This window comes from Mesorhizobium kowhaii, assembly GCF_003253745.1.
Lineage (GTDB): Bacteria > Pseudomonadota > Alphaproteobacteria > Rhizobiales > Rhizobiaceae > Mesorhizobium > Mesorhizobium kowhaii.
Genome location: NZ_MZXV01000032.1, coordinates 172318 through 631998, shown reverse-complemented (window position 1 = coordinate 631998; position 459681 = coordinate 172318). Strand labels below are relative to the sequence as shown.

At 63.4% G+C, this 459681-nt stretch carries 422 protein-coding genes, 3 tRNA genes, 1 other RNA gene, 5 pseudogenes and 1 riboswitch (2 of these 432 cut by a window edge); of the genes and pseudogenes, 220 read left to right on the top strand and 211 right to left on the bottom strand.

All coding sequences use genetic code 11. From position 1 onward, the window contains the following. The 8 genes from ahcY to B5V02_RS15795 form a co-directional block, all read left to right on the top strand. Positions 1-23, top strand: partial view of an adenosylhomocysteinase gene (gene ahcY, locus B5V02_RS15830; RefSeq protein ID WP_111545056.1) — the end only. Its footprint begins 1378 nt before the window's first position; only the last 23 of its 1401 coding nucleotides appear in the window; its start codon lies beyond the left edge, outside the window; its stop codon occupies positions 21-23. Between the two features lie 200 nt (positions 24-223). Next, a complete protein-coding gene (locus B5V02_RS15825) occupies positions 224-2779 on the top strand; it encodes a sensor histidine kinase (protein ID WP_111545055.1) in 2556 nt (851 codons plus the stop codon). A gap of 8 nt (positions 2780-2787) precedes the next feature. Beyond that, positions 2788-4299, top strand: a complete 1512-nt coding sequence (gene tsaE / locus B5V02_RS15820) for a tRNA (adenosine(37)-N6)-threonylcarbamoyltransferase complex ATPase subunit type 1 TsaE (RefSeq protein WP_111545054.1) — start codon at positions 2788-2790, stop codon at positions 4297-4299. Then, complete coding sequence (locus tag B5V02_RS15815; protein WP_111545053.1) at positions 4296-5024, top strand: nucleotidyltransferase family protein; 729 nt, start codon at positions 4296-4298, stop codon at positions 5022-5024. Before tsaE ends, B5V02_RS15815 begins: the two co-directional genes overlap by 4 nt. After that, a complete protein-coding gene (gene addB / locus B5V02_RS15810) occupies positions 5021-8155 on the top strand; it encodes a double-strand break repair protein AddB (protein WP_111545052.1) in 3135 nt (1044 codons plus the stop codon). The genes B5V02_RS15815 and addB overlap by 4 nt, the downstream gene beginning before the upstream one ends. After that, a complete protein-coding gene (gene addA, locus B5V02_RS15805; RefSeq protein WP_111545051.1) occupies positions 8152-11664 on the top strand; it encodes a double-strand break repair helicase AddA in 3513 nt (1170 codons plus the stop codon). The genes addB and addA overlap by 4 nt, the downstream gene beginning before the upstream one ends. 75 nt (positions 11665-11739) lie before the next feature. Next, on the top strand, positions 11740-12063 hold the full coding sequence (gene trxA, locus B5V02_RS15800) for a thioredoxin (RefSeq protein WP_111545430.1): 324 nt from the start codon (positions 11740-11742) through the stop codon (positions 12061-12063). Positions 12064-12193: 130 nt separating this feature from the next. After that, the gene (locus tag B5V02_RS15795) at positions 12194-12475 is read left to right on the top strand and encodes a cupin domain-containing protein (protein ID WP_111545050.1); all 282 of its coding nucleotides are present in this window, start codon (positions 12194-12196) and stop codon (positions 12473-12475) included. A 29-nt stretch (positions 12476-12504) separates the two neighbouring features. Here the strand turns inward: B5V02_RS15795 and B5V02_RS15790 are convergent, their stop codons facing one another. The 6 genes from B5V02_RS15790 to B5V02_RS15765 form a co-directional block, all read right to left on the bottom strand. Beyond that, positions 12505-12924 carry a VOC family protein gene (locus B5V02_RS15790; protein ID WP_111545049.1) on the bottom strand — a complete coding sequence of 140 codons (420 nt, stop codon included), beginning with the start codon at positions 12922-12924 and terminating at the stop codon, positions 12505-12507. Positions 12925-12958: 34 nt separating this feature from the next. Continuing rightward, positions 12959-14284, bottom strand: a complete 1326-nt coding sequence (locus B5V02_RS15785; protein WP_111545429.1) for a bifunctional folylpolyglutamate synthase/dihydrofolate synthase — start codon at positions 14282-14284, stop codon at positions 12959-12961. Positions 14285-14404: 120 nt separating this feature from the next. Further along, entirely contained in the window at positions 14405-15331 is a 927-nt protein-coding gene (gene accD / locus B5V02_RS15780; RefSeq protein ID WP_111545048.1) for an acetyl-CoA carboxylase, carboxyltransferase subunit beta, read from the bottom strand. Between the two features lie 48 nt (positions 15332-15379). Next, positions 15380-16219 (bottom strand): tryptophan synthase subunit alpha, encoded by an 840-nt coding sequence (gene trpA / locus B5V02_RS15775; protein WP_111545047.1) that lies wholly within the window; start codon positions 16217-16219, stop codon positions 15380-15382. A gap of 2 nt (positions 16220-16221) precedes the next feature. Then, positions 16222-17472 carry a tryptophan synthase subunit beta gene (gene trpB, locus B5V02_RS15770; protein ID WP_111545046.1) on the bottom strand — a complete coding sequence of 417 codons (1251 nt, stop codon included), beginning with the start codon at positions 17470-17472 and terminating at the stop codon, positions 16222-16224. An 87-nt stretch (positions 17473-17559) separates the two neighbouring features. Further along, positions 17560-18219 (bottom strand): phosphoribosylanthranilate isomerase, encoded by a 660-nt coding sequence (locus tag B5V02_RS15765; RefSeq protein ID WP_111545045.1) that lies wholly within the window; start codon positions 18217-18219, stop codon positions 17560-17562. Positions 18220-18332: 113 nt separating this feature from the next. Between B5V02_RS15765 and B5V02_RS15760 the strand changes: the two genes are divergently transcribed. Continuing rightward, positions 18333-18551, top strand: a complete 219-nt coding sequence (locus B5V02_RS15760; RefSeq protein ID WP_111545044.1) for a hypothetical protein — start codon at positions 18333-18335, stop codon at positions 18549-18551. Between the two features lie 56 nt (positions 18552-18607). Here B5V02_RS15760 and B5V02_RS15755 read toward each other — a convergent pair whose 3' ends face one another. The 5 genes from B5V02_RS15755 to B5V02_RS15735 form a co-directional block, all read right to left on the bottom strand. Then, positions 18608-19075, bottom strand: a complete 468-nt coding sequence (locus tag B5V02_RS15755) for a hypothetical protein (RefSeq protein WP_111545043.1) — start codon at positions 19073-19075, stop codon at positions 18608-18610. Positions 19076-19078: 3 nt separating this feature from the next. Further along, on the bottom strand, positions 19079-19837 hold the full coding sequence (locus B5V02_RS15750) for a M48 family metallopeptidase (RefSeq protein ID WP_111545042.1): 759 nt from the start codon (positions 19835-19837) through the stop codon (positions 19079-19081). A 100-nt stretch (positions 19838-19937) separates the two neighbouring features. Next, the gene (locus tag B5V02_RS15745) at positions 19938-20420 is read right to left on the bottom strand and encodes a DUF2852 domain-containing protein (protein ID WP_111545041.1); all 483 of its coding nucleotides are present in this window, start codon (positions 20418-20420) and stop codon (positions 19938-19940) included. Between the two features lie 75 nt (positions 20421-20495). Continuing rightward, positions 20496-21680, bottom strand: coding sequence for a benzoate/H(+) symporter BenE family transporter (locus tag B5V02_RS15740; protein WP_111545040.1), 1185 nt, complete (start codon positions 21678-21680; stop codon positions 20496-20498). Then, positions 21680-22468: an alpha/beta hydrolase gene (locus tag B5V02_RS15735; RefSeq protein ID WP_111545039.1), complete on the bottom strand. Its 789-nt coding sequence runs from the start codon at positions 22466-22468 to the stop codon at positions 21680-21682. The genes B5V02_RS15740 and B5V02_RS15735 overlap by 1 nt, the downstream gene beginning before the upstream one ends. Before the next feature lie 206 nt (positions 22469-22674). On the opposite strand from B5V02_RS15735, the gene infC reads away from it, so the two are divergent. From infC to B5V02_RS15695, 8 genes are all read left to right on the top strand, one after another. Continuing rightward, positions 22675-23211, top strand: a complete 537-nt coding sequence (gene infC, locus B5V02_RS15730) for a translation initiation factor IF-3 (protein WP_010912915.1) — start codon at positions 22675-22677, stop codon at positions 23209-23211. 343 nt (positions 23212-23554) lie between these two features. Further along, complete coding sequence (locus B5V02_RS15725) at positions 23555-24181, top strand: methyltransferase family protein (protein ID WP_111545038.1); 627 nt, start codon at positions 23555-23557, stop codon at positions 24179-24181. A 192-nt stretch (positions 24182-24373) separates the two neighbouring features. Continuing rightward, a complete protein-coding gene (gene rpmI, locus B5V02_RS15720) occupies positions 24374-24577 on the top strand; it encodes a 50S ribosomal protein L35 (RefSeq protein WP_006201248.1) in 204 nt (67 codons plus the stop codon). 37 nt (positions 24578-24614) lie between these two features. Further along, positions 24615-25016, top strand: a complete 402-nt coding sequence (gene rplT / locus B5V02_RS15715; RefSeq protein ID WP_023672281.1) for a 50S ribosomal protein L20 — start codon at positions 24615-24617, stop codon at positions 25014-25016. 95 nt (positions 25017-25111) lie between these two features. Further along, positions 25112-26197: a phenylalanine--tRNA ligase subunit alpha gene (gene pheS, locus B5V02_RS15710; RefSeq protein ID WP_111545037.1), complete on the top strand. Its 1086-nt coding sequence runs from the start codon at positions 25112-25114 to the stop codon at positions 26195-26197. Then, positions 26194-26616 (top strand): GFA family protein, encoded by a 423-nt coding sequence (locus B5V02_RS15705; protein ID WP_111545036.1) that lies wholly within the window; start codon positions 26194-26196, stop codon positions 26614-26616. Before pheS ends, B5V02_RS15705 begins: the two co-directional genes overlap by 4 nt. Next, positions 26613-29021 (top strand): phenylalanine--tRNA ligase subunit beta, encoded by a 2409-nt coding sequence (pheT, locus tag B5V02_RS15700; RefSeq protein WP_111545035.1) that lies wholly within the window; start codon positions 26613-26615, stop codon positions 29019-29021. The genes B5V02_RS15705 and pheT overlap by 4 nt, the downstream gene beginning before the upstream one ends. A 39-nt stretch (positions 29022-29060) precedes the next feature. After that, on the top strand, positions 29061-29663 hold the full coding sequence (locus B5V02_RS15695; RefSeq protein WP_111545034.1) for a nucleotidyltransferase family protein: 603 nt from the start codon (positions 29061-29063) through the stop codon (positions 29661-29663). Between the two features lie 114 nt (positions 29664-29777). Here B5V02_RS15695 and B5V02_RS15690 read toward each other — a convergent pair whose 3' ends face one another. Beyond that, positions 29778-30773: an aldo/keto reductase gene (locus tag B5V02_RS15690; protein ID WP_111545033.1), complete on the bottom strand. Its 996-nt coding sequence runs from the start codon at positions 30771-30773 to the stop codon at positions 29778-29780. Positions 30774-30956: 183 nt separating this feature from the next. On the opposite strand from B5V02_RS15690, the gene B5V02_RS15685 reads away from it, so the two are divergent. The 7 genes from B5V02_RS15685 (at position 30957) to B5V02_RS40615 (ending at position 36585) form a co-directional block, all read left to right on the top strand. Further along, entirely contained in the window at positions 30957-31847 is an 891-nt protein-coding gene (locus B5V02_RS15685; protein ID WP_111545032.1) for a LysR family transcriptional regulator, read from the top strand. 44 nt (positions 31848-31891) lie between these two features. Further along, positions 31892-32470, top strand: a complete 579-nt coding sequence (locus B5V02_RS15680) for a cytochrome b (protein ID WP_111545031.1) — start codon at positions 31892-31894, stop codon at positions 32468-32470. A 71-nt stretch (positions 32471-32541) separates the two neighbouring features. Beyond that, positions 32542-33117, top strand: coding sequence for a YceI family protein (locus B5V02_RS15675; RefSeq protein ID WP_111545030.1), 576 nt, complete (start codon positions 32542-32544; stop codon positions 33115-33117). A gap of 79 nt (positions 33118-33196) precedes the next feature. Continuing rightward, complete coding sequence (locus B5V02_RS15670; protein ID WP_111545029.1) at positions 33197-34183, top strand: Gfo/Idh/MocA family protein; 987 nt, start codon at positions 33197-33199, stop codon at positions 34181-34183. A gap of 107 nt (positions 34184-34290) precedes the next feature. Beyond that, positions 34291-35949: an FAD-binding dehydrogenase gene (locus B5V02_RS15665; protein ID WP_111545028.1), complete on the top strand. Its 1659-nt coding sequence runs from the start codon at positions 34291-34293 to the stop codon at positions 35947-35949. Between the two features lie 203 nt (positions 35950-36152). After that, the gene (locus B5V02_RS15660; RefSeq protein WP_111545027.1) at positions 36153-36344 is read left to right on the top strand and encodes a hypothetical protein; all 192 of its coding nucleotides are present in this window, start codon (positions 36153-36155) and stop codon (positions 36342-36344) included. A gap of 67 nt (positions 36345-36411) precedes the next feature. Continuing rightward, positions 36412-36585: a hypothetical protein gene (locus tag B5V02_RS40615; RefSeq protein ID WP_167458507.1), complete on the top strand. Its 174-nt coding sequence runs from the start codon at positions 36412-36414 to the stop codon at positions 36583-36585. A gap of 155 nt (positions 36586-36740) precedes the next feature. Here the strand turns inward: B5V02_RS40615 and B5V02_RS41110 are convergent, their stop codons facing one another. Beyond that, entirely contained in the window at positions 36741-37016 is a 276-nt protein-coding gene (locus B5V02_RS41110; protein ID WP_146606074.1) for a hypothetical protein, read from the bottom strand. A gap of 16 nt (positions 37017-37032) precedes the next feature. On the opposite strand from B5V02_RS41110, the gene dapA reads away from it, so the two are divergent. Beyond that, positions 37033-37986, top strand: a complete 954-nt coding sequence (dapA, locus tag B5V02_RS15650; RefSeq protein ID WP_111545025.1) for a 4-hydroxy-tetrahydrodipicolinate synthase — start codon at positions 37033-37035, stop codon at positions 37984-37986. Here dapA and B5V02_RS15645 read toward each other — a convergent pair. The 8 genes from B5V02_RS15645 to bcoG all read right to left on the bottom strand — a co-directional run bounded on the left by B5V02_RS15645 (position 37945) and on the right by bcoG (position 46174). Beyond that, positions 37945-38265 carry a hypothetical protein gene (locus tag B5V02_RS15645; protein ID WP_111545024.1) on the bottom strand — a complete coding sequence of 107 codons (321 nt, stop codon included), beginning with the start codon at positions 38263-38265 and terminating at the stop codon, positions 37945-37947. The genes dapA and B5V02_RS15645 overlap by 42 nt on opposite strands. Before the next feature lie 129 nt (positions 38266-38394). After that, on the bottom strand, positions 38395-39333 hold the full coding sequence (locus B5V02_RS15640) for an alpha/beta hydrolase (protein WP_111545023.1): 939 nt from the start codon (positions 39331-39333) through the stop codon (positions 38395-38397). A gap of 10 nt (positions 39334-39343) precedes the next feature. After that, positions 39344-40126 (bottom strand): carnitinyl-CoA dehydratase, encoded by a 783-nt coding sequence (locus tag B5V02_RS15635; RefSeq protein ID WP_111545022.1) that lies wholly within the window; start codon positions 40124-40126, stop codon positions 39344-39346. Beyond that, entirely contained in the window at positions 40119-42197 is a 2079-nt protein-coding gene (locus B5V02_RS15630; protein WP_111545021.1) for an acetate--CoA ligase family protein, read from the bottom strand. The genes B5V02_RS15635 and B5V02_RS15630 overlap by 8 nt, the downstream gene beginning before the upstream one ends. Positions 42198-42281: 84 nt before the next feature. Continuing rightward, the gene (locus B5V02_RS15625; protein ID WP_111545020.1) at positions 42282-43445 is read right to left on the bottom strand and encodes an acyl-CoA dehydrogenase family protein; all 1164 of its coding nucleotides are present in this window, start codon (positions 43443-43445) and stop codon (positions 42282-42284) included. Positions 43446-43449: 4 nt separating this feature from the next. Then, on the bottom strand, positions 43450-44553 hold the full coding sequence (locus B5V02_RS15620) for a carnitine 3-dehydrogenase (RefSeq protein ID WP_111545019.1): 1104 nt from the start codon (positions 44551-44553) through the stop codon (positions 43450-43452). Further along, a complete protein-coding gene (locus B5V02_RS15615) occupies positions 44550-45179 on the bottom strand; it encodes an HD domain-containing protein (protein ID WP_111545018.1) in 630 nt (209 codons plus the stop codon). Before B5V02_RS15615 ends, B5V02_RS15620 begins: the two co-directional genes overlap by 4 nt. Before the next feature lie 77 nt (positions 45180-45256). Continuing rightward, the gene (gene bcoG, locus B5V02_RS15610) at positions 45257-46174 is read right to left on the bottom strand and encodes a 3-dehydrocarnitine:acetyl-CoA trimethylamine transferase BcoG (protein WP_111545017.1); all 918 of its coding nucleotides are present in this window, start codon (positions 46172-46174) and stop codon (positions 45257-45259) included. A gap of 134 nt (positions 46175-46308) precedes the next feature. Here bcoG and B5V02_RS15605 point away from each other — a divergent pair, with 134 nt between their 5' ends. Continuing rightward, positions 46309-47292 (top strand): GlxA family transcriptional regulator, encoded by a 984-nt coding sequence (locus tag B5V02_RS15605; protein WP_111545016.1) that lies wholly within the window; start codon positions 46309-46311, stop codon positions 47290-47292. On the opposite strand, the gene B5V02_RS15600 is transcribed toward B5V02_RS15605, so the two are convergent. From B5V02_RS15600 to xylA, 4 genes are all read right to left on the bottom strand, one after another. Continuing rightward, a complete protein-coding gene (locus B5V02_RS15600; protein WP_342633860.1) occupies positions 47270-48034 on the bottom strand; it encodes a TIGR01458 family HAD-type hydrolase in 765 nt (254 codons plus the stop codon). The two genes, B5V02_RS15605 and B5V02_RS15600, sit on opposite strands and share 23 nt — an antisense overlap. Before the next feature lie 60 nt (positions 48035-48094). Next, complete coding sequence (locus B5V02_RS15595; RefSeq protein ID WP_111545014.1) at positions 48095-48298, bottom strand: hypothetical protein; 204 nt, start codon at positions 48296-48298, stop codon at positions 48095-48097. 176 nt (positions 48299-48474) lie between these two features. Next, entirely contained in the window at positions 48475-48951 is a 477-nt protein-coding gene (locus B5V02_RS15590; protein ID WP_111545013.1) for a GNAT family N-acetyltransferase, read from the bottom strand. A gap of 150 nt (positions 48952-49101) precedes the next feature. After that, the gene (xylA, locus tag B5V02_RS15585; RefSeq protein ID WP_111545012.1) at positions 49102-50427 is read right to left on the bottom strand and encodes a xylose isomerase; all 1326 of its coding nucleotides are present in this window, start codon (positions 50425-50427) and stop codon (positions 49102-49104) included. 113 nt (positions 50428-50540) lie between these two features. Here xylA and B5V02_RS15580 point away from each other — a divergent pair, with 113 nt between their 5' ends. Continuing rightward, positions 50541-50903 carry a nuclear transport factor 2 family protein gene (locus B5V02_RS15580; RefSeq protein WP_111545011.1) on the top strand — a complete coding sequence of 121 codons (363 nt, stop codon included), beginning with the start codon at positions 50541-50543 and terminating at the stop codon, positions 50901-50903. 32 nt (positions 50904-50935) lie between these two features. Here the strand turns inward: B5V02_RS15580 and xylB are convergent, their stop codons facing one another. Continuing rightward, complete coding sequence (gene xylB / locus B5V02_RS15575; RefSeq protein WP_111545428.1) at positions 50936-52390, bottom strand: xylulokinase; 1455 nt, start codon at positions 52388-52390, stop codon at positions 50936-50938. Positions 52391-52472: 82 nt separating this feature from the next. Continuing rightward, the gene (locus tag B5V02_RS15570) at positions 52473-53798 is read right to left on the bottom strand and encodes a tetratricopeptide repeat protein (RefSeq protein ID WP_111545010.1); all 1326 of its coding nucleotides are present in this window, start codon (positions 53796-53798) and stop codon (positions 52473-52475) included. 226 nt (positions 53799-54024) lie between these two features. On the opposite strand from B5V02_RS15570, the gene B5V02_RS15565 reads away from it, so the two are divergent. Beyond that, positions 54025-56928 carry an autotransporter family protein gene (locus B5V02_RS15565; RefSeq protein ID WP_111545009.1) on the top strand — a complete coding sequence of 968 codons (2904 nt, stop codon included), beginning with the start codon at positions 54025-54027 and terminating at the stop codon, positions 56926-56928. A gap of 57 nt (positions 56929-56985) precedes the next feature. Here the strand turns inward: B5V02_RS15565 and B5V02_RS15560 are convergent, their stop codons facing one another. Together B5V02_RS15560 and B5V02_RS42240 are read right to left on the bottom strand one after the other, a co-directional pair. Then, positions 56986-57609 (bottom strand): LysE family translocator, encoded by a 624-nt coding sequence (locus tag B5V02_RS15560; RefSeq protein ID WP_111545008.1) that lies wholly within the window; start codon positions 57607-57609, stop codon positions 56986-56988. A 95-nt stretch (positions 57610-57704) separates the two neighbouring features. Then, entirely contained in the window at positions 57705-57827 is a 123-nt protein-coding gene (locus B5V02_RS42240) for a hypothetical protein (RefSeq protein WP_013528283.1), read from the bottom strand. Positions 57828-58067: 240 nt separating this feature from the next. On the opposite strand from B5V02_RS42240, the gene B5V02_RS15550 reads away from it, so the two are divergent. From B5V02_RS15550 to B5V02_RS15525, 6 genes are all read left to right on the top strand, one after another. Beyond that, positions 58068-58835, top strand: a complete 768-nt coding sequence (locus tag B5V02_RS15550) for a L,D-transpeptidase (protein ID WP_111545007.1) — start codon at positions 58068-58070, stop codon at positions 58833-58835. Positions 58836-59034: 199 nt separating this feature from the next. Next, positions 59035-60201 carry a diphosphate--fructose-6-phosphate 1-phosphotransferase gene (locus B5V02_RS15545; protein ID WP_111545006.1) on the top strand — a complete coding sequence of 389 codons (1167 nt, stop codon included), beginning with the start codon at positions 59035-59037 and terminating at the stop codon, positions 60199-60201. Positions 60202-60235: 34 nt separating this feature from the next. Then, entirely contained in the window at positions 60236-60955 is a 720-nt protein-coding gene (locus B5V02_RS15540; RefSeq protein WP_111545427.1) for an MBL fold metallo-hydrolase, read from the top strand. A 259-nt stretch (positions 60956-61214) separates the two neighbouring features. After that, positions 61215-62738: a DegQ family serine endoprotease gene (locus B5V02_RS15535; RefSeq protein ID WP_111545005.1), complete on the top strand. Its 1524-nt coding sequence runs from the start codon at positions 61215-61217 to the stop codon at positions 62736-62738. 149 nt (positions 62739-62887) lie between these two features. Continuing rightward, the gene (locus B5V02_RS15530; protein ID WP_111545004.1) at positions 62888-63499 is read left to right on the top strand and encodes a molybdopterin-dependent oxidoreductase; all 612 of its coding nucleotides are present in this window, start codon (positions 62888-62890) and stop codon (positions 63497-63499) included. Then, complete coding sequence (locus B5V02_RS15525; protein WP_111545003.1) at positions 63496-64242, top strand: ferredoxin reductase; 747 nt, start codon at positions 63496-63498, stop codon at positions 64240-64242. The genes B5V02_RS15530 and B5V02_RS15525 overlap by 4 nt, the downstream gene beginning before the upstream one ends. Before the next feature lie 64 nt (positions 64243-64306). Here the strand turns inward: B5V02_RS15525 and B5V02_RS15520 are convergent, their stop codons facing one another. Together B5V02_RS15520 and B5V02_RS15515 are read right to left on the bottom strand one after the other, a co-directional pair. Continuing rightward, a complete protein-coding gene (locus B5V02_RS15520; RefSeq protein WP_111545426.1) occupies positions 64307-65407 on the bottom strand; it encodes an FAD-binding oxidoreductase in 1101 nt (366 codons plus the stop codon). A 180-nt stretch (positions 65408-65587) separates the two neighbouring features. Next, on the bottom strand, positions 65588-66835 hold the full coding sequence (locus B5V02_RS15515; RefSeq protein WP_111545002.1) for an aromatic ring-hydroxylating oxygenase subunit alpha: 1248 nt from the start codon (positions 66833-66835) through the stop codon (positions 65588-65590). 115 nt (positions 66836-66950) lie between these two features. Continuing rightward, positions 66951-67152, bottom strand: a riboswitch (cobalamin riboswitch). A gap of 512 nt (positions 67153-67664) precedes the next feature. Here B5V02_RS15515 and B5V02_RS15510 point away from each other — a divergent pair. The 3 genes from B5V02_RS15510 to B5V02_RS15500 all read left to right on the top strand — a co-directional run bounded on the left by B5V02_RS15510 (position 67665) and on the right by B5V02_RS15500 (position 68441). Continuing rightward, complete coding sequence (locus B5V02_RS15510; RefSeq protein ID WP_111545001.1) at positions 67665-67862, top strand: DUF680 domain-containing protein; 198 nt, start codon at positions 67665-67667, stop codon at positions 67860-67862. A gap of 70 nt (positions 67863-67932) precedes the next feature. Then, complete coding sequence (locus tag B5V02_RS15505; protein ID WP_111545000.1) at positions 67933-68133, top strand: DUF680 domain-containing protein; 201 nt, start codon at positions 67933-67935, stop codon at positions 68131-68133. A gap of 71 nt (positions 68134-68204) precedes the next feature. Further along, positions 68205-68441, top strand: a complete 237-nt coding sequence (locus B5V02_RS15500; protein WP_111544999.1) for a DUF680 domain-containing protein — start codon at positions 68205-68207, stop codon at positions 68439-68441. A gap of 83 nt (positions 68442-68524) precedes the next feature. Here B5V02_RS15500 and B5V02_RS15495 read toward each other — a convergent pair whose 3' ends face one another. The 5 genes from B5V02_RS15495 to B5V02_RS15475 form a co-directional block, all read right to left on the bottom strand. Next, positions 68525-69637 (bottom strand): ABC transporter ATP-binding protein, encoded by a 1113-nt coding sequence (locus B5V02_RS15495; RefSeq protein WP_111544998.1) that lies wholly within the window; start codon positions 69635-69637, stop codon positions 68525-68527. A 42-nt stretch (positions 69638-69679) separates the two neighbouring features. Further along, positions 69680-71344 carry a beta-galactosidase BglA gene (bglA, locus tag B5V02_RS15490; protein WP_111544997.1) on the bottom strand — a complete coding sequence of 555 codons (1665 nt, stop codon included), beginning with the start codon at positions 71342-71344 and terminating at the stop codon, positions 69680-69682. A gap of 4 nt (positions 71345-71348) precedes the next feature. Then, entirely contained in the window at positions 71349-72503 is a 1155-nt protein-coding gene (locus B5V02_RS15485) for a carbohydrate ABC transporter permease (protein ID WP_111544996.1), read from the bottom strand. A gap of 1 nt (position 72504) precedes the next feature. Continuing rightward, complete coding sequence (locus B5V02_RS15480; protein ID WP_111544995.1) at positions 72505-73518, bottom strand: carbohydrate ABC transporter permease; 1014 nt, start codon at positions 73516-73518, stop codon at positions 72505-72507. A gap of 243 nt (positions 73519-73761) precedes the next feature. Next, on the bottom strand, positions 73762-75117 hold the full coding sequence (locus B5V02_RS15475; protein WP_111544994.1) for an ABC transporter substrate-binding protein: 1356 nt from the start codon (positions 75115-75117) through the stop codon (positions 73762-73764). Positions 75118-75479: 362 nt separating this feature from the next. Between B5V02_RS15475 and B5V02_RS15470 the strand changes: the two genes are divergently transcribed. Continuing rightward, entirely contained in the window at positions 75480-76502 is a 1023-nt protein-coding gene (locus B5V02_RS15470; RefSeq protein WP_111544993.1) for a LacI family DNA-binding transcriptional regulator, read from the top strand. 38 nt (positions 76503-76540) lie between these two features. Here the strand turns inward: B5V02_RS15470 and B5V02_RS15465 are convergent, their stop codons facing one another. Then, entirely contained in the window at positions 76541-77449 is a 909-nt protein-coding gene (locus B5V02_RS15465; protein WP_111544992.1) for a LysR family transcriptional regulator, read from the bottom strand. A gap of 135 nt (positions 77450-77584) precedes the next feature. Here B5V02_RS15465 and B5V02_RS15460 point away from each other — a divergent pair, with 135 nt between their 5' ends. Next, on the top strand, positions 77585-78085 hold the full coding sequence (locus B5V02_RS15460) for a hypothetical protein (RefSeq protein WP_111544991.1): 501 nt from the start codon (positions 77585-77587) through the stop codon (positions 78083-78085). Between the two features lie 132 nt (positions 78086-78217). On the opposite strand, the gene B5V02_RS15455 is transcribed toward B5V02_RS15460, so the two are convergent. The 13 genes from B5V02_RS15455 to puuE form a co-directional block, all read right to left on the bottom strand. Next, positions 78218-79660 (bottom strand): S8 family serine peptidase, encoded by a 1443-nt coding sequence (locus tag B5V02_RS15455; protein ID WP_111544990.1) that lies wholly within the window; start codon positions 79658-79660, stop codon positions 78218-78220. Then, positions 79650-80318, bottom strand: coding sequence for an anti-sigma factor (locus B5V02_RS15450; RefSeq protein ID WP_111545425.1), 669 nt, complete (start codon positions 80316-80318; stop codon positions 79650-79652). Before B5V02_RS15450 ends, B5V02_RS15455 begins: the two co-directional genes overlap by 11 nt. Then, the gene (locus B5V02_RS15445) at positions 80315-80878 is read right to left on the bottom strand and encodes a sigma-70 family RNA polymerase sigma factor (protein WP_111544989.1); all 564 of its coding nucleotides are present in this window, start codon (positions 80876-80878) and stop codon (positions 80315-80317) included. The genes B5V02_RS15450 and B5V02_RS15445 overlap by 4 nt, the downstream gene beginning before the upstream one ends. 259 nt (positions 80879-81137) lie before the next feature. Continuing rightward, positions 81138-81977 (bottom strand): alkaline phosphatase family protein, encoded by an 840-nt coding sequence (locus B5V02_RS15440; protein WP_111544988.1) that lies wholly within the window; start codon positions 81975-81977, stop codon positions 81138-81140. A gap of 121 nt (positions 81978-82098) precedes the next feature. Next, the gene (locus tag B5V02_RS15435; protein ID WP_111544987.1) at positions 82099-83754 is read right to left on the bottom strand and encodes an ABC transporter ATP-binding protein; all 1656 of its coding nucleotides are present in this window, start codon (positions 83752-83754) and stop codon (positions 82099-82101) included. Next, positions 83754-84578 carry an ABC transporter permease gene (locus B5V02_RS15430; protein WP_111544986.1) on the bottom strand — a complete coding sequence of 275 codons (825 nt, stop codon included), beginning with the start codon at positions 84576-84578 and terminating at the stop codon, positions 83754-83756. The genes B5V02_RS15435 and B5V02_RS15430 overlap by 1 nt, the downstream gene beginning before the upstream one ends. A 9-nt stretch (positions 84579-84587) precedes the next feature. Continuing rightward, positions 84588-85547 (bottom strand): ABC transporter permease, encoded by a 960-nt coding sequence (locus tag B5V02_RS15425; protein ID WP_111544985.1) that lies wholly within the window; start codon positions 85545-85547, stop codon positions 84588-84590. 16 nt (positions 85548-85563) lie between these two features. Further along, positions 85564-87150, bottom strand: a complete 1587-nt coding sequence (locus tag B5V02_RS15420; RefSeq protein ID WP_111544984.1) for an ABC transporter substrate-binding protein — start codon at positions 87148-87150, stop codon at positions 85564-85566. 154 nt (positions 87151-87304) lie between these two features. Continuing rightward, entirely contained in the window at positions 87305-89290 is a 1986-nt protein-coding gene (locus tag B5V02_RS15415) for a CocE/NonD family hydrolase (protein WP_111544983.1), read from the bottom strand. Positions 89291-89372: 82 nt separating this feature from the next. Continuing rightward, positions 89373-89966 carry a nucleoside deaminase gene (locus B5V02_RS15410; RefSeq protein WP_111544982.1) on the bottom strand — a complete coding sequence of 198 codons (594 nt, stop codon included), beginning with the start codon at positions 89964-89966 and terminating at the stop codon, positions 89373-89375. Then, entirely contained in the window at positions 89963-90469 is a 507-nt protein-coding gene (locus tag B5V02_RS15405) for an ureidoglycolate lyase (RefSeq protein WP_111544981.1), read from the bottom strand. The genes B5V02_RS15410 and B5V02_RS15405 overlap by 4 nt, the downstream gene beginning before the upstream one ends. Further along, positions 90466-91329, bottom strand: a complete 864-nt coding sequence (locus tag B5V02_RS15400; RefSeq protein ID WP_111544980.1) for a bifunctional allantoicase/(S)-ureidoglycine aminohydrolase — start codon at positions 91327-91329, stop codon at positions 90466-90468. Before B5V02_RS15400 ends, B5V02_RS15405 begins: the two co-directional genes overlap by 4 nt. 10 nt (positions 91330-91339) lie before the next feature. Beyond that, complete coding sequence (gene puuE, locus B5V02_RS15395; protein ID WP_111544979.1) at positions 91340-92758, bottom strand: allantoinase PuuE; 1419 nt, start codon at positions 92756-92758, stop codon at positions 91340-91342. A 203-nt stretch (positions 92759-92961) separates the two neighbouring features. Here puuE and uraH point away from each other — a divergent pair, with 203 nt between their 5' ends. The 4 genes from uraH (at position 92962) to xdhC (ending at position 98257) form a co-directional block, all read left to right on the top strand. Beyond that, positions 92962-93336: a hydroxyisourate hydrolase gene (uraH, locus tag B5V02_RS15390; protein ID WP_111544978.1), complete on the top strand. Its 375-nt coding sequence runs from the start codon at positions 92962-92964 to the stop codon at positions 93334-93336. A gap of 3 nt (positions 93337-93339) precedes the next feature. Then, positions 93340-94821, top strand: coding sequence for a xanthine dehydrogenase small subunit (gene xdhA, locus B5V02_RS15385; RefSeq protein WP_111544977.1), 1482 nt, complete (start codon positions 93340-93342; stop codon positions 94819-94821). Continuing rightward, entirely contained in the window at positions 94821-97175 is a 2355-nt protein-coding gene (xdhB, locus tag B5V02_RS15380; RefSeq protein WP_111545424.1) for a xanthine dehydrogenase molybdopterin binding subunit, read from the top strand. The genes xdhA and xdhB overlap by 1 nt, the downstream gene beginning before the upstream one ends. Positions 97176-97237: 62 nt before the next feature. Then, positions 97238-98257, top strand: coding sequence for a xanthine dehydrogenase accessory protein XdhC (gene xdhC, locus B5V02_RS15375; RefSeq protein ID WP_111544976.1), 1020 nt, complete (start codon positions 97238-97240; stop codon positions 98255-98257). Between the two features lie 13 nt (positions 98258-98270). Here the strand turns inward: xdhC and B5V02_RS15370 are convergent, their stop codons facing one another. From B5V02_RS15370 to B5V02_RS15360, 3 genes are all read right to left on the bottom strand, one after another. Further along, a complete protein-coding gene (locus B5V02_RS15370; protein WP_111544975.1) occupies positions 98271-99542 on the bottom strand; it encodes an LLM class flavin-dependent oxidoreductase in 1272 nt (423 codons plus the stop codon). Then, on the bottom strand, positions 99539-100555 hold the full coding sequence (locus tag B5V02_RS15365) for an LLM class flavin-dependent oxidoreductase (RefSeq protein ID WP_111544974.1): 1017 nt from the start codon (positions 100553-100555) through the stop codon (positions 99539-99541). The genes B5V02_RS15370 and B5V02_RS15365 overlap by 4 nt, the downstream gene beginning before the upstream one ends. A gap of 122 nt (positions 100556-100677) precedes the next feature. Next, positions 100678-101598: a LysR family transcriptional regulator gene (locus B5V02_RS15360; RefSeq protein WP_111544973.1), complete on the bottom strand. Its 921-nt coding sequence runs from the start codon at positions 101596-101598 to the stop codon at positions 100678-100680. A 138-nt stretch (positions 101599-101736) separates the two neighbouring features. On the opposite strand from B5V02_RS15360, the gene B5V02_RS15355 reads away from it, so the two are divergent. From B5V02_RS15355 to B5V02_RS15340, 4 genes are all read left to right on the top strand, one after another. Further along, complete coding sequence (locus tag B5V02_RS15355; protein WP_111544972.1) at positions 101737-102954, top strand: urate hydroxylase PuuD; 1218 nt, start codon at positions 101737-101739, stop codon at positions 102952-102954. Between the two features lies 1 nt (position 102955). Further along, the gene (guaD, locus tag B5V02_RS15350) at positions 102956-104269 is read left to right on the top strand and encodes a guanine deaminase (protein ID WP_111544971.1); all 1314 of its coding nucleotides are present in this window, start codon (positions 102956-102958) and stop codon (positions 104267-104269) included. 210 nt (positions 104270-104479) lie between these two features. Then, positions 104480-104983, top strand: coding sequence for a heme-degrading domain-containing protein (locus B5V02_RS15345; protein ID WP_111544970.1), 504 nt, complete (start codon positions 104480-104482; stop codon positions 104981-104983). Continuing rightward, entirely contained in the window at positions 104980-106239 is a 1260-nt protein-coding gene (locus B5V02_RS15340; RefSeq protein ID WP_111544969.1) for a glycerate kinase type-2 family protein, read from the top strand. The genes B5V02_RS15345 and B5V02_RS15340 overlap by 4 nt, the downstream gene beginning before the upstream one ends. Before the next feature lie 18 nt (positions 106240-106257). Here B5V02_RS15340 and B5V02_RS15335 read toward each other — a convergent pair whose 3' ends face one another. Beyond that, a complete protein-coding gene (locus B5V02_RS15335) occupies positions 106258-107643 on the bottom strand; it encodes a glutamine synthetase family protein (RefSeq protein WP_111545423.1) in 1386 nt (461 codons plus the stop codon). Between the two features lie 46 nt (positions 107644-107689). After that, positions 107690-109072 (bottom strand): aspartate aminotransferase family protein, encoded by a 1383-nt coding sequence (locus B5V02_RS15330; protein ID WP_111544968.1) that lies wholly within the window; start codon positions 109070-109072, stop codon positions 107690-107692. Positions 109073-109238: 166 nt separating this feature from the next. Between B5V02_RS15330 and B5V02_RS15325 the strand changes: the two genes are divergently transcribed. Beyond that, entirely contained in the window at positions 109239-109445 is a 207-nt protein-coding gene (locus tag B5V02_RS15325; RefSeq protein WP_111544967.1) for a hypothetical protein, read from the top strand. 14 nt (positions 109446-109459) lie between these two features. Next, on the top strand, positions 109460-109924 hold the full coding sequence (locus B5V02_RS15320; protein WP_245445935.1) for a hypothetical protein: 465 nt from the start codon (positions 109460-109462) through the stop codon (positions 109922-109924). Between the two features lie 8 nt (positions 109925-109932). Here the strand turns inward: B5V02_RS15320 and B5V02_RS15315 are convergent, their stop codons facing one another. Together B5V02_RS15315 and B5V02_RS15310 are read right to left on the bottom strand one after the other, a co-directional pair. Next, entirely contained in the window at positions 109933-110907 is a 975-nt protein-coding gene (locus B5V02_RS15315; protein ID WP_111544965.1) for a WD40 repeat domain-containing protein, read from the bottom strand. A 282-nt stretch (positions 110908-111189) separates the two neighbouring features. Continuing rightward, on the bottom strand, positions 111190-112254 hold the full coding sequence (locus B5V02_RS15310) for a CobW family GTP-binding protein (protein ID WP_111544964.1): 1065 nt from the start codon (positions 112252-112254) through the stop codon (positions 111190-111192). Positions 112255-112452: 198 nt separating this feature from the next. On the opposite strand from B5V02_RS15310, the gene B5V02_RS15305 reads away from it, so the two are divergent. Together B5V02_RS15305 and B5V02_RS15300 are read left to right on the top strand one after the other, a co-directional pair. Then, positions 112453-113199 (top strand): intradiol ring-cleavage dioxygenase, encoded by a 747-nt coding sequence (locus B5V02_RS15305; RefSeq protein ID WP_111544963.1) that lies wholly within the window; start codon positions 112453-112455, stop codon positions 113197-113199. A gap of 217 nt (positions 113200-113416) precedes the next feature. After that, a complete protein-coding gene (locus tag B5V02_RS15300) occupies positions 113417-113887 on the top strand; it encodes a MarR family winged helix-turn-helix transcriptional regulator (RefSeq protein WP_095084311.1) in 471 nt (156 codons plus the stop codon). Between the two features lie 23 nt (positions 113888-113910). On the opposite strand, the gene B5V02_RS15295 is transcribed toward B5V02_RS15300, so the two are convergent. Continuing rightward, the gene (locus B5V02_RS15295; RefSeq protein ID WP_111545422.1) at positions 113911-114780 is read right to left on the bottom strand and encodes an AraC family transcriptional regulator; all 870 of its coding nucleotides are present in this window, start codon (positions 114778-114780) and stop codon (positions 113911-113913) included. Between the two features lie 50 nt (positions 114781-114830). Between B5V02_RS15295 and B5V02_RS15290 the strand changes: the two genes are divergently transcribed. The 5 genes from B5V02_RS15290 to B5V02_RS15265 all read left to right on the top strand — a co-directional run bounded on the left by B5V02_RS15290 (position 114831) and on the right by B5V02_RS15265 (position 119682). After that, positions 114831-115238 carry a DUF2000 family protein gene (locus B5V02_RS15290; protein ID WP_111544962.1) on the top strand — a complete coding sequence of 136 codons (408 nt, stop codon included), beginning with the start codon at positions 114831-114833 and terminating at the stop codon, positions 115236-115238. 362 nt (positions 115239-115600) lie between these two features. After that, complete coding sequence (locus tag B5V02_RS15285; protein WP_167458503.1) at positions 115601-116485, top strand: DMT family transporter; 885 nt, start codon at positions 115601-115603, stop codon at positions 116483-116485. Positions 116486-116551: 66 nt separating this feature from the next. After that, complete coding sequence (locus B5V02_RS15280) at positions 116552-117574, top strand: LacI family DNA-binding transcriptional regulator (RefSeq protein WP_111544961.1); 1023 nt, start codon at positions 116552-116554, stop codon at positions 117572-117574. Continuing rightward, entirely contained in the window at positions 117571-118554 is a 984-nt protein-coding gene (locus B5V02_RS15275; protein WP_111544960.1) for a 2-hydroxyacid dehydrogenase, read from the top strand. Before B5V02_RS15280 ends, B5V02_RS15275 begins: the two co-directional genes overlap by 4 nt. A gap of 723 nt (positions 118555-119277) precedes the next feature. After that, entirely contained in the window at positions 119278-119682 is a 405-nt protein-coding gene (locus B5V02_RS15265) for a hypothetical protein (protein ID WP_167458502.1), read from the top strand. Here the strand turns inward: B5V02_RS15265 and B5V02_RS15260 are convergent, their stop codons facing one another. Continuing rightward, positions 119683-120456: a gamma-glutamyl-gamma-aminobutyrate hydrolase family protein gene (locus B5V02_RS15260; protein ID WP_111545420.1), complete on the bottom strand. Its 774-nt coding sequence runs from the start codon at positions 120454-120456 to the stop codon at positions 119683-119685. 264 nt (positions 120457-120720) lie between these two features. Between B5V02_RS15260 and B5V02_RS15255 the strand changes: the two genes are divergently transcribed. After that, the gene (locus tag B5V02_RS15255; protein ID WP_111544957.1) at positions 120721-121830 is read left to right on the top strand and encodes a TRAP transporter substrate-binding protein; all 1110 of its coding nucleotides are present in this window, start codon (positions 120721-120723) and stop codon (positions 121828-121830) included. A gap of 55 nt (positions 121831-121885) precedes the next feature. On the opposite strand, the gene B5V02_RS15250 is transcribed toward B5V02_RS15255, so the two are convergent. Next, positions 121886-122260, bottom strand: a complete 375-nt coding sequence (locus B5V02_RS15250) for a VOC family protein (protein WP_111544956.1) — start codon at positions 122258-122260, stop codon at positions 121886-121888. 573 nt (positions 122261-122833) lie between these two features. On the opposite strand from B5V02_RS15250, the gene B5V02_RS15245 reads away from it, so the two are divergent. From B5V02_RS15245 to B5V02_RS15225, 5 genes are all read left to right on the top strand, one after another. After that, a complete protein-coding gene (locus B5V02_RS15245) occupies positions 122834-123106 on the top strand; it encodes a hypothetical protein (RefSeq protein ID WP_208647082.1) in 273 nt (90 codons plus the stop codon). Then, the gene (locus tag B5V02_RS15240) at positions 123103-123303 is read left to right on the top strand and encodes a hypothetical protein (protein ID WP_111544955.1); all 201 of its coding nucleotides are present in this window, start codon (positions 123103-123105) and stop codon (positions 123301-123303) included. The genes B5V02_RS15245 and B5V02_RS15240 overlap by 4 nt, the downstream gene beginning before the upstream one ends. Then, positions 123300-123593, top strand: coding sequence for a hypothetical protein (locus tag B5V02_RS15235; protein ID WP_111544954.1), 294 nt, complete (start codon positions 123300-123302; stop codon positions 123591-123593). The genes B5V02_RS15240 and B5V02_RS15235 overlap by 4 nt, the downstream gene beginning before the upstream one ends. Positions 123594-123756: 163 nt before the next feature. Beyond that, on the top strand, positions 123757-124467 hold the full coding sequence (locus tag B5V02_RS15230; protein ID WP_111544953.1) for a pentapeptide repeat-containing protein: 711 nt from the start codon (positions 123757-123759) through the stop codon (positions 124465-124467). Positions 124468-124565: 98 nt separating this feature from the next. Next, positions 124566-125600 (top strand): DUF2806 domain-containing protein, encoded by a 1035-nt coding sequence (locus B5V02_RS15225; RefSeq protein WP_111544952.1) that lies wholly within the window; start codon positions 124566-124568, stop codon positions 125598-125600. A 41-nt stretch (positions 125601-125641) separates the two neighbouring features. Here the strand turns inward: B5V02_RS15225 and B5V02_RS40610 are convergent, their stop codons facing one another. The 3 genes and pseudogenes from B5V02_RS40610 to B5V02_RS15205 all read right to left on the bottom strand — a co-directional run. Further along, positions 125642-125806 (bottom strand): hypothetical protein, encoded by a 165-nt coding sequence (locus B5V02_RS40610; protein WP_167458481.1) that lies wholly within the window; start codon positions 125804-125806, stop codon positions 125642-125644. 490 nt (positions 125807-126296) lie between these two features. After that, the gene (locus B5V02_RS15215) at positions 126297-126512 is read right to left on the bottom strand and encodes a hypothetical protein (RefSeq protein WP_245445933.1); all 216 of its coding nucleotides are present in this window, start codon (positions 126510-126512) and stop codon (positions 126297-126299) included. A 369-nt stretch (positions 126513-126881) separates the two neighbouring features. Further along, positions 126882-127001: pseudogene (locus B5V02_RS15205) on the bottom strand (ATP-dependent DNA ligase); the annotation flags it as partial. 450 nt (positions 127002-127451) lie between these two features. On the opposite strand from B5V02_RS15205, the gene B5V02_RS15200 reads away from it, so the two are divergent. The 3 genes from B5V02_RS15200 to B5V02_RS15190 all read left to right on the top strand — a co-directional run bounded on the left by B5V02_RS15200 (position 127452) and on the right by B5V02_RS15190 (position 129291). Continuing rightward, positions 127452-128096, top strand: a complete 645-nt coding sequence (locus tag B5V02_RS15200; RefSeq protein ID WP_006206655.1) for a peroxiredoxin-like family protein — start codon at positions 127452-127454, stop codon at positions 128094-128096. 370 nt (positions 128097-128466) lie between these two features. Next, positions 128467-128862, top strand: coding sequence for a hypothetical protein (locus tag B5V02_RS15195; RefSeq protein WP_111544949.1), 396 nt, complete (start codon positions 128467-128469; stop codon positions 128860-128862). 258 nt (positions 128863-129120) lie between these two features. Continuing rightward, positions 129121-129291, top strand: coding sequence for a Flp family type IVb pilin (locus tag B5V02_RS15190; protein ID WP_111544948.1), 171 nt, complete (start codon positions 129121-129123; stop codon positions 129289-129291). Positions 129292-130198: 907 nt separating this feature from the next. Here the strand turns inward: B5V02_RS15190 and B5V02_RS40100 are convergent. Continuing rightward, the gene (locus tag B5V02_RS40100; protein ID WP_146606072.1) at positions 130199-130423 is read right to left on the bottom strand and encodes a hypothetical protein; all 225 of its coding nucleotides are present in this window, start codon (positions 130421-130423) and stop codon (positions 130199-130201) included. 227 nt (positions 130424-130650) lie between these two features. Between B5V02_RS40100 and B5V02_RS15180 the strand changes: the two genes are divergently transcribed. Continuing rightward, a complete protein-coding gene (locus B5V02_RS15180) occupies positions 130651-130878 on the top strand; it encodes a hypothetical protein (protein ID WP_111544946.1) in 228 nt (75 codons plus the stop codon). Between the two features lie 107 nt (positions 130879-130985). Here the strand turns inward: B5V02_RS15180 and B5V02_RS15175 are convergent, their stop codons facing one another. Continuing rightward, on the bottom strand, positions 130986-131171 hold the full coding sequence (locus tag B5V02_RS15175) for a hypothetical protein (RefSeq protein ID WP_111545419.1): 186 nt from the start codon (positions 131169-131171) through the stop codon (positions 130986-130988). A 135-nt stretch (positions 131172-131306) separates the two neighbouring features. On the opposite strand from B5V02_RS15175, the gene B5V02_RS15170 reads away from it, so the two are divergent. Beyond that, positions 131307-132152, top strand: coding sequence for an FkbM family methyltransferase (locus B5V02_RS15170; protein WP_111544945.1), 846 nt, complete (start codon positions 131307-131309; stop codon positions 132150-132152). A 50-nt stretch (positions 132153-132202) separates the two neighbouring features. Here B5V02_RS15170 and B5V02_RS15165 read toward each other — a convergent pair whose 3' ends face one another. Further along, positions 132203-132580, bottom strand: coding sequence for a hypothetical protein (locus tag B5V02_RS15165; RefSeq protein ID WP_146606071.1), 378 nt, complete (start codon positions 132578-132580; stop codon positions 132203-132205). Between the two features lie 80 nt (positions 132581-132660). Between B5V02_RS15165 and B5V02_RS42660 the strand changes: the two genes are divergently transcribed. Both B5V02_RS42660 and B5V02_RS40095 read left to right on the top strand, forming a co-directional pair. Beyond that, positions 132661-133350: a methyltransferase domain-containing protein gene (locus B5V02_RS42660; protein WP_111544943.1), complete on the top strand. Its 690-nt coding sequence runs from the start codon at positions 132661-132663 to the stop codon at positions 133348-133350. Beyond that, positions 133274-133498 carry a hypothetical protein gene (locus B5V02_RS40095; protein WP_146606070.1) on the top strand — a complete coding sequence of 75 codons (225 nt, stop codon included), beginning with the start codon at positions 133274-133276 and terminating at the stop codon, positions 133496-133498. The genes B5V02_RS42660 and B5V02_RS40095 overlap by 77 nt, the downstream gene beginning before the upstream one ends. Positions 133499-133600: 102 nt before the next feature. Here the strand turns inward: B5V02_RS40095 and B5V02_RS15155 are convergent, their stop codons facing one another. The 4 genes from B5V02_RS15155 to B5V02_RS15140 all read right to left on the bottom strand — a co-directional run bounded on the left by B5V02_RS15155 (position 133601) and on the right by B5V02_RS15140 (position 138121). Next, positions 133601-134629, bottom strand: a complete 1029-nt coding sequence (locus B5V02_RS15155; protein WP_167458531.1) for a zinc-dependent alcohol dehydrogenase family protein — start codon at positions 134627-134629, stop codon at positions 133601-133603. 19 nt (positions 134630-134648) lie between these two features. Further along, a complete protein-coding gene (locus B5V02_RS15150; RefSeq protein WP_111544941.1) occupies positions 134649-136442 on the bottom strand; it encodes a TRAP transporter large permease in 1794 nt (597 codons plus the stop codon). Next, positions 136442-137026 (bottom strand): TRAP transporter small permease subunit, encoded by a 585-nt coding sequence (locus B5V02_RS15145; RefSeq protein ID WP_111544940.1) that lies wholly within the window; start codon positions 137024-137026, stop codon positions 136442-136444. The genes B5V02_RS15150 and B5V02_RS15145 overlap by 1 nt, the downstream gene beginning before the upstream one ends. Before the next feature lie 189 nt (positions 137027-137215). Next, a complete protein-coding gene (locus B5V02_RS15140) occupies positions 137216-138121 on the bottom strand; it encodes a branched-chain amino acid ABC transporter permease (protein ID WP_111544939.1) in 906 nt (301 codons plus the stop codon). Between the two features lie 143 nt (positions 138122-138264). Between B5V02_RS15140 and B5V02_RS15135 the strand changes: the two genes are divergently transcribed. The 10 genes from B5V02_RS15135 to B5V02_RS15090 all read left to right on the top strand — a co-directional run bounded on the left by B5V02_RS15135 (position 138265) and on the right by B5V02_RS15090 (position 150620). Then, complete coding sequence (locus B5V02_RS15135) at positions 138265-138876, top strand: CGNR zinc finger domain-containing protein (protein ID WP_111544938.1); 612 nt, start codon at positions 138265-138267, stop codon at positions 138874-138876. Next, entirely contained in the window at positions 138869-139411 is a 543-nt protein-coding gene (locus tag B5V02_RS15130; protein WP_111544937.1) for a hypothetical protein, read from the top strand. Before B5V02_RS15135 ends, B5V02_RS15130 begins: the two co-directional genes overlap by 8 nt. Positions 139412-139630: 219 nt before the next feature. Then, positions 139631-143110, top strand: coding sequence for an indolepyruvate ferredoxin oxidoreductase family protein (locus B5V02_RS15125; RefSeq protein ID WP_111544936.1), 3480 nt, complete (start codon positions 139631-139633; stop codon positions 143108-143110). Positions 143111-143245: 135 nt separating this feature from the next. Next, complete coding sequence (locus B5V02_RS15120) at positions 143246-145561, top strand: putative bifunctional diguanylate cyclase/phosphodiesterase (protein ID WP_111544935.1); 2316 nt, start codon at positions 143246-143248, stop codon at positions 145559-145561. 213 nt (positions 145562-145774) lie between these two features. Next, positions 145775-146542: an N-acyl amino acid synthase FeeM domain-containing protein gene (locus tag B5V02_RS15115; protein WP_245445931.1), complete on the top strand. Its 768-nt coding sequence runs from the start codon at positions 145775-145777 to the stop codon at positions 146540-146542. Positions 146543-146662: 120 nt separating this feature from the next. After that, positions 146663-146812, top strand: a complete 150-nt coding sequence (locus tag B5V02_RS15110) for a DUF3096 domain-containing protein (RefSeq protein ID WP_111544933.1) — start codon at positions 146663-146665, stop codon at positions 146810-146812. A gap of 373 nt (positions 146813-147185) precedes the next feature. Beyond that, the gene (locus B5V02_RS15105; protein WP_111544932.1) at positions 147186-147410 is read left to right on the top strand and encodes an aa3-type cytochrome c oxidase subunit IV; all 225 of its coding nucleotides are present in this window, start codon (positions 147186-147188) and stop codon (positions 147408-147410) included. An 85-nt stretch (positions 147411-147495) separates the two neighbouring features. After that, positions 147496-148791, top strand: coding sequence for a Re/Si-specific NAD(P)(+) transhydrogenase subunit alpha (locus tag B5V02_RS15100; protein WP_111544931.1), 1296 nt, complete (start codon positions 147496-147498; stop codon positions 148789-148791). Continuing rightward, positions 148791-149216, top strand: coding sequence for a proton-translocating transhydrogenase family protein (locus B5V02_RS15095; protein WP_111544930.1), 426 nt, complete (start codon positions 148791-148793; stop codon positions 149214-149216). The genes B5V02_RS15100 and B5V02_RS15095 overlap by 1 nt, the downstream gene beginning before the upstream one ends. Before the next feature lie 6 nt (positions 149217-149222). Then, complete coding sequence (locus tag B5V02_RS15090; RefSeq protein ID WP_111544929.1) at positions 149223-150620, top strand: NAD(P)(+) transhydrogenase (Re/Si-specific) subunit beta; 1398 nt, start codon at positions 149223-149225, stop codon at positions 150618-150620. Between the two features lie 81 nt (positions 150621-150701). On the opposite strand, the pseudogene B5V02_RS15085 reads toward B5V02_RS15090, so the two are convergent. The 4 genes and pseudogenes from B5V02_RS15085 to B5V02_RS15070 form a co-directional block, all read right to left on the bottom strand. Beyond that, positions 150702-150910: pseudogene (locus B5V02_RS15085) on the bottom strand (hypothetical protein); the annotation flags it as partial. 4 nt (positions 150911-150914) lie between these two features. Beyond that, complete coding sequence (gyrB, locus tag B5V02_RS15080) at positions 150915-153386, bottom strand: DNA topoisomerase (ATP-hydrolyzing) subunit B (protein ID WP_111544928.1); 2472 nt, start codon at positions 153384-153386, stop codon at positions 150915-150917. A 145-nt stretch (positions 153387-153531) separates the two neighbouring features. Next, the gene (locus B5V02_RS15075; protein ID WP_111544927.1) at positions 153532-156198 is read right to left on the bottom strand and encodes a caspase family protein; all 2667 of its coding nucleotides are present in this window, start codon (positions 156196-156198) and stop codon (positions 153532-153534) included. A gap of 46 nt (positions 156199-156244) precedes the next feature. Next, on the bottom strand, positions 156245-156814 hold the full coding sequence (locus B5V02_RS15070) for an NADPH-dependent FMN reductase (RefSeq protein ID WP_111544926.1): 570 nt from the start codon (positions 156812-156814) through the stop codon (positions 156245-156247). A 212-nt stretch (positions 156815-157026) separates the two neighbouring features. Here B5V02_RS15070 and B5V02_RS15065 point away from each other — a divergent pair, with 212 nt between their 5' ends. After that, entirely contained in the window at positions 157027-158394 is a 1368-nt protein-coding gene (locus B5V02_RS15065) for a cytochrome P450 (protein WP_111544925.1), read from the top strand. 153 nt (positions 158395-158547) lie between these two features. On the opposite strand, the gene B5V02_RS15060 is transcribed toward B5V02_RS15065, so the two are convergent. The 8 genes from B5V02_RS15060 to B5V02_RS15025 form a co-directional block, all read right to left on the bottom strand. Continuing rightward, complete coding sequence (locus B5V02_RS15060; protein WP_111544924.1) at positions 158548-159525, bottom strand: complex I NDUFA9 subunit family protein; 978 nt, start codon at positions 159523-159525, stop codon at positions 158548-158550. A 105-nt stretch (positions 159526-159630) separates the two neighbouring features. Next, the gene (locus B5V02_RS15055; RefSeq protein WP_111544923.1) at positions 159631-160083 is read right to left on the bottom strand and encodes a DoxX family protein; all 453 of its coding nucleotides are present in this window, start codon (positions 160081-160083) and stop codon (positions 159631-159633) included. A 230-nt stretch (positions 160084-160313) separates the two neighbouring features. Continuing rightward, a complete protein-coding gene (locus B5V02_RS15050) occupies positions 160314-160595 on the bottom strand; it encodes a hypothetical protein (protein WP_111544922.1) in 282 nt (93 codons plus the stop codon). Between the two features lie 242 nt (positions 160596-160837). Beyond that, positions 160838-161839, bottom strand: coding sequence for an Ldh family oxidoreductase (locus tag B5V02_RS15045; protein ID WP_167458499.1), 1002 nt, complete (start codon positions 161837-161839; stop codon positions 160838-160840). Positions 161840-161969: 130 nt separating this feature from the next. Further along, the gene (locus B5V02_RS15040) at positions 161970-162779 is read right to left on the bottom strand and encodes an ABC transporter permease (RefSeq protein ID WP_111544920.1); all 810 of its coding nucleotides are present in this window, start codon (positions 162777-162779) and stop codon (positions 161970-161972) included. Next, positions 162779-163492, bottom strand: a complete 714-nt coding sequence (locus B5V02_RS15035; RefSeq protein WP_208647094.1) for an ABC transporter permease — start codon at positions 163490-163492, stop codon at positions 162779-162781. Before B5V02_RS15035 ends, B5V02_RS15040 begins: the two co-directional genes overlap by 1 nt. Before the next feature lie 159 nt (positions 163493-163651). Beyond that, positions 163652-164446 carry a transporter substrate-binding domain-containing protein gene (locus tag B5V02_RS15030; protein WP_111544919.1) on the bottom strand — a complete coding sequence of 265 codons (795 nt, stop codon included), beginning with the start codon at positions 164444-164446 and terminating at the stop codon, positions 163652-163654. Between the two features lie 55 nt (positions 164447-164501). Beyond that, a complete protein-coding gene (locus tag B5V02_RS15025; protein ID WP_425374395.1) occupies positions 164502-165317 on the bottom strand; it encodes an ABC transporter ATP-binding protein in 816 nt (271 codons plus the stop codon). A 218-nt stretch (positions 165318-165535) separates the two neighbouring features. Here B5V02_RS15025 and B5V02_RS15020 point away from each other — a divergent pair, with 218 nt between their 5' ends. From B5V02_RS15020 to B5V02_RS15010, 3 genes are all read left to right on the top strand, one after another. Beyond that, positions 165536-166384 carry a dimethylarginine dimethylaminohydrolase family protein gene (locus tag B5V02_RS15020; RefSeq protein ID WP_111544918.1) on the top strand — a complete coding sequence of 283 codons (849 nt, stop codon included), beginning with the start codon at positions 165536-165538 and terminating at the stop codon, positions 166382-166384. Next, a complete protein-coding gene (locus tag B5V02_RS15015; RefSeq protein ID WP_111544917.1) occupies positions 166381-167982 on the top strand; it encodes a 5-guanidino-2-oxopentanoate decarboxylase in 1602 nt (533 codons plus the stop codon). Before B5V02_RS15020 ends, B5V02_RS15015 begins: the two co-directional genes overlap by 4 nt. Positions 167983-168172: 190 nt before the next feature. Further along, complete coding sequence (locus B5V02_RS15010) at positions 168173-168880, top strand: SDR family NAD(P)-dependent oxidoreductase (RefSeq protein WP_111544916.1); 708 nt, start codon at positions 168173-168175, stop codon at positions 168878-168880. Here B5V02_RS15010 and B5V02_RS15005 read toward each other — a convergent pair. The 4 genes from B5V02_RS15005 to aroA form a co-directional block, all read right to left on the bottom strand. Then, positions 168865-170631 carry a hypothetical protein gene (locus tag B5V02_RS15005; protein ID WP_245445929.1) on the bottom strand — a complete coding sequence of 589 codons (1767 nt, stop codon included), beginning with the start codon at positions 170629-170631 and terminating at the stop codon, positions 168865-168867. The genes B5V02_RS15010 and B5V02_RS15005 overlap by 16 nt on opposite strands. 228 nt (positions 170632-170859) lie before the next feature. Beyond that, positions 170860-172557: a 30S ribosomal protein S1 gene (gene rpsA, locus B5V02_RS15000; protein WP_008872513.1), complete on the bottom strand. Its 1698-nt coding sequence runs from the start codon at positions 172555-172557 to the stop codon at positions 170860-170862. A 208-nt stretch (positions 172558-172765) separates the two neighbouring features. After that, complete coding sequence (cmk, locus tag B5V02_RS14995; protein WP_111544914.1) at positions 172766-173416, bottom strand: (d)CMP kinase; 651 nt, start codon at positions 173414-173416, stop codon at positions 172766-172768. A 116-nt stretch (positions 173417-173532) separates the two neighbouring features. Further along, positions 173533-174891, bottom strand: a complete 1359-nt coding sequence (gene aroA, locus B5V02_RS14990) for a 3-phosphoshikimate 1-carboxyvinyltransferase (RefSeq protein WP_111544913.1) — start codon at positions 174889-174891, stop codon at positions 173533-173535. A 206-nt stretch (positions 174892-175097) separates the two neighbouring features. On the opposite strand from aroA, the gene B5V02_RS14985 reads away from it, so the two are divergent. The 3 genes from B5V02_RS14985 to B5V02_RS14975 all read left to right on the top strand — a co-directional run bounded on the left by B5V02_RS14985 (position 175098) and on the right by B5V02_RS14975 (position 178015). Next, complete coding sequence (locus tag B5V02_RS14985; protein WP_109665797.1) at positions 175098-175487, top strand: TIGR02300 family protein; 390 nt, start codon at positions 175098-175100, stop codon at positions 175485-175487. Positions 175488-175659: 172 nt separating this feature from the next. Further along, positions 175660-175735, top strand: a tRNA-Ala gene (locus tag B5V02_RS14980). Positions 175736-176269: 534 nt separating this feature from the next. Beyond that, positions 176270-178015, top strand: coding sequence for an adenylate/guanylate cyclase domain-containing protein (locus B5V02_RS14975; RefSeq protein ID WP_111544912.1), 1746 nt, complete (start codon positions 176270-176272; stop codon positions 178013-178015). Positions 178016-178075: 60 nt separating this feature from the next. Here B5V02_RS14975 and dgoD read toward each other — a convergent pair whose 3' ends face one another. Then, positions 178076-179224, bottom strand: coding sequence for a galactonate dehydratase (gene dgoD, locus B5V02_RS14970; protein WP_111544911.1), 1149 nt, complete (start codon positions 179222-179224; stop codon positions 178076-178078). 8 nt (positions 179225-179232) lie between these two features. After that, complete coding sequence (locus tag B5V02_RS14965; protein ID WP_111545416.1) at positions 179233-179922, bottom strand: FadR/GntR family transcriptional regulator; 690 nt, start codon at positions 179920-179922, stop codon at positions 179233-179235. A gap of 257 nt (positions 179923-180179) precedes the next feature. On the opposite strand from B5V02_RS14965, the gene B5V02_RS14960 reads away from it, so the two are divergent. The 17 genes from B5V02_RS14960 to B5V02_RS14880 all read left to right on the top strand — a co-directional run bounded on the left by B5V02_RS14960 (position 180180) and on the right by B5V02_RS14880 (position 199108). Then, entirely contained in the window at positions 180180-181169 is a 990-nt protein-coding gene (locus B5V02_RS14960) for an arabinose ABC transporter substrate-binding protein (protein ID WP_111545415.1), read from the top strand. Positions 181170-181237: 68 nt separating this feature from the next. Then, a complete protein-coding gene (araG, locus tag B5V02_RS14955; protein ID WP_111545414.1) occupies positions 181238-182749 on the top strand; it encodes an L-arabinose ABC transporter ATP-binding protein AraG in 1512 nt (503 codons plus the stop codon). An 11-nt stretch (positions 182750-182760) separates the two neighbouring features. After that, positions 182761-183711 (top strand): L-arabinose ABC transporter permease AraH, encoded by a 951-nt coding sequence (gene araH / locus B5V02_RS14950; protein ID WP_111544910.1) that lies wholly within the window; start codon positions 182761-182763, stop codon positions 183709-183711. Between the two features lie 52 nt (positions 183712-183763). After that, positions 183764-184543, top strand: a complete 780-nt coding sequence (locus B5V02_RS14945) for an SDR family oxidoreductase (protein WP_111544909.1) — start codon at positions 183764-183766, stop codon at positions 184541-184543. Between the two features lie 15 nt (positions 184544-184558). Continuing rightward, on the top strand, positions 184559-186271 hold the full coding sequence (locus B5V02_RS14940; protein ID WP_111544908.1) for an IlvD/Edd family dehydratase: 1713 nt from the start codon (positions 184559-184561) through the stop codon (positions 186269-186271). A 12-nt stretch (positions 186272-186283) separates the two neighbouring features. Beyond that, positions 186284-187189, top strand: a complete 906-nt coding sequence (locus tag B5V02_RS14935) for a dihydrodipicolinate synthase family protein (protein ID WP_111544907.1) — start codon at positions 186284-186286, stop codon at positions 187187-187189. Positions 187190-187435: 246 nt separating this feature from the next. Beyond that, the gene (gene ssuD / locus B5V02_RS14930; protein WP_111544906.1) at positions 187436-188608 is read left to right on the top strand and encodes an FMNH2-dependent alkanesulfonate monooxygenase; all 1173 of its coding nucleotides are present in this window, start codon (positions 187436-187438) and stop codon (positions 188606-188608) included. Continuing rightward, positions 188605-190059, top strand: a complete 1455-nt coding sequence (locus B5V02_RS14925; RefSeq protein WP_111544905.1) for an FAD/NAD(P)-binding protein — start codon at positions 188605-188607, stop codon at positions 190057-190059. Before ssuD ends, B5V02_RS14925 begins: the two co-directional genes overlap by 4 nt. Before the next feature lie 166 nt (positions 190060-190225). Beyond that, a complete protein-coding gene (sfnG, locus tag B5V02_RS14920; RefSeq protein ID WP_111544904.1) occupies positions 190226-191329 on the top strand; it encodes a dimethylsulfone monooxygenase SfnG in 1104 nt (367 codons plus the stop codon). A gap of 123 nt (positions 191330-191452) precedes the next feature. Beyond that, positions 191453-192388, top strand: a complete 936-nt coding sequence (locus tag B5V02_RS14915) for an ABC transporter ATP-binding protein (protein ID WP_111544903.1) — start codon at positions 191453-191455, stop codon at positions 192386-192388. Continuing rightward, entirely contained in the window at positions 192385-193284 is a 900-nt protein-coding gene (locus B5V02_RS14910; RefSeq protein ID WP_111544902.1) for a branched-chain amino acid ABC transporter permease, read from the top strand. Before B5V02_RS14915 ends, B5V02_RS14910 begins: the two co-directional genes overlap by 4 nt. A 3-nt stretch (positions 193285-193287) precedes the next feature. After that, on the top strand, positions 193288-194328 hold the full coding sequence (locus B5V02_RS14905; RefSeq protein WP_111544901.1) for a branched-chain amino acid ABC transporter permease: 1041 nt from the start codon (positions 193288-193290) through the stop codon (positions 194326-194328). Positions 194329-194394: 66 nt separating this feature from the next. Next, on the top strand, positions 194395-195732 hold the full coding sequence (locus B5V02_RS14900; protein WP_111544900.1) for an ABC transporter substrate-binding protein: 1338 nt from the start codon (positions 194395-194397) through the stop codon (positions 195730-195732). 82 nt (positions 195733-195814) lie between these two features. Then, entirely contained in the window at positions 195815-196606 is a 792-nt protein-coding gene (locus tag B5V02_RS14895; RefSeq protein WP_111544899.1) for an ABC transporter ATP-binding protein, read from the top strand. 25 nt (positions 196607-196631) lie between these two features. Beyond that, positions 196632-197879 carry an SfnB family sulfur acquisition oxidoreductase gene (locus B5V02_RS14890; protein ID WP_111544898.1) on the top strand — a complete coding sequence of 416 codons (1248 nt, stop codon included), beginning with the start codon at positions 196632-196634 and terminating at the stop codon, positions 197877-197879. Positions 197880-197943: 64 nt separating this feature from the next. Beyond that, positions 197944-198504: an FMN reductase gene (gene msuE / locus B5V02_RS14885; RefSeq protein WP_111544897.1), complete on the top strand. Its 561-nt coding sequence runs from the start codon at positions 197944-197946 to the stop codon at positions 198502-198504. A gap of 118 nt (positions 198505-198622) precedes the next feature. Further along, complete coding sequence (locus B5V02_RS14880) at positions 198623-199108, top strand: hypothetical protein (RefSeq protein WP_111544896.1); 486 nt, start codon at positions 198623-198625, stop codon at positions 199106-199108. Between the two features lie 21 nt (positions 199109-199129). On the opposite strand, the gene B5V02_RS14875 is transcribed toward B5V02_RS14880, so the two are convergent. From B5V02_RS14875 to B5V02_RS14850, 6 genes and pseudogenes are all read right to left on the bottom strand, one after another. Then, on the bottom strand, positions 199130-199663 hold the full coding sequence (locus tag B5V02_RS14875; protein WP_111544895.1) for an aminomethyltransferase family protein: 534 nt from the start codon (positions 199661-199663) through the stop codon (positions 199130-199132). Further along, entirely contained in the window at positions 199656-200732 is a 1077-nt protein-coding gene (locus B5V02_RS41545) for an aminomethyl transferase family protein (protein WP_245445927.1), read from the bottom strand. Before B5V02_RS41545 ends, B5V02_RS14875 begins: the two co-directional genes overlap by 8 nt. A gap of 172 nt (positions 200733-200904) precedes the next feature. Then, positions 200905-202458: pseudogene (locus B5V02_RS41540) on the bottom strand (2Fe-2S iron-sulfur cluster-binding protein); the annotation flags it as partial. A 77-nt stretch (positions 202459-202535) separates the two neighbouring features. Beyond that, on the bottom strand, positions 202536-202802 hold the full coding sequence (locus B5V02_RS14865; protein ID WP_111544894.1) for a sarcosine oxidase subunit delta: 267 nt from the start codon (positions 202800-202802) through the stop codon (positions 202536-202538). A gap of 71 nt (positions 202803-202873) precedes the next feature. Further along, positions 202874-204127 (bottom strand): sarcosine oxidase subunit beta family protein, encoded by a 1254-nt coding sequence (locus tag B5V02_RS14855; RefSeq protein WP_111544893.1) that lies wholly within the window; start codon positions 204125-204127, stop codon positions 202874-202876. Positions 204128-204223: 96 nt separating this feature from the next. Then, positions 204224-204883, bottom strand: a complete 660-nt coding sequence (locus B5V02_RS14850) for a TetR/AcrR family transcriptional regulator (RefSeq protein WP_167458497.1) — start codon at positions 204881-204883, stop codon at positions 204224-204226. Between the two features lie 275 nt (positions 204884-205158). On the opposite strand from B5V02_RS14850, the gene B5V02_RS14845 reads away from it, so the two are divergent. Continuing rightward, positions 205159-206595, top strand: coding sequence for an aldehyde dehydrogenase family protein (locus B5V02_RS14845; RefSeq protein WP_208647093.1), 1437 nt, complete (start codon positions 205159-205161; stop codon positions 206593-206595). 150 nt (positions 206596-206745) lie between these two features. After that, entirely contained in the window at positions 206746-207321 is a 576-nt protein-coding gene (locus B5V02_RS14840) for a DUF1349 domain-containing protein (protein WP_111544891.1), read from the top strand. Positions 207322-207343: 22 nt separating this feature from the next. On the opposite strand, the gene B5V02_RS14835 is transcribed toward B5V02_RS14840, so the two are convergent. The 5 genes from B5V02_RS14835 to B5V02_RS14810 form a co-directional block, all read right to left on the bottom strand. Then, the gene (locus tag B5V02_RS14835; protein WP_111544890.1) at positions 207344-208558 is read right to left on the bottom strand and encodes a glycosyltransferase family 4 protein; all 1215 of its coding nucleotides are present in this window, start codon (positions 208556-208558) and stop codon (positions 207344-207346) included. A 118-nt stretch (positions 208559-208676) separates the two neighbouring features. Continuing rightward, the gene (locus B5V02_RS14830) at positions 208677-210206 is read right to left on the bottom strand and encodes a mercuric reductase (protein ID WP_111545412.1); all 1530 of its coding nucleotides are present in this window, start codon (positions 210204-210206) and stop codon (positions 208677-208679) included. Beyond that, positions 210196-211527 carry a glucoamylase family protein gene (locus tag B5V02_RS14825; RefSeq protein ID WP_111544889.1) on the bottom strand — a complete coding sequence of 444 codons (1332 nt, stop codon included), beginning with the start codon at positions 211525-211527 and terminating at the stop codon, positions 210196-210198. The genes B5V02_RS14830 and B5V02_RS14825 overlap by 11 nt, the downstream gene beginning before the upstream one ends. A 271-nt stretch (positions 211528-211798) precedes the next feature. Further along, positions 211799-212608 (bottom strand): IclR family transcriptional regulator, encoded by an 810-nt coding sequence (locus B5V02_RS14820; RefSeq protein ID WP_111544888.1) that lies wholly within the window; start codon positions 212606-212608, stop codon positions 211799-211801. Between the two features lie 384 nt (positions 212609-212992). Beyond that, entirely contained in the window at positions 212993-213772 is a 780-nt protein-coding gene (locus B5V02_RS14810) for a helix-turn-helix transcriptional regulator (RefSeq protein WP_111544886.1), read from the bottom strand. A 143-nt stretch (positions 213773-213915) separates the two neighbouring features. On the opposite strand from B5V02_RS14810, the gene B5V02_RS14805 reads away from it, so the two are divergent. The 9 genes from B5V02_RS14805 to B5V02_RS14765 all read left to right on the top strand — a co-directional run bounded on the left by B5V02_RS14805 (position 213916) and on the right by B5V02_RS14765 (position 226163). Further along, entirely contained in the window at positions 213916-216045 is a 2130-nt protein-coding gene (locus B5V02_RS14805; RefSeq protein ID WP_111545411.1) for a hydantoinase/oxoprolinase family protein, read from the top strand. A 13-nt stretch (positions 216046-216058) separates the two neighbouring features. After that, entirely contained in the window at positions 216059-218263 is a 2205-nt protein-coding gene (locus tag B5V02_RS14800; protein ID WP_111544885.1) for a hydantoinase B/oxoprolinase family protein, read from the top strand. Beyond that, the gene (locus B5V02_RS14795) at positions 218260-218754 is read left to right on the top strand and encodes an acetone carboxylase subunit gamma (protein ID WP_111544884.1); all 495 of its coding nucleotides are present in this window, start codon (positions 218260-218262) and stop codon (positions 218752-218754) included. The genes B5V02_RS14800 and B5V02_RS14795 overlap by 4 nt, the downstream gene beginning before the upstream one ends. Before the next feature lie 4 nt (positions 218755-218758). After that, positions 218759-219529, top strand: a complete 771-nt coding sequence (locus B5V02_RS14790; protein WP_111544883.1) for a glucose 1-dehydrogenase — start codon at positions 218759-218761, stop codon at positions 219527-219529. Positions 219530-219586: 57 nt separating this feature from the next. Beyond that, positions 219587-220414 (top strand): SDR family NAD(P)-dependent oxidoreductase, encoded by an 828-nt coding sequence (locus tag B5V02_RS14785; RefSeq protein WP_111544882.1) that lies wholly within the window; start codon positions 219587-219589, stop codon positions 220412-220414. Between the two features lie 81 nt (positions 220415-220495). Next, on the top strand, positions 220496-221434 hold the full coding sequence (locus B5V02_RS14780; RefSeq protein WP_111544881.1) for an ABC transporter substrate-binding protein: 939 nt from the start codon (positions 220496-220498) through the stop codon (positions 221432-221434). A 97-nt stretch (positions 221435-221531) separates the two neighbouring features. After that, positions 221532-222587, top strand: a complete 1056-nt coding sequence (locus tag B5V02_RS14775; RefSeq protein ID WP_111544880.1) for a quaternary amine ABC transporter ATP-binding protein — start codon at positions 221532-221534, stop codon at positions 222585-222587. Next, positions 222584-224674 (top strand): ABC transporter permease, encoded by a 2091-nt coding sequence (locus B5V02_RS14770; RefSeq protein WP_111544879.1) that lies wholly within the window; start codon positions 222584-222586, stop codon positions 224672-224674. Before B5V02_RS14775 ends, B5V02_RS14770 begins: the two co-directional genes overlap by 4 nt. Before the next feature lie 175 nt (positions 224675-224849). Further along, positions 224850-226163 (top strand): O-antigen ligase family protein, encoded by a 1314-nt coding sequence (locus tag B5V02_RS14765; protein WP_111544878.1) that lies wholly within the window; start codon positions 224850-224852, stop codon positions 226161-226163. A 326-nt stretch (positions 226164-226489) separates the two neighbouring features. On the opposite strand, the gene B5V02_RS14760 is transcribed toward B5V02_RS14765, so the two are convergent. Together B5V02_RS14760 and B5V02_RS14755 are read right to left on the bottom strand one after the other, a co-directional pair. Beyond that, entirely contained in the window at positions 226490-227767 is a 1278-nt protein-coding gene (locus B5V02_RS14760; RefSeq protein ID WP_111544877.1) for a polysaccharide biosynthesis/export family protein, read from the bottom strand. Between the two features lie 85 nt (positions 227768-227852). Beyond that, positions 227853-228530, bottom strand: a complete 678-nt coding sequence (locus tag B5V02_RS14755) for a sugar transferase (RefSeq protein WP_111544876.1) — start codon at positions 228528-228530, stop codon at positions 227853-227855. Between the two features lie 601 nt (positions 228531-229131). Here B5V02_RS14755 and B5V02_RS14750 point away from each other — a divergent pair. After that, positions 229132-229407 carry an exopolysaccharide production repressor exox gene (locus B5V02_RS14750; protein ID WP_111544875.1) on the top strand — a complete coding sequence of 92 codons (276 nt, stop codon included), beginning with the start codon at positions 229132-229134 and terminating at the stop codon, positions 229405-229407. A gap of 17 nt (positions 229408-229424) precedes the next feature. On the opposite strand, the gene B5V02_RS14745 is transcribed toward B5V02_RS14750, so the two are convergent. From B5V02_RS14745 to B5V02_RS14720, 6 genes are all read right to left on the bottom strand, one after another. Beyond that, entirely contained in the window at positions 229425-231269 is a 1845-nt protein-coding gene (locus B5V02_RS14745; protein WP_111545410.1) for an ABC transporter ATP-binding protein, read from the bottom strand. An 8-nt stretch (positions 231270-231277) separates the two neighbouring features. Next, positions 231278-232279: a phosphoenolpyruvate carboxykinase (ATP) gene (locus tag B5V02_RS14740; RefSeq protein ID WP_111544874.1), complete on the bottom strand. Its 1002-nt coding sequence runs from the start codon at positions 232277-232279 to the stop codon at positions 231278-231280. Further along, positions 232276-234219, bottom strand: a complete 1944-nt coding sequence (locus tag B5V02_RS14735) for a lasso peptide isopeptide bond-forming cyclase (RefSeq protein ID WP_111544873.1) — start codon at positions 234217-234219, stop codon at positions 232276-232278. The genes B5V02_RS14740 and B5V02_RS14735 overlap by 4 nt, the downstream gene beginning before the upstream one ends. Then, positions 234216-234608: a lasso peptide biosynthesis B2 protein gene (locus B5V02_RS14730; RefSeq protein WP_245445925.1), complete on the bottom strand. Its 393-nt coding sequence runs from the start codon at positions 234606-234608 to the stop codon at positions 234216-234218. The genes B5V02_RS14735 and B5V02_RS14730 overlap by 4 nt, the downstream gene beginning before the upstream one ends. Before the next feature lie 109 nt (positions 234609-234717). Next, positions 234718-235032 carry a PqqD family protein gene (locus B5V02_RS14725; protein WP_111544871.1) on the bottom strand — a complete coding sequence of 105 codons (315 nt, stop codon included), beginning with the start codon at positions 235030-235032 and terminating at the stop codon, positions 234718-234720. A gap of 134 nt (positions 235033-235166) precedes the next feature. Continuing rightward, on the bottom strand, positions 235167-235319 hold the full coding sequence (locus B5V02_RS14720) for a lasso peptide (RefSeq protein ID WP_095082854.1): 153 nt from the start codon (positions 235317-235319) through the stop codon (positions 235167-235169). 527 nt (positions 235320-235846) lie between these two features. Between B5V02_RS14720 and B5V02_RS14715 the strand changes: the two genes are divergently transcribed. The 8 genes from B5V02_RS14715 (at position 235847) to B5V02_RS14680 (ending at position 244316) form a co-directional block, all read left to right on the top strand. Next, a complete protein-coding gene (locus tag B5V02_RS14715; RefSeq protein ID WP_111544870.1) occupies positions 235847-236977 on the top strand; it encodes a nucleotidyltransferase family protein in 1131 nt (376 codons plus the stop codon). Between the two features lie 95 nt (positions 236978-237072). Then, positions 237073-238095 carry a glycosyltransferase family 2 protein gene (locus tag B5V02_RS14710; protein WP_111544869.1) on the top strand — a complete coding sequence of 341 codons (1023 nt, stop codon included), beginning with the start codon at positions 237073-237075 and terminating at the stop codon, positions 238093-238095. A 289-nt stretch (positions 238096-238384) separates the two neighbouring features. Continuing rightward, positions 238385-238786 (top strand): hypothetical protein, encoded by a 402-nt coding sequence (locus B5V02_RS14705; protein ID WP_111544868.1) that lies wholly within the window; start codon positions 238385-238387, stop codon positions 238784-238786. Between the two features lie 146 nt (positions 238787-238932). After that, the gene (gene exoK / locus B5V02_RS14700; RefSeq protein ID WP_111544867.1) at positions 238933-239796 is read left to right on the top strand and encodes an endo-1,3-1,4-beta-glycanase ExoK; all 864 of its coding nucleotides are present in this window, start codon (positions 238933-238935) and stop codon (positions 239794-239796) included. Between the two features lie 67 nt (positions 239797-239863). After that, the gene (locus tag B5V02_RS14695) at positions 239864-241195 is read left to right on the top strand and encodes a UDP-glucose dehydrogenase family protein (protein WP_111544866.1); all 1332 of its coding nucleotides are present in this window, start codon (positions 239864-239866) and stop codon (positions 241193-241195) included. 67 nt (positions 241196-241262) lie between these two features. Beyond that, positions 241263-242705, top strand: coding sequence for a GMC oxidoreductase (locus B5V02_RS14690; protein ID WP_111544865.1), 1443 nt, complete (start codon positions 241263-241265; stop codon positions 242703-242705). 14 nt (positions 242706-242719) lie between these two features. After that, positions 242720-243169: a hypothetical protein gene (locus tag B5V02_RS14685; RefSeq protein WP_111544864.1), complete on the top strand. Its 450-nt coding sequence runs from the start codon at positions 242720-242722 to the stop codon at positions 243167-243169. 67 nt (positions 243170-243236) lie between these two features. After that, entirely contained in the window at positions 243237-244316 is a 1080-nt protein-coding gene (locus B5V02_RS14680; RefSeq protein WP_111545409.1) for a glycosyltransferase, read from the top strand. Positions 244317-244372: 56 nt separating this feature from the next. Here the strand turns inward: B5V02_RS14680 and B5V02_RS14675 are convergent, their stop codons facing one another. Further along, the gene (locus tag B5V02_RS14675; RefSeq protein WP_111544863.1) at positions 244373-245395 is read right to left on the bottom strand and encodes a phosphoribosyltransferase family protein; all 1023 of its coding nucleotides are present in this window, start codon (positions 245393-245395) and stop codon (positions 244373-244375) included. Positions 245396-245448: 53 nt separating this feature from the next. Beyond that, a complete protein-coding gene (locus tag B5V02_RS14670; protein WP_111544862.1) occupies positions 245449-246945 on the bottom strand; it encodes a lipopolysaccharide biosynthesis protein in 1497 nt (498 codons plus the stop codon). Between the two features lie 186 nt (positions 246946-247131). On the opposite strand from B5V02_RS14670, the gene B5V02_RS14665 reads away from it, so the two are divergent. The 6 genes from B5V02_RS14665 (at position 247132) to B5V02_RS14640 (ending at position 254833) form a co-directional block, all read left to right on the top strand. Next, the gene (locus tag B5V02_RS14665) at positions 247132-248322 is read left to right on the top strand and encodes a glycosyltransferase family protein (RefSeq protein ID WP_111544861.1); all 1191 of its coding nucleotides are present in this window, start codon (positions 247132-247134) and stop codon (positions 248320-248322) included. A gap of 25 nt (positions 248323-248347) precedes the next feature. Beyond that, a complete protein-coding gene (locus B5V02_RS14660; RefSeq protein WP_111544860.1) occupies positions 248348-249343 on the top strand; it encodes a glycosyltransferase family 2 protein in 996 nt (331 codons plus the stop codon). Next, positions 249343-250293, top strand: coding sequence for a glycosyltransferase family 2 protein (locus tag B5V02_RS14655; RefSeq protein ID WP_111544859.1), 951 nt, complete (start codon positions 249343-249345; stop codon positions 250291-250293). The genes B5V02_RS14660 and B5V02_RS14655 overlap by 1 nt, the downstream gene beginning before the upstream one ends. Further along, the gene (locus B5V02_RS14650; RefSeq protein WP_111544858.1) at positions 250283-251233 is read left to right on the top strand and encodes a glycosyltransferase family 2 protein; all 951 of its coding nucleotides are present in this window, start codon (positions 250283-250285) and stop codon (positions 251231-251233) included. The genes B5V02_RS14655 and B5V02_RS14650 overlap by 11 nt, the downstream gene beginning before the upstream one ends. 74 nt (positions 251234-251307) lie before the next feature. Then, positions 251308-252204, top strand: a complete 897-nt coding sequence (locus B5V02_RS14645) for a UTP--glucose-1-phosphate uridylyltransferase (protein WP_111544857.1) — start codon at positions 251308-251310, stop codon at positions 252202-252204. Between the two features lie 235 nt (positions 252205-252439). Next, the gene (locus B5V02_RS14640) at positions 252440-254833 is read left to right on the top strand and encodes a polysaccharide biosynthesis tyrosine autokinase (RefSeq protein ID WP_111544856.1); all 2394 of its coding nucleotides are present in this window, start codon (positions 252440-252442) and stop codon (positions 254831-254833) included. Between the two features lie 313 nt (positions 254834-255146). On the opposite strand, the gene B5V02_RS14635 is transcribed toward B5V02_RS14640, so the two are convergent. Both B5V02_RS14635 and B5V02_RS14630 read right to left on the bottom strand, forming a co-directional pair. Continuing rightward, the gene (locus B5V02_RS14635; protein WP_111544855.1) at positions 255147-256232 is read right to left on the bottom strand and encodes an acyltransferase family protein; all 1086 of its coding nucleotides are present in this window, start codon (positions 256230-256232) and stop codon (positions 255147-255149) included. 92 nt (positions 256233-256324) lie between these two features. Further along, a complete protein-coding gene (locus B5V02_RS14630; protein WP_111544854.1) occupies positions 256325-258232 on the bottom strand; it encodes a propionyl-CoA synthetase in 1908 nt (635 codons plus the stop codon). Positions 258233-258345: 113 nt separating this feature from the next. Between B5V02_RS14630 and B5V02_RS14625 the strand changes: the two genes are divergently transcribed. Beyond that, positions 258346-259176 (top strand): DUF2259 domain-containing protein, encoded by an 831-nt coding sequence (locus B5V02_RS14625; protein ID WP_111544853.1) that lies wholly within the window; start codon positions 258346-258348, stop codon positions 259174-259176. 5 nt (positions 259177-259181) lie between these two features. After that, complete coding sequence (locus tag B5V02_RS14620; RefSeq protein ID WP_245445920.1) at positions 259182-259994, top strand: DUF2259 domain-containing protein; 813 nt, start codon at positions 259182-259184, stop codon at positions 259992-259994. 383 nt (positions 259995-260377) lie between these two features. Here the strand turns inward: B5V02_RS14620 and dhaK are convergent, their stop codons facing one another. From dhaK to B5V02_RS14550, 14 genes are all read right to left on the bottom strand, one after another. Beyond that, positions 260378-261364, bottom strand: a complete 987-nt coding sequence (dhaK, locus tag B5V02_RS14615; protein WP_111544852.1) for a dihydroxyacetone kinase subunit DhaK — start codon at positions 261362-261364, stop codon at positions 260378-260380. Between the two features lie 138 nt (positions 261365-261502). Further along, entirely contained in the window at positions 261503-261925 is a 423-nt protein-coding gene (locus tag B5V02_RS14610) for a hypothetical protein (protein WP_095082801.1), read from the bottom strand. Then, entirely contained in the window at positions 261922-263538 is a 1617-nt protein-coding gene (gene ptsP / locus B5V02_RS14605) for a phosphoenolpyruvate--protein phosphotransferase (protein WP_111544851.1), read from the bottom strand. The genes B5V02_RS14610 and ptsP overlap by 4 nt, the downstream gene beginning before the upstream one ends. Further along, positions 263522-263824 (bottom strand): HPr family phosphocarrier protein, encoded by a 303-nt coding sequence (locus B5V02_RS14600; RefSeq protein ID WP_111544850.1) that lies wholly within the window; start codon positions 263822-263824, stop codon positions 263522-263524. Before B5V02_RS14600 ends, ptsP begins: the two co-directional genes overlap by 17 nt. 21 nt (positions 263825-263845) lie before the next feature. Next, positions 263846-264235, bottom strand: coding sequence for a dihydroxyacetone kinase phosphoryl donor subunit DhaM (dhaM, locus tag B5V02_RS14595; protein ID WP_111544849.1), 390 nt, complete (start codon positions 264233-264235; stop codon positions 263846-263848). Continuing rightward, positions 264232-264834: a dihydroxyacetone kinase subunit DhaL gene (gene dhaL / locus B5V02_RS14590; protein ID WP_111544848.1), complete on the bottom strand. Its 603-nt coding sequence runs from the start codon at positions 264832-264834 to the stop codon at positions 264232-264234. Before dhaL ends, dhaM begins: the two co-directional genes overlap by 4 nt. A 72-nt stretch (positions 264835-264906) precedes the next feature. After that, entirely contained in the window at positions 264907-266550 is a 1644-nt protein-coding gene (locus B5V02_RS14585; RefSeq protein ID WP_111544847.1) for a dihydroxyacetone kinase subunit DhaK, read from the bottom strand. A gap of 79 nt (positions 266551-266629) precedes the next feature. After that, positions 266630-267643 carry an ABC transporter ATP-binding protein gene (locus B5V02_RS14580; RefSeq protein WP_111544846.1) on the bottom strand — a complete coding sequence of 338 codons (1014 nt, stop codon included), beginning with the start codon at positions 267641-267643 and terminating at the stop codon, positions 266630-266632. Then, entirely contained in the window at positions 267636-268748 is a 1113-nt protein-coding gene (locus tag B5V02_RS14575) for an ABC transporter ATP-binding protein (RefSeq protein ID WP_111544845.1), read from the bottom strand. Before B5V02_RS14575 ends, B5V02_RS14580 begins: the two co-directional genes overlap by 8 nt. A 2-nt stretch (positions 268749-268750) precedes the next feature. Next, entirely contained in the window at positions 268751-268957 is a 207-nt protein-coding gene (locus tag B5V02_RS14570) for a hypothetical protein (protein ID WP_111544844.1), read from the bottom strand. Further along, positions 268954-269904, bottom strand: coding sequence for a carbohydrate ABC transporter permease (locus B5V02_RS14565; RefSeq protein ID WP_111544843.1), 951 nt, complete (start codon positions 269902-269904; stop codon positions 268954-268956). The genes B5V02_RS14570 and B5V02_RS14565 overlap by 4 nt, the downstream gene beginning before the upstream one ends. Continuing rightward, entirely contained in the window at positions 269901-270848 is a 948-nt protein-coding gene (locus B5V02_RS14560) for a carbohydrate ABC transporter permease (RefSeq protein WP_095084297.1), read from the bottom strand. Before B5V02_RS14560 ends, B5V02_RS14565 begins: the two co-directional genes overlap by 4 nt. A 110-nt stretch (positions 270849-270958) precedes the next feature. After that, positions 270959-272290, bottom strand: a complete 1332-nt coding sequence (locus tag B5V02_RS14555; protein WP_111544842.1) for an ABC transporter substrate-binding protein — start codon at positions 272288-272290, stop codon at positions 270959-270961. Between the two features lie 276 nt (positions 272291-272566). Continuing rightward, a complete protein-coding gene (locus tag B5V02_RS14550) occupies positions 272567-273256 on the bottom strand; it encodes a PIG-L deacetylase family protein (RefSeq protein ID WP_111544841.1) in 690 nt (229 codons plus the stop codon). Positions 273257-273282: 26 nt separating this feature from the next. Here B5V02_RS14550 and B5V02_RS14545 point away from each other — a divergent pair, with 26 nt between their 5' ends. The 5 genes from B5V02_RS14545 to nhaA all read left to right on the top strand — a co-directional run bounded on the left by B5V02_RS14545 (position 273283) and on the right by nhaA (position 280552). Next, a complete protein-coding gene (locus tag B5V02_RS14545) occupies positions 273283-274173 on the top strand; it encodes a DMT family transporter (protein ID WP_111544840.1) in 891 nt (296 codons plus the stop codon). 239 nt (positions 274174-274412) lie between these two features. Beyond that, positions 274413-276875, top strand: a complete 2463-nt coding sequence (hrpB, locus tag B5V02_RS14535; RefSeq protein WP_111544838.1) for an ATP-dependent helicase HrpB — start codon at positions 274413-274415, stop codon at positions 276873-276875. A gap of 260 nt (positions 276876-277135) precedes the next feature. Next, entirely contained in the window at positions 277136-278467 is a 1332-nt protein-coding gene (locus B5V02_RS14530; protein WP_111544837.1) for an ActS/PrrB/RegB family redox-sensitive histidine kinase, read from the top strand. A gap of 85 nt (positions 278468-278552) precedes the next feature. After that, positions 278553-279116 (top strand): ActR/PrrA/RegA family redox response regulator transcription factor, encoded by a 564-nt coding sequence (locus B5V02_RS14525; protein ID WP_111544836.1) that lies wholly within the window; start codon positions 278553-278555, stop codon positions 279114-279116. A gap of 239 nt (positions 279117-279355) precedes the next feature. Continuing rightward, positions 279356-280552, top strand: coding sequence for a Na+/H+ antiporter NhaA (gene nhaA, locus B5V02_RS14520; RefSeq protein WP_111545407.1), 1197 nt, complete (start codon positions 279356-279358; stop codon positions 280550-280552). 72 nt (positions 280553-280624) lie between these two features. Here the strand turns inward: nhaA and B5V02_RS14515 are convergent, their stop codons facing one another. Beyond that, positions 280625-281125, bottom strand: coding sequence for an MmcB family DNA repair protein (locus B5V02_RS14515; protein WP_111545406.1), 501 nt, complete (start codon positions 281123-281125; stop codon positions 280625-280627). Between the two features lie 132 nt (positions 281126-281257). On the opposite strand from B5V02_RS14515, the gene B5V02_RS14510 reads away from it, so the two are divergent. Continuing rightward, complete coding sequence (locus B5V02_RS14510) at positions 281258-281485, top strand: hypothetical protein (RefSeq protein ID WP_111544835.1); 228 nt, start codon at positions 281258-281260, stop codon at positions 281483-281485. A 137-nt stretch (positions 281486-281622) separates the two neighbouring features. Here B5V02_RS14510 and B5V02_RS40600 read toward each other — a convergent pair whose 3' ends face one another. The 3 genes from B5V02_RS40600 to B5V02_RS14495 form a co-directional block, all read right to left on the bottom strand. Then, the gene (locus B5V02_RS40600; RefSeq protein ID WP_167458496.1) at positions 281623-281781 is read right to left on the bottom strand and encodes a hypothetical protein; all 159 of its coding nucleotides are present in this window, start codon (positions 281779-281781) and stop codon (positions 281623-281625) included. Positions 281782-282050: 269 nt separating this feature from the next. Then, complete coding sequence (locus B5V02_RS14500; RefSeq protein ID WP_111544833.1) at positions 282051-282596, bottom strand: Panacea domain-containing protein; 546 nt, start codon at positions 282594-282596, stop codon at positions 282051-282053. Between the two features lie 54 nt (positions 282597-282650). Further along, positions 282651-283592 (bottom strand): IS1595 family transposase, encoded by a 942-nt coding sequence (locus B5V02_RS14495; RefSeq protein WP_111544832.1) that lies wholly within the window; start codon positions 283590-283592, stop codon positions 282651-282653. A 138-nt stretch (positions 283593-283730) separates the two neighbouring features. Here B5V02_RS14495 and B5V02_RS14490 point away from each other — a divergent pair, with 138 nt between their 5' ends. The 3 genes from B5V02_RS14490 to B5V02_RS40595 all read left to right on the top strand — a co-directional run bounded on the left by B5V02_RS14490 (position 283731) and on the right by B5V02_RS40595 (position 285865). Further along, complete coding sequence (locus B5V02_RS14490) at positions 283731-284672, top strand: IS1595 family transposase (protein WP_111544831.1); 942 nt, start codon at positions 283731-283733, stop codon at positions 284670-284672. Positions 284673-284901: 229 nt separating this feature from the next. Further along, positions 284902-285459: a hypothetical protein gene (locus B5V02_RS14485; protein ID WP_111544830.1), complete on the top strand. Its 558-nt coding sequence runs from the start codon at positions 284902-284904 to the stop codon at positions 285457-285459. 235 nt (positions 285460-285694) lie between these two features. Beyond that, a complete protein-coding gene (locus tag B5V02_RS40595; RefSeq protein WP_167458495.1) occupies positions 285695-285865 on the top strand; it encodes a hypothetical protein in 171 nt (56 codons plus the stop codon). Here B5V02_RS40595 and B5V02_RS14480 read toward each other — a convergent pair. Continuing rightward, complete coding sequence (locus B5V02_RS14480) at positions 285862-286506, bottom strand: NYN domain-containing protein (protein ID WP_111545405.1); 645 nt, start codon at positions 286504-286506, stop codon at positions 285862-285864. The two genes, B5V02_RS40595 and B5V02_RS14480, sit on opposite strands and share 4 nt — an antisense overlap. 575 nt (positions 286507-287081) lie before the next feature. On the opposite strand from B5V02_RS14480, the gene B5V02_RS40090 reads away from it, so the two are divergent. From B5V02_RS40090 to B5V02_RS40590, 3 genes are all read left to right on the top strand, one after another. Beyond that, complete coding sequence (locus B5V02_RS40090; RefSeq protein WP_146606068.1) at positions 287082-287486, top strand: cupin domain-containing protein; 405 nt, start codon at positions 287082-287084, stop codon at positions 287484-287486. A 226-nt stretch (positions 287487-287712) separates the two neighbouring features. After that, a complete protein-coding gene (locus tag B5V02_RS14475; protein WP_146606067.1) occupies positions 287713-287910 on the top strand; it encodes a hypothetical protein in 198 nt (65 codons plus the stop codon). Between the two features lie 108 nt (positions 287911-288018). Continuing rightward, positions 288019-288189, top strand: a complete 171-nt coding sequence (locus tag B5V02_RS40590; protein WP_208647078.1) for a hypothetical protein — start codon at positions 288019-288021, stop codon at positions 288187-288189. Positions 288190-288544: 355 nt separating this feature from the next. Here B5V02_RS40590 and cueR read toward each other — a convergent pair whose 3' ends face one another. After that, complete coding sequence (cueR, locus tag B5V02_RS14460) at positions 288545-288967, bottom strand: Cu(I)-responsive transcriptional regulator (protein WP_111544826.1); 423 nt, start codon at positions 288965-288967, stop codon at positions 288545-288547. A 227-nt stretch (positions 288968-289194) separates the two neighbouring features. Here cueR and B5V02_RS14455 point away from each other — a divergent pair, with 227 nt between their 5' ends. After that, positions 289195-289812: a L,D-transpeptidase gene (locus B5V02_RS14455; protein ID WP_111544825.1), complete on the top strand. Its 618-nt coding sequence runs from the start codon at positions 289195-289197 to the stop codon at positions 289810-289812. Between the two features lie 183 nt (positions 289813-289995). Here the strand turns inward: B5V02_RS14455 and B5V02_RS14450 are convergent, their stop codons facing one another. The 6 genes from B5V02_RS14450 to B5V02_RS14425 form a co-directional block, all read right to left on the bottom strand. Then, on the bottom strand, positions 289996-290565 hold the full coding sequence (locus B5V02_RS14450; RefSeq protein WP_111545404.1) for a NifU family protein: 570 nt from the start codon (positions 290563-290565) through the stop codon (positions 289996-289998). Between the two features lie 198 nt (positions 290566-290763). Beyond that, positions 290764-291255 carry a universal stress protein gene (locus tag B5V02_RS14445; protein WP_111544824.1) on the bottom strand — a complete coding sequence of 164 codons (492 nt, stop codon included), beginning with the start codon at positions 291253-291255 and terminating at the stop codon, positions 290764-290766. A 104-nt stretch (positions 291256-291359) separates the two neighbouring features. Beyond that, the gene (gene trpS, locus B5V02_RS14440; protein ID WP_111544823.1) at positions 291360-292427 is read right to left on the bottom strand and encodes a tryptophan--tRNA ligase; all 1068 of its coding nucleotides are present in this window, start codon (positions 292425-292427) and stop codon (positions 291360-291362) included. Positions 292428-292545: 118 nt separating this feature from the next. Beyond that, positions 292546-294153, bottom strand: coding sequence for a murein biosynthesis integral membrane protein MurJ (gene murJ / locus B5V02_RS14435; protein WP_111544822.1), 1608 nt, complete (start codon positions 294151-294153; stop codon positions 292546-292548). Positions 294154-294199: 46 nt separating this feature from the next. Continuing rightward, the gene (locus B5V02_RS14430; protein ID WP_111544821.1) at positions 294200-297001 is read right to left on the bottom strand and encodes a [protein-PII] uridylyltransferase; all 2802 of its coding nucleotides are present in this window, start codon (positions 296999-297001) and stop codon (positions 294200-294202) included. 33 nt (positions 297002-297034) lie between these two features. Then, positions 297035-297913 carry a glycosyltransferase family 25 protein gene (locus B5V02_RS14425; protein WP_245445918.1) on the bottom strand — a complete coding sequence of 293 codons (879 nt, stop codon included), beginning with the start codon at positions 297911-297913 and terminating at the stop codon, positions 297035-297037. 146 nt (positions 297914-298059) lie between these two features. Here B5V02_RS14425 and B5V02_RS14420 point away from each other — a divergent pair, with 146 nt between their 5' ends. The 3 genes from B5V02_RS14420 to B5V02_RS14410 all read left to right on the top strand — a co-directional run bounded on the left by B5V02_RS14420 (position 298060) and on the right by B5V02_RS14410 (position 301793). After that, on the top strand, positions 298060-300423 hold the full coding sequence (locus tag B5V02_RS14420) for a heavy metal translocating P-type ATPase (RefSeq protein WP_111544819.1): 2364 nt from the start codon (positions 298060-298062) through the stop codon (positions 300421-300423). 43 nt (positions 300424-300466) lie between these two features. Then, positions 300467-300859 carry a CopM family metallochaperone gene (copM, locus tag B5V02_RS14415; protein ID WP_111544818.1) on the top strand — a complete coding sequence of 131 codons (393 nt, stop codon included), beginning with the start codon at positions 300467-300469 and terminating at the stop codon, positions 300857-300859. Positions 300860-300947: 88 nt separating this feature from the next. Continuing rightward, entirely contained in the window at positions 300948-301793 is an 846-nt protein-coding gene (locus B5V02_RS14410; protein ID WP_111545403.1) for an aldo/keto reductase, read from the top strand. Here the strand turns inward: B5V02_RS14410 and mutS are convergent, their stop codons facing one another. After that, entirely contained in the window at positions 301794-304562 is a 2769-nt protein-coding gene (gene mutS, locus B5V02_RS14405) for a DNA mismatch repair protein MutS (RefSeq protein WP_111544817.1), read from the bottom strand. A 215-nt stretch (positions 304563-304777) separates the two neighbouring features. On the opposite strand from mutS, the gene B5V02_RS14400 reads away from it, so the two are divergent. Further along, positions 304778-307057, top strand: coding sequence for an NADP-dependent malic enzyme (locus B5V02_RS14400; protein WP_111545402.1), 2280 nt, complete (start codon positions 304778-304780; stop codon positions 307055-307057). Positions 307058-307327: 270 nt separating this feature from the next. Then, the gene (locus B5V02_RS14395) at positions 307328-308419 is read left to right on the top strand and encodes a GGDEF domain-containing protein (RefSeq protein ID WP_111544816.1); all 1092 of its coding nucleotides are present in this window, start codon (positions 307328-307330) and stop codon (positions 308417-308419) included. A gap of 32 nt (positions 308420-308451) precedes the next feature. On the opposite strand, the gene B5V02_RS14390 is transcribed toward B5V02_RS14395, so the two are convergent. Together B5V02_RS14390 and B5V02_RS14385 are read right to left on the bottom strand one after the other, a co-directional pair. Beyond that, complete coding sequence (locus B5V02_RS14390; protein ID WP_111545401.1) at positions 308452-309165, bottom strand: antitoxin Xre/MbcA/ParS-like domain-containing protein; 714 nt, start codon at positions 309163-309165, stop codon at positions 308452-308454. A gap of 396 nt (positions 309166-309561) precedes the next feature. After that, positions 309562-310554, bottom strand: coding sequence for an adenosine kinase (locus B5V02_RS14385; RefSeq protein WP_111545400.1), 993 nt, complete (start codon positions 310552-310554; stop codon positions 309562-309564). Positions 310555-310824: 270 nt separating this feature from the next. On the opposite strand from B5V02_RS14385, the gene B5V02_RS14380 reads away from it, so the two are divergent. Continuing rightward, on the top strand, positions 310825-311727 hold the full coding sequence (locus B5V02_RS14380; RefSeq protein WP_111545399.1) for a DMT family transporter: 903 nt from the start codon (positions 310825-310827) through the stop codon (positions 311725-311727). Positions 311728-311860: 133 nt separating this feature from the next. Then, positions 311861-312571, top strand: coding sequence for a sulfate transporter family protein (locus B5V02_RS14375; RefSeq protein ID WP_111544815.1), 711 nt, complete (start codon positions 311861-311863; stop codon positions 312569-312571). Here B5V02_RS14375 and B5V02_RS14370 read toward each other — a convergent pair. The 5 genes from B5V02_RS14370 to B5V02_RS14350 form a co-directional block, all read right to left on the bottom strand. After that, complete coding sequence (locus B5V02_RS14370) at positions 312568-313371, bottom strand: isocitrate lyase/PEP mutase family protein (protein ID WP_111544814.1); 804 nt, start codon at positions 313369-313371, stop codon at positions 312568-312570. The genes B5V02_RS14375 and B5V02_RS14370 overlap by 4 nt on opposite strands. Before the next feature lie 80 nt (positions 313372-313451). Next, complete coding sequence (locus B5V02_RS14365; protein ID WP_111544813.1) at positions 313452-314306, bottom strand: hypothetical protein; 855 nt, start codon at positions 314304-314306, stop codon at positions 313452-313454. A gap of 71 nt (positions 314307-314377) precedes the next feature. After that, positions 314378-315037 carry an HAD family hydrolase gene (locus tag B5V02_RS14360; RefSeq protein WP_167458493.1) on the bottom strand — a complete coding sequence of 220 codons (660 nt, stop codon included), beginning with the start codon at positions 315035-315037 and terminating at the stop codon, positions 314378-314380. Then, entirely contained in the window at positions 315037-315522 is a 486-nt protein-coding gene (gene dut / locus B5V02_RS14355; protein ID WP_111544811.1) for a dUTP diphosphatase, read from the bottom strand. The genes B5V02_RS14360 and dut overlap by 1 nt, the downstream gene beginning before the upstream one ends. A 144-nt stretch (positions 315523-315666) precedes the next feature. Beyond that, positions 315667-316137, bottom strand: a complete 471-nt coding sequence (locus B5V02_RS14350; protein WP_111544810.1) for an Lrp/AsnC family transcriptional regulator — start codon at positions 316135-316137, stop codon at positions 315667-315669. Between the two features lie 114 nt (positions 316138-316251). On the opposite strand from B5V02_RS14350, the gene B5V02_RS14345 reads away from it, so the two are divergent. From B5V02_RS14345 to B5V02_RS14330, 3 genes are all read left to right on the top strand, one after another. Further along, positions 316252-316506, top strand: a complete 255-nt coding sequence (locus tag B5V02_RS14345; RefSeq protein ID WP_111544809.1) for a DUF6356 family protein — start codon at positions 316252-316254, stop codon at positions 316504-316506. A gap of 15 nt (positions 316507-316521) precedes the next feature. Further along, entirely contained in the window at positions 316522-317322 is an 801-nt protein-coding gene (locus tag B5V02_RS14340; RefSeq protein WP_111544808.1) for a class II glutamine amidotransferase, read from the top strand. 340 nt (positions 317323-317662) lie between these two features. After that, positions 317663-319036 carry an amidase gene (locus B5V02_RS14330; protein ID WP_111544807.1) on the top strand — a complete coding sequence of 458 codons (1374 nt, stop codon included), beginning with the start codon at positions 317663-317665 and terminating at the stop codon, positions 319034-319036. Here B5V02_RS14330 and B5V02_RS14325 read toward each other — a convergent pair. Continuing rightward, positions 319030-320103: an NAD(P)/FAD-dependent oxidoreductase gene (locus B5V02_RS14325; protein WP_111544806.1), complete on the bottom strand. Its 1074-nt coding sequence runs from the start codon at positions 320101-320103 to the stop codon at positions 319030-319032. The two genes, B5V02_RS14330 and B5V02_RS14325, sit on opposite strands and share 7 nt — an antisense overlap. Positions 320104-320243: 140 nt before the next feature. Between B5V02_RS14325 and B5V02_RS14320 the strand changes: the two genes are divergently transcribed. Further along, entirely contained in the window at positions 320244-321836 is a 1593-nt protein-coding gene (locus B5V02_RS14320) for a peptide chain release factor 3 (RefSeq protein WP_111544805.1), read from the top strand. A 179-nt stretch (positions 321837-322015) separates the two neighbouring features. Here the strand turns inward: B5V02_RS14320 and B5V02_RS14315 are convergent, their stop codons facing one another. After that, positions 322016-322486, bottom strand: coding sequence for a VOC family protein (locus tag B5V02_RS14315; RefSeq protein WP_111544804.1), 471 nt, complete (start codon positions 322484-322486; stop codon positions 322016-322018). A gap of 270 nt (positions 322487-322756) precedes the next feature. Here B5V02_RS14315 and ilvD point away from each other — a divergent pair, with 270 nt between their 5' ends. The 4 genes from ilvD (at position 322757) to B5V02_RS14295 (ending at position 327841) form a co-directional block, all read left to right on the top strand. Then, complete coding sequence (ilvD, locus tag B5V02_RS14310) at positions 322757-324601, top strand: dihydroxy-acid dehydratase (RefSeq protein ID WP_111544803.1); 1845 nt, start codon at positions 322757-322759, stop codon at positions 324599-324601. Positions 324602-324713: 112 nt separating this feature from the next. After that, positions 324714-326003, top strand: a complete 1290-nt coding sequence (locus B5V02_RS14305; protein ID WP_111544802.1) for an amidohydrolase family protein — start codon at positions 324714-324716, stop codon at positions 326001-326003. After that, entirely contained in the window at positions 325981-326673 is a 693-nt protein-coding gene (locus B5V02_RS14300; protein WP_146606066.1) for a hypothetical protein, read from the top strand. Before B5V02_RS14305 ends, B5V02_RS14300 begins: the two co-directional genes overlap by 23 nt. Before the next feature lie 244 nt (positions 326674-326917). Continuing rightward, positions 326918-327841 carry a DMT family transporter gene (locus tag B5V02_RS14295; protein WP_111544800.1) on the top strand — a complete coding sequence of 308 codons (924 nt, stop codon included), beginning with the start codon at positions 326918-326920 and terminating at the stop codon, positions 327839-327841. 18 nt (positions 327842-327859) lie between these two features. Here B5V02_RS14295 and B5V02_RS14290 read toward each other — a convergent pair whose 3' ends face one another. Continuing rightward, the gene (locus B5V02_RS14290) at positions 327860-328762 is read right to left on the bottom strand and encodes a phosphotransferase family protein (protein ID WP_111544799.1); all 903 of its coding nucleotides are present in this window, start codon (positions 328760-328762) and stop codon (positions 327860-327862) included. Between the two features lie 82 nt (positions 328763-328844). Between B5V02_RS14290 and B5V02_RS14285 the strand changes: the two genes are divergently transcribed. Continuing rightward, entirely contained in the window at positions 328845-329492 is a 648-nt protein-coding gene (locus B5V02_RS14285; protein WP_425374394.1) for a class I SAM-dependent DNA methyltransferase, read from the top strand. 19 nt (positions 329493-329511) lie between these two features. Here the strand turns inward: B5V02_RS14285 and B5V02_RS14280 are convergent, their stop codons facing one another. Continuing rightward, entirely contained in the window at positions 329512-331953 is a 2442-nt protein-coding gene (locus B5V02_RS14280) for a GcvT family protein (RefSeq protein ID WP_111544797.1), read from the bottom strand. After that, on the bottom strand, positions 331950-332837 hold the full coding sequence (locus tag B5V02_RS14275) for a phosphotransferase family protein (protein WP_111545398.1): 888 nt from the start codon (positions 332835-332837) through the stop codon (positions 331950-331952). Before B5V02_RS14275 ends, B5V02_RS14280 begins: the two co-directional genes overlap by 4 nt. A 401-nt stretch (positions 332838-333238) precedes the next feature. On the opposite strand from B5V02_RS14275, the gene B5V02_RS14270 reads away from it, so the two are divergent. Beyond that, the gene (locus B5V02_RS14270; protein ID WP_111544796.1) at positions 333239-334015 is read left to right on the top strand and encodes a DeoR/GlpR family DNA-binding transcription regulator; all 777 of its coding nucleotides are present in this window, start codon (positions 333239-333241) and stop codon (positions 334013-334015) included. Positions 334016-334048: 33 nt separating this feature from the next. Here the strand turns inward: B5V02_RS14270 and B5V02_RS14265 are convergent, their stop codons facing one another. Both B5V02_RS14265 and B5V02_RS14260 read right to left on the bottom strand, forming a co-directional pair. Continuing rightward, entirely contained in the window at positions 334049-335410 is a 1362-nt protein-coding gene (locus B5V02_RS14265; RefSeq protein WP_111544795.1) for a sensor histidine kinase, read from the bottom strand. Then, positions 335407-336081 carry a response regulator transcription factor gene (locus tag B5V02_RS14260; RefSeq protein ID WP_111544794.1) on the bottom strand — a complete coding sequence of 225 codons (675 nt, stop codon included), beginning with the start codon at positions 336079-336081 and terminating at the stop codon, positions 335407-335409. Before B5V02_RS14260 ends, B5V02_RS14265 begins: the two co-directional genes overlap by 4 nt. 201 nt (positions 336082-336282) lie before the next feature. Here B5V02_RS14260 and B5V02_RS14255 point away from each other — a divergent pair, with 201 nt between their 5' ends. The 3 genes from B5V02_RS14255 to B5V02_RS14245 all read left to right on the top strand — a co-directional run bounded on the left by B5V02_RS14255 (position 336283) and on the right by B5V02_RS14245 (position 338477). Beyond that, positions 336283-336882 carry a class I SAM-dependent methyltransferase gene (locus B5V02_RS14255; RefSeq protein WP_111544793.1) on the top strand — a complete coding sequence of 200 codons (600 nt, stop codon included), beginning with the start codon at positions 336283-336285 and terminating at the stop codon, positions 336880-336882. Continuing rightward, positions 336879-337496, top strand: a complete 618-nt coding sequence (locus B5V02_RS14250; protein WP_111544792.1) for a DedA family protein — start codon at positions 336879-336881, stop codon at positions 337494-337496. The genes B5V02_RS14255 and B5V02_RS14250 overlap by 4 nt, the downstream gene beginning before the upstream one ends. Positions 337497-337571: 75 nt before the next feature. Beyond that, a complete protein-coding gene (locus B5V02_RS14245) occupies positions 337572-338477 on the top strand; it encodes a LysR family transcriptional regulator (protein ID WP_111544791.1) in 906 nt (301 codons plus the stop codon). 6 nt (positions 338478-338483) lie between these two features. Here B5V02_RS14245 and B5V02_RS14240 read toward each other — a convergent pair whose 3' ends face one another. Beyond that, on the bottom strand, positions 338484-338966 hold the full coding sequence (locus B5V02_RS14240) for a helix-turn-helix domain-containing protein (RefSeq protein ID WP_111544790.1): 483 nt from the start codon (positions 338964-338966) through the stop codon (positions 338484-338486). Positions 338967-339041: 75 nt separating this feature from the next. On the opposite strand from B5V02_RS14240, the gene B5V02_RS14235 reads away from it, so the two are divergent. The 7 genes from B5V02_RS14235 to B5V02_RS14205 all read left to right on the top strand — a co-directional run bounded on the left by B5V02_RS14235 (position 339042) and on the right by B5V02_RS14205 (position 346203). Then, positions 339042-339887 carry a class I SAM-dependent methyltransferase gene (locus B5V02_RS14235; protein ID WP_111544789.1) on the top strand — a complete coding sequence of 282 codons (846 nt, stop codon included), beginning with the start codon at positions 339042-339044 and terminating at the stop codon, positions 339885-339887. 216 nt (positions 339888-340103) lie between these two features. Then, positions 340104-341258 (top strand): ABC transporter substrate-binding protein, encoded by a 1155-nt coding sequence (locus tag B5V02_RS14230; RefSeq protein ID WP_111545397.1) that lies wholly within the window; start codon positions 340104-340106, stop codon positions 341256-341258. A gap of 189 nt (positions 341259-341447) precedes the next feature. Then, positions 341448-342446, top strand: a complete 999-nt coding sequence (locus B5V02_RS14225; RefSeq protein WP_111544788.1) for an ABC transporter ATP-binding protein — start codon at positions 341448-341450, stop codon at positions 342444-342446. Positions 342447-342460: 14 nt separating this feature from the next. Next, the gene (locus tag B5V02_RS14220) at positions 342461-343411 is read left to right on the top strand and encodes an ABC transporter permease (RefSeq protein WP_208647092.1); all 951 of its coding nucleotides are present in this window, start codon (positions 342461-342463) and stop codon (positions 343409-343411) included. Then, the gene (locus B5V02_RS14215) at positions 343401-344216 is read left to right on the top strand and encodes an ABC transporter permease (protein WP_111544786.1); all 816 of its coding nucleotides are present in this window, start codon (positions 343401-343403) and stop codon (positions 344214-344216) included. Before B5V02_RS14220 ends, B5V02_RS14215 begins: the two co-directional genes overlap by 11 nt. Positions 344217-344246: 30 nt before the next feature. Then, the gene (locus B5V02_RS14210) at positions 344247-345674 is read left to right on the top strand and encodes a gamma-aminobutyraldehyde dehydrogenase (protein WP_111544785.1); all 1428 of its coding nucleotides are present in this window, start codon (positions 344247-344249) and stop codon (positions 345672-345674) included. Positions 345675-345717: 43 nt separating this feature from the next. Further along, on the top strand, positions 345718-346203 hold the full coding sequence (locus tag B5V02_RS14205) for an ester cyclase (protein ID WP_111544784.1): 486 nt from the start codon (positions 345718-345720) through the stop codon (positions 346201-346203). Positions 346204-346255: 52 nt separating this feature from the next. Here B5V02_RS14205 and B5V02_RS14200 read toward each other — a convergent pair whose 3' ends face one another. From B5V02_RS14200 to B5V02_RS14155, 10 genes are all read right to left on the bottom strand, one after another. Then, complete coding sequence (locus B5V02_RS14200; protein WP_111544783.1) at positions 346256-346570, bottom strand: hypothetical protein; 315 nt, start codon at positions 346568-346570, stop codon at positions 346256-346258. A 7-nt stretch (positions 346571-346577) separates the two neighbouring features. Next, positions 346578-346940 carry a nuclear transport factor 2 family protein gene (locus B5V02_RS14195; RefSeq protein WP_111545396.1) on the bottom strand — a complete coding sequence of 121 codons (363 nt, stop codon included), beginning with the start codon at positions 346938-346940 and terminating at the stop codon, positions 346578-346580. A gap of 85 nt (positions 346941-347025) precedes the next feature. Next, positions 347026-347505 (bottom strand): carboxymuconolactone decarboxylase family protein, encoded by a 480-nt coding sequence (locus B5V02_RS14190; RefSeq protein ID WP_111545395.1) that lies wholly within the window; start codon positions 347503-347505, stop codon positions 347026-347028. A 110-nt stretch (positions 347506-347615) separates the two neighbouring features. Further along, on the bottom strand, positions 347616-349169 hold the full coding sequence (locus tag B5V02_RS14185; RefSeq protein ID WP_111545394.1) for an alpha/beta fold hydrolase: 1554 nt from the start codon (positions 349167-349169) through the stop codon (positions 347616-347618). 112 nt (positions 349170-349281) lie between these two features. Next, the gene (locus B5V02_RS14180) at positions 349282-349593 is read right to left on the bottom strand and encodes a formate dehydrogenase subunit delta (RefSeq protein WP_111544782.1); all 312 of its coding nucleotides are present in this window, start codon (positions 349591-349593) and stop codon (positions 349282-349284) included. After that, complete coding sequence (gene fdhD / locus B5V02_RS14175; protein ID WP_111544781.1) at positions 349583-350413, bottom strand: formate dehydrogenase accessory sulfurtransferase FdhD; 831 nt, start codon at positions 350411-350413, stop codon at positions 349583-349585. The genes B5V02_RS14180 and fdhD overlap by 11 nt, the downstream gene beginning before the upstream one ends. A gap of 2 nt (positions 350414-350415) precedes the next feature. Next, entirely contained in the window at positions 350416-353328 is a 2913-nt protein-coding gene (fdhF, locus tag B5V02_RS14170) for a formate dehydrogenase subunit alpha (protein ID WP_111544780.1), read from the bottom strand. A 10-nt stretch (positions 353329-353338) separates the two neighbouring features. Then, positions 353339-354895, bottom strand: a complete 1557-nt coding sequence (locus tag B5V02_RS14165; RefSeq protein ID WP_111544779.1) for a formate dehydrogenase beta subunit — start codon at positions 354893-354895, stop codon at positions 353339-353341. Further along, a complete protein-coding gene (locus B5V02_RS14160; RefSeq protein WP_111544778.1) occupies positions 354892-355371 on the bottom strand; it encodes a formate dehydrogenase subunit gamma in 480 nt (159 codons plus the stop codon). The genes B5V02_RS14165 and B5V02_RS14160 overlap by 4 nt, the downstream gene beginning before the upstream one ends. Positions 355372-355505: 134 nt before the next feature. Beyond that, a complete protein-coding gene (locus tag B5V02_RS14155; RefSeq protein ID WP_111545393.1) occupies positions 355506-356405 on the bottom strand; it encodes a LysR family transcriptional regulator in 900 nt (299 codons plus the stop codon). 150 nt (positions 356406-356555) lie between these two features. Between B5V02_RS14155 and B5V02_RS14150 the strand changes: the two genes are divergently transcribed. Together B5V02_RS14150 and B5V02_RS14145 are read left to right on the top strand one after the other, a co-directional pair. Then, positions 356556-357197: a DUF47 domain-containing protein gene (locus B5V02_RS14150; protein WP_111544777.1), complete on the top strand. Its 642-nt coding sequence runs from the start codon at positions 356556-356558 to the stop codon at positions 357195-357197. A gap of 3 nt (positions 357198-357200) precedes the next feature. Then, the gene (locus B5V02_RS14145; protein ID WP_111544776.1) at positions 357201-358205 is read left to right on the top strand and encodes an inorganic phosphate transporter; all 1005 of its coding nucleotides are present in this window, start codon (positions 357201-357203) and stop codon (positions 358203-358205) included. Positions 358206-358250: 45 nt separating this feature from the next. On the opposite strand, the gene B5V02_RS14140 is transcribed toward B5V02_RS14145, so the two are convergent. Further along, on the bottom strand, positions 358251-358628 hold the full coding sequence (locus B5V02_RS14140; protein WP_111544775.1) for a VOC family protein: 378 nt from the start codon (positions 358626-358628) through the stop codon (positions 358251-358253). A gap of 202 nt (positions 358629-358830) precedes the next feature. On the opposite strand from B5V02_RS14140, the gene B5V02_RS14135 reads away from it, so the two are divergent. Beyond that, positions 358831-360000 carry an Mrp/NBP35 family ATP-binding protein gene (locus B5V02_RS14135; protein WP_111544774.1) on the top strand — a complete coding sequence of 390 codons (1170 nt, stop codon included), beginning with the start codon at positions 358831-358833 and terminating at the stop codon, positions 359998-360000. Between the two features lie 66 nt (positions 360001-360066). Here B5V02_RS14135 and B5V02_RS14130 read toward each other — a convergent pair whose 3' ends face one another. Continuing rightward, positions 360067-360519: an SRPBCC family protein gene (locus tag B5V02_RS14130; protein WP_111544773.1), complete on the bottom strand. Its 453-nt coding sequence runs from the start codon at positions 360517-360519 to the stop codon at positions 360067-360069. 146 nt (positions 360520-360665) lie between these two features. On the opposite strand from B5V02_RS14130, the gene B5V02_RS14125 reads away from it, so the two are divergent. The 4 genes from B5V02_RS14125 (at position 360666) to B5V02_RS14110 (ending at position 365438) form a co-directional block, all read left to right on the top strand. Further along, the gene (locus B5V02_RS14125) at positions 360666-362471 is read left to right on the top strand and encodes an IlvD/Edd family dehydratase (RefSeq protein WP_111544772.1); all 1806 of its coding nucleotides are present in this window, start codon (positions 360666-360668) and stop codon (positions 362469-362471) included. A gap of 237 nt (positions 362472-362708) precedes the next feature. After that, positions 362709-363533, top strand: coding sequence for a chromate resistance protein ChrB domain-containing protein (locus B5V02_RS14120; protein WP_111544771.1), 825 nt, complete (start codon positions 362709-362711; stop codon positions 363531-363533). After that, positions 363530-364915, top strand: a complete 1386-nt coding sequence (chrA, locus tag B5V02_RS14115) for a chromate efflux transporter (RefSeq protein WP_111544770.1) — start codon at positions 363530-363532, stop codon at positions 364913-364915. The genes B5V02_RS14120 and chrA overlap by 4 nt, the downstream gene beginning before the upstream one ends. Positions 364916-365039: 124 nt before the next feature. After that, positions 365040-365438 carry a hypothetical protein gene (locus B5V02_RS14110; RefSeq protein ID WP_111545392.1) on the top strand — a complete coding sequence of 133 codons (399 nt, stop codon included), beginning with the start codon at positions 365040-365042 and terminating at the stop codon, positions 365436-365438. A gap of 15 nt (positions 365439-365453) precedes the next feature. Here B5V02_RS14110 and B5V02_RS14105 read toward each other — a convergent pair whose 3' ends face one another. Both B5V02_RS14105 and pdxR read right to left on the bottom strand, forming a co-directional pair. After that, positions 365454-367040: a trimethylamine methyltransferase family protein gene (locus tag B5V02_RS14105; protein WP_111544769.1), complete on the bottom strand. Its 1587-nt coding sequence runs from the start codon at positions 367038-367040 to the stop codon at positions 365454-365456. A gap of 192 nt (positions 367041-367232) precedes the next feature. Next, entirely contained in the window at positions 367233-368726 is a 1494-nt protein-coding gene (pdxR, locus tag B5V02_RS14100) for a MocR-like pyridoxine biosynthesis transcription factor PdxR (protein ID WP_111544768.1), read from the bottom strand. Between the two features lie 323 nt (positions 368727-369049). Between pdxR and pgi the strand changes: the two genes are divergently transcribed. Together pgi and B5V02_RS14090 are read left to right on the top strand one after the other, a co-directional pair. Beyond that, positions 369050-370693, top strand: coding sequence for a glucose-6-phosphate isomerase (pgi, locus tag B5V02_RS14095; RefSeq protein ID WP_111544767.1), 1644 nt, complete (start codon positions 369050-369052; stop codon positions 370691-370693). Positions 370694-370698: 5 nt separating this feature from the next. Beyond that, positions 370699-371421, top strand: a complete 723-nt coding sequence (locus B5V02_RS14090; RefSeq protein ID WP_111545391.1) for an HAD family hydrolase — start codon at positions 370699-370701, stop codon at positions 371419-371421. Here B5V02_RS14090 and B5V02_RS14085 read toward each other — a convergent pair. Further along, a complete protein-coding gene (locus B5V02_RS14085; protein WP_111544766.1) occupies positions 371418-372155 on the bottom strand; it encodes a class I SAM-dependent methyltransferase in 738 nt (245 codons plus the stop codon). The two genes, B5V02_RS14090 and B5V02_RS14085, sit on opposite strands and share 4 nt — an antisense overlap. Then, a complete protein-coding gene (locus tag B5V02_RS14080; protein WP_111544765.1) occupies positions 372152-374191 on the bottom strand; it encodes a long-chain fatty acid--CoA ligase in 2040 nt (679 codons plus the stop codon). Before B5V02_RS14080 ends, B5V02_RS14085 begins: the two co-directional genes overlap by 4 nt. A gap of 456 nt (positions 374192-374647) precedes the next feature. On the opposite strand from B5V02_RS14080, the gene B5V02_RS14075 reads away from it, so the two are divergent. Genes B5V02_RS14075 through B5V02_RS14055 form a run of 5 tightly spaced genes read left to right on the top strand, consistent with a single transcriptional unit; the run spans position 374648 to position 379886 of the window. Continuing rightward, positions 374648-376246 (top strand): ABC transporter substrate-binding protein, encoded by a 1599-nt coding sequence (locus B5V02_RS14075; RefSeq protein ID WP_111544764.1) that lies wholly within the window; start codon positions 374648-374650, stop codon positions 376244-376246. Between the two features lie 43 nt (positions 376247-376289). Further along, positions 376290-377297, top strand: coding sequence for an ABC transporter permease subunit (locus tag B5V02_RS14070; RefSeq protein ID WP_111544763.1), 1008 nt, complete (start codon positions 376290-376292; stop codon positions 377295-377297). A gap of 26 nt (positions 377298-377323) precedes the next feature. Further along, a complete protein-coding gene (locus B5V02_RS14065; protein ID WP_245445963.1) occupies positions 377324-378208 on the top strand; it encodes an ABC transporter permease subunit in 885 nt (294 codons plus the stop codon). Next, on the top strand, positions 378208-379059 hold the full coding sequence (locus B5V02_RS14060; protein WP_111544761.1) for an ABC transporter ATP-binding protein: 852 nt from the start codon (positions 378208-378210) through the stop codon (positions 379057-379059). The genes B5V02_RS14065 and B5V02_RS14060 overlap by 1 nt, the downstream gene beginning before the upstream one ends. Next, entirely contained in the window at positions 379056-379886 is an 831-nt protein-coding gene (locus B5V02_RS14055; protein ID WP_111544760.1) for a dipeptide ABC transporter ATP-binding protein, read from the top strand. The genes B5V02_RS14060 and B5V02_RS14055 overlap by 4 nt, the downstream gene beginning before the upstream one ends. 261 nt (positions 379887-380147) lie before the next feature. Here the strand turns inward: B5V02_RS14055 and B5V02_RS14050 are convergent, their stop codons facing one another. The 5 genes from B5V02_RS14050 to B5V02_RS14030 all read right to left on the bottom strand — a co-directional run bounded on the left by B5V02_RS14050 (position 380148) and on the right by B5V02_RS14030 (position 385359). Next, positions 380148-381437 (bottom strand): cysteine desulfurase-like protein, encoded by a 1290-nt coding sequence (locus B5V02_RS14050; RefSeq protein ID WP_111544759.1) that lies wholly within the window; start codon positions 381435-381437, stop codon positions 380148-380150. Positions 381438-381484: 47 nt separating this feature from the next. Next, the gene (locus B5V02_RS14045) at positions 381485-382159 is read right to left on the bottom strand and encodes an amino acid ABC transporter permease (RefSeq protein WP_111544758.1); all 675 of its coding nucleotides are present in this window, start codon (positions 382157-382159) and stop codon (positions 381485-381487) included. A gap of 161 nt (positions 382160-382320) precedes the next feature. Next, positions 382321-383118 carry an ABC transporter substrate-binding protein gene (locus tag B5V02_RS14040; RefSeq protein ID WP_111544757.1) on the bottom strand — a complete coding sequence of 266 codons (798 nt, stop codon included), beginning with the start codon at positions 383116-383118 and terminating at the stop codon, positions 382321-382323. A 90-nt stretch (positions 383119-383208) separates the two neighbouring features. Then, positions 383209-384408: a pyridoxal phosphate-dependent aminotransferase gene (locus B5V02_RS14035; RefSeq protein WP_167458491.1), complete on the bottom strand. Its 1200-nt coding sequence runs from the start codon at positions 384406-384408 to the stop codon at positions 383209-383211. Positions 384409-384597: 189 nt separating this feature from the next. Continuing rightward, positions 384598-385359 carry an HpcH/HpaI aldolase family protein gene (locus B5V02_RS14030; protein WP_111545389.1) on the bottom strand — a complete coding sequence of 254 codons (762 nt, stop codon included), beginning with the start codon at positions 385357-385359 and terminating at the stop codon, positions 384598-384600. A 122-nt stretch (positions 385360-385481) separates the two neighbouring features. On the opposite strand from B5V02_RS14030, the gene B5V02_RS14025 reads away from it, so the two are divergent. Beyond that, positions 385482-386573: an LLM class flavin-dependent oxidoreductase gene (locus tag B5V02_RS14025; protein ID WP_111544756.1), complete on the top strand. Its 1092-nt coding sequence runs from the start codon at positions 385482-385484 to the stop codon at positions 386571-386573. Positions 386574-386718: 145 nt separating this feature from the next. Here the strand turns inward: B5V02_RS14025 and B5V02_RS14020 are convergent, their stop codons facing one another. From B5V02_RS14020 to B5V02_RS13960, 13 genes are all read right to left on the bottom strand, one after another. Beyond that, positions 386719-387114, bottom strand: a complete 396-nt coding sequence (locus tag B5V02_RS14020) for a RidA family protein (protein WP_111544755.1) — start codon at positions 387112-387114, stop codon at positions 386719-386721. A 63-nt stretch (positions 387115-387177) separates the two neighbouring features. After that, positions 387178-388326 (bottom strand): acyl-CoA dehydrogenase family protein, encoded by a 1149-nt coding sequence (locus tag B5V02_RS14015; protein WP_111544754.1) that lies wholly within the window; start codon positions 388324-388326, stop codon positions 387178-387180. Beyond that, positions 388326-389138, bottom strand: coding sequence for an enoyl-CoA hydratase family protein (locus B5V02_RS14010; protein WP_111544753.1), 813 nt, complete (start codon positions 389136-389138; stop codon positions 388326-388328). The genes B5V02_RS14015 and B5V02_RS14010 overlap by 1 nt, the downstream gene beginning before the upstream one ends. Beyond that, complete coding sequence (locus tag B5V02_RS14005) at positions 389135-389605, bottom strand: MarR family winged helix-turn-helix transcriptional regulator (protein WP_111544752.1); 471 nt, start codon at positions 389603-389605, stop codon at positions 389135-389137. Before B5V02_RS14005 ends, B5V02_RS14010 begins: the two co-directional genes overlap by 4 nt. Next, positions 389599-390372 (bottom strand): SDR family NAD(P)-dependent oxidoreductase, encoded by a 774-nt coding sequence (locus B5V02_RS14000; RefSeq protein ID WP_111544751.1) that lies wholly within the window; start codon positions 390370-390372, stop codon positions 389599-389601. Before B5V02_RS14000 ends, B5V02_RS14005 begins: the two co-directional genes overlap by 7 nt. Continuing rightward, the gene (locus B5V02_RS13995) at positions 390369-392663 is read right to left on the bottom strand and encodes a bifunctional salicylyl-CoA 5-hydroxylase/oxidoreductase (RefSeq protein ID WP_111544750.1); all 2295 of its coding nucleotides are present in this window, start codon (positions 392661-392663) and stop codon (positions 390369-390371) included. The genes B5V02_RS14000 and B5V02_RS13995 overlap by 4 nt, the downstream gene beginning before the upstream one ends. A gap of 141 nt (positions 392664-392804) precedes the next feature. Then, the gene (locus B5V02_RS13990; RefSeq protein WP_378916389.1) at positions 392805-393398 is read right to left on the bottom strand and encodes a VOC family protein; all 594 of its coding nucleotides are present in this window, start codon (positions 393396-393398) and stop codon (positions 392805-392807) included. 85 nt (positions 393399-393483) lie between these two features. Further along, positions 393484-394320: an ATP-binding cassette domain-containing protein gene (locus B5V02_RS13985; RefSeq protein WP_111544748.1), complete on the bottom strand. Its 837-nt coding sequence runs from the start codon at positions 394318-394320 to the stop codon at positions 393484-393486. Then, a complete protein-coding gene (locus B5V02_RS13980; RefSeq protein WP_111544747.1) occupies positions 394313-395191 on the bottom strand; it encodes an ABC transporter ATP-binding protein in 879 nt (292 codons plus the stop codon). Before B5V02_RS13980 ends, B5V02_RS13985 begins: the two co-directional genes overlap by 8 nt. Then, entirely contained in the window at positions 395188-396036 is an 849-nt protein-coding gene (locus B5V02_RS13975; protein ID WP_111544746.1) for an ABC transporter permease, read from the bottom strand. Before B5V02_RS13975 ends, B5V02_RS13980 begins: the two co-directional genes overlap by 4 nt. Continuing rightward, positions 396029-397036, bottom strand: a complete 1008-nt coding sequence (locus B5V02_RS13970) for an ABC transporter permease (protein ID WP_111544745.1) — start codon at positions 397034-397036, stop codon at positions 396029-396031. The genes B5V02_RS13975 and B5V02_RS13970 overlap by 8 nt, the downstream gene beginning before the upstream one ends. Positions 397037-397218: 182 nt before the next feature. Next, positions 397219-398748, bottom strand: coding sequence for an ABC transporter substrate-binding protein (locus B5V02_RS13965; RefSeq protein WP_111544744.1), 1530 nt, complete (start codon positions 398746-398748; stop codon positions 397219-397221). 119 nt (positions 398749-398867) lie between these two features. Beyond that, positions 398868-400442: a phytoene desaturase family protein gene (locus B5V02_RS13960; RefSeq protein WP_111544743.1), complete on the bottom strand. Its 1575-nt coding sequence runs from the start codon at positions 400440-400442 to the stop codon at positions 398868-398870. Between the two features lie 119 nt (positions 400443-400561). Between B5V02_RS13960 and B5V02_RS13955 the strand changes: the two genes are divergently transcribed. From B5V02_RS13955 to B5V02_RS13935, 5 genes are all read left to right on the top strand, one after another. Further along, positions 400562-401353, top strand: coding sequence for a cyclase family protein (locus B5V02_RS13955; RefSeq protein ID WP_111545388.1), 792 nt, complete (start codon positions 400562-400564; stop codon positions 401351-401353). A 176-nt stretch (positions 401354-401529) separates the two neighbouring features. Next, positions 401530-403101: a phytoene desaturase family protein gene (locus tag B5V02_RS13950; RefSeq protein WP_111544742.1), complete on the top strand. Its 1572-nt coding sequence runs from the start codon at positions 401530-401532 to the stop codon at positions 403099-403101. After that, positions 403101-403583 (top strand): MarR family winged helix-turn-helix transcriptional regulator, encoded by a 483-nt coding sequence (locus B5V02_RS13945; RefSeq protein WP_111544741.1) that lies wholly within the window; start codon positions 403101-403103, stop codon positions 403581-403583. The genes B5V02_RS13950 and B5V02_RS13945 overlap by 1 nt, the downstream gene beginning before the upstream one ends. 45 nt (positions 403584-403628) lie before the next feature. Continuing rightward, positions 403629-405782 (top strand): thiamine pyrophosphate-dependent enzyme, encoded by a 2154-nt coding sequence (locus B5V02_RS13940; protein WP_111544740.1) that lies wholly within the window; start codon positions 403629-403631, stop codon positions 405780-405782. Further along, positions 405775-407358, top strand: a complete 1584-nt coding sequence (locus tag B5V02_RS13935) for an indolepyruvate oxidoreductase subunit beta family protein (RefSeq protein WP_111544739.1) — start codon at positions 405775-405777, stop codon at positions 407356-407358. Before B5V02_RS13940 ends, B5V02_RS13935 begins: the two co-directional genes overlap by 8 nt. 93 nt (positions 407359-407451) lie before the next feature. Here B5V02_RS13935 and B5V02_RS13930 read toward each other — a convergent pair. From B5V02_RS13930 to B5V02_RS13900, 7 genes and pseudogenes are all read right to left on the bottom strand, one after another. Continuing rightward, a pseudogene (locus B5V02_RS13930) lies at positions 407452-408209 on the bottom strand (DUF1501 domain-containing protein); the annotation flags it as partial. A 100-nt stretch (positions 408210-408309) separates the two neighbouring features. Beyond that, complete coding sequence (locus B5V02_RS13925; protein WP_111545387.1) at positions 408310-408597, bottom strand: GCG_CRPN prefix-to-repeats domain-containing protein; 288 nt, start codon at positions 408595-408597, stop codon at positions 408310-408312. A 107-nt stretch (positions 408598-408704) separates the two neighbouring features. After that, positions 408705-409151, bottom strand: a complete 447-nt coding sequence (locus tag B5V02_RS13920) for a periplasmic heavy metal sensor (protein WP_245445912.1) — start codon at positions 409149-409151, stop codon at positions 408705-408707. 2 nt (positions 409152-409153) lie between these two features. Continuing rightward, positions 409154-409606 (bottom strand): hypothetical protein, encoded by a 453-nt coding sequence (locus tag B5V02_RS13915; RefSeq protein WP_111545386.1) that lies wholly within the window; start codon positions 409604-409606, stop codon positions 409154-409156. 38 nt (positions 409607-409644) lie between these two features. Next, positions 409645-410187 carry an RNA polymerase sigma factor gene (locus B5V02_RS13910; protein ID WP_111544737.1) on the bottom strand — a complete coding sequence of 181 codons (543 nt, stop codon included), beginning with the start codon at positions 410185-410187 and terminating at the stop codon, positions 409645-409647. 45 nt (positions 410188-410232) lie between these two features. After that, the gene (locus B5V02_RS13905; RefSeq protein ID WP_111544736.1) at positions 410233-410661 is read right to left on the bottom strand and encodes an EF-hand domain-containing protein; all 429 of its coding nucleotides are present in this window, start codon (positions 410659-410661) and stop codon (positions 410233-410235) included. A 244-nt stretch (positions 410662-410905) separates the two neighbouring features. Further along, a complete protein-coding gene (locus B5V02_RS13900; protein WP_111544735.1) occupies positions 410906-411094 on the bottom strand; it encodes a YodC family protein in 189 nt (62 codons plus the stop codon). Positions 411095-411268: 174 nt separating this feature from the next. Here B5V02_RS13900 and B5V02_RS13895 point away from each other — a divergent pair. Continuing rightward, positions 411269-411344, top strand: a tRNA-Cys gene (locus tag B5V02_RS13895). A 100-nt stretch (positions 411345-411444) separates the two neighbouring features. Here the strand turns inward: B5V02_RS13895 and B5V02_RS13890 are convergent. Then, positions 411445-411520 (bottom strand) — tRNA-Thr (locus tag B5V02_RS13890). A gap of 332 nt (positions 411521-411852) precedes the next feature. Between B5V02_RS13890 and B5V02_RS13885 the strand changes: the two genes are divergently transcribed. Further along, a complete protein-coding gene (locus B5V02_RS13885) occupies positions 411853-412998 on the top strand; it encodes a hypothetical protein (RefSeq protein ID WP_167458490.1) in 1146 nt (381 codons plus the stop codon). A 26-nt stretch (positions 412999-413024) separates the two neighbouring features. Here the strand turns inward: B5V02_RS13885 and B5V02_RS13880 are convergent, their stop codons facing one another. Then, complete coding sequence (locus tag B5V02_RS13880; RefSeq protein ID WP_111544733.1) at positions 413025-414626, bottom strand: cisplatin damage response ATP-dependent DNA ligase; 1602 nt, start codon at positions 414624-414626, stop codon at positions 413025-413027. Positions 414627-414630: 4 nt separating this feature from the next. Then, positions 414631-415638: a ligase-associated DNA damage response exonuclease gene (locus tag B5V02_RS13875; protein ID WP_111544732.1), complete on the bottom strand. Its 1008-nt coding sequence runs from the start codon at positions 415636-415638 to the stop codon at positions 414631-414633. Between the two features lie 106 nt (positions 415639-415744). Between B5V02_RS13875 and B5V02_RS13870 the strand changes: the two genes are divergently transcribed. Together B5V02_RS13870 and B5V02_RS13865 are read left to right on the top strand one after the other, a co-directional pair. Further along, entirely contained in the window at positions 415745-416659 is a 915-nt protein-coding gene (locus tag B5V02_RS13870; RefSeq protein WP_111544731.1) for a class I SAM-dependent DNA methyltransferase, read from the top strand. A gap of 123 nt (positions 416660-416782) precedes the next feature. Continuing rightward, on the top strand, positions 416783-417145 hold the full coding sequence (locus B5V02_RS13865) for a hypothetical protein (RefSeq protein ID WP_111544730.1): 363 nt from the start codon (positions 416783-416785) through the stop codon (positions 417143-417145). A 44-nt stretch (positions 417146-417189) separates the two neighbouring features. On the opposite strand, the gene B5V02_RS13860 is transcribed toward B5V02_RS13865, so the two are convergent. The 7 genes from B5V02_RS13860 to B5V02_RS13830 all read right to left on the bottom strand — a co-directional run bounded on the left by B5V02_RS13860 (position 417190) and on the right by B5V02_RS13830 (position 426680). Further along, a complete protein-coding gene (locus B5V02_RS13860; RefSeq protein WP_111544729.1) occupies positions 417190-418131 on the bottom strand; it encodes a 2-hydroxyacid dehydrogenase in 942 nt (313 codons plus the stop codon). 29 nt (positions 418132-418160) lie between these two features. Next, positions 418161-419792 carry an ABC transporter ATP-binding protein gene (locus B5V02_RS13855; RefSeq protein ID WP_111544728.1) on the bottom strand — a complete coding sequence of 544 codons (1632 nt, stop codon included), beginning with the start codon at positions 419790-419792 and terminating at the stop codon, positions 418161-418163. Then, complete coding sequence (locus B5V02_RS13850) at positions 419789-420934, bottom strand: ABC transporter permease (protein ID WP_111544727.1); 1146 nt, start codon at positions 420932-420934, stop codon at positions 419789-419791. Before B5V02_RS13850 ends, B5V02_RS13855 begins: the two co-directional genes overlap by 4 nt. Then, positions 420934-422031 carry a microcin C ABC transporter permease YejB gene (locus B5V02_RS13845; protein WP_111544726.1) on the bottom strand — a complete coding sequence of 366 codons (1098 nt, stop codon included), beginning with the start codon at positions 422029-422031 and terminating at the stop codon, positions 420934-420936. Before B5V02_RS13845 ends, B5V02_RS13850 begins: the two co-directional genes overlap by 1 nt. 30 nt (positions 422032-422061) lie before the next feature. Beyond that, on the bottom strand, positions 422062-423930 hold the full coding sequence (locus tag B5V02_RS13840) for an extracellular solute-binding protein (RefSeq protein WP_111544725.1): 1869 nt from the start codon (positions 423928-423930) through the stop codon (positions 422062-422064). Then, positions 423930-425807 carry an extracellular solute-binding protein gene (locus B5V02_RS13835; RefSeq protein ID WP_111544724.1) on the bottom strand — a complete coding sequence of 626 codons (1878 nt, stop codon included), beginning with the start codon at positions 425805-425807 and terminating at the stop codon, positions 423930-423932. Before B5V02_RS13835 ends, B5V02_RS13840 begins: the two co-directional genes overlap by 1 nt. Before the next feature lie 171 nt (positions 425808-425978). Further along, positions 425979-426680 (bottom strand): c-type cytochrome, encoded by a 702-nt coding sequence (locus B5V02_RS13830; protein WP_111544723.1) that lies wholly within the window; start codon positions 426678-426680, stop codon positions 425979-425981. Positions 426681-426873: 193 nt separating this feature from the next. On the opposite strand from B5V02_RS13830, the gene B5V02_RS13825 reads away from it, so the two are divergent. After that, positions 426874-427602: a 3-deoxy-manno-octulosonate cytidylyltransferase gene (locus B5V02_RS13825; protein WP_111544722.1), complete on the top strand. Its 729-nt coding sequence runs from the start codon at positions 426874-426876 to the stop codon at positions 427600-427602. Between the two features lie 42 nt (positions 427603-427644). After that, on the top strand, positions 427645-428508 hold the full coding sequence (locus B5V02_RS13820) for a prephenate dehydratase (RefSeq protein ID WP_111544721.1): 864 nt from the start codon (positions 427645-427647) through the stop codon (positions 428506-428508). A 139-nt stretch (positions 428509-428647) separates the two neighbouring features. On the opposite strand, the gene B5V02_RS13815 is transcribed toward B5V02_RS13820, so the two are convergent. From B5V02_RS13815 to B5V02_RS13805, 3 genes are read right to left on the bottom strand one after another with little or no spacing between them, the layout of a single operon-like run. Continuing rightward, positions 428648-428953, bottom strand: a complete 306-nt coding sequence (locus B5V02_RS13815; protein ID WP_111544720.1) for a Dabb family protein — start codon at positions 428951-428953, stop codon at positions 428648-428650. 37 nt (positions 428954-428990) lie between these two features. Further along, positions 428991-429935, bottom strand: coding sequence for an NAD(+) diphosphatase (gene nudC, locus B5V02_RS13810; RefSeq protein WP_111544719.1), 945 nt, complete (start codon positions 429933-429935; stop codon positions 428991-428993). A 37-nt stretch (positions 429936-429972) separates the two neighbouring features. Beyond that, positions 429973-430392: an HIT family protein gene (locus B5V02_RS13805; RefSeq protein WP_111544718.1), complete on the bottom strand. Its 420-nt coding sequence runs from the start codon at positions 430390-430392 to the stop codon at positions 429973-429975. 154 nt (positions 430393-430546) lie between these two features. On the opposite strand from B5V02_RS13805, the gene ffs reads away from it, so the two are divergent. The 12 genes from ffs to B5V02_RS13745 all read left to right on the top strand — a co-directional run bounded on the left by ffs (position 430547) and on the right by B5V02_RS13745 (position 441862). Continuing rightward, positions 430547-430643, top strand: an RNA gene (gene ffs / locus B5V02_RS13800) — signal recognition particle sRNA small type. Between the two features lie 105 nt (positions 430644-430748). Next, entirely contained in the window at positions 430749-432551 is a 1803-nt protein-coding gene (locus tag B5V02_RS13795; RefSeq protein WP_111544717.1) for a DNA polymerase III subunit gamma/tau, read from the top strand. Between the two features lie 30 nt (positions 432552-432581). Beyond that, positions 432582-432905: a YbaB/EbfC family nucleoid-associated protein gene (locus B5V02_RS13790; RefSeq protein ID WP_111544716.1), complete on the top strand. Its 324-nt coding sequence runs from the start codon at positions 432582-432584 to the stop codon at positions 432903-432905. A 20-nt stretch (positions 432906-432925) separates the two neighbouring features. Then, complete coding sequence (locus B5V02_RS13785; RefSeq protein WP_111544715.1) at positions 432926-433333, top strand: hypothetical protein; 408 nt, start codon at positions 432926-432928, stop codon at positions 433331-433333. Between the two features lie 131 nt (positions 433334-433464). Continuing rightward, positions 433465-434409 (top strand): cell wall hydrolase, encoded by a 945-nt coding sequence (locus tag B5V02_RS13780; RefSeq protein ID WP_111544714.1) that lies wholly within the window; start codon positions 433465-433467, stop codon positions 434407-434409. Between the two features lie 89 nt (positions 434410-434498). Beyond that, the gene (recR, locus tag B5V02_RS13775; RefSeq protein ID WP_111544713.1) at positions 434499-435104 is read left to right on the top strand and encodes a recombination mediator RecR; all 606 of its coding nucleotides are present in this window, start codon (positions 434499-434501) and stop codon (positions 435102-435104) included. Between the two features lie 30 nt (positions 435105-435134). Beyond that, the gene (locus tag B5V02_RS13770) at positions 435135-436397 is read left to right on the top strand and encodes a lytic murein transglycosylase (RefSeq protein ID WP_111544712.1); all 1263 of its coding nucleotides are present in this window, start codon (positions 435135-435137) and stop codon (positions 436395-436397) included. Positions 436398-436648: 251 nt separating this feature from the next. After that, the gene (locus B5V02_RS13765) at positions 436649-438292 is read left to right on the top strand and encodes an ABC transporter substrate-binding protein (RefSeq protein WP_111544711.1); all 1644 of its coding nucleotides are present in this window, start codon (positions 436649-436651) and stop codon (positions 438290-438292) included. Between the two features lie 18 nt (positions 438293-438310). After that, complete coding sequence (locus tag B5V02_RS13760) at positions 438311-439372, top strand: ABC transporter permease (RefSeq protein ID WP_111544710.1); 1062 nt, start codon at positions 438311-438313, stop codon at positions 439370-439372. Next, a complete protein-coding gene (nikC, locus tag B5V02_RS13755; RefSeq protein ID WP_111544709.1) occupies positions 439369-440289 on the top strand; it encodes a nickel transporter permease in 921 nt (306 codons plus the stop codon). Before B5V02_RS13760 ends, nikC begins: the two co-directional genes overlap by 4 nt. Beyond that, positions 440286-441119, top strand: coding sequence for an ABC transporter ATP-binding protein (locus B5V02_RS13750; RefSeq protein WP_111544708.1), 834 nt, complete (start codon positions 440286-440288; stop codon positions 441117-441119). The genes nikC and B5V02_RS13750 overlap by 4 nt, the downstream gene beginning before the upstream one ends. Beyond that, a complete protein-coding gene (locus tag B5V02_RS13745) occupies positions 441116-441862 on the top strand; it encodes an ABC transporter ATP-binding protein (RefSeq protein WP_111545385.1) in 747 nt (248 codons plus the stop codon). The genes B5V02_RS13750 and B5V02_RS13745 overlap by 4 nt, the downstream gene beginning before the upstream one ends. Before the next feature lie 217 nt (positions 441863-442079). Here B5V02_RS13745 and B5V02_RS13740 read toward each other — a convergent pair. The 3 genes and pseudogenes from B5V02_RS13740 to B5V02_RS13730 all read right to left on the bottom strand — a co-directional run bounded on the left by B5V02_RS13740 (position 442080) and on the right by B5V02_RS13730 (position 447383). Further along, positions 442080-445180, bottom strand: a pseudogene (locus B5V02_RS13740) (efflux RND transporter permease subunit). After that, entirely contained in the window at positions 445180-446256 is a 1077-nt protein-coding gene (locus B5V02_RS13735) for an efflux RND transporter periplasmic adaptor subunit (RefSeq protein ID WP_111544707.1), read from the bottom strand. The pseudogene B5V02_RS13740 and the gene B5V02_RS13735 overlap by 1 nt, the downstream one beginning before the upstream one ends. Further along, positions 446253-447383: an efflux RND transporter periplasmic adaptor subunit gene (locus B5V02_RS13730; protein ID WP_111544706.1), complete on the bottom strand. Its 1131-nt coding sequence runs from the start codon at positions 447381-447383 to the stop codon at positions 446253-446255. Before B5V02_RS13730 ends, B5V02_RS13735 begins: the two co-directional genes overlap by 4 nt. Positions 447384-447624: 241 nt before the next feature. Between B5V02_RS13730 and B5V02_RS13725 the strand changes: the two genes are divergently transcribed. Further along, entirely contained in the window at positions 447625-448902 is a 1278-nt protein-coding gene (locus tag B5V02_RS13725) for a 4-aminobutyrate--2-oxoglutarate transaminase (RefSeq protein ID WP_111544705.1), read from the top strand. A 31-nt stretch (positions 448903-448933) separates the two neighbouring features. Here B5V02_RS13725 and B5V02_RS13720 read toward each other — a convergent pair whose 3' ends face one another. Continuing rightward, positions 448934-450187 (bottom strand): NAD(P)/FAD-dependent oxidoreductase, encoded by a 1254-nt coding sequence (locus B5V02_RS13720; protein ID WP_111544704.1) that lies wholly within the window; start codon positions 450185-450187, stop codon positions 448934-448936. Positions 450188-450637: 450 nt separating this feature from the next. On the opposite strand from B5V02_RS13720, the gene B5V02_RS13715 reads away from it, so the two are divergent. From B5V02_RS13715 to miaB, 10 genes are all read left to right on the top strand, one after another. Then, positions 450638-451930, top strand: coding sequence for an imelysin family protein (locus B5V02_RS13715; RefSeq protein ID WP_245445961.1), 1293 nt, complete (start codon positions 450638-450640; stop codon positions 451928-451930). A 112-nt stretch (positions 451931-452042) separates the two neighbouring features. Next, on the top strand, positions 452043-452354 hold the full coding sequence (locus tag B5V02_RS13710) for a (2Fe-2S)-binding protein (RefSeq protein ID WP_111544703.1): 312 nt from the start codon (positions 452043-452045) through the stop codon (positions 452352-452354). Next, complete coding sequence (bfr, locus tag B5V02_RS13705) at positions 452320-452805, top strand: bacterioferritin (protein WP_111544702.1); 486 nt, start codon at positions 452320-452322, stop codon at positions 452803-452805. The genes B5V02_RS13710 and bfr overlap by 35 nt, the downstream gene beginning before the upstream one ends. 12 nt (positions 452806-452817) lie before the next feature. After that, positions 452818-454419, top strand: coding sequence for a di-heme oxidoreductase family protein (locus B5V02_RS13700; protein ID WP_111544701.1), 1602 nt, complete (start codon positions 452818-452820; stop codon positions 454417-454419). Continuing rightward, on the top strand, positions 454419-455498 hold the full coding sequence (locus B5V02_RS13695) for an imelysin family protein (RefSeq protein WP_111544700.1): 1080 nt from the start codon (positions 454419-454421) through the stop codon (positions 455496-455498). The genes B5V02_RS13700 and B5V02_RS13695 overlap by 1 nt, the downstream gene beginning before the upstream one ends. A 65-nt stretch (positions 455499-455563) precedes the next feature. Next, positions 455564-456670, top strand: coding sequence for a DUF1513 domain-containing protein (locus B5V02_RS13690; RefSeq protein ID WP_111544699.1), 1107 nt, complete (start codon positions 455564-455566; stop codon positions 456668-456670). Positions 456671-456780: 110 nt separating this feature from the next. Further along, positions 456781-457458: a tRNA (adenosine(37)-N6)-threonylcarbamoyltransferase complex dimerization subunit type 1 TsaB gene (gene tsaB, locus B5V02_RS13685; RefSeq protein WP_111544698.1), complete on the top strand. Its 678-nt coding sequence runs from the start codon at positions 456781-456783 to the stop codon at positions 457456-457458. Further along, positions 457459-457953: a ribosomal protein S18-alanine N-acetyltransferase gene (gene rimI / locus B5V02_RS13680; protein WP_111544697.1), complete on the top strand. Its 495-nt coding sequence runs from the start codon at positions 457459-457461 to the stop codon at positions 457951-457953. 85 nt (positions 457954-458038) lie between these two features. Continuing rightward, positions 458039-458839 carry a lyso-ornithine lipid O-acyltransferase gene (gene olsA / locus B5V02_RS13675; RefSeq protein ID WP_111544696.1) on the top strand — a complete coding sequence of 267 codons (801 nt, stop codon included), beginning with the start codon at positions 458039-458041 and terminating at the stop codon, positions 458837-458839. A gap of 86 nt (positions 458840-458925) precedes the next feature. Continuing rightward, positions 458926-459681 carry the 5' portion of a tRNA (N6-isopentenyl adenosine(37)-C2)-methylthiotransferase MiaB gene (gene miaB, locus B5V02_RS13670; RefSeq protein WP_111544695.1) on the top strand. It continues 654 nt past the right edge of the window, so 756 of the gene's 1410 nt are visible here — the first part of the coding sequence; its start codon is at positions 458926-458928; its stop codon lies beyond the right edge, outside the window.

Here is a 459681-nt window from a genome sequence, read left to right as displayed (position 1 = left end):
AGCCGGAACACTACCGCTATTAACCAAAGCTAAAATTGCTACCAGATATTGACGCCGGGCGATTGACTTTTCGCCCGGCTTTATTTTTGCGCGCCACCAGCCTTCACGGCGATTCGGCGAGGGTTTATTGTCAGGTGATTCGCGACGCTTCCGGCCCGAGAGGGGATCAAGAGAAGCGCGCATCAGGGCGGTCTTGCATTCAGGCGGCGGAGAGGACCAAGACATGCCGGGGCAACACCCGCACGGAGCGGGACGGGCCGTTTCCGGCGGCCAAGACGATTCGGGGATCACTGGCTCCGCCATGCAAAGCGGAAGCCTGTCATGGCGCGCCCGCGCGGCACTGTTCCTTGCCACATCGGCGTTTGCCGGCTCCTTGGCCAATGCGGTTGCGCATGCCGAAGCCGCCGGCGTGACAACGGCCGGGTTGTCGATCAGCGCGATCGAGGTCATGCAGCTTGCGGTGTTTGTCGGCGTGACCGGCGCGGCACTTCTGTCGGCCATCGTCCTCATCCGCGAAAGAGCCCGCACCTCGGCGGATAATGTCGAACTCAGGAGCCGCCTCGCCGACATCAACGCGGCCCTGCGCCGCTCGGAGGCGCTGCTCAATCTGCGCGACCAGCGCGTGGTCGTCTGGGCCGCTGAAAACAAGAAGCCCGAACTCATCGGCACACTGCCCGTAGAGAGCGGTGCTCCCGAGGACCGGGCTGCTTTCCTCGCTTTCGGCCGCTGGCTGATGCCGCGTTCTGCGGCGGCGCTCGAACATGCCGTCGCGGGACTGCGCGAAAAGGCGAAACACTTCGACCTCGTCATCGAATCGCAGGCCGGCGCACCGCTCGAAGTGCATGGCCGCAAGAGCGCCGCCCATGTGCTCGTGCGTTTCGTCTCGCTCTCGGAGACGCAGCGCAGCCAGGCCAGGCTGAAGATCGAGAACCAGCGGCTGGCCGCCGACCATGACACGATGATCGGCCTGCTCGACGCGCTGAACATGCCGGCATGGCTTCGCAGCGAGGATGGGCGGTTGAAGTGGGTCAACCGGGCCTATGCCGATGCGGTCGAAGCAGACAATGCCGAAGCCGCGGTTCGGGAGGCAAAGGAGTTCCTCGGCGGCCAGGCACGCGATGCGATTGCCGCCCAGCACAAGACGCATCCGGTCTTCGAGCAGTCGCTTTCCACCGTGATCGAAGGCGACCGCCGTGTGTTTGCGGTCACCGATTTCGCCGGCGCGGACGGCTCGGCCGGCCTTGCCTGCGACACCAGCGCCATCGAGGCCGTTCGCGGCGAATACGAACGGACCGTCAGGAGCCACGCCGACACGCTCGACCAGCTCAATACGGCGGTCGCCATTTTCGACACCGACGAGAAGTTGCGGTTCTTCAACCAGGCTTTCCAGAAGCTGTGGGGCCTCGACAGCGGCTTCCTGCACAGCGCTCCCGACAATGCCCTGTTGCTCGACCGGCTGCGCAGCTCGGGCAAGATCGCCGAGCAGCCGGAATGGCGCCGCTGGAAGGAAGGCCTGCTCGGCGCGTACCGCGCCGTCGAATCGCAGGAACACTGGTGGCATCTGCCGGACGGCAAGACCATCCGCGTCGTCGCCAACCCGCAGCCCAAGGGCGGCGTGACCTGGGTGTTCGAGAACCTGACCGAGAAGATGGACCTCGAAAGCCGCTACCAGACAGCGGTGCGGGTGCAGGGCGAGACACTCGACAATCTTGCCGAAGGCGTGGCGGTGTTCGGCCCCGATGGCAGGCTTCGGCTGTCGAACCCTGCCTTTGCCAAGCTCTGGGGCTTGAGCGGCGAAGCGGCCAAGCCCAATGTGCACGTTTCCGCGATCCGCGACCTTTGCGACGGGCAGGCGGCGAACAGTCCCTGGCCGGGCTTCGTTGCCGCCATCACCGGGTTCGACGACGAGCGTCGCGACCGCCACGGCCAGACCGAACTCAACAACGGCAATGTGCTGAGCTACGCCATGATCCCGTTGCCCAACGGGCAGGTGATGATGACCTTCGTCGACGTCACCGACAGCGTCAACGTCGAGCGGGCGCTGAAGGACAAGAACGAGGCGCTGCAGAAATCCGACCAGCTCAAGAACGAATTCGTCCAGCACGTCTCCTACGAATTGCGCTCGCCACTGACCAACATCATCGGCTTCACCGAACTTCTGTCGCTGCCGGCGACCGGTCCGCTGACGCAGAAGCAGCGCGAATATGTCGAGCATGTCGGCTCGTCCTCCTCGGTCCTGCTCACGATCGTCAACGACATCCTCGACCTGGCGACGGTGGACGCCGGCATCATGCAGCTCGACATTTCAGAGGTGCATGTCGATCGCACCATCGCGGCTGCGGCCGAACTGGTGGCCGACCGGCTGGAAGAGCATTCGATCAGGCTCGAGGTCGACGCCGCCGCGGCGCCGAAGACGTTCCATGGCGACGAGATCCGCGTCCGCCAGATCCTCTACAATCTGCTCAGCAACGCCGCCAACTATGCGCCGGAAGCCAGCACCATCCGGCTCACTTGCCGCCATCTGGCGGACGGGGTGGAATTCTCGGTTCATGACGACGGTCCCGGCATGCCGCCGGACCTGCTCGATTCGGTGTTCCGCCGTTTCGAGCCGCGTGCCAATGGCGGCCGCCGGCGCGGCGCCGGTCTCGGCCTGTCGATCGTCAAGAGCTTTGTCGAACTGCATGGCGGCAGCGTTCGCATCGAAACCGGCAAGGACAAGGGCACGACCGTCATCTGCACCTTTCCCGACACGCCGGGCATCCGCGCCGCGGCCGAGTAGCGCGCTCGATGACGGGATTGGTGCTGGAGCGTTTACTCGCCGACGAGACACAGACAGCGTTGCTGGGCGAAGATCTCGCGTTGTCATTGCGTCCAGGTGACGTCCTGGCGCTCAAGGGCGACCTCGGCGCCGGCAAATCCACCTTGGCGCGGGCGTTGATCAGGGCTTTGGCCGACGATGCCGGCCTCGATGTTCCGAGCCCGACCTTCACGCTGGTGCAGAGCTACGACACCCGCATCCCGGTCCATCATTTCGATCTCTACCGCCTGTCCTCGGCGACCGAGATCGATGAGCTTGGTTTCGAGGAAGCCCTGGCGCAAGGCGCTGCCCTGGTCGAATGGCCGGAACGAGCGCAGGACTATCTGCCGAAAACCTCGGTGCTGATCGAAATCGTCCAGCATGGCGAGGGTCGGCTGGCCCGGTTGTCGGGCGAGGGCGCTGCCTTCGACCGGGCGGCGCGGTCGCTGGCCATGCGCCGCTTTCTCGAAAGTGCCGGCTGGGGCGAAGCAAGGCGCCGCCATTTCATCGGCGATGCCTCGGCCCGCTCCTATGAGATCGTATCGCTTGCCGGCGCGGAGCCGCGTGTGCTGATGAACTCGCCGCGGCTGGTGCTCGGGCCGCCGGTCCGCGACGGCAGGCCCTATGCCGAGATCGCTCATACCGCGCAGTCGGTCTCCGCCTTCGTCGCCATCGACCGGGCTTTGAAGGCGGGTGGCGTCAGTGTTCCGGAAATCCATGCCGAGGACCAGGATCAGGGGTTCCTTCTGCTCGAGCATCTTGGTTCCGAAGGATTTCTTGGGAGCGATGGCCAGCCGGTGGCCGCGCGCTATGCGGCGGCGGCCGAACTGCTGGCCATGATGCATGGCAGGGCCTGGCCGCAACGCCTTGAAACGGGGCGGGGCGACTTCCATGACGTGCCGCCTTTCGACCGCGATGCCATGATGATCGAAGCCGATCTGCTGGTTGACTGGTACGTGCCGGCGATATCAGGCAGCCCGGCAAGCGATGCCTTGCGCGCCGGTTACCACAAGGAATGGAACGCGCTCCTCGACCGGCTGCAAGGCCGCGAAGTCACGCTGATGCTGCGTGATTTCCATTCGCCCAACATCATCTGGCGCGGCGACCGTTCCGGGCATGATCGGCTGGGCATCGTCGATTTCCAGGACGCGCTGATCGGCCCGTGCGCCTATGACGTCGCCTCGCTGGCCATGGACGCGCGTGTTACGATGTCGCCCGAGATCGAGAGGGAGACGCTCGACGCCTATGTCGCGGCGCGCTACGCAGCCGGCGCCTTCGACGAAGAAAGCTTCCTGGAATCCTACGCAATCATGGCGGCGCAGCGAAACTCCAAGATCCTCGGCATCTTCGTCCGCCTCGAAAAGCGCGACGGCAAGCCCTATTATCTGAAGCACCTGCCGCGCATTCGCGATTATCTGCGCCGGGCGCTGTCTCATCCTGCGCTGGCCAGCCTGCGGGAGTTCTACAACGCCAACGGTTTGCTGGAGGAGCGGGCACTGTGACAGCAAGACCGGACACTGCCATCGTGCTTGCCGCCGGGCTTGGCAAGCGCATGCGGCCGATCACCGACACCATTCCCAAGCCGCTGGTCAAGATCGCCGGCAAGACGTTGCTCGACTGGGGGCTCGACAGCCTGGCGGCCGCCGGTGTCGGCAAGGCCGTCGTCAACGTCCATTATCTTCCCGAGCAGATCGTTGCCCATGTCGCGGCGCGCCGCGCGCCACGGATCGTCATTTCCGACGAGAGCGAACGACTTCTCGATTCTGCAGGCGGCATCGTCAAGGCGTTGCCGGAACTGGGCGAGCAGCCCTTCTTCATCCTCAACGCCGACACCTTCTGGATCGACCAAGGTCCTCTCAATCTCGGCCGCCTTGCCCTTGCATGGGACGCGGCGAAAATGGATATTCTGCTGATGCTGGCGGATCTCCATCAGGCGACCGGACACTGCGGCAGCACCGATTTCCTGGTGGCGCCGGATGGCGGCTTGCGGCGTTCAAAGGGTGACCCGGCCGGCCTGATCTATGCCGGGGCGGCGATCGTCCATCCGCGCCTGTTCGAGCAAGCGCCGGCCGAACCGCACTCGCTCAACGCTTATTTCGACACGGCCATTGCTGCCGGCCGCCTGTTCGGCATGCCGATGCATGGCCATTGGATCACCGTCGGCACGCCCGATGCCATTGCGCTCGCGGAAGCGGCGGTGGCCGACGCGCTAGCCGAGTCACGATGAGCGGCTCAAGCCGCGTTTTCTCAATTCCCTCCGGAGCGCCGTTTCTGCCGACGCTTGCCGAGGCGCTGCTTGCCGGGCGTCTTGTTCCGGGGTTTCGGTTTGACGGCGACCCGCTCGCTCTGGCCGATGTCACCATCTATGTGCCGACGCGCCGCGCCGCGCGCGCCTTGCGGGGTGTCTTCGTCGACAGCCTCGCGGCGCTCGGCGGCGGCGGTTCGGCGATCCTGCCGGTCATCCGGCCACTCGGCGAGTTCGACGAGGATGAGGCCGCATTCGAGACGGAGGCGTCGGCGGCAATCGACCTCGCGCCGCCGATTGCCGCAGCCGAACGCCTGTTGCTGCTGGCGCCGCTGGTGCGCGCCTGGAAGCGCCGGCTGCCGGCCCATGTCGCGGCGCTCTTCGCCGAGGAGATCGTCATCCCGGCCTCTACCGCCGATGCGATCTGGCTGGCGCGCGATCTCGCCCGGCTGATGGACGAGATCGAGACGGAAGGCACGGACTGGGCCAAGCTTACCGACCTGGTGACCGGCAACCTTGCCGGATGGTGGCAGGTGACGCTCGAATTTCTCGGCATCGTCACCGATGCCTGGCCGAAATTCCTTGAAGAGCGCGATCGCTCCAACCCGGCCGCGCATCGCAGCGCGCTGATCCGCGCCGAGGCCGCGCGGCTGCAGCGCAATCCACCTGCCGGGCCGGTCATCGCCGCGGGCTCGACCGGCTCGATACCCGCAACGGCCGAGCTGCTTGCCGCGATTGCCCGCCTGCCCGGCGGCGCCATTGTGCTGCCCGGTCTCGACCGGACGCTGGACGAAGCGTCGTTCCAGGCAATCGCGGCGCCCGGCGCGCGTCCGGCCGTGCTCGGCCACCCGCAATACGGTCTCGCCAGATTGATCGGCAAGATCGGCGTGCTGCGTGGCGATGTCGAGGAGATCGGCGCGGCGGAGCCGCGGCTCGCGCTCCGCGCCGCCCTGGTCGGCGAAGCGCTGCGGCCGGCCGAAACCACCGAATTGTGGGCCGAGACGCGCGACGGCTTTTCAGCGTCCGACATTGCCGGCGCCTTCGCCGGCGTGACCCTGCTCGAAGCCGCAAGCGAACGCGATGAAGCCGTCGCCATCGCCGTTGCGCTCAAGCGCGCGGTCGAAGAACGGGGCCAAAGGGCGGCTCTCGTGACCGGCGATCGCGCACTGGCGCGGCGCGTCTCGGTCGAACTCCTGCGGTTCGGCGTCGTCGCCGACGATTCCGGTGGCACGCCGCTCGCCAACACCCCGGCGGCCAGCCTGCTCGGGCTGGCGCTCGAGGCGGTGTTCCGGCCAGGCGATCCGGTCGGCCTGCTGTCGCTGCTCAAGCATCCTCTGCTTGGGCTTGGCCTCGAACGCGCTGATGTGCGCCACGCGGCGGAGCTGGTTGAACTGGTGGCGCTGCGCGGCGGCACCGGCCGGCCCGACATCGTTTCGCTACCGGAACTGTTCGAAACCCGCCTCACCGGCCTTGGCAGCGGCAGCCGGCCGCCCTTCTGGTTTTCCCGTCTGACCGTGCGCTCCATCGAAGGCGCGAAGAATTTGCTCGAACGTCTCGCGCACGCGCTGGCGCCGCTCGCGGCGTTTCGCGATCAGGCGGACGCCGATCTTGCCGCGCTGGTCAGGGCCAGCGTCGAGGCGCTCGAAAATCTCGGCCGTACCGCCGATGGCGGCCTTGGCGCGCTCTATGCGGGTGACGCCGGCGAAAAGCTTGCCGAATTGCTGCGCGGGCTGGTCGCGGCTTCTGCACCGCTGTCCTTCGCCGCAGACGAGTGGCCCGACGTGATGGCGGCGCTGATCGCGCCTGAAACGGTCAAGCCGGCACAAGGCACCGACAGGAACATCGCCATCTGGGGCGCCCTGGAAGCACGCTTGCAGGATGTCGACACGCTGGTCATCGGCGGGCTCAACGAAGGCGTGTGGCCGCGCAAGCCCGAGAGCGACCGCTTCATGTCGCGGCTGATGAAGACCGGCATCGATCTCGAACCGCCCGAACGGCGTATCGGCCTTGCCGCGCATGATTTCCAGATGGCCATGGGCGCGAAGAAGGTGGTGCTGGCCCGCTCGGCGCGTGCCGGCGACGCCCCTGCCGTCCCGTCGCGCTGGCTGCAGCGCCTGCTCACCTTCATCGGCAACGACCAGGCCTCTGAACTGCGCCGGCGCGGCGACGAGTTGCTCGCCTGGGCACGCGCGCTCGATACCGGGCGGAGGCAGGATTTCGCGCCACGGCCGCAACCGAAGCCGCCACTGTCAGTGCGCCCAGGCCATTTCTCGATCACCGAGATCGAGACCCTGCGCCGTGACCCCTACGCCGTCTATGCAAGGCGGATCCTCGGCCTGATGCCGCTCGATCCGGTCATCCGCGATCCCGGTGCGGCCGAGCGCGGCACGCTGTTTCACGCCATCCTGCATCTGTTCTCGGCGCGCGTTGCCGATCCGCGCGCGCCCGACGCGCTCGCCGGCCTCATCGCTGCCGGCCGCGCCTGTTTTGCCGAAGTCGCACTTCCGGCCGATGTCGAGGCGGTGTGGTGGCCGCGTTTCGAAAAACTCGCCGCCAACATCATCGAGTGGGAGCGTACGCGCGCCGACGCGGTGATGCGGCGGCATGCCGAGGAGCGTGCTGGAAAGACCGTCGTCGGCCAGTCCGGCATGACACTGTCCGGCTACGCCGATCGGGTCGACCTGCTGGCCGGCGGCATGGCCGACATATTGGACTACAAGACAGGCTCCTCGCCGTCTAAGGCGCAAGCGCACACGCTGCTTGCGCCGCAACTGGCGCTGGAAGGCGCGCTGCTCAGGCGCGGCGCCTTCAAGGATCTGGGCGAGCGCGAACCCTCGCAACTGGCCTTCGTGCGGCTGAAGCCGAATGGCGAGGTGTTCGAGGAATCGATCCTCGAACACAACCGCCAGCCGAAAACCGCGACCGATCTTGCCGAAGAGGCCTGGGCGCGGCTGGAAAAGCTCCTGATCCATTATGCCGACCCTGGGACCGGATATCTGTCGCGCGCGCTGCCGTTTCGTGAAGGCGAGACCGATGGCGATTACGACCATCTTGCCCGTGTGCTCGAATGGTCCGCCGGCGGCGATGCCGGTGACGAGGGAGGGGAGGCATGAAGAAGGCCTATCCCATTCCCAGCGACACCGCGACCAGCCAGGCCCGCGCCGCCGACCCCCAGAATTCCGCCTGGGTGTCGGCCAATGCCGGCTCCGGCAAGACCCATGTGCTGGCCCAGCGTGTCATTCGGCTCCTGCTGCGCGGCACCGATCCGTCGAAGATCCTGTGCCTGACCTATACGCGCGCCGCCGCCGCCAACATGTCGAACCGGGTCTTCTCGACGCTGTCGGAGTGGACGGCACTCGCTGACGCGGATCTTGCGGCAAGGATCGAAACGCTGGAAGGCCGCCGGCCCGATCTTGAGACCATGCGCCGGGCGCGGCGCCTGTTCGCCGAGGCGCTGGAAACGCCCGGCGGGCTGAAGATCCAGACCATCCACGCCTTCTGCGAATCGGTGCTTCACCAGTTCCCGCTGGAGGCCAACATTCCGGCCCATTTCGAGATGCTCGATCCGCCGATGGAGGCATCGCTGTTTGCCACCGCGCGCCGCGACATGATTTCCGGAACGGCCGCCGGCGACATGGAACTGGCCGAGGCGTTTGCCACCATTCTCGATCGTGGCGGTGAAGCCGGGCTCGATACGTTGCTGGGCGAGATCGTGCGCAAGCGCGACGGCTTGCGCAGTTTCATCGACACGATCGGGCGCGACGGCACGCGTTTCCAGGCGCTGTTCGATGAATTCCATTTCCGCCCCGGCCAGACCGCCGACGGCATAGCGGCATCGGTCTGGCCGTTGCCGGGTTTCCTGCCCGATTATTTTGCCGGCTTCGCCCAGGGGGCGGATGCCACCGATGCCAGGACGGTGCTGAACAACATCCTGCCCTATGCGCGTCAGGCTTTCGCCGAAAGCGACCCGGTTCGCCGTCTGCAGCTGCTTGCGAGAGCCTTCCTCAAGACCGATGGCGACGCTTACGATCCGGCCAAGGCGTTCAAGAAAGCTCTGGTCGACCGGCTGCCGGATCTGGCGGAACGCTATCTCTCGACGGCCAATGCCATCGTCGAAACAGTCGACAGGCTGGCGCTGTTCCGGATGCTGGAAGGCACGCGCGCCGCGCTGACCATCGCCGACTGGCTGATCGCCCGCTACGAGGTGCTGAAGCGCAGCCGCGGCTTTCTCGATTTCAACGACCTGATCACCCGGACGGTCAACCTTCTGGCGCGGCCAGATGCCGGCCCCTGGGTGCAATACAAGCTCGACCAGGGCATCGACCACATCCTGCTCGATGAGGCGCAGGACACCAGCCCGGATCAATGGGAGGTGGTGAAGCGACTGGCGGAAGAATTCTTTGCCGGCTTCGGCGCCCGCGACAGGGTCCATCGCACGGTCTTTGCCGTCGGCGACGAGAAGCAGTCGATCTATTCCTTTCAGGGTGCGGCGCCGGACTCCTTCGCCGACAGCCGGCTGTTGTTTGCCGGACGCGTGCGCGACGCCGAGGCGTCCTTCGCTGACCTCAAGCTGACCTGGTCGTTCCGTTCGACCGACGACGTTCTGACCGCGGTCGACCGCGTCTTTGCCGATCCCATCGTGCGGCGCGGCATCAGCCATGATCCCGATCCGCTGCGCCACCAGGCGATTCGCACCGATGCGCCGGGCTATGTCGAGGTCTGGCCGTCGGTCGGTGCTGACGTCGTCGACGAGCCCGACGACTGGACGCAGGCCATCGACCATGCCCATGCGCCGGCGGTGCGCGTTGCCGAGAACGTCGCGGCCACCATTGCCGGCTGGATCGGCGCCGGTGAAATCATCGAAGGTCGCGGCAAGCGGCTGCGGCCGGGCGACGTGCTGGTGCTGGTGCGCAAGCGCGACCGCTTCGTCCACGCACTGACCCGGGCGCTCAAACGCCGCGACATTCCGGTCGCTGGCGCCGACCGGCTGAGCCTGCCCGGACACATTGCGGTCAAGGACCTGATCGCGCTCGGCCATCTCCTCATCCAGCCGCAGGACGATTTGTCGCTCGCCGCCATCCTGCGCAGCCCGATCTTCGATCTGCCGGAGGAGAGGCTTTTTGCGCTCGCGGCGGAGCGGCCGCCTGGTTTGTCGCTGATCGCATCGCTGCGCGCCCACGCTGGCGACAGCGAGGCTTTGGCGGCCGTCGTCGCCCAGCTCGACATCTGGACGAGTGAGGCCGCCTTCAAGCCGGTGTTTGAGTTTTACGCCGGCCTGCTGGCCCGCGATGGCGTGCGCCGGAAGATGATCGCGCGGCTCGGACCCGAGGCCGGCGATATCCTCGACGAGTTCCTGAGCTTCTGCCTTGCCGAGGAGCGAACCGGCCTGCCTGGGCTGGAAGCCTTCCTGTCGACGCTGGAGAATGCCGGCCCCGAGATCAAGCGCGAGATGGACCAGACCCGCGACGAGGTTCGCGTCATGACCGTGCATGCGGCCAAGGGCCTGGAGGCACCGGTCGTGTTCCTGGTCGACGGTGGTTCGGCGCCGTTCAGCGATCAGCATCTGCCGCGCCTGATGCCGTTCGACGGCTCGGGCTGGGACGGCAAGGGCTATCTCTGGCGTTCGGCCAGCGATGTCGCCAACGGCTTTTCCAAGGCTGCCGCGGTGCGGGCACGAGAGCTTGCCGATGACGAATATCGCCGGCTGCTCTATGTCGGCATGACCCGCGCCGAGGACCGGCTGATCGTCTGCGGCTATCACGGCAAGCGGGCGCCGAACACCGGCACCTGGCACTCGATTGTCAGCCGCGCGCTGATAGGTGCGGCGGAGAGCGAACAGCGTCCGCATTCCGCCGGCGGCGAGCCGGTGCATCGTTTTCACGTCACCAAGCTGCCGCCCGTGGCTTTGGTTTCCAGCGATCAGGCACGGCAGGCGCACAGTTTCGGGCCTTTGCCGGCGACCCTGTTCCGGCCCTTGCCGCCTTTCGAGGACTTGCCGCGTCCGCTGTCGCCGTCCGGCGCTTCGGCGCTGATCGACGAAGGCAAGGAAGCTGTGGTCGACAAGGCTTCGCCGGTGCTCGACGCCGATGCCGAGCCAGGCTTTGCCGTGCTGCGTGGGCTCGCTTTGCACAAACTGCTGCAGATGTTGCCCGGCATTGTCGAGGGCGAACGCGAGGGCGCGGCGGAACGCTATCTCGCGCGAACGGGTGCAGATTGGCCTCGATCAGAGCGTCAAAAGGCCCTGGCGTCGGTCACGGCCATCCTTGCCGATCCGAGCTTCGGCCAGCTGTTTGCGCCATCGTCGCGTGCCGAGGTCGCGATCATGGGCAGCCTGGAGGTGAAGGGCAAAAAGCGCTCGATTTCCGGCAAGATCGACCGGCTGGCAGTGACGCCGGACGCGGTCTCGATCGTCGACTACAAGACCAACCGACCGGCACCCGCCTCTCTGGCCGAGGTCCCTCCGGCCTATGTCCTGCAACTCGCGCTCTATCGCGCCCTGCTGCAGCCGCTTTATCCCGGACGCGCGGTCAAGGCCGCCTTGCTGTTCACCGAGGCGCCGCGGCTGATCGAACTGCCGGCGAGCGTCATGGATGACGCCCTTGCTCGACTCACGGGAGCGTGACACAACACCTGCTTGAAGAAGGGCACGATCACCACCACATTTGGTGCGACAAAAACTTTCGAAAGGATTTTCCGCATGACCACCGTCAAGGTCGACAAGAGCAATTTCCAGGCCGATGTGCTTAACGCCAGCGTACCGGTCGTCGTCGATTTCTGGGCGGAATGGTGCGGTCCCTGCAAGATGATCGCTCCCGCGCTCGAAGACATCGCCACCGAACTTGGCGCCAAGGTGAAGATCGCCAAGCTGAACATCGACGAGAATCCAGAACTCGCGGCGCAGTTCGGCGTGCGCTCGATCCCGACGCTGATGATCTTCAAGGGTGGCGAAGTGGCCGACATGAAGGTTGGCGCAGCACCCAAGACCGCGCTGTCGCACTGGATCAACGGCAGCCTCGCCTGATCCGTCTGAAATTCCTGATATCAAGCCCGGCCTCGCGCCGGGCTTTTTGTTGGCGTCATCGGTGGGCCGCTCTGGCCCTCACATCTGCGCACTCCATGTCTTCTGTTGGCAGCAGAAGCAGGAGAACGCTATGACCGGATCCGCCAAGGCCACCGTCTTCATCGACAATGAGCGCGTCATTGTCACCGAGTACCGCTTCCAGCCGGGCGACAACACCGGCTGGCACCGCCATGGCCATGACTATGTGGTCGTGCCGCTGATGGACGGCACGGTGAAGCTGTTGACCAAGGACGGCGAATCCTTCGCCGAGATGAATAAGGGCGCGCCTTATTTCCGCAAGGAGGGCGTCGAACACGACGTCATCAACGCCAATGAGGGCGAATACGCCTTCATCGAGATCGAACTGAAGTAGCCGCGAAGGCCATCAGGCGGCAGGCGCGACTACCAGTCGGCGATACGATCGCCTCCGGCGAATTGCGCACTTTTTTCGGTATACTCGAACAGCTCGATCTTCACGTCGTTGGGGTCGCGAATCCAGGCCTGGTAAGTATCATCGCAGGCGAGCTTCTTTGCCGTGACATCGACGCCCTTCGACCTGATATGGGCGATCGCTGCGTCGATGTTTTCCACTTCCAGGCAGAAGTGGTTGATCTGGTTCAGGTCGCTGTAGCTGGCCCCGTCCTTCTGGAACACCTCGACGTGGCTCCGACCGCCGCAATCGAGGTAGAACCCGAAAATCTTGCCGTCACGCAGGAAATTGAATTGGGTGTCCATGCCGAGGACATCGCGATAGAAGCGTCGCGTCACCTCCAGATCATTCGCGAAGATGCAGACGTGAGCGACCTGCTTGACCTTGATCATGACTGCTCCTTGCGGTGATCGCCGAAAGCCGACCTCAGGTCGGGGGCGTGCCGTTCTCGGCCAGCACCGCGCCGGCCAGATAAAGCGAACCGCCGATCAGGATGCGCGGCGCCGGACCGTCCCAGGTGTCGCGCAGCAGCATCAGCGCGCTGGCGACGGAACTCACCGGCTCGGCCGTCAGCCCGGCTTCCGTCGCGCGGACCGCCAGTTCATCGTTCGGCACGCCGGCGTCGCTGAGGCTCACTGGCACCGTGTAGACATGCCGGGCGAGGCCCTTGAAGGCGCGGAAATAGCCGCTCTGGTCCTTGGTGTTGATCATGCCCGAGATGAGGAAGAGCGGCCGCGGGTTCTTTTCTTCCTGCTCGGCCAGCGCCTCGGCAATCACCACGCCGGCGCCCGGATTGTGGCCGCCGTCGAGCCAGATGTCGGCACCCTTCGGCGCCAGTTCGGTCAGCCGGCCCTGCGCCAGCTTCTGCATGCGGCCGGGCCAGGCGACATTGATCATCGCCTTTTCGGCAGCGCGATGGCTGATCTCGAAGCCGGCCGCCTTGACCGCCGCGATCGCCGCCGCCGCATTGGCGAACTGGTGGCGTCCCGGCAGCCGCGGTGGCGGCAGGTCCATCAAGCCGTCTTCGTCCTGGTAGACCATGCGGCCGTTCTCCTCGAAAGCGAGGAAATCCTGGCCGTAGACGAAGGTCGGACACTCGAGCCGCTCGGCGGTCTCGATCAGCACCTGCAGCGCCGTCTCGCTTTCCTGCGCGCCGATGACCACCGGGCAGCCGCGCTTGATGATGCCGGCCTTTTCGGCGGCGATCAGTTCGACACGGTCGCCGAGATAGGCCTCATGGTCGAGCGACACCGGCATGATCACCGATACGGCCGGCTCCTTGATGACGTTGGTGGCGTCGAAACGGCCGCCTAGCCCGACCTCGATGATGGCGGCATCGGCCTGGTGTTCGGAAAACAACAGGAAGGTGACGGCGGTGAGGATCTCGAAGACGGTGATGTGCTCGCCTTCATTGGCCCTGGCGACGCGGGCGATGGCATCGGCGAACACCCTGTCGTCGACCAGCCTGCCGCCGCCATCGGCGGCCAGCCGGTAGCGCTCGTGCCAGTTGACCAGATGCGGCGAGGTGTGGACATGGACGCGGTAGTCCGCCGCTTCCAGCAGCGCGCGCGAAAACGCCGCGCACGAGCCCTTGCCGTTGGTGCCGGCAATGTGGATCACCGGCGGCAGCCGGTCCTGCGGATTGTCAAGCCGCTCCAGCAGCCGCGAAATGCGGTCGAGCGAAAGGTCGAAGCCTTTCGGGTGAAGCGCCATCAGGGCTTCGATTTCGCGGTCGGCGGCAAGCGTTGTCATGGCGCAATCCTGGCCCATGGCCCGGGAACCAGAATCGGTTTCGAAATGGCCATGGCAATCAAAAAGCTACAGCGCGCCACGGACATGGCGCAATCGCGTTTCGCGGCGAAGAATGTCGCGTCAGGCCTGTGGGCGTGCCTCGGCCGGAATTGTTGCCGGCGGCAGGATTTCCGGTTCGAGAGGCCTTTGCTCCTCCGGCAGCTTGAGCAGCATTTTCAGCAGCCTTGCGATCGTTTCGCGCATCTGAAGCCTCGACACCACCATGTCGACCATGCCGTGCTCCATCAGATATTCGGAGCGCTGGAAGCCGTCCGGCAGTTTTTCCCGGATCGTCTGTTCGATGACGCGCGGCCCGGCAAAGCCGATCAGCGCGCCGGGTTCGGCGATGTGCACGTCGCCCAGCATGGCGTAGGAAGCGGTGACGCCGCCGGTGGTCGGGTTGGTCAAAACGACGATGTAGGGCAGGCCGGCCTCCTTCAGCCGGTCGACACCAACCGTGGTGCGCGGCAGCTGCATCAGCGACAGGATGCCTTCCTGCATGCGGGCGCCGCCGGACGCGGCAAACAGGATCAGCGGCCGCTTGCGCTGCAAGGCGACTTCGAAACCGTGCACGATGGCGTCACCGGCGGCCATGCCGAGCGAGCCGCCCATGAAGGCGAAATCCTGCACGGTCACCACCACCGGCAGGCCTTCGACGGTTCCCAGCGCATTGATGATGGCGTCTTCGAGGCCGGTCTTGGCTTTGGCGTCCTTCAGCCTGTCGACATAGCGTTTCTCGTCGCGGAATTTCAGCGGATCCTGCATGACCTTGGGGTTGTCCAGGGTCTCGTATTTGCCGTCGTCGAAGAAGAACTTCAGCCGCTCCTTGGCCGAGATCTTCATGTGGTGGCCGGAGGACGGAATGACGAACTGGTTGGATTCCAGATCCTTGTGGAACACCATCTCGCCGGTCTCCGGATCCTTGATCCAGAGATTCTCGGGCATATCGGTGCGCCGGCCGAGCATCGAATTGATCTTCGGGCGAACGTAATTGGTGATCCAGTTCATCGCTTCGGCTCCTGTCCTGACGAAGATTTGGGAAGAGAGGTAGGAAAACTATTCGGCAGCAGCAAGGCGGGCCGAGCGCACACCTTGCGCAAGGCCGCTGACCAGCGTGGCAACGGCTTCGGCCGGGTCGGCGGTCTTTTCGCCCTTCGGCCCCAGCACATTGGCCACCGCATTGACGATCGCGGTGCCGACGACGACGCCGTCGGCGTTGGCGCCGATCACCCGCGCCTGCTCGGCGGTCTTGACGCCGAAGCCGACGCAGACGGGCAGGTCGGTATGGCCCTTGATACGCTTCACCGCCGCCGCCACCTTGCCGGTGTCGGCCAGCGCCGAACCGGTGATACCGGTCATCGACACATAGTAGACGAAGCCCGACGTGTTCTGCAGCACCTTGGGCAGGCGCTTGTCGTCGGTGGTCGGCGTCGCCAGCCGGATGAAGTTGATGCCGGCCTTGAGCGCCGGAATGCACAGTTCCTCGTCCATTTCCGGCGGCAGGTCGACGACGATCAGCCCATCGATGCCGCTGGCGATCGCATCCTTGAGGAAGCGGTCGACGCCATAGATGTAGATCGGATTGTAATAGCCCATCAGCACGATCGGCGTTTCATTGTCTCCGGTCCGGAACTCCGACGCCATCTTCAGCGTCTTGACCAGCGTCTGGCCGCCTTTCAGCGCCCTCAAGCCCGCCGCCTGGATCGCCGGGCCGTCGGCCATAGGATCGGAGAAGGGCATGCCGAGCTCGATGACGTCGGCGCCTGCTCCAGGCAGTGCCTTCATGATCGACAGCGAGGTGTCGTAGTCGGGGTCGCCACCCATGAAATAGGTGACGAGTGCCGGGCGGCCCTCGGTCTTCAGCTTGGCCATGCGGCGGTCGATGCGTGTGGTCATGATCAGATCTCCATGCCCAGCATGCTGGCCACCGTGTGCACGTCCTTGTCGCCACGGCCGGACAGGTTGACGATAACAATCTGGTCCTTGTCCATGGCCGGAACGATCTTCACCGCATGCGCGATGGCGTGCGCCGATTCCAGCGCCGGGATGATGCCTTCGACGCGCGTCGTCAGCTTGAAGGCCTCCAGCGCCTCGTCGTCGAGGATAGGCACATATTCGACGCGGCCGGAATCGCGCAGCCAGGAATGCTCCGGGCCGACGCCTGGGTAGTCCAGTCCGGCCGAGATCGAATGCCCGTCCATGATCTGCCCATCGGAATTCTGCAAGAGATAGGTGCGGTTGCCGTGCAGCACGCCTGGCGCACCGGCGTTCATCGAGGCGCAGTGCTCGATGCCGTCGAGACCGCGGCCGCCGGCCTCGATGCCGATGATGCGAACCTCCTTGTCGTCGAGGAAAGGATGGAACAGGCCGATGGCATTGGAGCCACCGCCAACACAGGCGATGATGGTGTCCGGCAGCCGGCCTTCCTGCTCGAGGATCTGCGCGCGCGCCTCGGTGCCGATCACCGACTGGAAGTCGCGCACCAGCTCCGGATAGGGATGCGGGCCGGCGGCGGTGCCGATCAGGTAATAGGTGTCCTCGACATTGGTCACCCAGTCGCGCAACGCCTCGTTCATGGCGTCCTTCAGCGTGCCGTGGCCGGCGGTCACCGGCCGCACTTCGGCACCGAGCAGCTTCATGCGGAAGACGTTGGGGCTTTGGCGAGCGACGTCGGTCGCGCCCATATAGACGACGCAGGGAAAGCCGAAGCGGGCCGCGACCGTGGCAGAAGCCACGCCATGTTGGCCGGCACCCGTCTCGGCGATAATGCGCTTCTTGCCCATGCGCTTGGCCAGCAGGATCTGGCCGAGGCAATTGTTGATCTTGTGCGAGCCGGTGTGGTTCAGGTCCTCGCGCTTGAAATAGACCTTGGCGCCGCCCCCGAGGCCCTTCGCCGAGGAAACCTCACGAAGATGCTTCGTCAAACCCTCTGCGAAATAAAGCTTCGACGGCCGCCCGGCATAGTGGGTCGAAAGGTCCGTGAGTTCAGCCTTGAAATCGGGATCGTTCTTGACCTCGTTCCAGTGCCGCTCGAGGTCGAGGATCAGTGGCATCAGCGTTTCGGCAACGAAACGACCACCGAAAATGCCGAACATGCCCTGTTCGTCGGGTCCGGTGCGGAAGGAATTGGGTGTCGCCGGCTTGTCCATCGCCGATCTCCTGGTCTCGATGTGGGGGCATGTCCTTGTCGGAAAACCGGTTCCCACTTTTCCGGGACATGCTCTGGTTTGAGCCGGTCAGGCGGCGCGGTTGTCGCGCGCTGCCCTGACGGCCCGGAAAAACTGTTCGATCAGCGCCGGATCCTTGACACCCGGCGCGCTTTCCACGCCGGAGGAAATGTCTATTCCGGGCGGGTTGGCAAGCCGAAGGGCATCGCCGATATTGGCGGCGTTGAGCCCACCGGAAAGCATGTAATCGACGCCGGCGTCAAGGCCGGTGAGGATGCGCCAGTCGTAGGCCACGCCGTTGCCGCCCGGCAGCTCAGAGCCCTTAGGCGGCTTGGCGTCGAACAGGAAATGATCGGCAATGCCGATAAACGGCTTTAGCCGCTCGAGGTCGGCGGCCTCGCTGACCGATAGCGCCTTCATAACCGGCAAGCCGTAGCGGGCTTTCACCTCGGCCACCCGCTCCGGCGTTTCCGAGCCGTGCAGCTGCAGCATGTCGGGCTGCATCGCTGCCACGATCTCATCCAGGAAGGCGTCGGTGGCATCCACGGTGACGGCGACCGCTTTTGCCTTGCCGCGCGCCGCCTCGCGCAGACGGCCAGCTTCGGCAGGCTCGACATAGCGCGGGCTTTTGGCGAAGAAAATAAACCCGACATGGCTAGCGCCGCCGGCCAGCGCCGCGGCCATTGCCCCGTCGGTCTTCAAGCCGCAAATCTTGATGTCGAGCGCCATGGCGCGGGAATTGGCATGAAAAGCGGAAAGAGTCGAGAAAAAGCATACTGTTTGCCAGCAAGGCCAAAGGCGCTACCTATTGAAGGACAGGGATACAAGGCGGGAGCAAGATCATGGCTGACAGAACCGTTGCCGAACTCAGACAGAAGATCGCGCAGGCGCGCGAGGTCATCGCCCATCTAATGGACAAAGCCGCCTTCAACGGCGCCGAAGCGCATCGCGCGCTCGACTATTTCGGCGGCGATGAATTCGACGGCAACTTCCTGCCCTGGCCGCATCACGGTGATGAGGGGCTGCGGCCGGAGGAGCTCAACGCGGCGAATGACGACTGACAGTTAAAGCCCGGCTAAAACGCTGGTGCGCGGGTCTCTGGTCAGAGCGCGCTTTGTCAATGGAGCGTCGCCACTCCCAGCGCGCGGCTCAGATTGTTCATGGCCTCCAATGGAAACTCGTGACGGATCCATTCTTTCTTGTAACCCTCAATGCCATATGTATTCAGAACCGCGCGAGCGGCATCAAGAACCGCTTCTGCGAACTCTCGCAACCCGCAGATGGCATCAAGTTTCACTTCGCCGAACTCATCCGGCTCGTCAGACCACAGCTTTGAAAACTCTAGTATCTGCACTCTGATAAAAGCGCCTTGTGGAACCAAGACAAAGCGGTACTCTCCAGGTTCATCACAGAAGCGTGCGACCGAATATCTGGTGCCTTCCAGCGCATTCAGTGTCGCGCCAAGCAGTTCGTTCAGAGCATCGCCCAGATAAGACGCTGCCACGGTTGCCTGAAGGTCCCCAATCGAAACATCGCACATCGCCCAGCCACTACCAATCAGGCGGTATTCGATACGCGCAGGCATCAATCACTCGAACACAATCGCCTGTAGCGCGCCGCCATTGCGCTTCAGCCATGCCTTGCAGCGCTCGGTGTCCGGGCAGAGCTGCTCGCACAGTTTCCAGAATTTCGGGCCGTGGTTCATCTCTTTGAGATGCGCCACTTCATGCGCGACGAGGTAATTTATGACCGGCGACGGCGCCATCATGATGCGCCAGGAAAACGACAGATTGCCGTCGGAGGTGCAGGAGCCCCAGCGGCTCGACGTGTCCTTGAAGCGGATCGCCTTGGCGCGCTTGCCCAGCGCCTGCGTGTGTTTCACCACCAGCTTCTCGATCTCGCGCTTGGCCTCGCGCTTGAGGAAATCGGCGATGCGGCGCGGCAGGTGTATGCGGTCGCCATGCACGATCAGCAGCGGACCGCGCTCGTCACGCGACACGGTGACGGTGCCGCGTTTCGAGGGCTCATGGACGATGCGATGCGACACGCCGCGCACCGGGATCTTGATGCCGGGCCGCACCTGCGGCCGGTTGGGCACCTTGGCCAGCCGCTGTTCCAGCCACTCCTGATGGCGGTCGAGGAACTTTTCGACCTCGCCCCGGCGCAGGCCGGGTGGCACGGTGATGCGCAGGCCACGACCACCGGAATCGATGCGCAGCGTCAGCCGCCTTGCGCGGTCGTTCTCGACGATCTTGAGCGGCAATGAGCGGCCGGCAACGACATGCTCGCGCTCTTCTACAGGCGCGGGCTTGGGCTTTGTCAGATTGCGGAAGAAGCCGAAAGACATGGCCGGACGATACGCGATTCGAGGAAAACGAATAGAACAAAAAAGAAACGGCGCCGCTCGCGCGACGCCGTTTTTTCACGATGTGGCCTGTCGCCGGGCCTCAGTCGTCAAGCAGGTTCGAGCCCTTGCCACGCTTGGTGGTCGTCGTCCCGGTGCTCGGATCGGTCTTCGTCGGCGCCGTCGACTTGTTGCGGTTGGCCATGAAGCGGTCGAACTCGTCCTGATCCTTGGCACGGCGCAATTCGCGAGCGTATTCGTCGAACTGGGTCAGCATTTCGTCGAGCTTGCGGCGCTCTTCGTTCAGCCGCTCAAGTTCCTTTTCGCGCCAGTCGTCGAAAGCGACGTTGCCGGTGCGGGTGGAGCCGTGACCCCAGCGCGCGGCCTTGTCGGAACCGCGGCGGCAGCCGGCGAAGATGCCGTCGGTCGCGCGGTTGACGTCACGCTTGAAGCCATCGAGGCGGTCGCCCCAGATGATATAGGCAAGCATGGCGAAGCCGAGTGGCCAGAACACCATGAAACCGATCACCATCAACGCGATGGTTGCCGGCGTCCAGGCCGGACGGATCAATGCAGATGTGTTCATTTTCTCCCATTCCTTCGGTTGGAGACAGCCAAACCCGGCTGCGTGGAATCGAAATGGGAAGGAGAAAACGGCGATTCAAGACAATGCCTGCCAAAACCGGACAAGCGGCTGAAATGATTGTCGCTTTTTGAGCCTATCGAGGAAAAGCACGACCAGGCCGGCAATCAGGCCCCAGAATGCGGCACCGACGCCGAACAGCGTCAGCCCCGAGGCGGTGACGACAAAGGTGACGGTGGCGGCCATGCGATCAGCCTCCTCCTTCAGCGCGATCGACAGCGCGTTGGCGAGCGACGCCATCAGCGCGAGACCCGCGACCAGCACGATAAGGCTCTGCGGCAGGACGGCGAAGATCGCCACCAGCGAAGCGCCGAAAATCGCGAAGACAAGATAGGCCAGCGCATAGAACGGGCCGGTCTTCCAGCGCTCGGCGGTGTCGGGATGGACGTCCGGCCCGGTGCAGATCGCTGCCGAGATCGCCGCCAGATTGGTGGTCGAGCCGCCGAACGGCGCCGACAGCAGCGAAAACAGGCCGGTGACGCCGATCAGCGGGCCGGGCTCGGGGTGGTAGCCGGCGGCGCGCAGCACCGCGAGTCCCGACAGGTTCTGCGAAGCCATGGTGACGAGATAGAGCGGCAGCGCGAGACCAATGATCGCCTTGGCGGTGAAATCAGGCGCAATCAGCGTCAGCGTCGACAGTTCCGGTGTCGGCAGGCCGCCGACGCGGCCCGTCAGGAAGGCGGCGAGGCCACCGCCGATCAGTACGGCCAGCACCGACAGCGCCGGATTGAATAGGCGGATGACGAAGAAGGCCGCGATCAGCGGCAGGATCAACTGGGGATCGACGGGAACGGTCTTCACCGCATTGAGGGCGAAGGTGACGACGATACCGGCCAGCATGCCCGAGGCGACAGAGGGCGGTATCCTCGAGATCAGCTTCGTCAGGGGCCGGAACAGCCCGGTAGCGATCAAGAGGACGGCGGTGACGATGAAGGCCGCGACAGCCTCGCCCATCGAAAAGCCGCTCGAAGCCGCGATCAGCGCCAGGCCCGGCGTCGACCAGGCGGTGATGACGGGCATTTTCGTGCGCCACGACAGCCACAGGCTTTCGATCGCCATGGCAAGGCAGATCGTCGTCACCCAGCTCGCCGTCTCGATCTGCGTCGCGCCGACTGCCTTGGCCGCCGCGATGACGATGGCCAGCGTGCCGCCAAAGCCGACGATGGCGGCGACGAACGCGTGTATCGGAATGGAAAGGCGCATCAGTTCTCCCTCTGTGCCATGGCGCCGACGGCCCGCACCAGCATGTCGAGATCCTGCGGTCGCGACAGCCGATGATCACCGTCGGGGATCAGCGACAAGGTCACGTCGTCGGCCGGCAGCAGACTGACCAGCTTCAGCGCGTGGCTTGCCGGCACGTCCGCATCGGCCAGCCCCTGCAAGATGTGCACCGGGCAATGCGTGTCGATAGGGCCTGTCATCACCAGGTTGTTGCGTCCGTCCTCGATCAGCGCGCTTGTGTAGATGTAAGGCTCGGCGGAATAATCCGACGGCTCCTCGAAGAAGCCCTTTTCGGCGAGGTCGCGCTTCTGCGCCTCGGTCAGCACCGGTTCGACCAGCTCAGCGGTGAAGTCCGGCGCCGGCGCCAGCAGCACCAGTCCTGCGACATTGCTGTCGCCCGCCTTGCGCAATTCCTGCACCATGCGCAGCGCGATCCAGGCGCCCATCGAGGAGCCGACCAGGATCTGCTTGCCCTGGGTGAACTGCCGGAACACGGCAAGGCTTTGCGCAAGCCATGTCGAAATCGTGCCGTCGGCAAAGGCGCCGCCGGATTCGCCATGGCCGGAATAGTCGTGGCGCAGGAACGCGCGGCCTTCTTTTTCGGCCCAGCCCGACAGCGTCTGCGCCTTCGTGCCCAGCATGTCCGACTTGTAGCCGCCGAGCCAGACGATGCCGGGCTCGGCACCTTTTGTATGGCGCACCGCGATGCTCGATCCCCCAACATCCAGAAAGATTGGGACATCCAGAAAGATTGGGGGCGTGGCAGTCATGGCTTTTTCCTCACACCTCGCTTTTGGCACAGCCAGCGCCGGGGCGGAAAGTGCTCGCTATGTTTCTTTGTTTGGTGCAGGCCAGTGATCAGGGTGATTTTCTGTCGACGCTGTGCTATTGACTCCGCCCGCGCGCTCACCACATTGGCGCGTCCACGCATCAAGACTGACAAACCCCGAACGAAACGGCCAAGGAGACCACGACCATTCGCAGACCTTTCAAAGCAGCGGCGCCGACCAAGGATGGCCCGCGCTCCAACCGTGATATCCGGGTTCCCCGGGTCCAGCTTATCGACGCCGAAGGCCAGAACCGCGGCGATGTTTCCATCAACGACGCATTGCTGCTCGCCGAAGAGGCTGGGCTCGATCTCGTCGAGATATCGCCCAATGCGGTGCCCCCCGTCGTAAAGATCCTCGATCTCGGCAAGTTGAAATACGCCAACCAGAAGAAGGCGGCCGAGGCGCGCAAGAACCAGAAGGTCATCGAGATCAAGGAGATCAAGATGCGCCCGAACATCGACAGCCATGACTACGAGACCAAGATGAAGGCGGTTCGCCGCTTCTTCGAGGAAGGCGACAAGGTCAAGCTGACATTGCGTTTCCGTGGCCGCGAAATGGCGCATATGGAACTCGGCATGCAGCTTCTGAACAAGGTTCGCGAGGAAGTGGCGACCATCGCCAAGGTCGAAGCGGAACCGAAGCTCGAAGGCCGCCAGATGATGATGGTGCTGGCGCCGCGCTAGGGTGTATTGAGATTCAGGTCAGGCCGAGTCGAAAATGGTGGCTTTCGAGAACCGGAGCGGAGCGGACATTTGGGTCCGTGAGCACCGGAAGCGCAGGAAGCTGCCGTTTGCAGGCCGGCATCACCTGAATATCAACACACCGAGATCACGATGACGTCAGGCCTGGTCATCGCGCTCTAAATCCGCCTGAATTGTAGTACACGGCGTCCCGGCGATCGGCGGGACGCCTGTTTCCTGGCCACAGCTGCGATCGCCGGCTCTGTTTTTATGCATGTCGTCCTCCCAAAACCGGGGCCACTTTGGGGCGACGTGCATTAGGCTCCTCGACGATCGGATTCCTCCCTTGGACAAAGAACTCAAATACGGGCTGGGAAACTACCAGCGCACGCGCAGGATAGTTCTTGCCGTTCTCGTGGTCGTGCTGTTCGCCGCGCTGCTGTTTGGCCAATCGACCTTCCCGCCCGATACGGCGATGCATGAGACGATCGAGATGTTCGGCGTGCTGCTGATTTTTCTCGGCCTCGTCGGTCGCCTTTGGTCGACGCTCTACATAGGCGGGCGCAAATCTTCCGAAGTGGTGACGGGCGGACCCTACTCGATCACCCGCAACCCGCTCTATGTGTTCTCGACCGTGGCCGCGGCCGGCGTCGGCGCGCAGATCGGCTCGTTCTCCGGCATCATTCTCTTTGCTGTTCTGTGCGCGGGCGCCTTCCATATCGTCATCCTGCGCGAAGAGAAATTCCTCAAGGAAGCGCTCGGCGCGCCCTATCAGGCCTATCTGGCAAGGGTGCCGCGCTTCTTTCCGAACCTTTCCCTCTACCAGGAGGGCGATACGGGCAGCTTCAAGCCGCGCCTGCTGTTGAGCACACTGCTCGACGGCCTTGTGTTCCTCATTGCGCTGCCGGCTTTCGAGCTGATCGACGGCGCCCAGCAGTCGGGCATGCTGCCGGTATTGTTTACGCTCCCCTGACCAGGGACGCAGCGTCCCGGGAACGAGCGGCGCAGTGGGTGTTGCACAGCCGCCTGCTTTGACGTATAGGACCGCCGTTCAAGAAAACCGCCCGGCAGGGCATGCCGTGGCGGTTTCATTTGCTTTTCGGGCTTTGGTCGGCCCGAAGCGAACAAGAAGCGCGATAGTGCGCCAACAATACGGAGTAGCAAAATGCCCAAGATGAAGACCAAGTCCGCTGCCAAAAAGCGGTTCAAGATCACAGGTACGGGTAAAGTCCTGTCGGCTGCGGCCGGCAAGCGTCACGGCATGATCAAGCGTTCCAACAAGTTCATTCGAAATGCCCGCGGCACGATGGTTCTGGCTGAACCGGATGGCAAGAAGGTCATCAAGAATTTTCTGCCGAACGGCCTCTAAGGCATTCGGTCCGGACACGTTTTAAGGAGATCATGACATGGCACGCGTAAAGAGAGGCGTCACCTCGCACGCCAAGCACAAGAAGGTCCTGAAAGCCGCCAAAGGCTTCTACGGCCGCCGCAAGAACACCATCCGCATCGCCAAGCAGGCGGTGGAAAAGTCGATGCAGTACGCGTATCGCGACCGCAAGAACCGCAAGCGCTCGTTCCGCGCGCTGTGGATCCAGCGCATCAACGCCGCGACGCACGAGCACGGCCTGACCTATGGCCGCTTCATCGACGGCCTCAACAAGTCGGGCATTGAGATCGATCGCAAGATCCTGTCGGACATGGCCATCCATGAGCCGCAGGCTTTCGCCGCACTCGTGGCCAAGGCCAAGGTTGCGCTCGAATATCTGAAGAACACCACGCCGAACGCTTTTGAAAGCGCTGTCGCTTAAGACCAGCGCTTCCCAAGCATTCGAAATTCTGATTTGGGGAACCCGCGCTGGCACGGCTGGCGCGGGTTTTTCTTTGGCTCAATCGGGTCTGGAACATGAGTGACATGGAAACTCTCGAAAATTCCCTGATGGCTGACATCGCATCGGCCGCGGACGAGGCCTCGATCGAGGCGGTGCGCGTTTCGGCGCTAGGCAAGAAGGGCTCGGTTTCCGAGATGCTGAAGACGCTCGGCGCGATGAGCGCCGAGGAGCGCCAGCTCAAGGGTCCGGCCATCAACGGCCTCAAGAACCGCGTCACCGATGCGCTCTCGCTGCGTCGGGCCGAGCTGAAGGATGTGGCGATCACCGCCCGCCTGGCCGCCGAAAAGGTCGATGTGACGCTGCCGGTGCGGCAATCGCCGGCCGAGCGCGGCCGCATCCATCCGATCAGCCAGGTCATCGACGAGATCGCGGCGATCTTCGGCGACCTCGGCTTCTCGATCGCCGAAGGCCCGGACATCGAGACCGACTATTACAATTTCACCGCGCTGAATTTCCCGGAAGGCCATCCGGCGCGCGAGATGCATGACACCTTCTTCTTCCAGCCGGACGAGAAGGGCGAGCGCAAGCTTTTGCGCACCCACACCTCGCCGGTGCAGATCCGCACCATGGAGACGCAGAAGCCGCCGATCCGCATCGTCATTCCGGGAAAAACCTACCGGCAGGATTCGGACGCCACCCACTCGCCGATGTTCCATCAGGTCGAGGGGCTGGTGATCGACAAGACGGCCAATGTCGCCAACATGAAGTGGGTGCTGGAAGAGTTCTGCAAGGCCTTCTTCGAGGTGCCCTCGGTCAAGATGCGCTTCCGGCCGTCCTTCTTCCCGTTCACCGAACCCAGCCTCGAGGTCGACATCCAGTGCGACCGTTCGCGACCCGGCGAGGTGCGCTTCGGCGAAGGTTCCGACTGGATGGAGATCCTCGGCTGCGGCATGGTTCATCCCAATGTGCTGCGCCATGGCGGGCTTGACCCGGACGAATACCAGGGCTTCGCCTGGGGCATGGGCATCGACCGCATCGCCATGCTGAAATACGGCATGCCGGACCTGCGCGCCTTCTTCGATGCCGATGTCCGCTGGCTGTCGCATTACGGCTTCAGGCCGCTCGACATGCCAACGCTGTTCGGAGGCTTGAGCGCATGACAGCCGCCCACGCCGGCGGCTGCCGCTGCGGCGCCGTGCGGTTCGAGGCCTCGGCCGAACCGCATCACATCAGCTATTGCCATTGCGGCGATTGCCGGCGGGCGAGCGGCGCGCCGGTGTCGGCCTTTGTCGGCTTCCTGGTCGATCAGGTGGCGTTCACGGGCAAGGCGTTGAAGATGTATGAGAACGGGCCGGTGACGCGCTCGTTCTGCGGCGTCTGCGGCTCGCCGATCGCCTATGTCGACGAGCGGCTGGAGGACGTCATCTATTTCACGCTCGGCGCCATGGACATGCCGGGCGATTTCAGGCCGACGCTGCATGCCTATGTCAGCGAGCAGCTTCCCTTCCTGCATATGTCCGACGATCTGCCGAGACATCTGAAAACAAGCGTCAAAAGACCAGACGGAACAGTCCCATGAAATTCACCCTCTCCTGGCTCAAGGACCATCTCGAGACCGACGCCTCGCTCGACGAAATCGTCGAGCGGCTGACCTCGATCGGCCTCGAAGTCGAGCATGTCGACGACAAGTCGAGCCTGAAACCGTTCGTCATCGCCAAGGTGCTGACGGCGGTGCAGCATCCCGATGCCGATCGGCTGCGCGTACTCACCGTCGACACTGGCGACGGCAAGGCACCGGTGCAGGTTGTCTGCGGCGCGCCGAACGCCCGCGCGGGCCTGATCGGCGCCTTTGCCGCGGCAGGCACCTATGTGCCCGGCATCGACGTGACGCTGACGGTCGGCAAGATCAGGGGCGTCGAAAGCCATGGCATGATGTGTTCCGAGCGCGAGCTCGAACTTTCCGACGAGCACAACGGCATCATCGATCTACCTGAAGATGCGCCTGTCGGCACCAGCTTCGCCAGTTATGCGCATCTCGACGATCCGGTCATCGAAATCAACCTGACGCCGAACCGGCCTGACGCCACCAGCGTCTACGGCATCGCCAGGGATTTAGCGGCGAGCGGGCTCGGTACGCTGAAAAGTGCTGCGATCGAGCCGGTCCCGGGCAAGGGCGAGGCGCCGGTCAAGGTGACGATCGAAGCGCCGGAGCTCTGCCCCGGTTTCGCGCTGCGGCTGGTGCGCGGCGTCAAGAACGGTTCGTCGCCAAAATGGCTGCAGCAGCGGTTGATCGCCATTGGGCTGAGGCCGATCAGCGCGCTGGTCGACATCACCAACTACGTCACCTTCGACCGCGGCCGGCCGCTGCATGTGTTCGACGCCAGGAAGGTTACCGGCAACCTGACGGTGCGGCGGGCGCGCGATAGCGAAAAGGTGCAGGCGCTCGACGGCCGCGAATACACGCTGACGCCGGAGATGTGCGTCATCGCAGACGGGAACGGCGTCGAGTCGATCGCCGGCATCATGGGCGGCGAGCATTCGGGCTGCGACGAGAACACGTCGGACGTGCTGATCGAATCGGCCCTTTGGGACCCGATCACCACCGCCCGCACCGGCCGAACGCTCGGCATCATCACCGACGCGCGCTACCGCTTCGAGCGCGGCGTCGATCCCGAATTCATGGTGCCCGGCGTCGAACTGGCGACCAGGCTGGTGCTCGATTTCTGCGGCGGCACGCCAACGGAGATCGAGGTGGCTGGCTATGCCGGCCACCAGCCCAGGATCGTCTCCTTCCCGCTTTCGGAAGTGAAGCGACTGACCGGCATCGAGGTGCCACGGGCGGAAAGCCTAGACATCCTGTCGCGCCTCGGCTTCGAGCCGCAGGGCTCGGGCGAAATTGTCGACGTGAAGGTTCCGTCCTGGCGCCCCGATGTCGACGGCAAGGCCGACCTGGTCGAAGAGGTGATGCGCATCCACGGCGTCGACAACATCGTGCCGCAGCCGCTCGGTGCGCATGACGCGGTCAATGCAAAGATCCTCACCACGTTGCAGGTCCGCACCCGCACGGCCAAGCGCGCGCTCGCCGTGCGCGGCATGATGGAGGCCGTCACCTGGTCGTTCATTCCGGCCAAGCACGCCGAACTGTTCGGCGGTGGCCAGACGGCGTTGAAGCTCGCCAACCCGATCGCCGCCGACATGTCCGACATGCGGCCGTCGTTGCTGCCGGGACTGATCGCCGCTGCCCAGCGCAATGCCGACAGGGGTATCGGCGACGTCGCCCTGTTCGAAGTGTCGGGCACCTATGAGGGCGACGGCGCCGACCAACAGCGGCGCGTGGCCGCCGGCGTGCGGCGCGGCACGGCCAAGCTCGACGGCTCAGGCCGCAATTGGGCTGGCAATTCAGGCCCGGTCGGCGTGTTCGATGCCAAGGCCGATGCGATCGCCGCACTCGAAGCCTGCGGCGCGCCGGTCGACCGATTGCAGGTCGAGGCCGGCGGCCCGGCCTGGTATCATCCCGGCCGTTCCGGCACCATCAAGCTCGGGCCGAAAACCGTGCTCGGCACCTTCGGCGAGTTCCATCCGAAGACGCTGGAGGGCCTCGATGTCTCCGAACCGCTCTGCGGCTTCGAAGTGTTCGTCGACGCCGTGCCCGAGCCGAAGGCCAAGCCGACGAAAACCAAGCCGAAGCTGGAGCTGTCCGCCTTCCAGGCGGTCAAGCGCGATTTCGCTTTCGTCGTCGACAGGACGGTCGAGGCCGGCACGCTGGTCCGCGCGGCACTCGGCGCCGACAAGAAGCTGATCACGGTTGTCTCGGTCTTCGACATTTTCGAAGGTTCGTCGCTTGGCGAAGGCAAGAAGTCGATCGCCATCGAGGTGTCGATCCAGCCGGTCGAGAAAACTCTGACCGACGAGGACTTCGAGGCCCTGGCCAAGCGCATCGTCGAGAATGTCGGCAAGCAGACGGGTGGCGTGCTCAGGACTTGAGGGATTGCGCAGGCATGTCGAATCGCCCTCCAAAGGGCGATGGACCATTTGCGCTATTCAGGACTCCCGTTCGACGCACAACGCGCGGCCTTTCTCGACATCGTGTCGGCCGACCCGCTGGTCCACGACGCGTTGGCGAGGGCACGCTCGTTCGACCTGCCGGACTGGCTGGTCGTTTCCGGTGCTCTCTACAACTCCGTTTGGAACCACCTGACGGGCAAACCGTCGGGTTACGGCATCAAGGATGTCGACCTGTTCTATTTCGATGAGAGCGACCTCTCCTATGAGGCTGAGGATGGTGTGATTGCCGCTGCCGTTCCGGTCTTTGCGGAACTGCCGCTGCCGGTCGAAATTCGCAATCAGGCCCGTGTCCATCTCTGGTATCCCCTGAAGTTCGGACAGCCGTGCCCGCGCTACACAAGTTCCAGCGACTCGGTCCGCCACTTCGCCTCCAAAACCCATGCGGTTGGGGTTCGCTTCGATGCGGATGGGCAGCTTGACCTCGTGGCGCCGTTTGGTCTCGACGATGTCTTCTCGTTTCGCATCACGCCGAACCGGGTAATGGACAACCGACAAACTCATGAGGCCAAGGGGGCGCGTGCGAAGGCCAACTGGCCGGAAATTACAGTTCTGCCTTGGTAAATGTCGGCGGGACAGAGGGGGGCGCTGTCCCGCCAAAGCTTTCCAATTTCTATGCAGCGCGTACCACGCAAGAGGGGCGCCGAAGCGCCCCTTCGATTGATCCGAGATCAATGCTCACCCATTCACCAGCGCCAGCAGCTCCTCGGTGTAGCGCTTGCCCACCACCTTGTCGGGCGACAGCGCGTCGCCGATGGCTTGCACCTCGGCCGCGCTGAGCTCGATCCCGGCTGCCGCCGTGTTCTGCTCAAGATGGCGGATTTTTCGTGCGCCGGGGATCGGTACGATGAAATCGCCCTGGTGCAGCACCCAGGCCAGCGCCAGCTGCGCCGAGCTCACGCCCTTTTCAGCCGCCATCTTCTCCAGCGTGGCGATAACCACTGCATTGGCCGCCATGGCGTCGGCCTGGAAGCGCGGCAGGCCGCGACGCCAGTCGTCATCGCTCAAAGCCTCAGGCTTGGCGATGGTGCCGGTCAAAAGGCCGCGGCCGAGCGGGCTGTAGGGGACAAAGCCGATGCCGAGTTCGCGGCAGACGGCGAACACCTCGTCTTCCGGGTCGCGGCTCCACAGCGAATATTCGCTCTGCACGGCCGATATCGGATGCACGGCATGGGCCCGGCGGATGGTCGCCGCACTCGCCTCCGACAGGCCGAGCGCGCGCACCTTGCCCTCGCGCACCAGCTCGGCCATGGCGCCGACCGTATCCTCGATCGGCACGTTGGGGTCGACGCGGTGCTGGTAGTAGAGGTCGATAACGTCGGTGCCCAGCCGCTTCAGCGACGCCTCGGCGACAGCCTTGACGTGTTCGGGGCGGCTGTCGACGCCGGCCATGCGGTCGGTGCCGGTGCCTTCCTCCAGGATCTTGAAGCCGAACTTGGTCGCGATCGTCACCTTGTCACGAACGGACTTCAGCGCCTTGCCGAGCAGGATCTCGTTCTCGTAGGGGCCGTAGACCTCCGCCGTGTCGAAGAAATTGACGCCGATGTCGACGGCGCGGTGCAGGGTGGCGATCGCGTCGGCTTCTGGCTGGCCGCCATAGACGAAGCTCATGCCCATGCAGCCGAGGCCGACCGGGTAGACGTTCAATTCAGTTCCTAGCTTGCGGGTTTGCATCACGCGTCTCCTTGTTGTGATGCTTAAAGCGCGTCGACAACGCGCTTTAAGTCTTTGTTTTTTGCATGTCGTTGCCCCCCAAACCGCTGCGCACTTTTGGGCGACACGCATGTGGAGATAGCGCCTTGTTCTATGTTCGATAATCGTCTTTCATGCGCACGGGCTGTTCTATAAAATAGATCGATGAATCGAGCCCATCTTTCACAACTCGCGGTGCTCGCGACCGTCGCCCAATGCGGCAGCTTTCGCGGCGCGGCCAGGGAATTGGCCATCGCGCCATCGGCGGTCAGCCATGCGGTGTCCAGCCTCGAGGCACGACTTGGCGTTCGCTTGCTGTCGCGCAGCACGCGCAGCGTTGCGCCCACCGAAGAAGGTGCGCAGTTGCTGGAGCGGCTGCGGCCGGCGCTGTCGGAGATCGACTTGGCGCTGGAGACGGCGATCGAGGCGCGTGACCGGCCGGCGGGTAATTTGAGGCTTACCGTACCGCGCACCGCCGCCCAGCTCACACTCGCACCACGGCTCGGGGCGTTTGCCCAGGCCTTTCCCGACATCGTGCTGGAGATCGTCGTCGAGGATCGCTTCACCGATGTGGTCGAAGGCGGCTTCGATGCCGGCGTCAGGCTCGGTGAAAGCCTGCAGCCGGACATGGTCGCGGTGCGGATCGGAGCGTCGATCCGTGGCGCTGTGGTTGCCGCTCCTTCCTATTTCGAGACCATGCCGCGCCCCCTGCATCCGCGCGACCTGGCGGCACATCGCTGCGTCCGCTTCCGCTTCTCGAGCGGCGTGCTCTACCGCTGGGAGTTCGAAAAGGATGGCGAGGAGCTGGAGATATCAGTCGAAGGTCCGCTGATCGTCGGCGAGGATCGCCTGATAGTAGAAGCGGCGCTCAACGGCGCCGGCCTGACCTTTGTGTTCGAAGGCTATGTCAGCGAGGCAATCGCCGACGGCAGGCTTGTGCGCGTGCTGGAGGACTGGTGCCCGCCCTTCGACGGGTTCTTCGTCTACTACCCAAGCCGCCGCCAGATGCGCCCGGCGCTCAGGGCTTTCGTTGATTTCTTCAAGATCAGCGGGTGAAGCGCGGGCCGGAAGAAACCCGCCCCACCATTCGTTCACGTCCCATGCAGATATCAATCACCAACAGCACGACCCGCTATGGCTGGGGCGCGATCATTCTCCACTGGCTGATTGCGCTGATCTTCATCGGCCAGTTCGGGCTCGGCTTCATCATGGTGCGGCTGACCAGCCAGCGCACCGCCTTCGAACTGATCCAGCTGCACAAATCCTTCGGTTTTCTGCTGCTCGGCCTGATCATCCTGCGCATCGCCTGGCGTCTCGGCAATGCCGCGCCGGCGCTGCCGCGTTCGGTCGGAATCCTGGAGCGGCGGGCCGCGCCGCTCGCTCACCTTGGGCTCTACGCGTTTCAACTGGCCCTACCCTTGTCCGGCTGGGCGCTGGTGTCGGTGTCGATGCTGGAGATCCCTAGCCTGCCGTTCAATCTTTTCCTCATGCCGAACCTGCCGCTGGCCGAATCGGATGCGGCCGAAAGCTTCTGGGCGTCAGCGCATTGGTATCTCGCCTATGCCGGCATGGCCCTGGTCGTGCTGCATGTCGCGGCGGCGCTGCGTCATCATTTCCAGCTCAGGGATGGCGTGCTCACACGCATGATCACGCCTTCGTCAGAAGACAGTGCGGAATAGAGCGGCCGGGTCATTCGTTCATTGTGTGAGGGCGCGCAGGAAATGCGCCGCCTACAACAAGGAACACCTCAATGTACACGCGTATCCTCGGATTTGCGGCGGTCGCCGTTTGCCTTGCCATGCCGGCTTCAGCGGCAATCGCGCTTGGTGATGCCGCCGGCAGTTACGCGATCAGCCCGGCCAACTCCTCGATCCGCTTTTCCATCGGCAAGGTCGGTGGCGGCGGCCTCGATGGCGCCTTCGGCCGCTTCAAAGGCTCGATCCGCATCGACAACAGCGACGTCGCCCGCTCGCAGGTCAATTTCACCATATTTCCCGAAAGCGTCGGCACCGGCCAGGGCCGCATCGATGCCTTCCTGCGCTCCGACGCGGTGTTCGACGCCGCCAACAGCCCGGAAATCCAGTTCCGCTCGACCAGCGTGACCCGCACCAGCGACACCACGGCCCTCGTCAGCGGCCGGTTGACGGCGCGAGGCAAGACATTCCCGGAAAAGTTCACGGCCGAGCTTGGCGACCTCAAGGCCGGCACGATAAAATTCCATGTCACCGGCAAGGTGCTCAGGTCACGCTACGGCATGGATGTGGGCACGCCGATCTATTCCAACATCGTCGACTTCGACATGACGCTGACGGGCAAACGGGGCTGAATCCAGGCAGCCCTGGTCATTGGCTTTTCCTGAGATTTCGGGCAAACCTCCTCGCCTGCAATCGCTATGGAGAAGCCTGATGTTCCGATGGGGTGTGTTGTCGACGGCCAAGATCGGCCGCGAGCAGTTGTTGCCGGCAATGGTCGACGCGGAGAACGGCGTTCTGTCGGCGATCGCCAGCCGCGACCTGTCGAAGGCCAAGGCACTGGCAGAGCGCTTCGGTGCGCGCCAAGCCTTCGGCTCCTATGAGGAGCTGCTTGCCTCGAAGGACGTCGATGGCGTCTACATCCCGCTGCCGACCTCCCAGCACGTCGAATGGACGGCGAAGGCCATTGAGGCCGGCAAGCACGTTCTCGTCGAAAAGCCGCTGGCGCTCGACGCCAAGGACATCCAGCCACTGATCAAGCTGCGCGACGCCAAGAAGGTGCTGGTCTGCGAAGCCTTCATGGTCATCTACCACCCGCAATGGATCAAGGTGCGCGATCTCATCGCCAGCGGCGCCATCGGCCGGCTGCGCCACGTGCAGGGCGCGTTCTCCTATTACAATGTCGATCCCAACAACATGCGCAATAAGCTCGATCTCGGCGGCGGCGCGCTGCCCGATATCGGTGTCTACCCGACGGTGTCGACGCGCTTTTCCACCGGCAAGGAACCGCTGCGGGTGCAGGCGACAATCGAGCGCGACAAGAAATTCGGCACCGACATCTATTCCTCGATCCGCGCCGATTTCGGCGACTTCGAGTTGTCCTTCTACCTGTCGACGCAGATGGCGGCACGCCAGGTCATGGTGTTCCATGGCGAGAAGGGTTTCATCGAGTTGTTTTCCCCCTTCAATGCCGGGCTCTACGATCATCACCGCGTCGAACTGCACAACCAGAACCACACCGAGGCGCAGGTGTTCCGCTTTCCCGGCACCCAGCAGTACCGGCTGGAGGTCGAGACCTTCGCGCGGGCCGCACAGGGTGGCAAGGAGCGTGTCTTCACGCTGGAGGAATCCGTGCTCAACCAGAAGGTCATCGACGCCATCTTCCGCGCCGGCGGCAAGGACGGCTGGGAGGCCGTCTAGCCCTTTGTTTGACGCAATTCCCAAGGGAAAGCGCTATGGCTTTTCCCGGGAAAACCGTTTTGCAATTTTCCTGGAATTGCTTTAGCCGGCAAACGGGGGAGAAAAAGATGGCTGACGATGCGGACGTGATCATTGTCGGCGCCGGCCTTGCAGGGCTGGTCGCCGCCGCCGAGCTTGCTGAGGCCGGCAAGAAGACCGTCATCGTCGACCAGGAGCCGGAGCAGTCGCTGGGCGGCCAGGCGTTCTGGTCGTTCGGTGGCCTTTTCCTCGTCGATTCGCCCGAGCAGCGGCGCATGCGCATCCGCGATTCGCATGATCTGGCGCTCGAGGACTGGCTGGGCACCGCTGCTTTCGATCGGCCGGGGGATTTCTGGCCGCGCAAATGGGCCGAAGCCTATGTCGGCTTTGCCGCTGGCGAGAAACGCTCCTGGCTCATGCAGCGCGGCCTGAAATTCTTTCCCGTGGTCGGCTGGGCCGAGCGTGGCGGCGGCAATGCCATCGGCCACGGCAATTCGGTGCCGCGCTTCCACATCACCTGGGGCACCGGACCCGGCGTGCTGGAACCCTTTGTCCAGCGCGTGCGCGAAGCCGAGAAAAGCGGGCTGATCCGCTTCAAATTCCGCCACCGCGTCAACGAATTGACCCGCACGGGTGCCGCAGTCGACGGTGTGCGTGGCGACATCCTGCAGCCGAGCACCGTCGAGCGCGGCCACAGGAGTTCGCGCGACATCGCCGGCGATTTCGAACTCAAGGCGCAAGCGGTGATCGTCGCCTCCGGCGGCATTGGCGCCAACCATCAGCTTGTCCGCGAGAACTGGCCACAACGGCTGGGCGCGGCACCGAAGCGCATGATCACGGGCGTGCCCGACCATGTCGACGGCCGCATGCTGGCGATCACCGAAGCGGCCGGCGGCAGCATCATCAATCGCGACCGCATGTGGCACTATGTCGAGGGCATCAAGAACTGGGCGCCGATCTGGACCGACCATGCGATCCGCATCCTGCCCGGCCCGTCATCGCTGTGGCTCGATGCCAGGGGCAAGCGCCTGCCGGTGCCGCTCTATCCCGGCTTCGACACGCTGGGCACGCTCAGCCACATCATGAGCACCGGCTTCGACTATACCTGGTTCATCCTGACCAGGAAGATCATCCAGAAGGAGTTCGCGCTGTCGGGCTCCGAACAGAACCCCGACCTGACCGGCAAGAGCTGGCGGCAAGTGCTTGGCCGCGCCACTTCAGGCATTCCCGGGCCGGTGAAGGCGTTCATGGAGAAGGGCGAGGATTTCATCGTCGAGGCCGACCTGCCGACGCTGGTCGCCCGCATGAATGCGCTGGCCGGCGGCGAGCCGCTGCTCGAACTCGCAAAGGTCGAGCGCGAGATCCGCGCCCGCGATCGGCAGCTCGACAATCCGTTCTCCAAGGACATGCAGATCACCGCTCTGCGCGGTGCCCGCGCCTATCTCGGTGACCGGCTGATCCGCACGGCAAAGCCGCACAAGATGCTTGACCCGGCAAATGGCCCGCTGATCGCGGTCCGCCTCAACATCCTGACCCGCAAGACGCTGGGCGGCCTGCAGACCGATCTCGACAGCCGTGTGCTGGGTGCCGATGGCCAGCCGGTGGCGGGGCTTTACGCCGTTGGCGAAGCCGCCGGTTTCGGCGGCGGCGGCGTGCATGGCTATGCGGCGCTTGAAGGCACGTTCCTCGGCGGCTGTATCTTTTCCGGCCGCGGCGCCGGCCGGGCAGCGGCCGCCTCGGTAGCATGAAACGGCGCCATCGCGGTCCGATCTTCCAGCTTGGGCTCTACATACGCCCAGGTGATAAACATATGACTTTTTTATATTTTTCAGTTTTGGGCCGCCTCGAATACAAATGCGGATGCTTTTATCTTTCCGAGTGCAGCCGGTCCTGAGCCGCTGCAGGCAGTCACCACCTCGTGGTGACAGTTCCAGAAAGAAGGAAGTCTCCGATGTTCCTCTCGGACGGGCTCTATCTGCCCACCCATCGTCCGCTGCCGACCTCGCAGCTCGAGCAGGCGCGGCTTGCGGCCAACAACAATCGCCGGCAGGTCAGCCTGGTCGCGCCATTCACGCCGACATGGTGGCTCCTGGTCGTCGGTGCGCTGCTGGCCGCCGCCGCCATCGCTGCCCAGGTCTCTTGATCGCAAGGCAGGAGATGACGATGCAAAGTTCTCATATATCCCCCGATGGCAACGCTCTTGACGCTTCGTGGTCGGTCGCGACGGCGAAGGCCACTGGATCGCGCGTGACGAAGAAGGCCTGACCGGCGGCGTTTTTGCCGACAGGAGTTCCGCCGTCCGGTTCGCCACGATGGAAAGCGGTCGTCAGGCCGGCGCGATACGCTTCGCCCCGGCGAGCGTCCGCCTTTCCCTGTTCAACTGATCCTGTTTCCGGCTGCTTCACCTTTCCGGAATGGTCTGGCCATGGACACTTCCAACGCTGCCGATCTGGCCGGACTGCTTGATCGTCTCCCGCATGTCGGCAGGTTGCTCGAACACCAGCTGTGGGAGGCCGCACGCGGCCTGTCGCTCGACAGATCATCCCGGCAAGGCCGCCGGTTTGCCGATCTGGTCGAGGCCGGCGCCACGCTCGACGCCGTCCTCCTGCTCGTCGCCTTGTCGAAACCGGAGCGTTCGGTGTCGTCGATCGGTAGGATCGGCGAGCGTTGGCTTTGCAGCATTCACGTCACGCCTGCAGGGGCGCCGGGCAAGGCCGGCATAGTCGAAGCTGACCATACGGATCTGGCTGCCGCGGTGCTCTCGGCCTTGCTTGCCTCGCACCTCGAACAGGCAGCGTACCCAAACAATCACCAAGGAGAATTTGATTCCCATGACACCCGAACAAGCACGAATGCGCCTGACAGGAGCGATGACCGCGCTGGTAACGCCGTTCACCGACGGCGAGGTCGACCTGAAGCAACTGACCACGCTGTTGCGTTGGCAGATCGAACAGGGGATCAACGGGCTGGTGCCGTGCGGCACCACAGGTGAAGCCCCGACCTTGTCGTGGGAGGAGCGCCTCGACATCATCGCGCTCTGCGTGAAAATTGCCGGCGGCAGGGTACCGATCATCGCCGGCACCGGGACGAACAGCACCGAGACGACGATTGCCTTCTCGACAGCCGCCGAAGCTTTTGGCGCCGACGCCGCCCTCATCGTGACGCCGTACTACAACAGGCCGAGCCAGGAGGGGATTTTCCGCCACTTCGAAGCGGTCGCCAGCAAGGTCAGGATACCGATCATCGTCTACAATGTCCCGGCGCGAACCGGCGTCGACCTGTCGCTGGAGACGCTCGAGCGCCTGGCGCGGATCCCAACCATAGTCGGCATCAAGGACGCCACCGGCGATGTGAACCGCCTATCCTCGCTTCCCGCAGTGCTGAGGCGTCGCTTCATCTGCCTGTCCGGCCACGATGCGACGTCGTTCGGCTTCAACACGATGGGTGGACGAGGAACGATCTCCGTGGTCTCCAACGTCGCGCCCCGACTGTGCGTCGAGATGCATGATGCCTGCCGGCAAGGCGAAGACCACACCGCCCGGGCCATCCATCATCGCATGCGGCCGCTGATCGCCGCGCTTGAACTGGAGAGCAATCCGGTGCCGGTCAAATACGCCCTGCATCTAGCGCTGGGGCTGAGCCCGGACGTCCGCTTGCCATTGACCGCTATCCGTCCTGAAACCGCGACGGCAATACGAGAGGCGATGGTGACCCTGAACGAGGGTGGATCGGGCGCAATGCAATCAGGACGGATTGCGGCCGCGCCCGCGCAGCAGCGGCTTTGACGGAGCGGCCTTGCCGTCGGCGGCATAGACCAGGCCCGGCTGGACGATCCATTCGCCAGCCCGCAGCGCTTCGACATCGAAGCGCCCGTCGGCGTCGCGCGTTGCGACGCCGACATAGCGATATCGGGATCCGTTCGCATCGACGACCGTATCGGCGATCGGATGCCCGGCGAGCCGGCCGATGATAGCGCCCTGCTCTTTCAGGTTTGCCAGGACAAAATATTCCGTCGGCACCCTGCGGCTGGCCTTGGAGGTCAGCCAGACTGAATGTAATCTCATGGTCCTTGAAGCCAGTCTGTCGTTCCGGCCGCCAGTCAAGCGGCTGGGAATTACATAGTCGCTGGCCGCATAGGAATTCGAGAGCAGGTTTTGGCCTGAATTATATACACCGCATATGTACGACGGCGCTCACGGGACCCATTCGCCCCTTGCCAAAGCTGCTACCGCATTGACGATCCGCGTAAAGCTGACGCGGGCGCGGCCGACCGTGTGCCGGGCTCTCAGATAGCCATGCACCAGCCCAGGTTCCTCGAACCAATATGCCCGTCCGCCCGCGGCGACGACGCGGTCACGATAGGCTTCGCCGTCGGACGACAGCGGGTCGCACTCGGCAGTGATCAGCACCGTCGGCGGCAGATTGGCGAAGTCGGCGTCGGCGAGCGGCGACAGCGTGATGTCGCCGGTCCCATCTACGCCGCCGGTTCGGATGTTCTTGTAGAACTCGAGATCGCGCATGGTCAGCATCGGCGCCTCGGCATGCGTCACATAAGAGCCACGCGAGCGGTCGCCGCCGAGGCCGGGATAGATCAGTACCTGGCCGATCGGCTTGCGCGGATGGCCGCGTGTCGCATGGCTGACGGCAGCGGCAAGATTGCCGCCGGCACTGTCGCCGCAAAGCGCAATTGGATGCTCGCGATTGGTGGTGGCCCATTCGAAGGCGCTCATCACGTCGTCGAAGGCGGCCGGGTGCAGGTGCTCCGGCGCCAGCCGGTAGTCGACCGAGACCACCTCATAGCCGGTGCGTGCGCAGAGCTCGGCGCAGACATCGTCATGGCTGTCGAGGCCACCAAGGATAAAACCGCCGCCATGGAAATAAAGCACCGTCACTGCTGCCTGCGGCGCGCTTCGGTAGATGCGGATTGGGATGTCGCGGGTGGGCGTGGCAATGGCAGAGGTTTCGACCGCGACGCCTTCGGGATAGCCGGCAAAGAACTCGCGGCACATGCGGTCATAGATCTCGCGCTGCTGCGCGATCGTGTAGTCGATCGTATCAGGCGGATAATAGGAATTGGTCCGCTCGATGAAGGCCCAGGTCTCGGCGTCGATGAGGGTTTTGTAATCGGTCATGGGGCCGCCACTACTTCCCCTTCCACACCGGCTCGCGCTTTTCGGCGAACGCGCGAAAACCTTCCATACTGTCCTCGGAACCATAGAGGGCATCGACCGTCGGCAGCTGGCGGCGCGTTACCTTGTTCATCGCGTCCTGGAAGGTGAGCGCCTCGGCCACGCGCGCCGTCTCCTTGATCGCGGCAAACACCAGTGGCGGGCCGCCGGCGAGCAGCCGGGCGATCTCCCAGACGCGGTCTTCAAGCTTCTCCTTCGGCAGCACCTCGTTGACCAGTCCCCAGCGATGCGCCTCGGCGACATCCATCCAGCGGCCGGTGAGCAAAAGGTCCATGGCGACATGGTAGGGGATGCGCTTCGGCAATTTGATCGTCGCGGCATCGGCCAATGTGCCGGCGCGGATCTCGGGCAGCGCGAAGGAGGAATGATCGGAGGCGTAGATGAGGTCGCACGACAGCGCCAGCTCGAAGCCGCCGCCCACCGCCATGCCGTTAACGCAGGCGATGACGGGCTTGTTGAGGTCGCGCAGCTCCTGCAGCCCGGCAAATCCGCCGACGCCATAGTCGCCGTCGACCGCATCGCCGCCGGCCGCCGCCTTCAGGTCCCAGCCGGCGCAGAAGAACTTGTCGCCGGCGGTCTTGACGATGGCGACGCGCAACTCCGGATCGTCGCGGAATGCCTTGAACGTCTCGCCCATCAGCCGTGAGGTCTTGAGGTCGATGGCGTTGGCCTTGGGCCGGTCGAGCGTGACCTCAAGGATGGTGCCTTCCCGGCGGGTCGAAATGACATCAGACATTCTTCTTGTCTCCCAGCACCAGCAGTGCATCGGCGATCCAGGCGCCCTTACCCTGCGTGCAGACGATCAACGGGTTGATGTCGAGTTCCTCGATCTCGCCGGCATTCTGTTGCACGAAGGCGGCAATGCCGGAGATGGCGTCGATGGCAGCCGCGACGTCGGCTTTCGGCCGGCCGCGATAGCCTTCGAGCAACGGGAACAGTTTGAGGCCGCGCAACGCCGCCTCGATGTCGTCGCGGGTTGCCGGCAGCATCAGCGTGACGCTGTCGCGCAACAGCTCGACCAGCACGCCGCCGGTGCCCAGCGTCATCACCGCGCCGAACATCGGGTCACGGGTGAAGCCGACGATCAGTTCGGCGACACCGTCGCGCACCATGTGCTCGACATAGAGGCCGGTGCCGAGCGGCAGCAGGTCATGCGCCGCCGTGCTGACGGATTCGGCGTCCTTGAGGTTGAGCCTGACAGCGCCGACCTCGGATTTGTGGGTGACGCCCAGCGCCTTCAGCGCCACCGGAAAGCCGAGCGCCATCGACGAGATCACCGCCTCGACGGCATTGGCGGCGCGTTCGCCCTTGGGCACCGGCAGGCCTGCCTTGATCAGCCGCGATTTTGCCTCGGCCTCGTCGGGCGTGACGTGGTCGCCGCCAGGCGCGCCAGAGGCGGACGTGTCGATCGGCTGCGCCTGCGGCTCGCGCCACGCCCAGCCGATGAAGGCTGCCGCCTGGGCGGCATCCATGGCCTCGGAAATGCCGAACAACGGCACCATGCCACGCGCCATCAGCCCGGCCGTGTACTCCTCCGGCAGGTTCTCCGGCAGCGAGGACACGATCGCGCCTTGCGCCTTGTTGGTCTTCAGCGCCGATTCGAAGGCGCGCAGCGTCGCCCACCAGTCGGTGTCCGAGCACCGGTCGGGGCGCGGGAAGTCGAGCACCAGCATGTTGAGGTCGAAGCCGCCCGACACCATGGCGGTGAAAGTGGCGGTCATCGCCGGCTCGTTGTTCCAGATGAAGGTGTGGTAGTCGAGCGGGTTGGCCACCGCAACCAGCGGCCCAAGCGTCGATTTGACATGAGCGCGGTGCGTGCCGGTCAGGTCAGGGAAATTGACCCAGCGCCCTTCGGCGCTGTCTGCCATGACCGACGCCTCGCCGCCCGAGCAGCTCATCGACGACAGCCGATAGCCGGGCAAAGGTCCGGTGACGTGCAGCAGCTTCAGCGCCTCGATGAAGGCCGGAATGGAATCGACACGGGCAATGCCGAGCCGCCTCAGGAAGGCGCCCGAGGCCGCGTCCGAGCCGGCCAGCGAGGCGGTGTGCGAGACTGTCGCCTGCCGCGCCTGTTCGGAGCGGCCGACTTTCATGGCGATGATCGGCTTCCTCAGTTCGCGGGCGCGGGCCGCCAGCCGTTCGAATCCGGCTACCGAATCGAAGGCCTCGATGTGCAGGCCGAGCGACGTGACCCGCTCGTCCTCGATCAGGCCAAGCGCCATTTCGGACAGGCCGGTCTGCGCCTGGTTGCCGGCGGTCATCAGGAAGGCGATCGGCAGGCCGCGCTTCTGCATCGTCATGTTGATGGCGATGTTGGACGACTGGGTGATGATGGCGACGCCTTTGCCACCCTCGGCCAGCCTGATGCCACCATGCTGGTCGGGCCACAAAAGCGCGCCGTCGGCATAGTTGATCAGGCCATAGCAGTTCGGTCCGATGATCGGCATCTGGCCTGCCGCGGCAACCAGTTCGGCCTGCAGACGCTCGCCGTCGTCGTCATAGGCCTCGGTCTCGAGGAAGCCGGCGGCAAAGCAGACGGCGCCGCCGGCGCCGCGTTCGGCCAGCGCCTTGACCACCTCGATGGTCAGGTGGCGGTTGACGCCGACAAAGGCGGCGTCAGGCGCGCCGGGCAGGTCGGCCACCGAACGATAGGCCTTGCGGCCGGCGACCTCGTCCTTGGTCGGATGCACCGGCCAGATCTCGCCGGCAAAGCCCATCTTGATTGATTGTGCGACAACTGCGGCAGCCTGCGCGCCACCGAAGACAGCGATCGACTTCGGCCGCAGGAGACGTTCGAGTTTATGCATGATGGCCTTCTCGTTGGAGCATGATCTCAGGACAAACGAGATCGTTTGTCCGAGAAAACCGGATTCCACTTTTCGGGATCATGCTCAGGCTCCAAACGGGCGCAGCAGCGCCCGCGAAATAATGTGGCGCTGAATCTCGGACGTGCCTTCCCAGATGCGCTCGACGCGCGCGTCGCGCCAGATACGCTCCAGCGGCAGGTCGTCCATCAGCCCCATGCCGCCATGGACCTGGATCGCTTCATCGGCGACGAAGGCAAGCATTTCAGTGGCCTTCAGCTTGGCCATGGCCATGTCCTGATCAGTGACGGTGCCCTGATCGTACTTCCAGCCGGCTTCGAACACCATCAGGTCGGCGGCCTTCAGTTCGGTCGCCATGTCGGCAAGCTTGAACGACACGCCCTGGAACTTGCCGATCTGCTGGCCGAACTGCTGGCGCTGCGCGGCATATTCCACGGCATGGCCAAGCGCCCGCTCGGCGCGGCCGAGACAGGTGGCGCCGACCTGCAGGCGCGTTGCACCGAGCCAGGAATTGGCGACGTCAAAGCCCTTGTGAACCTCCCCAAGAACCTGGCTTGCGGGCAGCCGGCAATCGTCGAATTCAAGGATGGCGTTGGTGTAGCCGCGATGCGAGACGTTGCGATAGCCGTCGCGCACGGCAAAACCTTTGGTGCCCTTGTCGACGAAGAAAGCGGTGATCTTCTTGCGCTTGCCGCGCGGCGAATCCTCTTCGCCCGAAGCCATGAAACAAATCGCGAAATCGGCGAGATCGGCATGGCTGATGAAATGCTTGGTGCCGTTCAGCACCCAGTCGTCGCCATCCTGCACCGCGGTCGCCTTCATACCGCGCAGATCGGAACCGGCGCCTGGCTCGGTCATCGCCAGGCAGTCCCATTTCTCGCCGCGGATGCAAGGGAACAGATATTTTTCGCGCTGCTCCGGCGTGCCGGCCAAAAGGATGTTGGAGGGACGCGCCACGCAGGTCCAATGCAGCGCGTAGTTAGCGCGGCCGAGCTCCTTTTCATAGAGCAGCCAGGTCACCGTATCGAGCCCGGCGCCACCGACGTCCGCCGGCATGTTGGCGGCGTAGAGGCCGGCTTCGATCGCCTTGGCCTTGATCTCCTCGATCAGCTCGCGGCGCAGCACGCCGGTGCGTTCCACCTCGCGTTCATGCGGGTAAAGCTCGTTCTCGACGAAGGCGCGCGTCGTTTCGACGATGAGCTTCTGTTCCTCAGACAGACCGAAATCCATGCTGTCAGCCTTTCTTCTTGCCGGTCTTCTTCTTCGGCTTCTCGGCTTTCTTCACCGGCTTGCTCGCCTTGGCCTTTTCTGCCGCCTTGGAGGCCGTCGGCTTCTTCGCCGCCAGTTTGGCCAGCTGCTTGGTATAGTCCTTGTGCAAGGCGCCGGCACCCCAGCCCTTGCCTTTGTTCTGCTTCGACAGCGCGTCCATGATGGCGACCAGATTGTCGTCGCGGATCTTTTCCAGTTCGCGGATCGACAGGCCGTGCGCCTGGTCGTCCGACTGCGTGGCGATCAGGTCGACCAACTCGTCGTTGAACTCCGGCACGTCCATCAGCTTGGTCCATGGCCACTTAAGGCACGGGCCGAACTGCGCCATGAAGTGGCGCATGCCGGCCTCGCCGCCGGCGACGCGATAGACCTGGAACATGCCCATCTGCGCCCAGCGCAGGCCGAAGCCATAGCGCATGATATCGTCGAGTTCCTCGACCGTGCAGATGCCGTCCTTGATCAGCCACAGCGCCTCGCGCCATGCGGCTTCGAGCAGGCGGTCGCCGACGAAGGCCTCGATCTCCTTGCGGATGACGACAGGCTTCATTCCGATCGAGGCGTAAATCTCCTTGGCGACCTCGATCGCCTCCGGGAAGGTCTGTTCGCCGCCGACGATCTCGACCAGCGGCAGGAGATAGACCGGGTTGAACGGATGGCCGACGACCAGCCGCTCCGGGTGCTTCTTCATCGCCACCTGCATGTCGGTCGGCTTGATGCCGGAGGTCGAGGAGCCGACAATGGCGTTGGCCGGCGCATGGGCATCGATCTCGGCCAGCACGCGGTGCTTGAGGTCGAGCCGTTCCGGCACGCTTTCCTGGATGAAATCGGCGTCCGCCACCGCCTCGGCGATGGTCGCGGCAAAGGTCAGTCTGCCCTCTTTCGGCAGGCCGCCGGGCACCATCTGCTTGTAGGCGCGGCGTGCGCCCTTCATCACTTCGCTGACCTTGCGCGACGCCTCCGGATCGGGATCGAAGATCGAAACGTCGATGCCGTTGAGCAGCAGGCGCGCCATCCAGCCGGCGCCGATGACGCCGCCACCGATGGCGGCTGCCTTGTTGATGATGCTCATGCTGGGGCTCCGGTTCTTGTCGTGGCGGTTGTGGGATCGATGAGGGGCACGCGCTCGCCGGCGCGGATCACTGACGCGTCGTAGGCCTTGCGGGCAAAGACTTCGAGCACGAACGGCCGGAAGAATTCGATCGGCAGCGTGTCATAGTCGGGGTCGAAGCTCGACTGGTCCCAGCGTTCACAGAATTGGTCGCAATCGTCGAAATAGGCGTGGCCAGCGAAGCGGTCGCGCGCATGGCGGTTGCCGCCGAGGTGATGGGCATAATAGAGCCGCTGGAAATCGCCGTGCTTCTCCACCACCCAGGTGCATTGCTCGCGCACGAACGGCTTCAGGATCGAAGCGGCGTATTCGTCGTGATTGTAGGGCGCATAGATGTCGCCGATATCGTGCAGCAGCGCGCAGGCGATCCAGTCGGTGTCGGCACCGTCGCGCCAGGCGCGTGTCGCCGCCTGCAGCGAATGGCCGAGCCGGGTGATCTTGTAGCCCGACAGGCCCTCGTCGAGCTGGACCAGAGCGTCGAGCAGCCGCTCGCCGGTCTTGGCCGCGTAGTCGATTTCGTGCGCGGTCAGGAACTCGTAGTCGTCCCGGTCGCCATCCTTCATCGCAGTGAACTTGACGGTAGTCATGCCGACCTCCCGGTTATCTTACTGGGAGCATGATCTTTTCCGAAAACCGGTTCCCACTTTTCGGGATCATGCTCTGGTTATGCCGCGATTGGCGCCCGCTTGGTCAAGTTCAGCTTCTTGCGCACGTCTTCGGGCCCGAGGATCCTGGCGCCCAGATTGGTGACGATGCTGGCGGCGCGCTCGACCAACTGCGCATTGGTTGCCAGCACGCCCTTGTCGAGCCAGAGATTGTCTTCCAGCCCGACGCGGACATTGCCGCCGGCCAGCACCGCGGCGGCGGCATAGGCCATCTGGTTGCGGCCGATGGCAAAGGCCGACCAGTTCCAGGTCGACGGCACATTGTTGACCATGGCCATGAAGGTGTTGAGGTCGTCAGGCGCCCCCCACGGCACGCCCATGCATAGCTGCACCAAAGCGTCAGGATTGAGCACCTTCTCCTCGACCAGCTGCTTGGCGAACCACAGATGGCCGGTGTCGAAGGCCTCGATCTCCGGCTTGACGCCGAGTGCCGTCATCATGCCGCCCATGGCGCGCAGCATGCCAGGCGTGTTGGTCATGACATAGTCGGCCTCGGCGAAGTTCATGGTGCCGCAGTCGAGCGTGCAGATTTCCGGCAGGCACAGGCGCACATGCTCCATACGGTTGGTGGCGCCGCCCATGTCGGTGCCTTTTTCATTGAGCGGCAGCGGCGCTTCCGGCGAGCCGAACACCATGTCGCCGCCCATGCCGGCGGTCAGGTTCAGGATGACGTCGACGTCTGCCGCGCGGATGCGCTCGGTCACTTCGCGGTAGAGATGCAGGTCGCGCCTGGGCTTGCCGGTTTCGGGGTCGCGCACATGGCAGTGCACGATCGCGGCGCCGGCCTTGGCCGCATCGATGGCCGAATCGGCGATCTGCTTGGGCGAGCGCGGCACATGCGGGCTGCGGTCCTGCGAGCCGCCGGACCCGGTCACGGCACAGGTAATGAAAACCTCACGGTTCATCGCGAGCGGCATCGAAATCCTCCCAATCAAGATTGCCACGCATGTCGCCCAAAAGTGGGAACCGGTTTTGGGACAACGACATGCACAAGAACTGCCCCAACAATGCCTGACTTGTCGGAAACTGTTTTGCGTTTTACGAAGGGCATATGATCAAAAGCGAAAAACCAACGATCTTTCGCGCCGAGCGCTCGCCGCTCAAGGTGACGCTACTGGTGTTTTCCGGCTCGTCCATCATGTGCGTGGCGTCGGCCGTCGATCCCCTGCGCGCCGCCAACCGCATCTCCGGCGAGACCCTGTTCGATTTCAAGCTGGTCTCTGTGACCGGCGAGGCTCCGGTCACCACCTGCGGCCTGCCGGTGGCGGTCAGCGGACGTTTCGACGCGGCCGATCCAACCGACGTTCTTGTCGTCGTCGCCGGCTTCGGCACCCAGAATTACGCAACGTCGGCTCTGTTGTCAGGCCTACGCCGCGCCGCCTGGACGGCGCGGGCCTGCGGCGGCGTCGAGGCCGGCACATGGCTTGTCGCGCGCGCCGGCCTGCTGGAAGGGCGCAGCGCCACCACTCACTGGGAGGACATGGAGGATTTCTCGTCGGCCTTTCCCGGCGTCGACGTCCGCCCGGACCGCTATGTCATCGACGGACCGGTTTTCACCTCGGGCGGTGCGTCGCCGACCTTCGACCTGATGCTGCATCTCATTCGCACCCGCCTCGGTATGGCCGTCGCCCTCGATGTCGCCAGCGTCTTCATCTACGACCAGGCGCGCGCCGCGACCGACGCCCAGCCGCTGGTCTCGCTCGGCCGGCTCGATGGCTACGATCCGCGGCTGGCGCAAGCCATCCGATTGATGGAAGCGCATGTCGACCAGCCGCTGACCATAGAAGCGGTGGCAAAGCGCGCCGGCGTGACGGCGCGAACGCTGGAGAGCATTTTCCGCAAGTCGATCGGCGAGACGCCGGGCGCCTACTATCTCAGGCTTCGGCTGGGGGCGGCGCGCCGACTGGTGGTCGACACCCGGGTGGCTATGGCCGATATTGCCGGGCGGACCGGATTTTCGTCCGCCGCCGCGTTTTCCAGAGCGTTTTCGAGAGCTTTTGGCGAGGCGCCAGTCAGACTACGGCGCGGTTGGTGAGTATCCAGTCGGTCGCAGCGGCGAGGTCATCTACCACAGCCGTGGGGGCCGGATTGAAACGTGTTTCGTCGTTTGGGCGATACTTGCCTGTCCGCACAAGCAGCGCCGCACCAAGCCCGGCGCGCAGCGCGCCGGCGACATCGCTCTCGGCATCGTCGCCGACCATGACCGCATCGGCGGCCGAGCAGTTCATATTGGCAAGCGCCGAAAGAAAGAAGTCCGGTGACGGCTTGCCGAGCACGACAGGGCTTCGATTACTGGCGAATTCGAGGGCGGCAACGAAGGCGCCCGTGTCGAGGCTGAGCAGACCGTCTGCATCCTTGAAGGTGCGATTGGTGGCGAGCGCCACAAAATCGGCGCCGGCCACCAGCTCGCGGAACGCCCGGTTGAGCCTGGCATGATCGAAGGCTTCGCCTGCATCTCCGACGATGACGGCCCGCCCATTTGCGCCGTCCAGTCCGGAAAACTCAGGCTCCAGGTTGGGATGGACGAGCAGATGCGGTGTGAGGCCGTGCCTGCGCAGCCATTCGACGGCGGCACGCGCCGGCGTCAGCAATTCCTCTTCTCCAACCTCGACGCCGAAGGCGGTAAGTTGCGCGATGATTGCCTTGTGTGGTGAGCGAGTTGTGTTGCTGACAAAGCGGAGCGGCAAGCCCGCATTGCGCAGGCGCTCGATTGCCGAGACAGCGCCCGCTATCGGGGTGTCGCCATTGTAGACGACACCCAAAAGGTCCAGAAGCACCGCGCGTACCATCGGTGAAGGATGACGAAACAGGCTCCGTTCGTCAAACCACAGGGACCATCAAGCGACATCACGGCTTTCGTGGACAATGCGCGAGCGCATGCTCTTGGCCAGCACCGTTTCAAGTCGCGCTGCAACCGCGCGATCCCATTCGTTTGTGCGCTGCGTGCTGTCTTTCGGATGCGGCATTGCCATCAGCCGGTCGATGATCGATCCGGCCTCGCCAGGTGAGAGCAGGGCGTCGATTTCGCGTTCGTTCTGCATATCGGTTCGCCTCCTTCTTCCTCTCCCGCCACGAGCCAGTCTTATACGAGATACGTGACGGCAGTTTGAAGGCAAGAGCGAGGTCATTGAGGGGCGGCAAAGGGCAAAAACCGTGTCGTCGGAGCCGGCCTTGCGCAAAGCCGTTCCTGCGTCTGGCCAGGCCAGGTCGGAGACTTCTACAGCCGCTTCTCGAACAGCACGGTGGTGAAGCCGCTGTCCCATTCGTCGTCGGGGTAGCGATCCTTCTCGACATAGCCGACCGCTTTGTAGAGCGTCTGGCTGCGCAGGTTGAACGTGTCGGTTTCCAGCCGCGCCTGCGCAAATCCGGCGGCAGCGATCGCCTGTTCGGCATGGGAAAGCAGCTTGCGGCCGACGCCTTGCCCTTGGCGCGACGCCATGACGTGCAGGGCCTCGATGAAGTCCGCGCGCCAATGGATCAGGCCGGCGACGTCGCCATCGATCTCGGCAATGGCAAATTCCGGCCAGCTCTGGTCGACATAGCGCCCGCCAATGTCCGACTCGACGTAGCGTTGCGCCGATTGCTCGGTGATATGCGGCAACCAGGTGCCTTCGAATGTTTCCTGCAGCACCTGCTTCAACGCCGGGATATCGCTTGCCTGCGCCCGGCGCACGATGATTCGGTCCTCTGCCACGTTCCGTCTCCAGTCACCGCCGCGCGGCCCTTCGGCAACGCGGCCTGTCCATCCTGCGCGGACGCCCCGCGCGAAATGGCCTGACTAGCAGAAGGCAACGACGGCGGCTTTCAGCCAGAGGTGGTGGATATCGGGTCCAGAGATCGGGATTCACACGTACCGGTTGACGATGTTTTCCAGCAATTCCTGGCGGCCGGACCTTGGCTGCGGCTCGATTTTCTTCTTGACGACGCGCTCGGCGATGTCTTCCAGCGTGCGCTTGCCGGCAAGCATCGCCTTGCCCTCAGCCGTGCTCCAGCCGGCATAACGTTCAGCCAGCGGCCCCGACAGCGCCTTGTCCTCGACCATGCGGGCCGCGGCCTTGAGGCCGCGCGCGCACGAATCCATGCCGCCGATATGACCGATCAACAGATCCTGCGGGTCGAGCGACTGGCGGCGCAGCTTGGCGTCGAAATTGGTACCGCCGGTCTTGAAGCCGCCGGCCTGAAGCACCTGGTAGTAGGCCAATGCCATTTCCGGCACGTTGTTGGGGAACTGGTCGGTGTCCCAGCCCGACTGGTAGTCGTTGCGGTTCATGTCGATCGAACCGAAGATGCCCAGCGCATTGGCCAGCGCCAGTTCGTGCTCGAAGGAATGGCCGGCCAGGATGGCGTGGCCCTGCTCGATATTGAGCTTGACCTCCTTCTCCAGCCCGAAGCGCTTGAGGAAGCCATAGACCGTCGCGACATCATAGTCGTACTGGTGCTTGGTCGGCTCCTGCGGCTTCGGCTCGATCAGGATGGTGCCCTTGAAACCAATCTTGTGCTTGTAGTCGACGACGAGGCTGAGGAACCGGCCGGCCTGTTCCTGCTCACGGGCAAGGTCGGTGTTGAGCAGCGTCTCATAGCCCTCGCGCCCGCCCCACAGGACATAGTTTTCGCCCTTCAGCCGCTTGGTGACGTCGATGCAGTGCTTCACCGTCGCCGCCGCATAGGCAAACACATCCGGATCGGGATTGGTGGCGGCACCCGACATGAAGCGGCGATTGGAGAACAGGTTTGCCGTGCCCCACAAAAGCTTGACGCCGGTCTGCTTCATCTTGGTGGCGAAATAGTCTGCGATCTCGTCGAGGCGCGCCGCACTTTCGGAAAAATCCTTGCCTTCCGGTCGCACGTCGGCGTCGTGAAAGCAAAAATAGGGCGCGCCGAGCAGCGAGAACATTTCGAAGGCGACGTCTGCTTTCAGTTTTGCCAGCTCCATTGTGTCGACGCCGCCCGCTTTCGGGAACCAGGGACGGTCGAAGGTCTGGCCGCCGAACGGATCGCCGCCCGGCCAGGCGAAGGAATGCCAGTAGGCGACGGCAAAGCGCAGATGGTCTTCCAGCCGCTTGCCGGCCACCACCTCATCGGGATTGTAGAACCGGTAGGCCAGCGGATTGGTCGAATCCGGTCCCTCGTATTTGATCTCTTTGATGTCGCCGAAAAATCCGCTGCTCATGATCTTTGTCCTCTTTCGAATAGTTCGCCCTGATTACCTCAGGCGTAATTGGTTTCGTTCTTCCGCCGGTCGAAAAGGCTCAAGTCAAAGCCACTCAACAAAGGAGACAGACCATGACCGACCTCATCAAGATCGCCGAAGGCTACATCAGCGCCTGGAACGAAAGCGACGCGGACCGCCGGGCAGCCTTGCTCAACGCGACCTTCACCGACGACGTCAGCTACCGCGATCCGTTGATGCAGGGCGATGGCCATGCGGGTGTCGCGGCGCTGATCGACGGCGTGCAGCAGCGCTTTGCCGGCTTCCGGTTCTCGCTGAAGGGCACGCCGGACGGTTTTGCCGATAAGATCCGCTTTTCCTGGAACCTCGGCCCGGAAGGCACCCCTTCCGTCATCGAAGGCACCGACATCGGCGTCATCGAGAACGGCCGCCTGAAAAGCGTCACCGGCTTTCTCGACAAGATCCCGGCGCAGTGAGCGGCAAGGCCGCGGCGTGGGCGAGAACTCACTCACGCCGTGGCCACCTTGATGGCCGGGTACAGCGCCCGGTAGCGTTGATAGGCATCTGCATAGACGCCGCCGAGTGCCGCATCCGGTTCGATCGTGGCATCCGTCGTGGGTGCCGTGCAGATGCTCAGCGGATCAGCACCGGTCGCCGCGATCAGGCCGAGCCGCGCCGCGCCGAAGGCGGCGCCGAAATCGCCGTCGGCGGGAATGTCGACAGGCAGGCCAAGCGCGGTGGCGATCGCTTTCAGCCAGTAGCGCGAGCGCGAGCCGCCGCCGATCGCCGTCACCCGTGTCAAGGTCGTGCCGGCCTTGGCCAGGGCTTCTAGGCTGTCACGGAAGGCAAAGGCGACGCCCTCGAGCACGGCCTGCGTCAGCACCGCGCGGCTCGATTCATGCGCCAGGCCGGTGAACGCGCCGCGGATGGCGGAATCATTGTAGGGCGTGCGCTCGCCGGAGAGATAGGGCAGGAAAGACACGCCGCTGGGCACCTTCAGCGTATCGCCGAGTTCCGCGGTCAGTTCGCCAGCGCCTTTGCCGGTGATCTCCGCCAGCCAGTTCAGCGAATCGGTCGCCGACAGGATGACGCCCATCTGATGCCAGGTGTTGGGAAGCGCGTGGCAGAAGGTGTGGACGGCGCTTGCCGGGTTGGGCAGATAGGAAGCATTGGCGGCAAACAGCACACCCGATGTGCCGAGCGAGACGAAGGCGTGGCCCGCGCCCACCGTGCCCATGCCGCAGGCCGAGGCGGCATTGTCGCCGGCGCCGCCGGCGATCGGGATGCCGGCTTGCATGCCCCATTTCGAGGCCAATTCGCTGCGCAAGGCTCCGGCCTTCTCCGTGCCCTCGACCAGCGACGGCATCTGCTTCTCGTCGAGCGATGTCGCCGCGAGCAGGTCCGCACTCCAGTGCCGCTTGCCGACATCGAGCCAGGAGGTACCGGCCGAATCCGACATCTCCGAAATGTGTTCGCCCGAAAGCCAGAGCCGCAGGAAATCCTTGGGCAGCAGCACTTTTGCGACCTTGGCGAAGACCGCGGGCTCATTGTTCTTCACCCAGGCAAGCTTCGGGGCGGTGAAGCCGGGAAACACGATGTTGCCGGTCAGCTGGCGGAAGCGCGGGTCGGCGTCCAGCGTCGCCGCCTCGGCGTGGCTGCGCGTGTCGTTCCACAGGATGCAGGGCCGCAGTACCTTGTCGGCGGAATCGAGCAAGGTCGCGCCATGCATCTGCCCCGACAGGCCGATGCCTTTCACCGCAGCGAGCTGGCTTGGATGGGAAGCCTTCAGCTCGGCAACTGCTTCTTCGCAGGCGCGTATCCAGTGGGACGGATCCTGTTCCGACCAGCCCGGATGCGGCCGCGATACGTCGAGCGATGCATGGCCGGAGCCGATGACAGTCTGCTCGGCATCGATCAGCAGCGCCTTGACGCCCGATGTCCCGAGATCGAGGCCGAGATACATGATTTCCTCCCATGCCATTTAATTTTTTCGGATCTCGAAAAAATCTGGCTTGGCCAGTTTTTAAGACAAGATCCGCTTCGGGTCAATTCTCTGACAAATCGGCGGCGCGTCGCGAAAGCAGCGCCGACAATGGACTGTCGGGTCGCGCTACTGAACGGTCTGCGGTGAGCGCCCTGGCCAGCGCACCGTCACCGGTCCGCAAGGCCGCCTCGATCAGCGTCAGGTCGATGACGTCGCGCTGGGCGTGGCTGCCGCCGAAACGGTGGGCGATCGCCCGGATCGGCCGGATCAGGCGAACAGTGTCGGCATAGTTCCCGGCGCCGAATGCCTTGATGGCGAGCGTCAGTGGATGGCCGACATCCCGGGTGAACGCCGCATTGTCGTCGCTGCCGCGCATGGCCTCGCGCTGCGCCTCCAGCAAGGTCTGAGCCGGCGCGTCGAGCCCGGCGCCGACAAAGGCCATCATCGCGTGAGCATCGTTGAAGGCGTAATTGCCGTCGCCGGCCTTTGGCGCCCAGTTGGCGGCGACCGCCGTCCAGCGGTCGCCGGCATCGACGCCGCCAAGATAGAGCCGCCACAGGATCGCCGAGGCATCGACCATGTTGAGCGCCAGCGTCGATCGCTCGCCGTAGATCGGGCCGTCATAGAGCCCCAGCACCTCGTTGGTCTCGCCGAGGTCATAGTGGAACAGCGCCAGGTGCCACCAATTGTGCACCTTGAGAAAGCTCTCCTTCGTCCATGCTTCGGGATTGGCGCGCATCCAGGCAATGCCATCCCTTTGCCGGCTTTGCATCTCCATGACGTGGGCGACGGCATGTTGGGCCCAACCGTCGCGGGGCTCCAGATCGACCGCGGCGCGGCCAAGCTTCTCGGCCCGTGCGTAGTCACCCATTTCCTCCAGCCCGAAGGCCTGCATGCCGAGGATGGCGTGGTAGCCCGGCATGTCGCTTTGCCAGGACGGCAGGGCGCCGGCGATGCGGTCGCGCAGCATGCGCGCATTGCCGGTGAAGAAATCGATCTGATGCCCGGTCTGCAGCGCCACCGCGTCGAGCGGGAAGTCGATGGCGATATCCCTAAGAATGCCGGCGGCGTCATGCCAGCGCCCGTTGGCGAGATGACCAAGGGCTGAGACATGCGCCTGCTCGCGCGTGGTCGCGGCAAGCGGCAACGCCGCCTCATGGCAAGCCTTGGCCACCGCCGTCGCCTCTCGCTCGGTGGCGAGGCCGAAGAGATAGCCCTTGAAGACATGCGCCATGACGAAGCCGGGATCTTCCGCGATGGCGCGATCGACGGAGGCTACGGGATCGCCGATGAAGCATTGCAGTTCACGCACAGCCTGGCTGTAGGGCGTGAACCCCGCCTCCGTTGCGCCCGAAAGTGTCAGACCGAATGCGTCCCTGATTGCCATGCAATGTCCTTTGACCGGCCCATGATGGGCCTCGATCCGTCGGCCCAAGGCGATCCTAAAGCATGGGCCACAGACACGCCAATCGCGCGCCGCGCTGGGACTATTCCAGTGTATTTTGCAGTTTATCAACCATGAGCCACAGATTAGGCTTTGTAAAAGCGAACGAATTGTGGCTTCATTGCGGCGCGGGTGGAGGGCTTGAAATCGCGATCTGAGAGGGGACGCGATGCGGCACTTTGAAATAAAGCTTCCAAACAGCCGGTTGGAAGGGATGGATGACACGATTGCTTTGCTGCCGCGAAAGCCGCGTCAGATCCATCCATGGTTTATTAGCGTTCTTGCAACTACAGCATTTGCGTTGCTGCCCAATTCCGTGGCCTTCGCAGCATGCGTGCTGGTTCCGTCTCCCGGAAACGACACCTTCACTTGCGATAGTGGTGATTCGGGCGGCAGCCTCACCGACAATGGCGGCGACAACGCGCTGAATTTTCCCGCCGGCGGGACCGGGCAAATATCAGGCAATGTCACCTTTGGCGTCGGCACGGACCGCGTCGACATGCAGTCCGGCACCATCACCGGCACCGTCGATCAGGGCGGCGGCACGGACTTCTTCACCATTGGCGCCGGCACCGTCGCCGGCAATGTCCAGCAAGGCGCCGGCATCGACGACTTCAATATGAGCGGCGGCCAGATCGGCTCGCTCAACCAGGGCGACGGCCTCGACACCTTCACCATGACAGGTGGGCGCATCGTCGATTTCTTCGACGATGGCGACCATGCGGTCATGACCGGCGGCCGCATCGGCCGCGTCAACATGAAACTCGACAAGAACTATTTCAACATGTCGGGCGGCACCATCGACCGAAATCTTGTCACCGGCTTCGACCAAGACACGATTATACTGTCGGGCGGCACCATCGGCGGCAACATCAGCGTCAGCGGCGGCAATGACAGCGTCACGATCACCGGCGGCACGGTCGGCGGCGATATCCTGATGAGCTTTGGCGCCGACAACTTCGTCTGGAACGGTGGCGGCATCATCTACGGCGCCGTCGATCTCGGCGGCGACAACGACACCGCCAGGCTGAGCAACCTCACCAACGCCAATCTCGGCGCCACGAATGCAATAACCGGTGGCCTCGGCACCGACGCGCTGACCCTCGATAACGTCAAGCTGGATGGGATCAGCCGGCTGCAGAACTGGGAAAGCATCGGCGCCACCAACGATACCGAACTGAAGCTGGACAGCAATCTGGTGCTTGGCGATAGCGGCACCGGCACCGGCGCACTCAACGTCGACGCCTCGAGCACGCTGTTTGGCGGCGGCGGCTTCAACGCTTCGATCCAGGCCTTTACCGCAGGGCAGTTGGCACAGGTCACCAATGCCGGACGCATCGACCTGACCAATGGCGGCACCGGCGCGACCGATCGTCTGACGATCTCCGGCAACTATACCGGCGTCGGTGGCCTGCTGCTCATCCAGACCGAGCTTGGCGATGATTCCTCCGCATCGGACAGGCTGGTGCTGTCGGGCGGGACGGCGTCCGGCTCGACCGGCATCTCGGTGATCAATCTCGGCGGCGCCGGTGCCGAGACCACGCAGGACGGCATCATGGTCGTCCAGGCGGTCAACGGCGCCACCTCCGGCACCAGCACCTTCGCCCTCGACACGCAGGTCGCGGCCGGCGCCTTCGAATATTATCTGTTCAAGGGCGGCGTCAGCGCCGGCAGCCAGGAGAACTGGTATCTGCGCTCGACGCTGACGGCGCCGCTGGAACCGGCACAGGTTCCGCCGCAGCCGGCACCGGCACCGCCGGCGGTCGAGCCGCCACCGCCGCCGGGACCTGGGGTCGAACCCCCGCCGCCGCCGGAACCTGAACCGCCTGCGGTCGAGCCACCGCCGCCGCCACCCTCCGAGCTGCCGCCGACGCCGCCGCCGACCGAGGGCGACATCAACACCCCGCCGGTCGACCCGACGCAGCCCGTGCAGGCCAGCGATCCGGAACCCACGCCGCCGCCTCCGCCAGCACCGGCGCCGCCGGCGGACCCACCACCGCCCCCACCGGTGGTGCCAACCGCAGCGCCCGCGCTTCCAGTGCCGACGCCGCCTGTTGGTCCGCCGCCTGTGCAGCCGGCGCCGCCGACACCCGGAGCGACGGCGGTGCAAGCCGCCGAGATCCCGCTCTATCGCATCGAGGTTCCGGTCTATTCGGCCTTGCCGCCGGTCGCCGAGCATCTGGCGATGACGACGCTCGGCACCTTCCATGAACGGCGCGGCGAGCAGAGCCTGTTGTCGAACGCGGAGCTGTCGCCGGTTTGGGGCCGCGTTTTCGGCCAGGACACTGAGATGGGCTGGTCGGGAACGGTGTCGCCATCCTTCGACGGCTCTCTGTTCGGCTTCCAGGCAGGTTTCGACCTGTTCGGCCGCGAGACCGCGTCAGGCCAGATCGATCGCGCTGGCCTGTTCGTCGCCTATGCCAGCATGACTGGCGATGTGCGCGGCCAGGCGCTGGGATGGAACAATCTGTCCGTCGGCAGCATGGATATCGACGGCACCAGTGTCGGCGGTTACTGGACCCGTGTCGGCCAGGGCGGCTGGTACCTGGACGGCGTCGTCATGGCCACCTTCTTTGGCGGCAACGCAACGTCGTCCCGCAACGTCGGCATCGACGTCGACGGCACCGGTGTCACCGCTTCGCTGGAAGGCGGCTATCCCATTGCGCTGGCGCAAGGCTGGACGCTTGAACCGCAGGCGCAACTGGTCTGGCAGCATCTGTCGCTTGACGACACCAAAGACCTGTTCTCGTCGGTTTCCTTCGATCCCGACGACAACGTCGCCGGTCGGCTGGGCGTGCGGCTGCAGGGCGAGACTGCTATCAACGGCATGGCGTTGCAGCCTTACCTCAAAGCCAATATCTGGCACGACTTCGGCGGCACCAGCCATGTCAATTTCGACACCAACGACATCTCGACCGAGGGCAAATCGACCTCCTTCGAATTCGGCGGTGGCGTCGTCGCCAAGGTGACGGACAAGGTCAGCGTCTTCGCCACCGGCGACTACACCACCAATCTCGGTGGCGACAAGCGCCGCATTCTCGAGGGCAATCTCGGCTTCAGCGTCAAATGGTGAGGCAGATCAAGGTCCCGAATCGGAGGTTCGGGACCTTGGTCAAAAAAGAGGGCCCGCCTAATTGCCCGAACGCATCGCCACGGTGGCGATGCCGGCGCCGACCAGCAGCGTGCCGCCGGTGCGGTTGAAGATGCGGATCGCCTTGGGATTGCGCACGACGTTGCGCGCGCGCGCCGCGATCAGCGCATAGCCGAAGGCATTGGCGAAGGCGAGCGCCAGGAAGGTCGTCTCGAAGATCAGCATCTGTGTCCAGAAATCGGCATGCCGGTCGAGGAACTGCGGCAGGAAGGCGACGAAGAAAGTGATGCTTTTCGGGTTGAGCGCGGTGACCAGCCAGGCATGCGCCATCATCTTGGCCGAGGACACCGCGTCGGTGCGCGGCTCGGCTTTCAGCGCGCCGCCGGCGCGAAACAGTTTCACGCCGAGATAGATCAGATAGCCGGCGCCGATCAGCTTCAGGATGGTGAAGACGGTCGCCGAAGCGGCCAGCAGCGCGCCGATGCCGAGCATCGACAGCGTCATCGCGGTGAAGTCACCGAGCGCCACGCCGACCGCCATCGGCAGGGCGGTGCGCCAGCCCTGGCCCAGCGCGTAGGACACCACCAGAAGGATGGTCGGACCCGGAATGATGAGAAGGATCGTCGATGCGGCAGCGAAGGCGGCCCAGTTTTCGAAGGACATGCTCGTCTCCTTTGAGCGTAAAGAAGAGGATAAATCCTTGGCGATGGGAGAATGTAAAGGGCGATTTCCCTAATTTCGCCAACGGCAGGTCGGTGTCAGTTCGCGCCGCTCAATGTGCTCACGATATCGGCCAGGCTGACATTGGCACCGAGAACGGTTGCTGCTGCGACAATGGCCGCGGCAAAAAGCTTGATGTCGGTTTTTAAGGTCTTGCACATGGATCCCCCTCGATGGCCGCCTGAGGGGATTGGGAAATGCCGGCGCCGGGCATATGACCTGACGGAGGTCATTTTGTGCAGCAGCGCCTTGGTCGACGGTCGGGCGGCAGGTCGAACGCCAGCAAGGCACGCGCAAACGCAGGCAGCGCAACGCCTTCACGCTTTATCAACCATGAATGATGAAAATGCGTTCTATCCGGCCGGACCGTGCTTCCCGCCGACAGCGTAGGGTTTGGGTATATGCGTGAGTTGCCGCAAGGTCTGACGCCGCCGCGAAACGGCGACGCAATCGAAACCGATCATCATCTTTCCCGTCGCGCCATCCTGTCTGGAGCGGGGGCGCTGGCTTTGCTCAGCGCCGCCGGCTGCTCGACCTCGGGCGGCGGTCTGTCGGCGCTCGAGCTCGACGACACGGTTACCGGTTCATTACGGCCGATCCGGCCGAGCATCAGCGTCGACAAGCACATCACCAGCCCCGACGTGATGTATGCAGGGTTGACCGATGGCGGCTTCAACCTGCCGGAAGTGCCGTACCTGAAGGTCAAGCCGGAGTTCCGCCGCCAGATCGTCGTCGACACGACCGGCGAGGCGCCCGGCACCATCGTCGTCCATCTGCAGGAGCGCATGCTCTATCTCGTCCAGCCGGGTGGTGATGCCATCCGCTACGGCGTCGGCATCGGCAAGGACGGCTTCCGCTGGTCCGGCCGCGCCAACATCCAGTATGGCAGGGAATGGCCGACCTGGACGCCGCCGCCCGAGATGATCGCCCGCAAGCCGGAACTGGTGAAATGGCAGGCCGGTCAGCCCGGCGGCCTCACCAATCCGCTCGGCGCCCGGGCGCTCTACATCTATCAGGACGGCAAGGACACCGGCTATCGCATCCACGGCTCGCCCGAATGGTGGAGCATTGGCCAGGCGATGTCGTCGGGCTGCGTGCGCCTGATCAACCAGGACATCATCGACCTCTACAGCCGCGTCTCCAAGAAGAACCCGGTCGTCGTCGTCTGATCGTGCCGGCCGCCGGCGCGGCCGCTTCTCTCTCTGTTCGAGCATGATCTCTGGCGAAATCCGGTTCTCACTCTTGGGTCAGGCCCAAGTGTCAGGCTCAAGGGCATGCTTTTCGGGATCATGCTCTGGTTCTCCCGTTGCGCGATAGCGAAAGACAGGCGAATGTGCCTGCGAATTCATCGCTCGGGAGACGTCAGGAATGGCCGGAACTTTTGTTATCGCGCAGGGCGGCGGCCCGACCGCCGTCATCAACCAGACGGTGGTCGGGGCGACGCTGGAGATCCGCAACCGGCATCCCGGCGCCAAGGTGCTGGGCTCTATCCACGGCGTGCGCGGCATTCGTGACGGCAACTATGTCGACCTCTCCGCCATCCCAGAAGACCGGCTGCGGCTGATTGCCGGCACGCCAAGTGCAGCCCTTGGCTCGACGCGCGACAAGCCGGACGCCGCCTATTGCGAGGTCATCCTCAACGGATTGAAGAAGGCCGGTGCCGACGCCTTCATCTATATCGGCGGCAACGATACGTCCGGCACGCAGCAGATCCTGACGGACGCTGCCGGCGGCACGATCGCCTTCGTCCATGCGCCGAAAACCATCGACAATGATCTTGAGGAAAACGATCACACGCCGGGCTTCATCTCGGCGGCCGAGTTCGTCGCCGGCGCCTTCCTGTCCGTCGACCTCGATTTCCGCGCTCTGCCTGGTATCTATGTCGGCATCGTCATGGGCCGGCACGCCGGCTTCCTCACGGCTGCGGCTGCAGCCTGGCAACTCGACCCCGACAGCGGCCCCCATCTCGTCTATGTTCCGGAGCGCCCATTCTCGGCGGCCGGCTTCATCGATGACGTGCGCGCCACGCTCGATCGCCACAAGCGTTGCATCGTCGCGGTGTCGGAAGGTGTCAGCACCGCCGACGGCAAGGCGCTGGTCGAAAGCCTGGTGCCGCCGGACAAGCTCGAGCGCGACGCGCATGGCAACGTCAAGTTGTCCGGCAGCGACCTGCCGGCAGCGCTCGAACGCGCGCTGGCCGAGGGGCTGCCCGGCAAGCGGGCCCGCGTCGATGCGCTCGGCTATATGCCGCGCGGCTATATCGGCGCCATCAGCGCGGTCGACGCCCAGGAGGCATTCGATGCCGGCGCCTTCGCCGTCAGCGTCGCCGAACAGGGCGGCGGCTCGGTGGCGCTGCAATATGACGGCGCCAAAACGGTGCTGAAGAAGGTGCCTCTGAAGAACGTCGCCGGCAAGACCCGCCATATGCCCGACGATTTCATGAAGCCCGATGTCAATCAGCTGTCCGAGGCCGGCATGGCCTATCTCAAGCGGCTGGTGCCGGAGAAATACAAGGTCGGGAAGCCTTTCGTCTGATGCAGGCTCACACGTGATGCCGGGCTCAAAGATGATGCCGGACTGGTTCAGCAAGAGCATCGTCGACGAAAAGACGACGATGCTGACCGAACCGTTCGTGCATGATTATGTGCGTGCCAACATCTGGCATCTGCGCGGCCGCGATGTCGACCTGCTGGTCGACACCGGCATGGGCATCTGTCCGCTGGCGCCGGAGATCGAGACGCCGCATGGCAAGCAGCTGCTGGTCGTCGCCACCCATATCCATCTCGACCATGTCGGCTCGCTGCACGAGTTCCCGTTGCGGGCCGGGCCAAGAATGAGTGCCGCGCAGTTTGAGAGCATGGATGAGGCGGCGACCTACGCCTACATGTTCCACGATCTCGATGGCGCCGTGTCGAAATTGCCGGCGCCTGGCTGGAGGGCAGCCGACTACAGGATCCCGTCAGCGCCATTGACGCGGACCCTTGACGAGGGCGACGTGGTCGATCTCGGCGACCGGCAGTTTCGCGTGCTTTATCTGCCCGGGCATTCGCCGGATTCGATCGCGCTGTTCGACGAGGCCGATGGCCTGTTCTTCAGCGGCGACGCCATCTACGACGACACGTTGATCGACGACCTGCCGGACTCCGATCGGACCGCCTATCGCCGCACGATGCAACGCCTGCTCGACATCCCGATCCGCATTGGCCATGGCGGCCACGGGCCAAGCTTCGACGGCAAGCGCATGCGCGAAATTGCAACGGCCTATCTCGAGCGAACCGGCGCGGGCTGATGCCTCGGCGGGGCAGGGAAGAGCGCCTGGCCTGTCGCCCGACGACATCGTGACCGGTCGCCGTCTGGAAATTAAATCTTCGTAAGGTCGCCTCAAAACCCTAAATCGGGCCAATCCGTACCCTAGATGCAGGGCTGTCGATCTGGTCGGCTGCCATGCTAGGCGAGACGGGCAATCGCGACCTTCGACACGCCGGATGGCTGGTTCCCCAAGGGAGGCGGCCACAGCGCAGGATCAACTCTCGCCCGGACAAACGACCATGTCAGATATCCTTCGCAGACATCGCGTCGCGGCCTTGCTGGGCGCTGCGCTAATCATATCTCCCTTTGTCATATCTTTCGCCCAAAGTGCGAGCAACGCCGTTCCGACAACCCAGACACCTGTCGCCGGCATCACGGCACCCAACGGCTCGTTCGCCCCCATCGTGGCCGCCGACAAGCCGGCGGTGGTGACCGTCACCACCGCCATGAAGGCACAGCCGGAAAGCACGGATGACGGCATGCCTCTCGGCAACTCGCCGTTCGACGAATATTTCCGTCAGTTCTTTGGCGACCAGGGCATGCCCGCTCCACAGACCCCGCCGCAACAGGCTCCGCGTGCCGAGGCGCTCGGGTCCGGCTTCATCGTCGCTGCCGATGGCACCATCGTCACCAACAACCACGTCGTCGATGGCGCCTCTTCGATCAAGGTGACGCTCGACGATGGCACCGAGCTTCCCGCCAAGCTCGTCGGCCGCGATGCCAAGAACGATCTCGCGGTGCTCAAGATCAAAGCCGACAAGCCCTTGCCGACGGTCAAATGGGGCGATTCCGACAGGCTGATGACCGGCGACCAGGTGCTGGCGATCGGCAACCCGTTCGGCATCGGCACCACGGTCACCGCCGGCATCGTTTCGGCACGCGGCCGCGATCTGCACAGCGGGCCGTTCGACGACTTCATCCAGATCGACGCGCCGATCAATCATGGCAATTCCGGCGGTCCGCTGGTCGATGTCAGCGGCAATGTTGTCGGCATCAACACGGCGATCTATTCGCCCAATGGCGGCAGTGTCGGTGTCGGCTTCGCCATCCCGTCGGACCAGGCCCAGAAGGTGGTCGCCAAGCTGATGAAGGACGGCTCAATCCAGTACGGCTACCTCGGTGTCGAGATCCAGCCGGTGACGCCGGATGTGGCGAGCGCCATCGGGCTCGATCATCCTGGCGGCGCGCTGGTTTCGCAGGTCAATGACGGTTCGCCGGCTGCCAAGGCCGGCGTCGAGACCGGCGACGTTATCACCAGCTTTGCCGGACAGGATGTAAAGGATCCCAAGGACCTGTCGCGGGCCGTCGCCGATGTCGCACCGGGCGCCAGGGAGACACTGGATGTCTGGCGCAAGGGCAAGGCCATGGATATTTCCGTCGATGTCGGGCTCAACGGCGACGATGTGAAGACGGCATCCGTGACCGACGGGTCCGGCGCGCCGAGCGCCGGGCAAGGCAATCGAGTCCCCGCGATAGGCCTCGGCCTGATGGACATCACGCCCGACATTCGCCAGCAGATGAACCTAGCCGACAATCAGCACGGCGCGGTGGTTGCCAGCGTCAATCCCGACAAGGCGGCCGCGGCTTCCGGCATCCAGGCCGGCGACATCATTATCGCCGTCAATCAGGTGCCGGTGAAGAGCGCCAGGCAGGTCACCCAGGCGATCGCCCAGGCCGGCAAATCCGGCAGGAAATCGGTGCTGTTGCTGTTGGAGCGCGACGGCGGCCAGATTTATGTCGCGGTGCCGTTTGCCAATGGCTGACACGTGGCGCTGACTTGAAGGCAGGATCGGCGGGCTCGGCGACAACGAGCCGCCGATCCAGTCCGTCAAGATTTCAGTTGCCCGCCACGGCATCTTCGAGAAAACTGCATGAAGTCTGACAGATGGCCCGATGCAGGGGGATTGCCGCAATGGTCACCCGAGGTTTCCTTTCAGGACGGCGCCCGCCGACCGACGGCGACGCGCGCATCCCTCCAGGGCAATATCTCGAGCAGGGATTTCCGGTCCTGTCAGCCGGCCCGACGCCGCGGGTGCGCACCGAGGAGTGGTCGTTCACGCTGAAGCACGGGCCGCGGCCGATCAAGAAATGGAATTGGGCCGAGTTCAACGCCTTGCCGCTGACCAAGATGACACGCGACATCCATTGCGTGACCGCGTGGACCAAGTTCGACACGCCATGGCAAGGCGTGCTGATCGACGATATTCTCGCCGATGCCGGCATCGAGCCGCCGACCGCCTTCACGCTGGCGCATTCGTTCGACGGCTATTCCACCAATGTGCCGATAAAGGACCTCACCGCCGGCAAGGCGATGGTCGCGCTGTTTTACGAAGGCAAGCCGATCACGCCGGACCATGGCGGCCCGGCGCGGTTGCTGGTGCCGCATCTGTATTTCTGGAAATCGGCCAAATGGCTGAACGGCCTCCAGTTCACCGAGCGCGATGAGCCGGGTTTCTGGGAATTGCGCGGCTATCACATCTATGGCGACCCATGGCGTGAGCAGCGCTACACGAACGATCCATGAGCGACGCACAAGCGCCGCAATCGCCCTGGCAGACGGCCGGGATCGTCCGTATCGAAAAGCGCACGCCGCGTGTCACCAGCTTCTTTTTCCAGCCATCGCGGCCGTTCGCCTATCGGGCCGGTCAGCATGTCGACGTCAGGCTGACAGCGCCGGACGGCTATCAGGCGCGCCGCTCCTATTCGATTGCCTCCGCGCCCGAGACGGACGGGGTGATCGAACTGGCGATCGAAAAACTCGACGATGGCGAGGTCTCTCCGTTCTTCCACGACGTCGCAGCGGTTGGCGATGAGGTCGAACTGCGCGGGCCGCTCGGCGGGCATTTCATCTGGCCACACGATGACAGCGGGCCGCTTCTGTTGGTCGGGGGTGGTTCGGGCGTCGTGCCTTTGATGTCGATGGTCCGTCATCGCGCCAAGCGCAATTCGATGGTGCCCGTCGCCCTGGTCTTTTCAGCGCGGGTCTGGGACGAATTGATCTTTCGCGACGAATTGATCGCTCTCGATGATCGCAAGGACGGCTTCGACCTCGTGCTGACACTGACGCGCGAAGCCGCGCGCCGTCCTGCCGATTATTCGCGGCGGGTGGACGTTCCCATGATGGTGCAATCCATGGCGCGGCTGCCCGGACCGCCTGATATCGCCTTCGTCTGCGGCTCCAACGCCTTCGTTTCGGCCGCCGCCCAAGCGCTGATCGATGCCGGCGTTGCAGCGGACATCATCCGCACCGAGCGCTACGGAGTTTGAACGGATGCAGCCCTTCGAGAGGTTTCTCGCAGCCGCCGTTCCGAGGCTCGGCATCGCCCACCGGTCACGCCTCGATTTCGAGCGCCGAAAGCGGTTTTGAGCAACAGGCGAGGATAAAGCCGTCGTCGATTTCGTGATCAAGGATGCCACCATTGTGGCTCATCTCGACGGTGCCCGCGACCTTCTTCACCTTGCAGGTTCCGCAGAGGCCGAACTCGCAGGCGGCGGGAATCCGCACGCCCGAGGCGCGGGCCGTTTGCAGCACGGTCTGGCCGGCGACGCATTCGGCGTCGACATCCGAAAGCGAAAACCGGATCGGCGTCGCGGCTTCGACGATAACGGCGCCGCCGTCCTCCGCAGGCGACGTGAAGGGCGCCGGGATCTCCTCCACGACAGGCGCCGCAAAGCTCTCCTGATGGTATTTCGTCATGTCGAAGCCGGCGGCGTCCAGCATGCCGCGCACGGCGCGCATGAAGGGATCGGGGCCGCAGCAGAAGATCTCGCGCTCGCGGAAGTCGGGCGCCAGCAATGGCAGCCGGATCGCGTCGATGCGGCCCATATGGCCGAACCAGCCCTCGCGGCTCGATCGCTCCTCGATCATGAAGCCGAGCGACAGGCCCGGCATGCGGCTGCCGAGCAGCTCGAGTTCCTTGCGGAAAATGATCTCTTCGGGGCGGCGCGCGCAATTGACGAAGCCGACATCGGTCCATGGCGCGCAGTCGTTCAGCCAGCGCAGCATCGACATCATCGGCGTCACGCCGGAGCCGGCCGAAATGAACAGATACTTGGCCGCCGGGTGGCTGTGCAGCGAAAAGTCGCCGGTCGGCCCATAGGCCTTGACGTGCGAACCGGGCGTCAGATGGTCGAACATCCAGCGTGTGCCGATGCTGCCCGCTTGCGCCTTGATCGTCACCGCGATCGAGAACGGCCGCGATGGCGAAGACGACAGCGTGTAGGTGCGCATCAGCGGCCCGTCGGCGGTCGGCAGTTCCAGCGTCACGAACTGGCCCGGCTTGTAGCGGAACCAGGTCTGGTTGTCGGAGCGGAAGGTGAAGGTCTTCACATCAGGCGCTTCGTCGCTGACGCCGATCACTTCCAGCACCTGGAGCCTGTCGTTCCAGGGCGTCATCTGGTCGAGATGGCGATAGAGGCCAAGGTCCGTCATCGCATTCATCCTCTTGTCCCTTTTGTTCGGTGCATGCCGTGATCCCAAAACCGCCGGGCACTTTTGGGCGACATGCCCTAAAGCGCGTCGCGTCGAAACGGATTCATGCGCCGCGCTTTAAGTCTTTGTTTGTATGCATGTCGTTGTCTCAAAACCGGGGCCACTTTTGAGCGACATGCATTAGGCAACGCTGCGCAGCGCCGGCCGGCCGCCTTCGGCAAGGCGCGGACCGATGAACGACGCGTACCACTCGACGAACTGGATCACGCCCCCCTCATGCAGCTCCGAATAGGGGCCGGGTTCGTAGGCGGGCGACAGGATGCCGAAAGCATTTTCCTCGACGATGCGGCGGTCCTGATCGTTGGTCTCGGTCCAGACATGGGTAAGCTCGGCGAGATCGTAGTCGACGCCCTCGACCGCATCCTTGTGGACCAGCCATTTGGTCGTCACCGCGGTCTCCGTGGCGCTAATCGGCAGCACCCGGAAGGTGACGGCGTGGTCGCCCAGGATGTGGTTCCAGGTCGTCGGATAGTGATAGAGCAGCAAGGAACCGATGCGGTCGGTCGAAACGCTGTCGGACAGGTTCTTCTTGACCGCGCGCTTTCCCGTCATCGTGTAGCTGACGGCGTCGCGCAGCAGCGGCGCGCGGGTGGCGCGGTACTGTCCGGCCGGATCGATGCGGAATTTGCTCGGCAGGCCGGCCGCTTCGCATTTCGCCCAGTGCGCAAGCATCTCCGGGTCGCTGTCGGCGCCTTGCACGCCGGTCACCGTGGGCGCTTCCGGGAAAGTCTTGCAGAGCTCCGGATGATTGCCGGCGCAATGGTAGCACTCGCGGTTGTTTTCCCAGACCAGCTTCCAGTTGCCCTTCTCGACAATGGTCGATTCGAACGCCACCTTGGCCTCGCGCAGCCGGTGCGGCAAAAGGTACGGCTCGATCATCGCCCGCATCGGCGCGAAATCCGCCGGCTCCTTGGCCAGGCAGATGAAAATGTAGCCGCCGACGCTTTCGCAGGCGACGGGCTTCAAGGCGAACTGGCTCTTGTCGAAACCGTCGGCCATCTGCCTGGCAAACAAGAGCCTTCCGTCCAGCTCATAGGTCCATTGGTGATAAGGGCAGACCAGCTTTGCCGCCGTGCCCTTGTCGGAATTGCAGACGCGGCTACCGCGATGGCGGCAGGAATTGTGGAAGGCGTTGATCTTGCCTTGCTGGTCGCGGACTAGCACGACCGGATAGTCGCCGATCTGTGCCGTGATGTAGCTGCCCGGCTTCGGCAGTTCGCAATCATGGCCGATGAACAGCCAGTCGCGATACCAGATCAGCTCCATGTCGAGCTTGAAATAGTCTGGATCGGTGTAGAAGGGCTGTTCCAGCGAAAAGCCTTGCCGGCGCCCACTCAAGAGCCTCAGCATGTCGTTGCGAGCATCCATGTCCTGTCCTCGTTATCTAAGGACTGAACTGGTGGTGACGGAGGAAGGATCGGACGCAGGCCGGCGATGCGCCGGACATGCACTATCCACCTCTTGACCGCCCACCGCGATCAGTCGAGTTCAAACATCTCGGGCTGGTTTCCGGGCTCTGGAGTTGTCCTTGCGGACCATCGCGACACCTTCCCAGGCGATTGCCCAGTGGTCTCCCGTTGCGACTTGAACTCCACCACCGTTGCGGGGGCAGCGCCGGATTCTGACCGGCTTCCCAATTCTCCGCCTCGTCGTCACGAAGCGGCACCTGAGATGACATGATCTAATCACGATCGCGGGCGCGTCATCGGCATGAAAACGACATCGTATCCATGCGGCGCGACACGTGTGCGAAACGCCCAGGTTGGCGATTGCCGGGCCGAAATCCTATCTCTTCGGCAGCCATAGCCGGCTGCAATCTACTCGAGTTCGACCCCTTGCCAGGGGCCAAAAAAGGTTAACGGTTTCGAAAAGTGACTATTAGCAGCATCTAAAATCGAACCGAACGGTTCGTTTCTGTTGACGGTGCGTGCAGGACGGGTGAACACTGGGCCTCCGACACAGTTGGTGATCTGGGCGACGGTTTCATACAACTCTTTGATATAAATCAGAAAAACATTGAGAGTGGAAACTCCTGGCGCAATTTCAAGTGGCAGATTCTTGGTCCACGCGGAACAACTTCGTGATTGGAAATGGCTGGATGGCTTTCCCACATCGGGGCTGTCCGAACGACGCGATTTCATCCCAAGACACGCCGCTAGACGGACGGCAAAAATAAGAAATACTGGAGTACCAAAAAATGAAAAAGATCATTCTCACTGCCGCCGCCGTTCTGGCCATTTCCGGCAGCGCCTTCGCTAACGGTAGCGACCACTATGGTTCGAACGCCCCGGCAGCCACCGCTGTCGACAGCTCCTACACCGCTTCGGTCAAGAAGTCGGAACCGGCTGCTCAGACGCCTGTCCAGGGCAGCGACCGTAACCTCTTCGGCCACTAACAGCCGATTCCCAGAGGCGTCGGCCTCGCTCCGCCGCCCTGGTGAAATCCAGAAATTCAGGAGAGCTAAAATGAACAAGATCCTCATCGCCGCCGCCGTTCTGGCCATCTCCGGCAGCGCCTTCGCCGCCAGCGACAACTATGGTTCGAACGGCGCCAAACAGCCTGCAGCCGCGGTTGACCACTCGTACACGGCTTCCACCAAGACGTCGCAACCGGCGGCTCAGACGCCCGCTCAGGGCAGTGACCGCAACCTGTTCGGCAACAACTAACAGCCAACTCCCAGCGGACGGCGGGTCTGTCCCGCCGTCTTGGAGAGGCTCGAAAAATTCAGGAGACTAAAATGAACAAGATCCTTATTGCTGCCGCCGCCGTTCTGGCGCTTTCCGGTAGCGCTTTCGCCGGCAGCGACAACTTTGGCTCCGATGGTGCCAATCAGCCCGCGGTCACGTCGGTTGACAGCTCGCATACGGGCTCGATCCGCAACAGCGGTGGTTTCGTCGGCAAGCTGCTCAATTCGTCGGACGACGTACAGAAGTCCGCCCCTCAGGGCAGCGACCGGAACCTCTTCGGCCACTAACAACCGAAGCTGATCTCCAAACAAGAGCGGCGGGCCTGTGCCCGCCGCTCTTTGTCTTTTATACGGCCTCCGATGTCCTGACCTCAGGCCGCCTTTGCTTCCGGCTGACGGAGCGAGAAGGAGTGCCCGTCCGCGTCGAAGATGTGAAGGTCGCTGGCGTCCGCGCTCAGCCGCAGCGTCGCCCCGCGCTTGACCTCGACATTGCCTGGCATCTTGGTCACCAGCGGCAGGTCGGCGCGGCCGATGTCGACATAGACAAGCTGGACCTCGCCGAGCTGCTCGACATAGTCCACCGTTCCCTCGAAAAGATAGTCCGCGCCGCTGGCGATGATCAGATCTTCCGGCCGCACGCCAAAGCTCACAGCAGCACCCTTTGCCGAAGCCGGCGTCGCGATCGGCACGCTTGCCTTGCGGCCGCCGACATGGCTGACCACGGTCGGGTTGCCGGTCTTGTCGATGGTCGCCGGCAGGATGTTCATAGCCGGCGAGCCGATGAACTGGGCGACGAACAGGTTGCCGGGCTTCTTGTAGAGATCCATCGGCGTGCCGACCTGCTCGATATGGCCTTCCTTGAGCACCACGATGCGATCGGCCAGCGTCATCGCCTCGACCTGGTCATGGGTGACGTAGATCATGGTCGTGTTGGGCATCGATTCCTTGAGCTTGGCGATTTCGATGCGGGTGGCAACGCGCAGCGCCGCGTCAAGGTTCGACAACGGCTCGTCGAACAGGAACACTTTCGGATTGCGCACGATGGCGCGGCCGATGGCGACGCGCTGGCGCTGGCCGCCCGACATCGCCTTGGGCAGGCGGTCGAGATATTTGGTCAGCTGCAGGATTTCGGCGGCCTGCTTTACGCGGCGGTCGATCTCGGCCTTGTTCTCCTTGCCGATCTTCATCGAGAACGCCATGTTGTCGTAGACGGTCATATGCGGGTAGAGCGCGTAGGACTGGAACACCATGGCGATGCCCCGCTTCGACGGCGGCACGTCGTTCACCACCTCGCCGGCGATCTTGAGTTCGCCGGAGGTGATTTCCTCAAGCCCGGCGATCGACCGCAGCAATGTCGACTTGCCGCAGCCCGACGGGCCGACAAAGACGATGAACTCGCCCGACTTTATATCGAGGTCGATGCTGTGGAGAATGTTCAGATTGCCGTAGGACTTCTTCACTTGTCTTAGCGTGACATCGGCCATTGGTTTTCCTCCCAGTAATTTGAAATTCAAGTGATTTGAAATTCAGTCGATGCGCCCGAACCAGGCGCCGTAGCCGCCGAGCTGTATGGAACCAGTGCTCGCCTGCCCCGAAAATCCGTGCCCGGGCAAAGGTTGCAGCGATCGGTTGCCAAGGTCAACCTTGGTTGGCCCGGCTCCCAGATTGAAGACGCAGACGATCTGCTCGTTGCCTGCGCGGCGCGTGAAGGCGACGGTGTCGCCCTCGCTGTCGATGAATGTGATGTCGCCCTTGGCCAGCGCCGGATGGGCGCGGCGGAAGGTGAGGAAGCGCCGGTAGTGCTCGAGCAGCGAGGTCTCGTCGCCCTGCTGGACATTGACCGCTTGCGACAGATGCTTGGCCGGCACCGGCAGCCAGGGCTTGGCCGAGGAGAAGCCGCCATTCCTGGCGCTGCCGTCCCACACCATCGGCGTGCGGCAGCCGTCGCGGCCCTTGAATTCCGGCCAGAAGCGGATGCCGTAGGGGTCCTGCAGATCCTCGAAACGGAGGTCGGCTTCACCGAGCCCAAGTTCCTCGCCCTGGTAGATGCAGACCGAGCCACGCAAGGACATCAGCAGCGCCGAAATGACCTTGAGATAGGCGGTCGGATCGGCTTCGCCTGCCGCCCAGCGCGAGGCCGGGCGCATCACGTCATGGTTGGAAAAGGCCCAACACGACCAGCCGTCGCTGGCGACCTTGCCGAAGGATTCCAGCACCGAGCGGACCTTGGCCGCACTGATCTTTTCCGGCGCCAGGAAGTCGAAGGAATAGCACATGTGCACGCGCTTGCCGCCGGCCGTATAGGCCGCCACCACTTCCAGCCCGCGCTGCGAATCGCCGACTTCGCCGACCGCGGCGGTTGCCGGATATTCATCGAGCAGGGCGCGGAAGCGTTCGAGGAAGCCGAGGTTTTCCGGGCGGCTCTTGTCGTAGAGATGGTCCTGGTAGTTGTAGGGATTGACCGCGGGTGCGGTCTGGTCGTTGCGCTGCTCGGGCGGCAGCGGCGGATTGTTTTCCAGACCCTGGCTGTGGAAGTAGAAATTGATGGTGTCGAGCCGGAAGCCGTCGACGCCACGCTCCAGCCAGAAGCGGGTGACGTCGAGCAGCGCGTTCTGGACCTCGTGGTTGTGGAAATTGAGATCGGGCTGTTCGGCCAGGAAGTTGTGCAGGTAATATTGCTGGCGGCTGGTGTCCCATTGCCACGCCGAGCCGCCGAAGATCGACAGCCAGTTGTTGGGTGGCGTGCCGTCCGGCCTGGCGTCCGCCCACACGTACCAGTCTGCCTTCGGGTTGTTGCGGCTCGACCGGCTTTCCTTGAACCATGGATGATTGTCGGCGGTGTGCGACAGTACCTCGTCGATCATCACCTTCAAGCCCAGCCTGTGTGCTTCGGCGGTCAGCGCGTCGAAGTCGGCCAGCGTGCCGAACATCGGATCGACGTCGCAGTAATCGGTGACGTCGTAGCCGAAATCCTTCATCGGCGACTTGAAGAACGGCGAAATCCAGATGGCATCCGCACCGAGTGCCGCGATGTAGGGGAGCCGGCCGATGATGCCCTTCAGGTCGCCGATGCCGTCGCCGTTCGAGTCCTGGTAGCTGCGCGGATAGATCTGGTAGATCACCGCACCCCGCCACCAGTCGCGATCGATGGCGAGGTCAGGCTTCGAACTGGCCTTCAAAGCGGATTGCATTGTCTCAGCCTCCTTTCACCGAGCCGGCAAGCAGCCCGCGGACAAAATAGCGCTGCAGCGAGAAGAACACGATCAGCGGCACGATGATGGTCACGAAAGCCGATGTCGTCAGGATCTCCCAATCGCCGCCGCGTGAACCGAGCAGCGCGTTGAGCTTGGCGGTCAGCACGATCTGGTCTGCCTCTGTACCCAGGAAAACCATCGCCACCAGCAGATCGTTCCATACCCACAGGAATTGGAAGATGGCAAACGAGGCCAGCACCGGGAAGGACAGCGGCAGCACGATCTTGACGAAGATCTCGAAATCGCTGGCGCCGTCGATGCGCGCCGATTCCATGATTTCGCGCGGCAGACCGGCAATGTAGCTCCTGAGCAGGTAGATGGCGAAGGGCAAGCCGAAGCCGGTATGCGCCAGCCAGATGCCGAGATAGGTTTTCGACGGCATGCCGAAGAAAGCGCCGACGCCGTTGTACAGCTTCAACAGCGGGATCAGCGACATCTGCAGCGGCACCACCAGCAGTCCGATGATGACCGCAATCAACAGCGCCCGGCCGGGAAAGCGCATCCAGGCCAATGCATAGGCGGCAAAGGCGGCGATCAGGATAGGGATGACGGTCGCCGGGATGGTGACGGTCAGCGAATTCATGAACGACCGTCCGATGCCTTCCGAAAACAGCACGGTCTTGTAGTTGTCGGTGGTGAACTTCGGCGGTGCCGAGGAGGCATAGTAGACGCGCTGGCCGCGATCGCCTTCGAAAGCCTTGGGCGAGGCCATGACGAAACTGCCGTCGGCGTTGAGCTGCAGGGTGACGCCGTCGCCGAGATCGGCTGACGTGCCGGCGGGATATTGCGTCGGTGCCGCCGATTTGACGCCAAAGGCGCTGATGTTGCGGTGAGCGCCGTCGCCGAAGATGTTGCCTTGAAGGACGAACTTGCCGTCCTTTTCGACTTGCGTCGAGGCGGCCGGCAGCCGGCCGGCTTCCGTCTGGGTGGAACTGGAGAACGAGTTCCACCAGCCCGAGGCGATGATCTGGTCCTTGTCGCGCAGCGACGAGGCCAGGATGCCGAGCGTCGGTATGGTCCAGATGGCGACGAAGATGAAGACGGCAATGTGGACGCCAAAGCGGCTGGCGAAGGAATTTCCGGTCGCAACGGCCATCTCAATGTCCTCCCGTCTCTTTGTTCGCCTGGCGGATGTTCCAGACCATGATCGGAATGACCGCGATCATGATGATGATGGCGATGGTGGCGCCACGGCCGAAATCGCCGCCGCCACGGAACATCCAGTCGAACATCAGATTGGCCAGCACCTGGCTGTTCCACTGGCCGTTGGTCATGGTCAGCACGATGTCGAACACCTTGAGCACCAGAATGGTGATCGTGGTCCAGACGACGGCGATGGTGCCCCAGATCTGCGGCACCATGATCTTCCAGAAGATCTGGAACGGATTGGCGCCGTCGATGACGGCGGCTTCCAGCGTCTCTTCCGGGATGCCGCGCAAGGCGGAAGACAGGATGACCATGGCAAAGCCGGTCTGGATCCAGATCAGGATCACCATCAGGAAGAAATTGTTCCAGAACGGCAGCGATATCCAGACCTGCGGCTGGCCGCCGAAATGCTGGATGATGGCATTGAGCAGGCCGATCTGGGTCTGGCCCTCGCCACGGTACTCGTAGATGAATTTCCAGATCACGCTGGCGCCGACGAAAGAGATCGCCAGCGGCAGGAAGATCAGGCTCTTGGCGATCGTGCCCCACCAGATCTTGTCGGTAAGCACGGCGATGATCAGGCCGAGGAAGGTGCAGGCGGCCGGCACCACCGCCAGCCAGACGATGTTGTTGAGGATCGAGTTGCGGAACTCGCGATCGCCGAACGCCCATTCATAATTGGCGAAGCCGACGAAGTTTATGCCGCCGCGATCGAGGAATGACAGCCGCAGCGTCTCGACCACCGGATAGATGAGGTAGATGGTCAGGATGATCATCGCCGGACCGACGAACAGCCAAGGCCGGACCAGCCCTTGCCGGCGCAGATTGTCGATGGCCGCGGCGCCGGCGACGCCGCGCGACGGGAATATCAGGTCGACCAGCTTGTTGGCGCCCCAGAAATAGGCGACGCAACCGCCGACCCCGACGATGATGACGAATATGGCCGAGAAAATCTGAGCCGCCATGGGTCCCTCCCTCTGCGCATGATCCGACAAGGAATGACCTTGGTGACGGGACCAGGCGCCGATTCAGTTGTTTGGAGCGTCATCGGCGATGGAAACCTGTTCACATGCCGATTGCGCTTCATGTCTATGCGCTCATGACGAAAGGCTGCGGCACGGGCCGCCGTCGGATCCGGGCCGGCAGGACCCGGATCCAGTGCGAGAATGGTAGGGTCGCCGAGCCGGACGGCCGCTGCTTGCCAGCCGCTACTTGATCGCGTCCCAGCTCTTCTGGATGTCGGTGGCGACATCCTGCGCGGACTTGCCGCCGACCAGGTCGATCATGCCGGTCCAGAAGGCGCCGGCGCCGATCTTGCCCGGCATCAGGTCGGAACCGTCGAAGCGGAAGGTCGAGGCATTGGCGAGGATTTCGCCCTGCTTCCTCAGCGCATCACTGGCATAGGCAGCCTTGTTGACTCCCTTGAACGGCGTCACGAAACCACCCTCGGCCATCCAGATCTCGTGAGCGAGCGGCATCTTCAGGAATTCGATGAAGGCGCGCGCGGCCTTTGAGTCCTTGGTGATCATCGCCAGCGTACCGGCGCCGAGCACCGGCGTGCCCAGTTCAGGCTTGGAGGCATAGGGCGGGAAGTAGAAGAAGTCCGCGTCCTGGCCGACCTTGGTGCCTTCCGGGAAGAAGGTCGGGATGAATGACGCCTGATGGTGCAGGTAGCATTTCGGCGGCACCGAGAAGAGGCCCTTCGGGCTGTCGCGGAAATCGGTCGCCGCAACCGCCTTGGCGCCGCCGTCGACCATCTTGTCGTCGGTCGCGATCTTGCCGAAGATGTCGATGGCGTTGACCACCGCGGGATCGTTGAACGGGATCTCGTTCTTCACCCATTTGTCGTAGACGTCCGGAGCCTGGGTACGCAGCATCAGGTCTTCGACCCAGTCGGTCGCCGGCCAGCCGGTGGCGCCGCCGGAGCCGAGGCCGATGCACCACGGCTTGCCGCCATCGGCGATGATCTTCTTCTCGAGGTCGGCGAGTTCTTCCTGCGTCTTCGGCACCTTGTAGCCGGCTTCCTCGAAATTATCCGGCGAGTACCAGACCAGCGACTTCACGTCGGCCTTGTAGGGGAAGGCGAAGAAGCCCGGCTTGCCGTCCTTGTCCTTGAAGGTACCGAGGTCGACCCATGACTGGCCGGCGCCGTAATTGTCCTTGACCCATTTGGCGGTGTCGTCGCCCAGTGGCGTCAGCAGGCCCTTGGATGCCAGGTCCTGGATCAGGCCCGGCTGCGGCAGCACGGCGATGTTGGGCGGGCTGCCGGCCTGCGTGTCGATGACGATCTGCTGCTCGTAATTCTCCGATGAGGAGTATTTGATCTCGACGCCTGTGGCTTCCGAGAAATAGTCGAGAACGCCGCGCACCAGGCCTTCGTCCTCACCGCGCCACGGTCCGAAGATCGACAGCGTCTCACCCTTGAGATCGACTTTCTTGAGCTCTTCGTAGTTCGCCCAGTTGAAGCGGGGATCCTCGCCTGGCTTGAACTTCAGTTCGGCCTGCGCGGGCACGTTCAGGGCGAACGTGGCAAACGCAGCACCCAGCAAAAGTATTTTCTTCATCGGTATTCCTCCCAGTGGGTCACAAGCACCGGACGGAACCTCCATTCCGCCCGCCGACGCCGCAGGACTGTGACTCAGTCGCAAAGGAACCGCAACCTTTCGAAGAGTCTTCCAAAGCGCTTTGGCTTTCTTGATCACGCCATTGAATCGCTCGGAAGTCAAGAGGGTGGCTGGCTAATCGATTTAATTTTGGGCTTGCGAGACGCGAAAAGTGCGCTGCAGCATGTATTTATGGCAGTGCAGCAGTAATTTTTGTTTCAAACTCGCCCAAAGCACGCCTATGCTTATCTTCATATCGCTGCGCCCCTCGTGGAGCCCAGATCCAATCGAATTAAAAGCGCTTTGAGGCGTGGAGGCCTCCTGTGAACCTCAAGCAGCTCGCCCATATGCTGGCGCTTTCGCAAACCACGGTAAGTCGTGCCCTGAACGGCTATCCCGAGGTCAACGAGGAAACGCGCCGGCGGGTGATGGACGCCGCCAAGCGCCATGGCTATCGTCCCAACCCCAGCGCGCGCCGGCTGGCGACGGGCAAGACCGGCATGATCGGCTATGTCCTGCCGACCGGTGCGTCCGTCGACATCGATCCGCATTTCGTCGAGTTCCTGTCCGGCCTCGGCGATTATGCCCGCTCGCATGAATTGGACCTGGTGCTGTCGCCGGCCGATGCCGACGACCAGGAAACGACTTACCGGCGCATCGTCGCCAACCGGCAGGTCGACGCCGTCTACATTTCCTCGCCAAGGCCCGCCGACCGCCGCGTGGCGCTGGTCAACACGCTCGGCATTCCCTTCATCGTCCACGGCCGCAGCGAAGGCTTCGATTTCGATTATCCGTTCACCGACATCGACAATGAGGGCGCCTTTCACGAGGCGTCGCGGCTGTTGATCCAACTCGGCCACCGGCGGCTGGCGCTGATCAATGGTGACGACCGCGAGACCTTTGCCATCCACCGCGAGCGCGGGGTGCGCCGGGCGCTGGCGGCGAGCGGGCTGGCATTGGGCGAACGCCATGTCTGCTCGGTGGTCATGACCGAGGAGAACGGCTATCGCGCCACCAAGCGCTTGCTGGAGGCGGGCGACGCGCCGACCGCGATCGTCTGCTCCAGCCTGATCATGGCGCTGGGCGTCGTGCGCGCGGTGCGCGACCTCGGCCTGACCATTCCTGGCGATGTGTCGCTGATCGCCCACGACGACGTCTTTCCCTGGCTGAGGCCGGAGAATTTCTCCGTGCCGCTGTCGACGACGCGCTCGTCGATCCGTCTCGCTGGCGCGCGCGTCGCCGAGCGGCTGGCGGCACGGATTTCGGGATTGGAGGAGGGCGTTCGTGGCGAGGTCTGGCCGGTCGACCTGGTGGTCAGGGGATCGGTCGCCGGCGCGCCGGCCTGAGGACCGAACAAGTCGGAAAGACAGTTGGTCGGATTGTCTCAGGCCGCGGATTTGAGGTGATCGATGAAGGCGCGCAGCTTCGGCAGGACCTGGCGCTTGCCGGGATGATAGAGGAAGACGCCCGGCGTCGAGGCGGCGACGCCGTCCAGCACCGGCTCGAGTTTTCCCTCGGCGATCGGACGTTCGGCGACAGGTCGAGGCGTCTGCGCCAGCCCGACGCCTTGCATCGCGGCCCCAAGCAACGTCGGATAGTCGTGTGCGATCAGCGGCCCTGAGACCATCGCCTCGATCGCCCCGTTGCCGTCGACGAAGGCCCAGGGCGCGATGGCGCCGTTCGAACGGCGCAAGCGCAGGCAGGCGTGGCGGCGCAAGTCGTCGACACGCTCGGGGCGGCCGTGGCGCTCGAGATAGTCAGGGCTGCCGACGACCACGAACGCGAACGGCGGAGTGAGCCGCACCGCGACCATGTCGGCCGCGATGAACTGGCCGAGCCGGATGCCGGCATCGAACCCTCCGGTCGCGAGATCGACCATCTCGTCGCTCGCGGCGATCTCCAGCTCGATCTCGGGATAGGCTCGGCAGAACGACGCGATCATCGGCTCCAGGATCAACGGCACGACGGCGCGGGGCACGGACAGGCGCAGCAGCCCGGTCGGCCGCTGGCCGGCATCGCGCACCGCCTCGCCGGCCGCGACGAGCTCCTCGAAGGCTGGGCCGGCACGGTCGAGGAACCGCTGACCAGGCTCGGTCAAGCCGACGCTCCGCGTCGTGCGGACAAACATCGCCGTGCCCATGCGAGCTTCCAGCGCGCGCACCGCCTGGCTCACCGCGGACGGCGTCACGCCGAGCTCCGCGGCGGCACGGCGAAAGTTGCGGTGCCTGGCGACAGCCAGGAACGCCTCGACGCCCTCCAGCGCACCGTGTCGGACTGTGTAGTTCTGCTTCATGGGTTGTTGTGATTACAGCGGATAGTCGAATTATGGAAGCGGGCTTAGGTAATCGATTGAAGCTGCCAGAGCGGCTGCCTGCGTCCCAAGCGCGATGTCCGAGGCCGCGTGAACCAACTGTTGAGAGAAGGCCAGATGTCCACGGAAGTCGTGTTCCAAACCCATTTCGTTCTAGGCTATGTCGCGTGGCTGCTTTGCCTCGGTGCATACGGTCTCCCGTGGCTGAGGTCGATGGACCGGGTCGCGGCGCAACGCGTTATTGCAACTTTGCACAGGTTCCGCTTCTTCGGGCTCGTCTTCCTCGTTCCGGGCGTCGTAAGTCCCAATCTGCCGGCCGGCTTCGCCATGTTCGCCGCCTATGGCGACTTCGCAACCGGGGTGCTGGCCATGCTGGCGCTGCTCACGGTGAGGATACCTCAGCTCTTCTGGGCGTTCGTCGTCGCCTTCAATCTCGTCGGCACGGTCGACCTCATCGTCGACTACTACCACGCCGTCCAGCTCGGCCTTCCCACACGCGCGGGGGAACTGGGCGCCACCTACGCGATCCCGGTCATCTACGTACCGCTGCTGATGATCACGCACATCGTCGCATTCTATTTTCTGGTGCGTCCTGGAGCAATTCCAGGAAAAGTGTGAAACGGTTTTCCTGGGAAAAGCGCGTAGCGCTTTCCCTTAGGGAATTGCGTCAAAACAAACAGATAGAGCGGGTCGGCGTTTCCTTGAAACGATGAACCGCTCTAGGCAAACGGCGACTTGAGCCGTCGCGGACTAGTCCTTCGCAGACTCAGCCGCCTTGATGTCGAGCAGGCCGTAGCCGAAATCATTGTCGCGCCCCTTGGGGCCGAGATCCCTGGCCGTTGCCGCCAGCGCCTTCTCGATGCCGTCGGCCGAGCGGTCGGGCGCGGCATGGATGAGATTGGCGATGGCGCCGGTCACGATCGCCGCCGCGAACGAGGTGCCGGTGACCACGTCCGAGCCGGCGCCGCTCGGCGCCACCATCTCGACGCCAGGCGCCGAGATGAAGACATAGGCGCCGCGATTGGCCTGCGGCATCAGCCCGTCCCTGGCGTCGGTGGCGGTCACCGCGATGACGCCGTCGAACGCGGCCGGGTAGCCATAGGGCGCCTTAGGCCCGTTGTTGCCGGCGGCCGCGACCAGCACGATGCCGAGCGCCCGCGCATTGCGGCAGGCGACGCCGAGCAGGTCGTTCTTCGGCCCGACGAAGCTCATGTTGATGATGCGAACGTCTTGGCTCGCCGCCCAGTCGAGCGCCGACAGGATGACGTCCATGGTCGACTTGCCACCCTCGAAGGCGCGGGCGTGGTAGATCCTGGCGCCTGGCGCCATGCCCTCCAGCGCGCCGACACCGGCGATCAGCCCGTCGACCGACGTGCCATGATCGCGCTTTTCGATCGGAACGTCGGGCATGGCGTCGAACTGCCCGGCGATGACGCCGGACAGCGCCGGATTGCTGTCGTCGATGCCGGTATCGATCACCGCGATGCGGACGTTTTCGCCGCTGGCCTGTTTGGAGTCGAGCGCGATGCGCTCGAAGGCATAGTTGACGATGCTGGCGGCCTGCTGCAGCGAATAGACATGGTTGGGTTCGCGCCGCTGTGTGCGGCCGTCGGCGGCCAATTGCGCGAGCACGACGCCGACAGGGCGGTCATTGGGAATGCCGAAGCGCACCAGCGTGGTGCCAAGCAGCCGCGACTGGCGCTGCGAGCGCACCTGGAGACCGAAGGACGCGGCGATCTGCTGCACGGCGCCGGCATCGCCGTCGACCGTCACCAGCACCTCGTCGGGCACGAAATCGCCGGCCACCGCGCGCGGCGGCTGAACAGCGATGAGATCGGTCGGCGAGACGATCGGGCCGCCAGGCGGCGGGCCGGCCTGGTTGTTGGCAGGCGGAGTCGCCGGGTCCTGCCGTGGCGTCGGCAGCGGTGCCGGGGGCGCAACCGGATTGGGGAACAGGTCGACGATCAGGGCCGGCAGGAAGACAGCGCCGGTCTGTGACGCGCCCGATCCCCCCTTTGTGTCGCTGCCGTCCTTGGCGCAGTCAGCGCCTGCCGCATTGCTCGCGTCGCTGCAGTCGATTTTCGCGCCGTGGGGATTGGGGGCGTTGGTCTGCGCCGACGCAGGCACGGCGGCGATTGTCATCGCCGCCGCCAGCATTGCCGCACATCGAATGACCGCCGCCTCAGCCGCCATCAACCGGTTTCCTTCCCTCGATCACAGTCTCGGTGAAAGGCTGGGCGGCAATAAGGCCAAGCTGCTTGGTGTAGTCGGCTGCGTTGGCAGCGGGAATGCCAAGCCGGAACACGCCCTCGGCGGTCGGTCCACCGACGATCTTCAGCCCGTTGCTGCCGAGAAAGCCGGAAACATCCGACATCTTTGCATCCGGCTTGAACTTGACCAGGGCGAACGGCATTTTCGCCAGATCGCCTTCCGCACCCGCAATCTCGAAATCCTTACCCCTGCCGCCGGGCTGAACAAACGACTGCACCATGATCAGCGCCAGCAGTACCGCGGCCGCAGCCCAGGCGACACCGGCCGGCACCGCCATGAAGCGGCCCCAGGCCTGCGCCAGCCAGGACGAGTTTGCCGGCGCGCGGGCTGGCCCGGCTTCGGCGTCGAACGCCCTGGCGAAGCGGCTCAGCGCATCGGCCGGCGGGCGGATCGCTTCGTTGGCGGCCGTGGTGCCGGAAAATTCGGCCTCGGCCTCGCCAAGGGCGGCCATCGCCGCCGGATCGCTGGCCAGCCACTCCTCGACGGCTTCCAGGTCCGAGCCTTCCAGCGAGCCGTTCAGATAGAACGGCAACAGCGTTTCCATTTCGTCGCGGCGTGACATCTTTTCAGCGGCGCTCATGGCCACCCCCTGTCGTAACCGGCGGCCTTGAGGGCCTCGCCGAGTTTCTTGCGGGCGTAGAACATCCGGGTCTTGACGGTCGCGACCGGAATGCCGAGCACCTCGCCGATCTCGCCCACCGACTGCCCATGATAATAGGCAAGATCGATCACCGTGCGGTGCTCTTCCGGCAAGGCGTCGACGAAGCGCCGCAAGGCGGCAGCCTTGTCTTCCTTCATGGTGACGACTTCCGGCGTGTCGGCGCTGTCGGGCACCGCGGCGGCGGCCTCGTCGTCGATCCAGTCTTCCTTCTTCTTGCGCAGCGAAGACAGCGCCTTGAACCGGGCGATGCCGAGCAGCCATGTCGAGACTTCGGAGCGCCCCTCGAAGCCTGGCGCCTGCCGCCACAGTTCGAGGAACACCTCGTTCGCGATATCGTCAGCCATCATTTCCGATCCCGTCTGGCGCGCCACGAAGCGATAGACCCGCGCGTGGTGACGCATGAACAGGAGCCGCACGGCGGCACGGTCGCCCTTCGCGACCCGGTCGACAAGCGCGCGATCGGTCTCCGTCGCCGTCATAGCCGGTCGAGCCGCCTGGCTCCTGTCTGCTCTGTCGCTGATCGGTCCAAAAAGGTTCATCCTCCGCCAAGGAATTTGCGGAGGCTAACTCAAGAGCGGGGCGGTTGCCAGAGGTGAGGAACGTCCCGCCGAAGGCGGGTCAATCGACAACGATTTGTCGATTGAAGTGACGAACGCCCGAAGCCATAGCGTAGGGCGGGCGACGCTGGTGCTTCGCGACAATCCACCCTCCTCACAAGCGTGAAGGGAAGGCGCCCGCTCAACTCAAAAACGGCTTGGCCTTCATCGTCGCCGGCACGGGCACGCCGAGGCGGCTCAAGATGGTCGGCGCCAGTTGCAGCTGGTCGAGCAGCGTCTCGGCCTGCGGGCCTTTGCCGGCGCCGAAATAATACAGCGCGAAATCCTGCATCTCGTCGTCATGGCCGCCATGATGGCCGCGATCGGTCTGGCCGTGGTCGGCGGTGACCATGACCTCGTAGCCGGCCTCGATCCAGCGCGGCAGGAAGGCGGCCAGCATGCCATCCATCGCATAGACGGCATGATCCATCTCGTGGCAGTCGTGGCCGAAGCGGTGGCCCATTGAGTCCAGCGTGCAGGTGTGCAGGATGCCGTAGTCGATGCCGTGGCGCCGCGTCAGCATGGTCAACGTCGCGAACAGGTCGACGTCGCTCGGCGTCATCTGGTTGCGAAGATTGTAGCCGGTCATGGTGTGGAACCGGCCATGCGTGATCGGCCCGCCCGGCTCGTCGAATTCCATGTCCTCGACCAGGTCGAACGGATAGGCGCGGAAGAACTCCGACCAATAGGAATGGGTCACGGCGCCGGTCTTGCCACCGGCCTTGCTGACTTCGGAGAAGATGTCGGGTTGCTCGACGCGGAACCGGTTCTCGTTGGACAGGATGCCATGCACCTGTGGCGAAACCCCAGTGTGGATCGAGGCGTAGCAGCAGGCGGAGGTCGACGGCAGCACGGAGCGCATCTTCCAGACCCGCGCTTCGCCCGATTGCACCCAGCCTTCGAGATTGCCCATCAGCCGGCGCCAGTTCCTGTAGGGCACGCCGTCAAGGATGATCAGCAAAAACTTGGTCTTGAGCGCCATGGGCGGCTCCTTGCAGTCTTGTCACAGGGGTAGGGATAAAGTCCCGGGCCTGACGGCCAGGTTCGTCAGGCGTTCAGCCAGCACTCGCCTAGCGCATTACCGTTTCACACTTGGAATTGCTCTAATTCCCCGCGCTGGCCATGCGCCGTCCCTTGATCGCCTTTTCCAGCCAGCCGATCTCCATCTCTGGGACCGATGACAGGAGAAGGTCGGTATAGGCGTCGAAGGGCGGCGCCAGCACCTTGCTCTTCGGGCCATAGCGCACCACTTCGCCGCGATACATCACCGCGATCGAATCGGCGATCGACTTCACCGTGGCGAGGTCATGGGTGATGAACAGATAGGCGACGTTTTCTTCCTTCTGCAGCTCGAGCAGCAGCTTCAGGATGCCGTTGGCGACCAGCGGATCGAGCGCCGAGGTCACCTCGTCGCAGATGATCAGCTTCGGCTTGGCGGCGAGCGAACGGGCGATGCAGACGCGCTGCTTCTGGCCGCCGGAAAGCTCGGCCGGGTAGCGGTCGGAAAAGCCCTTGCCCATTTCGATCTTGTCGAGCAGTTCGGCGACGCGTTTGTCGCGCTCGCGGCCGCGTATGCCGAAATAGAACTCCAGCGGCCGGCCGATGATGGTGCCGACGGTCTGGCGCGGATTCATCGCCACGTCGGCCATCTGGTAGATCATCTGCAGCTGGCGCAGATCCTCCTTCGGCCGGTCGGCCAGCCGGTTTGCCAGCGGGCGCCCGTCGAAGGTGACGGTTCCCTCTTCGGGTGGCAAAAGTCCGGTGATGGCGCGCGCCAGCGTCGACTTGCCGGAGCCGGATTCGCCGACCACGGCCAGCGTCTGACCCGGATAAATGTCGACCGAGACATTCTTCAGCACCTTGATGCGGCTACGGCCATAGGCGGCGGTGACGTTCTTGACCGACAGGAACGGCGTCGTGCCCGGCTTCTGCTCGGCGTGCTCGATCTCATGCACCGACACCAGCGCATTGGTGTATTCCTGGCGCGGCTCTTTGATGATCTGCCGGGTGCCGCCCCATTCGACCAGCCGGCCATGGCGCAGCACCATGATCTCGTCCGAGACCTGGGCGACAACGGCAAGGTCGTGGGTGATGTAGAGCGCCGCCACATGGGTGTCGCGAATGGCGTCCTTGATCGCCGCCAGCACGTCGATCTGCGTCGTCACGTCGAGCGCCGTGGTCGGTTCGTCGAAGACGATCAGGTCCGGCTCGGAGCAGAGCGCCATCGCCGTCATCACGCGCTGCAACTGGCCGCCCGAGACCTGGTGCGGAAAGCGCTCGCCAATGGTTTCGGGGTTGGGCAGGCTGAGCTTCTTGAACAGCGCAACGGCGCGCTTCTCGGCCTCGGCGCGCGTCGCCGTGCCGTGCAGCAGGGTGGCTTCCACCACTTGGTCCATAAGCCTGTGTGCCGGGTTGAAGGCGGCCGCCGCCGATTGCGCGACATAGCAGACCTCGCGGCCGCGCAGCTTGCGGAAGCCGTCCTTGCCGCCCTTGAGGATATCGCGCCCGTTCAGGATGACCTCGCCGCCGGTGATGCGCACACCACCGCGGCCATAGCCCATCGACGACAGGCCGATGGTCGACTTGCCGGCGCCGGATTCGCCGATCAGGCCAAGCACCTTGCCCTTCTCTAGCGTCAACGAGACATCGTGCACCAGCACGATGTTCTTCGGCGGCTCGCCAGGCGGGAAGACAGTGGCCTCGATGCGCAGATTGCGGATGTCGAGCAGCAGGCCAGGTTTCGCTTTGCTGTCAGCCATCACCCGCGTCCTCCCTTCAGGCTTGTCGTCCGGTTGAGCACCCAGTCCGCAACCAGGTTGACGGAAATCGCCAGCAAGGCGATCGCCGCCGCCGGGATGAGTGCGGCGGCTATGCCGAAGACGATGCCGTCCTTGTTTTCCTTGACCATGCCGCCCCAGTCCGCATCCGGTGGCTGCACGCCAAGGCCGAGGAACGACAGGGTCGACAGGAACAGCACGGCATAGATGAAGCGCAGGCCGAGTTCCGAAACCAGCGGCGACAGCGCGTTGGGCAGGATCTCGCGGAAAATGATCCAGGCGCTGCCTTCGCCGCGCAGCTTCGCTGCCTCGACATAGTCCATGACGTTGATGTCGACGGCGACAGCCCGTGACAGACGATAAACGCGGGTCGAGTCCAGAACGCCCATCACCAGGATCAGCGTCACCAGGTTGGTCGGCAGCACGGAGAGCACGACGAGGGCCATGATCAGCGTCGGGATCGACATCAACAAGTCGACCAGGCGCGACAAAAGCGTATCGAACCAGCCGCCGAACACCGCCGCCGAGAAGCCGAGGATGGCGCCGAGCGAGAACGACAGCGCGGTGGCGAGCACCGCGATGAACAGAGTGATGCGGGCACCGTAGATCATGCGCGACAAGAGATCGCGGCCGAGATTGTCGGTGCCCAGCCAGTGCGTTGCCGACATCGGTTCCCAGACGTCGCCGACGATTTCGCCATTGCCGTGCGGCGCGATCCAGGGTGCGAAGAGCGCCGCCAACACGAACAGTGCCGTCAGCACGATGCCGATCAGCGCGGGGATGGGGATGCGTTTGATATCGAGCATATCCGCCCCCTATTTTGGATGTCTGAGGCGCGGATTGGCGACGATGGCCCCTATGTCCGCAATGATGTTCAGGCTGATGTAGACGGCAGCGAAGATCAGGCCGACCGCCTGCACCACCGGCACGTCGCGCTTGGTGACGTGGTCGACGAGATACTGCCCCATGCCCGGGTAGACGAAGATCACCTCGACCACGACGACGCCGACGATCAGATAGGCGAGGTTGAGCATCACGACGTTGATGATCGGCGCGATCGCGTTGGGGAAGGCGTGCCTGCGGATGACGTTGAACGCCGACAGGCCTTTCAGTTCGGCCGTCTCGACATAGGCCGACTGCATGACGTTGAGGATCGCCGCGCGCGTCATGCGCATCATGTGGGCCAGCACCACCAGCGTCAACGCCGTAGCCGGCAAGGCGATCGCCTGCATGCGCTCACCGAACGGCATGCCGTCATAGACGGTCGAAATGCCGGGGAAGATCTGCCATTTCACGGCAAAGAAATAGACGAGCACGTAGCCGATGAAGAATTCGGGAAACGAGGTCGAGGCCAGCGCCAGTCCGGAGATCAGCTTGTCGACCCAGCCGTTGCGGTAGCGCACGGCGATCAGGCCGAGGATGATCGCCAGCGGCACGGCGACGATCGCCGCCCAGAAGGCGAGGAACAGCGTGTTCCACAGCCGGCCCTTGATCGACGTCGCGATATCCTGGCCGCTCGACATGGCTGTGCCGAGATCGCCGGTCAGGACGCCGCCGAGCCAGCGGAAATACCTGATATAGGCCGGATCGTTGAGGCCGAGCTGCTCGCGCAGGTTGGCGAGCGACTCCGGTGTTGCCGATTGCCCGAGAATGGCTTGCGCGACGTCGCCGGGCAGGATCTGGGTGCCGGCGAAGATCAGGACCGAAACGGCCAGCAACAGGACGATGCCCAGCGCAACGCGCTGGGCAACTAGCTTCAGGATGGGTGAAGACATATCCGCAAAGCCGGGCTCAGGCCTGCAGCCAGCACTTCGCCAGGGCGTAGCCGTTCATCAATTCCTGATGCGGATCGTCGACCCAGCCGTCGACCTTGGCACCGGTCGCGTCGATGAACTGATTGAACATCGGCAGGATCAGACCACCCTCGTCGCGCACCAGGACAGCCATGTCGTGGTACATCTGCTTGCGCTTGGCCTCGTCGAGTTCGGCGCGCGCCGCAAGCACCATCTTGTCGAAATCCGGGCGCTTGAAACGCGTGTCGTTCCAGTCGGCGGTCGACAGATAGGCGGTGGAGTACATCTGGTCCTGCGTCGAGCGGCCGCCCCAGTAGGAGGCGCAGAAGGGCTGCTTGTTCCAGACCTCGTTCCAGTAGCCGTCGCCGGGTTCGCGCTTGAGCTCGATCTTGATGCCGGCCTTGGCAGCGCTCTGCTGGAAAAGCTGTGAGGCATCGACAGCGCCCGGGAAGGCGACATCCGAGGTCCTCAGCAGCACGGTGCCGTCGTGCCCCGACTTCTTGTAGTGGAACTTGGCCTTGTCGGGATCGTACTTGCGCTGCTCGATCTCGGTGAACAGCGGATAGGACGAATTGATCGGGAAGTCGTTGCCGAGCGAGCCGTAGCCGCGCAGGATCTTGTCCAGCATTTCCTCGCGGTCGATCGCCAGCTTTAGTGCCATGCGCAGATCGTTGTTGTCGAACGGTGCCGTGTTGCAATGCATGATGAACACGTAGTGGCCAGGACCCGCGTGGTTGCGGATGGTGACGCCCGGCAGGCGCTTGATCAGGTCGACGATCTTCGGCTCGACGCGGTTGATCATGTTGACCTGGCCGCCCTGCAGGGCCGCCGTGCGCGCGGTCGCATCGTTGATGACGATGACTTCGATCTGGTCGGCATGGCCCATCTTGTCGCCCTGCCAGTAATTGGCGAAGCGCTCGCCGCCATGGCGCACGCCGGGCTCGTTGGTCTTGACCACGTACGGGCCGGCCGAGATGCCGGCATCAGGCTTGTCCTTGCCGCCATTCGGCTGCACGATCAGGTGATAGTCGCTGAGCAGATAGGGCAGGTCGGCGTTGGCCTCCTTCAGCGTCAGCACCACTTCTTTGCCGCTCGCCTTGATGGTCTCGATGCCCTTCATGTAGCCGAGCGCGCCGGATTTCGACTTTTCGTCCGAATGGCGCTCGAGTGTCGCGGCCACGTCTTCCGCGGTCACCGTCTTGCCATTGTGGAATTCGACGCCGTCGCGGATCTTCAACGTCCACACCTTGGCGTCGTCCGAGGAACCGATCTCCTCGGCGATACGGTTCTCGAGCTTGCCTTCCGGCGATAGCTCGACGATCATTTCGCCCCAGCACTTGCCGAAGGCGAACGGAACCTGCGTCATCATCAGCGCAGGGTCGAGGCTGTTGGTGGATTCGCCGCCGACGAGGCCGGCCTTCAGGGTGCCGCCCTTGATCGGGCCTGCCGCGCGCGCCGCACCTGAAAGCAGCGAGTTGGCGAAGGTCGCGGTGACGCCAAGCGCTGCCGCCCGGCCGAGAAAATCGCGACGGCTCAGTTTGCCGGACGCGACTCGCCGGCTAAGGAATTCCAGTTCGTTTGACATGTTGAGTTCCTCACTCTGTTGGTTCGACTCTGCGGTCGTTTTTCTTGTTTCTTGTGAGGAGAATAATGACCGCAAGGGAAAGCGGTAAGCAAGACCGAATGCGACATGCCGTGGCGTAAATCGTACGTCGCATTTGGATCAACGAAATCCGTGCTCAAAGGAGCGCGCGCGGCACTCGTTCCTCGAAATTACGCTCGAAAACGAGAGTTTCGCCCTCATAGGCCTCGATTCTGGCGCTGACGATGAAGTTTTGCGCGTCCGATCGCATTTCGGCTAATGTTTCGGTGCGCACCGACCATCCATTTCGCGACAGGGTCTGCGTCCAGTGCGTTTTTCCCGAGGCCGACAGGGGATCGTCTGGATGGATCGTCCAGGTCTCGCGGGCGATGCTGCCATTGGCCAGGCCATGGGCAAGATCGCGCACCTCGCCAAAATCATCTGTTATGGAAAGCGTCACAATTCCGGTCTTCTCGTCACGATCGATATGACGCTCGGATTTGGCGGCACGGATCGTCTCGGTCGCCCAGGGAGTAGCGCCTTCCGGCTCGGCGAACGTCACTTCGTTGCCTGTCGCCGGCGGCCGCAGCGGCAGGGCCAGCGTCGCGGCCGACAAGGCGAGATGGACCGACTCCGGCGACGGCCAGATCATCGGCCAATAGGCATTCGACACGGCAATGCGCAGATGGTGGCCTGCCGGCACGCGATAGGCGCACTGATCGAGCACCACGCGCGCCGACACGGTTTCGCCCGGCACCAGCGCTTCGGGGAATTCGTGCGAATTGCGATGCGTCAGATTGAGCACGCCGTAGGAGATCAGCTCGGACGCTCCATCGGGATGCACATCGCACAGCCGGATCGCGATGTTTGCCTGCGGGCGGTCGGACGACAGCCGCACCTCGACTTCGGGCGCGCCGACGATGTCGATCGCCTCACCGAGTTCCGGCTGGTCGAAACACACCGACAAAGCGTCGTCGGGGCGCTGGTCGCCGGGCAATTCGGGGCCGAAGGTGAACGGAAAATACTCGCCGCCGGCGAGGCCGCAGCTCTGCGGCGAGGCGACGATAGAGGGCTTGCTGCCGTCGGGGATAAGATCGATCGATTGCGTCTTGACGGTGGACGACGGCCATTCCTGCTCCGCCACCCAGCGGCCGGGCCGTTCGGGATGCCAGCGCGCCGGGCGGACACTGTCCATGACATAGGCGCGGTAGGCCGGATCGGCCTCGACGCCGGTGTCGATGCCCTTCAGCCAGCGGTCCCACCAGCGCAACGCTTCCTGAAGAAAGCCGATGGCGGGCTTGGGGGCGGCGTAGTGCGGGTATTTGTGGATCCACGGCCCGACGATGCCCTTCACCGGAGACTGGATGTTGGTGACGAGGTGCAAGATCGTATTGCGGTAGCCGTCGTGCCAACCGCCGATCGACAGCACCGCGGCCTGGATGGCGGAATAATCCTCGCAGATCGAGCCGCGTTTCCAATAGGCGTCGCGATGTTGATGGCTCAGCCACCGCGGTGCCAGGAAGGGCTGGTTCTCCAGTCGCGTCAGCCACAGATCGCGCCACCGGTTGTCGCCGGCCAGGAGCGGGTCCGGCGGCCGTGACGAATAGGACAGCATCGTCGAGGCCCAGCCGAAATTCTCGATCAGCAGGCAGCCGCCCTTATAGTGGATGTCGTCGGCATAGCGGTCGACGGTCGAACACAGGCTGATCACAGCTTTCAGCGCCGGCGGCTGCTTGGCCGCCACCTGCAGGCAGTTGAAGCCGCCCCAGGAAATGCCCATCATGCCGACATTGCCGTTGCACCAGGGCTGCGACGCCGCCCAGGCGATGACGTCGCAGGCATCCTGCAATTCCTGCTCGGAATATTCGTCGTCCATCAGCCCTTCGGAATCGCCATTGCCGCGCATGTCGACGCGGATCGACGCATAGCCGTGGCCGGCGAAATAGGGATGCGTCAGCTGATCGCGAAAGATGGTGCCGTCCCGCTTGCGGTACGGCAGGTGCTCAAGGATCGCCGGCACCGGGTCGTCGCCGGCATCTTGCGGCATCCACACCCGCGCCGACAGCCGGCAGCCATCGGGCATGACGATGCCCATGTCGGGAAATTCGACGACCTTGCGGGGAAATTCGGTGACGGTTTTCATGCGGGACTCCAGGATCGCCAGATGATGGAGCCGATGGGATCGCGTCGTGGGCCAGCCGACGAATTCGGCTGGTCAATCCGCGTCAATTCAGCGGAATGTCGTTGTCGCCCTTGCTCGCCTGGTAGGCGCCGGACAATTCGTCATAGCGTGCCGAGATATTGCCGATGCGCGTCTCCAGGCGCTGGCGTTCGGCCTCCGGCAGCGAGCGCACCAATCGGCGGATCGAAAAGCTCTTCCAATAGGCGTTCTCGGCATTGTAGCCGCCGGGATCGAGGGTGAAGACCTCCTTCAGGATCTTCAGATCATGCGGGATGGCGAAGCTGTCGCGCGAATCCTCATGGCTGAACAGATAGTAGAAATTGTCGAAGCCGGTCCAGGTGATCGCCGACAGGCAAAGTGAGCAGGGTTCGTGCGTGGCGATGAAGATGGCGTCTTTCGTATCGACGCGCTCGGCCTTCGGCATTTCGTAGAAGCGCTTCAGGCAGTGCACCTCGCCGTGCCAGAGCGGGTTTTCCATCTCGTTGTTGGTTTCGGCCAGCACCAGCGAACGGTCGTCCTTGCGCAGGATCGCCGCGCCGAACAGCTTGTTGCCGTGGGCAACGCCTGCTGCCGTCTTCGGCACGATGTCGTGCTCGATGACGTCGAGCAGGCGGTCGATCAGCGAAGTGTCGGTCATTGCAGGCTCTCGTCGGGGAGATGGATTTCGTAGGCGTGCGAGAAATGGAATTCTTCGAGGTTGGAGCCGTCGCCGCCACGGTCGACGATCAGGAAATCCTGCGCCTCACCGAGCGGCGTCAGCACGCCATGCCACAGGTTGCGCGAATAGTTGATGCCTTGTCCGGGCGCGGTGATGAAGGCGTGCGGTTCGCTTGGCCCCTCATCTCCGTCATGACAGACGACGACCAGGAACGGCCGCGGCGACAGCGGGATGAAGGCCTGGCTGCCGAAGGGATGGCGCTCGACCATGGTCAGCTTCAGCGGCAATTCGTAAGGCGTGCCGCGCACCATCGAGATCAGCACGCGGGCGTTCGGCCCTGTCGCTTGCGCCGTGGCGAGATCGTGGTAGCGCTCGGCCTTGCCGCCATTGATCGGGTAGTGGTTGTCGCCGCACATGTCGATGACGTCGCCGAAGGCGGCAAAGTTTTCGCGGGTCAGCGGCCGCGCGATGATGCGGGTCACGGCGTCCGCCTTGCAATGCCGGCGCCGCCGAGCTTGGCATGGCGGTTGACGTCCTTGTAGAGCAGATAGCGGAATTTGCCCGGGCCGCCGGCATAGCAGGCCTGCGGGCAGAAGGCGCGCAGCCACATATAGTCGCCGGCCTCGACCTCGACCCAGTCCTGGTTGAGGCGGTAGACCGCCTTGCCTTCCAGCACATAGAGCCCGTGCTCCATGACATGGGTCTCGGCGAAGGGAATGACCGCGCCGGGTTCCAGTGTGACGATGGTCATGTGCATGTCGTGGCGCAAATCGGCCGGATCGACGAAACGTGTCGTCGCCCAGCGGCCCTCGGTGCCGGGCATCGGCGTTGGCGCGATTTCTTGTTCATTGGTGAAGAAGGCTTCCGGCGCGTCGAGACCGTCGACCGCGTCGTAAGCCTTGCGGATCCAGTGGAAGCGGACATCGGCCTTGCTCTCGTTGCGAACCGTCCAGCCGCTGGCCGGCGGCAGGAAGGCGAAGCCGCCCGGCCGCAACACATGCTTCTTGCCGGCGAGCAGAACGGTCAACTCGCCTTCGACCACGAACAGGGCGCCTTCGGCGCCGGCATCGGGCTCCGGCCGCTCGCTGCCGCCACCAGGCGCAACCTCGACAATGTATTGCGAAAACGTCTCGGCAAAACCGGACAGCGGTCGCGACAATATCCAGACGCGGGTCTTGTCCCAGAACGGCAGTGCGCTGGTGACGATGTCCTGCATCACCCCCCTGGGGATGACGGCATAGGCCTCGGTGAAGACGGCGCGGCCGGTCAGAAGCTCGCTCTGGCCGGGGTGGCCGCCATGCGGCGCGTAGTAGCTTCGGTCGGGCATCCTGATTGTATCCATGGGTTCAAACCTATTGCGGAAGCATGTCCTTGAGGCGGAGCAGCGCGATGCGCTCGACCTGTTTGCAGGCGGTCTCGAATTCAACGCCGCGGCCGTTGCCGATGCGCGCCTCGAATTCCGCCAGGATCTCTTGCCTGGTCTTTCCCTTCACCGCGATGATGAAAGGAAAGCCGAAGGTGGTGACATAGGCCGCGTTGAGCTTGGAGAACAGTTCGCGCTCCTTGTCGGTCAGCGCGTCGAGGCCGGCCGACGCCTGTTCCCTGGTCGATTCGGCCGTCAGCCGTTTGGCCTTGGCCAGTTTGCCGGCAAGGTCGGGGTGGGCGTTGAGCACTGAAAGCCGCTCGGTCTCGCTGGCGGAACGGAAGACACGGCAGAGCGCGTTGTGCAGGCCGCCCGACGTGTCATGCGCCGGACCCAGCTCCAGCTCGTAGGCGCGTTCGGCGATCCAGGGCGAATGCTCGAACACGCCGCCGAAGGTGTGAACAAACGTCTCGAATTCCATCTTCGATGGTCTGAGTGCCGCCGGCCGATAGGGATGGTTCTCTTGCCAGTGACGGGCGATATCGATGCGCCGTGCCAGCCAGACCTTGTCGTGCGACTTCACATAGTCGACGAAGCGCTTCAGCGCCGCCACCCGGCCCGGTCGCCCAACGAGGCGGCAATGCAGGCCGATGTTCATCATGCGCGGCCGGCCGGCCTTGCCCTCGGCATAGAGCGTGTCGAAACTGTCCTTCAGATAGGCAAAGAACTGGTCGCCCGAATTGAACCCTTGCGGCGTGGCGAAACGCATGTCGTTGGCGTCGAGCGTATAGGGGATGATGAGCTGCGTGCCGCCCTCATGCTCGAACCAGTAGGGCAGTTCGTCGTCATAGGTGTCCGACACATAGGCGAAGCCGCCTTCTTGCGCCGCCAATCGCACCGTGTTGATCGATGTGCGGCCCGTGTACCAGCCGGTCGGGCGTGCGCCCGTCACCTCATAATGCAGGCGGATCGCCGCTTCGAGGTCGCGGCGCTCGTCCTCGGCGCTGTGGTCGCGATAGTCGATCCATCTCAGCCCGTGCGAGGCGATCTCCCATCCGGCTTCCTGCATCGCCGTGACCTGGTCGGGCGAGCGCGCCAGCGCGGTGGCGACGCCATAGCAGGTCACCGGTACCTCGGCCTCGGTGAACAGCCTGAGCAGCCGCCAGAAGCCGGCGCGGGCGCCGTATTCGTAGATCGATTCCATGTTCCAGTGGCGCTGGCCCACCCAGGGTGCGGCGCCGACGATTTCCGAGAGGAAGGCTTCCGATGCCTTGTCGCCGTGCAGCACGCAGTTCTCGCCGCCCTCTTCATAGTTGACGACGAACTGAACGGCGACATGCGCACCGCCCGGCCATTTCGGATCCGGCGGATTGGCTCCATAGCCGCGCATGTCTCTGATGTAACGCATCGTTCCTCCCGCGGGGCATTGCCCGAAGTATGATCAGGATATCGAAAGGGCTGCTTGCGCATTCCCCCGAAAATTTTTGAAAGTGTTTTTGTCGCACTCCGCTCGACCGGGACTTATGCATCGCCTTTAATTGGCGCACAATTCATCAGTAATGTTCGACTGTACCGGGCCAGTTCGTTCACATTGGAAATGGGAGGCGGCCAGTGGCAGAAACGTCGATAGGCGATGGCGGGCGTCTGACGACCCATGTCCTCGACACGGCGACCGGCAAGCCGGCGGCGGGGCTGTCGATCGCGCTCTATCACCTCGAGGGCGACGCGCGGATACATCTGAAGACCGTTGTCACCAATGCCGACGGCCGTTGTGATGCGCCGCTGCTTGCCGGCGCGGAATTCCGCACCGGCGAATACGAACTGCTCTTTGCCGCGGGCGACTATTTGCGCCAGCAGGGGTTGAGCCTGCCGAAACCGGCCTTTCTCGACTTGATACCGATCCGCTTCGGCATGGCTGAACCGGTGCACTATCATGTGCCGCTGCTGGTCTCGCCCTATGGCTACTCGACCTACAGGGGGAGCTGAAGCATGGCCAAGGTCAGCATCCGCAACGAGATCCGTTTCATTCTCAATGGCAGCGATGTCGTGCTTTCATCGATGGCATCAGACGCGACCTTGCTCGACTGGCTGCGGCTCGACCGTTCGCTGCGCGGCACCAAGGAAGGCTGCGCCGAGGGCGATTGCGGCGCCTGCACCGTGCTGGTCGGCAAGCTCTCGTCCAGTGGGCTGGTCTATGAAAGCGTCAACGCCTGCATCCGCTTCCTCGGCTCGCTGGACGGCACCCATGTCGTGACCGTCGAGCATCTGCGCGGCCGTCCCGGCCAGTTGCACCCGGTGCAGCAGGCGATGGTCGATTTCCATGGCTCGCAATGCGGTTTCTGCACGCCGGGCTTCGTCATGTCGCTCTATGGCCTGTGGATGAAATCATCAGACCCGTCGAATGAAGCCATCGAAAAGGCTTTGCAAGGCAATCTCTGCCGCTGCACCGGCTACGAGGCGATCATGCGCGCGGCCCGCGCCATTTCCAGCTACGGCAAGGCGACGAAAGACCCGCTGGCGGTGGAACGCAAGGCGATTACGGCAAGGCTGGAGGCCATGCGTGACGGCGCGCGGGTCGAGATCGGCGCCGGCAAGAAGCGGCTGATCGTGCCAGCCAACGTCGACGATTTCGCCGCCGTGCTGGACAAGGAGCCTGGCGCCACCATCGTCGCCGGCTCGACCGATGTCGGCCTGTGGGTGACCAAGCACATGCGCGATATTTCGCCGGCGATCTTCATCGGCGATCTCGACGGGCTTTGCACCATTGCCGAAGACAATGGCGTCATCACCATCGGCGCCGGCGTCACCTACACCGAGGCGTTCTCGATGCTCGCCAAGCGCATCCCGACGCTGGGGCCGCTGTTCGACCGCATCGGTGGCGAACAGGTGCGCAACATGGGCACCATCGGCGGCAACATCGCCAATGGTTCGCCGATCGGCGATACGCCACCGCCCTTGATCGCGCTCGGCGCGCGCCTGACGCTGCGCAAGGGCAAGAAGCGGCGGACGATCCCGCTGGAAACCTTCTTCATTGCCTATGGCAAGCAGGACCGGCTATCGGGCGAGTTCGTCGAGGCGGTGCACGTTCCTGTTCCCGCCAAGGGCACGAAATTCGCCGTCCACAAGATCACCAAGCGCCGCGACGAGGACATCACGGCAGCCCTCGGCGCCTTCTTCCTGACGCTGGCCAAGGATGGCACGGTCGCCGATGTGCGCATCGCCTATGGTGGCATGGCGGCGACGCCGAAGCGGGCGTCGGCTGTCGAAAAGGCGCTGCTAGGCAAGCCGTGGACCGAGCAGACGGTTGAGGCGGCGATGGCCGAATATGCCAAGGATTTCACTCCGCTGACCGACATGCGGGCTTCGGCCGAGTATCGCGCCCTGGCAGCGCGCAACCTTTTGCTGCGCTTCTTCGCCGAGACCAGCGGCACCAGGAAACCGATCCAGGTTTCAAGGCATGAGGCGGCATGATGAACAAGCACGCCACCACCCCCAATCCTAGGGCTGAAAAGATCACCGGCGGTGTCGCCACCGACCAACGCCACGATTCTGCCCACAAGCATGTCAACGGCACCGCCGTCTATATCGATGATATGCCGGAACCGGCCGGCACGCTGCATGGCTGCCTTGGGCTTTCGGCTGCCACCCATGCCACCATCACCAGCATGGACCTGTCGGCGGTGCGCACCGCCCCCGGGGTCATCGACGTGCTGACGGCCACGGATGTACCGGGCGAAAACGATATTTCGCCGACTGGCCGTCACGACGAGCCGGTGCTGGCCGACGGCAAGGTGCAATTCTACGGCCAGCCGATCTTCTGCGTCATTGCCGAAACCCGCGAGCAGGCGCGCCGCGCCACAAGGTTGGCCAAGCTTGAATACAAGGATTTGGCTTTCGTTACCGACATCGGCGAGCTTGATCCCCGGAAGGACAAGCTGGTCACGCCGCCATTGACCCTGAAGCGCGGCGATGCCGCGGCAGCGATCAAGGCCGCACCTCGCCAGCTCAAAGGGCAGATGCGCGTCGGCGGTCAGGAGCATTTCTATCTCGAAGGCCATATCGCCATGGCCGTGCCCGGCGAGGACCATGACGTCACCATTTATTCCTCGACCCAGCATCCGAGTGAAGTCCAGCACATGGTCAGCCATGCGCTCGGCGTGCCGAGCAACGCCATCACGGTGGAAATTCGCCGCATGGGCGGCGGCTTTGGCGGCAAGGAAACGCAAGGCAACCAGTTTGCGGCATTGGCCGCCATCGCCGCGAAAAAGCACCATCGCGCCGTGAAAATCCGGCCCGACCGCGACGACGACATGATCGCCACCGGCAAGCGTCATGACTTCCTCATAGAGTACGAAGTCGGCTTCGATGACGAGGGCAACATTCTCGGCATCGATTTCATGTTCGCGGCGCGCTGTGGGTTCTCCTCGGACCTGTCAGGTCCGGTGACCGATCGCGCGCTGTTCCACTGCGACAACACCTATTTCTGGCCGGCGGTGCATGCCCAGTCGGCGCCGCTCTACACCAACACTGTGTCGAACACCGCCTTCCGTGGTTTCGGCGGTCCACAAGGCATGGTCGGCGCCGAGCGCGTCATCGACGAAGTTGCCTTCGCCGTCGGCAAGGATCCGCTCGAAATCCGCAAGAAGAATTTTTACGGCACCAGCGACCGCAATATCACGCCCTACCATCAGACGGTCGAGGACAACATCATCCAGCGCATCGTTGCCGAGCTTGAGCAAAGCTCCAGCTATGCGCGGCGGCGGCGCGAGATATCGGCCTTCAATGCCAATAGCCGTTTCATCAAGCGTGGCCTGGCGCTGACGCCGGTCAAGTTCGGCATCTCGTTCACGGCCACGCACTACAACCAGGCCGGCGCGCTGGTGCATGTCTACACCGATGGTTCGGTGCATCTGAACCATGGCGGCACGGAGATGGGGCAGGGCCTCTACGTCAAGGTGGCGCAGGTGGTGGCGGAAGAGTTCCAGATCGATCTCGATCAGGTGAAGATCACCGCGACGACGACCGGCAAGGTGCCGAACACCTCGGCCACGGCAGCGTCCTCCGGTTCTGACCTCAACGGCATGGCGGCGCAGAATGGCGCTCGCCAGATCAAGGATCGGTTGACCGATTTCGCCGCCGAAAAATATCAGGTGCCGCGCGACCAGGTGCTGTTCCTGCCCAACCGGGTGCGCATCGGCAACCAGGAGATCGCCTTCGCTGACCTCGTCAAACAGGCCTATATGGCCCGTATCCAGCTTTCGGCGGCGGGCTTTTACAAAACGCCAAAGATCCACTGGAACCGCGACAAGGGCGAAGGCCGCCCCTTCTACTACTTCGCCTATGGCGCCTCGTGCTCGGAAGTCTCGGTCGACACGCTGACCGGCGAATACATGGTCGAGCGCACCGACATCTTGCACGAGACCGGCCGCTCGCTGAACCGCGCCATCGATCTCGGGCAGATCGAGGGCGGCTTCATCCAGGGTATGGGCTGGCTGACGACCGAGGAACTCTGGTGGGACGGCAATGGCCGGCTGCGCACGCATGCGCCGTCGACCTACAAGATCCCGCTCGCCTCGGACCGACCGAAGATCTTCAACGTGACGCTGGCCGACTGGCCGGAAACCAGCGAGCCGACGATCCATCGCTCCAAGGCGGTCGGCGAACCGCCGTTCCCGCTCGGCATGTCGGTGCTGCACGCGCTGTCGGACGCGGTGGCCAGCGTCGCCGATCACAGGACATGTCCGCGTCTCGATGCGCCGGCAACGCCGGAACGGGTACTGATGGCGATCGAGCGGCTGAAGAACGAGGTCAAAGCGGGCGCCTGAAACCGGCGAGACGTGCAATTCAGGCCGAAAAAGCCTACATTTCCCATTAGGGAACGCGAAAGATGAACTCGAAAGCGCAAAGCCTGAAAGCCTTTCTTGGCAATGCCGGCCGGGTTGCCCTAGTCGAAGTGGCCGGCACCAAAGGCTCGACGCCACGCGAGAAGGGCGCCTTCATGCTCGTCTCCCAAGCGTCGATCTTTGGCACGATCGGCGGCGGCCAACTCGAGTACATGGCCATCGACAAGGCACGGCAGATGCTAGGGTCTTCCCCCTCGCACTTGTGGGGAAGGTCCGTGAGCCGACGCCGCGAAGCGGCGTTGGCGAAACGGGGTGGGGGAGCGGCGTTCCCAGAACTCCCACCCCGGACGACTCCGTCGTCCGACCTTCCCCACAAGGGGGAGGGCAAAGAGACCCGCATCGAAGTTGACGAACTCTGCGCGACCCTCGACGTGCCGCTAGGACCCGAGATCGGTCAATGCTGCGGCGGACGTGTCGAAGTGTTGATCCGGCTCGTCGATAGCGCGCTGGCAGCCGAACTGGTCGCAGCGGCGGAAACCGAAGAGGCTGAACTGCCTTATATCTATATCTTCGGCGGCGGCCATGTCGGCCAGGCGCTGGCCTCCTCTGTGGCCCTTCTTCCCGTGCACGCCGTCGTCATCGAGACGCGGGCCGAGGCGCTGGAAGGCATGCCGGAAACCGTTGAGACGCGGTTGACGCCGATACCGGAGGTGATGGTGCGCGATGCACCCGCCGGCAGCGCTTTCGCCATACTCACCCATGACCATGCGCTGGACTTCCTGATCGTCGCCGAAGCGTTGAAGCGTGACGACACGGCCTATGTCGGCATGATAGGCTCGAAGACCAAGAAGGCGACGTTCAAGAACTGGTTCCTCAAATCGGCGGACGGCAGCGAAGCGGAATTTGCCCGCCTCGTCTCGCCGATCGGCGGCGATGCCGTGAGGGACAAGCGCCCGCCTGTCATCGCAGCGCTCGCGGCCGCCGAGATCATGACGGCGCTGGTTGGGTACGCCGCAGCATCAACCGCCAACCAGGCCTCGCGCCGCAAGGCCATGGCCGGCTAAGTTTACGTCACGGCTACACCGGTTGTTTCAAACCCAGATGGTCGCGCAGCGTGCGGCCCTCGTAGTGCTTGCGGAAAAGGCCACGCCGCTGCAGTTCCGGCACGACCAGCGTGGCAAAGGCATCGAGTTCGCCGGGGAAATATGAGGGCATGACGTTGAAGCCGTCGGCCGCACTGCCTTCGAACCGCGCCTGCAACTCGTCGGCGACCTGGGCCGCCGTTCCGACGATGCGCCAATGACCACGCGCGCCAGCGAAATGCCGCGCCAGCTGGCGGATGGACAGGTTGTCGCGACGTGACTGCTCGATGACCAGCGCTTGCCGGCTCTGCATGCCTTCGCTGGGCGGCAGTTCCGGCAGCGGCCCGTCGATCGGATAGCGCCATAGATCGGAAATGCTGAGATAGCTGGACAGCAGTGCAACGCCGACATCGTCGGGGATAAGTTCCTGCAACTCCTCGTATTTTTCCTGAGCTTGCGTCGTGGTTTCAGCCACCACGGGCGCGACACCGGGCATGATCTTGATGTCGTCCGGCTCGCGTCCATAGGCCGCCAGACGCCCCTTGAGATCGTCGTAGAAGGCCTTCGCTTCCTCGAAAGTCTGCGCCGCCGTGAACACCACATCGGCGGTGCGAGCGGCAAGGTCGCGTCCGACATCCGAAGCGCCGGCCTGAACCATCACCGGTGCGCCCTGCGGCGAACGCGGCAGGTCAAGCGCATCGCGCACGGAAAAGCTCTGGCCATCATGACCGGAACCGGAAGCCCCGCCGGGCTTGCCGCGCCAAAGCCCCGTGACCACCTCGGCGAACTCACGTGCCCGCTCGTAGCGATCGGCATGCGGGCGCAATCCGGTTGAGCCGAAATTGGCGGCCTCGATGGGACTGGCCGAGGTGACCAGGTTCCAGCCGGCCCGGCCGCCGCTCAGATGGTCGAGCGACAGGAAGGTCCGCGCCAGTCCGTAGGGCTCGTTGTAGCTTGTCGAGGCCGTCGAAACGAGACCGATGTAGCTGGTCTGGGCCGCCAGCGCCGAAAGCAGGCTGATCGGCTCGAAACCGATCGAGCGCGACGTCTGGCTGGCGATGCCGACATTGGCTTCGCGCAGGCCGGCAGCGTCCTCGCAGAAGATCATGTCGAACTTCGCTGCCTCCGCTATGCGCGCCAGCTGGATGTAATGGTCGATGTCGATGCCGGCCGTCACATGTGCCTTGGGATGGCGCCAGGCGGCGATATGGTGGCCCGTTGCCCACAGGAAGGCGCCGAGCTTCATCTGGCGGGGAGCGGCGGTCATGCTGCGCCTCCCACCATCAGCCCGAGATGCGAGCGCAACGTCGCGCCGCGATAGCTTTCTCGAAACAGGCCGCGCTGCCGCAGCGCCGGCAAAACCAGATCGACAAAATTGTCGAGCGCCGAAAGCTGAGCCGGCATCAACATGTTGAAACCGTCACAGCTTTTCGACCGGAATTGTTTTTCCATGCTGTCGGCGACGGTCGGCTTGGCGGTACCATGGGTGACGGGCGAGACATTCATCAGCACCTTCACGGCGCCCGGGTCGCGTCCGCAGGCAGCAACGCAGCGTTTGAGATCGTCATACCGGGCTTTCGTGCTCTCGAGTGGCCCGTCCTCCAGCAGGATGACATCGGCGGTGCGGGCGGCAATATCCATGTCTGATAGACCGGACAGCACCAGCACCGGCGTATCCTGCGGCGACCGCGCTACGTTCAGCGGTCCTCGCACCGAAAAGAATTCGCCCTTGTGGTCGAGCAGGTGCATCTTTTCGGGATCGTGGAAGCGTCCGTCGCTCTTGTCGAACTTGAGAGCGTCCGCATCCCAGCCGTTCCACAAACCTTGAACGATGCCGATATATTCCTCCGTGCGGCGGCGAAAATCGTCGCCGGAAAATCCGTCCGGCCGGCTGAAATTGGCTGCTTCGCGTGGCGCTTGCGCCATGGTCGCGTTCCAGCCGGCGCGGCCATGGCTGATGATGTCGAGCGAGGCGAAACGGCGGGCCAGATTGTAGGGCTGGTGAGCGACCGTCGAGGCCGCGGCGACCAGGCCGATCCTGCTTGTCACCGTGGCCAGTGCGGCCAGCATGGTCGTCGCTTCGAAGGGCATCTGCCTGTTTGCAGCATCGCTGCCGGAAGCCGGCGCGGAATCGGCGAAAATCACCATATCCAGCCCGGCCGCTTCTGCCCTTTGCACAAACCGCGCCAGATGGCTGAAGTCCGGCTCGGCCCCGGACGATGGCTCTGCGGTTCCCGGAAACGGCGAAACGGCAAGATGCATTGTGGCGCCGTTGTCCATCGATGGTCCCTGCAAGACGAAATACCATCGGAACTATGTTCGCCTCATCCAGCGATGGCAACCGCTGGCGCTGGGCCAACTACCGGTCACTTGCCGGCCAGCCATCACTTGCCGGCCAGCCCCTATTTGCCAGCAAGCAGGTCGTTGATCAGCCGCTGGCAGCGCTCGGCCATGAAGTCGAGCAGCAGCCGCACCTTGGGGTCCTGCAGCTTCTTGTGCGGATAGACGGCGGCGAATTGCACCGGCGTTGGTGGCGTGCTGCTCAGGATCACCTTCAGCCGCTGGTCACGGATGAACGGCTCGACCTCGAAGCGCGGCTTGTTGATGATGCCGCGCCCGGACAGCGCCCATCCGGTCAGCACGTCACCATCGTCGGTGTCGTAGGGTCCGTGCACCTCGAATTTCTGCGGGCCGGTGGGGGTCTGCAGCGTCCACACATATTCGCGCGCGCCGGAGTAACGCAGCATCAGGCAGTCGTGCTTCTTGCCGATGAGTTCCTGCGGCTCCATTGGTTCGCCGCGCGCTTGCAGATATTTCGGCGCCGCCACCAGCACGCGTTCGCATTCCATGATGCCGCGCATCCTGAGGCTGGAATCCTCGATGATGCCGAGCCGGAAGGCGACGTCGATGCCTTCCTTCATGATGTCGACATTGTGGTCAGAGAGCCTCAGCCGCACCTCGATGTCAGGGTATTTGTCGTGGAAATCGGGAATGCCGGAGGCCACCAGCCGGCGGCCGAGACCCAAGGGTGCAGTAACGCGGATGGTGCCGCGCGGTTGGCCGGACAGCGCGGAAACGGCGGCTTCCGCTTCGGTGATCGCCTCCAGCACCTGTTTGGCGCCCGAATAGAAAACCGTGCCATGTTCGGTCGGCATCAATTGCCGTGTGGTGCGGTTGAACAGCCGCACGCCAAGATGCTTCTCCAGCTCCTTGATGCGGTTGGAGGCGACCGCCGGCGAGATGCGCATGTCGCGGCCGGCCGCCGACAGATTGCCGAGTTCGACGACGCGAACGAAGACGGCGATGTTGTCGAGATAGGCCATGCGGATTTCGTGGCTTTCATCCAGCTGCGTGCAACGACTGTAGTATTTTCCATTTTTTTTTGAAAGTCATCGCACACCTCGCCTCTTTCCGTTTGCGCGCGACACCGTAAAGTCGCGTCATCGGCAGGGACGACTTCAATGATGGATTTCGCGATTTTCTGGGACTGGCTGAGCTTCGCCGTGCGTTGGCTGCATGTCATCACCGGCATCGCCTGGATCGGCTCGTCTTTCTATTTCGTGGCGCTCGATCTCGGCCTGCGCCAGCGTCCGGGCATGCCCGTCGGCGCCTTTGGCGAAGAATGGCAGGTGCATGGCGGCGGCTTCTACCACATCCAGAAATATCTGGTGGCGCCGGCCGAGATGCCCGAGCACCTGACCTGGTTCAAATGGGAATCCTACGCCACCTGGCTGTCGGGCTTCGCCATGCTGTGCGTCGTCTATTATGCCGGAGCCGATCTGTTCCTGATCGATCCCAACGTGCTGCCAATGTCGGTGCCGGTCGGCATCTTGCTGTCTATGGCGACGATCGGCGTCGGCTGGGTGGTCTATGATCTTCTGTGCCGTTCGCCGCTGGGAAAAAGCGACACCGGCCTGATGCTGGTGCTCTACTGCGTGCTGGTGTTCATCGCCTGGGGGCTCACCCATTTGTTTACCGGCCGTGCCGCTTTCCTGCATCTGGGTGCCATCACCGCGACGATCATGTCGGCCAACGTCTTCATGGTCATCATCCCCAACCAGAAGATCGTCGTTGCCGACCTGATCGCCGGCCGCAAGCCCGATCCGAAATACGGCAAGATCGCCAAGCAGCGCTCCTTGCACAACAACTACCTGACGCTGCCGGTGCTGTTCCTGATGCTGTCGAACCACTACCCGCTGGCGTTTGGCACGCAGTTCAACTGGGTCATCGCCTCGCTGGTGTTCATCATCGGGGTGCTGATCCGGCATTATTTCAACAGCGTTCATGCCCGCAAGGGCAACCCGACCTGGACCTGGCTGGGCGCCCTTGTGCTGTTCATCATCATCATCTGGCTGTCGACCGCACCCAAGGTGCTGACCGGCGAACCCAAGACTTCCGCCGCCGCCCAGGTCTACGTCGCATCGGTGCATTTCCCGGCCGTGCGCGATACGGTGCTCGGCCGCTGCTCGATGTGCCACGCGGCGGAGCCGGTCTATGAGGGCATCTACCACGCGCCTCAGGGCGTGATGCTCGACACCGACGCCGACATCGCCAACCATGCCCGCGAGATCTATCTGCAGGCCGGTCGCAGCCACGCCATGCCGCCGGCCAACGTCTCGCAGATTACCGACAAGGAACGGGCGCTGCTGGTGGCCTGGTTCGAAGGCGCAGGGAAATAGCATGACCTCGACACTTCTGCGCGGCCGCACGCTGTCCTTCGTGCGCTGGCCGCAAACCATCGATGACCACTCCGCCTGGCGCTACGAGGAGGATGGCGGCCTGCTGATCCGCGACGGCCGGATCGTCGCCGCCGGTGCCTACGCCGACGTCGAGAAACAGGCCGGCGAGGAAGTAAAAAAGATCGACCATCGGCCGCATCTGCTGCTGCCGGGCTTCATCGACGCGCATGTGCATTTCCCGCAGATGCAGATCATCGCCTCCTATGGCGCCGAACTGCTCGACTGGCTGAACACCTACACTTTTCCGGAAGAGACGAAGTTCGCCAACGCTCAGCACGGCCGCCGCATCGCGCGGCTGTTCCTCGACGAGATGGTGCGCCACGGCACCACGACGGTGGCCGCCTACTGCTCGGTGCACAAGGCGTCGGCCGAGGCCTTCTTTGCCGAATCGCATGACCGCAACATGCTCAACATCGCCGGCAAGGTGATGATGGACCGCAATGCGCCCGCCGGCGTGCTCGACACGCCGCAATCCGGCTACGACGACAGCAAGGCGCTGATCAAGGAATGGCACGGCAAGGGGCGCCAGCACTATGCGATCACGCCGCGCTTCGCCATCACTTCGTCGCCGCAGCAGATGGAGATGGCCGGCGCGCTGTGCCGCGAACATCCCGACCTGCATATGCAGACGCATCTGTCGGAGAACCACGCCGAAATCGCCTTTACGCAAGAACTCTATCCGTGGTCGCGCGACTACACCGACGTCTACGAGCATTACGGGCTGCTGGGGAAAAAGAGCCTGTTCGGCCATTGCATCCACCTGTCGGATCGTGAGGCGGATGCGCTGTCGGACAGCGGCTCGGTGGCGGTGTTCTGCCCGACCTCGAACCTGTTCCTCGGCTCTGGCCTGTTCGACTATCAGCGCTTTCGCCGCCGCGACAAGCCGTTCCGGATGGCAGCTGCCACCGATGTCGGCGGTGGCACCAACTATTCCATGCTGCGCACTATGGACGAGGGCTACAAGGTGATCGCGCTGAACGGCGAGAAGCTCAATCCGTTCCAGTCCTTCTGGCAGATGACGCGCGGCAATGCCGAAGCGCTGTCGGTGGTGGACAAGATCGGCACGCTGGATGAAGGCAGCGACGCCGACATCGTCGTGCTCGACGCCAGGCCGACGCCGGCGATGCGGCTCAGGATGGAAACGGTCGAGACGCTGGCGCAGGAACTGTTTCTCTTGCAGACGCTGGGCGACGATCGCGCCGTGCGCGAGGTCTATGTCGCGGGTCGGGCGGCCAAGACCGATATGGCGATTTAGGCATGTTGAGATTCAGGCGATGCCGGTCTGCAAATGGCGGCTCCCTGCGCTTCCGGTGCTCACGTACTTCAAGTACGCTCCGCTCCGGTTCTCGGAAGCCACCATTTTCGACTCGGCCTCACCTGAATCTCAACATACCTTCCGTCTGCGACGCTTGACCCGGCGGCGGCCATCGGTCAAAGCGTGCGGCGAAGTTGACAGGGGAACGACATGGCCGTTGCTGACGACATCGCACTGATCAAGAGACAGGAAGAGATCCTTGTCTTTCCCGCCTTCGATGAGGCTGTGGCCTTCAAGATCGGTTCGGCCATCCGTGACCGGGCGCTGACTGAGAACCTGCCTGTTATCGTCGACATCAGGACCTTCGACCGGCCGCTGTTCTATGCCGCGATGCCGGGTTCGAACGCTTCCAATCCGGACTGGGCGCGGCGCAAGATCAATGTCGTCAAGCGGTTCTTGAAAAGCACCTACCGCATGGTGCTGGAACAGCAGCGCCCCGATCGCACCTTCAAGATCGGCGAAGGGCTGGATATTGCTGACTATGTGCTGGCCGGCGGTGGTTTCCCGGTCACGGTCAAGGGTGCCGGTGTCATCGGTGTGATCGCCGTCTCAGGCCTACCGGAGCGCCAGGATCATGGCGTCGTTGTCGAGGCGCTGTGCAACCATTTGGGCATCAATGGGCGAGAGCTCGCGCTGCCGCCGGAAGCAAAATGAGCGATCCGAAGATATTCCTGACCTCCATCTTCAACGCGGCCGTCGCCGCCGCCGATCCGCGGCGAACCATCCGGGATCATTTGCCGGCGAAGCCCAAGGGCCGCACCATCGTCATCGGCGCCGGAAAAGGCTCGGCGCAGATGGCGGCGGCCTTCGAGAAGGTCTGGGACGGCCCGATCGAAGGGCTGGTCGTCACCCGCTACGGCTATGGCGCGACCTGCAAGCGCATCGAGATCATCGAGGCGGCGCATCCGGTGCCGGACGCGGCCGGCCTTGAAGCCTCGCAACGCCTGCTCGCCAAGGTACAGGGATTGACAGCCGACGATCTGGTCGTGGCACTGATTTCCGGCGGCGGCTCGGCGCTCTTGCCATCGCCTGCCGGCAGCCTGACGCTGGCCGACGAGATCGCCGTCAACGAGGCGCTGCTCGCTTCCGGTGCGCCGATCGCGGCGATGAACACCATCCGCAAGCATCTTTCCACCATCAAGGGTGGCCGGCTGGCGGCCGCCGCCTGGCCGGCCAGGGTGGTGTCCTTGGTCGTTTCCGATATTCCCGGCGACAATCCTGCCCTGGTCGCCTCCGGTCCGACCGTCCCCGACACCGGCAGCCGCGAGGACGCGCTGGCGTCGATCGCAGTCTATGGCATGAAGCTGCCGGCTGCGGTGATGGCGCATATCAACGCGCCGGCCGCCGATGCACCAAACCCTGGTGATCCGCGCTTTTCACGCAATGAGGTGCATCTGATCGCCTCGGCCGGCGTGTCGCTTGAAGCGGCGGCGGCGGAAGCCAAGCGGCAAGGCGTCGAAGCCGTCATCCTCTCCGACGCCATCGAGGGTGAGGCGCGCGAGGTCGGCGGCGTCCATGCGGCCATCGCGCGCGAAGTGGCGATGCGCAACCGGCCATTCCCCAAGCCGGTGCTGATCCTGTCCGGCGGCGAAACAACAGTGACCTTGCGCGCCAAGGGCAAAGGCGGCCGCAACTCGGAATTCCTGCTCGCCTTCGCCATTGGTATCAACGGCGTGGACGGCATCCACGCGCTGGCCGCCGACACCGATGGCATCGACGGTTCGGAGGACAATGCCGGCGCCTTCGCCGACGGCTCGACCGTGTCGCGCATGAGGGCGGCGGGTGTGGACGCCAAGGCGATGCTTGCGGGCAACAATGCCTGGACGGCCTTCTATGCCGTCGGCGATCTTTTCGTGCCCGGCCCGACGGGAACCAATGTCAACGATCTCAGGGCGATCCTGATCCGCTGAACCTGTCGGCGATCTGGCTCACACCTCGTGCAGATAGAGGTGATAATCCAGTTCGCTGACCGTGCGCGCCACGCGCAGGTATTCGGATTGCTTGATAGCCACGAAGGTGCGGTGCAGGTCTTCGCCGAGCGCGCCCTTCAGGAAGCTCGACGCCCTCGCCGCCTCGATCGCGGCGCGCCAGTCGACCGGCATCGTCGTGCGCGTGATCGCTGCCTCATAACCATTGCCTGTCGTTTCCGGGCCAGGATCGAGACCTTCATCGAGACCTTTGATGATGGCGGCCAGCACCGTCGCGGCGATCAGATAGGGGTTGGCGTCGACGCCCGATGGCCGGTGCTCGATGCGCCGGTTTTTCGCATCGCCCGCCGGCACGCGCAGTGCCACCGAACGGTTGTTGACGCCCCAGGTCGGCGCCACTGGCGCATAGGATTGCGACACGAAGCGCCGCCAGGAATTGGCGTGTGGCGCAAACACCAGCATTGATTCGGCCATCGTCTGGATCAGGCCGCCGAGCCCCTGCAGCAGCGGCAGCGACCAGCTCTCGCCGCCAGATTCGGCGAAGACGTTTCGGCCGGCCTTGTCCTGCAGCGAGACATGGAAATGCATGCCCGAGCCGGCATATTTCTCGATCGGCTTGGCCATGAAACAGGCGGTGACGCCGTGGCGGCGCGCCTGCGCCCGCACCAGCCGCTTCAGCATGACCAGATCGTCGGCCGCCCGCATCACGTCCTTGCGGTAGTTCAGCGTCAATTCGTACTGGCCGGGCGCATATTCGGAAATCACCGTCTCGGCCGGAATGCCTTGTGCCTTGGCCGCCGCATAGATGTCGGAGAACAGCGGCTCCATGCCGTGCAGATGGTCGACGGAATAGACTTCGGTCTTGCCCGAGACACGGCCGTCGAGCACGGCGCGCGCCGGCTGCACCTTGCCGTCGGCGTCGCGCTCATTGGCCAGGAGAAAAAATTCCAGCTCGAAGGCGCCAGCGGGATAAAGACCCTTGGCCGCGAGGATATCGACCTGCCGTGCCAGCGCCAGCCGCGGATCCGACGACATTGGCTGGCCGTCGAGGTGATACATCGCCATCAGCAGCTGGCCGCGCGGCGGATTTGTACCGTAGAGCGGTACTAGCGTGCCGGGGATCGGCCATGCCCTGAGGTCGCCGTCGCCAGTGGTCCAGATCAAACCGGTTTCGTGCACATCCTCGCCGGTGATGTCGAGGCCGAGGATCGAGATCGGCATATGCCGGCCGCCCTCGAAGATGCTTTTCAGCTCATGCCGGCGCACGATCTTGCCGCGGCCGACGCCATTGGCGTCGGTCAGCACGATATCGAAGGCTTCGATCTCGGGATGGGCGTCGAGAAAGGCTTGCGCCTCGGTGGGCGTCGAGCCCGAAGGTGAGGTCATGATCTGTCCGGCTTTGCTTGGCGCGCCCATTTGTTAGCCGCTTGTCTCATGCCGCAAGCTTTGCCGCAACCGCGCCGAAGGCGGTGATCAGCCGGTTGACCTGGGCACCGGTGGTCGCCGGCGAGATCAGCATCATATTGTGGAACGGCGCGATCAGCACGCCGCGATTGACCAGCGCGACATGGATGGCGGCTTCCAGTTCCGGCGCATGCGCCATCTCAGCCTCGGCGCCATTGCGCAGCGGGCCGGGCGCGCAGATGAACTCGACACGGGCGCCGACGCGGGCGACATGCCAGGGCAAGCGGTAGCGGTCGATCACGCCGGTCAGCCCGGCATCGAGTCGCCGCGCCAGATGGTCCATGCGGGCGTAGTTTTCCTCGGTCATCACCTCTTCGAGCGTGGCGCGCATCGCAGCGAACTGCAGCGGGTTGGCCGAGAGCGTCGTGCCCATGCCGGAATACCCCGGCTCCTTCTCCCTGTTGTAGGCGGCGTAGCGCGAGGCGACATCGTCGCTCATGCCCCAGACGCTCGCCGGCACACCACCGGCGATCGGCTTGCCCAGCACGAAGAAGTCCGGGTCCAGGCCGTATTTCCTGGTGTAGCCGCCCGGGCCGGTCGAGATCGTATGCGTCTCGTCGATCAGGAGCAGCGTGCCGGCTTCGCGCGTCAGCCTGCGCAGCGCGTCGTGGAAGTCATGGTCAGCCAGCACCATGCAGGAATTGGTCAGCACCGGCTCGGCGATGACGCAGGCGACGTCCTTGTCCTTGAGGGCGGCTTCCAGTGCGGCGACGTCGTTGAACTCGATCACCTTGGCGGTGCGGGTCAGGTCGCGGAATTCGCCTGCCAGCCCCGGCCGGTTGACCGGCTTGCCGTCGACGAGCCGCACCATCGTCTCGTCGACCGAGCCGTGATAGCAGCCGTTGAAGACCAGGATTTTTTCGCGCCCGGTGACGGCGCGGGCAACCCGCAGCGCAAAGCGGTTGGCGTCGGTCGCCGTCGTCGCGATCTGCCAGAACGGCAGGCCGAAATGCTGCTGCAGCAGCGGGCCGATGGCCAGCGCGTCTTCGGAGGGCAGCATATAGGTCAGGCCGCGTCCGGCCTGGCGGCGGATGGCGCGCGCCACCGGCGGCGGCGAATGGCCGAACATCGAGCCGGTGTCGCCGAGGCAGAAATCGTCGAGCCTGATACCGTCGATATCGGTGATCGTGGCGCCCCTGGCGCTATCGACCAGGATCGGAAACGGTGTCGGCCAGTCATTCATCCAGTGCATCGGCACGCCACCGAAGAAGCCCGGCAGGCCATTGCCGACCTTCGCCTGCGATTTCGGCCGCGCCTTGCGGAAGGCTGCCGCCTCGATCTCCAGCAGATCGGCAACACGGCCGCGATCGATGCCGCCGATGGACGTCCTTGAACTGTCGCTGCTGTGCATGAAAACCCCTTTGGTCCGCCACCTTAGTCAATCGACGTGATGAATCGCAATTGGCCGCAAAGGCCTGCTGGATTGGTTCAGGATCTGCGGCCGGCGCTTGACCCGGCCCGCGAGCTCGGCGTCAATGCGGATCGGTGTCGGGCCAAGCAAATGCGGGGAGCATAAAATGGATAGGGAATTTGCGCTTCAGGCAAAGGACATAAGTATTGATGTCACGAGGCGTCTTCTTGAGATTGTCAAATTAACTAGTGATTGGGATACCGAGGAGATGCGGCGTCTGCACAAGGCCATTGGGATAACTGTTGGAAAAATAGAAGTGGATATCATTGCCGAGATATATCGTAGCTACCCTGATATGGAAGACCTATCCTGACCGAGGATTGACCAATGGCGGTTGTTTTCACAGTGATAATGTCGGCGCTGGCGCTGCTTGGCTCGGTGGTCGCCGCTTCCGCATCCGGCGGCATCTGGTGCAACGTCGACGATACGGCGGTGAAGTTCGACGTCGGTGCCGGCGTCACCAGAGGCATGGGCGGCCCGACCTTCAATTTCAGCGGCACCCTTGAAATTCTCGGGCGGCCCGTCGCTGACGACCTGCGCAAGACCACGTTCGAGGATTCCAACCTCACCCAGTACTGGCTCGACAACAAGGAGCTGCGGCTGAACATCTACCACGAGCATCAGCTCGCAAATGCCTACAACTATGTCGAACTGACGATTCTGACCAAGGCCAGCGACGAAGGCGTCTATGACGGACAGTACAGGCTTGCCATCTATGACAATGCCGCCGACGCGGACAAGGATGGCCAGCCGGTCGAACTGACCGGCAAGGTCTCCTGCGGAGCCGAATAAACCCCAGACTATGCGGTGATGTCGATGACGCCGCAATCGCCGGCCGCACTGCCGAAGGCGACGCGGCGTTCTTCCTTGTCCCACATCATCGAGGTGATCGCGCCCTTGCCTGGCCGCCGCAACAGCACTTCCTTGGCGTCCGCGAAGCGCACCGCCATCACCATGCCGTCATCATAGCCGACGGCGACGACATCCTGGCTCGGGTGGCAGGCGACCGCCGTCACCATGGCGTTGCCGCGCGTGCCAAGTTCCAGCGGCGCTTTGCCCATCGGGCCGTCCTTGCCCGAAAACGGCCAGACGATCGCCGCCGGCGCGCCGGAACTCGCCAGCCACTTGCCTTTCACGCTCCACGACAGGCTTTTGACCTTGCCGGGATAGCCGGTCATGCGCATGTGCTTGCCGTCGGCGAGCTTCCAGCCATGCAGCGCGTTTTCCTGCATGGTGGTGACAAGGAAGGCGCCATCGGGCGAGAAGGTGATGCCGGTGTGGGCACCGGCCCATTCGAGCTCCACCGGCTTGCCCTCGGCGGCCGGAAAATGCAGCGTCGCGCCATTGTAGCGGGCAACACCGAAGCGCATGCCCTTGGGCGAGAACGCCAGCCCCTCGACCGAACGCGGATGGGTAAATTCCCTGGTCTTGCCGTCGGCGAAGCGCACGAAGGCGGTTTTGCCCGTCGCATAGGCGATGGCGCCCTGCGGTCCGGCAGCGACGCTGGTGATCCACTTCCTGGCCGAGCTGGCCAGTTCCGTGGCCTCGCTGCCTGCTTTCACGGCAAACACCTTGCCGTCCTCGCCGCCGGTGATCAGCCGGTCATTGGCCGGGTCATGGAAGGCGGCGAGCAGTCCGTCATTGGCTTGCACCGTCTTGTGACCATGGTCGAGCCGATGGACGGCGCCGTCGGCCATCGCGAAATGCGGCACGTCGCCGAGGAAGACGGCGGCGATGCAATGGCCTTCGAGATCAAGCGGGGCGACGGTCGGCATGGGAGACTATTTCCATTTAAGATTCTGCTTGCGACTCACCCTTACGGGGTTGGGCCATAGGTCTCAACCCGTGCTTCGGAGCGTCGTAAGGAGAGACGAGGGCGCCAGCGCGGCTTCTTCCTTCTCCCCCTTGTGGGAGAAGGTGGCCGAGCGAAGCTCGGTCGGATGAGGGGTGTTCCAGTTTGGCACCGCCTGCATTCCGTCCAGCATCCCTCAACCGTCTTGGCGCTGCGCGCCAATCCACCTTCTCCCACAAGGGGAGAAGGGAGAAGGACGGCGAAATCAGGCAGCCTGGCAGGCGTCGAAGCTCTTCTTCAGCCGCTCGCCGTCGAGTTCGCGGCCGATGAAGACCAGCCGGCTCTCATGCTTCTCGCCGTCCTTCCAGGCGCGCTGGTGGTCGCCCTCGATGATCATGTGCACGCCCTGGATGACATAGCGCTCGTCGTCGCCCTTGAGCGCGATGATGCCCTTCAGCCGCAGGATGTTGGGGCCTTCCATCTGGGTGATCTTCTCGATCCACGGGAAGAATTTCTTCGGGTCCATCTCGCCGCCGCGCAGCGACACCGACTGCACCGTCACGTCATGGATGTCGGAAGGATGCGCGTGATGATGGTGGTCGTGCCCATCATGGTCATGGTGATCGTGGCCATCGTGATCGTGGTGGTCGTGGTCATGATGATCGTGATCGTCATGCGCCTCGAGGAAATGCGGATCGTTTTCCAGCGCTCTGGACAGGTCGAAGGCGCCGCGGTCGAGCACTTCTGAAAGGGCGACGCCGGCTCGTGTCGTGCGATGGATCTTCGCCGCCGGATTGATGGCGCGGATCGTCGCTTCGACCTTGGCGAGCTCTTCCGGGGTGACGAGGTCGGTCTTGTTGAGCACGACGACATCGGCGAAGGCGATCTGGTCCTCGGCTTCCCTGGAATCCTTGAGCCGCAGCGGCAGATGCTTGGCGTCGACCAGCGTCACCACCGCATCGAGCTTGGTCTTGGAACGCACGTCGTCGTCCATGAAGAAGGTCTGCGCCACCGGCACCGGATCGGCGAGGCCGGTGGTCTCGACCACGATGGCGTCGAAACGGCCGGGCCGGCGCATCAGCCCCTCGACGACACGGATCAAGTCGCCGCGCACCGTGCAGCAGACGCAGCCATTGTTCATCTCGTAGATTTCCTCGTCGGATTCCACGATCAATTCGTTGTCGATGCCGATTTCGCCGAACTCGTTGACGATGACGGCATAACGCTTGCCGTGGTTTTCCGACAGGATGCGATTGAGCAGCGTCGTCTTGCCGGCGCCGAGATAGCCGGTGAGAACGGTTACGGGGATCTGCGTCAGTGCGTCGCTCATGGCTTGCCTCGAAGAATCTGCGCCTTGAAAAAGGCTTCGAAAAAGGGATTGTCGGCTCCATATAGGATGTGTGCCGGGCTTTTGCACGAGGCAAACCGATGGGCCAAACCGGCTTGCCGACATTACCGAATTTTCATTGGCGAGAGCCGCCGTCACAGCCTAGATCAGGGCGCGGGAGGCCAACTCGAGAGGCACGATATGTCCAGCAAGCCATCCTCCTTCTCCTTGAGCCGGCGCAAGGCACTCGGCTTGATCGCGGTGACCGCCGGCGGTGGTGCCTTCCTGCCGGCCGCGGCAATCGCCGCCCAGTCTTCGGCCGGCAAGGCCTCTTCCTATGCCGGACTGGCCCTGTTCGAAACCGGCGCCGGCGTCTGCGCCATCACACCTGAGGTGACGGAAGGGCCGTTCTATTTCGACCCGAAACTCGAACGTGCCGATGTCACCGAGGGCAAGAAGGGCCTTGCCCTCACTGTAAGGCTGCAGGTTGTCGACACGGCCTGCCGCCCGCTTGCCGGCGCCCGCGTCGACATCTGGCATTGCGACGCGCAAGGTGCCTATTCGGGCTACCCGGGACAAGGTGACGGCCGCGATGTCGACACGTCGGGCCAGACCTTCCTGCGTGGCTGGCAGAAGACCGATGCAAGCGGCATCGTTTCCTTCGCCACCATCTATCCCGGCTGGTATCGCGGCCGCACCACCCATATCCATTTCAAGGTCTTCCCCGACGACAGTTCGGTGATGACCGGCCAGTTGTTCTTCCCCGACAGTCTCAGCGAGCAGATCTTCACCACTGTCGCGCCATACAATGATCGGCCCGGCAAGCGCGACACCTCGAACGCCAGCGACGGCATCGCCAGGCAGGCCGGACCGCTCTCGCAGGCAGCACTGCGCGAGGTGGAGGATGCCTATCAGGCGCTGATGATCGTCGCGGTGAAGCCCGGCTGACCGACATTCCCTCACGCACGTCGTCCGCGGCGAAAACTCCGGTCGCGGAAAGTCGTTTGTCATCTAACTGAAATAAACATCTGGCATTAGCCACGGCGGACACCGCAATGCTTGCCGGCAAAGCTGTTTGGAGCGCCGGAATCTTTTTGATCGTCGATTGCCAACCGGCCGGCTGCGTCTATGCTGACCGCACCGGTACGGCCGAAGAGGGATGACCATGGCCAAGGCGGACAAGACTGCAACAATGAGCCGGCTGCATTCGGCGGCAAGGCTGGCAAGAACCGCGCTCGCGGCGCGGCTTCTGGCGCACGGCTTCTATGCCGGCCAGGATCAGATCATGCTGGCGCTCGACCGTGAAGACGGCCAGACGCCGGGCAATCTCGCCGGACGCCTCGGTGTGCGCCCACCGACCATCACCAAGACCATCAACCGGCTGCAGGCGCAGGGTTTTCTGGAAAAGCGCGCCTCGTCGGCCGATGCTCGCCAGGCTCATATTTTCCTCACCGACACCGGCCGCGACATCATCCACGCCATCGAGAAATCGGTGAAGAAGACCGAAAAGCAGGCGCTGAAGGGCCTCGACAAGAAGGACCAGAAGGCGCTGTTCAAGCTGCTTGCCCGCATCGAGGCCAACCTCTCGAACGAGGAATTGGTGTTGATCGACGACGACGCCGAGACGGACGACTGATCGCCACTTTCGGCAGCAGGCGATCAAGCCGCCGCGGCAGTGCCTTGGATCAGTGATGACCAGCGCCCCGGCGTCATGCCGAACGCCTTCTTGAATTGCCTGATAAAATGGCTCTGGTCGCTGAAGCCGGCCTCGATGGCGATCTGCGCCAGGGGTTCGCCGGCGGCGATCATCCGCCGCGCGCTCTGAAGCCGGCGCATCACCTGGAACCGATGCGGACTGGTGCAGAAGGCGGCGCGGAAATGCCGTGACAAGGCATAGCGGTCGAGCCCGGTGATCGCTTCCAGTTCGTCCGAACGGACGGGGCGGCCGAAGTTCTCCGTGAGATAGTCGCGCGCCAGCGTAGCCGCCCGCCATGCCGTTCGGGCCATCGGCTTCGCCGGCTGGCCGGCATGCCGGGTCAGGCTTTGCATCAGCCGCGCGAGGAAGTCGGCAACGAACAGCTCGTCAAGTTCCTCTTCCAGCGGCCCCAGTGCCGAAAGCAGCGTTGCGCAGAAGCTGTCGTCCGTCAGCACGCCATCCCTGACGAACGGCAGCGACGCGCCGCCAAGGCAGTCGAGCATCAGCGACGGTTCCAGATAGAGCATCCTGTAGCGAAGGCCGTCCTCGGTGCCGGCGCCGCCGTCATGCAATTCGTCGGGATGCAGCACGATGATCTGGCCAGGCAGGCTGTGGCGCGTCACGCCGAGGTAGCGAAACCTCTGCACGCCGTGCAGCGTCACCCCGATCGCATAGGTGTCGTGGCGATGCAGGTCGAAGGCGCTGCCATGGAACCGCGCCTCGATCCGCTCCATGCCGGCAGGGTCGGAGGCGGAGATGATGCAGTTTTCCGCCGCGTCAACGCACAAACGTCCAAGACCCTCGAAGGCCTGGCTGTTTAGATCGTGCGACATCGTCTCCTTCAGCCTCGCATTGGGGCACAAGCTCGAATGGTCAATGTCTCATGTTCGACACGAAATTTGCAATCGTGCTCAGGGAGGATCTGCCGGTCTGGCAGAAACTCAACGTCACCGCCTTCCTGACCAGCGGCATCGCCGCCCAGTTTCCGGACATTATCGGCGAACCTTATCGCGACCGCGCCGGCAATCTCTACAATCCGCTGTCGATCCAGCCGGTCATCGTGCTGTCCGCCGACCAGGTGACGCTGGGCGCGATCCACCGGCGCACGCTGGAGCGTGGGGTGACGACCTCGCTCTATGTCGAGGAGATGTTCGCGACCGGCTTTGACGCGGCCAACCGTGCCGTCTTCGCCGAATTCGCACCGGATGACGCCAAGGTGGTCGGTATCGCGCTTCGCGCCGAGAAGAAGGTGGTCGACAAGATCACCAAGGGTGCCCGCATGCACGCCTAAGGTGTGTTGATATTCAGCTGATGCCGGCCTGCAACCGGCGTCCTGCGCTTCCGGTGCTCACGTACTTTAAGTACGCTCCGCTCCGGTTCTCGAAAGCCACCTAGTTTGGTCGCTTCGCGCCCGTCTTCGACTCCGGCTCGGCCTGACCTGAATCTCAACACACCTTGGCCCCAAGGACTAAGCCTGCCGGCGGCTGTTGTTGTGCCAGCCGGCTTTTGGCGCGGCGGCAGCCGACGATTGGCTTGCCGCCAAGCGACATTTCCCGCAAAGGTGGGCTTCAGCCCAGCTTCCCACCCGGCCTGCAAGTGAGTGCTCCCCAAAGACATCCAGAAAGCGCAACGCCCCCGGTGGCGATCCTCTGCATGCTTTCCACCTACGTCTTCTTCACCTTTCTCGATACCAGCAGCAAATATCTCGTCCTGGCCGGCGTTTCAGTGCTCATCGTCGCCTGGGTGCGCTTTGCCGTACATGTCGTGCTGGTCGGCACGCTGCTGCGCGGCTGGCGCCAACCGGTGCGGTTTCGCCCGGTCAACCTGCCGGCGCATGTCCTGCGCGGTCTGTTCCTGTTCGGCTCGACCATGTTCAACATCCTGGCGCTGCGCTCCCTGCAACTGGCCGAAACCACCTCTATCTATTTCTTCGGCCCGATGGTGATCACAGCACTTGCCGGCCCGCTGCTTGGCGAATGGGCCGGCTGGCGGCGCTGGCTGGCGATCCTGGCGGCCTTCGCCGGGGTTCTGATCATCACCCGGCCAGGTGTCGGCGTTTTCGGCATGGGGCATCTCTTTGCGCTCGGCTCGATGCTGTCGAACTGCTTCTACGTCATCATGACGCGCCGCATGTCGGCGAGCGAGACGTCGGAAAGCCTCATCCTGTTCTCGGCACTGGCGCCGGCGGTGCTGCTTTTGCCCTTGCTGCCGTTTTCGTTCTCCCTGCCGCATGATGGATGGCACTGGTTCGTCCTGCTCATGCTTGGCGTGTTCGGCGGCGTCGGCCACTGGCTGCTGGTCCAGGCCTACCGGCTGGCGACGACCACGGCATTGGCGCCCTATCCCTATTCGCAGATGGTGTGGATGATCATTTCCGGATGGATCGTCTTCAAGCAGTTTCCCGACCGCTGGACACTGGTCGGCGCCGCCATCATTGTCGCCAGCGGCCTCTACATCGTTCATCGCGAGCACCGGCTTCGGCTGCAGAGCCGTGCGGCCTCCGATGTCGAAGCGGAGGCGTTGGCAAAAAAACTTTGATTTGCTGCCGATCGATGGCATAACGCCGCCTTTAAACTGTTTAGGCCGGTCGGGGAGCACAGGTCGCTGGCACAGAAAATCAAGCTTTCGACGATCGCGGATGCGCTCGGCGTGTCCACGGCCACGGTGTCACTGGCGCTGCGCGACAGCCCGCTGGTCGCCGGCGCCACCCGCGACCGCATCAAGGAACATGCGCGCGCCATCGGCTATATCTACAACCGACGCGCCGCCAGCCTGCGCACCTCGCGTTCGGGCATTGTCGGCGTCGTCGTCCACGACATCATGAACCCGTTCTTCGCCGAGATCCTGCGCTCGATCGAAAGCGAGCTCGACCGCAGTCGCCAGACTTTCATCCTGTCCAACCACTATGACCAGCTCGAAAAGCAGCGCACCTTCATCGATACGCTGCTGCAGCTCGGCGCCGACGGCGTCATCATGTCGCCGGCCATCGGCACGCCGGCTTCCGACATCCTGATGGCCGAGGAGAACGGCCTGCCGGCGGTGTTGATCGCACGCACGGTCGAGGGCGCCGACGTGCCGGTCTTTCGCGGCGACGACGCCTATGGCACCGGGCTCGCCACCAACCATCTGATCTCGCTCGGCCACAAGCGCATCGCCATGATCGGCGGCACCGACCAGACCTCGACCGGCCGCGATCGATACCAGGGCTATGTCAACGCCATGGAGGCGGCCGGGCTGGAGGTCAGGCCGTCCTGGCGCATCGCCGGCCCGCGCACCAAGCAGGCCGGCTTCGAGGCCGCCGGGCAGTTCCTGGCGCTGAAGGACAAGCCCACGGCCGCCTGCTGCTGGAACGACCTTGTCGCCATCGGCCTGATGAACGGCATCGCGCGCGCCGGCTTGGTGCCGGGCGTCGATATCTCGGTCACCGGCTATGACGATCTCGAAGAGGCGGCGATCGCGACGCCGGCGCTGACCACCGTCTGGAACGGCCAGCGCGAGGTCGGACGCCGCGCTGCCAGCGCGCTGCTGGACAAGTTGAACGGGCAGACGGTGCGGCCGTCGCAGGAACTGATCAAGCCGGAACTGCATGTGCGCCAGTCGACCGGCAAGCCGGTGGAGCGTGCATGACCAAGGCCGAACAATTGCAGACCGTCGCCATCCTTGTGCCGGGCGATTTCAACGATCATGCGATAGAGCGCATCGACAGCACCTTCAACCGGGTCAGGATTGAACGAGCCGATCCGGCGCTGGTCACTGACGAGATGCGCAGCAACGTGCGCGGCATCGCTTCGTTCGCCGGCATCAATGCGGCGATGATGGATGCATTGCCCAACCTCGAACTCATCGCCTCCTTCGGCGTCGGCTATGATTCGGTCGATGTCGGCCATGCGGCCGCGAAAAACATCATGGTCACCAACACGCCCGACGTGTTGACCGAAGAGGTTGCCGACACCGCGATCGGGCTGCTGATCAACGCCGTCCGCGACCTGCCGCGCGCCGAAACCTGGCTGCGTGACGGCAGCTGGCTGCGCAAGGGCAACTATCCGCTGAGCCGGCTGACCTTGCGTGGGCGCAAGGCCGGCATTTTCGGCATGGGTCGCATCGGGCTGGCCATCGCCCGGCGGCTGGAAGTCTTCGGTTTGCCGGTCGCCTATCACAACCGGCGCCAGGTCGAAGGCTTGGGCTACCAGTACCATCCGACGCTGAAGGGCCTTGCCGAAGCGGTCGACACGCTGATTTCGGTGGCGCCCGGCGGCGCCTCGACGGAGAAGGCGGTCAATGCCGAAGTCCTGTCGGCGCTTGGCGCCAACGGCGTCTTCGTCAACATCGGCCGCGGCAGCACGGTCGACGAGGCAGCGCTCGCGGCAGCGCTTGCCAACGGCACCATCGCCGCTGCCGGCCTCGATGTCTTTGCCGACGAACCGAACGTGCCCAAGGCGCTGCTCGACGCACCCAACACCTCGCTGTTGCCGCATGTCGGCTCGGCCTCGGACCATACACGCCGCGCCATGGCGGATCTGTGCGTCGACAATCTGGTGTCCTGGTTCATCGAGCGCCGGCCGCTGACGCCGGTGCCGGAGACTGTGAATGTGAAGGCTGCCGGCTAGCCAAAAGGCAAACTCGATGGCTGTGAAGCCGCCCGAAAATTCCACGATCTCGGTTGTCACCGGTGGCCGGGAACAGATCGTTTCGATTCCCTACCCAAAACCGCCCGCTACAGTCTATCTGGCAGGCGTATTCATTCTTTTCTGGCTAGGTGGCTGGGCTGTGGGTGAGGTTTCCGCCGCCCGTCGGCTTCTGACAATGCCTGTTGGAGGCGGAACGGCATTTCTCGTATTCTGGCTTTGCGCATGGACTGTCGGAGGCCTGTTCGCAATGCTGTCTATTCGCCGGGTTTTCCAGAGATCCGCGCCTGAAATAATCAAGCTCGAGGTCGCGTCTCGTCTACGATCCGGGAATGCCGCCCTTCAAGATGCCCATCTCCAGGTCATTCCCTGCATGGTCCGCCCTGTTTCCGAAACGGACCGAACTCAAAATCGATCGGACGCAGCTCAAATCGCTGAGACTCCGCGAGGGCGATACATGCAACCGCCTGACAGTCGACGCTGGTGCCCAGCGAGTCGATCTCGCTTCGGCCGCCACCGATGTCGAGCGCGAATGGCTCTTCAAGCTTCTTTCCGATCGCTATTCGCCGGCTGTCCCGCAATAGTCCGACGAGTTCCGTCTTCGTCCTCGGCAGCCATCGATGCTCTGCATTGCCACACTTATTAACGTCCGCTTAACTCTTTGAAATCATTCTTCATCCTGTCCGGGTGCATGGATGAAGAATGATGAAAATGCTTTCCGTGGTGATCGCCGCCGTCGCGCTGTTTGGCGGCGTTCAGCTGTTTCATGATGGCAGTGGTGAAAGTGCCGCCGATGAGGTCGCGCCGTCCAACAGCTACAGGCTGGTGGCCAATGGCGACGAAGGCAAGTGCGCGGTCACGCGCGGTGCGTCGGTTTCGGATGACCTGTCGCTGTTGACGGTGGGACCGAACTGCCGCCGGCTCCTGCTTGGCATCGAACGGGCAAAGTTCTGGCGGGAGGAACAGGACGGCACGGTCGCCTTCAGCGCCAACGGCGTCGATCCGATCGTCACCTTCGCCGTTGCGGACGGCGACGGTTACGAATCCTATGCCCCGGCCGCGCCATTGCTGTCGCTGGCGGCCACCGGTGATGTGAAGCCTGCTGACTGATTATTCCGCCGCGGCACGCGCACCGGCTTTCGCCACGGCGTGCAGCCGCACGGCATCGCCGAAGGCACGGAAAATCTTGGCCGAGTTGCTGTCCGATTTGACCCAGTATTCCGGATGCCACTGCACGCCGACGGCGAAGGCGCGTGAGTCGCGCACCGAAACCGCCTCGACCGTGCCGTCGCTCGCGACCGCCTCGATCTGCAGCTTCGGGCCGAGCCGGTCGATCGCTTGGCGGTGCAACGAATTGACCTTGATGTCGCCGGCACCGAACACGCCGGCCAGACAGCTTCCGGGCTTGATCAAAATGGTCTGGTGGATGGCGAAGCGTTCGTCCTGTTTGTCGCTCACCGGCGCGCGGTGGTCGAGCGAACCCTCGCGCTCGTGGATCTCGGTGCCCAGCGTGCCGCCAAGCGCCACGTTCATCTCCTGGATGCCGCGGCAGATGGCGAGCAGCGGCACGCCGCGCTCCACCGCCCTGCGGATCAGCGGCAGCGTGGTGGCGTCGCGCGCCGGGTCATAGGGGCCATTGGCCTCACTGGCATCGCCGCCGTAGAGCGAGGGATGCACATTGGATTTCGAGCCGGTGACCATGACGCCGTCGACCGACGACAGAAGTTCGTCGAAGTCGAGCCTGTCGCCGAACGATGGCACCAGCACCGGGAACACGCCGGCGCCGGCAATCGCCGCCTCCAGATATTGCTGCGGGGCGGCATGCCAGGTGTAGTTGTCGAACTGACGGACGTCGGTCGATATGGCGACGAGCGGCTGATGCATTTTGGCTCTGTTTTCCATTTGGGCAAAGGGTATCCTGCCCACAAAATAGGCGATCCGCCGGTATTTTTCCATGACAAGTTTCAGCATGTCGCATGGGCCACGAAGCGGGCTGTTAGACTATAGTTGCAGGGCAGCTGGGCTTCGCCGTCAAATCGGGCCGCCGTGCTGGACTCGACTTCTTGCCCGTGTATTGTTTCGAGCGAACCGACACGGGAGCGAGGATTTCCCGAACGTCGGTCTGTTGGTCCAAAAGGGAGGAACTTCATGGATCGTCGTTCATTCATTCGCAAGGCTGGTGTTACAGGTGTCGGTGCTGCAGCGGCGGCGGCCACGCTTGCGGCGCCGGCAATAGCCCAGTCCAATCCCAAGGTGACGTGGCGGTTGGCGTCATCCTTCCCCAAGTCGCTCGACACCATCTATGGCGGCGCCGAAGTGTTCTCCAAGATGCTGTCGGAAGCCACCGACGGCAACTTCCAGATCCAGGTCTTTGCCGCCGGCGAACTCGTGCCAGGTTTGCAGGCCGCCGACGCCACCACGGCCGGCACGGTCGAGGCCTGCCACACGGTCGCATATTATTACTGGGGCAAGGACCCGACATGGGCGCTCGGTGCGGCGGTTCCCTTTTCGCTCAACGCGCGCGGCATGAACGCCTGGCACTACCATGGCGGCGGCATCGACCTGTTCAACGAGTTTCTTGCCACGCAGGGCCTTTTCGGCCTGCCGGGCGGCAACACCGGCGTGCAGATGGGTGGCTGGTTCCGCAAGGAGATCAACACCGTCGCCGACCTGTCCGGCCTCAAGATGCGCATAGGCGGCTTTGCCGGCAAGGTGGTGCAGAAGCTCGGCGTCGTGCCGCAGCAGATCGCCGGCGGCGATATCTATCCGGCGCTGGAAAAAGGCACCATTGACGCCGCCGAATGGGTCGGTCCGTATGACGACGAGAAGCTCGGCTTCTACAAGGTGGCGCCCTATTACTACTACCCCGGCTGGTGGGAAGGCGGCCCGACCGTCCACCTGATGTTCAACAAGGCGAAATACGACGAACTTTCGCCGGCTTACAAATCTCTGCTGCGCACCGCCGCCCAGGCTGCCGATGCCAACATGCTGCAGAAATACGATTATCTGAACCCGGCAGCGGTGAAGCGGCTGGTGGCCGGTGGTGCCAAGCTGCGCCCGTTCAGCCAGGACATCATGGCCGCCTGCTTCGAAAAGGCCAACGAGGTCTATGCCGAAATGGAAGCCACCAACGCGCCGTTCAAGAAGATCTGGGACTCGATCAAGGGCTTCCGCAAGGAGCACTATCTCTGGGCGCAGGTGGCCGAATACAATTACGACACCTTCATGATGGTCCAGCAGCGCAACGGCAAGCTGTAGACCGCTCTTTGCATATTCGAAAGACCCCGGGCCTGCTCGCCCGGGGTCTTTCTTTTCAGGCTGGCGAGGAACTGACTTCGACCAGTATTCCGCCTGGGGCAAGGCAGTAGAAGGTGGTCGAATTGACGCCGCCGCGCGTCAGCTCCTGGACCTCGCCCGGCGCGAGGCCCGCATCGGCAAGCTCGGCCTGCTTTGCGTGCACAATGTCTGGTTTGCCCACGAAGAAGCCGACGTGGAAACCGTCGGGATAGCGGGCCGTCTCTCCCTTGCCCGGCATCATCAGGTTGAGGATGAAGCCGTCCGTTCCGCGTAAAACCGCGAAGGCGTCCTTGCCGCGCATGGCGACAAGCTCGAAGCCGAAATGGCTGGTGAAGAAGCCGGCAAGAGCCGCGACTTCGGTGGTAATCAGATTGGCATGGTTCAGTTTCATGGTCTTTGTCCTGTCGCCGGTTGAAACGCGGACAGGCTTGGCTGCAGACCGTGAACCGGCGGGACCGTGGCATCAGGAAATCCGGACATGACCCAACCGGCTCGCGGGCTTTCGCCTCGCTTGCCGGCCGTGGGTTCTCCCGCAAATCATGCGGTGAACAGGCCCCCGTTCAAAAACGGAAGAGACCGGACTACCGAACCGGCCTTTTTGCCGTCTACATCGTTGATTTTGCGTCATTTATGCTTCGATAGCTTGCCGCCTTCCCAATGTGTTTCCCAAGGAAAATGCAACCTTAGGAGACAGGGAAATGACCTACCTAGCTATATGCCTGCTGCTTATGGCAGCCGCGCTACGTACGCGCCTTCTACGCCTTCACCTTGCGCTGAGACTGCTGCGCCTGTCGAACGCCCTGGGCGACGCTGGCAGCCGCGTCCTTCGCCAAGTCGAGCGGGAGATAGGCCAATGAACGCTCATATTAGGACGCTGAAGCCCTTGGGCTGCCCGCAGGGTGTTGATCCCCGCACATGGCGCCAGTCGGTTGAGAAGCGCCTCAACGACCTCCTAGACCGTGCCATGTCGCTCATAACCGCGCTCGACTTGATGGAAGCCGATTGCGACCTTGAAGAGACTGCCGACGACGAGCCGTCCCTTGGCTGCCTCGATGATCTGGAGCAGGACAACTGCGACGACGAGGACGGCGGCGACACCGAGCCGAACGGCGACGAGACTGACTACAGCGCCACGGAAGATGAAATGGGGACGTGCGACGAGCGCGACCCCGCCGCCGCTCCTATGGCTCGACAGGCAATGCAGCGCCTTCGGGAAATCCAGCAGGTGCCATCATGAGCGACACGATAGACGCGCTCGACAACCTCACCATGGCACAGCATCTGTTTTTCGCGGCGCTGATGGCGTTGGCCGACATCGATGACATGCAAGAGCGCAGTGCCATCGAAGCTGTGCTGAGCGAAGGTCTGGCGAAGCTCAAGGCAGGGGTTGCGGCGCTTGAAGCAATCAGGGCGAGCGGGGTGGCGCAGTCATGAGCGTTTCACAACTCGTCGAACCGGCCATCGTGCCTGACATCTTCGTGACGGGCTCTGCCCCACTCCAATTTATGGGCGGCAATGTCAGACTTACCTTGTTCGTTTCGCAAGTCTCGACCTTGGACGGCAGCGCTGAGAACGCTATCGTCTCGAAGCTGGTCGGGAGCAGATCCGACATGCTGAAAATCGCTGCGGCAATCGTCAGGGGCTGCAATGCGGGATCGACGCCTAGGGACAAGCTGACGGAGACTTTCGTGCAGTTCCTTGAGGCTCCCGAGGAGCGTCACTGAACGGCGGAAAAGTTTTCCGCTGCACAAGCCCGCTGCCTCACGGTGGCGGGCTTTTCATTTGGCGGTGGGGACTAGCGGGATTAGCGGGCAAAATGCCGTCGCTTTCGAGTGTCAGCAGATGTGGTAAGGTTGATTGTCGGCGAGTAGCAGAGGTCCAGCAACAATGACTTTGAGACGAACCAGAGCTTACGGCACATCCGGCTTGGTTCTAGCGGTTTGCATTGTATTTGCTTGGCAGAACGCCGCTGCCGCTCAAAATTGCGACGCAGCCGCGACGCCTGGCGTCAATTGGCAGGACTGTGACAAAAAGCTTCTCATCCTAGAAGGACAGGACCTGAGCGGGGCGAACCTGATCGGTGTTGATTTCACTTCGACCGACCTCAGGAACAGCAATCTCCTTGCGGCAAATTTTGAGAAGGCAACGCTTGTGCGTGCTTCCCTGGCCGACTCGACCGCCAAAGGCGCCCGGTTCGACAAAATCGAGGCCTACAGGACCGACTTCAGCCATATGGACGCGCAGGGCGCTGTGTTTACGAGCGCGGAAGTGCAGCGCTCGAATTTCCAGGACGCCAATCTGACCAATGTTGATTTCACAAAGGCGGAATTGGGGCGAGCGCAGTTCCATGACGCCGATATCAGCGGCAGCCGCTTTTCGTTTGCCAATCTCGCGCGGGCGGACTTCCGAGGAGCGACGTTCACCGCGCCGATAGACTTTGACCGCGCTTTTTTCTTTCTGACCCGTATCGAGGGCCTCGATCTTTCCAATTCGGCGGGTCTATCCCAGTGGCAGCTCAACATGGCTTGCGGAGACGCCCGGACCGAGTTGCCTTCTGGCTTGACGAGGCCTGAAGATTGGCCCTGTAGCGAGCCATAGGCTCGGCGCCGTGTCGCTGCCGGGGCTGAAATCGTCAAGCGCGCCCTTGCGGGGGCGAAGCTTGCGCGCGATGGTCACCCGACCGGAGGGGCAGAACCTTGGCTGAGGGCAAACAGGACACTGGCGGTTTGGACACCGTCGTTGAGGTCGATCCTACCAGCGGCGAATTCAAGCTTCGCCTTCCTGGCAAGCTTGCTGCTATGGCCGGTCGCAACCTTGCGAAGGCCGTTGAAATGGCCTTCGCTGGTTTCGCTCCCGCCCAATATAGGCGTGCGGTACATGGAACGCTTCAGTCACGGCTCGATTCGGCCATAGTCGACCAAATGTGCCGAGCAATCGAGAATCCGGATGATCGTGCGCTTGCAGCGGCGCTGCTTCGCCAGAGCTTGATATCTCAGGCACAAAAGGCCGAATCTCGCGCCGAAATCCTAGACCTGACAGCCCATCATTTGGCGATCGAGGGCCCGGCCACTCAGCCTGTAAAGGAAGACATATCACCTGACTTTCTACAGCATTTTTGGGATACGGCGGATCGACTGTCTCGATCAGAACTGCGAGAAATTTTCGCTCGAATTCTTGCCCGTGAAATCGCCCGTCCGGATAGTTTTTCTGCGTCGACCCTAAATCTTCTTGCGACGCTTCACCCGCGCAACGCTCAAAAATTTGAGGAGCTATGTCGGATGACTTTCAATATTCCCGAGCTGTCGTTTGTTATCGTTTCCCTGCCAAAGCACGACAAGGGTCCTGTGAATGTACTCGGTACGAAACCGTCAATTAGAATAGGTGAATATATCGATGAGTTCGGAATAAGTAGAGAGGATCTGCTTGATCTCCAGTCGGTCGGATTAACCCGAAGTTCCGGAGAACAGGAATACCCTCAACTGCACAAATTATATAGAAAGCATTTGTACGTCGAATATGCTGGGAGAACAGCCCATCTTGTGCCGGACAGATCCAGTCCAGGAGGAGTCAATGATGCGGTTGGTGTAATCTCACTTACCCCGACAGGTCGCGAACTGCGGGCCGTTCTGATGCTGGAGCCTCACAAGGACTATACCTACGCTTTGATGAACGCCTATGCTAGGATTGGCGTCACGATGACCCTAGACCCCATTCAGCCTTCAAGTGCTTGATCGCATGGCCCCTTCGCTCGTGATAGCGGCGCTGGGTAGTGCTAGCGCCTCTTCACCTTCGGCGTGATCTCCTCGACCCGCACCTTGTCGCCGATCTCCTTCGCCATCGCCAGCGCCTTGGCCTTGTCCTTCGTGGTCAGCACGGTGCGCCAATGCGGCTTCTCGAAAACGCTGACGATGTAGGTGGTTCTTGCGGGCTCAGGCACGGCTGGCATACTTCACCTTGCCCCACTGCGGCGGCCTGTCAGTGGGCTTCCACGAAGGCCTTGCAGCTGGGTGACAGCTGATCAATCCTGCCTGCAAGATCGCATTTGCCGATCGGTGTGGTTGGGCAAAGCCGTTTGTAGTCACGGTTGCATTGCTTGCCTTGGTAAGATTTGAAAGTTTTCACCTGCTTTCCGCCTACCGGGCTGGTTACTATGCCAGCACCGGTGTCCATCGCGCCATCACGGCCGGCCCCCTTGCCGCCTCCACGGCCTCCATGGCCTCCATGGCCTCCACCACCTCCACCACCTCCGCCGCCTTTCGCGGACGCGATGCCCCTAAAGGTAGCGTAGACGACACTTGCACCCAGGATGGAAAGCAATGCACGACGTGATATAGACATTGTTCAATCTCCCCCTGCCACTTTAGCGATAGCTAAATTAGCACAAGGGAAGATGGATTTCACAAGAAAAGCAATTACACCTCGGTGGACTAACTGCCCTTGGTTTTGCCATAGCCGGTCGGGCTGGTGTCGGGCGTGTACGTCAGGCCGACATCGTTCCCGTTGCATTTCTTGCACCGAAGCTTCGGCCGAATGTCCCATTCCATCGCAGGCGCGTCCGGGCCGAAGCGATCGCGCAGCTTCACCAGATCGAGCATCTGGCTATGGTTGCAGGGCGCGTGGTGACAGTGTGCCGTCACCGCCATCTTCGCATCGATCAGCGATTGAAACGTTCAGTCCTTTGCCATCCGGCCGATATAAGCTAGGGCGTCAGCTTGCAGCGCTCAGCCCATTAGCGTATCCTAATTTATTGCACCGATATTGTGAAGCAACAAGGGGAGAGAGGGCTATGGGGAAGCATCTGTGGCTAGGCTTGGCGCTAGCATGCTCGGGAATACTTTTGAGCAGCATGACCGCCGAGGCAAAAGCTTTCAAAAACTTCCAAGGCAAAGAGTGCAGACCCGACTACAAACGGCTTTGCCCGATGACACCAATCGGCAAATGTGATCTTCAAAGCATGATCGATCAGCTATCCCCCGCATGCAAAGCTTTCGTCGAGAAGCACAAATAGGGAGTCAATCCTCCTCGCGGAAATCCTGCAGCGAGGCGTGCCGCAAGTCTTCCTCGCCGCGGAGGTGCTTTACGCGGCCGATCAGCCCCGGCTTGACCCATTGCGTCGCCGCGCGCGCCTCGCCTGCGTGACGCATCCAAGGCCATATGCAGTCGGATCTCATTCCGATTTGCTGCGGGAGTGGCTGGAAACGAACGCCTATCTGCCGGTCCGATCGATGAGGAAAGCGAGACGGACGGCAGCGCTTAAGCCAACGCTTCCCCGATCACACCATAGGGTCTGGCGGGCCGCCTGCTAGATTGTTCGGGCGGCTGAAGCCCGGCCTCTTCGCACGGATGAGACGACCCACTGTTTACCCGCGCGGCGCTCGTGGCGGTCTCGCGAAACGAGCGACCCGCAGATGCTTTTTTCGTGTTACGATGGCGTTGCAACGCGTAATCTCGACCTTGGCAATATGGCAGAGGCCGAACGGTATTTTGCCCTGGCGCAGGAAGTTCTGCGCCCCCAGCACGGCTCAGCTACGAGCGCTGGGTGCGCTGCCTTTTCTTGATTGGTCCGGGCGAGGAGGTTGTCCATGTCCACGAGTAGTGTCGACCGCCCGCTGCAGCCGGGCGACCGGGCACCGAATATTGTGCTCGACGCGATCTCCCGCGACGGCAAGATCGCGCTCACTGATTTTCGCGGTCGAAGCCCGTTGTTGATCGGTTTGTTTCGAGGCCTGCACTGTGCGTTCTGTCGGCGCAATGTCGCGGCAATGGCGCAACTCGAGCCGGCCCTGCGTGAGAGAGGCGTCGAATGCCTGGCGGTGGTCAATACGCCGGTCGAGAGGGCGCGGCTCTATTTCCGTTACCACCCGGCGCCCGATCTTCTCGCCGCGTCGGACCCCGAGCGGGCCTCACACCGTGCTTTCGGCTTGCGCGAGGTCGGGATGGACGAGGTCATGGGGATCCGGATCCATCTCCCGGGCGAGTTGCCCGAGCCTATGGACCCCATGGCAATGGACGAGTTCCTCAACAAGAAGGAGGGATATGAAATTACGGAAGCCGATCAGCGGATGATGGCTTCCGCTAAGGAGTTGCTTGTCGGTCAGTTCCTCATCGACCGAGGGGGCATTGTACGCTGGAGCTTCACCGAAGGTCTGGAGGATGGCCCCGATATTACGTTCAAGACACCGAACCCCGAGGAACTGATGTCGGCAGCTTCACAAGTTGCACATTAATCGGCGGCGGAAATAGGCTGCTGGAAACTGACCCTCACCCCGGCTTTTTTGTCTGGGGAGGGGCCGTGGCCGCTGACGAAAGCGCGGGCCGCTCCCCCGACGCTCCCCGCGACCGGTCCAGCGTCGGCAAGACGCCAGCATTAAACAGGGTTTGCGGCCGATCACCCTAACCTTAGCTGGAGTATGCTGCCCCTAAATAGCCGTCCAGGCGAGACGTCGCGCGATCGGAGTTGCCAAGCTCGGTCCGCTGGCTCGCGCGGCCTCGCGTAACTTCGGCGGCAAGTCATACAGTCGGCCGAGAGCCCCGATCCGGCCTGCAATTTCTTGCCGAGCGTGTCTTCGACAAATGGATATTTCATGGTCATGGGTAATGGCGATCTCCGTTGAAGGGTCGCCGCAACGAAGGATTATATTCCTGATCAGGATGCCTCTGACAAGCAACGACAAAGGCCCGTTCGAATACGAAAACAAGGATTGGGCTCGACATGTCGCCGTGTGCTTCGTTGAAGGCGTCACAGGCCCAATGCTTGAGGCTCCCGGATGCGACCCAGCCCATGCGGCAATCGCCCATTTCCAAGGGTTCATCTGCTGCGCTTTTCAAGATGCCGTCATGCGCGGCGACGGCGAACAGATCATGGCCGACATCCTCGATCAGGTCCGGCCATTCATTTCCGGGCTGGCGAATGGCGAAGCGAGCGTGACCATCGGGGACAAACCCCGGCCGTTGCTGACTGCAATCCGTGGCGGAAAGAAAGACGAAGCGTGATCGCTTGGCTGGCCTTCACCCTGTCCGCTGGCGTCGTGCTGGCGCTGGCATGGCCGTTCTAGGAAATCGCCAGGGACGGGGCCGAACGGGACTGGTCTAGCAGTGTCTCGGCCTGCCAGCTTCAGTCGCGTGTTCGCTGTCTCACATTTGGCCTCCGTCGCTCGTCCGGCGTCGACCCGTTAAAAACCAACCATGTTTGTTTACCCGCTCTAAATTAGCTGTCGCTAATCTGCGATAAACAGTCGGGGCTTGGAAAAAATGCAACTGGTAGCGAAATTTCTGCGTGACGAATCCGGCGCGACAGCCATCGAGTATGGTTTGATCGCGGCGCTCATTGCTTTGGGAATTGTGGTTGGAGCGGGCTCGTTAGGCAACGCGCTCAATGCCCAGTTCACGTCGGTTGGCACTACCCTAAACAACGCTCCGTAAGGGGGCTTAGGGACTTCAGTCTTAGTTGAGCTATTGCTAATATGCGTTTAGCTTGGGAATGCAGGGGACGATCCCAAAAAGACCGACCCGCAATGGCCGGTGCGGCTCAAGGCCGTGATTAAAGCTGCGCAGGGTTTGAAACGTGATGTCGGGCAACACGCGGCCGACCAGCCCCTACTTCCCGGTAGAGCCCGCGCCCGGTGACCACCTACATCGTCAGCGCCGCACCCTGGCGCATGATCCTGACCACCAAGGACCGAGCATATCCCGGCGCCGATCGCCTTCAAGGGGGCCGGCCCTGGCAAGATGCGGAAGGTGAAGATCAGCGAAACCGAGAAACGGGCGGCCTGAACAGGCATCCGTGAGACCATGAGGGCGATCAACGATCGATAACGCAACGACCTGGCTGGCCTTCAGCATCGCCGCTGGCGTCGTCCTGGCGCTGGCGTTGTGGCCAACGTAAACGGTCTCGCTTCCCTTGTCTCATTTCAGGAATCAAATGCTGGCATCCGTCTTGCAGTGCCAGCTTTGCCGGTTGATCCCGGCCCTGATCGCGTACTGCTACCAGGGAGCGAGGAGGCGTAGCCAAAAATGCTGGTCATCTGTGCTGACTGCACGAGCTTGATTAGTTCGAAGACGCTGAAATGCCCGCATTGCGGTCATGAAAACGTACTATTGGAACCTCGAATCTTCGCAGCACCCAGGTTCGGGAGTATTGAGAAGCAACTTCAGTCCGAACAGCTTGAAAGGCTCGTTCTCACGGCGGTCGTTGGCATCTTTGGTGCCGGAATGTTGACGGCTCTGATTATGATCATCCACCAGGTTACGGCCGATCTCATCCTACCTAAGTGAGCTATCGTCAGATCGAGGTTGCCGGCTGGTGTACTTCACCTGCATTCCTGACTACCTAGATCAAGGCAAAATAGACAACCGGTGCAAGGATCAGGCAGATCGCCATTCCGATAACTATGGCAATGCCCAGGCGCTCTGCTCGCCGCGAAACGTCAGCGAAATCATCCTCATTTGCGATCAGGTCAAGGATCGAGCAGTCACTGGGGACCGAATGATTGTCGTTTGCAAGTCGGTATGCGGCGTCATCGACTTTTGGTTTAAGTGACGAGATATGGTTCACGTTGACCTCGCTTCGATGATGGCCATCGGGCAGGGTGGTGGCCGTTCTAACCGGCGATTGCCATTCAATCGGGGCTATAACCGAAAAATGAAAAAGGGCCCCGACGCATGATTGGATTGGGGTGCGCAGGGCCTTTGGCCCGTACGAGATACTACCACATCATGACCGCATATGATGCTGGGCTAATATGATGCTGGCCTAATATGATCAACAAATGGTAAATCGCCATGGCAAAGGGCTGGACGTTTCAATCTCTGATCGACGGCAAGATGACGGTGACGGCGTTTTGCCATTACGCGCCTTGCAACAATAGCCAGCCGCTCGACCTAGTGAAGCTCCGCGATCGGTTCGGACCGGATGCGCCCGCAGATGACCTCGTTCGAAAACTGAAATGTGGCAGGTGTGGCAGCAGGAAAGTCGGCCTGATCTATACGCCGCCCGGCGCACGGTCCTGACCACGCAAGCCGGCTCCCCGAAGTGAGTAGCGCTTGACGATTTCGGGGAGTGGGCGCCTCACTAGCTGCTAATGGAACTGAAACGGCTATTCTTCCTGACGCCGCGTCTAATCCACGAGCACGATGAACGGCTTGTGCTTCGGCCGTTCGTGCCAAATGACTTGTCGCAGATCGCGCATGTCGACCAACTGGCCGCAGATTGGACAGGAATAGAAATTGTCCTGTTCGTCGGAATGGTCGCCGCCGTGACGCTTACCAGGAATAGGCGGTCCAAGGTCGGATAGCTTCGTCATGACCATTGAACTTTCAATTCGTCTAAAATGTTCCGGAACCATTTTAGCGCATGCTAATTGAATCGCAGCCGACGGCGACCGCTTCAATACCCGCTACCGGGCGTTGCTGCGCCCCTCGGCGTCGAGGATTGAGAATTGAGCTACTACTCGAAGCTCTATCATATCGATGGCCTCGTGCGCGCCATCGGGTGGAAGAAATCAGTCTCGGTACTGCTTCGCCGCGCGCTGGGGATCGGACCGGCGATGAAAGTTCGCTGTGGCAATCATGAATTGCTGATCAGGCCTACCGACAGCGACTTGTTTGTCATCTCCCAGGTTTTTGGGCATTGCGAATATGAAATCGGAAAAGCAGGCCAAAGCGCGCTTAACCGGCTCGCGACAGCATGGAGGCAAAGGGAGTTCATACCCGTTGTCGTGGATGCGGGCGCGAATGTTGGCTACTCGTCGATTTTCCTTGGAGACCAGTATCCTGATGCCATAGTGATAGCTATCGAGCCGGACCGCCAAGCGTATGAAGTGTTGATATCGAACTGCGCCGGTCTAGAGCAGATCATGCCTGTCTACGGCGCACTCTGGAGCCACGACGGTGAGGTTGCACTTGTCAACAGCGAGCGACCTTCGTGGGCACGGGCCGTATCAGACGGGCGAGGTGTTCCGTCGGTCACCTTGCCGGGCCTTCTTGCCAAATTGCCCAGGACAAAATTGTTGATGCTGAAGATGGATATTGAAGGCGCGGAACTGGAGGCAACGCGTGACTGCGGCAAGGTCCTCAAGGATGTGCCGTGCATTATCGTCGAACCGCACGACTTTATGTTTCCCGGCCGAGGCTGCCTCACTTTCGTGTACTCGTTGTTTGGCGGAAGGAGCATCGACAGCCTGGTGAACGGCGAGAACCTGATATTCATATCGTCGGAACTTCTAGCACCTGAAGCGGCTTCACGGCGACCGCCAGGACGAAGGACAGCCAAGTCAGCGCAATAGAAGCGCGTTTTGCGCAGAATTAGGTTTTTCCACCCCGGCGTTCGGAAAGGTCATCCGCGCCTCGGCTTCCTGCCCGTTGATGTCAGCGTCGACTGAATGGCAAAGCGCTGTAATTTCTTGAGACCGCTGTTATCGGCGGCAATCAGGTCAAAGACATCGTTGGGACCGAGGCCGAAATCGAGCTTGAGGTGTACCATTGTGCTGCCGCCGGAAGACGCCGATGCCAATGCCGGCACCATCCCACCGCCGGCAAAGCGCGGGATAGCCATTGAGCGATTGAAGTCGTTGACGAAGCCACCCAAGTTGAAGCCGCGCAAACCTTGCATCTGCGGAATGAAGCCGTTGTTGATGGCGTGCAGGAAGTCGAGCCCAAGCCTTTGCACGGCACGCGCCTGGATGACGAATTCGCCATTCGAGAGCCGCGCCAAAATCGAGTCCGTCCTCGGCCCGCCTGGGCCGCGCACCGCACCGCCGGCAGCGAAGCCGCCGTGGGAGCCGCCAGACTGCGATGCAGACGATGAGGCCTGTGCCCGGAGCGCAGATGCCGCAGCCGCGCCCGTGGGTAACGAACAGCGGGCACACGCGGACCGGGTGGAGGCGAGTCACTCTCGCCGCGTCCTGCCCGACGACGATTGTCACTCGCAGTCGAGCCGTGGTATCTTCGAGCAAGTCGCCCGAACTGTCGGGGCGCTTGGCTTCAGCCGAATCGGAGGTACACGCCGTGTCCGCCCCTCGACCCCACCGGCCCTGGACGCGCGAGCTGGTGGTCGACGCCGACCTGCCCGCCTTCGCCCTGCGCACCTACTTGGAGCACGCCGACCTCCGCTCCCTGCTGCAGAGCGCCCACGTGAGCCGCCCCCTTGCCTCCGCCTGCGAGCTTGGGTCGGGCTACGGCCGCATGACGGTCGTGCTGGGCGAGTTCGCCGCCCGCGTCGTCGGATTCGAGCGCGAGCCCGAGTTCGCCGAGGCCGCCCGCCGGCTGCACCCGGCCTTCGCTTTCGAGCGCGTGGAAGGCCTGGACGCCTTGCCCGTGCCCTCTGGCGTCTTCGACCTGGTACTCACCTTCACCGTGCTACAGCACCGACACCGCTCTGGCCCGGGTTTGCGGGGAGTTGAAGCGGGTGTTAAGGCCGTCGGGCTTCGCCCTGCTGTGCGAGGAGACCAACGCGGCCCTGCGGTTCGGGGACACCGAGGATGAGAGGGGGCTGTGCGCGATCGGGCGTCCGGTCGAGGTGTACGCGGCGCTGCTGGCCCCGCTGCGGCTGGTGGCGAAGAAGCCGCGGCGGGTCGAGCCGACCTACCCGCGCAAAGACGTAGGGACCTACATGCTCTTCCAGGCGCCGTGAGTCCGGGCTCGCCGAACCGGTCATGTCTTTTTCGGCGCGCACCCAATAGCCGATCGATGGGTTGCCGGCAAGCGCGCAAGGCCAAGCGACGGCCAAGGCAGCTCAGCCCGGATGCGGCACCACCAGCACCTTGACCTCGCCGGGCGCCGGTGGATTGGCGATCACAGCTGCCGCGTCTTCGAGTGCCACCTGCCTGGAGATCAGCCGGTCGATCTCGATTGTGCCCGATGCAATGAGCTCGGCGGCGCGGCGATGCGTGTAGGGATTGAGGAAGGAGCCGAGCACTTTCAATTCCCGAAACAGCAGGTCGAAGGGCTCGAATTCCGCTTTCATCCCTTGCGGCGTCACGCCGACGATGACGACCGTGCCGCCGGCGCGGGCGAGCCGCATCGACTGCTCGACGGTCTCCCGCACGCCCGCGCATTCGAAGACGACGTCGACACCGCCTGGCGCCAGGCCCGCCGGTCCGGCGACGGTGTTGATGACGTCGGCGGCGGTCGGATCGACCGTCGCCGTGGCGCCGAGATCCTCGGCGAGCGCGCGCCGCGAGGCCTGCCTGGTCGACAGGATGATGGTCGTGGCCCCGGCCAGACGCGCCAGCTGCACGGTGAGCAGGCCGATCACGCCGCCGCCAAGCACGGCCACCGAGCTGCCTGGCCGGATTTCGGCCAGCTCCACGCCATGCAGGCAACAGCCGAGCGGCTCGCAGAAGGCACCATGCGTCGGCTTCAAGCTGGCAGGCAGGATGAAAGCCTGCTTCTGCGGCAAGGCAAGATATTCGGCAAAGCCGCCATCGCGATGAATACCGATGGCGCGCAGGTTGCTGCAGAGGTTGACCCGCCCGGCATGACAGTGCGCGCAACGCCCGCAGGCGATGTTGGGGTCGCCGGTGACACGGTCGCCAACGGCAAAGCCCGAGACGGATTTTCCGATCGCCTCGACGATGCCGGAGAATTCATGCCCGGGCGTCACCGGTGGCGTGCACGGGAATTCGCCGTGGAACAGATGCCGGTCCGTGCCGCAGACGCCGCAGGCTTCAACGCGCACCAGAAGCTCATCCGGCCCGATGTCCGGCTTGTCGACTTCGCGCAGGGCGATGCTGCCCACCGCTTCCAACCGCACCGCTTTCATGATCTTGGCCATGCCGGGTTCAGTTGAAGCTTGGCGGTTGCGACAGGTCCGGCTGCGGTGCTGCCGGTTTGGCCGGCGGCGTGTCGCCGAAACTCGGTGGTTGCGACAGATCAGGGGCGGCAGGAGCCGCCGGTGCAATACCGCCATTAGCCGGCGCCGTGCCGCCGCCGGCCGGCGGTGCGGCAAGCGGCGACAGGCCTGGTATTTCCGGCACCTTGTAGTCGATGGTGCCGGGATCGACCGCCGTGCCCTTGTAATGCATCACCATCTGCGGGAAGGCGATGGTCAGCCCGATCATGATCACCTGGATGCAGACGAAGGGCACCGCGCCCCAATAGATCTGCCCGGTGGTGACCGGCGCGATCTTTTTGCCGGTGATGCGGTCGAGATAGGGCACGCGCGCGGCGACCGAGCGCAGGTAGAACAGCGCGAAGCCGAAGGGCGGATGCATGAAGCTGGTCTGCATGTTGACGCCCAGAAGCACGCCGAACCAGATCAGGTCGATGCCGAGCTTGTCTGCGGCCGGCGCCAGCAGCGGCACGATGATGAAGGCGAGTTCGAAGAAGTCGAGGAAGAAGGCCAGGAAGAAGACCAGGATGTTGACGCCGATCAGGAAGCCGACTTCGCCGCCAGGCAGCGAGGTCAGCAGGTGTTCGACCCAGATCTGTCCGTTGACGCCATAGAAGGTCAGCGAGAACACCCGCGCGCCGATCAGGATGAACAGCACGAAGGACGACAGCCGCGTCGTCGAGGTCAGCGCCTGCTTGACCACGTCCAGCGATAGCCGACCTTTTGCAGCCGCCATGATCAAGGCGCCGACGGAGCCCATGGCGCCGCCCTCCGTCGGCGTGGCGATGCCGAGGAAGATGGTGCCCAGCACCAGGAAGATCAGCGCCAGCGGTGGGATCAGCACGATGATGACCTGCTGCGCCAGCCGCGACATCATGTTGATGTTCAGCCGCCTGTCGGCAATCGCAACGACATAGATCAGGATCACGCCGATGCTGGCGCCAAGAATATCGGCATTGTCGCCATGCGTCGGCGCCAGGTAGCGATACGCCGCATAGGAGATGGTCACCGTTACCACCAGCGCCACCAGCAGCGACATCACGCCATGGCCTAGCGTGCGCGCTTCCAGCGGCAGCGCCGGCATCATATTCGGCCGGAAGATCGAAACGAGCAGGACGTAAAGCGCGTAGAGGCCGGTCAGGATAAGGCCGGGAATCAGCGCGCCCGCATACATGTCGCCGACCGAGCGGCCAAGCTGGTCGGCCAGAACGATCAGCACCAGCGACGGCGGGATGATCTGGGCGAGCGTGCCCGACGCCGCGATGACGCCGGATGCCAGCCGGCGGTCATAGCCGTAGCGCAGCATGATCGGCAGCGAGATCAACCCCATGGCGATGACGGATGCAGCCACCACGCCGGTGGTTGCGGCCAGCAGCGCGCCGACGAAGATCACGGCATAGGCGAGGCCGCCGCGGATCGGCCCGAACAGCTGGCCGATCGTGTCGAGCAGGTCTTCGGCCATGCCGGATCGCTCGAGCACGATGCCCATGAAGGTGAAGAACGGGATGGCAAGCAGTGTGTCGTTCGACATCACCCGGCTGCCGTAGAAATTGTCCGGAAGCGCATAGAGCAGCGGCCAGGCGAGATTGATCGCTCCGCCCGAATATGGCGTCAAAAGCACGCCGATGAAGAAGAACAGCAACCCGTTTGCAGCCAGCGAAAAGGCGACAGGATAGCCGATCAGCATGAACAGGATCAGCGAGGCGAACATGATCGGCGCCATGTTCTGGGCGATGAACTCCATCACGAGCGCACCTCGTCGGCGAGCGCCTTGGCTTCCAGTTCGGCCTGCTCATGCGCGGAGATGAAGGGGTTTGGATCGTCCATGTCGCCACGCATGATGGCGATCTTCTTGATGATCTCGGAAATGCCCTGCAACGCGAGCAGGAAAAAGCCGACCAGCAGGATGGCCTTTGCCGGCCAGACGATCAGTCCGCCGGAATTGTTGGACATTTCGCCGCTGTGGAACGACAGCCGGACATAAGGGACGAAATAGAACACCATCAGCGTCACGAACGGCATCAGGAAGAGGATATGGCCGAGAAGGTCGATCCAGTGCTGTACGCGGCGTGAAAACAGGCCGTAGACGATGTCGATGCGGATATGCTCGTTCTGCTTCAGCGTATAGGCGGCGGCCAGCATGAAGGCGGCGCCGAACAGATACCACTGCAGCTCCAGCCATGCGTTCGAGGATATGTCGAAGACCTTGCGGATGATGGCGTTGGCGGCGCTGACCAGGATCGCCAGCAGGATCAGCCACGACACCCATTTGCCGATGAATTCGTTCGCGCGATCAATGGTCCTGGATAGAGCGAGAAGCCCTGCCATGCATTCCTCCCTTGTACCGGAGGCGTGCCAGCTTCCCCCTCATAGTCTGTCACGCCGCGTGGTCCAACGGTATGCCGCGCGTGGACTGACGGGTCAACAAGGATGGAGGCTGCAAACGTCATCGCATGGCGGGGCAGGTGCGGATACCGGCGGTCTGCCTCAGCGTCATGCAACCAAAGTCTGATGGTTTCAGGCGATTTTGCCGGTGTCGCGGCCGGCCCCGATCAGCACCAGCATGGCGACCAGGAACAGATACATCCAGGCGTCGCGCCATTCGACCGGGAAATAGCCGGCCCACAGTGATTCGGCCATGCCGAAGGCGGCCGCACCCAGGGCCGCGCGCGGCGGCGAGAGATAGCCGCCAACCGCGGTCACGAACAGGATCTTCAACCCGTAGACGAGGCCGGAGCCGAAGCTGACATTGCCGTAATAGAGGCCGGCCATGACCCCGGCCAGCGCGGCGCAGAAACCGCCGAACAGCACGGCATGCCGGAACACCGCGCGCACGTCGACACCGCACATCGCCGCCGCCTTGGGATCGTCGGAGACGGCGCGCCAGCGCCGGCCGAAGCTGGAGCGCGCAAATGCCCAGGCGGCCAGCACGATTGCCGCCAGCACCACCGCGCAGTCGATGAGCTGGATGAGCGTCAGCGTTGCCTTGAAGGTTGTGTCCTGCGCGAAAGTGATCGGCTGCGCCAGCATCGGCGGCAGCCACAGATCATGGGTGTCGGCGGCGATGCGGCTTGCCTCCGACAACGACAGCAGGATGCCGAGCGTCGTCACCACGATCGCATTGGGCGAGCGCTCGGCCAATGGTTCGAAGACGCTGCGCGATAGCACATAGCTGACCAGCGCGGCATAGAGGAAAGCCGAAACGATGCCGAGTGCCACTGCCGCCAGCAGCGTCAGCCACAGCACCTGATAGCCGAAAGCCGCGGTGAGGATCATCGTCTGGCCGCAAAAGGCAAACAGCGCGCCATAGGCAAGATTGGTGCGGTGCAGGATGCCGTTGGTCAGCACGTAGCCGAAGGCGAGCAGCGCGTAGAGCGCGCCCGAATGCAGCCCGTTCAGCACCTGCTGGAAGAAATAGAGCATGCAAAACCCTCAGATCATGCCGTCCACAAGCAACGGTTGTGACGACGACATGTTCAAAAAAGGCTGCGGGAACCGCATCCCTATGAAGGTTTGCATCGCTGAATCTAACTTGTCAAATGCGATTTATCGGTTAGATTCTGGGCATGACGGTATCCTGGACCCCACACCGCTTCACCGGCGGCCTGCTTGCGCTCGACACGGCGAACACCGTGGTGCTGCGCGGTGATCCGGAGCGAACCTTCGATCGCTTCGATGATCCGGCCGAGATTGCCCGCTTCGCCGATGCGGCGAGCGGCTTTCGCGCCGCCGAGCTGGGCGACCGGCAACTGGCGGTATCCTCTCCCGCGGCAATCGCGCCCGTCGTGCTGTCGATCCGCGAGACGACAGACCGGCTGTTTCGCGGCGCGGTGTCGAAAGGCACCGTTGCGACCGCCGATCTGCCTGGGTTCCTGAGCGCCTGCGCCGAGGGGCTGGCTGGCAGCCGGACCGAAATCGGGGCGCCGGGAAGGCCGTTCGGTGATCCCCTGACGCCGATCGCCTTCGAGGCGGCATTGGCGGTTTCCGCGCTGTCGCTGCTGCGCGACGACACCGTCGCAAGGCTCAGGATCTGTCCCAACTGCACCTGGCTGTTCGTCGACAGAAGCCGCAATTCCAGCCGCCTTTGGTGCGACATGGCGGTGTGCGGCAACCGTCAGAAGGCAAGTCGTCACTATCGCCGCCGCCGCATGGCGGCCAATGAGGTCAAGGATGCCTAGAAGTCTTTCCCGCTCGATCGTTGTCGGCGCTGCCCTGATTGTCGCGGTCGCGGTCGCGCTCGGCGCTTGCCGCGATTCCGGCAACGACGAAGGCAAGCTGTTCGAGATTTCCGGCAAGATATTCGTCTTCAACTACCGTCTCGCCAGGGCGACCTATGTCGTCACGCTGCGGCCGCTGCAGCCGATGGGAGACGGCCAGGTGGCGGTCGCCAGCTTCCAGGATCCCGCCGGCGGCGCGCCCTTGGTGGTCGAGCAGAAGGTCTGGCCGAAGCTCGACAAGGTGACCCTGGAGAGCCCGGCCCTGACCTGCGTCGTCAAGAACAAGCCCTATGCGATCGCCATCAGCATCAAGGGCGCCGACGGCGCGATCCTGCAGAAGATCGACACCACCTTGATGTCGACGGAGGACCAGTCGGTGCTGCCCGACCGGCCGCTGGTCATCGATCAGCTCTACACGGCCAATCCCGATCTCGTCGGCCATCCCGACGGCAAGTTGCCGGGCGAACCGAAGCCGGATTGCTCGAAGGGCATCTGACGCGCCGTTGCCGCCCCGGTTGCGCAGAAATTTTCGTTCGTCGGGCAATGTCCGCGGATCGGTTTCGTACCCGATTCGAGAAGGTGACGGGTCGTTCGTTGCGCGTTGCCTGGCACCTTCGATTTTGTTTGACCTGCCTTGCAAGGGAAGAAAGGATGCGTCATCCGACTCCGACGTTGGCTGCCTGCCCCCGCGCGGCCTCCGCAGAGGAAATGCCTGATGACGCTGCATGACGTCGCGCTCGACGACAAGTTCGACCTCGCCAAGGAGCGCATTTTCCTGTCCGGCGCGCAGGCGGTCATCCGCATGCTTCTGATGCAGCGCGAGCGCGACCGCCGCGCCGGCCTCAACACAGCGGGGTTCGTCTCCGGCTATCGCGGCTCGCCGCTCGGCGGCCTCGACATGCAGCTGTGGAAAGCAAAGAAGCAGCTCGCCCAGGCCGACATCGTCTTCCAGCCTGGCCTCAACGAGGAGCTTGCCGCCACCGCTTGCTGGGGATCGCAGCAGGCGGAACTGCTGGGCGAGGGCACCCATGATGGCGTCTTTTCGGTCTGGTACGGCAAGGGGCCGGGCGTGGATCGTTCGGGAGACGTGTTCCGCCATGCCAATCTCGCCGGCTCGTCTAGGCATGGCGGTGTGCTCGCCCTGATGGGCGACGACCACATGGCCGAATCCTCGACCAACGCGCACGCCACCGAATTCCTGTTCGTCGACACCATGGTGCCGATCCTGAACCCGGCCGGCGTTCAGGAAATCATCGATTACGGCCTCTACGGCTTTGCCATGTCGCGCTTTGCCGGCACCTGGGCGGCGATCAAATGCGTCAAGGACAACATCGAATCGACGGCTTCGGTCGATGCCTCGCTCGAACGGCTGAACATCGTCGTGCCCGATTTCGACATGCCGCCCGGCGGCCTCAACATCCGCAACGAGATCGACATGCTTGGCCAGGAGGAGCGGCTGCATGAGCACAAGCGCGCCGCGGCTTCCGCCTTTATCCATGCCAACGGGCTGAACCGCATCGTCTATTCGGGCGGCCGCAACCCGAAGCTCGGCATCATCACGCTGGGCAAGAGCTATCTCGATGTCCGCCAGGCGCTGGAGGACATTGGCATCGACGAGGCGGCCGCCAACCGCATCGGGGTGCGGCTGTTCAAGGTCGGCTGCCCCTGGCCGCTCGACCTGCATCACATCGCCGACTTCGCCCGCGGCCTCGACACCATCGTCGTCGTCGAGGAGAAGCGCTCGCTGATCGAGGTGCAATTGCGCGAAAGCCTTTACGGCACCGCCACGCAGCCGATCATTGTCGGCAAGAAGGACGAGCGCGGCGACTGGCTGTTTCCAGCCAAGGGCGCGCTCGACCCCAACGAGATCGCCATCGCGCTTGGCGAGAGGATCGTGCGGACGATCGGTCCGTCGGAAGAGATTTCAGCGCGGGTGGCAAAGCTGCGCCAGTTCCAGGCAATGTTGGCGGACGCTACCGACATCGGCGCGCGCACGCCGTTCTTCTGTTCCGGTTGCCCGCACAATTCCTCGACCAAGGTGCCGGACGGCTCGATCGCCGCTGCCGGCATCGGTTGCCATTTCATGGCGCTGTGGATGGACCGCAACACCCTTGGCTTCACGGCGATGGGCGGCGAGGGTGCGCAATGGGTCGGCCAGGCGCCGTTCTCGAAGCGCGACCACATCTTCCAGAATCTCGGCGACGGCACCTACAACCATTCCGGCACGCTGGCGATCCGCTTCGCGCTGTCGACCGACGCCAACATCACCTACAAGATCCTCTACAACGACGCCGTCGCCATGACCGGCGGCCAGCCGCACGAAGGCGGCCTGACCGTCGACATGATCGCCAGGCAAGTGCGGGCCGAAGGTGTCGACCGCATCGCCATCGTCACCGATGAGCCGGATAAATATGCCGGCAAGGCCGAATTCCCGGCCGGCGCCACCATCCATCACCGCGATGACCTCGACCTTGTCCAGCGCGAGCTGCGCGGGGTCAAAGGCGTGTCGGTGCTGCTCTACGACCAGACCTGTGCGGCCGAAAAGCGCCGCCGCCGCAAGCGCGGCACCTTTCCCGATCCCGACAAGCGTGTCTTCATCAACGAACTGGTCTGCGAAGGCTGCGGCGATTGCGGCGTGCAGTCGAACTGCGTCTCGATCCAGCCGGCCGAGACCGAATTCGGCCGCAAGCGCAAGATCGACCAGTCGAGCTGCAACAAGGATTTCTCCTGCGTCAACGGCTTCTGCCCCTCCTTCGTCACCGTGCACGGCGCCAAGATCCGCAAGGCCGAGGGTACGGCCGGCAAGGCCGACCCGCTCGACGGCGTGCCTGTGCCCGCCGAATTCCCGCTTGGCGAGCAGGGCTGGGCGGCGATCATCAATGGCGTCGGCGGCACCGGCGTCGTCACTGTCGGTGCGGTGCTCGGCATGGCGGCCCATCTCGAGGACAAGGGCTGCGGCATGATCGACATGGCCGGCCTCGCCCAGAAGGGCGGCTCGGTGTTCACCCATGTCCGCATCGCCCGCACCCCGGACGACATCCATGCCATCCGCGTCTCGGCCGGCAAGGCCGATCTCGTGCTTGGCTGCGATCTCGTGGTGTCGGGCGCCAAGAAGGTGCTGACGGCGGTGCGCGAGGGTCACACCATCTTTCTCGCCAACACCGCCGAGATCATGCCCGGCGAATTTGCCCGTTCGGCTGATTTCTCATTGCCGGTCGAGCGCCTGAAGAGGGCGATCCGCACTGCCGCCGGCGACGACAAGGCGCATTTCTTCGACGCCACGCGCACCGCCACCGAATTGTTCGGCAATTCGCTTGGCGCCAACATGTTCATGCTCGGCTTTGCCTTCCAGCACGGCGGCTTGCCGCTGTCGGCCGAGGCCGTCGAGAAGGCGATCGAGCTCAATGGCGAAGCCGTGGCGATGAACATCGCCGCCTTCCGATGGGGCCGCCGTGCCGCCCATCAGCCGGATTTCGTGCGTGGCCTCGTCGCCCAGCCGGGCAAGACCGGGCAGGCCGCTGCGGTCGCCGAGACGCTGGATGACATCATTGCCCGCCGCGTCGCTTTCCTGACCGCTTATCAGAATGCCGCCTACGGCAGGCGCTATGCGGAAAAGCTCGCCGTTTTGCGCGCCACCGAAGCCAAGTCCGTGCCCGGTTCGACCGCGGTGTCGGAGGCTGCCGCCAGGAACCTGTTCAAGCTGATGGCGATCAAGGATGAGTACGAGGTGGCGCGGCTCTATACCGATGGCTCCTTCGCCGCCGAATTGGGCAAGCAGTTCCAGAGCTACGAGAAACTCGAATTCCATCTCGCGCCGCCGATCATGGGCCGCCGCGGCAATGACGGCACACCGCGAAAATCGAGCTTTGGCCCATGGATGATGAAGGGTTTTCGCCTGCTGGCGGCGATGAAAGGCCTGCGCGGCACCGCCTTCGACCTGTTCGGCTACACCGCCGAGCGGCGCATGGAGCGGCAGCTTCTTGCGCAGTACGAGGCGGATCTGGACCTCGTCGCCGGATCGCTGGCGCCGGCCGGGGTCGATGCGGCAATTGCCCTCGCCTCGGTGCCGGCTCTCATTCGCGGCTATGGTCACGTCCGCCGGGCCAGCGCCGAAAAGGCCGCGGGCGAACGCCAAAGGCTGCTCGAACGCCTGTCGAGGACGCCAGAACGGCCGAAACTTCAGGCCGCCGAATGATGGCCTTGTTTACCTAAAGATTGATTTCCCAGTCTGTCCGGCATTTGCGCACCCTCGGCAACCGAGCCAAACCACCGTTCTAAGCCTTTCTTAAGGCGGGTGTGGCATGACAAGGCTTAGCGTTGGGCCGTCGAAATGGGCAGAACAAAGACCGAAAACATCCCTGCGGATGTTTATATCCAGTTTGTGCGGTCGTTGTTCGACAACGCCCACATGCTGGTGATCGGCGGCGCGTGCTACTGGATCCTCGGATTCATGATCTACTTGCGTACGCACAATCCGTTGTTTCTGGCTTTCTCTTTTATTCTGCTGTCCATCAGCCTTTTCCGCTACTTCGGCATTCGCGGCTTCAGGAAGGCAGGCGGTGTAATAGCCAATGTCGAAGAGGCGCAGCAGTGGGAGCGCAACTACATACTCAAGGGCAGCCTGCAGGGCCTTGGGTTGGGCACGCTATGCTTCATATCGATCTATGTGTATCCCGATCCCTTTGCCGAACTGGCCGCGACGTCGCTGACCTTGGCAACCTTGGTTACGGTTGTTGGCCGGAACTACGGATCTCCGCGCATGGTGCGGATTTTTTCCGTGACCTTCATTGGTCCGGCAGCACTTGGACTCCTGCTGCGCATGGATGTCCCCTCGGTCCTTCTCGGGTTGATGATCATCCCGTTGACTTTCATCACGATCAACAGCGCCGACCACGTCCGCAACGTGCTTTTCTCGGCGGTCATCGGCCACAAGGAAGCGAGGAAGCTCGCGCGCAGGTTCGATCGCGCCCTCAACACCATGTCGCACGGCCTTGTCATGCTCGGCCCGGACGGGCGCGTGGTGGTGGCCAATGCCGAGGCCGCGCATCTGATGTCACTCAAGTCGCCGGATGCGCTGCTCGGGCGGTCGATCCACGGTCTTTTGATGCGTGGCGTCGCCGGCGGCATGCTGGCGCCGAAGGATTGCCGCTACATCGAAGCCCAGCTGACCCGTGCTCTGCGCGAGGGCCGCGATCGCAAGATGCTGGTTTCCCTCGCCAACGGCCAGCACTATGAATTCTCGGCTCGCGAAGGCAGCCAGGAACTGGGCGTCATCACCTTCGAGGACGTCACCGCTCGTGTCGAGGCGGAAGACAAGATCCGCTTCATGGCACGCTACGACAACCTCACCGGTCTGCCCAACCGCGCCTATTTCCACGAACTGGTCGGCGAGGCCATGGCGTCCGGCGACGGCGACCGTCTTTGCGGGCTGGCAGTGCTCGACCTTGATGATTTCAAGAGCGTCAACGACACGCTTGGGCACCCGATCGGCGACGGGTTGATCTACGCCGTCGCCGAGCGCCTTGCCGCCATTGCCGGGCAAGGCATCACGGTCAGCCGTTTCGGCGGCGACGAATTCATGATCTTCTTCGACCGCGTCGAGGATGAGAGCCATCTGACCGGCCAGCTCGACGAGATTTTCGCCGGCTTGCAGGGGGAGGTCGACGTCGCCGGTCACGGGCTGCGCATCCAGGCCAGCGGCGGCGCAGTGCTGTCGCGGGTCAAGGACACCGATGTCGACGCCATGATCGTCAAGGCGGACTTGGCGCTCTACAAGGCCAAGGAACTCGGCAAGAACAGCTGGCGGCTGTTCGAGGCCTCGATGGATGCCGCCTTCCGCAACCGTCAGCTGATGAAGGCGGATCTGCGCACCGCCGTGGAAAGCAAGGCCCTGCGGGTGGTCTATCAGCCGATCGTGGCGATGAACACCATGCGTATCGCCAGTTGCGAGGCGTTGTGCCGGTGGGACCATCCGGATCTCGGGCCGATCTCGCCCAGCATCTTCATTCCGCTGGCCGAGGAAATGGGCATCATTTCCGAGATCAGCACCTTCGTGCTGCAGGCGGCGTGCACCGAATGCGCCAAATGGCCGGACCAGACCAGCGTTTCGGTCAATCTCTCCGCCAAGGATTTCCGCAACCGCGACGTCGTCCAGAAGGTTCGTGATGCGTTGACCAGCTCCGGCCTCGCCGCTGGCCGGCTGGAGATCGAGGTCACCGAAACGGCGTTGCTCGACGACAAGTCGCTGACGCGCCAGTACATCGAGGAGCTGAAACAACTTGGCGTGCGCATTGCGCTCGACGATTTCGGCACTGGCTATTCGAGCCTGAGCTACCTGCACAAGCTGCCGCTCGACAAGATCAAGATCGACCGTTCGTTCCTGATCGACGTCACTCAGAACAGCCGTTCGCTCGAACTGCTCAAGGGCATTGTCAATCTGTCGCGACCGCTCGGACTTTCAGTGACCATCGAAGGTGTCGAGACCTTCGAGCAGCTCAAGATCCTGGCCTTGCAGGTCAAACCGGATCTGGTGCAAGGCTTCCTCTTCGGTGCCGCGCTAAGTGCGTCGGGCATCGAGACGATGTCGAGTGCCACCTGGCCATTCGTCGCGGACCTGCGTCGCACCGGCAAACGGACAGCCAGCTAGTATCGTGGTTTCGAAGTTCGCTTGATCTAGATTCCCAATCCACATCGCCCTCGACGGCATCCTTCCCACGCGAATTGCTCACCAACAGACATTCTCAAGCGGGCTCTCAGCCGTTAAGGTTAACAGAAGGTAAATCAACAACTTCGAAATTTCAGCTTGTGTCTCATTTCAGCTCGAATAGCTTATCCGTAGGCGGAATTTCGAGGACAGATAATGGATGCTGCAAGGGCTGCAAGGAACGCGTCTGGCGTGGTCAGCACAGCCGGGGATTCGGTGCTGAACCGATCGATTATGCAACTACTGGAGCATGTTGATTATCGCCTCATTACAGGTGGCGAGGATTTGGAGGCGATTTACCGACTTCGCTATAAATCCTATCTGCGCTCAGGCATGTGCGGCCCAATCGCCAGTGGGATGTTCGAGGATCGTTGGGACAATCTGCCCAATTCCTACCGGTTCGGTGTCTATTGCTATGGCGAATTGGCCAGCACGATCCGCTTCCATTACATTTCTCGCGAGCACCCGAATTCACCCTCCGTCGATGCCTATCCGGAAATACTGATCGAGCGACTTGCCCGCGGAGAAACCTTCATCGACGGAACCCGGTTCGCAACCGATCCCGACAGCGCGCCGGCGCCCGGAGTGCTGCCTTTCCTGACACTCAGGCTTGCCATGGTGGCCTCGCGCTACTTTGGCCAGAACTCGGTGCTTACGCCGGTCAAGCTCGAGCATTCCAATTTTTATGCCCGTTACTTCAATGCCGTGCAGAGGACCGAGGGTAAAGTATTTCCGGGCGTTCTTGCCCCTATTGCACTGTTCGAAATCCCTTCTGGCGAAAATATGCGCCTGACACTCGAACGGTTCCCATTCTTCAGGTCGACGCCGACGGAACAGCGGCTGATGTTTGCCAATCCGGCCATCAACCGATTGACACCCCTGTCTATCGTGCCAACAGCGAAATATTATCGCGACGCCGCCTGAGGCGATTTTCTTGAAAGCGCTCGGAGCTTTCCGGCCACATCCGCGTTCTGAATGACGGCGCTGCGTCGTTGCCGCTGCCTTTGTCATCATTTCAGACGGATCTGTCAGAAGGAACCCGACATGACCATTTCCACGCTTGCGCTCACCCCGCTCATCTCGCTGATCGCCGGCGTGCTGATCCTCGTGATGCCAAGGCTGTTGAACTACATTGTCGCGCTCTATCTGATCGTCGTCGGATTGCTCGGGCTTTTCCCGCATCTTGTCCGCTGAAGGGGCCGTCAGCCGACGAAGAAACGCAGGGCTGCGGCGCCGATCGCCTCGGGTGCACATTCCTGCATGAGATGGCCGGACCGGAAATAAGGGTCAAGGCGGCGATGCCGGTGCCGTTCCAGTCAAATTTCCGTGTCGGCGAGATCATGGCGGTTCCGGCGTTCGTCCGATGTTGTCGGCGACGACAGTCTTTATCACAGCACGTTCAGTGCCGCTGACAGGGTCGCCGGTGCCGGCTGTGGTCGGGGGCTCCGGGGAGCCGGCTTCAATTTTCCTTTGAGGCAGTTGTCGGCTGTGATGCGGCAATAGCGCCATTGCTCTCGGCCCGGCTTTTCGCTATGTGCCTGAAAGATGTCTTCGAAGGGGTATTGCTATGGCTGATCACACGCCGACCGGTCCTGTCGAACTGGGCGCGAAGATGGACTATGCCGAGCATGACCGCACCTATGCGGGTTTTCTCATGCTAGCCAAATACGGATCGCTCTTTTGCCTCGCCATACTCCTGGCCATGGCTTTCGGCTTCTTCGCGGGCGGCTTCTTTTCGGCGACCATCCTGTTTGTTCTGATTCTGGCCGCCGGCGCCTTTATCCTCCGATAGATTTTTCCGACACCTTGTCCACGGCGCCGCCGCGAGGCCGGCCGGCGTCTTGCGGGAAACAGCTTCCGGCCGAAAGGATCATGCGGTGGGACAGACGGTTTTCATCCCTCGTGAACTCGATGCCAACGAGCCGCGCGTCGCGGCCTCGCCCGACACGGTGAAACGGCTGGCGGCGCTGGGTTTCGACGTCGTCGTCGAGACCGGCGCTGGCACGAGGTCGCGTATCCCCGACGAGGAATTCGCCAAAGCCGGTGCTGTCATCGGCAAGGCTGACGCTGTCGCCAAGGCCGATGTGGTGCTGAAGGTCCGCCGGCCGACGGATGCCGAGCTGAAGGGCTACAAGCCCGGTACGGCAGTCGTCGCCATCATGGATCCCTATGGCAATGATGCCGCCGTGGCGGCCTTGGCCAAGGCAGGCGTCACCGCCTTCTCGATGGAGTTCATGCCGCGCATCACCCGGGCGCAATCGATGGACGTTTTGTCCTCGCAGGCCAATCTTGCCGGCTACCAGGCGGTGATCGACGGCGCTTCGGAATATGATCGCGCATTGCCGATGATGATGACGGCGGCGGGCACCGTGCCGGCGGCGAAAATCTTCATCATGGGCGTCGGCGTCGCCGGCCTGCAGGCGATCGCCACGGCGCGTCGCCTTGGCGCGGTCGTCACCGCGACTGACGTTCGCCCCGCCGCCAAGGAACAGGTCGCCTCGCTCGGCGCAAAATTCCTGGCGGTCGAGGACGAGGAATTCAAGGCGGCCGAGACGGCAGGCGGTTACGCCAAGGAAATGTCGAAGGAGTATCAGGCCAAGCAGGCGGCACTCACCGCCGAGCATATCGCCAAGCAGGACATCGTCATCACCACGGCGCTGATTCCCGGCCGCCCGGCGCCGAAGCTTGTGTCGGCGGCGATGGTCGCGTCGATGAAGCCGGGTTCGGTGATCGTCGACCTCGCCGTCGAGCGCGGCGGCAATGTCGAGGGCGCCGAGGCTGGCAAGGTGGTGACGACGGCCAACGGGGTAAAGATCGTCGGTCACCTCAATGTGCCCGGCCGCGTCGCCGCATCGGCCTCGCTGCTCTATGCCAGGAACCTGTTCGCCTTCCTCGAGACGCTGGTCGACAAGACGGCCAAGACGCTTGCCATCAACCGCGACGACGACCTGGTCAAGGCAACGATGCTGACCGACGCCGGCAAGATCGTGCATCCTGCTTTCATAAAGGCCGACCAGCAGCCGCCCAAGGGCCAATCTGTCGAGCCGGCCGCAATCCCGGCCACGACCATGGTCGCCGACGCTTCGCCGAAGCCCGCAGCGGCAAAGAAAGCCGCGACGAAGAAACCGGCCGCATCCAAGTCGCCCTCGTCGAAGTCGAAAGGCATTGCGTGATGGATCAGACCTTGCAGAAAGCCCTCGACCAGCTCGACCAGGCAAGCGCCGCCGTTCGGCTGGCGGTGCAGAACCTGGCAAATGCTCCAGGCGGTGCTGACGCGGGCGGTGCTGCCGCACACGCGCTGTCCGGCGGCGTCATCGATCCCTTCGTTTTCCGCTTCGCCATTTTCGTGCTGGCGATCTTCGTCGGCTACTACGTCGTCTGGTCGGTGACCCCGGCACTACACACGCCGCTGATGGCCGTCACCAATGCCATCTCCTCGGTCATCGTCGTCGGCGCGCTGCTTGCCGTCGGCATCGCCGCCTCCGGCATTGCCGCAGGCTTCGGCTTCGTCGCGCTGATGCTGGTCTCGGTCAACATCTTCGGCGGCTTCCTCGTCACCCAGCGCATGCTGGCCATGTACAAGAAGAAGGACAAGTAGAGCGCCATGAACGCCAACTTCGCGTCCTTCCTCTATCTGGTTTCCGGCGTCCTGTTCATCATGGCGCTGCGCGGCCTGTCGCATCCGACCACCAGCCGCCAGGGCAATTTGTACGGCATGATTGGCATGGGCATTGCCATCGCCACCACGCTGGCGCTGGCGACGCCGTCGGCTGGCCGCTTCGGTCTCATCATTCTTGGTTTGCTGATCGGCGGCTCGGTCGGTGCTGTCACCGCCAGGCGCATCGCCATGACCTCGATGCCGCAACTGGTCGCCGCCTTCCACTCGCTGGTCGGCCTTGCTGCCGTCATGGTGGCGGCTGCGGCAATCTACGCCCCGGAAAGCTTCGGCATCGGCACGGTCGCCGATATCCACGCCCAGGCGCTGATCGAGATGAGCCTTGGCGTCGCCATCGGCGCCATCACCTTCACCGGCTCGGTCATCGCTTTCCTCAAGCTTGACGGGCGCATGTCGGGCAAGCCGATCATGATCGGCGGCCGCCACTTCATCAACGCCGCGCTCGGCATCGCGCTGATCGTGCTGATCGTGCTGCTGGTCACCACGGAATCGAAGCTGGTGTTCTGGCTGATCGTCGCGGCCTCGCTGGTGCTCGGCATCCTCTTGATCATCCCGATCGGCGGCGCCGACATGCCGGTCGTCGTCTCGATGCTGAATTCCTATTCGGGCTGGGCAGCGGCCGCCCTCGGATTCACGCTCGGCAATCTGGCGCTGATCATCACCGGCGCGCTGGTCGGCTCGTCCGGCGCGATCCTGTCCTACATCATGTGCAAGGGCATGAACCGCTCTTTCATCTCGGTCATCCTCGGTGGCTTTGGCGGCGAGACGGCGGCAGTGGCCGATGACGGCATCGAGCGCACGGTCAAGCAGGGCTCGGCCGACGATGCCGCCTATCTGATGATGAACGCGCAGAAGGTCATCATCGTGCCCGGCTACGGCATGGCGGTCGCCCAGGCGCAGCACGCGCTGCGCGAAATGGCCGACAAGCTCAAGGCCAACGGCGTCGACGTGAAATACGCCATTCATCCGGTCGCCGGCCGCATGCCCGGCCACATGAACGTGCTGCTCGCCGAAGCCAACGTGCCTTATGACGAAGTGTTCGAGCTCGAGGACATCAACTCTGAGTTCGCGCAGGCCGACGTCGCCTATGTCATCGGCGCCAACGACGTCACCAACCCGTCCGCGCGCGACGACAAGTCGTCGCCGATCTACGGCATGCCGATCCTCGACGTCGACAAGGCCCGCACCTGCCTGTTCGTCAAGCGCTCGCTCGGCTCCGGCTATGCCGGCATCGACAACACGCTGTTCTACAAGGATGGCACCATGATGCTGCTCGGCGATGCCAAGAAGATGACTGAAGAGATCGTCAAGGCGATGGATCACTGAGCCGGCAACGGCGCGACTGAGCGATACAGAAAAGCCCGGCCTCGCGCCGGGCTTTCTTGCTTTTGAACGAGCGACGCCGGTTCAGCGGCTGGTCAGGAACACCGCCTCCTCGTCGTCGCGCTGCCTGCCGCCGAGGGCCGCCGCGGCACTTGCGATGAAGGCGCCGATGACCAGCGACAGTGCACCAAGCAGCGCAAAGGTCGCGCTGCCCTTCCTGGTGGTGTCGGCGACCTGCTGCGCCTTGCCTAGGCGTCCTGAGCCTTGGCGAGGATCGCGTCGACCCACGCAGCGAGATCAGATATCCAGGTTGGCGACCGACAAGGCATTGTCCTGGATGAACTCGCGCCGGGGCTCCACCTCGTCGCCCATCAGCCGCGAGAACAGCGAGTCCGCGTCGGTGGCGTCATTGACCTTGACCTGCAGCAGCGAGCGCACATTCGGGTCGAGCGTGGTTTCCCAGAGCTGTTCGGCGTTCATCTCGCCGAGACCCTTGTAGCGCTGCATGGTCAGGCCCTTGCGGCCGGTCGCAAAGATCGCGTTGAGCAGCGCCAGCGGCCCCGAGATGGTTTCGGTCACATCCTTGCGGCGCAGCACCGGGGGCTCGCCATAGACCTCGGTGAGGCGCGGCGCATAGCGGTCGAGCTGGCGCGCATCGGCAGAATTGATCAGCCCGAGATCGAGATGTGCGAATTCCTTGACGCTGCGCACCGTTCGTTCGAACACATAGCCGCCGATGCCCTCGTTCGAGGTCGACATGCGGCCGGTCCAGCCGCGTTCGGTGTCCTCGGCGATGATGTCGAGCCGCTTGGCGACACGCTCGGCCATGGCATCGGCGTGGCCGAGATCGGTGAAGACGTCCGGGTTGAGGCCACCGGCGATCGCCGCCTGCTCGACCACGCCTCTGTTGTAGCGCGTGTGCAGCCCGTTGATGAGCTGGCGCACTGCCAGCGCATCGTCTATGGCGCTGCGCAGGTCCTGTCCGGCGCGAACCTCGCCCGAGCCGAGCGAAAGCGATGCTTCATCGAGCCCTGAGCCGATCAGGAACTCCTCGAACGCGCTCTCGTCCTTGATGTATTGCGAGCTCTTGCCGCGCGTCACTTTGTAGAGCGGCGGCTGGGCGATGTAGAGGTGGCCGCGTTCGATCAGCTCCGGCATCTGCCGGAAGAAGAAGGTGAGCAGCAAGGTACGGATGTGGGCGCCGTCGACGTCGGCGTCGGTCATCAGGATGATCTTGTGGTAGCGCAGCTTGTCGGCGTTGAACTCGTCCTTGCCGATCGAGGTGCCGAGCGCGGTGATCAGCGTGCCGATCATTTCGGAGCCGAGCATGCGGTCGAAGCGGGCCCGCTCGACATTGAGAATCTTGCCGCGCAGCGGCAGGATCGCCTGGTTCTGGCGCGAACGGCCGCCCTTGGCCGAGCCGCCGGCCGAGTCACCCTCGACGATGAAGATTTCGGATTTCGCCGGGTCGCGTTCCTGGCAGTCGGCCAGCTTGCCGGGCAGCGAGGTGATGCCGAGCGAGCTCTTGCGGGTGATGTCGCGCGCCTTGCGTGCCGCCTCGCGGGCGGCCGCTGCCTGGATCACCTTGTCGATGACCACCTTGCCCTCGGCCGGGTGTTCCTCGAGCCAGGTGCCGAGGGCTTCGTTGACCAGCCCTTCGACCACGGGACGGACTTCCGACGAGACCAGCTTGTCCTTGGTCTGCGAGGAGAACTTCGGGTCGGGAACCTTGACCGACAGCACCGCCGTCAGGCCCTCGCGGCAATCGTCGCCGATCAGTCCCACCTTTTCCCTTTTGGTCAGGCCAGAAGACTCGCCATAGCCGGTGATCTGGCGGGTCAGCGCGCCGCGGAAACCGGCCAGATGGGTGCCGCCGTCGCGCTGCGGGATGTTGTTTGTGAAGGCCAGCACGTTCTCGTGGTAGCTGTCGTTCCACCACATCGCCACTTCGACGGTGATACCGTCGCGCTCGGCCTTGATGGCAATCGGCTTGTCGATCAGCGGTTTCTTGACCCGGTCGAGATATTTGACGAACTCTTCCAGCCCGCCATCATAGTGCAACTCGTGGCGCACCACGTCGGCATGGCGTGCATCGGTCAAAATTATGCGCACGCCGGAGTTGAGGAAGGCGAGCTCGCGCAGCCGGTGCTCCAGCGTGCCGAGGTCGAACTCCACCATGGTGAAGGTTTCGGATGACGGAAAGAAGGTGATCTCGCTGCCGCTGCGTCCTTCATAGGTACCGGCAACCTTGTTCTGCTCATAGCTGCCCGTCGCCTTCAGCGGCGCGTCGGCATTGCCGTGCGTGAAGCTCATCTCGAAGATCTGGCCGTTGCGGCGAATCCTGAGTTTCAGCCATGCCGAGAGAGCGTTGACCACCGAGACGCCGACCCCATGCAGGCCGCCCGACACCTTGTAGGAATTCTGGTCGAACTTGCCGCCGGCATGCAGCTGCGTCATGATCACTTCGGCCGCCGAAATGCCTTCGCCGGTGTGGATATCGGTCGGAATGCCACGGCCATTGTCGATCACCGTCACCGAACCATCGGGGTTGAGCGTCACGGTGACCAGGTCGGCATGACCGGCCAGTGCCTCGTCAATGGCGTTGTCGACGACCTCATAGACCATGTGATGCAGGCCGGAACCGTCGTCGGTGTCGCCGATATACATGCCGGGGCGTTTGCGGACAGCATCCAACCCCTTCAAAACCTTGATGGAATCGGCGCCGTATTCGGCTTCAGCGCCGTTGTTGTTCTCGATCTGGTCGCTCATGAAAACCTGTTGTCTGGATGCCGCTTGCACGGCGCGAAAAATCGGCCCCGAATCGCGCCTCTGATATTGCCTAGATATAGGCGCGAAAGGCGGTTTTTCCAAGGTTTGCGGGCATTTCCGGGCCGATTCCCGAGCCGGCAGCCGGCTATTTTTTTCGAGCCCCGGATTTGGCGAGAAGGTTGCGCAAATATTTGATCATGAATTTGTCTCCGGGCGCCAGCCGCCCCGTCCGGTCAAGCTCCAGCGTCAGGTTGAGCGCCTTGGTCAGCGCCGCCTTCGGATCCCTCACCACATAGGCATAGGCGATGTAGGCGCGCGCCAGATCGATTTGCCAGATCGCATTGTTCGGATCGGACTGGGCCAATTTCTGGGCAATAGCGAGGCTGGCTTCGAAGGCCGCCTTGGAACCCTCAAAGTGACGTCGGTCGGTTTCCAGATAACCGATCTTCTGCAGGGTGATCGAAATATCGCGTTGCCAGTTCAAATTGGCAGGATCCAGCTTGGCCAGCCGGTGGGCTATAGCAAGACCGTCCTGATAGTTTTGCAGAGCACCGCTGGCATCGCCCTGCACTCTAAGCACCTCGGCGACCTGTTCGAGACACACCGACAGGTCGCGCTGCCAGTCCGTGTTGCCGGGATCGATGGCGGCAAGGTCGCGCGCCGTGGCCAGCGCCTGCTGGTAGGCCTCCAGCGCGAGCGGCCAATCCTTCTGGTCGCTGTAAGCATTGCCGATCTTGGAGTAACCGATCGACAGGTCGCGCTTCAAATCGGTGTCGTTTGGGTCGCGGCGCACCAGCGCTTCGGCGATCGCCTGGCTCTTGTTGAAGGCCGCGAGCGCACCGGCGGCGTCGCCGCGATCCCGCAGCAGATCACCGATCCTGGTTTGGCTGACTGAGACAGCGCGTTGGCGCCGCGCGTCATCGGGCTTGTTCTCGGCCAGCGCCAACCGAATCCTCAGGCTTTCTTCAAAGGCCGTCTCGGCGCTGTCCAACTGGCCGGCGGTATGGGCAAGTTCGCCGATTTCGTCATAGGTGATTGTCAGATCATTGAGCAGGTCGGCGCGGTCCGGCTCCGCATCGACCAACTGCTGCTTGATCGACAGGCTTTGTTGATAGGCTTGTGCCGCCGCGCTCACATCGCCTTGCGTCGCCAGCACGTTGCCGATCTTGTCATTGGCCATGGCAAGATCACCGAGCCAGTCTTTCTTGTCCGGCACGCTTGTGGTCAGGTCCTGCAGCATGCCCCTGGCCGCCTCATAGTTTTCCAGGGAGGTTGGCAGGTCGCCTTGCACCATCCTTATGTTGGCGAGCTTGATATGGCTGATGGCGAGATCGCGCTTGACGCTGGGATCGGTTTCCTGACGCGACCGCTGCTCGAGGTTGGCCAACAGTGCGGTAAAGGCGCGGCCGGCCGCCTCGATATTGCCGACCGTCGTATAGAGAATACCGAGTTCCTCCAGCGTGCGGCTCTGGCGGTCGGCCTGTTCCAGGCTGAGCGAGGTCTGCCCGGCCTCGCCATACAGCGCCAGCACGAATTCGTAGCCATTGATGGCTGCCGCATAGTTCAGGTCGGCGCGCGCCGCGCCTGCCGACAGGAATACCGTTGCGGCCTGCGACAGCGTGCGGTCGACGAAATTCACCTTCAGCGCGTTGCGCGACACCCCGTCGATATTGGCCGCTTCCGCCAGCTTTGCCTGCGCTGCATCGAAGGCACCGAGCGAAAGCTGCTCCTCGGCCTGCCGGCGCAATTTCGTCACTTGCGGATCGTCGGCCGCGAGCGTCTTCATCTCGCTTCGCACCTTGACGAAGGCGTCGGCCGCTTCACGCAGCCGGGCATTCAGGCTGTCCGCTGACAAATTGCTGGTGTCGGAACCGATCAGCGCGCCATAGAGCGGCGCCAGCGGCATGTCGGCGTCGCTGGCGATCTGTTCGACTTCGCCGCGCATCTCCGGCGTCACGTCGGCCATGGCCAGCAGCAGGCGTTCGCGCTCCGGCAATTGCTCCTTGGCCGCTGCGGCAAAGAACAGTTTCGGCAGGCCGCTCTCGACATAGGGCAGCTGCTTTCCACGCGACAGGTCATAGACTTCCTGCTGCACCAGCGTCAGCACCGAGCGGATTTCGAGCCCGTCGGTACCGAGATATTTGGTCAGCGCCGTCGTGAATGGCGAGTTTTGGCCGGCTCCGTCGGCCGCAGTCTCGCCGGGGGCGGCCGAGAAGGCGAACAGGATGTTTTCCGCCCGGCCAATCCGGCCAAATCCCGGCTTGACCTTCTCGGCGATATCCTTTGCCAGTGGCGTCGCGCCGCGCCCTTCGCCGCTGTTCCCCGAGAAGGGATCGCTGCGGCAGGCATCGAGCACGATCAGCCCGACCTTGGCGGTGGCGGCGACCGCGTCGCGCACCTCTTCCAGCGGCAGGCTGGTCTTTTCCAGCGTCTCGAGCGAGGACGCATCGGCATCGATCGGCAAAAGCCGGTTGTCGCCGGAAATTTCGACGCCATGGCCGGAGAAATAGACCAGCGCCACGTCGGCGCCCTTGGCGTCCTCGCGAAAAACGTCGAGCGCGCGGCGCATGCGTCGGAGATCGCGGTTGGTTTCGAGGACGACCTCGAAGCCGAGCTTCTTCAGCGCCGCTTCCATCGCCTCGCCATCATTGACGGGATTGGCGAGCGGCCGGACCAGACGATAATCGTCGTCGGCAATGACCAACGCCACGCGCCGCTCCGCCACAGCGGTGGCGGTGGTCATAAGCATCAGCAGCAAGGCAAACAGCAAGCGCAAGTCGAACCGCCCCCGGCTCAGTCGTTCGCCGACCATTCCACCTCTTTATGGCGCGAGCAAGCCGGACCGAAAACCGGCTGTTTCAGGCCAACCGCATAGGCTTCAGGGCCTCGCTCCAGCGCAACAGCTCGTCCAGCATGGTCTTGGCTCCGCCCTGCACCTGCTCGCTAGCCCGGAAAGAGCCGTCGTGCTCGAGCAGTTTCTGATAGAGCGGCAAGGAAACCCCTTCGGAGATAGGCATTACACCCACGGCAGCCAGCAGCGGCTTGAGCGCTTGCGCCGCGCGCAGGCCGCCGGAGACGCCGCCATAGCTGAGGATGGCGGCGGGTTTGTATTTCCACTCGCGGGCGAGATAGTCGATCGCGTTGATGATCGCCGGGGCGGCGAAATAATTGTATTCCGGCGCCACAAAGACGAAGGCGTCGGCGGCATCGATCGCCTTCGACCAGGCCTTGGTGTGGTCGTTCTGATAATTGCCAAGCTTAGGGTGATGCGGCTCGTCCAGAACTGGCAGATTGAACGCGGCGATGTCGGTCAGCACCGGTTCGAATTTCCCGTGCTCGCGCGCGAATGCCTCCAGCCACTCGGCAAAAACCGGTCCGGCACGGCCGGGCCGCGTGCTGCCGACGATGATGTTCAACTGGTGCTTCAAGACGGGCTCCTTCGATTGGCAGTATCTGTTGGTGACTGTCACTACGGCAGAGCGTCCCGGTGGACAAGGCGAGGTCGTCGGCGGAGCGGTCACGATCAGATGAACAGACAATCTGAGTTCGCGTCTTGGCTGCCCGCGGTTTCGGTCTGCCGTTCGGTCACATGGACGCCTGGATTGCCAGCCACTACATAGAGCTATCAGCGGAGCACTCCATGGACGTCCAGCCCGCCCCATTCGTTCCCCCGGCGCCGAAGCCGCGCACGACGCCGCCCTCGACGCTGGAGATGATCCGCATCGTCTACCGCAACCCGCTCGAACTGTGGGGTGAGCATACCTACAACGAGCCCTGGATTTCGGTGAATGGCGTCGGCGGACATCTGGTCGTCGCCAACGATCCCGGCCTCATCCGCCATGTGCTTGTCGACAATGCCAAGAACTACAAGATGGCGACAGTGCGCCAGAAGATCCTGCGGCCGATCCTGCGCGATGGCCTGCTGACCGCCGAGGGCGAGGTCTGGAAGCGTTCGCGCAAGGCGATGGCGCCGGTGTTCACGCCGCGCCATATCTTCGGCTTCGCCCAGCCGATGCTCAGGCGCACGCAAGAATTCGTCACCCGCTATGAGGGGGGCGGCACGTCCGACATCGCCCATGACATGACGTTGCTGACTTTCGATATCCTGGCCGAAACGCTGTTTTCCGGCGAGATATCAGGCGAGCCGGGCAGTTTCGCCAACGAGATCGACCGCCTGTTCGAGACCATGGGCCGCGTCGATCCGCTGGACCTGTTGCGCGCACCCGACTGGCTGCCGCGTTTGACCCGCATCCGCGGTCGCAAGACCATGGCCTATTTCCGCAAGATCGTCACCGACACGGTCAAGATGCGCGAAGAGAAATTCAAGCGCGATCCCGATGCCGTGCCGCAGGATTTCCTGACGCTGCTGCTCAAGGCCGAGGGGCCTGAAGGGCTGACGCGGGCGGAGGTCGAGGACAACATCATCACCTTCATCGGCGCCGGCCACGAGACCACGGCGCGCGCACTCGGCTGGACGCTTTACTGTCTCGCGGAATCGCCGTGGGAGCGCAACAGGGTCGAGCAGGAGATCGACCAGGTGCTGGCGCGCGAACCCGATCCGACGAAATGGCTCGATGCCATGCCGTTCACGCGTGCGGCTTTCGACGAGGCGCTCAGGCTCTATCCGCCGGCGCCGTCGATCAACCGCGAGCCGATCGAACCGGAAATGTGGAAGGATCTCTATATCCCGAAACACGCCGCGGTGCTGGTCATGCCATGGGTGGTCCATCGCCACAGGAAACTGTGGGACCGGCCCGACGCCTTTCTGCCCGAACGCTTCCACCCGGGAAACCGCGAGAAGATCGACCGCTTCCAGTATCTGCCGTTTGGGGCGGGCCCTCGCGTCTGCATCGGCGCCAGCTTCGCCATGCAGGAGGCGATCATCGCGCTCGCCATCATGCTGTCGCGCTTCCGCTTCGACACCACCGCCGAAACGAAACCCTGGCCGGTGCAGAAGCTGACCACGCAGCCGCAAGGCGGCTTGCCGATGCAGGCCACGCCGCGTTAGGTGTGCTGATATTCAGGTGATGCCGGCCTGCGAACGATGGCTTCCTGCGCTTCCGGTGCTCACGTACTTTAAGGACGCTCCGCTCCGGTTCTCGGAACCCACCGTCCTCGGCTCAGCCTGACCTGAATCTCAACACACCTTAGGACTGTCGAATTAAGCCACGGGCTTGCGCTGCTGGAACTGGCCGGCGGCGCGGAAGCGCCAGAGGTAGCTGGGCAGGATCGTGGCGATCGACTGCGGCTGGATGCCAAGGCCGGACAATGTCCGGTTGGCCTTGGCCGCCGCCTCGGAAACGATGTTGTGCTCGCGCAGTTGCATCACCTGGTCCTTGGTCAGCAACGGGTTGGGCAAGAGGCCGAGGATCGAGGCCTGGATGTTCGCTACCCACCACGGCACCGGCACCAGCAGGCGCTTGCGCTCGATCACGTCAAGCAGTTCTTCCATGCACTCCTTGAAGGTCAGCACCTTGGGGCCGCCAAGCTCGTAGATCTGGCCGCCATCGACCTTGCCGTCGACCGAGCGCGCCACCGCTTCGGCGACGTCGCCGACATAGACCGGCTGGAACTTGGTCAGGCCGCCGCCGATCAGCGGCAGCACCGGCGAATAGCGCGCCATGTTGGCGAAGCGGTTGAAGAAGCTGTCCTCGGGCCCGAAAATGATCGACGGCCGGAAAATCACGGCGTCCTTGATCGTCTCCAGGATGGCCTTTTCACCAAGCGCCTTGGTGCGTGCGTAGTCCGATTCGGAGTCCAGATCGGCACCAAGCGCCGAAATGTGGGTGAAGCCGGCGCCGACGGCGCGGGCCGCTTCGGCCACCGCGCGGGCGCCGAACTCATGCACGGCGGAGAACTTCTGCCGGCCGCTCTGATGCAGGATGGCGACCAGATTGACGACATGGTCAGCACCCTGCACGGCACGATCGACCGACCAGCGGACGCGCACATTGGCCTGCACCGGCTGGATCTGGCCGACATTGCCGAGCGGCTGCAGGTGGCCGGCAAGATCGGGCCGCCGGCAGGCGACCCGGATGCGATAGCCGCGCTTGGCCAGCGCGCGCACGACATGGCGGCCGACAAAGCCTGACCCGCCAAAGACGACGACGAGCTTTGGGGTCTGCAGGATTTCGGTCATGGCTGGCTCCGGCGCTCGCAAGCTTGGCTGAAGCCGTTTCATAATCCGTTTTGCGTCGAACGCAAAGGGTGACGCGTCGTCGCTGTCACCCTTGTCTCGACCTTGTCAGAACGCCTTGCCGATGCGGGTGTCGACCGAGTGGCGGTTGCCGCCGCGAATGACGAAGAAGAGCAGGATCGCGGCCCACAAAAGCGACTTCTCGGCACCCGAAAAGCCCTGGCCCATGGTGACCCAGTGGAACCAGACCGTGACCAGCAGCACGAACAGGCCAGCAAAGGCGGCCGGACGCGTCAGAAGGCCGATGGCGATGAAAATGCCGCCGAAAAATTCGGCGCAGGCCAGAAGCAACGACCACAAGGCGCCGGGATAGAAGCCGAGGCCCTCGACCATTTCGGCGGCACCGAAAGGATTGATGATCTTCTGCGAGCCATGGATGGCGAGAAACGCACCGGCGACAACGCGAAGAACGGTTTCCGCGCCATCGTGCAAGGCCGCGTACAGTCTGCCGAGGACCGGGATGATAAGGCCGTTGCGGGGATTGTCCGTGCTTGCCGACATTGTGACTCCTCTGTTTTGCCGATCAGCGCAGACGGCCAATCAGGTTGGGCGAAGTCAAATAAACAAAAGTTGACATTTAGAAGAATGTTTTATTGACGCACCTTGCAGCGCTGAGGCTTGCGATCTCCAAGGTCATGGAGCGGACGCAGAAAACCCCGCCGCAGCGGGGTTTTCCGGGTGACATCCATGCGAAGCCAGGGGCCGACGGAGCGGCCTGACCTGAGACGGTATCAGGAGGGCGTGAAGCAAGTACGCCCACCCCAGCCCTGGACATCCGACATGGTGCCGCCGACCTTCTTGCAAGCCGCGATGAAATCGGCGCTGCAGCTGGCGAATTTGGCATGGCCGTTCTTGCAGTAATGATCCTCGGTGGCGCCGCCGCTCGGAGCGGTGATGACGCCGGGCGCGGACGGTTTCACCGGCGCGGCCTGCAAACTGGCCGCCTGGGTGGCCCCCATGAACGAGCCGAGAAGAAGGACGGCGGTCAGCATGGTGAGCTTGGTGTTGGTCATGGCAATTTCCTTTTGATTGGGTTGATTTTCCGAGGCGCAAAGGGACATCCTCTGCGTGAAGCAGACTTTCGCTTTCGGTTTGCTGTTCCCCTCGGTGTGGATCGGGCAAGCTCGCCTTGCCCTGGACAAAGCTGGGTCGCTGCGATGCGCGGAAAGGTTCAGCGGCGCGCAAAAAAAATTTGCACCGCACCGCCACCTAGGCGGGCAGATTTCAGATAACTAGCTGATAAATAATGGATTATTTAGGAGGAATAACGCGCTGCGAATTCGGAAATGCGCTGCACCACCGCCTTTGGCGCGGTGATGCCCCGCGCTTGCGCCTTCTCGGCGGCTTCGGCCCGGGCCCGTCCGGGTACATGCACGCCGAAGCGCCGCCGCAGCCGGTCGAGCTGGTCCTTCATGCGCTGCTCGAAGTCGGGATCGAGCAGCTTGGGCTCGACGGCAAGCACGAACAGCCCGGTTCCGGGACTGTCCGGTCCGCCGCTGAACCATGGCGCGTCGAGCGACCAGTTGGCGCCCGACAGCCCCGCCGCAAGCACTTCGACCATCAGTGCGATGTTGGCACCGCGCTGGCCGCCGAAGGCAAGCATGGCGCCTTTCATGGCGGCGGCCGGATCGGTGGTCGGGTTGCCGCTGGCGTCCAGCGCCCAACCTTCGGGTATTTTCTTGCCGTCCTCGGCCGCCTTGCGGATGTTGACGAAAGCGGTGGCGCTCGACGATTGGTCGATGACCAGCGGCGCGCCGTCGGCGGCGGGTGCCGCAAACGACATCGGGTTGGTGCAGTAGACCGGCTTGACCGAGCCCGAGCCGGCAAGCACGGCCGGGCCATTGGTGGCGGCGAACGACACCAGCCCTTGCGCCGCCAGCCTTCCGGTGAAGTAACCGAGTGCGCCGCATGTATAAGCGTTCTTCTGCGAGAAGATGGCGACGCCGAACAGCTTTGCCGCCTTGGCGAGGTCGTCGATGGTGCGGTCGAAGCCGGTATGCGCCAGCCCGCCGCGCGCATCGGAGAGATAGACCGCCAGCGCCGGCCGGGTGATCACCGGATCGGCATTGCCGTCGATGCGTCCGGCTTCGAGCGCCTCGAGATAATCGATGAAATGCGACAGACCGACGGTCGAGAGCCCTTCCGCCTCGGCGGCAATGATCGAGGCGGTAAGCGATTGCGCCGCTTCCTCATTGGCGCCGGCGCCAAGCGCCGCCATCCGGCACAGTCCTTTTGCCTGGTCGAGACTGAGTTGCATCATGGCGGTCCTAAAGGGAATAGGGGAGTAAGGGAGTGGGGGAACAAGCAGTGAATAGCGAATGGGGATGGAAATGTGAATGTGAATAGTGGCTGCCTACTCCCCTACTCCCCTACTCCCCTACTCCCCTCTAACCAACCTTGTTGGGGATCCGCGCCTCGATCCTGCTGAAGGCGAAGACCAGAATACCGGTGATCGTCATGTAGATCAGCGCCAGCAGCAGCAAGGGTTCGTAGGTGAGGTAGGTGTCCTGCCGCACCTTGGACGAAACGGCGAAGATATCGATGACGCTGATCGTCGCCACCAGCGGCGTAGATTTCAATTGCAGCACGGTTTCACCGGTCAGCGTCGGCAGCGCCCGGTAGATGGCTTGCGGCAGCCAGATGCGGCGAAATGCCTTCCAGCGGCTCATGCCGAAGGCGCGGGCGGCCTCGAGTTGGCCCTTGGGAACGCCGGCAAAGGCGCCGCGCATCACCTCGCCCTCATAACCGGCGAAAGACAGCGTCAGTGCCAGCACGCCATAGGGCCAGGCTTGCCTGAGATATGGCCACATCCACGACTCGCGGATCCACGGATATTGCGGAAACAGCGAGCCGAGGCCGTAGTAGAGCAGCCACAGCTGGATCAGCAGCGGCGTGCCCCGGATCACTGTGCAAAAGACCTTGGCCGGTGCTGCGAACCAGAAGGAGCCGGTCGCCTGCGCCAGCCCGAGCGGCACGGCGAGCAGGAAGCCCAGCACGCAGGTGACGGCCAGGATCCACAGCGAGCGCCAGATGCCGATCAGTCCCATTTCATAGTACTGCGGCAGCCAGTCCCAGCGCATGAAAAAGGCGGCCGCCAGGACCAGGCCCAGCGCGATCAGGATCAGCACGATGCGGTGCGGCTGCAGCCACAGCGACGTTCGCGCGACGACGTTGATGATGGCGGCTTCGGTGGCCATCAGCGCGCCTCCTTGAGCGAAGGCATGCCACGCCGCGACCAGGCCTCGACACGGCCGATGATCAGATTGGAAAACAGCGACAGCAGAAGATAGAGCACGGCGGCGGCGAAAAAGAAGGTGAAATAGGCTTTGGTGACGCCAGCAGCCTGCCGTGTTGCCAGCGCCAGTTCATAGAAGCCGACGACCGCCAGCAGCGCGGTGTCCTTGGTGGCAATCAGCCAGAGATTGGCGAGGCCCGGTATGGCGAAGGGCAGCATGGCCGGCAAGGTGATGCGCCGCAACAGCAGGCCGGGAGACATGCCATACGCGCGGGCAGCTTCAATTTGCCCCTGGGGAATGGCCAGGATCGCACCGCGTATCACCTCGGTCGAATAGGCGCCCTGGACAAAGCCGAGCACGGCGATGCCGGCGGCAAGGCCGCTGATGTCGACGCGCTGATAGCCCATTGCCGTCAGCGCCTGGTTGATCAGGTCGGTTCCGGCATAATAGAGCAGCAGGATCAGCACCAGTTCGGGCACGGCGCGCACGATGGTGGTGTAGACCGCCAGCAGATCGCGCACCACCGGCCCGCCATAGAGCTTGCCATAGGCGCCGCCGGTGCCGATCAAGAGACCGAGGCACGTGGCGCCCAGCGCGATCTCGATCGAATGGAGCAGCCCAACCAAAAGAGCACCGCCCCAGCCCGGCGGATTGGGCGAGAGAAGCTCGATGATGCCGGCCGTGGAGGCCGAAAGAAATGCGTCGATCAGCGTCGCCCCCGAATTGCTGGCGTCAGCCGCTGTCAATTCTCGTCAGCGGAAAGCGTGAGTGGACAGGTTCCGGCGAACCGCACGGCGCGATGCCGTGCGGTTGTTGCTCATGCGTGGACGATGTCAGTTCGACTGCGTCGGGCCGCCGTAAATATCGAAATCGAAGTACTTCTTCGAGATCTCGTCATACTTGCCATTGGCTCGGATGGCCTTGATGCCGGCGTTGATCTTATCCTTCAGGTCGGTGTCCTCCTTGCGCACGCCGGCACCGACGCCCGGTCCGAGCACTTCATCGTCCGGAGCCACCATGCCCTTGAGATCGCAGCACGCCTTGCCCTGGTCCGACTTGAGGAATTCGCCAAGCGCGATGGAATCGGCCTGCACCGCGTCGAGACGGCCGGCGGCAAGATCCTGGTTGGCTTCGTCCTGGGTCTGGTACTCCTTAATCTCGGATGCCTCGGTGAAGTGCTTCTTGGCGTATACGGCATGCACGGTCGACACCTGAACCCCGACGACCTTGCCCTTGAGGTCCGCGGGCGCCGGGCCGAATTTCTGGTCCTTGGGACCGATGATCGCCGTTGGCGTGTTGTAATATTTGTCGGAGAAGTCGATCGTCTTCTTGCGCTCGGCGGTGATCGACATCGAGCTGGCGATGACATCGATCTTCTTGGTCGTCAGCGCCGGAATGATGCCGTCCCAGGCAACCGGGGTGATGACGCAGTCGAGCTTCTCTTCGGCGCATACGGCGTCGATGAAATCGATCTCCCAGCCGACCCACTTGCCCGAAGCATCCGGCGAGGTGAAGGGCGGATAGGGTTCGGCGGCGACGCCGATCTTGACCGGATCGGCCTTGGCCACGCCCATGGCGGCGACGCCCAGCAGCAGCGCTACGGCAAATGTCTTCAGAACAGTCTTCATTTTCACGACTCCCAGTTTGTTGTTGGTTCCCGGTTTTCTTCCGTCTCGGCCTGTCCTAGCCGATGTTTCGGATGAACTGCTTGAGCCTTTCGGATCTGGGCGCGCCGAAGATCTGCTCCGGCGGTCCTTCTTCCTCGACCAATCCATTGTAGAGATAGACGACATGCGTCGCGACCTCGCGGGCGAACTTCATCTCGTGGGTGACCAGCACCATGGTGCGGCCTTCGCGCGCCAGGTCGCCGATCACCTTCAGCACTTCGCCGACCAGTTCGGGGTCGAGCGCCGAGGTCGGCTCGTCGAACAGCATGACGCGCGGATTGATGGCCAGCGCCCGCGCGATCGCGGCGCGCTGCTGCTGGCCGCCCGACAGATAGGCCGGATAGACGTCGCGCTTTTCGGCGAGGCCGACGCGGGCGAGCAGCTTCTCGGCCCCGCTGATCGCCACGTCGCGCTTGACGCCAAGCACATGCACGGGAACCTCGATGACGTTCTCGATCAGCGTCATGTGGCTCCACAGGTTGAAGTTCTGGAACACCATGCCGAGCTTGGAGCGGATGCGCTCGATCTGCTTGCGGTCGGCCGGAACTGTGTGGCCGTGGCTGTCCGCCTTCAGCTTGATCTCCTCGCCATTGACGCGGATGATGCCGCTGGTCGGGTTCTCCAGGCAGTTGATGCAGCGCAGCAGTGTCGATTTGCCCGAGCCTGAGCCGCCGATGATGGCGATGACCTCGCCGTCGCGCGCCGACAGCGAGACGCCCTTCAGCACATGCAACTCACCGAACCTCTTGTGCAGGTTCTCGACATGGATGGCTTCGGCGGCGCCGTCTTGCGCCGTGTGTTTCAGTACGGACGCGGCGCTTTGCGCCATCATCCCTTCGACGCTCCGTGGAGTGGTCGAGCTCGTCGCTGCTGGTATCTTTTACCCATTTACCCGTCACTGGACAGAATTCCCGTTCTCAAGATGGACCGTTCCGCTTGCCTCCGTCAACCATGGTTTTTGGACTATTGATCACAGCCTGCTGTAGTGGTTAGTGGCGGCAACGGACGTCTCGGGAGAATTTAGTGGGCAAATCATACGGGTCGCAATCCATGGCCGGACCGCTGAAACGCGTGCTTATGCGGTCCGCCGCCGGCGCCATGCGTGATGCCAGGGCGCAGGAATGGCACTACGGCCCGGGCTTTGAGCCGGGAAAGGCCACTGCCCAGCATGAGCGATTGACGCAGCTGGTTTCGGCCTCCGGCGCCGAGGTCGAATGGCTGACGGATGCCGATGACGGGCTGGCCGATTCGGTCTTCACCCATGATCCGTCGCTGATGACCGATCACGGCGCGATCATTCTTGCAATGGGCAAAGCGCTGCGCCGGGCTGAACCGGGCCTGCACGAAGCAGCTTACAAACGCCTGGGCATTCCCATCCTCGGCCGCATCGATGATCCGGGCCAGGTGGAAGGCGGCGACTGCGTCTGGGTGGATGCAAACACGCTGGCCGTTGGCCGTGGCGTGCGCACCAACCAGGATGGCATCCAGCAGCTTTCAAATCTGCTTTCGCCGAAAGGCATTTCGGTTTTTGGCTTCGATCTGCCGCTCTGGCACGGCGAGGAAGCCTGCCTGCACCTGATGTCGGTGATCAGTCCGCTTGCCGACGATCTGGCGCTGGTCTACGCGCCGCTGCTGCCGGCCGCCTTCTACCAGATGCTGAAGGGGCGCGGCATCACGCTGGTCGAGGGCGATGCCGATGAGTTCCATGCTTCCAGCGGGCTCAGCCTCAATGTGCTGCCGACGGCGCCGCGCCAGGTGATCGCCGTCGCCGGCTTTCCCAGGACGGCGGCTGCCATGCAGGCGGCCGGCTGCACGGTTTCCACCTTCGAGGCGGATGCGCTCTGCATCGCTTGCGAGGGTGGCCCGACCTGCCTGACACGCCCGGTGCTGCGCCAATGACCACCGTTGGGACCACCACTGGGACGACCGTCGGCGAGGCGCTCATTTCGTTGCTCGAAGCCCATGGCGTCGACACTGTCTTCGGCATTCCCGGCGTGCATACGGTCGAACTCTACCGGGGGTTGGCGCGCTCGAAGATACGCCATGTCACGCCGCGCCATGAGCAGGGCGCCGGCTTCATGGCCGACGGCTATGCGCGCGCCAGCGGCAGGCCGGGCGTCGCCTTCGTCATCACCGGACCGGGGCTGACCAACACCATCACCGCCATGGGACAGGCGCGCGCCGATTCGGTGCCGATGCTGGTGATCTCAGGCGTCAACGCCACCCCGACGCTGGGCAAGGGCCTCGGCCATCTGCATGAACTGCCCGACCAGCGCGGCATGATGGAGAAGGTGGCGCTGTCTTCGCAGCGGGTCACCGAGGCTGGTGAACTGCCCCGCGCGCTGGCACACGCCTTCGCGCTGTTTTCATCGGCCCGGCCCGGTCCGGTGCATATCGAAATCCCGACCGACGTCATGGTCAAGCCGGCGGATGGCATCGCTGCCATGCTGAGCAATGCAGCACCACCCGCGCCGGACGGCGCGGCAATCGCCAGCGCGGCCAAACTCATCGCCGCCGCGCGCCGTCCGCTGATCCTGGCCGGCGGCGGCGCCAAACGCGCCGAAGCGCCGTTGCGGCGTCTGGCCGAACGACTGGGAGCGCCGGTCGTCGAGACCGCCAATGCGCGCGGCCTCCTGCATGCCCATCCGCTTTGCGTGCCGGCCAGCCCCAGCCTGAAGGCAGTGCGGGCGTTGATGACTGAGGCGGATCTGGTCATTGCCGCCGGCACCGAATTCGGCCCGACCGACTATGATGGCTACAGCGATGGCGGTTTCGTCCTGCCCGCCAATCTGATCCGCATCGATATCGGCGCAGACCAGCTTGCCCGCCGCCCGGCGACGGTTTCGATTCGGGCCGATTGCGCCGAGGCGCTCGAAGCGCTGCTCCTGGAAACCAGCCATGTCCCGGCAAGCGAGGGCGGCCCGTCGCGCGCCGCCGCTGCACGGGAAGCGGCTTTTGCCGAGATCAGTCCGACGCTGCAGGCGCAGGTGCGCGCCGTGGAGGTGATCCGCGACGCATTGCCGGGCGCGCTCATCGTCGGCGATTCGACACAGCCGATCTATGCCGCCAACCTCTACTACGATCATGACCGTCCCGGCGGCTGGTTCAATGCCGCCACCGGCTTCGGCGCGCTCGGCTACGGCCCGCCGGCGGCGATCGGCGCCGCCCTTGCAGTGCCCGATGCGCCGGTGGTCTGTCTCACGGGTGACGGCGGCTTCCAGTTCACGCTGCCGGAACTGGGCGCCGCACTTGATGCCCAGGCGCCGGTCATCTTCGTCGTCTGGAACAATCGCGGCTACCGCGAGATCGAAACCTCGATGCTCGATGTTGGCGTCGAGCCGGTCGGCGTGTCGCCGGCGCCGCCGGATTTCTGCAAGCTGGCCGAAGCCTATCGCCTTGGCGCCGAACGGCTTGCCGATATCGACGCTCTGGCGGACGCGTTGAAACGCGCCCGGGCAACCGGTCTGCCGCGCGTCATCGAAATCACAGTCGACTGAAGAGTGGCGGCGCAACGTGCTTCACGTCTCAGCCTGGCATGGACCCGGCTGGCTGGCGGCCTACACATGCAAAGACGCAACAACTGCCATGTCGAGATATCAGTTGAGTGATCGTGCGAAAGGCGCGACGCTCTGCGTCGGGCGGCTAACAAGCGACATAATCATAAAAATATGACAGGAGCGGTCCAGGATGACGGAAACACTTGAAGGCAGGCATATTGTCGTGACCGGAGGCACCGGGGCGCTCGGTGGTGCAGTCGTCGGCAAACTGCTGAGTGAAGGCGCGATCTGCCATGTGCCCAATGCCCATGCAGCGGCGCCCGGGCATTTCCCCTTTACCGAGCATGACCGTGTCAAGCTGGTGCACAATGTCGATCTCTCGGACTCCGCCAAGGTCGAGGCGTTCTACAGCCAGGTTCCAGGTCTGTGGGGTTCGATCCACTTGGCCGGCGGCTTCACAGCGGCGCCGGTGGAAAAGATCGAGTCGGCGTCCTTTGCCGAGATGATGGACACCAATGCAAGCACCACCTTCCTGTGCTGCCGCGCGGCGGTACGCTCGATGCTGGCGTCGGACGTCGCGGGCCGCATCGTCAATGTCACTGCGCGCGCCGGGCTCGACCCGCGGCGCGGCGCCGGCATGGTCGCCTATGCCGCCAGCAAGGCCGCGGTGGCGGCGATGACGGTGGCGATGGCCGAGGAGTTGAAAGGCAAGGGCATCCTGGTCAATGCCGTTGCGCCATCGACGCTTGATACGCCGGCAAACCGCGCCGATATGCCGGATGCCGATGTCACCAAATGGGTCAGTCTCGAAGCAGCCGCCGAAGCCATCGCCTATCTCGCCTCGCCAGCCAATCAGGCGATGAGCGGAACGCTGGTGCCGCTTTACGGCAGGGCCTGAGCAGAAGCCGTCGAAACAGGGCAGGTGGCGTCCGATCCATCGGCATTGCGGTAGCTGTAGAGCCGCAGCGGCGAGGAAGCATCCGTCGGACACTCCCTGAGCCATGACGGCGGGTGCCCCTCCATCAGCGCCGCCGCGAATGGATAGGCGGTTTCGAGATGTGGCGACGGTGGGCCTCTCCACCCGCAAAGCGCAACATGCGTCGCCTTGGACGCATCGAGAAACGCGCGCGGATCGGCGGTCGAGGGATCAAGGAAGCGATAGCTCCGTTCGATACCTTGAGCCGACGGGTGGTTGGGGATTGTCACCACCTTGGGACCTTCGGCAAGAGCGAGAAAATGCGCTCCGATCAACGGTGGCGTAAGAACGACGGCGCCTGCCGGCCAACCCTGTCGCTGCTCAAAATGCCTGAGATCGCAACTGTCGGCAAACTCGGCGGCTGGAATGGCTGCATGGGATGGCCTTGCCGACAGCTGGTATAGCGCCATCGCCACGGACAAGACGAGACCGGGCAGGATCAACGCGTATCTTGGCGATGCCGTTGGCACGTGCGATTTCAAATAGCGCCCCTGTCCCGCATCTGGTGGCAGGAAACTCGCCAATACGAAGGTCAGACCGATGCCGGAAAAAACCGGAAGATAGCGAAAGTAGCGGAAGTAGCCGATCGCCAGCGCCAGTGCGAGCAGCGAGAACAGCGCCAGGATGACGAGCGGCCGGCTTCGGCTCTGCGGATTGAGGCAGATGACCGCCGGGGCGAGCGCGCCGACGAACAGCAACGCCATGCTGGGAAAGCTGCCTGACAGAACGAAATCAGGGCGTCGAAACAGGCTCAGTTCCTGAGGGATCCTGTTGAGCATGTTGTCGCGTACATAGGCGTCGAGCGAAGCATAAGGGCCGGCCAGGCAGTGCGGGAACAACAACACCAGCGCCACCGCGCTGGCGGCCGCGAACACCAGCAAAATTGCCGCCCGCGTCGCCCATCCGCCGCGCCGGCCGACAAGCAAGGGCACCACGGCAAATGAAAGCCCGGCCGCGACCAGTGCCGTCACATGCGGCGCCGAATAGGTGTCGCATTTGACGGCGAAATAGGCTGAAGGCGGCACGATCGTGGCAAACAGGCCGACCCCACCTAGGGCCAATGCCAGCCCAAAGCCTACGATCCTGTCTGGACCCTGTTCGCGGCCGAAGATCCAGTCAACGGCATAGACCGCCATCACCAGCGCATAGAACGGCGCGAACTCGGCGCTGATGGCAAGAGCCAAGGCCGCCAGCAGCCCGTTGATGAAGGCAGCGAAGCGGTTCTGCGACAACATCAAAACCAGGGCCGCGAGCAGAAGCAGTATTTGCAGATTGTGGTAGTCGATCCGTCCCGGAGCGTATTCGAAAAAGCTGCGCGCGGCAAAGATCAGAGCCAGCGGCAATGCAACGGCCGGGTTGGCAAAGCCCATAGCGATTACCAGCCGATTGTAGAAATAGAGCGCGGGCGCAAGCAGCAGCAGCGGGACGGCAAAGCTTGCCAGCATCAGCGCCGGCTCGAAGCCGGCAAGCGGCATCAGCAGGCGCGCGAAGGCGGCATAGGGCAGGTCCACGATCCATGGCCAATGCGAGACATAGGGCTCTGGCTGGGCAACACCGGGCAGCGTCCGGTCGAAGATGTTGCCCGTTTCAAGCAAGGTACGGACTTCATGCAGTTTGACGAGGTCGTCCACGTCGCCGTTGAGCTGGAAGCCCAGGGACCAGAGCACCGTCATCAAGATCGCCATTCCGCAAAAGCAGAACAAGGCCGGTGACCTGGTGTAAAGACGTTGCAACCACGAAGAGCCCGTAGCGGGACAATCGTCGCCATTGCGCATGGAAAGCCTCCCCTCGGACCACTGGCAAATACGCGAGGAAGTTTATCTTACCGTAAAGAAAAACCCCGCCGGATCGCTCCGGCGGGGTTTGAACTGACCACCGCGCAAGGCGGTGGGGGCAGATGCTTAGCTGCCCTGCTTCTTCAGCGCGGCACCCAGGATGTCGCCCAGCGAAGCGCCGGAGTCGGTCGAGCCGTACTGGGCGACCGCTTCCTTCTCTTCGGCGATTTCCAGCGCCTTGATCGAGACCTGCAGCTTGCGGGTCTTCTTGTCGAAGGCGATGACGCGGGCGTCGACCTTCTGGCCGACGGTGAAGCGCTCGGGGCGCTGCTCGTCGCGGTCACGGCTCAGATCGGAACGCTTGATGAAGGTCTCGATGCCGCTGTCGACCAGCCGCACTTCCAGACCGCCATCCTTGACGCCGATGACTTCACAGGTGACGACCGCGTTCTTGCGCAGTTCGCCCGAAGTCGCCGCTTCGCCGACCGTATCCTTGGCCAGCTGCTTGATGCCGAGCGAGATGCGCTCCTTGTCGATGTCGACGTCGAGCACCTGCGCCTTGACCATGTCGCCGCGATTGTACTCTTCGATGACCTGCTCGCCCGGACGGGTCCAGTCGAGGTCGGAGAGGTGGACCATGCCGTCCACGTCGCCTTCGAGGCCGATGAACAAGCCGAACTCGGTCTTGTTCTTGACCTCGCCCTCGACCTGGCTGCCGACCGGATGGCTGCTGGCAAAAGCCTGCCACGGGTTCTCGAGCGTCTGCTTGAGGCCGAGCGAGATGCGGCGCTTGGCCGGATCGACCTCGAGCACCACCACGTCGACTTCCTGGGTCGTCGACAGGATCTTGCCGGGATGCACGTTCTTTTTGGTCCACGACATTTCCGAAACGTGGATGAGGCCTTCGATGCCCGGCTCCAGCTCGACGAACGCGCCGTAGTCGGTGATGTTGGTGACGGTACCCTTGATCTTCTTGCCGATCGGGAACTTGGTGCCGATCTCGGACCACGGATCGCTCTCGAGCTGCTTCATGCCGAGCGAGATGCGGTGGGTTTCCTGGTTGATGCGGATGATCTGCACCTTGACCGTCTGACCGATGTTGAGGATTTCGGTCGGATGGTTGACGCGGCGCCATGCCATGTCGGTGACATGCAGCAGGCCGTCGATGCCGCCGAGGTCGACGAACGCACCGTAGTCGGTGATGTTCTTGACGACGCCTTCGACAACCTGGCCTTCTTCGAGGTTCTGCACGATTTCCGAACGCTGTTCGGCGCGGCTCTCCTCGAGCACGGTGCGGCGCGACACCACGATGTTGCCGCGGCGGCGATCCATCTTGAGGATCTCGAAGGGCTGCGGGTTGTGCATCAGCGGGGAGACGTCGCGGATCGGGCGGATATCGACCTGGCTGCGCGGCAGGAAGGCCACGGCGCCGTCGAGGTCGACGGTGAAGCCGCCCTTGACCTGGTTGAAGATGACGCCTTCGACGCGCTCACCCTTGGTGAACTTCTCTTCGAGACGGACCCAGCTCTCTTCGCGGCGGGCCTTTTCACGGCTGAGCATCGCTTCGCCAAGCGCGTTCTCGATGCGCTCGACATAGACTTCGACGGTGTCACCGACCTTGAGGGTGGTGTCCTTGCCCTTGACGCCGAATTCCTTCAGCGGCACGCGGCCTTCGACCTTGAGGCCGACGTCGATGATGGCCATGTCTTTTTCGATCGCGGTGATCGTGCCCTTGACGACCTGGCCTTCGCCGGAATGGCCGGCGGTAAATGATTCTTCGAGCAGGCTCGCGAAATCATCGCGAGTGGGATTTGCAGCTGACATTGTTTCTCCTGGAATGCCCCGCTTCTGTCGCGAGACGGGCGCCGTGGGTTAGCGTTGCGTTGGCCTGCCGGCGCTCCGGGCTACAAAAGCCCTGGGCCGCTCTTTAAGCGGCAATTCCGGCGCATGAAGAATGCTGGCAGGCTGGTTCGTGCCCGATATGGGTATTTTCTTCGCCTCCGACAACGGAAACACGAGGGAAAAACCCGGATCAGGCCTTGTTTCTCTTGGCTAAGACGTCGTCGATGATCGCCATGGCCGCAAGAAACGCGGCTTCTATAGCCATTTCGCTTGTATCAAGCAAGTGCGCGTCTACGGCCGGCTTCAGCGGAGAGTCGGCGCGGCCCATGTCGCGCTCGTCGCGGCGCACGATATCGGCGAGGATCTCGGTGAAATCAGCGGTGCCGCCGATGCTCTCGATCTCGGCCAGCCGGCGTCGTGCCCGCACCTCGGCGCTCGCCGTCACATAGAGTTTTATGTCGGCGTCGGGGCAGACGACGGTGCCGATGTCGCGGCCGTCGAGCACCGCGCCTGGCGGCGTCTTGGCGAATTCGCGCTGCTTTTCCACCAGGATGCGCCGCACGGAAGGAAACACCGCGACCTTCGACGCCGCCTCGCCGACCGCATGCGCTGATAGCACCGCCCGGTCGAGCTTCGCCAGATCGACCTGGCGCGCTGCGGTTTCGGCCGCCGAGACATTCTCGAGCGGCAGTGCGTGCTGGATCAGCGCGTAGGCCACCGCACGATAGGTGAGGCCGGTGTCGAGCAGGTTCAGCCGGTAGTGGTCGGCGAGCCGGCGGGCCAGCGTGCCTTTTCCGGCGCCGGCGGGGCCGTCGATGGCGATGGTGAAGACGTGTGTCATCGGTGGCCCACCATGTCCGAGACCGAAAAGGGCAACGATCCGGACAGAGGGGGGCGCTGTCCCTCCGACGTTCTAGTTTGGCCCCAATCTCCCAGGGTTGCGATTGCCATCAACCGTTACCCAATCTCCGCGCCCAGCCCCTTCATCAGCCCCATGAATTCCGGAAAACTGGTCGCGATCATCGCCTGATCGTCGATGGTGACCGGCTTTTCTGTCGCCAGCCCCATGACCAGAAAGCTCATGGCGATGCGGTGGTCGAGATGGGTCTGCACGGTCGTGTCCTGGCCGTTGGGATGACCGCCGAGGCCTTTGCCGCCCGGTCTGCCGCGCACCGCAAGCGATGCTTCGTCCTCGGTGCAGTCGACGCCGTTGAGCTTCAGCCCATTGGCGACCGCCGACAGCCGGTCGGATTCCTTCACCCGCAGCTCTTCCAGCCCCTGCATCAGCGTTTCGCCCTCGGCGAAGCTGGCAGCGACGGCGAGCACGGGATATTCGTCGATCATCGACGGCGCCCGTTCGGGCGGCACGGTGACCCCCTTCAACTCGGAGTAGCGCACGCGCAGATCGGCGACATCCTCGCCGCCGGCATTGCGCGGGTTGAGGATGTCGATCTTGCCGCCCATTTCCTGCAGCGTCAAAAGCAGGCCGGTGCGGGTCGGGTTCATCAGCACGTTTTCGATGACGATGTCGGAACCCGGCACGATCAGTGCGGCCACCAGCGGGAAGCCGGCCGAGGACGGGTCGCCAGGCACCGCGATCGTCTGGCCAGTCAGCTTGCCCTGGCCTTCGATGAAGATGTGGCGCACGCCGCGCTCATCGGTCTCGACCGACAGATTGGCGCCAAAGCCTTTCAGCATCTTTTCAGTATGGTCGCGCGTCATGACAGGCTCGATAACGGTGGTGATGCCCGGCGTGTTCAGCCCGGCCAGCAGCACCGCCGACTTCACCTGCGCCGAGGCCATCGGCACGCGGTAGGTGATAGGTGCGGCATGCTTCGGCCCGTGCAGCGTGATCGGCATGCGGTCGCCCGGTGTCGCCTTCAGCACCTGCACGCCCATCTGGCGCAAGGGTTCGAGCACGCGGCCCATCGGCCGGCCCGACAGCGAGGCGTCGCCGATGAACGTCGTTTCCATGTCATAGGTGCCGACCAGGCCCATGGTGAGCCGCGAGCCGGTGCCGGCATTGCCGAAATCGAGCGGGCCTTCGGGCTGCAGCAGCGCGCCGTTGCCGGTGCCGCGGATCACCCATTCGGCGCCGCGCTTCTCGATATGCGCGCCCATCGCCTTCATGGCCGCACCGGTGCGCATCACGTCCTCGCCTTCCAGCAGGCCGGTGATGCGGGTCTCGCCGGAGGCGAGGCCGCCGAACATGAAGGAGCGGTGCGAGATCGATTTGTCGCCCGGCACGCGGGCGGTGCCGGCAAGGGCTGATGATTTGCGGGCGGTGGCCGACTTTGGGGCGGCGGCGTGAGACATGGAATTTCCCTGGACGGAATGCCGGCGGGCCGGCGCTTTTCATTTGTTGCGGCGGTCTCGTATCACGGCGGGCCGAAATGGTCATCCCCCATGGTCGTCATCGACGCGAGGCCTTTCATTGCATGGTTTTGTGACGCCGGCTTTTCGCTTTGACAGCGCTGCAAACTGTGGTTAAGGGGACCACTCTTTTATTGACGAGGCTTGCCGTGGCAAAAACCGAACTTGGCACAAAACGCATCGACCCGGAGACGGGCCGAAAATTCTACGACCTGAACAAGGACCCGATCGTCTCGCCCTACACGGGCAAGACCTATCCGCGTTCCTATTTCGAGGAAGGCAAGATCGCCGCCCTCGAGGAGGAAGAGGAAGTGGCCGAGAAGGAAGTGGACGCCGAGGAAGAAGAGGGCGTTGAGGTCGTCTCGCTCGAAGAGGCCGACGAGGACGTCAAGGCCGACGACCTGCCGGATCTTGGCGACGACGAGGACGACGTCGACCTCGGCGACGACGAGGATGACACCTTCCTTGCCGACGAAGAGGAAGAAGATGACGACGTCGCCGACATGATCGGCGTCGGTGACGACGACGACGAGGTCTGATCGACCTTCAAACCAGGCGTTTGCAGGCTTTCGTGGCCTGTGAAGAAAAAGCGGCTCTTGAAGGCTTGATATTGACGAAAGGCGGGGTTAGAAGCCGCCTGCACTAACGGCGCGGTCTCCAACCCGCGCCGGATCTCTTCGCCGGAAACGGCGCCGGTTGACTGCCGGAAGTGGGGCCATAGCTCAGTTGGGAGAGCGCTTGAATGGCATTCAAGAGGTCGTCGGTTCGATTCCGATTGGCTCCACCAAGTTCTCTCTAGGTCGTTGATTTTCCTATAAACCTTTGATTTCAAGGCTCTATTCTACGAACGTGGTCCACATTGGTGGTACACACGCAGGAAAGTCAGTGCCTTGTCGGGCGTCACCTCTCCTACTTCGTAGGAATGTCTACTGATTTCGGTTGCGCGTCCCGGCGCTGACACCAAGCTTAGCCAGATAGGCCGGCCTTGCGTTCGGGAGTTGGTCGAACCCCTTCAAAAGCTGCCAGGCAATGCGACGAAGCACTTTCCTGAAGCCATCATCTTCGAAGCCGTTCAACTGGCTACTGAATGCGATGGATTTGGGATGAAACCTTGCCCGTCGAGCAGGCAGACCAATCGAGCAGCCGAGAGAGCGGGTATGGGGAGCGTTCGATTTCCTTCCCGCACGCGCTCATTTCGAGTAAAGCTATGACTGGGCGCCTTCCGATCGCGCGGGGACGGCGCTGTTAGGTGGCGGCGAGACCCTGATCGGCTTTGATTGCAGCGTTTGCCATCTAAGATTGCGTGCTTCGAGGCTGGAACATGGAACACAGGCTCGCGGCGGTGCTGGCAGCCGACATGGCAGGATACTCTCGGCTCATGGAAGCCGACGAGAGGGGCACCCTTGCGCGGCTCAAAACGCACCGGATCGAACTCATCGATCCGGCAATCGCCAAGAACCAGGGCCGCATCATCAAAACCACCGGTGACGGCATGCTGGTCGAGTTCCAGAGCGTGGCAGATGCCGTGCGCTGCGCCGCGGAGGTGCAGATCCGCATGCGCCGTCGCAACGCCGACGTGCCGGATGCCGGACGTATTCAGTTCCGGATCGGCATCAATCTCGGCGACATCATCTTCGATGAGGGCGACATTTATGGCGACGGCGTGAATGTCGCCGCCCGGCTGGAGCAAATGGCCGAAGTGGGCGGGGTGTGCGTCACCCAGGCCGTGTACGAACAGGTCTTCGACCGGCTCGAAATCAGGTTCGAGGACCTTGGCGAGAAGGCCCTGAAGAACATCTCTCGCCCGATACGGGTCTGGCGCGCGGTGCTGGACGATGCAGCCGATCCGCGAGCGGGGGACGGCTCGGCCCGGCGCAGCGTGGTGAAGCCGTCGATTGCGGTCCTGCCATTCGCTAATATGAGCGGCGAATCCGAACAGGAATTTTTCGTTGATGGTCTGACCGAGGATATCATCACGGAACTTTCGCGCCGGCACGAGCTGTTCGTCATCTCGCGCAACTCCACCTTCGTCTACAAAGGGCAGTCGGTAAACCTCCGTGAAATCGCCCGGAAGCTGGGCGCGCAATACCTGGTGGAGGGCAGCGTCCGCAAATCGGGCGATCAGCTCAGGGTGACAGCGCAGCTGATCGATACTGCCACCGATACACACATCTGGGCCGAGCGATACGACCGCAAGCTCGACGATGTTTTCGCCATTCAGGACGAACTAACCGCAGCGATCGTGGCCACGCTGCCAGGCCGCGTCGAAGCCGCGCAGCAGGATCTCGTGGCGCGCAAAACACCTGCCAACATGGCAGCATACGAATGCGTGCTCGCGGCCAAGGTCCGCCACCATCGCAGCAATCGAGCCGAGAATGAGGAGGCGCTGAAGCTGGTGACACGAGCGCTAGAACTCGACCCCGAATACGCGCATGCCCATGCCTGGCGGGGCTGCATCCTGGGGCAAGCTTGGGGCTACGGCTGGTGCGCTGATAAGGACGCCGCTTTCGACGAAGTCGTCCGTGAGCTTGAGTTGGCGCAAGCACTGGACAGCAACGATGCGGACGTCCAACGGATATTGGCAGCCATTAGCATCAGCCGCAACGATCTGACGAAGGCTCGGCACCACCAGGAGCGGGCTCTCGCACTCAATCCAAACTACGATCTCGTCGTGGTCCAGCACGGCGAGCTTTTGACTTGGCTCGGTCGCCCCAAGGAAGGAGCCCACTGGATTCGCAAGGCGATGCAGTTGAACCCTCACCACCCGGAACGCTTCTGGAGCCATCTTGGGAAAGCTCACTTTACAGCCCACGAATATTCCGAAGCAATCGAGGCCTTCATGCATCTGTCGAAGATGGATGCCAACCAACACGCCTTTGTCGCGGCGGCCTATCACTGGCTGGGCGATCGGACCGCTGCGTCCGCTCACCTCGCTCAAATAGACAAGGTCGATCCGGAATTTACGATTGATGCTTTCGTCTCTACCCTGCACTACGAGAACGAGGCGGATCTTCATCATCTAGTTGATGGACTGAAGTCTCCCGAAGTGGCGCAGGTGAGAGTATAGTATTCGAACCTCGCGAGCCTCCTTGTCCAGGCGCGCCTGCGCGTCTGAAGGCCGCTCCTATCACCACTCGGCGAAGGAACCGTCCTTGTGGCGCCAGATCGGGTTGCGCCAGCGGTGACCTTCCTTGGCGCGCTCCTTGACGTAGTCCTCGTCGATCTCGACGCCGAGGCCCGGGCCATCGGGAATGGCGACATAACCATCCTCGTAGCGGAAGACATCCTTGTTGGCGGCGTAGTCGAGCAGGTCGTTGGCGGCGTTGTAGTGGATGCCGAGGCTCTGCTCCTGGATGAAGCAGTTGTAGCTCACGGCATCGAGTTGCAGGCAGGCGGCAAGCGCGATCGGCCCGAGCGGGCAGTGCGGCGCCACGGCCACGTCATAGGCTTCGGCCATCGCCGCGATCTTGCGGCATTCGGTGATGCCGCCGGCATGCGACAGGTCGGGCTGGATGATGTCGACGACGCCTTCCTCGAACACCGACTTGAAGTCCCAGCGGCTGTAGAGCCGCTCGCCAAGCGCGATCGGCGTCGAGCCAAGCGCGGCGATCTCTTTCAAGGCTTCGCGGTTTTCGCTCAGCACCGGCTCCTCGATGAACATCAGCCTGTAGGGCTCGAGCTCCTTGACCAGGATGCGCGCCATCGGCCGGTGCACGCGACCGTGGAAATCGACGGCAATGCCGATGTTGGGGCCGACGGCCTCGCGCACCATGGCGACGCGCTCCACAGCGGCATCGATTCTGTCGTGGCTGTCGACGATCTGCAGTTCCTCGGTGCCGTTCATCTTGAGCGCCAGGAAGCCGCGCGCCACCACTTCCCTGGCGCCGGCGGCGACTTCGGCCGGCCGGTCACCGCCGATCCAGGAATAGACCTTGATGCTGTCACGCAGCTTGCCGCCGAGCAGTTCATGCACAGGCACACCGAGCGCCTTGCCCTTGATATCCCACAGCGCCTGGTCGATGCCGGCAATCGCGCTCATCAGGATCGGCCCGCCACGGTAGAAGCCGCCGCGATGCATCACCGTCCAGTGGTCCTCGATCAGCCGCGGGTCCTTGCCGATGAGATAATCACCCAGCTCCTTGACCGCCGCCTCGACGGTCAGCGCCCGGCCTTCGACGACCGGCTCGCCCCAGCCGGTGACGCCGGCATCGGTCTCGATCTTCAGGAACAGCCAGCGCGGCGGAACGATGTAGGTGGTGAGCGAGATGATTTTCATGCGCTGTCTCAGTTGTTCTTGAGTTTCTTGGCGCTGACGAGGTCGCGCGCCGCAAGGTCGAGGATTTTGTTCGCCGCGCCACGCGCCGCCTCGGCGTCGCGCATGCGCAGCGCCTCGACCACCTCGCGGTGCGCCGCCACCGCTTCCATGCGCCGGTCGAGCGAAATCGTCGCCGTCGCTTCCAGCGAGAATTTGAGGCCGGTGTCGATCAAATTGCCGATCTGGCGAAAGATCGGATTGTGGCTCGCGGCATAGACGATCTGGTGGAAGGCGATGTCGGAGCGCGAGAACATCACGAGGTCCTCGCCGGCGCCGGCCATGCCGCGCCAGGCCGCTTCGAGATCGGCGATCTCCTGCAGTGTCGCGCGCGTCGCGGCAAGCTCGGCGACCAGCGGTTCGATGGCCCGGCGTGTTTCCAGGATGGCGTCGAAGAGCTTGTCGTCCAGCGCGTGCGGTGCATGCCAGGCCAGCACCTGAGGGTCGATGATGTTCCAGTCGTCCTCGTTGCAGACGATGGTGCCGACGCGCGGCCGCGACAACACCAGCCCCTTGGCGGCTAGCACCTTCAGGGCCTCGCGGATGACGGTGCGGCTGACGCCATACTCGACGCCAAGTTCGTTTTCGGTCGGCAAGGAGGATCCGGCCGGATAGCGTCCGGAAAAGATGTCCGAGGCCATCGCCTTGGTCACGTCAGGCATGACGCGCGGGCGACGGGTCGTCGTGTCGCCCGGTGCCTTCTTCGAAATCTCGGTCACCTCAGCCCTCCTCCAAGGCGGCGAACCTGCCAGTTCGCACAGCCGGCCCGGCATTAACCGATGCCGATGCGTTGCGCCAGCGATCGCTGGTCAGAGCATGTACATTAATTATCATACCAGATCAATTGACGAGTATGATAAAAGCGATTAGAGACTCCGACACCCGGGCTGAGCGCCCGGCCTATCGCTGGGAGGAAATCATGCGACTTTTGAAGACCGCGCTCGTCGCGGGCGCGCTTGCCGTGCTGTCCGTCACGACCATCGCTGCATATGCTCAGGACACCAAGATCGGCTTCATCGTCAAACAGCCCGAGGAGCCGTGGTTCCAGGACGAATGGAAGTTCGCCGACCAGGCCGCCAAGGAAAAGGGTTTCACCCTCGTCAAGATCGGCGCCGAGGACGGTGAGAAGCTGATGTCGGCGATCGACAATCTCGGCGCGCAAGGGGCGCAGGGTTTCATCGTCTGCACGCCGGATGTGAAGCTCGGACCCGGCATCGTCGCCAAGGCCGCCGCCAACAATCTCAAGCTGATGACCGTCGACGACCGTCTGGTCGGTGCCGACGGCAAGGCGCTGGAAGACGTGCCGCATATGGGCATCTCGGCCACCAAGATCGGCGAGGCCGTCGGCCAGGCGATCGTCGATGAAATGAAGGCGCGCGGCTGGAAGGCCGACGAGGTCGGCGCCATCCGCGTCTCCTATGATCAGCTGCCGACGGCGGTCGATCGTGTCGAAGGCGCCATCTCGGTGCTGACGGCGAATGGCTTCAAGGCCGAGAACATCTTCGACGCGCCGCAGGCCAAGACGGATACGGAAGCCGCACTCAATGCCGCGACGGTCGTGCTCAACGCCCATGCCGACATCAAGAAGTGGGTTTCCTTCGGCCTCAATGACGAAGCCGTTCTGGGCGCAGTGCGCGCTTCCGAAAGCGTCGGCATTCCGGCGGACGGCATGATCGGCGTCGGCATCGGCGGCGCGGATTCGGCGATCAACGAGTTCAAGAAGCCTACCGCCACCGGCTTTGTCGGCACCGTGATCATCTCGCCGAAGCGCCATGGCTACGAGACGGCGCTCAACATGTATGACTGGGTTGCCAACAACAAGGAGCCGGAGAAGTTGATCCTGACTTCCGGTGCGTTGGCCAAGCGCGACGACTATCAGACGGTACGGCAGGGCCTCGGCATCGAATAATCCTCCCTGTACAAACAGGCGGCGGCTCATCCCGCCGCCTGTTTCCCATGGCACAGAAGGATCGGTGCGTGTCCTTTCTCGACTTCTCCCAAATCACCAAGACCTATCCGGGCGTCAAGGCGCTGTCGGACGTCTCGTTCGGCGTCGTCAAGGGCGCCGTGCATGGGCTGATGGGCGAAAACGGGGCGGGCAAATCCACCCTGATCAAGATCCTGTCCGGCGACCAGCATGCCGATGAGGGCGAGATAAGCATCGACGGCAAGGTCCAGGCCTATGCCTCGACCCGGGATGCGTTCGACAATGGCGTCATCGTCATTCATCAGGAACTGCAGCTCGTTCCCGAGCTCACCGTTGCCGAAAACCTCAGCCTCGGCCGCTTTCCCGCCAGCGCCGGCATCATCGCAGGCCGCCGGATGCTGGAAGACGTCGGCGCCAAGCTGAAATCGGCCGGCATCGACATCGACATGCGCCGCAAGGTCAAGACGCTGTCCATCGGCGAGCGCCAGATGGTCGAGATCGCCAAGGCGATCATGCTCGACGCGCGCGTCATCGCGCTGGACGAGCCGACCTCATCGCTGTCCTCGCGCGAAAGCGAAATTCTGTTTGCCCTGATCGATCGCCTGCGCGGCGAGGGCAAGGTCATCATCTACGTGTCACACCGGCTCGACGAGGTGTTCCGGCTCTGCGACAGCCTGACGGTGCTGCGCGACGGCAAGCTCGCGGCGCACCATGCATCGCTGAAAGATGTCACCCGCGATCAGGTCGTCGCCGAAATGGTCGGCCGCGAAATCTCGGACATTTGGGGTTTTCGCCCGCGCAAGGCAGGCGATGTCCGGCTGAAGGTCGAGGCCCTGTCAGGGGCAAAGCTGAGGACGCCGGCCAGCTTCGAGGCCCGCGCCGGCGAGATCGTTGGCTTCTTCGGCCTGATCGGTGCCGGCCGCTCGGAACTGATGCGGCTGGTCTTCGGCGCCGATCCGCGAACGGGCGGCGCCGTCACTGTCGACGGCAAGGGGATCCACGCCACCGATCCGCATGGCGCAATCCGGGCCGGCATCGTGCTGTGCTCGGAAGATCGCAAGCATGACGGCATCATCCAGGGCCGCTCGATCGAGGAAAACATCAACATCTCGTCGCGACGCCATCACACGCGCTTTGGCGTCTTGAACCGCGCCAGCGAGATCGCGACCGCCGAAACCTTCATCAAGAAGCTCAAGGTGCGCACGCCCTCGCGCAACCAGGACATCATCAACCTCTCCGGCGGCAACCAGCAGAAGGTCATCCTTGGCCGCTGGCTGTCCGAGCAGGGTGTGCGGGTGCTCATCGTCGACGAGCCGACGCGCGGCATCGACGTCGGCGCCAAATCGGAAATCTACGAACTGCTCTACCAGCTTGCCGAGGACGGCATGGCGATCGTCGTGGTCTCGTCCGAACTGCCGGAGGTGATGGGCATCTGCGACCGCATCCTGGTGATGTGCGGCGGGCGCATCAACGCCGAACTCACCCGCGACCAGTTCGCCGAGAAGGCGATCTTGGCCGCCGCCCTTCCCGACAAGAAAACCCCCGACGCGATCGCATCCTGAGGACCTCTGCCATGACCGATCAGTTGAAGAAGATCCTGCTCGGCGAACAGGGGCTCGTCGTCATCTTCCTCGTTGCCTTCGCGCTGGTGTCGGCTCTGGTGCCGAACTTCCTCACCGACCGCAACATGCTCGGCCTGCTGCAGTCTGTGGTCACCGTCGGCATTGTCGCCTGCACCATGATGTTCTGCCTCGCAGCGCGTGACTTCGACCTGTCGGTCGGCTCCATCGTCGCCTTTGCCGGCATGGTCGCGGTGATGGCGTCGAACGCCACCGGTTCGATCCTGCTCGGGCTTCTCTCAGCAATCGCCTGCGGCGCCTTCGTCGGCTTCATCAACGGCGTCGTCATCGCCAAATTCCGCATCAACGCGCTGATCACCACGCTTGCCACCATGCAGATCGTGCGCGGTTTCGCCCTGATCGCGTCCGACGGCCGCGCCGTCGGCATCAACAGCCCGGATTTCTACCAGCTCGCGCTGTCGAAATTGTTGGGCATACCGACGCCGATCTGGGTGCTGGCCGTTCTCTTCGGCATTTTCGGCTTTGTGTTGAACCGCACCGTCTTCGGCAAGAACACGCTCGCCATCGGCGGCAATCCGGAGGCTTCGCGGCTTGCCGGCGTCAATGTCGACAGGACGCGCATCTGGATATTTACGCTCCAGGGCGTCGTCTGCGGCATCGCCGGCATCCTGCTGGCATCGCGCATCACCTCGGGTCAGCCCAACGCGGCGGTCGGGCTGGAGCTTTCGGTCATCTCGGCCTGCGTGCTCGGCGGCGTCTCGCTTGCCGGGGGCCGCGCCACCATGTCGGGCGTCATCGTCGGCGTGCTGATCATGGGCATCGCCGAAAACGCCATGAACCTGCTCAACATCCCGGCCTTCTACCAGTACATCGTGCGTGGCGTTATTTTGCTCCTCGCGGTGCTGCTCGACAATCTGCGTTCCTCGGCACTAGGGCGGCGTTGAGCGAGGGCCGGCGCGGGATTTGCAATGACCGTCTTCGACTGGAGTGACCAAAATGGCTGAGCGCCTGTCCGGCAAACGCATCTTCCTGACGGGCGCCGCACAAGGCATCGGGCTGGCCATCGCCGAGGCCTGTCTTGCTGAAGGGGCAAGGCTGTTTTTGATCGATCGCGACGACGCGTTGCTGGATAAGGCCGTCGCGGGCCTCGCCGCACCAAAAGGCGATGTCGGGCATACCGCAGCCGACATCAGCGATTGGGCGGCGATTGCTGTGGCTGTCAGCCGGGCAAACGATGAAATCGGCCCGATAAATGCTCTGATCAACAATGCCGGGGTCAATGTATTCTCGACGCCGCTCGAGGCGACCGAGGAAGAGTGGAACCGCAATTTCGATGTCAACGTCAAGGGCGCCTGGAACTGCAGCAAGGCAGTCTTGCCGGGTATGATCGCAAGCGGCGGCGGCGCCATCCTCAACATCGCCTCGACGCATAGCTTCACCATCATTCCGCACACCTTCCCCTATCCCGTCGCCAAGCACGCGCTGCTCGGCCTCACCAAATCGCTGGCGCTCGAATATGCGGGGCAGGGCGTGCGGGTGAACGCGCTGGCGCCGGGCTATGTCGAGACGCAGAAGGCGATCGACTACTGGAACAGTTTTGCCGATCCGGCGGCAGCGCGCGCCAACACCATGGCGCTGCATCCCGGCGGCCGCATCGCTTCTGCGCGCGAGATCGCGCTTGCCGCGGTGTTCATGATTTCCGACGAGTGTCCGTTCATGAACGCGGCCAGCCTCGTCGTCGATGGCGGGCTGAGCCAGCTGCAGCATCCCGCCTGAACGCTGGGCAAAGCCATGACCAAGAGACGATCGCAGCACTGGTTCGGCGGTTTGGGCAAGGACGCCTTCATCCACCGCAGCTGGATGAAGAACAACGGCCTGCCCGACGATGCTTTCGATGGCCGCCCGGTGATCGGCATCTGCAACACATTCTCCGAATTCACCCCTTGCCATGTGCACTTTCGTGGCCTGATCGAGCACATCAGGGCCGGTGTGCTGGAGGCCGGCGGCCTGCCGCTCGAATTCCCGGTCTTCTCCTGCGGCGAATCCAATCTGCGGCCGACGGCGATGCTGTTCCGCAACCTCGCCTCGATGGACGTCGAGGAGGCGATCCGTGGCAATCCGATGGACGGCGTCGTGCTGATGGCCGGCTGCGACAAGACCACACCGTCGCTGGTGATGGGCGCCGCTTCCTGCGACCTGCCGTCGATCGTCATCTCCGGCGGCCCGATGCTCAATGGCCGCTTCCAGGGCCGCGAGATCGGCTCCGGCACCGATGTGTGGAATTTCTCCGAGGATGTCCGCGCTGGCGTAATGAGCGAACAGGATTTCGCCAATGCCGAGAGCGCCATGTCGCGCTCGCCCGGTCACTGCATGACCATGGGCACAGCCTCGACCATGGCCTCGATGGTTGAGGCGCTCGGCCTGGCGCTGCCCGGCAACGCCGCCTATCCCGCCGTCGACGCGCGCCGCAGCCGCATCGCCCGCATGACCGGGCGGCGCATCGTCGAGATGGTCAACGAGGATCTGCGCCCATCGGCCATCCTCAAGAAGGAGGCCTTTGCCAACGCCATCCGCGTCAATGGCGCCATCGGCGGCTCGACCAACGCGGTCGTGCATCTTATCGCGATTGCCGGCCGGGTTGGCACCGAGCTTACGCTGGACGATTGGGACCACTATGGCCGCGACGTGCCGACCATCCTCGACCTGATGCCGTCCGGCCGCTTCCTGATGGAGGATTTCTGCTACGCCGGCGGCATTCCGGCTGTCATGAAGGAGATCGCCGACCTGCTCGATCTCGATGCGCTGACGGTCACCGGCAGGAGCGTGGGCGAGAACATCGCCGACGCCAGGAATGACAATCCGGAGGTGATTCGCCCGCGCGACAAGGCGCTTACCGCCCAGGGCGGGATTGCGGTGCTGCGCGGCAATCTGGCGCCCGATGGCGCCATCATCAAACCGTCGGCCGCCTCGCCGGGATTGATGAAGCATCGCGGCCGCGCCGTCGTTTTCGAGGATATCGACGACTACAAGGCGCGCGTCGACGATCCCTCGCTCGACGTCGACGAGAGCTCGATCATGGTGCTGAAGAATTGCGGCCCGAAGGGCTATCCGGGGATGGCCGAGGTCGGCAACATGGCGCTGCCGCAGAAGCTGCTCAAGCAAGGCATCCGCGACATGATCCGCATCTCCGATGCCCGCATGTCGGGCACCGCCTTCGGCACCGTCGTGCTGCACGCGGCACCCGAAGCCGCTATCGGCGGCCCGCTGGCGCTGGTCAGGAGCGGCGACATCATCGAACTCGATGTCGAAGCAAGGAAGCTGCATCTCGACGTGTCCGAACAGGAACTCGCGAGACGGCGTGAGTCCTGGCTGCCGCCCGTACTGGCGATGCGCGGCGGATATCAGGGCCTCTACGTCGACCGTGTTCTGCAGGCGGATCGTGGCGCCGATCTCGATTTTCTCGTCGGCAGCCGAGGCCACGCCATCCCGCGCGAAAGCCATTGAGGGGTGACCGGGATGCCGCATTTTCGGCCCGATGATATCCACGGCATCCACGCCATCCTCTACGCGCTGTTCGATGCGCATGAAAAACTCGACCGCGCGGCAATGCGCAAGCAGGTCGAGATCTGCCTGGCGACCGGCGTGCATGGCATGGCGGCGCTCGGCCTGGCGACGGAAGTCGCCAAGCTGACCGAAGCCGAGCGCCGGACGATCATGGACTGGACGGCGCAAGATACCGCCGGAAAAGTGCCGCTCGCCTTCGCCATTTTCGGCTCTTCTGTTGCCGAGCAGGTATCCCAGGTTCGCCACGCCGAAAGCGTCGGAGCCGACTGGGTGATCCCGCAGCCGCCACCCGTCGGGTCCTATGGCGCATCGGAATACATCAAGTTCTTCGGCCGCGTCGCCGAAGCGACCGACCTGCCGGTGGCGATCCAGAATGCGCCGGCGTTTTTCGGGCGCGGCCTGACATCGGACGAAATCCGCGAACTGATGACACTTCATCCCAACATCCGACTGATCAAGGGCGAAGGCCCGGTCACCGACATCGCCGGATTGATCGAACGCACCGAAGGCCGCATTCCGGTCTTCAACGGGGGCGGCGGTTTGGAGCTGATCGACAATTTCCGTGTCGGTTGCCGCGGCATGATCCTGGCGCCGGATTGCATCGACCTTGCCGTGCGCGCCTACAATGCATTCCGCACCGGAGACGAAGCAGCGGCCGAAACCCAATATGCAAAAATGCTGCCGGCGGCGGTCTTCGTCATGCAGGGAATCGAGAACCTGATCTGCTACGGCAAGCGGCTGTTTGGCGCCCGTGCCGGCATCCCGATACACGACCGGACTCCAGCGATGCGGCCCAGCGATGCTGGCCTTGCGATGGTGGCGCGCTTCGCTGCCCATCTCGGCCGATTGCCGGGCTGATGCCGAACGCCCGAGGCCTTTGTGCGCTGGACGAACCGGGGTTGGCGCCACCGCCTGAGGAGAGAAATTCTAATCACCGTCGCGGATTTAGAATAAACTAACTCTACAGAATTTGTAGAATAAGCAATCTGCACTGGCGATCTGGTTTCCACCCGGACAGGACCACGCCATGCCCACCCTTTTGCGCCCGCTCTCAACCCCATCTGCCATAGCCGGTCGGCGCCGCCAGACCGGGGGAGGCAGGCCATGACCCGGGACATTCCGGACCGCATCAAGGTGCTCTGGTTCCTGCCGACGCATGGCGACAGCCGCTATCTCGGCACATCGGAGGGCGGCAGGGCCGTCGATCTGCCCTATCTGACGCAAGTGGCCAAGGCCGCCGACACGCTGGGTTACTACGGCGTGCTGTTGCCGACCGGCCGGGCCTGCGAGGATTCCTGGGTGATCGCCTCGGCGCTGGTGCCGCTGACCGAGCGCCTGCGTTTCCTCGTCGCCGTGCGGCCCGGCTTGCAATCGCCGACGCTCGCTGCACGCATGACGGCGACGCTCGATCGCATCTCCAATGGTCGCCTGCTGATTAACGTCGTCACCGGCGGCGATCCGCTCGAGAACAAGGGCGACGGCATCTTCCTGTCGCATGCCGAGCGCTACGAGGTGACGCAGGAATTCCTGCAGATTTATAAGCGCGTGCTGAGCGGCGAGACGGTCGCACATGAGGGCAAGCATTTCCGCATCGAGGACGGCCGGCTGCTGTTTCCACCGGTGCAGACGCCGTACCCGCCGCTCTATTTCGGCGGCTCGTCCGACGCCGGATCCGTGGTGGCGGCTCAGGAAATCGACAAATACCTGACCTGGGGCGAGCCGCCCGCCGATGTCGAGCGCAAGCTCGACGGCGTGCGTGAACTGGCCGAGAAGGCCGGCCGCAAGCTCTCCTTCGGCATTCGCCTGCATGTCATCGCGCGCGAAACCACCGAACAGGCCTGGGCCGCGGCGGACAGCCTCATCAGCCGGCTCGACGATGCGACGATCGCCTCGGCGCAAAAGGTCTTTGCCCGTATGGATTCGGTCGGCCAGGCGCGAATGAGTGCGCTGCATGGCGGCAACCGCGCCAAGCTCGAGATCGCGCCCAATTTGTGGGCCGGCGTCGGCCTGGTGCGCGGCGGCGCCGGGACGGCACTTGTCGGCGACCCCGACACGATTGCCGAACGCATCGACGAATACCGCCGCCTTGGCATCGACACCTTCATCCTGTCCGGCTATCCGCATCTGGAAGAGGCCTACCGTTTCGGCGAACTGGTGCTGCCGAAACTGCCGACCGATCATCCGGTCAAGGCCGCCGGCTCGTCGGTCAACACCGGCCCGTTCGGCGAGACCATTGCCGGCGATCATCGGCCGAAGTCGCTCGCCAGCGCCTCGTGAACGCGCTCCCTCCGGTCCGCCGATTGCGCGTCGCCATCATCGGCGGCGGCTTTTCCGGCGCCGCGGTGGCCTGGCACCTGGCGCAGGCATCTCGACCGGAGTGCCTGTCGATTTCCGTGATCGAGCCGCGACCGGGGCTCGGCGGCGGCCTTGCCTATTCCAGCGAGGAGCCGGCGCACCGGGTCAATGTCCCGGCGACAAGAATGAGCATGGCTCCTGACGACCCGCAGCACTTTGCGCGCTGGTTGAGCCGCGATGGCGAACTCGAGCGCGACACGGACGCCATCTGGAAGAATGGCGACGTCTATCCGCGCCGGCGCGTGTTCGGCCGTTACGTCGCCGAGCACCTGGCGCCCTGGCTCGGCTCGGGCGCGGTGCGCCACGTCAGCGGTCTCGCCACACATGTCGCACGTGAAGCGGATGGCAGGGGTTGGACCGTGCACACCACCAGCGGGCCGGTCGCCGCCGACATTGTCGTCCTGGCGGCGACGCATCCGCTGCCCAATATTCCCGCCGCGCTGGCCTCGCTGGCGGAAGCGCCGGGATTCATCGCCGATCCGTACGCCCCTACCGCGCTTGCCGGGATCGGGCGGGAAGCGTCGGTGCTGATCGTCGGCTCCGGACTGACCTCGGCCGACATGGTCGCCGAACTCGATCGCCGGGGCCATCGCGGCCGTATCCTGGCGCTGTCTCGCCGCGGGCTGCGCTCGCGCGGCCACCCGGACATCAGGGGCGAGCCCTTCGGCGACTTTGCGTCCGTGCCGGCCACAACGGCGCTGCGGCTGCTCAAGACCATCCGCACCACGCTGGCCGCGGCACACGCGGCCAACGTCAACTGGCAGTCCGTCTTCGACCAGCTGCGCCTGCAGGGGCCTGTGCTGTGGGCCGGGCTTGCTCCGCCGGAGCGGGCAAGGCTGGTCCGCCAACTGCGCGTGTTCTGGGACGTGCATCGCTTCAGGATCGCACCGCAGGTCGCGGCCGTGCTCGACCGCCGCCATGCAGCCGGCACATTCGACAACATTGCCGCCAGGCTTGTCGCATCGAACCATGAGCATGACAGCCTGGCGGTCAGCTTTCAACGGCGCGGGCAAACGCGGATCGAGACGGCCCCCTTCGATGCTGTCATCAACACCACGGGCCCGGCGCATGGGCAGGCGCTACAGCTCAACCCGGCATTGCGTTCGCTGACCGAGGCCGGGCTGATCGGAGCGGACCCCTACGGGCTCGGTATCGAGACAAGTCGCGACAGCCGCGCCCTCGGCCGGGACGGCAGGGCGGTCACGACACTCTTTGTCGCCGGTCCGCTGGCGCGAGGGACTTTCGGCGAACTCATGGGCCTGCCTGAGGTTGCCCGCCATGCCCAGGCCGTCGCGGCCGAGATCGTAAAGCTGCTCGACACGCCAGCCGAGGCCGTCGGCGCCAATGCCGCGCACGCTCCGGTCGCGGGCTGACAACCGGAAGCCGGGGTCGGCCGCGCAAAATTGGTATTTCCGTCCCACCAGGGCCCCAAAAACGGAAAATCCTTCTTTGTATATATATTCTATAAACATAATAAATATTGGCGAAACCGGCTGCGGTCGGACCGATCAACGACACGGCCTGAATGGGAGACAGTTCATGGCACACGCAGAGACCGACGCGATCAAATTCGCCTACTGGGTGCCGAATGTTTCGGGTGGCCTGGTGATCTCCAACATCGAGCAGCGCACCAACCATTCGGCTGAGTACAATCGCAAGCTGGCGCAGATCGCCGAGAAGGCCGGTTTCGACTATGCGCTGAGCCAGATCCGCTTCACCGCCGGCTACGGCGCCGACGAGCAGCATGAATCGGTTGCGTTCAGCCATGATCTGCTGGCCGCGACCACCACGCTCAAGGTCATCGCGGCAATCCTGCCCGGACCGTGGAACCCGGCGCTGGCGGCCAAGCAGATCGCCACCATCAGCTACCTGACCAACGGCCGCGTCGCCATCAACCTCGTTTCCGGCTGGTTCCGTGGCGAGTTCCACGCCATCGGCGAGCATTGGCTCGACCATGATGAGCGCTATCGCCGTTCGGAGGAATTCATCCGTTCGCTGCGCGGAATATGGACGCAGGACAGCTTCACCTTCCGTGGCGATTTTTACCGCTTCAACGAATATTCCCTGAAGCCGAAGCCGCCGCATCCGCTGCCCGAGATCTTCCAGGGCGGGTCGTCGCGCGCCGCGCGCGACATGGCATCGCGCGTCTCGGACTGGTACTTCACCAACGGCAACACGCCGGCCGAGATCGCCAAACAGGTCGACGACATCCAGGCCAAGGCAAAGGCCAACAGCCATTCCGTCAAGGTCGGCGTCAATGCCTTCGCCATCGTCCGCGAGACCGAGGATGAGGCCAAGGCGGTGCTTGCCGAAATCATCGCCAAGGCCAATCCCGAGGCAGTCAACGCTTTCGGTCACGAGGTCAAGAATGCCGGCAAGGCCTCGCCGGAAGGCGAGGGCAACTGGGCGAAATCGTCCTTTGACGATCTGGTCCAGTACAATGACGGCTTCCGCTCGAACCTGATCGGCACGCCGAGGCAGGTCGCCGAGCGCATCGTCGATCTGAAGCGCGCCGGCGCCGATCTCATCCTGCTCGGCTTCCTGCATTTCCAGGAAGAGGTCGAGTATTTCGGCAAGCATGTCATTCCGCTCGTTCGCGAGCTGGAAGGCGCCGAGGCGGCTGCGTCGCTGGCAGCCGAGTAGTCACCCACTGGCTGGCCGGGCAGGTTTCCGGCCAGCACACGAATGAACGTTCCCCCGCGCGCTCGATCCCTCGAGCAGCAATGCGGATTTGTGCGCCTGCCGATGCAATCGAGGACGATTGGAATGCCGTTGCCCAGTTCTGCCTTAGGAGTGATGGAGGCTTCGGCCTATGCGCCGGAGGTCTTGGCGCGCGGCCTGCCGTCAAGCCTACGGCCGCAGCAGCAGTCCGAAGACCGTGGCGAGCCGACGGGATCGGTTGCGGGCGTCGCTTCGCCGCTGCTTTCGCTTCAGGGCATTGGCCTGTCATTTGGCGGCGTCGTCGCGCTGGCCGATGTCGACCTGTCGGTTCATCCCGGCGAGATCCGCGCGATCATCGGTCCGAACGGCGCCGGCAAGAGTTCGCTGATCAACGTCATCAGCGGCGTCTACCAGCCGGATCGCGGCCAGGTCCTGCTCGACGGTATCAGCTATGCCCATGTGCCGACGCAGCGGCTGGCGCATCTCGGTGTCGCCAGGACCTTCCAGAACCTTGCTTTGTTCAAGGGCCTCAGCGTCCTCGACAATGTCGCCTCCGGCCTCGCATATAAGGTCCGCTCCAATTTTGCCGGCCAGGTGCTTGGTATAGGCCGCTCGCGCGGCGAGCAGCGTGACACTCTGAGCCGCGCCGACCAGATCCTCGAATTCCTCGACCTCAGCGCCGTTCGCGATCGTCTTGTCGGCACCTTGCCTTACGGACTGCAAAAGCGGGTCGAACTGGCCCGCGCGCTGGTCGCCGAACCGCGCCTGCTTTTGCTTGACGAACCGATGGCCGGCATGACCGCGAGCGAAAAGAGCGAGATGGCGGGCTTCGTCCGTGCCGCGCTCGACCGCTTCGCCACCACCGTCGTGCTGATCGAGCATGACGTCGGCGTCGTCATGGGCCTGTCCGACCGCATCGCCGTTCTCGACTACGGCCGCAAGATCGCCGACGCCACACCCGACGAAGTCAGGAACGATCAGCGCGTCATCGATGCCTATCTCGGCGTCGCCTCGGACAATGAGGACGGGGCGGGCATATGATCGCCGACTTCGACTACCAATTCTTCATCGAGGTGCTCGTCGGCGGCCTGCTCTCCGGCGTCATGTACTCGCTGGTCGCGATCGGCTTCGTGCTGATTTACAAGACATCAGGCGTGCTCAACTTCGCACAAGGCGCGATGCTGCTGTTCGCCGCGCTTACCTTCGTCAGCCTTGTCGAACGCGGCGTTCCGTTCGCGCTGGCATTGGTGGTCACCTTCGCCATCATGGTGGCGATCGGCATCGCCATCGAGCGCACCGTGCTGCGGCCTCTCACCAACAAGCCGCCGATCACGCTGTTCATGGCGACGCTCGGCCTCTCCTACATTATCGAGGGCGCTGCCCAGCTGATCTGGGGCACGCAGGTCCACGGCCTCGATCTCGGCATTGAGGACGTGCCGCTGGAAATTGGCGGCGTGCTGATCAGCCAGTTCGACATCTTCGCGGCGGTGGTTGCCGCCGGCATGGTTCTGCTTTTGTCGCTGTTCTTCCGCTACACGCGCATCGGCCTCAGCTTCCGCGCCGTCGCCGACGACCAGTTCGCAGCGCTTGCGGTTGGCCTGCGCCTGCCCTTGATCTGGGCCACCGTCTGGGCGGCGGCCGGCCTCGTCGCACTGGTGGCGGGCCTACTCTGGGGTGCGCGTCTCGGCGTACAGTTCTCGCTGTCCCTGGTGGTGCTCAAAGCACTGCCGGTGCTGGTGCTCGGCGGCTTCGATTCCATCCTCGGCGCCATCGTCGGCGGACTGCTGATCGGCGCCAGCGAGAAGCTCGCCGAGGTCTATATCGGCGACTATTTCGGTGGCGGCATCGAGAGCTGGTTCGCCTATGTCGTCGCGCTCGTCTTCCTGTTGATCCGTCCTTCCGGCCTGTTCGGCCAGAAGCTGGTCGAGAGGATCTGAGCCATGGCTGCAATCACCAGCGATTTCTCCTTCATGCCAGTGCTGCCGAAATGGGTCGTGCCTGTGCTGCTGCTCGCTTTCGCCTATGGCGTCGTGCCGCTGATCGGCTCGAGCTATCTGTTCGAGGCCATCCTGCTGCCGTTCCTGGCGCTCAGCCTCGCCGGCGTGGGCTTGAACATCCTGACCGGCTATGCCGGCCAGGTTTCGCTGGGCAGTGCCGCCTTCATGGCGGCGGGCGCCTTCGCTGCGTATAATTTCAACCTGCGTGTCGAGGGCCTGCCGCTGATCGGCAGCATCTTTCTGGCCGGCATCGTCGCCGCCGCGATCGGCATCGTCTTCGGCCTGCCGAGCCTGCGGCTGAAGGGGTTCTACCTTGCGGTCTCGACGCTTGCGGCGCAATTCTTCGTCCAATGGGCGCTGACCAAATTCAGCTGGTTCTCCAATGACTCGGCTTCCGGCGTCATCGATGCGCCGAGGCTGTCGATAGCCGGCGTTGCTCTCGACAGCGCCATCGGCCGTTATCTCTTTGCGCTGACCATCGTCGCCATCCTCACCTTCCTTGCCTATCGGCTGGTGTCATCGCAGACCGGGCGCAACTTCATCGCCATCCGCGACAATGAAACCGCCGCCCGCATCATTGGCATCCCGGTCCTCAAGACCAAGCTTTTGGCCTTCGCCATCTCGTCCTTCATCATCGGCGTTGCCGGCGTCATCTGGGCCTTCGCGTATCTGCGGACCGTCGAGCCGGACGGCTTCGATCTCGATCGGTCGTTCCAGATCCTGTTCATCATCATCATCGGCGGTCTGGCCTCGATCCGCGGCGCCTTTTTCGGCGCCGCCCTCATCGTGGTCTTTCCGCTCGCTTTGTCTCGGCTCGGCGGCTTTCTGCTTGGCGATCTCTTCGACTCGGGCGTGCTCGACATGAGCCAGCGCATTGTGCTCGGCGCGCTCATCATCCTGTTTCTGATCCTCGAACCCGACGGGCTGGTGGCGCTGTGGGACAGGATCCGAAGACGGCTCCTGTTCGCCTGGCAGTCGACTTGAGCCAATGCATCCGAAAATGAACCAGAGGCCGAACCCAAGACGGCCCATACCGGGAGTACCCTAACCATGACCTTCCTGAGCACCATCAAGGCGGCGGCGCTGTCCGCGGCGATGATCGTGTCGGTGGCCTTGCCCGCCGCCCACGCCGACGAACAATATTTCCCGCTGCAAAGCTATCGCGTCGGGCCTTATGCGGCCGGCGGCACCGGCTTCTTCGGCGGCTTCATCGACTATCTCAACCTCATCAACATCCGCGACGGCGGCGTCAACGGCGTCAAGCTGACCTGGGACGAATGCGAGACCCAGTATGAGGTCGAGCGCGGTGTCGAATGCTACGAGCGGCAGAAGAGCCATGCTGGTGCCGCCGCCTGGAACCCGCTCTCGGTCGGCATCGCCTATGCCATGATCGACCGCATCACCGCCGACAAGGTGCCGCTGATCACCGTCAACCATGGCCGCACCGATTCCACCGACGGACGCGTCTTCCCTTACGTCTTCCCGCTGCTGCTCAATCCCTACAGCGAGACGTCCGGCATCGTGAACTACATCGCTTCCAAGGAAGGGGGCATCGACAAGCTCAAGGGCAAGAAGATCGTCGTGCTCTATCACGGCTCGCCCTACGGCAAGGAGACCATCCCGATCTATGAGCTGCTGGCGCAAAAATACGGCTTCACCGTGCAGCAGATCGAGGTGCCGCATCCCGGCAACGAGCAGCAGTCGCAGTGGCTGACGATCCGCCGCGCCAAGCCGGACTTCGTCGTCCTGCGTGGCTGGGGCGTGATGAACCCGGTGGCACTGAAGACGGCCGTCAAGGTCGGCTTTCCCGTCGACCACATCGTCGGCAATGTTTGGTCGAATTCCGAAGAGGACGTGATCCCGGCCGGCGATGCCGCCAAGGGCTACACCGCCATCACCACCCAGGCCTCCGGCAATAGCTACCCGGTGGTGCAGGAGATCGTGAAGACGGTCTACGGCGCCGGCAAGGGCAATCTGGAAGACAAGTCGCGCATCGGCTCGGTCTACCATAACCTCGGCATCGTCAACGGCATCCTCAATGTCGAGGCGATCCGCGTCGCGCAGGAAAAGTTCGGCCATCGCACGCTGACCGGCGACGAGGTCCGCTGGGGCTTCGAACACCTCAAGCTTGATCCGGCCAAGGTCGAGGCGCTCGGCGCCAAGGACCTGTTCCACTCGATCAATGTCAGCTGGGACAATCACGAGGGCGAAGGCTACGTAACCTTCCAGCAGTGGGACGGCAAGAAGTGGAACGTGGTCTCCGACTGGATCGCGCCGGACTGGGCGCTGCTGCGGCCGATCATCGAGAAGTCGGCCGAGGCCTATGCCGCCGAGAAGGGCATCAAGCTGCGCACCGCCGACGATGCCGATGCCGTGACCACCAACTGATCAATCAACGCCGGGCGCGCTACGGACCAGTTTCCGCGGCGCCCGGCCTTTTTCGGTTCATCGAACCACAGAAGAAGAGCCCATGCCGAACGATGACGTTATTCTTGCCGTGGACGCAGTTCATGCCACCTACAACCACGCCATCACCGCACTTCACGGCGTCAGCTTCGAGATCAGGCGCGGCGAGATCCTGGCGCTGCTCGGTGCCAATGGCGCCGGCAAGACCACCACGCTGAAGGCCGTCTCCAACCTGCTGCCGGCCGAGCGCGGCCAGGTCAACGCCGGCACCATCCGCTACGAAGGCAGCGATGTGTCACGCCGCCAGCCGGGCGATCTGGTGCGCGCCGGGCTGGTGCAGGTGCTGGAAGGCCGGCACTGCTTCAAGAGCCTGAGCGTCGAGGAAAATCTGGTCGCCGGCGGCATCGGCCGCAGCGGCCGCCGCGCCGAGATCAACGGGGATCTCGAGCGGATCTACGGTTATTTTCCCCGTCTCAAGGAGAAGCGCCGAACCTTGTCCGGTCTCACCTCCGGCGGCGAGCAGCAGATGACCGCCATCGGCCGGGCGCTGATGTCGCGTCCGCGTCTGCTGGTTCTCGACGAACCGTCGATGGGGCTCGCGCCGCTCATCGTCCAGGACATTTTCCAGACGCTCAGAAAGCTGAACCGCGAGACCGGCCTGTCGATCCTGGTCGCCGAGCAGAACTCGGCGGTCGCCCTTGGCTATGCCGACCACGCCACGGTGCTCGAAAACGGCGTCTCCGTTCTCTCTGGCGCGGCTGCCGATCTTCGCCGGCGCGAGGATGTGCGGGCCTTCTATCTCGGGCAACAGGCATCGCCGACTCCCAAATCAGCTCATCTCCATGCCGTTGCATGAAACGAAAATCCGAAGGAGCAGTGAAATGACCGTCTCGACCGTTAAGACCGACCACGCCTCCGCTGCCGTGCCGCCAGTCGCAAGGCCAACCGCACCAGCGCACATCATCAGGGACGACGCCGAGGCGATTGCCATCGCCCACGCGCTCGCCGTCGAATTCGTCAAGGGTTCCTCCCGGCGCGACCGCGAGCGGATCTGGCCGGTTGCCGAACTCGATGCGTTTTCGCAAAGCGGCCTGTGGTCGATCAACGTGCCGAAGGCATTTGGTGGTCCCGAACTGTCCTACGCCACGCTCGCCAGGGTGATCGAGATCATTTCGGCGGCGGATTCCTCGATCGGCCAGATTGCGCAGAACCATCTTGGCGTCGTCGCCGCCATCCGCACCGTGTCGGATGCGGATCAGCAGAAGCTGCTGTTCGCCGAAGTGCTGAAAGGCACGCGGTTCGGCAATGCCTTTTCCGAGTTCGGCTCCAAGCGTGCCGCCGATTTCGAGACCCGCTTCACCGATGCCGGCGATCATGTGGTCGTCAACGGCCGGAAATTCTATTCGTCCGGAGCGCTGCTCGCTCATCTGGTGCCGATCGTGGCGCTCGATGACGAGGGTCGCGCCTGGTATGCCATCGCCGACCGTGGCGCGCCCGGCCTGACGGTCATCGACGACTGGTCGAGCTTCGGCCAGCGCACGACGCTGTCCGGCACCGTCATCATCGACAACGTCAAGGTGCCGAAGACGCATCTGGTGCCCGGCTACAAGGGCTATGACAGGCCGACCGCCGACGGCGCCATCTTCCAGATCATCCAGGTGGCCGTCGACACCGGCATCGCGCAGGCGGCGATCGACGAGACGGTCAGTTTCGTCAGGACCAAGAGCCGCGCCTGGATCGACAGCGGCGTCGACAATGCCTGGGACGATCCCTACACCATCCAGGCCGTCGGCGACCTGACGCTGCGCCTGCACGCGGCGCAGGCGCTGCTGGAAAAGGCCGGCCTGGCAATCGACCGGGCGGTGGCCGAGCCGACTACGGAGACGGTGGCGCATGCGCAGATCGTCACCGCCGAGGCGAAGATCCTGTCGACCGAAATCGCCATCGCCGCCACGAACAAGCTGTTTGAACTGGCGGGAACCCGCTCGACGCTGGCCGAGCACAATCTCGACCGGCACTGGCGCAATGCCCGCACGCACACGCTGCACGATCCGGTGCGCTGGAAATACTCCATCCTCGGCAAGTATTTCCTCAACGGCGAAAACCCGCCGCTGCACGCCTGGAGCTGATTTCCCATCGGCGGGCGGGCGGCTCGCCACATCAAAACTTCGACCATCCAAGAGGCCCACTGCCATGTCAAACCCAACAGTCGTCGGCTTTTCCGGCAACATCACCCGGCCGTCAAAGACGCGCGCCTTCGTCGATCTGGTCACCAGGGACATCGCCGCCCGCCATGGCCTGTCGGCGAGCACCTATGACGTAGAGGATCTCGGTTCGTCGCTCGGCACGGCAAGATGGGCCCGCGATCTCGACAGCCAGGGGCGCGCAATCCTGGAGGAAGTCCTCGCCGCCGACGTGCTCGTCGTCGGGTCGCCGACCTACAAGGGCAGCTACACCGGCCTGTTCAAGCACTTCTTCGACCTGATCGATCCGGCCGCCTTGCGGGGAAAGCCCATCCTGTTGACCGCGACCGGTGGCGGCGAGCGCCACGCCTTGATCGTCGAGCATCAGCTGCGGCCGCTGTTCGGCTTCTTCGAGGCCTTCACGCTGCCCACCGCCGTCTACGCCGCCGACAAGGATTTTACTGATGGCGTGCTCCGCTCCGATGCGATCCTGAAGCGCGCGGCTCAGGCGGTGGACGAGGTCGGCTTCGTGCTGGCCAACCGCTCGGCAGGCAGGATCGCCGCCGAGTAGCCTGCTTCAGCGGATTGCGCCGCGATCGAAATCCGCGTGGCGAGTAATCTTGCTTACGCGCAATTTACGACCGCCCGCTACATCTGTTCCTGTCTGATTCGTCTGGTACAGGAACGTCATGAGCAAAGCCCTCACATCCTTCGCATTGGTCGCGGTGCTGACCGCCTTGCTCATGGCGTTGAGCCTGGCTGTGGCCAGGCACGGCTATCCCTATGGCGCGATCGGCGTCAGGCGCCTTGACGGCATTGCCGACCCCGGAACGTTCATTCCGCTTGCCGCAGTCTATTTCTTCAGCGCGCTGTTGATGATGATCTTGCCGATCAGGGCGGCCAGCATCGTTCTCACCAATGCCGCCGATGCGATCTTCTGGACCGTGATCGCGCTGTTTGCGGCCATTGTCGGCTGCCTCGCCGCCAGATGGGCCTTCGGCCAGGGCAGCGCCGTGTGGGCGCTGCTGAACTGGCGGTTCCTGTTTGCCGCGGCGATCGTCGGTTGCCACTTCGTCATGAACGAGCTGCGCCGCAATGTGCTGCTGCGCAGCCTGTTCTTCGTGGTTTTCGCCGCGGCGACGCTGGCCTGCCTGTTCTGGTCGTTCACACTTTGACCAGATCATAGCCGGCTCATTCTATGATCCGGCGGTGATGTTGCTGGCCGCCGTTTCCATCCATGTCCAGAGATAGGCGGCAAGCCCGCGATCGACATGAATGCGCAGCCTGTCCTGATGGCGATAGACGACGGCGCTGATGCCGGCGAAGGAAAGCGCTGCACTGGCACTCGCTTGCCTGGGATCGAGTGTCGTCCCGCGCCCGATGAAAGCGTCGAGCGCCGAGCCTTCGACCTCGAACACCTGCAGCCCGGCGCTGATCGCCGTCACCGCGAAGCCTTCTGCGTGCCAGCCCGTCGCGATGGCGAGTGGGGTATTCGACACGACAAGCAGTCGGTCGCGCGCCAGCCGCGCCGCATAGCGCTCGCCCTGCGCGGTGCCAAAGGCACCCACACCTGTTCCGTCCACGCCGGACATAAGCGACCACGCGTCGAGATCGCCGCTGACCAGCAGCTGATTGAGGCCGGGGACTGCGCGCACCACGAGGCCGGGTGCCGTGATGACTGCCGACTGCCAGTCCGGCGCGACGGACCATTTTTCCGCGAGATCACGCATGCAGCCGGTCTCCTGCCGGGTCGAAGGCGCAAGGGGCGGCAATCGTCGCCGTCCTGAGCTTGCCGAGATGGTGGATTTCGACCGTCTCTCCGTGGCGGGCCGCGCCGCGCTCGATCAGGCCAAGCGCGACCGGACGACCGAGTGCTGGGCTCTGGTAGCTCGAGGTGACAAAGCCCTGGCTGCGCAATCCGCCGTCGCTCCGTCTGATGCCATGCGCGCCAGTCGGGAGCGGCGCTTCGCCATGCGGCACTGTCAAGCCGACAAGCTGCATGCGATCGCCGCGCGAAGCCTCTTCGGTGAACAGCGAGCGGCGGCCGACGAATTCGCTCTGACGCTTGGCGCGCGGACCCTCGACGCCGAGATCATGCGGCAGCGTGGTGCCGTCAGTGTCCTTGCCGATGACGATAAACCCCTTCTCCGCCCGCAGGATCATCAGCGCCTCGAGGCCGATGACAACGGCGTCGAACGCCTGGCCGGAATGGCGCAGATGCACCCATAGCGGCTCGGCACGATCAGCCCGGATCGAGATTTCGTAGCTCCTGTCGCCGGTGAAGCTGACGCGGGCGATGCGGACCTCGTCGCCGGCATAGGTGCCATGGCCGACCGCCATATGCGGGAGGTCGGCATCGGCCAGCGAGAGGCCGAGATCCAGCGTTTCGAGCAGTTTCCGGGCGTTCGGCCCCGAAACGGTCAGCGTCGCCATTTCGGCGGTGGCGTTGTGGATGTAGACGGCGCCACGCCCGAAGCGGTCCTGGCGCCATTCCTCCAGCCGCGCATGCACGGCAGTGACATGCGAGGACGAGCACGACACGACGAAACGATGCTCGTCCAGGCGCACCAGCACGCCGTCGTCGAAGACCACGCCATTTTCCGACAGCATGAAGCCATAGCGGCAGCGGCCGGGCTTCAGCGTCGACATGGTGTTGTAGTAGATGAAATCGACGAATTCGGCCGCCTTTGGTCCGATCACCTCGATCTTGCCGAGAGTCGAACCGTCGAACAGCGCGACCGACTGACGCGCCGCGCCGTGCCTCGTCCGCGATAGAGCGCTCCGCGTCGCCGCCGCCATAATGGGCCGGGCGCAGCCAACCACCATATTCCTGGAAGACGGCGCCATTGGCGCGATGCACACTTTCGAGCGGAAGCCGGCGCACCGGCGCCATCAGTTCGCCGACGCGCGCGCCGGCAAAGCTCGCCAGCGGCACGGGCGTGAACGGCGGGCGATAGGTGGTGGTGCCGACCTCCGGCACCGTGCGGCCGGTGATCCCGGCCATCAGCGCGAGACCCGGCAGGTTGGAGGTCTTGCCCTGGTCGGTCGCCATGCCGAGCGTGGTGTAGCGCTTCAAATGTTCGACCGAGACGAAGTTTTCGCGTGCCGCCAGTTCGACGTCCTTCACCGTCACGTCGTTCTGGTAGTCGATCCAGATGCGTCCCTTCGAGCCGGGCATCGGCCATGCCGCGAGAATGCCGCCCGTCGCTTCCGCTCCGGTGCTGCGCGGTACTGCTGTTGTCGTTTGGCCAAGCGATGCAACAGCCTTGCCGGCGCCTGCAAACACCTCCGACAAGGAAACCGCACCCGCTGCGGCGCCTGCCACGGCGATACCATCGACCGGATCGCCCGGCAGGAAGGCGGCGCGCGCCTCGCTCCAGGCGAGCTTGCCCTTGGCTTGGCCGAAGAGATGAATGGTCGGCGTCCAGCCACCCGAGACCAGCACGCAATCGGCATCGACCCTTGTGCCGTCATCGAGCGTCACGCCCTCGACGCGCAGCTTGCCGTTGGCGGAAGCCAGGGCGCGCCCTTTGACCAGCCGGACATTGGCCGGCGTGGCGGGCGTGCCGTCCCGCCGCAGGTCGACAAGCGTGACTTCGGCACCGGCCTCGGCGAGCGCCTCCGCCACTTCATAGGCGTTGTCATTGTTCGTGGCGACGACGATGCGGCGGCCAACCAGCACCGCATGCCGCCTGAGATAGGCGAGCGCCGCATCCGCCGACATGATGCCCGGCAGGTCATTGTTGGCGAAAGGCAGCGGCCGTTCGATGGCGCCGGTCGCCAGCACGATCTGGCGTGGCCTGACCCGCCACAGCGTGTCCGGCCGGCCGTCGCGATGGCGCTGGTTCAGCCCGACCAGATTGTGGTCGTAAATGCCGAAGGCGGTGGTCGAAGGCAGGATCAGGTGACTGGCCGCGGCAAGCTCCGCAACGGTCTCCTCGCTCCAGACGGCTGCCGGCCTGCCGTCGATCTCACTAGTCCGGTGGCCGAGCGATCCGCCTGGCCTTAGTTGGTCGTCGACCAGCGTGACGGACAGACCGGCACCAGACGCCAGCTTTGCGGCGGCCAGCCCAGCCGGTCCCGCACCCACCACCAGCAAGTCGCAATGATGGTTGATCTGGTCCGCTGTACTGGGCGATGTCCAGTCCGTATCGACCTTGCCCAGTCCCGCCATGGCGCGGATGCGTGGCTCGAACATGTGCCAGTCCGGCCACATGAAGGTCTTGTAGTAGAACGCCGCTGGAATGAAGCGCGAGAAGCGATCGAGGAAGGCGTTGCGATCGGCCAGCGCACTGGGCGTGGCGTTGACGCTCTTCGCCACCAGCCCGTCGCGCGCCGGCTCGGTCGTGGCCCGCGTGTTCGGCGTCGCCGGCACGCTGCCGCCGATATCGACCAGCGCGTTCGGCTCCTCGACGCCGGCGCCCCAGATGCCTCGCGGCCGGTGATATTTGAAGCTGCGACCGACGACCGCGACATTGCCGGCGAGCAGCGCCGAGGCGATGGTGTCGCCGGCAAAGCCATGCACGGTGGCGCCGTCGAAACTGAAGCGGATCGCCCGCGACCGGTCGATCGCGCTGCCACCGGTGGCGAGGCGCGAGGCGGTCACGCCGCGTGCTCCCCGCCGAGAGCGGTTGAGGACAGCACCGTGTGGGTGACGGTGTCACGTTCCATGACGAAGAACTCGCCGCAGTTCATATGCACCCAGATTTCGCGCGCCGTGCCTTTCGGATTGGTGCGCAGATAGAGGTAGTCAGCCCAGCGATCGATCGGCATGCCTGCGCCGTCCGGTCGCGCATTGCCGGCATCGCCGCCATAGTGGAACTCGGTTTCGTCGCGCGGGCCGCAGAACGGGCAAGGGAAAAGCTGCATGATTGCCTCTGGTCTTTGTCGCTATGCCTATTGTTGTCCCAAAACCGCTGCGCACTTTTGGGCGACATGCATCAGTGCGCGATGCCGGAGCCGGCCGCTTCGTCGATCAGCCGCCCGCTGGCGAAGCGATCCAGGTCGAACGGACGGCTGATGTCGTTGTGTTTGCCTGTTGCCAGCAATTGCGCCAGCAGCGTGCCGCCGGCGGGGATGGCCTTGAAGCCGCCCGTACCCCAGCCGCAATTGAGGAACAGGCCGGGCAACGGCGATTCTCCGATGATCGGCGAGGAGTCCGGCACGACATCGACGATGCCGGCCCATTGCCGCATCAGCTTCAGCTGGCCGAAGATCGGGAACATCTCCAGCAGGCCGGCAATCACCGTCTCCAAGGTCGGCAGATTGCCGCGCTGCGCATAGGAGGGGATGCGGTCGAGCCCGCCGCCGATGACGATCTCGCCCTTGTCCGACTGGCTGACATAGACGCCGGTGCCTGGCGACAGCACCACCGTATCGAGGATCGGCTTGACCGGCTCGGAAACGCAGGCCTGCAGCGCGTAGGAATTGATCGGCAAGCGAAAACCGGCCTTGGCCGCCAGCACCGAGGAATGCCCGGCCACCGCCATGCCGATGCGGCCGGCACGGATCGCGCCACGCGTCGTCTGGACGCCGCGGCAGCGGCCGCCCTCGATGATGAAATCGGTGATCTCGCAGTTTTGGATGATATCGACGCCGAGCCGGCTCGCCGCCCGCGCGTAACCCCAGGCAACCGCGTCATGGCGCGCCGTGCCGGCCCGGCCTTGCCAGATGCCACCGAACACCGGGAAGCGGGCGTCGGCTGAGAAATTGTAGATCGGCGCCACCCGGCGCACATCCTCTGGCGAAAACAGCTCCGCATCGATGCCATTGATCTGCATGGCGTTGACGGTGCGCGCGCCGACCTCCATTTCAGCGGTGCTGTGACAAAGATTGACCATGCCGCGCTGCGACAGCATGACATTGTAGTTGAGGTCCCTGGACAGTCCTTCGTAGAGCCGGTGCGCCAGGCTATAGAGCTCGACGCTTTCCGGATAGTAGTAGTTGGAGCGCACCACGGTGGTGTTGCGGCCGGTGTTGCCGCCGCCGATCCAGCCCTTTTCCAGCACCGCCACCCCAGTGATGTTGTGGTTCTTGGCCAGGTAATAGGCCGTCGCCAGCCCATGGCCGCCGCCGCCAATGACGATCACGTCATAGGACGGCTTCGGCTCGGGCGAGCGCCAGGCCGGCTGCCAGCCAGTCTGGCCGGCCAGCCCCTCCTTGAAGAGCGACAAAGCGGAATAAATTCTGGTCATGGCGTGCCGGGCAAACCTGATTTCTCACGGCAAAGCCTAGTAGTATTGTACATATATGTCTAGTACGCCTGTCGATCCTGCACGCAGCGGATGGTGCTAGCGTTTGCGCGAAATCGTCTCCTCGACATAGCGCGAGAACTCCTCGACATCCTCCGCCGGAGGCTCCTGGCCGGTGAAGCTGCGCAGATACAAGGCGACCTGAGCCAGGCGGCTGCTCATAGGCTCGTTGAGTTCGAGCGAGTAATAGCCGATCTGCATGAAATAGAGCACGCGGGCGCGCACGAACGCGTCTTCTTCGTCATAGCCATGACGCATGAACATGTCGCGAATGGCATTGACGCGCTCCTCGTCAGCCTCGTCGAGCGCGCGCCGGATGGCAGGTGAGCGACGCGCCCAGGCCCTGATCGCGAAATCGAGCTGCGGATCGAACAGCCTTTCGTCGACCCAGCATTCGAAAATGCTCATCACCCCGCGGATGACGGTCGCGGAGGGCCGCATGGCGCGTTCGACGATGAACCGGGTGTTGGTCTGCCGCCAGTAGTCCAGCAACTGGTCGAGCAGGTCCTGACGGCTCTTGAAATACCAGTAGAAGCTGGAGCGCGACACGTCGAGCTTCTGGCCAAGCGTCAGCACGCGGACGCGTTCGACACCATCCGAGATCAACGTTTCAAGCGCAAGCTTGAGCCAGTCTTCGCGAGTGGCCTTGATGTTTCCGGTGGCGCCGGCGCGTTGGATCGTCGTATCGGTGGCTTCCATCGGCACGACGCATGACACGCTGCATCAGGCAAATCAAGGCTATGGACACTGCTGTCCAGGTCATTTCGACCGGGCTCGGATGATGCCTCACGGATGTTAGCCGGAGTGGGGATCGTATGGCGCTATCGCCGCCGCGCCATCGGCATGATGCCAGGCCAGGGATTTTTGTCGCGGGCGGCTGGCCCACTGCATGCTTTCCCGCAAGGCAATTGTCTGGCAAATACCAATTCAGACAGATGCCGCCGCGCGGCCAACCAGCAGGAAGACAAGACATGATCCCGTTTCGACAGAACCTCATCGATGGCGAATGGGTCGGCGACGCCGGTTCCCGCAACATCAACCCTTCGGATACCGGCGATGTCGTTGGCGACTATGCCTCGGCGGGAGCCGCGCAGGCGGGGCAGGCAATCGCCGCCGCCAAGGCGGCGTTCCCGGCATGGTCACGGTCCGGCCCGCTGGCGCGCCACGCGGTGCTGAAAAAGGCCTCGGACGAGATTATGGCGCGCAAGGACGAGATCGGCCGCAACCTGGCGCGTGAGGAAGGCAAGACACTGGCCGAAGGCATCGGCGAGACCGTTCGCGCCGCCCAGATTTTCGATTTCTTTGCCGGCGAAACATTGCGCCTGTCAGGCGAGGTCGTGCCAAGCGTGCGGCCGGGCGTCGGCGTCGAGATCACCCGGGAAGCGGTCGGCGTGGTCGGCATCATCACGCCGTGGAATTTCCCGATCGCCATTCCGGCCTGGAAGATCGCTCCGGCGCTGGCGCATGGCAACACCGTCGTCTTCAAGCCGGCGGAGCTGGTTCCCGAGAGCGCCTGGTCCATCGTCGACATCCTGCATCGCGCCGGGCTTCCGAAGGGCGTGCTCAATCTCGTCATGGGCAAGGGCTCGGTCGTTGGTCAGGCCATGCTCGACAGCCCCGATGTCAACGCCATCAGCTTCACCGGCTCGGTCGGCACCGGCAAGCGCGTCGCCGCCGCAAGCATTGAGCACATGCGCAAGTTCCAGCTCGAAATGGGCGGCAAGAACCCGCTGGTCGTGCTTGACGATGCCGACCTTGCGGTCGCTGTCGATTGCGCGCTCAACGGTGCCTTCTTCTCGACCGGCCAGCGCTGCACGGCCTCGTCCAGGCTGATCGTGACCGACGCCATCCATGACCGTTTCGTCGACGCGCTCAAGGATCGCATGGGCAAACTGGTCATCGGCGACGCGCTCGATGCGCAAACCCAGATCGGTCCGGTCGTCGACGCGACCCAGCTGAAGCAGGACGAGGACTACATCGCCATCGGCCGCGCGGAAGGCGCCGAGCTTGCCTTCGGCGGCGAGCGGCTCGACCGCAAGGCGCCGGGCTTCTACCTGCAGCCGGCGCTGCTGACGCAGGCCACCAACGCCATGCGCAGTTCGCGCGAGGAGATTTTCGGGCCTGTCGCCAGCGTCATCCGCGTCAAGGACTACGACGAGGCGCTGGTCGTCGCCAACGATACGCCGTTCGGATTGACCTCGGGCATCTGCACCTCGAGCCTCAAGCATGCCACGCACTTCAAGCGCAATTCGGAGGCCGGCATGGTGATGGTCAATCTGCCGACGGCGGGTGTCGACTTCCATGTTCCCTTCGGCGGCCGCAAGGGATCGAGCTATGGCCCGCGCGAACAGGGCCGCTATGCCGCGGAATTCTACACCACGGTGAAGACCGCCTATACGTTCTCAGGCTGATCGGCCACCGCCGATCATGCCGGGCTGATCGGCCGCCGGCCGATCATGCCGGGCTGATCGGCCGCCGGCCGATCATGCCGGGCTGATCGGCCGCCGGCCGATCATGCCTGCGACACGCCAACATCGACAATACCGGACCGGCGCGAAACGATGCCATTGCAAGACCTGACCTGGCTCAATCCGCCGCCGCACCATGCCATCGACGGCGATACCGTTCGTGTGCGCACCGGCAAGGAGACCGATTTCTGGCGTGAGACCTTCTATGGTTTCTGGCGCGACAATGGCCACTTCCTGTACCGGCCGGTCGAAGGCGATTTCACCGCCGAAGTCACGGTCGAAGGGCGCTACGAGGTGCTCTACGACCAGGCCGGATTGATGGTCCGGCTCAGCGAAACCCACTGGATCAAGGCAGGCATCGAATATACCGACGGCGTGATGTATTTTTCCGTCGTCGTCACCAACGATGCTTCGGACTGGTCGCTGGCCACCATTGCGGCCAGCCCGCACGGTGTGCGGATCCGCTTGACCCGTCATGCCGAGACGATTCGCATCCAGTATCTCGACGCTTCCGACGGCCAGTGGAAGCCCGTGCGGCTCGCCTATTTTCCGATCTCGAAGGCGGTCGATGTCGGCATGATGTGCTGTTCGCCGCAACGCGAGGGTTTTGAGGTCACGTTCTCCGGTTTTTCGATAGGTCCGCCGATATCGCGGGAATTGCACGACTGAAGTCGGCACTTCTGCGCCTCAATCATGCACCAGCCTTGTCCAGTCCCAGCCCGTTGCGAACGGCGTCGCGGATGGCTCGCGGGCCGAACCTGGCCCAGACCGCTTGATGCGCGTGGATGCGCTGCTTTGCTCTGCGTTCAGCATCCAGGCAAAGCCCGACCGCCATCTCGGCAAGCTCCTCATCGCTATCTGACAACAGCAATTCTTCGGTCTCGACCAGGCCCAGCCCCTCGGCGGCCAGCGGCGTGGCGATCACCGGCACGCCCCAGGCCATCGCCTCCAGGATCTTGATACGCGTGCCGCCGCCTGCCGCAAGCGGGATGATGGTGAGATGCGCCCTGGACAAGAGCGGCGCCATCGTTTCGGGGTCTTCGACGAGCTCCACACCAGGCAATCGCGCCAGCGCCCACACGGCAGGCTTCGGCCTGCGGCCGGCAATAGCCAGTGTCGCCGCCGGCAAAGTTTGGCGGATGCGGGGCAATATGGTGCCGGCTAACCGCTCGACGGCATCGACGTTTGGCGGATAGTCGAGATGGCCGACGAACAGGATCACCGGAAAGGTCTTGTCGGCCGCAGCCTCGGCGGGCAGTGTTTCGGGGATATCGCCGGCGTGGGGAATTCCGTTCGGAACGACATCGACCGGCACCTTGAGCGGGAAAAGGGTCATCAGCCTTTCGCGATCCTCGTTCGAGCAGACCCAGACCCTGTCGACGAGGGCAAGCGCCTTTCTTTCGAGGCGCCTGATGGCAAGGGCCGTGGCGAGCCTGGCCGCGGCAGATCGCGCTCTATCGGCGCGATGCAATTGCCCCGCCAGGTCAGACTCGACATTGTGCATGTCGAGGATGAGCTGTTTTGTCAGCGGTCTCAAAGGCCGCAGCAGCTTGAACAGGCCAATGCCCTCGACCACAATTGTGTCCGGGCGGAAGTCGCGAACCAGTGTCTCCAGCCGCATCAAGGCGGAGCGCGAAATACGATGCTCTGCCCTTAAGCGCCACCATCCGATCGAACCGGTGCGGGCTTCTCCTTCGATCGACAGGGCCTCGATGCGGATTGGCGGATCGACTGCTTCCACGGCCTGCGGCCGCACCGACGCCAGGCAGACCGGTCCGAATGCCGCTGCCGACACGGCGTTGCGATGGTTCCGCAGATCCGCGCCGGACGCCGGCGGAAAGGCCGGATCGTGGGACACGACCAGCACACGCCGTTCTGCGCTCCGCGGCTCGTCTCCAAAAGGCATTCCAGACGGCTCCGCGATCACAAAACAGTTTCGACTTGTTTAGCTGAACGGCGCTTTCGTCAAGCGCCGGATCCTCTTCGGATGTCCGGTGCAGCATGCATGCCGGTGGGCCGCAAGGTCACCGCCTGGACCACGCCAGCCAGCGCGCCGACAGCTGCCTCCAAAATGAGGTGAACCGGGTTCGCCGGTAGGCGTCGCCGGCCATCTTTATGCCTTGTGCCTGCGTCGGGAAGGGATGGATGACGTCGGCCAGTGCGTGCAATCCCATACCGGATTTGATGGCGAGCGATACCGCATTGATCATCTCGCCGGCATGGCTGGCGACGACCGTGGCACCCAGGATGCGGTCGGACCCTTCCCTGACGTGGATTTTGACGAAACCCTCCTCCTCGCCGTCCATGACCGCGCGCGCGACATCGTGCATCAGCACTGTGTAGGTCTTGACCGGAATATCATTCTGGCGCGCCTGCGCCGGATAGAGACCGACATGGGCAATTTCCGGATCGGTATAGGTGCACCACGGCACGACCAGCTCGCTCACCCTCTTGTGCCCGAGGAACAGGGCGTTCTGCACGACGATGCGGGCCGTTGCCTCCGCGATGTGGGTGAATTTGTAGTCGAGACAGACATCGCCCGCCGCATAGACCCGCGGATTTGTGGTCCGGAGATAATCGTCCACCTTGATGCCGTCGGCATCGTATGCCACCCCGGCGTTTTCCAGGTCGAGACCGTCGACACTGGGCGAACGGCCGATGCCGGTGATGATCTCGTCGACGGAAATCGTCGTCGTGTCGTCGTCCCGCAGCAGGTCGGCGAGCTTTTTCCCACCTGCCGTGCGTACGGCCACAACCTCGGTGTTGAGGCGAACCTCAACCCCTTCGCGCGCCAGCGCGTCCGAAAGGATTTGGGCGGCGTCGCGTTCCTCGCCGGGCAGGAACATCGGGTCCCGCTGCGCCAGGATGACTTTCGCACCCAACAGGCAGAAGGCCTGCGCCGCCTCGCAACCGAGCGGTCCGCCGCCGATGACCAGAAGCCGTGGCGGGCAGGCTGTGAGGTTGAACACGGTCTCGTTGCTGAGATACCCGGCTTCGGCCAGCCCCGGAATCGTCGGCAGGCTTGGACGGGCACCAGTCGCGACCAGCGCCTTCCTGAAACGCAGCGTCTTGCCCGCCACCATGACCGCGTCCGGTCCGGCAAACCGCGCGTCGCCGAAAAAGACATCGATGCCTTCCGACGCGATGGTCGCAGCCGAATCGGCGCGGCTGATCCGCTGCCGGATTTGCCGCATCCGCGTCATGGCCCGCTGAAAGTCGACGTGAAGACGGTCCGGCGTGTCGCCGCCAAAACTCTCGGCATCGCGCATATCGGCATAGAGCCTGGCCGTGCGGATGATCGACTTCGACGGGATGCAGCCGACATTGACGCAAGCGCCGCCGATCAGGTTGCGCTCGATGAGCGCGACCTTTGCGCCGAGGCCGGCCGCGTCGCGGGCTGCGGTCAGCCCGGCCGGCCCGGCGCCGATGACGACGAGGTTGTAGGGACCGTCCGGCTCCGGGTTCTTCCAGTGCGGTGGATGGGCGTGCTTGATCAGCTCGATGTCATTGCGGTCGACAGGGAAGGCGGTAGCCCTGGTCCGGTCATGCGCCATCGCCGTCATCCCTAGACAGCCATCCACCCGTGAAGCCCGCTCTGTCCAGGCCGCGACGAATGTGCTGGTTGGACCGCATCAGCTCCCAGACCAGGCGCGAGCGGTGGTTCTCGATCATCATCACCACGATGCCCTGGTCCAGGCCGTAGTGGCCTTCCGACACCCAGCCGTGCCGGCCGAATTTTCGCCGGTTCGCGAGTGTCGGATTGAAGCCGCTCGGCAGCCGGAAATTGTCGATCACTTCGGGATAGCGGTCCCCGAGATGGCGCAACGCCGCCAGGCAGATATCCGGCGCGAAAGGCAGCGAGGCCGGATAGGACCATGGGGCGATCGTCCCGTCATCCGGCCCGAACGGAGCGCCGCGCGCGGCATAACCGGAAAACCGGCGACGCTGCCGCTCCACGCTGGTGCGAAAGCCGCCCGGCCCGTCGCCTGCCGAAAGTCCCCACAGGTTCTCGTCATAGCCGTAGTAGCCGTAAGGGTTGTGGCGCGCATAGTCGCGGTGAAGGTAGGTCGCGCGGCGGCTGTTTTCGAAATAGTCCGAATTCTTCTCGCGCATGAAAGCGTCGCGGATACCGGCGAAATCGATCCAGGCATGCGAGAACTGGTGCATGAACAGCGGTCCGCCATAGAGCACGTCGTAGCCGTAGATGTTTTCCCACTGGTAGGTCGCCGTCCAACCTTCGTAGCTGTCGTCCGAGGTCGGGCTATCGGGCGAGGCCATCGACAGCACGTACAGGATCGTCGCTTCGTTGTAGCCCTCCCAGCCATAGTGGAGAAAGCCGCTCTTCGGCTTCCAGCCCTGCCGCAAGGTTGGACTGCTGCCTTGCGCCCATCGCCAGTCGACGCGCCGGTAGAGCGCCTCGGCCAACTGGCGGATTTCGGCTTCCTCGTCATCGTCGCCGGAGAAATAGGCGCCCGCCACCAGCATGCCGGCGATCAGCAGTGCGGTATCCACCATCGACAGCTCGCAGCGCCAGACGCGCAGGCCGGTTCGCATGTCGAGGAAGTGGTAGTAGAAGCCTTTGTGGCCGGTGACGTCGTCGCCATTGCCTTGCGGGCTGGCCCAGAAGAAACGCAGCGCCGCGAGCGTCAGCTTCACAGCGGCCTCGCGCGTCATCCAGCCGCGCTCGACGCCGATTGGATAGCAGGACAGGGCGAAACCGACGACGGCGATGCTGGCCGGCGAATTCGGCCTCGACGTATCGGCGACCAGCCCGTTTTCCGGGTTTACGTTCTCGAGGAAATAGTCGAAGGCCGCACACTGATAGCGGTCCAGAAGCTCGTCATCGGACAGCGCGGCGGGTTCGGCTCTAAGCAAACGATGCAAACTCCAGCCTGATGGCCGCAGCCTTCGTCGGTCGTACAGCGATGGCGAGCCGCCGGCGGCTTGTCGCGCATGCCGAACTGTCACTCCGTGTCATGGCTTTTCGCATACTCTTCCCGTCGTCGATTCGAGCGTTGGCAACTATACGCGTGTCGGGCTCCGTTCGTTGCCCCCGTCACGCAGAATTGTAGTGCCGCCGCCGACACAAGGGACGTCCCGGCTTGGCTCGGCAGGTGACGCTGCCGCCTCACCACCCCGGCCGAGACTACGCAGTATTTCCCTCGAGCTCTCTGCCCAATGCTTCCACCATCGCCACCAGCGCCGGTCCGATTTCGCCATGCGCGCGCTCCTCGGTGATGATCTCGCCGATGCCGCCACAGGTGATGGCGACGAGCGGCGAGCCGTCACGCGGCTGGAAAGGCACGCCGACCGCATGGATGTAGCTGTGCCAGGCACCGAACGACGTCACATAGCCCAGCCGTGCGTACTGGGCGATCGCGTCGGTGAAGGCGGCTTCGATCTTCTTGGCGCTCTCCGGCTCCGCTTCCTGCAGCGCACTCAGAAGACTGGCACGCTGCTCGGGCGGAAGGGCCGCCACATAGGCCAGCCCCATCGATGTCTTCCAGATCGGCAGGTAGGAGCCTGGATTGAGCCGCAGCGTGACAAGGCTTTCCGACCGGCAATTGGCCAGATAGACCATGTTGAGGCTGTCGCGCGTGCCGAGCGCCACCGCCGCTCCGGTCAGGTCGGCCAGCGGCTGCATCAGCGGCCGGGCGAGGTGGACGACGGCGCTGGAACTGAGCGCCGAATAGCCCAGCGCCACCGTGGCCGGCCCCAAGCTGTAGCGGCCGAGATCCTTGTCGTACAGGAGATAGCCGAGCGCGCTCAGCGTGTAGGTGATGCGCGACACCGTCGCCTTCGGCAGGCCGGTGCGGGCGATGATGTCCTGGTTGCCGAGCGAGGCATCGCCCGGCCGGAAGGCGCGCAGGATGCCGAGCCCGCGCACCAGCGACGACGAAAGCTGCGCGCCTTCGCCTTCAAGCTCTGTCTCGTCCTTGGTCGCTCGCTTGCGCACGCTGCGGGTCTTTCTGGCGACGGTGTCCGCCTGTCAGGCCGGTGCCGCCGGCGCGGTGGTCGAAAAATGAAATTAAATTCCATTTGTATGGACAGGCGCTTTCCCAGACTGTCAATATGCTCGCATCGGTGGCATGTCCCAGCGCCTTGTGCCATCCTACGAAGCCCGTCCCTGTGAAGGTAGCCACGTGTCCCGCTATATTTTGCGCCGGCTTATCGCGATGCCGTTTCTGGTGCTCGGCATCGTCACCATCGTTCCGCAAGAGGGAATCTTGAGACGATCGGCAGGGCCATTCCAACCCTTGGAATCAGAACGCGTATCTGCGTCTGGGCGAAGGCTGTCTTGCCCGATGAGGCGCGCCAAATCGGCAAGAGGGTCCAGCTTCTATCGGTCCGCCTGGTGCTGGAAGAACTGCAAAAACAGTTCCCGCTCGGTGGTGATGTCGAGCTTCTCGTAGATGCGCCGACGATGGTTCTTGACCGTGCCTACGGTGATGCCGAGACGCTCGGCGATGTTCGCTGTCGGATGGCCGGCGAGGATCAGCTGGACCAGCTCCCGCTCGCGCAGCGACAGCTCCGGCCACAGGCTTGCCGGGATGGTCGGCTCCTGCCGGGGCGAGGCGCCGGGGCCTGTCGGCGCCGACGTGCGGGAGAACTCGGCACCGCGCGCCTTGATGTCGAGTGCGTGCAACGCCTCGAACACCGGCAGCCGCTCGTCCAGAAGTGAGATCTCGCTGTCCTTGAATGCGGTGGTCGAGCGGTCGAGGAAGATGCCGAGGCACCAGTCGCCTCCATCCGCCAGCATGATGCCGACCTCATCGCAGATTTCCGACTGTGCCAGGAAGCCGGCAATGTATTGGCCGCGCTTGGCTTCGTCGTCGGCAAGCCGTTTCAGCGGCATGATGCCGAGCCTTCGCTCGCGCCGCCACGAGGCATAGAACGGATCGAAGACATAGTAGCTGGCGAGATAGCGCTGCACCATCTCGTCCGAAAAGCGCCGGTGCTTGACGAATTCCGGCGTCTGCGTCGTCGAATAGCGCGTCACGGTGACGAGGTCGTGCTCGATGTCCGCGCCGATCAGATCGATCAGGCAGTCGACATGCCTGTCCGTGCCGGTGGCGGCGATCGCTTTGGCGAGCGGCGCCCAGATGGTCCCCATGCGCATGCCCCTTTTCTCGGCGATGTCAGTCAGCCCGTCATTGTGTCTTTAGGCATATGGCGCGAGGCCACCCGCCGAATCTAGCCTAGCGACAACCTAGACCAGATCCCGAGGCGACCGTGACCCAACCCAACCTCACCGCCCCTATCATTGGCAATCCAATCGTCATCGGTATCGACGCCGGCGGCACCATGACCGACACGATCCTTGTCGATCAGGACGGCCACTTCAAGATCGGCAAGTCGGCGACGACACCGAAGAACGAGGCCGAGGGCTTTCTGGCTTCGGCCGAGGACGCGGCGGACGCCTGGGGCATTTCGCTGGAATCGCTGTTTTCCGGCGTCAACGTCGTGCTCTATTCCGGCACCGGCATGCTCAACACGCTGCTGTCGCGCACCGGGCGCCGGCTTGGCCTGATCACCACCAAGGGCTTGGAAGACATGATCCTGATGGGCCGCGGCCTGCAGGCCTGGGCCGACTATTCATATGCCGACCGGCTGCATGCGGTCACCCATCACCATCCCGACCCGCTGGTGCCGCGTCGCCGCACCCATGGCGTCACCGAGCGCATCGACCAGTTCGGCGATATCGTGCTGCCGCTCTACGAGCACGAGGTTTCCGCCGCTGCGAAAAAGCTGATCGCCGACAAGGTCGAGGGGATCTGCATCATGACCATCTTCTCGCACGTCAATCCGGTGCACGAGAAGCGCATCGCCGAGATCTGCCGCGCGGAAATCGAAAAGGCCGGCGCCGAGATCACCGTCTACACCAGCCACGAGGTCCGTCCCGTCATCCGCGAGCAGTCGCGGCTGAACTCCGTGCTGATCGAGGCCTACGCCACGTCGCGCGGCCGCAAGCAGCTCAAGGGCATCGAGGACGTCTCGAAGAAGTACGGCTTCAAATATGGCGTGCAGACGCTGCTCTCTTTTGGCGGCCTGACCTCGATCAACCATCCGCGCCTGCATGAAACCATGATCTCCGGGCCGATCGGTGGCATCCTCGGTGCCGCGTATGTCGGCAAGCTGATAGGCAACGACTCGCTGATCTGCTCGGACATGGGCGGCACCTCCTTCGACATGGGGGTCATCACGCGCGGCCAGACGCGGATCGAGAACGAGCCGCTGATGGACCGTTTCAAGCTCAACGTGCCGACGCTGCATCTCGACACCATCGGCGCCGGCGCCGGTATGATTCTCAAGGTCGATCCGTTGACGAAAAAAGTCAGCCTCGGGCCGGAAAGCGCCGGCTCCGACCCTGGCCCGATCTGTTTCGATCGCGGCGGCACCGAACCCACCATCGCCGATTGCGACGCCATTCTGGGACGCCTCAACCCGCATTACTTCCTTGGTGGCAAGGTCGTGCTGCAGGTCGAAAAGGCCCGCCGCGCCTTCCAGGAGAAATGCTCCGACATATTGGGCGTCGGGCTGGAGGAAGCCGCGGAAGGCATGATCGACATGCTGGAGTCCGACGCCAACAACGCCCTGCGCCGGGTCATCTCGGGCCAAGGCATCCATCCGTCGGAATTCACGCTGCTTTCCTATGGCGGCTCAGGTCCGCTGCACCTGGCCGGCTGCTCCAGAGGCATCGGCTTCAAGGACATCATCACCTTCCAGTTCGCCGCCGCCTTCTCCGCCTTCGGCTGCACCACCGCCGATTTCATGCGCCGTCATTCGGTGTCGACGCAGCACGACATCCCCTCGCGCGCCGACGAGGCGACGCTTGCCGCTTTCGGCGCCAAGGTCACCACGGTGTGGAACGATCTGACCAAGGCCGCGGTCGACGAGATGATCACCGACGGCCATGCACGCGAAAAGATCAAAACTGTGCCGTTCCTGATGATGCGCTACACCGGCCAGCTCGAGGACGTCGAGGTGATGGCGCCGCTTGCCGAGGTCAACTCGGCCGACGACATGCGCAAGGTGCTCGACGAGTTCGAGGCGGTCTATGCCAAGGTCAACCACCGCGTGTCGCGCTATGGCGAAGCCGGCTTCACCATCACCGAGCTCGGGCTGATCGCCACCGCCGACAAGGTCAAGCCGGTGCTGCTCAAGCGGCCGCTCGGCGCCTCCAATCCGGCTGACGCCCACAAGGGTGTGCGCGAGGCCTATATCGGTGGACGCTGGCACAAGGCCAATCTCTACGAGATGGATCTCTTGCAGCCCGGCCATGAAGTGATCGGCCCGGCCATCATCGAACATCCCGCCACGACGCTCGTCGTCCACCCGCAAGATCGCGTCCATGTCGATGAATGGACGCTGCTTCACTACACCCACGCTTGAGAGGGCGACCGCCATGTTGGACAAACCTGCCTCGGCCCTGCGCCTTCGCGAAAGACTGCTCGATTCCGAGCGGCTGATGGAAGAGACCGGCTGCTATGACGGCATCAAGGAACTCACGCTCCGCAACCAGGATCCGCTGAAATTCGAGACGCTGCACACCAAGCTGCGCGCCTATTGTGTCTCGGCGCGCGAAATGGCCCGCCGCATCTCGGCCTCGCCCGGCGTGCGCGAAGTCGGCGAAATGGTGGTCGCCATCTACACACCCGAGGGCGACGCCATCGCGCTGTCCAACGGCATCATGGTGCATGTCCATACGATGAGCCGCTTCATCAAATGGATGATCAAGAACAACTATGAGGAAAACCCGCGCATCCGTGAAGGCGACATCTTCGCCAACAACGACGCCTTCATCGGCACCGTGCAGGTGCCCGACGTAATGGACGTGGTGCCGATCTTCCATGACGGCACGCTGGTCGGCTGGGCCGGGGCGGTCTGCCACGAGCTCGAAGCCGGCGGCATCACCCCAGGCGGCGACGTGTGTCTTGCCCAGGAACGCTTCACCGAAGGCCTGTTCGTCTGCGCCGAAAAGATCGGCGAGAACGACGAGATCCGCCGCGACTATGTCATTCGCTGCGAGCGCAATCTGCGCATGCCGATCTACTGGGTGCTCGACGAGAAGGCCAAGGTCGCTTCCTGCATCGACATGCGCGAAAGCGTCAAGCAGCTGATCTCCGAGATCGGCCTGGACTACTGGATGACGGTGTCGAAGGAGTTCATCGAGGAAGGCCGCCGCGCCCAGCTTGCCCGCACCCGCCAGCTCACCGTGCCCGGCATCTATCGCGGCCATACCTTTTACGGCCACGTCACAGCCGGCAAGCCAGGCTTCCAGCTGCTCGGCGATCCGGACTGGCTCTACAACATCCCGATCGAGATGGAGATCACCACCGACGGCAAGATCACCATGGACTTCGAGGGCACCCAGCCCTGGGGCTACCATTCGATGAACTGCACGCCGGCCGGCATGGATGGCGGCATGTTCGTCACCTTGACCCAGCACATGAATTTCGAAGGCCTGGTCAACGACGGCGCCTGGATGGCGACCGAGCTGAAATTGCCGCATGGCACCTGGACCAATCCCGACAATGAGATGGTGGCGACAGCCACATCATGGGCGCTGCTGCTGCCGGCCTATGGCGTGTTCCAGCGGCTGCTGTCGCGCAGCTTCGTGGCGCGTGGTTTCGTCGAGGAGGCCTTCGTCGGCCAGGTCAACAGCCCGATGATCGAGATGGGCGGCGAAAGCCAGTACGGCACGCCGTTCGGCATGGCGCATTTCGAATGCGCCGCCGCCGGCTCCGGTGCGCTCGCCATCAAGGACGGTCTCGACACCGCCTATGTCGGCTGGAACCCGGAATCCGACATGGGCAACATCGAGGTCTGGGAACAGTCGATGCCGATGGTCTATATCGGCCGCTCGATCGTCCCCAACTCCGGCGGCGCCGGCAAATATCGCGGCGGCTGTTCCTTCGTCTCGACCTGGCTGATCAACAAGACCTCGCATCTCAGGCTCCACACCTCGGAGCACTCCTCGCGTGTGTTCGACAATGGCGGCATGTGCGGCGGCTATCCGGCGCCGACCTGCCAGAAGCACCGCGCGGTGCGCAACTCCAACATTCACGAACTGGCGGCCAGGGGCGAACCGCTGGCGCATGCGCCCGGTATCGACCCGCACGTCTCGGATTACGAGAAGAACTTCGGTGGCGACCATGTCGTGGTCGAGGGCCCCTACATCACCTCGCCGCACAAGTCCGGCGATATCTTCAGCCATTCCTACAATGGCGGCGGTGGCTACGGCGACGTGCTGGAGCGCGATCCGATCAAGACGGCCTGGGATGTCGAGAACGGTTTTCTCACCCGCGAAGCGGCCGACCAGGTTTTCGGCATCGTGCTGAAGGACGATGAAGACGGCTATCCCCTAGCCGATATCGACGCCACGGTCGAACGCCGCACCGCTATGCGCAAGCAACGTCTGGCGAAAGCAATCCCGGTGTCGGACTGGATCGCCGCCGAGCGCGGCAGGGTCGAAAAGGCCGACTTCGCGCCGGAGGTGAAGAAAATGTATGCCAGCGCGATCAAGCTGTCGTCGCGCTTCACCAAGGATTTCAGTGATTTCTGGAACGTCGATGTCAGATCGATCTTCACGCCGGGAGCAAAGCCATGACCTCGTACAGCAAGGAAGTCATCCGCGATCTGGCTGCCGGCCAGCTGCCATGGCCGCAGACGCGGCGCATCATGAGCGCCTACAAGGACGATGATCGTTTCTTCAAGATGGTCGCCGTCTATCAGGACCGCGTCGCCTGGAAAGATCCGATCCTGCTGCCGGTCAGCGACCACCTGTTCATCTGCCAGAGCGGCGACGAGCGGATAACGCGCTGCGAATGCGGCCACTCCTTCGGCGACTACCGCAAGAACTGGAAGCTCAACGCCGCGATCAACGTCCGCAACACTGAGCAATCCCTGCGCGAGATCTATCCGAACAGCGATCTCCCCGACCCCGAATGGATGGAAATCCGCGAATTCATCTGCCCGCAATGCGGCACGTTGCACGAGGTCGAGGCGGCGGCACCCGGCTATCCCCTAGTGCATGATTTCGAACCCGACCTCGAAGGCTTTTATCGCGAATGGCTGGGGAAACCACTCGAAGGAAGCTGATGTTGTGAACCGCGTCGCAGGCAAGGTAGCACTCGTCACCGGAGCCGGAATGGGCCTTGGGCGGGCGGCTGCGTTGCTGCTTGCCGCGGAGGGGGCCAGGCTCGTCGTCACCGACATCGATGAGGCAGCCGCCGCCGAGACGGCCGATCTGATCGCCCAGAACGGCGGCGAAAGCCTCTCGCTTCGTCACGACGTTTCGAACCCCGACGACTGGCCGCCGGTGATGGCGGCCGTTGAGCAAAAATTTGGGCGGCTCGACGTGCTGGTCAACAATGCCGGCATCGCCATCGCGAAAAACATCGAGGACACCTCGCTGCAGGAATGGCGGCGCACCATGGTCGTCAATCTCGACGGCGTCTTCTTCGGCTGCCAGCAAGCCATCGCCCTGATGAAGCAATCGGGCGGCGGCTCGATCATCAACCTGTCGTCCATAGACGGCATCATCGGCGAGGCCGATCTCGCCGCCTATTGTGCCTCCAAGGGTGGCGTGCGCACGCTGACCAAGGCGGTTGCCGTGCACTGCGCCGAGAAGCGCTACGGAATCCGCTGCAACTCCATCCATCCCGGCTACATCTGGACGCCGCAGACCGAAAACTATCTGCGCGATCTCGGCACGCTCGACCAGGAGAAGGCCAAGGCGCTCGCCCGTCACCCCATAGGCTTCCTCGGCGAACCCAACGACATCGCCTACATGGTCCTCTACCTCGCCTCGGATGAATCCAAATTCGTCACCGGCTCCGAAATGGTCGTCGATGGAGGCTATCTTGCCGTGTGAATCTCAAATCGTCTCGGGCCTGTTCGCCCGCGCCGAACTGTCTGGAGACTATGCCTGATGACAAACCTTTCCGGCCGCAGCGCGATCATCACCGGCGGGTTTTCCGGCATGGGCTTTGCCATTGCCACGGCGCTGGCCGAGGCCGGCGCCAACGTCGCTGTCGGCTCCTACATCGCGCCCGCTGGCGCTGACAAATCCGATGCCGCCTACTATCCCGGCGCCGACGAAATCGAGCGCGTGCGCGCGGCTCTTGCCGCCCACGGGACAAGGGTTCACGCCGCCCATCTCGACGTGCGCGACAGCGAGGTGACCAACCTTTTCACCACCGAGGCCCAGGCGGCTATTGGCCCTACCGACATATTGGTCAACGCCGCCGGCACCACCGCCGAGCAGCCGGTCTGCGGCCATTCCGACGCCCTATGGGACAAGATCGTCGACACCAATCTCACCGGCGCCTTCCGCGTCACCCGCGCCGTGCTGCCAGGCATGATCGAGCGTGGCTGGGGCCGCATCGTCAACATCGGCTCGACCGCGGCTTCCGTCGGCTGGAAGGACAATCCGGCCTATTGCGCGTCCAAGGCTGGCCTTCTCGGCCTGACCCGCTGCGTGGCGCTGGAAGGCGCGGCGCATGGCGTCACCTGCGTCATGATCAGCCCGACCTGGGTCGAGACCGAACTGATGCGCCGCAACGTGGCGCAGGTCGTCGAGCGCGAAGGCAAGGGGCGCACGGCAGAGGAAGCGATGGCCGAGATCGCCAGGGGCAACCCGCAGCAGCGCATGCTGCAGCCGCAGGAGATCGCCGCTCTGGCCGTGTTCCTGTGCTCGGATCTGGCCAAGGGCATCACTATGGAAAACATCCAGATCACCGGCGGAGCGCTATGGTAGCGTTCTTGCGGGATGGTTGCGGTCTTCATGGGAGGAGGCCGGCATAAGGTAGGAAAAAGTCCAACCGACAGGGGAACTGATATGAAAAGGACCAATGTCTTGAAAGGCGCCGGCATCGGGCTGGCACTTCTGCTTGCAGCCAACACGCAAGGGAGAACCGCCGAACTCGGCGCCAAGGACGAGCCGATCAAGCTCGCCATGCTCGAATGGACCGGCGCCCACGTGTCCACCCACATTGCCGGCCAGTTGCTGGAAAAGATCGGCTACAAGGTCGAATACGTCACCGCCGGCAACTTCCCACAATTCTCCGGCCTTGCCGACGGCTCGCTGAGCGCTTCGGTGGAGATCTGGCTGAACAATGTCGGCGACATCTATCCGAAGGTGCTGGCCGAAAAGAAGATCGAGGACATCGGCAAGCTCGACCTCGAAACGCGCGAAGGCTGGATCTATCCGAAATTCATGGAAAAGGTTTGCCCGGGCCTGCCCGACTGGTCGGCGCTGACCAAGCCCGAATGCGTGCAGGCATTGTCGACGCCCGAGACGGCGCCCAATGGCCGCTTCCTCGACTATCCGGCTGACTGGGGTTCGCGGGCGGCGACCATCCTGGCCGACAACAGCATGCCCTACACCGCCGTCCCGGCAGGGTCGGAAGGTGCGCTGGTGGCCGAGCTCGAATCCGCCGAGGCCGCCAAGTCGCCGCTGGTCATGATGTTCTGGGGTCCGCATTATGCGCTCGCCGAAAACGACGTCGGCTGGATCAAGATGCCGCCCTGCAAAGTGCAGAGCAACGAGCATTGCATCACGCCGCCCGATGTCGACAAGATCGTCTGGTCAGGCTTCGGTGCCAAATGGCCGGCGGCGCTCGCCTTCCTCAAGGCGTTCAAGATGGACGCCACCGAACAGCAGAAGATGATGCTGGCCGTCGACAAGGACGGCAAGGATCTCGACGCCGTCGTCAAGGAATGGGTCGACAAGAACGAAGCCGTCTGGAAGCCCTGGGTCGACGCGACCAAGGGATAGGCGGCCCGATGTCCCGCCACTTGGGTGGTTGTCGATTTGCCAATCCGGTTTCGCATCTGTGCGAAGCCGGATTCTGGTTGCTTGAGGGGTTCATGCAATGACCGCCGCGCCGATCAAACTGGCCTGCCGCAATGTCTGGAAGGTCTATGGGCGGCGTCCCGCCTACTATTTCGATTCACGCGGCTACATCATCGAGCCCGATGCGTTGGCCGAGCGGCTGCGCTCGGAAGCGCATCTGCCCGCCGTGGTCGATGCCACGTTCGAGGTCGCGACCGGCGAGATCTTCGTCATCATGGGGCTTTCCGGCTCCGGCAAGTCGACGCTGGTGCGCTGCCTGTCGCGGCTGGTCGAGCCGAGTGCCGGTGAAATCCTGCTCGACGGCCAGGACCTGCTGAAGGCCACCGGCAAGGAGCTCATCGAACTGCGCCGCCACGCCATGGGCATGGTGTTCCAGAATTTCGGCCTGCTGCCGCACCTCACCATTCTGGGCAATGTGGCGTTTCCGCTGAAGATCCAGGGCAGACCGGAGAAGGAACGCGAAGCCCGTGCCCGCGAGATGATTGCGCTGGTCGGGCTAGAGGGCCGCGAGGCCTCGTTTCCGCATCAGCTTTCGGGCGGCCAGCAACAGCGCGTCGGCATCGCCCGCTCGCTCGCCGTCGGTCCGGAACTGTGGTTCCTCGACGAGCCGTTCTCGGCGCTCGATCCGCTGATCCGCCGGCAGATGCAGGACGAGTTCCTGCGCCTGCAGCGGATGCTGAAGAAGACCATCGTCTTCATCACCCACGACATGGCCGAAGCCTTCCGGCTGGCCGACCGGCTCGCCATCATGCGGGCCGGCAAGATCGTCCAGATCGGCCGTCCGGCCGACATCGTGCTCAACCCGGCTGACGACTATGTCGCGCAGTTCACCGAAGACATGCCGCTGTTGCGCGTCATCAAGGCAGGCGATCTCGCGACGTCGCTGAACGGGTCAGCCGTGCCCGAGGAAAGCGTCGCTGCCGGTGCCAGCCTGGAGGAGCTTATTCCGCGGCTGGCCTCAGGCGTTCGCGCGTTCAGCGTTCCGGGCGAGGGCGCCGGCCCGCCGGCGCTGCTGACCGCCGGCGCCGTGCTTGCCGTGTTGGAGCGGGAACAGACAAGGCGGACGCGATCATGACGGCGCCGGCCGCATCGTTCCGATCCTCGCCGAGGGTCGCAATCGAGCCGGCTCTTCTGCCCTGGTGCGCGCTGATCGCGTTGACCGCGCTGTGTCTCGTCCTCAAGACCGATTTCCCCTGGCTGGTGACGTTTCCCAAGGAGTGGACCTTGCCGCTGGCGGCAGGCGTCAACGCGGTCACCGACGCTGTCGTGACCGTCGTCCAGCCGGCATTCCGGGCCCTCTCCGCCGCGCTCGAAGCGCCGATGCGTGGCGCTCGCCTCGTCCTGGTCTGGCTGCCATGGCCTGCGGTGATGCTGGCGGTGGCGGCGCTGGCGCTGAAATCAAGCGGCATCAGGCTGGCGGTCTTTGCCTTGCTGGCTTTGACCTACATTCTCCTGGCCGGCTATTGGCCGCAAAGCATGAGCACGCTGTCATTGGTGCTGCTCGCCGTGCCGATCTCCACCGTGCTCGGCTTCGCGCTTGGCGTGCTCGGCCATACCAGGCCCGGCTTGCGCCCGGTGCTGCTCGGCGCGCTTGACCTGATGCAGACCGTGCCGGCCTTTGCCTATCTCATCCCGCTGCTTCTGCTGTTCGGCTTCGGGCCGGTGGTCGGGTTGATCGCCAGCGCCATCTATGCGACGCCGCCGATGGTGCGCAACACCTTGCTCGGCCTCGATCGCGTGCCTTCCGATATCAGCGAGGCCGGCTTGATGAGCGGCTGCACGCGCCGCCAGCAATTCTGGCATGTCGAAGTGCCGACCGCGCTGCCGCAGATTCTGGTCGGCTTCAACCAGACGACGATGGCCGCATTGTCGATGGTGATTGTCGCCGCCATCATCGGCGGCTTCGAGGACATCGGCTGGGAAGTGCTGTCGTCGATGCGCAAGGCCGAGTTCGGCCAGAGCATCCTGTCGGGCCTGGTGATCGCGCTGCTCGCCATCCTCATCGACCGGCTGACGATCGGGTTTGCCAAGGCGCGTCCGGCCGGGCCGACGGCGGCCATGACATGGATGACCGATCGCCGGCTGGCAATTGTCCTGGCCCTCGCGGCGGCGCTGGCGATTGCCATTCGCCTCTTGTGGCCGAACGAAACCTTGCTGCCGGCCACCGGGCTGCGCATGCAGGTCGGCGGCATCAATCAATGGCTGCTGGGCCTCGTGCGCGACTGTGCCTGGTTCTTCGACGGCCTGCGCGACGGCGTTCTCTATTGCCTGCTGCTGCCGCTCAGGATCGGCATATCGGGCGCCGCGGTTCCAGCCATCTGGGGGTTCACGCTCTCGCCGACCGCGAACGCGACCTATGCTGTCGCCGTGCTGCTCGCCTGCGCATTGCTGCTGCATCGCTTCAACTGGCGGCCGGCACTGGCGCTGCTGGTCGCCGGCACGCTGCTCTACACCGGCTTTCTCGGCTTCCCCTGGCCGGTCTTCATCCTTGGCATTGCCCTGCTCGCCTTTCAGGTCGCCGGCCTGCGGCTGGCGCTCTTTGCCGTGGCCGGGTTCCTGCTGATCCTCGTCAACGGACTGTGGGGCGCGCTGGTCCAGTCGCTCTATCTCTGCACGCTGGCGGTGCTGCTTTGCCTTGTCATCGGCGGGGCGCTCGGCGTCTGGGCCGCCTACAGCGAACGGGTTTCGCGCATCCTGAAGCCGGTCTGCGACGCACTGCAGACCATGCCGCAATTCGTCTTCCTGATCCCGGCGCTGATGTTCTTCAAGGTCGGCGAGTTCACGGCACTGATCGCCATCATGCTCTACGCCATCGTCCCGCCGATCCGCTATGTCGAGCATGGTCTGCGCCATGTCCGGGCCGATGTCGTCGAGGCGGTCGAGCAGATGGGCGCGACCCCGGTGCAGACGCTGTTCCAGGCCAAGCTGCCGCTGGCGCTGCCGGTGGTCATGCTGGGGCTCAACCAGACCATCATGGCGGCACTGTCGATGCTCGCCATCGCCGCCCTGGTCGGCACGCGCGATCTCGGACAGGCGGTCTATGTCGCGCTGGGCAAGGCCGATGCCGGCATGGGGCTGATCGCCGGCCTGTCGATCGCCTTTCTGGCCATTCTCGCCGATCGCCTGATCCAGGCAGCTGTGGCCGGACGAGCGACGACCTGATCTCGGCAGTCGCCTCGCTGTAAGACAAGGTGACCGGATTTGCCATTGAGCGCAGGGCGCGATAGGTTATATTGCACTGCACAATGGAGACGCCGTTTATTGCACGCCCTTGTTTGCGGATATGCCGGCTGGCCTATGGCCCGCCGGCCTTGGGTCGCCTCGGCGGGACTCTGAGATGAAGATTCCAAAGTCCCTGCTGGTCGATCCGGAGAAGAACTCGGTCTATGGCAGTTTTGCCGTAGCCGTTTCGATATGGGCGTTCTCCTATTCGGTCATTTTTGGCCAGGTCCTGATCCTGGCCTATTACGCGGTCTGGCTTCCGCTCATCCTGGTCGACTACCGGCGGTTCCTGCGGCACCTGTCCAGTGCCTGGCTGCCGCTGCTGTTTGCCGCCTATGTCTGCTTCTCGGTCTTCTGGTCGCAGGCGCCCGGCGTCACCGCAAGGACGTCAATCCAGTATTTTTCCCATATTGCCTGCGCCTACGTCGCGGCGCGCACCGTCAGCGTGCGCACATTGACCATAGGCGCCCTGATCGGGATATTTGTCGTCCTGCTCTATTCGCTGCGGGTCGGAAACTATTCCGAGGACGTTCTCGACGGCACCTACAACTTCGTCGGCGCCTTCGCCTCCAAGAACCAGATCGGCTTTGTCGCCTCGCTCGGCATCTATTTCTGCGTTGTATTCATTGCTTTTTACAGACGCGGCTGGCTGAGCGTCATCCTGGCGGTGCCCATCGTGCTGTTGTCGGCCTATCTGCTGGTCATTGCGCATTCCGCCACCTCGATGGCCTCGATACCGGCGGTTCTGGCGCTGGTGGCGCTTCTTGCCATGAGCAAGCTGCTGTCGCGGCGCTATCGCCGGGTGATCTTCCTGGTCGGCGCCGGCCTGCTGATCGTGGTTGCCTTCGTCGCCTTGAACCTCGGGCTGATGGACTTCGTCCTTGGCCTCTTCGGCAAGGATTCAACCCTCACCGGGCGGACCTATCTGTGGGAGCAGGGCTGGAACGCCGTGCAGAAAGCACCGATTCTCGGCGTCGGCTATGCTGCCTATTGGGTGCAGGGCTTCGCCGAAGCCGAGCGGCTGTGGAACGAATTCTACATCACCACCCGCACCGGCTTCCACTTCCACAACACCTATATCGAAGCCCTCGTCGAACTCGGCTTCGTCGGTGCGACGATGGTCTCGCTGGTCATGCTGCGCACACTCTACGGCCACGTCTCGGCGGTGATCTTCAGGGCATGGCAAGCGGATTCCGTGATCCTCTTCGGCGTGATGGTGCTGCTCTTGATCCGCTCCTTCGTCGAGGTCGAGATTCTCAACCCCTACATCATGGGCTCCTTCCTGATGTATTTCAGCTTCTTCAAGCTGGCACGGCTGCCGGTCACCCGCACGCGGTGGAGCCCCGCCTTCGAGCAGGCGGAGGCGGCGAAGAGAGAGGCTGCATGGCCCCGGCATGTCGATGGTCCGGCGGCCGCCAACCCGTCATGAGCCAATGCATGTCAAAACTGCGCAGCGGTTTTGGCATGCACGAAAACCAAGACTTGAAGCGCGTCGTATGAATCCCTTCAAACGCGACGCGCTTTATCGTTTCTCAGGTTGAAGCCGGGCCAAAAGAGCCTTCACCTAGAGCAAAGCTTCCGCCCAGGCAGGCTTGGCGCAAGGCGGGAAACGTCTGAGTGTGGCTGGGGTCCCCAGGTCTACTATTGCATGTCGCTCAAAAGTGGCCCCGGTTTTGAGACAACGACATGCATACAAACAAAGACTTGAAGCGCGTCGCATGAATCCGTTTCAACGCGACGCGCTTTAGATGGGGTCTACTGGCTGGTCAGCGGCGCCAGCTTGACCTTGATCACGTCGCCAGGCAGCACCGGTGTATCTTCCTTCGCGGCGATTTCGCTGCTCTTGCCGTCGACGACCCGCACCAGTGCGTAGAGCAGGCTGGATTGCTGGTCGGTGTCGCTGGCGACTCTCATCGCGGGATCGCTGGCCTGGGCCATCAGGCCTTTCTGCATATTCACCTTCAGCGCGGCCTCGTTCAGGTCGGCTTCGGTCTGCTGCCGGTCGATGGCGAGACTTGAACTCAGGGTGTTCTGGGCATCGATGGCGTCCTGCGTCGCCTTGCTGATCGCCTGCTTGGCGGTGAGGATGGCCGTTTCGTAGTCCAGGATCTTGCCCTGCAGGTCGGCGACGGACTGCCTCGAATCCAGCAGTCGGGCGTTGGCGATCAGGCCTTTCTGAGCCAGCGGGCCGATGCTGGTGAGCTGCTGCTGTGCCAGGTCGACCTGCTGTTGCTGGTTGACGATCTTCTTCTGCAGCGATTCGATCTCGGACTGCAAAACCCCTTTCAGATCGTCGAGCGCCTCAAGCTTCAGCTTCAGCGCCTTTTGGTCGGACGTCAGGATCGTCATCTCGTCGGCAACGATGGCCGGCAACCGCGGATCACCCTCGGCCTCCTTCGGCACCTCGAAACTCGTCTTGCCGGCCATATCCGCGTCGATGCGCGCGCGCTTGACGATCAGCCGAATGCGCTGGTCGTCAGAGATGTCGAAGTTGCCCTTGGCGGTGACCAGGTCCTTGCCGAGCTGCGGCCCGTAGTCGGCGTTTCGCCTGATGCCACCGGCGACGCTTATGGCCTTCAGCACCGTCAGGTCGGGCACATAAGGAAATTGGCCGGGGTTCTGGACTTCGCCCGAAATGTAGAATGGCCGGAACTGCGCCATTTCGACAGAGGCTTCGGGCTTGTCCGATAGAGCGAGCTTGCGCTGCAGCGCCACGCTGATCGCCGCGGCGATTTCGGACGTGGTCTTGCCGGATGCTGGCAACTCGCCGGCGAACGGCACCGACAGCGTGCCGGAAGGGCCGACCGTGTACTCGCCATTCACCGCCGACCAGTCACGAAATGTGCCTTCGACAGTCTGCCATTCGGCGACGCGGATGGTGAGCTTGTCCTGCGATCCGAGGCGGTATTCGTCGGCGGCGGCGATGTGGGGGATGACCAGCGACACGGCAACGCATGTGGCCAGCAAACGCGCCCGCCGCAGACGGCCGGAAACCGGGCCGCTGCGAAAGGCTTCGAATATATCTGTTTTCAACTGAACGTTCCGATCCGCTTTAGCCCCATCGCCCGATGAGCTTGCCGCCGAATGCCAGACAGCGAATGCTTGGCATCGCGGCCGGTCAGTAAGAACCGCGTGACATCCAGACCGCAGGGACAGTCTTGATGATGATGCGAACGTCCTCGAACAGCGACCAGTTCTCGACATAGTGGCGATCGAAGGCGACGCGGCTGTCATAGGAAACGTCGTTGCGGCCGCTGACCTGCCACAGGCCGGTCAGGCCCGGACGGGATTTCAGGTAATAGACGGCGGAGGTGCCATAGATCTCCAGTTCGTCGCGCACGACCGGACGAGGTCCGACAAGGCTCATGTCGCCCTGCAGGATGTTGATGATCTGCGGCAGCTCATCGAGGCTGAGCTTTCTCAAGACCGCTCCGACGCGGGTGACGCGCGGATCGTTCTTCAGCTTGCGGGTCGCTACCCATTCCGCGTTGGCGTCCGGGTTGGTGGCGAGATAGGCGGCCAGCACCTTGTCGCCATCAGGAACCATGGTGCGGAACTTCAGGCACGGAAAAATCCGTCCGCCGCGGCCGATTCGCCTGTGGCCGTAGAAAATCGATCCGCCGTCGGAAAGTTTGACGAGCAGAGCGATCATGACAAACAGCGGGCTGAGAGCGATCAAGCCAATCAGTGAGCCGGTGATATCGAAGCTGCGTTTGAGCAGGCCGCCGATCGGCGGCGGAAAATCGATGTCGGCCTGCGAAAAGCTCGCGGTGGCCGACTTGGCAACGTCCCTCATGCGGTAACTCCATGCGTTGAACGAATGGTTCGCCGCAAGATACCAAAAAAATGTTGCAGCGCAACACACAATTTACCAACCGGTTGAAATAGTCGCGTCATGAATTGACTAAATAATAAGCTAGACATGCACAAATTTCGGGATATTTAGCACATTTGTGACAACAAATGGGCACTGTCGAAAAAATGAGGGCCTTTTTGGGGCGGTTTTTGGGCAAGTCGTCCTATGCGTCAAGGCGCGGAGCATATTAGTGCTTTAGCATGGCTCGGTGCTCAAGGCGAATCACCTAAAATACTACTTAATATTGTTTCTTTTACTCAAAAATGGCGACGATCAGAGGTCGGCCTAAATCCCTTCGCGTGCATTGCAACATGACCGAGTCGATTGCAAAAGCTCAATCAAAAATATCCGCAGTTGCCCTTGCCGCCTACTGCTCGCCTTAATAGAATTGCAAATTATACCTGTCAGAGTGGCGACAGGTAGAAAAGGCCGGAAGCAACCGGCCGAGAGCGGGCGACCTTAACAAGCCCGCATGACAAGGGACGGCGCTCGGGTGGGGCAATCGTTATATATACCCGAGCCGGTTTATGGGCTGTTGGGTATGGCACTTCCAAAATTCATCGTCGGGATGATTTTCGCTATTTCGATCGTCGTTGCCTGGTCCTGGCTAGGCGGCGCGTCGATCGGCACGACGCTGGTCCGCGTCATCATCTGCGCAATTGTCATTCAGGCGGGCTACTTCGTGCTCGTCTATGCCATGATCGCCAGGAGCGCGCCGACGCCGGCCGACATGGCTCGCGACGCGGAGAGAAAGTTGAATGCGCCCGAGGTGGCCGAAGGCGAGAAACTGGGCAGCGCCAGGCGAAGCTTGCACTAGCCAGAAGCCCGCCAGCCTCACGCCACGTTGGCGGGTTGGCTGTCCGACTGTTCACCCGACAGCATCCTCGACAATCGGCTGCCGGCTTTTTCCTTCAGCCGCTGATATTGCCCGACTTCGACGACACGACCGTTTTCCATCGCCACCACCCAGTCGGCGAAGGCGATCATCGACGGCCGGTGCGCAATGGTCAGGATCGTCATGGTGCCGCGCAATCCGTCAATCGACTTGGCGATCAGCGACTGGTTCTGCCAGTCGAGCGCGCTGGTGGCCTCGTCCAGGATGAGCAGGGACGGCTTGCGCAGCAGCGCGCGCGCAAGCGCGATGCGCTGGCGTTCGCCGCCCGAGAGCCGCACGCCGCGGTCGCCGACCACCGTCTCGAGCCTGAGGTCGAGCCGTTCGACGAACTCGCCGGCGTGCGCCGAGCGCAGCGCGGTCCACAGATCGTCATCGCTGGCCTGCGGCGCGGCAAGGTGCAGGTTCGCCGCGATCGTGTCATGCAGCAGGAACACGTCCTGCGGCACATAGGCCACCTGGTCGCGCCAGCGGCGGCGGTTTGCGGCATCGATCTCGACGCCATCGACGAGCATCTTGCCGGCGGTCGGCTCGAGCAGGCCGAGCAGCATGTCGGCGATCGTGCTCTTGCCTGATCCGGAGGGACCGATCAGGGCGGTGACCTTGCCGGCCGGCAGGCCGAACGTGATGTCCTTGACCACCATCTTGGCGGGGTCGTCGCCATAGCCGAAGCAGACGTCCCTGAGGTTGAGCCCGGTGGCCAGCGACAGCTTGCCGCCTTCGCCGGCTTCGGCATCGCCCGGCTCGCGTTCGGCGTCGAAACGCGCCTGCAGGTTGCGCATTGCCGTATAGGCGGGCAGGTTGATCAGCACCTGCTGGGCCTGCGTCTGCATGTCCATGAAGCGCGGCGCGATGCGCATGAAAACCAGGAGCAGGACGACGATCTCGGCCAGCGACAGGTTGAAGCGGACCAGCGCCACATAGATGAACAGGCTCAAGCCAACGACGCTCGCCACCTGGAACACCGCTGTGCCGATCGTGCTGTTGCGCACATAGTCGACATTGTCGGCCTTCATCTTTTCGAGCGTCGCTTGCAGCTGTGCGAAATAGGTCGCCTCGACGTTCAGGCTCTTGGCCACCTTGATGCCGCCGAGGAATTCCGAAACGGTCCGGTACTGATCCTGGCGATTGGCGGTCAGAACCCGGCCAAAGGCGGTGGCCCGCGATCGAAACGGCTGCAGCGCCACGAACATCACAATGCCGATAACGACGGCAAACAGCGTCATCACAGGCGAGATGAACACCGAAACCAGCAGATAGCCGGCCAGAAGCACGGCGATCTGCACCAGCATCAACAGCGAGAAGGCAGCGCCCTGGACCCGGTCGATATCGCCGGTCAGGGCATGGTCGAGGTCGGAGCTGCGCATGCGCGTGAAGACGCCCCAGCGTGCCTTGCCGATGCTTTCGAACAGGTTCATGCGCACGCGGTTGATGAAATCGAACAGCAGTTTGGCCATGTAGACCGACTTGAAGCGGTTGAACGCCGCCTGCACGGCAACAAGCCCGACCAGCACGCAAAGCACCGTCGTCAGCTGCAGCGTTCCGTCAGGCACCAGCCAGCGCACGAAATCATTGTTCGGCAGCTTGACCGCAAAGTCCTGGTCGGCGCGTCCGACCAGATGCAGCAGCGGCACAAGCAGCAGGATGGAGATGCCTTCGGTCAGGCTGCCCAGGATCAGGAAGAGCAGCGCCGTCCAGGTTCGCCGCCCGCCGATTTGGGCAATGACGGCGCCGAATGCGGCAACGTCTCGAAACAGCGACAGGCGAAGGATTGAGGGCTTCGACATGATTGCGCTCACGACCGCCGGCGACCAGCCGCCAGACCCCCAGCCGCCAGATCCCTTTCGATCAGGTCCACGGCCTCGCCGATCCTGTCGAGGCCGGTCGGGACTTCGAGGCGGCGAACGCCGACATGGTCCGCCAGCCGCGCGCATTGCCGAAGATGCACTTCTGCAAGATCGCTGGGCAGGGCCGCGCGGCCGAACCGCGTCACATAGGAGAATTTGATGATGGCCGGCAAGGCGGCGATGCCGGGCAAAGGCCTGATAGCAGCTTTTTCGCCGCGCTCGAGGATATAGATCCTGGTCGCAGGCACCCTGTTGCCGGAAAAGGCGCCATTCAGGCGATGCTGCATCTTGTCGATCGCCGGATGCACTTGCGGCCGCACCTCCGCTTCCCCCAGCGAGATCGCCGCAGCCGCGTCGGCCGCCAGCTTGATCTGCGGAAAACCCGGAACGATCATCGGCTCACTCGGATTGGCCAGGTCGAGGGCCACAACGTCATCGGTAAGCAGGTCATGTCCGGCCCGGATCATCGCGCTTGCCGTCGTCGACTTGCCGGCGCCCTTGTCGCCCATGAAGATGGCGCTCGTGCCGGCGACGGCAATGGCACTGGCGTGCAGGACGAGCAGGCCGCGCCGGTGCAGCAGCAGCGCCATGACTGGACCCAGCAGCGGAAACGCGATCAGCGTGTCGTCGACGCCGGGCGCCGGCTCGACGTCGATGCGGCAGCCATCGCTGATCAGGAATGTGCCGACGGCATGCCATGCGAGATATTGCCGGTCCGCCTCGAAGCGAAACTCGGTCGCGGCTTCCGAGGAGGGTCTTGGCAGGTCGATCGGGCCGAGGGCGATCACGACATCCGCCGTCCCCGGTGCCGCCGGCTCCAGTTCGGGCAACGTCACCTCGGACGCGATGGTCAGGCCATAGGCGCGGTAGAAGCGGCGTTCTCTCATAGTCCGGCCATGCGGACGGGGATGATCATTGTATGCGGCGAGCGGCTCGTTGCGCGGCATCATGCGGGGCTCCCGCTGTGTTGGAGCTGCCGCAGCCAGAGCGACAGTGATGCCGAGCGCCAGACATACTGGACATCCAAAGGTGCTGCCCGATCGGGCTGGCGCAGCAGCCGCGCATAGGCAGCACTCACCTGGGGCAGATTGACGTAGGGCGCGATGCGGCTCGCATCCGAGATCAGCAGCTGTTCCAAGAGGTCGCGGTGGTTGCGCAGCATGCCGTTGACGAGATTGGCGGTGAAGTCGATCTTGTCGCGCCGCCACTGAACCGCTGCCGGCAGGACGCCTTCCATGGCGCGGCGCAGCACATAGCGGCCAAAGCCGTGGCTAAGCTTTTCCTCACCGGGCAGGCCCAGGCAGAACTCGACCAGCGGCTTGTCCCAGAACGGGTAGCGCGGCTCGACGCCAAAATTGGCCGCAGCCTTGTCGAGCACCTCGAAAGCATGCGGGACATAGCCGTTCGACAGGATCCAGCGATGACTCAAGGCGTCGCTGGCCTGGACGCCGGGCGGCATATATCCGGCCCGGTGAAATCGGTCGACAAGCTCGGTGCGCCTGGCCAGATCCGGATTGATCAGGTCGCGCCAGCTTCGGCCGCGCGGCGCCTGCCCCGGCTTGCGGATCCTGTCCAGGACGCGGTTCGCCATGTGCCGCAGCTTCGCGATGCGCCAGGCCGGCCCGTAGAGGGTCAGGAACTGGAAATACAGGCCCAGCGTGCTGTCGCCATAGGTGTCGGAGGCGCTGCGGATCTCACGCCACAAATCCATCCAACGGCCGGCATTGGCAAGTTCATGCAGATGGCCATGACCTTGTGAAACCACCTCGTCGCCGCCATGGCCGTCCAGCAGCACCTTGATGCCCTTGGCGCCGGCGGTCCGATAGATGCCGCGGGTCAGCGTCAGGCCCGGCGCCAGGAACGTCCCTTCCTGTTCTTCCAGCACCCGTTCGAATTCGGCGAATGGCGCGTAGTCGCCGACTGGAATCAGCGTTCCGTCGACCTTCTGCTGATCGAGAACGGCATCGATGAACGGGCGCTCGTCCATCGACGAGCCCTTCTCGAAAATCAGCGAGAAGGTGGGCAGTCTCGGCTTGCGCTCGGCGGCGTTCTGCAAGCCGGCGACACAGGCGATCGAGGAGGAATCGAGGCCGCCGCTCAGCATCGCGCCGACCGCAGAGGTTCCGCGCATGCGGTTGCGCACCGATTGCGAGAACAGATGGGCGAATTCCTCAGGCGCATCCGACCGCATCGGTCGAGGCGATGGTTCGATCTGCCAGTAGCGGCGCAGCACCACCTGTTGGCCGGTGACGGTGAGGCTGTGGCGTGCCGGCAAGCTGAAGATGTCGCTGTAGGGTGTCGCCTGCGGGTCGTCGGGAAGCCCGGCCAGAAACCCGGAGATCTGGTGCTCGCAGACACGCCTGCCGACCCCCTCGACGCTGAGGATCGGCCCGATCTCCGAGGCAAAGGCAAAACGCCGATCCGCCGCGTGGTAGTAGAACGGTTTGACCCCGAAATGGTCGCGCGCGCAAAACAGGAGCTGCCGCTCGGCATCCCAGATGGCAAAGGCGAAATCGCCTTGCAGATGCACGGGGCAGGCTTCGCCCCAACGCAGATAGGCCCGCATCATCAACGTCGCATCGGCGACCAACCTGTCGCGGATGCCCAGCCTGGCCAGCAGCTCGTCGCGGTTGTCCAACCGGCAATCGGCAGTGATGGCGAGCTTGCCGTCGGCCATCGTCAGCGGACCGGGGCCGGCTTCATCGGTGGTGTTGAGCCAGGCGTGGCCAAGGGCGATGCTGGTGTCCAGCCACCATGCATTTCCGTCGGGGCCACGATGGCGCATGCGCGCCAGCATCTGCTGGACATCGGCCGCCGCGACCGCCGGTGCGTTTCCCCGGACCGCTGATGCGTGTCCCTGTCGAAGCAGGATTCCGGCCACGCCGCTCATCGGCTGCCGTGGTCGACCAGATGGGCGAAACCGTCGATCGATCCGCCAAGCACGATATGATTGTCGCTGACCAGCCAGGCATGCGCCTTGAGTTGCTCGCCCGTGCCGCGTTCGATGCCGATGCGTATCTTCGAGGCGTTACCCTGTCGAGCGAGGATGTATTGGCCCGAAAGCGCCTGGGTCAGGCACGTGGCGTGAGGGACGAAACGGGCCGCGGCGGCAACCCCCCAGGCGACGCGCCGCAGTTCGCCCATGCTGGCGCACTGTCGCGCGTCGAGTCGCGTCACCAGGCTGCGAACACGGTTGTAGGACAACAGGGTCAGCCCCAGCCGCACCGCCGCGACCACCAGCAGGCAGCGGCCGAGAAAGATCATTTCCGAGCCGCTCAAGGAGATAACCCCAAACAGGCTTCGCCGGCCTTGCCGGCGCTTTCTTTGTTTGGGGCTTCTTTCGGTCGCGGGTTCCTGCCGCAAAACCATGGCCTTTTGGGGAACCTGCTTAGACAAGTTCCTCATGGTGCAGCCTCGCAAGCCCGTTATCGGCCAGGCCCTTCAACAATGCGTCGACGTCGGCCTGGCAGCGCTCCGGGTCGACATTGTAGCGCGCAAGCACGGCGCTGCGGATGTCCACCATCGACCTGGGCTCCTGGATCAAATCCCAGATGAAAGCGCCGACACCGTTCAGGCTGTAATAGATGTTGGATTTCAGATTGAGGAGCGCCAGGCCATCGCCGAACTCGCAAGCCACGGCATCCTTGGTCGCACTCACACGATCGTGGTCGGCCAAATCTTGGTCGGATAGCTTCCAGTTCATCCCAAAACCTCGCTTACACTACGCTTCGGCAGTTCCAGGCAATGAAAGGGGAGTCGGAGGCTTGGCCCCCGACTCTCTTATGTTTTTTGACCCAGAGCCCCAACGTCGTCACTCTGGAGTAATTGCGATAGGCTTCAGGAAAACGTCAGGTCGCCGATCGGCGTATGCGCGGGAAAAGATGCGTCGATCGCCGTGCTGCCGCCGCCGCCCTGGGTGATGGTTTCGATCGAACCATGCACCGTCAGGCTTGGCGTCTCGTATTCTTGCTTTTCAACATTCTGTTCCATTTTACTCTCCAATAAGGACTGGAAACGGCTTGTCGAGTGCCGTCAGCACTTGCATGCTGCAGCGCAATAGCTGCATGGCAGCATTTATGAGTCAAGTCTGATTTACCAGGCATTAATCAATTACTGGTTGCGCGCGTCACCATATGTGTCGCTATGCCTAAAATCTGACTTCTTTTAGGTCGATTCCCTACGCTTGGCGACCACCTCGATGCCGATTCTTTAAGCATTTGATTTTGCTTGAATAAAACATTTGCGGGGTGCCTATATTTTAGGCGTCCCTAATAGGGGATGAATTCATTTGGCAAATCCTGATAAGGGCCAGCTGAAACGCCTTGGCAAGGGCGGTATTTCAACAGCGATTTTCACCACCTTTCGGAAGTGTCGGTAAACGCTCAGGTTGCAAAATTCTGCACTGCAAAAGGAAAGGCTTTACGGCATCAAGGTTTTTGGTGATGCTTGCTTCGCACTTGCAGCATACGCGCCGCGCAAATCGCTTTTTTGAGAGTTTTTGGGAGACTGTGCGCTAAATGGCCTTGCCGGATGGTTCCTATGAACGATTGCGCGCCGCCGATTGTGCCGACGAGGTTGCCTATGTGCGGGCCTGCCTGCGGTTGTACTTCGCGGGGGCAGGAGCCGCCGCGGGCGACGTATCGATGCCCGGCCTTGGCGGCGCCAATGTTGCCGACATCGCCAGGCTGAACAAGGTCGCGACCTTTGTCCTCAAGGCCCTGTCGCGCGCGCCTGCGAATGAGAGACCGCCCGAGCTTTTCCACTGGCTGGATACCTACCGCAGAAGGACGGTTTCGATGAACGCGTCCTGCATCATGGATTCGATGGCGATCCATGATGTGCTGCGCGAAAGCCGGATCGATTTCGTCTTTCTGAAAGGTCCGTTCCAGCAGCAGCTTCTCTACGACGACCACTTCATGAAGCCCTCGGGCGATGTCGACATTCTGGTTTCGCCGGTCGGGTATTTCAAGGCGCGGGATGCGCTGCGCTCGATCGGCTACGAGGTCGCCGGCAAGTCGCGCTCCGTCTGGTGGGTTCGCTTCCTTGGCGAACAGCATATGACGCGCGGCGACGGACCGAGGCCATCCACGGTCGATCTCCACTACCGCCTCCAGCAGCCCGGCTCGCCGAGCCCGCGCGACGCGGACGGGTTTCTGCGGCGCAAGCGACAGGTCGAAATCGCCGGCGCCACGGTGCCGTTCACCTCGGCCGCCGACACGCTGCTTTTGTCCTGCATCAGCGTCGCCAAGGCGCTGTTCAACAGGGAACCCTGCGCGGGCTATGTCTGCGACGTGCGTGCCAGCGCCAGCCGCCTCGACGAGACGGACCAGCAGCTCGTGCTCGATGCCGCGGTCGCGCAGGGGCTGGACGATACGCTGCTGCTTGGTGTACGCGCAGCGGATGTGCTGCTTGGCGGCGCCGGCACGCTGCTGTCGGAGCGGGCGACGCGGATCCTGTCACGCATCGGCAACGAGGACCTGCTCAACATGGTCATGGCGCCGTGGCTGTCGTCGCTTCGGTGGCCGCAGCGGCGAACGGTGCTGTGGGAACTGTGCGGCCGCGCGCCAGTCCGCTATCTGGCGGAAGCCGGCTGGGCTGCGTCCGCCGACATCAGCCGCCGCATCTTTGAACGGCCGGGCAATCGTTGAATGAAGACAGATCGGGCGCTGATCGCAATTCTATCGGGCATCGAATGGGTACGGGGCGAACGCAAATCGATATCACCTGTACGAGAGGCTAATCCATGTCGATGACGAAATCCCAGGTCTGCGTGATCATTGCGGCCCGAAACGCGGCAGCGACAATCGCCGTCGCCATAGCGTCCGCGTTGCGCGAACCGGAAGTGGCGGAAGTCGTCGTCGTCGACGACGCGTCCACCGACGACACCGCGGCAGTCGCGCGATCCGCCGACGACGGCAGCGGCCGGCTTGCGGTGATGCGCCTCGACGTCAATCGCGGCCCCTCCTTCGCCCGCAACGCCGCGATCGCCAGTTCGAAATCGCCGTTCATCAGCATTCTCGACGCCGACGATTTTTTTCTCGAAGGCCGGTTTCGCAACCTGTTTGCCGGCGCCGACTGGGATTTCGCGGCGGACAACATCATGCTGATCAGGGATGATGCGACGGGCGACGCGACGAAAATCGTCGCCCCGCAATTTGCCGCGGATCCGGAATTCCTCGATTTCGAGCGCTTCGTCGAAGGCAATATCTCCAGGCGCCGGGTGCAAAGGGGCGAACTGGGCTTCCTCAAGCCGGCGATCAGCCGTGCCTTCCTCGACCGCCATGGGTTGCGCTATGACGAGAGCTTGCGGCTGGGCGAGGATTATGAGCTTTACGCCCGCGCGGTCGCCTGCGGGGCGCGGTTCAAGGTCATCCGCTCGTGTGGCTACGGCGCCATCGTCCGTGCTGATTCGCTCAGCGGCCGCCACAAGACGCAGGACCTGAAGCGTCTCGCCGATGCCGATCTGGCGCTGCTGGCGATCGACAGCCTGCCGGAAGGCTCGAAAGCGGTGCTGAGACGGCACGAGCGGCACGTGCGCGACAAGTACCGGCTGCGCAATTTCCTCGACGTCAAGGCCGAGCGCGGGCTGGCATCGGCAGCGGCCTACGCATTCGCCAGCCAATCCAACCTCGTCCCCATCGTCCAGGGCGTGGCGTCCGACAAGCTCGAGGCGCTGTTTCGCCGCGTCGGCTTGGTGTCCAGGCACAAGCATGTGCCGCCGTTGCGTTTTTTGATGGCCGGCACCAGCACCGGCAAGGAGCGGTGAAACTGTCCGCTTCGTCCGGGTTGGCCGCCGACGACAAGCTCATCGCGCAAACCATTTCGGTCGGAATTATGAGTTTACGAACTGGGTGGTTGCCTCGCGGCCCCGACGATGGCAGTCTATGTTGCGGTGCAGCAAATTGGACGACCAGCCGAACTGGCCCCCGATCGGATTGGTCTGATGTCTCTCCCTCAGGGGAGCAGGACAATGCAACATGAGTTTTTTGAGCCCCGGCTGCGGGGATCGGCCAGAAGCCCGGCCCACAAGCCGGCGATGACAGGGATCTGAGTTCATGGCTTCGATATTCGGTTTCAGATCAAGGGATCCGGCCCGCGACCGGCAGACCGATGGTTCGCGTCTTGATCGCCTGGCAAAGCTGTTTGAGCAGATTGCGGTCGAGATCGAGGCCGAGAGAGCCGGGTTGGAGAATCGCTATCGGACGAAGGCGACCAACGCCGCTTTCCTGGTCGAAGCGATGGAGAACGGCTCCACCTCCGACCGTCGGTCATCCGAAGTCAGCGAACTGACGAAGTCGATCCTGAATTGCGAACGCCGCATCGCGGAGCTGTCGCGCCAGAACGGCATGATGAAAGAACTCCGTCATTCGCTGGATATGGTCTTCGACGAGAATGCGGCGTCCGATTCGGCCACTACTGCCGGGTTCGCCAGGCCGGCGGGCGCTGGCAGGGGTTGAACGTGAAGGATCGGAATTGTTGCAAGAGACTTGATGCGAGGCAGGACAAGAATTCGAGAGGGTCAAGCAGGAGGTCAAGGTTGGCCCGTTCAGGGTTCGAACGTCGACTTTGGGTTGGGGATGCACAGCACAAAGGTGAGTTTGGTATGAATTCGGATCCGAAAACTATGTCCACCATCGCAGCCGGCGGAACGCCGTTCACACGCCAGGCCAGGCAAGCCGGCCTCAGTCGGTTGAGTGCGATCAGTGCGTTGCTGCTCGCCGCTCTTGGGAGCTTTGTGACGGCTCCTTCCCATGCCCAGGACATTCCGTCGTCGCCATCATTCGTCGATGATTTCGCCAGCTTCAATCGCGAACGCTGGTATGTTTCCGACGGTTGGTCGAACGGCAGTCATCAAAATTGCACCTGGTCGAAAGGCCTGGTCGAGCTTTCCGACGGCGTGCTGTCGCTCGGCTTCGAAAAGCAGAAGCTAAAGGACCGCGACTACGCCTGCGGCGAGATCCAGACCAAGCAGCGCTTCGGCTACGGCACCTATGAGGCGCGGATGAAGACGGACACAGGCTCCGGTCTCAATGCGGCTTTCTTCTCCTATATCGGTCCGTCCGACAAGCAGCCGTGGGATGAGATCGACTTCGAGGTCCTGACCAAGGACACCTCCAAGGTGCAGGTCAACGCCTATATCGCCGGCAAGGGCAAGAATGAGAAGCTGGTCGACGTGGCGGGCGGCACCGAAAATGCCTTCAACGACTATGCCTTCGTCTGGGAGAAGGATAGCTTGCGCTGGTATGTCAACGGCAAGCTGGTCAACACGATTACCGATCCGGCGAAATTGCCGACGCATGCCCAGAAGATATTCTTCAGCCTTTGGGGCAGCGATAAGATGACCGGTTGGATGGGAGCGTTCGCGGACCCAGGCCGCAAACTCAAGCTGCAGATCGATCGCGTTGCGTTCACGGCCTTGGGCGAGCCCTGTCAGTTTCCGGAATCGCTGGCATGCAGCATAAAGTAGTTGGGAAAGTCGATTTGAACTGGCCGGGCCCAAAGCGGTCCGCTGTCTTGCATGGGAATGAAACCGAATGAATTTGACGGTCTTTGGAATTGGTTATGTCGGTCTCGTGCAGGCAGCGGTGCTTGCCGAAGTCGGGCACCAGGTGGTGTGCGTCGACATCGACGCCAACAAGGTCGAGCGACTCAACCAGGGCCTGGTTCCGATTTTCGAGCCGGGGCTCGAAAGCCTCGTCAAGGAGAACCACGCCGCTGGCCGCATCAAGTTCACCACCGATGCCGCGGCCGCGGTCAGGCACGGCGAAATCCAGATGATCGCGGTCGGCACGCCGCCGGGCGAGGACGGTTCGGCTGATCTCAAATACGTGCTGGCGGTCGCCGAGACCATCGGTCGTGAGATGGACACCCCAAAGATCATCGTCGGCAAGTCGACCGTGCCGGTCGGCACCTGCGAAAAGGTAAAGGCCAGGATCGCCGAGACGCTGAAGAAAAGAGGGCGAGAGGACCTGACCTTCGACGTCGCTTCGAATCCGGAATTCCTCAAGGAGGGTTCCGCGGTTGCCGATTGCATGAAGCCCGACCGCATCATCGTCGGCACCGACAGCGAGGGCACCGAAGCGGTGATGCGCGAGCTCTATGCTCCCTTCAACCGCAACCACGAGAAGATGATCGTGATGGACGTGCGCAGCGCCGAATTCACCAAATACGCCGCCAATTGCATGCTGGCGACCAAGATCAGCTTCATGAACGAGATGGCCAACCTGGCCGAGCAGCTCGGCGCCGACATCGAGGAGGTCCGCAAGGGCATCGGCAGCGATCCGCGTATCGGCTATCACTTCATCTATCCGGGTCTTGGTTATGGCGGCTCGTGCTTCCCCAAGGATGTCCGCGCCCTGATCAAGACCGCCGAAGGCGTCAAGTTCGACGCCAAGCTGCTGCGCGCCGTCGAGGAGCGCAACAACGAGCAGAAATCCGTCCTGTTCGACAAGGTGAACCGCTATTTCAAGGGCAATCTCAAGGGCAAGACCTTTGCGCTGTGGGGGCTGGCCTTCAAGCCCAACACCGACGACATGCGCGAGGCGCCGGCACGCACGCTGATGGAGGCGCTGTGGAACGCCGGCGCCAATGTGCAGGCCTATGATCCCGAGGCGATGCAGGAATGCCAGGCCATCTACGGGCTGCGCGACGACCTGTTGTTGTGCGGCACCAAGGAAGCCGCCCTGCGTGGCGCCGATGCGCTGCTGATCGCCACCGAATGGAAGAGTTTCCGCGCGCCGTCTTTCGGCGCGATGAAAGATGCGCTGACCACGCCGATCATCTTTGATGGCCGCAACCTGTATGACCCCAAGGCCATCGCCCGCCACGGCATCGAATATCACTCGATCGGCAGAATGGCGGCATGAGGCTGGGAGCGAAGAGCCGGAGGCAGAACCTGGCGGGCGCGCCCGGCGCGAAAAGGAGTTTTGGTTGATGGTGCTGGACGTAAAGCCCGAGCAAATCACCAGGGATCATTTCGATCTTGTCGCGATCGGTTCCGGCTTCGGTTCGGCCTTCTTCCTGCACGAGTTCGCCAAGCGCCGAAAGGCACGCGTCCTGGTGCTCGAATGGGGCCGGCACAACACCCATGAATGGCAGCTCAAGCAGAATGCCAACACCGACATCGATGACGAGACGACCTACAAGACCAATTCCGACAAGCCGTGGAATTACACCATCGGACTGGGTGGCGGCACCAATTGCTGGTTCGCGCAGACGCCAAGGTTCCATCCCAACGACTTCAGGTTGAAAAGTACCTACGGCATCGGCAATGACTGGCCGATCAGCTATGACGACGTCGAGCCGTTCTACTGCGACGCCGAAGACATCATGTCGATCTCGGGCGATCCCGACATGGCGGCGATGCTGCCTCGCTCGAAGCCGTTTCCGCAACCGCCGCATCGCATGTCGACGCCGGACCGGATGATGAAGGCGGCGCAGCCCGGCCAGCATTTCGTCATGCCGACGGCTCGGGCGCGTGTGCCGACCGCGCAGCGCACCTCATGCTGTGCCAATCTGCGCTGCTGGCTGTGTCCGGTCGACGCCAAATTCACCGTCAACAACGGGTTGATGCATGTCTTCGAGCATCCCGACATTTCGGTCTGCCTCGGTGCGGAGGTGCGGCGGCTCGATCACGTCGGCGGCACGGTCCGCTCGGTCAATTTCATGCATGACGGCAAGGAATACCAGGTCAGCGGCGACCTTTTCATTCTCGGCGCCAATGCTATCCAGAGCGCGGCGATCATGCTGCGGTCCGGCCTGGGCGGCGAGTTCGTCGGCCGAGGCCTGCACGAATCCTACGGCTGGAACTTTGAGGTCTATCTCGACGGGGTCGACAATTTCGACGGCAGCACCATCACCACCGGCCTGAACTTCGGCCTCTATGACGGTCCCCACAGATCGGAGCATGCGGCGGCACTGGTCTATTTCGAGAACCGCTGGCAGCACGGGATGCGTGCGGAAAAGGGGCGGCTGCGCCAGGCGCTGCCGCTCGTCGTGGTCACCGAAAACCTGCTCGACCACGAAAATTTCGTCGCCCTCGACGAGGACGACAACGCCTTCGTCAGCTTCAAGGCGCCGTCGGACTACGCAGTCAAGGGCATGGCTCGCGCGCTGGAGAAATTGCCTGACCTTCTGGCTCCGCTGCCGGTCGAAAAGCTCTTCGATCGTGGCATCCGGCCAACCGAATCGCACGTCCAGGGCACGCTGAGGATGGGCTCCGGCCCGGCCGATTCGGTGATCGACAGCGACATGATCCACCACCAGCTGAGAAACCTGGTTGTCGTCGGCACCAGCACCTATCCGAGCTGCTCCTGCGCCAACCCGAGCCTGACCGCCGCGGCCCTCTCCCTGAGGGCGGCGAGCCGCATGGCGTGAGAGGAGGGCATCGGATGATCGAAATTTCCAGGCGCTCGGCCTTGGCCATCGTCGCCGGTGGGGTGGTGTCGACGGGCGTCGCCTTTGCCGCCGTCAGTTCGTTTTCCGATGAGGACCTGGTGCGCGTCACACTCGAAAAATACCTCGGCAGGCTGAACATGCGCATCGAGCATCTGCAGCAGTTCGTGCTGGAGTTCCGCAACAGGAACCCGTGGGTATTTCCCAGTGGCAAGCTCAGCGACGCCGTCACGCTGGTCGAGGAGCTCAAATTGGGCGCCGTCCGCCGCCTGCTGCCCCAGGAGAAACGGGAAGATCTGATCCATTTCGACCGCTGGGTCATCGCCGAATTCCATATGCTGACGGACTACGCATGGCGCAGTTCGCTCAATGACCCGATCCGGTTTACCGGCTGGCAATCCTGTACCAATCCGTTCGCGAATCTGGAGCCGCCGAAGCTTGCCTGACGCCGAAAGCGAGGCGCCGCCGGTTGCCTCGGAAAGAAATACGAGATGCGACAAGGAGCCCGATCCCATGAAAGTCCTTTTTGCAGGTGGCAGCGGCTATCCACCGGAGTTCAGCGGCGGCGTTCAGTCGAGCACGCACCATCTGGCCGAACAGCTGATCGAACATGGCCATGAAGCCGCGGTGCTCGCTGCCCTGTTCGGCGATGGTGTCTTCGGCCTCAAGGCGCGCGCCAAGATGAAGCTGTTGCGGCAGCCGGCGGTCATTGACAGCTATCCCGGCTATCCGGTGGTGCGGGCCTGGTTTCCCTGGGAAGCGGCGACCTTTGCCGTCGACAGGTTGAAGCCGGATGTGGCCGTCGTCCAGTGTCACAAATCGGTTCCGATCGGAAAGGCGCTGCAGGCGGAAGGCGTGCCTTTGGTCGTCTATCTCCGCAATGTCGAATTCCATGAACTGGGCGGCGACCCGCGCGAGCTGCATTCAGCGCTTTACATCGCCAATTCGGAATTCACCGCGCGCACCTACAGACGAGAATTCGGCATCGAGGCGACGGTGATCCCGCCGACCATCAATCCGGCGCACTACAGCACGCCGACGACGGGCCAGTTTGTCACGCTGATCAATCCCTATGAGGAAAAGGGTTTTGAACTAGCGGTGCGCATTGCCGGCGCCTGTCCCGAAATCCCGTTCCTGTTCGTCGAGAGCTGGAAGCTGGAGGACGATCATCGGGCGCGCATCGAACAGACGATCGCGCCTTTGGGCAATGTCGTGCTGGAGAACCGCACCAGCGACATGAAGACGGTCTATGGCCGCACCAAGATCCTGCTTGCTCCCAGCAAGTGGGAGGAGGCCTGGGGCCGCGTCGCGTCGGAGGCCCATTGCAGCGGAATCCCGGTTGTCGGCTCGCGGCGTGGTGGTCTGCCCGAGGCGATCGGCTCAGGCGGCGTGGTGCTCGACTACGATGCTCCGCTCGCCGACTGGGTCGCGGCCGTCAGGCGGCTGTGGAACGACAACCAGGAATATGACCGGCTCTCGGGCCTCGCGCGCAGCTTCGCCGGGCGGCCCGAACTGGAACCCGATCGCCAGTTCATCACCTTCTTCTCGATAGTGGACAGGGCGATACAGCAGCGCGCACGGCAAGCCGCGTAGCCCGGCTCGCGGCGCCAGCCGCGTAGCAACTCGCGTCAAGCCGCGTAGCGTGCGGATCAAGCCAGGCGTTTGACCCGGCTCTTCAGTGTCTCGTAGCCGCGCGCGCCGAGCAGGGCGCGGGCAACGGTCTTGGCGGCGCTCTTGCGGCCCTCTTGCGAGTTGATCTGCCGCAGCCTCGCCGGCAGGTTGCGGGCTGCCTGGCCAAGTGCCGGCAGCGACAGCGCGTCGGGAAAGCTGACCATATGCGTTTCGACGCAGAGCACCGGTTTGCCGGACAGTTCTGTGATCCTCAGCGCCTGCTCGTGCTCGCTTTCGATGAACAGGATGGCATCGGATTTGCGGTAGAAATCGGCCTTGAAACTGCCATGCGCGCCTAGCCTCTGCCGTTCCGCCTTGCTCGGCAGATCGAGCATGATCAGCTGATCGTATTTGATCTCGTTCTTGTCGAGCCACGCCTCGGTCAGCGCACGATATTTCTCCAGCCGGCTGGTGACCAGCCAGCCGATCTTGTGGGTCGCTGTATGGAGAGGCCGCGCCTCGCTGAGGAATTTCTCATAGGCCGGGCCATCGTCGTTTTCCGCTTCTGTCGGATCCAGGCACAGCACGCCGTCAATGTCGACGCAGCATTGCGCCAGGAATTTGTGATGCATGAAGTTCCACTGGAACATGCGCGGATGCGGCACGACCTCGAAGACCAGGTCGGTTTCCTGATGCTCCGGCTCCAGGCCGAACACCGCCGCAAAGGTGAAGTCGGCCTCGATGCCGGCCGCCTCGATGCGGGAGCGTGCATCGCGCATGGCGTTGCCGCCGGCGACACTGTCGTCGATCACCAGCACCTTGCGCATTTCGGAGGCCTTGCGGTCGAGTGCCGCCCGGCGCTTGGTGATGCCCGAGGTGTAGATCCGGCCGGCCAGGAAGCTGTCCAGATCGGTCATCGGAATGTTCGCCGCCAGGCTCACCAGCGTCGCCGCCAGGACGCCACTTCTGGGAACGCCGACGACCAGGTCGATGTCGCGCGGCAGCCGGTGCAGGCCCCTGACGATGGCGTCGTTCATGTCGGAAATCGATCGGTAGTGCATGGGTTCAGACCTGGTCCTGGAGTGAATGTCCGTACCTGTCGAGGTCGCGCAAACTATTGCGCCTCGCGTGGTGTTGCCGCGGGCAGCCTTGCCGGCAGCATCTTCAAGGCCTCGCGCAGGGCTTCGCGGCCGGATGCGAATGCCAACGCGATGACGATGGTGATCAGGTAAGCGAGAACGGCGCCGCTGGCCAAGCCAATGACATGCTGCTGCGGCAGCAGCGGCTTGATGAACCAGATGGCGGCCAGCGCCAGATGGGCGCCAAGCACGAACGGCGTTGCCGCGCGCAGCACATGGTGCGCCTGCAGCGGACCGCTCTTGCCGACATAGAGCCACAGGAATGGCGTCCTCAGATACTCGCTGATCGCATAGGCAATCGCCACGCCCAGCGCGCCATAGGGCAGGCCGAGCGCGAAGGCCGCCACCGACGTCACGGCCGTTATGATGCCCCAGCGCATGAAGTCACCGGAGCGGCCCTGGCTGACGAAAAGCCATCCCGCCGGATTGTTGAGCGGCTGCAGCAGCCCGGCAAAGCCGAGCGCCAGGAAAATGCTGGCGCTCGCGCGCCACTGTTCGCCGAGCACGAAGGGGATCAGCACGTCCGACATCGCTGTGGCAAAGGCGACGCCGGGAAGCGCGACCAGCAGGATCAGCGGCATGACGCGCAGATAGGCGCTGCGGTAGCGATCCGGCTCGTCCTTCAGCCTGGACAGCGCCGGAACCATCACCTTCGACAATGGATTGGTGATCTGGCTCAGCGGAAACAAAAGCAGCTTGTAGGCGCGGTCATAAAGGCCGAGCTGGGCTTCGCCCCAGTATTTGCCGATCAGTACATTGTCGAGGTTGCGGGCAAAGAAATTGGCGAAGTTGAAGCCGGTGATGCCGGCGCCGAAATTGATCAATTCGCTGATTCCGGCGACCTTGCGCGGCAGGCCGGGACGCCAGCGCGAGCTTACCCAATAGCAGAGCGTCGGCAGCACGGCACCGGTCAGCGTGCCGGCAAACAGCGCCCAATAGGAACGGTCGATGAAAGTCCAGGCAATCGATACGGCGAGTCCGGCGACAGCGCTGGCGACGTCGATGATGGCCAGCCGGCCGAACTGCATGCGGCGCGTCAAAAGAGCCAGATGCTGGGCGCCAAGCCCATAGGCCATGATCTGCAGCCCGAATGCGGCCACCAGGCCGGCCACGCGCGGCTCGCCGTAGAAAGCGGCGACCAGCGGCGCGGCACCCGCAAGCACACAGGCCAGAATCGCGCTGACGGCCACATTGATCCAGAAGAGGTAGTTCACCTCCTCATGCCGGATGCCGCTTTTCTGGATTGTCGCCTGGGTCAGGCCGAAATCCTGGAACAGCGCGATGAAGGCCAGCACTGGCGCGCACATCGCCACGACGCCGAAATCCTGCGGCGACAACAGCCGCGACAGCACGATGACGGATATGATCTGTGTCGCGACCCGCACCGATTGCGCCATGGCCGTGACAACCGCGCCGCGCCCGACAGATTTGCGCAGAGAGCCTTCCGGCGGATCGAATGCATTGGCTTCCAAATTCAGGATTCCTGATTTTTGCGCGGATTTCCAATTGTCCGAAAATCCACTACCGCCGCCAACGACAAACTACGGCAATAATTTTGCAGTGCAACAGAAAACGTGGATCGTTGCGCCAAAAATGTTGCGATGCAGCAAGAGCTGTACTAGGCTCTCCTTGGGTGGGCCAACAGCGGTCGAGTTTTCATGCTGCATGTCTTGTACCTTGTGCACGACGTTTCCGACCCGGCCGTGCGCCGGCGGATCATAATGCTCAGGGCAGGTGGGGCCGAGGTCACCTTGGCCGGCTTCCGTCGCATCACAAATCCGATCGCGGATATCGAGGGAGTGCGGCCGATCGATCTTGGCGCGACGCGTGACGGGCGATTCGGCCAGCGGCTCGCGGCGATCGCCAAGGCGGCGGTTTCGATCGGCTCGAAGCTTGGCGATATGCCCAGGCCCGATCTGATCATCGCGCGCAACCTGGAAATGCTGGCGCTTGCCCGTCGCGCCAGGTCAGCCTTCGGTGCATCGGTTCCGATCGTGTACGAGTGCCTCGACATCCATCGCCTTGTGCTTCGCAACGATGTCATGGGCAAGGCGCTGCGCGCCACCGAACGCTTTCTGGCCAGGGACGTGAAGCTGCTGGTGACCAGCTCGCCTGCCTTCATCGCCAATTATTTCAAGCCGTTCGGCCAGGTCGCGGCGCCGATCGAGCTGGTCGAGAACAAGTATTTCGAGGCAGCCGCGATTTTGCCCGGCAGTCCTGAGGCGCCCGGTGGTTCTGAGGCGGTTGAGAGTCCCGTCGGACCGCCATGGCGAATCGGCTGGTTCGGCGCGCTGCGCTGCCGCCGCTCGCTCGAACTGCTGGCCGATTTCTCCCGCCGGATGGAGGGACGCTTCGAGATCGTGCTGCGCGGCCGTCCGGCCCTGTCCGAATTCCCGGATTTCCATGCTTTCGTCGAATCCGAGCCATGGCTCTCGTTTGGCGGGCCCTATCGCAATCCGGAGGACATGGCGTCGATCTACGGCGAAGTCCATTTTTCCTGGGCGATCGATTTCTTCGAAGCGGGACAGAACTCCGAATGGCTCCTGCCCAACCGCCTCTACGAAGGTTGCCGCTTCGGCGCGGTGCCGATCTCGATGGGCAACACCGAAACCGGGCGGTTCCTCAGCAAGCAGGATATCGGCATTCTCTTGCCAGAGGCTTCGCCCAAGGCGCTCGAAGCGACGCTTGGCAAGATGGATGAGCATCGCTTCGCCAGTTTGAAGGCGCGTGTTCTTGGCCGCAACCCGAGAACCTGGAGCTACGATCGCAGCGATTGCCGGGCGCTTGTCGAGCGGCTGCGCAGCCTGACCGCCGTATCGGGTTCGTTTGCAGCTGAGGCATTGGCATAGGATGGCTGGAGATAGACTGAAGCCGATGACGCAGACTGAAAAACCCTCATCCAGCCTTATCGTTATTCCGTGCCTGAACGAAGCCGCCCATATCGGTGTGCTGCTCGATCAATTGCGCCCCGCGGCCGCGAGGCTTGGCGCCAGGATCATCGTCGCCGATGGCGGCAGCACCGACGGCACGCTGGCCATCGTCGAGGACATCGCAAGCAGGGATCCGCGCGTTATCCTGCTTCACAACAAAAGGCGCATCCAAAGTGCGGCGATCAACCTCGCCGTCGGCACCTTCGGCGAAGGTGCCGACTATCTCATTCGCATTGACGCGCATGGCGGCTATCCCGACGACTATTGTGACCGGCTGGTCGAGGAGGCATTGGCCACCGGAGCGGATTCGGTTGTCGTTTCGATGCTGACCAGCGGCAACGGCACCGTGCAGAAGGCCGTCGCGGCGGCACAGAATTCCAAGCTCGGCACCGGCGGCTCCAAGCACCGACACCTCTCCGCCGGAGAGTGGGTCGACCACGGTCATCACGCGCTGATCCGGATATCGGCGTTCGGGGCTGTCGGCGGCTATGACGAGACGTTCAGCCACAACGAGGATGCCGAGCTCGACTACAGGCTGAGACAGGCCGGCTACAAGATCTGGATGAGCGGCAAGACGCAGATGATCTATTACCCGCGCGCCTCGCTCCGCGGCCTCTATTTCCAGTATCTCGGCTATGGTCGCGGCCGCGCCAAGAATGTGCTGAAGCACCGCGTCGTCCCGAAGGTCCGGCAGATGGTGCCGCTCCTGGTGTTTCCGGTCGTGCTGCTGGCGGCCTTCTCTTTCGTGCTCTGGCTGGCGGCGGTGCCGCTGCTGCTGTGGGCCTCGGTGTGCCTGGGCTACGGCCTGTGGACGGCCATCCGCCAACGCAATGCCGATATCGCGCTTGCCGGCGTCTCGGCGATGGTCATGCATCTTGGCTGGTCGGTCGGCTTCTGGCTGCAGCTTCTCGGCCTCGGGTCGCGGCGCAGGGTGGCGTGATGGCGATGCAGGCCAAGAACTTCAGCATCGACATCGGCGTCTGCACATTCCGGCGGCCGGAACTGGCCGACACGCTGCGCTCGCTCGACGCCATGGAGATGCCGGCTGGGTTCGATATCAGCATCATCGTCGCCGACAATGACGACACGCCGACCGCCCGGGACCTGGTGACCGCGCTGTCGCAGGAGTTGACGGTGCCGGTCCGCTATCAGCATTGCCCGGCGCGCAACATTTCGATCGCCCGCAACGCTTGCCTCGACGCCAGCACAGCAGATTTCGTCGCCTTCATCGACGATGACGAGACGGCCACGCCGCGCTGGCTCGCCGAGCTCGTCGCGATGGCGCAATCGAGCGGCGCGGCCGCCGTGCTCGGCCCGGTCCGGGCGCGCTATCGCCCGGATGCGCCGGACTGGATGCGGCGCGGCGATTTTCACTCGACCTTGCCCGTCTGGGTGCGCGGCGAGATCCAGACCGGCTACACCTGCAACGTTCTGCTCCGGATGGGATCGGACAGCCTGCGTGGGCGCCGCTTCAGCCTGGCGCGCGGCCAGACCGGCGGCGAGGACACCGAGTTCTTCGACCAGATGCACAAAGCGGGCGGCCGCATCGCCTTTTCGCCCGAGGCCTGGGTGGATGAGGCGGTGCCGCGCTCAAGGGCGGCGTTCGACTGGCTCGGCCGCCGCCGCTTCCGCGTCGGACAGACGCACGGGCATCTTCTGGGACGCAACGCGCGCGGCATCGGCTTCGTCAAGCAGGTCGGCCTGGCGTCGGCAAAGGCCATCTATTGCTTCGCCTCGGCACTTCCGGTCGTCATCAGTCCGGTTCGAAGGAACCGCAGCGTGCTGCGCGGCATTATGCATGTCGGCGTCGTCAGCGGCCTCGTCGGCATCCGCGAAATCCGGCTCTACGGCCAGCCTTCGCCACAGGAAGGGGGCAAGCGTGCAGCCTGACGTCAGCTTTGTCATCGCCGCCTACAACGCCGAGGCGACCCTCGACCGGGCGATCGCAAGCGCCATCGCGCAGAAAAACGTCAGTGTCGAAATCATCGTCGTCGACGACAAGTCGCGCGACGCGACGCTCGACGTGGCGCGGGCCTATCCGCAAGACATCGTTCGCGTCGTCGCGCTGGCCAGCAATCGCGGTCCCGGCGGCGCCAGGAATGCCGGGCTCGATGTCGCCCGCGGCAGATGGATCGCGGTTCTCGATTCCGACGACGCCGTTTTTCCAGACCGCATCGCCGCCATGATCGCCCGCGCCGAGAAGGCAGGCGCCGAGATCGCCGTCGACAATTTGCAGGTCATTCGCGAGGACGGTGTCGTCGAGGACGCGATGTTTCCGACGCGCTACCTGGAGGACTTGAGCGAAATCTCGCTGGCCAGCTACATCGCCGGCAACGTCGTTTTCGAATCGAAGTTCAATCTCGGCTACCTCAAGCCGATCTTCCAGCGCCGGTTCCTGGATGAAAACGGTCTTCGCTATGATGAAAAACTGAGCATTGGCGAAGATTACATCCTGCTCGCCAACGCTTTGGCCAAGGGCGGCAAATGCGTGGTCGAGCCGACGATCGGCTATGCCTATCATATCCGCAGCGGCTCCATCTCCCGCGTGCTCGAGCTTCACCATGTCGAAGCGATGCGCAAGGCAGATGCCGTGTTCGCTCAAACCCATTCGATGGACGAGGCCGCGCAAATCGCGTTCGCCCGGCGCAGCCGCAGCCTGCGCAAGGCCGCATCGTTCCTGTCGATGGTTCAGCACATCAAGGCGCGGTCCCCGCTCAAGGCGATCCGGACAGCGCTCAGCGACCCGGCGGCGGTTAGGCATATGGGCATGCCGATCGCCGTGCGGTTGCGAAGAGTAGCGGCGCAGTTTGCCGTGGGGGTGGGGAGGTGAAGATGCAGGCATATGAAGGGGTTTTTCGTGGCCTGTGAATGGACTGAAGTCGATCTCCTCAGAAGGAATTTGCGATGAAGAAAATCAGGAAGGCCGTGATACCGGTGGCGGGGCTTGGAACACGGTTCCTGCCGGCGACCAAGTCGATGCCGAAGGAAATGCTCCCCGTCGTCGACAGGCCTGTCGTGCAATATGCGGTGGACGAGGCCTTCGAGGCGGGCATCGAGCACATTGTGTTCGTCACCGGCCGCAACAAGGCGGTGATCGAGGACTATTTCGACCTGCACCCGGAATTGATCGGGACGCTGGAACAGACCGGCAAGAAGGCGCAATTGCAGTCGCTGGAAAGCCTGCTGCCGGTGGCCGGCGCCACCAGCTTCATCCGCCAGCAATCGCCGCAAGGCCTCGGCCATGCCGTCTGGTGCGCGCGCGAAGTCATCGGCAACGAGCCCTTCGCTCTGCTTTTGCCGGACATGGTATCGTTCGGCGGCCGCGGCTGCCTGGCCGAGATCGTCGACCTTTATGCCGAAACCGGCGGCAACGTGATCGCCGTCGAGCGCTGCGATCCGACCGAGACCAACAAATACGGCATCGTTGGCCGTGGCGCCGATATCGGCGGCGGCTTCGAGGTGACGGCCATGGTCGAAAAGCCGGCGCCAGCCAACGCACCGTCGAACTTCTATATCAACGGCCGCTACATCCTGCAGCCCGAGATTTTCGCGCTTCTGGGCAATCAGCAGCGCGGCGCCGGCAACGAGATCCAGTTGACGGACGCCATGGTCCGGCTGTCGCGGGATCAAGCGTTCTTCGCCCAACCTTTCAAGGGCCGCATGTTCGACTGCGGTTCGAAGGAAGGGTTCATCCAGGCCAACATTGCCTTCGCGCTGGCGCGCGACGACATGAAGGGCCCGGTTTTCGAGATGCTTCAGGAGTTCGTCCGGTCGCATGAACGCCAGGAAGAAGCCGCATAATGCCCATGTTTCGGGAGCATATTCAGATGGCTGGCGACGCGGGGCGATAGCTCCCGCGCCGTCTGGCACGAAGCTTGCCTTGTGTTGCGCAATGCTCCCGATCTTCGCGGCTGTGCAAGCCAAGGCATGATCCCGAAAAGTGGCGTCCGGTTTTCGGGAAAGATCATGCTCAAACAATGAGATAGATCCCCATCCCGATCATCGGGATGGAACAGGCTCTAGAATTGGACCGAAGATGAATTATGCCAACTTTCCTCTCGACAAGAGGATGCCATTGCCGAATTCAGACGCAGGAGACGGCGACGACTTCATCGATATCGAGCGGCTGCTTGGCATGGCCGCACGGCAAGCCAAGGTGGTTGCCGTGTGCGCCATCATCGGTCTCTTTCTAGGCCTGCTCTATCTGCAGACCACGCCGCCCCAATATCAGTCGGTCTCAAGCGTGCTGATCGACGAAGGCCTGAACAAGATCGTCGATGACATCTCGGCGGCGTCGACAACCATGCAGACCGATTCGGCCATCCTGAGCCAGATCGAAATCCTGACCTCGACGCGGCTTGCCGCAGTGGTCGTCGACAAGCTGAAGCTCGACCAGAACGATGCCTTCATGAATCCGCCCGTATCGGCTCTGGCGAAGGGCGTCGGTCTCGTCCGGAGCCTGATCCAGTATGTTCGCCCCAGCCCTGTCTTGCCGGGCGTTGGTGACATCAGCAAACTCGACCCCGCCACCCGCGATGCGCTGATCGCCTCGTCCAGTCGCGACTACGCGATCCTCAAGCTGCAGAACGAGGTGCGGGCGGAGCGCACGGGGCGAAGCTACGTCATCGCCCTTGGGTATCAGGCGACGGATCCGGCCCTGGCCCATGCGATCACCAAAGCCTATGCCGATGCCTATCTCGCCGATCAGCTCGATGCCAGCTTCGACGCCACCGAGCGGGCGGCGGTCTGGCTGCAGGGTCGGCTGACGGAATTGCGCGAGAGCTCGCAGGCGGCATCGCTCGCGGTCGAGAAATTCAGGGCCGAACATGGCTTGGCCGCCAACAGCGATGGCCAGCTGATGAGCGACAAGCAACTCTCCGATCTCAACGCCCAGCTCATCGTCGCGCAGGCCGACACCGCCCGCGCCAGTGCCCGCTACCAGCAGTACAAGGCGATTGTCGAAAGCGGTTCCGACAACGCTTTCAAGGATGCCGCCATATCAAGCGACCAGCCGAGCAGCTCGGTCATCGCGGCGCTCAAGACCCGCTACCTCACGGTCTCCAAGCGGCTGCAGGACGTCGAGGCGAATTTCGGCGCCCAGCATCCGCAGGCGGTGGCGCTTGCCAAGGAGAAGGCCGACATATCGACGCAGATCTTCGGCGAACTGAAGCAACTGACCGAAAGCTATCGCAACGAATATGAAGTGGCGCTGGCGCGCGAGACCGCGCTCAGGGCCAATGTCGCGGCCGCGCAAGGCAAGAGTTCCGTCGACAACCAGACGCAAGTCAAGCTGCGGGAACTCGATCAGCAGGCGACGGCGCTCACCACGCTCTATCAGACATTCCTCGGCCGCTACGAGGAAGCCGCGCAACAGCAATCCTTCCCGGTCGGCAAGATCCGCATTATCTCGGACGCCTCGATGCCGATGGCCGCGTCAAGCCCGCGCACGATCATCGTGCTTGGCCTTTCGTTGGTGCTTGGCACGCTGATGGGCGCCGGCTTCGGCGGCCTGAATGAATTCAACGAACGTTTCTTCAGGACCGGCGAGGAGGTGCGCGACCGTGTCGGCCTGAAATTCCTCGGCTATCTGCCGGCGATCGGCGGCAAGCTCGGCAAGGAAGAAAAGCCGGGCGAGACCCAGGTGGATACCAAGACCGCCAAATCGCTGTCGTCCGCCGAAAAGCGCGCGCGCATGCGGGTAAGCATCGATTCGCCTGCGTCGATGTTCTCCGAAACGCTGCGCAGCGCCAAGATCGCCTTCGACGTCGTGATGGAAGGGCAAGGCAGCCGCGTCATCGGCATCATCTCGGTGCTTCCCGGCGAGGGCAAGTCGACGGTCGCGGCAAATCTCGCCGGATTGCTTGCCGCCAACGGCGCCAAGACGCTGCTGGTCGACGGCGACCTGCGCAACCCCGGCCTCAGCCGCGGCCTTGGCATGGAATGCGAGCAAGGCTTGATGGAAGCCGTGGTCAACGGCCAGACCTGGCAGTCCGTCGGCAAGATCGACCGGCAGACGAAGCTGGCAATCATCCCGGCCGTGCTGCGCGGTTACTTCTCGCACACCAGCGAACTTCTCTCCTCGGCCGGGATGCGGCGCTTCATCGACAACGCCAAGGAGACGTTCGAATACATCGTCGTCGATCTGCCGCCGCTCGGGCCGGTGGTCGATGCCAAGGCTTTCGCGCCGCTGGTCGACGGTTTTGTGCTCGTCACCGAATGGGGCCGCACGCCCCGTGCGATGGTGAGGTCGATGCTGGAATCCGAACCCTATGTCGCCAACAAGATCATCGGGGCGGTGCTGAACAAGGTCGATCTGAAGAAGCTGGCCAAATATGGATCGTTCGGCGGCTCCGAGAAATTCTTCGATAAATACTCGACCTACTATCTGGAAAAGTCGGAAGTGCGCAGCAAGGCAAAGGCAACGGTCTGATATCGGCCGTTGTCCAAGCAGGCCCTTTCGAAAGCGCATCGCGTTGAAACGGGGTCAGTCGACGCGCTTTAAATCTTTGCTTTATGCCTGCATGCCCAAACGCCGCGCGCTTTTGGGCGACATGCATTAGGAGCAGGTCAGCTCCAGAAGCACATGAATGAGCCTGCTTCGCTTGTCGGCGATTCCGATGGCAGTCAGGCGTCCGCTGTGGAAGACGGCGGTGTCGAGCCGGGTCTCGGAACCTGCGGCTGGACAGTACGGCTCCTGCGCGCGCGCTGGGCACCGAGGTGCCCATTGGCCAACGAGGTCGCGACTACGCGGCCTTGAGCCGATAGCGGAACACGGTGTGGTCGAGCAGCAGCCGGATGCGTGGCTCGGCCTCGGTCGCCACCAGCCAGCTTGCCGCGATCATTGTCGCGCCGACGATCACCATCGAGAAGAGATGCGGCAGTCCCGCGCGGACCAGGACGCCGAGCAGGGCCGCGCCGACGACGTCGTGCAGGAGGTAGAGCGGATAGGTCATCAGTCCGATCCGGCGCCAGCCGCTCCAGGAGAGGTCGAGCCGAAGCGACCATGCCATCAGTCCGACCGCGGCGAGGAAGATGAGGGTCGGCGGCGCGAACGGCATCTGTTGCCCGACCTTCAGGATATGGACGTCGACCGAACTGGCGATCTGCAGCACGCCGCCGCCCAGGAACAGGGCGCAGAAGGCAAGGCGAGCCGTCGTCACCGCCTTGAAGCGCATCAGCCACAGCATGACGCCGGTCGCGAAGAAAACGCCGTGATGCACCAGCAAAAGGTCGAGCGTGCGTGTCTCGGCAAGGTCGGCCCAGCCGAGCGGGTAATAGAGGCACCAGAAAAGCGTGCTGACCAGGCCGATGGCAATGGCCACCATTTCCATCTGATGGAATCGGCCAAGCCGCAGCAAGGTCCAGACGATGGCATAGAAGGCGATCTCGATGCCGAGCGTCCAGTAGACGCTGTCCACCCAGGGTGCGTAGGGAACGAACAGGCCGGTGCGAACCAGCCTGGTGACGGCATCGGTCGGCCAGCTGAGGCCGACGATCAAAAGCACCACCGCGGTAACGGGGGCGCAGATCCAGACCGCTGGTGCCAGCCGTTTCACCCTTGCTTCGAAAAACCGCAGCGGCGTCGATCTCTCGGCGCTGAAGGCGATGACGAAACCGCTGATGACGAAGAAGATCTGGACGCCGACCCAGCCTGATTCGACCCAGGCACCTATTGCCGGCTGCGCGGGAATGCCGCCCGTGGCGCGTGCCGAAACGCCGTCCGGAAACGCCCACACCCAGAAGCCGTAGTGGTAGACCATGACCATGACGGCGGCGAGGAACCGCAGGATGTCGACGCCGCCAAATGTTATTTTCTTCTGCTGAGCCATACCGTCTCGCCGGATGGCCCCCCAATCAAAGGTGTAAGGTGGATTGCTGCATTGCACAACAAAAGATTGCGGCGCCGACCTCGACGATTTTGCTAAACTCCGATCCCTCGCTCCTTCAGGGCGGCGGTGATCTCGTCGAGAATCAGCGGATCGTCGATGGTCGCCGGCATGGTCCATTCTTCCTTGTCGGCGATCTTCTGCATGGTGCCGCGCAGGATCTTGCCCGAGCGTGTCTTGGGCAGGCGCTTGATCGTCACCACTGTCTTGAAGGCGGCGACCGGGCCGATGCGTTCTCGCACCAGCCCGACCACTTCGCTTTCGATGGCACCGGTCTCGCGTGAAACGCCGGCATTCAGCACCACGAAGCCAAGCGGCACCTGGCCCTTCATGGTATCGGCGATGCCGATGACGGCGCATTCGGCGACGTCGGGATGGGCGGAAAGCACCTCCTCCATGGCGCCGGTCGACAGGCGGTGGCCGGCGACATTGATGATATCGTCGGTACGGGCCATGACATAGAGATAGCCGTCCTCGTCGACCATGCCGGCATCCGCCGTCTTGTAGAAGCCGGGGAACTCGTCGAGATAGGCTTGGCGGAACCGCGCGTCGGCGTTCCACAGCGTCGGCAGGCAGCCGGCGGGCAGCGGCAGCTTGACCACCACATTGCCCAGCGTGCCGCGCGGCACCTCATGGCCGGCATCGTCAAGCACGCGGATGTCGTAGCCGGGCATCGGCACGCCGGGCGAGCCATATTTGACCGGCAACAGGCCGAGGCCGGCAGGATTGATCGTCATCGGCGAGCCGGTCTCGGTCTGCCACCAATGGTCGACCACCGGCACATTCAGCTTCTGCTCCGCCCATTTGATGGTTTCGGGGTCGGCGCGCTCGCCGGCGAGGAACAGGGTGCGGAATTTCGACAGGTCGTATTTCGGAATGAACTCGCCCCTCGGATCCTGCCCCTTGATGGCCCGAAATGCGGTCGGCGCGGTGAACAGCGCGACGACGCCATGCTCAGAGATCACCCGCCAGTAGGTGCCGGCATCGGGCGTGCCGATCGGCTTGCCTTCGAACAGCACGCTGGTGCAGCCGTGCAGCAGCGGCCCATAGACGATATAGGAATGGCCAACCACCCAGCCGACATCGGAGGCTGCCCAGAACACCTCGCCCGGCTTGACGCCGAACTCGTTTTCCATCGTCCATTTCAGCGCGACCATGTGGCCGCCATTGTCGCGCACGATGCCCTTGGGCTGGCCGGTCGTGCCCGATGTGTAGATGATGTAGAGCGGGTCGGTGGCGAGCACCGGAACGCAGTCGACATTGGCGCCGGCTGCCCGTTCGCGGGCGACGGCATCGGCGTAGTCGATGTCGAAATACTCCTTCAACTCGCAGCGCAGCTGGTCGCGCTGCAGGATCAGGCAGCCGTCCGGCTTGTGGCGGGAAATCTCGATCGCCTTATCGAGTAGCGGCTTGTAGGCGACGATGCGACCCGGCTCCAGGCCGCAGGAGGCCGAAATGATCAGCTTCGGCTTGGCGTCGTCGATGCGGGTGGCAAGCTCATGCGAGGCAAAGCCGCCGAAGACGACAGAATGCACCGCGCCGATGCGGGCGCAGGCCAGCATGGCAAAGGCGGCTTCCGCCACCATCGGCATGTAGATGATGACGCGGTCGCCCTTGCCGATGCCGCGGTTCTTCAGCACCGAGGTCAGCGCGACCACCTCGCGCTTCAGCTCGGCATAGGTGAATTTCTTGATCGTCCCGGTGATGGCGCTGTCATGGATCAGCGCGATCTGCTCGGCGCGTCCGCCGGCGACGTGGCGGTCGACGGCATTGTAGCAGGTGTTGCAGGTGGCGCCGGTAAACCAGCGGCCATAGACGCCGGCAGCGGCGTCGAACACCTTGTCATAGGGCGAATGCCAGTCGATGGCCTCGGCCGCCTCCGCCCAGAACTTTTCCGGATCGCGTTTCCAGCCGTCATAGACCTCGTGATAGCGTGAAGCCATCCGACACCTCCCAGGAACGATTTTCTTCCCTCCAGATAGCGCGCTCTAACCTTGGCCGCAAATGCACGCCATCGTGCGGCCGGCATCGATCTGGCGCTTGGGGGCAAGCTGCGATGAAATTTCGATACGGGATTGGTGGAGCGGCCGTGCTGGCGGCGCTGTCATTGACGGTCGCATCCGTCGCCTGGGCGGACGATGGCGCGGCCGTCGAGCCGCTCGGCTTTTCCAGCGATGGCCGCACCTTTGCCTTCGAGCAATACGGCACCGAAAGCGTCTCCGGCATGGATTATTCGCTGACCGATGTGATCGCGGTCGCCACGAACAGATCCGTCGATGGTGTGCCGCTCGTCGTCGATACCACCACGGTCGATGACAGCCTGCTGCAAGACCCCAATCAGGATCCACTCCTGGTCATCCGGCGGCAGGCGAAGCAACAGGCCGCGCCCTTGCTGCAACGGTTCGGCATCAATGGAAGCGGCACCCGGGTCGGCATCGTGGCCGCCAGCCGTTCGCGCGAAACCACGCTGGCCATCGCCGACGAGACGGACGGACGCCAATCGCCTGTTGTCAAGGCATTGCAGCAGGCCGCGGTGGCGACGATGGCTTTGGAACCCTCGGTATTCGGAGGTGGAGCCCATATGGAGCTGCAGGAACAGGCCATCGCCTCGTCGGCCGGCACCTGTGCCGACTACGGCTACACCGCCAAGGGCTTTACGCTGACGCTGCAGCGCGACGGCAAGCCGCCGCTCGTGCTTGGCGCGGTCCAGGCTGCGCAGACGGATGAGGGCTGCCCGCTCGGCTTCGGTCTTGCCGAGGCGCACGCCTTGCAATTGGCGGATGGCTCGATCGCGCTTGCCGTGCTTGTGCAACGCTTCGAATATGTCATGGAAGGGCCGGACCGCCGTTTCACGGTGGTGACCGCGCTGGTGAAACGAGGGGAGTGAAGAGAATGCCTCGTCTTGGGCGGACCATCAGGCAATCCCTGCTTCCATCTTTCCTGGGTGTCATGCTCGCGATCTCGACTGGAACCGCTGAGGCCGGCGATGCCGCGGCACGGCGCATCATCGGCTTTTCGCCCGACGGCAGCACCTTCGCCTTCGAGCAATATGGAACGCTCGACGCCGGCGCCTCGGCTTCCGGCTATTCGCAGATCGACATCATCGACACCCGTACCGACGCCTTCGTTGGCGGCGAGCCGATCCTCGTCGTTGACGAGTCCGAGGAGGCGACACTGACCCTGGAACAGGCAAGGGCACGGGCCGCTGCGAAGGCGGCGCCCATCCTTGCCGAATATGCCATCGCGTCGCGCGGCGAGCAGACGGCTTCCGACAAGTTCACCTTTCCCGATGAGATGGTTGCCTACAACGACATTTCCCGCCTCGAGCAGGTGTCGCAGAAATGGCTTTCGCCGCTCTATGACCAACTCGACATCTCGACCATCCAGCTCGACCAGATCCTGGCCAGCAGCACCACCGACTGTTCAGCGAGTTTCGACGCCACGCAGCAAGGCGACATATCGGGCAAGGCGCTCGGCTTTCGGCTGACGCTGCAGGGGCAGGACGGCAAGCCGTTCAAGGTCCTGCATGAAGACAAGACGGTGCCGGGCTCAAGGAACTGTCCGACCTCCTACAGCCTGTCGGAATCCTACGAATTCACCCCGGCCGGCAAGCCGGCCGTGATTGTGGTGCTGGTGCAGCGCTTCAGCCAAGGCTTCGAGGGGCGCGACCGCCGCTTCATTGCCGTGACCGGCCAGCCGCGCTGACAATCCGTGTCCCGAGTTTCCCAGGCAGCCGTTCGATGAATGTCGCTTGCTCTAGATCGACGCAATTCCGGACGGAAAACCGTTTCACACTTTTCCTGGAATTGCTCTAGATCGGCAAAGCCACAAGCATGAGGCCGATGCCGCCGAAGATCAAAATGGCTGTCGCCAGGGCTTTTCTGTGACGTTCGAAGCTCGTCGGAGCCCGCTCCCAATTGTAACGCATACGCTATCTCCACAAGTCCCGAGGAGTCCTTTACCTTACTCGGGGGAAGGAAAGCAACGGTCTGGCCCGGACGGTTCGGACGATCCCGCGTCGCGAGGAAGACTATTTCTGGGACGATTCCCGCCGGCGGCACGATTCCAGCCACAGCTTGGCAGGAAGACTACATGCCCCAGCGCAGCGCCGCCGTGTGCACCGGCGCGTCCCAGAATGCGGCCGTTTCCGCGTCGAGCATGGTCAGCGTGATCGAACAGCCAGCCATGTCGAGCGAAGTGACATAGGAGCCGACCAGCGAACGGGTCACCGTCACGCCGTGCCTCTCGAAAATTGTTCGCGCGCTGTTGTACATCAGATAGAGTTCCATCAACGGCGTGCCGCCAAAGCCATTGACGAACAGCAGCGCCGGGCCCTTGGCCCTGTCGCCGAGATCGCCCAGGATCGCGGCACAAATCTCTTGCGCGATCGCATCTGCGCTTTTCAACATGTCGCGTCGCCTTCCGGGCTCGCCGTGGATGCCGACGCCGAACTCCATCTCGCCATCTCCGATGTCGAAAGTCGGCTTGCCTGCGGCGGGCACGGTGCAACTGGTCAGCGCCACGCCCATCGACCGGGTCACACCGTTGACGCGTTCGCCCAGCGCCTTCAGCGGCGCCAGCGCCAGGCCATGCTCGGCCGCCGCGCCGACGATCTTTTCGACGACCAGCGTGCCGGCGACGCCGCGCCGGCCGGTCGTGTAGGACGAGTTTTCGACGGCGACATCGTCATTGGTGACGATCTGCATGACGCCTTCCGACATTTCAGCCGCCATCTCGAAGTTCATCACGTCGCCCTCATAGTTCTTGACGATGAACAGGCAGCCGGCGCCGGTGTCGACGGCTTCTGCCGCCGCCAGCATCTGGTCCGGCGTCGGCGAGGTGAACACCTGGCCGGGGCAGGCGGCGTCGAGCATGCCGTGACCGACAAAGCCGCCATGCAGCGGCTCGTGGCCGGAGCCGCCGCCGGAGATCAGCGCCACCTTGCCCGGCCGCAAGGCCTTGCGGCGGACGAATTTGTGCTCGTCGCCAAGCACAAGGATGTCGGCATGGGCGGCAACGAAGCCGTCGAGGCTTTCGGTCAGCACCGTGTCCACCGAATTCATAAATTTCTTCACGGCCGTCTCCTCCCGAAATGGGCCTCAACCAAAGCAATTCCAGGAAAAGTGTGTAACGGTTTTCCGTCCGGAATTGCGTAGAAACAAAAGGTTAGAGTGGTTCAATCGCTCCACGAAATATTGAACCGCTCTAACGGATCAGCCACCCTTACCGGTGATGCTGGTGATCTTCTGGATAAAATCATTCACTGCCCGGTCGAGCGCTGCGTTCTGCTTGTCGTCACCGAAATCGGGCACGATGAGCGAAACATGCCGCGTCTTGCGCATGCCTGCCGCGACAGACATTTTTCCCGGATGCGCCTGATGATAGGCGGCGAGAAACTGGTCGCGCTCGGCGGGGCTGAAATGGCAGACGGAAAAGATCGAAGGCAAATGCTTTGACGGGATCGGGATCGAATAGGCCGGGCTGGAAATCTGCGTGACGAAGCTGCGGTGCTTGCCAAGCGCATCGGCGAGCCGCTGGCGCATGCCGGACGGCCGCTGGTCGATGACGTGCGACAGGATCGTCTTGTAGGCGCGGATCGCCTCTTCGGAACCGGCTTCAGGCATCTTGTCGATCATGCCGGCCGCGCCTGGATCGAAACGTCCGCGATGGCCGCCTTGGCCATGGCGAGTTGCGCGGGGGCAACGGAAAGGTCGCGCAGGCCGGCCTCGAGCAGCGACGGGATCGAGGCGGGGTCGCCGCCGGCATCGCCGCACAGGCTGACCGGAATTTCTGCACGCAAGCCAAACGCGGTTACGGCAGCGACAAGCCGCAGCACGGCTGGATGACGGACCGAGTTGAGGTGTGCCACTAGAGCGTTGTCCCGGGCGGCTGCCATGACATACTGGGTCAGGTCGTTGGAGCCGATCGAGAAGAAGGCGGCCTCGGCAAAGGCCTCCGGCACGATCGCCACCGAAGGCACCTCGACCATGATGCCGAGCGGCGGCATCTTTTGCGGAATGCCGTGAGTAGCAAGGGCTGCCTGCTCCTCGGCGAACATCGCCGCTGCCTGTCTGTATTCCTCCACAACGGCGATCATCGGGAACATCACTTTCAGACTGCCGTGGACGGCGGCGCGCAGCAGTGCCCGGATTTGTACACGAAACACTTCCGGCCGCGCCAGCGACAGCCTGATGCCGCGCAGACCGAGGAACGGATTGCCTTCCTCGACAGTGAAGCCGGGCACTGGCTTGTCGCCGCCGGCATCGACGGTGCGGATCGTCACCGGCTTGTCGCCGGCCCATTCCAGCACCTTGCGATAGGCGCGATACTGCGTCTCCTCATCCGGCAATGTCTTGCCGAACAGGAATTCGGTGCGCATCAGCCCGACGCCGTCGCAGGTGGCGATGTCGATGCCGTCGACGTCGGACGGATCGGCGATATTGACCTGTACGCGCACCGCTGTACCGGTCTTGGTCACCGCCGGCCGCGCCAGAAAAATCCCGGCCCGGTCGCGGCGTGCGAAGAACGATGACGACGATTGGCGAAAGGCATCGATTTCGGCCTTGGAAGGCGACAGCACGATGCCGCCATGTTCGGCATCGAGCAGCGCGATGCCGGCAAGATTGGCAGGCGAGTTGCCAAGACCCAACACCCCAAGCCCCACAACCATAGGCACGCCGCGCGAGCGCGCCAGCATGGCGACGTGGCTCGCCGCGCTGCCCGCCTTCAGCGCGATGCCGCCGCCGCCGCTCCAGTCGGTCTCGAGAAAACGCGTCGGTGCGATGTCCTCGCCGTAGAGAATAGCGCCGCGTGGTGCCTGGATGTCGCCATCCTCGGTCAACGCGCGCAGCACCTGGTCCCTGATGTCGCGTATGTCGGCCGCACGGGCGCGGAAATACTCTTGATCCGAGGTCTCGTAGCCAGCGATTTCCACATCCAGCGCCTGTCGCCATGCCGCATCGGCGGGGTGTCCGGAGGCAATCGCTGCAAAAGCCGGGCCGCTCAACGCGTCGTCCCCCAGCATGGCTATCTGAAATTCGAGGATGTCGGCGGCGTCACCATCAGCGATTTTGATCAATGCGGCGAGACGGCCCGTCGCAATGTCGATTGCGGTCTCGAGCGCTGCTTTCTCGTCGGCGGTATTTTCCTTGCAGGCGTAAGCAATGGCAATCCGGTCGAGGTCGAACAGCGGCCCCTCGGCATAACCGGCCGAGGCCGAGATGCCTTGAAGCCTAAGCGGTTCGGACATGGTCCGCGCCTTCGTCGAAATCGCGCCGCACCAGTTCGACCAGTGCGTCGACGGCATCATTGGCGCCGGCGCCGCTGGCCCTGATGTGCAGCACCGTGCCTTTCGGCGCCTTGGTGGCCATCACCTTGACGATGCTCTTGGCGTCGAACCATGGCCCGTTGGCGGCAAGTGCTATTTCCACCTCGGCGGCGAAGGTCTTGGCCAGCTTGGTGAACTTCACCGAAGGACGCGCATGCAGACCCACCTCATGGGTGATCAGGACGGTCGCTTCGGCGGATGCGGACATATCTTCAAGATTCCCGTTCGTTCACGACGGCGACAATTCGTGCGCCGTCGCCACCACTTCCTTGAGCGAGGCCCCGCCGGACGCCTCGGTCGCCGCCATCACCGCGCCTTCGACGATCGGCGCGTTGCAGACGATGATCTTCTGCGCACGCGGCTCGCCGATCATCTCCACCGCCATTTCGCTGTTGGTCTCGGCGCCGCCGAGATCGACTAGGATGGCGACGCCGGCTTCCGACCATGCCCTGTCGATGGCGCTCATGATCGCCTCGACATTGGTGCCGAGCCCGCCATGGCCGTTTCCGCCGCACCATGCAAGCGGCACTTCGTCGCCCACCATCTGCCGAACCATGTCGGCCGTGCCCTCGGCGACCAGCGGCGAATGCGAAACGATGACGATGCCGACATTGCTCATGCGCTTTCCCCGACGGTTTCCGCCACTGTCCGCACGAGAAGCGCGGTTGAGCGCGCACCGGCATCCATATGGCCGATCGAGCGGTCGCCAAGGAACGAGGCTCGGCCACGCAGGGCCTTCATCGGCACGGTCGCTTCGGCGGCCGCGTCGGCGATATCGGCGATTTCCGCCCCCGTCTTTCCCCGCAACAGGGCATCATGCACAGGCTGCAGCACGTCGAGCATCGTCTTCTGCCCAACCTGCGACTTGCCCCTTGCGGCCACCGCTTCGATGGCCTTGCCGAAAGCCAGGGTCAGATTGGCGCGATCGGGCGCGGCGGAAATCTCCTTGCCGAGCGCCATGAACAAGGTGCCGAACAGCGGACCGGAAGCCCCGCCGACCGTCATCACCAGCTTGGTGCCGATCGCCTTGAGCGCCTCGGGCAGCGGCTTGGCAGCAAACGCCTCGGCTTCGCTGCGCACGGCCTCGAAACCGCGCTTCATGTTCAGCCCATGATCGCCGTCGCCGATTGCCTGATCGAGCGCCGTCAACGCCTCGGCGTGAGCGGCAATCGTGTCCGCGGCGGCCGCGATCAGCCTGGAAAGGTTCAACGCCGCCATGTCACCCAAATTCCTGGTTCCCACCCTGCCGGCAGTAGCGAAAGAATTTTCATTCGACAACTGAAGCATGCGTCAGACCGCTGCAAGCAGCGCGGCTGCGGCCGCGAAGGCCTCGGCCACGGCATAGGCGCCGGGGTCGACCACGCCTTGCAGCTTGCTGCCGACATAAGCGGACCGCCCGGCTTTCGCTCTGTCCATGGCGGACGTGGCCTCGGCACCGCGTCGAGCCGCCGTTGCCGCCTCCTCCAGGCCGCCGGTGTCCAGCGATTTCAGCGCTGGCTCCAGGGCATCGATCATCGTGCGGTCGCCAACCTTTGCGCCGCCGTAGAAGGTCATCCGTTCGAGGCCGGCAAGCAGCGCTTTGGCCAGGCCGGCGCCGCCATCCAAAGCCTGCGCCGCCGCGGTGAAGAAGATCGACAGCAGCACGCCGCTGGAGCCGCCCATGGACGCGCTCAGAATGTCGCCCACCGCGCCAAGGGTTGCCGCAGGATCGGCCAGCGGCAGCGTATCCAGCCGATCGAGCACACTGCGCGCGCCTGTCGCCACCGTCGAACCGGTGTCGCCATCTCCCGCCTTGGCGTCCAGCCCGTTCAAAGTGGCTTCGAGCGCGATCAGCCGCTCGCCGATGGTGACGACAAGGCGTCTGGTGCGTGCATCCTGGCTGGGCTTGTGTGCCGCGCTTACGGCGGCTGGTTTCGCCAGCGGCACAATAGCCGGCGCAACAAGAGGCTTTGCCGGCATCCAGGCGTGTGGGCCGACCGGTGCCAGCAAGGCTGCCTCGCGCACAGCGTCCAGCCGGATCAGCGACAGCGAGAAGCCGTTCATGTTGAGCGCCGTCATCAGCGCTCCGGGGCCGATCGTCAGCTTGATGGTCTTGGCGAGCGGCGAAGCCAGCACCGCATTGGCGACAAGCGACATTTCGAGCGGCGGCACGGAGCCGAGATTGTTGATGAGCAAGGCATAGCTGGCTGCCGGATCGAGCTGTGCCGCAAGCCGCTCCACCATGATCGCGACCAGCCTGTCGGCGCTTTGCACGGCAATCCGCTCGACGCCCGGCTCACCGTGAATACCGAGGCCGAGCTCGCCATCGTTTTCGCCAAATCTGTCTTCGTGCGGTTGGCCCGGGATCGAGCAGGACGACAGCGACATGCCGAGTGAAACGATGTCCTTCGCCGCGGCTCGCGCTGCTGTCGCGACGGCTGCAAGATCGTGGCCGGCTTCCGACAGATGGCCGGCGATCTTGTGCACGAACAATGTACCGGCAACACCGCGCGGCTGGGCAATATCGGGCAGCGCGATATCGTCGGCGACGATCACCATCTCGACGCGGAAGCCCTCAGCCCGCGCCTTCTCGGCCGCCAGGCCGAAATTGAGACGGTCGCCGGTGTAGTTCTTGACGATCAGCAGGCAGCCGGCCGGGCCAGTGACCGCGCGAATGGCGGCCAGCACCGCCTCGACGCTTGGCGAGGCAAAGATCTCGCCCGAAACCGCCGCCGTCAGCATGCCCTTGCCAACGAAGCCGGCATGTGACGGCTCGTGCCCAGCGCCGCCGCCGGAGAGGACGCTGACGTTCGTCTTGTCCCAGTCGGCGCGCAGGATGACCTTGATTTCGGGATACCCGTCGAGGCGCGCCAGATCGCCGGCGCCAATGGTCCGCAAGAGGCCGTCCAGCGCCTCGGTGACGATCGTTTCCCTGCGATTGAAAAAGTGCTTCATCGAATTCGTCCAGTCCCGTATTCGCAATCGTCAATCAGAAGCCGGTGTTGAACCTTGGCAGGGAAACACCGAAAACCGTTCACATCAGCCTTTGTCCGTCGGCACCAAAGTAGAGCGGCGACCGATAGCGGATCACCACTCTGTCGCCTTGTCCCAGATCCGTGTCGGGATCGGTCAGCGTCACCAGCTTCCTGGTCCCCACCGTCACATGCAGGTGATTCTGGTCGCCGAGATGCTCGACCCAGTCGACGACGCCGTCGGCTTGGCCGTTCGCGGCCTTCTCGATCGACAGATGCTCGGTGCGTGCGCCGATGGTCTTGGTGCCGGTCGGTGCGCCGCCATCGGGCAGCAGCCCGGTCGGCAGAAGATTGATCGCCGGCTGGCCGAGCCTGGCCGCGACATGAAGGTTTGCCGGCTCCGAATAGATCGTCCTCGGCGAGCCGATCTGCACCAGCACGCCATCGGCAAGGATGCCGATGCGGTCGGCCATCGTCATCGCCTCGATCTGGTCATGCGTGACATAGAGCATAGTGGCGCCGAGCTCGGACTGGATGCGCTTCAGTTCGAGCCTGAGATCCGCCCGCAACTTGGCATCGAGCGACGACAGCGGCTCGTCCATCAGATAGATGGAAGGCTTGCGCACCAGCGCGCGGCCGATGGCGACGCGCTGCATTTCACCGCCCGAAAGCTTGGTCGAGCGGTTGGCGAGCTTGTGATGGATGCGCACCATCTTCGCCACCTCCTCGACCCGGCGGCGGATCTGCTCCTCCGGCATCCTTCGTGCCGGTGAGCGCAGCGGGAAGGCGAGGTTGTCGAACACCGACAAATGCGGATAGAGCGAGTATTGCTGGAACACGAAGGCGGTGTCGCGCTCGGCCGGCGAAAGTGTCGTGGCATTGTGGCCGCCGATTTCGATGGTGCCTGCATCCGGCCGCTCCAACCCGGCGATCAGCCGCAGCGTCGTCGTCTTGCCGGCTCCGGTTGGCCCGAGCAGCACGACGAACTCACCATCGGCGATGGAAAGGTCGAGACCGTTGACGGCGACATGGTCGCCAAAACTCTTGCTCACGTTCTTGATGTGCACGTCAGCCATGCTGTGCCCTCCGCTCCGAGGCGGCATCGTGGACCGCGGTTCTCACCGCGCGACCCGATCCCTTCTCGAACAGCGACAGCCGCGCGCTGCTCAGCGTCAGGCCGACATGGTCGCCAGTGGAGAGCCGGATCTCGGCCGGCACGCGTGCCTTGATGATGCCGTCCGCCGTCTCCACAGCGACGATCTGCGTGGTGCCGAGATATTCGGTGCCGTAGATAGCGCCACGCAACTTGGAGGTGTCGTCGAAGCGGATGTGTTCCGGGCGGATGCCAAGCGCCATGTCGGTCGGTGCGATATCCTCGCGCACCTCCGGCACCGCGACCTTCGCACCCTGGACGACGATTTCTTTCGCCCCTTTGTTGAGTCCTCCGCCGAAGCCCAGGAAATTCATCGGCGGCGAACCGATGAAGTCGGCGACGAACATGGTCGCCGGCCGGTCGTAGATTTCGCGCGGCGTGCCGAACTGTTCGATGACGCCATGGTTCATCACCGCGATCTTGTCAGCCATCGACATCGCTTCCATCTGGTCGTGCGTGACATACACGGTGGTGGCGTGGATGCGGTTGTGCAGCTCGCGCAACTCATGGACCATCAAATCGCGGAACTCGGTGTCGAGCGTGCCGAGCGGCTCATCCATCAGGAAGCACTTTGGTCGCCGCACGATGGCGCGGCCGAGCGCCACCCGCTGGCGGTCGCCGCCGGCAAGGCCGGAGACGGATTTGTTGAGCAGATGGTCGATGCGCAGAAGCTTTGCCGTCTCTTCGACGCGCTCGCGAATCTCGGCTGATGGCATGCCTTGCGCCAGCAGTGGGAAGCCGATGTTCTTGCGCACGTTCATGTGCGGATAGAGCGCGAACAGCTGGAAGACGAAAGCGATGTCGCGCTCGCGTGCCCGCAGCATGGTGACGTCGTCGCCGCCGAGCAGGATCTGCCCGCCGGTCGGCAGTTCGAGCCCGGCGATCATGCGCAAGGTCGTCGTCTTGCCGCAGCCCGACGGTCCGAGCATGACGAAGAACTCGCCATCCTCGACGACGAAATTGGAATCCTGCACGGCGACGAAATCGCCGAAGGCCTTTCTCAGATGCTGAACACGAATTTCGGCCATGGCTATTCCGGGAACTTCGAGACGATGATGAACATCACGGTGCCGGCGAGCATGGTGATGAAGGAATAGGTGTAGAGCGACAGTGCGAAGGGCTGGAACAGCATCAGGAAGCCGATGGCGATCAGCGCCGTCGCGATATTTTCCATCAGCCCGCGCCTCGCCCAGACCGGCCAGCGCGATTTGCGTTTCTGAGGTGTTGTCATGCTCATTTGCGCACCGCGCCGAAGGTGATGCCGCGCAGCAATTGCTTGCGAAGCAGGATGGTGAAAACCAGGATCGGCACCAGGAAGATCGTCGTGCCGGCCGCGACCGCCGGCCAGTCCTGGCCGCCTTCGCCGATGATGGTCGGGATGAAGGGCGGCGCGGTTTGCGCCGTGCCGGAGGTCAGAAGGGCGGCGAAGGCATATTCGTTCCAGGCGAAGATCAGGCAGAAGATCGCGGTCGCGGCAATGCCGGTGGTCGCTTGCGGCAGCACCGTGCGCCAGAAGGCCTGCAGCCGCGTATAGCCGTCGATCATCGCCGCTTCCTCGTACTCGCGCGGGATCTCGTCGATGAAGCCTTTCAAGAGCCACACCGCCAGCGAGACATTGACCGCCGTATAAAGCAGGATCATGCCGAGCGCGGTGTCGGACAGGCCAAGTTCGCGGTACATCAGGTAGATCGGGATGGCGACGGCGATCGGCGGCATCATGCGCGTCGACAGGATGAAGAACAAAAGGTCGTCGGCCAGCGGCACCTTGAAGCGCGAGAAGCCATAGGCCGACAGCGTGCCGAGAAACACCGCGCAGAAGGTCGAGCCGAAGGCGATGATCAGCGAATTGACGAAGCGCGGCAGGAAGTTGGACGGGCCGGCGATCACCATGTTGCGCTTGCGCGTGGTCTCGTCGCAAAAGTCGGTCGCCGGCCCCAGCGAGTTGATGTATTCCGGCGTCTGTCGCGTGCGTGTCGTGAACAGGTTGCAGTAGCCCTCGAGGCTCGGCTGGAACAGCAGCTTCGGCGGATAGGCGATCGAATCCGGCGGCGTCTTGAAGCTGGTGGCGAAGATCCACAGCAACGGCACGATCGAGATCAGCGCGTAGGCAATGATGATCGCGCCGGCGATGCGCTTCGAATTCGCAGACGGTGCGACGACCGAGTGGGCAGTGGTCAGGCTCATCTCTGCTTCACCTTGTTGAGCGCCTTGACGTAGATGTTGGCGAGACCGAACACCGCGACGAACAGGATGATGGCGAAGGCCGAGGAATAGCCCGTCCGCCAGCTCTCGAAGGCCTGGCGCTTCAGCGTGATCGAGGCGACCTCGGTGGTCGAGCCCGGCCCGCCGCCGGTCAACAGATTGACCATGTCGAACATCTTGAAGTTCTCGATGCCGCGAAACAGCACCGCCAGCATGATGAAGGGCAGCGCCATCGGCAGCGTGATCGACCAGAACTGCCGCCAGTTGGAGGCGCGGTCGACCTCGGCCGCCTCATAGATGTATTCGGGGATCGAGCGCAGCCCGGCGAGGCAGATCAGCATCACGTAAGGCGTCCACATCCAGGTGTCGACGATGATGATCGACCATGGTGCCAGCGACACGTTGGAGAGCATCTGGATATTCGTTGGCGGGATGCCGGTGACGAAGGAAATGGCATAGGCGAACAGGCCGATCTGCGGCTCGTAGAGGAAGCGCCAGAAATTGCCGACCACCGCCGGCGACAGCATCATCGGAACCAGGATGAGCGTCGTCCAGAACGCATGGCCGCGGAACTTCCTGTCGATCAGCCAGGCCAGCGTGAAGCCGATCAGCGTCTGCAGCAGGATGGTCCAGAACACGAAATGCGCCGTCGTCTGCATGGCGATCCAGATGTCCTTGTCGCCGAGGATGCGCTGGTAGTTGGCAAAGCCGAGATTCTTCACCACCTCGTTCGGCCGGTTGGCCCGATAATTGGTGAACGACAGATAGATCGCCCAGAACAGCGGAAAGATGTTGATGGCGAGCAGCAACAGGATCGTCGGCGAAATGAACAGCCAGGCGAGGCCCTTGTCGCTGATGCCCCGGACCTTGCGGGCCAACGGTTCCGGGGTCGCCCGGGCAACGTTCTCCGCGGTCCGATTGAGCATGGTCAGTCCTGCTTCGGTCACTTGGGTCGTCTCTGTCATGGAATTTATCTGAACTGCGTCCCGTGCCAAGGGTGGCACGGGACGCTTGGGCCTAGCTCGGGAGGAGCCGGTTACATTTTGCCGTCGTCCTCGAAGACCTGCGTCCAGTCCTTGACCAGGCCGTCAAGGGCATCCTTGGCCGAACCCTGGCCGGCGACGACATAGTCATGGAAGCGCTTCTGCGACGCCTGCAGCAGCGGTGCGTAGCTGGGCTCGGCCCAGAAGTCCTTCACGATGGCCATCGAGTCGAGGAAGGTCTGCGCATAGGGCTGGCTGGCCGGGAACTTTGGATCCTTCACCACCGCGTTGAGGCAGGAATAGCCGCCGAGTGACCACCACTTGGCTTGCACATCCTTGTTGGCGAACCACTTGATGTATTTCAGCGCCGATTCCTGCTTGTCGGAATAGGACACAACGGAGATGCCCTGGCCGCCGAGCTGGGCGAACTGCTCGCCGTCAGGCCCCTTGGGGTTGACGAAGTAACCGATCTTGTCGCCGCCGACATTCTCGTCTTTCTGCAGGCCCGGCCATGTGAAGGCGAAGTTCATGTGCATCGCCACCTGGCCGGATTTGAAGGCATCGACGCCTTCGCCCATATAGCTGTTCGAGGCGCCCGGAGGGGTGCAGCAATCATAGAGCGCCTTGTAGAACTCCAGACCCTTCACCGACTTGTCGGAATTGACGAAGCCTTCCATCTCGTAGGGCTTCTTCGGGTTTTCGTACTGGAAGCCGTAGCTGTAGAGCACGTCCATGGCGCCCATGGTGATGCCTTCCGAGCCCCGCTCGGTATAGATCGAGGCGCCATAGACGGTCTTGCCGTCGATCTGCCGCTTCTGGAAGAACTCGGCGACCTGCTTCAGCTGGTCGAACGTCGTCGGCGGGCCGAGATCCCAGCCGTACTTCTCCTTGAATTCCTTCTGCAGCTCCGGCTTGGAGAACCAGTCCTTGCGATAGGTCCAGCCGACGACGTCGCCCATGGCCGGCAGCGCCCAGTAGTTCGGCGTGTTCTTCGGCCATTCCGAATAGCCGACGACGGTTGCCGGCACGAAGTCGTCCATGCTGATCTTCTCCTTGTCGAAGAAGTCGTTCAGCTTGACGTAGTGGCCGTTCTCGGCGGCGCCGCCGATCCACTGGCTGTCGCCGATGATCAGGTCGCACAGCTTGCCGTGCGAGTTCAGCTCGTTGAGGAAGCGATCGGCATAGTTGGTCCACGGCACGAATTCGAATTTCATGCCGATGCCGGTTTCCTTGGTAAAATCCTTGGACAGTTCGACAAGCGCATTGGCCGGGTCCCAGGCGGCCCAGCACAGCGTCAGGTCTTCAGCGTGCGCGACGGTCGAGGCGGCTGTCGACGCGGATATCGCCGAGGCCAGTCCCAACGCCAGTTTCAAGCTCGATTTCATGCCTTCCTCCCATTTGCGAAACGCGTCCGGATGACGGTTTCAAGAGCCCTAAACCCCTCTCCTCAGGGGCCCAAACATGGCGGCGCGGTAGCGCGGCAGATGTTTAGTAATTTGTTTAGTAATGCAATTTTTACTAAACAACGCAAGCGAATTCGTTGCTGCGGCGCAGCATGCACGGGGCGGTGTCTGAAAACGTTCGGAAAAGCGTGGATCGTAGGTCGGATTGTCGAAGCCGTGCAAGCCGAATCCGACCAGGCCTGAAGGTGGTCTCGACTCTCAGTCGACCCGTTTGGTGCTCACCATCACCGGCCGGATTGCCGGTGCCGGTGGCAGCAGCGCGCGGATGTCGGCGAAAGGAAATACCGGCTCGAAGCGGAAGGCTTCGGCCAGCGAACCCTGCGCGCCGTTGCATTGGCCCGAACGAAAAAGGTTCTGCGTTCGCGCAGCATCGACGAAGCGATCGGGGTCCTGCGACTGATGCATGCGGATCGCCTTGGCCTTGATGTCGGCATGCGCGGAAATATCGACATAATGCGTCGGCGAAAAACCGGTGCCGCCGAGCGTGTCGGCATGCAGCACCGGCACCGCGAACGAAGCTGCGATGCGCACGCCGTCCGACAGCGCGCGGTGGTCGCCATGATAGTCGTTCGGCGCATGCGTAATCGCCAGGTCAGGGCCGATCTCGCCGATCAGCGCCTTCAGGGTCGCGATCAGCGCGGCATCGGCAACCAGCGCGCCGTCGGGGAAGTCGAGAAAGCGTGGCGCGGCACCAAGCAGGCTTGCCGCTTGTGTCGCCTCCTCGCGCCGCGCCCGGGCAAGCACGCCGGGATCACCCTTGCCGCCCTTGGCCCCATCGGTGGCGATAGCAAAAGTCAGTTCTGCGCCTTGCGCGGCATAGGCGGCCATCGTACCGAACATGAAGATCTCGATGTCGTCCGGATGCGCACCGAGCGCCAGTATTTTCAAGTCTCTCTCCCCGGAAATGGAAAAACGTGACGAACGGAATTCTGCTCGCCCTGATCGCCTATGCAAGCTATTCGGGCAGCGATGCCGTTGTCAAAAGCCTGGGCGGCCAGCTCACGATCTTCGAGATCGGATTTTTCATAACCTTGTTTGCCGGCTTCTTCCTCTTCTTCACGCGGCCGGCGGGCGAGCGCTGGCGTGATTTCTGGCGCACCAAAAGGCCCTGGGCGGTGCAGGCCCGCGCCTGGGCAGGCATCGCGTCCGGCGTGCTCAGCGTCTATGCCTTCACCACCATTCCGCTGGCGGAGGTCTATGCGCTGGTCTTTCTGGCGCCGCTCTGCGTCACCATCCTCTCCACCGTCATCCTCAAGGAGAAGGTCGGTCCGTGGCGATGGCTGGCGGTTGTCGCCGGCTTTGCTGGCGTCATGCTGGTGGTGCGACCGGGGTTTCGGGAACTCAATCTCGGCCACCTTGCCGCCTTCGGCGTTGCCTTCCTCGCCGCTGCCAGCGTCATCCTGATGCGCTCCCTGGCGCAGCAGGAAAGGCGCACAACCATGCTCGGCGTGCTGGTCGGTTATGGCCTGGCGTTCAACGGCATCGGTGCCGCCGCCACGTCATTCACCGTTCCGGACGCAAAACAACTGATGTGGCTGGTGATGGCCGGTGCCTTCACCGCTTGCGGGCAATTGCTGCAGCTCCTGGCGGTCAAGTATGCGCCCGCCAACCGGATCGCGCCGACGCATTATTCGCAGATCGTCTGGGCGGTGATCCTCGGCGCGCTGTTCTTCCAGGAATACCCCGACTGGCTGTCGCTGGTCGGCCTCGCGGTCGTCGGCGGTTCCGGCTTGCTGACCATGGTGCGCGAGGAAGCGCGGTTGGGCACGGTGCGATGGAACCCGTTTTCCCGCACCCGGCTTTGAACCGGCTCCGGCTCTATGAGACTGTTTCGAAATTCGCTCTGGCGAGTCATATGGTGGTGATTTCGAGAACCGGAGCGCAGCGGACATTTGGGTCCGTGAGCACCGGAAGCGCAGAAAACGCCATCAGATGGCCGCCAGAGTAGAAGTTCCAAACAGTCTCTAAGTTGCATGGCCACCGCGACCGCTGGTATGCGGACGGAGCGGGCCTGCCGCGATTGGATGAGCGCATTCCTGGAACAATGACCACGAAACCTCTGCCGGACCTTCCCGTATCCGCCGTGCTGCCGGCGCTGAGTGAAGCGCTCGGCCGTGGCAACAATGCCGTGCTGGTGGCGCCACCCGGCGCCGGCAAGACGACGCTGGTGCCGCTGGTGTTGCTCGATGCGCCCTGGCTGGGGGCCGGCAAGATCGTTCTGCTCGAACCGCGCCGGCTTGCCGCCCGCGCGGCTGCCCGCCGCATGGCCGAACTCGTCGGCGAGGAGCCCGGCGCGACCGTCGGCTATGCCATGCGCATGGAGAACCGCACTTCGGCCAAGACCAGGATACTGGTCGTCACCGAAGGCGTGCTGGCGCGGATGATTCTCGATGACCCCGAACTGCCCGGCGTCTCGGCGGTGATCTTCGATGAATTCCACGAGCGCTCGCTCGATGGCGATTTCGGCCTGGCGCTGGCGCTCGACGTGCAAGGCGCGCTGCGGCCGGATCTGCGCGTGCTGGTGATGTCGGCGACGCTCGACGGCGCGCGTGTGGCCAAACTGCTGTCGGGCGCGCCGGTGATCGAGAGCGAGGGCCGCGCCTTTCCCGTCGATGTCCGCTACGACGAACGGCCGGCCGGCACCACCATCGAGGACGCCATGGCCAAGGCGATCCGCTCGGCGCTTGCCGACGAGAGCGGCAGCGTGCTTGCCTTCCTGCCCGGCCAGCGCGAGATCGAGCGCACCGCCGAGCGGCTGGCCGGCAAGGTCAGTGCGGATGTCGACCTCGTGCCGCTCTACGGCATGCTCGACGGCAAGGCGCAGGATGCGGCGATCAAGCCGGCGCCGGCTGGCCGCCGCAAGGTGGTGCTGGCCACCTCGATCGCCGAGACCTCCATCACCATCGACGGCGTGCGCATCGTTATCGATTCCGGCCTGTCGCGACTGCCGCGCTACGAGCCGGCCAGCGGCCTCACCCGGCTGGAAACCGTGCGCGTCAGCAAGGCTTCCGCCGACCAGCGCGCCGGCCGTGCCGGGCGCACGCAGCCAGGCGTCGCCATGCGGTTGTGGCGGGCGGAGCAGACGGCTGCACTCCCCCCCTTCACGCCACCTGAAATCCTCGAAGCCGACCTGTCCGGGCTGCTGCTCGACTGTGCCGCCTTCGGCGTCGCCGACCCGACGAGTCTTGCCTTTCTCGATCCGCCGCCCGCGCCTGCGCTCAACGAGGCGAGGCTGCTGCTGCGCGCGCTGGACGCCATCGACGAGGCCGGGCGCCTGACGGAAGCGGGCATGGCGATGCGCAAGCTCGCTCTGCCGGTGCGGCTGGCGCATATGGTCGCCGAGGCAGCCAGGAGCGGTCACGCCGACGAGGCAGCCATGCTCGCCGTGCTGCTGACAGAACGCGGGCTAGGCGGCGACGGTGCTGATCTGGAGCGACGGCTGATGCGCTTTCGCTCTGAGCGATCGCCACGCGCCACCGCCGCGCGCCAGCTTGCCGAACGGCTGGCGAGGCAGACCGGTGGCGCGAAAAACGGTGAGACCGTTTCTGCCGGCCTCCTCCTCGTCCACGCCTGGCCCGACCGCGTCGCCAAGGCGCGTGGCGAGCGCGGCCGCTTCGTGCTGGCCAACGGTTCCGGCGCCATGCTCGACGCCGCTGACCCACTGGCGGGCGAGCCGTTTCTGGTCGTCGCCGACCTGCAAGGCAAGGCGCAGAATGCGCGCATCACGGCGGCGGCGGCAATCGGTGAGGACGATGTCCGCGCAGCACTTGCCGGCAGGATCGAAACACGCAAGCAAACGAGTTTCGATCGCGACCGCCGCGCCGTGCGTGTGCGCGAGACGGTGCGCCTCGGCGCCATCACGCTCGCCGAGCGCATGCTGCCGCCGCCAACCGGCACCGACGCCGATCGCGCCATCCTCGATGCGGTGCGCGAGCATGGGCTGTCGCTGCTGACCTGGGGCAAGGAGGCGCAGACACTGCGCCAGCGGCTGTCCTGGCTGCATCGCGGCCTCGGCGCACCCTGGCCTGATATGGCGGATGCCGCCCTCATCGAGCGCCTCGACGACTGGCTGCTGCCGTTCCTGTCCGGCGCGGCATCCTTTGCCGCCATCGATCCGGGCGTTGTTTCGGCTGGGCTCGCCACACTCGTGCCGCACGACCTGCAGCGCAGGATCGACACGCTGGCGCCCACCCATTTCGACGCCCCGTCGGGCAGCCATGTGCCGATCCGCTATGACGGCGAATGGCCGGTGCTGGCGGTGCGCGTGCAGGAACTGTTCGGCCTCGACCGTCATCCTGCGATCGCCGCCGACACGGTGCCGCTGACGCTCGAACTGCTGTCGCCGGCACACCGGCCGATCCAGACGACGCGCGACCTACCCGGCTTCTGGCGTGGCTCCTGGGCCGATGTGCGCGCCGACATGCGCGGCCGCTATCCCAAGCATGTCTGGCCGGAAAATCCGCTGCTCGCCGCCGCCACCGCCCGCGCCAAACCGCGCGGGACCTAGGTCCTCGACGCATCAATTTTGATGGATCGCTCACAGCGATGAACTGCATGCCTTGGCGCGAACGCCCATCGCTTCGTCCTCGGGTCTGCGCGTCCGCTTCGCTCCCGCTCCGCCCGTGGATGACGAAGTTGGGAAGCTTCGGCCAACCCCGAATGTTTAGTCCACCGAAACGAATGATGAATTTCGGTCGCCAAGAGGCTTCCAACCATCAGATCGGCGGTGCAGCGCTACTAGCGCTCGCCGTCCCACGGCTGTAATTCATGGCCATGATCAATATTTTGCGTTCGCCCGATTTCCAGCAGAGCCAGAGACTGCGCCTCAACACGCTGATCAGGCTGCGCTGGCTTGCCATCGTCGGTCAGAGCCTGGCGGTGCTCGTCGTCGCCTATGGCTTGAAATTCCCGTTGCCGGTCAGCCTCTGCTTCGCCTTGATCGCCTGTTCGGCCTGGATGAACCTGTTTCTCGCCTTTCGCTTTCCGGCGGCGCATCGGCTCACCCCGCTCGCGGCCTTCGGCATCCTCATCTTCGACAGTCTGCAGCTTGCCGGCCTGCTCTACATGACCGGTGGCCTCACCAACCCGTTCTCGCTGCTGATGACCGTGCCCGTCGTCATTTCGGCGACGTCGCTGCCCTTGCGCCTGACCGCCATTCTCGGCGGACTGGTGATGACGGCGGCGACCTTGCTGGTCTTTGTCCATCTGCCGTTGCCCTGGCATGAAGGTGCGCCGCTGGCGATGCCGTTCATTTATGTCGCCGGCATATGGATGGCGGTGCTGTCCTCTATCGCCTTCACCGCCATATACGCCTTCCGGGTGGCCGCCGAAGCGCGGCTTCTGGCCAATGCGCTTGCCGCCACCGAACTGGTGCTGCAGCGCGAGCAGCACCTTTCGGCGCTCGACGGGCTGGCGGCGGCCGCCGCGCACGAGCTCGGCACGCCGCTCGCCACCATCACCCTTGTCGTCAAGGAAATGGAAAAGGCGCTCGGCAACGATCCGAAATACGGCGAAGACGTGAAGCTGCTGCGCTCGCAGAGCGAGCGCTGCCGTGAGATCCTCAAGCGCCTGACCAGCCTGTCGTCCGAGGGCGAGGCGCATCTTTCCCGGCTGCCGCTGACCTCGCTGGTCGAGGAGGTCACCGCCCCGCATCGCGACTTCGGCATCTCGATCAAGCTTCGGCCCGGCGAGCGCATCGGGCCCGAACCCGTCGGGCGCCGCAATCCGGGCGTCATCTACGGCCTCGGCAATCTGGTCGAGAACGCCGTCGATTTCGCCCGCAAGAGCGTCACCGTGCGCTGGAGCTGGGACGACACCACTGTGGCCTTCTCGATCATCGATGACGGGCCGGGCTTTCCCGCCGAGATCATCGACCGTATCGGCGAGCCCTACATGTCGACGCGCCAGGGCACGGAAGCCGGCGGCGGCCTGGGGCTGGGCCTGTTCATCGCCAAGACGCTGCTCGAACGCTCGGGCGCGACGCTCGATTTCCGCAATTCGAGCGGCCTGGGCGAGGGCGCCGTGGTACAGATATCGTGGCCGCGCGGCGTGTTCCTCAATCCGGAAATCACCTCGGCCAGTATGTTCGACACCGCCTGAGCGCCTTGCAAGGGCTCGAAAAATTGGACAATCAGGCTCAGGAACTATATCTGCGTAAAATTAAGGCAGCAGGAATTTTGAGACTATGACAGGCGACGAAAATATTGGCGCAATGGTTGAAGGCGAGGACACCTCGCTGCTCATCGTCGATGACGACAAGCCGTTCCTCACGCGTTTGGCCCGTGCCATGGAAACCAGGGGCTTCGTGGTCGAGACGGCCGAGAGCGTCGAGGAGGCGGTTGCCAAGGCGCGCGCCAACCCGCCCGCCTATGCGGTGGTCGACATGCGGCTCGGCGACGGCAACGGCCTCGACGTGGTTGCCGCGATCCGCGAGAAGCGCGACGATTCCCGCACCATCATCCTGACCGGCTACGGCAACATCGCCACGGCGGTGACGGCGGTGAAGCTCGGTGCGGTCGATTACCTCTCCAAGCCGGCCGACGCCGACGACATCTTTGCCGCGCTCACCCGGACCGCCGGCGAGCGTGCGGCACCCCCGGAAAACCCGATGTCGGCCGATCGCGTCCGCTGGGAGCATATCCAGCGCGTCTATGAAATGTGCGAGCGCAATGTCTCCGAGACGGCGCGCCGGCTCAACATGCATCGCCGCACCTTGCAGCGGATATTGGCCAAGCGCGCGCCGCGCTGAGAGACCGTTTGGAAATCCTACTCTGGCGGCCATCTGATGGCGTTTTCTGCGCTTCCGGTGCTCACGGACCCAAATGTCCGCTCCGCTCCGGTTCTCGAAACCACCACCATATGACTCGCCAGAGCGAATTTCGAAACAGCCTCTAAAGGCGCGGAGCACAGTCTGGCACTTGTCGGGCTGCCGGAGTTTGCGCATCATTGCGAATGACGCCGGCCGGCAGGCGGCATGACGGAGGCGACATGCAGGACTTGAAGCAGCGGCCGGTTTCCGTCTTCCGCGAATTTCTCGATAGCGAGGCGGCCGGCGGCATCATCCTGATGGTGGCGGCCGCACTTGCGCTGATCGTCGCCAATTCGCCGCTCTCCGAAACCTACTTCGCCGCTCTTCGCGCCTATCTCGGCCCGCTCAGCGTCTCGCACTGGGTCAATGACGGGCTGATGGCGGTGTTCTTCCTGCTCGTCGGGCTGGAGATCAAGCGCGAGATGCTGGACGGCCAGCTCTCGACCTGGCCGAGGCGCGCGCTGCCCGGCATTGCCGCGGCCGGCGGCATGGTGGTTCCGGCGCTCGTCTATGTCGCGATCAACCGCGACAATACGGCGGCCCTGTCCGGCTGGGCGATCCCGACCGCCACCGACATCGCCTTCGCGCTCGGCGTGCTGTCGCTGCTCGGCAGTCGTGTGCCGGCCTCGCTGAAGGTTTTCCTCACCGCGCTGGCCATCATCGATGATCTCGGCGCCGTCATCATCATCGCCATCTTCTACACCAGCGGCCTGTCGCTCGCTTACCTTGGTGCTGCCTTCGCCGTCATTGCCGTGCTCGTCGTGCTCAACCGCATGCGGGTGATGACACTGCTGCCCTATCTCGTGCTCGGCGTGATCCTGTGGGTTCTGGTGCTGAAATCGGGTGTGCATGCGACGCTTGCCGGCGTGGCGCTGGCGTTGACCATCCCGCTCGAACGCTCCGCCGGGATCAGCCACGATCTCGACCATTCGCCGCTGCACCGGCTCGAGCACGGCCTGCACAGAATAGTGCCCTTTGTCGTCATCCCGATCTTCGGCTTTGCCAATGCCGGCGTTTCGCTCGCCGGCCTGAGTTTTGGCGCGCTGATCGAGCCGTTGACGCTGGGTGTCGCCGCCGGCCTCGTCGTCGGCAAGCTGGTCGGCGTGTTCGGCTCTTCAGCGCTTGCCATCCGGCTGGGCTTTGCCGACCTGCCAGCCCATGCCGGCTGGTCGCACCTGATCGGCATCTCGCTGCTGTGCGGCATCGGCTTCACCATGAGCCTCTTCATCGGCCTGCTCGCCTTCGCCAGCGACGCAGCACTCCAGGACGCGGTCAAGGTCGGCATCCTCGCCGGCTCCTTCATCGCCGCCCTCCTTGGCGCCGCCGTGCTGTTGATGGCGCCGGCGGCGGGTGGGATGGAAGAGAGCGAAGAGTAGGCTTGCAGGCAGCTCAGGGCCACCTCTCCCCACTCCGTGGGGCGAGGAACCCAGGTTCTGCAAAAGCAGCCGCTACTCGCTCTCACCCTCCAGCGCAGGCACCGACACACCGGCAAGCTCAGCCGCCAGCAGCCGCGAGGCGCCGGCCCGCGCGATCCGCAGCATCAGCGCCTTGCGGGTTGCCGCCGCCATGCGGTGCTCCTGCGCATCGCGCAGGATTTCGGCGCCGTAGCCGTCGGAGAGGATGAAGCCGCACTCCTCCGGAAAGATCTCCGAGGGCACGCCGGGATGGGTAGCGAAGAAGAAGCGGTCGGAATGCAGCCGGTAGTCAGGCCATTTGCGGTCGACCCGGAAATCCTCGATCGACGATTTGATCTCGATGATCCAGATGTCGCCCTGCCGCGTCAGCGCGACCAGATCGGCACGGCGGCCGGTGGCCAGTGACAGTTCGGGCAGCACATGCGCGCCCATCTCCCTCAAAAGCCGCTGCACGCCGCGCCGCACCAGCATGGCGCGTTCCGACTGGCGACCGTCGATGAGCGGGTTTTGCAGAATCGGCGAGATGATTGGCATGGCGGCACCATGCCAGATTTTGTTCACGGTTTGAACCCGTTTTATGTGGGCGATTATATCTTTTGCGCACCCAATTGCTAAAAGGGGTGGCCGTGTTAGGCTGCGTTTCGATGGTTTGGAGGGGAAAACGTTATGGGCGAACGCATTATTGCGCGGCACAAGGCGCGCGGGGATGACGGCACTATTTACGACATCACAGAGATACAAGAGTTCGAGGAACACCGGACAGTCAACGGGGAATGGGTGCGCTGGGATGGGTTCAAACGCCTAGAACTAGACGGCGGTGGCTATCTCAATTGGAAGGGTGACGACGCTTTTGAAATCGTCAGCACTGGCGAGATAATTCGGAAGATCAGCTAGCGCGATCTTCGTGTAGTGCCGGTAACCCGCGTGCTCATGTGCGCAAATGATTACGTGTAACGCATCGCACACGTGGACTGTGACGCCGTTTGTATCAAGCTTTCTCATGTCTGTTGGCGCTGGCTTGGTGGGTGCGTTCACGGCTTCTTCTCCGCCTTCTCACCTTTCTTACGCTTCCCCTCCGCCACCCTTCGCAGCGCGTCATTCAAAGGCTCTTCGGATTCAGTCGCGCCGATCTTGCGCGCAAGATCGCGGAACTTGTCTACTTGCGACTTAGGCGCGTCCTGCTTGCGCATAACTGGGCTCCGTGAATCTCGCATTCCTGATAACAATTTCATGCTTTCCTACGACCTCGTAGACGACCGTTATGGTCGGCTGCTTGATCGACTTAGCGCCCTCGTAGGTAAATACTCGTATTTTCCCATCTTCTGTCAAAGCCGTACCTAGATCTTGGTCGCGCATCAGCACCCACGTAACTGCCTCCCACGCTGTGGGAGTACCAGCCCATTTCTCGACCGCATCGTCGAGCGCAAATTGCGCCTCTGGGTCCTCCACAATATGCAAATTAAAGCAGCCTTATTCGCTTTACCGCCTGCTTGGCCCATTCAAGTTCTTCGTCATTCGGTTCGCGAACGCGCTCCGCCAGCAATGAGTGGAACGGTATGACTTCGCCCATGCGGGCGATTTCCCAGCCGTAGTTGTGAGACTGCTCGCTTATGCTGGCTGCCGTGTGATCCTCATCGATATGCTTGATCCAATAATCTATGACGCTTTTTTCTTCCGATGTGAAAGCGTTGACGTTAGGCGGCACCAGAGCTTTGAACTTCCAGTTCGAAAAATCGCGCTGTCGATCCTGCCATTGCTGAATTGCACCGTCTTTCACCAACTCTTCCCGGATGGCCATGCCATGCCGTGGAATAGGGCCGTGTTTCTCGCGAATGTATGGGGCGCCGGTAATTGACTGGCCCGAGAGCACGAAACGTCGCGCATCAGCAAACCAAGCTATCTTATATAGCTTGGTAGCGCCAAAATTTGGCCGCGCGCCTGCAGCCCAAATCACGTAGTGAATTAGGCTCTTTAGCCGGCTTTTGTCGTATGCGCGGTCAGTCATTCTGAATTTCCGGCGCTTAACTAGGTATTGCGCGGCTGGGTTTCTAGCACGACCTCATGCCGTGACACGATACATCAACCGCTTGCCCTTGGCACCCTTCAAGGCGATGAAAGCGCGGGTGCCGTCATCGACGCCAAGCGCGATGCGGTTCGAATAGCGGAAGTCGAATTCGGCGAGGTAGCGGTGCAGATGGTGTTCCGCGCAATGCTGGTAGATGCCTTTCATCCCGCGCTTGAAGATCGAATAGTAGCCTTCGACCGTGTTCGTATGGACGGTGCCGCGAACGTATTCGTCCTTGGAATGCGTGACGAAATCGTGCGAGGCGAATTCCTGGCCCACGCGGCGATAGATACCAGCCTCATCTGTCATCAAGGCGCTTTCCTTGGCGATGTTGGCGCGAACGATTGGCATTACGGTGCCGATACGGGCGGTATCGACGTGGAAGGAACGGGCGCGACCGCCACGCTCTACCAGCGTAACCACGGTGTTCTTGTGAGCGCCGCCGCCCGACTTGACCGGGGTATCCTTCAAGCGACCGATATACGTCTCGTCTACCTCGACCGTCTTGCCGTTGCCACCCATGGGCGAGAAATCGCCAGAGCGCATGGTTTCGCGAATACGATGGCAGAGAAACCAAGCCGTCTTGTAGGTGATTTCCAAAGCGCGGTGCAGTTGATGAGCAGAAACACCCTTCTTGCTCGCACACATGGCGTGGAGTGCCTGTAACCACTTGTGGAGGGGCAGCTTCGACTCCTCGAAAATCGTCCCCATGCGAACCGTGAATTGCAGGCGGCAATCGGCGCACTTGTACACGCCATGACGCTCGATGCCGTTCGGGTTTTTCTTGGATGCCTTTGTGCGCATCCCCTTCAAAGCGTAGTGCTTTTCCATCGAGCCGCAGTGGTGGCAGACCGGACCTTGCGGCCAAAGAATGCCCTCGACATGCTCGAAAGCCTTGGCTTCGTCGTGGAAGTATGGGCGGGACAGGACGGACATGGCGAAAATTCCTAAGTGACTGGAATCTTTCTACCATTTTTCGTTGGGTGCGTCAAATATATAATCGCCTTTATGTGGGCGATTATCCGGTTGACAAACCCAACCTGATTACGTAGGGTAAGGGCATAGGAGATTTCCATGTCCGTTCTGTCCCGCCCTGAGTTCCACGACGAAGCCAAGGCTTTCGAGCATGTGGAAGGCATCTTGTGGCCGAATGGTCCAGTCTGCCCGAAGTGCGGTGTCGTTGATCGCCACTACAAGCTGGTAGGCGTCCGCACCAAGCCTTCCAAGAAGAACCCCAACGGTGTCGAGCGCCACGGCCTGTACAAGTGCAGCGCTTGCCGCTCGCAGTTCACGGTTCGCATGGGATCCATTTTCGAGGAAAGCCATATGCCGCTGGCCAAGTGGCTTCAGGCTATCCACCTTATGTGCGCCTCAAAGAAGGGTATCAGCGCTCACCAAATGCACCGCATACTCGAATGCAAGTATGAGACGGCTTGGTTCCTGTGCCACCGCATTCGCCTTGCAATGGCGTCTGGCGAACTGTCTCCGATGGGCGGCTCCGGCAAGACGGTAGAAGTTGACGAAACCTACATTGGTCGCTTGAAGGACACCCCGGTTAAGACTGGCGGCGGCGCTCACAAGAACACCGTTGTTACGCTTGTCGAGCGTGGTGGCCGCGCCCGTTCCTTCCACGTTGATACCGCCCGCATTGGCACGGTAATGCCCATCGTTCGCGCCAACATCGCCAAGGAAAGCGCATTGATGACCGATGAGTCCGGCATCTATCGCCGCGCGGGCCAGGAATTCGCCTCGCACGATTTCGTCACGCATTCCAAGGACGAATACGTTCGCGGCACTGTCCATACGAACACCGTCGAAGGCTTCTATTCGATCTTTAAGCGCGGCATGAAAGGTGTCTATCAGCATTGCGGCGAACAGCATCTCCACCGCTACCTCGCCGAATTCGACTTCCGGTATTCGAACCGTATTGCGCTTGGCGTCGATGATGGCACCCGCGCTTTCATCGCCTTGAAGGGTGCCGCTGGTAAGCGCCTCACCTATCAAAGACCTGCTTGACGCAAGGCGGACGCACTTCCGGAAACCAGTGCAGCTAGAGTTGCCGCTCTGGCGATATGCGCGCCGTCGCTCTCATAAATGATTGACGCTTCATAACGGCCAATGCCGCCCGCACATCACGCGAATGTCGTTTTGGACATAACGTGAATATCTCTTCGTTCTATCAGGATCGATAGACTCGGGCGGTGCTCACTGCTATAACGGCGACAGAATCACGAGGCCAAGCGCCATGACAGACATGAACGAATTGCTAGCAACTGCCGAAAAATCGATCAGGGCCGCGATAGAAGCAGCATATAAGAGCGGCTTTGACGAGGGGAAAAAGCTCGGAGAGCGAGAGGCAGCGGCAGGTTTTAAGTCGCGGCTTGCCTCACTTTTTGTCGACGACGAAGCCGACACGGCACACTCATCTACAAAAATTAACGAACTATTCACTAACTCCGGCGATAGTCCTGCGACGGGGGACGCGGAACGCGCCACACCCGGAACTGTCAAACCTGCCATTCTAGACGTGGTGGCAAAGGCTAATCGCGGCATATCAACCAAGGACATCGCGAGGGCCACAAACTTTAAGTACAATTCGGTGCGTGGAACTCTGTGGACGCTGCGCAAAGAACACGCCATCGAAAAGAACGAGAATGGCAAGTGGGTAGCCGCTTCCGCCATTCACAAAGAGGCGAAGCAAGCCGAGTTAGATGAATATGAAGCCGCACGAAGCGCGGCGAAGGATCAACCGCCTTCTGGCGGAAACGAAAACAGCGGCTCCAATGAGGAGACCGCTGCTTAAAGTATCGAGTGTGTCGCGGCGCGCTGGCCAGCAAAGCGCGACACAGAACCCTAACGAGAGAAAGGAGAGTGCGTCATGTGGTTCATGACCCGGAGAATACCGGTAGCCGCCTGACGGCGGTTCACCCTGCCCCCTTCCATAAGGGGTAAGAACGAGAGCGACGGTGTGTCCATAGCACCGGCGCTTTCGCGCCATTGCGTATCAGATTCACAGGAATCCGTCTAGGTTTATCGCCATGTCCAAGGAAAAGTCTCAGATCGACAAATTCCGCGAGGCGGCGCGCGAACTGAAAACCGATCAGTCCGACGCCGCCTTTGAAGCGGTGGTGACGAAGATCGCGAACGCGCCGAAGTTGACCCAGGAACAGATAAAGGAACTAGTTCGCCGGAAGCGCGAGAAAGGCTAGGCCTTCGGTCGCCATGTCTCGGGCGGCTCGATTATCTTGCCGTTCTTGCCCATGATGCGATCGGGGAACTGGGCGGCCTTTAGCCGCTGATAGGTAACTTGGCGAACGAAAGACGATACCTTGACTAAGCGCGGGCTAGGTCTGGTGCCGTCTAACCAAGCTACGCCAATCGGTAGCCCCATTTCCTTGACCATCTTGATAGGCTCGCAAAGGTCGGTGTCCTGAGAGACCACAAAAGCGGCTTCAAATTTCTTGTGATGCGCATCATTGAGCAAGTGCGACGCTAGGTTAACGTCCGAACCCTTTTCTTCAGTGTCGTGGACTTCAACTTTGACTGCGGGAAGCCAAGCTGGGTGGACGATGGGTCGCCATTTTTGCTTCGGAAGAAATCGGCCGTAATGGAATTGAAAGCCCGGAATCGTGCTTAGAGCGCTGAAGAAAATCTGCTGACGCCGGGGCGCTTCAGGATCGCCAGCACGCGGGCTTACCCTCGCTGTGAAATAGCGAATGACCTGCACATCGTCATCTGGCTCAAGCAGGGATTCGACCAGCAATCGAATATTTAGCCACTTCACTTCAGGATAGCGGCGTAGGGCGCGGTAATAGAGGTTGAAGCCGTCAACATAGACGTAGACGCGCATCGTCCCCCCAGATGCAGCAAAGGCCACCTCAGCTTTCGCCTTGTGTGGCCTTTGAGCCAACGGCACGCCGTTGGCGAGTCGAATCAGATATAGGTCTCCAATTGTTACCCGTCAATTAACTTGCGGAATATTCCCCTATGGCTGGGTAGGGCCACCGTCTACCTTGACTTCGATGCCTACACGGCGCGCCAGAACTTCAATGGAAGCATCCAGCTCCTTGAGCGAAGCGAAAAGGGCAGCAGTAGCCGCCGCTAGGTGGTTTTCAGGTGTGCCATTGTCGTTCGCTAGATCGGTGCGCTTAGGCAGCGACATAATGAACGAACTATGCGCCTTTCGGTGTCGTCGGTCTATTAGGGATATGAGTGCCGGCCTGTCCTGACTATATTCCTATTTTCAGGTTGGGTTTGTCAACCGGATAATCGCCTTTATGTGGGCGATTATCCGGTTGACAAACCCAACCTGCAAAACACTGTGGAGCGAGCGCTACAAGGCCCTACCCTCCACAAGGCGGGCAATCTTGATGACATGAGAGAAGAGACGTAGCCTATACTCCCTAGCGCAGCGGGGGGCGGCAGATGACAGCGTCGCGTCGCGTAACCCGGCTGACCGAGGATGCATCTGGTGAAAGCCACTTCGATGACAGCGATGTACCGCTGGAACTCAAGATTTTTGCACCGCCAGCACCAGCAGTGCTGGTTTCTTCCGCTACTGACGCTTCAGGTTATGTCGTAATGCGTTTGCCCGCCGGATGGACTGGCGAACGACATCCTTCTCCCCGTCGCCAGATATTCTTTTGCCTGTCGGGTATGCTCAAGGTGACAGCCAGTGACGGTACAAGCCGGATGATTGAACCTGGGACAGCGTGGTTCATGTCAGATACGCGAGGGAAGGGTCATACAACCGACGTGGTTTCCCCCGGGCCAGTCGACGGGGTAATCATTTTTCTCAATGACGGCCTCGTAGGCGCTATCCAGCCGTAGGGGAATGGCTACACCCTGCGATTGTGGTAGATCCGCCCATCCAAAAAGGCGTAGCCGCCTTATGTGAAATCACGGTTGGTTCTTCAAACGGACGCCGCGCGTTCCATACATTAGGGATATTAGATACTAGAGCGCTACCCAGCCGTTGAGGAATTGTAACGGTCCACCTCTCCACAAGGCGGGCCGTATTGCGCTATGAATGCAGTTTCTACTGGGGAGAGGAACTATGTTTTCGCGGAGTGTTGCGATTAATCTGCTGATGGCTGCTGCGGCAGGGATCGCAATTGTCGTTTGCCTGCTCGTGCATGAAAGGGTCAGCCGGAAATTTCTCTTCCGCCTATTCTTCTTGGTTCTTGTCGGGGCGTTTTGGTTGGAAATGAAGGTGGCTATCGCTTTGGGATTTTACTCTATTCCACCTGCCTAGGGTCTACTTCACCGGTCCTGTCCCAGATGCACCCAAAAGAAGTCAGGCATTGGTCCTTGAAAGCCTGAACTTGCGGAGCATATCGTCGCTTCCATGGGGATGGGCGACGTGACATCGAACGGAAACGAAGGCGAACAACTGTGGGCCTTTGACCTTGACGCTCTGCGCAAGGCTTTCGGAAAGTCTGTTCAGGAGCATAAAATCACGGCAGATGATTGGGCGGAACACGCCAAGCGGTTCCTTGAAAAACAAAGAGATCGTCCGCGCGAACCGACTTGATACGCCGGATGGCCGGTGCGGCTGGGGCTATCTTGGGGATGCGGGGCCGCACCGGCCACTTGCGGGTTGGGTTTGGACGTCCCCGCGCTGCCTAAACTATGGGCATATTAGCAACTGAGCAACTAAGCCTATTGGCGGGTACCCAGCCGTCCGTTCAACTACTCTGACGGTTTGGGCTTGTCTTCCTTAGGCGGCTGCGACTTCACCACCTTCTTCAACATGCGGTCAAAGGCTTCCTCTGACTGGTCGGTTTCCAGCTTGCGAGCGGCTTCCTTGAATTTCTGACACTGTTCGGCAACACCGGCGGTGTCGCAACCGTGGACAAGCCGCCTCCGCGCCCGTCGGCGCACGGTTCCTATGCGGCCGTTGAGGCCTCCTTGCCCCTGGGCAACAGCGCCCCCGCCATATCATCCAGGATCGGGCAGTCCGGCCTTTCGTCGCCGTGGCAGGCGTGGATCAGGGTCTGCAGGGTCGAGCGCATCGACTGCAATTCGCGCACCTTTTCCTCGATCGCCCTGACATGGGCGGCGGCGATCTCGCGCACGTCATGGCTGGCACGGCTTCGATCCTTGTAGAGCGCCATCAGCTGGCGGCAATCGTCGATGGAAAAGCCGAGGTTGCGCGCGCGGCGCAGAAAGGCCAGCCGGTGGATGTCGTCGCCGGAATAGTCGCGGTAGCCGTTGGCGGCACGCGCAGGGGCGATCAGGCCGATCTCTTCATAGTAGCGGATTGTCTTGGCCGGCAGGCCTGAACGGTGGGCGGCGTCACCGACATTCATGACGATTTTCCTTGATTTTTAATGGGCTTGCGGACGGGGCCATTGAATTTCCTTCACAATCCTGTGAGGCCTGTTGCCGAAATGCCATAGTGATGCGCTTACCGGCGCGTAAGCCCCTGCATATAGGCATCGCGTGCTTGGCAAGCAAAGCAAATGCCAGCATGAATGATGCTGAGAAAGCGGCCGACTCGTGCCGCTGAAGTTGGGGCGGGGCACCGGATCATTTGATGCGCATGAAGTCGTTTGCTATCGTCGCCGCACTGGCGCTTTCCACGGCTATCGCCGGTTGCAGCGCCATTGGCTCGCAGTTGTTCTCCAACAACTATGGCGCGGTCACCGACGCCGGTTACCAGCTGCCACGCATCCCGATCGAGAAGGTGCCGATGAAGTACCATCGGCAAGAGGTGGACTACGACACCAAGGAAAAGCCGGGCACCATCATCGTCGATACGCAGAACAAGTTTCTGTACTTCGTCGAGGGTGATGGCCTGGCGATGCGCTACGGCATTGGCGTCGGTCGCGAAGGCTTTGAATGGCACGGCACCGCCCATATTGCGCTGAAGCGCGAATGGCCGACCTGGACGCCGCCTTCGCAGATGATCCACCGCCAGCCGGAACTGGCCAAGTTTGCCGACGGCATGGAGCCGGGCCTTAAGAACCCGCTCGGCGCCCGCGCCATGTATCTGTTCAACAAGGGCGGCGACATGGGCTATCGCCTGCATGGCAGCCCGGAGTGGAATTCCATCGGCAAGGCAATGTCGTCAGGCTGCATCCGCCTGATGAACCAGGATATTATCGACCTTTACGACCGCACCTCGGTGGGCGCCAAGGTCATTGTTCTTTAGACCATGATCCCGAAAACCGGTACCGGTTTTCGGAGAAATCATGATCAGATAGAGAGGCCTTTCATACGCGGACCGTCTAGGCAACAACGGACGTCCCAAACAGAAAACCGGGCAATTTGGCCCGGTTTTTTGTTTTTGCGATCGATTGAATCTGTTTTGCCGGCAAAGCGGCCGGCCGAACGATCATGAGACCTGTTCGACCTGCTGCACTTCCGGCACGAAGTGGCGCAGAAGATTCTGGATGCCGTGCTTCAGCGTCGCCGTCGATGACGGGCAGCCGGCGCAGGCGCCCTTCATGTGCAGGAAGACCGTGCCGTTCTCGAAGCCGCGGAAGGTGATGTCGCCGCCGTCCTGGGCGACCGCCGGGCGCACCCGCGTGTCGAGCAGTTCCTTGATGGTGATGACGAGTTCCTCGTCGGCTTTGTCGTAGAACTCACCGGTCAGGCTGGTCTCGGCGGCAGGGCCGGCCTTGGCCATGACAGGCGCGCCGGACATGAAATGCTCCATGATGGCGCCGAGGATCGCCGGCTTCAAATGCTGCCAGTCGGGTCCGTCCTTGGTCACGGTGATGAAGTCGTAGCCGAAGAAAACTCCGGTAACGCCGGGAATCTCGAACAGCCGGCCAGCCAGCGGCGACGCGGTGGCGGCGCTGTCGGCATCACGGAAGTCGGCGGTGCCTTCCAGAAGCACTTCCTTGCCGGGCAGGAATTTCAGCGTCGTCGGGTTTGGCGTCGATTCGGTCTGGATGAACATGGCCGTCTCCGTGCCCGTTTCGGGCAACCAGTTTGGAATAGTTCTAAATAGGCTCTATTGGCTGGACATTCAAGCGAAACGCATCGCCGGAACGGCTGGCTGGCGGAATGTTTTTGCGGTCTCGCCAAGTGCTTTGAGGTGTGTAGAGATTCGGGTCAGGCCGTTTGCAGGCCGGCATCACCCGAATATCAATACATCTCAGGCGAGGCTGTCGATCTCCTCGTCAGAAAGATTTTGCGGCACCACGGTCACTGGGATCGGGAAGGCGGCACCCTTGCCGGCCACGGCGCCGACCAGCGGTCCTGGACCTTCCTTGCCGGCGCCGGCGGCCAGCACCAGGATGGCGATGTCCTGGTCTTCCTCGATCAGCTTGTGGATCTCTTCCGTGGGCTTGCCTTCGCGCACCACCATCTCCGGCTCGATGCCGAGCTTCTGGCGCACCTTGTTGGCGTAACTGTCGAGCGCGGCGCGCGCCGTGGCGTTTGCCTCCTCGCGCATGATCTTCTCGACACCCAGCCAGTGCTGGAAATCGTCCGGCTCGATGACATAGAGCAGCACCAGCATGCCGCTGGTGCTCTGCGCCCGCTTCGAGGCGTAGGCGACGGCGCGCTCGCACTCCGGCGTGTCGTCGATGATCGCCAGGAACTTGCGGCGATGGCCGGCTTCGCGGCTGAGGCGTTTGGAGACCATGTCTACATACCCGGTGTCATTGCGGCCGCAATCTGCCACTGCCATCGACCGGCGGCAAGCCGCCGGCCTTGTCCAGTGTTGGTGCAGTGCACCCGACGTTGGGATCAGCTCTGCAGCAGTCCGATGATGTCGCGCACCGTCTTCATCGTCGCTTCGGCCAGCACGCCGGCGCGCTCGCCGCCATCCCTCAGCACCGCGTCGACATAGGCGCGGTCATCGGAAATGCGGCGCATCTCGCTGGCGATCGGCGCCAGCTTCTCCACCGCAAGGTCGGCCAGCGCCGGCTTGAACACCGAAAACTGCTGACCGGCAAACTCTTTCAGCACGTCGGCCTTCGACATCTCGGCGAGACCCGCATAGATGCCGACCAGGTTTTCCGCCTCGGGCCGGCTGGCCAGACCGTCCAGCTCGCTCGGCAACGCTTCCGGGTCGGTCTTGGCCTTGCGGATCTTCTTCGAGATGGCGTCGGCATCGTCGGTCAGGTTGATGCGCGACAGGTCCGACGGGTCCGACTTCGACATCTTCTTCGAGCCGTCGCGCAGCGACATGATGCGCGCCGCCGGCCCGCCGATCACCGGCTCGGTCAGCGGGAAATAGCCGTTGACGGTCTCCTCGCCGACCTGCATCTCGACGCCGACGCCAAGGGCTGCGATGCGGTCCGAAAAGTCGTTGTTGAACTTCTGCGCGATGTCGCGGGTCAGCTCCAGGTGCTGCTTCTGGTCCTCGCCCACCGGGACGTGGGTGGCGCGATAGAGCAGAATATCGGCAGCCATCAGGCTCGGATAGGCAAGCAGGCCGAGCGAGGCGTTCTCGCGGTCTTTGCCGGCCTTGTCCTTGAACTGCGTCATGCGGTTCATCCAGCCGATGCGCGCCACGCAATTGAAGATCCAGGCGAGCTCTGCATGCTGCATGACCCGTGACTGGTTGAAGACAATGTGCTTCTTCGGGTCGATGCCGGAGGCCAGGAATGCCGCGGTGATCGACCGCGTCTGGTCGGCGAGGTCTTCATAGACGAGCTGTGCCGTCAGCGAGTGCAGGTCGACGACGCAATAGATGCAGTCGGAGGTTTCCTGCAGGGCGACGAATTTCTTGATGGCGCCGAGGTAGTTGCCGAGATGCAGATTGCCGGTCGGCTGGACGCCGGAAAAGACGAGTGGCTTGAAGGCGGTCATGGTTGTTCCCTTGGCTTGTGGAGGGCCGTTTCGCGCGCGGCGAAAGTCTTGCGACGGCGCGCTTATGGACGAACACGAGGATCCGATCAAGACCGGTTTTGCCGTCGAGTTACCCAGTCTACTCGTCCGGGTTGGCCTTCGGGGCCGGTGGCGCCGCTTTCCCCGTTCCACGCTTGACGTTGCGCCGGATCATGCCGAAATCGGCGCCGCCGGTGGCGAAGGCGGTGATGAAGTAGAGCAGCGCCCCGCCGGCGACGAGTGCCAGAAGCGTCGTCGCCTTGACGACCAGTGGCGCACCCCGGCCGAGCCTGACGGCGAACCAATGCTCGGCAAAATAAAGCGCCGCTCCCATCACGATCGCCGACAGCACCAGCCGCGGAATGCGTTTCATCAGCGGCACGTCGCGGCCCCAATGGCCGCGCCGGATCAACACGCCGAGCAGCATCAGCGCGTTGACCCAGCCGGCGACGGCCGAGGCGACGGCGATGCCGGGCGCGCCCATTTCCGGAAACAGCGTCAGCGCCGTGGTGACGTTCACTGCCACCGAGATGGCGGCAAAGATCATCGGCGTGCGCGTGTCCTCGCGCGCGAAATAGCCTGGGGTGAATGCCTTGATCAGCACGAAGGCCGGCAGGCCGAGGCCGAAGATCGCCAGGATCGCCGCCACCGTCGGCGTCGAGCCGTTGGCGGCAAACGCGCCGCGCTCATAGACCAGCCGCACGATCGGCTCCGACATCACCCAGAGTGCGGCGGCTGCCGGCAAGGTGAGGAACAGCGTGAACTCGACCGAGCGGTTCTGCAGGTTGGCCGCCTCGATCAGATTGCCCGACTTCAGCGCCCGCGACAGTTCGGGCAACAGCACGATCGCAACCGCGACGCCGACCACGCCGAGCGGCAACTGATAGATGCGATCGGCATAGGCGAGCGAGGACACCGCGCTGTTCTGCGCCGAGGCGATCGCCGTGCCGATCAGCTGGTTGATCTGGGTGATGCCGCCGGTGATCGCCGCCGGCAGCGCCAGGATCAGCAGCCGCTTGACCGCGGGCGTCATTTTCGGACGGCGGAAACCGATCGAGATGCCGGCATGGCGCACCGCCACCCAGACGATTGCCAGCTGCACCAGTCCGGCAGCCAGCACGCCCCAGGACAGTCCGTAGCCGACGGTGAGTGCGTCGGAGCCCTTGTACCAGGCATAGGCGAGCACGCCGATCAGGATGATGTTGAGGAACACCGGCGCCACTGCCGCCGCGAAATAGCGGCGCAGCGAATTCAGCATGCCCGCCATCATGGCGCCCAGCGACATGCAGATCAGATAGGGGAACATGATCGTCGCCAGCGTCACCGTGGTGTCGAATTTCCCCGGCGTGCCGGCAAAACCCGGCGCCACCAGGTAGCGCACGATCAGCGGCATCGACAGTTCCATGACGATGGTTAGTGCGAGCAGCGCCGTGAACAAGACGCCGAACACCTCCTCGGAGAAGCGCTTGGCGCCGTCGGTGCCGTGCGTCTCGATCTCCTTGGCGAACAGCGGCACGAAGGCGGCGTTGAAGGCGCCCTCGGCGAACAGCCGGCGAAAGGTGTTGGGAAACTGGAAAGCGGCGTTGAAAGCGTCGGCGACCGGTCCGGTGCCCAGCGCCGCCGCCATCAGCATCTCGCGGCCGAAGCCGAGCGCGCGGCTCATCAGCGTGCCGGAAGCGACCGTTGCGAATTTCTTGACGAGGCTCATGCTTTTGGGAACTGCCTGCGGAATTGGGACAAAGTGATGGTCGCTGTCACTCGGCGGCGGTCCTGGCCTTGCCGCCACGTTCGGGCACGATGCCTTCGAGTGCCGACATCAGCCGGTTGCGGATGGTGGCGATGCGGGCCGGGCTGTCGATCTTCTGGCCGGTGAGGTCGGTGACGTAGAAGGTGTCGATGACCTTTTCGCCAAAGGTGGTGATGTGGGCCGATGCGATGTCGAGCGACAGGTCGGAAAGCGTTCCGGTGATCTCCGACAGCAGGCCCGGCCGATCCAGCCCCTCGACCTCGATGACCGAAAAACGGTTCGACAGTGCGTTGCGGATTTCGGCCCGCGGCGGGATTTTGAACACCTTGGCGCCGCGCCGCGGCTTGGTCCGCTTCTCGATCATCTCCGGCAGCCAGCTCTTGCCCGACAGCACGTCCTCGATCAGCCGGCCGACGCGCTCGGCGCGCCGGCGCTCGTCTTCGTCGCGGTCGAATTCCCTCGAAATCAGGATCGTGTCCAGCGCGCGGCCGTCCGCTGTGGTGAAGATCTGTGCGTCGACGATGTTGCCTCCGGCCCCGGCGCAGGCCCCGGCGATGACCGAGAGCAGGCGGGGATGATCCTGCGCCAGCACGGTGATTTCGGTCACCGCCTCGAACTGGTGGGTCTTGACCATGGTGGCGAGCTTGTTGCCCGAAGCATCCGCTTCGCGGATGAATTCGGCATGGCGCAGCTGATCGGCGAGATCGACGGTCAGCAGGTAATTCTCATAGTGCAGGGCGACATAGCGCTTGCGGGCCTTGTCCGGCCAGTCGGCGAGCGCCTCGGCCAGCCGCTCGCGCGCCGCCGCCGTCCGCTGCGCGCGCGACACTTCCGAAAAGCCGCCGGTCAAAAGCAGCTCGGTCTCATAGTAGAGCGTGCGCAGCAGCTGGCCTTTCCAGCCGTTCCAGACACCTGGCCCGACGCCCCTGATGTCGCAGACGGTGAGGATCAAAAGCAGCTTCAGCCGCTCGACCGATTGCACGATCGCGGCGAAATCCTCGATGGTCTTGCGGTCGTTGAGGTCGCGGGTCTGCGCCGTCATCGACATCGCGAGGTGATTCTCGACCAGCCAGGCGACCGTTTCGGTATCGGCTGGCGACAGCCCCATATGCGGGCAGATGCGGCGGGCGATCCTGGCCCCGGCCTCGGAATGATCTTCCGGCCTGCCCTTGGCGATGTCGTGCAGCAGCACGGCGACATAGAGAGCCTCGCGGCTCTTCTTCAGGCCCGGCATCAGCGTATGGGAGAGGGGATGGACCTTCTCGCCGTCGCCGCGCTCGATCTCGGCCAGCACGCCGATGCAGCGGATCAGGTGCTCGTCCACCGTGTAGTGGTGGTACATCGAGAACTGCATCATGGCGACGATCTTGCCGAAATCCGGGATCAATTTGCCGAGCAGCCCGGCCTCGTTCATGCGCCGCAGATTGAGTTCGGCATTGCGGTCCGAGGTCAGGATGTCGAGGAACAGCCGGTTGGCCTCTTCGTCGCGCCGCAGTGACTTGTTGACCAGGCCGAGCGAGCGGGTCAACAGCTTCAGCGCATCGGGATGGAACTCCAGACCGTGCTTGTCTGCGAACCAGAACAATCTCAAAAGATTGACCGGATCGCGCTCGAACACCTGGTCGTCGGCGATGTTGATGCGGTGGTTGTCGACAATGAAGTCCGAGGTGCCGGCAAGCTTGCGCTTGCGCCGCGAGAAGGTGAGGAAGATGCGGTTGAAGCCCGGCACGTGCTTGGCCTGCTCTTCCTCGAGCGCGGCGCAGAAGATGCGGGTCAGGTCGCCGACATCCTTGGCGACGAGGAAGTAGTGCTTCATGAAGCGCTCGACCGCCGACAGGCCGGGATGGCTGGTGTAGCCGAGCCGCTCGGCGATCTCGCGCTGGATGTCGAAATGCAGCCGTTCTTCGGCCTTGCCGGTGAGGAAATGCATGTGGCAGCGCACCGCCCACAGGAAATCCTCGGCCTTCTGGAACTCGCGATATTCACCCTCGGTGAAGACGCCCTTGTCGACCAGTTCCTCGCCGGTGCGCACGCGGTAGAAATACTTGCCGATCCAGAACAGCGTCTGCAGGTCGCGCAGGCCGCCCTTGCCGTCCTTGACGTTGGGCTCGACGAGATAGCGGCTTTCGCCGGCCTTGGCATGGCGATCGTCGCGTTCGGCAAGCTTGGCCTGGACATATTCGGGGCCGGTCGTGCGCACCACCTCATGGTCGAAGCGCAGCATCAGCTCGTCATAGAGCTTGAGCTCGCCCCACAGGAAACGCGCCTCGAGGATCGAAGTCCGGATGGTGACGTCGGTGCGCGACAGGCGCAGGCATTCGTCTATGTTGCGGGTGGCGTGGCCGACCTTCAGCCCGAGATCCCACAGCATGTAGAGCATGTATTCGACAGTCTGCTCGCCCCACGGCGTCTGCTTGTAGGGCAGCAGGAACAGAAGGTCGATGTCGGAGCCAGGCGCCAGCGTGCCGCGGCCATAGCCGCCGACGGCGACGACGGCCATGCGCTCCGCAGAAGACGGATTCTTGACCCGGTAGACATGCGTGACGGCGAAATCGTAAAGCGCCCGGATGATCTCGTCCATGAGGTGCGACAGCCGCGCCGCGCAGGCACGGCCGCCGCCGTCGTCCCTCAGCATGCGTTCGGCAATGGCGCGTCCGTCCGCCAATCGCCCCTTGAGAAGCTGCAGTACACCGCTGCGCGCGGCCTGTCCGGAGCCGTCCCCAGCCGTGGCCGCGGTCAGCGCCGTCATCTCGCGGCGCAAGGCTTCGCCGTCGATCAGTTCATCGAGCTTCAGGGAGATTTTCGCCATAGGTACCGGTTGGCCTCGCCTTTTCGGCGGCGTCTATAGCGCTTTTTCGCGCTTGTGGGTATGGGCAGGACGGACACGCTTTCCGTGGTAGTCGAACGGGATGGTCTTCCCTTGTCTCAACCGGAAGATGTCGAAAATCTGCCGCCATATCCGCCCAGCTTCGTTCGCGAATTTCGTCAGCGGTGCCATTTTATGCCTTTTGGACTTGCCGTTTTCGCGCTCCTTACTGAGCAGGCTCTGCAATCCCATCGATTTTTCGTTCAGGAACCGATCCTGTATGCATAGCGCCGGCAGGACCTGGTAGATCGTCTTGCTCAACGATATCGCGAATCCCGGATCGAACAGGACGTGATCGACTGGACTGTCGATATTCCCTGTCGCTTCGAGCAAGTCGCGCGCCGCCTGTCTTGAAACGATGTAGCCGGCCGCACCGAGATGGTCTCGATGGAGCCTGGCTACTGAAAAGCCATGGCCGATGGGGGCGCGCCTCATCGCGATCACGGTACTCTTGAAGGTCTCGATCTTGACGATATCGGCATCGGCGGGGATCCAGCTGGCATCGGCGAGCAATGGGCCAGCCGCCTCGGACAAGACGGTATCGTCCTCGAAGACCGCGCCATAGGCATCGTCGCCATCGGCGATCTTTGCCCAGCAGGCTTTGTGGCTGAGGAAACAGGCGATCTCGGTGTTGCTTAGACGCAACTGCGTCAGCGGATTGAGCCGCATCGGTATTTCCGCCAGGTCGGACCGGCCCTGGGCGTCGACCGCCGCAACCCGTTCGAAGCCAATTCCGATACGGGCAAACTCCGACGTCATATGCGCGAGCCGGTCCTGGGACCGGTCGAGGTTGATAACCAGGCACTTCATAGCAAATGGAATCGATGCATTTGGATTGTCAATCGGCGGGTCCATAGCACAAGACCGCTGTCGCGCATCTGACTTTCTTTGATGGTGTCCCGGCGCCCGCGACGACATAGGGAAAAAGAAATTATGCCCTTGACCTTCCAGTTACTGGAAGCACTACCTCGCATCGAGACGAGGCATGGAGGCATTTTTGAATGAAGCATTCAGATCATCATCATCACACGCATGACGGCTGCTGCGCGGCGAAAGCTGCTGCCGGGGAGGCGGCCGTGGTGCGGGATCCTGTCTGCGGCATGACCGTCGACCCCGCCACAGCCAAGCACTCTGTCCGTCATGAAGGTCAGGACTTCTACTTCTGCTCTGCCGGCTGCAAGGCGAAGTTCGAGGCCGAGCCGCAAAAATATCTCGGCGACAAGGCTGCACCGCAGCCGATGCCCAAGGGCACGCAATACACCTGCCCGATGCATCCCGAAATCATCCGCGACAAGCCCGGCTCCTGCCCGAAATGCGGCATGGCGCTGGAGCCGATGGGCGTGCCCACCGGCGATGAGGGACCAAATCCCGAGCTAGTCGATTTCACCACGCGATTCTGGGTCAGTGCCGCGCTGTCGGTGCCGTTGCTGATCGTCGCCATGGCGCCGATGCTTGGCCTGACTTTCTCAGCCTTTGTCGACGAACGCACGATGGTCGGGCTGGAGCTGGCATTGGCCAGTCCCGTCGTGTTGTGGGCGGCGCTGCCTTTCTTCCATCGCGGCTGGGATTCGCTCGTCAACCGCAGCCCCAACATGTGGACGCTGATCTCGCTCGGCGTCGGCGCGGCCTATCTCTACAGCGTCGTCGCGACGCTGTTTCCGGACATTTTTCCGCATCAGTTCCGCGGCCACGGCGGTACGGTGCCGGTCTATTTCGAGGCTGCCGCCGTCATCGTCGCGCTGGTCTTCCTCGGCCAGGTGCTGGAGCTGCGCGCCCGCGAAAAGACCGGGTCGGCAATCCGCGCCTTGCTTGATCTCGCGCCGAAGACCGCGCGGCTGATCGGTGCCGACGGTTCCGAAAGCGACGTGCCGCTCGACGCAGTCATGGCCGGTGATCGCTTGCGCATCCGTCCCGGTGACGCCGTGCCGGTCGATGGCACCGTGCTGGAAGGCCGTTCTTCCCTCGACGAATCGATGATCACAGGCGAACCGTTGCCGGTCGAAAAGACCGAAGGCGATACCCTCACCGCCGGCACGCTCAACAAAAACGGCTCGCTGATCCTACGTGCCGAGCGGATCGGCGCCGAGACCACGCTGGCGCGCATCGTCGAACTGGTCGCCAAGGCGCAGCGCTCGCGCGCCCCGATCCAGGGGCTGGCCGATCGCGTTTCTTTCTACTTTGTCCCGGCCGTGGTGCTGGTCGCGATCGCGGCTTTTGTCGCATGGGCTGTTCTCGGCCCCGAACCCAGCCTGATCTTCGCCATCGTCTCGGCAGTGTCGGTGCTGATCATCGCTTGCCCCTGTGCGCTCGGCCTCGCCACGCCGATGTCGATCATGACCGCCACCGGGCGCGGCGCCCATGCCGGCGTGCTGATCAAGGAAGCCGCCGCACTGGAACGCTTCGCCTCTGCCGACACGCTGATCGTCGACAAGACGGGCACATTGACCGAAGGCCGGCCGAAACTGACCGATGTCGTTGCGGCAAACGGCTTTTCCGAAGACGAATTGCTAGCACTTGCCGCCGGCCTGGAAAAGGGCTCGGAGCATCCGCTGGCTGAGGCCATCGTCGAAGGCGCAGGGACGCGCGGCGTGAAGATCGCCGACGCCAGCGGCTTCGAGGCAGTCACCGGCAAGGGCGTTTCCGGTACCGTGTCGGGAAAGAAGGTCGCGCTCGGCAATGCGGCGATGATGGCCGATCTCGGCATCGACACCGCATCCGTCTCCGCCAAGGCCGAGGCACTTCAGACCGATGGCAAGACGGTGATGTTCGTTGCTGTCGGCGACAAACTGGCCGGCATCGTCGCTGTCGCCGATCCGGTCAAGGCGACCACCGCCGAGGCGATCCGGGCCCTGCATGACAGCGGCTTGAGGATCGTCATGGCGACCGGCGACAATGAACGCACGGCAAAAGCGATCGCCAGGAGCCTCGGCATCGACGAAGTTCGCGCCGGCCTGTTGCCGGAACAGAAGGCAGCCCTCGTCGAGGAGCTGCGCACCAGCGGCAAAGGCGTCGCCATGGCCGGCGACGGCGTCAACGACGCACCCGCGCTCGCCGCCGCCGATGTCGGCATCGCCATGGGAACAGGCGCCGATGTCGCCGTCGAAAGCGCCGGCATCACACTGGTGAAGGGCGATCTCAACGGCATCGTGCGGGCGCGCACCTTGGCGCAGGGGACGATCCGCAACATCCGCCAGAACCTGTTCTTCGCCTTCCTCTACAATGTGCTCGGCGTGCCCATCGCCGCCGGCGTGCTCTATCCGCTCACCGGCACGCTTTTGTCGCCAATGCTGGCGGCGGCGGCGATGAGCCTGTCCTCGGTGTCGGTCATTGCCAACGCATTGCGGCTGAGAACGTTGAAACTCTGAGCAAAGCCCCCAAATACGAAACCCACTCAACAGGAGACCATGAATGACCTTGGCTAAAAAACTCGTGCTTTTGCTGATGGCGGCGGGAATGCTGCTTGCCGTCTTCCTCGAAAGCGTTCCGGCGCAGAGCGAAGAGATGAAACACGACATGGGTGCCATGTCGATGGATGCGACCGGCCCTTCGACCGAAGGCTACAAGGCGGCGATGGACAAGATGCATGCCGACATGATGGCGTCGCAATATACCGGCAATGCCGATGTCGATTTCGTCCGTGGCATGATCCCGCATCATCAGGGTGCCATCGACATGGCCAAGGTCGAGCTTGCCAACGGCAAGGACCCGGAAATCCGCAAGCTGGCCGAAGCGGTCGTCGCCGCGCAGGAAGCCGAGATCAAGCAGATGCAGGACTGGCTCGCCGCTCATCCGGTGAAGTAAGCCCTTTCGCGAAGCAGAATCCGGCGAGAACTCTCTCTGGATTTCTCGCCGAGGCCGTGATGCGATGCGGTCTCAACTGGAGCCCGCCATGCCGTCGACAATCAGAACTACAATGTTGCCCTCTGGCGAAGCCGTTCAGGTGCTTGGTCAGGGCACGTGGAAGATGGGCGAGGATTCGCGCCGCCGCGCCGATGAGGTCAACGCTCTCAAGCTCGGCCTCGACCTTGGCATCACGCTGATCGACACCGCCGAAATGTATGCTAGCGGCGGTGCCGAGGAAGTGGTCGCCGAGGCTATTGCCGGTCGCCGCGACGAGACCTTCCTGGTCTCGAAGGTGCTGCCGTCCAACGCCTCGCGCGCCGGCGTGCAGCGCGCCTGCGAGAACAGCCTGAAGCGCCTGCGCACCGACCGCATCGATCTCTACCTGCTGCATTGGCCAGGCAGCGTGCCGCTGGTGGAAACCGTCGCGGCCTTCGAGGCGCTGAAAGAGGCCGGTAAGATCCGCCACTGGGGCGTCAGCAATTTCGACACCGACGAGATGGAAGAACTGGTCGGCTTGCCCGACGGCGGCAACGTCCAGACCAACCAGGTGCTCTACAATCTGGTCCGGCGCGGCCTCGAGTTCGATCTGGCACCATGGAGCGGCCAGCGCGGCATTCCCTTGATGGCCTATTCGCCGGTCGAGCAGGGCGCGCTGGCGCGCAACGCCAGGCTCGACGCCGTCGCCGCCCGCCACAGTGCGACACCGGCACAAATCGCGCTTGCCTGGGTGATGCAGCAGGAGGGTGTCATTGCCATCCCGAAGGCCAGCAGCCAGGAGCACGTCCGCCAGAATTTTGCGGCGCTCGACATCAAGCTTACGCCGCAGGACATCGACGATCTCGACCGCGCTTTTCCGCCGCCGACCCGGAAGCGCGGACTGGAGATGGTTTGACTACTTTCCCGCCAACCCCTTCAACCGATACAGTGCTTCAAGCGCCTCCCTTGGCGTCATCTCGTCGGGGCTGATCGCGCCGAGGGCCTCGTTGAGCGCATCGCTCTTGACCGGCTTCGGCGCTTCGCGCTTCACCGCCACCGAAAACAGCGGCAGGTCGTCGACCAGCCGGTTGGTCTTGCCGGAAACCTCGCCTTCTTCGAGCTGGTGCAGCACTTCCTTGGCCCGGTCGACCACCGCTTCCGGCAGCCCGGCCAGCCGAGCCACCTGCACGCCGTAGGAGCGGTCGGCCGCACCCTTGCCGACCTCGTGCAGGAAGACGACGTCGTTTTCCCATTCCTTGACCCGCATGGTGACGTTGTGCAGCCGCGCCAGCTTGCCGGCCAGCGAGGTCATTTCGTGGAAATGGGTGGCGAAGATCGCCCGGCAGCGGTTCTTCTCGTGCAGATATTCGACCGCCGCCCAGGCGATCGACAGGCCGTCGAAGGTGGCGGTGCCGCGGCCGATCTCGTCGAGGATCACCAGCGCGCGTTCGCCGGCCTGGTTGAGGATCGCCGCCGTCTCGACCATCTCGACCATGAAAGTCGAGCGGCCGCGCGCCAGATCGTCCGAGGCGCCGACACGCGAGAACAGCCGGTCGACGACGCCGATATGGGCCGATGCCGCCGGCACGAACGAGCCGGTTTGCGCCAGGATGGCGATCAGCGCGTTCTGCCGCAGGAATGTCGACTTGCCGCCCATGTTGGGGCCAGTCAAAAGCCAGATTGCCCCATTTTTGGCGCCACCCTCAGGCGACAGGTCGCAATCATTGGCGACGAACGGGCCTTCGCCGGAGCGGCGCAGTGCCTGCTCGACCACCGGATGCCGGCCGCCTGAAATCTCGAAGGCGAGGCTGGAATCCACCACCGGCCGGCACCAGGCTTCGCTCTCGGACAAAAGCGCGAGCGCCGCCGACACGTCGAGCACGGCCAGTGCATCGGCGCCGGCGCGGATCTTTTCCGCTTCGCCGACCGCTTCCGCCGTCAGCGCATCGAAGGCGGCAAGCTCGATGCTCAGCGCCCGGTCGGCGGCATTGGCGATCTTGGTCTCGAGTTCGGCGAGTTCGGTCGTCGTGAAGCGCATGGCATTGGCCATGGTCTGGCGATGGATGAAGCGCGCCTTGGCACCGTCGCTGCCGGTCATCACCGCATGGTGGTTGGCGGTCACTTCGATGTAGTAGCCGAGCACATTGTTGTGCCGGATCTTCAGCGAGCGGATGCCGGTCTCGTCGATCAGCGAGCGCTCCAGCCCGGCGATCACTTTTCGCGATTCATCGCGCAGCGCCCGCATCTCGTCGAGCTCGGCATGGTAGCCGCCGCGAACGAAGCCGCCGTCGCGCCTGAGCAGCGGCAGTTCGTCGCCAAGCGCCTGCGTCAGGTGCTGGGCAAGCGCCCTGGGCAGTGCCTGGATGGCGCCCAGCGCCGCCGTGAGTTCCTGGGGCAGGGTGGTCTCGCCGAAAATCCCGGCGATCGCGCCGGCCGCTTCGAAACCGGCGCGTAGCGCGCCGAGATCACGCGGGCCGCCGCGGTTCAGCGCCAGCCGGGACAGCGCTCGCGGCATGTCGGCGACGCTCTTTAGGCTTGCCCGCACCGCCTGGCAAAGCCGCGTCTCCGAGCGGAAGAAGGATACCGAGTCCAGCCTGGCGCCGATCGCAGCCGGGTCGGTCAACGGCGCCATCAGCCGGTCGGCGAGCAGCCTTGCGCCGCCGCCGGTCACCGTGCGGTCGATCGCCTTGAACAGCGAACCTTCACGGCTGCCCGACAGCGTGCGCAGCAGTTCCAGATTGCCGCGTGTCGCCGGGTCGATGAACAGGGTCGATCCCTGCTCCTCGCGCTCCGGCCGCGACAGTGGCGGGCGCTCGGCCTTCTGCGTCTTCTCGACATAGGCGATGGCGCCCGAGATCGCCGACAGTTCAGCGCGCGAAAACGCGCCAAAGCTGTCCGGCGTCGCCACATCGAAGAAGCGGGCGATGCGCCCCGTGGCCGAGGCCGAATCGAACAGCGAGGGCGGCTGTGGGTTGGCGACGCGGCCGAGCACGTCGAACACCGGTTTCAGCTCAGGATCGTAGAACACCGGTTCGGCAACGATCAGCTCGCGCGGATCGACGCGGAAGATGTCGGCCAGCAGCCGGTCGGCGGTGGTGTCAGTGACACGAAAGGCGCCGGTCGAGATGTCGATCCAGGCCAGCGCGAAGCTTCCTTGGTTCCCTGTCGCGCTGCCGCGCTCCCCGCCTCTTGGGTCCGCTCCGCCCTTCACCCTTCCCAGCGCCATCAGAAAGCTCGATTCCGACGGCGCCAGCAATTTGTCCTCGGTGATGGTGCCCGGCGTCACCAGCCGCACCACGTCGCGGCGCACCACCGATTTGCCGCCGCGCTTCTTGGCTTCGGCCGGATCCTCGATCTGCTCGCAGACGGCAACGCGAAAACCCTGGCCAATCAGCTTCTGCAGATAATCGTCGGCGGCATGCACCGGCACGCCGCACATCGGGATGTCGAGACCCTGGTGCTTGCCGCGCTTGGTCAAGACGATGCCCAGCGCCCGGCTTGCCTTCTCGGCATCGTCGAAGAACAGCTCGTAGAAATCGCCCATGCGATAGAACAGCAGCGAATCCGGGTTCGCCGCCTTGATCTCGATGAACTGCTCCATCATCGGCGTGACGGCGGCAGCGGCTGTCGGCAATGGCGCTATCGCCTCTGGGGCGTCCGGCTCGTTCGGATTGTGCATGTTCATGCGCGGCACGCTAGCAGATGTGGTCACGCGATTTAATGCCGGCGCTTCGAAAAACAGGGGACGACCGGGACGGCCAGAGATGCCCGCAATCGCCAGCACCAACCGCGATTCCCGAGCGCTGGCGGTTTACACGCGGCGGCGCGTGGTCTTAATTCGGGGCCACACAAGGCACCCGCTTCAAGGAGGTGCCGCACTGCGAGGAAACCAAAAGCATCATGGCCAGGAAAACCGAGAACACCGGTCCGTCTGTCAGCGCGCAGGAAGCGCTCGAATTCCACGCCATGGGTCGTCCCGGCAAGCTGGAGGTCGTCGCCACCAAGCCGATGGCGACGCAGCGCGATTTAAGCCTCGCTTATTCGCCGGGCGTCGCGGTTCCTGTTCTGGCCATCGCCGAGGACCCCAGCCGCGCCTTCGACTACACGACGCGCGGCAACATGGTTGCCGTCATCTCCAACGGCACCGCCATCCTTGGGCTCGGCAACCTCGGCGCGCTGGCCTCCAAGCCGGTCATGGAAGGCAAGGCGGTGCTGTTCAAGCGCTTCGCCGACGTCGATTCCATCGACCTCGAGGTCGATACCGAGGACGCCGACGAGTTCATCAACTGCGTGCGCTTCCTCGGCCCCTCTTTCGGCGGCATCAACCTGGAGGACATCAAGGCGCCGGAGTGCTTCATCATCGAGCAGCGGCTGCGCGAGCTGATGGACATCCCGGTCTTCCATGACGACCAGCACGGCACCGCCATCATCTCGGCCGCCGGCCTGATCAACGCGCTGGAGATCACCGGCCGCGACATGAAGACCACGAAGATGGTCTGCAACGGCGCCGGTGCGGCCGGCATCGCCTGCATCGAGCTGATGAAGGCGATGGGCTTTGCACCCGACAACATCACTTTGTGCGACACCAAGGGCGTGGTCTTCCAGGGCCGCACCGAAGGCATGAACCAGTGGAAGTCGGCGCATGCGGTCAAGACCGAGGCGCGTTCGCTGGCCGAGGCGCTCGACGGCGCCGACGTTTTCCTCGGCCTCTCGGCCAAGGGTGCGCTGACCACCGCCATGGTGCAGTCGATGGCCAAGAACCCGATCATCTTCGCCATGGCCAATCCCGACCCGGAAATCACGCCGGAGGAAGTCGCCGAAATCCGCACCGACGCCATCATGGCCACCGGGCGTTCGGACTATCCGAACCAGGTCAACAATGTGCTCGGCTTCCCCTACATCTTCCGTGGCGCGTTGGATGTGCGGGCCACCACCATCAATGACGACATGAAGATCGCCGCCGCCCGCGCTTTGGCCGATCTGGCGCGCAAGGACGTGCCCGACGACGTCGCCGCCGCCTATCAGGGCAACCGGCCGAAATTCGGCCCCAACTATATCATCCCGGTGCCGTTCGACCCGCGCCTGATCTCGGCCATTCCGATCGCGGTCGCCAAGGCGGCGATGGACTCAGGCGTCGCCCGCAAGCCGATCCTCGATCTCGACCGCTACGCCCAGGAACTCTCCGCCCGCCGCGACCCGATCGCCTCGACCTTGCAGCGCATCTACGACCGCGTGCGCCGCCAGCCCAAGCGCATCGTCTTTGCCGAGGGCGAGGAGGAGCAGGTGATGCGCGCCGCCGTCTCCTATGTGAACCAGCGGCTCGGCACCGCCATCCTGCTTGGCCGCGACGACGTCATCAAGGAGAACGCCAAGCACGCCGGCATCGACCTCAACAAGCAAGGCATCGAGATCATCAATGCCCGGCTGTCGCGCCGCAACGGCATCTACACCGACTATCTCTATGAGCGCATGCAGCGCAAAGGCTTCCTGTTCCGCGACTGCCAGCGGCTGATCAACAACGACCGCAACCACTTTGCTGCCTGCATGGTGGCGCTGGGCGATGCCGATGGCATCGTCACCGGCGTCACCCGCAACTACTCCACCGCGCTCGACGACATCCGCCGCGTCATCGATGCCAAGCCCGGCCACCGCGTCATCGGTGTGTCGATCGTGCTGGCGCGGGGCAGGACCGTGCTGGTCGCCGACACCGCCGTGCACGACATGCCGAACGCCGAGCAGATCGCCGACATCGCCGAGGAAGCTGCCGGCTTTGCCCGCCGCATGGGCTACGAACCGAGGCTCGCCATGCTCGCCTATTCGACCTTCGGCCATCCGCAGGGCGAACGCTCCGAGCGCGTCCAGGAAGCGGTGCGCATCCTCGACAAGCGCCGCGTCGATTTCGAGTATGACGGCGAAATGGCCGCCGACGTCGCACTCAACGCCCGCGCCATGGCGCAATATCCGTTCATCCGGCTCACCGGCCCGGCCAATGTGCTGATCATGCCGGCGTTCCACTCGGCCTCGATCTCGACCAAGATGCTGCAGGAACTCGGCGGCTCGACCGTGATCGGCCCGTTGCTGGTCGGCCTCAACAAGCCGGTCCAGATCGTCTCGCTCAACGCCAAGGATTCAGACATCGTCAACATGGCGGCGATTGCGGCGTATACGGCGGGGGCCTGACGAACGTCCGCGCAGCGGACGAAAGCCCGCCAGCGCTTTTCGAGTGAGGCAAGGCCTTGCTCGAGGGCAGCCTGAACGGAATCGCCCGCACCACTCCACCTGGATGCATGCAATCACAGGAATCCTGCGATTCAAGCCGATTTTGGCGAAAATCGCCGCGATCCATAAGATATTGATAATATTCGGTTGTTATACCAGAGAGCTGTCGTCGATGTGCCAGGGGTGGCATTTTGGGCAGACTGGGGTGGTGACAGTCATGGATTTGCAGCCGTGAAGCACGATACGATTCCAACATCCGTGGTCGGCCAGGGGGCCTATCACGACGAGCGCCTGGACGCTCTGCTCAGCATCACCGGCCGGATGGATGGCTACCTCTACCGCTGCCGCAACGATGCGTCCTACACCATGCTCTATATCAGCGACGGCATTCTCACTGTCAGCGGCTTTCCGCCCACGGATTTCGTGCACAACGCCGTGCGCGACTACGTCTCGGCCATCCACCCGGACGACCTCGCCTCGGTCTATGCCGCCGTCGACACCGCGCTCGAAGCGCGTTGCAACTGGAACGTCGACTACCGCATCGTGCCGAGGGTCGGCGAACCGCTTTGGGTCCGCGAGATCGGCGGCGGTGTCTGGGACGACGCCGGCGAACTCGAATTCCTGGAAGGCTTCGTCGTTGACATCAGCGACCGCAAGGTTGTCGAGGACCTCAACTCCCAGCTGCTGCTGGATCTGAAGACCGCCAACGAGGAGCTGTCCGCGCAAAAGCGCGAGATCGAGCTGGCCAAGCAGCAGAGCGACCATTCGGCCAACCACGATCTGTTGACGGACCTGCCCAACCGGCGTGCCTTCCACGACGAACTCAAATCGGTGGTCGCCCGCTGCAGCGTCACCGGCGAGGCGGCCGGTCTTCTGTTCATCGACCTCGACCGGTTCAAGGAAGTCAATGACACGCTCGGCCACGAGGCCGGCGATGCGCTGCTGCAGCGTGTATCGAGCCAGCTCCGCTCGACCCTGCGCAGCGCCGATTTCGTCGCCCGGCTTGGCGGTGACGAGTTCGCGTTCCTGTTCTCGGGCGACACCGATCTGGCGCAGCTGAAGGCCGTGCGCGTTGCCGAACGCATCCTGGAAAGGCTGCGGATCAAGGTTCCCACGCCGGATGGCGCCATCCAGGTCGGCTGCACCGTTGGCGTGGCGATGTATCCGGCGGAAGCCGCCGATTCCGAAGCGCTGATCGCACTCGCCGACCGGCTGATGTACATCGGAAAAAAGAGTGGCCGCAACCGGTTGGTCACCGCCAAGGAAATGGCGCCGCAACAGCCATCATCCAGGCCTCGCCACTCAATTTGCAAGACTGCCTAGGCGCGTCTATCAGGGGTGTGCACCAAAAGCACTCAGCCCGGCGCGAACACGCGTGCGGCCTCGACGACCTCCTCGATCTGATCCTGCCGGAGCAGGTCGATCGGGGTGCGGCCGTCGAGCTGCGCTGAAGGACGCGTCAGCCACAGCCAGGCCAGTCTGGGATTGCTGATCAGGGACTGCACGTCGCGGATGCCCGCGACCGGCCTGCCGTCGACGAACTGCGCCAGCGGGAAGACATGCTTGCGGCCACCCTTGCGCAGGGCGATGACCTCACCCCGCCTTTGCCAGCGATGCAGGGTCGAGCGGGCGATGCGCAGGTTCTCTTCCAGATAGGTCGATCCGGCGACGCGGCCGGCCCAGTCCTCGATCAGCATCGATTCGAGGTCGTCGGCTCGCGGCGGTGAGGAAACGGGTCCATCGATATCCGCCAGGGATGCTGGCGGCAGCCCCGCAGCGCCGCTTGTGCCCGCCTCGCTGCGGCGTGCGGCTTCCGCTGCCAGGGCGCGCACGAACTTCGATGCAAGGCCGGGAAGGTCGGCATGGATGGCATCAATGGCGCGCTGATGCTTCGGCGACAGTAAGGTGACGGCGGAAGCTATGCTGCCGGCGATCTTGCCGACCGAGACCATGGTGGGTCTGTTGATGGCCTCGTCATAGTGGGCAAGCGCACGTTCAACTTCCTCCGCGACCATCTCCGCGAAGTCGTCCGGCTTGATGCCGGTTGTCTGGATTTGAAATCTGTTCATGCATCTGTCTCTTGGGCCGGGCGCTCCTCCCACAGCTGCGGCCGGTTGTTGAACGGCTAGTGCGGAAAGCGGAAATCGCGACGGCAACAGATGCAGCGGCCCGACAGCATGCTGTCTTGCATTTTTGACACCCCAACTGGCTGCAGGCGCGCCGCGAATGTCAGTCCCAGGTCGCCTCGATTGCGTGTAGGTGCGATGTATGACAGCTGCGCGACGGTGAGCAGCGGGGCGCGCCTTCCCTTCTCCCCTTGTGGGAGAAGGTGGATTGGCGCGCAGCGCCAAGACGGTTGAGGGGTGTTGGACGGAGCGGGGGCGGTGCCAAGCTGGAGCACCCCTCATCCGACCTCGCTTCGCGAGGCCACCTTCTCCCACAGGGGGAGAAGGGAGAAACTGCCCCTACAGCAATCCGGCCTGTTCAGCCTCGCGGCGCAGGTTCTGGCGCGGGCGCGGGCCGATCTGCTGGATCACCAATCCGGCCGCCAGTGAGCCAAGGTCGCCACAGACCTTGAGGTCGCGGCCTTGCGTGTAGCCATGCAGGAAACCGGCGGCATAGAGATCGCCGGCGCCTGTCGTGTCGACCAGTTCCTTGATCGCGGTCGCCTGGATGAGCACGGTCTCGTCGCCGCGCACGATGACCGAGCCCTTTTCCGAGCGGGTCACGGCGGCGATCCGGCAATCCTTGCGGATCTGCGCCAGCGCCTCGTCGAACGACGATGTCTGGTAGAGCGACTTGATCTCGTGGCTGTTGGCAAAGACGATGTCGACGGTGCCCGAACGCATCAAGTCGAGGAACTCTTCGCGATAGCGGTCGACGCAGAACGAATCCGAGAGTGTCATCGACACTTCGCGGCCCGCCGCGTGCGCCAGCTTCGCCGTCTGCCGGATCGCCTCCTTGGCCCGCGGCGGGTCCCACAGATAGCCCTCGAAATAGGTGACCTTGGCGCCGGAAGCCTTGTCGGCCTCGACATCCTCCGGCCCGAGCTCGACGCAGGCGCCGAGATAGGTGTTCATCGAGCGCTCGCCGTCGGGGGTGACGAAGATCATCGAACGCGCCGTCGGCGGCTCGCCCTTGAGCGGCCTGGTGTCGAAGGCGACACCCTGCGCGTGGATGTCGTGGGCATAGATCTCGCCCAGCGCATCGTTCGAAACCTTGCCGAAGAAGGCGGCGCGGCCGCCGAAGCTGGCGACGCCGGCCGCCGTGTTGCCGGCGCTGCCGCCGGACGCCTCGATCGCCGGGCCCATGCGGCTGTAGAGCAGTTCGGCGCGCCGGGTGTCGATGAGGTTCATCGCGCCCTTGATGATGCCGTTGGTCTCGAGGAATTCCTCGTCGCACTGGGCGATGATGTCGACAATGGCATTGCCGATGCAAAGCACGTCATAATCCGGCATCAATGTCTCCGCCAAAAACCCGAGCCGGCTTCTTGCCATGCCCGGGCGGGTCTACAGCAAGACTCCGAAAATTGGCAACCGATTTTCTGTAGTTGCCGGCGTGGCGGCGATGACCATTCCCTTGTCGAGGAAGGCGCGGAGCCGCGGTTCTTGCAAATAGGGTGCGCCTCCGCGACGAGGCGCTATGACAATTCGACCGTGGCCGAAGCATTTCATCGCAGCGCCGCTTACAAGCCTGATCAGCCGATCACGCCTTTAAGCGAGCCGCACATGCCTGCAAAGAACGATATGACGACCGACCTGGCGCTGCTCGCGGTGCTCGCGGTGCTTTGGGGCGCGTCCTACACCTTCATCAAGATCGGCGTCGAGACGATCCCGCCGGTCACGTTCATTGCCGCGCGCACCCTGATTGCCGGCGGCATCCTCTTCGCCATCATCCGCTGGCGCGGGCTCGCCATGCCGGGCGATGCGGCAAGCTGGCGCCGCTTCGCCTTCCAGGCATGCCTCAACAGCGTCGTGCCGTTCACGCTGATCGCCGCGGCCGAGCGCTCGGTTGATGCTGGCCTCGCCACCATCCTGAACGCGACCTCGCCGATCTTCACCTTCCTGCTGACCGCGCTGATCACCCGCCACGAGCCGGTCACGATGCGCAAACTGATTGGCGTCGGCGCCGGCATTGCCGGCATCTGCCTCATCATCGGCACCGAGGCGCTGAGTGGTCTCGGTCATGAGCTCTGGGCGCAGTTGGCAATCGTCGCGGCGACGATCTGCTATGCCGGTGCGGCGATCTTCGGCCGTGGCTTCAAGGGCCTCGATCCGATGCTGCCCGCCGCCGGTTCGATGCTCTGCGGCGCCGTAATCCTCGTGCCGCTCAGCCTGATGGTCGACCAGCCATGGACGCTGACACCGTCGATGGCGTCGATCCTGGCCTTGCTCGGCCTCTCGGTGTTTTCGACCGCGCTGGCCTTCGTCATCTATTTCCGCCTCATCCACACGCTGGGCTCGGTCGGCACCACCTCGCAAGCCTATCTGCGCGTGCCGATCGGCGTCGGCATCGGCGCCATCTTCCTCGGCGAAAGCCTCGGTCCGACGGCGTGGCTTGGCATGGGTTTTGTTGTGGCAGGCGTCGCAGCCATGACCATCCCGGTTCGAAAGCCGGCGCTCGCTCGATAAAGCAATTCCAGGAAAAGTGTGAAGCGGTTTTCCGTCCGGAATTGCGCTAAAACTAAGAGCTATCGGCGCTTGTGGCGGGCAGGCGCGTCGCCTATCTGCGGGGCGACCCGTTCGACGTGAGGTTGGAAGCACCGTGATCTCAAGCGCCGCCCGCGCCGCCGCCGGCCAGTTGTTCTCGCCCGAATTCCGTTCGGTGTTCATCAAGACGCTCGGCTTGACCTTGCTGGCGTTGGTGGCTTTGTGGTTCGGGCTCACCAGCCTCGTCGAGTGGCTGGCCCTGCCTTGGCTCCACGCGCTGTTGCCCGGCATGCCGTCCTGGGCGGGCTGGCTGGGCGGCATCATCGCAGCCATCGCTCTTGCCTTCGGCATGGCATTGCTCATCGCGCCGGTGACGGCGATCGTCGCCGGCCTGTTCCTCGACGACATCGCCGAAGTGGTCGAACGCATCGACTATCCCGGCGACCCGGCCGGACGCGCCATGCCGGCGCTGCGGTCGCTGGTCCTGTCAGCCAGGTTCTTGGGCGTCGTCATCCTCGGCAACATCGTCGCCCTGCTGCTTCTCCTGGTGCCGGGCGTCAACATTGCCGCCTTCTTCATCGTCAACGGCTATCTGCTCGGGCGCGAGTTCTTCGAATTCGCCGCGATGCGCTTTCGCCCGGAAGAAGAGGCCAGGGCCTTGCGCCGGCACTATGCCGGCACGGTGTTTCTCGCCGGGCTGGTCATATCAGCCTTCCTCGCCGTGCCGTTGCTCAATCTGGTGACGCCGCTCTTCGCCGCCGCCATGATGGTGCATCTGCACAAGGCGATTGGTGCCCGGGAAGCGTCTCGCGTCTCGCGCGGCTAAGCTGAAGATTTGCCAAACAGCGCCTGCAATTTGCTGAACGGCATGGCGGCGCGGGTGAAGCCGAACGTGCCGTCCTGCTGGATCTCGCGCGCCGCCGTCTCCAGCATGCCATAGGCGAAATTGGTCAGCCATGGCCCGAGCGAAATGCGTTTGACGCCGGCCATGGTCAGATCGGCGATGGTGAAGCCTGGCCTCGCCATGACGTTGACCGGCTTGCCGACCGCCGAGCAGATCGTGCGGACCATCTCGACATCGCCGATGCCTGGCGCATAAAGCACGTCGGCGCCGGCTTTTTCGAAGGCCTGCAGCCGCTTGATGGTGTCATCGAGATCGGACTTGCCCCACAGGAAATTCTCGGCCCGCGCGGTGAAGACGAAATCGCGCTTCAACGCCCGCGCCGCCTCCACGGCCGCCGCGACGCGCTCGACGGCGTGCGAGAAATCATAGATCGGCTTGTCCGGATCGCCGGTGTGGTCCTCGATCGAGCAGCCGGCAAGGCCGGCCGCTTCCGCCGCGAAGATGGTTTCGGCGGCACGCTCGGCGCTGTCGCCCTTGCCTTTCTCGAGGTCGGCCGAGACCGGCAGGCTGGTCGCCGCCGTCACTTCGCGGCAATGATGGATCATCGCCTCGAAGGTCACGGCGCCGTCCGGCAGGCCGCGCGAAAAGGCAAAGCCGGCGCTAGTCGTCGCCAGCGCCTTGAAGCCGAAGGAATCCAGCAGCTTCGTCGTGCCGACATCCCAGGGATTGGGCATGACGAAGGTCGATGCATGCAGGTCGCGAAAGATCTTGCCCTTGTCCATGGTAGTTTCCCCATCATGTGCGGCGTGGTGGAAAGGATTTTACCCTGCCCTCCCTGGCCGGGCAAACGAATGCGATTGGTTCAGAAGCGTTTGGCGTTCTCTCCTGCCAATTTGTCCAGCGCGTCGGAATCCTTGGCGTAGTGCGAGGCCTTGGTGTCCCAGTGATAGGTGACGGAAATGTCCTGCGACGCAGCCGTGGGCGGCGCGTCATCGCAGCTTTCACCGTTCAGCACCGTGGCATCGGTCACCGTCACCTTGATGGCGGCATAAGGCTGGCCGTCGGCGATGGTCTGGAAAGCCACGTTCTGCTTGCGGCTGTAGCTGCACAGATTTTCGTCGAACGTATAGATCATGTCGATCAGTTCGAGCTTGTCGTCGCGGACCATGATCAGCGGGGTGATCACATAATTCTGGCTCGAATTGAAATGCGCGCTCATGGTGATGAGGACGTCATCGTTGGCGCTGACGGAAAGCTTGCCGGGTTCGCGGAAATAGGTGCCACGGTCGACGGCGACATTGACGGCATCGAGCAGTTTCGGCTTCCCCGTAATGTCGTAGAGCGCCAGCACGGCATAGCCTTCGGCACTATCGGGAGAATCGCCGAGGTCGAACAGCATCGTCAGCCGGTCCTTGCCGCCAGACTTGATGGCAAGCACCGCGGCATTGGAAAAGCCCGATGTTTCTGGCGGCGAACCGCCGCTGTCCGGTCCCTCGATGTGGCGCATGTCGATCGGCAGCCCACCTTTGTAGAAGCCGTCTTTGTCCCCCGCGAGATCCGGGATGACCATCCTCGCCAGGTCGAGATAGGTGACGTCGTTGTGGCCGGGCAGCAAGCTGCCGAGTTCTGGGAAGCCGACGGCTTGCGCGCCGGCGGCTGTCCCGAGAAACGGCAGCATCATCAAGGCGAGGATGAAGCGAAGCAAAGGGATTTTCATGCGTGGCCCCGAGTTGGCGGTGCCACGCTAGCACGGACAATCGAGGCGTACAGCCGTGGCTGAAGATCAGGTCAGTGGATCGGCACCAGCCCGGCCAACTCGCGCATGTCGTCGAACAGGATGCCGCCGGCCTGGATCAGGCCGTCGCGGTCGGAATAGGGGTCGCCATGATAGGAAAACACCCGCATGCCGGCGGCAATGCCGGCTTGCGTGCCGGCGACGCTGTCCTCGATGACGATGCAGTCGGCGGGCGCAAAGCCTATCGTCTTTGCTGCATGCAGGAACAGGTCGGGGAATGGCTTGCCGCGCGCGACCATGGTCGAGCTGAACATCGCGTGTTCGAACAGCGACAACAGCCCGGTCTGGCCAAGCGTGATGTGCATCTTCGACACCCTGGCCGAGGTGGCGACGCAATAGGCGATGCCGACTGAGCGCACGGCTTCGACAAACTCGCGGACGTAAGGGATCGCCTCGACCCCCTGCGCGAACAGGTCCGGCAGGCCGGCATTCCAGCGGTCGACGAAATCGGCGCCGAGCCTGACGCTGGTTTCCTCTTCGATCTGTTTCTGCACCGACGCCATGCTGCGGCCGGAGAAATTCTTGCGGCAATATTCGAAGCTTGTCGGATAACCGGCAGCGCTCAGCCATTCGGCGAGGCGTCGATTGGCGAGGTTCTCCGTATCGACCAAGATCCCGTCGCAGTCGAAAATGACTAGCTTTGGAACCTGCATCAGGCGGTGCCGGTCGATCCGAACCCGCCCGAGCCACGCGCCGTGCCACCGGCCAAAGTGCGCTCTTCCACGGCCGCCTGCGTCACCGCCGCGAAAACGATCTGGGCGATGCGCATGCCGCGCGTCACGGCGAAATCCTCGTCACCGAGATTGATCAGCAGCACCTTCACCTCGCCGCGATAGTCGCTGTCGATGGTGCCAGGCGTATTGAGGCAGGTCAGCCCATGCTTGAAGGCGAGACCGGAGCGTGGCCGCACCTGGCCTTCCATGCCTTCGGGAATTTCCAGGATCAGTCCGGTCGGCACCAGCGCGCGTTTTCCAGGCAGGATCAGCAGCGGCCGGTCGTCGGGCACCGCGGCGCGCAGATCCATGCCGGCCGCGCCGGGGCTTTCATAGGCGGGGAGGGGAAGTCCTTCACCATGCGGCAACCTGACGAAGCCGACGGTCGGACCGATGACGGAGGGATTTTGAAGGGCTGCGCGCATAAAATCGATCCTATCGGCGCGAACGGCGATTCGGTCAACTCGACTCTAGCGCTATCAACGGCTTTCTTTCTGGCATCACTATGACAAGACCTAGGGTGTGTTGAGATTCAAGCCAGGCCGGCATCACCTGAATATCGACACACCCTACCGCAGTTCCATCGGAACGACGGTGGTCTCCTTGATCTCCTCCATCACGAAGGAGGCGGAAACGTCCGACAGCGCCACCTTGGTGATAAGGCGCTGGTAGAGCCGGTCATAGGCCTTAACGTCGGCGACGCGGGCACGCAGCACATAGTCGAGATCGCCGGACATGCGATAGACGCCGGTGATCTCGGAAAAGCCGGTCACCGCCGCCCGGAATTTCTGCAGCCAGTCCGGGTCGTGGTTGGACGTGCGGATCAGGATGAACACCGAGAGGCCAAGCCCGAGCTTTTCGGCATCGACCAGCGCCACGCGGCCGGTGATGACGCCATCCTCCTCAAGCCGCTTCACCCGGCGCCAGCAGGCATTGCGCGACAAGGCCACCCGTTCCGACAGCTGGTCGACCGACAGCGTGCCATCGCGTTGCAGTTCAGTCAGCAATTTTCGGTCGATTTCGTCGATTCCCATCGTCATGTGGGATGTTTGTCCCATGGAGTGGCCAAATACAAGGACATTTTGAGACCGATGAACCGGCGAAGCGTGTCAGGATACTCATATCAGGAACTCAAGCGCTCAAGGGGAACCAGCATGTCGACACGGCTCGCAAAGATATTCACCTCGCATCCGGCCAAGGTCGGCGAAACCTATTTCGGCCATATGGCCTTTGCCGCCTGGTTCTCGTCGCGTTTGCTGATGGCGGCGGGTGCCGCGCTCGTTCACGCTTTCTTGCCATTTCTGTTTGAGACTACCGCCAGCCGAATCGTCCGCGAGCTTTACGAGCGGACGCACAACAGAGGCTCGCACGTGACCAAGGAGCCGGTGGCTCTGATGGATCGTGCCTAGAGGACGACAGAAGCGATGTGCCGGTGGGCCGCCTATCTCGGTGAATCGGTCTTTCTCGAAGACATCCTCACGGCGCCCTGTCACTCGCTGATTGCCCAGAGCCATTGCGCCCAGGAAGCGAAATCGCCGACCAATGGCGACGGTTTCGGCCTTGCCTGGTATGGCGACCGTCCGGAGCCGGGTCTCTACCGAGACATCCTGCCGGCCTGGTCCGATCCCAATCTGAAGAGCCTGTGCCGGCAGATCAAATCGGGCCTGTTCCTTGCCCATGTGCGGGCCTCGACCGGCGGCGCCACCAGCCGCATGAACTGCCATCCCTTCATTTCGGACCGCTGGTCGTTCATGCACAACGGCCAGATCGGTGGTTTTGAAAAGATCCGCCGCACGCTGGAGAACTCGCTGTCCGACGCCGTCTTCGACCAGCGCGAAGGCACCACCGATTCCGAATTGTTTTTCCTCCTGATGATCGACGAAGGATTGGCCACCGATCCGCAAGGCGCTGTCGCGCGTGCCACCAGCCGCATGCTCGACGCCTCGCGCCGTGTCGGCCTGGAGCCGGTGCTGAAGCTTACCGCCGCCTTCTCGGACGGGCAGGCGCTGCATGCCGTGCGCTATGCCACCGACGCCCACGCCCCGACGCTCTACACCTCCGTTTTCCGCAAAGGCGGCGGCCGCTGCATCGTGTCCGAACCGTTCGACCGCGAAGGCGGCGACTGGCAGGCGATCCCGCCATCGAGCTTCGTCACAATCACTAGCGATGGCATGGCCATCCGTCCTTTCGCGCCGGCATCGGCCAGGCTGGCGCTGGCCGTCTAGGTCCTTCGCTGGGTTGTAAATTGCGGCAAAGTCGCGGGACAGCGCCCCCCTCTGTCCTGCCGGACATCTCCCCCACACGGGGGGAGATTGGATGTCACGACGGCTTTCGCCAATCTCCAACGTTTGAAAGAATGGCGCGGTCGGCAAGGCTGCCAATCTCCCCACCCGTGGGGGAGATGTCCGGCAGGACAGAGGGGGGCGCCGTAGAGCGCCGACCTCAACAAATCCTGTCGGCGCAATTTTGATCAAGCGCTAGAGAGTTCGGAATGCTGAACTTGCCTTGAAGCCGCCCTGCAATCCTCCATGTCAATCGACGAGCGGCCAAGCCGGAGCATTGATCATGGACATCGTCTTTTCTTCAACCGTCGAACTGGCCGCCGCGATCGCCACGCGGAAAATCTCCGCCGTGGAGGCGCTCGACGCCCATCTGGCGCAGATCGACGGGCACAACGAGGCGGTCAACGCCGTCATTTCGCTCGACCGGGAAGGCGCCCGTGAGCGCGCCAAAAAGGCCGACGCAGCCCAAGCGCGCGGCGAGGCACCTGGGCCACTGCACGGCGTGCCGTTCACGCTGAAGGACATGCATGAGACGGCAGGCATGAAGACCACGGTCGGCTTCCCGCCCTTCGCCGACTACGTCGCCAAACGGGATAGCCCGGTCGTTGCCCGGCTGAAGGCAGCCGGCGGCCTGCTGATGGCCAAGACCAATGTCGCGATCATGCTGTCGGACTGGCAATCGAACAATCCGCTGTTCGGCCGTACCGGCAATCCGTGGGACCTCCAGCGCACCGCGGGCGGCTCCAGCGGTGGTGCGGCGGCGGCACTTTGCGCCGGGATGACGCCATTCGATGTCGGCACCGACATGCAGGATTCGATCCGGCTGCCGGCCGCCTTCTGCGGTGTCTATGGTCTCAAGCCGACAGAGCACCGTGTCTCGCTGGCCGGCGCCTTCCCCGATCCCGGAGGTGCCGCGCGCAGCGTGCGGCTGATGTCCTGCCTCGGCCCGCTGGCGCGCAGCGCGGAAGATCTATCCCTAGTCTATCAAATCATCGCCGGTCCTGATGGGAGCGACACCGATCTTGCGCCGGTGCCGGTCGAGGATATGCCAAAGCTCGACCCTGGGACATTGCGCATCGCCTTCGCGTCGTCCTTTCCAGGATTCCCGGTGGCCAGTGCGATCAGCGCGGCGGTCGAAAATCTCGCAAGGCAGCTGCAATCGGCAGGGGCGATCGTCAAGGAAGCGAAACTGCCCAAGCTCGATCTGCACGATGATCTCGAGCAAGGCGGCGCGCTGATCGGCATGATGATGGAGGCCGCGCAACCCGAGCCGCCAGAGGAACCGACACCAGTCTCACGCTGGTTCGAGGCGCTCGCCCGCCGCGACAGATCCATTCTCGCTTGGGATCGGTTTTTCGAAAACTGGGATGCGCTGCTCTGCCCGGTCGCCATGACCACAGCCTTCCCGCATTGCGAGCCCGGCACGCCGGTCCAGCTCGACGGCAAGGAACAGAGCTACTGGATGCTGCCGGCTTACGGCGCCTTCTTCAACTACAGCGGCCATCCCGCTCTTTCGATGCCGTGCGGACAGGACGGCGGCGGCTTGCCGATCGGCCTGCAACTGGTCGGCAAACGCTGGTCGGAGTCGCGGCTGCTCGGCGTCGCCAGGGCAATCGAACCGTTGACCGGCGGCTTTCGCCGTCCGCCCGGCTATTGAGCGAAGCGCGACAATCCGTAAGCGCCCAGCAGCGGGTCGCGCTCGCCGTCGAGGATTTCCCTGGCTGCGAACAGGCCGACGGCCGGCGCCAGAGTGATGCCGGAATGCATGACCGCGATGTAGAGCCCGTCCATGCCCTCGGCACGGCCGATGATCGGAAAACCGTCGATCGGCGTCGGCCGGTAGCCGACCGTGTGGAAATCCAGTTCCAGTTCGTCGCCGCCGCGCAAGCTGGCTTTCAGGGCCGCAAACAGTTCGCGGGCGGTGACTTGCGGGTCCATGCCCGGGTCGGCGCCGCCGAAATCCGAGCCGGCGATGATGCGGCCCTCCGCCGTCTGGCGCATGTGCAGCCGCTCGGCCAGCACCAGGCCGTTGAGCAGTTTTTTGTAAGGCCGCGAATGGACGATCAGCCCGGGCGGCGTCTCGATCGGCAGGTTGATCCCGGCCGTTGCCGCGATGGCCGGTGAGCCGACGCCGGCGGCGATCACCACCTCGTCGGCTGCTATCAGGCCGTGCGACGTGTCGACGCCGGTGATCTCGCCTCCGGTCTGAACCAGCGCCGTCACCGTGCTGGAGATGATCCGCGCTCCGCGCCGTTCGGCATCGGCCAGCAGCGCTCTGGCAGCGGCCACCGGCTCGGCGACACCCTCTTCGGCGACATGCAAGGCGACATCCGGGAGCGCGGCGAGATTGGGCTCGATGCGCGCGACGCCAATGCGGTCGACGCGCTTGATGCCGTAGCCCCAGGCGGAATGTTCTGAGGTGTAGGTTTCCATCGCCGCCGCCGACAAATCCCAGCACAGGCCGCCGCACCAGGCGAGTGGAATTTCGGGCAGGTCCCGCGCCAACCGTGTCCATTCGGCCATCGCGCGGGTGCGCAGCCGGAAATACGGCTCCGGATTGCCCCAGCTGGCGTTGATCCAGGCGAACGAATTCGGCGTCGCGACCCCACCTGCATCGCTGTCGGCGATAACCGTCACCTGCGCCCCCGACTTGCTCAGATGCCAGGCGATGGAGGCACCGATGATCCCGGCACCGATGACGATTACTTGTTTGGCTGCGCTCATGCTGGACCTCTACCGAACCGGTCTTTTGATGCCATCGCGGAGCGCCTATCTCAATAGCCAGTAGGCCAATCCGGTCAAATCTGTTCGACAGGCCGGAAATGCGCTGCTAGAAGCCCGCGCCACAGACAGGATTCCAGACATTGGCTGAAGACATCGAACAAGCGGTATCCCGCCGCCGCACCTTCGCGATCATCGCGCACCCGGACGCCGGCAAAACGACGCTCACCGAAAAGCTGCTGCTGTTCGGCGGCGCCATTCAGCTTGCCGGCGAGGTCAAGGCCAAGAAGGACAAGATCCAGACCCGGTCCGACTGGATGAAGATCGAGCGTGAGCGCGGCATTTCGGTCGTCACCTCGGTGATGACGTTCGAATATGAGGACAATGTCTTCAACCTGCTCGACACGCCCGGCCACGAGGATTTCGCCGACGACACCTACCGCACGCTGTCGGCGGTCGACAGCGCCGTCATGGTCATCGACGCCGCCAAGGGCATCGAGCCGCGCACGCTCAAACTGTTCGAGGTTTGCCGGCTGCGCGACATCCCGATCATCACCTTCGTCAACAAGATGGACCGTGAAAGCCGCGATCCGTTCGAGATTCTCGACGAGATCGAACAGAAGCTGGCGCTGGATACTGCACCCATCACCTGGCCGATCGGCCGCGGCAAGACGTTTTCGGGCACCTATCATCTGGCACTAAACGCGGTGCGTAGGGGCGACGACGAGAAGGAACGCACGCCGGTCAACGGTCCCGATTCCAATCGCGTCGCCGGCCTGTTGCCGGAGAACGAGCGCGAGGCCTTCATCGAAGAGCTGGAACTGGCGCGCGAAGCCTGCCGTCCGCTCGACATCGACGCTTTTCGCGAGGGTCATCTGACGCCGGTCTATTTTGGCTCGGCGTTGCGTAATTATGGCGTCCGCGACCTGATCGAGGCGCTTGGTGCCTTCGGCCCGCCGCCGCGCGCGCAGGAGGCCGATATCCGCAAGGTCGAGGCGACCGAGGACAAGATGACGTCCTTCGTCTTCAAGATCCAGGCCAACATGGACCCCAACCACCGCGACCGCATCGCCTTCGTCCGCGTCTGCTCTGGCAAGCTCGAGCGCGGCATGAAGGCCAAGCTGGTGCGCACCGGCAAGCCGATGTCGCTGTCGGCGCCGCAGTTCTTCTTTGCCCGCACCCGCGTCACTGCCGACGAGGCGTTTGCAGGCGATGTCGTCGGCATCCCCAACCACGGTACGCTGCGCATCGGCGACACGCTGACCGAGGGCGAGGAAATCCTGTTCCGCGGCGTGCCGAACTTCGCGCCTGAAATCCTGCGCCGTGTCCGCCTGGGCGACGCGATGAAGGCCAAGAAGCTCAAGGAAGCGCTGCACCAGATGGCCGAGGAAGGCGTCGTGCAGCTGTTTTCGCCCGAGGACGGCTCGCCGGCCATCGTCGGCGTCGTCGGCGCGCTGCAGCTCGACGTCCTGAAAGAGCGGCTGAACTTCGAATACACGCTGCCCGTCGAATTCGAGATGTCGCGCTTTTCGGTCTGCCGCTGGATCTCGGCCGACGACAAGGCCGAGGTTCTGCGTTTCATCGAGGCGCATCGCGGCGACATCGCCCGCGATCTCGACAATGATCCGGTGTTCCTCGCCCAGCACGCCTTCTCGCTGAACTACGAAGCGGAACGCTGGAAGGCGATCCGCTTCGCCACGATCAAGGACTATCAGGTCCGCGACAAGGCGGCTTGATGCGCCGCTTTCCCTTCTCCCCGTTCACGGGGAGAAGGTGCCCGAAGGGCGGATGAGGGGCAGCGCCGTCCTCGATGATCAATCTGCTCCAATGAGCCACCCGGCCCGTCGCAGGCTCCGGGCGTTCGAAGCTCGAAAAGCCAAGCAATTGGCTTTTCGTTCGCTGCGCGAACCGCTTCTCACCCCTTCGCTGCCTCTTCGATCTTGGCGATGTCGATCTTGCCCATCTGCATCATCGCCGCCATCACCCGGCCGGCCTTGGCCTGGTCCGGATCCTGAAGCAGCCTGGGCAGTTGTTCCGGCACGACTTGCCAGGAGACGCCGAACTTGTCCTTCAGCCAGCCGCATGGGCCCGGCTCGCCGCCGCCCTCAGTGAGCTTGGTCCAGAAATGGTCGACCTCTTCCTGCGTCTTGCAGTCGATCGACTGTGACATCGCCTCGGTGAACTTGTATTGCGGCCCGCCGTTGAGCGCCTGGAACGGCACGCCGTCGAGCTCGAACGAGGCCACCAATACCTTGCCTTCAAGAGCGTTGCCCTTGGGCCAGCGCATCACGCTCAGCACCTTCGAATTCTTGAAGATGGAGGTGTAATGGTTCATTGCCTCTTCGGCCTGGCCATCGAACCACAGGCAGGTGGTTATCTTTTGCATGTCGTGCTCCTCGCGCTGTTTCGGTTGCTGTCACGGCAAAACGGCTCAATCCGGGAATGGTGCCATTCCCTTGCCGTTTGCCCAAGGACGGGCGGGCGGCACGCGATCCGACAGTGGTGCGCAATTTTTTCGCAAGGGCCGGTTTTTCGGAGAATCTGGCGCATTGCAAAATTGTGGCCAGACCAGGCTTGCGCGTCTATAACGCCTGCGGTCCGAATTCAGCGCCGCCACGCTCCGCATAGAGCGCAGCCAGCCAGCCAAGGAAAATTCATGCCTGCCTATCGCTCCCGCACCACCACCCATGGCCGCAACATGGCCGGCGCCCGCGGCCTCTGGCGCGCCACCGGCATGAAGGATTCCGATTTCGGCAAGCCGATCATCGCGGTGGTCAACTCCTTCACCCAGTTCGTGCCGGGCCATGTCCATCTGAAGGATCTCGGCCAGCTGGTCGCGCGCGAGATCGAGAAGGCCGGCGGCGTCGCCAAGGAATTCAACACCATCGCCGTCGATGACGGCATCGCCATGGGTCATGACGGCATGCTCTATTCGCTGCCGTCGCGCGAGCTGATCGCCGATTCCGTCGAGTACATGGTCAACGCACACTGCGCCGACGCCATGGTCTGCATCTCCAATTGCGACAAGATCACGCCCGGCATGCTGATGGCGTCGCTGCGCCTCAACATCCCGACCGTCTTCGTTTCCGGCGGCCCGATGGAAGCCGGCAAGGTGGTGCTCGCCGGCAAGACGCAGGCGCTCGACCTGGTCGATGCCATGGTGGCGGCCGCCGACGACAAGATCTCCGATGAGGACGTCAAGGTCATCGAGCGTTCGGCCTGCCCGACCTGCGGTTCCTGCTCGGGCATGTTCACCGCCAATTCGATGAATTGTTTGACCGAGGCGCTTGGCCTTTCGCTGCCGGGCAACGGCTCGACGCTGGCCACGCATGCCGACCGCAAGCGGCTGTTCGTCGAAGCCGGCCACCTGATCGTCGATCTCGCCCAGCGTTACTACGAGCAGGACGACGAGACCGCATTGCCGCGCAACATCGCCTCGAAGGGCGCCTTCGAGAACGCCATGACGCTCGACATCGCCATGGGTGGCTCGACCAACACCGTGCTGCATATCCTGGCCGCCGCGCATGAGGGCGAGATCAACTTCGATCAGGATGACATCGACGCGCTGTCACGCAAGGTGCCGGTGCTGTGCAAGGTGGCTCCCGCCAAGGCGGATGTGCATATGGAAGACGTCCACCGCGCCGGCGGCATCATGGCGATCCTCGGCCAGCTCGACAATGCCGGCTTGATCAACCGCGACCTGCCGACCGTGCACACGCGCACGCTTGGTGAAGCGCTTGACCATTGGGATATTTCGCGCTCGACCAGCCAGAGCGTACGCGATTTCTTCCTCGCCGCCCCTGGTGGCGTGCCGACACAGGTTGCCTTCAGCCAGGACCGCCGCTGGGACGAACTCGATCTCGACCGCGAAAAGGGTGTCATCCGTTCAGCCCAGCACCCCTTCTCAAAGGATGGCGGCCTTGCCGTGCTGAAAGGCAATCTGGCGCTCGACGGCTGCATCGTGAAGACCGCCGGCGTCGATGAATCGATCCTGAAATTCACCGGCCCGGCCCGCGTGTTCGAAAGCCAGGATGCCAGCGTCAAGGCGATCCTGTCCAACGAGATCAAGGCCGGCGATGTCGTCGTCATCCGCTATGAGGGGCCGCGCGGCGGCCCCGGCATGCAGGAAATGCTCTACCCGACCAGCTATCTGAAGTCGAAGGGGTTGGGCAAAGCCTGCGCGCTGGTCACCGACGGCCGCTTCTCCGGCGGCACCTCAGGCCTGTCGATCGGCCATGTCTCACCGGAAGCCGCCGAGGGCGGTTTGATCGGGCTGGTGCAGGAGGGCGATACGGTCGAGATCGACATCCCGAACCGGAGCATTCGCCTCGCCGTCAGCGATGCTGAACTCGCCAGCCGCCGGGCGGCGATGGAGGCCAAGGGAGTTGCTGCCTGGAAGCCCGAGGAAAAGCGCAAGCGCAAGGTGACAACAGCCTTGCGTGCCTATGCCGCGATGGCGACCAGCGCGGCCAAGGGCGCGGTCAGGTTCGTGCCGGAGTAGGGCTCGAATCCGACCAGGTTGGCGCTGCCCCTCATCGTCCGACATCAGCCGCTTTGCGGGAGGGTGTGTTTGCGCCACGATAGAACGCTGATTCTTCAAGCGGGATGACGACATGGATTTCGACCTTATCGTTCGCGGCGGCACGCTGCCTGATGGCAGGGTCGCCGACATCGGCATCATCGACGAGACGATCGCGGCGATCGAGCCGAAGCTCGATGTCAGCGCCGGCACGACGATCGATGCCAGTGGCAATCTGGTCTCGCCGCCCTTCGTCGATCCGCATTTCCACATGGATGCAACGCTCTCCTACGGTATTCCGCGCATCAACGTGTCGGGCACGCTGCTCGAAGGCATTTCGCTGTGGGGCGAGTTGAAGCCGCTGCTGACCCATGAAGCGGTGCGCGACCGCGCGCTTGCCTATTGCGACTGGGCGGTGTCGATGGGCCTGCTCGCCATCCGCACCCATGTCGATGTCTGCGATGACAGGCTGCTGGCGGTCGAGGCTTTGCTCGATGTCAAGAAGACGATCGCCCCCTGTATCGACCTGCAGCTAGTCGCCTTCCCCCAGGACGGCTTCTATCGCTCGCCGAAGGCGCGGGAAAACTCCATCCGCGCGCTCGACATGGGCGTCGACATCGTCGGCGGCATCCCGCATTTCGAGCGCACCATGGCCGATGGTACGCGCTCGGTGACGGAGCTGTGCGAGATCGCAGCCAGGCGCGGCCTGATGGTCGACCTGCATTGCGACGAGACCGACGATCCGCTGTCGCGTCATATCGAGCAGCTTGCCTATGAGACGCATCGCCTCGGCCTGCAGGGCAAGGTCGCCGGCTCGCACCTCACCTCGATGCATTCGATGGACAATTACTATGTCTCGAAATTGCTGCCGCTGATCGCCGAGGCGGGCGTTTCGGCGATCCCCAACCCGCTGATCAACATCATGCTGCAGGGCCGTCACGACACCTTTCCCAAGCGCCGGGGTATGACCCGGGTCAAGGAGATGCAGGCCCTCGGCATCCGCGTCGGCTGGGGCCAGGATTGCGTGCTGGATCCCTGGTATTCGCTGGGCACGGCCGACATGCTCGATGTCGCCTTCATGGGCCTGCACGTGGCCCAGATGTCGAGCCCGGCCGACATGGCGCGCTGCTTCGACATGGTCACCAATATCAACGCGTCGATCATGGGGCTCGATCATCTCGGCCTGGCGGTCGGCAAGCGCGCCAGCCTGGTCATTCTCGATGCCGGCAATCCGATAGAGGCCTTGCGCCTACGCGCCGAACGCCTGTGCGTCATCGCCAGGGGCAAGGTGGTGGCGGAGCGGACGAAGCAGGATACCAGGCTGTCCATCGATGGCCGGCCCGCCTCCGTCAACCGCCGGCATGTCGCGCCGCAAGTCCGATGACTGCCTTCGAGGTATGGCCGTGAGCGACGAGAAGAATGCGAGGGAACCGAACCCGGCACTCATGTCGGCGATAACCACCGAGCACTTTGTGATGCAGGCGGCCATCGGCACGACAATCAGCGAAGCCGGCTCGCGCGCTACCATCTATGTCATGGCGCTTTCCAGTTCTCTGGTGGCAATGGGCTTTGCCGCCAATTCGACGCTGGCCTTCCTGCCGTTCGTGGCGACGGTTCTGCCGGTCATTTTCCTGCTTGGAGTCCTGACCACGCTGAGAATGGTCGACATCGCCGTGGAGAACATGCAGGCACATATCGCAATCGCCCGGATCCGTTCCTTCTATCGATCGCTTGGGCCGCAAGCAGAGGCCTGTTTCGCTGCCGAACGCGGACGCTGGCCAGAGGGCCGGGCAGAGCCTGCGCTGAGGATCGGTGCGCTTGCCGGTTATCTGACGACCGCAGCCATGATGATCGCGACCGTAAACGCCATGGTTGCCGGCGCCGGTATTATCCTGATGAGTCGATGGATGGGGATCGGAATTGTCGGGGCGCTGACAATTGGGATTGCCGTTGCGATTGCCCTGTTCGCGCTGTTTTTCGTCTACCAGCAATGGCGCATTCGCGAGCTTGCGCCCTCGTACGATGGGTCGCCACCGACCCGCCGAGAGACTTAGGCAGATCGTCTGCAGCACTCGTTAGACCATGATCCTGAAAAGTGGAATCCGGTTTTCGGACAAGATCATGGTCAAAGAAGAAGATAGAGCCCCATCCCGGTTTTATCGGGATGGATCAGGCTCTGGGTCCAGCGAATTTGCGGTTGTGGCCCCTGCCTTGGTGGTAAATCTCCTCGTCAAACGAATGATAGTCCTTTAACACGCCGTAACCCGAGCCACCGTCCGGAAGGATTTGACACCGGCCATGGCGCAGCCTGCCATCCAGAATTCCACAATCAGGAACGTGCTTCTGGCCGGCATCCTGCTGATGCTGGCCGGCGACTTCCTGTTTGCGCTGAACGACGCCATGGGCAAATGGCTGGTCGCCAGCTTCTCCGTTGGCCAGGTGGTGCTGATCCGCTCCATCGGCGCCTTCTTCGTGCTTGGCCCGATGATCGCCCATCAGGGCACGGCCAGGCTGTTTCGCATGGAGCGCCTCGAGCTGCAGCTGCTGCGTGTCGTGATGACGACGCTCGACACGGCACTGTTCTACGCCGCCGTCGTCTACCTGCCGCTTGCGGACGTGATGAGCTTCTACATGGCCGGGCCGATCTATGTCGCAGCACTGTCGCACCTGTTGCTTGGCGAAAAGGTCGGCTGGCGCCGCTGGATGGCGATCCTGCTCGGCTTCTGCGGCGTGCTGATCATGCTGAAACCGTCCTCGGCGGCGTTCTCGCTGTCGTCGAGCTTCGCGCTCGCCGGCAGCATTGCCTTCGCCTTCGCCATCATCCTCAACCGTCGGCTGCGCGGCACCAGCGACACCAATCTGGTGACATGGCAGACCATCGGCACGATGGTGGTCGGCGGCGTGCTGACCATTGGCGCCTGGCAGACGCCGTCAGCGCTCGATTTCGGCGCCATGCTGCTGCTCGGCATCGTCTCTTGCGGCGCGCATCTGATGATCACCAGGGCGCTTAAGCTGGCGCCGGCCTCGACGCTGGCACCGCTGCACTACACACTGCTCCTGTGGGCGGTCGTCTTCGGGCTGGTGTTCTTCGGTGACGTTCCCGGCCCGCGCATCCTGATCGGTTCGGGCATCGTCGTTCTCGCTGGCCTGTTCATCTTCCACCGCCAGAAAGTGGTCGACACCACGGTGCCGCCCGAAAACGTGCCGAAGGGCGTGAATTAGGGTCCAGATTTCTGGTACCTAACCCCGGCGTATCGCCGCCAGGTGCCGTGAAAATTCCGGCGTCTCCATCAGTTCCTTACAGCGCGCAAATCGCCCGTCGGCATAGGCGCGGAAATCATCGACCGGGTTGTTGTTGGCGAGCTGGATCAGCCCCCACAGCGTCCACAACAGGTCGCACATCGCCTTGTAGATGACGATGCGGCCGCGTTCGGCCGGCCTCACCTCGCCGCCGAAATAGGCGCGCATCATCTCTTCATCCTGCGCCGTGTCGAATTTTCCTTCCACGCTGAGGTCGCCAAGATCCCAGAGCGGATCGTTCATGCCCGAATATTCCCAGTCGACGATCCACATCCTGTCGCCGGCATCGAGAAAGTTCTCGCACAGCGGATCGCAGTGGCAGGCGGCGAGGGGCAAGGTATGGGCGGCAAGCGCCGACCGAACGGTCTCGGCCTCGCGCACCACGTCATGATAGCCGGCGGGTGGGGCGACATCCTTGGTCGACAGCACCTTGAGATAATCGTCGATCATCGCAAACAGTTCGAAGCGGAAGGGAAACACCGCGCCGGAATTGTGCAGCTTGCGGAAAGCCTCGCCGGCGCGCGCCGGGCTGCCTGATCGCGTCCTGAATTTTTCCGGCGACATGGTCTCCGCGCCGGCGATGAAACGCGTCACCATGACCCCGGTGGCGGGATCGACATGCAGCACCTCGGGACTGACCCCCGCCTTTGCCGCTTCGCGCGCGGCCACCGCTTCGTTAGCCCGGTTGATATATTCCTCGGTGCCCTTGCCGGGAATGCGCAGGCAGAATTCGCCAGCCTTGAAAACCAGATTGGTGAGGCCGCCGAGCCGTTCGAGCGGCCCGGTGTAGCCGGCCAGCATGGGAATGGCGGCAAGTGTTGCACGTGCCTCGTCTGTCATCATGCCTGCGCCCCCACGCTGTTATTTGTCGCGGCGACGGTTCCACAATTTTCGTGCTTTGGCTATCATGCGAGACCAAGGATTGATGGACAGGACAAAAGTGGCGGACAGCAAACAGCAAGGCCCCCTTGCCGCAGCCTACGCGGCGAAGCGGCCGGAGGACGTCGCCGCACTCTACGACCGCTGGTCGCAGACCTATGACGCCGACATGTCGGCCGCTGGTTACCGTCACCCGACGATCTGCCTTGCGCTGCTGGCCCGCCATCTGCCGCGCGGTGCCGCACCGCTGCTCGATGCGGGAGCCGGCACCGGGCTGATCGGCGAATGGCTTGATATAACAGGCTATCCCCAGGTCGAGGCGCTCGACATTTCGGAAGGCATGCTGGCGCAGGCTGCCCGCAAGGGGGTCTATTCGGCGCTTCATTGCCTGGCGCTCGGCGGCAAGTTGCCGTTTGCCGACGATGCCTATGCCGGAATCATTTCGGCCGGCGTCTTCACCTCCGGCCATGTCGGCGCTGAGGGGCTGGACGAACTGATCCGCATCTGCAGGCCGGGTGGCATCATCGTGCTGACGGTCAAGAACACGTTGTGGGAAGCCGGCTTTGCCGCGCGCATTGCCGAACTCGAGGCGCAAGGCCTCATCACCCGCGTCGAGGAAACGCGTCCTTACGTCTCCATGCCGGGCGAGGCCGACACCGTGCCAAGTCGCGGTCTCGCCCTGCGCGTCACCTGATCTACGCTTTGACCCTGAACTACGCTTTGACCCTAGCGGCTGCCGGGTCGTACATCGGCTCGAGATGGATTTTGGCCGGCGTCGGCTCCATCGCCACAACCAGTTCATAGTCGCCCGAGGCGAGAAAATCGTCACTCACCCCGTCGGCGTTGCGCACATAGCCGTAGCCGATGTTCCGGCCCACCGTGTAGCCATAGCCGCCGCTGGTGAGATAACCGACCGGCTCGCCATTGCGCAGGATGGTCTCGCGGCCGAGCAGCACGATCTCCGAGTCATCGACCGTGAAGCCGGCAAAGCGTTTCTTCAAGGCCCCGCCGTTGATCTTCTCGAGTGCGCGCCGTCCGACGAAATCCGTGTTCTTGCGCAGCTTGACCGCCCAGCTCAAGCCGGCTTCCTGCGGCGTGTCGTTCGGCGTGATGTCGGAGCCCCAGGCGCGATAGCCCTTTTCCAGCCGCAGCGATTCCAAGGCGCGATAGCCGACCGGGCGGATGCCGTGCTTGTTGCCTGCCGCCATCAGTGCATCGAAGACTTCGCCTGTCGCCGCGATTGGCACATGCAGTTCCCAGCCGAGTTCGCCGACATAGGTAACGCGCAGCGCCCGAACTGTATGGCCGGCAATGGCAATCTCGCGCACATGGCCGAACGGGAAGCTGGTGTTCGACACGTCGGCTTCGGTCACGGCCGAAAGCACGTCGCGCGCCCGAGGACCCATCAGCGACAGCGTGCCGAAATCTTCGGTGACATCGACAAGCGTGGCATCGAGGCCGTCGCCGATATGGTCGCCGATCCATGACAGATCATGCGTGCGGAACCCGGTTCCGGTGACGATGTAGAATTTCTCCTCGGCCAGCCGCGCCACGGTCAGGTCGGCCTCGATGCCGCCGCGCGTGTTGAGAAGCTGCGTGTAGGTCAGCCGGCCGACCGGCTTGCTGACGTCATTGGCGCAGATCCAGTCCAGCGCCTTCGGCGCGTCAGGCCCGCTCAGTTCGTATTTGGCGAAGGAGGATTGATCGAAGATGCCGACCTTCTCACGCACATGCCGGTGCTCGTCGCCGACCGCCGCAAACCAGTTCTGCCGGCCCATCGAATAGACATCCTGCGGCTCGACGCCTTCGGGCGCGAACCAGTTTGACCGTTCCCAGCCGAGCTTCGAGCCGAACACGGCGCGCTGCTGTTTCAGCCTGTTGTAAAGCGGCGAGACGATGCGTGGCCGCCCGCTGGCGTACTCCTCATGCGGGAAGCCGATCGTATAGTGCTTGCCATAGGCTTCCAGCGTGCGGTCGCAGACCCATTGCCGGTCGCGGTGCAGTTTGGAAAAGCGCCTGATATCGACCACCCACAGGTCGAGCGGCGCCTCGCCGTCGACCACCCACTGCGCCAGCACCCAGCCGGCGCCGCCACCCGAGGCGATGCCGAAGGCGTTGAAGCCGGCGCCGACGAACATGTTGGCGCATTCGGGCGCTGCGCCGAGGATGAAATTGCCGTCCGGCGTAAAGCTCTCCGGCCCGTTGATCATCTGCTTGACGCCGACGGTCTCCAGCGCCGGCACGCGCGTGATCGCTTGGCGCATGTGCTGCTCGAAATGGTCGTAGTCGTCGTCAAACAGCCGGAACTCCCAATCGTTGGGCACATCCCCGGTCGTCCAGGCCTGCGGGTTGGGCTCATAACCGCCCATCACCAGCCCGCCGACCTCTTCCTTGAAATAGGTTCGCCGGTCGGGGTCGCGGATGGTCGGCGCGTCGGTCGCCAGCCCGTCGATCTTCTCGGTGATGATGTACTGGTGCTTCACCGGCTGCAGCGGCACGTTGATGCCGGCCATCACGCCGACCTGCCGCGCCCATTGCCCGGCGCAGTTGACCACCTTGTCGCAGGCGATGTCGCCCTTGCTGGTCCTCACCATCGTGATGCGGCCGTCCTTCATCTCGAAGCCGGTGACGCGCACATCCTCGAACAGTTTGGCGCCATGCATGCGCGCGCCTTTCGCCAGCGACTGCGTGATGTCGGAAGGGCTCGCCTGGCCGTCGGTCGGCAGCCAGGAAGCGCCCACCAAATCGCCGATTTCCAGGAGCGGCCACATGGCCTTGACCTGCGCCGGCGACAGCAATTGCATGTCCATGCCGAAGCTCTTCGCCGTCGTCGCCAGCCTTTTGTACTCGGTCCACCGGTCGGCATTGGTGGCGAGCCGCAGGCAGCCGGTCATCTTCCAGCCGGTGGCAAGGCCCGTTTCGGCCTCCAGCCCCTTGTAGAGGTCGACGGAGTATTTGAGCACGCGGGTGATCGAGGCGGATGAGCGCAACTGGCCGACAAGGCCGGCGGCATGCCAGGTCGAGCCCGAGGTCAGCTTGCCCTGTTCGAGCAGCACCACGTCGGCCTTGTGGTCACGCGCCAGATGATAGGCCGTCGAACAGCCGATGATGCCGCCGCCGATGACGACGATCGCGGCCTGGCTGGGCAATGTCATGATTTTTGTATCCCGTATTTTGTTCTGTAGTTTTCCAGCGCCGCATCGAGTCGCATCAGGTTTTCCTCGGTGTAGGCGACGTAGTCGATGCCGGGCGCGTCGAGGTAGAGTTCGGACACCATGCTCCACATCGCCTCGCGCAGCAGCGAGGCGCATTGCATGGCCGCGTGCGAGCGGCGGATCGCCTGGTCCGGTTCCTTCATGAAATAGGCGGTCAGGAAGGCAAAGGATTCCTCGTCGCTCATGCCGGCATTCGAGGCGACGCCGGCGAGGTCGAACATCGCCGTGTTGAAGCCGGCATACTCGAAGTCGATCAGCCACAGCCTGCTGCCGTCGTCGAGAATATTAGCCGGCAAAAGATCATTATGACCAAAGACGATCGGCAGCAATTTCTGCGCGCGCTCCAATTCGTCGGCCAGCGTCAGCAGGCGCGGCAATTCGCTGCGCTTGCGGCTGCCGCCCTCTTCAAGCGTGCGCGCATAGTCGCGAATGACATGGAACACCCAGAACATGAAGCCGGCGCCGGAGACGTGATTGGGCATCTCCCGGTGGAAGCCGCGCATCAGGGCTGCGACTCGGCCAAGATTGGCGCGCACGTCCTCCGCAAGATAGGTTTTCGCACCAAGGAACTCCGTCACCAGGATGCCCGGTTCGGCATGGAGGACGGCCGGTGCGAAACCGGCGGCATATGCCGCCCGCGCGGTCATCACCTCGCGTTCGCGAAAGACATGGTGGAACGGATAGTCCTTGCCGAAGCGCACGACATGCTTTCCGGCCGCGTCCTTGACCACATAATTGGCATTGCTGAGGCCGCCGGGCAGCGGCGCGATCTCGATATTGCCGGTCCAGCAGGGCAGGGCGCGGATGCGGTCTTCGGCAATCACGGAATCATCCCTGGTTTGCTGAGCTTCGACAAGGGCGCCATGGACAGCGAGGAGAAACGCAAAATCTCGTCGGTGCGGGATGCCAGGATCGGTATCCCGCACCGCACCGACGAGCCCCTTGGCCAGGTTTTTGACCCCCGGCATCCGCCCCCGCGGATCTGAAAATTCCTTGCGCCAGACACGTTCAAAAACTGCCTGGTCATTGAGTCGCGGCTCTGCCATCACCCTCCCGTGGCTGCTCCGAACTCTTTGTCACGGTTTGGATTTCACGCCAGGGTTGCCCGGTTGTCAACAAAAAGCTGTGACTTTTTTTGGGTATTTTGCCCGAAACCATAGGCAATTCCTTTAAAACCTCTCGAATTAGCTTAGAAGCGGGCAAAGGCTAAGTCCGGGAAACCCAAATGGTCCATTCAAAACGACACGGCGAGATCCTGCGGCTGCTGCAGGAAGAGGGGACAGTCACCATCGCCAGCCTGGCCGACCGGCTGGGCGTTTCACTCGAGACCGTGCGCCGTGACGTCAAGCCGCTCACCAGCGACGGTTCCGTCCTCAAGATGCATGGCGCCATCGGCCTGCCGTCGATGATCGGCGAAGCGCCGTTCGAACGGCGCATGCGCGAGAATGCCGAAGCCAAGCGCGTCATTGCCCATATGGTCGCCGCCACCATCCGCGACGGTGAATCGATCATGCTCGATACCGGCACGACGACCTCGTTCCTGGCCCGTGAGCTGCTCGGCCACCGGCGCCTGACGGTCGTCACCAACTCGTCGGACATCGCCCGCACGCTAGCCACCGTCAACGGCAACAAGGTCTATATGGCCGGCGGCGAATTGCGCAGCGATTCAGGCGCCGCCTTCGGGGCCTCGGCCATCGACTTCGTCAGCCGTTTCTCGGTCAGCCATGCCATCATCTCCACCGGCGCCATCGATGCGGTGATGGGTGTCATGGACTACGATCTGGAAGAGGCCGAGTTCGCCCGCATGGTGCTGTCGCGCGGCCAGCGTTCGCTCGTCATCACCGATCACAGCAAGTTCGGCCGCCTGGGCCTGGTCCAGGTCTGCGGCTTCGACGGGTTTTCCGAACTCGCCACCGACCGGTCGCCATCGCGCGACATTGCCGCCGCCCTTTCGCAAGCCGGCGCGCGGCTCAGCATTGCCGGCGACGCAGCCGGATTCTAGAGCGGCTCATCGTTTCGCGCTTGCTGAAATGCCCTATGCTGGCAGAGCGCGAAAAGTCATCCTGAAGCAGGCGCCGCTCAACTGGCCGTCGAGGATCTCGATGCGTCCGCCATGCAATTGCATGATTTCCTGCACCAGGTTAAGGCCGAGCCCGGCGCCGTGATCCTGCGGACGCAGCCGGTAGAAGGGCTCGAAGATGCGCTCCCGCTCGCCCAGTGGCACGCCGCCGCCCTCGTCCCGCACCTCGATGAGGGCTGGGGCCGTGACGCCGACGGTGATCTTTCCGGCCCGCCCGCCATGCTCGATGGCGTTCTGGACGAGATTGGTGATGGCGCGTTCGATCGCGGTGCGGTCGCCGGTGGCGAAAACTGTCTCTCTCGCCGGTTCGAACGACATCTCGTATCCGGCCGAAAACGCCGTCGGCGCAAGGTCGACAATGACGCCGCGGGCGATCGCCACCAGGTCGACCTTCTCGAAAGCCGCCGGCTGCCGGTCGAGGCGCTGCAGGTCGAGCAGCTGGTCGGTCAGCGTCGAAAGCCTGGCTGCATCCTGCAGCAGCCGCGCCCGCTCCGGTGTCGCCGGCAATGAGGCAAGGCGCGTATTGAGGATGGCGACCGGCGTTCGGAGCTCATGTGCCGCGTCGGTCAGGAAACGCTTGTGGCGCTCATAGCCCTTGTCGAGGCGCGCGAGCGCGGCATTCACCGCCTTCACCAACGGCGTCACTTCCATCGGCACGTCCTTCAGCGGCAACTGCACGCCGCGCTGGTCGATATCGATGCGCTCGGCCTCGGCGGCTGCATGGCCAAGGCCAGAGAGTGCGCCGCGCACCACCCAGGGCGTCGCAAACAGCGTTGCCAGCGCCATCAGCCCGGCAAGCGGCAATATCCCCTGCAGGAAAAATTGTGGCGCCTGCCCGAGCAGGCGCAGGAGCGAAAGTCCGCCCTTGGTGCCGGTCATGATCTGGACATTGCCGGCGGCCGTATCGGTCCAGCGTATCTTTCCCGCCGGCGGCGCGGCTTGCCCGAGGGCGTGGTCGATGCGGGCGTCGCTGATGTTGTCCAGCAACCCGACAAAGGGCTGGAAGGTGGCAGGCACCGTTCCCTCCTGCAGCCGCTGCCCCTGCTTGTCGCGGATGATGAACCAGAGGTCCGCAACGTTCGATCGCAGCGTCGTCATGTCAGGCGTTTCGTTGAGGACAAGCTTGCCGCTTGCATCGCGCGCCACCGCGTCCGCCAGCACGTCCAATGTGCCGTCCTCGTAGTCATGCGGAATGAGCCCGGTGGCCAGCATGGTGCCGAGAATGCCGACGATGATCAGCGTCAGCATCGCGCACTGCAGCAACGCGATGCGCAGCACCAGGCTCCATTTGAGCGAGCGTGGGCGCCCGATGCTCATGTTGTCTCGCGCAAGAGATAGCCGACGCCGCGAATGCCGTTGATCGTCACGCCGCTGTTCGCGTCGGCGAGCTTGCGGCGCAGGCGCGAGACGTGGGTGTCGAGGGCGTTGGACTGGATCTCGTCGTCGAGGCCGAACACCGCCTCCATCAGCGCCTCACGCTGCACCATGCGGCCGGTGCGCCGCATCAGCGCCTCCAGCACCAGAAGCTCACGGCGCGGCAGGCTGAGCGGCTCGCCACGGATCGACACCTCGCGATGCCCGACATCGAGCACCAGATGGCCGGCGCGGATGAACTGCGACTGCATCGGCACCGGGCGCCTGAGCAGCGCGCGCAACCGGGCCAGCAACTCCTCGAAGGCGAACGGCTTCGCCAGATAGTCGTCCGCTCCCATGTCCAGCCCATCGACCTTGTCCGACGTGTCGCCCTTCGCGGTCAGCATCAACACGGGCGTGGTGTTCTTCGCCGAACGCAGTCTGGGCACCAGCGCCAGCCCGTCGCCATCCGGCAACTGCCGATCGAGCAGGATGGCGTCGTAGCTGTCGACGGCAACGAAGCCCTCCGCCTCGAGCAGCGAGCCGGCGTGATCGACGACCATGTCGTGGCGCTTCAAGGCGGCACGCAAGGCCGAGACCATTTCGGGTTCGTCTTCGACCAGCAAGATACGCATCCATCATCCCTTGAGGAGATCAGTTGCTCCGGGCGCTACAGCGTCAACATTGCGCAGACATGGCGAGGTCGAAACCTGGCGGCGGACAGAGGTTCTTTCGCAAAGCCCGGAATTTCGCAATGTCTATGCAATTCAGCCGCAGCAAACAGCGCCCATCGAATGCCGGCGAGCGATTCGCTGGCATCAGAATCGAGGTTGGATATGCCTGCAAGTGATGCTTTGTCTTTTCTCCTGGCGTGGGTCGCTGCGCCGCTCCGCGTTGCTTCTATCACACCGTCCAGCGCCAGCCTGGCGGCGTTAATGACGCGCGACATTGGCCCCGACACCGGTCCCGTGCTTGAGCTTGGTCCCGGCACCGGACCGTTCACACGTGCGCTGTTGGCGCGCGGCGTCAAGGAAGAGGATTTGACGCTGATCGAGTTCGGTGCCGATTTTGCCGCCTTGCTCAAACAACGCTTTCCGAAGGCCCGCACGTTCGAAATGGATGCATCAGGCCTGCGCCACCTACCGCTCTTCGAGGGCCCGGTCGTCGGCGCCGCGGTTAGCGGCCTGCCCTTCTTGTCGATACCGCCGCGTAAGACCCAGGCTATTCTCGAAGGCGTCTTTGCCAATCTTCGGCCCGGCGGCGTGCTGTATCAGTTCACCTACGGCAGGCGCTGCCCGATCAACCAATCGCTGCTTGACAGGCTGGACCTGGAAGCCACGCGAGTCGGCCATACCCTTCGCAATCTTCCACCTGCTACCGTCTATCGCATCGCCAAAATCGAGGCTGCCAAGAGCTACGACTGGCGCTTCGCATGACTGGCCCTCTGTCGACCATACTCGGCTTCGGTCTGTTCGGTGTCTTCTGTCTGGCTCTCACGGAAAAGATACTGCCGGTGCCGCCGTCGCATGCGATGCTGCTGTTTCTCGGCATGACGGCGGCCCCCAATGGTCCCACACTCGCGATCTTGCTGATGGTGACGACACTCGCCTCCACCACCGGCTGTCTTGTCTGGTATGCGGTGGGTCGCCGGATCGGATTTGACCGCGTCGACAGGCTTGTTGAACGCTTCGGCAAATATGTCTTCCTGCGCCATGCGACCTATCGCCGGCTCGGCCAGGCCTATCGCCGCAATCATCTCCGGGTCTCCTTGCTGGCGCAGTTCATCCCCACGGTGCGCAACTACCTGCCGATCGCGGCCGGCGCGCTCTGTCTGCCTGCCTTGCCCTTTACGACCGCGACGCTGCTCGGAGCCACGCTCTGGAACGCAGGCTTTCTCACCACCGGCTATCTGATGCGCGGCAGCGGCCGGGATTCCTTCACGGTGGGCTTGCGCATCATTGTCATCGTCGTGGCGCTGGAGACGGCATTCATGCTTGCGCTGCGCTATGGCCCGGCATGGCGGCGGCGCATCAAGCTGGTGCTCGGCTGAGCGCCAGCTCTCCAGCCACTGGATAAGCTCAGCCGTCGGCTTTCCTTCGCTTGCGGGCCGGTGTTTAGTCCGGCCATGGCTTTCACCATCCGCCAGCTGCAGTTCTTCATCGCCGTTGCCGAGCAAGGCACGGTGTCGGGCGCCGCGCAGAACCTCTCGATCTCGCAATCATCGGTCACCGAAGCGATCAAGGAACTCGAAAGCGATCTCGGCGTCGAACTGTTCGAACGCCATCCGCGCGGCCTCAACATCACCCACAAGGGCCACCAGTTCCTGCGCCATGCGACAAAGATCCTTGCCGACGTTTCCGATGCGCGCCGCTCTTTCTCCGGCGAACAGGCGGCAGTGGGTGGGCGGCTGCAGCTGGGCGTCACCTCGCTGGTCGCCGGCTATGTGCTGTCGGATCTGCTTGCCCGCTACCGCCGCGCCTATCCGGGCGTCGAGGTCTCGGCCATCGAGGACAATGGCGACTATCTCGAACATCTCTTGATCGGCGGCAAGCTGGACATTGCCGTCATGGTGACGTCCAACCTGCGCGACCGCACGGCGCTGCAGTCGGAAATCCTCGAGGTCTCGGCCTATCGCCTGTGGTTGCCGCTCGGCCATTCGCTAGCCGGTGCCGACATCATCAGCATTGGCGACATCGCGTCGGAGCCGCTGATCATGCTGACCGTCGACGAGATCGAGGAGAACACCGGCAAGCTGCTGACGGCGATCGGCGCCAAGCCGCATGTCGCCTTCCGCACCCGTTCCGTGGAAGCCGTGCGCAGCCTTGTCGCCACCGGCGCCGGCGTGGCGCTGCTGCCCGACCTCGTCTACCGGCCCTGGTCGCTGGAAGGCGACCGCATCGAATCGCGCGATATTTCCGGCTCCTTGCCGGTGGTCCAGGTCGGCATGGTCTGGCGGCGCGGTTCCGGCCTGCCGCAGGCGGCGCGCGATTTCATCGGCCTTGCCCAGTCGCAGCGCACGGTCCGCCGCTAGTGTGTCCTACTCCAGGCTGACGTCGCCAGTCTGGCGCTTGCGCCTTGTGACGGAAACCGCCTCCGCCTTGAACGGCCCGATCGGAGCAACCTCGAAGCGGCCGGCGCCGGCAAGCCTGACGGCGCGGCGGAACGTCGGACACTCCATCGGCTGGGCGGCCGGACATCGGGCAGCGTGACGCAAAGCCTCTCGGATCGTGGTCAGGCGCTGGATGGTGTGGTCCAGTTCGTTCGCTTTGGCATGCAGGCGCCCTCGATCCATTTTCGGCATGCCGTCGGGCCCCAGCATCGCGGAAATTTCGTCCAGTGCGAATCCACCGGCGCGTCCAAGCGCGATCAAGGCGAGCCGGTCCAGGACGGCCGGGTCGAACAAGCGGCGCAGGCCGCGACGGCCGATCGAGGCGATGAGGCCCTTCTCCTCGTAGTAGCGAAGTGTCGAGGCGGGCACGCCGGTGCGGCGCGACACTTCGGCAATGTCCATATCTTTCATGCTTGACCTCAAGTCGGCTTGAACTTGTAGAGTGCTCGCGACAATCGGTGAGAGCAACAGAAAGCGAGGTCCGTTATGCCGCAATCCGCGCAGCCAAACACACGGCAAGCCGCGCTCTGGAACGACGCCAGCGGAAAGGCCTGGGTCGAGATGCAGCCGATCCTCGACGAGATACTGGCGCCGTTCGAGCGGCTGGTAGTCGATGCTGGCTATCCCGGAGAAGGGGGCAATGTCCTGGACATCGGCTGCGGCGCCGGCGCCACAACTCTGGCGATGGCGCGTCGCGTGGGCGACGACGGACGTTGTGTTGGGCTCGACATCTCGCAGCCGCTTGTCGCCCTGGCGACGGAGCGCACGCGGGTGGAAGAAGTAGCAAACGCAAGTTTTGAGGTGGGCGATGCCCAGGCGTATGCGCTCGAATCCGGGCACTTCGACGCTATTGTCTCGCGCTTTGGTGTCATGTTCTTCGATGATCCCGTGGCCGCGTTCGCCAACATAAGGCAGGCCGCAAGGCGCGGTGGCAAACTCGCCTTTGTTTGTTGGCGCAGTCCGGTCGAGAATGATTTCATGACGACCGCTGCGCGAGCGGCTGCGCCTTTCCTGCCGCCCGCACCCGCGCCAGACCCCGATGCGCCAGGGCAGTTTGCCTTTGCCGACGGCGCCAAGGTGAAGCGGATCCTTGAAGCGAGCGGCTGGTCGTCAATCGAAGTCGAACAGGCGGACATCCTGTGTCAGATCGCCGAAGGCGATCTGATGACGTTTGTCACCCGGCTAGGGCCGGTCGGCGCCGCGCTGCGCGAGGTTGACCGGGCAACGGCCGAAAAAATCACTGCTGTGTTGCCTGCTGCGTTCGCGCCTTTCGTGGAGGACGGCGAGGCTCGCTTCAATGCCGCCTGCTGGCTGGTGACGGCGCTGGCTTGAAGGAGCGGCCGGCTATCGGAAAAACCGATATCGCCTTTCTGATAAATGAATTTGCGAAACCGGAATTTTCAAAGCACCTTTCGGTTCAGGGACCAAAGCCGCCACCAGAGCGACATGCGTCCAACGCACGAACTGACAGTTTTTCAGTCCGCGCGTGACCCCTAGCGAAGACGGAAACCGGCTTTCGGGGTCAGGCGCCAAAATGGGAGATCGATGATGAATTCATTCCTCAAGTCATGCACTGCTTTGACGGTCGCGCTGACCTTCTCCGGCCAGGCCGTCGCCCAGGTCAAGGAGCTTGGCAAGGGCGAAGGCCAGGTCAACATCGTTGCCTGGCCGGGCTACATCGAACGCGGCGAAACCGACAAGGGCTATGACTGGGTGACCTCCTTCGAGAAGGAGACCGGCTGCAAGGTCAAGGTCAAGACCGCCAACACCTCCGACGAGATGGTCTCGCTGATGAACGAGGGCGGCTTTGATCTCGTCACCGCTTCGGGCGATGCGTCGCTGCGCCTGGTTGCCGGCAAGCGCGTGCAGCCGATCAATACCGATCTTATCCCGAGCTGGAAGACGGTCGACGAACGCCTGAAGGATGCCCCGTGGTTCACCGTCGGCGGCGTCCACTACGGAGTTCCCTACCAGTGGGGTCCGAACGTCCTGATGTACAACACCGGGGTGTTCAAGGAAGCGCCCAAGAGCTGGAACATCGTCTTCGAGGAAATGAAGCTGCCGGACGGCAAGTCCAACAAGGGCCGCGTCCAGGCCTATGACGGGCCGATCCATATCGCCGATGCCGCCAACTACCTGATGTTTCACAAGCCGGAGCTCGGCATCAAGGATCCCTACGAGCTGAACGAGGACCAGTACAAGGCAGCGCTCGAATTGCTGCGCGTCCAGCGCACGCTGGTCGGCCGCTACTGGCATGACGCCGCCATCCAGGTCGACGATTTCCAGAACGAAGGCGTCGTCGCTTCAGGCTCATGGCCCTATCAGGTCAACACACTGGTCGCCGCCAAGAAGCCGATCGCTTCCACCATTCCGGAGGAGGGCGCGACCGGTTGGGCCGACACCACGATGATGGAGGCCGACTCGGCCAATCCCAACTGCGCCTATATGTGGATGGAACATTCGCTGTCGCCGAAAGTGCAGGGCGACGTCTCGGCCTGGTTCGGTTCGCTGCCGGTCGTGCCCGCCGCCTGCAAGGGTGACGAACTGTTGACCGACGAAGGCTGCAAGACCAACGGCTACGACAATTTCGACAAGATCAAGTTCTGGAAGACGCCGGTGTCGAAATGCGCCACCCAGAACGATCAATGCGTGCCCTACTACCGCTGGGTGTCGGACTATATCGGCGTCATCGGCGGGAGGTGATTTCGCCTCTTTGCCGAGCTCGGCGCTGCCCCTCACCCTTACCCTCCCCCCGTGAAGAACGGGGAGAGGGGTCGCCAGCGTTGGAGCGCTTTCTTCTCCCCGTCACTATACGGGGAGAAGGTGCCGGCAGGCGGATGAGGGGCAGCGCAGCCGCTTGAATTTGACGAGCCTGACAGATCAGGACAGCCCATGACCTCCGCCGTCTCCTTTCAGAAAGCCTCGCGCCATTTCGGCAGCGTTCGCGCCGTCGACGCTGTCGATCTCGACATCGCGCCGGGCGAGTTCTTCGCCATGCTCGGGCCGTCCGGTTCCGGCAAGACCACGTGCCTGCGCCTCATCGCCGGCTTCGAGCAGCCGACATCGGGCTCGATCTCGATCTTCGGCGAACGCGCCGAGGGCGTGCCGCCCTATCGCCGCAACGTCAACACCGTGTTCCAGGACTATGCGCTGTTCCCGCACCTGAGCGTGCTCGACAATGTTGCCTATGGCCTGATGGTCAAGGGCATCGGCAAGGCTGAACGGCACAAGGCAGCGAAAGAGGCGCTGTCGCTGGTGCGGCTGCCCGGCTATGGCGCCCGCCGCCCCGGCCAGCTTTCCGGCGGCCAGCGCCAGCGCGTCGCGCTCGCCCGTGCGCTGGTCAACCAGCCCAAGGTGCTGTTGCTCGACGAGCCGCTCGGCGCGCTCGATCTGAAACTGCGTGAAAACATGCAGGAGGAGCTGAAGTCGCTGCAGAAGGCGCTCGGCATCACCTTCGTCTTCGTCACCCACGACCAGGGCGAGGCGCTGTCGATGGCCGACCGCGTCGCCGTCTTCAACGACGGCAAGATCATGCAGATCGGCACGCCGGAGGATATCTATCAGCGGCCAAAGACCCGCTTCGTCGCCGATTTCGTTGGCTCGTCCAACGTGCTGCCGCCGGACTTTGTCCAGCGCTATTCCGGCCAGCATCGCTGGGGCAGCCTGCGCCCTGAATCCATTCGCGTCGGCCGCACGGCGAGTGGCGAAGGCGTTTCCGCCCGCCTCGTCTCGACCAACTATCTCGGCGCCACGACAAAACTGGCGCTCGATGCCGACGGATTGAAGCTGCACGCCATCGTGCCGGCCGGCACCGCCCTGCCCGTGGAAGGCGAGACAGTCATGCTCACCTTCAACCGCGAGTACCTGCATCTGATGGACGAACCGGTATGAGCCTCGACGCCGCCATGCCACGCGCCACAGCCCCCGCCATCCTGCCGGGCAGCGGCGGGCTGCGCGGTACGCTGTCGGACCTTTTCTGGCGCAGACCCAAGGTGCTGCTGCTCCTCATGCTGCTGCCGCCGGTGCTGTGGCTCGGCATCGTCTATATCGGCTCGCTGTTCGCGCTGCTGGCACAGAGTTTTTTCTCCATCGACGAGTTTTCCGGCCTCATCAACCGCCAGTTCACGTTGAAGACTTATGGCGACCTGTTCCAGGCGGCCAATCTCGACATCATCCTGCGCACGGTGACGATGGCGGCTCTGGTCACGCTGGCCTCGGTCGCCGTCGCCTTCCCGATCGCCTATTATGCGGCGCGCTATGCCCGCGGCCGCTGGAAGGCGCTGTTCTATCTCGGCATCATGCTGCCGCTGTGGTCGAGCTACCTGGTCAAGATCTACGCCTGGAAGCTGATCCTAGCCAAGGAAGGCATCCTCACCTGGCTGCTCGCCAAGCTGCATCTGTTGTGGGTGCTCGACGCCTGGCTGTCACTGCCGGTCGTCGGCGGCAATTCGCTGTCGGTGTCGTTCACCGGCACCTTCATTGTCTTCGTCTATGTCTGGCTGCCGTTCATGATCCTGCCGGTACAGGCGGCGCTCGAGCGCGTCCCAGGCAATCTGGTCGAGGCCTCGTCCGATTTGGGAGCTTCGCCGGGACAGACCTTCCGCAACGTGCTGTTTCCGCTGGCCCTGCCGGGCATCGTCGCCGGCTCGATCTTCACCTTCTCGCTGACGCTCGGCGACTACATCATCCCGCAGATCATCGGCACCTCGCGCCTGTTCATCGGCCAGGCCGTCTATTCGCAGCAAGGCACCGCCGGCAACATCCCGCTCGCCGCCGCCTTCACCGTCGTGCCGATCGTCATCATGGGCTTCTATCTCTGGGGCGCCAAGCGCATGGGGGCATTCGATGCGCTCTGATGGCTCCCAGTCGGCTCCGCTCGGCCTGAAGGTCGCCGCCGCTTGCGGGCTGCTGTTCCTGCATTTGCCGATCCTGCTGATCTTCGTCTACGCCTTCACGACGGAGGAGAAGAGTTTTGTTTGGCCGCCGCCCGGCCTGACGACGCAGTGGTTCGCCGTCACCTGGAACCGGCCCGATGTCTGGCAGGCGCTGTCGCTGTCCGTCAGGGTTGCCGCGATCTCGACGGCGATCGCGCTGATCCTCGGCACGCTGTGTTCGGCGGCGGTGTCGCGGACCAAATTCTTCGGCCGCGAGACCATCTCGCTGCTGGTCATCCTGCCGATCGCGCTGCCCGGCATCATCACCGGCATCGCGCTGCGCTCGGCCTTTTCGCTGGCCGACATCCCGTTCTCGTTCTGGACGATCGTGCTCGGCCACGCCACCTTCTGCGTCGTCGTCGTCTACAACAATGCCGTCGCCCGTTTCCGCCGCACCTCGGGTTCGATGATCGAGGCATCGATGGATCTCGGCGCCGACGGTTTCCAGACCTTCCGCCATGTCGTGCTGCCCAACATCGCCACCGCGCTGCTCGCCGGCGGCATGCTGGCCTTCGCGCTCTCGTTTGACGAGGTCATCGTCACCACCTTCACCGCCGGCCAGCAGCAGACGCTGCCGATCTGGATGTTGGAAGAGCTGATCCGACCGCGCCAGCGCCCGGTCACCAATGTTGTCGCGATGGTCGTCGTGCTGGTGACGCTGCTGCCGATCCTTGCTGCCTATTACCTGACCCGCGACGGCGACCAGATCGCCGGTTCGGGCAAATAAATTCAAAGAGTTCATAAGGGAGAGACTTCCATGGACACCCAGATGCTGATCGGCTCGAAATTCGAGAAGGGCACCGAAACCGAGGAGCCGATCCTCAATCCAAAGACCGGGGCGACCATCCTCAACCTGCCCGAAGCCAGCCAGGCGCAGATCGAGGCGGCGGTGCTGGCGGCCGAAAAGGCGTTCGTCACCTGGTCGCGCACCACGCCGGCGCAGCGTTCCGGCTATCTCCTGAAGATCGCCGACCGCATCGAGGCCGAGGCGAAGGAGTTCGCGACACTCGAGGCACTGAACTGCGGCAAGCCGATCAAAGCGGTGCTCAACGACGAGATCCCGGCGATCGTCGACTGCTACCGCTTCTTTGCCGGCGCCGTTCGCTCGATGCCAGGCGTGGTCGCAGGCGAATACATTCCCGGCCACACCTCGATGGTGCGCCGCGACGCCATCGGCATCGTCGCTTCGATCGCGCCGTGGAATTATCCGCTGATGATGATGGCCTGGAAGCTGGCGCCGGCGATCGCCGGTGGCAACACCGTGGTCTTCAAGCCGTCGGAACAGACGCCGCTGACGGCGCTGAAGCTGGCCAAGATCCTTGCCGAAATCCTGCCGGAAGGCGTCGTCAACGTCGTGCTCGGCCGCGGCGACAGCGTCGGCAACACGCTGATCAACCATCCAAAGGTCAACATGATCTCGATCACCGGCGATGTCGCCACCGGCAAGAAGGTGCTGCAGGCAGCCGCCAAGTCGGTCAAGCGCACGCATCTCGAACTCGGCGGCAAGGCGCCGGTCATCGTCTTCGACGACGCCGACCTAGGCGCGGTGGTGAACGGCCTGCGCGCCTTCGGCTATTACAATGCCGGGCAGGACTGCACCGCCGCCTGCCGCATCTATGCCGGCAAGAAGATCTACGACAAGCTCGTCGCTGACCTTTCATCGGCTGTCTCGACCATCAAATACAATCGCCCCGACGACACCGAAAACGAGATCGGGCCGCTGATCTCCCGCCGCCAGCGCGACCGCGTCTCGAGCTTCGTCGAGCGGGCCTCAGAATTGAAGCACATCGAAATCACCACCGGCGGCAAGCCGGGCGAGGGCTCGGGCTTCTATTACCAGCCGACCGTCGTTGCCGGCGCGTTGCAGGAAGACGAGATCGTGCGCCGCGAAGTGTTCGGCCCGGTCGTCTCGGTCACCCGTTTTTCCGAGGTCGACGAAGCGGTGAACTGGGCCAACGACAGCGACTATGGCCTGGCGTCATCCGTGTGGACCAAGGATGTCTCGCGCGCCATGGCGACGGCCGCCCGCCTGCAATATGGCTGCACCTGGATCAACACCCATTTCATGCTGACCAATGAGATGCCGCATGGCGGGTTGAAGCAATCCGGCTACGGCAAGGACATGTCGCTCTATGCGCTGGAAGACTACACCGCCGTGCGCCATGTGATGGTTGCTCACGGCTAGCGCGCGGAAGGAAGGCAAGCATTCAACAAGGGAGGAAAGAACCATGCATCGCCGCCAATTTCTGACATCCGCAGCTGTCGCCGCCGCGCTCTTCGTCGCGGCGCCGTCCTTTGCTGCCGACACCGCGCAATCGGTGGTCGAAGCCTATGTCGCCGCCTGGAACGCCCATGACTCGGCCAAGGCGGCCGGCTACTTCGCCGACGACGTTACCTACTACGACGCTTCTGTCGGCAAACCGGTCAAGGGCAAGGAAGCCGCCAAAACCGGAGTCATCGACAATTTCCTGAAAGCAGTCCCCGACGCGGTGTGGACGATGAAGGGCGCGCCCGTCGTAGAGGGCGACCGTGTCTCGTTCGAATGGGAATTTTCCGGCACCAATACCGGCCCCTGGGCTGACGGCACCGCCGCTACTGGCAAGAAGTTCTCCTTCACCGGCGCCTCGATGTTCTCGATCAAGGACGGCAAGATCGCCACCCAGAGCGACTATTACGATGCGCTCGGCTTCTACAAGCAGCTTGGCCTGATGTAGCAGCGCCGTCTGCTTCCCTTCTCCCCGTTGCAGGGGAGAAGGGCGTCGGCCACTACTCCACGATGCGATAGATGTTCCACAGGCTGGTGCCCGACACGACATAGGGCTCCATCTCCTTGCCCCATTTGGCGTGGGCGTCGATCTTGCCGATCTTGGCGAAGAACGCCTCCAACTGGGCCAGGCTTTCGACCTCGTGATGCGATTCGACCGTCGCCTCCCGCGCGCCGATCGATCCGGTCATGATCTGGAAGTTGAGGTCGGCGATACCGACCTGCGAGCCGATCTCGCGTTCCCATTTCTTCAGCAGTTCGAGCACGGTCTGCTTGTGCCCGAACTCGGCGTCGATCTGCCATCTGGCGCTGAACATGGCCGCCTCACTCGTCCCAGGCCTGCACGACGGTCTGCCGTGCGATCCGCCCGTTCTTCAGCTCCAGCATCGCCGCGGCGAACACTTTCGTCCCGTCCGGATAGGCGCAGGCCTGAGTGAAGGCCAAGCTGTCGCCGTCGGCGATCGTGGTGTCGACCTTGTGGGTCATCGCCCGGCTGCAGATGTCGTCCCAGAAGGTGGCGATCGCTGCGCGCCCGCGGATTTCGCGCGGCTTGCTCGGTGGGTTGTTGCGGTCGATCACCCGCACCAGCGCGTCGTCGGCATAGAAGCTAGACAGCATCTTTCCATCACGGGTTTCGATTGCCTTCTTGATCGCCGCGCCGTCCACGGTCTGTGTCTTGGTCAGCATTTTATCCTCCATATGCCCGTCTTCGCGTTCGGGCGATTGATGATCATGAGTGCTGCCCGGCGCTCATCGCCGGGCAGGGATTTCTTCACTGCGACTTCGCCTTGACGGCCGCGAACACGTCGTCGGTCTGCTTCTTGAAGGTCGCGAGATCGATCTGGCTGCCGTTGAGCATCGTCGACCAGTGGCGCACGATCGCGGCCATCGCCACCGCCTCCTTGATCTCCTCGTCGCTGGCGCCGTTGAGCTTGGCCGCCTCGGTATGGAAATAGATGCAGTATTGGCATGGGATCTGCGCCGCGACGGCGAGCCCCAACAGTTCCTTGGTCTTGCCGTCGAGCGCGGTCTTTGGGTTGAGCTGCACGCCCTTGATCTCGGCCCAGGCGCCGGCAACGGCCACATCCGGCAAAGTCTTGAACATGTCTGGTACTGAGCCGAGTGTCGCCTGGATGTCCTTGTAGGCAGCCGTCGCAGACGCGTCCTCGGCCTTTGCGGGAGCGATAGCGAACAACGCTCCAACACTCGCCGCTATCACCAACACTTTGAGTGTCCGGTTTGACTTCAGCATTTCATCCTCCCTCGCAGCGCCTTTTCCCGGCGACATCCGCCCGGCCTGCATGGAGAGAATTGATAGCGCTTGCATGTCTCGCGCCGCTTCGCCCGAAAGCGCCATGGCTGCTATGGCCCGTCCGGGCCAGTATGCCTGGCGGAAAATGCCGCTGCCGCCGCTCGCGACGGCAGATCCAGCTTGAGCAGTATGTTGGCGACGTGACGCTTGACCGTGTGTTCGCTCAGCCTGAGCTCGGCGGCAATCGCGGCATTGCTCTTGCCGTCGGCAATCAGGCTCACCACTTCGCTTTCGCGTGCCGTCAGCACGGCCGGTTCGGCCGTTCGGGTCCTGGCGCGGCAATCGGGCTCCAGATGCTGTTCAGACATCGCCCGCACCAGCGCCAGCGGCTCGTCCAGATCGTCCAGCGTGATCCGGCTGGCGTCAGTGAAATGCAGGCCCGAGCCGGTTGCGAGGTCGGCGACCAGCCGCGAAGCGATTATGTCGCCGCGGCTGGCGTGCGCGGCAAGCTGCATCGTCACCCGCGCCGTCAGCCCCACCGGCGGCCCACGCAGTTCGATCTCGCCGACATGCGCGCCCTGCGCGCTGGCCACGCCAATGCCTTTTGCCGCCTCGCGCAGCGCCGCAGCGCAGCGTATGGCGCGCGCAGGCCCATCGAAGCGCGAAATCATCATCTCGCCATGCGTACCCACCGCGCGGCCGCCATGGCGACCGACAAGCAGCCGCCAGGTTTCCTGGAAGCGCTGGCTGCGTTCGCTCCACATGCGATCGCCCATCCGCGCCGTGTCGTAGATGCGTGTCGCCAGGAGTGCCGCCAGCACGCGGTCCACCTCGGCCACGGCACGCTCGCCGGTCAGGAATTCCTCGATCAGGTCGGCCACCCGGTCGACGTCGCCGGTCCAGATCGGGTGGTCGCGTCCGGGAATCTCGACCAGTAGTGAATTGGGAATCTTCCTGGCCAGGAAGCGGCTGGCGTCCGGGTCGACCCGTGCGTCGTTATGGCGATGAATGAGCAGCGTCGGTGCGCTGATCGCGGCCAGCACGCCGCGCACGTCGATCCCGGCGTTCATGCGCGCCAGTGCCGCTGCCGCCGTCGGGCTGGCCGATAATCGTTCGAAACGTGCCCACCACTGGCTAAAATGCGCGTCGTCGACCCGGCTCGGCGCGAAATGGGGCAGGGTGGCGCCGGTACCCCAGGCCGTCTCCGCCATCTCGATGAAGGCGTCGAGGCGTTCGGGCGACATCACCCATTTGTGGAAATGCGCATAGCCGCCATAGAGCGCCAGCGCCCGCGTCCGTTCCGGATAGGTGGCGGCGAACAGCATCGCCATCGGCGCGCCTTCCGAGGCGCCAAGCAGTGCCGCGCGGCCGCTGCCGGCGGCGTCCATCACCGCACGCACATCGTCCATGCGCGTTTCAAGGCTGGGCAGGTGGTGCGCATCGACACGGTCGGACAGACCCGTGCCGCGCTTGTCGAACAGGATCAGCCGCGAGAACGCCGAAAGCCGCTTCAGCAGCCGGCTGTAGCCTTGGTCTTCCCAGTGCAGGTCGAGATTGGAAATGAAGCCCGGCACGAAGACGAGGTCGAGCGATCCCTGCCCGACCACCTGATAGGCGATCCGCACATCGCCGCTACGGGCATATCGGGTCTCGATCGGCCTCACGAGGTTTCCGCCCCGGCCTGACGATTTCTGATCGCCAATCATAGCAGAGCAGCGCCGACTGCGGCATCTCAAACTTTAGCGTTGGAAAACATAAGCCCGCTTGGCTCTGCGGCTATTTTTGCGAAGCGGCGACGTCGGCCGGGGAAGCCTCGAGCCCGAGTCGGAGGTCGGCCTCAGCCGGCGTGATCGGTCGCCTGATCTTGGCCGAGGCGGCCACCACCAACTCGTTGAAGTTCTCCGTGCCGCCGTCCAGCATATCGAACAACTGCCGCCGCATCCTCGGCTCCCAGAACTTGTTGATATGCTCGGCGACGCCGGCAATGCCTTCCTCGCGCGGCTTGGAATGGAAAAAATCGGCGATCTGGTTTGCCATGCGCACCAGCTTCTCACTCGTGCTCATGATGTGTTCTTCGTCATGCGACATGCTTGGCAACTCCGCAAACCACCCGGTCGGGGTGGGTGAAAATATCGAAATCATCGCCGCGCACCAGCGCCACCAGCGTCATGCCAGCCTCTTGCGCCGTTCGGATGGCCAGTGCCGTCGGCGCCGAAACGGCAATGATGAAAGCCGACCCGATCGCCGCCGACTTCTGCACCATCTCGACCGAGACCCGCGATGTCACCACGACAGCACCAGATGCGCCATCGATGTCGGCCTTGGCCAGCGCGCCCGCCAGCTTGTCGAGCGCATTGTGGCGGCCGACATCCTCGCGCGCCATGACGATGCCCTTGCCCGGGATATAGAAGCCGGCGGCGTGCACGGCTCCGGTCTCGGTGTGAAGCGGCTGAACTTTCGACAACAGCTTGACCGAGCGGACGATATCGTCGGCCTCAAGCGTAAGCTTTGACGCACCAACTGCATCGACCGAGCGCATCGCTTCCTCGATCGATTCGATGCCGCACAATCCGCAACCGACCGGTCCGGCCAGTCGTCGGCGCCGCGCTTCGAAGCGCGTGTTGGCGCTGTCCTTCAGCCGGATCTGGATGTCGATGCCGGCGCCATGATCCTCGACCTCGATGGCCTCGATCTCTTCAGGCAAGGCAATGATGCCTTCGGTCAGCGAGAAGCCGAGCGCGAAATCCTCGAAATCGGCCGGGCTTGCCATCATCACCGCATGCGTGGTGCCGGCGAAGGAAAACGCCACCGGCGTCTCTTCCGGCACCATCCGGTTGGCAGCCGTCGTTCCGCCTGCGCGACGCGCCAGCCGCGATACCTGCGTCGTGGCTTTGCGGCGCTCGCTCAAGACTACTCCGCCGCTTCCAGCTTCGCGATGCGACGGCTGTTGCGCGCCTGCTCGTCATAGTCGCGCTGCCATTCCGATGGCCCGTTGGAGGCGCCGACCTGCACCGCCGTCACCTTGTATTCCGGACAGTTGGTCGCCCAGTCGGAGAAGTCGGTCGTGATCACGTTGGCCTGCGTGTCCGGATGATGGAACGTCGTGTAGACCACGCCGGGTGACACCCGATCGGTGATCAGCGCGCGCAGCGTCGTCTCGCCCGAGCGGCTGGTCAGACGGACCCAGTCGCCGTCGCGCAGTCCGCGATTCTCCGCATCGTGCGGGTGGATCTCCAGCCGGTCCTCGCTGTGCCACATGACGTTGTCGGTGCGCCTGGTCTGAGCGCCGACATTGTATTGCGACAGGATGCGGCCGGTGGTGAGCAGCAGCGGGAAGCGCGGCCCGGTCCTCTCGTCCGTCGCCACATATTCGGTGCGGATGAACTTGCCCTTGCCGCGCACGAAACCATCGACATGCATGATCGGGGTGCCGAGCGGCGCCTTCTCGTTGCAGGGCCATTGTACGGATCCGACACGGTCGAGCAACTCGAAGGAAACGCCGGCGAAGCTCGGCGTCGTCTGGGCGATCTCGTCCATGATCTCGGAGGGATGCTGGTAGTTCCAGTCCAGCCCGATCGCGCGGGCAAGCTCCTGCGTCGCTTCCCAATCGGCGTAGCGCGCCTTCGGCTTCAGAACCTTGCGCACCATGTTGATGCGGCGCTCTGCGTTGGTGAAGGTGCCGTCTTTCTCCAGGAAGGTCGAGCCCGGCAGGAAGACATGCGCGTAGTTTGCCGTCTCGTTGAGGAAGAGGTCATGCACGACGACGCATTCCATGGCGGCCAGACCGGCGGCGACATGCTTGGTGTCGGGATCGGACTGCAGAATGTCTTCGCCCTGGATGTAGATGCCCTTGAAAGTGCCGTCGACCGCGGCATCCAGCATGTTGGGAATGCGCAGGCCGGGTTCGTCGTCCAGCTTCACGCCCCACAGGCTCTCATAGATGTCGCGCACGGCTTCGCCGGAGATATGGCGGTAGCCGGGCAGTTCGTGCGGGAACGAACCCATGTCGCAGGAACCCTGCACATTGTTCTGGCCACGCAGCGGGTTCACCCCGACGCCTGGCCGGCCGATATTGCCGGTGGCCATGGCGAGATTGGCGATCGCCATCACCGTGGTCGAACCCTGGCTGTGTTCCGTCACCCCGAGGCCGTAATAGATCGCGCCGTTGCCCCCGGTAGCGTAGAGCCGCGCCGCGCCGCGGATCAACTCGGGATCGACGCCGGACAACTTGCCGACGGTTTCGGGGCTGTTTTCCGGCAAGGCGACGAACGATGCCCAATCCTGGAACTCCGCCCAGTCGCAGCGTTCGCGGATGAAGGCTTCGTTGAAAAGACCCTCGGTGACGATCACATGCGCCAGCGCCGTCAGCACAGCCACGTTGGTGCCGGGCTTCAGCGGCAGGTGATAATCCGCTTCGACATGCGTCGACTTGACCATCTCGGTGCGACGTGGATCGAGCACGATCAGCTTGGCGCCCTGACGCAGCCGCTTCTTCAGCCGCGAGGCGAACACCGGATGGGCTGAAACGGGATTGGCACCGATAATGACGGCAACGTCGGTGTAATCGACGGAGTCGAAATCCTGCGTGCCAGCCGAGGTGCCATAGGTCTGGCCGAGCCCGTAGCCCGTCGGCGAGTGGCAGACGCGCGCGCAGGTGTCGACATTGTTGTTGCGGAAGCCCTGCCGCACCATCTTCTGGACGAGGTAGGTTTCCTCGTTGGTGCAGCGCGACGAAGTGATGCCGCCAATCGCGGTGCGACCGTACTGATACTGGATACGGCGGAATTCCTGGGCCGTGTGGGAGATAGCCTCTTCCCAGGTCACCTCGCGCCATGGGTCGGTGATCTTTTCCCGGATCATCGGCGACAAGATACGGTCCTTGTGGGTGGCGTAGCCATAAGCGAAACGGCCCTTCACACAGGAATGACCGTGGTTCGCCTTGCCCTCCTTGTAGGGCATCATGCGAATGACCTCGTCATCCTTCGCTTCGGCCTTGAACGAGCAGCCGACGCCGCAATAAGCGCAGGTGGTGACGACCGAGCGCTCCGGCAGACCCTTGGCAAGGACCGCTTTCTCGCGCAGCGCATCGGTCGGACAGGCCTGCACGCAGGCGCCGCAGGACACGCATTCCGAATCGATGAACGCCTCGTGCATTCCCGCCGAGACCCTGGATTCGAAGCCACGTCCTTCGATAGTCAGCGCGAAGGTGCCCTGCACCTCTTCGCAGGCCCTCACGCAGCGCGAGCAGACGATGCATTGCGTGGGATCGTAGGTGAAATAGGGATTGGACTCGTCGCGTGCGATGTAATCGACCGTCAGCGAGCCATGGCCGGGCGCTACGCCGTTTTCCTGCTTGACGTGGTTGCGGCCCTCGATGCCGTAGCGGTTCTCGGTCAAGCCGATCGACTTTGCCACCGCGTCGAACTCGCTGGCGCCGGTTCCGGCCTTCTCATTCCAGCCGGTCGGATGGTCGGAGACGTAAAGCTCCATGACGCCGCGGCGAATGGCGTCGAGCCGCTCGGACTGCGTGCGCACCACCATACCCTCGCCGACAGGTGTCGTACAGGACGCTGGCGTGCCGCCACGCCCTTCGATCTCGACAAGGCAGACACGACACGAACCGAAAGAGTCCAGCATGTCGGTGGCGCAAAGCTTCGGGATCTCGACCCCGCCTTCCATCGCGGCACGCATGATCGAGGTGCCTTCCGGTACGCTGATGCTGCGGCCGTCGACGCTCAGCGTGACCTGCTTCTGCGCCTTCGATTGCGGGGTTCCGTAGTCGATCTCTTCGACGAGTGATGGGAAGTCGGCCTTGATGTTCATCTGCCAGCTCCTATTCAGCAGCCACGCGCACGGGCGCAGGCTTGAAGTCGTCGGGGAAATGGGTGATCGAGCTCATAACAGGATAAGGCGTGAAGCCGCCCAGCGCACAGAGCGAGCCGAATTTCATCGTGTTGCAGAGGTCGGTGACCAGAGCGAGGTTCTTCTCCGGCTCGATGCCCGCGGCGAGCTTGTCGATGGTCTCGACACCGCGCGTCGAGCCAATGCGGCAGGGCGTGCACTTGCCGCAACTTTCGATGGCGCAGAACTCCATGGCAAAGCGCGCCTGTTTCAGCATGTCGGCAGTGTCGTCGAACACCACGATGCCGGCATGGCCGATCAGCCCGTCCTTGGCCGCGAAGGCTTCATAATCGAATGGCGTGTCGAACAGCGCGCGCGGGAAATAGGCGCCGAGCGGTCCGCCGACCTGCACCGCCTTTACCGGACGTCCTGTCGCCGTGCCGCCGCCGATCTCGTCGACGATCTCGCCCAGCGTCATGCCGAAGGCCGCTTCGAACAGGCCGGCATATCTGACGTTGCCGGCGATCTGGATCGGGATGGTGCCACGCGAGCGACCCATGCCGAAATCCTTGTAGAAGGCCGCACCCCTGTCCATGATGACAGGCACCGAGGCCAGCGAGATGACGTTGTTGATCACCGTCGGCTTGCCGAACAGCCCCTTGTGAGCCGGCAGCGGCGGCTTTGCCCGTACCATGCCGCGCTTGCCTTCGAGCGAGTCGAGCAGCGCCGTCTCCTCGCCGCAGACATAGGCGCCCGCGCCGACCCGGATCTCCATGTCGAAAGCGTAGGGCGAACCCAGCACACTGGCGCCAAGCACACCGGCCTTGCGGGCGACTTCGACGGCTTTCTGCATCATCGCCACCGCATGCGGATATTCCGAGCGGATATAGACAAAGCCTTTGGTCGCAGCCGTGGCGATTCCGGCGATCGTCATGCCTTCGATCAGCACGAAGGGGTCACCCTCCATGATCATGCGGTCGGCGAAGGTGCCCGAGTCGCCTTCGTCGGCGTTGCAGACGATGTATTTGCGGTCGGCAGCGGTATCGAGCACCGTCTTCCACTTGATGCCGGTCGGGAAGCCCGCGCCACCGCGTCCGCGCAGTCCGGACTCGGTCACTTGGGCGACAATGGCGGCGGGCGTCAATTCCAACGCGTTCTTCAGTCCGTTCAACCCGCCATGCTTCTTGTAGGATTCGAGTGACAGCGGATCTATGACGCCGCAGCGCGCGAAGGTCAGCCGCGTCTGCTTGGCCAGGAAGGGAATTTTGTCCGGGGCGCCGAGCCAGCGCTTGTGAGGGCCGCCGGTGAGGAAGCCGCTGTCGAACAGGCTTTTGACGTCGGATGGCTTGACCGGGCCATAGGCAACGCGGCCGTTGGCTGTCGCAACTTCGACCATCGGTTCGAGGAAATAGGCGCCGCGCGAACCGTTGCGCACGATCTTGGCCTCGATGCCGCGCTCTGCCAGTTCACTGGCGATCGCCTTGGCGACCTTTTCGGCGCCAAGTGCCAGTGCGCCGGAATCGGCGGGAATGTAGATACGCGGGATCATGAGCGCACCTCGGCAACGATCTCGTCGAGCTTTTCGCCATCGAGCCGCCCGATCACCTCGCCATCGAGCATGGCGGCGGGCGAACAGGCGCACAGGCCGAGACAATAGACCGGCTCCAGCGTCACCGAACCGTCTCGGGTCGTCTCATGGAAGCCGATGCCCAGCAACTGCTTGAGCTTGGCGGCGATGGCGTCAGAACCCATCGACTGGCAGGATTCTGCCTGGCAGACCTTCAGAACATGCCGGCCGGCCGGACGGCTGCGGTAATCGTGATAGAAGGTGACGACACCATGCACCTCGGCCCGAGAGATGTTCAGCGCTTCGGCGATGACAAGCAGTGCATCCTGCGGCACATGGCCGAACTCTTCCTGGATGCCGTGCAGGATCGGCAGCAGCGGGCCTTCGAGGCCTTTCAACTCCTGGACGATCGCGGCCGTGCGCGATGTGATCTCGGTACTTGCAGGCTGCATCGTCATGCAGCGCCCTCCCTGGTCGATAGCTTTTATCGCTAAGTCTTTACAAAATCAGAGGAAACCCTCGGAATCAATAAAGCTGTTTCGTTGCTCGATAGAAATCTTCTATCGAGCTTGGTCTTCCAGCATTGTCTAGCCTAGCGGCGGGCGTGGAAATCGTCCGCCAGCGCCATCGCCTCGTCCAGCAGCGCCGAAACCAGCGGCGTGTGTGGCTCGCGCCGGGCCGCCACCAGCCCGACCGTGTGGCTGGCGTCCGGCTCGACGATCGGAATGGCCCGGATCGGTTCGGAAAAGCCGAACGTTTCCGCAAGGTTGAGCGGCATGATCGACGACCATTTGCCGGTGCGGATGTGCGAAAACAGCACGATCATCGAATTGGATTCGAGCGTCGGCCGCACCTGCACGCCGGCCTCGGCCAGGTGCTGGTCGATGATGCGGCGGTTCTGCATATCCGGCGTCAGCAGGCAGAGCGGCAAGCTGCTGAGTTCCGCCCATGTCACTTTGTCGCGGTCGGAATAGGGATTTCCCATCGCGGTGATCAGTTGATAGCGCTCGTCATAGAGCGGCACGCTGGTCACCCGCCCCAGCGGCTCGTTGTCGAGATAGGTGATGCCGGCATCGATGTCGAAATTGCCGAGCAGGGACAGCACTTCGATCGAGGTCCGCGACAGCACCGAGAAGGTGACGCCGGGATGTTTTGCCCGAAACGGCGTCGTCAGCCGCGCCACCATGGCCAGCGCCGTCGGGATGGCGGCGATGCGGATGCGGCCGGAAAGACCGTGGCGCGCTGCCCGCATCTCCTCGCGCATGGTGCGGGTATCGCCAACGATGCGGCGCGCCCAGACCAGCACCTGCTTGCCTTCCGGCGTCAGCCCCTGGAAGCGCGAGCCGCGCAGCACCAGCATCACGCCGAGCTGGCCCTCGAGCTGCTTGATGCCGGCCGACAGCGTCGGCTGGGTGACGCCGCACACTTCCGCTGCCCGGCCGAAATGTTCCTCCCGGGCCAGTGCGATGAAGAATTCCAGCTTGTCGATCATGCCATCCTTCCGCTCGTTCCGCGCAAGGTCGGGGAAATCGTCTTTCGCCGCAAGCGGTATGCGCAATCGCGTCGCATCCACATCTTTCAGCCGGCTTACTGTTCCCTGCGACGCAATGCGGCGTTATGTGGATGAAACGGGAGGTCGACCATGCTGGGCTGGTTCCGCAAGCTTTTGCCGCGCGAAGATCGCTTCTTTGAGCTGTTCGAACGACATTCCCGCACCGTGGTCGGTGGCGCCGAGGCGCTGGAGCAGCTTCTCCAGGGGAAGGACATCGATCGCTGGTGTCAGAAAATCATCGATCTCGAAGACGAGGCCGACCATATCACCGCGGAAGTCCTGCTGGCGGTGCGACGCTCCTTCATCACGCCTTTCGATCGCGGTGACATCAAGGACCTGATCCAGTCGATGGATGACGCCATCGACATGATGCACAAGACCGTCAAGACCGTGAAGCTGTTCGAGAAGAAGGAATTCGACCCGCTGATGCAGGAAATGGGCGGCGTCATCGTCGCTGCCGCCAAGCTGGTCGCGGAAGCGATCCCGCTGCTCGGCAAGGTTGGCGCCAACAGCGTACGCCTCAACGCCATCGCCGAGGAGGTCATGCGCGCCGAAGGCCGGGCCGACGATCTGCACGAGCAAGGGCTGAAGGATCTCTTCAAAAAGCATGGCCGCAGCGACCCGATGGCCTACCTGATCGGCAGCGAGATCTATGGTGAGCTGGAAAAGGTGGTCGACCGCTTCGAAGACGTCGCCAATGAGATCAGCGGCATCGTCATCGAGAATGTATAGGCGATGGAAGCAACCATCGCCTTTCCCGTGCTGGTCGGCCTTGTTGCCGTCGCGCTGTTCTTCGATTTTCTCAACGGCCTGCACGATGCCGCCAATTCCATTGCCACCATCGTCTCCACGCGCGTGCTCAGGCCGCAATACGCGGTGCTATGGGCGGCCTTCTTCAATTTCATCGCCTTCATGTTCTTCGGCCTCCATGTCGCGGAGACAGTGGGAAAAGGCATTGTCGACGTCAGCATCGTCACGCCGGCGGTGATCTTTTCAGCGCTCGTCGGCGCCATTGTCTGGAATGTCGTCACCTGGATTGCCGGCATCCCGTCGAGCAGCTCGCATGCGCTGATCGGTGGGCTGGTCGGCGCCGGCGTTGCGAAGGCGGGCGCGGGCGCCATCGTCTGGACGGGCCTTGGCAAGACGGTCGCCGCAATCGTCCTGTCGCCGGCGACCGGGTTTGTCCTGGCGCTTGTCCTGATTCTTGCCGTTTCTTGGCTGTTCGTGCGCCAGACACCGTTCGCGGTCGACAGCACTTTCCGCGTCATGCAGTTCTTTTCCGCCTCGCTCTATTCCCTCGGGCACGGCGGCAACGACGCCCAGAAGACCATGGGCATCATCGCCGTGCTGCTCTATTCGCAAGGCATGCTCGGCGAGAAATTCTACGTACCGCTTTGGGTCGTCCTCACCTGCCAGTCGGCGCTGGCGCTCGGCACCTTGTTTGGCGGCTGGCGCATCGTCCACACGATGGGCTCGAAGATCACCCGGCTGAACCCGATGCAGGGCTTCTGTGCCGAAACCGGTGGCGCCATCACGCTGTTCGCCGCCACATGGCTCGGCGTTCCCGTTTCGACCACCCACACCATCACCGGCGCCATCATCGGCGTTGGCGCCGCTCGCCGCGTCTCGGCCGTGCGCTGGGGTCTTGCCGGCAACATCGTTGTTGCCTGGATTGTCACTTTGCCGGCCACCGCCGCCATTTCCGCGCTCACCTACCTCGCGGTTGGCCTGGTAGGGTGAGGTGAACCTCGCGGCGCGTGGAGCGCCGGCAATCGCGGCTACTGTCTACCGGCTCACGAGATTGAGGATGTTGCCGTCGGGATCCTTGAACCATGCGACCTTCATGCCGTAGCCGACATGGACGTCGCCCTCCAGCGTCAGGCCGGGCATCTCATAGTGCTCGAAGGCGACACCCTTCGACTTCAACGACTTGACGATGGACTCGATCCCGTCACCGACCGTCCAGGTCACCGCCGTCGCCTTGTTGGTGCCTGCGAACTGCGAATGATAGACATTGATCAGCGTGTCGCCGCTTTTGTAGACGATCAGTTCGCCACCCATATCATCCACCTGCTTGAGGCCCAGGGTCCCTTCATAAAAGGCCTTTGCCCTCGCCAGGTCTTTCACCGCGACATTGGCCGTTGCATTGCTGTTTGCGAGCATGATCGTCTCCTTCCCTGATTGCTCATGTCGATCCTTGAAATAGATCAGGAGGGCTCAATGGCGACCGCCGGTCTGCAAAATGCCGACTGCTCCGACACCGCCCGTCGTTTTTGCGGGCACACCAAGGCAGCTATTGCTCCACGGCTTGGTTCTGTCCGGAAACTGCACTATCTCAAGCGAAAGCCTGCATAAGGAAGAACTGATGTCCGTTACCAAGGAAATCGTCACCGAGCGCCTGAAGACGGTCAATGGGCCGGATTTCACCGGCAACATCGTCGACCTTGGTATGGTTTCCGAGATTTTCATCGCCGATTCCAAGGTCTTCTTCTCGATTACCGTTCCCGTTGCCCGCGCCCAGGAGATGGAACCGCTGCGCGCGGCTGCCGAGCGCGTCGTCAAGGCTATCCCCGGTGTCGCCGGCGCCGTCGTGGCGCTGACGGCGGAAAAGAAAGGCGGCGGCATGGAGGCGCCGGTTCCATCGCGCCCGGCACCCAGGCCGGCTCCGCCCGCCGCCGCGCCGCGTGCCGCTCCGCACGCTCCTGCTTCGCACAGCCAGGGCAAGCGTGGCGTGCCCGGCATCGAAGCGATCATCGCGGTCGCTTCCGGCAAGGGCGGTGTCGGCAAGTCGACCACTGCCGTCAATATTGCTCTTGGCCTCGCCGCCAATGGTTTGCGCGTCGGCGTGCTCGACGCCGACATCTATGGCCCCTCCATGCCGCGGCTGCTCAACATCCACGGCCGGCCGCAGACCGTCGACGGCAAGATCCTGAAACCGATGGAAAATTATGGGCTTAAAGTGATGTCGATGGGCTTCCTCGTCGATGAGGAGACGCCGATGATCTGGCGCGGGCCGATGGTGATGTCGGCGCTGACGCAGATGCTACGCGAGGTCGAATGGGGCCGGCTCGACGTGCTCGTCGTCGATATGCCGCCCGGCACCGGCGACGCGCAACTGACCATGGCCCAGCAGGTGCCATTGGCTGGCGCCGTCATCGTCTCGACGCCGCAGGATCTGGCGCTGATCGACGCCCGCAAGGGCCTCAACATGTTCAAGAAGGTCGACGTGCCGCTGCTCGGCATCGTCGAGAACATGAGCTATTTCATCGCTCCGGATACGGGAAAGCGCTACGATATCTTCGGCCATGGCGGCGCCCGCCGCGAGGCCGAGCGTCTGGGCGTCACCTTCCTTGGCGAAGTGCCGCTCGAGATGGGCATTCGCGAGAGCTCGGATGCCGGCACGCCGGTGGTTGTCTCGAAGCCTGACGGCGCCGAGGCAAAGATCTACCGGGATATCGCTTCGAAGGTTTGGGACCGGATCAATGAAGAGCGTGGTGCGGCCGCGGATGCCGTGCCGAGCATCGTGTTCGAGTAGTTTTTTTCGTTCGGTAGGCGGCGCTAGCCCCAGAGAAGCCAGGCGTCGTTCAAGCGAGGAAGTAAGCTAAGCCGCGCCGACCTTCTCGCCGAAGCTGGAAAAAAACTGCCCGGCCAGTTTCTTTGAGGTCGATTCGATCAGCCGGCTGCCAAGCTGGGCGATCTTGCCGCCGACGTCGGCCTTTGCCGCGTATTTCAGCACCGTGGTACCCGGCCCATCTTCGGTCAGCGTCACATCGGCACCACCCTTGGCGAAGCCGGCTATGCCGCCCTTGCCTTCGCCCTGGATAGTGTAGGAGTGCGGCGGCTTGAGGTTCTTGAGCGTCACCTCGCCGTTGAACGTCGCCTTGATCGGCCCGATCTTCACCACCACGGTCGCCGACATCTCGGTCGGCGACTTCATCTCCAGGCTCTGGCAGCCGGGAATCGTCGCCTTCAAGACCTCGGGATCGTTCAGCGCTTCCCACACTTTCTGCAGGGGCGCGGCAATGCGCTCCTCGCCTTCGATCACCAAAGCCATGAAAACCTCCCTGACAAGATTGATCGAAGCCGTAACGCACGGCTGGGTGCATGTCTATCGCACCAAAGTCCGGTTGCGACCGTGCGCCCTCTTGCCTGCTCCCGCGCGTTGCCATATCGATTTGTCTTACAAATACGGAGACCACGATGGCAGGCGCCCCCACAGACAAGAAAAAATTTCGCTCGCAGGAGTGGTTCGACAATCCCGACAACCCGGGCATGACGGCGCTTTATCTGGAGCGCTACCTGAATTACGGCCTGACGCGGGCCGAACTGATGTCCGGCAAACCGCTGATCGGCATCGCCCAGACCGGTTCGGATCTCTCGCCCTGCAACCGCCATCACATCGAGCTGGCCAAGCGCGTGCGCGAAGGCATTGTCTCGATGGGCGGCATTCCGTTCGAGTTCCCGTGCCATCCGATCCAGGAGACCGGCAAGCGTCCAACCGCGGCTCTTGACCGCAACCTTGCCTATCTCAGCCTGGTCGAGGTGCTCTACGGCTATCCGCTCGACGGCGTCGTGCTCACCATCGGCTGCGACAAGACAACGCCAGCCCTGCTGATGGCGGCGGCCACCGTCAACATCCCGGCGATCGCGCTGTCGGTCGGCCCGATGCTCAACGGCTGGCATAAGGGCAAGCGCACCGGCTCCGGCACCATCGTCTGGGAATCGCGCCAGCGCCTGTCGGCCGGCGAGATCGACTATGACGAGTTCATGGACATCGTCGCCTCTTCGGCGCCGTCCACCGGTTATTGCAACACCATGGGCACCGCCACGACGATGAATTCGCTGGCCGAGGCGCTTGGCATGCAATTGCCGGGTTCGGCTGCCATTCCCGCTCCCTATCGCGAGCGCGGCCAGATTTCTTATGAGACCGGCAAGCGTATCGTCGAGATGGTGCATGAGGATTTGAAGCCGTCCGACATCATGACGCGCAAGGCCTTCGAGAATGCCATCGTCGTCAATTCGGCCATTGGCGGCTCGACCAACGCGCCGATCCATCTCAATGCGATTGCCCGCCATCTCGGCGTGCCGCTCGACAATGACGACTGGCAGAAGATCGGCCACAAGATCCCGCTCATCGTCAACCTGCAGCCATCGGGCGAATATCTCGGCGAGGATTACCACCATGCCGGCGGCGTGCCAGCCGTGGTTGCGGAATTGATGAAGGCCGGATTGCTGCCTTTCCCCGAAGCCGTGACTGTCAACGGCAAGACGATCGGCGACAACTGCAAGGGGGTCGCCAACGAGAACACCGACGTCATCCGCACCGTCGCCGAGCCGCTGAAGGCCAATGCCGGCTTCATCAACCTCAGGGGCAATCTGTTCGATTCCGCGATCATGAAGACCAGCGGCATCTCGCCGGAATTTCGCGAGCGCTATCTCTCCAACCCGAAGGATCCCGAGGCTTTCGAAGGCAATGCGATGGTCTTCGACGGGCCTGAAGACTATCACGCCCGCATCGACGATCCGGCGCAAGGCATCGATGAACATACAATCCTGTTCATGCGCGGCGCTGGCCCGATCGGCTATCCCGGTGGCGCCGAGGTCGTCAACATGCAGCCGCCGGCATACCTGATCAAGAAGGGCATCCATGCGCTCGCCTGCATAGGTGACGGTCGCCAGTCCGGCACTTCGGGTTCGCCGTCGATCCTCAACGCCTCGCCGGAAGCCGCGATCGGCGGCGGGCTGGCGCTGCTCAAGACGGGCGACCGTGTCCGCATTGACCTGCGCAAGGGCACGGCCGACATCCTCGTCACCGACGACGAGATCACCCGGCGCCGTGCCGAACTGCAGAACAATGGCGGCTATCACTATCCCAAGCACCAGACGCCCTGGCAGGAGATCCAGCGCGGCATGGTCGCGCAGTTTTCAGAGGGAATGGTGCTGAAGCCGGCGGTGAAATACCAGGACGTCGCCCACACCAGCGGTGTCCCCAGAGACAATCACTGATTGCTCTCAGGGACAAACCCTGATGCTGCATCGAGGACAGGCGGCCGATCAATTAGGCCGCCTGTCGTTTTTCCATTCAGCATGGCGCGCCCCGACCGGTAGGTCGAGAAACGCTCACGATCCTTGACAAGCCCGCGCGATGTATCCACCATGATGGCAAGGGGTGCATCGCGACGACCCCGTGAGGCGTCAGCCCAACGTTCGCGTCCAAGCTTCTCTTTCCAGGAGGTGGACGCCATGCCGTCAACAACCGCTATTACCGTATCGCAACTATCCCGTCTGATCGGTCTGCCAGGCGCGCCTGTCATCATCGATGTCCGTATCGATGAAGACTTCGACGCTGATCCGCGCCTGCTGCCGGCTTCGAGCCGGCGCGATTTCAAAACCGTTTCGACCTGGGCACCGGCGTTCACCGGCCAATCGGTGGCGGTCGTTTGCCAGAAAGGGCTGAAACTCTCGCAAGGTGTCGCCGCATGGCTGCGCCATGAGGGCATTTCCGCCGAAAGCCTCGACGGTGGGTTCGAAGCCTGGCGCGATGCAAAGGGGCTTCTGGTCCGCACCGACGCCTTGCCTTCGCGCGACGAAAAGGGCCGCACGGTGTGGGTGACGCGAGCCCGCCCAAAGGTGGATCGGATCGCTTGCCCCTGGCTGATCCGACGTTTCGTCGATCCTCACGCGATCTTTCTGTTTGTCGAGCCGGCCGAAGTGCCTGCCGTGGCCGATCGCTTCCAGGCCGTGCCTTTCGACATCGACAATGTGTTCTGGAGCCATCGCGGCGAACGCTGCACCTTCGACACGATGATCGAGGAGTTCGGGCTGGAATCCGAGGCGCTCGATCGCCTTGCCCTGATCGTGCGTGCGGCCGATACCGCAAGCCTCGACCTTGTTCCCCAGGCTGCCGGCTTCCTGGCTGCTTCGCTTGGCCTGTCGCGCATGTTTCGCGACGATCTGGAACAACTGGAAGCAGGTATGCTGCTCTACGATGCGTTCTTCCGTTGGTGTCGCGACGCCACGGAAGAAACGCACAACTGGCCCAGTGCAGGCGCGGGTAAACCGTCATGAGCGCGCTTGTCTCGCAAGATGCGGTGGTCCAGCCGCCGGCTGCACCGACCTTCTCCGAAGCCATGAAGCTCTGGGCAAAAATCGGACTGCTCAGCTTCGGCGGGCCGGCCGGGCAGATCGCATTGATGCACAAGGAACTGGTCGAGGAGCGGCGCTGGATCGGCGAGCAGCGTTTCCTGCATGCGCTGAACTACTGCATGCTGCTGCCTGGCCCCGAGGCCCAGCAACTCGCCATCTATATCGGTTGGCTGCTGCACAGGACGATCGGCGGCCTTGTCGCCGGCATCCTGTTCGTCGTACCGGGCGCGCTCGTCATGCTCGTCCTGAGCAGCCTCTACGTGCTCTATGGCGACGTGCCGCTCGTCGAGGCTCTGTTTTTCGGGGTGAAGGCGGCGGTGCTTGCCATTGTCATCCAGGCGGTGATCCGGATCGGACGGCGTGCCCTGAAGAACCGGGTCATGGTGTCGATCGCGGTCTCGGCTTTCATCGCCATCTATGCGTTGAATGTGCCGTTCCCGCTCATCATCCTGCTCGCGGGCCTGACAGGATGGCTGGGAAACCGCATTGCTCCGGCGCTGTTTTCCGGCTCGGCACATGGCAAGGACGATGTTGCCGACATCAAGGGAGCGGTCGACCTGATGTTCGAGCGCGGCGAGTTGGCCCACCTCAGGCCGACGAAATGGCATGCGCCACGCACGATTGCGATCTGGCTGCCGATCTGGTTTGGGCCTGTTCTGCTGATCTGGTGGCTTACCGGCTCTGCAAGCGTCTGGACCGAGATAGGCCGGTTCTTCAGTCTCATGGCGGTCGTCACCTTCGGCGGCGCCTATGCGGTGCTTGCCTATGTCGCCCAGGCAGCCGTCCAGTCCTTCGGCTGGCTCGCCCCCGGCGAAATGGTCGACGGTCTTGGGCTTGCCGAAACGACGCCGGGTCCGCTCATCCTGGTGTTGCAGTTCGTTGGCTTCATCGCCGCCTTCCGCCACTCTGGCTCGCTGGACCCGCTGCTTGCCGGATCGCTGGGGGCGTTGCTGACCCTGTGGGTTACGTTCACGCCCTGCTTCTTCTGGATATTCCTCGGCGCGCCCTATATCGAGGCCCTGCGCGGCAACAAGGCCTTGTCGGCAGCACTTGGCGCGATCACCGCCGCTGTTGTCGGGGTGATCACGAATCTGGCTCTTTGGTTTGCCTTGCACGTCATTTTCCGTGAGGTGCACGCGCTGGGCCTCGGCATGAATGTGCCGGTGTTTTCGTCGATCGACTGGCGCGCTGCGCTGCTTTCCTGCGCCACCATGATCGCCGTCCTGAAGCTGAAAATCGGCATGCTGCCGACGCTTGCCGGGTCTGCTCTTGCCGGTGTCTTGCTGCTGGCGGCGAGTGGCTGACAGGCACAACGACAAGAGACCTAAAGCGCGTCGCGTGAATGCGTTTCGACGCGACGCACGTCAAGTCACTGCTTTGTATTCCGCTTGCCAACCACCTAAGTGGTTGGAAACGGATTGGAACATCATGGCGGGACGACGCTCTTCCCTCGGCTTCCTCGGAATGTTCGGCCGCTCGGGCGACTTGAGACAGCTCGATGCGGCATTGCGCGGCGCTGACCTTCATCCCGCCCTTGTGCCGGAGGGCGTAAAACTCACCATCGTCAATCTGATGAAGGATCGCTGGCCCGACGAGCCGCCAGCCCAAGCCTATCCAGACGTGGCGCGACTGTTCAGCTATTGCATCGCCGGACCGGAAGCCTTCGAGCGATCCAATGGTCTTCGGAACAGGCTGGATGCAGAGCGCCGGATCGAGGCCGCCCTTGAAACCGGCGACAGTTTCGATGCGCAAATCGTGCTGATGACACTGCACGCCAAGCTGATCAGTGCCGCAGTCGTCGAGCGCTATGGGCTCAACGCGGACTGATTGTTTTGCGAAGGCCTACCCGCCCATGCTGCCGCGCGGCAGCTTGATCATCTCGCCAAAGCGGGCGCGCAGTCTGTCGTCGATCAGCTTGGGCACATGGCGCGGAAAGCGCTCGGCAAGCACGCGTTTCTTCTCGATGATCGCCCGCTGCAGGATGTCGGGCCGGCCCTTCTCGTTCCATTCCTTGGGCGAAAAGCGGTCGCCGACGGCCGGATAGAAATATTCGGTCTGCATCAGCCGCAGCGTCTGCTCGTTGCCGAGATAGTGGCCCGGACCCTTCAGGCAGACATCGGTGATGGTGTCGATCGACAATGCCTCGTCGGTCACCTCGATGCCGCGCACGCAGCGCAGGCAGTGGCCGAGCATGTCATTGTCGATGATCAGGCTTTCCAGGCAGAAACCGAGCAGCGAGGCGTGCATGCCGGCCGATTCGTAGACCAGGTTGAGCCCGGCAAGGCCGGCCATCACATCGGTGATGCCCTTTTCATAGCCGGACTGGATGTCGGGCAGTTTCGAATCCGTCATGCCGGCGGCCGAGCCGCCCGGCAGGTCGTAGAACTGCGCCATCTGCGCGCAGGCCGAGGTCAGCACCGCCTGCTCGGCCGAACCGCCCGACATGGCGCCGGTCCTGAGATCCGACACGAACGGCCAGGTGCCGAAGATCGCCGGATGCCCCGGCTTGATGGCGTTGACATAGACGAGACCGGCCAGCACTTCGGCCACCGCCTGCACCACCGCGCCGGCAATCGCCGCCGGGGCCGTGGCACCGGCCTGTCCGGCTGACAGCAAGAGGATCGGGATGCCGCCTTCGACGCAGGCTTCGAGCACGCCGCAGGCGTCCTCGGCGAATTTCATCGGCGGCACGACGAAGCAGTTGGAGTTCGAGACGAACGGCCGGGCGCGGAAATTCTCCTCGCCGCCGGCAATGGCATAGAGCATTTCGAGCGCCGGCTGCACGTTCTCGCGCACCGTGAAGGAGGTGCCGACATGCTTCGATGTGCCCATCACGCAGGCATAGAGCGTGTTGAAATCCATATCGAGCGGATCGGGAATGTCGCGCGGCACCATCGGCCGCTGGAAGAAATGGATGTTGTCGAGCCCTTCGACGAGGCGGGCGGCGTCATAGATGTCCTGCAGCAGCGACTCGCGGTATTCGCGCTTCTCGACATCGACCAGATGCACGGCAGCGCCCGCCGTGCCGTAATGCACGCGCTTGCCCTTGATCAGCATGTCGTGCTTGGGGTCCTGGCCGTGCAGCGTGAAATGCCGTGCCGCTTTCTTGATCGTGTCGAGCACGAGAGCGCGGGGGAAGCGGACGCGGCCATCGTCGCCATAGCTGGCGCCGGCCTCGGTCAGTGCTTCGATGCAGGAGGGAATGGCATTGGCGAAGCCAACCGTTTCCAACAGGGTTAGCACAGCCTCGTGGATGCGTTCCTGGTCGTTCTGGGTCAGCGGTCCGTAGCTGCCGCCTTCGAGGCCGGCGCGCACCGGCTTGATGTCGTCGGCCAACGGTGCCGCCCGCATGGCGCGGCGCGCTTCGCGCCCGCCGGAGCGGCGCGAACGCTGATCCGCCGCCGCTTCCTGCTTTTCAAGAACTGACATGGAAGACACTCCACCTTTCCGAGAAGCAGGGCGCGGCGGTTGGTCCACCATCGGCTGCTTCTTCCCCTTTGTGCCCCGACTATGCCGCCGGCATTGGCCCAGCCTATGAGCCAGACGGTCCGGTTGCATATGCCAGGGCTAATGGAGTCGGAGCCACGCTGTGCGGCTCCGACCAAGGGGTCGGGCGATGGATCAGGCGGCGGCCGGCCTGCGTCCGGCGGCGGTAGCCAGTTCGCGGATGCCTGGCTCGATGTGCTGCAACGCGATCGAGGAAATGCCCAGCCGCATGAAACGTGAAGGCTTTTCAGTGCGATCGAAGAAACGGTCGCCCGGCTCGATGATGACGCTGCGCGAGGCGGCGGCCTCGGCCAGTCCGCGCGCATCGGTGCCGCGCGGCCCTTCGAGCCACAGCGATGTGCCGCCGGCCGAATCGGTCGAACGCCATTCCGGCAGGAAAGCGGAAATCGCATGGACCAGGCGCTTGCGCCGCTCGTCGAAGGCACTCGACAGCCGCCGCACCAGTGCCTCGTGGTGGCCAAGCGACAGGAACAGCGCGACGGCGCGCTGGTTGTTGGCCGGCGGATGACGCAGCATGAAGCGGCGCAGCGCCCTGAGTTCGGAGATTAGTCCAGCCGAAGCGACGATGTAGCCGAGCCGCAGGCCCGGAGCCAGCGTCTTCGACATCGAGCCGACATAGACGACGCGGCCGGAGCGGTCGAGGCTCTTCAGCGCCTGCTGCGGCGCCTCGTCGAGAAGCTGGCTGTCATAGCCGTCCTCGATGATGATCTGGTTGTAGCGGTTGGCCCGCGCCAGGAGATCCTGCCTTCGTTCCGCCGACAATGGCACCATGGTCGGGCAATGATGGCTGGGCGTGACGAAGACGAACCCGGAATCATTAGCAATAGAAGCGGTTACGATGCCGGACTGGTCTACAGGCACCGGCTGTATGTCGGCGCCCGCAAGGCGGAAGATCGAGCGTGCGTCGGGGTAGCCGGGGTCCTCCATCGCCACCTTGGAGCCCTTGCTCATCAGCAGCGTCGCCAGCATATAGAGCGCGTTCTGGGCGCCCAGCGTGACTATGATCTCGTCGGGATTGGCGAAGATGCCGCGCCTGGGCAACAGCCGCGCCTGGATCTGCTCGATCAGCAGTGGATCGTCGCGATCGACCATGTCGGACGCCCAGTTGCGGATTTCGAGCACGGCAAGCGCCATGCGGTTGCACTCACGCCACTCGGCGGTCGGGAACAGCGCCGGGTCGAATTGGCCGTAGACGAAGGGGTAGGACGACTTGATCCAGTTCTCGTGCTTGGCCGGTGGCGGCATGTCGCTGGCGGCGATCTTGCGGCGTGCCTTCCAGTCGATCTCGTTGGCCTGGTCGGGCGCCTTCTGGTGCGGCTTGGCCGGTGTTGCCAGCACATCGGGATTGACGAAATGACCGCGCCGCTCGCGTGCCACCAGGAAGCCTTGGTCGACGAGCTGCTGGAAGGCCAGCACCACGGTTCCGCGCGCCACGCCGAGTTTTTCGGCCAGGATCCGGCAGGAAGGAAGCGGCATCGAAGCAGCGATCTGGCGGTCGAGAATGGCGGCCACGATGGCTTGGCGGATCTGTGCCTGCAGGGTCTGGCCGGATTCGGCCGAAATCCGGAACAGGCCGGACCATATCGCCGTGTCGTTTCGCTGTGGCATGGAAGATGTTCCTCGATGGCCAGCTTTTTTCGCTTGGCTGGACCAGTCGAATGTAACGGTGGCACAAGGGGTTGCGCCAATCAATTTTTCTGATCGTTGGGATTTATGCCAGTGATCCTTCGGCGGAAAATCCAGCACTGCGCCCACCGCGTGACGCGGGTACGTCATCGCCGCGTGGCGATTGCGTCATCGCCCGCGTGACGATTCGCGTCATCGCCTCCGTATTGACCGGACAGAATTCGGCTCACTAGTTTTGGCGCGACGACACGCGCCGGAAACATCCGGTCTGATATGGTGCGTCGAAAACGCCAGGAGTCCCGCCAGTGGATCAGTCAGCCTTCCAGAAACAGCTCGCCGCCTTGCGCGATCATCGCGCCGCGGCGCCAGCCAGCATGCGCCAGGCCTTCGTCGCCGATCCGCAGCGGTTCAAGACGTTCTCCGCCACCGACGGCGACCTTTTGCTCGACTGGTCGAAATGCGCGGTCGACGCGGTCACCATGGATCTGCTGGACAAGCTCGCCAAGGCAGCCGATCTCGACGGTCGCCGGGCGGCGATGTTCGCCGGCAAGAAGATCAACGTCACCGAAGACCGCGCCGTGCTGCACACGGCGCTGCGCAACCTGACCGGCAAGGGCGTCACCGTCGATGGCCAGGACGTCAAGGCGGACGTCACTGCCGTGCTCGACGCGATGGGCGCCTTTGCCGATGCCGTGCGCTCCGGCAAGGCGGCCGGCGCCACCGGCAAGAAGATCACCGACATCGTCAACATCGGCATCGGCGGCTCCGATCTCGGCCCGGCCATGGCGACGCTGGCGCTGGCGCCCTATCACGATGGGCCGCGCGCGCATTACGTCTCCAACATCGACGGCGCCCATATCCACGACACGCTGAAGGGCCTGTCGGCCGAAACCACGCTTTTCATCATCGCCTCCAAGACCTTCACCACTGTCGAGACGATGACCAATGCCGAGACGGCGCGCAAATGGGTCCAGGAAGCACTCGGCAAGGAAGCGGTCGGCAAGCATTTTGCCGCCGTCTCGACCGCGCTCGACCTGGTGGCCAGGTTCGGCATCGCGGCCGACCGCGTCTTCGGCTTCTGGGACTGGGTCGGCGGCCGCTATTCGCTCTGGGGTGCTATCGGCCTGCCGGTGATGATCGCCGTCGGCCCGCGGAATTTTCGCGCCTTCCTCGATGGCGCGCACGAGATGGACGAGCATTTCCGCACCGCGCCCGTGCAGGAGAACCTGCCGGTGCTGCTGGGGCTGGTCGGCTGGTGGCATCGCGTGATCTGCGGATACCCGGCGCGCGCCGTCATCCCCTATGACCAGCGCCTGTCCCGGCTGCCGGCCTATCTGCAGCAGCTCGACATGGAATCGAACGGCAAGAGCGTCACCCTCGAAGGCGTGGCGGTGACGACGCCGACCGGACCGTTGGTCTGGGGCGAGCCCGGCACCAACGGCCAGCATGCCTTCTTCCAGCTGCTGCACCAGGGCACAGATTTCATCCCGGTCGAATTCCTCGCCGCGGCCGTCGGCCACGAGCCGGACCTCAAGCATCAGCATGATCTGCTGCTCGCCAACTGCCTGGCGCAGTCGGAAGCGTTGATGAAGGGCCGCACGCTGGAGGAGGCACGCGCCCAGATGCTGGCCAAGGGCATGAAGCCGGCCGAGGTCGACAAGATCGCCCCGCACCGCGTCTTCTCCGGCAACCGGCCCTCGATGACCATCCTTTACCGCAAGCTCGACCCGAGCACCTTCGGTCGGCTGATCGCGCTCTACGAGCATCGCGTCTTCGTCGAGGGAACGCTGTTCAACATCAACTCCTTCGACCAGTGGGGCGTCGAGCTCGGCAAGGAACTGGCCACCGGCCTCTTGCCTGTCGTGGAGGGCAAGGAAAGTGCCGCGAAGCGGGATGCCTCGACCGCTGGCCTGGTGGGATACATCCAGCATTTGCGTGGATCGGAGTGAAGAGTTTGGCAGACATCAAGGGAATATTGTTCGACAAGGACGGGACACTTGTCGACTTCAACGCGACCTGGCTTGGCATTGCCGATTTCATGGCCATGGATGCGTCCGACGGCGATCGCTGGAAAGCCGACAGGCTGCTGGCCGCGGCCGGCTTCGATTTCGCCAACAGACGCTTCAAGCCCGATTCGATCTTTGCCTCGGGCACCAACATGGATGTCGTCGAGCTGTGGTTTCCGCGGCTGTCCGACGAAGACCAGATGCTTGCCGTCGCCCGCTTCAACGAGATCACCTCGGTGCAGGGGTCGGCAATGGCGGTGGCGCTGCCGGGCGTCGTCGAGACGCTCACTGCCCTGCACAGGAAATCCTACCGGCTTGGCGTCGCCACCAACGATTCGACCAGCGGCGCGGAAAAGACGCTGGTGACGCTCGGCGTCGCCCAGCTGTTCGACGCAGCCTATGGCTACGACGCGGTCGCCAATCCGAAGCCGGCGCCCGACACCATCCTGGCCTTCAGCGATCTCACCGGCTTGCCGCCATCGGCGATCGCCATGGTCGGCGACAACCGCCATGATCTCGAAATGGCAAGGGCCGGCGGCTGCGGGCTGGCGATCGGCGTGCTCTCCGGCACCGGCACCCGCGAATCGCTGGCCGGGATCGCTGACGTCATCCTGGACTCCGTTGCCGATCTGCCGGACTTCCTTTCGGCACGGGTCAAGGAAACGATCTAGCGGCCGGATATACCCTCGAAACGAAAGACACCGCTCTTCGGCGCGCTGTCTTTCGTCTGGCCGAAATCCGGCACCTGGTATTCGGCAAGCAGGCGCAGCCGCTGGCGTGGCAGATAGGCGCGGCCCGGGTCGCCGACCAGAACCTCGATACCGGCGCCAAGGCAGCGCTCGAGGAAAGGCATGACGCGGTCGGCGACGTCCTGTCCATAAAAGACGTCGCCGGCGGTCACGACATCGACCGTGGGCGGCGGTCCGCCGGTAATATCCTGCGCCATGACCGACATCGCGACGCCGTTCGCCGCCGCGTTGAGAGCGAGAGCGGCAACGCCGTTGCGGTCTATCTCGGCGGCGATCACCGCGCTCGCCCCGGCCTTGGCCGCGGCAATGCCGACAAGGCCGGAACCGGCGCCGAGGTCGAGCACGCGGCGACCGGCCACGGTTTGCGGATGGTCGAGTATATAGCGCGCAAGCACGGCGCCGCCGGCCCAGGTATAGGCCCAGTAGGGCGGCTGCGGCTCGGGTCCATCTTCGTCCGCCTCGACCGTGTCGTCGTCAGCGTCGGAGCTTTGCTTCGGATCGGTAAGCCGCCTCAGGCCGCTCGCCGGATGAGCCGTATAAAGCCTGATCTCGGGAAGCGACGGCACCGGGGCGATACGCATGTTCGCCCTGATGAACTCAGTCGGGTCAGGACGGCAAGGTGCATCTACGGCGCCCAGGCCGTCGGCTGCCGTCATTCGCGCAGCGCCCGCCGCAGGATCTTGCCGACCGGCGTCTTCGGCAGTTCGGTCCTGAATTCGATGTATTTGGGCCGCTTGTAGCCGGTCAGGTTCTCGCGGCAAAAGGCGATAAGCGCCTCTGCGGTCAGCGCCGGATCCTTCTTGACGACGAACAGCTTCGGCACTTCGCCCGAATGCTCGTCCGGCACGCCGATCGCCGCCACTTCGAGCACGCCCGGATGCATCGCCACCACTTCCTCGAGCTCGTTCGGATAGACGTTGAAGCCCGAGACCAGGATCATGTCCTTCTTGCGGTCGACGATCTTGGTGTAGCCGCGCTCGTCCATGAAGCCCATGTCGCCGGATTTGAAATAGCCGTCCTTGGTCATCACCTTGGCGGTCTCGTCCGGCCGGTTCCAGTAGCCCGCCATCACTTGCGGCCCCCGGATGCAGATTTCGCCGACCTCGCCGAGCGGCAGATTGTTGCCGTCGTCGTCGCGGATGGCGATCTCCGTCGACGGCAGCGGCAGGCCGATGGTGCCGGTGAAGTCGCTGGCGCTGAACTTGTTGGCGGTGGCCACCGGCGAGGTTTCCGACAGCCCGTAGCCTTCGGTCACCGGACAGCCCGTCAGCGCCTTCCAGCGTTCGGCGACGCCCTTCTGCACCGCCATGCCGCCGCCCAGCGTCAGCACCAGCGGCTTGAAGTCGAGCTTGCGGAAGTCCTCATTGTTGAGCAGTGCGTTGAACAGCGTGTTCAAGCCCGGAAAGATGTGGATCGGATATTTCTGCAGTTCCTTGACGAAGCCGGGAATATCGCGCGGGTTGGGAATGAGCACATTGCGCGCACCTTGCTGCATGCCCATCAGCGCGTTCACCGTCAGCGCGAAGATATGATAGAGCGGCAGGGCGCAGATAAAGTTCGGATGCGCCGGTTTCGGCTTGATCGTATAGGCGTCTTCCATCCACTGCGCGTTCTGCACGACATTGGCCAGCACGTTGCTGTGCAGCAGCGTTGCACCCTTCGAGACGCCCGTGGTGCCGCCCGTATATTGCAGGAAGGCGACATCGTCGGCCGCCACCTTGGCTGGCTTGAAGCCCACGCCGCCGCCGGCCTTCACGGCGGCGTTGAACTTGACATGGCCGGGCAGCGACCATGCCGGCACCATTTTCTTCACCCGGCGCACGACGAAATTGACGATCGTGCCCTTCAGTCCGCCGAGCATGTCGCCCATCGCGGCGACCACGACATGCTTGACCGCCGTCCTGGCGATCACCGCCTGCAAGGTGTTGGCGAAATTCTCCAGGATGACGATGGCTTGTGCGCCGGAATCCTTAAGCTGATGTTCCAATTCACGCGGCGTGTAGAGCGGATTGATGTTCACCACGACATAGCCGGCGCGCAAGACGGCCATCATCGCCACCGGGTATTGCAGCACGTTGGGCATCATCAGGGCAACGCGTGCGCCCTTTTTCAGTCCCTTCGATTGCAGAAATGCGCCGAAGGCCGCCGACAGCCGTTCGACATCGGCATAGCTGATAGACTTGTCCATACAGGTGAAGGCGGGCTGGGCGGAAAATTGCTTGCAGGCGGCGACCAGGAAATCGCCGATCGAGCTGTAGGGCAAGGCGCCGATTTCAGCTGGTACGCTTTTCGGATAGCTTTTGAGCCATGGCTTTTCCGGCAGGCCGGCTGCAAGCGCCGTCAGCACCTTCGGCAATCGCGAGGCCACGGCCGGCTTCGCTGCCGGTGGGGCCTTCGCCGCTGCAGCCGCCGCCACCGGCTCGGCGGCGGCGGCCTTGGCAGTGACGGGCTTGGCAGTGGCGGGCTTGGCAGTGGCGGGCTTTGCCGCGGACGTCGTCTTTCCGGCGGCAGGCTTGGCCGGGGCTTTGACCGCCGGCTTTGTGCTTGCCTTCACGGGTACGGTGGCCGCCTTCGGCTTGGCCGCGGCGGCTTTGGCAACGGGCGCTTTCGGCTTGACCGCGGCGGCGGCTGCCTTGGGCGCCGCCTTGGCTCCCGCTTTCACCGGCGCCATCGTCTTTGATGCTTTTGCCACCCGTTCCTCCCTGGATAATTCTTGTTCGTCCGTGCCGCGCTCGCCCCCGAATTGACAGAGACGTCCTCCACTGCTGCCTGGATTATCATCTATGTATTGCCTCTATCGGCGGCGGTGCAAGTCTTGCCCTTGCGGCAAGGCGGCGAAAGATTTGCCGCCGAAAATCTTTCCTGCCGACGACATTGCGAGCCGGTATCCTGCCGCACCCTCGGCCGGGCGAAGGCCGGCGCGGCGTCGATATCGCCAGATCGGCGATCAATAAAAAAATGCGGTCGTTAATAATCCCGTGAATGGAAAAAACTGCTAATTTTTTCTGCCATTTAGCAAAATCGCGGATTTTTTTCCTGCTTCCCGCGGGGTAAGCAAACGGGGTGTTCCAAAGCCGGAAAAACGGTGCTTATATGCGCGCTTCGCGAGCCTGATAGAGGGGCTTGGAAGAACATCAGGGAGTGCTCAATGAAAAAGAAACTCGCTTTTGCGGCCGCGTTGCTGGCCGCAAGCGTCCTGGGCGGCATGGCCAATGCAAAGACGCTTGTCTATTGCTCGGAAGCGTCGCCGGCCAATTTTGATCCGGGTACGACGACGGGCGGCAACGACTTCGATGCCTCGTCGCGTACCGTCTATTCGCGCTTGGTCGAATTCAAGCATGGCGGCACCGAGGTCGAGCCCGGTCTCGCCGACAAGTGGGAAATCTCCGACGACGGCCTGGTCTATACCTTCCACCTGCATCCGGGCGTTAAGTTCCAGACCACCGATTTTTTCAAGCCGACCCGCGACCTCAATGCGGATGACGTGGTCTTCTCGTTCGATCGTCAGTTCAACAAGGCGAATCCCTGGAACGGTGACAAGTATCTGCCCAACCTGACCTGGGACTACTACACCGGCATGGACATGCCGAAATACGTCGCCAAGTGGGAAAAGGTCGACGACCTGACCGTCAAGCTGACGCTGACAGAGCCGAATGCACCGATGCTGGCCAATCTCGGCATGGACTTCGCCTCGATCGTGTCGAAGGAATATGCCGACCAGCTGGAGAAGTCCGGCAAGATGGCCGATTTCTCCACCAAGCCGATCGGCACCGGTCCGTTCCAGTTCGTCGATTACCAGCTGGATTCGGTCATCCGCTATGCGGCCAACTCGGACTATTTCAAGGGCAAGGAGAAGATCGACGATCTCGTCTTCGCCATCACCCCTGACGCGACCGCGCGCATCCAGAAGGTGCTTGCCGGCGAATGCGACATCGCGCCCTATCCGAATCCTGCCGACATCGGCACGATCAAGGCCAGCCAGGACGTGACCCTGATGGATCAGGCCGGCCTGAACATCGGCTACATGAGCTACAACACCACCATCCCGCCACTCGACAAGCCTGAGGTGCGCCATGCACTCAATCAGGCCATCGATCGGGAATCGCTGATCAAGTCGCTGTTCCAGGATGCGGGCGCCACGCCGGCCGTAAACCTGATCCCGCCGACCATGTGGTCGTGGGACAAGGATGTGAAGTCCGATTCCTACGATCCGGAAGCGGCCAAGAAGGTGCTGGCCGCTGCCGGGCTGACGGAAATCCAGCTTTGGGCTTCCGATCGCGTTCGTCCCTACAACCCGAACTTCCAGCGTGCCGCCGAACTGATCCAGGCCGACTGGGCCAAGGTCGGCGTCAAGGCTGAGATCGTCAACTACGAGTGGACCAAGTATCGCTCTGAGGGCAAGAAGAAGGACCGTCCCGGCGCCTTCCAGATCGGCTGGACCGGCGACAATGGCGATCCGGACAACTTCTTCGCCACCCTGTTCGCCTGCTCCGCCATCGGTGTCTCCAACTACTCGAGCTGGTGCGACAAGGACTTCGAGGACCTGATCCAGAAGGCCAAGAAGACCAGTGACCAGGCTGAACGCACCAAGCTTTACGAACAGGCGCAGGTGGTCTTCCAGAAGCAGGCTCCGGCCTTCCTGCTGGCACATAGCCAAGTCTACGCAGTCGTGCGCAAGAATGTCAGCGGGTTCATGATGGACCCGCTCGGCATTCACCGCTTCGACGGCGTCGACAAAGCCGAATAAGAAATTGAGTGGGGCGGCGCCATAGAGCGCCGCCCCCTTCGCCATGCTCAAATATATACTCCACAGAATTGCACTTTTGATCCCGACGCTTGTCGGCATCACCATCTGTGCCTTCGCCTTCGTCAGACTGCTGCCTGGCGATCCCATCCTTGCCATGGCCGGCGAACACGGCGTGGCGCCGGCGCGTTACGAGGAGCTCAAGGAACAGTTCGGCTACAATCTGCCAATCTGGCAGCAATATGCACGCTATGTCGGTGAGGTCGTGACCGGTGATTTCGGGGTCTCGATCTCGTCCAAGCGCCCGGTGATGGAAGAGTTCAAGATCCTCTTTCCGGCAACGATGGAACTGTCGTTCTTCGCCATGATTTTCGCCATGGTGCTCGGCATTCCAGCCGGCATCTTCGCGGCGGTCAAGCGCGGCTCGTGGTTCGATCAGTCGCTCATGGGCACGGCGCTCGTCGGCTATTCCATGCCGATCTTCTGGTGGGGCCTGCTGCTGATCATCTTCTTCTCCGGCTACCTCGGCTGGACACCGGTTTCGGGCCGCATCGGCCTGCAGTTCTTCTTCAAGCCGATCACCGGCTTCATGACCATTGATACCTTACTCTATGGCAAATGGGATGCGTTCCGCTCGGCGTTGAGCCACCTGGTGCTGCCGGCGATCGTGCTCGGCACCATTCCGCTGGCGGTGATCGCCCGCCAGACGCGTTCGGCCATGCTGGAAGTTCTCGGTGAGGACTATGTCCGCACGGCGCGCGCCAAGGGCCTGTCGCCGTCGAGGGTGGTCGGCCTGCATGCGTTGCGCAATGCGCTCATCCCTGTGGTCACCACCATCGGCCTGCAGGTCGGCACGCTGCTTGCCGGCGCCATCCTCACCGAAACCATCTTTGCCTGGCCGGGCATCGGCAAGTGGATGGTCGATTCCATCTTCAAGCGCGACTATGTCGTCGTGCAGTCAGGTTTGCTTTTGATCGCCCTCATCGTCATGGCCGTGAACCTCATCGTCGACGTGCTCTACGCCGTCATCAACCCGCGCATACGGGCCGCGTGATGAGCCAGTCGACCGAAATCGCCCCAATGGCCGCCGGCAACCCTGACCGCCTGACCGGCTTCAGGACCTTCTGGCACTATTTCTCGGTCAATCGTGGCGCCGTAATCGGCCTGTTCGTCTTCATCCTGCTGGTGCTGGCGGCGCTGTTTGCGCCGCTGCTCGCGCCCCATGCTCCCGACATTCAGGACAAGACCGCGTTTCTGAGGCCTCCGGCCTGGCAGGCCGGCGGCAGCGCGCAATATCTGCTCGGCACCGATCCGGTCGGCCGCGACATCCTTTCGCGCCTGCTCTACGGCGCGCGCTTTTCGCTGCTCATCGGCGCGGTCGTGGTCACGCTGGCGCTCACCGGCGGCATCACGCTCGGTCTGCTGGCCGGCTATTTTCGCGGCTGGGTCGACGTGGCGATCATGCGCTTGATGGACCTCATCCTGGCGTTCCCGTCGCTGCTCCTGGCGCTCGTCCTGGTCACCATCCTTGGCCCGGGCCTGTTCAATGCGATGCTGGCTATTGCGCTTGTCCTGCAGCCGCATTTCGCACGGCTGGTGCGCGCTGCCGTGATGGCGGAGAAGAGCCGCGAATATGTCGTGGCGGCAAAGGTTGCCGGCGCCGGCCATATCAGGCTGATGCTTCGCACCATCCTGCCGAATTGCCTGGGACCGCTGATCGTCCAGGGCACCTTGTCGTTCTCCAACGCCATTCTCGAAGCGGCTGCCCTCGGCTTCCTCGGCCTCGGTGCACAGCCGCCGACGCCGGAATGGGGCACGATGCTCGCTTCGGCGCGTGAATTCATCCTGCGCGCCTGGTGGGTGGTGACCTTCCCCGGCCTTGCGATCCTGATCACCGTGCTCGCCATCAATCTGATCGGCGACGGTCTGCGCGACGCGCTCGATCCGAAACTGAGGAGATCGTGATGGCGCTGCTCGAGATCCAGAATCTCGTCGTCGAATTCCAGACCGCGTCAGGTTCGTTCCGGGCGGTCGACGGCGTCTCGCTGCATGTCGACGAGCGCGAAGTGCTGGCCATCGTCGGTGAATCCGGCTCCGGCAAGTCGGTCTCGATGCTGGCGGTGATGGGCCTGCTGCCGTGGACGGCCACGGTCACCGCCGACCGCATGAGCTTCAATGGCCGCGATCTCCTGAAGATGAGCCCGGCCGACCGCCGCAAGATCGTCGGTAAGGACATGTCGATGATCTTCCAGGAGCCGATGGCCAGCCTCAATCCCTGCTTCACCATCGGCTTCCAGATCGAGGAGGTGCTGCGTTTCCATATGGGTATGGACGGTGCGCAGCGCCGGGCCCGCGCCATCGAACTTCTGCAGCAGGTCGGCATTTCTGAGCCGGCCGACCGGCTGAATTCGTTCCCGCACCAGATGTCGGGCGGCCAGTGCCAGCGCGTCATGATCGCCATCGCCATTGCCTGCAATCCGAAGCTGCTGATTGCCGACGAGCCGACGACGGCGCTCGACGTCACCATCCAGAAACAGATCCTCGATCTGCTGGTCTCGCTGCAGGCTAAATACGGCATGGGCCTGATCATGATCACCCACAATATGGGCGTGGTGGCCGAGACCGCCGACCGTGTCATCGTCCAGTACAAGGGCCGCAAGATGGAAGAGGCCGACGTGTTGTCGCTGTTTGAATCGCCGAAGAGTAATTACACGCGCGCGCTTTTGTCGGCGCTGCCGGAAAATGCCGTCGGCGACCGGCTACCAACAGTGTCCGACATGCTCTTCGAGCCGGCGCCCTCGGGAGCCGCCGCATGAGCATCAAGGTCGTAGAAGGCAAGAACATCGTGCGCGACTACCATATCGGTGGCGGCCTGTTCCGCGGCCAGCGCACGGTGCACGCGGTCAAGGGCGTCTCCTTCAGCGTCGACAAGGGCAAGACGCTGGCCATCGTCGGCGAAAGCGGCTGTGGCAAGTCGACGCTTGCCCGCATCATCACGCTGATCGATCCGGCAACATCAGGCGAGCTGTTCATCGACGGCAACAAGGTCGACATCGCCAAGAACGGATTGACGAAGGAAATGCGCCGCAAGGTGCAGATCGTCTTCCAGAACCCCTACGGATCGCTCAATCCGCGCCAGAAGATCGGCGACGTGCTCGGCGAACCGCTGCTGATCAACACCGACAAGCCGGCCGCCGAGCGGCGCGACCTGGCCATGAAGATGCTGAAGAAGGTCGGTCTCGGACCCGAGCACTACAACCGCTATCCGCACATGTTCTCGGGTGGCCAGCGGCAGCGCATCGCCATTGCCCGCGCGCTGATGCTCAACCCAAGCCTGCTCGTGCTCGACGAGCCGGTCTCGGCGCTCGATCTGTCGGTGCAGGCGCAGGTGCTGAACCTGCTCGCCGACCTGCAGGACGAGTTCCAGCTGACCTATGTCTTCATCAGCCACGACCTGTCCGTGGTGCGCTATATCGCCGACGATGTGATGGTGATGTATTTCGGCGAGGCGGTCGAATACGGCTCGCGCGAGGAGGTCTTCGCCGACCCCAAGCACAGCTACACCAGGACGCTTTTCGCGGCGACGCCACGCGCCGACGTCGCCTCGATCAAGGCGAGGCTGGCCAAAAAGAAGGCCGCCTGACCGGGCGTGTCGATATTCAGGTGAGGCCGGCCTGCGAATGGCGGGTTCCTGCGCTTCCGGTGCTCACGTACTTTAAGTACGCTCCGCTCCGGTTCTCGGAAGCCACCATTCTCGACTCGGCCTGACCTGACTCTCAACACACCCTAATTCATGTCGCTCAAAAATTGGCCCCGGTTTTGAGGCAACGACATGCATGGAAACAAAGACTTAAAGCGCGTCGCATGAATCCGTTTCGACGCGACGCGCTTTAGGCCAAGCCGCTTACGACAGCTTGGCGATGATGGCGCGCAGCGCCTCGCCGAAGCGCCTGACCTCTTCGACAGTGTTGTAATGGACCAGCGAGGCGCGGATGGCGCCGCTGCCCATCGAGAGGTTGAGCCGCTTCATCAGCCGCGGCGCGTACATGTGGCCGTCGCGGATGCCGATCTGCATGTCGGCCATTTCCTCGACGATCCTTTGCGGGGACAGCTTGCCGATGTTGAAGCAGAAGGTCGGTACGCGTTCGGTGATGCGGGCTTCGTCGGCAACGCCGTAGATCGTCGCGCCGCAATCCTTGAGCACGGCGAGCATCTCGCGCGCCAGCACCAGCTCATAGTCGCGGATGGCGCCCATGCCGGCGACGATGTTGTCGCGGCGCGAGCGGTTGTTGGATGGCGCGAGATTGCGGCCGATCAGTTCGAGATACTGCACGGCCGCATCCATGCCCGAGACGTTCTCGTAGATGAAGGTGCCGGCCTCAACCTTGTAGGGTGGCTCGTCGGGGATGAAATCCTCGCGGAAGGTCGGCAGCCGCTTCAGCGTTTCGAAGCGGCCCCACAGGAAGCCCATATGCGGCGAGAAATTCTTGTAACCGGAACAGACGAGGTAGTCGCAGTCCCAGGCCTGCACGTCGATCAGCCCGTGCGGCCCGTAATGCACGCAGTCGAGGAACACCTCCGCGCCGGCCGCGTGGGCGATCCCCGCAACGGAAGCGACGTCGACGATCGAGCCGATCGAATGCGCCGTGACCGTGCAGGCGACGAGGCGGGTGCGGTCGGAAACCAGCGGCCGCAGATCGTCGACATGCAGATTGCCGTCCTCGCGCATCCGCCACCATTTGAACTTGGCGCCGGCGGACTCCAGCGCCAGCCAGGTGGCGATGTTGGCATCGTGGTCCATGTCGGTGATGACAATCTCGTCGCGCCCCTCATCTGGATGTTTGGAAAGCATCTGACCGATGCCGAGGCTGACCAGGCGGATGAACGAGGTGGCGTTCATGCCGAAGCAGATTTCGGCCGGGCTGGTGGCATTGATCAGCAACGCCACGCTCTCGCGCGCATCGGCGACCGACTGGTCGACGGTGACGCTGCGGCCATAGCGGCCGCCGCGCTGCACATTGTGCGAAACCAGATGGTTGGTCACCGCGTCGAGCACGCTTTGCGGGATCTGCGCACCGGCGGCATTGTCCATGAAGATGAAATCGCCGGCCCGCTGCAGGGCTGGAAACATGGCGCGGATGGTGTCGACGGGGAACGCGGTGGCGTTCGCATTGTCGGTTTGATGCTTGTTCACGGGCAGGCTCCTGCGAAGTGCTTGGCGGGTGGGATCGGTTGGCGAGGTCAGCGCGTCTTCTCGGTCTTGAAGCGTTCCTCAAGCAGGCTGACGAGGCGGACCATCGGCCAGAGGAAGATGAGATAGACAAGTGCTGCGCCGATCAGCGGCGACGGGTTGGCGTAGAGCGACTGCGCATTGGTCGCTTCCTTCAGGAGTTCCGGCAGCGCCACGGTCGAGGCGAGCGAGGTGTCCTTGAACATCGAGACGCAGTTGCTTGTCATCGGCGGGATGACCACGCGGATCGCTTGCGGCAGCACCACCTTGCGCAAGGTCAGCAGGAACGGCAGGCCAAGCGCCTGCGACGCCTCGAACTGGCCGCGCGGGATGCTCTCGATGCCGGAGCGGAACACCTCGGCCGAATAGGCCGACATGATGAAGGCGAACGCCGTCACCGCGGAGGCCCAGGACGACAGGCGGATGCCGAGGAACGGCAGCGCGTAGTAGATCAGGATCAGCACGACCAGCACCGGTAAGGCACGGAAGATGTCGGTGTAGCCGACTGCGAGCCACCGCAGCGGCTTTGGCGCGTAGAGCCGCACCAGGCTGATTCCCAGGCCGATGGGGATGCCGATGCCGATGCTCAGGATGCCGAGCAGCAGCGTGTTCAGGAAGCCGCGCAGCAGCGCCGGCAGGCTGGACATGATGACATCGGGGTTGAAGAAGGTGTCCAGCAGCGACATGGGAGCGTTCCCGAACCGTTTTGCGTCCCGTGACGCGAGAGCAAGACCCGAACACCGAAATCGGTTTCGCCGCATCGGCTGCGGCTCCGGGAAGGATCATCGATGAAAACGGGACGTGCCGGCCTTTCGAGCCGGCACGCCTGCGTTCTGTCAGTCGCCGCTCAGGCCTTCGGCAATGGCATTTCCTTGACGGTCGAGGAATCGGCCGGCGCGTCGCTGCCGAACCACTTCTTGTGGATGGCGGCCAGCGTGCCGTCCTTCTTCATCGCGGTCAGCGCGTCGTTCAGCTTGCCGAGCAGCGGGTGGTCCTTGGTCATCATCAGGCCGTACTGCTCACCGGTCTTGATACGCTCCTTGACCGTCAGGTCCTTCATCTTGGTGAAGGAATACTGCATGCCCGGAATGTCGCTGACAGCCGCATCGACGCGACCGGCGCTGAGATCGAGCAGCAGGTTCTGCTGCGTGTCGTAGCCCTTCACGTCGCTGAAGCCGTCGGCTTCCTGATGCGCCTTGACCCAGCTTTCGCCGGTCGAGCCGGACAGCACGCCGACGATCTTGCCCTTGAGGTCGGCTTCGGCCTTGATCGGGCTGTCGGTCTTGGTGGCGATGCCCATGTCGGAATCATAATAGGGCTGCGTGAACGACTGCGACTTCAGCCGCTCCGGCGTGATGGTGATCGACGAGATGGCGACATCGATGCGCTTCGAGGTGGTGGCGGCGAACAGCGCCTGGAAGCCGAGGTCGGCGATATCGGTGGTCATGCCGACGCGCTTTGCCGCTTCGTTGACGATGTCGACTTCAAAGCCCTCGAAGGTGCCGCTCTCGTTCTTGTACTCGAAGGGCGGATTGGTCGGGTAGGCGCCGACATTGAGCACGTCGGCGGCATAAGCGGCGGCAGGACCAGCGGCGATGCCGATGGCGGCGGCGAGAAGAATGAGATTGCGACGGTTCAGGTTCATTGGTGTTCCCTCTGGGGTGTTCCCTCTGGTTGTTGATCGGGCGGGGTTGGCCCCGCACGGTTTCTTGCCGCCTCACTTTTCGGCAGGGCGTCAATTCATGGCCGCGACCATGCGGTCGAGTGCGGTCGCTATCTCTTCGCGTTCTCGGCACACGCACATCCGCAGGAAGGCCGTTGCCGAACTTCCAAAGAGATGGCCGGGTGCCAGCCCGACGCGCGCCGTCTCAAGAATCCTGGCGCAGGCGCGACGTGCATCGCTCTCGCCTTCCATGGCAAAGAAGGCATACATGCCGCCGCGCGGTTTCGCAGGCAGGATGACGCCTGGAATCTGCGCCAGCCTGTCATAGGCGAGGTCAAGGCCGGTCCTGATCCGTTGCCTGATCTCCTCGACCAGCGGCTCGCCCTGGCGGATCGCTGCAACCGCACCGGCCTGGATTGGCGCGGCGGTGCCGCTGTTGACATATTGCGTCATGGCGCCGAGCTGGTCGGCCACCCCGGACGGATGCGTCAGCCAGCCGATGCGCCAGCCGGTCATCGCCCAGGCCTTGGAGAAGCTGTTGACCGACAGCACCCGGTCGCCGTCCTCGGCGATCTGCAGGATCGAGGGAGCAACGTCGCCGTCGAAATAGAGCCGGCCGTAGACCTCGTCGGAGATGATCCAGATGCCGGTGCGCCGGCTGAAGTCGAGCAGCGCGCGCATTTCTTCATCTGAGGCGGTCCAGCCGGTCGGGTTGGACGGCGTCGACAGGAAGATCGCCCGCGTGCGCGCATCGCAGGTCGCAAACAACCGGTCGAGGTCCAGATGCCAGTCGCCGTTGAAGTCGAGTGAAAACGGCCGCGGCTCGCCGCCGATCAGGTGGATGGCGTTGTGGATGTTGGGCCATTGCGGCGCGACATAGACGACGTTGGTGCCGGTATCGACCAGCAGTTCCAGCGCCAGATACAGCGCCTGCATGCCGCCCGGCGTGACCGTGGTGCGCGCGACCGGGATCGGCCGGCCATGGATGCGCGTCTGGTACTCCGACAGTGCCTCATTCAGGGGGCCATGGCCGCGCATGTTGGGAATGTAGAAAGTCAGGCCTTCATCGAAGGCCGCCTTGGCCGCATCGCGGATGAAGGCGGGCGTCACCATGTCGCCTTCGCCATACCAGAGTGCGATGACGTCGCCGAGCTCGCGCGCCCGCACGGCAAGGTTGGCGATGTTTTCGGTGTGAAGATCACGAATTTGGGCGCGCACGCCATCGAAAGCATAGCGCGCGCTGGACGATGACTGGGGCAGTATGAACGACAAGGACTGAAACCCCTCCCACCCGGAGCACCACGATGGATTGGCCGGCAAGCCCATCCGGCACGGCAGTCGCCATCGATCTTGGAATGCTTATCCAAAGCGCGGCGCTTTTCAAGGCGAAAGTTTTAAGCTTAAAAAGTTTGACCGGCCTGTTGCCCGGCCGATACGCCTTTTTGCCTAGCTGCGGCCGTCTCAGGTCAGTTCGGCGCGGGCGGCGGAGGTGCCGGCAGCAGCGCCCGCGCCGAGAAACATCGTGTCGCTGGCCAGCACGAAGAAGCTGGCGCCGATGGCTGCCCACTGGACCACGTCCTGCGGCTTTGCGCAGAAGATGCCTGATGTCCTGCCGTGAGCGACCGTCACACCGATGATCCTGCGGATCGCCTCGGTAAGCTTGTCGGCGCCTTTCGGTCCGATCGCATCGATCGACACCGAAAGATCGCCGGGTCCGACGAAGATCACGTCGACGCCGTCGACGGCCGCGATCGCTTCGATGTTGGCCAGCCCTTCGGCGGTCTCGACCTGGACCGCGACGACGATCCTGTCATTGGCGCCGGCGAGATATTCGGGAATGCGATAGCCGTAGCCTGCGGCCCGGCCGGGTCCGACGCCGCGCTCGCCCCGCGGCGGATAGCGCGAGGCTTTGACGGCCATCGCCGCCTGGGCGGCAGTCGAGACGCGTGGGATCAGCACGCCTTGCGCGCCGCTGTCCAGCGCGGTCTGGATCGCTTCCGGCGCATGGCCCGGAACGCGCGCCATCGCCGGCACGCGATGCACGTCGGCCGCGCGCACCATGGTCTCGATCATGTCGCGCGATATCTGGGCATGTTCCCAGTCGATGCAGAGAAAATCGAGACCGGACTGCGCCATCACTTCGACCGCGACGGGATGGGGAATGGCGACAAAGGAACCGACGAGGTTCGTCTTGCCGATACATTTCTGACGGAACTCGCTCATGCCCATCCCTTTCTCGCTTTGCCAGAATCCATATCCGCAAACCATCGCGAGGCGAAGCTATTTCATGCTTGAAATATTTTCGCGCGGGCCTAGCGTGTGCTCTCCCGCCGCGAGTTCGAGACATGATGAAAACGCATCCCCTGCACGGCCCGAACAAACTGAAGCTCGGCGTCTTTTCGACCAATGCCGATGGCGGGCTTGCCATCACCGATGTGCCGGAACGCTGGATGGCAAGCTGGCAGGACAATCTGACGGCGGCGCAGGTCGCCGACCGCGCCGGGCTGGAGTTCATGCTGCCGATCGCGCGCTGGCGCGGCTTTGGCGGCCGCAACAAGGTGCGCGAATGGTCGTTCGAGACCTTCACCTGGGCGGCGGCACTTGCCGCGACCACCGAGCAGATCGGCCTGTTCATGACCGTGCATGTGCCGCTCGTGCATCCGCTCTATGCCGCCAAGGCGCTGGCGACGGTCGACCATATCAGCCACGGCCGCGCCGGCCTCAACATCGTCTGCGGCTGGAACCCGAAGGAATTCGGCATGTTCGGCACGCCGCTGGTCGAAAAGGGCTACGACCAGGCGGCCGAATGGATCGAGATCCTCGAAAGGCTTTATGCGTCGGCCGAGCCTCTCGATTATGAAGGCACCTATTATCGTCTCAAGGAAGCGGTGAGCCGTCCGGCCAGTCTGCAAGTTCCGCGCCCGGTGACCATGAACGCCGCTTTCGGCGGGCCGGGCAGGGATTTCGCCGCCGCCAGATGCGACTATCTGTTCACGACCTTTTCCGAGATGAGCGATGCCGGCAAGCACGTAGCCGACATACGCGAGCGCGCCGACAAGGTGGGCCGCGATGTCGGCGTCTACACGGTGGCGCATGTCGTTTGCCGCCCGACGACGGAAGAGGCGCAGGCCTATTACACGCGCTATGCGGTTGATACGGCCGACCACGACGCGGTCGATGCCCATATGGCCGGCAAGAAGGAATTCTCGCAATCGCACGACCCGCACGCCTATGATCGCTACCGGCAGCGTTTCGCCGGCGGCGCCGGCACTTACCCTTTGATTGGAACACCGGAAACGATTGCCGCCGACATGGTCGCCATTGCCGAGCAGGGCTATCAGGGCATCGCGCTGTCCTTCGTCAATTACACGCAGGAACTGCCGTATTTCTGCGATCACGTGCTGCCCATTTTGAAGCAGGCGGGCCTTCGCGGATAGCCCAAGGTGCGTTGAGATTCAGGTCAGGCCGCGTCGAGAATGGTGGCTTCCGAGAACCGGAGCGGAGCGTACTTGAAGTACGTGAGCACCGGAAGCGCAGGAAGCTGCCGTTTGCAGGCCGGCCTCACCTGAATATCGACGCACCTTACTCTGGAATGACGGCTGTGGCCTGGATCTCGACCTTGGCTCGGTCCTCGACCAGCGCCATCACCTGCATGGCGGCCATCGCCGGAAAATGCCGGCCGATCACCTCGCGATAGGCCTCGCCGATACCCCTGAGGTTGGCCAGGTATTCGGCCTTGTCGGTGAAATACCAGGTCATCGAGGTGATGTGCTGCGGCCCGGCCCCGGCTTCCGCCAGCACCGCCACGATGTTCTCAAGCGTCTGCCGCACCTGGCCGACGAAATCATCGGTCTCGAACTGGCACTGGCCGTTCCAGCCGACCTGTCCGCCAACGAAGATGAGCTTGCCGTGCGCCGCGACGCCGTTGGCGTAGCCGACAGGTTTTGCCCAGCCTTCCGGCTGCAGAATCTCGTGCATTCAAAACCTCCCGGTAGTCCAAAAACCAATTCTCAAAATCGAATGCCCGTCAATTTCCTGCCGTCAGGCCGCGCCCATCACCTGTCGCGCAATCACCACTTTCTGCACGTCGGAAGCGCCCTCATAGATGCGCAGCGCGCGGATCTCGCGATACAGGCTTTCGACGATATGGCCTTTGCGAACGCCGTCGCCGCCATGCAGCTGTACGGCCTTGTCGATCACCTCTTGCGCCTTGTCGGTGGCGAACAGCTTGGCCATCGCCGCCTCGCGGGTGACACGCGCCGCGCCCATGTCCTTGGTCCAGGCGGCGCGGTAGACCAGCAGTGCTGCCGCATCGACGTCGAGCGCCATGTCGGCGATATGACCCTGCACCATCTGCAGCTCGGCCATCGGCGCGCCGAACAGTTTGCGCTCGGCCACCCTTTTGATGCTTTCATCCAGTGCGCGGCGGGCAAAGCCGAGCGCTGCCGCACCCACAGTCGAGCGGAACACGTCGAGCACCGACATGGCGATGCGGAAGCCGTCGCCGGGCCTGCCGATCAGCGCCGAGGCGGGCAGGCGGACGTGGTCGAACGACAGCCGCGCCAGCGGATGCGGCGCGATCACTTCGAGGCGTTCAGCGATGCCAAGGCCGTTGGCGTCGCCCGGCACCAGAAAGGCGGAAAGCCCCTTGGCGCCCGGTGCTTCGCCGGTGCGGGCAAAGACGACATAGAGATCGGCGATGCCGCCATTGGAGATCCAGGTCTTTTCGCCGGACAGAACATAGCTGTCGCCGTCGCGCGTCGCCGTCATTTCCGTGTTGGCGACATCCGATCCCGAGCGCGGTTCCGACAAGGCGAAGGCGGAAATCGCCTTGCCGGCCCGTGTCTTTGCCAGCCATTGCTGCTGCTCGGGTGTGCCGAACAGGCTGAGCGCGCCGGTGCCCAGCCCTTGCATGGCGAAGGCGAAATCGGCGAGCCCATCATGGCGGGCGAGCGTCTCGCGCGTGATGCACAGAGTGCGCACGTCGAGGGGGCCGGGATTGTCCGTGTCTACAGCCGTCGGCTTCAGCCAGCCGTCCCTGCCGAGCTTGCCCACCAGCTCGCGGCAGGCGGCATCGACGTCATGGTGATCGACCGGCAGGTTTTTCGCACACCATTCGTCCAGCCGTTCGGCCAGTTCGCGATGACGATCTTCAAAGAACGGCCAGTTGAGGAAACTCTTGTCAGCCATCAATTGCCCTCGAACACCGGCTTGTCCTTGGCCACGAACGCCTTGTAGGCGCGCTCGAAATCGCGCGTCTGCATGCAGATCGCTTGCGCCTGCGCTTCCGCCTCGATCGCCTGTTCGAGACCCATCGACCATTCCTGGTTGAGCTGCGTCTTGGTGATGCCGTGGGCGAAGGTCGGGCCGGAGACGATGCGCGCCGCCATGTCGAGCGCGTCGGCCTCCAGCGAGGCGGCATCGACCAGCCGGTTGTAGAAACCCCAGCGCTCGCCTTCCGCCGCCGTCATGGTGCGGCCGGTGTAGAGCAGTTCAGCGGCGCGGCCCTGGCCGATGATGCGCGGCAGGATCGCGCAGGCGCCCATGTCGCAGCCGGCGAGGCCGACGCGGGTGAACAGGAAGGCCGTCTTGGCTTCCGGCGTGGCGATGCGGATATCGGAGCTCATGGCGATGATGGCGCCGGCGCCGACCGCAACGCCATCGACCGCCGCAATGATCGGCTTGCCGCAATTCAGCATTGCCTTGACGAAATCGCCGGTCATGCGGGTGAAGGCGAGAAGCTGCTTCATGTCCATCTTGACCAGCGGCCCGATGATGTCGTGGACATCGCCGCCGGAGCAGAAATTGCCGCCATTGGAGAGGAACACCACGGCGTCGACGTCGTCGGCATAGACGAGGTCGCGGAACGTGTCGCGCAACTCGGCATAGCTGTCGAAGGTCAGCGGGTTCTTGCGCTCGGGCCGGTCGAGCCGGACCTTTGCGATCCTGCCCTCGACCTGCCAGAGGAAATGCTTCGGCATGAGGCCGGCCATCCCGGTCATTCGCGTCCCTCCCAGTTGCTGCGGAACGAGGTCAGCATGCCGGTCAGCCGGCGCGCGTCGTCCTCGCTTACCTTGCCCAGCAATTCACCGATCCAGCCTTCATGCGCCGCGGCGATGATGCCGAAAGTCTTCGAGCCTTCCTCGGTCAGCCGCACCATCGAGGTGCGGCGGTCGCCATTGCGCCTCGCGCGGGCGACAAGTCCCTCCGATACGAGCCGGTCGACAATGCCAGTGACATTGCCGTTGGACACCAGCAGGAAGCGCGACAGGTCGCTCATCAGCATGCCTTCCGGCGCGCGATAGAGTGCGGCCATCACGTCGAAGCGCGGCAGCGTCGTGTTGAACTCCTTCTTCAGGCGCTCGCGCAATTCGGCCTCGATCGTGCGCGAGGCACGCAGCAGCCTTATCCAGAGGCGCAAGCGGTCCTTGCCGGGTCCCGACGGCGCGGGCAGGGGGCCGGCTACCATGTTTCGCCTCCTGAAATGGAAATCGCCTGTCCGGTGATCGACGCCGCAGCATCGCCACACAGCCACAGCACGGCGGCGGCAATTTCTTGCGGCTGGATGAAGCGGCCTTGCGGGTTGGTCGAGGCGAGGCTCGACCGTGCCTGCTCGACTGAGCGGCCGGTCTTTTCGATGATACGCTGAATGGACTCCTCCAGCATCTCGGTTTCCACAAAACCCGGGCACACCGCGTTGACGGTGACGCCGGATTTCGCCGTCTCAGCCGCCAGCGCCCGCATCAGGCCGACGACGCCATGCTTGGCGGCGACATAGGGCGCGACATAGGCATAGCCTTTCAGGCCGGCCGTGGAAGCGATGAAGACGATCCGCCCCGCCTTTCGCGCCGCCATGCCTGCCAGCGCCGGCTTCACCGTCAGGAAGGCTCCGGTCAGGTTGACGTCGAGGGTCCGCTGCCAGTCGGCAAGCGTGGTCTTGTGCGCCGCTACGCTGCCGGCCATCCCGGCATTGGCGACGACGATGTCGATCGGCCCGCGCGCGGCTTCCGCCGTCTCATAGAGCGACGCCATGGCCGCCTCGTTGGTGACGTCGGCGGCAATGCCGAAGATGCGGTCGCTTTCGCCAGCCACCTTGGCGAGTTCCGCCTGGCGGCGGCCGCAGATAGTCACGTCGATGCCCGCGCCTGCGAGCGCCAGCGCGATGGCCCGGCCGACGCCGGAGCCACCGCCGGTGACCAGCGCGTGCTTGCCCGCAATCGTCGTGGCGGCCGTCATACTTTCAGCCCCGCCGCGGCGTCGCGCTCGGCCAGCCGGTAGAGCTGGTCGCGCCCAGGCAGATAGGGGTCTGGCCATTTGACGCCACGGTCGCCGAGTGTCACGGCGGCATGCAGCGTCCAGTAGGGATCGGCGAGGTGCGGCCGTGCCAGCGCCACGAGATCGGCGCGGCCGGCCATCAGGATCGAATTGACATGGTCTGGTTCGTAGATGTTGCCGACTGCCATCGTCGCCATGCCGACCTCGTTGCGGATGCGGTCGGAAAACGGCGTCTGGAACATGCGGCCGTAGACCGGCTTTGCCAATGCCGAGGTCTGGCCGGCCGAGACGTCGCAGATGTCGACCCCGGCCTCATGCAGCAGCCGCGCGATCTCGACCGCGTCGGCCGGCGTCACGCCCTCGATGCCGACCCAGTCATTGGCCGAAATGCGCATCGAGATCGGCTTCTCCGCCGGCCAGGCGGCGCGCACCGCATGGAAGATCTCGAGGGGGTAGCGCATGCGGTTCTCGAGCGAACCGCCATAGGCGTCGGTGCGCCGGTTGGTGACTGGCGTGATGAAGGACGACAGGAGATAGCCGTGCGCGGCATGGATCTCGAGCATGTCGAAGCCGCAGCGATCAGCCATTTCGGCCGAGGCCACGAATTCGTCGCACACCCTGTCCATGTCGGCGCGGTCCATGGCCTTCGGCACCTGGTTCTGCGGCGACCACGCCACGGCCGATGCCGCCATCACCGGCCAGTTGCCTGAGCTAAGCGGTACATCCGTGCCCTCCCAGCCGAGCCGGGTCGAGCCCTTGGCGCCGGAATGGCCGATCTGGGCGCAGATCTTCGCCTCGGTCTCGGTGTGGACGAAATCGACCAGCCGCTTCCACGCCACCTCATGCTCTGGCGCATAGAACCCGGGACAGCCTGGTGTGATGCGCCCCTCGGGACTGACGCAGGTCATCTCGATATAGATAAGGCCGGCGCCACCCTTGGCGCGTTCGGCGTAGTGGGTGAAATGCCAGTCGGTCGGACGGCCGTCGATAGCCTTGTACTGCGCCATCGGCGAGACGACGATGCGGTTCTGCAGTGTCATGTCGCGCAGCTTGAAGGGTGCGAACATCGGCGCGCGGCGCAGGCTGTTGCCGCCGGCGCCCGCCTGGCGCTGGAACCATTCCTCCGCGCCGCCCAGCCATGCGGCATCGCGCAGCCGCAAATTCTCGTGGCTGATGCGTTGCGAGCGGGTCAGCAGCGAATAGTTGAACTGCACCGGATCGAGGCCGAGATAGCGCTCGACCTCCTCGAACCATTCGAGCGAATTGCGCGCCGCCGATTGCAGCTTCAGCACTTCGGTGCGGCGGGCATCCTCATATTTGCGAAACGCGGCGTCGAGATCCGGCTCCGACTCGACATACTCGGCCAGCGCCACCGCGCTCTCCAGCGCCAGTTTGGTGCCCGAGCCGATCGAGAAATGCGCCGATGCCGCCGCATCGCCCATCAGCGCCAGATTCTTGTAGGACCAACGCTCGCACAGCACGCGCGGGAAATTGATCCAGGCCGAGCCACGGATGTGGTTGGCATTGGTCATCAGCGCATGGCCGCCAAGATGCTTGGCGAAGATGCGCTCGCAGACCGCGATCGATTCCTGTTGCGACATCGCGCCGAAGCCGAAGGCAGCCCAAGTCTGTTCGCTGCACTCGACGATGAACGTCGCCGTGTCGCTGTCGAACTGGTAGGCGTGTGCCCACACCCAGCCATGCTCGGTCTTCTCGAAGATGAAGGTGAAAGCGTCGTCGAATTTCTGGTTGGTGCCGAGCCAGACGAACTTGCATTTGCGGGTGTCGATGTCGGGCTTGAAGATGTCGACGAAGGTGTTGCGCGCTTTGGAATTCAACCCATCGGCGGCGACGACCAGGTCATGCGTCGCCATGTAAGGTTTGGGGTCGGCGATGTCGGTCTCGAACATCAGCTTGACGCCGAGTTCGCGCGCGCGCCGCTGCAGCAGGACCAGCAGCCGCTTGCGGCCGATGCCGCAGAAACCGTGTCCGGTCGAAACTGTGCGCACGCCGTCATGGATGACGGCGATGTCGTCCCAATAGGCGAAATGCTTCTTGATCCAGACGGCGCTGACCGGATCGTTCTTCGACAAATTGTCGAGCGTCTCGGCCGACAGCACGACGCCCCAGCCGAACGTGTCGTCGGCGCGGTTGCGTTCGAACACCGTCACCTCGTGCGCGGCGTCCCTCAGCTTCATGGAGATGGCAAAGTAGAGGCCGGCTGGTCCGCCGCCGAGAACCGCAACCTTCATTTGTGCGATCTCCTCTTCGCTTGCTGGTTTTTAGTATCGCGCCGGAGGGAAATTATTTCAAGCTTAAAGTTTCATATCGAAATGATTATCCGGATAGCACGAATGCGCGCTTGCGTGTCATCACGCAAGCGCGTCTTCCAATCATTTTTCCGGGTTCTTCGGGCTCCACAGCACGGTCTCGGCGCCTTTCTCGTAAGCCATTCCCGAGGGGTAACTGATCGCTTCCAGCTGCAGACCCCAAGGTGCCTGGAAGTAGAGAATGGTCTGGCCGGCGGCCGGCCCTTCGGAAACCGGTATCGGCCCCATGCGCGTCTTGACGCCCTTGGCGTCGAGATAGGCTTTGGCGGCGGCGACGTCATCGACATAGAAGGCGATGTGGAAGCCGCCTATGTCGCTGTTGCGCGGCGTCAGATCCTTCTGGTCGGGCGCGGTGTATTTGAACAATTCGATGTTCGATCCGGTGCCGCAGCGAACCATGGTGATCTGCTCGATCACAGCCTTCGGGTCGACGCCCAGAACATCCTGCATGAAGGTGCCCTTGTCGTCGGCGAACGGACCGAACGACATCGCCTTCTTGCAGCCGACCACCTCGGTGAAGAAGTCGACCGCCTGCTTCATATCGGGAACCGTGATGCCGGTGTGGTCGTGGCCGCGCATGCCGGGTATCGAGCTTGCGGTGGCCATGCCGGCGCCGCCCAACATCGCCACAGCGAGCGTTGCATTTCGAAGTACCATCTTCATGTCAGTCCTCCTCCATTGGCGGGTGCTGGTCATTTGCCGGTCGCACGTCCGAGGCCCGCTTTTCGGCGTGCATATGCGTTCATGTCGGCGCCTTGGCAGCGGAAGGGATGTCCAGCCAGCCGGCATCGATTTCGGGCAGCGGAATGGCCGAGATCAAGTCGCGCGTGTAGGCCTGCCGTGGCTTGTCGAACAAGGCATCGGTGGCGCTCGCTTCGACGATCACACCTTCGCGCATGACGATCACTTGCCGGCACAGCCGCCGGATCACCGACAGATCGTGGCTGATGAAGGCGACGGTCAGGCCCATCTCGGCCGCCAGTCTTTCCAGCAAGGTCAGGATCTGTGCCTGGGTCGACACGTCGAGGCCAGAGACGATCTCATCGGCCAGCACGAATTTCGGCGACAGCGCCAGCGCGCGGGCAATGCCGACGCGCTGGCGCTGGCCGCCCGACAGTTCGTGGCGGTAGCGGCTGGCGAAGCTATGCGGCAGGCCGACCCGCTGCAGCGCTTCGGCGACGCGCGCCTTGAGATTGTCGCCAAGGCCATTCTGCTTGAGCGGCGCGGCGATGATGCTGGCAATGGTGCGGCGCGGGTTGAGCGACGACATCGGATCCTGGAAGATCATCTGCAGGTTGCGGCGCAGTGGTCTGAGCTCCGCCTCCGGCAGATGCGTGATGTCGCGGCCATCGAATCTGATGCTGCCGGCGCTGGGTTCCAGGAGACGCACCAGGGCGCGGCCGAGCGTCGACTTGCCCGATCCGGATTCACCGACGATGCCGGTCACCGAGCCCCTGGGCAGGTCGAAATCCAGGCCCTTCAGGATCTCAGCCAAGGGCGCGCGACCGATCAGCGGCTTGCGCGTCATGTCGGGCAGCGCGACCTTGAGGCCGCGCACGGAAAACAGCGGCTCAGCCATGGGGCCGCCTCCAGGCCTGGTCGGCAACGGCGATCTCGGCGGCCAGCCCGGCCAGCACCGCCTCGTCCACCGGCTTCAGTGAGGCGAAGGGATCGGTGTAGCGCGGCGTAGCGGCCATCAGCGCCCGCGTATAGGGGTGCTGCGGGGCGGCGAAGAGAGCAGCAGTTTCGGCCTCTTCGACCACCTTGCCGGCATAGAGCACCGAGACCTTCTGGCTGATCTTGGCGACGACGCCGAGATCGTGGGTAACGAACAGGATCGCGGTGCCGTGCTCGCGCTGCAGCTGCACGATCAGCCGCAGGATCTGCTTCTGCACCGTCACATCGAGCGCAGTCGTCGGTTCGTCGGCGACGATCAGCCGTGGTTCGGCGGCGAAGGCGGCGGCGATCAGCACCCGTTGGCGCATGCCGCCGGAAAGCTCGTGCGGATAGCTTTTCAGCACGCGGTCGGGGTCGCGAATCTGCACCTCGTCCAGCAATTGGCGAATTCGGGTATCGGCCCTCTCGCCACTCCAGCCCAGGATGCGCACCAGCCGGTCGGTCATCTGCGAACCGATGCGGCGTGACGGGTTAAGCGCGGTCAGCGGATCCTGCGGGATCAGCGCGGTGCGTGCGCCGATCAGCGTGCGCCTTGCCTTCGGCTGCAGTCTGCCGAGGTCTTCGCCCTCAAGCCTTATATCGCCTTCGACAATGCGCACGCTCGACGGCAGGACACCGAGCACCGCCTTGCCGATCATCGTCTTGCCGGCGCCGCTCTCGCCGACCAGCGCGCGTACCTCGCCCGACTGAACGGAGAGCGACACCGAGCGCAGCACGCGCTGGCCATTCGGCAGCACGGCACTCAAGCCGCTGATGTCGAGACAGGCGCTCATCGCAGCACCGGGTCGAAACGCGTCTTCAGCGCCTCGCCGAACTGGCTGAACGACAGGACGGTGAGGATCAGCGTGATCAGCGGGAACACCAGCACCCACCAGGCCTGATGGATCGACAGCCGGCCCTCGGCGATGATGCCGCCCCAGGTCGGATCGTCGGTCGAGATCGACAAATTGACGAAGGACAGGATCGCCTCGACGATGACGGCGATGCCCATTTCCAGCGACAGCAGGGCGACGATCGACGGCACCACATTGGGCAGCACTTCGCGCAGCATAATGCCGATGCGGCCATAGCCGGCAATGCGAGCATTCTCGACATAGTCCATGCGCGACTGGCCCATGGTCTCGGCTCGGATCACCCGGCAAAAGCGCGTCCAGTCGATGACGGCGATGGCGATGATGACGGAACTCAGGCCGGTGCCGAGCACGGCGACCAACAGGATGGCGAACAGCACCGGCGGAAACGCCATCCAGACATCGACGACGCGCGAGATGACGCGGTCGGCCCAGCCGCCGAAATAGCCTGATATCAGCCCAAGCGTCGAGCCGACCAGGCACGCCGCGATGGAAGCAGCGAAAGCGACGACAAAGGCGATGCGGCCACCGAAGATCAGCCTGGACAAGAGATCGCGGCCGAGGCTGTCGGTGCCGAGCCAATAGCCGGGCTCCGCGCCGCTCATCCAGAATGGCGGCAGCCGTTCCAGCATCAGGTCCTGCGCCAGCGGATCCTGCGGCGCGACCAGCGGCGCGAAGATCGCGGCCAGCAGCGCCAGCAGCAGCCAGCCGCCGGCCAACCACAGGCGTGGCGACACACGACGCCTCGGAGCACGTCCCTCATCCATGGCGCAGCCTCGGATTGAGCAGCGCATACATCATGTCGACGGTGAGGTTGATCAGCACGAACAGCAGCGCAAAGACCAGCACGATGCCCTGGATCAGCGGCAGGTCGCGGTTGATGACGGCATCGATCGCCATATTGCCGAGGCCTTCATAGGAGAACAGCCGCTCGACGATGACCGTGCCGCCGATCAGGAAGGTGAACTGCACGCCAATCAGGGTCAGTGTCGGCAGCGCAGCATTCTTCAGCGCCTCGCGCAGGATGACCTGCGTTTCCGAAAAACCCTTGACCCGCGTCAGCACGACATAGTCGAGGTCGAGCACTTCCTTCAGCGACTGTTTCAACAGCTGCGAGATGATCGCCGCGAGTGGCAGCGCCAGCGCAACCGCCGGCATCAGCATGTGCTTCAAGAGATCCCAGGTCAGGTCGAAGCGCAGCCGCAATATACTCTCGAACAGGTAGAACTGGGTGGCGAAGGGCAGGTCGAGCTGCGGCGACACCCGGCCGGAAATGTCGAAGATCGGCACCAGAACGCCGAACAAGAGGATCAGCACCAGGCCCCAGAGGAAATCGGGAATGGAAAGCGCCGCACCGCTGGCGATGTCGATGCCGGCCTCGACCGCCGTGCCGCGTTCGCGCGCGCCGACGATTGCTGTCGTGCCGCCGATCACCACCGCCATCACAAGGGCAACGATCGCAAGCTCCAGCGTTGCCGGCAGCCGGTTGAAGACAAGACCGAGCACGTCCTGTCGCAGCGAGATCGAGGTGCCGAAATCGCCCCTGGCAACGCCGGACAGCCAGATGAAGAACTGCTGCACGATGGTCTTGTCGAGACCGTAGAGTGCGCGCAGCCGGGCGATGTCGGCATCCGTGGCGCCAGGCGGCAGCATCATCGCGATCGGATCGCCCGGCGCAACGCGGATCACGACAAAGACGACGACGGCCACGCCGAACAGCGTCACCAGCATCGTCAGAAGACGGATCAGGAATCTTTGCAGAAGCATTGTGGCGTAAGCCTAATGCGTTTCAATGACGGATGGAACGAACTGCCCCCTCATCCGGCCGCTGACGGCTGAGCCATTACCTTCTCCCCAGCGGGGAGAAGATGGCCCGAAGGGCCGGATGAGGGGGCCTGCGCAGTTGAACGCGACACGCCGCCTTGCGGCAGCGCGCCTTCTTGCCTTTCTCAGGCCGGGGTCATCAGGGCAGGCAGCAACGCGCCGGACACATGCTGGACGACATTGACGCCCTTGGCATGCACGATCGGCTGCGCGTATTGGATCAGCGGCAGCACATAGGCCTGCTCGGCGATGTATTTGTCGACAGCCTTCCAGCCGGCAATGCGCTTGGCCTCGTCCTTCTCGCCCCACAGCGGGTTGATCATCTCGATCAGGTCCTGGCTGTCCCACACCGAATGCGGGCTCGGACCATACATGGCAAAGCCGGTCGAGGTGGTCGGATCGCCGATCGCGTTGCCCCAGTTGTAGAAGGCGGCCGGCGCCAGCTTGTCGGCGGCGCGCAACTCGTAATGCTTGGCGATCTCGTAGACCTCGATCGTCGCCTCGATGCCGACCTTGCGCCACATGCCGACGATCGCCTGGATCATCTCGTAGTCCTTGGGCTTGAAGCCCTTGGTCGTCTGTATGGTGAACTTGACCGGCTTTTCCGGCGAATAGCCGGAGGCGGCGAGCAGTTCCTTGGCCTTTTCCGGATTGTGCTCGACCTTGATCGACGCATCGTAGGCCGTGTATTCCGGCGTCTCCAGCGTGTCGATCGGCTGGCCATAGCCGCGCAGCAGGCGGTCGACCAGCAGCTTCTTGTCGATCGACATCACGGCTGCCTGGCGGACGTTCTTGTCCAGCATCGCCTCGATGTCGTTGAAGAAGATCATGCCGATGTCGGAGACGTTCTTGCAGGTGCCGGCAAGCCCGTCCTTGGCGATCAGGCGGTCATACTCCTCATAAGGGATTTCGAGCGTCACCTGCGAGGAGCCGGACTCGATTTCGGCGACGCGGCTCGCCGCATCGGCGACGAACTTGATCGTCACATTCTCGAAGGCCGGCTTGCCGCCCCAGTAGTTCGGATTGGCTTTCAGCCGCAGGAAGGCGTTGCGTTCGAATTTTTCCACCATATAGGGGCCGGTGCCGATCGGCGCCTTCTCAAAACCTTCGGCGCCGACTTTCTCGTAATAGGCCTTCGGCATGATGTAGCCGGTCAGGAACGACATCCATTTGAAATACACCGGGTCGAACTGCACGACATCACCGGTGATCTTGTTGCCGTCGATCTTGAAATTGCTGACGTTCTTCCAGACGAACTGGATCGGGTTGCCGGTCTTTTCGTCACCCGCCCGCTGCAGCGACCAGACCACGTCTTCGGCCGTGAACGGCGAGCCGTCATGCCAGGTCACGCCTTCGCGCACCGTCATCATGATCTTCGTGCGGTCGTCGTTCCAGCCCCATTCGGTGAGCAGGCCGGGCGCGAAGGAAAGGTCCGGCTTCTGCGGGATGAATTGGTCGAACACCGACTGGTAGAGGCCCTGGATCGTCGGGTTGACGGCCGAGGGTCCCGTGGTCGGATCCCAGGACGGCAGGTTGACGTTGTAGGCGATCGTCAGTTCGCCGGCGGCGGCCTTGGCGATCTGCGGCAGGCCGATGGCGGCCGACCCGAGTGCCGCGGCACTGTATCCGAGCAATTCGCGTCTGTTGATTGTCATGGTCGTTCCCCTTGTTGCTTTCTGTTTTCTCAGCGCGGCGTCACAGTCTGTTCTGTGGGTTCGGTCTCCTTGGGCAATCGCGCCTTGCCCTTCCTTCACCCCAAATGCGTTTTCGGCTCCTACCTCCCGCCAAGCTGTTGGGCGAGCATGTAGCCCGAGGCGGCACCGGTGCCGGCGCCCGGCCACGTCGCGGCGCCCGTGAGATGCAGATTGCCGACAGGGGTGTTCCAGCCGGCAAAGCCGCGCACTGGGCGAAACAGGAAATTCTGCGCCAGATGGTGGCTGCCGCAGACCTGGTCGCCGCCGACGAGGTTCGGGTTCTCGCGCTCCAGGTCGATCGGCGAAAACACCGCCCGGCCGAGGATCTTGTTTCGCAGGCCGGGCGCGTAGCTCTCGATGATGTCGAGAACGCGCTCGACATAGTTGTCCTTGACCTTGTCCCAATGCGCGGGCGCGATCTTGCCCGCCGCGTCGCCAAGGATTTCCGCCGGCAGCATGCGCACTTGCACCCACAGCACGTGTTTGCCTTCCGGCGCTCGCGTCGGATCGATCGCTGTCGGCTGGCCGACGACCAGCACCGGTTCGTCCGGCAGCAGGCCCGCCATCGCCTGCTGATAGGTGCGCGACATGGCATCGAGCGACGGCGACAGATGCACATAGGCAAACTGCCGCAACTCGGCACCGGCGCGCCAGTCAGGCAGGTCGTCGAGCGCCAGGTGGATCATCATCGTGCCCGGTGCGTGGCTGAATTTTTGCATTGCGCTATCGAAGCCGGCGTCGCCCGAACCGTTGGGAAGCAGCTTGCCGGTCAGCGCCTTGGGCGCGACGCCGGCGATGACGGCCTTGGTGGCGATATGCATCTCACCGGAAGCGAGCCGTACGCCGGTCGCCTTGCCACCGGAAACCGTGATCTCTGCCACCTCGGCGCCGGTGACGATTGTACCGCCGGCAGACGTCACCATGCCCGACAGAGCGCGAATGATGGTATCCGCGCCGCCCTTGCCCAGCACCATGCCAAAACTTTGGTTGGCCATCGATTCCAGATAGGGGAACACGGCACCGCCGGCGATGTCGGGGGCGAAATCGAGATGCATGCCCCAGGTGGCGAGCGTCGCCCGCACATAAGGCGACTCGAAATTTTCCTCCAGCCAGGCGCGCGGCGACGACAGCAGCAGCCGGCCGGTGTCGAGCGCGCCGGACATACCCTTCTTGCGCCACAGGTTCCATGCCGTGCCGGCAAGCGCGCGGGCGCTCATCGGCGATCCCAGCAGCCGAAACAGATGTTCGGCCTCAGCTGGAAAGGCGGCGACCAGCCCGCGCCATGTCGCGGCGTCGGCGGCTGAAAAGGCAGCCATGCGCCCAGCGGTCTTTTCCAGGTCGTTGCTGACGCCGAACCAGCGTCCGTCCGGAAAAGCGCTGGCAAAACAGTCGGCGACCGGCGCGAACTCCAACCCTTGGCGGTTCAATTCATTTGCATATTTCCGGTGGAAGGCCGAGCCGGCAAACAAGCTCAGATTCATCGCGCCGAAATCGTGACGGAAGCCGGTAAGGGTGAATTCGCGGGTCTGGACGGCGCCGCCGATTGTTGCACTGCGCTCGAAAATCCCGGTTTTCCAGCCTTTGAGCGCCAAATGCGCGGCGCATGCCAGACTGTTGTGGCCCGCCCCGACAAAGATGGCGTCGAACTCGCTCACGCCCCGTTCCCATTTCCTTTATGCTTAAAGATAATTGCAGATGCATATGTTTTCGTCTAGTAGGATATTAAGGGCCGAGACGAGCCTTGATCATCATCACGAAAGAGGGAACAGAGACCATGGACACCCAAAAACTCCTCGGCGAAGTCGCCGGCCAGCTTCTTTCAGGCGCCATCAAGGTGGTCGACCTGTCGGCGCCGCTCGGTCCCGACACGCCGCTGATCAAGCTGCCGCCGGAACTAGCCGTCGACACGCCGAAGGTCGAGATCCATAGCATCTCCCGCTATGACAAGAACGGCCCGTGGTGGGCGTGGAACTGGCTGAAGCTCGGCGAGCATTCGGGCACGCATTTCGACGCGCCGCAGCACTGGATCACCGGCAAGGATTATCCGGACGGCGCCACCGACACCATTCCGGCGCAGAACTTCGTCGGCCCGGTCAACGTCATCGACTGCTCGCAGGAAGCCGCCGCCGACCACGATTTCCTGCTCACCGTCGATCACATCAAGGCATGGGAAGCCAAGCATGGCGCGATCAATGCCGGCGAGTGGGTGGTGATGCGCACCGACTGGTACAAGCGCAATGGCTCCGAAGCCGAGTTCCTCAACGCCAATGAGACCGGCCCGCACACGCCCGGACCGACAGCCGAAGCCATCCAGTTCCTGATCAGCAAGGACATCAAGGGCTGGGGCAGCGAGACGATCGGCACCGATGCCGGCAAGGCCGGTGGCATGGAACCACCATTCCCGGCGCACACGCTGATGCACAAGGCCAACCGCTATGGTCTTGCCAGCCTCTGCAATCTCGACCAGCTGCCACCGAAAGGTGCCATCCTGATCGCCGCACCGCTCAAGATCGAGCACGGCACCGGCAGCCCGATCCGCGCGCTGGCGCTGGTGTCGAAGCAATAGGATGAGGTTGGTCTTCAGGAGAAGATCATGCGCGCAGGCGAAACTGGAGTGATGGTACGGCAACCGTGCAGTGGTGGCGCTCTACGGCGCCCCCCTCTGTCCTGCCAAGGGGGGCGCGAAGGAACGCAACCCTGCGCGATTGAATCTCATCTCCTGCCGGCGGAGAGCAAGTGTCGATGAACGCGCCCGATCACATCATCGTCGGCAGCGGCATCAACGCGCTGGTCTGCGCGGCGATGCTCGGCGGCAAGGGCGCGAAGGTGCTCGTGCTCGAGCGCAACGACCGCATTGGCGGCTGCATGCGCACCGAGGAGATCACCGCGCCCGGCTTCATCCATGATGTGATGGCGACGACCTTCGTGCTGTTCATCACCTCGCCGGCCTTTGCGGCACTGGGCGCCGACCTCGCCCGGCATGGGCTGGAGTTCTGCCACACCGGCACGCCGACCGGCGTGCTGCGGCCGGATGGCAGCCATGCCGTGCTCAGCACCGACCGCGCCGCCAATGTTACCTCCCTAAACGCCATCGCGGCCGGCGACGGCGACCGGCATGCAGATGATGTTGGTGGCATCGAACGCAATGCCGGCCTGCTGTTCGGCCTGCTCGGCGGCAGCCTGTGGTCCTATCCGACAGCGAGGCTGCTGGCTGGTGACGCCTGGCGGCGCGGCCCACGCGGCCTTGCCGCCTTCCTCGGCGAAGCGCTGGCGCCGGCGCGCGGCTGGCTCGAAAGCACCTACCAGTCCGAAACCATCCGTGCGCTGTGGGCGCCCTGGGTGCTGCATGCCGGCCTCGGACCCGAGGATGCCTTCTCCGGCCAGATCGCCAAGGTCATCGCCTTTGCGCTGGAGGCGGCCGGCGCACCAATCGTCAAGGGCGGGGCGAAGAACCTGCTCTCCGCCTTCGAGGCGCTCATCACCGAGCGCCGCGGCGTCATCTCCACCGAAGCGGACGTTGCCTCCATCATCCTGACCGGGGGCCGCGCCACCGGCGTGCGGCTGGCCTCGGGCGAAACCGTCAATGCGAAGAAGAGCGTCATCTGCTCGGTCACGCCGACGCAACTCTATGGCCGGCTGCTCGGCGCTGATGCTCTCAAAACCGATGTCGAGGCGACGCAGAAATACCGCTACGGCAAAGGCAATTTTCAGATCCACTACGCCCTGGACAAGCCGCCGGCATGGCGCGGCGAAGGCCTCGACAAGGTCGCGTTGCTGCACCTGACGCCGGGGCTGGATGGCGTGTCCAAAGCCTGCAACGAGGCGGCGCGCGGCATGCTGCCTGAAGTGCCGACCATCTGCGTCGGCCAGCCGCATGCGCTCGATCCCTCGCGCTGCCCGCAGGGCAAGGCCATCCTGTGGCTGCAACTGCCCGAGGCGCCCCGGCATATCAAGGGCGACGCAGCCGGCAAGCTGGGGACACCGGCGGACGGACAATGGACCGAGGCGCTACGTGAAGCCTATGCCGACCGCGCCGAGGCCATCCTCGCCAGCCATATCGACGGCTTCAAGGACAGCGTCATCGCGCGCCGTGCCTATTCGCCGGCCGATCTCGAAGCGATGAACATCAATCTGGTTGGCGGCGACCCTTATGGCGGCTCGTCGACCATCGACCAGTCGTTCCTGTGGCGGCCGTTCAAGACCAGCCGCAACCACCAGACCGGGATCAAGGGCCTCTACCATATCGGTGCCTCGACCCACCCGGGTGCGGGTCTGGGCGGCGGTTCCGGCTTTCTCCTGGCGGGGAGACTGTGATGGAACAGAAGGTTGCTGAAAAGCGCCAGCGCATTTCCACTTTGGGGCAGATCGGCCTGCAGCAATTCGCACCCTATCTGATGAACCGCATCATGGGCCGCTACAACGCCACCTTGCGCGACGATTTCCGCAAGCAAGGCCTGACCATTCCGCAGGTGCGGACGCTCGCCGTGCTGTCGGTCACCGACGGCATCACCGTCAACGACCTCTCGGTCTATACGGTGATCGAGCAGTCGACCTTGAGCCGGACGCTCGACACGCTGGAGGGCCAAGGCCTGGTGCGGCGCGAGCAGGGGGTCACCGACAGCCGCATCCGCCATGTCTTCCTGACCGACGATGGCCGCGCCGAGTTCACCCGCGCCTGGCCGGCCATGCATGACGCCTTCGAGGCGATGTTCGACGATATCGACGACGCCGAATATTCCGCGCTCATCGCCACGCTTTTGAAAATGCTGAAGAACATTCGCAAGCACGACATCTAGACCTACGCGCCGCCAGCGCCGGACGGCACCGGAAGGGAGAAAAAAATGGCCGAACGGTCTTTTGCCAAGGAAGTCGAAAAGCTGCGGCTCGGCGCCGGCGAGGAATTTGCCGGCGAAGGCATTCTCGCCATCACCAAGGCGCTGCTGCAATGCGGTGTCGGCTATGTCGGCGGCTATCAAGGCGCGCCGATCAGCCATCTGATGGACGTGCTGGCCGACGCGCAGGACATTCTGGGCGAGCTCGGCGTGCATTTCGAAGCCAGCGCTTCGGAAGCCACCGCCACCGCCATGCTGGCCGCATCGGTGCATTACCCGATCCGCGGCGCGGCGACCTTCAAGTCGACCGTCGGCACCAATGTCGCCTCCGATGCGCTCGCCAATCTGGCTTCGGGCGGCGTCACCGGCGGCGCGCTGATCATTGTCGGCGAGGATTACGGCGAGGGCTCCTCGATCATGCAGGAGCGCAGCCATGCCTTTGCCATGAAGAGCCAGGTCTGGCTGCTGGACCCGCGACCCAATTTGCCGTCGATCGTAAAGGCGGTGGAAGACGGTTTCGAACTGTCGGAGATTTCCAACACGCCGGTCATGTTGCAGGTTCGCATCCGCTGCTGCCATGTGCACGGTCATTTCATCGCCAAGGACAACAAGCGGCCGCCGATGACGGTGGCCGATGCGCTCGACGCGCCACGCCGCGACACCGGCCGCATCGTGCTGCCGCCCGCCTCCTTCCTGCATGAGAAGGAGAAGGTGCAGAAACGTTGGCCAGCGGCGGTGGATTTCATCCGTAAGAACAAGATCAACGAGATGTTCGGATCGGACCACGGCTCGGTCGGCATCGTCATGCAGGGCGGCATGTACAATTCGGTCATCCGCGCGCTGCAGCGCCTCGGCCTTGCCAACACCTATGGCGACACCGATGTGCCGCTCTATGTGCTCAATGCCGTCTATCCGCTGATTGACGACGAGTTCCTGTCCTTCTGCGAAGGCAAACAGTCGGTGCTGGTCGTCGAGGAAGGCCAGCCCAACTACATCGAGCAGGCCTTTGCTTCGATGCTGCACAAGGCCGGGCGCGGCACCAGGCTGGTCGGCAAGGAGCATCTGCCGATGGCCGGCGAATACACCGGCCAGGTCATGCTGGACGGCATCGGCGCCTTCCTGCGCGCCGAGGCGCCGCATCTGCTCCCGGGCGAGGTGCGCGCGCCCAACAAGGTCGGCGACGGCGTCGATACCGCCGACCTGATCAACGTCGTGCCGGGCCGTCCGCCGGGCTTCTGTATTGGTTGTCCCGAGCGGCCGATCTTTGCCGCCACCAAGCTGGTCGAGCAGGAACTCGGCAAGCACCACATCGCGTCCGACATCGGCTGCCATCTGTTCTCGATCATGCCGCCTTTCGAGCTCGGCGCCACCACCATGGGCTATGGGCTGGGTCCGGCGTCTGCCTCGGCCTTCAACTCGCCCGATGCCAAGCGCCGCTCTATCTCCTTCGTCGGTGATGGCGGTTTCTGGCACAACGGCCTGACCTCCTCGATCGGCAATGCGGTGTTCAACAAGAACGACGGCGTCATCGTCATCGTCGACAATTTTTACTCGGCCGCGACCGGCGGCCAGGACATTCTCTCGTCGCGCGCCGGCAACAAGACCAAGTCGACGAAGCATCCGATCACCGAGGCGGTGAAAGGCATGGGTGTCAAATGGCTGCGCCATGTCGACCGCACCTATGACGTGACCAAGATGCAGGACACGCTGCGCGAGGCGCTGACCACCGACGAGAAGGGGCCGAAGGTCATCGTCGCCTCGTCCGAATGTATGCTCAACCGGCAGCGCCGCGAAAAGCCGCTGGTCGACAAGGCGATCAAGGGCGGCGAGCGGGTGGTGAAGCCGAAGTTCGGCGTCGACGAGGACATCTGCACCGGCGACCATGCCTGCATGCGGCTGTCCGGTTGCCCCTCGTTGTCGGTCAAGTCGCTCGACGATCCGCTGCGCGACGATCCGGTGGCGCATATCGACCAGAGCTGCGTCGGCTGCGGCAATTGCGGCGAGGTCGCCGATGCGGCCGTGCTCTGCCCGTCCTTCTACCGTGCCGATGTCGTGCACAATCCGAGCCGCTGGGACCGCTTCCTCGAAGCCGCCCGCCGCGCCACCATCAGCCTGTTGCAGCGCCGCCGCGAAAGCCGGCGCCTGACCTTCGCCGATGCTTGACGCTGTCCCGCCATTTCGCCCCCGGGCCGGTGCTCACGACGACGAGCGCGTCATCAAGCTCGCCATACTGGCTGTCGGTGGCCAGGGCGGCGGCGTGCTGGCCGACTGGATCACCGACGTCGCCGAGCGCAATGGTTACGTCGCGCAATCGACTTCGGTCGCCGGCGTCGCCCAGCGCACCGGCGCCACCATCTACTATGTCGAGATGGCCCGCGACACCGGCCGGCTGCCGGTCTTCGCGCTGTCACCCTCGCAAGGCGATGTCGATATATTGATCGCGGCGGAACTGATGGAGGCAGGCCGCGCCATCATCCGCGGCTTCGTCACGCCCGAGCGCACCACGCTGATCGCTTCGTCGCACCGCATCGCCGCGGTGTCGGAGAAGATCGAACCGGGCGACGGCCGCGCGTCCTCCTCGAAAGTGCATGCGACGGCTGAGGCCGCATCGAAGCGTTTCATCGCTTTCGACATGGAGAAGATCGCCGCCGACAACGGCTCGATGATCTCGGCCAGCCTGCTCGGCGCGCTGGCCGGGTCCGACGCGCTGCCGTTCACGCGCGAGAGCTACGAACAGGCGATCGGCGCCGGTGGCCGCGGCGTCAAGGCCAGCCTCGCCGCCTTTGGCGCTGCGTTTGATCGCGCACGCGGCACGGCGGCCCCGGCGCCAAAGATTGCAGAGCCAGCGATTGTCGGACCTGCCCTGGGCGGCGCAGGACATGTGAGTGGGCCGCAAAACCTGCTGCAAGGCTGGCAGGCCCTGGCCACCCACATCAATGTGATGCCCGTGGCCGTCCGCGACATGGCACTCAGGGGCCTAAGAAAGGTGGTCGACTATCAGGACATCGCCTACGGGCGCGAATATCTCGACCGGCTGGACAAGGCCATCGCGCTGGACGGGCCGGATCGCGGATATGACCTGTCGGTCGCCGCCGCAAAGCATCTGGCCAACGCCATGTGCTATGACGACATGATCCGCGTCGCCGATCTGAAGACGCGCTCGACCCGCGACAGGCGGGTGCGCCGCGAGGTCGGTGTCAAGGATGGGTCGATCCTGCAGGTGACCGAATATTTCCATCCGCGCATCGAGGAATTCTGCGGCACTTTGCCGGCAACGCTTGGCAGCTATATCGAGAACCGGCCGAAGCTCGCCGCCTTTCTCGACCGCCGCATCAACCATGGCCGGCGCATCCGCACCGACAGTTTCGCCGGCTTTGCCGCTCTGTGGTTCATCGGCGGCTTGCGCCGCTGGCGCCGCGGCCTGCTGCGCCACAAAGTCGAGGTCGCCCATCTTGAGCGCTGGTACGCATTGGCGCTTGGCTACGTGCCGGCGGACTACGCGTTGGCCGTCGAAATTCTCAACTGCCGCCGGCTGATCAAGGGCTACAGCGACACCCATGTCCGCGCCCAGTCGAAATTCGACCGGGTGCTGTCGGCGCTCGAATTGGTCAAGGGCCGCACCGACGCCGCCGACTGGATCCGCCGTCTGCGCGAGATGGCACTGAAGGACGAGAAAGGCGACATGCTCGACGGCGCGCTGAAGACGGTGGCGACGCTGGGGCCGGATCCAATCACCTGAGATACCTAGCTGGCGGCGTCCGCGGATTGGAGCGGTGGTGCGGCCCTGCATGTGCGGACTGGTCTGCAGGATTGCCCGGCGCGCAACTGTACTTCAGGCGACGAGCCCCCGCATCGGTCTCACCGTGGCGGAATCGGGAAACACCTTGTCGCCGAGGGCCGCGGCCGAAAGGCCGAACTGATCGGCGAGCAGCCCCTTCAGCACTGCCCTGACATCGCTGGTCGGCGCCAGGTCGCGTTGTTCGTAGAGCTGAGCCGGCTTCAATCCCGGCCAGTCGGCGATGACGCGACCACCCTTGATCGCGCCGCCAGCCAGCAACACCACGGTGCCGGTGCCATGATCGGTGCCGACGGTGCCGTTGACCTGCGCCGTGCGTCCGAACTCGGTGATGGTGACGATCGCCGTGTCCTTCCAGCGCTCGCCCAGGCCCTCTCGAATTCCTCGAAGGCGCCGTCGAGGCCGCCGAGCAAGGTGGCGAGCCGGCCGGTCGCACCGCCTTCATTGACATGCGTGTCCCAGCCATCGAAGGCCAGGGCTGCAACGCGCGGCCCGTCATCGGCCGCGATCAGCCTGGCGGCGCCCTTTGCCGCTTGCCGCATCCCCGCCGCACTGTCGAGGCCGCCCTTCGGCTTCATTGTCTTGCCCATCTTGTCGTCCACGGCCATCCGGTCGGCGTCGAGCCCCTTTTGCAGGGCCGCGCCGGGCTCCGGCAGCGATTGCGGCGCCCAGCCAACCACAGGCGCTGCACCACGAATCACCAGTGGTGTCGATGGCCCGACGGCCAGCCCGCCAGGCGTCGCCACGCGGTCGCCCGGCGGCAGGCTCTCAAGCGCTCGATTGAGCCAGCCGGTGAGCCTCATGCGCCTGGCGCCTGAGGCTCGTTCGAGCCGTTTCGTGCCTATTCAACCGGGAGAGGAGGCCGGCACGGAGTGGCCGACCCCCAGCGCATTCCTACCAGTGATGCCAGCGGTGCCAGACATGGTGCCGATGCCAGGCATAGAAGGCCGGGCCATGCCGATAGGTGTAACGGGGGTAGACCACCACGCGGTTGGGCACGCAGCGTCCCCAGGGATTGGGATGCCAGCCCGGACCGCAGCCCCAGGCGACATGTTCGACCAGCACCGGCGCGGCTGCTCGATCAAGCGGCGCCATTGGCATCGCCGAGGATGCCGCAGCCGTCGCAACTGTTCCGGTCACGGCGAGAGCAGCGGTGAGCGCGTATTTTGTCAGAAGATTCATGGCCATACTCCGAAGTTTCCGATGTTGAAAACCTGTTCGCACTACATGGTCCGGCAGGTCCTGCCCTTCTCCTGTTAAACGGCGTCGTCGGCGGTTTCCGTCGGTCGTCACGGCGATTTTTTTGGCACCACCGACGGTTGCTGCCCGGCGCGTCTTGTGAGTCCTTCCGCCAGCACGCTGCGACCCTCGGCGGAGCTTGCCGCCGCGAACTCGACGATGCGCTGCTCCAGCCGCATGCGCACGGTGACGTCGGCATTGCGAGCCCGCTCCAGCGCCGCCGACAGGGCCGTCGTGTCCAGAACCGGCTGTTGTAGCAAATCTGCTGCCTCACGCCTGGCTTGCTGGCCGTCGAGAATGACCTGACGGGATTCACGGCGAACGTCGTGCAACGCCTTGCGGAACACCGTGCGGTCCTGCTCGGGAAGCCGGCCACCGGCCGCCTCCAGCGAGTAGCCTTGGCTTTTTCCGCTTCTTATCCAGACGGCCCCGCCGGCAAGCGCTCCGGCCAGGAAGACGTTGAGCACCACCGACGCGATGACAAGGTTTCGGCTCATGTTCATAGGTCTTCCCCGATCGCGTCGCGGTCCGGGCTGGCGTCGCCGAACGCCGTCGCATTGGCATCCAGCACATAGTGGTCCGGCTGGACCTCGGGCGTGACGATGCTCACCAGGGCCAATCCGGCGACAGCGCCGGCCAGACCAATGCCGGCAAGCCCCAGTCCCAGCCACCAGAACCGTTGACGCCGGCGTTGGACGAAGTGCCGGCCGGCGGCCTGCAGGATACTTCCATGCAGGGCCTTGTCAGGGGCGTCGACGCGATAGCTGTCCAGCCGGGCGTCAAGTGTGCCGGCATGCCGCAAAATGGCCTGGCCAGTCTCGCTCGGCGCAAAGATCGCGCCGGCCATCCGTTCGGCCTCCGGCCATCGCCGCAAGTCACCGCCATAGGCCGCTGCCAGCGCCGCAAAGCGCTTGGCATCCATTGCCGGTTCGTTCCTGGACCCTTCAGCCATGGTCTTCCCCTTGCCCATCGGTGCTGCTTGCCCGGTTCTCACTCATCGGCGCCATCCCTGGCCAGGATCGCCTGCAGCGATCGCCGGCCGCGCGAAAGCAGGCTCTCCAGGGCGTCGATGCTGATCTCCAGAGTCGCTGCCGCATCGATGTTGGACATCTCCTGGTAGTAGACCAAAATGATCGCTTCGCGCTGGCGCGGCGCTATGCCTTGCAGCGCCCGTTCGACCCGAACCGCGTCCTCTTGCGGGTGGGCATCGGGAAGTGCCGCAGGGTCGACCATTTCCGGCAGGTCGTCGGTCACCCATTCGCGCTTGCGGCGCAGCCGGTCGTAGCAGAGGTTCAGCGTCACCCGGTGGATCCAGCTGTCGAAGCGCGCATTGCCGCGCCGCCAGCGCGAGGCATGGCGCCAGATCCGCAAGAAGGCCTCCTGCGCGACATCCTCGGCCTCCGCCGCATCGCCGAGCATGCGCACGGCAAGCGCCAGGATGCGCGGCAGTTTGCGCGCGACGAGCGTCTGCACGGCTGCCGGATCGCCGGCGCCGACGCGGCGAACCAGCTCCTCGTCCGGATCGGCGCTCATCAGCCGGCGCACTCCCGATGTTCATCGCGCGTCATTGCCTCTTGGTCATTGCTCCTGCTTGGGAGCGGTTTTGTGGCTCGGCAGTTCGTCGGCCGTCAGGACGCCGTCGGCATTCTTGTCCAGCCTGGCGAAGCGCTTGGCAAAGAAGGCATCGAGTTCGGCGCGGTCGATGAACCCGTCATGGTTGGAATCGATACGCGCGAAGGATTTGGCGGGGTCGCCCTTGACGTTGCGCTTGGCCTGAAAGGCTTCCCATTCCAGCAGGCTTATCTTGCCGTCGCCGTCCGTGTCGGCAGCCATGATCGCCTTCTCGCGCCGCTTCTGGAATTTGGCCAGCGTGATGTCGGACCTGGCCTTTGGTGTGGCTGGCGCGGCAATCGGCGGCGTCGCGGAAGGGGGCTGCGTCGCTGTCTGGGCGAGAGCCGCAACGGCCAGCAGGCTCAAGGCAGCGGCAAGTATCGAACGGCGTATCATGCTATGGCGTCTCCGGTTGGCGCGTGGGCCACGGCTTGTGCCGAGGTTACGCTTCGACCGTTAAACGCCGCGACGACAGAAATCCGTCGGTCACGCGAATCCGTTTCGCGTGTGGCTGGACGTATTTCTTGGGCGCAAGGGTTCCGTCAGCGGCAGCAATGACGTGCCAAACCCGGCGCCTCACCGCTGGACGTGAACCGCGCAAATTTGTCGCCGGCTGAAGCGAAACCGCATCGGCAGGGACCTAGGCTGATTGGTCAGCCGCGACCAACTGGTCCGGCTTGAAGCCGGCATGTTGCGGGGTCCAGATGTCACCCTCACGGTTGAACCAATGGCACATAAATATGCCTGACGCCGCGCCGTCGCTTATTGTCATCTTCGGGCCTCCGGACTTCAGCATGACGACGTCTCCGGTCTTGAAATTGTTGGGCATTTTCGACCTCCCATTCTGAGGCTCCGAGTTTCACACCAAACCAGGGTCTCGACAATGGCAGATATGCTTCGGCCGGCATCGCAATCCTTTGATTGGCATGGTTCGCGGCGGTCCGATCAATCGCCTCAGCCCTAAACCTTTCCGTAAATATTTGGCCGCTACTTGGACAGCGATGGCCTCGTGGCGGAGCGGCTACGCTGGAGACTGCAAATCTCTGAAGCCTCGGTTCGATCTCGAGGCGAGGCCTCCATCCTCAGCTACCTGTCCGACAAGGCACTCAGCGGAGATCGTCGACAAGGAAGCGGAGAGGCCGTCCATTGACGGCGCCATTGATTGTTCCTTGGGGGAAATGGTGCCGCTTGCGTGACTCGAACACGCGACCCCCGCATTACGAATGCGGTGCTCTACCAACTGAGCTAAAGCGGCCCAGGAGGCCAGGGCCTCCAAGATGCGGGGGTGATAGACTCAACCGGCGGCGAATTCAAGATGCGACTTGGCAATTCATGCGAGGGTGCTATGCGGCCGTCGAAAGCCGTCCGCCGCGTTGCTCGCCAATCGGTTGCGAAGTCACGCTCGCACGGCTCGCATCCTCCCTGCGCATGAAAATCGACGAAACATGCTGATTTCGTTGCCGGAACAGCGCCGGAATGGACTTTGCACACCCTGACGAGGCAGAATGCGCCGCTCGCCCGTTGATTGATTGGTCGCCTGCGGCTAACGATCATGGCAAGGTTGGGCAAACGTGCAGAGGGACCCGCTTGGACGCGATCGAAAAAGCGATCCGGAACGCCTTCGAGAAAGGCAATGCCGAGGACCGTGCGTTCCGCGAGAGGGTCTATCGATCGGCTTTTGCCGCGCTCGACCGCGCGCTCCAGGCCAATCCCGACGTGACCGTGGAAGTCGCCATCAAGCGCCGCAAGGCGATACAGGCGAAAATCACCGAAATCGAATCCGAGTACCTGCCGGCGGTGCCGGATGTCGGCTCGCAGGGCGATGCACCGGCGGTCGAGCTTGGGGCCGACACTGCTCCGCCGGTTGAGACCGGCCAACCGGTGTCATCACCTGCCGTCGTCGTCGACGCGCCCGTGCAATCCGCCTCCGATGCGCCGCGCTCGCGTGTGCTGCCGATCGTTCCCGACATCATGCCGGACGCCGGCCTTCCCGGCGCGCCGGCCATCGACATGTCGGCTCCCGCCTCGGCCGGCGCGGCGACGGAAGTGGCGCCCGATCGCGATGAACGGCGCATAAGGGGGCGTCGCCTGCCGCTGACCGCCATCTTCCTGACCGTGACACTGCTTGCCGCTGTCGGCATCGGCCTGTTCTTCGCCGTGCAGACCGGCGTGTTCAAGACACAGGCACAGCTCGATACCGCTCCGCCCGAAGCGCCTCCGACCGTCGAAGGCGACGATTTCACACCGGCCGAAGGCGACACCGGCCCGGCAAAGCCCGGTGCCGCGGACCAGTCGCGCGACTGGATCAACGTGTTTTCGCCGACCGACGCGTCGCATGTCAGCGCCCCGTCGGATGCCAAGGCCGAGGTGATGAAGGACGACACCGGTTCGTTCCTGCGCATCCGTTCCGGCGCCTCCGGTTCGGCGATCAGCTTCGATGTCGGGCAAGGCGTGCTGGAGAAGCTCGCCGGCAAACATGCGGTGTTCGATATCATTGCCCGCTCCGAGGAAGGCAAGGAGACACAGATTTCCGTCGACTGCAATTTCGGCGAACTGGGCGACTGCGGCCGCAAGCGCTACGCGGTCGGCCAGCAGCAGAACGAATATCTGTTCGACGTGCCGTTTCCCAACAAGCACCCGGGCTCGGCCGGCACGATCGCCATCAACTCCGACTTCGACAAGCAAGGCAAGGCTGCGGACATCTACGAGATACGTGTCTCGGTCGAGCCGTAAGCGCATCTGGCATCGAAAAGAGTGAATTAGCGATCGAGCAGCGCCTGCAGCGTCTCGATACGGTCGGCCTCGTTGGCCGGCTTGTCCCAGCGCAGCCGTGAAATGCGGGGAAAGCGCATGGCGACGCCGGATTTGTGCCGGGTCGAGCGGTTGAGCCCTTCGAAGGCGACTTCCAGCACCAGGCCGTTGTCGCGATCGGCCCGCACCGAGCGCACCGGTCCGAAACGCTCGACCGTGTTGTCGCGGACATATTTGTCGATCTGCTTCAGCTCTTCGTCGGTGAAGCCGAAATAGGCCTTGCCGACCGGCACCAGTTCCTCCTCGCCTTCCCCGCCGGACCAGACGCCGAACGTATAGTCCGAGTAGAAGCTCGAGCGCTTGCCATGGCCGCGTTGGGCATACATCAGCACGGCATCCACCGTGTGCGGATCGCGCTTCCATTTGAACCAAGGGCCTTTCGGCCGGCCGGCGACATAGGGTGAATCCCAGCGCTTCAGCATGACACCCTCGATGATCGGATGTGGCGGCGCCCGGCGCAGTTCCTCCAGCGCCTGCCAGTCGGCGAAGTCGACGAATGGCGAAAGATCGAAACGGCTCGGGTCGAGCGTTCCGACAAAGGTTTCGAGACGGCCGCGCCGCTCGCGAAACGGCAGCGCGCGCAAATCCTCGTCGCCGATCTGCAGCACGTCGTAGCAGCGCATGAAGGCCGGGTATTGCTGCTGCAGCTTCGGCGTCACCGTCTTGCGGTTCAGCCTTTGCTGCAGGTCCGAGAAGGTGCCCGTCGCCTGCCGGGGATCACCGACCAGCAGTTCGCCATCCAGCGTTGCGGAAAAATCCATGGCACCGGCGAGGTCAGGAAAGGCGCCGGAGACATCGTCGCCGGTGCGCGAATAGAGCCGGCGGATACCGCCTTCGGCGACCGCCTGGACACGGATGCCGTCCCATTTCCACTCGGCTGCATAGTCCGCGGGGTCGAGCTTTTCGAGATCGCCGTCGCCGACCGGGTTCGACAGCATGACCGGGCGAAACAAGGCCATCGCCGAATTCCTGGGCTTTTCGGCCTTGCCTTCCAGCCAGGCGAACAGCGCCGTGTAAGGCGGCGACAGCCCATGCCAAAGCTCCTCGATCTCGGTGACATCGACCTTGCCGAAATCCGCCAGCGCCTGTTTGGCCAGCCGCGCCGACACGCCGATGCGCAGGCCGCCGGTGACCAGCTTGATGATGGCAAAGCGCGCCGAGATGCCGGCGCTGTCGAGCAGCCCCGCCAGCACCTTCGGCCCGTCGGAGCGGCTTGCCGCCTGCAGCTTGGCGACGACCTCGCCAAGCGTCGGCTCACGGTTCGGGATGTTTCCGGGCGTTTGCGGCCAGACCAGCGACACTGTTTCGGCGAGATCGCCGACATAGTCGTAGGAATAGCCGAACAGCACCGGGTCCATGCGCTCGGTGACCAGGGTGCGCAGCATCGCCGGCTTGACCGCGGCTATGTTGAGATCGCCGGTGATGGCAGCCAGCGCCAGGCCACGGTCGGGATCCCCTACGCTGCGGAAATAGTCGGTCAGCAAGGTCAGCTTGCCGTTGCGCGACGGCGTCAGCACCAGGCGGTCGAGAAGTTCGGCGAAGCGGTTCATGCCATCAATCGCCCTCGTCCTCATACCCCACCAGATGCAGCGGCCGCGCGGCGATGCCTTCGAGCTCGCACCAGCGCACCAGCGCTTCCTCGCGGCCATGCGTCACCCAGATTTCCTCGGCTCCGGTCTCCTTGATGGTGGCGGTCAGTTCGTCCCAGTCGGCGTGGTCCGAGATGATCAGCGGCAGTTCGACGCCGCCTTGCTTGGCACGCTGGCGGATGCGCATCCAGCCGGAGGCAAAGCACGAGATCGGATCGGGAAAGCGCCGCGCCCAGCGGTCGGCGAAAGCCGAAGGCGGACCGACGACGACGGCGCCCGCGAAATCTTGCTTGCCGCCCTCCACCGTTGCCGGTTCGAGCGTCCCGAGGTCGATGCCCTGGGTCTGATAATATTCGCTGAGCCTCTCCAGCGCGCCATGGATGTAGATCGGCCTGTCGTAGCCGGCGTCGCGCAACAGTCGCATCACCCGCTGCGCCTTGCCGAGCGCATAAGCGCCGACCAGATGCGAGCGTTCGGGAAACTGCGCCGCCGATTTCAGCAGGCGGGCGATCTCTTCCGTGTCGGGTGGATGGCGAAACACCGGCAGGCCGAAAGTCGCCTCGGTGATGAACACATCGCACTGGATAGGCTCGAACGGCGCGCAGGTCGCGTCTTTCTGCCGCTTGTAGTCGCCGGAGGCGACGATGCGCGTGCCCTGGTGCTCGACGGCGATCTGCGCCGAGCCCAGCACATGGCCGGCTGGATGGAAGCTGATGCTGACGCCGTCGAGGACAATCGTCTCGCCAAGCTGTGCTGCTTGCGTTGTGTCGGCAAAATTCTCGCCATAGCGCAAGCCCATGATGTCGAGCGTCTGCTGTGTCGCCAGCACCGAGCGGTGGCCGGAACGCGCATGATCGGAATGGCCATGCGTGATCAGCGCCCGGTTCACCGGCCGCACCGGGTCGATGAAGAAATCGCCTGGCGGGCAATAAAGGCCCTCGGGCCGGGGATGGAGCAGGTCTGAGGCGCGCATGATCCCCAAGATAGGATATAATTCCGGCGCGGGAAGTCTGTTGTAAGTGACTGCTGACTCCCGCATACAGCACCGCCGGCTCCATCCGCCGACAGGACCCATCGCCATGAAACCGCTTCAGGCCTCGTCCGGCGACTTGAACGCCGATCGCCGTGCCGACTATGCCGAGATGCTTCATGCGGACGGCGACCATGCGGCGGCGGCGGAATTGCTGCTCGGTGCGCTGGAATTGACGCCGCATTGGGCGATGGGCTGGTTTCGCCTCGGCGAAATGCAGCAGGCGGCGGGTGCGCCGGACCTGGCCGCACAGGCATGGACGATGTCGCTGCAACTCGATCCGACGGATCGTCAAGGTGCCGCACTGAACCTGCAATTGATCGGCAAGGCGCCAGAACCCGACGCGCTGCCCAGCGCCTTCGTCGAGACGCTGTTCGACCACTATGCCGACAGCTTCGACGAATCACTGGTCGACAGGCTGGGGTACCGGCTGCCCGAGTTGCTCGATCAGGCCATTCGGGCGGCAAGGCCGGGCCGCTTCCCGCTGGCGCTTGATCTCGGCTGCGGCACCGGGCTGATGGGGCAGAGGCTGCGGCGGATTGCCGATCGGCTGGAGGGATATGACATTTCGGCCAGGATGCTGAAGCAGGCGCGGGCCAAAGGCGCCTACGATTTCCTCGGCAAGGCCGATCTGCGGGATTTTTCCTATGCCGGCCCGAAAGCCGATCTGGTGACTGTCGCCGATGTCTTCATCTACGTCGGCGCGCTCGACGGCGTGGTGAAGACGGTTGCGGGCTTGCTTGCCGGGGATGGCCTGTTCGCCTTTTCCGTCGAGAGCCTGGCCGGCAATGGCGATTTTGTGTTGCAGCCATCGCGCCGTTACGCGCATTCGGAACATTATGTGCGTGAAATCCTGGCTGCCAACGGGTTTTCGATCCTGTCGCTGGAAACAACCGTGATCCGGCAGGATCGCCGGGAACCCGTCAACGGGTTGGTCGTTGTGGCAGGCAAGCTACCGGGGTGAGGCTGCAATCTCCTCTGGTCGCGCCTGCAGATAATCTGTGCTGCGAAAAAGTCTGATTTGCATGCGCGACTGATATTTGCGATCTGGTCGCATCAAGGCGGGATATCAGGAGGAGCATAGTCGATGCGCTGGAACATGATTGTCTTGGCATCTTGCCTGGTGACCGCCGGCTGCGCGGGCAGTTCGATGGCCGAGAGGCAGGACGCCGACATCCAGTCCTCCCTGCAGTATGACAGCGTGCCCTGCGGCCAGCTGCTGGCGCAGCGCAACCGGCTGGCACAGCAATATAATTTGTCGACGAAGGCCAAGCCGGCCTTCTCCAATCCGGCGATGGGCTTTGGCCCGTTCATGCCGGATATGCGCTCCAAGTCCAAGCAAGACACCGACAAGGCGACCGGCGAGATGGATGCCATGAACCGGTCGATTGATCGCCGCGACTGCGGCAAGCCAGACGAGCAGAAGAAGAAATTGGCGCTGCCTGGTTAAGTCTGGAGGCGATCAAGGCGCATCGGCTTCAATCCAGAAGCGCTCTAATATCCGGCCTTGCGGTCCACCAGATTGGCGAGCTTTTCGCCGCGCTCGAAAGCGTCCATCTGGCGCAGCATGATCGGCGCCAGGTGGACAGGATCGGAGGTCGCCGCCGCGTGCGGCGTCACGAACACTTTTGGATGTCCCCACAGCGGACTGGTCTTCGGCAGCGGTTCGACTTCGAACACGTCGAGGCTCGCCTCCTTCAGCGTGCCGTCATCCAGTGCCCGCACGATGTCGGCGTCCTTCTGCAGGCGGCCGCGTCCGGCATTGATCAGCACCGAGCCGCCGATACCATTGCGCTTCCTCAACTCCTTCAGCACGCCGTAATTGATGATGCCGTGCGTGTCTGGCGTCAGCGGCAAGAGCACGACCAGAATATCGGTCGCCTTGAGGAAGGGGATCAGTCCGGCCTCGCCGGAGTAGGTCGCCACGCCTTTCATCGGCCGCTCGCTGCGTGACCAGCCATTGACGGCAAAGCCGAGCGACAAAAGCACCGAGGCCGCGGCGCGGCCGAGATTGCCGAGGCCCATAATGCCGACCGAAATGTCAGTGGCCGGCCGCTGCTGCGGCTCGTGCCAGATCTTTTTTGGCTGCTGCGACCGGTAGAGCAGGCCCTGGCGGTGATGGTCGAGCACCCGCCAGACGACATATTCGGTCATGTACTGGGTGAGGTTGTCGGCGACGATCTTGACGATCGGCACATCGGGCAGGCCTGGGTCGGCGAAGATATGGTCGACGCCGGCGCCGATCGAGAAGATGGCGCGCAGATTGGGCAGCGACGCCAGAATGTTCGGCTTCTGCTTCCACACCACCGCATAGGTGATCGACGGGTCGCTGGCGCCGTCCGGTTCCAGCACCACCTCGCGCTCGGCCGACAAAAGGTCGCGCCAGCGCTGCGGATGAAAGCCGGTGACGGCAAGCAGGATGCGGCCTTTTTCCATCGTGGTCTTCTAGTCCCTTTTTACGCAAATCACTCGCTGACGATGCCGACCGGCGCCGTCTCGATCTTGAAGGCGGCCGAGATCAGCGCCCGAGTATAGTCGGTTTGCGGATTTTCAAAAATCTGCTCGGAAGGCCCGGCTTCGACGATCCTGCCGTTGCGCATGACGATGACGTCGTTGGCCAGCGCCCGGATGACCTTGAGGTCGTGGCTGATGAACAGATAGGCAAGGTCGTGCTTGGCCTGCAGGCTGCGCAAAAGGTCGACGACCTGCGCCTGCACGCTCATGTCGAGCGCCGATGTCGGCTCGTCCAGCATGACGAAGCGCGGGTTGAGCACCATGGCCCGCGCTATGGCGACACGCTGGCGCTGGCCGCCGGAAAACTCGTGCGGGTAGCGGTTGCGTGTCGCAGGGTCGAGCCCCACTTCCTTCAGCACGTCGGCGACGCGCGCGTCGCGTTGGTCGGGCGACAGCTTCGGCTCGTGGATCTTCAGGCCTTCCTCGATGATCTCGGCGATCGACATGCGCGGGCTGAGCGAGCCGAACGGGTCCTGGAAGACGATCTGCAATTCGCGCCGCAACGGCCGCATGGCGTTGAAGGAAAGCTGGTTGATATCGCGCCCGTTGAACTGGATGGCCCCGGTCGACGAGATCATGCGCGCCAGCGCCAGGCCGAGCGTCGTCTTGCCGGAGCCGGATTCGCCGACCACGCCCAGCGTCTGGCCGGCGCGCACGGTGACATCGATGCCGTCGACCGCTTTCACATTGTCGACGGTGCGGCGAAAGAAGCCCTGCTTGATCGGAAACCAGACCTTGATGTCCTTGCCGGTCATAACAGGCTTGGCGGTGGCGTTGGCGGCCGGCGGCTTGCCTTTCGGCTCGGCGGCCAGCAGATGGCGCGTATAGGGGTGCTGCGGGTTGGCGAAGATCTCCTTGGTCAGCCCGGTCTCGACGATCTTGCCCTTGGTCATCACGCAGACCCGGTCGGCGATCTTGCGCACGATGCCAAGATCGTGGGTGATGAACAGCATCGACATGCCCTTGCGGCTCTTCAGCTCCGCCAGCAGCTCAAGGATCTGCGCCTGCACGGTGACGTCGAGCGCCGTCGTCGGCTCGTCGGCGATCAGCAGTTCGGGTTCGTTGGCCAGCGCCATGGCGATCATCACGCGCTGGCGCTGGCCGCCTGACAGCTGGTGCGGATAGGCATCGAGGCGCTTTTGCGGGTCGCGGATGCCAACCTCGTTGAGCAAGGCCAGCGTGCGCGCCTTGGCCGGGCGATCAGCCATGCCCTGATGCAGCTTCAGGATCTCGACGATCTGCTGCTCGATCGTGTGCAGCGGATTGAGCGAGGTCATCGGCTCCTGGAAGATCATGGTGATCTTGTTGCCGCGCACCTGCCGCAGCTGCTTCTCGCTCATGGCAAGCAGGTCGGCGCCCTGGAACAGGATCTTTCCCGAGGGGTGGCTGGCGCTGGGATAGGGCAGCAGCTTCAGCACCGACAGCGCCGAGACGGATTTGCCGGAGCCGGATTCGCCGACCAGCGCCACCGTCTCGCCCTTGGCGATATCGAACGAGATGTGGTCGACGGCCAGCGACTGCTGTCCGCCCTGCGCAAAGGCGACGCTGAGGTCTCGTACGCTGAGCAGGGGGGTGCCGCTCATCTGAATGTCTTGCGCGGATCGAAGGCGTCGCGCGTCGCCTCGCCGACGAAGACCAGCAGCGACAGCATCAGCGAGATGACGATGAAGCCGGAAATGCCGAGCCACGGCGCGTTGAGATTGCGCTGCGCCTGCTTCAACAGTTCGCCGAGCGAGGCGGAGCCGGGCGGCAGGCCAAAGCCGAGATAGTCGAGCGAGGTCAGCGTCGAGATCGAGCCGCTGAGCAGGAAGGGCAGGAAGGTCAACGTCGCCACCATGGCGTTGGGCAACAGGTGCCGGAACATGATGGTGCGGTTGGGCACGCCCAGCGCTCGCGCCGCGTTGACATATTCGAAGTTGCGGGCGCGCAGGAACTCGGCCCGCACCACGCCGACCAGCGCCACCCAGGAGAACAACAGCATCAGCCCAAGCAGGATGAAAAAACCCGGCGGCAGGATGGCGGCGACGATGAGCAAGAGATAGAGCACCGGGATCGCCGACCAGATTTCGATGAAGCGTTGGAACAGGAGATCGGTCCAGCCACCGAAATAGCCTTGCACGGCGCCGGCCGCGACGCCGATCAGTGCCGAGCCGGCGGTCAGGATCAAGCCGAACAGCACCGAAATGCGGAAGCCGTAGATGACGCGCGCCAGCACGTCGCGCGCCTGGTCGTCGGTGCCGAGCCAGTTCCAGTTGCCGACGATGCAGGCCGGGTCGGCCGCCCCTTGCGGATACTGGCTGCAGCGCGCCTTGGCGTCATACTGCCAGGACGGCTTGGCCGGTGCTGCCTCCGGAATGGCGTTGTTGACGGTCTGGTAGGAGTAGCGCACCGGCGGCCAGATCATCCAGCCATTGGCGTTGATCTCGTCCTGGATGACCGGGTCGCGATAGTCGGTAACGGCGTAGAAGCCGCCAAACTTTTCCTCGGGGTAGGCGACCAGCACCGGAAACAGGATCTCGCCCTTGTACGAGGCGATGATCGGCTTGTCGTTGGCGATGAACTCGGCAAACAGCGACAGCACGAACAGGACGAGGAAGATCCACAGCGACCAGAAGCCGCGCCGGTTGGCTTTGAAATTCTGCAGGCGGCGCTTGTTGAGCGGCGACAGCCACGGCCGCGCGATCCGCTCCGGTACCGCCTGCGTGGTCGCGGTGGCCTCCGACATCAAACGTCTCTCCGCTCGAAATCGATGCGCGGATCGACCCAGGTGTAGAGCAGGTCGGACAGCAATCCGATGAACAGCCCGAGCAGCGAGAAGATGTAGAGATTGGCGAACACCACCGGATAGTCGCGCTCGACCACCGACCTGAAGCCGAGCAGGCCGAGGCCATCGAGCGAAAAGATGTTCTCGATCAGCAGCGAGCCAGTGAAGAAGGCCGAGATGAAGGCGCCCGGAAAACCGGCGATCACGATCAGCATGGCGTTGCGGAAGACGTGGCCGTAGAGCACCTGCCGTTCTGACAGGCCCTTGGCGCGCGCCGTCACCACATACTGCTTGCGGATCTCCTCCAGGAACGAGTTCTTGGTCAACAGCGTCGTGGTGGCGAAGGCCGACAGCACCAGCGCGGTCAGCGGCAGGGTCATGTGCCAGAAATAGTCGATGATCTTGCCCGACCAGGACAGCTGGTCCCAATTGTCGGAGGTGAGGCCGCGCAGCGGAAACCAGTCCCAGAACGATCCGCCGGCAAACAGCACCATCAGCATGATGCCGAACAGGAAGCCTGGAATGGCATAGCCGACAATGACGACGCCGCTCGTCCAGACGTCGAAGGGCGTGCCGTCCTTGACTGCCTTGCGGATGCCGAGCGGGATCGAGATCAGATAGGACAGAAGCGTGATCCACAGCCCGATCGAGATCGACACCGGCATTTTTTCCAGGATCAGGTCGAGCACCGAAATATCGCGGAAATAGCTGTCGCCGAAATCGAAGCGGGCATAGTTCCACAGCATCATGCCGAACCGCTCGAGCGGCGGCTTGTCGAAGCCGAACTGCTTCTCCAGCTTCTTGATGAATTCCGGATCGAGGCCCTGCGCGCCGCGATATTTCGAGCTGACATCGCCGGCAACATCGAGGTTGCCACCAACCGCGTCGCCACCGCCGCCGCCGCCGAGGCGATCGCTGCCGCCCTGGTTGGTCAGCCTGGCGATGACCTGTTCGACCGGCCCGCCGGGGGCGAACTGGATTACGGCGAAGGATATCGCCATGATGCCGAACAGGGTCGGGATCATCAACAGGATGCGGCGCAGGATATAGGCGCCCATCAGGTCTTTTGCCCTGCTTGAGCGAACATCTCAGCCTTTGCCAATTTTTGCCGCCTTGCCCTTATCGAACCACCACAGCGTCTCGACCGGAAAGCCGAAATCGGGCTTCTGCTCGAGAAAGCCGAACATGTCCCAATAGGCGACGCGGTGATTCGCCAGATAGTATGTTGGAATCCAGTCTAGCCGCGCACGCAAGACCCGGTCGAGCGCTCTGAGCGCGGTGACGAGTTCGCTTCGGCTTTGCGCCTTGCCGGCTGCCACGATCAGCGCGTCGATGGCTTTGCTCTCCGTCCCGGGATAATTGCGCTGCCCAGGCGTTTTCGCCATTCGGGAATCATAGAGCATCTCCAGGCCGTCAACAGTTGGCGTCGCCCCGATCGACCAATGCAGCACGGTAAGATCGAAGTCGAAATCGCTGTGCCGCTGTTCATACTGTGCCGAATCGACTTGCCGGATCGAGGCGTCGATCCCGATCGCCTTCATATTCTCGGACCATGGGGTGAAGATGCGAACGATGCCGTCATCCTCTGCCAGCATTTCGACCTGCAGCCGCTCACCCTTGTCGTTGACGACGAAACTGCCGGCGCGCTTCCAGCCGGCTTGCGCGAGCAATCTCGAAGCCTCGCCCAGCAGCTTGCGGTCATGGCCTGAACCGTCGGACAGAGGCTGCGCCACGGCTTCGCCAAAGACCTCCGGCGGCAACTCGGCCCGGAACGGCTCCAGCAGGGCCAATTCCCCAGATGAGGGCAGGCCTTCGGCCTTATAGTCCGACCGTTCGAAGTTCGATTGCGAGCGCTCGTAAGAGCCGTAAAACAGCGCCCGCTTCATCCATTCGAAATCGAAGCATCTGGCTATCGCCCGCCGCACCCGCTCGTCGCGGAATTGCGGACGACGCTGATTCAGCGCGACACCCTGCATGTCTGGCGTCTTTTCCCCGGGAATTTCCCGTTTGACGACCTTGCTGTCCTTCAGCGCCGGAAAGTCGTAACCGGTCGCCCATACCCGCGCGGTAAATTCCTCGCGAAAATGCGTGTCACCTTTCTTGAAGGCTTCAAACGCGGCCTGCCGATCAAGATAGAAGTCGATACGGATGCGGTCGAAATTGTAAAGGCCGCGGTTCACGGCGAGATCGCGGCCCCAATAGTCGGCGACGCGTTCATATTCAACGGTCTGTCCGGCTGCCACTCGCCCGACTTTGTACGGTCCCGAGCCGAGCGGCGGCGTCATCGTCGAAGCATCGAAATCATTGGCCGTGTAAAAGGCCTTGGACACGATCGACATGGATACGATCGCAAGGATGTTTTGCGCGGACTGTTCGCCGTTGAAGGTGAGATCGAGGGTGACGGGATCGGTCGCGACCGCTTCCGTCATGTAGCGCAACGCCTTGGAAAGGTTCGGATGGCCCTGGTCTTTGTAGAGTTTCAAGGCGAAGGCAACGTCTTCAGCGGTCAGCGGCGAGCCGTCATTGAAACGCGCTTGCGGTCGAAGGCTGAAGCGGAAGCCATTGCGGTCTTGCGATAAGGTAACGGACTCGGCAAGCAGGCCATAGACCGCATCCGGCTCATCGAGTGCGCTTGCCATCAGGGCGTCGAAACAGAGTTCCGTGCGCGGCGGCGAATCTCCTTTCAACACCAGGGAATTCAAGGTGTTGAAAGTCAGGAAGCTCTGATTGAGGGTGGCGTTCGGCGGTGCGAAATTCATCTGGCCGCCCTTGGGAGCGTCCGGATTGACATAGTCGAAATGCGCGAAGTCCGGCTTGTATTTCAGGTCGCCGAAGGCCGACAGGCCGTGCAGTTTTACGCCAGTCGGGATGGTGGCGAAAGCCTTGCCGGGCAGCAAGGCGGCGGCCGCGGCAGCACTGCCCAAAGCAAGGAAATCGCGGCGGGGCAGAACCGCCATCAATTGCTGCCCCTGTATTTGGCGGCCAGCGCTTTTTCCTTGTCGGGGTCGATCCACCAGGAATTCTGGTCGGCGCCGACATAGGCTGGCTGCTTCTCGGGAATGCCGAATTTGTTCCAGTAAGCCAACCAGACCACGGCTCGATAATACTGTGGAACGACGTAGTAGTTCCACAACAGCACCCGGTCGAGCGCATGGGTGGCGGCAACCAGATCATCGCGGTCGGTAGCGAAGATGATGCGGTCGACCAGATCGTCGACGACCGGATTCTTGATGCCGGCGTAATTGCGCGAGCCGGGCCGATCGGCGGCCTTCGAACTCCAAAAATCCCGTTGCTCATTTCCCGGTGATTCAGACTGACCGAGCTGCGATATTATGACGTCGAAATCGAAATTGTTGACGCGATTCACGTACTGGGTCTGGTCGATCAGGCGCAGAGTCGCATCGACGCCGATCTTGCGCAGATTGGCGATATAGGGGCTGGAGATCACCTGGTCGGTGTCGTTCCAGCCAAGGATCTCGAACTTGAACGGCTCGCCGGTCTTGGCATTGACCATCTTGCCGCCCTTGATCACCCAGCCTGCCTTGGCGAAGAGATCGACGGCCTGCTTCAGGTACTTCCGTTCTGCTTGCGGGGAATCGTAAACCGGCAGCTTGAATTCCTGGGTGAACAGTTCGGGCGGCAGCTTGTCGCGATACTTTTCCAGTATCTCCAGTTCCTTGCCTTGCGGCAATCCGCTCGACGCCAGTTCGGTGCCCTGGAAATAGCTTGATGTGCGGGTGTTGAAACCGAAGAACAGGGTTCGGTTCATGGTCTCGAAGTCGAACGGGTAGGTCAGTGCCTCGCGAACAAGGCGATCCTGGAACAGCGGACGCCTCTGGTTGAGCATGAAAGCCTGCATCGGCTCAGGCGAGGTGGTCTTGAATTCCTGCTTGATAACGTCGCCGGTTTTGACTGCCGGAAAATCATAGGCCGTTTTCCAGCGCCTCGAACTGTTTTCCGGCTTCACGTCATCCAATCCGCCCTTGGTAAAGGCGAGCCAGGCAGCATTGTCGTCCAGAATATAGGTGAAGCGCTGCGTGTCGAAATTCTCGCGGCCGATCTTCACCGGCAGCTTGGCCGCCCAGTAATCCGGCACGCGCTGCCAGATGATTTCCGAGCCCGGCTTGAAACTGGCGATCTTGTAGGCGGCCGAACCGAGCGGAATTTCCAGCGTCGGCTTGGTCACGTCGCGCTTCTTGCCGTTCGCATCGGTGCCTTCCCACCAGTGTTTCGGCAGTACGGCAAGGTCGCCGATGATCTTCGGCAGTTCCCGGTTGCCCTTCTGGTTGAAATGGAACTCGACCTCGCGGTCCGAAATCGCCACGGCATCGGTGACGTTCTCGAAATAGCGGCTGTACATCGGGCTGTTGGCCTTCAGCGCCTGGAACGACCAGATGACGTCATCGACAGTAATCGGCTGGCCGTCGTGCCATTTGGCACGCGGGTCGAGCCGGTAGGTCGCCGAGGAATAGTCGGCCGGATATTTGTAGGCGTCGGCGATCAGCGGATGGCTGGTGCTGCCTTCGTCGGTCGCCTGCTCCATCAGTGTGTCGTAGAGCAGGCCGCCGCCGAAGCCGAGCAGGCCGGCGGCCGGCGATCCCTGGACGATATAGGGGTTGAAGCTGTCATAAGTGCCGAGCACCACCGAATTCAGCGTGCCGCCCTTGGGCGCGTTCGGGTTGACGTAGTCGTAGTGCTGAAAATTGTCGCCGTATTTGGACTCGCCGATCAGCGATGAGGTGGTACGCCATTCGTCGGCCTGGGTCGCTTGCAATCCCGCCGCCAGAAGGGCTGCCGCCAGCAACGACGTGAGAAGCGTTCGGCCAACCGTCATGCACTATCCTCTTCGCGCTGCGTGTCCCAGATCAATCCAGCAAGGCAATCTAGATCATTTGGCGGCGGTGAAAACCGCAATGCGCGGCTTTGTCGCTGCATATGCGCCTTTCCTAACAAAAAAGCCGGGCTGAAACCCGGCTTTTTCAAGATCGTCGAGGTGACAATTTGTTTATTGGGCAGGCGCCGGTGCTGGTGCGGCCGGAGCAGCGGGGGCTGGAGCAGCCGGAGCCGCGGGCTTGGCGGGGGCAGCACCCTCAGCCGGCTTTGCCGGGGCGGCTGCTTCGGCAGGCTTTGCGGGTGCGGTCGCATCGGCGGCAGCCCCTGGCGCCGGCAGCGGCTTGGGATTGTCAGACAGCGTGCGCAGATAGGCGATGACGTTGGCGCGGTCCTCGTCCTTGGGCAGGCCGGCAAAGCCCATGGCCGTGCCTTTCACGAATTTCTTCGGCGAGGTGATGAAGTGGTTGATGTTGTCGTAGGTCCACTTCTCGGTGCCGCCCTTGGAGAATTCCTTCATGCCGGCCGAATAGGCAAAGCCTTCATGCTCGCCGACCGGACGGTCGATCAGGTCCCACAGATCGGGGCCGACCTTGTTGGGGCCGCCCTTTTCGCCGGAATGGCAGGCCTGGCATTTCTTGAACACGGCAGCGCCCGCTTCGACATTGGCGGTCGCCAGCAGGTCGGCGATCGGCTTGGCTGCGGCGGCAGGAGCGGCCGGGCCGCCTTCGGCGGGCTCGGTGGCTTCGATGGCGAAGCCGGGTTTTTCCGGGGCCGGCGAGGCAAACAGCGCATCGGACACAAGACCGACCGAGAAGACCACGAAAACGGTTCCCAGCAATCCGGCGAGCAGCTTGTTGACTTCGTTGGAATCCATACGCCCCTTGCTCCCTTTTCCGGCGGACCGAACCGTCCACTCCGTCCGTCGGTATCGTGACCCACCCTGCGAAGGCGGTCAAATCGGGCGGAAACTAGGTCTTTTGCTCGGGCGTTGCAACACCTATAAGGGCGCTTCCAGTGAGACCTTTTGCCACTTTTCCCTTCCCCTTTTGAGACGCCCTGCAACGCGCATGTCCACGCTGATCCTGATCCCGGCCCGCATGGCCTCGACCCGCCTGCCGGGCAAGCCGCTGGCCGACATCGCCGGCGCGCCGATGATCGTCCATGTCGCCCGCCGCGCCGCCGAGGCCGGCCTCGGCCGGGTGGTGGTGGCGACCGACACGCAAAGCGTGGCGGAAGCAGTGCGCGCGCATGGGTTCGAGGCCGTGATGACGCGCATGGACCACGAATCCGGCTCCGATCGCATCCACGAGGCTTTGGTTGCGCTTGATCCCAGGCGCAAGGTCGAAACGATCGTCAATGTGCAAGGCGATTTGCCGACAATCGACCCGGAAATCATCGCCGCGTCGCTCAGGCCGTTCGAGGACAGTGCGGTGGATATCGCCACCCTCGGCGTCGAGATCATCCGCGACGAGGAGAAGACCAATCCCAACGTCGTCAAGATCGTCGGTTCGCCGCTCTCTGGCACCAGGCTGAGGGCGCTCTATTTCACCCGCGCCACCGCCCCATGGGGCGAGGGCGCGCTTTATCACCATATCGGTCTCTATGCCTATCGCCGCGCCGCACTCGAGCGCTTTGTCGCGCTGAAGCCGTCGCCGCTCGAACGGCGCGAACGGCTGGAACAGCTGCGGGCGCTGGAAGCCGGCATGCGCATCGACGCCGAGATCGTTCGCTCGCTGCCGCTTGGCGTTGACACGCCCGAAGACCTCGAACGCGCCAGAACCATCCTTTCACACTGAAGAATCCCTTCGAACAGAGACACTTTGAATCGAGACTTGGGCATGCCTGAAAAGACCAACAGAATATCCTTCCAGGGCGAGCCGGGCGCCAATTCCGACACCGCCAGCCGCAACGTCTATCCCTCGATGGAGCCGTTGCCGTGCCCGACCTTCGAGGATGCGTTCAACGCGGTCGAGACGGGCAAGGCCGATCTCGCCATGATCCCGATCGAGAACACCATCGCCGGGCGTGTTGCCGACATCCATCATTTGTTGCCGGAATCGAGGCTGCACATCGTCGGCGAATATTTCCTGCCGATCCACTTCCAACTGATGGTGCTGCCCGGCGTCAAGCGCGATGAGATCAAGACCGTGCACAGCCACATCCACGCGCTTGGCCAGTGCCGCAAATACATCCGCAAGAACGGCTGGAAGGCGGTGGTCGCCGGCGATACGGCGGGTGCGGCCAAGCTGGTCTCCGAAGTCAAGGACCGCACCATGGCGGCGCTGGCCCCGGCGCTGGCCGCGACGCTCTATGGGCTCAACATCATCGAGGAAAATGTCGAGGACACCGATTCCAACGTCACCCGCTTTGTCGTTCTGACCAAGAACAAGCAATGGGCCGAACGCCCGTCAGCCGACACCAAGATGATGACGACCTTCATCTTCCGCGTCCGCAACGTGCCGGCCGCGCTTTACAAGGCCATGGGCGGCTTCGCCACCAACGGCATCAACATGACCAAGCTGGAGAGCTACCAGCTCGGCGCCTTCACGGCGACGCTGTTTTATGCCGACATCGAGGGCCATCCCGACGATCCGCTGGTCAAGCTGGCACTGGACGAGCTTCGTTTCTTCTCCCGCGAAGTGCGAATCCTGGGTGTCTATCCGGCCAGCGAGTCGCGCGAGCAGTGGAAGGTGGCTGACTAGGTGTGTTGAGATTCAGGTCAGGCCGAGCCGAAAACAGTGGGATCTGAGAACCGGAGCGGAGCGTACTTTTCGTACGTGAGCACCGGAAGCGCAGGAACCCGCCGTTTGCAGGCCGGCATTACCTGAATCTCAACACACCCTAAATCACCGCGCCCAGCGGCACGTAGTCGATCTCCATGAACGCCTCGACTTCCGGCACCCAGCGGTCGCGCACGAAGGCGACGTGGTCGGGATGGTCGTTGTATCTGTTGTAGGCGGCCTGGTCGGCGAACTCCATCGAGAAGCCGAAGCGATAATCGTTCTTGGGGCTGATCTGCCGCAGCTGTTCGAAATGTGTGACACCCCTGATCGCCGACAGGATTTTCTTGGCGTCGACCAGGAACCTCTTTTCCTCCAGCGAATGTGGCGAATGCTTCAGCGTGAACACGACGGTATGACGGATCATTTTCTGCTCCTGCAATGTCTTTCAGTGTTGGCTGCCATCATTCGCTGTCGACCCAGGCGCGGATGAGGTGATGTGCAATGGCGCCTTTCGGTGGCGTGACCAGATTGCCGGGATGTTCCCGGGTCAGCATCAAACGAACCTCGTCACGGGCAAACCAGCGGCAGTCTTCAAGCTCGTTGAGGTCGGCCTGGATGTCGTCGTTGAGCGGCTCGCCGAAGCAGCCGATCATCAGCGAATAGGGAAACGGCCAGGGCTGGCTGGCATGGTAGACGACGCGGCCAAGCCTGATGCCGGCCTCCTCCAGCGTCTCGCGGCGCACCGCGGCTTCGATCGTCTCGCCCGGCTCGATGAAACCGGCAAGGGCCGAATACATACCCGGCCCGAAATGCCGGCCGCGCCCGAGCAGGCATTTCTCCCGCGTCGCCGTCAGCATGATTGCCACCGGGTCGGTGCGCGGAAAATGCTCGGTGCCGCAATTTGGGCAATGCCGCTTGTAGCCGCCGGCCCGCATCTGTGATTCGGCGCCGCATTTGCTGCAGAAACGATGGCTTGCATGCCAAGCGAGCAGGGCAGCACCTTGCGCCATCGCGCCGGCGGCCACCTCATCGATCAGCCCTTGCATGTAGACCGAGCGGTAATCGATCGCCTTGATGGTCTCGGGCAAATGTTCGGCGTCGACGCCGGCCGGCATCGCCAGCACGGGTCCCTGGTCGGAAAAGCCGAGCAGGACGCCGTGCGCGAAGGAAACCTTGAACGGCTCGCTCTCGGCGGCGCCGAACCAGGGGTCGAGACTGCCACCATCGTCGAGCTTCAGATAGAGCCGGCCGCCATTCATCAACAGCAGCCGCGTCGTCGGATCGGCCAGCGCCTTGTCGACGGAATCGTCGGCGCGGTTTTCGGATTGCCGGTCGATGGTGTTGCCGGCAAAGCCGACGAACTGGCTCGGCTCTCGCAGCGGCGCGTCAAACAGGCGGAAGCTCATGCGGTCTCTGATGCTTTGGGATGGACACGGGGAAGGCTTATAGCGCCGCCCTTATCGTTTCGGCAAACCGGCGCAGGTCGGAACGCTGATAGGGCTCACGCAGGCCATGTCCCCACACCGGACCCGGCCAGCCGGGATCGCCCTCCGAACGCGCGATGACATGGATGTGCAATTGGCGCACGATGTTGCCGAGCGCACCGGTGTTGATCTTGGTGCAACCGGTCGCCTTCTTCAGCGCCTGTGCCACCATATTGGTCTCGAAGGTCAGCATTGCCTGGTCGAGCGGCGTCATGTCGTGGATTTCCTCCGCGCCCGGCCGCTGCGGCACCAGCAGCAGCCATGGCCAGCGCCGGTCGTTCATCACCCGCAATTCGCACAGCCCAAGCCACATCAATTGCTCGCTGTCCGCCTCCAGCCGGGCGTCCAGCGTGAATCCGGCCTTCAGGCCCGGCAGCATCGGCGTTTCCCTTGCTTTTCTTGGTTTCCTCAAACTCATGAACGCTAAAGCGGCAGCAACAGGGCTGCAAGCGAATCATTGATCCGCCACGGCTCGTGATGCCGATTCGCCTGCGCACTTGCATTTCATCGCCGAATTGCCGATATGGACGGCGGGAGGTTGGTGGTGGACGATCCACTCGCCAACCGGGTCAGGTCCGGAAGGAAGCAGCCCTAACGAGCCCGGAACGGGTCATTGTTCCAGCCTCCCACCTCATTGGCTCCTCTCGCGACATTGACGACGCATTGCTGCGCGGGCGAGACTATGCGCAGAAATAGGCCGCCTTCGGGCGCGGCCCTTTGGAGCTTTACGGGCGAATGAGCGAAGCCGGAAATTCGGGAACGGAAAAGGCCGCAGCCTATCGCGTGCTGGCCCGCAAGTACCGTCCTTCGAACTTCTCCGAACTGGTCGGCCAGGAGCCGATGGTGCGCACCCTCACCAACGCCTTTGCCACCGGCCGCATTGCCCAGGCCTGGATGCTGACCGGCGTGCGCGGAGTCGGCAAGACCACGACGGCGCGCATACTCGCGCGGGCTTTGAACTATAAAACCCCGACCGTCGATCAGCCGTCGGTCGACCTTACCGTGCTCGGCGAGCATTGCCAGGCGATCATGGAAGGCCGTCACGTCGACGTCATCGAGATGGATGCCGCCTCGCACACCGGCATCGACGACATCAGGGATATCATCGAGCGCGTGCGCTACGCACCGGTCTCGGCCCGCTACAAGGTCTACATCATCGACGAAGTGCACATGCTTTCCACGCAGGCCTTCAACGGCCTGCTGAAGACGCTGGAAGAGCCGCCGCCGCACGTTAAGTTCATCTTCGCCACAACCGAAATCCGCAAGGTTCCGATCACCGTCCTGTCGCGCTGCCAGCGCTTCGACCTCAGGCGCATCGACGCCAGCGCGTTGGTCGCGCATCTTTCCTCGATCTCGGCCAAGGAAGGCATTTCGGTCGACGACGACGCGCTGGCGATGATCGCCCGCGCCGCCGAAGGCTCGGCCCGTGATTCGCTCTCCATCCTCGACCAGGCGATCGCCCATGGCGCGGGCTCCGTCAGCGCCGACGCGGTGCGGGCGATGCTGGGGCTGGCCGACCGCGCCCGCATCGTCGACCTGTTCGAACATGTGATGAAGGGCGATGTGGCCGCCGCTCTTGGGGAATTCCGCGCCCAGTACGACACTGGCGCGGATCCGGCTGCCGTGCTGACCGATCTTGCCGAGTTCAACCATCTCGTCACCCGGCTGCGCTTCGTGCCGTCGGCTGTCGACGACGCTGCGCTGTCGCAGGACGAGCGGCAACGCGGCGCGGATTTCGCCAGGACGCTGTCGGTCAGGGTGCTGTCGCGGACATGGCAGATGCTGCTCAAGGGCATCCCCGAGGTGCAGTCCTCCAACCGGCCGGTGAGCGCCGCCGAGATGGTGCTGATCCGGCTGGCGCACGCCGCCGACCTGCCGACGCTGGACGAGGCGTTGAGATCGCTTGAGGGTGCGGCGCCGGTTCAAAATAGCGCGTCGCGCCCCAACGGCGCGCCCACGGGTTCCGGCAATGGTGGCGGCACCAGCGCGGTTGCACAGACCCGCATGCCATCCGGGCCAGGCGGCGCACAGACCATGCGGCTGGTCGAGGCTACGCCTGCGCCCGCTGCTTTCGTCGCGCCCCCGCAACCGGTGGCGGAGACGCAGCAAGTACCGCTGAAATCGCTCGCCGACATCGTTGCCCTTGCCGACGCCCAGCGTGACATCGCCTTCAAGGTGCTGGTCAAGAGCTGTATCCGTCTTGTGCGCATCGAGCCCGGCCGCATCGACGTCGGTCTGACCGCCGATGCGCCCAAGATGCTGCTCAACGACCTGACGACGAAACTGCGCGCCTGGACCGGCCGCAGCTGGCTGGTCTCGCTGTCGAAGGAAGAGGGTGGCCAGACGCTCGCCGAAATGGAATCGACCAAGCGCGAGACCGCCTTCCTCGATGCCAAGAGCGATCCCACCGTAGCCGCCATTCTGGCGCGTTTCCCCGGCGCCAAGATCATTGACGTGCGCATTCCCGACGTGCCGGAAGCCGATTCGACCGAGGCCGAAGTGCCGGTCGAGCCGCCGGCGGACGACGACGAAACCTGACCACAGCACGAATCCGCAAAGGACCCGACCATGAAAGATCTTCTCGGCTTGATGGGCAAGGCGAAGGAAATGCAGGCCAAATTCCAGGCCATGCAGGATGAGATCGCCACGCTGGAAGCGTCCGGCCAGGCCGGCGGCGGCCTGGTCAACGTGACGCTGACTGGAAAATTCGAGATGAAGTCGCTGAAGATCGATCCGTCCCTGTTCAAGGAAGAGGATGTCGAGATCCTGGAGGACCTGGTGCTGGCCGCGCACAATGACGCCAAGACCAAGGTCGAGCAGATCATGCAGGAAAAGACCAAGGCGCTGACCGCCGGCCTGCCGATCCCGCCAGGAATGAAACTGCCCTTCTAGCATTCGATGGCACTACGCCCATGATCGAAGAGCCCTCCGAAAGACTGATCGAGCAGCGTGTCCGCAGCAGGATCTACGAGATCCTGGAAATTCTGGCCGATTGCGATGCCGGCGTCGATCTTGTCGGCATCAAGGGCTACTTCGACCTGTTCGAGGATTACGTGCATCGCCCGTCGATCGAGGCCGGCACGTCGGCGCTGTCGAAGGACGAGCGCGTGATCGTGCTGGAGATCGCCGAATTTCTGGAGGCGGCCTGCGAGACAAATCCGGACTTCACCAAGGCCGAATTCATCGAAAGCGACTGGCCGGGAAAGATCGCGCCGACGGCCAGGGACGCGCTGGCGCTGTTCCTCAGGCGCGGCCTGTTTTCGGAGAAAGTCGAAGAGGTTGAACCTGGCCAGCCGGCCGCGATGGCGGCCGGGCGATAGCCTGAATAAGCCACGCAACTGTGCCAATTTGGCAACAGCGCCTTACCAATAACGTTTTAGCCATCATTTTGCCTGAAAGTGTCTCATTCTTGCCGCAGCCTGGGGGCGGGCATCGAAATGAGGGTTACCTGTTGATTGTCACGCGATGGAAGACGCCGCTGTTGCTCGGCGCCGTCATTTCACCCTTGTTTTTGGCTGCCTGCAGCCAGACCACTTCGCACGGCATGTCCGTAGCCAGCCTGACCGACGCCATCACGCCGAGTTTCCTGAGCTCCCGGTCTTACAGCCACACGCCGAAGGACAAGGAATGCCTGGAACGGGCGATGTTCTTCGAGTCCAACCGGTCGAGCCGTGACGGGATGATCGCGGTCGGCACGGTGGTGATGAACCGGCTGCGCTCCGGCAATCACGGCAGCACCATCTGCGAGGTGGTGGGCGAGCCTGGGCAGTTCGCGCCCGGCGTCATGACCCGGCCGATGAATTCGCGGGCGATGCCCGATGTCGAAGCGGCCGCCGACGCCGTGCTCAAGGGCGAGCGCAAGGCCAAGCTGAAGAACACGATGTATTTCCACACCGCCGGGCTGCGTTTCCCCTACAAGAACATGCATTACACCATGGTTGCCGGCGGCAACGCCTTCTACGAGAAGCGTGGCCGCAACTGGCAGCCGCTGCCGGACGAGCCGCAGGTCGCCATTGCCTCGGCGGCGCCCGAGAAGCCAGCCGCACCGGTGACGCCAGCCGCACCGGTGACGCTTGTCGCTTCCGCCGAGCCAGTGCGTCCGGCCAAGCCGGCAACCGCTCGGTCCGCGCCTGTCCAACAAACCTATGTGACCGCCGCGGCGGTGCCGACAGCGAAATCCATACGCGCCTCGGCGGAGCCGACGGTGGTGGCGATGCAGGAGCCGATGGAAGAACCGGATGCCGCCCGTTTTGGCGGAACTCTGGCCAAGCCGGTCATCTCCTCGGTTCCGAACGCGCCGCAAGAGGCGGCGATGGGGTTCCAGTCGACGCCTGAGAACACCGATGCCATAGGCGCGATGATCGCCAGCCAAAGCCGGCCGCTCGAAACCAACTGACCTGCATTCCATGGTCCGCCAGGACAATGTGGCGGGTCATGCGGACGCGGGATGTTCCAAAGCGCTCTGAAAAATCCTAGATCAGAGCGATGTCCAAGCGAATCGCCGGTCCCGAGATCGAACGCCTGATCCAGCTCCTGGCCAAGGTGCCGGGGCTGGGTCCCCGTTCGGCAAGGCGCGCCGCACTGCATCTGATCAAGAAGAAGGAGCAGCTGTTGTCGCCGCTCGCGGCCGCCATGGCCGAGGCGGCCGACAAGGTGCGCATCTGCTCGACCTGCGGCAATGTCGATACGGCGGACCCTTGCATGATCTGCACCGATCCGCGCCGTGACGCCAGCACCATCATCGTCGTCGAGGACGTCTCCGACCTGTGGGCGCTGGAGCGGGCGGCGGCGATGAATGTGCGCTATCACGTGCTCGGCGGCGCGCTGTCGCCGCTCGACGGCATCGGTCCCGACCAGCTCAACATCCGCTCGCTGATCGACCGCGTTGCCGGCGGCGAGGTCAGGGAGATCATCCTGGCCGTCAACGCGACGGTCGAGGGCCAGACCACCGCGCATTACCTCACCGATCAGTTGTCCGGCTTCGACATCAAGGTCACACGCCTTGCGCATGGCGTGCCGGTCGGTGGCGAGCTCGACTATCTCGATGAAGGCACGCTGGCCGCCGCACTGCGCTCGCGGACGGCGTTTTGACGCAATTGGCGGAGAAGGATTGCTCCTGAGATGACTGCATTCCTTCGCTCCCCCCTCTATGAACTGGCCATTGCGATTTTCCTCGCAATCCTTATGGCCTTGGGCGCTTCAGCCTCCGCCTCAGCCGCAAAGATCGACGACCAATTCCGCTCCTGGCTGCAAAACGACCTGTGGCCTGAAGCCAAGGCGAAAGGCATTTCCAAGAAAACTTTCGACGCCGCTTTCGACGGCATCAAGCCCAATCTGAAGCTGCCCGACCTGGTGAAGCCGGGCGAGAAGGCGACCACGCCGCAGAAACAGCACCAGGCCGAATTCGGCTCGCCCGGCGCCTATTTCGCCGAGAAGACGATTGGTGCCGTGACGGCCGGCGGCAGGGCGCGCGAGGTGGCCAATGCCAGGACTATTGCCGCCATCGAAAAGCGCTATGGCGTGCCGGGCGAGGTGCTGCTGGCGATCTGGGGCCGTGAGACCGGCTTTGGCGCGGCGAAGATGCCCTACGATGCCTTCGAGGTGCTGGGCACCAAGGCGTTCATGTCGACCAAGAAGGACTTCTTCCGCACGGAGCTTTTGGCCGCGCTGGAAATCGTCGAGCGCGGGCTGGCCCCGGTCGGCGCAATGAAATCATCCTGGGCCGGTGCGCTCGGCCAGCCGCAATTCATGCCGACCTCGTTCCTGAAACATGCCGTCGATTTCGACGGCGACGGTCACGTCGACATCTGGAACTCGACGCCGGACGTCCTGGCGTCGATCGCCAACTATCTCGTCCACTATGGCTGGGTGAGGGGGCGAGGCTGGGGTTTCGAGGTGACCGTCCCGGAGACGGTCTCCTGTTCGCTCGAAGGTCCGGACCAGGGCAAGAAGATTTCGCAATGGGCTGACATGGGCATCAAGCGCGTCAGCGGAAAGCCGTTTCCGGCGAGCGAGCTGAAAGCCGAAGGCTTCCTATTGATGCCCGCCGGGCGCAGCGGGCCGGCCTTCATCGCCACACCCAATTTCTACGTGCTGAAGGAATACAACACCAGCGACCTCTACGCGCTGTTCATTGGCCACGGCGCCGATCGCATCGCTCATGGCGACAGCAATTTTGCCGGCAGTTGGGGTGCGGTCGGCGGGCTCTACCGGTCGGACATCGCCGCTTTGCAGCGGGCGCTGGAGGCCAAGGGCTATGATGTCGGCAGCGCTGACGGGCTGCCCGGCTTCAAGACCCGCCGTTCGATCGGCAAATGGCAGGCCAAGAATGGCCGCGCCGCTACCTGCTTTCCTGATGCCGGGCTGGTCGCAGTGCTGAAGTAGCTCCGACATTAGCAGATTTTTCCCGATTGGCGGCATCAATTAGCCGGCGCATGCATCGACTCGCCCCAGCCCACTCTGGTCCAATACGCAGTCTTCCAAATGCTCGTTGCCGGCTTGAAAGCCGCCGGATATGGTGTTGACCAACTGGACAAAAACCACGACGGTAAGTGGGCAGAGGCCATTGCCGGCCCCGAAAGAATACTGCAATCCTGAGCCGGGAACTCAGGTCAACAAAACAGGGAACAATCACGATGATGATGGAAAAGTTTGCTCTACGCTCGCGCATCTTGCTCGCGGGTGCCGCCATGTCCGCGCTGCTTCTGGCCGGCGCGCCGGCTGGCGCTGTCACGCCCGCCGACACGCTGGTCGAAGGTTTCGCGATCGACGACATCATCTCCATGGATCCGGGCGAGGCGTTCGAACTGTCGACCGCCGAGGTCACCGGCAACACCTATGATCTGCTTGTCCGTCTCGACCTCAGCGACACCTCCAAGGTCAAGGGCGACCTCGCCGAAAGCTGGACCGTCTCCGATGATGGCTTCACCTATACCTTCAAGCTTAAGCCCGGCCTGAAATTTGCTTCGGGCAATCCGATCACGGCGGCCGACGTCGCCTACTCCTTCGAACGCGCCGTCAAGCTGGACAAGAGCCCGGCCTTCATCATCGGCCAGTTCGGCATCAGCGGCGACAACGTCACCGAAAAGGCCAAGGCTGTCGACGACACCACCTTCCAGTTCACCGTCGACAAGGGCTATGCGCCGAGCTTCGTCTTGAACTGTCTGTCGGCAACCGTCGCTTCGGTGGTCGACGCCAAGCTGGTCAAGGAACATGTCGCTGCAGTCACACCCAGCGCCGACTACAAATGGGACAACGACTTCGGCAATGCCTGGCTGAAGACCGGCTATGCCGGCTCCGGCGTCTACAAGCTGCGCGAATGGCGCGCCAACGAAGCCGTCGTCATGGAGCGCAACGACAATTACTACGGCGAAAAGGCTAAGCTGGCCCGCATCATCTATCGCAACATGAAGGAAAGCTCGGCACAGCGCCTGGCGCTTGAAGCCGGCGACATCGACGTGGCCCGCAATCTCGAGCCGAACGACCTCGACGCCATCGCCAAGAATGCCGATTTGACCACCACCAGCGCGCCGAAGGGCACGGTCTACTATATCAGCCTCAACCAGAAGAACCCGAACCTCGCCAAGCCCGAAGTGCGCCAGGCCTTCAAATACCTGGTCGACTATGATGCCTTGGGTTCGACCATCCTCAAGGGCATCGGCGAAATCCACCAGACCTTCCTGCCCAAGGGCGTGCTGGGTGAACTCGACGAGAATCCGTTCAAGCTCGACGTCGCCAAGGCCAAGGAACTGTTGGCCAAGGCCGGTATGCCGGACGGCTTCAGCGTAACCATGGACGTGCGCAGCAAACAGCCGGAGACAGGCATGGCCGAATCGATCCAGCAGACGCTCGGTCAGGCCGGCATCAAACTGGAGATCATCCCCGGCGATGGCAAACAGACGCTGACCAAATACCGCGCCCGCAATCACGACATCTATATCGGCCAGTGGGGCCAGGATTACTTCGATCCGAACTCCAATGCCCAGACCTTCGCCTCGAATCCCGACAATTCGGACGCCGGCAAGTCCCATACGCTTGCCTGGCGCAACTCCTGGGACATTCCGGACTTGACCAAGGAGACGGAAGCGGCTCTGCTCGAGAAGGATGCAGGCAAGCGCGCCGATATGTACAAGGATCTCGAGAAGAAGATCCTCGACACCAGCCCCTTCGTCATCATCCACCAGCAGCTGGAAGTGGCCGGTCTGCGCAAGAACCTCAAGGGCTTTGCGCTCGGCCCGAGCTTCGACAGCAACTTCGTCGGGCCGGTTTCCAAGGAATAACGCCGACGGACGCGCAGCATGAGCGCGATTGAAAACGAGGGCGGGCGCGGCAGCGCCCGCGCCGCCGCCCTTGCATCATCGCTCGGCCGTTTCCTGGTCATCGCGATCACGACCTATCTTGGTCTGCTCGCGGTCACCTTCTTCATCGGCCGTGTCATCCCGATCGACCCAGTGCTGGCGGTGCTCGGCGATCGCGCGCCGGCCGATGTCGTCGAACGCACGCGCCGCGAGATGGGCCTCGACCTGCCACTGGTCGAGCAGTTCTACATCTATGTGAAAAGTGCACTGCACGGTGATTTCGGCACCTCCGTGCTGACCACCAATCCTGTCATGACCGATATTCGCCGCGCCCTTCCGGCAACGACGGAACTGGCGACGCTGGGAACACTGATCGGTGCGCTGTTCGGCGTGCCGCTCGGCGTGCTGGCCGCGGTCAGGCGCGGCAGTCTCATCGACCAGATCGTGCGCATCATCGGCCTGATCGGTTATTCCGTGCCGATCTTCTGGCTCGGGCTGCTGGCGCTGGTGCTGTTCTACGCCAAGCTGCAATGGGTCGCCTTCCCGGCACGGCTCGACGTCGTCTACGAATACACTTTCACGCCGATCACCGGCTTCTATCTGCTGGATTCCCTGTGGCAGGGGCAGTGGGATGTTTTCTATGATGCCTTCCGCCACATCATCTTGCCGGCCTCGCTGCTCGGCTATTTTTCGCTCGCCTATATCAGCCGCATGACGCGCTCGTTCATGCTCAACGAGCTGGCGCAGGAATACATCGTCGCGGCGCGCGCCAAGGGCCTGTCGGAAACCCGCATCATCTGGGGCCACGCCCTGCGCAACGCCGCGGTGCCGATGGTGACGGTGATTGCGCTTTCCTACGCCGGGCTGCTCGAAGGCTCGGTGCTGACCGAGACCGTGTTTTCCTGGCCGGGCATCGGCCTCTACATCACCAACTCGCTGCAGAATGCCGACATGAACGCCGTGCTCGGCGGCACCATCGTCATCGGCTCGGTGTTCATCGCCATCAACCTTCTCTCCGACCTGCTCTACCGGGTGCTCGATCCGAGGACGAAGTCTGCATGAGCGCCGACGCCATCCAGAGCCGTCGCGACTGGCTGCTCAGCGAGCGGCCAGCGTCGCGCATGCAGGCGAGGCTTGGCCGCGCCTATGTGGCGTGGCGGCGTTTTTCCGCCAACCGGCTGGCGTTTCTCGGCCTGCTGATCATCATTGCCCTGCTGGTCGTTGCCGCCCTTGCCGGCGTGCTGGCGCCCTATTCGCCGACATTCGGCGACCTCAAGGGCTCGCGCCTGCTGGCGCCGAGCGCCGAGCACTGGTTCGGCACCGATGACCTTGGCCGCGATATCCTCTCGCGCATTCTCTACGGCTCGCGCTGGACGCTCTACGTGGTCATCCTGGTTGCCATCATCGCCGCACCGATCGGCCTGCTGGTCGGCACCGTCGCCGGCTATGCCGGCGGCTGGACCGATGCGATCCTGATGCGCATCACCGACATCTTCCTCGCTTTCCCCAAGCTGATCCTGGCGCTGGCCTTTGTCGCGGCCTTGGGCCCCGGCATCGAGAATGCGGTGCTGGCGATCGCCATCACCTCGTGGCCGCCCTATGCGCGTATCGCGCGTGCCGAAACGCTGACCGTGCGCAATTCCGATTACATCAAAGCGGTGCAGCTGATGGGCGCTTCGCCCTTCCGCATCGTGCTGCGCCACATCATGCCGCTCTGCATCTCCTCGCTGATCGTCAGGGTGACGCTCGATATGGCCGGCATCATCCTGACTGCCGCCGGTCTCGGCTTCCTCGGCCTCGGCGCGCAGCCGCCGCTGCCGGAATGGGGCACGATGATCGCGTCCGGACGCCGCTTCGTGCTCGATCAATGGTGGGTGGCCGGTGCGCCGGGCTTCGCCATCCTGATCGTCAGCCTTGGCTTCAACCTGCTCGGCGACGGCCTTCGCGACGCGCTTGATCCCAGGAGCGGTGACCAATGAGCACGCTTCTCGACGTCGAGGACCTGCGCGTCACCTTCCCGACCCGCACTGGGCTGATCGAGGCGGTGCGCGGCGTGTCTTTTTCGCTCGGCCGCGAACGGCTTGGCATCGTCGGTGAATCCGGTTCGGGCAAATCGCAGACCGGCCGCGCCATCATGGGGCTGACGCCGCCGCAGGCCCGGATATCGGCGAACAAGCTCGCCTTCGATGGCATCGACCTGCTCAGCGTCTCGCCACGCGAACGCCGGGCGCTGCGCGGAAAACGTATCGCCATGATCCTGCAGGACCCGAAATATTCGCTCGACCCGGTGATGAGCATCGGCCGCCAGATCGTCGAGACGCTGCGCACGCATGAAAAGGTCGGCAAGGCCGAGGCGCGCGACCGCGCGCTGGCCATGCTGGAGGCCGTGCAGATCCGCGATCCCGCTCGTGTCTTCGACCTGCATCCGCATGAAGTGTCCGGCGGCATGGGCCAGCGCGCCATGATCGCCATGATGCTGATCGCCGGACCGGAAATGATGATTGCCGACGAGCCGACCTCGGCACTCGACGTCACTGTGCAGCTCGACGTGCTCGGCATTCTCGACCGGCTGGTCAGCGAGCGCGGCATGGGGCTGATCTTCATCTCGCACGATCTGCGTCTGGTCTCGTCCTTCTGCGACCGCGTCATCGTCATGTATGCCGGCAAGGTGGTCGAGCAGCTCAAGGCGTCCGAACTCGGCCGTGCCCAGCATCCCTATACGCGCGGCCTGCTCAACTGCATGCCCAAGATCGGCGCCGACCGTCACCCGCTGCCGGTGCTCGACCGCAAGCCGGAGTGGGCGGCATGACAGCAGCGATTGCCGTAGACAGGCTGGAAGTGATCTTCGACCGCTTTCGCGCGCTGAAGGGCGTCAGCCTCGACGTGCAGCCGGGCGAATCCTTCGGTCTGGTCGGCGAATCCGGCTCCGGCAAATCGACGCTGCTGCGAGCCATCGCCGGCCTTGCGCCGGTCGCTTCGGGCAGCATCACCGTCAATGGCAAGAAGCTTGGCGCACGCCGCGACAAGGCCTTTTACCGCGAAGTGCAGATGGTTTTCCAGGATCCGTACGGCTCGCTGCACCCGCGTCAGACCGTTGACCGTCTCTTGCAGGAGCCGCTTGCCATTCATGGTTTTGCCGATGGCGAAAAGCGCATCCAGCGGGCGCTCGACGAGGTCGGCTTGGGCAACGGTTTTCGCTTCCGCTACTCGCATCAATTGTCGGGCGGCCAGCGCCAGCGCGTGGCGATCGCGCGCGCGTTGATCCTCGAGCCGTCGATCCTGCTGCTCGACGAGCCGACCTCGGCGCTCGACGCCTCGGTGCAGGCGGAGGTGCTCAACTTGCTTGAAGAGGTTCGCCGGCGGCGCAAGCTGACCTTCCTGATGGTCAGTCACGACCTCGCCATCATCACCCATATGTGCGAGCGGCTGATGGTGATGCAAAGCGGCGAGGCGGTGGAGAATCTCGCGGCGGCCGACCTTGTCGAGCGCCGCGTGACCAAGGATTATACGCGCAATCTCTTGCGGGCGAGCGATGGGTTCGTGAGGGCGTAATTTCTATCGCTTACTTTGCGTTCCTTCCCACCCCCTCTGTCCTGCCGGACATCTCCCCCGCAAGGGGGGAGATTGAACGCTCAGCCGCCTTCGCCAATCGCCACAGTTGCAGGAGTAAACGGGGTGCCGAAGCTGCCGATCTCCCCCCTCGCTGGGGAGATGGCCGGCAGGCCAGAGGGGGGTGTGACGGATCGCGGCGTAACTCGAGATTTCCGTCTCAGGCTGCCCCACCTTCCGCCACTGTTTCCCCGTGCGCGCCTTCACTTTCCTGCCTCTGCTTCGGCTCCTTGATCCGAAACCACGCCACATAAAGCGCCGGCAGGAACAGCAGCGTGATCGCCGTGCCGGCGATGATGCCGCCCATCATGGCATAGGCCATCGGTCCCCAGAATACCTCCCGAGCGATCGGGATCAGCGCGAGGCTCGCGGCTGCTGCCGTCAGCGCAATCGGCCGCATGCGGTGCTCGGTCGCCTCGATCACCGCCGCCCAGCGGTCCTTGCCTTCGGTGACGAGGTCCTCGATCTGCACGATCAGGATGACCGAGTTGCGGATCAGGATGCCGATCAGCGCCAGCACACCGAGGATGGCGACGAAGCCGAGCGGCGCGCCGCTAGGCACCAGTGCGGCCACCACGCCGATCAGGCCGAGCGGCGCCACAGCAACAACCAGGAACAGGCGCTGGAAGCTCTGCAACTGCACCATCAGGATGGTCGCCATGACGAACAGCATCAGCGGCACGACGGCGGCGATCGGTCCCTGGCTTTTAGCGCTTTCCTCGACCGAGCCTGCGGTCTCAACCGAATAGCCCGGCGGCAGTTTGGCGATGAAGGCATCGACGGCTGGCTTCAGTTCATTGACCACGGTCGCTGGCAGCGTGTCGCCGACCAATCCGGCGCGCACGGTGATCGTCGGAATGCGGTTACGCCGCCACACCGTCGGCTGCTCCAGCTCGTAGCGGAAGTTGGCCACCGCCGCGAGCGGGATCGCCTCGCCGGTGCTGGTCGGCAGCTGCATGTTCTGCAGTGTCCTGATCGAGCCGCGTTCGGCATCGCGTGAGCGCGCCACGACGTTGATCAGATAGGTGGCGTCGCGCACCTGGGTGATGGTGGCGCCGCCGACCGTGCTGTTCAGCGCGCTGGCGATATCGGAGGAGGTGATGCCGAGCTGGCGCGCCTTGTCCTGCAGCACGTCGACCCTCAGCACACGCTGCGGCTCGTTCCAGTCGAAGGTTGGCGCGGCAAGCTTCGGATTGGTCGAGATGAGGCCGGCGAATTGCTGCGCCAGGCCGCGCACCGTCTGGATGTCGGGTCCGCCGACGCGGTACTGCACCGGGCGGCCGACCGGCGGCCCCAGCTCGAGCGGCTTGACGAAGGCATCGGTACCGACGAACTCCTCGCGCAGCAGCTTCTCCAGTTGCGGCTTCAGCCGGTTGCGCGCTTCGATGTCTTGGTGACGATGACCGTCTGGCCGAAATACGGATTGGCCGGTTGCACGTCGAAGGCGAGCAGGAAACGCACCGCGCCCTGGCCGATATAGGAGCTGAAATGGTCGATGTCGGGGTTGCTGGCCAGCGCGCGCCCTTCGAAACGCTCGATCTGGTCCCGCGTCTCGGTGATCGATGAGTTCTGCGGCAGGTTCCAGTCGACGATCAGCTCCGGCCGGTCAGAAGGCGGAAAGAACTGCTGCTGGACGAGGCCGAAGCCGGCTATCGAGCCGGCAAACAACAGCACGGTGGCGATGATGGTCAGCCAGTGATGCCGCACAGAGCCGAGTAGCACGCGCCGGAACAGTGACGTGAAGCGGCCCGGCTGGTCGTGGTGCTTTGTCTTCATCGTCGCCGGAAGAATTGTGACGCCGAGTAGCGGCGCAAACAGCACTGCCACGATCCATGATACCAGAAGCGATACGGCGATGACGACGAACAGTGTGAAGGTGTATTCGCCGGCGGCGCTGTTGTTGAGGCCGATCGGGATAAAGCCGGCGACCGTCACCAGCGTACCGGTCAGCATTGGGAACGCAGTCGATGTGTAGACGTAAGTCGCTGCTTTGCGCAGATTGTCGCCGACCTCAAGCCGCGCCACCATCATCTCGACCGCGATCATCGCGTCGTCGACCAGGAGACCGAGCGCAATGATCAGCGCCCCCAGCGAGATGCGCTGCAGCGAGATGCCGAGATAGGCCATGACCGTGAAGGTGATGGCCAGCACTAGCGGGATCGACAGCGCCACGACGAAGCCGGCGCGCATGCCTAGGCTTATGAAGGACACCGCGAGCACGATGGCGACCGCCTCGAACAGCGCGCGCGTGAAGCCCGAGACGGCCTCCTCGACGATGACGGGCTGGTCCGCGACCAGATGCACACCGACGCCTACCGGCAGGTCGGCCAGCACCTTGTTCATCTCCGTGTGCAGCGCCTCGCCGAACTGCAGCAGATTGGCGTTGGGCTTCATGCCGATGGCGAGCGCGATGGCATCCTGGCCATTGAAGCGGAACAGCGCCGTCGGCGGATCGACATAGCCGCGCGTGATCGTCGCCACGTCGCTCAGCCGGAAGAAGCGGTCGTTGACGCGCAGATTGATGGCACGCAGACTCTCTTCGGAAGTGAACTGGCCACCGACGCGCACGCTGATGCGCTCCGGCCCGGACTCGATGACACCGGACGGCGTGATCGCGTTCTGCGCTTGCAGGCTGGCAACGATCGCTTGCTGGTTGAGGCCAAGGGCGGCGATCTGGCGGGTCGAGAATTCGAGATAGATCGCCTCGTCCTGCGCGCCGACGAGATCGACCTTGCCGGCATTCGGCACGGTCAGGATTTTGGTGCGGACGTCCTCGACATAGTCGCGCAGCTGGCGCGGCGTCAGCCCGTCCGACGTGAAGGCGTAGATGTTGCCGAAGACATCGCCGAAGCGGTCGTTGAAGAACGGTCCCTGCACGCCTTGCGGAAACTGCGTCCGGATGTCGTTGACCATGTTGCGCACCTGAATCCAGTTCGACACGACATCGCGCGCCTTGGTGGTGTCCTTCAGGTTGACGAAGATGACGGTCTGGCCGGCGGTGGTGACGGATCTGGTGAAGTCGAGGCTGTCGAGCTCCTCGAGCTTCTTCTCTATGCGGTCGGTCACCTGCTGCCCGGTCTCCTTGACCGACGCGCCCGGCCAATTTGCCTGGATGATCATCGTCTTGATGGTGAAGTTGGGGTCTTCCTCACGACCGAGATTGAGGTAGGAGAAGATGCCGGCCACCACGAAGACCAGCATGAAGTACCAGACCATGGAGCGGTGGCTGAGCGCCCAGTCGGAGAGATTGAAGCCCTTCATCAGACGCCGCCCTCCGGCACTTTGACCTTTTGGCCTTCGCTCAGGCTGTGGACGCCGGCGGTGACGACGCGCATACCGGCTTCCAGCCCTCCGGCGACGGTGAAGGTAGCGGCGCCCTTGGCGGCGACCTTGATATCTTTGGCGTTAACGCTCGATGTCTGCGGATCGACGATCCACACCTTGTCGACGCCGTCCTTCTCAAGCAGTGCCGACATGGGCAATTCTATCGTCGGCGCAACCTTGGTCACGCGGGTCGCCGTCACTGTCGAGCCGAGTCGGAAGGCTTGCGGCGGATCGGTGAGCGTCAGACGCACGCGCCGCGTGCGGGTCGAGCCTTCGGCCTGCGGCGCGATCTCGCGCAGCTTGGCCTCGGTCTGGATCGTCGGCAGCGATTGCAGGATGACCTGGAATGGCGTGCCGGCCGTGAGGTCACCGATCAACTGGTCGGGAATGTCGACCACCGCCTCGCGCAGGTCCGAGCGCGCCACCGTGACGACCGTCTGGCCAGGCGAGACCGTCTGGCCGACCTCGGCGCCGGTGGCGGTGACGACACCGTCGAAATCCGAGAACAGCCGGGCGTAGCCAAGCTGCTCCTGCGATTTGGCAAGCGAGGCCTTGGCCCGTTCGACGCCGGCCTCCGCCGCTTTCCTCGCCTGCTGCGCGGAATCGAAGACCGCCTGCGTGGTGTTGGCGGCGGCAAGCAGTTGGCGCTGGCGTTCTTCGCTGGCTGCGGCGTCGGCGAATTGCGCCTCGGCATTGGAGAGTTCCGCCTTGGCGGCCTGGACGGCCAGCTCCAGTGCGGTCGGGTCGAGCGCGGCGATCGTCGTGCCCTTGCTGACGATGTCGCCGACATTGACGTCGCGCGACACAACCCGGCCAAGCAGGCGGAAGGCGAGGTCGGCACTGACCTGCGGCTCGACCGAGCCGGCAAAGCCGTAGGTCTGGGTGGTGCGCGGCTCGATGACCACCGACAGCACCGGCCGGATGATCTCGGGCGGCTTTTCCTCGGACTTCGAGCAGGACACGAGCGTGCCAAGTGCAAACAGGCCAAGCACAAGGTGCGGCAGCCTTCTCATTGGCCCGCTCCCGATATCTCGACCGTTTGCCCGGGACTGAGCAACTGCCCGCCTGCCGTAACGACGCTTTGGCCTTCGTTCAGGCCGCTGGCGATGACGACCGTGCCCGATTCGAATGCCAGCACCTCGACCGGCGCCGTCGCAACCGCCTTGGTCGAGGGGTCGACGATCCAGACAGCCGGTTTGCCGGCAGTGGAGGTGAGCGCCTGCCAGGGCAACAGGATAGCCTTCGCCGGCCTGGCGCTGACCGAGCCGATGACAGCCGCTCCCAGTGGCATGCCGGCGGGCGTGTCGGGAATGGCGACCTTGACCCGGATCGAGCCCGAAGCCGGATCCACCGCTGGCGATACTTCGCGCACCTTGCCCACGGCCTTCACCTGCGGGTCCGACAACAGCGTGATCGTCACCGCCGGCGATGGCGCCGTTTTGGCGACCAATGTTTCCTGGACATTGAACACCGCGTCTCGATCGCCGTCTTCGGCGACGGTGAAGACGGTCTGCGCCGCCTGCACCACCTGTCCAGTTTCGACCTGGCGGGCGGTGATGACGCCGGCGGCACCCGCCTTGAGCTCGGTGAAGGACAGGTTCTGCTGGGCGTTGGTTAGTGCGCTCTGCGCGGCATCGACACTACCTTGCGCCACCTTCAGCGCCTGGTCGGCGGCGTCATAGTCGCGCCTGGTGGTAAAACCCTGGGCAAGCAGCGTCTTCTGCCGCTCGAAGGCTGCGGCGGACTGGGTCAGCTGAGCCTGCGCGGCGTCAAGATCGGCCTGTGCCGAGCGCAAATCGGATTCCTGCTCCTGCGGATCGATGCGGGCGAGCACGGCACCTTGATCGACATGCTGGCCGACATCGACCAGGCGCTCGGCGACGCGGCCACCGACCCGGAACGACAGATTGTTCAGCGTGCGCGCCGCGATCACGCCGGTCAGCGAGGTCCTTGGCGAAAAGTCTGCGATCGCGACTGTCTCGGTGCGCACCATCACCGGCAGCCTCTGTTCGGCCTCCTGCTTCTGGCAGCCGGCAAGCAGCAGACTCGCCATCGCCCAGGCAAGGATCGAGGCGTTTCGAAACGGCAAAAGGCTGGGGGGCGATGGCTGCAAGGCGGACGATGTCGCGTTCCTGCTCATGGCTTCCCCTGCCTGCGTAGGACGCTCCCCACCGCGGAGCCTCGCGGGCCGTCCGAAGATAATCGATCCCGGGGAAAAGGGAACCTCTCTCGTACGCGTACCGGTCGACTGGTTAAGGCGGCGCCGGGCGACAGGCCCAATCGCCTGTTGACGGTGCCGACTTGAGGAAAACGTGAAATAAGGTCAGAAGACGTGTCAGCGACATCAAACAAGAACGGGCGCCGGCCCGATGAGGAATCCCATGAAGAATTCAGCCATTTCCGAACGCAAGAACCAGTCGATCTCGCGCGGCGTCGGCATGACCACGCAAATCTACGCGGACCGGGCTGAAAACTCGGAGATATGGGATGTCGAAGGCCGCCGCTACATCGACTTCTCGTCGGGCATCGCCGTCGTCAACACCGGCCATCGCCATCCGAAGGTGATCGAGGCGGTCAAGGCACAGCTCGACCGCTTCACCCACACCTGCCACCAGGTGGTGCCCTATGAGAGCTATGTGCGGCTGGCCGAACGGCTTAACGGCATGCTGCCCGGCAAATTCGAGAAGAAGACGATCTTCGTTACCACCGGCGCCGAGGCGGTCGAGAATGCCATCAAGATCGCCCGCAACGCCACCGGCCGTGCGGCGGTCATCGCCTTCGCCGGTGGCTTCCACGGCCGCACCTTCATGGGCATGGCGCTGACCGGCAAGGTCGTGCCCTACAAGGTCGGCTTCGGCGCCATGCCGGGCGACGTCTACCACGCGCCGTTCCCGGTGCCGCTGCACGGTGTGTCGGTCGCCGATTCGCTGGCCGCACTCGACCGGCTGTTCAAGGCCGATGTCGACCCGGCCCGGGTTGCCGCCATCATCATCGAGCCGGTGCAGGGCGAGGGTGGCTTCTACGACGCGCCGCGTGAGTTCCTGACGGCGCTACGCAAGCTCTGCGACCAGCACGGCATGCTTTTGATTGCCGACGAAGTGCAGACCGGCTTTGCCCGCACCGGCAAGATGTTTGCCATGGATCACCATGAGGTGGCGGCCGACATCACCACCATGGCGAAAAGCCTGGCCGGCGGTTTCCCGCTGGCCGCGGTCACCGGCCGCGCCGAGATCATGGATGCGCCCGGCCCCGGCGGGCTCGGCGGCACCTATGGCGGCAGTCCGATCGGTGTCGCCGCCGCGCATGCCGTGCTCGATGTGATCGAAGAGGAGAAGCTCTGCGACCGCGCCAACACGCTGGGTGCAAGGCTGAAGCAGCGGCTGCAGTCGATCCGTGACGACGTGCCCGAGATCGTCGATATCAGAGGCCTCGGTTTCATGAACGCGGTCGAGTTCAACGACGTCAAGAAAGGCCTGCCGTCGGCCGAGATCGCCAATGCGATCAGGCTGAAGGCGCTCGACAAGGGGCTGATCCTGCTGACCTGCGGCGTCTTTGGCAACGTCATCCGCTTCCTCGCACCAATCACCATCCAGGACGGTGTCATGAACGAGGCGCTCGACATTCTGGAAAGCGCGATCCGCGAAGTCTGCGCCGCCTGATCGGCGGGGCGCCGGCCTGAAGGGCGCGGTATTATCCTGCCGCTCTGGCGGGCACGCTCTCGAGGAAAGCAGCCAGCGCCGCTTTCAGGCCTTCGGGGCCAGTCGAAATCGTCTGCGGCGTTGGCGAGAAGCCTGCGCCGAGCATCTTGCGACCAAGCATGTGGTCGCCTGGGCGGTTGACGGATTCGATGCCGAGCAGCCGGTCTCCGGCATAGTGATAGATCGAGAATTTGTTGTCGGGCAGGTCGCCCAGTACGACATGGCTGTCGCCGCCGGCGGTCAGGCCGACCATCTGCAGCTTCATGTCGCCGATGTCGGACCAGAACCACGGCACCGCCGAATAGGCGTCGGCATGGCCGGTAATGGTGCGTGCGGCGAGCCGCGCCTGGTCGGTGGCGTTCTGCACCGATTCCAGCCGCACGTCGCCGCCGGTGAACCAATGCCGGTAGGAAGCGGCGTCGCCAATGGCGAGAATCTCAGGCACCGAGCTACGCATCTGGTGATCGACGCGGATGCCGTTGGCGACAGCCAGGTCTGCTTCCTGCGCCAGTTCGACATTCGGCACGGCGCCGATGCCGACGATGACCATGCGCGCCGGCAGCCTTTCGCCGGCGGAGGTGATCGCGGACACGACATGGCCGTTTTCGCCTTCGAGCCGGGCAATGCTGGTGCCGGTAAGGATGCGCACACCGATAGCTTCCAGCCTTTGGCGGACATGGCTCGCCACGACAGGCGCCACGGCGCGGCCGAGCAGCCGGTCGAGCGCTTCGACCACCGTTACCGTGCGGCCGGCCGCCCGCAGCGTCGCGGCAATTTCCAGCCCGATGAAGCCGCCGCCGAGGATGACGACATCGTCGCTCTGTGTGCTCAACTCGCGGATCAGCCGCGCGTCGGCCAGCGAACGCAGCGACAGCACGCCGGAAAGATCCGAGCCGGGCAGCGGCAGGGTGCGTGGGCGCGAACCGGTCGCCAGGATCAGGTGATCGAAGCCAAGCGCACCGCCGCCGGCGATGTCCAGGTTGCGGCGCGCGGCATCGATACGGTCGATCCTGACGCCAGGCCGGTAATCGATGGCGCTGCCGGTGTAGAAGGCTTCGCCGCGCAGCGGTTGCGGTTTGGCCGCGGCATCCTTGATGAAGGTCTTCGACAGCGGCGGCTTGTGGTACGGCAGTTCGTTCTCGTCACTGATGAGGATCACCGGTCCGTCATAGCCCTCCTCGCGCAGGCTTGCGGCCGCTTGCACGCCCGCATGACCCGCGCCGACAATGACCACACCGTTCTTCATCGCACTCCAATCCCGGTTCGATTCTAGGACGTCTCGCCAAGTGGCAATTGTCTGGCGCCGCCGCAAGAGCGCTTTTGCGGGTCGCACCCGGAATGGCGGCTGTCAATCGCACAGTTCAGCAGCAAGACCTGGCGCAGGCCGATACATAAAGTTGACTGTCGTAGTTTAGAATAATTCTAAACTGTTGTTTCAATTGGCTTTTCCTGTCGATTTTCATTGACTTCCACCAACGTCGAAGCTTTATGGAGGCTCGCGCATTGGCGCATCCCTTTGATGTCTGGGCCTTGAACCCTTTCGATTGGAGGCATTTCGGTGTCTTTCTTCCGCAGACCACGTCTTGTCGTGGCCATTTTTTTGCCGGATGGCGTTGCCTGCCTGACTTGGTGCAGGCCGCCCGTTGCCGCGCCCCTATTTCAGTGAATTCCTGAGGAGATGACAATCATGAGAGCGATGATAACGGCACGGTATGGCGGCAGGCTCGCCGCGATCGGCGCCACGGCCCTGCTGACGGCGGCGGTGTTCGTGCTGCCGGCCAAGGCGGAAACCGATGCGAAGGCGGTCATCAAGACCTATGCCGATATCGGGCTCGCCAAATATGAGGATTCGCTGACCACGGCGCAGGCGCTCGACAAGGCGGTCGACGCTCTGCTGGCCAATCCATCGGCGGAAACCCTCAACGCCGCCCGCGACGCCTGGAAGGCATCGCGTGTCCCCTACCAGCAGACCGAAGTCTACCGTTTCGGCAACAAGATCGTCGACGATTGGGAAGGCAAGGTGAACTCCTGGCCGCTCGACGAAGGGCTGATCGACTACGTCGCCAAGAGCTATGGCACCGAATCGGATGCGAATTCGCTCTATACGGCCAATGTGATCGCCAACAAGGAGATCGAGATCAACGGCAAGAAGGTCGATGCCACCAGCCTGACGCCGGAATTCCTCTCCGGCACGCTGCAGGAAGCCGGCGGCATCGAGGCCAATGTCGCCACCGGCTATCACGCCATCGAGTTCCTGCTGTGGGGCCAGGACCTGCATGGCACCGGCCCAGGCGCCGGCGAGCGCCCCTATACCGACTACGACCTCAAGAACTGCACCGGCGGCAATTGCGACCGCCGCGCTCAGTATCTGAAGTCAGCCAGCGACCTTCTGGTTTCCGACCTTCAGGAGATGGTCGGCAACTGGAAGGAAGATGGCGCTGCCCGCAAGAACCTCGTCGACGGCGAGCCGAACACCGCCATCTCGATCATCTTCACCGGCATGGGCTCGCTGTCCTACGGCGAACTCGCCGGCGAACGCATGAAGCTCGGCCTGCTGCTGCACGATCCGGAAGAGGAGCATGACTGCTTCTCCGACAACACCTTCAATTCCCATCTCTACGACGCCATCGGTATTCGCGCCGCCTATCATGCCAGCTACACCAGACTCGACGGCAGCGTCGTCTCGGGGCCTTCGGTGGCCGATATGGTGAAGGCCGCCGATCCGGCGATCGACAAGGAACTGTCGGGCAAGCTCGATGTCACGGTTGCCAAGATGGAGGCGATCAAGGCGCGGGCACTGGCCGGCGAGGCCTATGACCAGCAGATCGCCGAGGGCAACACGGAAGGCAACGCCACCGTGCAGGCGGCGATCGACGCGCTGATCGACCAGACCAAGTCGATCGAACGCGCCGTCGGCACCCTGAAGCTCAACGCCATCGCCTTCGAAGGCTCCGACAGCCTCGACGCGCCGGACAAGGTGTTCAAGTAACGTCGAAGGCCTGGGGCCTGATCCGGAGCCGGACAATCGGCTTCGGAATAGGCTCCGGTAAGAAATCAAGCCACACGGCGCGGGAGGCGCCGTCAGCCATCCGAGCCATGTAATGCTGATCTGCCATTGCAACATCATCACCGAGAGGGAAATCGAGCAGACGATCATCGGGCTGCTGGACCAGGACCCCTGGCAACTGATCGTGCCGGCGAAGGTTTATCACGCCATGCAAAAGCGCGGTCGCTGTTGCGGCTGTTTCCCAAATGTGGTCGAAACGATCATTCGGGTCACCGAAAATTACCACGCCCGCTCGGAGGCGAGCGGCGTGGATATCGTTTCACACCTGGATCGCGTCAGAGGCCTGCGCGTCCAATACGGGAGCAGAACCCATGAAAGGCGAAAAGCAGATCATCGAGCGGCTTAACGAGGCTCTTTTTCTGGAGCTCGGCGCCGTCAACCAGTATTGGGTGCATTTCCGTCTGCTGGAGGACTGGGGGTACGCCAAGCTGGCAAAGAAGGAACGCGCGGAATCGATCGAGGAGATGCACCATGCCGACCGGCTCGTGGCCCGCATCATCTTCCTTGAAGGCCATCCGAACCTGCAATCCGTGGCGCCGTTGCGCATCGGGCAGAATGTCAAGGAAGTGCTCGAATCCGATCTTGCCGGCGAATATGACGCGCGTACCGCCTACAAGCGCTCGCGTGAGATCTGCGAGGAAGCGGGCGATTACGTGACGATGAAGCTGTTCGAGGAGTTGCTGGCGGACGAGGAAGGTCACATCGACTTCCTCGAGACGCAGCTCGACCTGCTTGCTTCGATCGGTGAGGAAAAATACGGCCAGCTCAACGCCGCATCGGCGGACGAGGCGGACTAAGGACATGCGGGAGTGCGGCGCCTGCTAGAATTCGTGCGCCGCTTGCGGCGGGCCAACGGCTCGCCGCCCCGTCACAAAACGCCAGCCGGATCGGCGCGCGGGCGCTGCGTCATCCTTGTGGTGGCGCTCACCTCTTCAGCGCTTGCCGGCGACCTTCAGCCCGCCGGCCTCGCCACCAGGCGCACCGACCTCAATCCGAAGGACCAGGCGCGCGTCGCCGCCATCACCAGGCCGACGTCGGATTTCTCCAAGCCCGAGCAGTTCGAACTGATGCAGGGTGGCGCCGGCACGTCCAGGAAGGACGTCAGCCGCGATTCCTTCTCGCAATCCTCGGCCAACATCACCTTCGAGGAAGAGGGCACCTTCAAGCTCGGCAACGCCCTGTTCCGCAAGAACTGGGTGTCGTCGCCATCCTCGACACAGGCTTCGGACGGGCTTGGTCCGCTGTTCAACGAACGCGCCTGCCAGAACTGCCATCTGAAGGACGGCCGCGGCCGCCCGCCGCAAGGCGACGCCGGCACCACCTCGATGTTCCTGCGACTGGCCCGCGAGGCGAGCAGCGCGGAAGAGAAGGCAGCGCTTGCCGACCACAGGCTGCTCAACCTTCCCGACCCCGTCTACGGCACGCAATTGCAGGAGCTGGCCGTGCCCGGCCTGCGCGGCGAAGGCAGGATGCATGTCGATTATCAGGAACGGCAGGTGACGCTGGCGGACGGCACCGTGATTTCGCTGCGCAAACCCAGCTATTCGGTCGTCGATCCCAGCTATGGACCGCTTGATCCGCGCACCACGCTGTCGCCGCGCCTGACGCCGCCGATGATCGGCCTTGGCCTGATCGAGCAGATTGCCCCGGCGGACATCCTCGCCCATGCCGATCCGGACGACCGAAACGGTGATGGCATTTCCGGCAGGCCCAACATCGTCCGCGACGGCCAGAGCGGAGAGCTGACGCTTGGCCGTTTCGGCTGGAAGGCACAGACCGCGTCGATCCGCCAGCAGGCAGCGGATGCCTTTGCCGGCGACATCGGCATCTCGACGCCGGAAGAGCCGAAACATTGGGGCGACTGCACCACCGCACAGGAAAAATGCCTGGCCATGCCGAATGGCGTGCAGCCGCGCCTCGGCCCGGTCGAGGCGCCGGTGCCGGTGATGGATCTCGTTACCTTCTATTCGCAGAACCTGGCCGTGCCGGCGCGCCGCGACCTCGATCGGCCAGACGTGCTCGCGGGCAAAAAGATATTCTACGAGATGGGCTGCATTGCCTGCCACACGCCGAAATTCGTCACCCGTCGCGGCACGCCCAACAATGCGCAGGCGTTCCAGTTGATCTGGCCCTATTCCGACTTCCTGCTGCACGACATGGGGCCAGATCTGGCCGACGGCCAGGCCGCGGGCGAAGCCACGGGCAATGAGTGGCGTACCCCGCCATTGTGGGGCATCGGCCTCACCGAAACGGTCAACGGCAATTCATTCTTCCTGCATGATGGCCGCGCGCGCAGCCTGACCGAGGCGATCCTGTGGCATGGTGGTGAGGCGCAGAAGGCGCGCGACCGCTTTGCCGCCGCCAACGTGGCTGACCGTGAGGCGCTGCTCAAATTCCTGGAGTCACTGTGATGCTCAAGCGCTCTGCACTGGTTCTCGTTCTGCCGCTGGCTTTGCTGGGCGTCGTCCCGGCGTCGGCGGCTGTGAAAGCCTCCGAAATCATCCAGCGGGCGATCGACGGCTTTGTCCGCCCGGCCTATGCCGGCCTGCACGACCATGCCGGCCGTTTGACCAAGGCGATGCACACGCTCTGCACCGCGCCCTCGCAAGAAGACCTCGATGCGGCGCGGGTCCGGTTTTCGGCGACGGTCGATGCTTGGTCATCAGCCGAGATCATCGGGTTCGGACCGATCAAGGAGAACAACCGGCTGGAACGCATGCTGTTCTGGCCGGACCGCAAGAGCATCGGCCTGAAGCAGGTGCAGGCGGCGCTGTCCGACAAGGACCCGACCGCCACCGATGCGGCACAGCTGGCCGGCAAGAGTGTCGCCATGCAGGGGCTGGGCGCGCTGGAGTTCGTCCTTTACGGCGATGGCGCCGATGCGTTGACGGGCAAAGCCGATCCCTATCGCTGCGCTTATGGCGCGGCGGTTGCCGGCAACATCGAAACCATGGCCGGCGAGGTCAGCGCCGCCTGGAACAAGCCGGACGGCTTTGCCGCCCTTTGGGCCAATCCGGGGCCGCAGAACGCGCTTTACCGTGACGGCAACGAAGCTGTGACCGAACTGGTCGGCGTCTTCATCAATGAGCTGGAAATGGTGCGCGATGTGCGCCTGAAGGGCTTTTTCGGCGGCAAGCCGAATGCGGACAAGCCCAGGCAAGCAATCTACTGGCGGTCGCAGAACACCACCAATTCGCTGGCCGCCAATCTGTCGGGAATAGACAATCTGTTCCAGGCTTCGAAGCTCGGCGACGCATTGCCGCCCGATGCGCGCTGGATGGCGGAATCGATCCATATCCAGCTGGTCAACGGCGTCGCCACCGCCAAGGCCGTCAGCGGTCCGATCGACAAGGCGCTTGCCGATCCGGCGCTGCGTGAAAAGCTCGATCACTTCGCGCTGATCACCTCCAGCCTGTCGACCCTGATCGGCACCAGGCTGACCGCCGAATTCGGCCTGACCGCCGGCTTCTCGTCGCTTGACGGAGACTGAGCATGATCCCGAAAAGTGGAAGCCGATTTTCGGAAAAGATCATGCTCAAAAAGAGAGACTGATCCTTGAAGACGCCACTGATCGACCGCCGCGATTTCCTCAGGGCTACAGGCATTGGCTTTGCCGCCGCGATGGCACCGTCGGCCTGGGCGAAGACGCTTGCGGCCGACGCCGTCTTCGCCACCGCCTTCGTCAAGCGCGATGGCAGTTTCGGCGCCGCTGTCCTGTCCGAAGCCGGCAAGCTCTTGCATGCGATCGACCTGCCCGATCGCGGCCACGACGTCACTTTCGATCCGGTGTCGAAGCGTTCGGTGGTCTTCGCTCGCCAGCCCGGCACCTTCGCCGTGGTCTTCGACCATTCGGGCCGCGAGGAGCCGCTGACCATCGCCAGCATCACCGGCCGGCATTTCTTCGGCCACGGCGTGTTCTCGCCCGATGGGACGCTGCTCTACGCCACCGAAAACGACTTCGACAATGCCGCCGGCGTCGTCGGTATCTACGATGCGCGGGCGAAATTCAGCCGCGTCGGCGAATTCCCGACCTATGGCATGGGGCCGCACGAACTTCTGCTCCTGGGTGACGGCAAGACGATTGCGGTTGCCAATGGCGGCATCGAGACCCATCCGGACTATGGCCGCGCCGAGCTCAACATCGCCACCATGAAGCCGTCCTATGTGCTGATCGACCGCGTCACCGGCGACCTCATCGAGAAGCACGAACTGCCGGCGGCACTGCACCAGCTGTCGATCCGCCACATGGATACCGACCGATCCGGCACGGTCTGGTTCGGTTGCCAGTACCGGGGGCCGGGCACCGATCGGCCGCTGCTGGTCGGCCGCGCCGCGCGCGGCAAGGAGTTGCAGTTGCTCGACATGCCGCAGGACGTGCTGTCCGGTTTCCGCAACTATATCGGTTCGGTCGCCGCCAATCCGGTGGCCGGCACCGTCGCCGTCTCGTCACCGGAAGGCAATTCGCTTGTGGTGATCGACGCTGCGAACGGCCGGATCGTCTCGAACAGCGCGCTGGTGGAGGTCTGCGGCGTGGCGCCCGACAGAACGGGTTTCATGGCGACCACAGGCGCCGGCGAAATCATCGAGGGCAGCGGGGCGACCCGGTCCGAACCGGACTATGTCTGGGACAACCACATGCTGCGCATCGAACACGCCGCATAGATGCTTTTCCTGCCAAGCCGAAGCGAAGCCGCTTAACAAATTATGCACTATCCCCTTGCGATGGCGGGCCGTGGCGGGCACAGGGAATTGTTTCTCGAACCGGTCGTTTCATGAAATTGCTTGCCATCGACTGTGCCGCCAACCTCTGCGCCGCTTGCGTCTATGACGCTGAGGCGAAGCAGGAGCTTGGCCGCTCGGTGCTCGATCTAGGTAAGGGCCATGCCGAGCATCTGATGGCCGTCATCGCCGAAGCGCTGAAAGTGGCCGCAACCGACTATGCCGGTCTTGGCGCCATCGCCGTCTCCGTCGGTCCCGGCTCCTTCACCGGTCTGCGGGTCGGCGTGTCGACAGCGCGCGGCCTGGCGCTGGCGCTGAAAGTCCCGGCGATCGGAGTCACGACACTGGAGGCGCTGGCCGCTGAGGCAGCAGCGACATTTCCCGGCCGCGCCGTACTGGCGGCGCTCGACGCCGGCCGCGAGGAACTCCATGCCGCCCTTTTCGATGAAATGTCGGCTTTGACTTACGGTCCGGCTGTGACCACACTGGCGAATGCCGTGACCATGGCGACGGAAAGCGCCTCGGTGCTCGCCGGCACCGCGGCAGCGCAGATCGCTGCCTCAGCAGGGCGCGCCTTCGATATCGGTCCCGAGACGGCCACCGCCGACATTGTCGCCTACGCTCGCCTGGCTGCCGCCAAGGGCGGGAGTGAGAGGCCGAAACCGCTCTATTTGCGCGGCGCCGACGCCAAGCCGCAGGCTGGGTTCATACTGTCAAGGCAAGAAAGATAAATGCGCATACCTTTTCTCCAACCACGCCGCCGGGACTACGCGCTCGAGCCGCTGAAGATCGCCGACAGCCCGGCGGTCTCGCTGCTGCATCGCGAGGATTTTGTCCGCCCGTGGACCGATGGCGAATTCGCCGCCTTGCTCGAACAGGATACCGTGTTCGGCTATGCTGCGCGCGAAACCGGGCAGGGCGCCAAGCCGCCGGTTGGCTTCGTGCTGGCCAGGCTGGCGGCCGGCGAGGGCGAGATCCTGACCGTCGCGGTGGCGCGATCCCACCGCCGGCAGGGGCTGGGCTGGCAGTTGATGGATGCGGTGCTGCGCGAACTGCACGCGCAGCGCGCCGAAGCGCTGTTCCTCGAGGTCGACGAGACCAATGTTGCGGCGATCGCCCTCTACCGGCGACTGGGCTTCCGCGAGGTCGGCAAACGTCCCAACTACTACAGGTCGTCCGAGCACGGACCGACCGGGGCGCTTGTCATGCGCCGCGATCTTCGCTAGCCAGAGGCGCCAAATCCAAGGGTTACAGCGTCCCTTGCGCATCCAAAAAGGACGCGCGGCGCTGTAACGGCAGAGCCGGGACTGTATGATCGGAAAAATCAGGATTTTCCTGGCGCTGGGCCTTGTCGCCGCCGGTTCGCTGGTCCTCGTGCCGTTGCAGATGCTGTCGATGAAGACCGGCTGGTGGCCGGAAACCTTTATCCTGAAAATCTGGCACAGGCTGATCATCCGGGCGCTGGGCATGCGCATCCATGTCAAGGGCGCGCTGTCCGACAAGCGCCCTTTGCTGGTTGCGTCTAACCACATCTCCTGGACCGACATCATGGTGCTCGGCTCGATGGTCGACGTGAAGTTCATCGCCAGAGCCGATATGGAAGGCTGGCCGCTGATCGGCATGCTGTCGAAGCTGCAGCGCACCGTTTTCATCGAGCGCGAGCGCAAGCGTTCGTCCGGCGACCAGGCCAGCGAGATCGCCAGCCGCATGGCCAAGGGCGACGCCATGGTGCTGTTCGCCGAGGGCTCGACCGGCGACGGCAACATCGTCCTGCCCTTCAAGAGCACGCTGTTCGGCGCCGCCTCGATGGCGATTTCGGAAGGTGCGGCCGAGCAGGTCTTCATCCAGCCGGTGGCGATCGCCTACACGCGCCTGCACGGCGTGCCGCTCGGCCGCCGGCACCGGCCGCTTGCCGCCTGGATCGGCGATGAGGACCTGATGCCGCATCTCAAGGTGCTGCTGGCGGAAGGGGCACTCGACGTCGAGGTGCATTTCGGCGAACCGATCGCCTTTTCCAAGGGCTCGAACCGCAAGGAAACGTCGAAGCTGATGGAAAGCCAGGTGCGCGCGATGATGCAGGCGGCACTCGCCGATCCGCACCCGAGCCGGTAGACAGGTGGTGGGTGCGCCAGTGTGCATCACGACCGCGGCGGAGAATCGTCTGTTTTTTGTCACGGAAAGGCGTTAGAAGCCGCCAGATGGACTTGAACACGATAGAGCGTGACGACATCGACGCCGCGGCCGAAGCGATGGCCGCGCCGGCCGTGGCGACCAGGAAGGTCTTCATCAAGACCTATGGCTGCCAGATGAACGTCTATGATTCACAGCGCATGGCCGATGCGCTGGCCGCCGACGGCTATACCGCCACCGATGCCATTGGCGAGGCCGATCTGGTGCTGCTCAACACCTGCCATATCAGGGAGAAAGCGGCCGAAAAGGTCTATTCCGAGCTCGGCCGTATCCGCGATATGAAGGTAGAACGCGCCGTGGCCGGGCGCGAGATGCTGGTCGGCGTCGCGGGCTGCGTGGCGCAGGCCGAAGGCGCCGAGATCATCCGCCGTTCGCCCGCCGTCGATCTGGTGATCGGCCCGCAGACCTATCACCGGCTGCCCGATGTGCTGGCGCGGGTGCGCGGCGGCGAGAAGATCGTCGAGACCGACTATGCCATCGAGGACAAGTTCGAGCATCTGCCGCAGCCGAAACGCGCCGAGGTCATCAAGCGCGGCGTCACCGCCTTCCTCACCGTCCAGGAAGGCTGCGACAAGTTCTGCACCTTCTGCGTCGTGCCTTACACAAGGGGTTCGGAAGTGTCGCGGCCGGTGGCGCAGATCGTTGCGGAGGCGCAGCGGCTGGCCGAAGCTGGCGTGCGCGAGGTGACGCTGCTCGGTCAGAACGTCAATGCCTGGCATGGCCAGGGCGAGAACGGCGAAGAGTGGGGCCTTGGCCGGCTGCTG

Excerpts from the sequence above, each read along its gene's own strand:
- B5V02_RS14490 (WP_111544831.1), top strand. The coding sequence starts at position 283,731 with ATGTCCGTTCTGTCCCGCCCTGAGTTCCACGACGAAGCCAAGGCTTTC.
- B5V02_RS14155 (WP_111545393.1), bottom strand. The coding sequence starts at position 356,405 with ATGATCGACAAGCTGGAATTCTTCATCGCACTGGCCCGGGAGGAACAT.
- B5V02_RS14640 (WP_111544856.1), top strand. The coding sequence starts at position 252,440 with ATGAATTATGCCAACTTTCCTCTCGACAAGAGGATGCCATTGCCGAAT.
- pheT (WP_111545035.1), top strand. The coding sequence starts at position 26,613 with ATGAAATTCACCCTCTCCTGGCTCAAGGACCATCTCGAGACCGACGCC.
- B5V02_RS14425 (WP_245445918.1), bottom strand. The coding sequence starts at position 297,913 with ATGGACCCGCCGATTGACAATCCAAATGCATCGATTCCATTTGCTATG.
- B5V02_RS15305 (WP_111544963.1), top strand. The coding sequence starts at position 112,453 with ATGTCCAGCAAGCCATCCTCCTTCTCCTTGAGCCGGCGCAAGGCACTC.
- sfnG (WP_111544904.1), top strand. The coding sequence starts at position 190,226 with ATGGCACACGCAGAGACCGACGCGATCAAATTCGCCTACTGGGTGCCG.
- B5V02_RS14295 (WP_111544800.1), top strand. The coding sequence starts at position 326,918 with ATGGCGCAGCCTGCCATCCAGAATTCCACAATCAGGAACGTGCTTCTG.
- B5V02_RS14480 (WP_111545405.1), bottom strand. The coding sequence starts at position 286,506 with ATGCGCGTCTACGTCTATGTTGACGGCTTCAACCTCTATTACCGCGCC.
- B5V02_RS14445 (WP_111544824.1), bottom strand. The coding sequence starts at position 291,255 with ATGGTCTCCAAACGCCTCAGCCGCGAAGCCGGCCATCGCCGCAAGTTC.
- B5V02_RS14055 (WP_111544760.1), top strand. The coding sequence starts at position 379,056 with ATGAGCATCAAGGTCGTAGAAGGCAAGAACATCGTGCGCGACTACCAT.
- B5V02_RS15695 (WP_111545034.1), top strand. The coding sequence starts at position 29,061 with ATGGACCATTTGCGCTATTCAGGACTCCCGTTCGACGCACAACGCGCG.
- B5V02_RS14455 (WP_111544825.1), top strand. The coding sequence starts at position 289,195 with ATGCGCATGAAGTCGTTTGCTATCGTCGCCGCACTGGCGCTTTCCACG.
- B5V02_RS14060 (WP_111544761.1), top strand. The coding sequence starts at position 378,208 with ATGGCGCTGCTCGAGATCCAGAATCTCGTCGTCGAATTCCAGACCGCG.
- B5V02_RS15455 (WP_111544990.1), bottom strand. The coding sequence starts at position 79,660 with ATGGCGGCTGAGGCGGCGGTCATTCGATGTGCGGCAATGCTGGCGGCG.
- B5V02_RS14190 (WP_111545395.1), bottom strand. The coding sequence starts at position 347,505 with ATGCTGAAGTCAAACCGGACACTCAAAGTGTTGGTGATAGCGGCGAGT.
- B5V02_RS13825 (WP_111544722.1), top strand. The coding sequence starts at position 426,874 with ATGTCCACGCTGATCCTGATCCCGGCCCGCATGGCCTCGACCCGCCTG.
- B5V02_RS14665 (WP_111544861.1), top strand. The coding sequence starts at position 247,132 with ATGCTGCATGTCTTGTACCTTGTGCACGACGTTTCCGACCCGGCCGTG.
- cmk (WP_111544914.1), bottom strand. The coding sequence starts at position 173,416 with ATGACACACGTCTTCACCATCGCCATCGACGGCCCCGCCGGCGCCGGA.
- B5V02_RS15580 (WP_111545011.1), top strand. The coding sequence starts at position 50,541 with ATGACCGACCTCATCAAGATCGCCGAAGGCTACATCAGCGCCTGGAAC.
- exoK (WP_111544867.1), top strand. The coding sequence starts at position 238,933 with ATGAATTCGGATCCGAAAACTATGTCCACCATCGCAGCCGGCGGAACG.
- cueR (WP_111544826.1), bottom strand. The coding sequence starts at position 288,967 with ATGAATGTCGGTGACGCCGCCCACCGTTCAGGCCTGCCGGCCAAGACA.
- B5V02_RS14580 (WP_111544846.1), bottom strand. The coding sequence starts at position 267,643 with ATGGCTGACGTGCACATCAAGAACGTGAGCAAGAGTTTTGGCGACCAT.
- B5V02_RS14300 (WP_146606066.1), top strand. The coding sequence starts at position 325,981 with ATGTCGCGCCGCAAGTCCGATGACTGCCTTCGAGGTATGGCCGTGAGC.
- B5V02_RS15190 (WP_111544948.1), top strand. The coding sequence starts at position 129,121 with ATGCAACTGGTAGCGAAATTTCTGCGTGACGAATCCGGCGCGACAGCC.
- B5V02_RS14255 (WP_111544793.1), top strand. The coding sequence starts at position 336,283 with ATGCCTGCAAGTGATGCTTTGTCTTTTCTCCTGGCGTGGGTCGCTGCG.
- B5V02_RS13915 (WP_111545386.1), bottom strand. The coding sequence starts at position 409,606 with ATGGCTGAAGGGTCCAGGAACGAACCGGCAATGGATGCCAAGCGCTTT.
- B5V02_RS15140 (WP_111544939.1), bottom strand. The coding sequence starts at position 138,121 with ATGCTCTATTTCTTCCAGCAGGTGCTGAACGGGCTGCATTCGGGCGCG.
- fdhF (WP_111544780.1), bottom strand. The coding sequence starts at position 353,328 with ATGAACATCAAGGCCGACTTCCCATCACTCGTCGAAGAGATCGACTAC.
- B5V02_RS14330 (WP_111544807.1), top strand. The coding sequence starts at position 317,663 with ATGGACATCGTCTTTTCTTCAACCGTCGAACTGGCCGCCGCGATCGCC.
- B5V02_RS15525 (WP_111545003.1), top strand. The coding sequence starts at position 63,496 with ATGAGCGACGCACAAGCGCCGCAATCGCCCTGGCAGACGGCCGGGATC.
- B5V02_RS15615 (WP_111545018.1), bottom strand. The coding sequence starts at position 45,179 with ATGACTACCGTCAAGTTCACTGCGATGAAGGATGGCGACCGGGACGAC.
- B5V02_RS15180 (WP_111544946.1), top strand. The coding sequence starts at position 130,651 with ATGGCAAAGGGCTGGACGTTTCAATCTCTGATCGACGGCAAGATGACG.
- ssuD (WP_111544906.1), top strand. The coding sequence starts at position 187,436 with ATGACCCGGGACATTCCGGACCGCATCAAGGTGCTCTGGTTCCTGCCG.
- B5V02_RS14745 (WP_111545410.1), bottom strand. The coding sequence starts at position 231,269 with ATGTCGAAGCCCTCAATCCTTCGCCTGTCGCTGTTTCGAGACGTTGCC.
- B5V02_RS14340 (WP_111544808.1), top strand. The coding sequence starts at position 316,522 with ATGTGCCGGTGGGCCGCCTATCTCGGTGAATCGGTCTTTCTCGAAGAC.
- B5V02_RS14585 (WP_111544847.1), bottom strand. The coding sequence starts at position 266,550 with ATGAAGCACTTTTTCAATCGCAGGGAAACGATCGTCACCGAGGCGCTG.
- B5V02_RS14830 (WP_111545412.1), bottom strand. The coding sequence starts at position 210,206 with ATGGCGCATGACCGGACCAGGGCTACCGCCTTCCCTGTCGACCGCAAT.
- B5V02_RS14120 (WP_111544771.1), top strand. The coding sequence starts at position 362,709 with ATGCCGTCAACAACCGCTATTACCGTATCGCAACTATCCCGTCTGATC.
- B5V02_RS14215 (WP_111544786.1), top strand. The coding sequence starts at position 343,401 with ATGCGCTCTGATGGCTCCCAGTCGGCTCCGCTCGGCCTGAAGGTCGCC.
- B5V02_RS14430 (WP_111544821.1), bottom strand. The coding sequence starts at position 297,001 with ATGGCGAAAATCTCCCTGAAGCTCGATGAACTGATCGACGGCGAAGCC.
- B5V02_RS14795 (WP_111544884.1), top strand. The coding sequence starts at position 218,260 with ATGACCTCGTACAGCAAGGAAGTCATCCGCGATCTGGCTGCCGGCCAG.
- B5V02_RS13860 (WP_111544729.1), bottom strand. The coding sequence starts at position 418,131 with ATGGAAAAAGGCCGCATCCTGCTTGCCGTCACCGGCTTTCATCCGCAG.
- B5V02_RS13865 (WP_111544730.1), top strand. The coding sequence starts at position 416,783 with ATGCGCTGGAACATGATTGTCTTGGCATCTTGCCTGGTGACCGCCGGC.
- nikC (WP_111544709.1), top strand. The coding sequence starts at position 439,369 with ATGAGCGCCGACGCCATCCAGAGCCGTCGCGACTGGCTGCTCAGCGAG.
- B5V02_RS14135 (WP_111544774.1), top strand. The coding sequence starts at position 358,831 with ATGTCCGTTACCAAGGAAATCGTCACCGAGCGCCTGAAGACGGTCAAT.
- B5V02_RS15245 (WP_208647082.1), top strand. The coding sequence starts at position 122,834 with ATGTCGCTCATAACCGCGCTCGACTTGATGGAAGCCGATTGCGACCTT.
- B5V02_RS14715 (WP_111544870.1), top strand. The coding sequence starts at position 235,847 with ATGGCCTTGCCGGATGGTTCCTATGAACGATTGCGCGCCGCCGATTGT.
- B5V02_RS14450 (WP_111545404.1), bottom strand. The coding sequence starts at position 290,565 with ATGTTCATCCAGACCGAATCGACGCCAAACCCGACGACGCTGAAATTC.
- dut (WP_111544811.1), bottom strand. The coding sequence starts at position 315,522 with ATGCGCGCAGCCCTTCAAAATCCCTCCGTCATCGGTCCGACCGTCGGC.
- B5V02_RS14850 (WP_167458497.1), bottom strand. The coding sequence starts at position 204,883 with ATGGAAGCCACCGATACGACGATCCAACGCGCCGGCGCCACCGGAAAC.
- B5V02_RS13870 (WP_111544731.1), top strand. The coding sequence starts at position 415,745 with ATGAAACCGCTTCAGGCCTCGTCCGGCGACTTGAACGCCGATCGCCGT.
- B5V02_RS15400 (WP_111544980.1), bottom strand. The coding sequence starts at position 91,329 with ATGGATACAATCAGGATGCCCGACCGAAGCTACTACGCGCCGCATGGC.
- B5V02_RS15765 (WP_111545045.1), bottom strand. The coding sequence starts at position 18,219 with ATGGCGCTCGACATCAAGATTTGCGGCTTGAAGACCGACGGGGCAATG.
- B5V02_RS15510 (WP_111545001.1), top strand. The coding sequence starts at position 67,665 with ATGAAAAAGATCATTCTCACTGCCGCCGCCGTTCTGGCCATTTCCGGC.
- murJ (WP_111544822.1), bottom strand. The coding sequence starts at position 294,153 with ATGAGCCTCGTCAAGAAATTCGCAACGGTCGCTTCCGGCACGCTGATG.
- B5V02_RS13855 (WP_111544728.1), bottom strand. The coding sequence starts at position 419,792 with ATGAGCGGCACCCCCCTGCTCAGCGTACGAGACCTCAGCGTCGCCTTT.
- B5V02_RS14660 (WP_111544860.1), top strand. The coding sequence starts at position 248,348 with ATGACGCAGACTGAAAAACCCTCATCCAGCCTTATCGTTATTCCGTGC.
- B5V02_RS15460 (WP_111544991.1), top strand. The coding sequence starts at position 77,585 with ATGTCCACGGAAGTCGTGTTCCAAACCCATTTCGTTCTAGGCTATGTC.
- B5V02_RS13920 (WP_245445912.1), bottom strand. The coding sequence starts at position 409,151 with ATGAGCCGAAACCTTGTCATCGCGTCGGTGGTGCTCAACGTCTTCCTG.
- B5V02_RS15285 (WP_167458503.1), top strand. The coding sequence starts at position 115,601 with ATGCTTTCCACCTACGTCTTCTTCACCTTTCTCGATACCAGCAGCAAA.
- dhaM (WP_111544849.1), bottom strand. The coding sequence starts at position 264,235 with ATGAGCAATGTCGGCATCGTCATCGTTTCGCATTCGCCGCTGGTCGCC.
- B5V02_RS14645 (WP_111544857.1), top strand. The coding sequence starts at position 251,308 with ATGAAGAAAATCAGGAAGGCCGTGATACCGGTGGCGGGGCTTGGAACA.
- B5V02_RS15520 (WP_111545426.1), bottom strand. The coding sequence starts at position 65,407 with ATGACGGACCTTGGCCTCTATCGCCATCTCGACCAGATGACGCCCTGG.
- B5V02_RS15130 (WP_111544937.1), top strand. The coding sequence starts at position 138,869 with ATGCCTAGAAGTCTTTCCCGCTCGATCGTTGTCGGCGCTGCCCTGATT.
- B5V02_RS15255 (WP_111544957.1), top strand. The coding sequence starts at position 120,721 with ATGGATCGTCGTTCATTCATTCGCAAGGCTGGTGTTACAGGTGTCGGT.
- rplT (WP_023672281.1), top strand. The coding sequence starts at position 24,615 with ATGGCACGCGTAAAGAGAGGCGTCACCTCGCACGCCAAGCACAAGAAG.
- B5V02_RS14105 (WP_111544769.1), bottom strand. The coding sequence starts at position 367,040 with ATGTCAGTTCTTGAAAAGCAGGAAGCGGCGGCGGATCAGCGTTCGCGC.
- B5V02_RS14740 (WP_111544874.1), bottom strand. The coding sequence starts at position 232,279 with ATGATGCCGCGCAACGAGCCGCTCGCCGCATACAATGATCATCCCCGT.
- B5V02_RS42240 (WP_013528283.1), bottom strand. The coding sequence starts at position 57,827 with ATGTGCAAGACCTTAAAAACCGACATCAAGCTTTTTGCCGCGGCCATT.
- B5V02_RS15795 (WP_111545050.1), top strand. The coding sequence starts at position 12,194 with ATGACCGGATCCGCCAAGGCCACCGTCTTCATCGACAATGAGCGCGTC.
- ilvD (WP_111544803.1), top strand. The coding sequence starts at position 322,757 with ATGCCTGCCTATCGCTCCCGCACCACCACCCATGGCCGCAACATGGCC.
- rimI (WP_111544697.1), top strand. The coding sequence starts at position 457,459 with ATGCGCATACCTTTTCTCCAACCACGCCGCCGGGACTACGCGCTCGAG.
- addB (WP_111545052.1), top strand. The coding sequence starts at position 5,021 with ATGAGCGGCTCAAGCCGCGTTTTCTCAATTCCCTCCGGAGCGCCGTTT.
- xdhA (WP_111544977.1), top strand. The coding sequence starts at position 93,340 with ATGGCCAAGGTCAGCATCCGCAACGAGATCCGTTTCATTCTCAATGGC.
- B5V02_RS13990 (WP_378916389.1), bottom strand. The coding sequence starts at position 393,398 with ATGGTACTTCGAAATGCAACGCTCGCTGTGGCGATGTTGGGCGGCGCC.
- B5V02_RS14410 (WP_111545403.1), top strand. The coding sequence starts at position 300,948 with ATGCCGTCGACAATCAGAACTACAATGTTGCCCTCTGGCGAAGCCGTT.
- B5V02_RS14325 (WP_111544806.1), bottom strand. The coding sequence starts at position 320,103 with ATGAGCGCAGCCAAACAAGTAATCGTCATCGGTGCCGGGATCATCGGT.
- B5V02_RS14680 (WP_111545409.1), top strand. The coding sequence starts at position 243,237 with ATGAAAGTCCTTTTTGCAGGTGGCAGCGGCTATCCACCGGAGTTCAGC.
- ptsP (WP_111544851.1), bottom strand. The coding sequence starts at position 263,538 with ATGTCCGAACCGCTTAGGCTTCAAGGCATCTCGGCCTCGGCCGGTTAT.
- B5V02_RS13845 (WP_111544726.1), bottom strand. The coding sequence starts at position 422,031 with ATGGGCGCCTATATCCTGCGCCGCATCCTGTTGATGATCCCGACCCTG.
- B5V02_RS14555 (WP_111544842.1), bottom strand. The coding sequence starts at position 272,290 with ATGAAATCGAGCTTGAAACTGGCGTTGGGACTGGCCTCGGCGATATCC.
- B5V02_RS15635 (WP_111545022.1), bottom strand. The coding sequence starts at position 40,126 with ATGTCTGATGTCATTTCGACCCGCCGGGAAGGCACCATCCTTGAGGTC.
- B5V02_RS15450 (WP_111545425.1), bottom strand. The coding sequence starts at position 80,318 with ATGAGCGCCGCTGAAAAGATGTCACGCCGCGACGAAATGGAAACGCTG.
- B5V02_RS15550 (WP_111545007.1), top strand. The coding sequence starts at position 58,068 with ATGCGTGAGTTGCCGCAAGGTCTGACGCCGCCGCGAAACGGCGACGCA.
- B5V02_RS14960 (WP_111545415.1), top strand. The coding sequence starts at position 180,180 with ATGCGACTTTTGAAGACCGCGCTCGTCGCGGGCGCGCTTGCCGTGCTG.
- B5V02_RS14705 (WP_111544868.1), top strand. The coding sequence starts at position 238,385 with ATGGCTTCGATATTCGGTTTCAGATCAAGGGATCCGGCCCGCGACCGG.
- B5V02_RS15230 (WP_111544953.1), top strand. The coding sequence starts at position 123,757 with ATGACTTTGAGACGAACCAGAGCTTACGGCACATCCGGCTTGGTTCTA.
- B5V02_RS14245 (WP_111544791.1), top strand. The coding sequence starts at position 337,572 with ATGGCTTTCACCATCCGCCAGCTGCAGTTCTTCATCGCCGTTGCCGAG.
- B5V02_RS15215 (WP_245445933.1), bottom strand. The coding sequence starts at position 126,512 with ATGGCGGTGACGGCACACTGTCACCACGCGCCCTGCAACCATAGCCAG.
- B5V02_RS14875 (WP_111544895.1), bottom strand. The coding sequence starts at position 199,663 with ATGCGTGATCTCGCGGAAAAATGGTCCGTCGCGCCGGACTGGCAGTCG.
- B5V02_RS14710 (WP_111544869.1), top strand. The coding sequence starts at position 237,073 with ATGTCGATGACGAAATCCCAGGTCTGCGTGATCATTGCGGCCCGAAAC.
- B5V02_RS15150 (WP_111544941.1), bottom strand. The coding sequence starts at position 136,442 with ATGGAGTTCATCGCCCAGAACATGGCGCCGATCATGTTCGCCTCGCTG.
- B5V02_RS15430 (WP_111544986.1), bottom strand. The coding sequence starts at position 84,578 with ATGCTCGATATCAAACGCATCCCCATCCCCGCGCTGATCGGCATCGTG.
- B5V02_RS15040 (WP_111544920.1), bottom strand. The coding sequence starts at position 162,779 with ATGGCCACCGAAGCCGCCATCATCAACGTCGTCGCGCGAACGTCGCTG.
- B5V02_RS14130 (WP_111544773.1), bottom strand. The coding sequence starts at position 360,519 with ATGGCTTTGGTGATCGAAGGCGAGGAGCGCATTGCCGCGCCCCTGCAG.
- B5V02_RS15535 (WP_111545005.1), top strand. The coding sequence starts at position 61,215 with ATGTCAGATATCCTTCGCAGACATCGCGTCGCGGCCTTGCTGGGCGCT.
- B5V02_RS14775 (WP_111544880.1), top strand. The coding sequence starts at position 221,532 with ATGACCGCCGCGCCGATCAAACTGGCCTGCCGCAATGTCTGGAAGGTC.
- B5V02_RS14720 (WP_095082854.1), bottom strand. The coding sequence starts at position 235,319 with ATGGAACAGAATGTTGAAAAGCAAGAATACGAGACGCCAAGCCTGACG.
- B5V02_RS15075 (WP_111544927.1), bottom strand. The coding sequence starts at position 156,198 with ATGGTCGGCGAACGACTGAGCCGGGGGCGGTTCGACTTGCGCTTGCTG.
- B5V02_RS15155 (WP_167458531.1), bottom strand. The coding sequence starts at position 134,629 with ATGAAAGCGGTGCGGTTGGAAGCGGTGGGCAGCATCGCCCTGCGCGAA.
- msuE (WP_111544897.1), top strand. The coding sequence starts at position 197,944 with ATGTCAAACCCAACAGTCGTCGGCTTTTCCGGCAACATCACCCGGCCG.
- B5V02_RS13935 (WP_111544739.1), top strand. The coding sequence starts at position 405,775 with ATGCTTGACGCTGTCCCGCCATTTCGCCCCCGGGCCGGTGCTCACGAC.
- B5V02_RS14900 (WP_111544900.1), top strand. The coding sequence starts at position 194,395 with ATGACCTTCCTGAGCACCATCAAGGCGGCGGCGCTGTCCGCGGCGATG.
- B5V02_RS13955 (WP_111545388.1), top strand. The coding sequence starts at position 400,562 with ATGGACACCCAAAAACTCCTCGGCGAAGTCGCCGGCCAGCTTCTTTCA.
- B5V02_RS15315 (WP_111544965.1), bottom strand. The coding sequence starts at position 110,907 with ATGCCGACCGTCGCCCCGCTTGATCTCGAAGGCCATTGCATCGCCGCC.
- B5V02_RS13945 (WP_111544741.1), top strand. The coding sequence starts at position 403,101 with ATGGAACAGAAGGTTGCTGAAAAGCGCCAGCGCATTTCCACTTTGGGG.
- B5V02_RS14525 (WP_111544836.1), top strand. The coding sequence starts at position 278,553 with ATGACAGGCGACGAAAATATTGGCGCAATGGTTGAAGGCGAGGACACC.
- B5V02_RS14905 (WP_111544901.1), top strand. The coding sequence starts at position 193,288 with ATGGCTGCAATCACCAGCGATTTCTCCTTCATGCCAGTGCTGCCGAAA.
- B5V02_RS14160 (WP_111544778.1), bottom strand. The coding sequence starts at position 355,371 with ATGACGATGCAGCCTGCAAGTACCGAGATCACATCGCGCACGGCCGCG.
- B5V02_RS15495 (WP_111544998.1), bottom strand. The coding sequence starts at position 69,637 with ATGGCCGATGTCACGCTAAGACAAGTGAAGAAGTCCTACGGCAATCTG.
- B5V02_RS15705 (WP_111545036.1), top strand. The coding sequence starts at position 26,194 with ATGACAGCCGCCCACGCCGGCGGCTGCCGCTGCGGCGCCGTGCGGTTC.
- trpA (WP_111545047.1), bottom strand. The coding sequence starts at position 16,219 with ATGACCACACGCATCGACCGCCGCATGGCCAAGCTGAAGACCGAGGGC.
- B5V02_RS13880 (WP_111544733.1), bottom strand. The coding sequence starts at position 414,626 with ATGAACCGCTTCGCCGAACTTCTCGACCGCCTGGTGCTGACGCCGTCG.
- B5V02_RS15685 (WP_111545032.1), top strand. The coding sequence starts at position 30,957 with ATGAATCGAGCCCATCTTTCACAACTCGCGGTGCTCGCGACCGTCGCC.
- B5V02_RS14785 (WP_111544882.1), top strand. The coding sequence starts at position 219,587 with ATGACAAACCTTTCCGGCCGCAGCGCGATCATCACCGGCGGGTTTTCC.
- B5V02_RS14045 (WP_111544758.1), bottom strand. The coding sequence starts at position 382,159 with ATGTCGCTGCTGGACACCTTCTTCAACCCCGATGTCATCATGTCCAGC.
- B5V02_RS15120 (WP_111544935.1), top strand. The coding sequence starts at position 143,246 with ATGGGCAGAACAAAGACCGAAAACATCCCTGCGGATGTTTATATCCAG.
- B5V02_RS13980 (WP_111544747.1), bottom strand. The coding sequence starts at position 395,191 with ATGAGCGCCTGTCTCGACATCAGCGGCTTGAGTGCCGTGCTGCCGAAT.
- B5V02_RS15325 (WP_111544967.1), top strand. The coding sequence starts at position 109,239 with ATGGATAGGGAATTTGCGCTTCAGGCAAAGGACATAAGTATTGATGTC.
- B5V02_RS14180 (WP_111544782.1), bottom strand. The coding sequence starts at position 349,593 with ATGTCGCATGACGAAGAACACATCATGAGCACGAGTGAGAAGCTGGTG.
- B5V02_RS15090 (WP_111544929.1), top strand. The coding sequence starts at position 149,223 with ATGAACGCCAACTTCGCGTCCTTCCTCTATCTGGTTTCCGGCGTCCTG.
- B5V02_RS14765 (WP_111544878.1), top strand. The coding sequence starts at position 224,850 with ATGAAGATTCCAAAGTCCCTGCTGGTCGATCCGGAGAAGAACTCGGTC.
- B5V02_RS14915 (WP_111544903.1), top strand. The coding sequence starts at position 191,453 with ATGCCGTTGCCCAGTTCTGCCTTAGGAGTGATGGAGGCTTCGGCCTAT.
- B5V02_RS15195 (WP_111544949.1), top strand. The coding sequence starts at position 128,467 with ATGGCGATCTCCGTTGAAGGGTCGCCGCAACGAAGGATTATATTCCTG.
- B5V02_RS14975 (WP_111544912.1), top strand. The coding sequence starts at position 176,270 with ATGGAACACAGGCTCGCGGCGGTGCTGGCAGCCGACATGGCAGGATAC.
- B5V02_RS14575 (WP_111544845.1), bottom strand. The coding sequence starts at position 268,748 with ATGGCCGAAATTCGTGTTCAGCATCTGAGAAAGGCCTTCGGCGATTTC.
- B5V02_RS15260 (WP_111545420.1), bottom strand. The coding sequence starts at position 120,456 with ATGCATCAGCCGCTCGTCGCCATATCGACCGACGTCCGTCAGTTCGAC.
- B5V02_RS14020 (WP_111544755.1), bottom strand. The coding sequence starts at position 387,114 with ATGCACGAGATTCTGCAGCCGGAAGGCTGGGCAAAACCTGTCGGCTAC.
- B5V02_RS14695 (WP_111544866.1), top strand. The coding sequence starts at position 239,864 with ATGAATTTGACGGTCTTTGGAATTGGTTATGTCGGTCTCGTGCAGGCA.
- trxA (WP_111545430.1), top strand. The coding sequence starts at position 11,740 with ATGACCACCGTCAAGGTCGACAAGAGCAATTTCCAGGCCGATGTGCTT.
- B5V02_RS13730 (WP_111544706.1), bottom strand. The coding sequence starts at position 447,383 with ATGAGCAGGAACGCGACATCGTCCGCCTTGCAGCCATCGCCCCCCAGC.
- B5V02_RS14895 (WP_111544899.1), top strand. The coding sequence starts at position 195,815 with ATGCCGAACGATGACGTTATTCTTGCCGTGGACGCAGTTCATGCCACC.
- B5V02_RS14145 (WP_111544776.1), top strand. The coding sequence starts at position 357,201 with ATGGAAGCAACCATCGCCTTTCCCGTGCTGGTCGGCCTTGTTGCCGTC.
- B5V02_RS14735 (WP_111544873.1), bottom strand. The coding sequence starts at position 234,219 with ATGAGCGGCGTGGCCGGAATCCTGCTTCGACAGGGACACGCATCAGCG.
- B5V02_RS13900 (WP_111544735.1), bottom strand. The coding sequence starts at position 411,094 with ATGCCCAACAATTTCAAGACCGGAGACGTCGTCATGCTGAAGTCCGGA.
- B5V02_RS15340 (WP_111544969.1), top strand. The coding sequence starts at position 104,980 with ATGAGCGATCCGAAGATATTCCTGACCTCCATCTTCAACGCGGCCGTC.
- tsaE (WP_111545054.1), top strand. The coding sequence starts at position 2,788 with ATGACGGGATTGGTGCTGGAGCGTTTACTCGCCGACGAGACACAGACA.
- B5V02_RS15050 (WP_111544922.1), bottom strand. The coding sequence starts at position 160,595 with ATGACCAACACCAAGCTCACCATGCTGACCGCCGTCCTTCTTCTCGGC.
- B5V02_RS15420 (WP_111544984.1), bottom strand. The coding sequence starts at position 87,150 with ATGTCAAACGAACTGGAATTCCTTAGCCGGCGAGTCGCGTCCGGCAAA.
- B5V02_RS14500 (WP_111544833.1), bottom strand. The coding sequence starts at position 282,596 with ATGACTGACCGCGCATACGACAAAAGCCGGCTAAAGAGCCTAATTCAC.
- B5V02_RS13820 (WP_111544721.1), top strand. The coding sequence starts at position 427,645 with ATGCCTGAAAAGACCAACAGAATATCCTTCCAGGGCGAGCCGGGCGCC.
- B5V02_RS13770 (WP_111544712.1), top strand. The coding sequence starts at position 435,135 with ATGACTGCATTCCTTCGCTCCCCCCTCTATGAACTGGCCATTGCGATT.
- B5V02_RS15760 (WP_111545044.1), top strand. The coding sequence starts at position 18,333 with ATGGCTGACAGAACCGTTGCCGAACTCAGACAGAAGATCGCGCAGGCG.
- B5V02_RS13750 (WP_111544708.1), top strand. The coding sequence starts at position 440,286 with ATGAGCACGCTTCTCGACGTCGAGGACCTGCGCGTCACCTTCCCGACC.
- pdxR (WP_111544768.1), bottom strand. The coding sequence starts at position 368,726 with ATGCCACAGCGAAACGACACGGCGATATGGTCCGGCCTGTTCCGGATT.
- B5V02_RS15345 (WP_111544970.1), top strand. The coding sequence starts at position 104,480 with ATGGCCGTTGCTGACGACATCGCACTGATCAAGAGACAGGAAGAGATC.
- xylA (WP_111545012.1), bottom strand. The coding sequence starts at position 50,427 with ATGAGCAGCGGATTTTTCGGCGACATCAAAGAGATCAAATACGAGGGA.
- B5V02_RS15110 (WP_111544933.1), top strand. The coding sequence starts at position 146,663 with ATGACCATTTCCACGCTTGCGCTCACCCCGCTCATCTCGCTGATCGCC.
- B5V02_RS15505 (WP_111545000.1), top strand. The coding sequence starts at position 67,933 with ATGAACAAGATCCTCATCGCCGCCGCCGTTCTGGCCATCTCCGGCAGC.
- B5V02_RS14770 (WP_111544879.1), top strand. The coding sequence starts at position 222,584 with ATGACGGCGCCGGCCGCATCGTTCCGATCCTCGCCGAGGGTCGCAATC.
- B5V02_RS13940 (WP_111544740.1), top strand. The coding sequence starts at position 403,629 with ATGGCCGAACGGTCTTTTGCCAAGGAAGTCGAAAAGCTGCGGCTCGGC.
- pheS (WP_111545037.1), top strand. The coding sequence starts at position 25,112 with ATGAGTGACATGGAAACTCTCGAAAATTCCCTGATGGCTGACATCGCA.
- B5V02_RS15175 (WP_111545419.1), bottom strand. The coding sequence starts at position 131,171 with ATGACGAAGCTATCCGACCTTGGACCGCCTATTCCTGGTAAGCGTCAC.
- B5V02_RS40090 (WP_146606068.1), top strand. The coding sequence starts at position 287,082 with ATGACAGCGTCGCGTCGCGTAACCCGGCTGACCGAGGATGCATCTGGT.
- guaD (WP_111544971.1), top strand. The coding sequence starts at position 102,956 with ATGACCTCGACACTTCTGCGCGGCCGCACGCTGTCCTTCGTGCGCTGG.
- mutS (WP_111544817.1), bottom strand. The coding sequence starts at position 304,562 with ATGAACATGCACAATCCGAACGAGCCGGACGCCCCAGAGGCGATAGCG.
- B5V02_RS13765 (WP_111544711.1), top strand. The coding sequence starts at position 436,649 with ATGATGATGGAAAAGTTTGCTCTACGCTCGCGCATCTTGCTCGCGGGT.
- B5V02_RS14420 (WP_111544819.1), top strand. The coding sequence starts at position 298,060 with ATGAAGCATTCAGATCATCATCATCACACGCATGACGGCTGCTGCGCG.
- araH (WP_111544910.1), top strand. The coding sequence starts at position 182,761 with ATGACCGATCAGTTGAAGAAGATCCTGCTCGGCGAACAGGGGCTCGTC.
- B5V02_RS15825 (WP_111545055.1), top strand. The coding sequence starts at position 224 with ATGCCGGGGCAACACCCGCACGGAGCGGGACGGGCCGTTTCCGGCGGC.
- B5V02_RS15750 (WP_111545042.1), bottom strand. The coding sequence starts at position 19,837 with ATGTCTTTCGGCTTCTTCCGCAATCTGACAAAGCCCAAGCCCGCGCCT.
- B5V02_RS15640 (WP_111545023.1), bottom strand. The coding sequence starts at position 39,333 with ATGACCGATTACAAAACCCTCATCGACGCCGAGACCTGGGCCTTCATC.
- B5V02_RS42660 (WP_111544943.1), top strand. The coding sequence starts at position 132,661 with ATGCAGACGATGAGGCCTGTGCCCGGAGCGCAGATGCCGCAGCCGCGC.
- B5V02_RS14655 (WP_111544859.1), top strand. The coding sequence starts at position 249,343 with ATGGCGATGCAGGCCAAGAACTTCAGCATCGACATCGGCGTCTGCACA.
- B5V02_RS14750 (WP_111544875.1), top strand. The coding sequence starts at position 229,132 with ATGGCACTTCCAAAATTCATCGTCGGGATGATTTTCGCTATTTCGATC.
- B5V02_RS15570 (WP_111545010.1), bottom strand. The coding sequence starts at position 53,798 with ATGGCAATCAGGGACGCATTCGGTCTGACACTTTCGGGCGCAACGGAG.
- B5V02_RS13795 (WP_111544717.1), top strand. The coding sequence starts at position 430,749 with ATGAGCGAAGCCGGAAATTCGGGAACGGAAAAGGCCGCAGCCTATCGC.
- B5V02_RS41545 (WP_245445927.1), bottom strand. The coding sequence starts at position 200,732 with ATGGCGGCGGCGACGCGGAGCGCTCTATCGCGGACGAGGCACGGCGCG.
- B5V02_RS14890 (WP_111544898.1), top strand. The coding sequence starts at position 196,632 with ATGACCGTCTCGACCGTTAAGACCGACCACGCCTCCGCTGCCGTGCCG.
- B5V02_RS14040 (WP_111544757.1), bottom strand. The coding sequence starts at position 383,118 with ATGAACCTGAACCGTCGCAATCTCATTCTTCTCGCCGCCGCCATCGGC.
- B5V02_RS14370 (WP_111544814.1), bottom strand. The coding sequence starts at position 313,371 with ATGGACAAGGGCAAGATCTTTCGCGACCTGCATGCATCGACCTTCGTC.
- B5V02_RS14630 (WP_111544854.1), bottom strand. The coding sequence starts at position 258,232 with ATGGCTTCACGCTATCACGAGGTCTATGACGGCTGGAAACGCGATCCG.
- B5V02_RS14940 (WP_111544908.1), top strand. The coding sequence starts at position 184,559 with ATGACCAAGAGACGATCGCAGCACTGGTTCGGCGGTTTGGGCAAGGAC.
- B5V02_RS14565 (WP_111544843.1), bottom strand. The coding sequence starts at position 269,904 with ATGAGCCTGACCACTGCCCACTCGGTCGTCGCACCGTCTGCGAATTCG.
- recR (WP_111544713.1), top strand. The coding sequence starts at position 434,499 with ATGTCCAAGCGAATCGCCGGTCCCGAGATCGAACGCCTGATCCAGCTC.
- B5V02_RS15410 (WP_111544982.1), bottom strand. The coding sequence starts at position 89,966 with ATGACCGACACTTCGCTGATCGACCGCCTGCTCGACGTCATCGAGCAC.
- B5V02_RS14365 (WP_111544813.1), bottom strand. The coding sequence starts at position 314,306 with ATGAAAATCCCTTTGCTTCGCTTCATCCTCGCCTTGATGATGCTGCCG.
- B5V02_RS13725 (WP_111544705.1), top strand. The coding sequence starts at position 447,625 with ATGAAGAATTCAGCCATTTCCGAACGCAAGAACCAGTCGATCTCGCGC.
- B5V02_RS15480 (WP_111544995.1), bottom strand. The coding sequence starts at position 73,518 with ATGGCGGCTCAGATTTTCTCGGCCATATTCGTCATCATCGTCGGGGTC.
- B5V02_RS14385 (WP_111545400.1), bottom strand. The coding sequence starts at position 310,554 with ATGCCGGATTATGACGTGCTTTGCATCGGCAATGCCATTGTCGACATC.
- B5V02_RS15370 (WP_111544975.1), bottom strand. The coding sequence starts at position 99,542 with ATGACCGCCGCTCCCCGCCAGATGAAGCTCGGCGCCTTCCTGTGGGCA.
- B5V02_RS14390 (WP_111545401.1), bottom strand. The coding sequence starts at position 309,165 with ATGAACAGATTTCAAATCCAGACAACCGGCATCAAGCCGGACGACTTC.
- B5V02_RS15360 (WP_111544973.1), bottom strand. The coding sequence starts at position 101,598 with ATGGCCTATCTCGACAACATCGCCGTCTTCGTTCGCGTCGTCGAACTC.
- B5V02_RS15015 (WP_111544917.1), top strand. The coding sequence starts at position 166,381 with ATGACCACCGTTGGGACCACCACTGGGACGACCGTCGGCGAGGCGCTC.
- B5V02_RS14800 (WP_111544885.1), top strand. The coding sequence starts at position 216,059 with ATGTTGGACAAACCTGCCTCGGCCCTGCGCCTTCGCGAAAGACTGCTC.
- B5V02_RS14165 (WP_111544779.1), bottom strand. The coding sequence starts at position 354,895 with ATGATCCCGCGTATCTACATTCCCGCCGATTCCGGCGCACTGGCACTT.
- B5V02_RS14260 (WP_111544794.1), bottom strand. The coding sequence starts at position 336,081 with ATGCGTATCTTGCTGGTCGAAGACGAACCCGAAATGGTCTCGGCCTTG.
- B5V02_RS13735 (WP_111544707.1), bottom strand. The coding sequence starts at position 446,256 with ATGAGAAGGCTGCCGCACCTTGTGCTTGGCCTGTTTGCACTTGGCACG.
- B5V02_RS14965 (WP_111545416.1), bottom strand. The coding sequence starts at position 179,922 with ATGCCTGACGTGACCAAGGCGATGGCCTCGGACATCTTTTCCGGACGC.
- B5V02_RS15540 (WP_111545427.1), top strand. The coding sequence starts at position 60,236 with ATGCCGGACTGGTTCAGCAAGAGCATCGTCGACGAAAAGACGACGATG.
- B5V02_RS14400 (WP_111545402.1), top strand. The coding sequence starts at position 304,778 with ATGGCCAGGAAAACCGAGAACACCGGTCCGTCTGTCAGCGCGCAGGAA.
- B5V02_RS15300 (WP_095084311.1), top strand. The coding sequence starts at position 113,417 with ATGGCCAAGGCGGACAAGACTGCAACAATGAGCCGGCTGCATTCGGCG.
- bcoG (WP_111545017.1), bottom strand. The coding sequence starts at position 46,174 with ATGCCGCTCGCGATGAACCGTGAGGTTTTCATTACCTGTGCCGTGACC.
- B5V02_RS14880 (WP_111544896.1), top strand. The coding sequence starts at position 198,623 with ATGAGCAAAGCCCTCACATCCTTCGCATTGGTCGCGGTGCTGACCGCC.
- B5V02_RS13840 (WP_111544725.1), bottom strand. The coding sequence starts at position 423,930 with ATGGCGGTTCTGCCCCGCCGCGATTTCCTTGCTTTGGGCAGTGCTGCC.
- hrpB (WP_111544838.1), top strand. The coding sequence starts at position 274,413 with ATGACCACGAAACCTCTGCCGGACCTTCCCGTATCCGCCGTGCTGCCG.
- B5V02_RS15440 (WP_111544988.1), bottom strand. The coding sequence starts at position 81,977 with ATGGCGCTCAAGACCAAGTTTTTGCTGATCATCCTTGACGGCGTGCCC.
- B5V02_RS14000 (WP_111544751.1), bottom strand. The coding sequence starts at position 390,372 with ATGACGGCCGCCACGACGATTGCGGGCAAGCACGCGCTGGTCACCGGC.
- B5V02_RS13710 (WP_111544703.1), top strand. The coding sequence starts at position 452,043 with ATGCTGATCTGCCATTGCAACATCATCACCGAGAGGGAAATCGAGCAG.
- B5V02_RS14530 (WP_111544837.1), top strand. The coding sequence starts at position 277,136 with ATGGCCATGATCAATATTTTGCGTTCGCCCGATTTCCAGCAGAGCCAG.
- B5V02_RS14265 (WP_111544795.1), bottom strand. The coding sequence starts at position 335,410 with ATGAGCATCGGGCGCCCACGCTCGCTCAAATGGAGCCTGGTGCTGCGC.
- B5V02_RS13985 (WP_111544748.1), bottom strand. The coding sequence starts at position 394,320 with ATGGCTGAGCCGCTGTTTTCCGTGCGCGGCCTCAAGGTCGCGCTGCCC.
- B5V02_RS13970 (WP_111544745.1), bottom strand. The coding sequence starts at position 397,036 with ATGCTTCTGCAAAGATTCCTGATCCGTCTTCTGACGATGCTGGTGACG.
- B5V02_RS15310 (WP_111544964.1), bottom strand. The coding sequence starts at position 112,254 with ATGAGCGACGCACTGACGCAGATCCCCGTAACCGTTCTCACCGGCTAT.
- B5V02_RS40595 (WP_167458495.1), top strand. The coding sequence starts at position 285,695 with ATGTCCAAGGAAAAGTCTCAGATCGACAAATTCCGCGAGGCGGCGCGC.
- copM (WP_111544818.1), top strand. The coding sequence starts at position 300,467 with ATGACCTTGGCTAAAAAACTCGTGCTTTTGCTGATGGCGGCGGGAATG.
- B5V02_RS13785 (WP_111544715.1), top strand. The coding sequence starts at position 432,926 with ATGATCGAAGAGCCCTCCGAAAGACTGATCGAGCAGCGTGTCCGCAGC.
- B5V02_RS15735 (WP_111545039.1), bottom strand. The coding sequence starts at position 22,468 with ATGACTGCCACGCCCCCAATCTTTCTGGATGTCCCAATCTTTCTGGAT.
- B5V02_RS14865 (WP_111544894.1), bottom strand. The coding sequence starts at position 202,802 with ATGCAGCTTTTCCCTTGCCCGTTCTGCGGCCCGCGCGACGAAACCGAG.
- B5V02_RS15660 (WP_111545027.1), top strand. The coding sequence starts at position 36,153 with ATGTTCCTCTCGGACGGGCTCTATCTGCCCACCCATCGTCCGCTGCCG.
- B5V02_RS14150 (WP_111544777.1), top strand. The coding sequence starts at position 356,556 with ATGCTGGGCTGGTTCCGCAAGCTTTTGCCGCGCGAAGATCGCTTCTTT.
- B5V02_RS14510 (WP_111544835.1), top strand. The coding sequence starts at position 281,258 with ATGGGCGAACGCATTATTGCGCGGCACAAGGCGCGCGGGGATGACGGC.
- B5V02_RS14780 (WP_111544881.1), top strand. The coding sequence starts at position 220,496 with ATGAAAAGGACCAATGTCTTGAAAGGCGCCGGCATCGGGCTGGCACTT.
- B5V02_RS14725 (WP_111544871.1), bottom strand. The coding sequence starts at position 235,032 with ATGAACTGGAAGCTATCCGACCAAGATTTGGCCGACCACGATCGTGTG.
- B5V02_RS15045 (WP_167458499.1), bottom strand. The coding sequence starts at position 161,839 with ATGCAACTCAGTCTCGACCAGGCAAAAGGACTGTGCCGGATGGCGGCG.
- B5V02_RS14250 (WP_111544792.1), top strand. The coding sequence starts at position 336,879 with ATGACTGGCCCTCTGTCGACCATACTCGGCTTCGGTCTGTTCGGTGTC.
- B5V02_RS15675 (WP_111545030.1), top strand. The coding sequence starts at position 32,542 with ATGTACACGCGTATCCTCGGATTTGCGGCGGTCGCCGTTTGCCTTGCC.
- nudC (WP_111544719.1), bottom strand. The coding sequence starts at position 429,935 with ATGAGCTTCCGCCTGTTTGACGCGCCGCTGCGAGAGCCGAGCCAGTTC.
- B5V02_RS15335 (WP_111545423.1), bottom strand. The coding sequence starts at position 107,643 with ATGACCTCACCTTCGGGCTCGACGCCCACCGAGGCGCAAGCCTTTCTC.
- B5V02_RS14495 (WP_111544832.1), bottom strand. The coding sequence starts at position 283,592 with ATGTCCGTCCTGTCCCGCCCATACTTCCACGACGAAGCCAAGGCTTTC.
- B5V02_RS15020 (WP_111544918.1), top strand. The coding sequence starts at position 165,536 with ATGGCCGGACCGCTGAAACGCGTGCTTATGCGGTCCGCCGCCGGCGCC.
- B5V02_RS15425 (WP_111544985.1), bottom strand. The coding sequence starts at position 85,547 with ATGTCTTCACCCATCCTGAAGCTAGTTGCCCAGCGCGTTGCGCTGGGC.
- rpsA (WP_008872513.1), bottom strand. The coding sequence starts at position 172,557 with ATGTCAGCTGCAAATCCCACTCGCGATGATTTCGCGAGCCTGCTCGAA.
- B5V02_RS13815 (WP_111544720.1), bottom strand. The coding sequence starts at position 428,953 with ATGATCCGTCATACCGTCGTGTTCACGCTGAAGCATTCGCCACATTCG.
- B5V02_RS13790 (WP_111544716.1), top strand. The coding sequence starts at position 432,582 with ATGAAAGATCTTCTCGGCTTGATGGGCAAGGCGAAGGAAATGCAGGCC.
- B5V02_RS15620 (WP_111545019.1), bottom strand. The coding sequence starts at position 44,553 with ATGAGCATCATCAACAAGGCAGCCGCCATCGGTGGCGGCGTCATCGGC.
- B5V02_RS15515 (WP_111545002.1), bottom strand. The coding sequence starts at position 66,835 with ATGGATGCTCGCAACGACATGCTGAGGCTCTTGAGTGGGCGCCGGCAA.
- B5V02_RS15365 (WP_111544974.1), bottom strand. The coding sequence starts at position 100,555 with ATGGACAACGGCGCCACAATGCATCTTGCCGTTTCGCCGTTTCCGGGA.
- B5V02_RS15755 (WP_111545043.1), bottom strand. The coding sequence starts at position 19,075 with ATGCCTGCGCGTATCGAATACCGCCTGATTGGTAGTGGCTGGGCGATG.
- B5V02_RS15530 (WP_111545004.1), top strand. The coding sequence starts at position 62,888 with ATGGTCACCCGAGGTTTCCTTTCAGGACGGCGCCCGCCGACCGACGGC.
- B5V02_RS14755 (WP_111544876.1), bottom strand. The coding sequence starts at position 228,530 with ATGAGGGACGTTGCCAAGTCGGCCACCGCGAGCTTTTCGCAGGCCGAC.
- B5V02_RS14350 (WP_111544810.1), bottom strand. The coding sequence starts at position 316,137 with ATGACGATGGGAATCGACGAAATCGACCGAAAATTGCTGACTGAACTG.
- B5V02_RS14600 (WP_111544850.1), bottom strand. The coding sequence starts at position 263,824 with ATGTCCGCATCCGCCGAAGCGACCGTCCTGATCACCCATGAGGTGGGT.
- B5V02_RS15605 (WP_111545016.1), top strand. The coding sequence starts at position 46,309 with ATGATCAAAAGCGAAAAACCAACGATCTTTCGCGCCGAGCGCTCGCCG.
- B5V02_RS14485 (WP_111544830.1), top strand. The coding sequence starts at position 284,902 with ATGACAGACATGAACGAATTGCTAGCAACTGCCGAAAAATCGATCAGG.
- B5V02_RS14220 (WP_208647092.1), top strand. The coding sequence starts at position 342,461 with ATGCCACGCGCCACAGCCCCCGCCATCCTGCCGGGCAGCGGCGGGCTG.
- B5V02_RS13995 (WP_111544750.1), bottom strand. The coding sequence starts at position 392,663 with ATGAAGGTTGCGGTTCTCGGCGGCGGACCAGCCGGCCTCTACTTTGCC.
- B5V02_RS15275 (WP_111544960.1), top strand. The coding sequence starts at position 117,571 with ATGACCAAGGCCGAACAATTGCAGACCGTCGCCATCCTTGTGCCGGGC.
- B5V02_RS13835 (WP_111544724.1), bottom strand. The coding sequence starts at position 425,807 with ATGACGGTTGGCCGAACGCTTCTCACGTCGTTGCTGGCGGCAGCCCTT.
- B5V02_RS15565 (WP_111545009.1), top strand. The coding sequence starts at position 54,025 with ATGCGGCACTTTGAAATAAAGCTTCCAAACAGCCGGTTGGAAGGGATG.
- B5V02_RS14140 (WP_111544775.1), bottom strand. The coding sequence starts at position 358,628 with ATGCTCGCAAACAGCAATGCAACGGCCAATGTCGCGGTGAAAGACCTG.
- xylB (WP_111545428.1), bottom strand. The coding sequence starts at position 52,390 with ATGTATCTCGGCCTCGATCTCGGGACATCGGGCGTCAAGGCGCTGCTG.
- B5V02_RS15005 (WP_245445929.1), bottom strand. The coding sequence starts at position 170,631 with ATGACGGTGCTCTGGTCCCTGGGCTTCCAGCTCAACGGCGACGTGGAC.
- B5V02_RS14075 (WP_111544764.1), top strand. The coding sequence starts at position 374,648 with ATGAAAAAGAAACTCGCTTTTGCGGCCGCGTTGCTGGCCGCAAGCGTC.
- B5V02_RS14305 (WP_111544802.1), top strand. The coding sequence starts at position 324,714 with ATGGATTTCGACCTTATCGTTCGCGGCGGCACGCTGCCTGATGGCAGG.
- bfr (WP_111544702.1), top strand. The coding sequence starts at position 452,320 with ATGAAAGGCGAAAAGCAGATCATCGAGCGGCTTAACGAGGCTCTTTTT.
- B5V02_RS14195 (WP_111545396.1), bottom strand. The coding sequence starts at position 346,940 with ATGCTGACCAAGACACAGACCGTGGACGGCGCGGCGATCAAGAAGGCA.
- B5V02_RS15355 (WP_111544972.1), top strand. The coding sequence starts at position 101,737 with ATGATGGATTTCGCGATTTTCTGGGACTGGCTGAGCTTCGCCGTGCGT.
- B5V02_RS15435 (WP_111544987.1), bottom strand. The coding sequence starts at position 83,754 with ATGGCTGACAGCAAAGCGAAACCTGGCCTGCTGCTCGACATCCGCAAT.
- B5V02_RS14380 (WP_111545399.1), top strand. The coding sequence starts at position 310,825 with ATGCCTGCAAAGAACGATATGACGACCGACCTGGCGCTGCTCGCGGTG.
- B5V02_RS13695 (WP_111544700.1), top strand. The coding sequence starts at position 454,419 with ATGCTCAAGCGCTCTGCACTGGTTCTCGTTCTGCCGCTGGCTTTGCTG.
- B5V02_RS15265 (WP_167458502.1), top strand. The coding sequence starts at position 119,278 with ATGAAAATGCTTTCCGTGGTGATCGCCGCCGTCGCGCTGTTTGGCGGC.
- xdhB (WP_111545424.1), top strand. The coding sequence starts at position 94,821 with ATGAACAAGCACGCCACCACCCCCAATCCTAGGGCTGAAAAGATCACC.
- B5V02_RS14910 (WP_111544902.1), top strand. The coding sequence starts at position 192,385 with ATGATCGCCGACTTCGACTACCAATTCTTCATCGAGGTGCTCGTCGGC.
- B5V02_RS13850 (WP_111544727.1), bottom strand. The coding sequence starts at position 420,934 with ATGTCGGAGGCCACCGCGACCACGCAGGCGGTACCGGAGCGGATCGCG.
- B5V02_RS15065 (WP_111544925.1), top strand. The coding sequence starts at position 157,027 with ATGGACGTCCAGCCCGCCCCATTCGTTCCCCCGGCGCCGAAGCCGCGC.
- B5V02_RS14620 (WP_245445920.1), top strand. The coding sequence starts at position 259,182 with ATGCCTCGTCTTGGGCGGACCATCAGGCAATCCCTGCTTCCATCTTTC.
- B5V02_RS15445 (WP_111544989.1), bottom strand. The coding sequence starts at position 80,878 with ATGACGGCGACGGAGACCGATCGCGCGCTTGTCGACCGGGTCGCGAAG.
- B5V02_RS14610 (WP_095082801.1), bottom strand. The coding sequence starts at position 261,925 with ATGATCGACAAGATGCCTGAAGCCGGTTCCGAAGAGGCGATCCGCGCC.
- B5V02_RS14015 (WP_111544754.1), bottom strand. The coding sequence starts at position 388,326 with ATGGCTGACAAGAGTTTCCTCAACTGGCCGTTCTTTGAAGATCGTCAT.
- B5V02_RS15115 (WP_245445931.1), top strand. The coding sequence starts at position 145,775 with ATGGATGCTGCAAGGGCTGCAAGGAACGCGTCTGGCGTGGTCAGCACA.
- B5V02_RS14935 (WP_111544907.1), top strand. The coding sequence starts at position 186,284 with ATGCCGCATTTTCGGCCCGATGATATCCACGGCATCCACGCCATCCTC.
- dgoD (WP_111544911.1), bottom strand. The coding sequence starts at position 179,224 with ATGAAAATCATCTCGCTCACCACCTACATCGTTCCGCCGCGCTGGCTG.
- B5V02_RS15415 (WP_111544983.1), bottom strand. The coding sequence starts at position 89,290 with ATGAAAACCGTCACCGAATTTCCCCGCAAGGTCGTCGAATTTCCCGAC.
- B5V02_RS14675 (WP_111544863.1), bottom strand. The coding sequence starts at position 245,395 with ATGCACTACCGATCGATTTCCGACATGAACGACGCCATCGTCAGGGGC.
- B5V02_RS14475 (WP_146606067.1), top strand. The coding sequence starts at position 287,713 with ATGTTTTCGCGGAGTGTTGCGATTAATCTGCTGATGGCTGCTGCGGCA.
- B5V02_RS14360 (WP_167458493.1), bottom strand. The coding sequence starts at position 315,037 with ATGCAGGTTCCAAAGCTAGTCATTTTCGACTGCGACGGGATCTTGGTC.
- B5V02_RS14515 (WP_111545406.1), bottom strand. The coding sequence starts at position 281,125 with ATGCCAATCATCTCGCCGATTCTGCAAAACCCGCTCATCGACGGTCGC.
- B5V02_RS15595 (WP_111545014.1), bottom strand. The coding sequence starts at position 48,298 with ATGCAGAACGAACGCGAAATCGACGCCCTGCTCTCACCTGGCGAGGCC.
- B5V02_RS15630 (WP_111545021.1), bottom strand. The coding sequence starts at position 42,197 with ATGCATAAACTCGAACGTCTCCTGCGGCCGAAGTCGATCGCTGTCTTC.
- B5V02_RS15690 (WP_111545033.1), bottom strand. The coding sequence starts at position 30,773 with ATGCAAACCCGCAAGCTAGGAACTGAATTGAACGTCTACCCGGTCGGC.
- B5V02_RS14065 (WP_245445963.1), top strand. The coding sequence starts at position 377,324 with ATGGCCGCCGGCAACCCTGACCGCCTGACCGGCTTCAGGACCTTCTGG.
- B5V02_RS15475 (WP_111544994.1), bottom strand. The coding sequence starts at position 75,117 with ATGAAGAAAATACTTTTGCTGGGTGCTGCGTTTGCCACGTTCGCCCTG.
- B5V02_RS15295 (WP_111545422.1), bottom strand. The coding sequence starts at position 114,780 with ATGTCGCACGATCTAAACAGCCAGGCCTTCGAGGGTCTTGGACGTTTG.
- B5V02_RS14810 (WP_111544886.1), bottom strand. The coding sequence starts at position 213,772 with ATGCGCATGGGGACCATCTGGGCGCCGCTCGCCAAAGCGATCGCCGCC.
- B5V02_RS14285 (WP_425374394.1), top strand. The coding sequence starts at position 328,845 with ATGGACAGGACAAAAGTGGCGGACAGCAAACAGCAAGGCCCCCTTGCC.
- B5V02_RS14685 (WP_111544864.1), top strand. The coding sequence starts at position 242,720 with ATGATCGAAATTTCCAGGCGCTCGGCCTTGGCCATCGTCGCCGGTGGG.
- B5V02_RS40600 (WP_167458496.1), bottom strand. The coding sequence starts at position 281,781 with ATGCGCAAGCAGGACGCGCCTAAGTCGCAAGTAGACAAGTTCCGCGAT.
- B5V02_RS15485 (WP_111544996.1), bottom strand. The coding sequence starts at position 72,503 with ATGGCCGTTGCGACCGGAAATTCCTTCGCCAGCCGCTTTGGCGTCCAC.
- B5V02_RS15465 (WP_111544992.1), bottom strand. The coding sequence starts at position 77,449 with ATGAAGCAGAACTACACAGTCCGACACGGTGCGCTGGAGGGCGTCGAG.
- B5V02_RS15745 (WP_111545041.1), bottom strand. The coding sequence starts at position 20,420 with ATGAACACATCTGCATTGATCCGTCCGGCCTGGACGCCGGCAACCATC.
- B5V02_RS15665 (WP_111545028.1), top strand. The coding sequence starts at position 34,291 with ATGGCTGACGATGCGGACGTGATCATTGTCGGCGCCGGCCTTGCAGGG.
- B5V02_RS13875 (WP_111544732.1), bottom strand. The coding sequence starts at position 415,638 with ATGCGCGCCTCAGACCTGCTCCATCCCCGGCCCGAGGGCCTTTATTGC.
- B5V02_RS15250 (WP_111544956.1), bottom strand. The coding sequence starts at position 122,260 with ATGAAACTGAACCATGCCAATCTGATTACCACCGAAGTCGCGGCTCTT.
- B5V02_RS14270 (WP_111544796.1), top strand. The coding sequence starts at position 333,239 with ATGGTCCATTCAAAACGACACGGCGAGATCCTGCGGCTGCTGCAGGAA.
- B5V02_RS15500 (WP_111544999.1), top strand. The coding sequence starts at position 68,205 with ATGAACAAGATCCTTATTGCTGCCGCCGCCGTTCTGGCGCTTTCCGGT.
- B5V02_RS14085 (WP_111544766.1), bottom strand. The coding sequence starts at position 372,155 with ATGACGGCAGCCGACGGCCTGGGCGCCGTAGATGCACCTTGCCGTCCT.
- B5V02_RS13760 (WP_111544710.1), top strand. The coding sequence starts at position 438,311 with ATGAGCGCGATTGAAAACGAGGGCGGGCGCGGCAGCGCCCGCGCCGCC.
- B5V02_RS15740 (WP_111545040.1), bottom strand. The coding sequence starts at position 21,680 with ATGCGCCTTTCCATTCCGATACACGCGTTCGTCGCCGCCATCGTCGGC.
- B5V02_RS14290 (WP_111544799.1), bottom strand. The coding sequence starts at position 328,762 with ATGATGACAGACGAGGCACGTGCAACACTTGCCGCCATTCCCATGCTG.
- B5V02_RS14835 (WP_111544890.1), bottom strand. The coding sequence starts at position 208,558 with ATGCCTTTTGGAGACGAGCCGCGGAGCGCAGAACGGCGTGTGCTGGTC.
- B5V02_RS14025 (WP_111544756.1), top strand. The coding sequence starts at position 385,482 with ATGATGAAAACGCATCCCCTGCACGGCCCGAACAAACTGAAGCTCGGC.
- B5V02_RS15055 (WP_111544923.1), bottom strand. The coding sequence starts at position 160,083 with ATGTCGGCAAGCACGGACAATCCCCGCAACGGCCTTATCATCCCGGTC.
- B5V02_RS14205 (WP_111544784.1), top strand. The coding sequence starts at position 345,718 with ATGCATCGCCGCCAATTTCTGACATCCGCAGCTGTCGCCGCCGCGCTC.
- B5V02_RS15200 (WP_006206655.1), top strand. The coding sequence starts at position 127,452 with ATGTCCACGAGTAGTGTCGACCGCCCGCTGCAGCCGGGCGACCGGGCA.
- B5V02_RS14570 (WP_111544844.1), bottom strand. The coding sequence starts at position 268,957 with ATGAGCATGACAACACCTCAGAAACGCAAATCGCGCTGGCCGGTCTGG.
- B5V02_RS13715 (WP_245445961.1), top strand. The coding sequence starts at position 450,638 with ATGATAACGGCACGGTATGGCGGCAGGCTCGCCGCGATCGGCGCCACG.
- B5V02_RS14690 (WP_111544865.1), top strand. The coding sequence starts at position 241,263 with ATGGTGCTGGACGTAAAGCCCGAGCAAATCACCAGGGATCATTTCGAT.
- B5V02_RS14200 (WP_111544783.1), bottom strand. The coding sequence starts at position 346,570 with ATGTTCAGCGCCAGATGGCAGATCGACGCCGAGTTCGGGCACAAGCAG.
- B5V02_RS13805 (WP_111544718.1), bottom strand. The coding sequence starts at position 430,392 with ATGCTGCCGGGCCTGAAGGCCGGATTCACGCTGGACGCCCGGCTGGAG.
- B5V02_RS14635 (WP_111544855.1), bottom strand. The coding sequence starts at position 256,232 with ATGGCTCAGCAGAAGAAAATAACATTTGGCGGCGTCGACATCCTGCGG.
- B5V02_RS15290 (WP_111544962.1), top strand. The coding sequence starts at position 114,831 with ATGTTCGACACGAAATTTGCAATCGTGCTCAGGGAGGATCTGCCGGTC.
- B5V02_RS13745 (WP_111545385.1), top strand. The coding sequence starts at position 441,116 with ATGACAGCAGCGATTGCCGTAGACAGGCTGGAAGTGATCTTCGACCGC.
- B5V02_RS15105 (WP_111544932.1), top strand. The coding sequence starts at position 147,186 with ATGGCTGATCACACGCCGACCGGTCCTGTCGAACTGGGCGCGAAGATG.
- B5V02_RS15025 (WP_425374395.1), bottom strand. The coding sequence starts at position 165,317 with ATGATGGCGCAAAGCGCCGCGTCCGTACTGAAACACACGGCGCAAGAC.
- B5V02_RS13925 (WP_111545387.1), bottom strand. The coding sequence starts at position 408,597 with ATGAATCTTCTGACAAAATACGCGCTCACCGCTGCTCTCGCCGTGACC.
- B5V02_RS14240 (WP_111544790.1), bottom strand. The coding sequence starts at position 338,966 with ATGAAAGATATGGACATTGCCGAAGTGTCGCGCCGCACCGGCGTGCCC.
- B5V02_RS14005 (WP_111544752.1), bottom strand. The coding sequence starts at position 389,605 with ATGGTAGCCGGCCCCCTGCCCGCGCCGTCGGGACCCGGCAAGGACCGC.
- B5V02_RS14945 (WP_111544909.1), top strand. The coding sequence starts at position 183,764 with ATGGCTGAGCGCCTGTCCGGCAAACGCATCTTCCTGACGGGCGCCGCA.
- B5V02_RS13720 (WP_111544704.1), bottom strand. The coding sequence starts at position 450,187 with ATGAAGAACGGTGTGGTCATTGTCGGCGCGGGTCATGCGGGCGTGCAA.
- xdhC (WP_111544976.1), top strand. The coding sequence starts at position 97,238 with ATGAACTCGAAAGCGCAAAGCCTGAAAGCCTTTCTTGGCAATGCCGGC.
- B5V02_RS15240 (WP_111544955.1), top strand. The coding sequence starts at position 123,103 with ATGAGCGACACGATAGACGCGCTCGACAACCTCACCATGGCACAGCAT.
- olsA (WP_111544696.1), top strand. The coding sequence starts at position 458,039 with ATGATCGGAAAAATCAGGATTTTCCTGGCGCTGGGCCTTGTCGCCGCC.
- B5V02_RS14315 (WP_111544804.1), bottom strand. The coding sequence starts at position 322,486 with ATGCAAAAGATAACCACCTGCCTGTGGTTCGATGGCCAGGCCGAAGAG.
- B5V02_RS15235 (WP_111544954.1), top strand. The coding sequence starts at position 123,300 with ATGAGCGTTTCACAACTCGTCGAACCGGCCATCGTGCCTGACATCTTC.
- dhaL (WP_111544848.1), bottom strand. The coding sequence starts at position 264,834 with ATGGCGGCGTTGAACCTTTCCAGGCTGATCGCGGCCGCCGCGGACACG.
- puuE (WP_111544979.1), bottom strand. The coding sequence starts at position 92,758 with ATGCGTTACATCAGAGACATGCGCGGCTATGGAGCCAATCCGCCGGAT.
- nhaA (WP_111545407.1), top strand. The coding sequence starts at position 279,356 with ATGCAGGACTTGAAGCAGCGGCCGGTTTCCGTCTTCCGCGAATTTCTC.
- rpmI (WP_006201248.1), top strand. The coding sequence starts at position 24,374 with ATGCCCAAGATGAAGACCAAGTCCGCTGCCAAAAAGCGGTTCAAGATC.
- tsaB (WP_111544698.1), top strand. The coding sequence starts at position 456,781 with ATGAAATTGCTTGCCATCGACTGTGCCGCCAACCTCTGCGCCGCTTGC.
- dapA (WP_111545025.1), top strand. The coding sequence starts at position 37,033 with ATGACACCCGAACAAGCACGAATGCGCCTGACAGGAGCGATGACCGCG.
- B5V02_RS13950 (WP_111544742.1), top strand. The coding sequence starts at position 401,530 with ATGAACGCGCCCGATCACATCATCGTCGGCAGCGGCATCAACGCGCTG.
- B5V02_RS15145 (WP_111544940.1), bottom strand. The coding sequence starts at position 137,026 with ATGGCAGGGCTTCTCGCTCTATCCAGGACCATTGATCGCGCGAACGAA.
- B5V02_RS15060 (WP_111544924.1), bottom strand. The coding sequence starts at position 159,525 with ATGACCGAAATCCTGCAGACCCCAAAGCTCGTCGTCGTCTTTGGCGGG.
- B5V02_RS14030 (WP_111545389.1), bottom strand. The coding sequence starts at position 385,359 with ATGAGCGAGTTCCGTCAGAAATGTATCGGCAAGACGAACCTCGTCGGT.
- B5V02_RS14210 (WP_111544785.1), top strand. The coding sequence starts at position 344,247 with ATGGACACCCAGATGCTGATCGGCTCGAAATTCGAGAAGGGCACCGAA.
- B5V02_RS14625 (WP_111544853.1), top strand. The coding sequence starts at position 258,346 with ATGAAATTTCGATACGGGATTGGTGGAGCGGCCGTGCTGGCGGCGCTG.
- B5V02_RS15030 (WP_111544919.1), bottom strand. The coding sequence starts at position 164,446 with ATGAAGACTGTTCTGAAGACATTTGCCGTAGCGCTGCTGCTGGGCGTC.
- trpS (WP_111544823.1), bottom strand. The coding sequence starts at position 292,427 with ATGACCGCCTTCAAGCCACTCGTCTTTTCCGGCGTCCAGCCGACCGGC.
- B5V02_RS15330 (WP_111544968.1), bottom strand. The coding sequence starts at position 109,072 with ATGCACAGCAGCGACAGTTCAAGGACGTCCATCGGCGGCATCGATCGC.
- B5V02_RS13965 (WP_111544744.1), bottom strand. The coding sequence starts at position 398,748 with ATGACAATCAACAGACGCGAATTGCTCGGATACAGTGCCGCGGCACTC.
- B5V02_RS15010 (WP_111544916.1), top strand. The coding sequence starts at position 168,173 with ATGACGGAAACACTTGAAGGCAGGCATATTGTCGTGACCGGAGGCACC.
- B5V02_RS13905 (WP_111544736.1), bottom strand. The coding sequence starts at position 410,661 with ATGATACGCCGTTCGATACTTGCCGCTGCCTTGAGCCTGCTGGCCGTT.
- B5V02_RS15320 (WP_245445935.1), top strand. The coding sequence starts at position 109,460 with ATGGCGGTTGTTTTCACAGTGATAATGTCGGCGCTGGCGCTGCTTGGC.
- B5V02_RS15670 (WP_111545029.1), top strand. The coding sequence starts at position 33,197 with ATGTTCCGATGGGGTGTGTTGTCGACGGCCAAGATCGGCCGCGAGCAG.
- trpB (WP_111545046.1), bottom strand. The coding sequence starts at position 17,472 with ATGGACAAGCCGGCGACACCCAATTCCTTCCGCACCGGACCCGACGAA.
- B5V02_RS14235 (WP_111544789.1), top strand. The coding sequence starts at position 339,042 with ATGCCGCAATCCGCGCAGCCAAACACACGGCAAGCCGCGCTCTGGAAC.
- B5V02_RS14010 (WP_111544753.1), bottom strand. The coding sequence starts at position 389,138 with ATGACCGGGATGGCCGGCCTCATGCCGAAGCATTTCCTCTGGCAGGTC.
- addA (WP_111545051.1), top strand. The coding sequence starts at position 8,152 with ATGAAGAAGGCCTATCCCATTCCCAGCGACACCGCGACCAGCCAGGCC.
- B5V02_RS14855 (WP_111544893.1), bottom strand. The coding sequence starts at position 204,127 with ATGACCAGAATTTATTCCGCTTTGTCGCTCTTCAAGGAGGGGCTGGCC.
- B5V02_RS15625 (WP_111545020.1), bottom strand. The coding sequence starts at position 43,445 with ATGGATTTCGGTCTGTCTGAGGAACAGAAGCTCATCGTCGAAACGACG.
- B5V02_RS13910 (WP_111544737.1), bottom strand. The coding sequence starts at position 410,187 with ATGAGCGCCGATCCGGACGAGGAGCTGGTTCGCCGCGTCGGCGCCGGC.
- B5V02_RS15645 (WP_111545024.1), bottom strand. The coding sequence starts at position 38,265 with ATGAGATTACATTCAGTCTGGCTGACCTCCAAGGCCAGCCGCAGGGTG.
- accD (WP_111545048.1), bottom strand. The coding sequence starts at position 15,331 with ATGAACTGGATCACCAATTACGTTCGCCCGAAGATCAATTCGATGCTC.
- B5V02_RS14230 (WP_111545397.1), top strand. The coding sequence starts at position 340,104 with ATGAATTCATTCCTCAAGTCATGCACTGCTTTGACGGTCGCGCTGACC.
- B5V02_RS15095 (WP_111544930.1), top strand. The coding sequence starts at position 148,791 with ATGGATCAGACCTTGCAGAAAGCCCTCGACCAGCTCGACCAGGCAAGC.
- bglA (WP_111544997.1), bottom strand. The coding sequence starts at position 71,344 with ATGCAATCCGCTTTGAAGGCCAGTTCGAAGCCTGACCTCGCCATCGAT.
- aroA (WP_111544913.1), bottom strand. The coding sequence starts at position 174,891 with ATGTCTCACGCCGCCGCCCCAAAGTCGGCCACCGCCCGCAAATCATCA.
- B5V02_RS14345 (WP_111544809.1), top strand. The coding sequence starts at position 316,252 with ATGTCGACACGGCTCGCAAAGATATTCACCTCGCATCCGGCCAAGGTC.
- B5V02_RS14280 (WP_111544797.1), bottom strand. The coding sequence starts at position 331,953 with ATGACATTGCCCAGCCAGGCCGCGATCGTCGTCATCGGCGGCGGCATC.
- B5V02_RS13975 (WP_111544746.1), bottom strand. The coding sequence starts at position 396,036 with ATGGATGAGGGACGTGCTCCGAGGCGTCGTGTGTCGCCACGCCTGTGG.
- B5V02_RS14110 (WP_111545392.1), top strand. The coding sequence starts at position 365,040 with ATGGCGGGACGACGCTCTTCCCTCGGCTTCCTCGGAATGTTCGGCCGC.
- B5V02_RS14125 (WP_111544772.1), top strand. The coding sequence starts at position 360,666 with ATGGCAGGCGCCCCCACAGACAAGAAAAAATTTCGCTCGCAGGAGTGG.
- B5V02_RS15125 (WP_111544936.1), top strand. The coding sequence starts at position 139,631 with ATGACGCTGCATGACGTCGCGCTCGACGACAAGTTCGACCTCGCCAAG.
- B5V02_RS14070 (WP_111544763.1), top strand. The coding sequence starts at position 376,290 with ATGCTCAAATATATACTCCACAGAATTGCACTTTTGATCCCGACGCTT.
- B5V02_RS14225 (WP_111544788.1), top strand. The coding sequence starts at position 341,448 with ATGACCTCCGCCGTCTCCTTTCAGAAAGCCTCGCGCCATTTCGGCAGC.
- gyrB (WP_111544928.1), bottom strand. The coding sequence starts at position 153,386 with ATGAGCGACCAGATCGAGAACAACAACGGCGCTGAAGCCGAATACGGC.
- B5V02_RS15680 (WP_111545031.1), top strand. The coding sequence starts at position 31,892 with ATGCAGATATCAATCACCAACAGCACGACCCGCTATGGCTGGGGCGCG.
- B5V02_RS15545 (WP_111545006.1), top strand. The coding sequence starts at position 59,035 with ATGGCCGGAACTTTTGTTATCGCGCAGGGCGGCGGCCCGACCGCCGTC.
- B5V02_RS14560 (WP_095084297.1), bottom strand. The coding sequence starts at position 270,848 with ATGCTCAATCGGACCGCGGAGAACGTTGCCCGGGCGACCCCGGAACCG.
- B5V02_RS15790 (WP_111545049.1), bottom strand. The coding sequence starts at position 12,924 with ATGATCAAGGTCAAGCAGGTCGCTCACGTCTGCATCTTCGCGAATGAT.
- chrA (WP_111544770.1), top strand. The coding sequence starts at position 363,530 with ATGAGCGCGCTTGTCTCGCAAGATGCGGTGGTCCAGCCGCCGGCTGCA.
- B5V02_RS15135 (WP_111544938.1), top strand. The coding sequence starts at position 138,265 with ATGACGGTATCCTGGACCCCACACCGCTTCACCGGCGGCCTGCTTGCG.
- B5V02_RS15560 (WP_111545008.1), bottom strand. The coding sequence starts at position 57,609 with ATGTCCTTCGAAAACTGGGCCGCCTTCGCTGCCGCATCGACGATCCTT.
- B5V02_RS13830 (WP_111544723.1), bottom strand. The coding sequence starts at position 426,680 with ATGGATTCCAACGAAGTCAACAAGCTGCTCGCCGGATTGCTGGGAACC.
- B5V02_RS15785 (WP_111545429.1), bottom strand. The coding sequence starts at position 14,284 with ATGACAACGCTTGCCGCCGACCGCGAAATCGAAGCCCTGATGGCGCTT.
- B5V02_RS14840 (WP_111544891.1), top strand. The coding sequence starts at position 206,746 with ATGCCATTGCAAGACCTGACCTGGCTCAATCCGCCGCCGCACCATGCC.